408 protein-coding genes, 3 tRNA genes and 4 pseudogenes (1 of these 415 running past the window's edge) are annotated in these 461,373 nt (G+C 62.5%); 170 read left to right on the top strand and 245 right to left on the bottom strand.

Annotated elements, in window-relative coordinates; all coding sequences use genetic code 11:
* The 4 genes from FKL89_RS03630 to FKL89_RS03615 all read left to right on the top strand — a co-directional run.
* A protein-coding gene (locus tag FKL89_RS03630) for a S8 family serine peptidase (RefSeq protein ID WP_162527382.1) crosses the window boundary here: on the top strand, positions 1-3,902 show its 3' portion. The gene continues 1,492 nt to the left of window position 1, outside the view; the window shows 3,902 of its 5,394 coding nt (coding positions 1,493-5,394); its start codon lies beyond the left edge, outside the window; the stop codon is at positions 3,900-3,902.
* Between the two features lie 258 nt (positions 3,903-4,160).
* Positions 4,161-5,939 carry an alpha/beta hydrolase family protein gene (locus FKL89_RS03625; protein WP_156861413.1) on the top strand — a complete coding sequence of 593 codons (1,779 nt, stop codon included), beginning with the start codon at positions 4,161-4,163 and terminating at the stop codon, positions 5,937-5,939.
* 20 nt (positions 5,940-5,959) lie between these two features.
* On the top strand, positions 5,960-6,412 hold the full coding sequence (locus FKL89_RS03620) for a DUF4124 domain-containing protein (RefSeq protein WP_156861411.1): 453 nt from the start codon (positions 5,960-5,962) through the stop codon (positions 6,410-6,412).
* Positions 6,413-6,487: 75 nt separating this feature from the next.
* Complete coding sequence (locus FKL89_RS03615) at positions 6,488-7,585, top strand: hypothetical protein (RefSeq protein ID WP_156861409.1); 1,098 nt, start codon at positions 6,488-6,490, stop codon at positions 7,583-7,585.
* A 176-nt stretch (positions 7,586-7,761) separates the two neighbouring features.
* On the opposite strand, the gene FKL89_RS03610 is transcribed toward FKL89_RS03615, so the two are convergent.
* From FKL89_RS03610 to senB, 4 genes are all read right to left on the bottom strand, one after another.
* Complete coding sequence (locus FKL89_RS03610; RefSeq protein WP_156861407.1) at positions 7,762-8,274, bottom strand: transporter; 513 nt, start codon at positions 8,272-8,274, stop codon at positions 7,762-7,764.
* A gap of 88 nt (positions 8,275-8,362) precedes the next feature.
* The gene (locus FKL89_RS03605) at positions 8,363-9,349 is read right to left on the bottom strand and encodes an oxidoreductase (RefSeq protein WP_156861405.1); all 987 of its coding nucleotides are present in this window, start codon (positions 9,347-9,349) and stop codon (positions 8,363-8,365) included.
* A gap of 191 nt (positions 9,350-9,540) precedes the next feature.
* Positions 9,541-10,602, bottom strand: a complete 1,062-nt coding sequence (gene selD / locus FKL89_RS03600) for a selenide, water dikinase SelD (RefSeq protein ID WP_156861403.1) — start codon at positions 10,600-10,602, stop codon at positions 9,541-9,543.
* A 69-nt stretch (positions 10,603-10,671) separates the two neighbouring features.
* Positions 10,672-11,634, bottom strand: coding sequence for a selenoneine biosynthesis selenosugar synthase SenB (senB, locus tag FKL89_RS03595; protein WP_162527381.1), 963 nt, complete (start codon positions 11,632-11,634; stop codon positions 10,672-10,674).
* Here senB and senA point away from each other — a divergent pair.
* Positions 11,615-12,814, top strand: a complete 1,200-nt coding sequence (gene senA / locus FKL89_RS03590) for a selenoneine synthase SenA (RefSeq protein WP_156861399.1) — start codon at positions 11,615-11,617, stop codon at positions 12,812-12,814. The genes senB and senA overlap by 20 nt on opposite strands.
* A 230-nt stretch (positions 12,815-13,044) precedes the next feature.
* Here the strand turns inward: senA and FKL89_RS03585 are convergent, their stop codons facing one another.
* The gene (locus tag FKL89_RS03585) at positions 13,045-15,585 is read right to left on the bottom strand and encodes a sodium-translocating pyrophosphatase (protein WP_156861397.1); all 2,541 of its coding nucleotides are present in this window, start codon (positions 15,583-15,585) and stop codon (positions 13,045-13,047) included.
* A 324-nt stretch (positions 15,586-15,909) separates the two neighbouring features.
* Between FKL89_RS03585 and FKL89_RS03580 the strand changes: the two genes are divergently transcribed.
* Complete coding sequence (locus FKL89_RS03580) at positions 15,910-16,266, top strand: FKBP-type peptidyl-prolyl cis-trans isomerase (RefSeq protein WP_156861395.1); 357 nt, start codon at positions 15,910-15,912, stop codon at positions 16,264-16,266.
* A gap of 48 nt (positions 16,267-16,314) precedes the next feature.
* On the opposite strand, the gene FKL89_RS03575 is transcribed toward FKL89_RS03580, so the two are convergent.
* The 10 genes from FKL89_RS03575 to FKL89_RS03530 form a co-directional block, all read right to left on the bottom strand.
* Positions 16,315-17,298, bottom strand: coding sequence for a hypothetical protein (locus FKL89_RS03575; RefSeq protein ID WP_156861393.1), 984 nt, complete (start codon positions 17,296-17,298; stop codon positions 16,315-16,317).
* A complete protein-coding gene (locus FKL89_RS03570) occupies positions 17,295-18,161 on the bottom strand; it encodes a hypothetical protein (protein WP_156861391.1) in 867 nt (288 codons plus the stop codon). Before FKL89_RS03570 ends, FKL89_RS03575 begins: the two co-directional genes overlap by 4 nt.
* 389 nt (positions 18,162-18,550) lie before the next feature.
* Entirely contained in the window at positions 18,551-19,027 is a 477-nt protein-coding gene (greA, locus tag FKL89_RS03565; protein WP_156861389.1) for a transcription elongation factor GreA, read from the bottom strand.
* A gap of 65 nt (positions 19,028-19,092) precedes the next feature.
* Positions 19,093-22,317 (bottom strand): carbamoyl-phosphate synthase large subunit, encoded by a 3,225-nt coding sequence (gene carB / locus FKL89_RS03560; protein WP_156861387.1) that lies wholly within the window; start codon positions 22,315-22,317, stop codon positions 19,093-19,095.
* A gap of 99 nt (positions 22,318-22,416) precedes the next feature.
* Positions 22,417-23,121, bottom strand: coding sequence for a histidine phosphatase family protein (locus tag FKL89_RS03555; protein WP_156861385.1), 705 nt, complete (start codon positions 23,119-23,121; stop codon positions 22,417-22,419).
* 5 nt (positions 23,122-23,126) lie between these two features.
* Entirely contained in the window at positions 23,127-24,290 is a 1,164-nt protein-coding gene (gene carA / locus FKL89_RS03550) for a glutamine-hydrolyzing carbamoyl-phosphate synthase small subunit (RefSeq protein WP_420361135.1), read from the bottom strand.
* Between the two features lie 415 nt (positions 24,291-24,705).
* Positions 24,706-25,356 (bottom strand): histidine phosphatase family protein, encoded by a 651-nt coding sequence (locus FKL89_RS03545; RefSeq protein WP_156861383.1) that lies wholly within the window; start codon positions 25,354-25,356, stop codon positions 24,706-24,708.
* A 6-nt stretch (positions 25,357-25,362) separates the two neighbouring features.
* Positions 25,363-25,629 carry a cysteine-rich CWC family protein gene (locus FKL89_RS03540; protein ID WP_156864526.1) on the bottom strand — a complete coding sequence of 89 codons (267 nt, stop codon included), beginning with the start codon at positions 25,627-25,629 and terminating at the stop codon, positions 25,363-25,365.
* Between the two features lie 203 nt (positions 25,630-25,832).
* Complete coding sequence (gene dapB, locus FKL89_RS03535) at positions 25,833-26,636, bottom strand: 4-hydroxy-tetrahydrodipicolinate reductase (protein WP_156861381.1); 804 nt, start codon at positions 26,634-26,636, stop codon at positions 25,833-25,835.
* A gap of 11 nt (positions 26,637-26,647) precedes the next feature.
* Positions 26,648-27,070 carry an outer membrane protein assembly factor BamE gene (locus tag FKL89_RS03530; protein ID WP_156861379.1) on the bottom strand — a complete coding sequence of 141 codons (423 nt, stop codon included), beginning with the start codon at positions 27,068-27,070 and terminating at the stop codon, positions 26,648-26,650.
* 122 nt (positions 27,071-27,192) lie between these two features.
* Here FKL89_RS03530 and fur point away from each other — a divergent pair, with 122 nt between their 5' ends.
* Both fur and FKL89_RS03520 read left to right on the top strand, forming a co-directional pair.
* Complete coding sequence (gene fur, locus FKL89_RS03525; RefSeq protein WP_156861377.1) at positions 27,193-27,636, top strand: ferric iron uptake transcriptional regulator; 444 nt, start codon at positions 27,193-27,195, stop codon at positions 27,634-27,636.
* A gap of 18 nt (positions 27,637-27,654) precedes the next feature.
* A complete protein-coding gene (locus FKL89_RS03520) occupies positions 27,655-27,858 on the top strand; it encodes a KOW motif-containing protein (RefSeq protein WP_156861375.1) in 204 nt (67 codons plus the stop codon).
* Between the two features lie 12 nt (positions 27,859-27,870).
* Here FKL89_RS03520 and murJ read toward each other — a convergent pair whose 3' ends face one another.
* Complete coding sequence (murJ, locus tag FKL89_RS03515) at positions 27,871-29,502, bottom strand: murein biosynthesis integral membrane protein MurJ (RefSeq protein WP_156861373.1); 1,632 nt, start codon at positions 29,500-29,502, stop codon at positions 27,871-27,873.
* Positions 29,503-29,582: 80 nt separating this feature from the next.
* Here murJ and rpsT point away from each other — a divergent pair, with 80 nt between their 5' ends.
* Entirely contained in the window at positions 29,583-29,861 is a 279-nt protein-coding gene (gene rpsT / locus FKL89_RS03510) for a 30S ribosomal protein S20 (RefSeq protein ID WP_156861371.1), read from the top strand.
* Positions 29,862-29,937: 76 nt separating this feature from the next.
* Here the strand turns inward: rpsT and FKL89_RS03505 are convergent, their stop codons facing one another.
* Complete coding sequence (locus FKL89_RS03505) at positions 29,938-30,339, bottom strand: DUF3579 domain-containing protein (protein ID WP_156861369.1); 402 nt, start codon at positions 30,337-30,339, stop codon at positions 29,938-29,940.
* A gap of 138 nt (positions 30,340-30,477) precedes the next feature.
* On the opposite strand from FKL89_RS03505, the gene argF reads away from it, so the two are divergent.
* The 4 genes from argF to FKL89_RS03485 all read left to right on the top strand — a co-directional run bounded on the left by argF (position 30,478) and on the right by FKL89_RS03485 (position 33,472).
* Positions 30,478-31,425 (top strand): ornithine carbamoyltransferase, encoded by a 948-nt coding sequence (argF, locus tag FKL89_RS03500; protein ID WP_156861367.1) that lies wholly within the window; start codon positions 30,478-30,480, stop codon positions 31,423-31,425.
* Positions 31,426-31,518: 93 nt separating this feature from the next.
* Positions 31,519-32,142, top strand: a complete 624-nt coding sequence (locus tag FKL89_RS03495) for an RluA family pseudouridine synthase (protein ID WP_156864525.1) — start codon at positions 31,519-31,521, stop codon at positions 32,140-32,142.
* Positions 32,143-32,414: 272 nt separating this feature from the next.
* A complete protein-coding gene (locus FKL89_RS03490; protein ID WP_156861365.1) occupies positions 32,415-32,591 on the top strand; it encodes a hypothetical protein in 177 nt (58 codons plus the stop codon).
* Positions 32,592-32,830: 239 nt separating this feature from the next.
* On the top strand, positions 32,831-33,472 hold the full coding sequence (locus tag FKL89_RS03485; protein ID WP_156861363.1) for a flavin reductase family protein: 642 nt from the start codon (positions 32,831-32,833) through the stop codon (positions 33,470-33,472).
* A gap of 109 nt (positions 33,473-33,581) precedes the next feature.
* On the opposite strand, the gene FKL89_RS03480 is transcribed toward FKL89_RS03485, so the two are convergent.
* The 6 genes and pseudogenes from FKL89_RS03480 to FKL89_RS20315 form a co-directional block, all read right to left on the bottom strand.
* Entirely contained in the window at positions 33,582-34,304 is a 723-nt protein-coding gene (locus FKL89_RS03480) for a hypothetical protein (RefSeq protein WP_156861361.1), read from the bottom strand.
* Between the two features lie 15 nt (positions 34,305-34,319).
* The gene (locus FKL89_RS03475) at positions 34,320-36,626 is read right to left on the bottom strand and encodes a xanthine dehydrogenase family protein molybdopterin-binding subunit (protein ID WP_156861359.1); all 2,307 of its coding nucleotides are present in this window, start codon (positions 36,624-36,626) and stop codon (positions 34,320-34,322) included.
* A gap of 2 nt (positions 36,627-36,628) precedes the next feature.
* Complete coding sequence (locus FKL89_RS03470; RefSeq protein ID WP_156864524.1) at positions 36,629-37,087, bottom strand: (2Fe-2S)-binding protein; 459 nt, start codon at positions 37,085-37,087, stop codon at positions 36,629-36,631.
* Between the two features lie 158 nt (positions 37,088-37,245).
* A complete protein-coding gene (locus tag FKL89_RS03465) occupies positions 37,246-38,637 on the bottom strand; it encodes an AmpG family muropeptide MFS transporter (RefSeq protein WP_156861357.1) in 1,392 nt (463 codons plus the stop codon).
* Positions 38,638-38,742: 105 nt separating this feature from the next.
* Entirely contained in the window at positions 38,743-39,102 is a 360-nt protein-coding gene (locus FKL89_RS20320) for a hypothetical protein (RefSeq protein WP_238363648.1), read from the bottom strand.
* 900 nt (positions 39,103-40,002) lie between these two features.
* A pseudogene (locus FKL89_RS20315) lies at positions 40,003-40,323 on the bottom strand (BLUF domain-containing protein); the annotation flags it as partial.
* Positions 40,324-40,680: 357 nt separating this feature from the next.
* Here FKL89_RS20315 and FKL89_RS03455 point away from each other — a divergent pair.
* Positions 40,681-41,580 (top strand): TraB/GumN family protein, encoded by a 900-nt coding sequence (locus tag FKL89_RS03455; RefSeq protein ID WP_156861353.1) that lies wholly within the window; start codon positions 40,681-40,683, stop codon positions 41,578-41,580.
* A 27-nt stretch (positions 41,581-41,607) separates the two neighbouring features.
* Here the strand turns inward: FKL89_RS03455 and FKL89_RS03450 are convergent, their stop codons facing one another.
* From FKL89_RS03450 to FKL89_RS03420, 7 genes are all read right to left on the bottom strand, one after another.
* The gene (locus FKL89_RS03450; protein ID WP_156861351.1) at positions 41,608-42,285 is read right to left on the bottom strand and encodes a methylamine utilization protein; all 678 of its coding nucleotides are present in this window, start codon (positions 42,283-42,285) and stop codon (positions 41,608-41,610) included.
* A complete protein-coding gene (locus tag FKL89_RS03445) occupies positions 42,282-42,719 on the bottom strand; it encodes a group I truncated hemoglobin (RefSeq protein WP_156861349.1) in 438 nt (145 codons plus the stop codon). Before FKL89_RS03445 ends, FKL89_RS03450 begins: the two co-directional genes overlap by 4 nt.
* 143 nt (positions 42,720-42,862) lie before the next feature.
* Positions 42,863-44,203: a TolC family outer membrane protein gene (locus FKL89_RS03440; protein ID WP_156861347.1), complete on the bottom strand. Its 1,341-nt coding sequence runs from the start codon at positions 44,201-44,203 to the stop codon at positions 42,863-42,865.
* Positions 44,204-44,248: 45 nt separating this feature from the next.
* Positions 44,249-44,584 carry a rhodanese-like domain-containing protein gene (locus tag FKL89_RS03435; protein WP_156861345.1) on the bottom strand — a complete coding sequence of 112 codons (336 nt, stop codon included), beginning with the start codon at positions 44,582-44,584 and terminating at the stop codon, positions 44,249-44,251.
* A gap of 13 nt (positions 44,585-44,597) precedes the next feature.
* Positions 44,598-45,260: a protein-L-isoaspartate O-methyltransferase family protein gene (locus tag FKL89_RS03430; RefSeq protein ID WP_156861343.1), complete on the bottom strand. Its 663-nt coding sequence runs from the start codon at positions 45,258-45,260 to the stop codon at positions 44,598-44,600.
* A 188-nt stretch (positions 45,261-45,448) separates the two neighbouring features.
* Positions 45,449-48,559 (bottom strand): efflux RND transporter permease subunit, encoded by a 3,111-nt coding sequence (locus tag FKL89_RS03425; protein ID WP_156861341.1) that lies wholly within the window; start codon positions 48,557-48,559, stop codon positions 45,449-45,451.
* A gap of 14 nt (positions 48,560-48,573) precedes the next feature.
* Entirely contained in the window at positions 48,574-49,827 is a 1,254-nt protein-coding gene (locus FKL89_RS03420) for an efflux RND transporter periplasmic adaptor subunit (protein ID WP_156861339.1), read from the bottom strand.
* Positions 49,828-50,411: 584 nt separating this feature from the next.
* On the opposite strand from FKL89_RS03420, the gene rpoD reads away from it, so the two are divergent.
* Together rpoD and FKL89_RS03410 are read left to right on the top strand one after the other, a co-directional pair.
* Positions 50,412-53,072 carry an RNA polymerase sigma factor RpoD gene (gene rpoD, locus FKL89_RS03415; protein WP_156861337.1) on the top strand — a complete coding sequence of 887 codons (2,661 nt, stop codon included), beginning with the start codon at positions 50,412-50,414 and terminating at the stop codon, positions 53,070-53,072.
* Between the two features lie 162 nt (positions 53,073-53,234).
* Positions 53,235-53,311 (top strand) — tRNA-Ile (locus FKL89_RS03410).
* 43 nt (positions 53,312-53,354) lie between these two features.
* Here FKL89_RS03410 and FKL89_RS03405 read toward each other — a convergent pair.
* The 6 genes from FKL89_RS03405 to FKL89_RS03380 form a co-directional block, all read right to left on the bottom strand.
* Entirely contained in the window at positions 53,355-54,236 is an 882-nt protein-coding gene (locus FKL89_RS03405; RefSeq protein WP_156861335.1) for a hypothetical protein, read from the bottom strand.
* Positions 54,237-54,257: 21 nt separating this feature from the next.
* Positions 54,258-55,361 carry a hypothetical protein gene (locus FKL89_RS03400; RefSeq protein WP_156861333.1) on the bottom strand — a complete coding sequence of 368 codons (1,104 nt, stop codon included), beginning with the start codon at positions 55,359-55,361 and terminating at the stop codon, positions 54,258-54,260.
* A gap of 235 nt (positions 55,362-55,596) precedes the next feature.
* On the bottom strand, positions 55,597-58,383 hold the full coding sequence (locus FKL89_RS03395; RefSeq protein WP_156861331.1) for a site-specific DNA-methyltransferase: 2,787 nt from the start codon (positions 58,381-58,383) through the stop codon (positions 55,597-55,599).
* Positions 58,384-58,391: 8 nt separating this feature from the next.
* A complete protein-coding gene (dinD, locus tag FKL89_RS03390; protein ID WP_156861329.1) occupies positions 58,392-59,234 on the bottom strand; it encodes a DNA damage-inducible protein D in 843 nt (280 codons plus the stop codon).
* Complete coding sequence (locus FKL89_RS03385; RefSeq protein ID WP_156861327.1) at positions 59,224-62,310, bottom strand: BPTD_3080 family restriction endonuclease; 3,087 nt, start codon at positions 62,308-62,310, stop codon at positions 59,224-59,226. The genes dinD and FKL89_RS03385 overlap by 11 nt, the downstream gene beginning before the upstream one ends.
* Before the next feature lie 102 nt (positions 62,311-62,412).
* The gene (locus tag FKL89_RS03380) at positions 62,413-63,399 is read right to left on the bottom strand and encodes a sodium-dependent bicarbonate transport family permease (protein WP_156861325.1); all 987 of its coding nucleotides are present in this window, start codon (positions 63,397-63,399) and stop codon (positions 62,413-62,415) included.
* A gap of 131 nt (positions 63,400-63,530) precedes the next feature.
* Between FKL89_RS03380 and FKL89_RS03375 the strand changes: the two genes are divergently transcribed.
* Entirely contained in the window at positions 63,531-64,433 is a 903-nt protein-coding gene (locus tag FKL89_RS03375; protein WP_156861323.1) for a LysR family transcriptional regulator, read from the top strand.
* Between the two features lie 6 nt (positions 64,434-64,439).
* Here the strand turns inward: FKL89_RS03375 and pobA are convergent, their stop codons facing one another.
* Positions 64,440-65,612 (bottom strand): 4-hydroxybenzoate 3-monooxygenase, encoded by a 1,173-nt coding sequence (pobA, locus tag FKL89_RS03370; RefSeq protein ID WP_156861321.1) that lies wholly within the window; start codon positions 65,610-65,612, stop codon positions 64,440-64,442.
* A gap of 133 nt (positions 65,613-65,745) precedes the next feature.
* Between pobA and FKL89_RS03365 the strand changes: the two genes are divergently transcribed.
* Positions 65,746-66,648, top strand: coding sequence for a helix-turn-helix domain-containing protein (locus FKL89_RS03365; protein WP_156861319.1), 903 nt, complete (start codon positions 65,746-65,748; stop codon positions 66,646-66,648).
* Here the strand turns inward: FKL89_RS03365 and FKL89_RS03360 are convergent.
* Together FKL89_RS03360 and FKL89_RS03355 are read right to left on the bottom strand one after the other, a co-directional pair.
* Entirely contained in the window at positions 66,645-67,091 is a 447-nt protein-coding gene (locus tag FKL89_RS03360) for a type II 3-dehydroquinate dehydratase (protein WP_156861317.1), read from the bottom strand. The genes FKL89_RS03365 and FKL89_RS03360 overlap by 4 nt on opposite strands.
* The gene (locus FKL89_RS03355; protein WP_420361134.1) at positions 67,088-68,116 is read right to left on the bottom strand and encodes a TRAP transporter substrate-binding protein; all 1,029 of its coding nucleotides are present in this window, start codon (positions 68,114-68,116) and stop codon (positions 67,088-67,090) included. Before FKL89_RS03355 ends, FKL89_RS03360 begins: the two co-directional genes overlap by 4 nt.
* Positions 68,117-68,254: 138 nt before the next feature.
* Here FKL89_RS03355 and FKL89_RS03350 point away from each other — a divergent pair, with 138 nt between their 5' ends.
* Complete coding sequence (locus FKL89_RS03350; protein ID WP_156861315.1) at positions 68,255-69,088, top strand: IclR family transcriptional regulator; 834 nt, start codon at positions 68,255-68,257, stop codon at positions 69,086-69,088.
* A gap of 144 nt (positions 69,089-69,232) precedes the next feature.
* Here FKL89_RS03350 and FKL89_RS03345 read toward each other — a convergent pair whose 3' ends face one another.
* A complete protein-coding gene (locus FKL89_RS03345; protein WP_156861313.1) occupies positions 69,233-70,933 on the bottom strand; it encodes an alkaline phosphatase family protein in 1,701 nt (566 codons plus the stop codon).
* A gap of 180 nt (positions 70,934-71,113) precedes the next feature.
* On the opposite strand from FKL89_RS03345, the gene FKL89_RS03340 reads away from it, so the two are divergent.
* The 8 genes from FKL89_RS03340 (at position 71,114) to FKL89_RS03305 (ending at position 80,958) form a co-directional block, all read left to right on the top strand.
* Complete coding sequence (locus tag FKL89_RS03340; protein ID WP_156861311.1) at positions 71,114-72,232, top strand: S-(hydroxymethyl)glutathione dehydrogenase/class III alcohol dehydrogenase; 1,119 nt, start codon at positions 71,114-71,116, stop codon at positions 72,230-72,232.
* Complete coding sequence (gene fghA, locus FKL89_RS03335) at positions 72,232-73,107, top strand: S-formylglutathione hydrolase (RefSeq protein WP_156861309.1); 876 nt, start codon at positions 72,232-72,234, stop codon at positions 73,105-73,107. Before FKL89_RS03340 ends, fghA begins: the two co-directional genes overlap by 1 nt.
* A gap of 18 nt (positions 73,108-73,125) precedes the next feature.
* A complete protein-coding gene (gene metC / locus FKL89_RS03330; RefSeq protein ID WP_156861307.1) occupies positions 73,126-74,289 on the top strand; it encodes a cystathionine beta-lyase in 1,164 nt (387 codons plus the stop codon).
* Between the two features lie 97 nt (positions 74,290-74,386).
* Positions 74,387-74,866, top strand: coding sequence for a glutathione peroxidase (locus FKL89_RS03325; protein ID WP_156861305.1), 480 nt, complete (start codon positions 74,387-74,389; stop codon positions 74,864-74,866).
* Between the two features lie 22 nt (positions 74,867-74,888).
* Complete coding sequence (locus FKL89_RS03320) at positions 74,889-76,664, top strand: ABC transporter substrate-binding protein (protein WP_156861303.1); 1,776 nt, start codon at positions 74,889-74,891, stop codon at positions 76,662-76,664.
* Positions 76,665-76,754: 90 nt separating this feature from the next.
* Entirely contained in the window at positions 76,755-78,545 is a 1,791-nt protein-coding gene (locus FKL89_RS03315) for an ABC transporter substrate-binding protein (protein ID WP_162527378.1), read from the top strand.
* Positions 78,546-78,582: 37 nt separating this feature from the next.
* Positions 78,583-79,749 (top strand): helix-turn-helix transcriptional regulator, encoded by a 1,167-nt coding sequence (locus FKL89_RS03310; RefSeq protein WP_156861299.1) that lies wholly within the window; start codon positions 78,583-78,585, stop codon positions 79,747-79,749.
* Positions 79,750-79,863: 114 nt separating this feature from the next.
* Complete coding sequence (locus FKL89_RS03305) at positions 79,864-80,958, top strand: alpha/beta hydrolase family protein (protein WP_238363474.1); 1,095 nt, start codon at positions 79,864-79,866, stop codon at positions 80,956-80,958.
* Positions 80,959-81,262: 304 nt separating this feature from the next.
* Here FKL89_RS03305 and FKL89_RS03300 read toward each other — a convergent pair whose 3' ends face one another.
* Positions 81,263-81,736 carry an Lrp/AsnC family transcriptional regulator gene (locus FKL89_RS03300; protein WP_156861297.1) on the bottom strand — a complete coding sequence of 158 codons (474 nt, stop codon included), beginning with the start codon at positions 81,734-81,736 and terminating at the stop codon, positions 81,263-81,265.
* Between the two features lie 243 nt (positions 81,737-81,979).
* On the opposite strand from FKL89_RS03300, the gene glmS reads away from it, so the two are divergent.
* The 5 genes and pseudogenes from glmS (at position 81,980) to FKL89_RS03275 (ending at position 85,905) form a co-directional block, all read left to right on the top strand.
* Positions 81,980-83,803 (top strand): glutamine--fructose-6-phosphate transaminase (isomerizing), encoded by a 1,824-nt coding sequence (gene glmS, locus FKL89_RS03295; RefSeq protein WP_156861295.1) that lies wholly within the window; start codon positions 81,980-81,982, stop codon positions 83,801-83,803.
* 57 nt (positions 83,804-83,860) lie between these two features.
* Positions 83,861-84,103, top strand: a complete 243-nt coding sequence (locus FKL89_RS03290) for an AbrB/MazE/SpoVT family DNA-binding domain-containing protein (protein WP_156861293.1) — start codon at positions 83,861-83,863, stop codon at positions 84,101-84,103.
* 12 nt (positions 84,104-84,115) lie between these two features.
* The gene (locus tag FKL89_RS03285) at positions 84,116-84,523 is read left to right on the top strand and encodes a type II toxin-antitoxin system VapC family toxin (RefSeq protein WP_156861291.1); all 408 of its coding nucleotides are present in this window, start codon (positions 84,116-84,118) and stop codon (positions 84,521-84,523) included.
* 130 nt (positions 84,524-84,653) lie between these two features.
* Positions 84,654-85,550, top strand: a pseudogene (locus FKL89_RS03280) (alpha/beta fold hydrolase).
* A 16-nt stretch (positions 85,551-85,566) separates the two neighbouring features.
* Complete coding sequence (locus tag FKL89_RS03275; RefSeq protein WP_156861289.1) at positions 85,567-85,905, top strand: LysR substrate-binding domain-containing protein; 339 nt, start codon at positions 85,567-85,569, stop codon at positions 85,903-85,905.
* 147 nt (positions 85,906-86,052) lie between these two features.
* On the opposite strand, the gene FKL89_RS03270 is transcribed toward FKL89_RS03275, so the two are convergent.
* From FKL89_RS03270 to FKL89_RS03255, 4 genes are all read right to left on the bottom strand, one after another.
* On the bottom strand, positions 86,053-89,121 hold the full coding sequence (locus FKL89_RS03270) for an STAND family AAA ATPase (protein WP_156861288.1): 3,069 nt from the start codon (positions 89,119-89,121) through the stop codon (positions 86,053-86,055).
* A gap of 238 nt (positions 89,122-89,359) precedes the next feature.
* Positions 89,360-90,061 carry a tRNA-uridine aminocarboxypropyltransferase gene (locus FKL89_RS03265; protein WP_272953728.1) on the bottom strand — a complete coding sequence of 234 codons (702 nt, stop codon included), beginning with the start codon at positions 90,059-90,061 and terminating at the stop codon, positions 89,360-89,362.
* A 45-nt stretch (positions 90,062-90,106) separates the two neighbouring features.
* Positions 90,107-90,436, bottom strand: a complete 330-nt coding sequence (locus FKL89_RS03260) for a CcdB family protein (RefSeq protein WP_156861287.1) — start codon at positions 90,434-90,436, stop codon at positions 90,107-90,109.
* An 8-nt stretch (positions 90,437-90,444) separates the two neighbouring features.
* Positions 90,445-90,705 (bottom strand): type II toxin-antitoxin system CcdA family antitoxin, encoded by a 261-nt coding sequence (locus FKL89_RS03255; protein ID WP_156861286.1) that lies wholly within the window; start codon positions 90,703-90,705, stop codon positions 90,445-90,447.
* Between the two features lie 440 nt (positions 90,706-91,145).
* Here FKL89_RS03255 and FKL89_RS03250 point away from each other — a divergent pair, with 440 nt between their 5' ends.
* Entirely contained in the window at positions 91,146-93,416 is a 2,271-nt protein-coding gene (locus FKL89_RS03250) for a xanthine dehydrogenase family protein molybdopterin-binding subunit (protein WP_238363646.1), read from the top strand.
* A gap of 154 nt (positions 93,417-93,570) precedes the next feature.
* The gene (locus FKL89_RS03245; protein ID WP_156861284.1) at positions 93,571-93,960 is read left to right on the top strand and encodes a VOC family protein; all 390 of its coding nucleotides are present in this window, start codon (positions 93,571-93,573) and stop codon (positions 93,958-93,960) included.
* Between the two features lie 22 nt (positions 93,961-93,982).
* On the opposite strand, the gene FKL89_RS03240 is transcribed toward FKL89_RS03245, so the two are convergent.
* Entirely contained in the window at positions 93,983-94,543 is a 561-nt protein-coding gene (locus FKL89_RS03240; RefSeq protein WP_156861283.1) for a hypothetical protein, read from the bottom strand.
* 361 nt (positions 94,544-94,904) lie between these two features.
* On the opposite strand from FKL89_RS03240, the gene FKL89_RS03235 reads away from it, so the two are divergent.
* Positions 94,905-95,510, top strand: coding sequence for a response regulator (locus FKL89_RS03235; RefSeq protein WP_337786222.1), 606 nt, complete (start codon positions 94,905-94,907; stop codon positions 95,508-95,510).
* A 16-nt stretch (positions 95,511-95,526) separates the two neighbouring features.
* Here FKL89_RS03235 and FKL89_RS03230 read toward each other — a convergent pair whose 3' ends face one another.
* Complete coding sequence (locus FKL89_RS03230; RefSeq protein ID WP_156861282.1) at positions 95,527-96,165, bottom strand: response regulator; 639 nt, start codon at positions 96,163-96,165, stop codon at positions 95,527-95,529.
* Positions 96,166-96,263: 98 nt separating this feature from the next.
* Here FKL89_RS03230 and FKL89_RS03225 point away from each other — a divergent pair, with 98 nt between their 5' ends.
* From FKL89_RS03225 to FKL89_RS20445, 4 genes are all read left to right on the top strand, one after another.
* The gene (locus FKL89_RS03225) at positions 96,264-97,646 is read left to right on the top strand and encodes a CHASE3 domain-containing protein (RefSeq protein ID WP_156861281.1); all 1,383 of its coding nucleotides are present in this window, start codon (positions 96,264-96,266) and stop codon (positions 97,644-97,646) included.
* Between the two features lie 98 nt (positions 97,647-97,744).
* On the top strand, positions 97,745-98,122 hold the full coding sequence (locus FKL89_RS03220; protein WP_156861280.1) for a hypothetical protein: 378 nt from the start codon (positions 97,745-97,747) through the stop codon (positions 98,120-98,122).
* Positions 98,119-98,589: a hypothetical protein gene (locus FKL89_RS03215; protein WP_156861279.1), complete on the top strand. Its 471-nt coding sequence runs from the start codon at positions 98,119-98,121 to the stop codon at positions 98,587-98,589. Before FKL89_RS03220 ends, FKL89_RS03215 begins: the two co-directional genes overlap by 4 nt.
* A 177-nt stretch (positions 98,590-98,766) precedes the next feature.
* The gene (locus tag FKL89_RS20445; RefSeq protein ID WP_272953727.1) at positions 98,767-99,546 is read left to right on the top strand and encodes a beta/gamma crystallin-related protein; all 780 of its coding nucleotides are present in this window, start codon (positions 98,767-98,769) and stop codon (positions 99,544-99,546) included.
* A 101-nt stretch (positions 99,547-99,647) separates the two neighbouring features.
* Here the strand turns inward: FKL89_RS20445 and FKL89_RS03205 are convergent, their stop codons facing one another.
* From FKL89_RS03205 to FKL89_RS03185, 5 genes are all read right to left on the bottom strand, one after another.
* Entirely contained in the window at positions 99,648-100,073 is a 426-nt protein-coding gene (locus FKL89_RS03205) for a hypothetical protein (RefSeq protein WP_156861278.1), read from the bottom strand.
* Positions 100,074-100,283: 210 nt separating this feature from the next.
* A complete protein-coding gene (locus tag FKL89_RS03200) occupies positions 100,284-100,604 on the bottom strand; it encodes a BON domain-containing protein (RefSeq protein ID WP_156861277.1) in 321 nt (106 codons plus the stop codon).
* Between the two features lie 55 nt (positions 100,605-100,659).
* A complete protein-coding gene (locus FKL89_RS03195; RefSeq protein WP_156861276.1) occupies positions 100,660-101,061 on the bottom strand; it encodes a hypothetical protein in 402 nt (133 codons plus the stop codon).
* 50 nt (positions 101,062-101,111) lie between these two features.
* Positions 101,112-101,276, bottom strand: a complete 165-nt coding sequence (locus FKL89_RS03190) for a DUF1328 domain-containing protein (protein WP_156861275.1) — start codon at positions 101,274-101,276, stop codon at positions 101,112-101,114.
* A 315-nt stretch (positions 101,277-101,591) separates the two neighbouring features.
* Positions 101,592-101,900 (bottom strand): hypothetical protein, encoded by a 309-nt coding sequence (locus FKL89_RS03185; RefSeq protein WP_156861274.1) that lies wholly within the window; start codon positions 101,898-101,900, stop codon positions 101,592-101,594.
* Between the two features lie 225 nt (positions 101,901-102,125).
* Between FKL89_RS03185 and FKL89_RS03180 the strand changes: the two genes are divergently transcribed.
* Together FKL89_RS03180 and FKL89_RS03175 are read left to right on the top strand one after the other, a co-directional pair.
* Positions 102,126-103,712, top strand: coding sequence for a thymidine phosphorylase family protein (locus tag FKL89_RS03180; protein WP_156861273.1), 1,587 nt, complete (start codon positions 102,126-102,128; stop codon positions 103,710-103,712).
* Complete coding sequence (locus tag FKL89_RS03175) at positions 103,712-104,614, top strand: ribose-phosphate diphosphokinase (protein WP_156861272.1); 903 nt, start codon at positions 103,712-103,714, stop codon at positions 104,612-104,614. The genes FKL89_RS03180 and FKL89_RS03175 overlap by 1 nt, the downstream gene beginning before the upstream one ends.
* 114 nt (positions 104,615-104,728) lie before the next feature.
* Here the strand turns inward: FKL89_RS03175 and vapC (FKL89_RS03170) are convergent, their stop codons facing one another.
* From vapC (FKL89_RS03170) to FKL89_RS03150, 5 genes are all read right to left on the bottom strand, one after another.
* Positions 104,729-105,148: a type II toxin-antitoxin system VapC family toxin gene (gene vapC / locus FKL89_RS03170; RefSeq protein ID WP_156861271.1), complete on the bottom strand. Its 420-nt coding sequence runs from the start codon at positions 105,146-105,148 to the stop codon at positions 104,729-104,731.
* Positions 105,145-105,345, bottom strand: coding sequence for a type II toxin-antitoxin system VapB family antitoxin (locus tag FKL89_RS03165; RefSeq protein WP_156861270.1), 201 nt, complete (start codon positions 105,343-105,345; stop codon positions 105,145-105,147). Before FKL89_RS03165 ends, vapC (FKL89_RS03170) begins: the two co-directional genes overlap by 4 nt.
* Positions 105,346-105,942: 597 nt before the next feature.
* Complete coding sequence (locus FKL89_RS03160) at positions 105,943-106,629, bottom strand: AbiV family abortive infection protein (RefSeq protein ID WP_156861269.1); 687 nt, start codon at positions 106,627-106,629, stop codon at positions 105,943-105,945.
* Between the two features lie 85 nt (positions 106,630-106,714).
* Positions 106,715-107,401 carry an AbiV family abortive infection protein gene (locus tag FKL89_RS03155; RefSeq protein WP_156861269.1) on the bottom strand — a complete coding sequence of 229 codons (687 nt, stop codon included), beginning with the start codon at positions 107,399-107,401 and terminating at the stop codon, positions 106,715-106,717.
* Positions 107,402-107,428: 27 nt separating this feature from the next.
* Positions 107,429-108,532 carry an acyltransferase family protein gene (locus tag FKL89_RS03150; RefSeq protein ID WP_162527377.1) on the bottom strand — a complete coding sequence of 368 codons (1,104 nt, stop codon included), beginning with the start codon at positions 108,530-108,532 and terminating at the stop codon, positions 107,429-107,431.
* 136 nt (positions 108,533-108,668) lie between these two features.
* Here FKL89_RS03150 and FKL89_RS03145 point away from each other — a divergent pair, with 136 nt between their 5' ends.
* From FKL89_RS03145 to FKL89_RS03135, 3 genes are all read left to right on the top strand, one after another.
* Entirely contained in the window at positions 108,669-109,727 is a 1,059-nt protein-coding gene (locus FKL89_RS03145) for an integron integrase (protein ID WP_156861267.1), read from the top strand.
* 73 nt (positions 109,728-109,800) lie between these two features.
* Positions 109,801-111,024 carry a class I SAM-dependent rRNA methyltransferase gene (locus FKL89_RS03140; protein WP_156861266.1) on the top strand — a complete coding sequence of 408 codons (1,224 nt, stop codon included), beginning with the start codon at positions 109,801-109,803 and terminating at the stop codon, positions 111,022-111,024.
* 144 nt (positions 111,025-111,168) lie between these two features.
* Positions 111,169-112,146, top strand: coding sequence for a M14 family metallopeptidase (locus FKL89_RS03135; RefSeq protein ID WP_156861265.1), 978 nt, complete (start codon positions 111,169-111,171; stop codon positions 112,144-112,146).
* Between the two features lie 110 nt (positions 112,147-112,256).
* Here the strand turns inward: FKL89_RS03135 and FKL89_RS03130 are convergent, their stop codons facing one another.
* The 3 genes from FKL89_RS03130 to FKL89_RS03120 all read right to left on the bottom strand — a co-directional run bounded on the left by FKL89_RS03130 (position 112,257) and on the right by FKL89_RS03120 (position 116,446).
* Entirely contained in the window at positions 112,257-112,847 is a 591-nt protein-coding gene (locus FKL89_RS03130; RefSeq protein WP_156861264.1) for a pseudouridine synthase, read from the bottom strand.
* A gap of 74 nt (positions 112,848-112,921) precedes the next feature.
* Entirely contained in the window at positions 112,922-114,100 is a 1,179-nt protein-coding gene (locus FKL89_RS03125) for a hypothetical protein (RefSeq protein WP_156861263.1), read from the bottom strand.
* Between the two features lie 120 nt (positions 114,101-114,220).
* Entirely contained in the window at positions 114,221-116,446 is a 2,226-nt protein-coding gene (locus tag FKL89_RS03120; RefSeq protein WP_156861262.1) for a heavy metal translocating P-type ATPase, read from the bottom strand.
* A 183-nt stretch (positions 116,447-116,629) separates the two neighbouring features.
* Between FKL89_RS03120 and FKL89_RS03115 the strand changes: the two are divergent.
* Positions 116,630-116,818 (top strand): annotated as a pseudogene (locus FKL89_RS03115) (heavy-metal-associated domain-containing protein); the annotation flags it as partial.
* A gap of 59 nt (positions 116,819-116,877) precedes the next feature.
* Positions 116,878-117,303, top strand: coding sequence for a Cu(I)-responsive transcriptional regulator (cueR, locus tag FKL89_RS03110; RefSeq protein WP_272953726.1), 426 nt, complete (start codon positions 116,878-116,880; stop codon positions 117,301-117,303).
* A gap of 28 nt (positions 117,304-117,331) precedes the next feature.
* Here cueR and FKL89_RS03105 read toward each other — a convergent pair whose 3' ends face one another.
* The 4 genes from FKL89_RS03105 to aceE (FKL89_RS03090) form a co-directional block, all read right to left on the bottom strand.
* Positions 117,332-117,967 (bottom strand): hypothetical protein, encoded by a 636-nt coding sequence (locus FKL89_RS03105; protein ID WP_156861260.1) that lies wholly within the window; start codon positions 117,965-117,967, stop codon positions 117,332-117,334.
* A 354-nt stretch (positions 117,968-118,321) separates the two neighbouring features.
* On the bottom strand, positions 118,322-120,139 hold the full coding sequence (lpdA, locus tag FKL89_RS03100; protein ID WP_156861259.1) for a dihydrolipoyl dehydrogenase: 1,818 nt from the start codon (positions 120,137-120,139) through the stop codon (positions 118,322-118,324).
* 161 nt (positions 120,140-120,300) lie between these two features.
* Positions 120,301-121,944 carry a dihydrolipoyllysine-residue acetyltransferase gene (aceF, locus tag FKL89_RS03095; protein ID WP_156861258.1) on the bottom strand — a complete coding sequence of 548 codons (1,644 nt, stop codon included), beginning with the start codon at positions 121,942-121,944 and terminating at the stop codon, positions 120,301-120,303.
* A 15-nt stretch (positions 121,945-121,959) separates the two neighbouring features.
* A complete protein-coding gene (gene aceE, locus FKL89_RS03090) occupies positions 121,960-124,641 on the bottom strand; it encodes a pyruvate dehydrogenase (acetyl-transferring), homodimeric type (RefSeq protein WP_238363471.1) in 2,682 nt (893 codons plus the stop codon).
* Positions 124,642-125,061: 420 nt separating this feature from the next.
* On the opposite strand from aceE (FKL89_RS03090), the gene FKL89_RS03085 reads away from it, so the two are divergent.
* A complete protein-coding gene (locus FKL89_RS03085; protein WP_156861256.1) occupies positions 125,062-126,027 on the top strand; it encodes a Bug family tripartite tricarboxylate transporter substrate binding protein in 966 nt (321 codons plus the stop codon).
* Between the two features lie 96 nt (positions 126,028-126,123).
* Positions 126,124-126,789: a glycosyltransferase gene (locus FKL89_RS03080; RefSeq protein WP_156861255.1), complete on the top strand. Its 666-nt coding sequence runs from the start codon at positions 126,124-126,126 to the stop codon at positions 126,787-126,789.
* A gap of 108 nt (positions 126,790-126,897) precedes the next feature.
* Here the strand turns inward: FKL89_RS03080 and FKL89_RS03075 are convergent, their stop codons facing one another.
* From FKL89_RS03075 to FKL89_RS03065, 3 genes are all read right to left on the bottom strand, one after another.
* Entirely contained in the window at positions 126,898-127,434 is a 537-nt protein-coding gene (locus FKL89_RS03075; protein ID WP_156861254.1) for a hypothetical protein, read from the bottom strand.
* A gap of 142 nt (positions 127,435-127,576) precedes the next feature.
* Complete coding sequence (locus tag FKL89_RS03070; RefSeq protein ID WP_156861253.1) at positions 127,577-128,593, bottom strand: homocysteine S-methyltransferase family protein; 1,017 nt, start codon at positions 128,591-128,593, stop codon at positions 127,577-127,579.
* Positions 128,594-128,617: 24 nt separating this feature from the next.
* Positions 128,618-129,325, bottom strand: coding sequence for a TetR family transcriptional regulator (locus FKL89_RS03065; protein ID WP_162527376.1), 708 nt, complete (start codon positions 129,323-129,325; stop codon positions 128,618-128,620).
* Between the two features lie 316 nt (positions 129,326-129,641).
* Here FKL89_RS03065 and FKL89_RS03060 point away from each other — a divergent pair, with 316 nt between their 5' ends.
* From FKL89_RS03060 to FKL89_RS02995, 14 genes are all read left to right on the top strand, one after another.
* Positions 129,642-130,910 carry an efflux RND transporter periplasmic adaptor subunit gene (locus tag FKL89_RS03060; protein WP_162527375.1) on the top strand — a complete coding sequence of 423 codons (1,269 nt, stop codon included), beginning with the start codon at positions 129,642-129,644 and terminating at the stop codon, positions 130,908-130,910.
* A gap of 5 nt (positions 130,911-130,915) precedes the next feature.
* Positions 130,916-134,134: an efflux RND transporter permease subunit gene (locus FKL89_RS03055; protein ID WP_156861250.1), complete on the top strand. Its 3,219-nt coding sequence runs from the start codon at positions 130,916-130,918 to the stop codon at positions 134,132-134,134.
* Positions 134,134-135,567 (top strand): efflux transporter outer membrane subunit, encoded by a 1,434-nt coding sequence (locus FKL89_RS03050; RefSeq protein ID WP_156861249.1) that lies wholly within the window; start codon positions 134,134-134,136, stop codon positions 135,565-135,567. The genes FKL89_RS03055 and FKL89_RS03050 overlap by 1 nt, the downstream gene beginning before the upstream one ends.
* Before the next feature lie 77 nt (positions 135,568-135,644).
* Positions 135,645-136,037: a rhodanese-like domain-containing protein gene (locus tag FKL89_RS03045; protein ID WP_156861248.1), complete on the top strand. Its 393-nt coding sequence runs from the start codon at positions 135,645-135,647 to the stop codon at positions 136,035-136,037.
* A gap of 276 nt (positions 136,038-136,313) precedes the next feature.
* A complete protein-coding gene (gene tkt / locus FKL89_RS03040) occupies positions 136,314-138,296 on the top strand; it encodes a transketolase (RefSeq protein WP_156861247.1) in 1,983 nt (660 codons plus the stop codon).
* 69 nt (positions 138,297-138,365) lie between these two features.
* Complete coding sequence (gap, locus tag FKL89_RS03035) at positions 138,366-139,373, top strand: type I glyceraldehyde-3-phosphate dehydrogenase (RefSeq protein ID WP_156861246.1); 1,008 nt, start codon at positions 138,366-138,368, stop codon at positions 139,371-139,373.
* On the top strand, positions 139,374-139,967 hold the full coding sequence (locus FKL89_RS03030) for a biotin transporter BioY (RefSeq protein ID WP_170293809.1): 594 nt from the start codon (positions 139,374-139,376) through the stop codon (positions 139,965-139,967).
* A gap of 28 nt (positions 139,968-139,995) precedes the next feature.
* Positions 139,996-140,517, top strand: a complete 522-nt coding sequence (locus tag FKL89_RS03025; protein ID WP_156861245.1) for a GNAT family N-acetyltransferase — start codon at positions 139,996-139,998, stop codon at positions 140,515-140,517.
* On the top strand, positions 140,514-141,695 hold the full coding sequence (locus tag FKL89_RS03020; protein ID WP_156861244.1) for a phosphoglycerate kinase: 1,182 nt from the start codon (positions 140,514-140,516) through the stop codon (positions 141,693-141,695). The genes FKL89_RS03025 and FKL89_RS03020 overlap by 4 nt, the downstream gene beginning before the upstream one ends.
* Position 141,696: 1 nt before the next feature.
* Entirely contained in the window at positions 141,697-143,697 is a 2,001-nt protein-coding gene (locus FKL89_RS03015) for an O-linked N-acetylglucosamine transferase, SPINDLY family protein (RefSeq protein ID WP_156861243.1), read from the top strand.
* 28 nt (positions 143,698-143,725) lie between these two features.
* Entirely contained in the window at positions 143,726-144,388 is a 663-nt protein-coding gene (locus FKL89_RS03010) for a glycosyltransferase family 32 protein (RefSeq protein ID WP_162527374.1), read from the top strand.
* Positions 144,385-146,382 (top strand): tetratricopeptide repeat protein, encoded by a 1,998-nt coding sequence (locus FKL89_RS03005; protein ID WP_156861241.1) that lies wholly within the window; start codon positions 144,385-144,387, stop codon positions 146,380-146,382. Before FKL89_RS03010 ends, FKL89_RS03005 begins: the two co-directional genes overlap by 4 nt.
* A gap of 244 nt (positions 146,383-146,626) precedes the next feature.
* On the top strand, positions 146,627-148,306 hold the full coding sequence (locus FKL89_RS03000; protein ID WP_156861240.1) for a M14 family metallopeptidase: 1,680 nt from the start codon (positions 146,627-146,629) through the stop codon (positions 148,304-148,306).
* 398 nt (positions 148,307-148,704) lie between these two features.
* A complete protein-coding gene (locus FKL89_RS02995; RefSeq protein ID WP_238363645.1) occupies positions 148,705-149,793 on the top strand; it encodes a glycosyltransferase in 1,089 nt (362 codons plus the stop codon).
* On the opposite strand, the gene FKL89_RS02990 is transcribed toward FKL89_RS02995, so the two are convergent.
* From FKL89_RS02990 to gspE, 16 genes are all read right to left on the bottom strand, one after another.
* A complete protein-coding gene (locus tag FKL89_RS02990) occupies positions 149,690-150,787 on the bottom strand; it encodes an acyltransferase family protein (protein ID WP_238363470.1) in 1,098 nt (365 codons plus the stop codon). The two genes, FKL89_RS02995 and FKL89_RS02990, sit on opposite strands and share 104 nt — an antisense overlap.
* Before the next feature lie 200 nt (positions 150,788-150,987).
* Positions 150,988-152,010 carry a peptidylprolyl isomerase gene (locus FKL89_RS02985; RefSeq protein ID WP_156861237.1) on the bottom strand — a complete coding sequence of 341 codons (1,023 nt, stop codon included), beginning with the start codon at positions 152,008-152,010 and terminating at the stop codon, positions 150,988-150,990.
* A gap of 60 nt (positions 152,011-152,070) precedes the next feature.
* A complete protein-coding gene (locus FKL89_RS02980) occupies positions 152,071-153,234 on the bottom strand; it encodes a hypothetical protein (protein ID WP_156861236.1) in 1,164 nt (387 codons plus the stop codon).
* A 186-nt stretch (positions 153,235-153,420) separates the two neighbouring features.
* On the bottom strand, positions 153,421-155,037 hold the full coding sequence (locus tag FKL89_RS02975; protein ID WP_156861235.1) for a hypothetical protein: 1,617 nt from the start codon (positions 155,035-155,037) through the stop codon (positions 153,421-153,423).
* 110 nt (positions 155,038-155,147) lie between these two features.
* A complete protein-coding gene (locus FKL89_RS02970) occupies positions 155,148-155,495 on the bottom strand; it encodes a hypothetical protein (protein WP_156861234.1) in 348 nt (115 codons plus the stop codon).
* Positions 155,496-155,678: 183 nt separating this feature from the next.
* The gene (gene gspD / locus FKL89_RS02965; RefSeq protein ID WP_156861233.1) at positions 155,679-158,042 is read right to left on the bottom strand and encodes a type II secretion system secretin GspD; all 2,364 of its coding nucleotides are present in this window, start codon (positions 158,040-158,042) and stop codon (positions 155,679-155,681) included.
* Positions 158,039-158,797, bottom strand: coding sequence for a hypothetical protein (locus FKL89_RS02960; protein WP_156861232.1), 759 nt, complete (start codon positions 158,795-158,797; stop codon positions 158,039-158,041). Before FKL89_RS02960 ends, gspD begins: the two co-directional genes overlap by 4 nt.
* Positions 158,794-159,411 (bottom strand): type II secretion system protein GspM, encoded by a 618-nt coding sequence (gene gspM, locus FKL89_RS02955; protein WP_156861231.1) that lies wholly within the window; start codon positions 159,409-159,411, stop codon positions 158,794-158,796. The genes FKL89_RS02960 and gspM overlap by 4 nt, the downstream gene beginning before the upstream one ends.
* Complete coding sequence (locus tag FKL89_RS02950; RefSeq protein ID WP_156861230.1) at positions 159,408-160,772, bottom strand: PilN domain-containing protein; 1,365 nt, start codon at positions 160,770-160,772, stop codon at positions 159,408-159,410. Before FKL89_RS02950 ends, gspM begins: the two co-directional genes overlap by 4 nt.
* Positions 160,765-161,739, bottom strand: a complete 975-nt coding sequence (locus FKL89_RS02945) for a type II secretion system minor pseudopilin (RefSeq protein ID WP_162527372.1) — start codon at positions 161,737-161,739, stop codon at positions 160,765-160,767. Before FKL89_RS02945 ends, FKL89_RS02950 begins: the two co-directional genes overlap by 8 nt.
* Entirely contained in the window at positions 161,736-162,449 is a 714-nt protein-coding gene (locus tag FKL89_RS02940; RefSeq protein WP_156861228.1) for a prepilin-type N-terminal cleavage/methylation domain-containing protein, read from the bottom strand. Before FKL89_RS02940 ends, FKL89_RS02945 begins: the two co-directional genes overlap by 4 nt.
* Positions 162,446-162,871, bottom strand: coding sequence for a type IV pilus modification PilV family protein (locus FKL89_RS02935; protein ID WP_156861227.1), 426 nt, complete (start codon positions 162,869-162,871; stop codon positions 162,446-162,448). The genes FKL89_RS02940 and FKL89_RS02935 overlap by 4 nt, the downstream gene beginning before the upstream one ends.
* Positions 162,868-163,398, bottom strand: a complete 531-nt coding sequence (locus FKL89_RS02930; protein WP_156861226.1) for a GspH/FimT family pseudopilin — start codon at positions 163,396-163,398, stop codon at positions 162,868-162,870. The genes FKL89_RS02935 and FKL89_RS02930 overlap by 4 nt, the downstream gene beginning before the upstream one ends.
* Before the next feature lie 26 nt (positions 163,399-163,424).
* Complete coding sequence (gene gspG, locus FKL89_RS02925; RefSeq protein ID WP_156861225.1) at positions 163,425-163,853, bottom strand: type II secretion system major pseudopilin GspG; 429 nt, start codon at positions 163,851-163,853, stop codon at positions 163,425-163,427.
* A 240-nt stretch (positions 163,854-164,093) separates the two neighbouring features.
* The gene (locus FKL89_RS02920; protein WP_156861224.1) at positions 164,094-165,329 is read right to left on the bottom strand and encodes a type II secretion system F family protein; all 1,236 of its coding nucleotides are present in this window, start codon (positions 165,327-165,329) and stop codon (positions 164,094-164,096) included.
* A gap of 3 nt (positions 165,330-165,332) precedes the next feature.
* A complete protein-coding gene (gene gspE, locus FKL89_RS02915; RefSeq protein WP_156861223.1) occupies positions 165,333-167,090 on the bottom strand; it encodes a type II secretion system ATPase GspE in 1,758 nt (585 codons plus the stop codon).
* A 114-nt stretch (positions 167,091-167,204) separates the two neighbouring features.
* On the opposite strand from gspE, the gene FKL89_RS02910 reads away from it, so the two are divergent.
* Positions 167,205-167,369 (top strand): rubredoxin, encoded by a 165-nt coding sequence (locus FKL89_RS02910; protein ID WP_156861222.1) that lies wholly within the window; start codon positions 167,205-167,207, stop codon positions 167,367-167,369.
* 66 nt (positions 167,370-167,435) lie between these two features.
* Here the strand turns inward: FKL89_RS02910 and FKL89_RS02905 are convergent, their stop codons facing one another.
* The 3 genes from FKL89_RS02905 to FKL89_RS02895 are packed head-to-tail and all read right to left on the bottom strand — an operon-like array spanning position 167,436 to position 169,629.
* Positions 167,436-168,335, bottom strand: coding sequence for a heme o synthase (locus tag FKL89_RS02905; RefSeq protein ID WP_420361133.1), 900 nt, complete (start codon positions 168,333-168,335; stop codon positions 167,436-167,438).
* Positions 168,332-168,838, bottom strand: coding sequence for a hypothetical protein (locus FKL89_RS02900; RefSeq protein WP_156861220.1), 507 nt, complete (start codon positions 168,836-168,838; stop codon positions 168,332-168,334). The genes FKL89_RS02905 and FKL89_RS02900 overlap by 4 nt, the downstream gene beginning before the upstream one ends.
* Before the next feature lie 14 nt (positions 168,839-168,852).
* A complete protein-coding gene (locus tag FKL89_RS02895; protein WP_156861219.1) occupies positions 168,853-169,629 on the bottom strand; it encodes an SURF1 family protein in 777 nt (258 codons plus the stop codon).
* Positions 169,630-169,652: 23 nt separating this feature from the next.
* Here FKL89_RS02895 and FKL89_RS02890 point away from each other — a divergent pair, with 23 nt between their 5' ends.
* Complete coding sequence (locus FKL89_RS02890) at positions 169,653-169,859, top strand: twin transmembrane helix small protein (protein WP_156861218.1); 207 nt, start codon at positions 169,653-169,655, stop codon at positions 169,857-169,859.
* Positions 169,860-169,955: 96 nt separating this feature from the next.
* Here the strand turns inward: FKL89_RS02890 and FKL89_RS02885 are convergent, their stop codons facing one another.
* The 7 genes from FKL89_RS02885 to FKL89_RS02855 all read right to left on the bottom strand — a co-directional run bounded on the left by FKL89_RS02885 (position 169,956) and on the right by FKL89_RS02855 (position 176,393).
* The gene (locus FKL89_RS02885) at positions 169,956-170,816 is read right to left on the bottom strand and encodes a cytochrome c oxidase subunit 3 (protein WP_156861217.1); all 861 of its coding nucleotides are present in this window, start codon (positions 170,814-170,816) and stop codon (positions 169,956-169,958) included.
* Positions 170,817-170,848: 32 nt separating this feature from the next.
* Positions 170,849-171,430: a cytochrome c oxidase assembly protein gene (locus FKL89_RS02880; RefSeq protein WP_156861216.1), complete on the bottom strand. Its 582-nt coding sequence runs from the start codon at positions 171,428-171,430 to the stop codon at positions 170,849-170,851.
* Positions 171,431-171,446: 16 nt separating this feature from the next.
* A complete protein-coding gene (locus tag FKL89_RS02875; protein ID WP_156861215.1) occupies positions 171,447-171,590 on the bottom strand; it encodes a hypothetical protein in 144 nt (47 codons plus the stop codon).
* A 2-nt stretch (positions 171,591-171,592) separates the two neighbouring features.
* Positions 171,593-173,197 (bottom strand): cytochrome c oxidase subunit I, encoded by a 1,605-nt coding sequence (gene ctaD, locus FKL89_RS02870; protein WP_156861214.1) that lies wholly within the window; start codon positions 173,195-173,197, stop codon positions 171,593-171,595.
* A gap of 49 nt (positions 173,198-173,246) precedes the next feature.
* Positions 173,247-174,332 carry a cytochrome c oxidase subunit II gene (gene coxB / locus FKL89_RS02865; protein WP_238363469.1) on the bottom strand — a complete coding sequence of 362 codons (1,086 nt, stop codon included), beginning with the start codon at positions 174,330-174,332 and terminating at the stop codon, positions 173,247-173,249.
* A gap of 323 nt (positions 174,333-174,655) precedes the next feature.
* Entirely contained in the window at positions 174,656-175,594 is a 939-nt protein-coding gene (locus FKL89_RS02860) for a bifunctional enoyl-CoA hydratase/phosphate acetyltransferase (RefSeq protein ID WP_156861212.1), read from the bottom strand.
* A 10-nt stretch (positions 175,595-175,604) separates the two neighbouring features.
* Complete coding sequence (locus FKL89_RS02855) at positions 175,605-176,393, bottom strand: IclR family transcriptional regulator (protein ID WP_156861211.1); 789 nt, start codon at positions 176,391-176,393, stop codon at positions 175,605-175,607.
* A 259-nt stretch (positions 176,394-176,652) separates the two neighbouring features.
* Here FKL89_RS02855 and xsc point away from each other — a divergent pair, with 259 nt between their 5' ends.
* The 5 genes from xsc (at position 176,653) to FKL89_RS02830 (ending at position 183,532) form a co-directional block, all read left to right on the top strand.
* Positions 176,653-178,401 carry a sulfoacetaldehyde acetyltransferase gene (gene xsc, locus FKL89_RS02850; RefSeq protein ID WP_156864516.1) on the top strand — a complete coding sequence of 583 codons (1,749 nt, stop codon included), beginning with the start codon at positions 176,653-176,655 and terminating at the stop codon, positions 178,399-178,401.
* Positions 178,402-178,597: 196 nt separating this feature from the next.
* Positions 178,598-179,599 carry a Bug family tripartite tricarboxylate transporter substrate binding protein gene (locus FKL89_RS02845; RefSeq protein WP_156861210.1) on the top strand — a complete coding sequence of 334 codons (1,002 nt, stop codon included), beginning with the start codon at positions 178,598-178,600 and terminating at the stop codon, positions 179,597-179,599.
* Between the two features lie 3 nt (positions 179,600-179,602).
* On the top strand, positions 179,603-181,039 hold the full coding sequence (sauS, locus tag FKL89_RS02840) for an acylating sulfoacetaldehyde dehydrogenase (protein WP_156861209.1): 1,437 nt from the start codon (positions 179,603-179,605) through the stop codon (positions 181,037-181,039).
* 137 nt (positions 181,040-181,176) lie between these two features.
* Positions 181,177-182,718 carry an AMP-binding protein gene (locus tag FKL89_RS02835; protein ID WP_156861208.1) on the top strand — a complete coding sequence of 514 codons (1,542 nt, stop codon included), beginning with the start codon at positions 181,177-181,179 and terminating at the stop codon, positions 182,716-182,718.
* A gap of 22 nt (positions 182,719-182,740) precedes the next feature.
* The gene (locus FKL89_RS02830; protein WP_156861207.1) at positions 182,741-183,532 is read left to right on the top strand and encodes an NRDE family protein; all 792 of its coding nucleotides are present in this window, start codon (positions 182,741-182,743) and stop codon (positions 183,530-183,532) included.
* Between the two features lie 152 nt (positions 183,533-183,684).
* Here the strand turns inward: FKL89_RS02830 and FKL89_RS02825 are convergent, their stop codons facing one another.
* From FKL89_RS02825 to FKL89_RS02810, 4 genes are all read right to left on the bottom strand, one after another.
* On the bottom strand, positions 183,685-184,098 hold the full coding sequence (locus FKL89_RS02825) for a DUF350 domain-containing protein (RefSeq protein WP_156861206.1): 414 nt from the start codon (positions 184,096-184,098) through the stop codon (positions 183,685-183,687).
* A 35-nt stretch (positions 184,099-184,133) separates the two neighbouring features.
* Positions 184,134-185,273 carry a glutathionylspermidine synthase family protein gene (locus tag FKL89_RS02820; protein ID WP_156861205.1) on the bottom strand — a complete coding sequence of 380 codons (1,140 nt, stop codon included), beginning with the start codon at positions 185,271-185,273 and terminating at the stop codon, positions 184,134-184,136.
* The gene (locus tag FKL89_RS02815) at positions 185,274-185,759 is read right to left on the bottom strand and encodes a DUF1190 domain-containing protein (protein WP_156861204.1); all 486 of its coding nucleotides are present in this window, start codon (positions 185,757-185,759) and stop codon (positions 185,274-185,276) included.
* Positions 185,760-185,856: 97 nt separating this feature from the next.
* The gene (locus FKL89_RS02810) at positions 185,857-186,153 is read right to left on the bottom strand and encodes a hypothetical protein (protein ID WP_156861203.1); all 297 of its coding nucleotides are present in this window, start codon (positions 186,151-186,153) and stop codon (positions 185,857-185,859) included.
* 217 nt (positions 186,154-186,370) lie between these two features.
* Between FKL89_RS02810 and FKL89_RS02805 the strand changes: the two genes are divergently transcribed.
* A complete protein-coding gene (locus FKL89_RS02805; protein ID WP_156864515.1) occupies positions 186,371-187,096 on the top strand; it encodes a glutathione binding-like protein in 726 nt (241 codons plus the stop codon).
* Between the two features lie 189 nt (positions 187,097-187,285).
* Here FKL89_RS02805 and FKL89_RS02800 read toward each other — a convergent pair whose 3' ends face one another.
* The 4 genes from FKL89_RS02800 to FKL89_RS02785 are packed head-to-tail and all read right to left on the bottom strand — an operon-like array spanning position 187,286 to position 191,318.
* Positions 187,286-188,449, bottom strand: coding sequence for a glycerate kinase (locus tag FKL89_RS02800; protein WP_156861202.1), 1,164 nt, complete (start codon positions 188,447-188,449; stop codon positions 187,286-187,288).
* A 46-nt stretch (positions 188,450-188,495) separates the two neighbouring features.
* Positions 188,496-189,530 carry an L-threonylcarbamoyladenylate synthase gene (locus FKL89_RS02795; protein WP_156861201.1) on the bottom strand — a complete coding sequence of 345 codons (1,035 nt, stop codon included), beginning with the start codon at positions 189,528-189,530 and terminating at the stop codon, positions 188,496-188,498.
* A gap of 7 nt (positions 189,531-189,537) precedes the next feature.
* Positions 189,538-190,452, bottom strand: a complete 915-nt coding sequence (locus tag FKL89_RS02790) for a lysophospholipid acyltransferase family protein (RefSeq protein WP_156861200.1) — start codon at positions 190,450-190,452, stop codon at positions 189,538-189,540.
* Positions 190,449-191,318 (bottom strand): lysophospholipid acyltransferase family protein, encoded by an 870-nt coding sequence (locus FKL89_RS02785; protein WP_156861199.1) that lies wholly within the window; start codon positions 191,316-191,318, stop codon positions 190,449-190,451. Before FKL89_RS02785 ends, FKL89_RS02790 begins: the two co-directional genes overlap by 4 nt.
* Before the next feature lie 237 nt (positions 191,319-191,555).
* On the opposite strand from FKL89_RS02785, the gene metK reads away from it, so the two are divergent.
* On the top strand, positions 191,556-192,737 hold the full coding sequence (gene metK / locus FKL89_RS02780) for a methionine adenosyltransferase (protein ID WP_156861198.1): 1,182 nt from the start codon (positions 191,556-191,558) through the stop codon (positions 192,735-192,737).
* 68 nt (positions 192,738-192,805) lie between these two features.
* On the opposite strand, the gene ychF is transcribed toward metK, so the two are convergent.
* A complete protein-coding gene (ychF, locus tag FKL89_RS02775) occupies positions 192,806-193,903 on the bottom strand; it encodes a redox-regulated ATPase YchF (protein WP_156861197.1) in 1,098 nt (365 codons plus the stop codon).
* 153 nt (positions 193,904-194,056) lie between these two features.
* Here ychF and FKL89_RS02770 point away from each other — a divergent pair, with 153 nt between their 5' ends.
* Both FKL89_RS02770 and FKL89_RS02765 read left to right on the top strand, forming a co-directional pair.
* Entirely contained in the window at positions 194,057-194,635 is a 579-nt protein-coding gene (locus FKL89_RS02770; RefSeq protein ID WP_156861196.1) for a YqiA/YcfP family alpha/beta fold hydrolase, read from the top strand.
* A 127-nt stretch (positions 194,636-194,762) separates the two neighbouring features.
* Positions 194,763-195,683, top strand: a complete 921-nt coding sequence (locus FKL89_RS02765; RefSeq protein WP_156861195.1) for a hypothetical protein — start codon at positions 194,763-194,765, stop codon at positions 195,681-195,683.
* Between the two features lie 66 nt (positions 195,684-195,749).
* On the opposite strand, the gene prmC is transcribed toward FKL89_RS02765, so the two are convergent.
* From prmC to prfA, 3 genes are all read right to left on the bottom strand, one after another.
* Entirely contained in the window at positions 195,750-196,583 is an 834-nt protein-coding gene (gene prmC, locus FKL89_RS02760; RefSeq protein WP_337786221.1) for a peptide chain release factor N(5)-glutamine methyltransferase, read from the bottom strand.
* Between the two features lie 284 nt (positions 196,584-196,867).
* A complete protein-coding gene (gene pyrF, locus FKL89_RS02755; RefSeq protein WP_156861194.1) occupies positions 196,868-197,677 on the bottom strand; it encodes an orotidine-5'-phosphate decarboxylase in 810 nt (269 codons plus the stop codon).
* A gap of 189 nt (positions 197,678-197,866) precedes the next feature.
* Positions 197,867-198,946 carry a peptide chain release factor 1 gene (gene prfA, locus FKL89_RS02750; RefSeq protein ID WP_156861193.1) on the bottom strand — a complete coding sequence of 360 codons (1,080 nt, stop codon included), beginning with the start codon at positions 198,944-198,946 and terminating at the stop codon, positions 197,867-197,869.
* Between the two features lie 392 nt (positions 198,947-199,338).
* On the opposite strand from prfA, the gene FKL89_RS02745 reads away from it, so the two are divergent.
* The 3 genes from FKL89_RS02745 to FKL89_RS02735 all read left to right on the top strand — a co-directional run bounded on the left by FKL89_RS02745 (position 199,339) and on the right by FKL89_RS02735 (position 200,718).
* Positions 199,339-199,578 carry a hypothetical protein gene (locus FKL89_RS02745; RefSeq protein ID WP_156861192.1) on the top strand — a complete coding sequence of 80 codons (240 nt, stop codon included), beginning with the start codon at positions 199,339-199,341 and terminating at the stop codon, positions 199,576-199,578.
* A 1-nt stretch (position 199,579) separates the two neighbouring features.
* Positions 199,580-200,092 (top strand): PIN domain-containing protein, encoded by a 513-nt coding sequence (locus FKL89_RS02740; RefSeq protein WP_156861191.1) that lies wholly within the window; start codon positions 199,580-199,582, stop codon positions 200,090-200,092.
* Between the two features lie 65 nt (positions 200,093-200,157).
* On the top strand, positions 200,158-200,718 hold the full coding sequence (locus FKL89_RS02735) for a hypothetical protein (protein ID WP_156861190.1): 561 nt from the start codon (positions 200,158-200,160) through the stop codon (positions 200,716-200,718).
* 12 nt (positions 200,719-200,730) lie between these two features.
* Here the strand turns inward: FKL89_RS02735 and recG are convergent, their stop codons facing one another.
* A complete protein-coding gene (gene recG / locus FKL89_RS02730; protein WP_156861189.1) occupies positions 200,731-202,878 on the bottom strand; it encodes an ATP-dependent DNA helicase RecG in 2,148 nt (715 codons plus the stop codon).
* A 170-nt stretch (positions 202,879-203,048) separates the two neighbouring features.
* On the opposite strand from recG, the gene FKL89_RS02725 reads away from it, so the two are divergent.
* Together FKL89_RS02725 and pbpC are read left to right on the top strand one after the other, a co-directional pair.
* On the top strand, positions 203,049-208,328 hold the full coding sequence (locus FKL89_RS02725; RefSeq protein WP_156861188.1) for an alpha-2-macroglobulin family protein: 5,280 nt from the start codon (positions 203,049-203,051) through the stop codon (positions 208,326-208,328).
* A gap of 55 nt (positions 208,329-208,383) precedes the next feature.
* Entirely contained in the window at positions 208,384-210,561 is a 2,178-nt protein-coding gene (gene pbpC / locus FKL89_RS02720; RefSeq protein WP_156861187.1) for a penicillin-binding protein 1C, read from the top strand.
* 4 nt (positions 210,562-210,565) lie between these two features.
* Here pbpC and FKL89_RS02715 read toward each other — a convergent pair whose 3' ends face one another.
* Together FKL89_RS02715 and FKL89_RS02710 are read right to left on the bottom strand one after the other, a co-directional pair.
* The gene (locus FKL89_RS02715) at positions 210,566-211,498 is read right to left on the bottom strand and encodes a methyltransferase domain-containing protein (RefSeq protein ID WP_156861186.1); all 933 of its coding nucleotides are present in this window, start codon (positions 211,496-211,498) and stop codon (positions 210,566-210,568) included.
* Positions 211,495-212,361: an alpha/beta fold hydrolase gene (locus FKL89_RS02710; protein WP_162527371.1), complete on the bottom strand. Its 867-nt coding sequence runs from the start codon at positions 212,359-212,361 to the stop codon at positions 211,495-211,497. Before FKL89_RS02710 ends, FKL89_RS02715 begins: the two co-directional genes overlap by 4 nt.
* A 62-nt stretch (positions 212,362-212,423) precedes the next feature.
* Between FKL89_RS02710 and FKL89_RS02705 the strand changes: the two genes are divergently transcribed.
* Entirely contained in the window at positions 212,424-213,200 is a 777-nt protein-coding gene (locus FKL89_RS02705; RefSeq protein WP_162527370.1) for a ComF family protein, read from the top strand.
* 34 nt (positions 213,201-213,234) lie between these two features.
* Positions 213,235-213,708 carry a tRNA (cytidine(34)-2'-O)-methyltransferase gene (locus tag FKL89_RS02700; protein ID WP_156861183.1) on the top strand — a complete coding sequence of 158 codons (474 nt, stop codon included), beginning with the start codon at positions 213,235-213,237 and terminating at the stop codon, positions 213,706-213,708.
* A 167-nt stretch (positions 213,709-213,875) separates the two neighbouring features.
* Here FKL89_RS02700 and FKL89_RS02695 read toward each other — a convergent pair whose 3' ends face one another.
* Positions 213,876-215,891: a choice-of-anchor X domain-containing protein gene (locus FKL89_RS02695; protein WP_156861182.1), complete on the bottom strand. Its 2,016-nt coding sequence runs from the start codon at positions 215,889-215,891 to the stop codon at positions 213,876-213,878.
* A gap of 124 nt (positions 215,892-216,015) precedes the next feature.
* On the bottom strand, positions 216,016-216,570 hold the full coding sequence (locus FKL89_RS02690) for an NAD(P)H-dependent oxidoreductase (protein WP_156861181.1): 555 nt from the start codon (positions 216,568-216,570) through the stop codon (positions 216,016-216,018).
* 70 nt (positions 216,571-216,640) lie between these two features.
* Here FKL89_RS02690 and FKL89_RS02685 point away from each other — a divergent pair, with 70 nt between their 5' ends.
* The gene (locus FKL89_RS02685) at positions 216,641-216,904 is read left to right on the top strand and encodes a hypothetical protein (protein WP_156861180.1); all 264 of its coding nucleotides are present in this window, start codon (positions 216,641-216,643) and stop codon (positions 216,902-216,904) included.
* 55 nt (positions 216,905-216,959) lie between these two features.
* On the opposite strand, the gene FKL89_RS02680 is transcribed toward FKL89_RS02685, so the two are convergent.
* The 7 genes from FKL89_RS02680 to FKL89_RS02650 form a co-directional block, all read right to left on the bottom strand.
* A complete protein-coding gene (locus FKL89_RS02680) occupies positions 216,960-217,598 on the bottom strand; it encodes a Vat family streptogramin A O-acetyltransferase (RefSeq protein WP_156864513.1) in 639 nt (212 codons plus the stop codon).
* Between the two features lie 657 nt (positions 217,599-218,255).
* Complete coding sequence (locus FKL89_RS02675) at positions 218,256-219,062, bottom strand: hypothetical protein (RefSeq protein ID WP_156861179.1); 807 nt, start codon at positions 219,060-219,062, stop codon at positions 218,256-218,258.
* A gap of 455 nt (positions 219,063-219,517) precedes the next feature.
* On the bottom strand, positions 219,518-221,896 hold the full coding sequence (locus FKL89_RS02670; protein WP_156861178.1) for a DUF5672 family protein: 2,379 nt from the start codon (positions 221,894-221,896) through the stop codon (positions 219,518-219,520).
* A gap of 146 nt (positions 221,897-222,042) precedes the next feature.
* On the bottom strand, positions 222,043-222,795 hold the full coding sequence (locus FKL89_RS02665; protein ID WP_156861177.1) for a sulfite exporter TauE/SafE family protein: 753 nt from the start codon (positions 222,793-222,795) through the stop codon (positions 222,043-222,045).
* 10 nt (positions 222,796-222,805) lie between these two features.
* On the bottom strand, positions 222,806-223,756 hold the full coding sequence (locus tag FKL89_RS02660; RefSeq protein WP_156861176.1) for an alpha/beta hydrolase: 951 nt from the start codon (positions 223,754-223,756) through the stop codon (positions 222,806-222,808).
* 140 nt (positions 223,757-223,896) lie between these two features.
* Entirely contained in the window at positions 223,897-224,823 is a 927-nt protein-coding gene (locus FKL89_RS02655; protein ID WP_156861175.1) for a complex I NDUFA9 subunit family protein, read from the bottom strand.
* A gap of 132 nt (positions 224,824-224,955) precedes the next feature.
* Positions 224,956-226,923 carry a lytic transglycosylase domain-containing protein gene (locus FKL89_RS02650; RefSeq protein ID WP_156861174.1) on the bottom strand — a complete coding sequence of 656 codons (1,968 nt, stop codon included), beginning with the start codon at positions 226,921-226,923 and terminating at the stop codon, positions 224,956-224,958.
* A gap of 105 nt (positions 226,924-227,028) precedes the next feature.
* On the opposite strand from FKL89_RS02650, the gene purE reads away from it, so the two are divergent.
* The 4 genes from purE (at position 227,029) to FKL89_RS02630 (ending at position 230,535) form a co-directional block, all read left to right on the top strand.
* Positions 227,029-227,550, top strand: coding sequence for a 5-(carboxyamino)imidazole ribonucleotide mutase (gene purE, locus FKL89_RS02645; RefSeq protein WP_156861173.1), 522 nt, complete (start codon positions 227,029-227,031; stop codon positions 227,548-227,550).
* A gap of 8 nt (positions 227,551-227,558) precedes the next feature.
* Entirely contained in the window at positions 227,559-228,698 is a 1,140-nt protein-coding gene (locus FKL89_RS02640) for a 5-(carboxyamino)imidazole ribonucleotide synthase (RefSeq protein WP_156861172.1), read from the top strand.
* A gap of 66 nt (positions 228,699-228,764) precedes the next feature.
* On the top strand, positions 228,765-229,754 hold the full coding sequence (locus tag FKL89_RS02635) for a CaiB/BaiF CoA transferase family protein (protein ID WP_156861171.1): 990 nt from the start codon (positions 228,765-228,767) through the stop codon (positions 229,752-229,754).
* Positions 229,755-229,764: 10 nt separating this feature from the next.
* A complete protein-coding gene (locus FKL89_RS02630) occupies positions 229,765-230,535 on the top strand; it encodes an SDR family oxidoreductase (RefSeq protein ID WP_156861170.1) in 771 nt (256 codons plus the stop codon).
* Positions 230,536-230,600: 65 nt separating this feature from the next.
* Here FKL89_RS02630 and FKL89_RS02625 read toward each other — a convergent pair whose 3' ends face one another.
* Both FKL89_RS02625 and FKL89_RS02620 read right to left on the bottom strand, forming a co-directional pair.
* Positions 230,601-231,743, bottom strand: a complete 1,143-nt coding sequence (locus tag FKL89_RS02625) for a GGDEF domain-containing protein (protein WP_156861169.1) — start codon at positions 231,741-231,743, stop codon at positions 230,601-230,603.
* Positions 231,744-231,756: 13 nt separating this feature from the next.
* Positions 231,757-232,419, bottom strand: a complete 663-nt coding sequence (locus tag FKL89_RS02620; protein ID WP_156861168.1) for an HAD family hydrolase — start codon at positions 232,417-232,419, stop codon at positions 231,757-231,759.
* Between the two features lie 125 nt (positions 232,420-232,544).
* On the opposite strand from FKL89_RS02620, the gene FKL89_RS02615 reads away from it, so the two are divergent.
* A complete protein-coding gene (locus FKL89_RS02615) occupies positions 232,545-233,837 on the top strand; it encodes a branched-chain amino acid ABC transporter substrate-binding protein (RefSeq protein ID WP_156861167.1) in 1,293 nt (430 codons plus the stop codon).
* 255 nt (positions 233,838-234,092) lie between these two features.
* Here the strand turns inward: FKL89_RS02615 and FKL89_RS02610 are convergent, their stop codons facing one another.
* Positions 234,093-234,554, bottom strand: a complete 462-nt coding sequence (locus tag FKL89_RS02610; protein ID WP_156861166.1) for an Lrp/AsnC ligand binding domain-containing protein — start codon at positions 234,552-234,554, stop codon at positions 234,093-234,095.
* A 130-nt stretch (positions 234,555-234,684) separates the two neighbouring features.
* Here FKL89_RS02610 and FKL89_RS02605 point away from each other — a divergent pair, with 130 nt between their 5' ends.
* From FKL89_RS02605 to FKL89_RS02585, 5 genes are all read left to right on the top strand, one after another.
* Positions 234,685-237,708: an L-glutamate gamma-semialdehyde dehydrogenase gene (locus FKL89_RS02605; RefSeq protein WP_156861165.1), complete on the top strand. Its 3,024-nt coding sequence runs from the start codon at positions 234,685-234,687 to the stop codon at positions 237,706-237,708.
* A 179-nt stretch (positions 237,709-237,887) separates the two neighbouring features.
* Entirely contained in the window at positions 237,888-238,787 is a 900-nt protein-coding gene (locus FKL89_RS02600) for a branched-chain amino acid ABC transporter permease (protein WP_156864512.1), read from the top strand.
* A 3-nt stretch (positions 238,788-238,790) separates the two neighbouring features.
* Positions 238,791-239,861, top strand: a complete 1,071-nt coding sequence (locus FKL89_RS02595; protein WP_156861164.1) for an ABC transporter permease subunit — start codon at positions 238,791-238,793, stop codon at positions 239,859-239,861.
* Positions 239,858-240,652, top strand: coding sequence for an ABC transporter ATP-binding protein (locus FKL89_RS02590; RefSeq protein ID WP_395707218.1), 795 nt, complete (start codon positions 239,858-239,860; stop codon positions 240,650-240,652). Before FKL89_RS02595 ends, FKL89_RS02590 begins: the two co-directional genes overlap by 4 nt.
* Positions 240,649-241,362: an ABC transporter ATP-binding protein gene (locus tag FKL89_RS02585; RefSeq protein WP_156861162.1), complete on the top strand. Its 714-nt coding sequence runs from the start codon at positions 240,649-240,651 to the stop codon at positions 241,360-241,362. The genes FKL89_RS02590 and FKL89_RS02585 overlap by 4 nt, the downstream gene beginning before the upstream one ends.
* Before the next feature lie 117 nt (positions 241,363-241,479).
* Here the strand turns inward: FKL89_RS02585 and FKL89_RS02580 are convergent, their stop codons facing one another.
* Entirely contained in the window at positions 241,480-243,600 is a 2,121-nt protein-coding gene (locus FKL89_RS02580) for an acetyl-CoA hydrolase/transferase C-terminal domain-containing protein (protein WP_156861161.1), read from the bottom strand.
* Between the two features lie 286 nt (positions 243,601-243,886).
* Between FKL89_RS02580 and gshA the strand changes: the two genes are divergently transcribed.
* Positions 243,887-245,416, top strand: coding sequence for a glutamate--cysteine ligase (gene gshA / locus FKL89_RS02575; RefSeq protein ID WP_156861160.1), 1,530 nt, complete (start codon positions 243,887-243,889; stop codon positions 245,414-245,416).
* A 54-nt stretch (positions 245,417-245,470) separates the two neighbouring features.
* Positions 245,471-246,514, top strand: coding sequence for an aldo/keto reductase (locus FKL89_RS02570; protein WP_156861159.1), 1,044 nt, complete (start codon positions 245,471-245,473; stop codon positions 246,512-246,514).
* A gap of 72 nt (positions 246,515-246,586) precedes the next feature.
* On the opposite strand, the gene FKL89_RS02565 is transcribed toward FKL89_RS02570, so the two are convergent.
* The 6 genes from FKL89_RS02565 to FKL89_RS02540 form a co-directional block, all read right to left on the bottom strand.
* Entirely contained in the window at positions 246,587-247,267 is a 681-nt protein-coding gene (locus tag FKL89_RS02565) for a 50S ribosomal protein L25/general stress protein Ctc (RefSeq protein WP_156861158.1), read from the bottom strand.
* A gap of 90 nt (positions 247,268-247,357) precedes the next feature.
* Entirely contained in the window at positions 247,358-248,320 is a 963-nt protein-coding gene (locus tag FKL89_RS02560; protein ID WP_156861157.1) for a ribose-phosphate pyrophosphokinase, read from the bottom strand.
* A 143-nt stretch (positions 248,321-248,463) separates the two neighbouring features.
* Positions 248,464-248,540, bottom strand: a tRNA-Gln gene (locus FKL89_RS02555).
* A 55-nt stretch (positions 248,541-248,595) separates the two neighbouring features.
* A complete protein-coding gene (gene ispE, locus FKL89_RS02550; RefSeq protein WP_156861156.1) occupies positions 248,596-249,501 on the bottom strand; it encodes a 4-(cytidine 5'-diphospho)-2-C-methyl-D-erythritol kinase in 906 nt (301 codons plus the stop codon).
* Entirely contained in the window at positions 249,486-250,124 is a 639-nt protein-coding gene (lolB, locus tag FKL89_RS02545; RefSeq protein ID WP_156861155.1) for a lipoprotein insertase outer membrane protein LolB, read from the bottom strand. Before lolB ends, ispE begins: the two co-directional genes overlap by 16 nt.
* Positions 250,125-251,855 carry a tetratricopeptide repeat protein gene (locus FKL89_RS02540; protein WP_162527369.1) on the bottom strand — a complete coding sequence of 577 codons (1,731 nt, stop codon included), beginning with the start codon at positions 251,853-251,855 and terminating at the stop codon, positions 250,125-250,127. It abuts the gene before it with no gap.
* Positions 251,856-251,909: 54 nt separating this feature from the next.
* Between FKL89_RS02540 and mutM the strand changes: the two genes are divergently transcribed.
* Positions 251,910-252,755, top strand: a complete 846-nt coding sequence (gene mutM / locus FKL89_RS02535; RefSeq protein WP_156861153.1) for a bifunctional DNA-formamidopyrimidine glycosylase/DNA-(apurinic or apyrimidinic site) lyase — start codon at positions 251,910-251,912, stop codon at positions 252,753-252,755.
* 121 nt (positions 252,756-252,876) lie between these two features.
* On the opposite strand, the gene FKL89_RS02530 is transcribed toward mutM, so the two are convergent.
* Together FKL89_RS02530 and FKL89_RS02525 are read right to left on the bottom strand one after the other, a co-directional pair.
* Positions 252,877-254,772: an ATP-binding cassette domain-containing protein gene (locus tag FKL89_RS02530; RefSeq protein ID WP_156861152.1), complete on the bottom strand. Its 1,896-nt coding sequence runs from the start codon at positions 254,770-254,772 to the stop codon at positions 252,877-252,879.
* A gap of 97 nt (positions 254,773-254,869) precedes the next feature.
* A complete protein-coding gene (locus FKL89_RS02525) occupies positions 254,870-255,031 on the bottom strand; it encodes a hypothetical protein (protein ID WP_156861151.1) in 162 nt (53 codons plus the stop codon).
* A 57-nt stretch (positions 255,032-255,088) separates the two neighbouring features.
* On the opposite strand from FKL89_RS02525, the gene FKL89_RS02520 reads away from it, so the two are divergent.
* The 3 genes from FKL89_RS02520 to FKL89_RS02510 all read left to right on the top strand — a co-directional run bounded on the left by FKL89_RS02520 (position 255,089) and on the right by FKL89_RS02510 (position 257,917).
* Positions 255,089-256,783, top strand: a complete 1,695-nt coding sequence (locus tag FKL89_RS02520) for a long-chain-fatty-acid--CoA ligase (protein WP_156861150.1) — start codon at positions 255,089-255,091, stop codon at positions 256,781-256,783.
* A gap of 59 nt (positions 256,784-256,842) precedes the next feature.
* Positions 256,843-257,031: a helix-turn-helix domain-containing protein gene (locus tag FKL89_RS02515; RefSeq protein WP_272953724.1), complete on the top strand. Its 189-nt coding sequence runs from the start codon at positions 256,843-256,845 to the stop codon at positions 257,029-257,031.
* Between the two features lie 214 nt (positions 257,032-257,245).
* Positions 257,246-257,917 carry a hypothetical protein gene (locus FKL89_RS02510; protein ID WP_156861148.1) on the top strand — a complete coding sequence of 224 codons (672 nt, stop codon included), beginning with the start codon at positions 257,246-257,248 and terminating at the stop codon, positions 257,915-257,917.
* 114 nt (positions 257,918-258,031) lie between these two features.
* On the opposite strand, the gene FKL89_RS02505 is transcribed toward FKL89_RS02510, so the two are convergent.
* Positions 258,032-258,397, bottom strand: a complete 366-nt coding sequence (locus FKL89_RS02505; RefSeq protein WP_156861147.1) for a Rap1a/Tai family immunity protein — start codon at positions 258,395-258,397, stop codon at positions 258,032-258,034.
* 290 nt (positions 258,398-258,687) lie between these two features.
* On the opposite strand from FKL89_RS02505, the gene FKL89_RS02500 reads away from it, so the two are divergent.
* The 6 genes and pseudogenes from FKL89_RS02500 (at position 258,688) to FKL89_RS02480 (ending at position 263,149) form a co-directional block, all read left to right on the top strand.
* Positions 258,688-259,131, top strand: coding sequence for an NUDIX domain-containing protein (locus FKL89_RS02500; protein WP_162527368.1), 444 nt, complete (start codon positions 258,688-258,690; stop codon positions 259,129-259,131).
* Positions 259,132-259,301: 170 nt separating this feature from the next.
* Positions 259,302-260,843, top strand: coding sequence for a M23 family metallopeptidase (locus FKL89_RS02495; RefSeq protein WP_156861145.1), 1,542 nt, complete (start codon positions 259,302-259,304; stop codon positions 260,841-260,843).
* A gap of 214 nt (positions 260,844-261,057) precedes the next feature.
* Positions 261,058-261,414, top strand: a pseudogene (locus FKL89_RS20535) (DUF4124 domain-containing protein); the annotation flags it as partial.
* 18 nt (positions 261,415-261,432) lie between these two features.
* Entirely contained in the window at positions 261,433-262,059 is a 627-nt protein-coding gene (locus FKL89_RS20300) for a hypothetical protein (RefSeq protein ID WP_238363468.1), read from the top strand.
* 72 nt (positions 262,060-262,131) lie between these two features.
* Complete coding sequence (locus FKL89_RS02485) at positions 262,132-262,518, top strand: VOC family protein (RefSeq protein WP_156861143.1); 387 nt, start codon at positions 262,132-262,134, stop codon at positions 262,516-262,518.
* A 34-nt stretch (positions 262,519-262,552) separates the two neighbouring features.
* A complete protein-coding gene (locus FKL89_RS02480) occupies positions 262,553-263,149 on the top strand; it encodes a GNAT family N-acetyltransferase (protein WP_156861142.1) in 597 nt (198 codons plus the stop codon).
* Here the strand turns inward: FKL89_RS02480 and FKL89_RS02475 are convergent.
* The gene (locus tag FKL89_RS02475) at positions 263,112-263,846 is read right to left on the bottom strand and encodes a 2OG-Fe dioxygenase family protein (RefSeq protein ID WP_156861141.1); all 735 of its coding nucleotides are present in this window, start codon (positions 263,844-263,846) and stop codon (positions 263,112-263,114) included. The genes FKL89_RS02480 and FKL89_RS02475 overlap by 38 nt on opposite strands.
* Positions 263,847-263,858: 12 nt before the next feature.
* Between FKL89_RS02475 and FKL89_RS02470 the strand changes: the two genes are divergently transcribed.
* Positions 263,859-264,626, top strand: coding sequence for a pyridoxine 5'-phosphate synthase (locus FKL89_RS02470; RefSeq protein ID WP_156861140.1), 768 nt, complete (start codon positions 263,859-263,861; stop codon positions 264,624-264,626).
* Positions 264,616-265,650 (top strand): 4-hydroxythreonine-4-phosphate dehydrogenase PdxA, encoded by a 1,035-nt coding sequence (gene pdxA, locus FKL89_RS02465; protein ID WP_156861139.1) that lies wholly within the window; start codon positions 264,616-264,618, stop codon positions 265,648-265,650. Before FKL89_RS02470 ends, pdxA begins: the two co-directional genes overlap by 11 nt.
* Positions 265,651-265,791: 141 nt before the next feature.
* Here the strand turns inward: pdxA and FKL89_RS02460 are convergent, their stop codons facing one another.
* The 3 genes from FKL89_RS02460 to hemC are packed head-to-tail and all read right to left on the bottom strand — an operon-like array spanning position 265,792 to position 268,588.
* Positions 265,792-266,763 (bottom strand): 2-hydroxyacid dehydrogenase, encoded by a 972-nt coding sequence (locus FKL89_RS02460; protein ID WP_156861138.1) that lies wholly within the window; start codon positions 266,761-266,763, stop codon positions 265,792-265,794.
* Between the two features lie 33 nt (positions 266,764-266,796).
* Complete coding sequence (locus FKL89_RS02455) at positions 266,797-267,636, bottom strand: uroporphyrinogen-III synthase (protein ID WP_156861137.1); 840 nt, start codon at positions 267,634-267,636, stop codon at positions 266,797-266,799.
* 22 nt (positions 267,637-267,658) lie between these two features.
* A complete protein-coding gene (hemC, locus tag FKL89_RS02450; protein WP_156861136.1) occupies positions 267,659-268,588 on the bottom strand; it encodes a hydroxymethylbilane synthase in 930 nt (309 codons plus the stop codon).
* 103 nt (positions 268,589-268,691) lie between these two features.
* Between hemC and FKL89_RS02445 the strand changes: the two genes are divergently transcribed.
* Genes FKL89_RS02445 through FKL89_RS02435 form a run of 3 tightly spaced genes read left to right on the top strand, consistent with a single transcriptional unit; the run spans position 268,692 to position 269,808 of the window.
* Complete coding sequence (locus FKL89_RS02445; protein WP_162527367.1) at positions 268,692-269,234, top strand: thioredoxin domain-containing protein; 543 nt, start codon at positions 268,692-268,694, stop codon at positions 269,232-269,234.
* Positions 269,231-269,443 carry a hypothetical protein gene (locus FKL89_RS02440; RefSeq protein ID WP_156861134.1) on the top strand — a complete coding sequence of 71 codons (213 nt, stop codon included), beginning with the start codon at positions 269,231-269,233 and terminating at the stop codon, positions 269,441-269,443. The genes FKL89_RS02445 and FKL89_RS02440 overlap by 4 nt, the downstream gene beginning before the upstream one ends.
* Complete coding sequence (locus tag FKL89_RS02435) at positions 269,440-269,808, top strand: VOC family protein (protein ID WP_156861133.1); 369 nt, start codon at positions 269,440-269,442, stop codon at positions 269,806-269,808. The genes FKL89_RS02440 and FKL89_RS02435 overlap by 4 nt, the downstream gene beginning before the upstream one ends.
* 27 nt (positions 269,809-269,835) lie before the next feature.
* Here the strand turns inward: FKL89_RS02435 and FKL89_RS02430 are convergent, their stop codons facing one another.
* The 11 genes from FKL89_RS02430 to FKL89_RS02380 all read right to left on the bottom strand — a co-directional run bounded on the left by FKL89_RS02430 (position 269,836) and on the right by FKL89_RS02380 (position 280,148).
* Positions 269,836-270,525: a sulfite exporter TauE/SafE family protein gene (locus FKL89_RS02430; protein ID WP_156861132.1), complete on the bottom strand. Its 690-nt coding sequence runs from the start codon at positions 270,523-270,525 to the stop codon at positions 269,836-269,838.
* Positions 270,526-270,588: 63 nt separating this feature from the next.
* The gene (hemN, locus tag FKL89_RS02425; RefSeq protein ID WP_162527366.1) at positions 270,589-271,947 is read right to left on the bottom strand and encodes an oxygen-independent coproporphyrinogen III oxidase; all 1,359 of its coding nucleotides are present in this window, start codon (positions 271,945-271,947) and stop codon (positions 270,589-270,591) included.
* A gap of 182 nt (positions 271,948-272,129) precedes the next feature.
* A complete protein-coding gene (locus FKL89_RS02420; protein ID WP_156861130.1) occupies positions 272,130-272,387 on the bottom strand; it encodes a hypothetical protein in 258 nt (85 codons plus the stop codon).
* A gap of 53 nt (positions 272,388-272,440) precedes the next feature.
* The gene (locus FKL89_RS02415; protein ID WP_156861129.1) at positions 272,441-272,938 is read right to left on the bottom strand and encodes a FixH family protein; all 498 of its coding nucleotides are present in this window, start codon (positions 272,936-272,938) and stop codon (positions 272,441-272,443) included.
* Between the two features lie 4 nt (positions 272,939-272,942).
* Positions 272,943-274,343 (bottom strand): cytochrome c oxidase accessory protein CcoG, encoded by a 1,401-nt coding sequence (gene ccoG, locus FKL89_RS02410; protein ID WP_395707257.1) that lies wholly within the window; start codon positions 274,341-274,343, stop codon positions 272,943-272,945.
* Between the two features lie 113 nt (positions 274,344-274,456).
* Positions 274,457-275,377 (bottom strand): cytochrome-c oxidase, cbb3-type subunit III, encoded by a 921-nt coding sequence (gene ccoP / locus FKL89_RS02405; RefSeq protein ID WP_156861127.1) that lies wholly within the window; start codon positions 275,375-275,377, stop codon positions 274,457-274,459.
* The gene (locus FKL89_RS02400; RefSeq protein ID WP_156861126.1) at positions 275,374-275,550 is read right to left on the bottom strand and encodes a cbb3-type cytochrome oxidase subunit 3; all 177 of its coding nucleotides are present in this window, start codon (positions 275,548-275,550) and stop codon (positions 275,374-275,376) included. Before FKL89_RS02400 ends, ccoP begins: the two co-directional genes overlap by 4 nt.
* 5 nt (positions 275,551-275,555) lie before the next feature.
* Complete coding sequence (gene ccoO / locus FKL89_RS02395) at positions 275,556-276,170, bottom strand: cytochrome-c oxidase, cbb3-type subunit II (protein ID WP_156861125.1); 615 nt, start codon at positions 276,168-276,170, stop codon at positions 275,556-275,558.
* Between the two features lie 15 nt (positions 276,171-276,185).
* Positions 276,186-277,640, bottom strand: coding sequence for a cytochrome-c oxidase, cbb3-type subunit I (ccoN, locus tag FKL89_RS02390; RefSeq protein ID WP_156861124.1), 1,455 nt, complete (start codon positions 277,638-277,640; stop codon positions 276,186-276,188).
* Between the two features lie 112 nt (positions 277,641-277,752).
* Entirely contained in the window at positions 277,753-277,896 is a 144-nt protein-coding gene (gene ccoS / locus FKL89_RS02385) for a cbb3-type cytochrome oxidase assembly protein CcoS (protein WP_156861123.1), read from the bottom strand.
* Positions 277,896-280,148: a heavy metal translocating P-type ATPase gene (locus tag FKL89_RS02380; RefSeq protein WP_156861122.1), complete on the bottom strand. Its 2,253-nt coding sequence runs from the start codon at positions 280,146-280,148 to the stop codon at positions 277,896-277,898. The genes ccoS and FKL89_RS02380 overlap by 1 nt, the downstream gene beginning before the upstream one ends.
* A 103-nt stretch (positions 280,149-280,251) precedes the next feature.
* Between FKL89_RS02380 and FKL89_RS02375 the strand changes: the two genes are divergently transcribed.
* From FKL89_RS02375 to FKL89_RS02365, 3 genes are all read left to right on the top strand, one after another.
* Positions 280,252-280,635 (top strand): TraR/DksA family transcriptional regulator, encoded by a 384-nt coding sequence (locus tag FKL89_RS02375; RefSeq protein ID WP_156861121.1) that lies wholly within the window; start codon positions 280,252-280,254, stop codon positions 280,633-280,635.
* 77 nt (positions 280,636-280,712) lie between these two features.
* Complete coding sequence (locus tag FKL89_RS02370) at positions 280,713-281,453, top strand: winged helix-turn-helix domain-containing protein (RefSeq protein WP_156861120.1); 741 nt, start codon at positions 280,713-280,715, stop codon at positions 281,451-281,453.
* A complete protein-coding gene (locus FKL89_RS02365; RefSeq protein ID WP_156861119.1) occupies positions 281,450-283,513 on the top strand; it encodes an ATP-binding protein in 2,064 nt (687 codons plus the stop codon). The genes FKL89_RS02370 and FKL89_RS02365 overlap by 4 nt, the downstream gene beginning before the upstream one ends.
* Positions 283,514-283,547: 34 nt before the next feature.
* On the opposite strand, the gene FKL89_RS02360 is transcribed toward FKL89_RS02365, so the two are convergent.
* Together FKL89_RS02360 and FKL89_RS02355 are read right to left on the bottom strand one after the other, a co-directional pair.
* Entirely contained in the window at positions 283,548-284,273 is a 726-nt protein-coding gene (locus FKL89_RS02360) for a helix-turn-helix domain-containing protein (RefSeq protein ID WP_238363467.1), read from the bottom strand.
* Positions 284,274-284,458: 185 nt separating this feature from the next.
* Positions 284,459-284,926, bottom strand: a complete 468-nt coding sequence (locus tag FKL89_RS02355; RefSeq protein ID WP_162527365.1) for a universal stress protein — start codon at positions 284,924-284,926, stop codon at positions 284,459-284,461.
* A gap of 273 nt (positions 284,927-285,199) precedes the next feature.
* Between FKL89_RS02355 and icmF the strand changes: the two genes are divergently transcribed.
* Positions 285,200-288,463: a fused isobutyryl-CoA mutase/GTPase IcmF gene (icmF, locus tag FKL89_RS02350; RefSeq protein WP_156861117.1), complete on the top strand. Its 3,264-nt coding sequence runs from the start codon at positions 285,200-285,202 to the stop codon at positions 288,461-288,463.
* A 3-nt stretch (positions 288,464-288,466) separates the two neighbouring features.
* Here icmF and FKL89_RS02345 read toward each other — a convergent pair whose 3' ends face one another.
* Positions 288,467-288,874 (bottom strand): PIN-like domain-containing protein, encoded by a 408-nt coding sequence (locus FKL89_RS02345; protein WP_156861116.1) that lies wholly within the window; start codon positions 288,872-288,874, stop codon positions 288,467-288,469.
* Positions 288,871-289,569, bottom strand: a complete 699-nt coding sequence (locus tag FKL89_RS02340) for a DUF433 domain-containing protein (protein ID WP_156861115.1) — start codon at positions 289,567-289,569, stop codon at positions 288,871-288,873. The genes FKL89_RS02345 and FKL89_RS02340 overlap by 4 nt, the downstream gene beginning before the upstream one ends.
* A gap of 181 nt (positions 289,570-289,750) precedes the next feature.
* Between FKL89_RS02340 and FKL89_RS02335 the strand changes: the two genes are divergently transcribed.
* Positions 289,751-289,969, top strand: a complete 219-nt coding sequence (locus FKL89_RS02335; RefSeq protein ID WP_156861114.1) for a hypothetical protein — start codon at positions 289,751-289,753, stop codon at positions 289,967-289,969.
* Between the two features lie 208 nt (positions 289,970-290,177).
* Positions 290,178-290,627, top strand: coding sequence for a DUF2214 family protein (locus tag FKL89_RS02330; protein WP_156861113.1), 450 nt, complete (start codon positions 290,178-290,180; stop codon positions 290,625-290,627).
* 198 nt (positions 290,628-290,825) lie between these two features.
* Here FKL89_RS02330 and FKL89_RS02325 read toward each other — a convergent pair whose 3' ends face one another.
* From FKL89_RS02325 to FKL89_RS02315, 3 genes are all read right to left on the bottom strand, one after another.
* Positions 290,826-291,620 (bottom strand): SDR family oxidoreductase, encoded by a 795-nt coding sequence (locus tag FKL89_RS02325; RefSeq protein ID WP_156861112.1) that lies wholly within the window; start codon positions 291,618-291,620, stop codon positions 290,826-290,828.
* A gap of 47 nt (positions 291,621-291,667) precedes the next feature.
* Positions 291,668-292,444, bottom strand: a complete 777-nt coding sequence (locus tag FKL89_RS02320; RefSeq protein ID WP_162527364.1) for a molybdate ABC transporter substrate-binding protein — start codon at positions 292,442-292,444, stop codon at positions 291,668-291,670.
* Positions 292,445-292,646: 202 nt separating this feature from the next.
* Positions 292,647-293,690: an SLAC1 family transporter gene (locus tag FKL89_RS02315; RefSeq protein ID WP_156861110.1), complete on the bottom strand. Its 1,044-nt coding sequence runs from the start codon at positions 293,688-293,690 to the stop codon at positions 292,647-292,649.
* A 152-nt stretch (positions 293,691-293,842) separates the two neighbouring features.
* Between FKL89_RS02315 and FKL89_RS02310 the strand changes: the two genes are divergently transcribed.
* Entirely contained in the window at positions 293,843-295,201 is a 1,359-nt protein-coding gene (locus FKL89_RS02310; RefSeq protein ID WP_156861109.1) for an Hsp70 family protein, read from the top strand.
* Positions 295,202-295,223: 22 nt separating this feature from the next.
* Here the strand turns inward: FKL89_RS02310 and FKL89_RS02305 are convergent, their stop codons facing one another.
* From FKL89_RS02305 to FKL89_RS02275, 7 genes are all read right to left on the bottom strand, one after another.
* A complete protein-coding gene (locus FKL89_RS02305; RefSeq protein WP_156861108.1) occupies positions 295,224-295,943 on the bottom strand; it encodes a DUF2987 domain-containing protein in 720 nt (239 codons plus the stop codon).
* 166 nt (positions 295,944-296,109) lie between these two features.
* Positions 296,110-296,979: a VOC family protein gene (locus FKL89_RS02300; protein WP_156861107.1), complete on the bottom strand. Its 870-nt coding sequence runs from the start codon at positions 296,977-296,979 to the stop codon at positions 296,110-296,112.
* A 40-nt stretch (positions 296,980-297,019) separates the two neighbouring features.
* Positions 297,020-298,477: a right-handed parallel beta-helix repeat-containing protein gene (locus tag FKL89_RS02295; RefSeq protein WP_162527363.1), complete on the bottom strand. Its 1,458-nt coding sequence runs from the start codon at positions 298,475-298,477 to the stop codon at positions 297,020-297,022.
* A 185-nt stretch (positions 298,478-298,662) separates the two neighbouring features.
* Positions 298,663-298,872 carry a hypothetical protein gene (locus tag FKL89_RS02290; protein ID WP_156861105.1) on the bottom strand — a complete coding sequence of 70 codons (210 nt, stop codon included), beginning with the start codon at positions 298,870-298,872 and terminating at the stop codon, positions 298,663-298,665.
* Between the two features lie 275 nt (positions 298,873-299,147).
* On the bottom strand, positions 299,148-300,704 hold the full coding sequence (locus FKL89_RS02285) for an ammonium transporter (RefSeq protein ID WP_156861104.1): 1,557 nt from the start codon (positions 300,702-300,704) through the stop codon (positions 299,148-299,150).
* A 16-nt stretch (positions 300,705-300,720) separates the two neighbouring features.
* A complete protein-coding gene (glnK, locus tag FKL89_RS02280) occupies positions 300,721-301,059 on the bottom strand; it encodes a P-II family nitrogen regulator (protein ID WP_156861103.1) in 339 nt (112 codons plus the stop codon).
* A 21-nt stretch (positions 301,060-301,080) separates the two neighbouring features.
* On the bottom strand, positions 301,081-301,869 hold the full coding sequence (locus tag FKL89_RS02275) for a TorF family putative porin (RefSeq protein ID WP_156861102.1): 789 nt from the start codon (positions 301,867-301,869) through the stop codon (positions 301,081-301,083).
* A 204-nt stretch (positions 301,870-302,073) separates the two neighbouring features.
* Between FKL89_RS02275 and FKL89_RS02270 the strand changes: the two genes are divergently transcribed.
* Entirely contained in the window at positions 302,074-302,304 is a 231-nt protein-coding gene (locus FKL89_RS02270; protein WP_156861101.1) for an accessory factor UbiK family protein, read from the top strand.
* Positions 302,305-302,544: 240 nt separating this feature from the next.
* Here the strand turns inward: FKL89_RS02270 and FKL89_RS02265 are convergent, their stop codons facing one another.
* The 3 genes from FKL89_RS02265 to def form a co-directional block, all read right to left on the bottom strand.
* On the bottom strand, positions 302,545-304,344 hold the full coding sequence (locus FKL89_RS02265) for an ABC1 kinase family protein (RefSeq protein WP_156864510.1): 1,800 nt from the start codon (positions 304,342-304,344) through the stop codon (positions 302,545-302,547).
* A 201-nt stretch (positions 304,345-304,545) separates the two neighbouring features.
* Positions 304,546-305,502, bottom strand: a complete 957-nt coding sequence (fmt, locus tag FKL89_RS02260; RefSeq protein ID WP_156861100.1) for a methionyl-tRNA formyltransferase — start codon at positions 305,500-305,502, stop codon at positions 304,546-304,548.
* Positions 305,503-305,567: 65 nt separating this feature from the next.
* Positions 305,568-306,077 (bottom strand): peptide deformylase, encoded by a 510-nt coding sequence (gene def, locus FKL89_RS02255; RefSeq protein WP_156861099.1) that lies wholly within the window; start codon positions 306,075-306,077, stop codon positions 305,568-305,570.
* Between the two features lie 251 nt (positions 306,078-306,328).
* Between def and FKL89_RS02250 the strand changes: the two genes are divergently transcribed.
* From FKL89_RS02250 to FKL89_RS02220, 7 genes are all read left to right on the top strand, one after another.
* Positions 306,329-307,531 carry a LysM peptidoglycan-binding domain-containing protein gene (locus tag FKL89_RS02250; RefSeq protein WP_162527362.1) on the top strand — a complete coding sequence of 401 codons (1,203 nt, stop codon included), beginning with the start codon at positions 306,329-306,331 and terminating at the stop codon, positions 307,529-307,531.
* A 110-nt stretch (positions 307,532-307,641) separates the two neighbouring features.
* Positions 307,642-308,784, top strand: a complete 1,143-nt coding sequence (gene dprA, locus FKL89_RS02245) for a DNA-processing protein DprA (RefSeq protein ID WP_156861097.1) — start codon at positions 307,642-307,644, stop codon at positions 308,782-308,784.
* Positions 308,781-309,377 carry a hypothetical protein gene (locus tag FKL89_RS02240; RefSeq protein WP_156861096.1) on the top strand — a complete coding sequence of 199 codons (597 nt, stop codon included), beginning with the start codon at positions 308,781-308,783 and terminating at the stop codon, positions 309,375-309,377. The genes dprA and FKL89_RS02240 overlap by 4 nt, the downstream gene beginning before the upstream one ends.
* 75 nt (positions 309,378-309,452) lie before the next feature.
* Positions 309,453-311,024, top strand: a complete 1,572-nt coding sequence (locus FKL89_RS02235) for a hypothetical protein (RefSeq protein WP_156861095.1) — start codon at positions 309,453-309,455, stop codon at positions 311,022-311,024.
* A gap of 428 nt (positions 311,025-311,452) precedes the next feature.
* The gene (locus FKL89_RS02230) at positions 311,453-311,836 is read left to right on the top strand and encodes a hypothetical protein (RefSeq protein WP_156861094.1); all 384 of its coding nucleotides are present in this window, start codon (positions 311,453-311,455) and stop codon (positions 311,834-311,836) included.
* A gap of 53 nt (positions 311,837-311,889) precedes the next feature.
* Positions 311,890-312,360 (top strand): tetratricopeptide repeat protein, encoded by a 471-nt coding sequence (locus tag FKL89_RS02225; protein WP_156861093.1) that lies wholly within the window; start codon positions 311,890-311,892, stop codon positions 312,358-312,360.
* Between the two features lie 160 nt (positions 312,361-312,520).
* Positions 312,521-313,729 (top strand): hypothetical protein, encoded by a 1,209-nt coding sequence (locus FKL89_RS02220; protein WP_156861092.1) that lies wholly within the window; start codon positions 312,521-312,523, stop codon positions 313,727-313,729.
* A 27-nt stretch (positions 313,730-313,756) separates the two neighbouring features.
* Here the strand turns inward: FKL89_RS02220 and FKL89_RS02215 are convergent, their stop codons facing one another.
* From FKL89_RS02215 to FKL89_RS02175, 9 genes are all read right to left on the bottom strand, one after another.
* Positions 313,757-314,410, bottom strand: a complete 654-nt coding sequence (locus tag FKL89_RS02215; protein ID WP_156864509.1) for an aquaporin — start codon at positions 314,408-314,410, stop codon at positions 313,757-313,759.
* Positions 314,410-314,919 (bottom strand): arsenate reductase ArsC, encoded by a 510-nt coding sequence (locus tag FKL89_RS02210; RefSeq protein ID WP_156861091.1) that lies wholly within the window; start codon positions 314,917-314,919, stop codon positions 314,410-314,412. Before FKL89_RS02210 ends, FKL89_RS02215 begins: the two co-directional genes overlap by 1 nt.
* A 12-nt stretch (positions 314,920-314,931) precedes the next feature.
* Positions 314,932-315,435, bottom strand: coding sequence for an ArsI/CadI family heavy metal resistance metalloenzyme (locus FKL89_RS02205; protein ID WP_156861090.1), 504 nt, complete (start codon positions 315,433-315,435; stop codon positions 314,932-314,934).
* Positions 315,436-315,445: 10 nt separating this feature from the next.
* Positions 315,446-315,799 (bottom strand): ArsR/SmtB family transcription factor, encoded by a 354-nt coding sequence (locus FKL89_RS02200; protein WP_156861089.1) that lies wholly within the window; start codon positions 315,797-315,799, stop codon positions 315,446-315,448.
* A gap of 319 nt (positions 315,800-316,118) precedes the next feature.
* A complete protein-coding gene (locus FKL89_RS02195; protein ID WP_156861088.1) occupies positions 316,119-317,348 on the bottom strand; it encodes a hypothetical protein in 1,230 nt (409 codons plus the stop codon).
* A 111-nt stretch (positions 317,349-317,459) separates the two neighbouring features.
* Entirely contained in the window at positions 317,460-318,755 is a 1,296-nt protein-coding gene (locus tag FKL89_RS02190) for a hypothetical protein (RefSeq protein ID WP_156861087.1), read from the bottom strand.
* Between the two features lie 17 nt (positions 318,756-318,772).
* On the bottom strand, positions 318,773-320,893 hold the full coding sequence (locus tag FKL89_RS02185; protein WP_156861086.1) for a hypothetical protein: 2,121 nt from the start codon (positions 320,891-320,893) through the stop codon (positions 318,773-318,775).
* 29 nt (positions 320,894-320,922) lie between these two features.
* Positions 320,923-321,405 (bottom strand): hypothetical protein, encoded by a 483-nt coding sequence (locus FKL89_RS02180; RefSeq protein ID WP_156861085.1) that lies wholly within the window; start codon positions 321,403-321,405, stop codon positions 320,923-320,925.
* A 106-nt stretch (positions 321,406-321,511) separates the two neighbouring features.
* On the bottom strand, positions 321,512-322,171 hold the full coding sequence (locus tag FKL89_RS02175; protein WP_156861084.1) for a response regulator: 660 nt from the start codon (positions 322,169-322,171) through the stop codon (positions 321,512-321,514).
* Positions 322,172-322,312: 141 nt separating this feature from the next.
* Here FKL89_RS02175 and FKL89_RS02170 point away from each other — a divergent pair, with 141 nt between their 5' ends.
* From FKL89_RS02170 to FKL89_RS02145, 6 genes are all read left to right on the top strand, one after another.
* Positions 322,313-324,232 (top strand): ATP-binding response regulator, encoded by a 1,920-nt coding sequence (locus tag FKL89_RS02170; RefSeq protein ID WP_162527361.1) that lies wholly within the window; start codon positions 322,313-322,315, stop codon positions 324,230-324,232.
* Positions 324,229-325,542: a hypothetical protein gene (locus tag FKL89_RS02165; protein WP_156861082.1), complete on the top strand. Its 1,314-nt coding sequence runs from the start codon at positions 324,229-324,231 to the stop codon at positions 325,540-325,542. The genes FKL89_RS02170 and FKL89_RS02165 overlap by 4 nt, the downstream gene beginning before the upstream one ends.
* Before the next feature lie 68 nt (positions 325,543-325,610).
* The gene (locus FKL89_RS02160; RefSeq protein ID WP_156861081.1) at positions 325,611-328,148 is read left to right on the top strand and encodes a DNA topoisomerase III; all 2,538 of its coding nucleotides are present in this window, start codon (positions 325,611-325,613) and stop codon (positions 328,146-328,148) included.
* Between the two features lie 108 nt (positions 328,149-328,256).
* Positions 328,257-329,384 carry a GNAT family N-acetyltransferase gene (locus FKL89_RS02155; protein ID WP_156861080.1) on the top strand — a complete coding sequence of 376 codons (1,128 nt, stop codon included), beginning with the start codon at positions 328,257-328,259 and terminating at the stop codon, positions 329,382-329,384.
* Positions 329,381-329,884, top strand: coding sequence for a GNAT family N-acetyltransferase (locus tag FKL89_RS02150; RefSeq protein WP_156861079.1), 504 nt, complete (start codon positions 329,381-329,383; stop codon positions 329,882-329,884). Before FKL89_RS02155 ends, FKL89_RS02150 begins: the two co-directional genes overlap by 4 nt.
* Before the next feature lie 99 nt (positions 329,885-329,983).
* On the top strand, positions 329,984-331,090 hold the full coding sequence (locus FKL89_RS02145; RefSeq protein WP_156861078.1) for an enoyl-CoA hydratase/isomerase family protein: 1,107 nt from the start codon (positions 329,984-329,986) through the stop codon (positions 331,088-331,090).
* 130 nt (positions 331,091-331,220) lie between these two features.
* On the opposite strand, the gene FKL89_RS02140 is transcribed toward FKL89_RS02145, so the two are convergent.
* Complete coding sequence (locus FKL89_RS02140) at positions 331,221-332,114, bottom strand: SAM-dependent methyltransferase (protein WP_156861077.1); 894 nt, start codon at positions 332,112-332,114, stop codon at positions 331,221-331,223.
* Between the two features lie 96 nt (positions 332,115-332,210).
* Here FKL89_RS02140 and FKL89_RS02135 point away from each other — a divergent pair, with 96 nt between their 5' ends.
* Together FKL89_RS02135 and FKL89_RS02130 are read left to right on the top strand one after the other, a co-directional pair.
* Complete coding sequence (locus FKL89_RS02135; protein ID WP_156861076.1) at positions 332,211-333,038, top strand: phytanoyl-CoA dioxygenase family protein; 828 nt, start codon at positions 332,211-332,213, stop codon at positions 333,036-333,038.
* Between the two features lie 50 nt (positions 333,039-333,088).
* Positions 333,089-335,107: a site-specific recombinase gene (locus FKL89_RS02130; RefSeq protein WP_156861075.1), complete on the top strand. Its 2,019-nt coding sequence runs from the start codon at positions 333,089-333,091 to the stop codon at positions 335,105-335,107.
* Positions 335,108-335,110: 3 nt separating this feature from the next.
* Here the strand turns inward: FKL89_RS02130 and folD are convergent, their stop codons facing one another.
* Together folD and FKL89_RS02120 are read right to left on the bottom strand one after the other, a co-directional pair.
* On the bottom strand, positions 335,111-335,968 hold the full coding sequence (folD, locus tag FKL89_RS02125) for a bifunctional methylenetetrahydrofolate dehydrogenase/methenyltetrahydrofolate cyclohydrolase FolD (RefSeq protein WP_156861074.1): 858 nt from the start codon (positions 335,966-335,968) through the stop codon (positions 335,111-335,113).
* Entirely contained in the window at positions 335,965-336,840 is an 876-nt protein-coding gene (locus FKL89_RS02120) for a 5-formyltetrahydrofolate cyclo-ligase (RefSeq protein ID WP_156861073.1), read from the bottom strand. The genes folD and FKL89_RS02120 overlap by 4 nt, the downstream gene beginning before the upstream one ends.
* A 21-nt stretch (positions 336,841-336,861) precedes the next feature.
* Here FKL89_RS02120 and pepP point away from each other — a divergent pair, with 21 nt between their 5' ends.
* Together pepP and FKL89_RS02110 are read left to right on the top strand one after the other, a co-directional pair.
* Positions 336,862-338,172, top strand: coding sequence for a Xaa-Pro aminopeptidase (pepP, locus tag FKL89_RS02115; protein ID WP_156861072.1), 1,311 nt, complete (start codon positions 336,862-336,864; stop codon positions 338,170-338,172).
* A 26-nt stretch (positions 338,173-338,198) separates the two neighbouring features.
* A complete protein-coding gene (locus tag FKL89_RS02110) occupies positions 338,199-339,344 on the top strand; it encodes an FAD-dependent oxidoreductase (protein WP_162527360.1) in 1,146 nt (381 codons plus the stop codon).
* A gap of 20 nt (positions 339,345-339,364) precedes the next feature.
* Here FKL89_RS02110 and FKL89_RS02105 read toward each other — a convergent pair whose 3' ends face one another.
* Positions 339,365-340,171: an enoyl-ACP reductase FabI gene (locus FKL89_RS02105; protein ID WP_156861070.1), complete on the bottom strand. Its 807-nt coding sequence runs from the start codon at positions 340,169-340,171 to the stop codon at positions 339,365-339,367.
* A 148-nt stretch (positions 340,172-340,319) separates the two neighbouring features.
* Between FKL89_RS02105 and hslU the strand changes: the two genes are divergently transcribed.
* The 6 genes from hslU (at position 340,320) to FKL89_RS02075 (ending at position 350,101) form a co-directional block, all read left to right on the top strand.
* Positions 340,320-341,651, top strand: coding sequence for an ATP-dependent protease ATPase subunit HslU (gene hslU, locus FKL89_RS02100; protein WP_181955213.1), 1,332 nt, complete (start codon positions 340,320-340,322; stop codon positions 341,649-341,651).
* Positions 341,648-342,952 (top strand): MFS transporter, encoded by a 1,305-nt coding sequence (locus tag FKL89_RS02095; RefSeq protein WP_156861068.1) that lies wholly within the window; start codon positions 341,648-341,650, stop codon positions 342,950-342,952. Before hslU ends, FKL89_RS02095 begins: the two co-directional genes overlap by 4 nt.
* 2 nt (positions 342,953-342,954) lie before the next feature.
* Positions 342,955-343,833 (top strand): AEC family transporter, encoded by an 879-nt coding sequence (locus FKL89_RS02090; RefSeq protein WP_156864508.1) that lies wholly within the window; start codon positions 342,955-342,957, stop codon positions 343,831-343,833.
* Positions 343,834-343,843: 10 nt separating this feature from the next.
* The gene (locus FKL89_RS02085; RefSeq protein WP_156861067.1) at positions 343,844-345,226 is read left to right on the top strand and encodes an NAD(P)H-dependent oxidoreductase; all 1,383 of its coding nucleotides are present in this window, start codon (positions 343,844-343,846) and stop codon (positions 345,224-345,226) included.
* A 281-nt stretch (positions 345,227-345,507) separates the two neighbouring features.
* The gene (locus FKL89_RS02080; RefSeq protein ID WP_156861066.1) at positions 345,508-347,919 is read left to right on the top strand and encodes a TonB-dependent receptor plug domain-containing protein; all 2,412 of its coding nucleotides are present in this window, start codon (positions 345,508-345,510) and stop codon (positions 347,917-347,919) included.
* A 193-nt stretch (positions 347,920-348,112) separates the two neighbouring features.
* Complete coding sequence (locus FKL89_RS02075) at positions 348,113-350,101, top strand: S9 family peptidase (protein WP_156861065.1); 1,989 nt, start codon at positions 348,113-348,115, stop codon at positions 350,099-350,101.
* A gap of 102 nt (positions 350,102-350,203) precedes the next feature.
* On the opposite strand, the gene FKL89_RS20295 is transcribed toward FKL89_RS02075, so the two are convergent.
* The 3 genes from FKL89_RS20295 to FKL89_RS02060 form a co-directional block, all read right to left on the bottom strand.
* Positions 350,204-351,655 carry a hypothetical protein gene (locus FKL89_RS20295; RefSeq protein WP_238363465.1) on the bottom strand — a complete coding sequence of 484 codons (1,452 nt, stop codon included), beginning with the start codon at positions 351,653-351,655 and terminating at the stop codon, positions 350,204-350,206.
* Positions 351,656-351,879: 224 nt separating this feature from the next.
* Positions 351,880-353,445 carry a B12-binding domain-containing radical SAM protein gene (locus FKL89_RS02065; protein WP_238363464.1) on the bottom strand — a complete coding sequence of 522 codons (1,566 nt, stop codon included), beginning with the start codon at positions 353,443-353,445 and terminating at the stop codon, positions 351,880-351,882.
* Positions 353,446-353,492: 47 nt separating this feature from the next.
* Positions 353,493-354,467 (bottom strand): hypothetical protein, encoded by a 975-nt coding sequence (locus tag FKL89_RS02060; RefSeq protein WP_156861064.1) that lies wholly within the window; start codon positions 354,465-354,467, stop codon positions 353,493-353,495.
* Between FKL89_RS02060 and FKL89_RS02055 the strand changes: the two genes are divergently transcribed.
* A complete protein-coding gene (locus FKL89_RS02055; protein WP_156861063.1) occupies positions 354,466-354,705 on the top strand; it encodes a hypothetical protein in 240 nt (79 codons plus the stop codon). The genes FKL89_RS02060 and FKL89_RS02055 overlap by 2 nt on opposite strands.
* Before the next feature lie 273 nt (positions 354,706-354,978).
* On the opposite strand, the gene FKL89_RS02050 is transcribed toward FKL89_RS02055, so the two are convergent.
* A complete protein-coding gene (locus FKL89_RS02050; RefSeq protein ID WP_156861062.1) occupies positions 354,979-355,305 on the bottom strand; it encodes a hypothetical protein in 327 nt (108 codons plus the stop codon).
* Between the two features lie 230 nt (positions 355,306-355,535).
* On the opposite strand from FKL89_RS02050, the gene FKL89_RS02045 reads away from it, so the two are divergent.
* The 3 genes from FKL89_RS02045 to FKL89_RS02035 all read left to right on the top strand — a co-directional run bounded on the left by FKL89_RS02045 (position 355,536) and on the right by FKL89_RS02035 (position 359,822).
* Positions 355,536-356,207, top strand: a complete 672-nt coding sequence (locus FKL89_RS02045; RefSeq protein WP_156861061.1) for a LuxR C-terminal-related transcriptional regulator — start codon at positions 355,536-355,538, stop codon at positions 356,205-356,207.
* A complete protein-coding gene (locus FKL89_RS02040; RefSeq protein WP_238363463.1) occupies positions 356,204-358,126 on the top strand; it encodes a sensor histidine kinase in 1,923 nt (640 codons plus the stop codon). The genes FKL89_RS02045 and FKL89_RS02040 overlap by 4 nt, the downstream gene beginning before the upstream one ends.
* Before the next feature lie 109 nt (positions 358,127-358,235).
* Entirely contained in the window at positions 358,236-359,822 is a 1,587-nt protein-coding gene (locus FKL89_RS02035; RefSeq protein WP_156861059.1) for a gamma-glutamyltransferase family protein, read from the top strand.
* Positions 359,823-359,900: 78 nt separating this feature from the next.
* On the opposite strand, the gene vapC (FKL89_RS02030) is transcribed toward FKL89_RS02035, so the two are convergent.
* The gene (vapC, locus tag FKL89_RS02030) at positions 359,901-360,308 is read right to left on the bottom strand and encodes a type II toxin-antitoxin system tRNA(fMet)-specific endonuclease VapC (RefSeq protein ID WP_156861058.1); all 408 of its coding nucleotides are present in this window, start codon (positions 360,306-360,308) and stop codon (positions 359,901-359,903) included.
* The gene (locus FKL89_RS02025; protein WP_156861057.1) at positions 360,309-360,539 is read right to left on the bottom strand and encodes an antitoxin; all 231 of its coding nucleotides are present in this window, start codon (positions 360,537-360,539) and stop codon (positions 360,309-360,311) included. It abuts the gene before it with no gap.
* A 149-nt stretch (positions 360,540-360,688) separates the two neighbouring features.
* On the opposite strand from FKL89_RS02025, the gene FKL89_RS02020 reads away from it, so the two are divergent.
* Positions 360,689-361,414: a nitroreductase gene (locus tag FKL89_RS02020; protein WP_156861056.1), complete on the top strand. Its 726-nt coding sequence runs from the start codon at positions 360,689-360,691 to the stop codon at positions 361,412-361,414.
* A 77-nt stretch (positions 361,415-361,491) separates the two neighbouring features.
* Here FKL89_RS02020 and FKL89_RS02015 read toward each other — a convergent pair whose 3' ends face one another.
* From FKL89_RS02015 to FKL89_RS02000, 4 genes are all read right to left on the bottom strand, one after another.
* A complete protein-coding gene (locus tag FKL89_RS02015; RefSeq protein ID WP_156861055.1) occupies positions 361,492-362,067 on the bottom strand; it encodes an isochorismatase family protein in 576 nt (191 codons plus the stop codon).
* Between the two features lie 39 nt (positions 362,068-362,106).
* On the bottom strand, positions 362,107-363,027 hold the full coding sequence (locus FKL89_RS02010) for an AAA family ATPase (RefSeq protein WP_238363462.1): 921 nt from the start codon (positions 363,025-363,027) through the stop codon (positions 362,107-362,109).
* Positions 363,028-363,400: 373 nt separating this feature from the next.
* Positions 363,401-364,611, bottom strand: a protein-coding gene (locus FKL89_RS02005; protein WP_156860844.1) for an IS3 family transposase whose coding sequence is annotated in 2 segments (ribosomal slippage) — positions 363,401-364,326 and positions 364,326-364,611 — 1,212 coding nt in all. Because the reading frame shifts where the segments join, the coding sequence is not laid out codon by codon here.
* A 30-nt stretch (positions 364,612-364,641) separates the two neighbouring features.
* A complete protein-coding gene (locus FKL89_RS02000; RefSeq protein WP_156861053.1) occupies positions 364,642-365,025 on the bottom strand; it encodes an AAA family ATPase in 384 nt (127 codons plus the stop codon).
* A gap of 336 nt (positions 365,026-365,361) precedes the next feature.
* Between FKL89_RS02000 and FKL89_RS01995 the strand changes: the two genes are divergently transcribed.
* Genes FKL89_RS01995 through FKL89_RS01985 form a run of 3 tightly spaced genes read left to right on the top strand, consistent with a single transcriptional unit; the run spans position 365,362 to position 366,970 of the window.
* A complete protein-coding gene (locus FKL89_RS01995) occupies positions 365,362-365,880 on the top strand; it encodes a dihydrofolate reductase (protein WP_156861052.1) in 519 nt (172 codons plus the stop codon).
* Positions 365,877-366,632, top strand: a complete 756-nt coding sequence (locus FKL89_RS01990; RefSeq protein ID WP_156861051.1) for an AzlC family ABC transporter permease — start codon at positions 365,877-365,879, stop codon at positions 366,630-366,632. Before FKL89_RS01995 ends, FKL89_RS01990 begins: the two co-directional genes overlap by 4 nt.
* Positions 366,629-366,970, top strand: coding sequence for an AzlD domain-containing protein (locus FKL89_RS01985; protein WP_156861050.1), 342 nt, complete (start codon positions 366,629-366,631; stop codon positions 366,968-366,970). Before FKL89_RS01990 ends, FKL89_RS01985 begins: the two co-directional genes overlap by 4 nt.
* Positions 366,971-367,079: 109 nt before the next feature.
* On the opposite strand, the gene FKL89_RS01980 is transcribed toward FKL89_RS01985, so the two are convergent.
* From FKL89_RS01980 to FKL89_RS01885, 20 genes are all read right to left on the bottom strand, one after another.
* Positions 367,080-367,997 carry an alpha/beta fold hydrolase gene (locus FKL89_RS01980; RefSeq protein ID WP_156861049.1) on the bottom strand — a complete coding sequence of 306 codons (918 nt, stop codon included), beginning with the start codon at positions 367,995-367,997 and terminating at the stop codon, positions 367,080-367,082.
* 6 nt (positions 367,998-368,003) lie between these two features.
* Positions 368,004-368,795: an esterase/lipase family protein gene (locus FKL89_RS01975; RefSeq protein WP_156861048.1), complete on the bottom strand. Its 792-nt coding sequence runs from the start codon at positions 368,793-368,795 to the stop codon at positions 368,004-368,006.
* A gap of 59 nt (positions 368,796-368,854) precedes the next feature.
* A complete protein-coding gene (locus FKL89_RS01970) occupies positions 368,855-370,579 on the bottom strand; it encodes a WS/DGAT/MGAT family O-acyltransferase (RefSeq protein WP_238363461.1) in 1,725 nt (574 codons plus the stop codon).
* A 70-nt stretch (positions 370,580-370,649) separates the two neighbouring features.
* Positions 370,650-371,393 carry an SDR family oxidoreductase gene (locus FKL89_RS01965; protein ID WP_156861047.1) on the bottom strand — a complete coding sequence of 248 codons (744 nt, stop codon included), beginning with the start codon at positions 371,391-371,393 and terminating at the stop codon, positions 370,650-370,652.
* Positions 371,394-371,489: 96 nt separating this feature from the next.
* Entirely contained in the window at positions 371,490-372,302 is an 813-nt protein-coding gene (trpA, locus tag FKL89_RS01960) for a tryptophan synthase subunit alpha (protein WP_156861046.1), read from the bottom strand.
* Positions 372,302-373,504 carry a tryptophan synthase subunit beta gene (gene trpB / locus FKL89_RS01955; protein WP_156861045.1) on the bottom strand — a complete coding sequence of 401 codons (1,203 nt, stop codon included), beginning with the start codon at positions 373,502-373,504 and terminating at the stop codon, positions 372,302-372,304. The genes trpA and trpB overlap by 1 nt, the downstream gene beginning before the upstream one ends.
* 106 nt (positions 373,505-373,610) lie before the next feature.
* A complete protein-coding gene (locus tag FKL89_RS01950) occupies positions 373,611-374,276 on the bottom strand; it encodes a phosphoribosylanthranilate isomerase (RefSeq protein ID WP_156861044.1) in 666 nt (221 codons plus the stop codon).
* Between the two features lie 100 nt (positions 374,277-374,376).
* On the bottom strand, positions 374,377-375,177 hold the full coding sequence (truA, locus tag FKL89_RS01945; protein WP_156861043.1) for a tRNA pseudouridine(38-40) synthase TruA: 801 nt from the start codon (positions 375,175-375,177) through the stop codon (positions 374,377-374,379).
* Between the two features lie 30 nt (positions 375,178-375,207).
* Positions 375,208-377,955, bottom strand: a complete 2,748-nt coding sequence (locus FKL89_RS20440; protein WP_162527359.1) for a FimV/HubP family polar landmark protein — start codon at positions 377,953-377,955, stop codon at positions 375,208-375,210.
* A gap of 234 nt (positions 377,956-378,189) precedes the next feature.
* A complete protein-coding gene (leuB, locus tag FKL89_RS01935; protein WP_156861041.1) occupies positions 378,190-379,254 on the bottom strand; it encodes a 3-isopropylmalate dehydrogenase in 1,065 nt (354 codons plus the stop codon).
* A 238-nt stretch (positions 379,255-379,492) separates the two neighbouring features.
* Complete coding sequence (gene leuD, locus FKL89_RS01930; protein ID WP_156861040.1) at positions 379,493-380,131, bottom strand: 3-isopropylmalate dehydratase small subunit; 639 nt, start codon at positions 380,129-380,131, stop codon at positions 379,493-379,495.
* 84 nt (positions 380,132-380,215) lie between these two features.
* A complete protein-coding gene (locus FKL89_RS01925) occupies positions 380,216-380,350 on the bottom strand; it encodes an entericidin A/B family lipoprotein (protein WP_156861039.1) in 135 nt (44 codons plus the stop codon).
* A 59-nt stretch (positions 380,351-380,409) separates the two neighbouring features.
* A complete protein-coding gene (leuC, locus tag FKL89_RS01920; RefSeq protein WP_156861038.1) occupies positions 380,410-381,819 on the bottom strand; it encodes a 3-isopropylmalate dehydratase large subunit in 1,410 nt (469 codons plus the stop codon).
* Between the two features lie 56 nt (positions 381,820-381,875).
* Positions 381,876-384,437, bottom strand: coding sequence for a glycerol-3-phosphate 1-O-acyltransferase PlsB (plsB, locus tag FKL89_RS01915; protein WP_156861037.1), 2,562 nt, complete (start codon positions 384,435-384,437; stop codon positions 381,876-381,878).
* The gene (gene miaA, locus FKL89_RS01910) at positions 384,434-385,411 is read right to left on the bottom strand and encodes a tRNA (adenosine(37)-N6)-dimethylallyltransferase MiaA (RefSeq protein ID WP_156861036.1); all 978 of its coding nucleotides are present in this window, start codon (positions 385,409-385,411) and stop codon (positions 384,434-384,436) included. The genes plsB and miaA overlap by 4 nt, the downstream gene beginning before the upstream one ends.
* A gap of 70 nt (positions 385,412-385,481) precedes the next feature.
* Positions 385,482-387,563: a peptidase domain-containing ABC transporter gene (locus FKL89_RS01905; protein ID WP_156861035.1), complete on the bottom strand. Its 2,082-nt coding sequence runs from the start codon at positions 387,561-387,563 to the stop codon at positions 385,482-385,484.
* Between the two features lie 132 nt (positions 387,564-387,695).
* Entirely contained in the window at positions 387,696-388,571 is an 876-nt protein-coding gene (locus FKL89_RS01900) for a hypothetical protein (protein WP_162527358.1), read from the bottom strand.
* 212 nt (positions 388,572-388,783) lie between these two features.
* Positions 388,784-389,110 (bottom strand): hypothetical protein, encoded by a 327-nt coding sequence (locus FKL89_RS01895; protein WP_156861033.1) that lies wholly within the window; start codon positions 389,108-389,110, stop codon positions 388,784-388,786.
* A 71-nt stretch (positions 389,111-389,181) separates the two neighbouring features.
* Positions 389,182-389,490 carry a hypothetical protein gene (locus FKL89_RS01890; RefSeq protein WP_156861032.1) on the bottom strand — a complete coding sequence of 103 codons (309 nt, stop codon included), beginning with the start codon at positions 389,488-389,490 and terminating at the stop codon, positions 389,182-389,184.
* Positions 389,490-390,878, bottom strand: coding sequence for an HlyD family secretion protein (locus FKL89_RS01885; RefSeq protein ID WP_156861031.1), 1,389 nt, complete (start codon positions 390,876-390,878; stop codon positions 389,490-389,492). The genes FKL89_RS01890 and FKL89_RS01885 overlap by 1 nt, the downstream gene beginning before the upstream one ends.
* Before the next feature lie 239 nt (positions 390,879-391,117).
* Here FKL89_RS01885 and FKL89_RS01880 point away from each other — a divergent pair, with 239 nt between their 5' ends.
* The gene (locus FKL89_RS01880) at positions 391,118-392,281 is read left to right on the top strand and encodes a hypothetical protein (protein ID WP_238363459.1); all 1,164 of its coding nucleotides are present in this window, start codon (positions 391,118-391,120) and stop codon (positions 392,279-392,281) included.
* Here FKL89_RS01880 and mutL read toward each other — a convergent pair.
* Entirely contained in the window at positions 392,265-394,157 is a 1,893-nt protein-coding gene (gene mutL / locus FKL89_RS01875) for a DNA mismatch repair endonuclease MutL (protein ID WP_156861029.1), read from the bottom strand. The genes FKL89_RS01880 and mutL overlap by 17 nt on opposite strands.
* Before the next feature lie 120 nt (positions 394,158-394,277).
* On the opposite strand from mutL, the gene FKL89_RS01870 reads away from it, so the two are divergent.
* Positions 394,278-396,260: a S9 family peptidase gene (locus FKL89_RS01870; protein WP_162527357.1), complete on the top strand. Its 1,983-nt coding sequence runs from the start codon at positions 394,278-394,280 to the stop codon at positions 396,258-396,260.
* 548 nt (positions 396,261-396,808) lie between these two features.
* Positions 396,809-397,675 carry an RNA polymerase sigma factor RpoH gene (gene rpoH / locus FKL89_RS01865; protein ID WP_156861027.1) on the top strand — a complete coding sequence of 289 codons (867 nt, stop codon included), beginning with the start codon at positions 396,809-396,811 and terminating at the stop codon, positions 397,673-397,675.
* 73 nt (positions 397,676-397,748) lie between these two features.
* Here the strand turns inward: rpoH and FKL89_RS01860 are convergent, their stop codons facing one another.
* From FKL89_RS01860 to FKL89_RS01820, 9 genes are all read right to left on the bottom strand, one after another.
* The gene (locus FKL89_RS01860) at positions 397,749-398,513 is read right to left on the bottom strand and encodes a class II aldolase/adducin family protein (RefSeq protein WP_156861026.1); all 765 of its coding nucleotides are present in this window, start codon (positions 398,511-398,513) and stop codon (positions 397,749-397,751) included.
* A gap of 15 nt (positions 398,514-398,528) precedes the next feature.
* Complete coding sequence (hpaI, locus tag FKL89_RS01855) at positions 398,529-399,299, bottom strand: 4-hydroxy-2-oxoheptanedioate aldolase (protein WP_156861025.1); 771 nt, start codon at positions 399,297-399,299, stop codon at positions 398,529-398,531.
* Between the two features lie 23 nt (positions 399,300-399,322).
* The gene (gene hpaH, locus FKL89_RS01850; RefSeq protein WP_156861024.1) at positions 399,323-400,126 is read right to left on the bottom strand and encodes a 2-oxo-hept-4-ene-1,7-dioate hydratase; all 804 of its coding nucleotides are present in this window, start codon (positions 400,124-400,126) and stop codon (positions 399,323-399,325) included.
* A 2-nt stretch (positions 400,127-400,128) separates the two neighbouring features.
* On the bottom strand, positions 400,129-400,578 hold the full coding sequence (locus tag FKL89_RS01845) for a 5-carboxymethyl-2-hydroxymuconate isomerase (protein ID WP_156861023.1): 450 nt from the start codon (positions 400,576-400,578) through the stop codon (positions 400,129-400,131).
* 163 nt (positions 400,579-400,741) lie between these two features.
* Positions 400,742-401,665 (bottom strand): 3,4-dihydroxyphenylacetate 2,3-dioxygenase, encoded by a 924-nt coding sequence (hpaD, locus tag FKL89_RS01840; RefSeq protein ID WP_156861022.1) that lies wholly within the window; start codon positions 401,663-401,665, stop codon positions 400,742-400,744.
* A gap of 9 nt (positions 401,666-401,674) precedes the next feature.
* Positions 401,675-402,664: a tripartite tricarboxylate transporter substrate binding protein gene (locus tag FKL89_RS01835; protein WP_156861021.1), complete on the bottom strand. Its 990-nt coding sequence runs from the start codon at positions 402,662-402,664 to the stop codon at positions 401,675-401,677.
* Entirely contained in the window at positions 402,664-404,133 is a 1,470-nt protein-coding gene (gene hpaE / locus FKL89_RS01830) for a 5-carboxymethyl-2-hydroxymuconate semialdehyde dehydrogenase (protein WP_156861020.1), read from the bottom strand. Before hpaE ends, FKL89_RS01835 begins: the two co-directional genes overlap by 1 nt.
* Before the next feature lie 24 nt (positions 404,134-404,157).
* Positions 404,158-404,925 carry a fumarylacetoacetate hydrolase family protein gene (locus FKL89_RS01825; RefSeq protein ID WP_156861019.1) on the bottom strand — a complete coding sequence of 256 codons (768 nt, stop codon included), beginning with the start codon at positions 404,923-404,925 and terminating at the stop codon, positions 404,158-404,160.
* Positions 404,922-405,620 (bottom strand): fumarylacetoacetate hydrolase family protein, encoded by a 699-nt coding sequence (locus tag FKL89_RS01820; protein ID WP_238363458.1) that lies wholly within the window; start codon positions 405,618-405,620, stop codon positions 404,922-404,924. Before FKL89_RS01820 ends, FKL89_RS01825 begins: the two co-directional genes overlap by 4 nt.
* Before the next feature lie 90 nt (positions 405,621-405,710).
* Between FKL89_RS01820 and hpaR the strand changes: the two genes are divergently transcribed.
* Both hpaR and FKL89_RS01810 read left to right on the top strand, forming a co-directional pair.
* The gene (hpaR, locus tag FKL89_RS01815; protein WP_156861017.1) at positions 405,711-406,166 is read left to right on the top strand and encodes a homoprotocatechuate degradation operon regulator HpaR; all 456 of its coding nucleotides are present in this window, start codon (positions 405,711-405,713) and stop codon (positions 406,164-406,166) included.
* Positions 406,167-406,200: 34 nt separating this feature from the next.
* Positions 406,201-407,211, top strand: a complete 1,011-nt coding sequence (locus FKL89_RS01810; protein ID WP_156861016.1) for an LLM class flavin-dependent oxidoreductase — start codon at positions 406,201-406,203, stop codon at positions 407,209-407,211.
* Between the two features lie 134 nt (positions 407,212-407,345).
* Here FKL89_RS01810 and FKL89_RS01805 read toward each other — a convergent pair whose 3' ends face one another.
* Together FKL89_RS01805 and FKL89_RS01800 are read right to left on the bottom strand one after the other, a co-directional pair.
* A complete protein-coding gene (locus FKL89_RS01805) occupies positions 407,346-407,633 on the bottom strand; it encodes a helix-turn-helix domain-containing protein (protein ID WP_156861015.1) in 288 nt (95 codons plus the stop codon).
* Positions 407,630-407,956: a type II toxin-antitoxin system RelE/ParE family toxin gene (locus FKL89_RS01800; protein WP_156861014.1), complete on the bottom strand. Its 327-nt coding sequence runs from the start codon at positions 407,954-407,956 to the stop codon at positions 407,630-407,632. Before FKL89_RS01800 ends, FKL89_RS01805 begins: the two co-directional genes overlap by 4 nt.
* 119 nt (positions 407,957-408,075) lie before the next feature.
* On the opposite strand from FKL89_RS01800, the gene FKL89_RS01795 reads away from it, so the two are divergent.
* The 4 genes from FKL89_RS01795 to FKL89_RS01780 all read left to right on the top strand — a co-directional run bounded on the left by FKL89_RS01795 (position 408,076) and on the right by FKL89_RS01780 (position 409,556).
* Positions 408,076-408,333, top strand: coding sequence for a type II toxin-antitoxin system Phd/YefM family antitoxin (locus FKL89_RS01795; RefSeq protein WP_156861013.1), 258 nt, complete (start codon positions 408,076-408,078; stop codon positions 408,331-408,333).
* Positions 408,330-408,737, top strand: a complete 408-nt coding sequence (locus FKL89_RS01790) for a type II toxin-antitoxin system VapC family toxin (protein WP_156861012.1) — start codon at positions 408,330-408,332, stop codon at positions 408,735-408,737. Before FKL89_RS01795 ends, FKL89_RS01790 begins: the two co-directional genes overlap by 4 nt.
* Before the next feature lie 143 nt (positions 408,738-408,880).
* On the top strand, positions 408,881-409,150 hold the full coding sequence (locus FKL89_RS01785) for a type II toxin-antitoxin system Phd/YefM family antitoxin (protein WP_156861011.1): 270 nt from the start codon (positions 408,881-408,883) through the stop codon (positions 409,148-409,150).
* Entirely contained in the window at positions 409,134-409,556 is a 423-nt protein-coding gene (locus FKL89_RS01780; protein WP_156861010.1) for a putative toxin-antitoxin system toxin component, PIN family, read from the top strand. The genes FKL89_RS01785 and FKL89_RS01780 overlap by 17 nt, the downstream gene beginning before the upstream one ends.
* A 207-nt stretch (positions 409,557-409,763) precedes the next feature.
* Here the strand turns inward: FKL89_RS01780 and drmB are convergent, their stop codons facing one another.
* The 5 genes from drmB to FKL89_RS01755 form a co-directional block, all read right to left on the bottom strand.
* Complete coding sequence (gene drmB / locus FKL89_RS01775) at positions 409,764-411,887, bottom strand: DUF1998 domain-containing protein (RefSeq protein ID WP_156861009.1); 2,124 nt, start codon at positions 411,885-411,887, stop codon at positions 409,764-409,766.
* Positions 411,884-415,567 carry a helicase-related protein gene (locus FKL89_RS01770; protein WP_156861008.1) on the bottom strand — a complete coding sequence of 1,228 codons (3,684 nt, stop codon included), beginning with the start codon at positions 415,565-415,567 and terminating at the stop codon, positions 411,884-411,886. Before FKL89_RS01770 ends, drmB begins: the two co-directional genes overlap by 4 nt.
* Positions 415,567-417,339 (bottom strand): nuclease-related domain-containing DEAD/DEAH box helicase, encoded by a 1,773-nt coding sequence (locus tag FKL89_RS01765; RefSeq protein ID WP_272953721.1) that lies wholly within the window; start codon positions 417,337-417,339, stop codon positions 415,567-415,569. The genes FKL89_RS01770 and FKL89_RS01765 overlap by 1 nt, the downstream gene beginning before the upstream one ends.
* 8 nt (positions 417,340-417,347) lie before the next feature.
* The gene (locus FKL89_RS01760) at positions 417,348-418,571 is read right to left on the bottom strand and encodes a hypothetical protein (protein ID WP_156861006.1); all 1,224 of its coding nucleotides are present in this window, start codon (positions 418,569-418,571) and stop codon (positions 417,348-417,350) included.
* Positions 418,572-419,007: 436 nt separating this feature from the next.
* Entirely contained in the window at positions 419,008-420,018 is a 1,011-nt protein-coding gene (locus FKL89_RS01755) for a hypothetical protein (protein WP_156861005.1), read from the bottom strand.
* 127 nt (positions 420,019-420,145) lie between these two features.
* Between FKL89_RS01755 and FKL89_RS01750 the strand changes: the two genes are divergently transcribed.
* Positions 420,146-422,218: an AIPR family protein gene (locus tag FKL89_RS01750; protein ID WP_156861004.1), complete on the top strand. Its 2,073-nt coding sequence runs from the start codon at positions 420,146-420,148 to the stop codon at positions 422,216-422,218.
* 370 nt (positions 422,219-422,588) lie between these two features.
* Here the strand turns inward: FKL89_RS01750 and FKL89_RS01745 are convergent, their stop codons facing one another.
* The 3 genes from FKL89_RS01745 to FKL89_RS01735 are packed head-to-tail and all read right to left on the bottom strand — an operon-like array spanning position 422,589 to position 424,934.
* Positions 422,589-424,235, bottom strand: a complete 1,647-nt coding sequence (locus tag FKL89_RS01745; protein WP_337786220.1) for a DNA cytosine methyltransferase — start codon at positions 424,233-424,235, stop codon at positions 422,589-422,591.
* Positions 424,154-424,645 carry a very short patch repair endonuclease gene (locus FKL89_RS01740; RefSeq protein ID WP_156861002.1) on the bottom strand — a complete coding sequence of 164 codons (492 nt, stop codon included), beginning with the start codon at positions 424,643-424,645 and terminating at the stop codon, positions 424,154-424,156. The genes FKL89_RS01745 and FKL89_RS01740 overlap by 82 nt, the downstream gene beginning before the upstream one ends.
* Entirely contained in the window at positions 424,638-424,934 is a 297-nt protein-coding gene (locus FKL89_RS01735; RefSeq protein WP_156861001.1) for a hypothetical protein, read from the bottom strand. Before FKL89_RS01735 ends, FKL89_RS01740 begins: the two co-directional genes overlap by 8 nt.
* A 213-nt stretch (positions 424,935-425,147) precedes the next feature.
* Here FKL89_RS01735 and FKL89_RS01730 point away from each other — a divergent pair, with 213 nt between their 5' ends.
* Positions 425,148-425,372 carry a DUF433 domain-containing protein gene (locus FKL89_RS01730; protein ID WP_156861000.1) on the top strand — a complete coding sequence of 75 codons (225 nt, stop codon included), beginning with the start codon at positions 425,148-425,150 and terminating at the stop codon, positions 425,370-425,372.
* A 45-nt stretch (positions 425,373-425,417) separates the two neighbouring features.
* A complete protein-coding gene (locus FKL89_RS01725) occupies positions 425,418-426,383 on the top strand; it encodes a cation diffusion facilitator family transporter (RefSeq protein WP_156860999.1) in 966 nt (321 codons plus the stop codon).
* 175 nt (positions 426,384-426,558) lie between these two features.
* On the opposite strand, the gene FKL89_RS01720 is transcribed toward FKL89_RS01725, so the two are convergent.
* The 5 genes from FKL89_RS01720 to folE2 all read right to left on the bottom strand — a co-directional run bounded on the left by FKL89_RS01720 (position 426,559) and on the right by folE2 (position 434,668).
* Positions 426,559-428,799, bottom strand: a complete 2,241-nt coding sequence (locus FKL89_RS01720) for a caspase family protein (RefSeq protein WP_156860998.1) — start codon at positions 428,797-428,799, stop codon at positions 426,559-426,561.
* Positions 428,796-432,614, bottom strand: a complete 3,819-nt coding sequence (locus FKL89_RS01715; RefSeq protein WP_156860997.1) for an RCC1 domain-containing protein — start codon at positions 432,612-432,614, stop codon at positions 428,796-428,798. The genes FKL89_RS01720 and FKL89_RS01715 overlap by 4 nt, the downstream gene beginning before the upstream one ends.
* Positions 432,615-432,698: 84 nt before the next feature.
* Positions 432,699-433,283 (bottom strand): OmpA family protein, encoded by a 585-nt coding sequence (locus FKL89_RS01710; RefSeq protein ID WP_156860996.1) that lies wholly within the window; start codon positions 433,281-433,283, stop codon positions 432,699-432,701.
* Between the two features lie 407 nt (positions 433,284-433,690).
* Positions 433,691-433,766 (bottom strand) — tRNA-Lys (locus tag FKL89_RS01705).
* 65 nt (positions 433,767-433,831) lie between these two features.
* Positions 433,832-434,668, bottom strand: a complete 837-nt coding sequence (folE2, locus tag FKL89_RS01700; protein WP_156860995.1) for a GTP cyclohydrolase FolE2 — start codon at positions 434,666-434,668, stop codon at positions 433,832-433,834.
* A gap of 265 nt (positions 434,669-434,933) precedes the next feature.
* On the opposite strand from folE2, the gene FKL89_RS01695 reads away from it, so the two are divergent.
* The 4 genes from FKL89_RS01695 to FKL89_RS01680 all read left to right on the top strand — a co-directional run bounded on the left by FKL89_RS01695 (position 434,934) and on the right by FKL89_RS01680 (position 438,681).
* Positions 434,934-435,908, top strand: coding sequence for a MerR family transcriptional regulator (locus FKL89_RS01695; protein WP_162527355.1), 975 nt, complete (start codon positions 434,934-434,936; stop codon positions 435,906-435,908).
* Entirely contained in the window at positions 435,905-436,090 is a 186-nt protein-coding gene (locus FKL89_RS01690; RefSeq protein ID WP_156860993.1) for a DUF2256 domain-containing protein, read from the top strand. Before FKL89_RS01695 ends, FKL89_RS01690 begins: the two co-directional genes overlap by 4 nt.
* Positions 436,087-437,628, top strand: a complete 1,542-nt coding sequence (locus tag FKL89_RS01685; RefSeq protein ID WP_156860992.1) for a cryptochrome/photolyase family protein — start codon at positions 436,087-436,089, stop codon at positions 437,626-437,628. The genes FKL89_RS01690 and FKL89_RS01685 overlap by 4 nt, the downstream gene beginning before the upstream one ends.
* A 201-nt stretch (positions 437,629-437,829) precedes the next feature.
* Positions 437,830-438,681 carry a ferritin family protein gene (locus FKL89_RS01680; protein ID WP_156860991.1) on the top strand — a complete coding sequence of 284 codons (852 nt, stop codon included), beginning with the start codon at positions 437,830-437,832 and terminating at the stop codon, positions 438,679-438,681.
* A 183-nt stretch (positions 438,682-438,864) separates the two neighbouring features.
* Here FKL89_RS01680 and FKL89_RS01675 read toward each other — a convergent pair whose 3' ends face one another.
* From FKL89_RS01675 to FKL89_RS01655, 5 genes are all read right to left on the bottom strand, one after another.
* On the bottom strand, positions 438,865-439,995 hold the full coding sequence (locus FKL89_RS01675; protein ID WP_156860990.1) for an aromatic ring-hydroxylating oxygenase subunit alpha: 1,131 nt from the start codon (positions 439,993-439,995) through the stop codon (positions 438,865-438,867).
* 184 nt (positions 439,996-440,179) lie between these two features.
* Positions 440,180-440,662, bottom strand: a complete 483-nt coding sequence (locus tag FKL89_RS01670; RefSeq protein ID WP_156860989.1) for a DUF3237 domain-containing protein — start codon at positions 440,660-440,662, stop codon at positions 440,180-440,182.
* A complete protein-coding gene (locus FKL89_RS01665; RefSeq protein WP_156860988.1) occupies positions 440,662-441,645 on the bottom strand; it encodes a Bug family tripartite tricarboxylate transporter substrate binding protein in 984 nt (327 codons plus the stop codon). Before FKL89_RS01665 ends, FKL89_RS01670 begins: the two co-directional genes overlap by 1 nt.
* A gap of 179 nt (positions 441,646-441,824) precedes the next feature.
* Entirely contained in the window at positions 441,825-442,871 is a 1,047-nt protein-coding gene (locus FKL89_RS01660; protein ID WP_156860987.1) for a DMT family transporter, read from the bottom strand.
* Positions 442,872-442,994: 123 nt separating this feature from the next.
* Positions 442,995-443,786 (bottom strand): helix-turn-helix transcriptional regulator, encoded by a 792-nt coding sequence (locus FKL89_RS01655; RefSeq protein WP_156860986.1) that lies wholly within the window; start codon positions 443,784-443,786, stop codon positions 442,995-442,997.
* 122 nt (positions 443,787-443,908) lie between these two features.
* On the opposite strand from FKL89_RS01655, the gene FKL89_RS01650 reads away from it, so the two are divergent.
* The 4 genes from FKL89_RS01650 (at position 443,909) to dxs (ending at position 447,488) form a co-directional block, all read left to right on the top strand.
* Positions 443,909-444,364 carry a hypothetical protein gene (locus FKL89_RS01650; protein WP_156860985.1) on the top strand — a complete coding sequence of 152 codons (456 nt, stop codon included), beginning with the start codon at positions 443,909-443,911 and terminating at the stop codon, positions 444,362-444,364.
* A 117-nt stretch (positions 444,365-444,481) separates the two neighbouring features.
* Positions 444,482-444,700 (top strand): exodeoxyribonuclease VII small subunit, encoded by a 219-nt coding sequence (locus tag FKL89_RS01645; protein ID WP_156860984.1) that lies wholly within the window; start codon positions 444,482-444,484, stop codon positions 444,698-444,700.
* A 9-nt stretch (positions 444,701-444,709) separates the two neighbouring features.
* Positions 444,710-445,594, top strand: a complete 885-nt coding sequence (locus tag FKL89_RS01640) for a polyprenyl synthetase family protein (RefSeq protein ID WP_156860983.1) — start codon at positions 444,710-444,712, stop codon at positions 445,592-445,594.
* 10 nt (positions 445,595-445,604) lie between these two features.
* Positions 445,605-447,488: a 1-deoxy-D-xylulose-5-phosphate synthase gene (dxs, locus tag FKL89_RS01635; RefSeq protein WP_156860982.1), complete on the top strand. Its 1,884-nt coding sequence runs from the start codon at positions 445,605-445,607 to the stop codon at positions 447,486-447,488.
* 78 nt (positions 447,489-447,566) lie between these two features.
* On the opposite strand, the gene FKL89_RS01630 is transcribed toward dxs, so the two are convergent.
* The 5 genes from FKL89_RS01630 to FKL89_RS01610 all read right to left on the bottom strand — a co-directional run bounded on the left by FKL89_RS01630 (position 447,567) and on the right by FKL89_RS01610 (position 452,188).
* Positions 447,567-448,418 carry a helical backbone metal receptor gene (locus tag FKL89_RS01630; RefSeq protein WP_156860981.1) on the bottom strand — a complete coding sequence of 284 codons (852 nt, stop codon included), beginning with the start codon at positions 448,416-448,418 and terminating at the stop codon, positions 447,567-447,569.
* A gap of 93 nt (positions 448,419-448,511) precedes the next feature.
* A complete protein-coding gene (locus tag FKL89_RS01625) occupies positions 448,512-449,159 on the bottom strand; it encodes a thiol:disulfide interchange protein DsbA/DsbL (protein WP_162527354.1) in 648 nt (215 codons plus the stop codon).
* A gap of 115 nt (positions 449,160-449,274) precedes the next feature.
* A complete protein-coding gene (locus FKL89_RS01620; RefSeq protein WP_162527353.1) occupies positions 449,275-449,871 on the bottom strand; it encodes an SPOR domain-containing protein in 597 nt (198 codons plus the stop codon).
* Positions 449,872-449,882: 11 nt separating this feature from the next.
* On the bottom strand, positions 449,883-451,514 hold the full coding sequence (argS, locus tag FKL89_RS01615; RefSeq protein WP_156860978.1) for an arginine--tRNA ligase: 1,632 nt from the start codon (positions 451,512-451,514) through the stop codon (positions 449,883-449,885).
* Between the two features lie 200 nt (positions 451,515-451,714).
* Positions 451,715-452,188: an Lrp/AsnC family transcriptional regulator gene (locus FKL89_RS01610; RefSeq protein WP_238363456.1), complete on the bottom strand. Its 474-nt coding sequence runs from the start codon at positions 452,186-452,188 to the stop codon at positions 451,715-451,717.
* A 138-nt stretch (positions 452,189-452,326) separates the two neighbouring features.
* Here FKL89_RS01610 and aceE (FKL89_RS01605) point away from each other — a divergent pair, with 138 nt between their 5' ends.
* Positions 452,327-455,059 carry a pyruvate dehydrogenase (acetyl-transferring), homodimeric type gene (aceE, locus tag FKL89_RS01605; RefSeq protein ID WP_420361132.1) on the top strand — a complete coding sequence of 911 codons (2,733 nt, stop codon included), beginning with the start codon at positions 452,327-452,329 and terminating at the stop codon, positions 455,057-455,059.
* On the opposite strand, the gene FKL89_RS01595 is transcribed toward aceE (FKL89_RS01605), so the two are convergent.
* Both FKL89_RS01595 and FKL89_RS01590 read right to left on the bottom strand, forming a co-directional pair.
* On the bottom strand, positions 455,056-455,778 hold the full coding sequence (locus tag FKL89_RS01595; protein ID WP_156860977.1) for a DUF2087 domain-containing protein: 723 nt from the start codon (positions 455,776-455,778) through the stop codon (positions 455,056-455,058). The two genes, aceE (FKL89_RS01605) and FKL89_RS01595, sit on opposite strands and share 4 nt — an antisense overlap.
* A gap of 99 nt (positions 455,779-455,877) precedes the next feature.
* Positions 455,878-456,084, bottom strand: coding sequence for a hypothetical protein (locus FKL89_RS01590; protein ID WP_156860976.1), 207 nt, complete (start codon positions 456,082-456,084; stop codon positions 455,878-455,880).
* On the opposite strand from FKL89_RS01590, the gene FKL89_RS01585 reads away from it, so the two are divergent.
* On the top strand, positions 456,083-456,892 hold the full coding sequence (locus FKL89_RS01585; RefSeq protein WP_156860975.1) for a BglII/BstYI family type II restriction endonuclease: 810 nt from the start codon (positions 456,083-456,085) through the stop codon (positions 456,890-456,892). The genes FKL89_RS01590 and FKL89_RS01585 overlap by 2 nt on opposite strands.
* Positions 456,893-456,895: 3 nt before the next feature.
* Here FKL89_RS01585 and FKL89_RS01580 read toward each other — a convergent pair whose 3' ends face one another.
* Both FKL89_RS01580 and FKL89_RS01575 read right to left on the bottom strand, forming a co-directional pair.
* Complete coding sequence (locus FKL89_RS01580; protein ID WP_156860974.1) at positions 456,896-457,549, bottom strand: MT-A70 family methyltransferase; 654 nt, start codon at positions 457,547-457,549, stop codon at positions 456,896-456,898.
* Between the two features lie 43 nt (positions 457,550-457,592).
* Positions 457,593-458,756: a Gfo/Idh/MocA family protein gene (locus tag FKL89_RS01575; protein ID WP_156860973.1), complete on the bottom strand. Its 1,164-nt coding sequence runs from the start codon at positions 458,754-458,756 to the stop codon at positions 457,593-457,595.
* Between the two features lie 242 nt (positions 458,757-458,998).
* Here FKL89_RS01575 and FKL89_RS01570 point away from each other — a divergent pair, with 242 nt between their 5' ends.
* Positions 458,999-459,400 (top strand): hypothetical protein, encoded by a 402-nt coding sequence (locus FKL89_RS01570; RefSeq protein ID WP_156860972.1) that lies wholly within the window; start codon positions 458,999-459,001, stop codon positions 459,398-459,400.
* A 225-nt stretch (positions 459,401-459,625) separates the two neighbouring features.
* Here the strand turns inward: FKL89_RS01570 and FKL89_RS01565 are convergent, their stop codons facing one another.
* On the bottom strand, positions 459,626-461,257 hold the full coding sequence (locus FKL89_RS01565) for a peptide chain release factor 3 (protein WP_156860971.1): 1,632 nt from the start codon (positions 461,255-461,257) through the stop codon (positions 459,626-459,628).
* Positions 461,258-461,373: the final 116 nt, after the last annotated feature.

Raw genomic sequence — 461,373 nt, 5'->3', positions numbered from 1 at the left:
GCAATATGGGGGGGACCTTCGCTGGCAGCGGGACCATCCCGGCGGTGATGGTGACTTTTGCCGACGGTAACAACATCAAGGCGAACATCGCGACTGCAAACGCGACCTTCCTGGGCGTAAGCGACACCATCGCTTCGTTCTCGTCGCGCGGCCCACGAGGCGTTGGTGGCTTCAGCGGCGTCAAGCCTGATCTCGCCGCGCCAGGCGTGTCGATCTCGGCAGCGCAAACCGGTGTCACCTGCACCACGACCGGATGCCAGGTGCCCAATGCAAGCGGCTATCTGCCCGGCAGTCAGAACCTGGTGCTGTCCGGCACCTCAATGGCAGCGCCGCACGCAGCGGGCATGATGGCGCTGCTCAAGGAGCGCTTCCCCGATCGCAGCGTCGAAGAGCTGAAGGCAATGGCCATGGGCACTTCGCTGCATGACGTCTTCCAGTTGCCGGGCAACACCAATCGCGTCGGCGTCGACAAATCCGGGGCCGGTCGTATCGACCCAGTGAAAGCACTGCAAAGCACCGTCGCTGCGTTCAACGCGGACGAAGCCGGCGCCGTCAATCTCGCCTTCTTCGGCGAAGTGGTGGGCACGCAGACGCAGACCAAGCGCGTACGCGTAGTGAACTACGGCAGCACAGCGCAAACGTTCTCGCTGGCCATTGATATCGCCAACGACGCTCCCGGCATCGCGTTCTCACTACCGGGCGGCAACAGCGTCACCGTCCCCGCCGGCGGTACCGCATTCATCGATGTGCGAGTCGATGGCAACGCGGCGGTGATGAACCATGTGCGCGATGCCAGCGCGGATGCAACGCAAACCGCACAAAACACAACGCTTGCATCGGCACTCGGCGCCATTCCGCGTCACTACCTGACCAACAAGAATGGCTACCTGAATCTCGTTCAAGCCAGCAATACGATTCTCCGCGTGCCGCTCTACGCCGCACTTCGTCCGGCCTCCGACATGGCGGCAGCGTCTGTTATCGCCACTGGCGGCGCCCCCACCGGCAGCACAACCATCCCGCTGTCGGGCGCAGACGTCTGCACCGGTACGCTCGGTGCCGGCCCCACGTGCACAGGCAGCTTCCCGGTCAACGATGTCTCGCTGGTGTCGCCGTTTGAACTGCAGGCAAGCGCGCCAGCGAAGGCAAACATCCCGTCCTACGCCAACATCCGGCATGTTGGCGTCTCCTACGATGCGGCGAGTGGCCTTTACCTGTTTGCTGTCTCCACCTGGGGCGACTGGAGTAGCCCGACGGATGTCGCGTTCAACATCCACGTTGACAATAACGAGGATGGCACCTATGAACGCATCCTGTTCAACACCAATGCAGGCTCGTTGTCCTCGTTGCTGGGCACCTCCGGCGCCACCGCGCAGGACAATTTCATCAACGTCGTGTTCAACACCGCGACCAGCGGTATCAGTGTGGGAGGCGCCGGCCTGTACGTGAATCGCTTCAGTGCGGCGGCAGCGAACACGGTGCCGTTCGGCAACAACGTCATCATTCTGGCGGCGACCCCCGCCCAACTGGGTTTGACCGCCGGCGACACCAACTTCCGCTACAAGGTGCAATCCTGTTTCGGCAGCAACCCGTTGTGCGGCCGCACCGCAGGCACCAATGTCGACGAAGTCACCGGTCCGCTGTTCTGGAACTCCGCAGCGCAAGGTTTGAACTTCGGCGGCAGCACGCTGCTGTTCGATCTCAACGGCGCGACACTGCCAGTGACCTGGAACACCGCCAACATGACGACCAACGGCTCGCTCGGCGCGCTGCTGCTGCATCACCACAACACCACTGGCAAGCGGGCACAAGTGGTGACGCTGCAGGGCGCAACGACGGCGGACCTGGCGATCGCGCAGACGCTGGCACCGGCCGCGCCGGCACCGGGACAGAGCGTCACCATCACGCTAACCGCGACCAACAACGGCCCGGCCGCCGCCACCGGCGTCACCGCGACCGTGTCGCTGCCTGCCGGCCTCACCTATGTCTCCGACACATCAGCCGGCGCACTGAATACCAGCACCGGCATATGGACCATTGGCAGCCTCGCCAACGGTGCCAGCGCCAGCATCAACATCGTGGCCACAGTCAGTGGCGTCGGTGCCATGACCATCAGCAGCGCCATCTCGGGCGCCGAGACGGACCCGGTCGCGGGCAACAACACGGCCACGCGCACCATCAATGTGGCTGCGCAAACCGCCATCGCGCTGACCAACGTGCTCAGCACGGCGAGCCCGATCCTTGTTGGTGGCTCCGCGACGTTCACGCTGACCTTGCGCAACACCGGCGTGGATACGCTGTTCAATGTTTCAGTTGCGGCAGCACGCTCGCCAGCAGCTGTGATCACGGCATCGACCGCGTCCAGCGGCAGCTTCAACAACGGCACCGGTGTGTGGACGATTGCCAGCGTTGCCAGCGGCGCAACGGTCACCGCCACGGTAACCGTCACTGCGCCCAGCATGGTCGGCGCCTTGACGCTGACGGCGAACGCGTCCGCTGAAAACGCGCCATCGACCCAGCAGGCGGCCTCAGTCAACGTGATCTCGCCGGCGACCGTCAGCGCGACCAAAACCGTCAGCGGCAGTTTCGTTGTCGGCAGCAATGTCACCTACACCGTGACGCTGACCAACAGTGCAGCCACCGCGCAGTTCGACAACGCTGGCAATGAGTTCACCGACGTTCTACCGGCCGGTCTGACGCTGGTGAGCGCCAGCGCCACCAGCGGAACAGCCGTGGCGACGGTGGGCACCAACACGGTCAGCTGGAATGGCAGCATTGCGGGCAATGGCACGGTGACCATCACCATCGTTGCCACGGTGCTGCCAGCGGCGGCCGGAACAAACGTCAGCAACCAGGGCAGCGTGGCGTTTGACGCCGATGGCAATGGCAGCAACGAATCCACCGTGTTGACCGACGATCCGGGCGTGGCCGGCAGTGCCAACCCGACGGTTTTCCGCGCGCTGTCACCGGCTGCCATCACGGCAACCAAGACCGTCTCCGGCACCTTTGGCGTGGGCTCCACGGCAACCTACACGGTGACGCTCAGCAACAGTGCGGCCAGCGCGCAACTGGACAATCCGGGCAACGAGTTCACCGATGTGCTGCCCGCCGGCCTGACGCTGGTCAGCGCCAGCGCCAGCAGCGGTACAGCGGTGGCTACCGTCGGCAGCAACACCGTCACCTGGAACGGCAGCGTCCCCGGCAATGGCAGCGTGACCATCACGATTACCGCGACCGTCAACGCCGGCACTGAGGGCACGACCATCAGCAACCAGGGTAGCGTCGCGTTCGACGCCGACGGCAACGGCAGCAACGAGTCCACTGCACTCACCGACGATCCGTCGGTGGCTGGCACCGCCAATCCGACATCATTCGTTGTGCGCTACGTGGTCATCGCCGTCACCAAGACGGTGAGTGTGCCGGTGCTTCCGGCGGCCATCGGTGCCACCGCGGTGTATACGATCACGCTGAGCAACACGGGCAACGCGGCGTCCCCCGACAATGCCGGTAATGAGCTGACTGATGTGGTTCCTGTCGGGCTGACTGTCGCCAGCGCAACGGCAACCGCAGGCACTGCCACGGTTACCGGCAACACGGTGACCTGGAACGGCTCCGTCCCGGCTGGCGGCTCGGTGGTAGTAACCATCAACACGGTCGTCAACCAGGCTGGCGCGGGCCAGAACATCAGCAATCAGGCGAGCTTCGCATATGACCGTGATGTCAACGGCAGCAACGAGTCGTCCGGTCTGTCGGATGATCCATCGGTCGTCGGCGCCGCCAACCCGACGACATTCAGCGTGGTGACGCCAGTCATACCGACGCTGTCGGCGCTGATGCTTGCGCTGCTCAGTCTGGTCCTGCTGGGCGTTGCAGGGATGCACGCGGCGCGAAGCCGCCAGGGCTAGCGCTACGACAATGTGCCGTTAGCGTCGGCACAGCACCACAAACGGGGCCTCGCGCCCCGTTTTTTTTGGTCTTCCCGACAGTGGCATGCCGCCGGTTGCGAAAATGTCACCGCTGTGCTCCTCATTTCGTCTACTCTCGATACGTCGGCGAATTTTTGTCATCATGCGTTGTCTGACATTGGTACTGGTGGGGGAAAATCGCGCCCTCGACGGCTTTCCCCCTGTTTCGTGCATTCCTGACCAGGAAGGTCGATGCCCATGTTGAACACGATCACACTACGCTGTTGTCCCCGGTCCGAAAGGGCGCGCGCACGCTGCGCTGCCTGGCTCGCGGTCGGCCTGGCTTCGCTGCTGTCGGCCTCGGCCGCCATCGCCAGCGCCGGTATCGCGCCGGCCGCTACCGGACGCTTCGCGGTCGGTTGCAGCAACGTGGAGCAGGATTTCACCCGCCTGCGTGCCGGCGAATCTGGCCCGGACTACTGGGAAGGCAATCCGCTCTCCGATGGATCTCACTACGTAACAGACCTGCTGGTCAGCCCCGCCAACGCGCTCAGCTACAGCGTCGCCGTGCCGACCGTGGCGCAGATCGACGTCTTCGAGAAACAGGGCGGCAAACAATTGCCCTACGTCGCGATCGCCTGCTACCCTACCACGGCAACCAACACCCGAGCCGACTACGCCCTGCCCTCCGGCATCAGGGTGCCGAAGATGCAGCGCGGTGCCGAAGGCCCCATCATCGCGGCCAACCCCGACAGCAGCGACGGCAAGTGGCCACTGATGATGCTGAGCCACGGTCTCGCCGGCTCGCCACTGGGCGACGACTACGTGCAGGTCATTGCACGCATGGCCGCCGAAGGCTATGTGGTGTTCGCACCGTTTCATGCTGACGCGCGGTATTCGCGCATCAAGCTGAACACGATCAACGACTACTTCTATGTCTTTTCGAGATACCCGGAAATTGCCGAGATGCAGGCGATCCGCCCGCTCGGCCTGAAGCAGGGGCTCGACTACTTCCTTGGCAAGCCGGAGTACGCCAGCACCATCGACCGCGACCAGATTGTCGGCTTCGGCGCCTCGCTCGGCGGCATGGCGATGATGCTGGTGCAGGGCGCAGTCATGACCACCAGTTGGGGGGGCGCCGAACGCACCATCGTGCGCGACAACCGCTACAAGGCGGTGGTGGGCTATGTTCCGTTCTCGGGCTACAGTTTTTTCCCGGCCTTTGGCGACAGTAATCAGGGGGTGCAGGGCGTCCGCGTCCCCTATCTCGGTATCGGCGGCACTGCGGACGTGGTGGCCCCGATCAGCCGTACCTCGCAGATGATTGAGGCACTGGGTGGCAGCAAGTATTTCGTCACCATCGAAGGCATGGAGCACGGCTTCCGGGTGGAGGACGCGCCGGAAGTCTTTGGCTGGACATTCGCGTTCTTCAAGGCGCACCTGTCGCGCAAGCAGACTGATCGCACCGCCTTCAACAGCATCGACAACATCCCGGGCGGCTCCGACGACCGCGTGAAAATCCGCAAGACGCTGGCCTGGGGCTCGCGCGACGAGCTGGAAGTGGTGGAGTTCTATTCGCCCGGCAGCCGCAAATACTTCATGACTGGCCGTCCCGATGAGGTGGCGCTGCTGGACAGCGTGCCGACCCTCTGGCAGCGCACCGGACAACGCTTCGCCACGCACCGCACCGACACTGCGATTGGCGCTGCCATGTGCCGGATCTGGGCCAACGACGGAGCCACGCTGAACTCCCACTTCTACAGCACCAGTGACCGCGACTGTGCAATGCTGCGGAGCCAAAGCTGGGCACGCGACGAGGGCGTCGCCATGCGCGCGCAGGAGTTTCTGCCGCAGTTGATGATCGTGCCGCCACCGCCGCCGGTGTGTCCTTCGGATACCGTCAAGGTGACTCGTCTGTTCAACAAAGCAACGATCAATCACCGCTACGTGACCGAAGGCCTGCTCTCGCGCATGCTGCTGACGCAGGACTGGGCGAATGAAGGCCCCGTGTTCTGCGCGGCAAAATATGATGAATGATCCCGTGATGTGAACTCAAGATGATTCGTATCCTTCCACTGCTCGTCGTCGCTACCGCGATGTTTGCCCTGACGCCTGCAACGGCTCAAACCGCCTTCCGCTGCGACCAGAACGGCCAGACGGTCTACAGCGACAAGCCCTGCCCTGCTGGCGCAGCTGGCAAGGCGGTCACGCCCACACACGACAGCGCGGCGCAGAAATCCGCCTCACAGGACGCCAACCAACAGATGCGCAAGGACAACACTGAACTGAACAAGCGGCTAAGCGAAAGGGAAGCGCGCGAAGCCAAGGAGCGAGCCGATGCGAGAAAAGCGGCGGCAAAAGCCACGCCCGCAAAGGACGCCGGCGGCAAGGCAGGCAAAGCAGCGGCCAATGCAAAGGGCAGCAAGCTGAAGTCTGCGAAGGGGAACGGCGGAACATCCGGCAAACGCAAGTCCGCCGGTACCGCAGCGGCTATCAAGCCCGCTGCATAACGGACATTGATCAGCACCGTGTACTGGTCCTTTCGTCCCGTCGACCTGATCCGTGTTCCATCGGCCATTGCAGCAATGGCTGGCGTTGCTCTTTTTGCCGGCTGCAGCACGACCTCTTCCCCACAGCGCGGCGTTGACTACCCGGCGCCAGTGGTTACGCCATCGCCGCCGCGCACTGGCGACGCCGGAGCGCCCACGCGTGAGTGGCGCGCTGCCGGCGCGGGCCTGGATGCCGCCTTCGAGCGCAGCGCCTTTCTCGCCGACTCGTTCTACCGCAATGCCGATGCACTCTTGCAGCAGGTCGAGAAGTCCGGCGCGATGGGCGTCAATCGCGGGTTCGAGCTCGCCGCGCGTAAAGGCGGCGAATGGTTCATTGAGGAGCAGCGCTTCGCCGACACGGTGATTGGCGCTGGCGTTAACCGCAACCGCATGGATCTGATCGATGCTGGTCTGCGCGCGCTGGAGTGGGGCTATGCCCAGCAGAGCGGTGACGGCAGCTTTCCGTGTCGCGACAATTTCCTCGGCGGCAGTTATTTCGTCGCTGCCACCGCACATTCGCTGTGGCTGCTGGAGACTACGGGCTATGCGCGCAGCTACACGGCGCGAATCAACGCCCTGCGCCCCAAGCTGGAACGCGCTGCGCACTGGTTGGCTGACAACAGCCATCCGGCCGCCGTACTGGCGCAGCAGGACGCCTACAGCTCACGTCACTTTCTGACCGGCTACGCCCTCGCCGCCAGCGGTCGTTACCTGGGAGACAGCACGTTGGCGCTGGTCGGTGAGGACACCATTCAGAAAGGCCTCAAGCGGCAGCACACGACTGGCTATTTTCAGGAGCGCGGCGGTTATGACGCCAGCTTCCAGGCCGAGGCGCTGGTGTATCTGCTGCGCTACTACGATCACGCGGCGACAGCCGAGATGCAGCGCGCGGTGGAGCCGGCGCTGCGGCTTGCGCTGGGCTGGCTGGAGTCGCGTGTGTCGCCGCGCGGCGTGATCACCATCACTGGCAACACCCGCACCGGCGCCGCCCAGGAGCGTGACCGCACCGGTGCCCCGCGCCGCGTCAGCGCGGTGGCCGTGTCGCGCGCGTTCGGCCTCGCCCGCCATGTGCTGGGCGACAGCAAGTTCGAGACGCTGGCACGCGCCGTGGCAACAGCGCGGCAACCCGGCTGAGCTATCAGCTCTTTGTGAAAAAGGCCATTGGATATGGGCTCAGACCACAATTTTCTGAAATATCGACTATCGGCGGTTTATGGCAGTTAGCCCTTATGCGATGGGGCTCGACGTCTAAAGTTGAACCAAAGATTCCGTCCTCGGGAACCAAGCCGCCGCTGCTCAGGCGACACCATTCACGGCAACTTCGCATTGCCCGTCGGCATCACCGGGTAAGGCACCCGCTGAAACTGTTTCGCCGTAGAGCCCACCGCGAAGTCCGCGCTCACATACTCCACGTCCGGGACCGCCCGCAGCAATGCTTCCCATTGCGCAATCTGGCGCCGGTCGCCGACACAACCTTGCGCAAAGACGAAGCGCCGTTGCACGGTGAGCCACACGCTTGATTTCGCCAGCGCAGGCGTCTCGCGCACCGCGTCGACCACGGCAGCCTGTGCCCGCTCAGCAATCCGCGCGTCGTAGCGGTACGCATTTGGCTCCTTGCACTTGCCCGCCATGAAGCAGGTGGTGCCGCGCTCAATGCGCGGATGTGCCTCGGCCTGCGCCTCGCGCTCGGTCATGAACGGCCCGCGCGGCAGCGGACAGGCCGCGATTGCGTTGGTAACCCGAACGAAGGGATCGTTGTAGTGGTTCCTGAGCGTCTCCGTGGGCTCTGCAGCCGCCGCAGCGTTGGCCGACAACCAGGCCAAGGTCATTCCAGCGACGGCGGAAATCGAGACTGAAACGCTGCGCCAGCGCATCACAGCATCAACAGCAGCCGGCCAGCCAGCGCATCGATCAGGAAACCTGCACCACCGTGCGCCCCGTCACCGCGCCCTTCACATAGGCGTCAAACACTGTCGGCAATTCTGCGAACGACACCGTGCGGCAATGCGATGCGAGCTTGTCGCATTTCCACTCGTTCGCCAGCTTGCCCCACAGCTCACGACGCAGCGACATCGGGCAATTCACGCTGTCGATGCCGAGCAGCAGCACACCGCGCAGGATGAACGGCATCACCGTGGTCTTCACTTCCCAGCCTTGCGCCAGGCCCACGCTGGCGATGGTGCCGCCGACTTTCATCACGCGGGTCAGCCACGAGAGCTGTTCGCCACCGAGGTTGTCCACGGCGCCCGCGTAAGTCTCCGGCCCCAACGGCTTCTCGGTCATCTCGAACTGCCCGCGCACCAGCACCTCCTTCGCGCCAATCGACTTCAGCAAATCGGCGTCCTTCTCCTTGCCTGTCACCGCCACCACGTCGTAGCCCAGTTTGGCCAGAATCTCGATCGCCACCATGCCCACGCCCCCGGTCGCGCCATTCACCAGCACCGGGCCTTTGTCGGGCGACAAGCCGTCATGCTGCATGCGATGCACGGCGAGCGCAGCGGTGAAGCCGGCGGTGCCGTAGCTCATCGCGTCGAACGTCGTCATCCCGGCAGGCGCTTTCACCAGCCAGGCCGCCGGAATGCGCGCCTTCTGCGCGTAACCGCCGTGATGCGCCACCCCGACGTCATACGAAGTCGCGATCACGGTGTCACCCGGCTTGAACGCCGGATCGCTGGAGCTCGCCACCGTCCCCGCCAGATCAATGCCGCCAACGCAGGGAAAGCGCCGGATGATGCGACCGGCACCCGTCGCGGAGAGCGCATCCTTGTAGTTCACCGTTGAGTGCTTGACGTCAATCAGCACCTCGCCTTCGTCGAGCTGGTCTGTCGTCATGTCGACCAGTTCGGTCTTGACGGATTTGCCCTCTTGCGAGGTTAGGTAGGCTTTGAAAGTGCTCATGCGATGCTCCTTGATGTCGACGCGCGCCACGTTGACGTTCGCGTCAATTATTGACCAGTTCGCAATGCACCCAACCCCTCTGTCGGCTACGCCGACATCTCCGCTGCGTTGCAGGAGAGACTTGCATGAGTCGCCGCGCCCTCAGTGATGGCCTCCGGGGAGGTGTCGCGACACGACGGAGGGGTGGCCTTCTAAACCACAACCAACCGCCCCGCGCCCGCCTCCATCCGCCCCACGATAGCCGCGCTTTCAAACCCTTCGCGATTGAACAGCGCGATCACGTCGTTGGCGATAGTGGGATCGCAGGAGACGAGCAAGCCCCCTGACGTCTGCGGATCGGTCAGCAGCGCCTGATCGATACTCGCGAAATCCGCCGGCAGCGTAACGTCTTTGCCATAACCTGCCCAGTTGCGGCCGGACGCGCCGGTGATGTAGCCCTCGGCGGCGAGTGCTTTCACGTCCTTGATGAAGGGCACTTTGCTCCACTCGATGACGGCGGTCATCCTGGCGCCGCGCGCAAGTTCGAGCGTGTGGCCGGCGAGGCCGAAGCCGGTGATGTCGGTCAGCGCATGCACGCCCGGCATGTTGGCGAGCGCGGCGCCGGGCTTGTTGAGCTTGGTGGTGTTGGCGATCATCGCGGCGTAGCCCTCGGGCGAGAGCTTCTCTTTCTTGAGCGCGGCGGAGAGCACGCCCACACCAATCGGCTTGCCGAGGATCAGCACGTCGCCCACTTTGGCGTCGGCATTCTTTTTCACTTTGCTCGGATGCACGAGCCCCATCACCACGAGGCCGTAGATCGCTTCCACCGAGTCAATCGTGTGCCCACCCGCAATCGGAATGCCCGCTGCGGTGGCGACACTCTGGCCGCCCTTGATGATCTTGCCGATGGTTTCGACCGAGAGCACATTGATCGGCATGCCGACCAGCGCCAGCGCCATGATCGGCGTGCCACCCATCGCGTAGACATCGCTGATGGCGTTGGTCGCCGCAATGCGGCCAAACTCGAACGGGTCATCGACGATGGGCATGAAGAAATCGGTCGTCGCGATCAGTGCCTGCTCGTCGTTGAGTTTGTAGACGGCGGCGTCATCAGCGGTTTCGATTCCCACAAGCAATTCTTTCGGCAACAGCCCGGAACTGTTCTTAAGAATCTCCGAAAGCACGCCCGGCGCGATCTTGCAGCCGCAGCCGCCGCCGTGGGAGAGCGAGGTGAGACGCGGCTCAACGGCGTTGTTGGTCACGGGGGCATTCATACGGATCTCCAGAAAATGGGGCGGGACAAATTTTGTCGCAAACGGCAGGCAGGCGCTTACAGCATTGCTTCACAATGCAATGACACGGGCGACGGCACTGCGAATGCCGCTTGCCTCGCGCTCTGGCACAAAGTGCCTGGCGCATTGCCCGCACGCGCGCAGCAGACGGTCATAAAAGCGGGCGTCGGTCTCGGCGCGTCGCATCATCGTGGCGCAGGCCGCCGCATCGCCGAACGGAAACAGCCCCGGATAGTGCTCGCCCAGCATGCCGATGTTGCCGCTGATGTCGCTGGCGAGCACCGGCACGCCAGCGGTGATAGCTTCAACAATTACATTGGCGCCCCCTTCCATGCGGCTGGCGATCACCAGCAGATGGGCGCGCTTGATGCGCTGCCGCGTCGCAGCGTGGCTCAACGCGCCCAGCCAGCGCAAGCGGGGCTCGTCGCGCGTGACGACAGCCACGGCGTCGGCATGATGGGCGTCGAGTGCGTTGCCAATCTGGGTGAGGCGAATTCGGCTATCGGCGGGCAGGTGGCGCAGCGCCGTAATCGGAGTAAATGGATCCTTCTCGTGACGGAGATGGCCGACCTGGACGATGTCGAAATGCCGCGACGAACGGACGGCTGGCTTCAGCGTCGACGCCGACTGGTAAACCACGCTCGCTTTGATGCGCGATTTCGCATCCAGTTCGTCAAGTGCCCGCGGCTGCAACACGACGAGGCGATCGGCCAGCGCCAGCGACAGCCTGGCAGCGTCGTCGTCATGGATGTCGCGATAAACATCGGTTCCGGTCAACGCCAGCAGCAGGCGGCCTGCGGGTCGCAACCGACGGAATTGCTGGATCGATTCCGCAGAACGCCGCGCATGCAGCGCCACCATCGCATCGGGCAACGGATCGGCACCGGCCCAGCGTTCGACGATTTTCACCGCATAATCGTGGGACAGAAACCGCGCCCAACGCGCCGCCGTATGCCAGTTGCCGTTGTTGGCGCGGGCATTGGCTGGAGACACGATGACGACACGGGGCTTCACCGCGCAACTATCGCATACGGAGGTTCTCGCAGCCGGTTGGGCAGCGCGGATGCTGGACGCGGCAGCGCTGCGACACACGCTGCAAGCAATGCGCGCGCTGACCCGCGACTATGTGCAGACGATGGACGCGCCGGCGCTGGCGCCGCCGTACCAGCGCGGCATCAATCCGCCGCTTTGGGAATGCGCGCACGCCGCATGGTTTGCCGAATGGTGGTGCGTGCGCGGTGCGTTCAACACGGCGGACGGCCGCACCGTGGCCGCACGGCCATCCTGCTGGAACGAGGCCGATGCGCTGTTCAACTCAAACGTGATCGCCCACGAAGCACGCTGGCAGTTGCCGCAGCTCACGCACGAGCGTGCCCTCACTTACATGGACGCGACGCAGAGCGCTGTGCTCGAGGCACTGGCGCAGGTCGCCGACGATGATGCCGGGCTGTATCCGTTCCGCTTGTCACTGTTCCACGAGGCGATGCATCTGGAGGCTATCGCGTGGTGCGCGCAGGCACTGGCGTGGCCGCGGCCTGCGTGGGTGCGTGCACCGCGTGCATCGCCAGCGGGCGATGAAGTCGCTGTCGGCGCCGGGCCATTGCGCGCGGGTTACGACGGCCCGGGATTCAGTTTTGACAACGAGCGTGGCGTTCACGACGTTGCAGTCGCGGCATTCAGCATCGACCGCGCGCCGGTAAGCAATGCACAGTTTCTCGCCTTTGTCGAATCCGGGGCGTTCGCCGCGCGTACTGGTGCCGCGCATCCGTCGTGCTGGCGCCGCGATGAAGAGCATGGCTGCGAAGGCTGGCAACAACGCTGCTTTGACCGCTGGCAGCCACTTGATCTGTCCGCACCGGTGGTTCACGTGAGCGCCATCGAGGCGGACGCCTATTGCATGTGGTCTGGCCGTCGCCTGCCCACCGAGCACGAATGGGAATACGCAGCGTCAAACGGCCTGATCGAATGGGGCAACGGTGCGTGGGAGTGGACTGCGACCACGTTCGCCCCCTACCCCGGCTTCACGCCAGACCGCTATCGCGAATACTCGGCGCCGTGGTTCGATGGACAGCATCGCGTGCTGCGCGGTGGATCACACGCCACGCTGCCGCTCATGCACCACCCGCGCTATCGCAACTACTTTACCGCCGGTCGCAGCGACGTGTTTGCCGGATTCCGGACGTGTGCGATCTGAGCAGTTTGCATCAGTGTCCGGAAGTATCAGCTTTTCGTGAAGATCCCCGTCCGATCAGGGCTCTGTGGCAAAAAGGCTGATTTGTCGACTTCTGGCCATTCTTGGCCTTAAGCCCTGCTCGGATGGGAATTTCACACCAAAGCTGATGTGATAACACAGTGCATTCGGTGAACAGTGACAACAACAAAAAAGCCGCCCGAAGGCGGCTTTCTGCGTGACGACCTGCGCTGTTATTGCAGCGTAACCTCAACGCGACGACCTTCAGAAGCCGAGGTGGCGCCGGCGGTCAGGTCTTCCGGTTTCTTCAGCTCGATCTTGTCTTCAGCGACACCTGCTGCCTTGAGCGCATCGCGCACGGCGAAAGCGCGCAGCTTGGCCAGCTCGGCGTTCTTGGCGGCGTCACCGCTCGGGTCGACGAAGCCACTGAGCACCAGCTTGCCGTTGCCCTTGGCCTTGAACGCGGCAACCATGTCGGCCACGCCCTTGTCGGCGCCAGCCGGCAGTGCTGACGACGCGCTGGCGAAGTACACCTTCATGGTGCCGGTGCTCTTGTCGCCGTCCACCTTGGCGTTGACGTCGACCTTGCCGGCGTCAGCTGCTGGCGCTGCTGCGGCAGCGGGAGCCGGAGCTGCGGCGGGCGCTGCGGCAGCCGGTGCGCTCACCGCAGCCGGGGCCGCGCCATGCGCGCCCGATGCCTTGGCACCTGTGCCACCGTGGATTGAGGCCACCACCGGCACGATCAGCAATGCGACGATGTTGATGATCTTGATCAGCGGGTTCACGGCCGGGCCGGCGGTGTCCTTGTACGGGTCACCCACGGTGTCGCCGGTCACCGCCGCCTTGTGCGCGTCGGAACCTTTGCCGCCATGATTGCCGTCTTCGATGTACTTCTTGGCGTTGTCCCAGGCACCGCCACCGGTACACATTGAGATCGCGACGAACAGACCGGTGATGATGGTGCCCATCAGCAGACCGCCGAGCGCTTCCGGCCCGAGCAGCAGACCAACGAGGATTGGCACGGCAACCGGCAGCAGCGACGGGATGATCATTTCCTTGATCGCAGCGGTGGTCAGCATGTCAACTGCCTTGCCGTACTCCGGCTTGGCCTTGCCTTCCATGATGCCCTTGATCTCGCGGAACTGGCGGCGCACTTCTTCCACCACCGAGCCGGCGGCACGGCCAACCGCTTCCATCGCCATCGCGCCGAACAGGTAGGGGATCAGGCCGCCGATGAAGAGGCCCACGATCACCATATGGTTCGACAGGTCGAACGACACCGCCATGCCCTTGCTTTCAAGGCCGTGCGTGTAGTCCGCGAACAGCACCAGCGCGGCGAGACCGGCGGAGCCGATCGCGTAGCCCTTGGTCACCGCCTTGGTGGTGTTGCCAACAGCGTCGAGCGGATCGGTGACGTTGCGCACTTCTGGCGGCAGTTCCGACATTTCGGCGATACCGCCGGCGTTGTCGGTGATCGGGCCGTAGGCGTCGAGCGCAACAACGATACCTGCCATCGAGAGCATGGCCGTTGCAGCGACCGCGATGCCGTAGAGACCCGCCAGCCAGTAGGCGGCGAGGATGGCGATACAGACCGCAACCACCGGATAGCCGGTGGACTTCATCGAGATACCGATACCGGCGATGATGTTGGTGGCGTGACCAGTCGTGGACGCCTGGGCGACGTGACGCACGGGTGCGTATTCGGTGGCGGTGTAGTACTCGGTGATCATCACCAGCGCGCCCGTGAGCACGATGCCGACGACGCAGGCGCCGAACAGCTTCATCGTATTGACGCCTTCAACACCGGCGAACACGGTTTGCGTAACGAAGAAGAATGCGATCAGCGACAACACAGCCGCGACGATCAAGCCCTTGTAGAGCGCGTTCATGATCTTGCCGGCACCGCTGTACTTGACGAAGTAGCAACCGATGATCGAGGCGATGATGGAGACGCCGCCGAGTGCCAGCGGATACACGGCCGCAGCAGCAGCGTTGGCCTTCATCAGCAGCGCGCCAAGCAGCATGGTGGCGATGATGGTGACGGCATAGGTCTCGAACAGGTCGGCGGCCATACCGGCGCAGTCACCGACGTTGTCGCCGACGTTATCGGCGATCACAGCGGGGTTGCGGGGATCGTCTTCCGGAATCCCGGCTTCGACCTTGCCCACCAGGTCAGCACCAACGTCTGCCCCCTTGGTGAAGATGCCGCCGCCAAGACGCGCGAAGATCGAGATCAGCGACGAACCGAACGCAAAGCCGATCAGCGGCGACATCAGGGAATGCAGGCCTTCCTTCATCGGGTTGGCGCTGTGCGGCGCGGTGCCGATCAGGAACCAGTAGAAGCCGGCGACACCGAGCAGGCCCAGACCAACCACCAGCATGCCGGTGATGGCGCCACCACGGAAGGCAACCGCCAGCGCGGCATTGATGCCGGAACGGGCGGCCTCGGCGGTGCGCACATTGGAGCGCACCGACACGTTCATGCCGATGAAGCCCGCCGCGCCGGAGAGCACCGCGCCCAGCACGAAACCGAAGGCTGTCGTGCGGTCGAGGAAGACGCCGATGACGATGGCGAGAATGATGCCGATGATGGTGATGGTGCGGTATTGCCGCGCCAGATACGCCTTGGCGCCGGCCTGAATGGCACCGGCGATTTCCTGCATGCGTGCATTGCCCGCAGACAGGCCGTTGATCCATTTGATGGATACAACGCCATAAAGAACGGCCGCCAGTCCGCATACAAGCGAAATGATGAGCCAGTTGGTGGCTGACATGTGGTCAAACTCCTCTTTTAATAAGTGGTGGTGTCCCCGCGGCACGGCTTCCGTACCAGGTTCTTCGCCGGTGTCTGCCTTGCGGCAGATCGCCCGCGTCCTCCAGCACTTGGCCCGCGAAATCCCGCGCCGATGCCACCCCGCGAAGGGCGAGGCGGACATTGCAGGCGATTATAGGCATGGCAGATGAAGCCGTCGCCCGCTGGCGACACGTGTTCCGCCCGCTGGCGACATGACACCGCCCGCTGGCGACATCGCGACCGCGCGGAAGTCACGTCGGGCTGTTACGCTCCTGATTTGAATCAACTTTCATTGACAACGAGCATGCAAACCACTGCCTCCGGCCTGCAATACGACGACACCAACCCTGGCTCCGGAGCCGAAGCCACTCGCGGCGCTCACGTCACGGTGCACTACACCGGCTGGCTGTTCAGCGAAGGCGCCCCCGGCAATCGGGGCGCCAAGTTTGATTCGAGCAAAGATCGCAATGACCCATTCGACTTCCCGCTTGGTGCCGGCCACGTCATCCGCGGCTGGGACGAAGGCGTGCAGGGCATGAAAGTGGGCGGCACCCGCATGCTGGTCATCCCGCCGGACCTCGGCTATGGCGCCCGCGGCGCTGGCGGCGTGATTCCGCCGAACGCGACGCTGGTGTTTGAGGTGGAGTTGCTGGGGGTATGATCAATCTGCGGGCAAACGACTTGGTTGACCGCCCCAAACAGCTAACGGCTAACCTCCGCCGTTGGTGGGCCGCACCGCGCACCAGCCCAGTCCTTCTCCGCGATAACCGGACACCCGTTGCAGCAGCTGGTACAACTCCGCATCCATCGTATAGCGATGCGCGACATCGGTCGGTTGGAACAGCACGAAGACTGGCTCCGTCCCCAGCGGACAGGTCAGACCGTCGGTCGAGCGCACCACGGCGGTCGCGGAAACGCACATCGATCGCGGGTCATATCCCCAAGCGTTGGCCAATGCGCTGCAGGTCGATTTGGCCGTAGTGTAGTAACGTCCCAGCATGCCACTTGGATAGTCAACACCGTACAGCGCCACAAATGGCGTCGGCAGGTTTGCCGCATCGGCAGAGTCGGATACGAAAACCCCCATCGTTGCGCTTGCCTGGCCAACACCCAAGGGTCGCGCAACGCGGAGGGGCGCACCCACCGGCAGTTGTGGCACATACCAATCACCATTCAACTGAATAGGCCCCTGACCATAAGCTGGCCAACCAGGTGTGGCCGCCTTGTCGATACTCGCCATGCCGAGCGAGCCGGTACGCCAGCCGGGGAGATCATTGATGGTCAACTGAATCTCGCCAGCCTCTTTTTCGTACGTTGTCGAATAAAACGCTAGGCCGCTACTGCTATAGGTGTCCGTGACCGAAAGCCGCAGGCGGAAACTACCGGGCGGCAGGCCATCAACGGCAACACGCTTCTCGGTCACGCACGGCCCCGAGCGCAAGTGCGAGATCACCAGAGTGAGAATCCCGTTACGCAACTTGGCGTTGGCTAACCCCGGCGCTCCCGGCGACAGACAGTAGCTCGACGCAAACTGCGCGACCACTTCAAACGGCTGGAACGCAGTAACGGAAGCGGGTTCAACGCGCAACGAAGCGAGCGGTTGAGGTAGCGGGATTTGCGGCGCTGCGGGCGTAACCATAGGCGCGGCAAAGAGCGTCACGAGAACACGCGACAAGCGATTCCAGACGTTCATGGCTGCGTCCAAGCAGAAACGTTTTCAAAGTCCAGCCGCCAGTCGCCTATGACGCCAGACCCAGCGACAAAGTAAGCCGTACCCGCCTTCCCGGTCAGGAAATAAGGCGCGGTGCTGTCGACAACGGGAGTGGTCGACCAAGTCGGTACCCCGGTCGGCCTGCTGTAATACACCGATTGCTGCCAGCGGTTCGCGCCAACAAGAAACGACATCTGGGTGGAGGCCGACGTTGCAGTACATGTGTGAAAAGGGGCATCGCCGGCACCGAAAGCATCGCGACTCATATCCGCCCCGGCCCATATCTTGCTGCGGTTGGGATTGGCATACCACGCTGGATCGGGCGTGGGGCCGCCCGGTGACACGGTATGACCAACTGGGGGATACATAAACGTCTCCGATATCGCCCCGAATCCGCCAGCACTGGCAGGCGGCGGAGAACACCAGAAGCCGTAAGGACCAAATATCATGCCCTTGCCGTTGTAATCGGCATCAATGTTCGAGTTGCTCGACGCCAATAGCATGTGAACAAAATGTGCTCCTCCGGTCGCGTTTTCGAAATTGGTCGCCGAAACATCGAAGGTGGACAGATGCGCGTTGTCGGTGCTCGGCATATCACCGGGAACCCAGAAAGAACCAGTCGTGTACGACACGCCCCAAAACGTATATGCCGAAATCGAAAAACTCGATGGGATAGCAGCGTAGGTGGGGATCTTGGCCGAATCAGCGCCACCCTTCATTGGCTCCCCTGGCATCGGCATCGTCGATATACCGATGCCTTTGGAGCACATATCGACAATTAAGTCCCTTGGAACTTCTGGATAGGTCGCGCGGTAACCACCTTCTTTGGTGATCGCTACGTCCATTCTCCTCGTCGATCCATCGCTGGACGCAAGAAAATAAACTGGCGGGCGCTTGTCGCGCGGCGCGCAAATCTCAACGAACGGTGACGCCTCGGCGCCCCCCCCCAACGTCACTAGCAATAGACCAATAAGTCCGCTAGATCTTGCGAATTGCCCACCACATCGCCGCATATGTCGATTCTTTGCTTACTGATACCTGCAAAACTCTACGCACAGCCAATGACAATGTCAAGCAGGACATCCGCGCTACGCCGCAGCCGCGCGGTCGCCCCCTGCAGCACGCATTCGTTGATAAGTCACTACCCGCCTCGAAGGTAGCCAATACGGACCTTGCAAGTGCTGAACGCCAGCTCACACAACAAATCGGCATCGGGCGAGCGCACCACGACTAACTACATGTAACGGACGGAGACGATCTCTACTTCGCGGGCGCCACCTGGCGCCTGCACTTCGACCACATCACCGGCGACCTTGCCGATGAGGGCGCGCGCCAGCGGTGAACCAACCGAAATCTTGCCCGTCTTGAAGTCGGCCTCGTCTTCGCCGACGATTTGATAGGTCGACTTCTTCTCGCTCTCAAGGTCTTCGTATTCCACCGTCGCGCCGAACACCACGCGACCTTCCGCATTCAGCGTGGTCGGGTCGATGATCTGGGCATTGCCAAGCTTGCCCTCGATGTCGAGGATGCGGCCTTCGATGAAGGACTGCTTTTCCTTTGCGGCTTCGTATTCGGCGTTTTCGCTGATGTCACCCTGGGCGCGCGCTTCCGCAATCGCGTGCGATGTTTCAATGCGGTCTACCGTCTTCAGACGATGCAGTTCGGCCTTGAGGAGTTCGGCGCCGCGTTTGGTCAGGGGGATTTGTGACATTTTTCTTCTACCAAAAACAAAGCCCGCCGGTCGCTCCCGGCGGGCCAAATGAAACGTTAACGAGCTTACTGTACTACAACTTCTTTCAGAAGTGTCTGTAACGGATACGGGGTCAGCTCCGGGCCATCCTGGATGCCCATCGCAGCGGCCTTCGCGCCAGCGATGGTCGTGTAGATCGGCAGTCGTGCCTGCAACGCGGCGCGACGGATGTAGGAGCTGTCGGCCACGGCGCCGCGCTTTTCTTCGACCGTGTTGATCACCAGGGCGATCTGGCCGTCCTTGATCGTATCGACGATATTCGGGCGGCCTTCCTGCACCTTCTTGATGATTTCAACCGGCACGCCGGCAGCGGTGATCGCGCTTGCCGTGCCTTTTGTCGCCACCAGCGTGAAGCCCACCTCGTGCAGGATGCGCGCGACCTCAGCCACTTTTGGCTTGTCACCATTCTTGACCGACAGGAACACCTTGCCTGAGGTGGGCAAACGCGTGCCAGCGGCGAGCTGTGACTTTTCGAACGCCTCGGCGAAGCTGTAGCCGACGCCCATCACTTCTCCGGTTGACTTCATCTCGGGGCCGAGGATGGTGTCGACGCCGGGGAATTTGTTGAACGGGAACACCGCTTCCTTCACCGAAAAATACGGTGGCAGCGCTTCACCGACGATGCCCTGAGCCTTGAGCGTTTGCCCGGCCATGCAGCGCGCTGCGATCTTGGCCAGCGGGCGACCGGTGGCCTTCGACACGAAGGGCACGGTTCGCGACGCACGCGGGTTGACTTCAAGCACGTAGACGACGTCCTTGCCGTCTTCCACTTTCACCGCGAACTGCACGTTCATCAGGCCGACGACGTTAAGCGCTTTCGCCATCGCCACCGTCTGGCGGCGCAGCTCGTCCTGCAACGCATTCGACAGCGAGTAAGGCGGCAGCGAACAGGCCGAGTCGCCCGAATGCACCCCGGCCTGCTCGATATGCTCCATGATGCCGCCGAGTACTACGTCGGTGCCGTCCGCGAGCGCGTCGACGTCCACTTCAATCGCGTCGTTGAGATACCGGTCGAGCAGCACCGGTGAATCGTTGGACACCTTCACCGCTTCGCGCATGTAGCGTTCGAGATCTTCCGGCGCGTGCACGATTTCCATCGCGCGGCCACCGAGCACGTAACTCGGGCGCACGACGAGCGGGTAACCAATTTCGTCGGCGAGGCGCAAGGCACTGGCTTCGTCACGCGCAGTGCGATTCGGCGGCTGCTTGAGGCCGATGTCCTGCAATAGCTTCTGGAAACGCTCGCGGTCTTCAGCGACGTCAATGGCGTCGGGCGTGGTGCCGATGATCGGTACGCCGCAGCGTTCGAGATCGCGCGCCAGCTTGAGCGGCGTCTGGCCGCCATACTGCACGATCACGCCGACCGGTTTTTCAACGTGTACGATTTCGAGCACGTCTTCCAGCGTCACCGGCTCGAAGTAGAGGCGATCCGAGGTGTCGTAATCGGTCGAGACAGTCTCCGGGTTGCAGTTGACCATGATGGTCTCGTAACCGTCTTCACGCATCGCCATCGCGGCATGCACGCAGCAGTAGTCGAACTCGATACCCTGACCGATGCGGTTCGGCCCGCCGCCGAGCACCATGATTTTCTTCCTGTCAGTCGGCTGCGCTTCGCACTCGTCCTCATAGGTTGAGTACATGTAGGCCGTCTTGGTCGCGAATTCGGCGGCACAGGTGTCCACGCGCTTGTACACGGGGCGCACGCCGAGCGCATGCCGCGCGCTGCGCACCTCGTCCTGCGAGGCCTTCAGCAGATAGGCAAGACGGCGATCCGAGAAGCCCTTGCGCTTCAGGTGGCGCAATTCATCTTTCGACAACGATGTCAGCGTGCGCTTTTCAATCGCAAGTTCAAGGTCTACGATTTCCTTGATCTGGGTGAGGAACCAGGGATCAATTGCGGTGTCCTCGAATACTTCTTCGACACTCATGCCGACGCCAAACGCATCGGCGACGTACCAGAGCCGATCCGGCGTCGGATTCGACAATTGCTCGCTGATCTTGTCGGCATCGACCGATTTCAGATTGAAACCGTCCACGCCCACTTCGAGACCGCGCAGCGCCTTTTGCAGCGACTCCTGGAAGGTGCGGCCGATGGCCATCACTTCGCCGACGCTCTTCATCTGCGTGGTCAGGTGCGGATCGGCTTCCTTAAATTTCTCGAAGGCGAAGCGCGGCACTTTGGTGACGACGTAGTCAATGCTTGGTTCGAACGACGCTGGCGTGGCGCCGCCGGTAATCTCGTTTTTCAGCTCGTCGAGCGTGTAGCCGACGGCGAGCTTGGCCGCGACTTTGGCAATTGGGAAGCCGGTCGCTTTCGAGGCGAGCGCGGATGAACGCGACACCCGCGGATTCATCTCGATCACGATCATGCGCCCGTCTTGCGGGTTGATCGAGAACTGCACGTTGGAGCCACCGGTATCAACACCAATCTCGCGCAGCACCGCAATGCTGGCGTTGCGCATGATCTGGTATTCCTTGTCGGTCAGCGTCTGCGCGGGCGCGACGGTGATCGAGTCGCCCGTGTGCACGCCCATCGGATCGAGGTTTTCGATCGAGCAGATGATGATGCAGTTGTCCTTCTTGTCGCGCACCACCTCCATCTCGAACTCTTTCCAGCCGAGCAGCGATTCTTCAATCAGCAATTCGTTGGTAGGTGAAAGTTCCAGCCCGTTCTTGCAGATGGTGACGAATTCTTCGTGGTTGTAGGCAATGCCGCCGCCGGTGCCGCCCAGCGTGAAGCTCGGACGGATCACGGCCGGGAAGCCGACCGCCTTCTGCGCGGCCAGCGCTTCGTCAAGCGTGTGCGCGATGGCGGAGCGCGCGGAGCCGAGACCGATCTTGGTCATCGCCTCCTTGAACTTGAGGCGATCCTCCGCCTTCTCGATGGCATGCTCGTTGGCGCCGATCAGCTCGACGTTGTGGCGCTTCAGGGCACCATTCTTCGACAACTCCATCGCGGTGTTGAGCGCAGTCTGGCCACCCATCGTGGGCAGCAGTGCATCTGGCTTTTCTTTCGCAATGATGCGCTCGACGACGGCGGCCGTGATCGGCTCGATGTAGGTCACATCGGCCATCTCCGGGTCGGTCATGATGGTGGCCGGGTTGCTGTTGACCAGGATGACCTTGTAGCCCTCCTCGCGCAGCGCCTTGCAGGCCTGGGCACCGGAGTAGTCGAACTCACAGGCCTGGCCGATGATGATCGGGCCGGCGCCGATGATGAGGATGCTTTGAATGTCTGTTCTTTTTGGCATGTTGTGCTCGCTGCGCGTGCAGGACGAATGACGAATGACGAATGACGGAATGCTTGCTGCCGACAATCTTCATTCGTCATTTCCCTACATCTCCATACATCACCGTCCTTGTCCCACCACATCACGCACCTCGTGACTCGCGTCATTCGTCATTCGTCGTTCGTCATGGTGTACGAAGTACGCCACGTCACCAATGCGTTCGCAATAGAACACCGGCGCGTCATCGCGATATTCGACGCGCCATTCGCTGATCGACGCGTTGGGCACGCTCCACGTTCGCTCGCTGTGGAACCCAAGTCCCTGCGAGTGGCGGTACATCGAGCTCACCACGCCGCCGTGGGTGACCAGGACAAGCGTCTTCTCGTCGCAGGCAGTCACCATGTCGGTGATGGCGCTGACGCAGCGATCGAGGAAGCCTCGTGCCGTCTCGCCGCCCTCGGGGCCGTAGTCCGGATCACCGGCGTGATAACGGGCCATACCTTCGGCGTCAACAGCACGCCACTCAGCATAGGTACGACCCTGCAGTACGCCAAAGTGCCGCTCGCGGATGCGGGCATCGAAGCCAATATCGAAGCCGGTCGCCTCGATCAAGGGCTTCGCCGTCTCGCGCGTGCGCACGAGATCGCTGCAGATCACGCTGGCGACCTCGATCGTGCGCGCCAGCTCGTCGCCGACCACACGCGCCTGGGCGAGGCCAAGCGCGTTCAGCGGCACGTCAAGCATGCCCTGAATACGACCTTCGGCGTTCCAGTCGGTCTCTCCATGGCGAACCAGCAGCAGGCGCCTGGTCTTGTTGACTGCCATGCGAGTTACGCCGCCTTCATCAAATCGATGAAGCGGTCAAAGAGGTAGGCCACATCGTGCGGACCGGGGCTCGCTTCGGGATGGCCCTGAAAGCTGAAGGCCGGCTTGTCGGTGCGGGCGATGCCCTGCAGCGTGCCGTCAAACAGGCTGACGTGAGTCACCCGCACATTGGCGGGCAGCGAGGCCGGGTCGCCCGCAAAACCGTGGTTCTGGCTGGTGATCAGCACGCGACCATCGTCGAGGTCTTTCACCGGATGATTGGCGCCGTGATGACCGGTCTTCATCTTCATCGTCTTGCCGCCACTGGCGAGCGTGAGCAGCTGATGGCCAAGGCAGATACCGAAAGTCGGCGTGCCGCCGGCGACGATTTCCTGAATTGCGGCGATGGCGTAATCACAGGGCTCCGGATCGCCCGGGCCGTTGGAGAGGAACACGCCATCCGGCTTCATGGCGAGAACGTCCTTTGCAGGCGTCTGCGCCGGCACGACGGTCAGCTTGCAGCCGCGTTCGGCCAGCATGCGCAGGATGTTGAACTTGACGCCGTAGTCGTAGGCCACGACATGAAACTTCTGCTCGCTGCGCGTGGCGTAACCACTGCCCAGCGCCCAAGTGCTCTGCGTCCAGTCGTAGGGCGCAGTGCAGCTCACCACTTTGGCGAGATCTTGCCCCGCCATGCTGGGCGCGGCTTGGGCGGCGGCGATGGCTTTGGCTTCGTCAACCGTGCCGGCCATGATGCAACCGTTCTGCGCGCCCTTGTCACGCAGGATGCGCGTCAGCTTGCGGGTGTCGAGATCGGCAATGCCGACGACGCCGGCGTCGCGCAGGTAAGCGTCAAGGGGCTGCTCGGCGCGGAAATTCGACACCACCGTCGGCAGGTCCCGGATGATGAGGCCCGAGGCAAACACCTTGCGCGATTCGACGTCTTCGCGGTTGACACCGACGTTGCCGATGTGCGGATAGGTCAGGGTGACAAACTGCCCGGCGTAGGACGGATCGGTGAGGATTTCCTGGTAGCCGGTGAGCGAGGTGTTGAACACCACTTCGGCAGTGGCCTGCCCGGTGGCACCGATTGATCGGCCCCGGAACACCGTGCCATCGGCCAGTGCGAGGATGGCGGGCGTGCCTGGAGAAATCAGCGAGGCGGGGCTCGGGACGGACGTGGTGTTCATGCTCGGTTCGTGTGCTGAGACGGCCGCGGCAACGTGAGTGGCGGCAATCGGTTCGTTTAGTAGGGCGACTGCGGCGTTCTGGCGGGATTTGCCGAACACCGGTCACCATGGTCGCGAAAACTGCAAAAAGGTCGCGCCAGACGTGAAAAACGGGACTTCGCCGATGCTCACGCACCGCAGTGGGCGTGGTCAGGAAATCCCGTGTCTGAAGCCGTGAGATTGTACCCGATCAACACTTGTGCTGCGGCATAAGCTTTCGACGCTAAAGCGCGTCGACAAAGGGCAGATCGGCCAAAAAGTGCGAAAGTCGATATGTCGCCGATTTACCCTTCGAGCCCAGTCAAACCGCCGCTTCCAGTGAAAAGCCAGTGACACGTCGGCGCTGGAGACTGGGTCCGGTCACCATTGCGTCCGGTCAGGCGGCAATCGCCTCAGCACTGACGATGCTGGCGCGCTGGTAGCCGTCAGCCTCGCCGAGCAGTACCACTTCGCCGCAGCCCGGCGACGGCGTGATGCCGCGGCGCAGCGCCTCGCGGTGCCAGTAGGCGATCATCACGGCGATCGGCCCGGCGTGGGTGACGATGGCCAGATTGCGTCCCTCGGCGATGTCGATCGCTGCCTCAAAGCCCTGAATGACGCGCATCTGCATCGCCCGCACCGATTCGCCGGCACCAAGGCGCGGATGCACATTGAGCCCGCGCAGCACCGGCCCGTCGTCGGTCATCATTGGCGGCGGCCAGTGATCGAGGTAGTTGGCGTCAAACGCCTTCGCCTCCTTGCGCGGAATGTCTTCCCACTGCTTGCCGGTCCAGCTGCCGAGATCGCGCTCTATGAAGCGCGGGTCGATGATGACCGTGCGGCCGCTCCCTTTCATCGACAGGAAGTCCGCCAGCCGTCGGCAGCGCGACAACGGGCTGGTGAACACCAGCGCGTCTTGCGGCAGCAGCGCGTCGATCACCGGCATCTGGCGGTTGAATTCGGCAGCGTGCACGGGCACGTTGCTGGCGCCGTACATGATGCCGGGCTTGATGTCGGGCGCCGTGTGGCGGACAAGATAGATCGCCATGAGCAGTCAGGGTGTCCGCTGCAGCAGTTCTACGGCTTGCCGCAGGCAGTAGGGGCAAAGACAGGATGCCGTCGCCGGATCGTCGCCCAGCCGGGCAGGATCAACCGGCGGCAGCGCTTGGCACCAGCAGCCATCGGCGCGGGCACCACAGCTGAAGGTATCGCCACAACGGGGGCAACGGCAGGCCACGGCATTGTCCGCGCCACCCGTCTGGAGCGGCGTGCTTGCCGGCTCCCCTTCCGACCGTTGCGGGTTCGCCCGCACCTCATCCATCCAGCCAAATCCTCCAGCAGAGGGATAGCAACTTTCCCGTGCCACGCCCATTGCGTCTGGGCTTGATCACGATTATCGGAAAAATCGACTTTCCGGGAAATCACCGTCCAGCCCGCATGCAAACGTCGTTTGCACCGAAAGCTGCCGCTATCGCCTCACGTTGTTTCGCGTTGTCAATGTTGTTGACAACGCCGCTGGAGGGCTTACTTCAGCCCGAGCACGTCATGCATGTCAAACAACCCTTCGGCTTTGCCATGCAAAAACTTTGCCGCGCGAATGGCGCCGAGCGCGTAGCTCATGCGGCTGGCGGATTTGTGGGTGATCTCGATGCGCTCGCCGCTGCCGGCGAAGATGACCGTATGGTCGCCGACGACGTCGCCGCCGCGCAGGGTGGCGAAGCCGATAGTGCCGTTTTTGCGCTCGCCGGTGTGCCCTTCCCGGGCATACACGGCGCGGTCGGAGAGCCGCGTGCCCTGCGCCTCGGCAATCACTTCGCCAAGCTTGAGGGCCGTGCCCGACGGTGCATCGACCTTCATGCGGTGATGCATCTCGAGGATTTCGACGTCGTAGCCGCTGTCCAGCGACTTTGCCGCCAGCTCCAGCAGTTTGAACACGGTGTTGACACCGAGCGAGTAATTTGGCGAGAACACAATCGGAATTTTCCGGGCCGCGTCGGCGATTTTTGCCTTGGCGCCGTCGTCTAGCCCGGTGGTACCGATCACCATGGCGACGCCATGCGTCACACAGGCGTCGACGTAGGTCAGCGTGGCCTCGGGGCGGGTAAAGTCGATCAGCGTCGCGCGCGCCCGTCCGTTCGCCAGCGTTGCGACATCGGCCGTCACCAGCACGTCAGCATTGCCACCGAACACCCGCGCCGAGACACCCAGCGCCGGGCTGCCCGGCGCGTCAAGCGCGCCCACCAGCGTGCAATCACGATCCGCGGCCGCCGCCTCAAACAGCATGCGGCCCATCCGGCCCGACGCGCCGGCGATGGCGAGATTGGCCATGACCGTACCCGCTACTTGCGCCACCAGTCGGCGATGCGCGACCACCAGCCCGGGCTGTCGTCCGGCTTTTTGTCTTTTTCGAGAATGGCGTACGCCGGGTCACGGTCCACCACCGGCGACGTCGGCAGATCGGCGACCGTCCAGCTCTTCAGCTTTTCGTCGGCGAACACCACGGTCAGCTTGTGCGAGGTGACCGTCTTGCCGCGCCGCTCCAGCGAGTAGGCGTAGTCCCAGCGGTCCTTGTGGAACACGCTTTCGGTGGTCGGCGTGCCGAGCAGCAGCTTGACCTGCTGCCGCGTCTGCCCCTCTTTCAGCTTGGCCACCATGTCCTGGGTGACGTAGTTGCCCTGATTGATTTCCATCTTGTAGACGAGGCCGCAACCGGAGAGCGCCAGGGCGGCGAGCAGGGCAAACAGGGAAGATATGGCGCGCATAGAAAGAACGGAGTGGCCTGAAAGCAAGCCGCTATGATAGCCGCCGGCCGTGCCGCGCCATCTGCCCGCCAGCCCGCAGGGCGGGCGCCGCCGGTCAGGCTTTGCAACCCAGGATCACCGCTATGCCCGCTCGCGCACAAGACCTCAAGGATGCCGGACTCAAGGCCACGCTGCCGCGCATGAAGGTGCTGGACCTGTTCCAGAACTCCAAGGTCCGCCACATGACGGCCGAGGACGTGTACCGGCTGCTGATGGACGAAGGCCTGGACGTCGGCCTTGCCACCATTTACCGCGTGCTGACCCAGTTTGAGCAGGCGGGGCTGCTGAAGCGCCATCATTTCGAGGGTGGCAAATCAATCTTCGAATTGAACGAAGGCGACAAGCACGACCATATCGTCTGTGTGAACACCGGCAAGGTCGTCGAATTCCACGACGCCGAGATTGAAAAGCGCATCGCCAAGATCGTCAAGGATCACGGCTTCGAGTTGGTCGATCACGTGCTGCACATCCGCGCGCTGGCGCCTGTAACCGACGCACCCAAGCGCCCGGCGCGCAAGCTGTCGTAACACGCGGGAGCGCCGGTCGTGGCAACCAGCACTGCAACGGCACCGAAAGACGGCGACGCCTGTCAGGTGATTGGCGGCACCCACAAGGGTAAATCCGGCACCGTGCGCGACCTGAACGTCAGCAAGACCGGCCATCTCACCATCACCGTGGTGCAGGCCAACGGCGAGCGCTTCAAGACGCTGGCCAGGAACGTGGTGGTCACTGCGTCGGGCGGTCGCTGAACGCCCGACGTTCTAGCGCTTCACGTCACGGAGACGGAAGCCAAAGCCGTAAAGCACGCCAAGATAGGCGGCACCGCCCAGCGCAAACAGCGAGGCCAGTGTGCCAATGCGGCGAAACTCGGTCCAGTGTGAAGAAACGGCGTCAGCGATGGCGCCGAGCAACGGGATGCCCGCCGCCCAACGGGTATCGAGCGTGCCCGAGGCCTTCGCCACCCACCAGCCGTCGTCCGGTCGCGCAATCAGGATCGCCACTGTGGTGAACGCGGTTGCCGCCACGAGCTGCCAGGCAAAAGGCCGCCAGCGCGCCTGCGGCACGTAAAGCCCGCGCGCGCGCAGCCCGCGATACAGCCACCACGCGTTGAGCACTGCGCCAAGGCTGGTGGACAGCGCCAGCGCCGCATGTTTCAGCGTTGGTGCATAGCGATCAAACACTACCCAGACAAAGAACAGATTGAACAACTGGGTGATCACCAGCACGCGTACCGCGATCTTCACTGGCGTCGCCGTGTCTTGCTGCGCGTAGAACGCCGGAGCCAGGATCTTGATCCACACCAATGCCACGATACCGACGGCGTAAGCGGCCACCGCCGGGCCGGTCTGCAGCGCATCGTGTGCTGTAAATGCGCCGCGCTCAAAGATGGTGGCAATCATCGGCACCGCCAGCACCACCATCACCGCCATTGCCGGCAGCGTAGCGAGCAGCGCGAAACGCATGCCGTAGTCGAGCAGCTCGCCGTAGCCCTTGCTGTTCTTTTCATTCCGCAAGGCGCCCAGCGCGGGAAGGATCACCGTACCGATGGCAACCCCGAGCAGCGCGGTGGGTAGCTCCATCAAGCGGTCCGCCTTTTTCAGCCAGCTCACGGCGCCATCGCCGAAAAACGACGAGTAATTGGTGTTGATCAGCAGGCTGACCTGGGCGACCGAGACGCCAAGAATGGCCGGCGCCATCGTCTTCAGCATCCGCCGCACGCCTTCGTCGCGGAAATGGAAGTCCAGCCGCGGAAACATGCCCAGCTTGTAGAGCGGCCAAAGCTGTAAGGCCAATTGCAGCACGCCACCGACCACCACCCCCCACGCCAGCGCGTGGATCGGCTGCGCGAAGTGCGGTGCGGCCCACAGTGAAGCTCCGATCATGGCCGCATTGAGCAATACCGGGGTGAAGGCAGGAATGCCGAATTTCTTCCAGATATTCATCACGCCCCCGGCCAGTGCGGTCAGCGAAATGAACAGCAGATAGGGGAACATGATGCGCAGCAGCTCGGTGGCAAGCTGCGTCTTGCCGGCGGTCTTGTCGAAGCCCGATGCAAACAGCGGGATCAGCCACGGCGCCGCCAGAATGCCGAGCAACGTCACCGCCAGCAATGCGACCAGTTGCAACGTCGCTACCCGATTGATCAGTTGGTGAGTGGCCGCTTCGCCGCGTTGCCCCTTGTATTCTGCGATCAGCGGTACAAAGGCCTGTGCAAATGCGCCTTCGGCAAACAGCCGACGCATCATGTTGGGCAGCTGGAAAGCAATCTCGAAGGCGTCGTTCACTGCTCCGGCGCCGAACACTTTGGCCGTGACCACCTCGCGCGCCAGCCCGGCGACGCGCGACAGCGTGGTAAGTGCTGAGACGCTGACGATGGCTTTGAACAGGTTCACAGGGACCGGGCGTAGTTGCAGTGCGGAAAGATTCCCCGTAGAATAGCGGGTTCACCGAATTCGATACTGAAATATCTGTTATGGCCAATTCCGCCCAAGCCAAGAAGCGCGCCCGTCAAAACGACAAGCAACGCGCCCACAACGCCGCCCTCCGTACGCAACTGCGTACCGCCGTCAAGAAAGTGCAAAAAGCCGTCGCCGCTGGCGATCAGGGCGCTGCACTGAAACAGATGCAGGAATCGCAATCGGTGATCGACCGTATTGCTGACAAGAAGATCGTTCACAAGAACCTGGCTTCCCGCGTGAAGAGCAACCTCGTTCGTGCCGTCAAAGGCATGGGCGAAAAGAAAGCCGCCTAGTCAGCGGTCGTTCGGTGAAAAGCAAAAAGGCCCTGCGGGGCCTTTTTTGTTGCCTGCGGCGAGCGCAGAGGCGATGTCAGTAATCCTCTGACTTCGTCGCAACGGCAGGTCGCAGCGGTGGCGAGTCCTGCGACATGCGGCGCACAGTGTCAGGCAGCAGCGTCGCCACGGCATCAGCGTCGAAGGTGATCTGCAAGTCATTGTCGAGCGCAAAACTCAGGAAGAACTTGAACAGTCGCGGCTCCAGCTCCGCAAGCTGGCGGCGCACAATCACGCAGCGCAGACCGTCGCGCAATGCCGGGGTCACCAGCGGGCTGTAGCGCAGCTGCTCGTCCGGGCCGAAAGCCGACATCACGCCACAGAGCCGATCCGACCAGTCGCTCGGGCGGAACTGCTGCCCCGACTGCGTGATCCCCTTGATGACGAGATCACTGTCGGGCGAAGGGGACGGAAGCGCAGGGGTCGCGCTGGTGGTCATGGCCGGCCTATGGTGTCCCCTGCAACCTGCGGGCAGAGGCGCTTTGCTGACGGAACGGGCCACAGGATGAGCGGCCCGCACAAGCTTTCAATTCTAGCAACGCGGGTAAACTGCTGTTTTTGAAGCCCTGCCCTGATCATGTCCACGGCCAAGTTCACCGCGCCGGTCGCCAAAGTGCGGCATTTCCTGCAAATGAGCGATTTCTCTGCCGAGGAATACGCCTACCTGTTCGAACGCACCCGCATCATCAAGGATCGCTTCAAGCGCTACGAGCTGTATCACCCGCTGCGTGACCGCACGCTGGCGATGGTGTTCGAGAAGAACTCCACCCGCACCCGTGTCTCGTTCGAGGCTGGCATGAACCAGCTCGGTGGTTCGGCCATCTTTCTGACCAGCGAAACCTCGCAGATCTCGCGCGGCGAGCCGGTGGAGGACCTCGCCCGCGTGGTCAGCCGCATGGTCGACGTGGTGATGATCCGCACCTTCAAGCAGAGCGTCGTCGAAAAATTCGCCGAATACTCGCGGGTACCGGTCATCAATGGGCTCACCGACGATCACCATCCCTGTCAGGTGCTGGCCGACCTGTTCACCTACGTCGAGCAACGCGGCGACATCAAAGGCAAGATCGTCACCTGGGTGGGAGACGCCAACAACATGCTCAATTCGTGGCTGCAGGCCGCGAAGATTCTGGGCTTCACGGTACACGCTTCAACGCCGCCGGGCTACGCCATCCCTGACGCGATGCTCAAGGCGGCGGGTGACAGCGTGAAGGTATTCGCCGACCCGCTTGAAGCGGCGCGCGGTTCGCACCTCGTTACCACCGACGTATGGACCAGCATGGGCTTCGAGGCCGAAACCGAGGCGCGCAAGAAGGCGTTTGCCGACTGGTGCGTTGACGAAGAGATGATGGCGCTGGCGGATACCTCCGCTGTGTTCATGCACTGCCTGCCTGCCCATCGCGGCGAAGAAGTCACCGCCGGCGTCATCGACGGTCCACAAAGCGTGGTGTGGGACGAAGCGGAGAACCGTCTGCACGCGCAGAAAGCGTTGCTGGAATACCTCGTCGTTGGCGAAGTCAAATCGTGACGGTAGATGTAGGAGCGGCTCTGCCGCGACCACACATTGACCACCACAACAAGGGTCGCGGCAGAGTCGCTCCTGCAAAGCAATAGGTTGTCCGTGCTCGCGGTGGTCGCCATCGACGACAGCTTTATCGTCGTCGACAAACCCAGCGGTCTGCTGTCGGTTCCCGGTCGCGGGCCGGACAAGCAGGATTGCCTCAGCGCCCGCGTGCAACGCGAATTCCCCGATGCGCTGATCGTGCACCGGCTCGACATGGAGACATCCGGCCTGATGGTGTTGGGCCGAGGGATCGAGGCGCAGCGTGCACTCGGGCGCGCGTTCGAACAACGGCGCGTGGGCAAGCGCTACGAGGCCGTTGTCGATGGGTTACTCGCGGATGACAGTGGCACGGTTGATCTGCCACTGATCTGTGATTGGCCCAATCGGCCGCGACAAATGGTCAGCCATGAGCTGGGCAAACCGTCCACCACACACTATCAGGTGATTTCGCGGGACGAGCAAACCGCCCGTACCCGTGTATCGCTGACACCCGTGACCGGACGCAGCCATCAACTGCGCGTGCACATGGCCGCGCTCGGGCATCCCATCGTCGGTGACAGCCTTTACGCTGCAACGCCCCCCGCGCCAGGCGAGCGCCTGCTGTTGCACGCCGCCGAACTTTCCTTTCCGCACCCCCGCACCGGAGAAGCAGTGACGGTTCGCTCGGCGGTCCCGTTTTAGCCCGAATCCAAGTCGATTTGCACAGCTGTTGTAGGCGCGAGCTCGCTCGCGCTGGGTCGCTTGGCGCGCACCGGTGCATACCCACAAGCCACACGTCTGGCTGAAGGGTATGGGCCTAGCCCGCGCCGCACGCCGCTGCAATTCACGCAGGATTTCGCCAGTTCACGAAGCTGCCCCGCAACTCGTCGCCTGCCCATATCGCCCGGTTGCAGACGAATTTACAGTTCGCTCCATCGCAACAACGCGATATCAACCGAACCAAGGAACACACCATGAAATCGATCACTTTCCACGGCATCCTCTCCCGCACCGAACGCGCCCTGATTGGCGCCGCTGCTGCCACCATGAGTCTTGCCACCACCACCGTTATCGCCGCTGCCTTCCAGGGCGCAGCGCTGACTGAGCAGTCGCAACTGATCGCGAGCATCGGCAAAGCCTTCTTCGGCTAGGCCAATGATTCAAGTTGCAGCCCTTGCGCTGTACCCCACCCGGCGCGCCACGCGATGCGCGCCGGCACACACCGGCATCGGTGTGGCGCGAACACCTCAGGAAGCCTGAATCCCCGAAAGATCCTCGGGCTTCCTGACGTGTTCGTGCGCGTCGATGCAGTTCCATCAACACGACGATTCGCAGCGCTCGCGCCTGAGCAACACCCAAGTGTTTCGCAGGCGGCCCATACACTGGCGGCATGATCGACGCTGAACACACATCCCGCCCGCCCGCCGAGATGCAACCGGTGCCGTTGGCCAAGGCCTACCGCCTGCTCAACCATGGCCCCACTGTTCTCGTTTCAGCCGCACATGGCGGTCAACGCAATGTGATGGCCGCCGCGTGGAACATGGCATTGGATTTTGAGCCGTGCAAGGTGTCCGTGGTCATCGACAAATCGACCTGGACACGCGAGCTGATCGAAGCCAGCGGTCGCTTCGCACTCAACGTCCCGGCACGTGGTATCGCAAGCGAAGTGCTCGCCATCGGCAACACCTCGGGCCGTGACCTCGACCGCACCAGATATGCCGACAAATTCGCTGCCTTCGGCCTAGACACCTTCGCAGGCACCGACCCGGCGTTGCCCCTCGTCACCGGCTGTGTCGCCTGGCTCGAATGCACGCTAATCCCCGAGCCACACAACCAGCAGCGCTACGACCTCTTCATCGGCGAAGTCACCGCTGCGTGGGCCGATTCACGCGTGTTCACGAACGGGCATTGGACATACCGCGCAGACACGCCAACGGAATTGCAGACGCTGCACTATGTCGCGGGTGGGACGTTCTTGTCGATCGGCGCGGCGTTCAACATGACGGCGGCGGCGATGCGCACCGCGGATTAGCGTCAAGAACTCGGCACCTGACCGGCAGGCACATTCTTTCGTAGGCTGGGTCGCGACCCAGCACTCGGTACGTCAGCCTTGCCGCTGGGTTTTCAACCCAGCCTACGCGCTACGCGCCGTCACACTCACCAACTGCAAGTTCACTTACAAGGCCTTCTTGCGAGATCAAAAAGATGCGTTCAAAACAATGAGTAACCTTGATCTCTCGAGCGGCGATGGCATAAGTTTCAGCATCTGCCAGCCAGTAGTCGTTTAACAGTGCGAGCCAAATTGGTTTAGGGAGCGGGCTGCAAATGACGCTCTTTCTCAGGATGCGATCTTCCAGAATGAGTCGTGCATTGAGCCCAATGTCGGCAGATGAGCGCGTATTCGCGACGTATCCGATGATCTTGTTCCCTGAGGACCGCCTCGGTATTACCGAGACGCTCGCTTTTGAGCCAGCAAGCTTTCTTGTCCGCTTCAAACCTCGTTTTGCGATCACCGCTACTTGCTTCACCCAAGTTGTCAACAGTTTCCGAAATTGCGTCGCGTTGCCAACCGGAACCCACAAACCAACTAAGAGACTGAATTTATCGGGAACGAGTGCACCAACACTTTCGTTCAGATCGTTGATTAGTCGAATGCCGAATGTATCTTGACTTAGCCGATTGCCGAGCGTCCCATCGGGTTCGAACGTGAACGGCGACAACCGAGTTACTTCGACGCAACTGCGAGATAGCCCAACAGTTAGATAAAAATCAGGCGGATCGGGACCGTCTGACGCGACTGCAACCTCTGGACCACCCAGATACTTAACGAGGGCACCCGCTACAAATGCCTCCTCGCTTCTCACAGGAGCGTCACCCAACTAATCCAACCCAAACGGCAACCCCCGCAACCGCTTCCCCGTCGCCGCAAAAATCGCATTTCCCAACGCCGGGGCGACGGGCGGTGTACCGACTTCGCCGATGCCGCCGAGCGGCGCGCCGCTGTCGATGATGATCGTCTCAAACTGCGGGCACTCGGCCATACTGAGCAGCGGGTAGTCATTGAAGTTGCTCTGCTGCACAACGCCTTCGCTGAGAGTGATCTTGCCCTTGAGCGCGGCGGTGAGGCCGAAGATGGCGGCGCTGGCGATTTGCGCTTTTACGTTCTCGGGGTGCAGCGCGGTGCCGCAGTCGACGGCGCTCACCACGCGGCGCACCTTGATGTCCTTGCCGACCACTTCGACATCCACGACCTGGCAGACGATGCTCTTGAATGATTCGGCCAGCGCAATGCCACGGCCCCAGCCTTTCGGCAGCGCGCTGGTCCACTGCGCAGCGCTGGCGGCGGCGTCGAGCACCTTGACGAAGCGCGGCTGGTCCTTGAGCAGTTCGAGGCGGAAGAGATACGGGTCTTTCTTCAGTGCCGCCGCCAGCTCGTCAACGAACGATTCCACGAAGAACGCGTTGTACGAATTGCCGACGCTGCGCCAGTAACCAGTGGCGACCGGCAGGTTCACCTGGGCGTGGTCGCAGCGGAAGCTGGCGAACGCGTAGGGCAGATGCATCGCGCCTTCAGCGTTGGTGAGATCAGGTGGATAGTCGCCCGCAAACATCGGGTTCATGCGGCCAATCACGCTCTTGCTGACGCTGGGACCGACCATCTGCTGTTGCCACGCCGCAACCTGTCCAGCGTCGTCGAGCACCGCCGTCATGCGCGCCGAGACGGCCGGCCGGTAGGCATCGTGCTGAATGTCTTCTTCGCGCGACCAGATCAGCTGCACCGGCTTGCCGCCAGTGACTTTGGCGCATTCCAGCGCCTGCCGGATCACCTCGAGATCAAAACGGCGACCAAAGCCACCGCCGAGATAGGGCGTATGCACGCGGACATTGTCGATGGCGGCGTCGGCCACCCCGGCAGCCAGCCATTGCACAATGGTCGGCGCCTGATTGCCCACCCAGACATCGACTTGGCGCTCCTTGCCGTCACCGGCGACGCGCACGGTACAGTTCAGCGGTTCCATCGTCGCGTGGGCGAGGAATGGCACGCTGTAGTCCGCCTCGATACGCTGCTTCGCTGGCGCAGCGGCAATCACCTTCGCCGCGTTGCCGTGTTCGCCGAAGGTGCGGCGGATGGGCTTGCCCAGCTCGGGCCCGCCACCCTTGCCGTCGAGGATGTCACGGTAACGCGCCGCCAACTGCTCGCTCGACAAGACCGATGCCTTCGGGCCGCCACCCACCAGTTCAGCATCGGCCAGCGCCTGCTGCGCCAACCAGTAGCTGGTGGCGATCACGGCGAGCCAGTTCGGGCCGCGCACTTGATGCAGCACCGCCTTGGGCGGCATGCCGCCCTTCCAGCGCACCTCCTGCAGTTCGCCGCCGGTGACCGGCAGATGCTTGATCGCCGCGTAGAGCAGCCCTTCCGGTCGCGCATCGATACCGAACTGGGCGCGGCCCATCGCCTTCTCCGGCACGTCGAGGCGGACCGGGCTGGTACCAAGCAGGCGCCATTCGCTGCGCGGTTTCAGTCGCGCCACCGGTGGTAGCGGCAGCGCAGCGGCGGCTTGTGCGAACTCGCCCAGCGTACCCTGCTGGCCCGAGGCCGCGTGGCGAATTACGCCTTTGTCGATTCGCAGATCGGCGGGATTCACATTCCACTTTGCGCCCGCCGCCGCGAGCAGCATCGCGCGCGCGCTCGCTGCCGCCGCCCGCATCGGCTCCCAGGCGTCGCGCGTGGACGTGGAGCCGCCGGTCATCTGCACGCCGATCAGTCGGGCGGTGGTCATCATTGCACCCTGCATGGCAGCGGGCGCACTATCGCCGAGGGCGGTGACGTTGGCGTAAACCGGGTTGATCGCGGCCTGCTCGACACGCACCTTGGACCAGTCGGCGTCCAGCTCCTCCGCCACCAGCATGGCGAGCGTGGTGTAGATGCCCTGCCCCATCTCCTGCCGCGGTACCTGCACGATGAGCGCGTTGTCGGGCGCAAGTTTCAGCCATGCATTGAACGCGACATCGCCGCCCAGTGCCGGCGGCTTGAAGCCCTGTGCGTTGGTGATGCGCTTCGAGGCGAGCGTGAAGCCTACGGCCAGCGCACCGCCGACAAGACCGCCGCCGATCAGGAAGGCGCGGCGGGCTTTCGAGGTTTTCCTGCGCGGCGATGCAGCAGTTGTTGTCGTTGCGTCCGCCATTATCAGGCCCCCGCTTTCGTGAGTTCGGCTGCGCGCTTGATCGCGGCGCGCATGGCGGGGTAAGTGCCGCAGCGGCACAGATTGGTGATGGCAGCGTCGATGTCGGCATCGGTTGGATTCGGCGTTTTTGCCAGCAGCGCCGTGGTCGCCATGATGAAGCCGGGCTGGCAGTAGCCGCACTGCGGCACCTGCTGCTCGATCCAGGCGCGCTGCACCGGGCTTGGCGCCTTGTCGCCGACGCCTTCAATGGTGGTCACGGCCTTGCCCGCGACGGCCGACACCGGCGTCACGCAGGAGCGCACCGCCTGCCCATCAACCATGACCGTGCAGGCGCCGCAGGCGGCGATGCCACAGCCAAACTTGGTGCCGGTCAGCGCGGCGTCCTCGCGCAGCGCCCACAACAGCGGTTTCTCCGGGGGCGCGTCGATCGCGACCGGCTTCTGGTTGAGAGTGAAATTCACGGGCATGAGGTACTCCGTTGGGCGACTGGTTGCGGGCGATTTTGCGACTGCTTCAGCCTAGCAGCTTTTCATTGAATGCCCTATTCAAACAGGGCTTAATGGCACAAAAGCTGACTTATCGACTTTTTGCTGAATCGGGCCCTTAGCCCTCACCAAATCTAGGTTTTTGAAGAAAGCTGCCGGTGCTGCAACCGTCGCGATGCGATCCAGATCAGCACCAGCACCGGCAAACCGATCAGCGCGGTACCGATGAAAAACGTGTGATAACCGACGGCGTCCACCGCCACGCCGGAGAAGCCGGCCAGCCACTTCGGGAACAGCAGCATGATCGACGACAGCAGCGCGTACTGCGTCGCGGAATAGCTGATGTTGGTCAGGCTCGACATGTAGGCAATGAAGGTGCTGGAAGCAATGCCTGCCGAGAGATTGTCGATTGAAATCACCACGGTCAGCCAGGTCAGGTCGTGCCCGACCGTGGCCAGCCAGGAGAACAGCAGATTGCTCGCGGCGGAAAGGACGGCGCCAAGCATCAGCGTACGCATCATGCCGAACTTTATGGCCAGCACTCCGCCCAGCGCCGCACCGATCAGCGTCATCGCAAGGCCGTAGACTTTGCTGACCGCAGCGACCTCATCCTTGCTGTAGCCCATGTCCACGTAAAACGGGTTGGCCATGATGCCCATCACGATGTCGCTGACGCGATAGGTGGCGATCAATGCCAGCACCAGCAGCGCGTTCCAGCCGAAGCGGCGGAAGAAATCCGCGAACGGCTCGATCAGCGCTGTCTGCAGCCACTCGGCGAGATTCTTCGCTGGCACCAGTGCGCGCTGCACCGGCTCACGCGAGAACAGCACGGTGATGAAACCCACCACCATTGACGCCGCCATGACCAGATAGGCTACGCGCCAACCGCCGGCGTCGTAATTGGTGGGGTTCGCCACCTCAGCCCGCGCGGCGATCCAGAGCACGCCGGCGCCCGCCCAGATCATCGCGATGCGATAGCCCGTCTGATACGCCGCAGCGAGCGCCGCCTGATGGTCGGCGTCGCCCGATTCGATGCGATAGGCGTCGAGCGCGATGTCCTGCGTAGCACTGCCAAACGCGGTGAGGATGGCGAACCAGACGCTCGGCATCAACGCAACTTTCGGATCGTTCAGCGCCATGCCAACCAGACCGCAGACGATCATCACCTGCGACAGCAACAGCCAGCTGCGGCGACGCCCCAGCGCACGGGTCAGACCCGGGATTGGCAACCGGTCCACCAGCGGCGCCCAGCACCACTTGAAGCCGTAGGCGAGCCCGACCCATGAGAGAAAGCCAATGGTGGAGCGGTTGATGCCGGCTTCACGCAACCAGAACGAGAAGGTGCCGAGCACCAGCAACAGCGGAAGGCCGGCTGCAAAGCCGAGCGCCAGCATTCGCAGTGACGGCGGCTCAAGATATGTCGCCAGCGACTGCCGCCAGGTTCTTGTCTGCGCAATGTCGTCAGTACCCTCGGCTGACTGCGTGTTGCGATCGGTCGTCGCGTGGGGAGTGACGGTGCTGGTCATGCAGCAATTATCTGCAATGTGTGACCGCACTCGCGGCGGCGCACGCAGTGGCGCGACGCCTGCCGCCGGGGTAGAGCGGGCCTTCCCGCCGCCCCGAAGTGATCGTCAGACGACCAGCGCGCCCTCAACTTCGCTGACCTTGTAGCGCGCCATCGCGAGGTTGCCCTTCTTGCGATCAATCACCACGTACAGGAACAGCGTTCCCTTTTTGGTCAGCGGCCGGATCAAGTGGTACTGGTCCTGCAGCGTGATCAGGATGTCCTCGATACCGCCGGTGATGCCAAGCGATTTGGCCACCCGCAGCTTGGCGCGCACCACCTCGGTATTGCCCGCCGCAGCAATCTCAAGATTGATGCCACCACCGGCCGTACCGAGCGCCATGCCACTTTCCACATCGACGAGCGCGCAACCCATCGCACCGTCGATTGACAGGATTGCCTTCAGACTTTCCGCTACGTTTGCCATGTCGAAATCTCCCTTCGTTACTGGCTGGGACACAAAACTGGTTGCTGGTGGCGCAGACGCGCCCTTCGCTGCTGCTGCCGCTGCCGGTGACGGCGGCGAGACGGGCGTTGCCGCTGCGGGCCGGCTGGCCGGACCGCTGATGGGTGTCGCGGGCGGCGGGCTGGTGGCCGGCCCTGATCCAGTGCTCGCCCGGGTATCCGCCTCAATGCCACGATGACGCATACGGTTGGCGTGCATCGGCAGCACCGTTGCGGCGAGGCGTTCCTGAATGGTTCGCCAGAGCATGGCGGAATCGGCCAGCGGTACCGTGATTTCGGTGTAGGGCACGCGGAGGCTGTCGGCCACTTGCAGAAACTCGTGCTTGTGCGACGCGGCAGCCGTTGAAAAGGCGAACAGAAACGTCGGCCTGTGCTCGGCAACCGTGTGGATGGTCATCAAGCCGCGCAGCAACTCAATCTTGTGATTGATATCGCTGGAGCGGATGAGAAACACGATCAGCTTGGCGCGGTGATAAATGCCTTCAAGATAGCCGCCCGGCATCGTCGATGAGGCGATGGCGATGACCGTCAGGCCATCAGTGGTGGTCAGGTATTCGACCAGACCATCGGTGTCACGCAGATCAGGTGATTGCAGGCGCGTCCGCGCCAGCTCAACGCGCGAAACATGGGCGGCCTGACTGACCACCGCCGAAGCCCAGATCATGTTGGCACCGGTCACCACCACCGGACGCTGGCTCGCGATATCGTCGAGCCCCTGACGACCATACGGCATGGTGAAGGCGCGGACAAAATCCTGCGGTTCGACGCTGTCTCCCGGCAGAGCGGTCGCCAGCGAGCGTACCCTAGCGTCCAGCGTCTCGGCATCGTCTACCCGTGCCACCCGGATCAGGCTCCACGGACTGTTCAGCTGCTGGGGTCCACTCGCCTCGTAAATCACCTGCACGTCGCGGTGGCGCTTGTCGACAGCGATGCGGCCCATGGTTTCCACCACGGCAGCGGCCGGACCTTCCAGCCATTGCAGGAACCAGCCGCGGCAGTAGGCGAGCACGCCACGAATCTGCGCCGCATCGTTGCGGGCCCGCGCATTGCGCTCCAGTTCGGGCAACCATTTTTCCGGGTCCGTTCCGGCCGCAGCCCGACTGAGATAGACCACGTGCAGCAGTTCATCCAACCCGCGGCCGGGCTGCCTGCCGGTCGAGGCATCCAACGCATCATCGTTCATGATTGGAATACTGCTGTGCACCATATGCCTTGATCGCCCACATCTCCGTTACCCGCGAGGTCCGGCCGCAAACATCGCTTCCACACCCTGCGAGAGCCCGAGACTAAGATTCATCTTAATCCTGTCACCGATCCGAGGGAGCTTCCTGACTGTATTGATATTTGTCAATGTTGTTTCAGTATAGTGAGTTGATATGCCAAGTGCATATCCACCTTTGATATTGGTAAATGCTGTTGGAATTTCGCCACAGGGTTTCGCCTGCATGTCGCATGTCGGACATCCGGGCGTTCGCGCCGGCGGTTGAACTTGTACGTCACCGCAAACGTCGAAGCCGGCGATCACCGCTAGCATTGACAGATGAACTTCCGCCTCTTCTCCCGCGCTTCCCTCGCCGTCGGCTGCAGCTTGCTGGCAGCCCTGATCTCCAGCGGTGCCGCGCACGCGCAACTTTCCAAACCTTTTTTGTGGGAGCTCAGCAAGGGCGACAGGAAAGTCACCCTGTTCGGCTCGCTGCACGTCGGCAAGAACGACTTCTATCCGCTGCCGGAGGCGGTGCTGTCGCGCTTCGACAGCGCCAAAGTACTTGCGGTTGAAGCCGATATCACGCTACCCGAGACACAACAGGCCTGTACCAAGCTTGCAGCGACCGACGAGAAACTCGACAAGGTGCTGTCGGCGGAGGATTTCGCCGCGTTGCAGGGCTATTTGCGCGCCTCGAACCTTCCGCCCGCAGCATTCGAAGGCAAGAAGCTCTGGCTGGTCAATCTGGTGATGGTGGGTGCGGAACTCACCCAGCTTGGCGTCGATTTTGGCCGTGGGCTGGACCTCATGTTCCTGCGCGATGCCAAGCTGGCCAAAAAGCGTATTGCTGAAGTCGAGGGCGGCGCCAGACAATGCGCTGCGCTCGCCGGGGCCAGCACCACCGAAGCTGCGGCCGCGATGTCGCGCTTCCTCGCCACCGTGCGGGAGAACAAGATGGAGAAGCGCCTGGACGAGATGGTCAATGCGTATCGCGCAGGCGATGGGCCCAAGCTCTCGCGCGTGGTGCAGGAAGAATTCGGCGCCTCAGCCGAGGGCATGGCCGCGCGCAAGCGCGTGTTCGACGACCGCCACCCGGCGATGGCGGAAGCGATCGATTCCTACTTCAAACAGCCGGACAGTCACTTTGTCGTGATCGGTGTCGGCCATATGTTCGGCGACAACAACCTGCTGGAAGCCCTGGCCAAGCGCGGCGTGCAGGCGCGCCGCGTGGAGTAGGGCTGCAACCGGGCCGGCCGCAAGCCGCTAGTGGTGGTGAGCGGTCATCGCCACTTTGCCGTCGGCAGTCCTGGGGGCCTTGCGGATCGGTCGCGGCTTGAAGTCGAATTTCACCGTCGTCTGCGTGGTGCCACTGGCGCCGACCGTAATCTTCGAGGTCAGCGGTGGTTTGAATTGCCCGAGATCCGGGTGCCACGCCGTCAGTTCATAGTCGCCGGGCGCCACGTTCTCGATGCGCGCCAGGCCGTTGTCGCCGGAGATTGCCGTCCACGGTGTGTCTGCCACATAGACGTAGGCGCGCATCCAGTCATGCAGGATGCAGTACGCAACGATGGCACCTTCCTTGTCAAAGCGGATCGGCGGTGGCGTGTCGCCGGGCTTGTGCACGGCGATCTCGAACGGTTTGCTGCTCGAGAATGACTTGATGTGGTGCTCCACCGTGTCGCGATTGGCGAACACCACGCTGGAGCCGGCGCGGATGACAGAAATGTAAGGCTTGAACGACAGTGCCTCCTGGGTGACGGTAATCTGCGTGGGGGCCGTCGCCGGGGGTTGCGAACTGGCCGGCTTCAACGCCATCACGACATTGGGCAGGCTTTGCCCGTCACGATCGCTGGCAACACCGACAAACACGGCGGCCTGCGCCAGTGTGGTTGCTGCCGCGAGGAAACTGGCGGCTGCAGCGTTCAGGAGATGTGTTCTCACGGTTGCACCACATCACGACGCATCGGGGCCAGCGCCGCGATCAGGCGGTTTTGCTGAGATGACGGCACCGCCGCCGCATCGAGCGCGTTCTGCAACTCCTCAGCGAGGGCGTTGAAGTCGGCAGTGGTCACTTTCATGCCTTCGTGGATTTTTCGCATTGACTTGCCGGAGTACTTGCAGCCGCCGCCGAGGACGTCGCAGAACTGATCGGCCAGCATCGCCTGCAGGCGCTCGGTATCGGCGTCCTTGAAGAAGCTGCCAATGCGCGGATGCTTCTGTATGCGTCCGACGAAATCGTTGGTGATGCGGGCCAGCCCCTCAAAGCCGCCAAAGGCGACCAGGGCCGACTCATTGGGCGCCTGCGCAGCGGCAGGCGCCAGCGGCATTACCGCAACGCAAACAAGGGCGGCAAGCAATCGCAAACAGCGTGACATGGCGGAGCTCCGGAAACGGCAATCGTGAAGTCGCAGCGCGCAGGAGTGATCGCCTCGACCAAGCCTTCGCGCCAATGCTGGCTATACGCACCAACACAGCTTCCGGTTTTTGGGCGGGTGTCCCCGCCGGCCGCCGCCAGTGATCAGTCGGTCAGATAGGCGTTGGTGGCGCGCAGATCGTTCTCACCAAGAACGCCGGTCGCAGCCTTCAACCGCAGGTCGTTGAGCAGGGTGTTGTAACGCGCCTGCGCGAGATCGCGCTGTACCTGGGTCACCTGTTGCTGGGCATTCAGCACATCGAGGTTGGTGCGTACGCCAACCTCAAGGCCGAGCTTGGTGGAAGCCAGCTGCGTTTCCGCTGACTTCAGCGCCTGTTGCTGCGCAGCAACCCCGGCGACGCCGCTGGTTACGCCAAGGTAGGCCTGGCGAACCGACAGACCGGCAGTGCGGCGGGCAGTTTCAAGGTCGTTGCGGTTCTTGTCGACGAGCGCCAGCGTTTCCCGGATGCGGGCGCTGAGGCCGCCGGTTGTATCAAAGGGCAGATTGAACGTGACGCCCACCAGGCCGGCGTACGTCCAGGTCCCCAGACCACTGGTACTGCTGCCGCTCGACTGGGTATGTGACACGTTGGCAGTCGCATCCAGCGTCCAGCTCTTGGCGGCCTCAGCGCGTTTGACGTCGTACTCCGACACCGCCAGTGTTTGCTGGGCGATCTGCACCGGATAGGCTTCACGCTCGGCACGGCTGACCCAAGCCTCCATGCTGGCGGGCGTCGGCAGTGACACCTGCGCGTTGCCGCGCAGCGTTTTCAGATTGGTTTCAAAGCGACCGACCACATTACGCAGTGCCCAGCGGGTGCGATCTACCTCGTTGCGGGCGGAAATCTCCTGCGCCAGCACCTGGTCGTAGCGCGACTGTGCTTCGTTGGTATCGACAATGGTGGCCGTGCCCACCTCGAAATTGCGTTTGGCCTGTGCCAGCTGCTCCGACAACGCCGCCTTCTGGGCCTCGACCAGACGCACATTGTCTTGCGCCAGCAGGACGTCGAAGTAAGCTTGCGCCAGCCGGTTGGCAACATCCATTTCGGCCGCCTTGAGGCTCAGCTCGGAAAGCTTCACCGCGACGTTTGCCTGCTCGATGGCGGCGTCGTTAGCCGGCCGATACAAGGGCTTGTTGACAAAGGCCTGCACGTTGGCCGCCAGGTAAGCCCGATCGGTCTGTGCTTGTGGCAGGTTGCGTACGTGCAGGTCGAAGTAGTTGGCGTTCGCGCCAGCGGCAACACCGGTGGCAAAACCATTGCTGCCTTCGGCCTGGGCGACCCGCTCCCGCGCCGCCGACAACGAAGCCCGTGCGGCAGCCATTGCCGGATCCTGCGCGGCGGCCTCGCGATACAGTGACAGCAAGTCGGCGCCAGAGGTGACGTTGACGAGGCCGGCCATCGCGACCGTCAGGGCGGTCAGGGGAAGAAGTCGGTGAACACGCATGCAAAGAGCTCCAGCGATAGCCACAAAAAGGAGGAAAGGGAGAAGTCAGTAGCGGGGAACAGCGGGGTCGACTTGCTGTGACCAGGCATCAATGCCGCCGGCCAGATTGATCGGTCGACCGATACCCTGTCGGGCGAGGAAGTGGGCGCACTGCATGCTGCGCCCACCGTGATGACAGATCACGACCAGAGGCTTGTCATCCCCGGCCAGCTCCCGCACTTCGTCGACCCGCGCAACCAGCACGGACATTGGTACGTTGATTGAATTTTCGATACGGGCGGTCTGAAATTCCCACGGCTCGCGAACATCAAGCAGCACCGCGTCCGCGAGCGCGTCGGCGCGCGCAGCGGCAAGTGTCGGGGCATCAATCTGTTCAACCATCGCTCAGGATTCGCTAGAAAACAAAAGCCGGCGACCTGGCCGCGTTGGCCAGAGGCGCCACCACCGTTTCGAACAGGGTGCGCGATTGACGGCCACCGCTGGCGCTCACATTGACCAGTTGGGCCGCCATGACCGGGCGCTTGCCAACCACCGCGAACACGCGACCCTCGGCCTTTAGTTGGGAAAATACCTCTTCTGGAAGCACTTCCATCGAGCCGGTGAAGACGATCACGTCGTACGGTGCCTCGCCCCGCCAGCCGCGAGCGGCGTCACCCGTAAGTACCACCGCGTTGGTAACCCCGGCCCGGGCAAGATTGTCAGCGCCAAACTTGGCCAGCGCCGGATCAATCTCGATACTGGTGACGCGGGCAGCGCGCGCCGCCAGCAAGGCGGTGAGGTAGCCGCTACCGGTGCCTACTTCGAGCACATGCTCGTGACCTTTGAGGTCCAGATCCTGCACCACGCGGGCTTCCATCTTGGGCGTCCACATGCGCTCGCTGGCCGATACCGGCGCCAGCGGGGTCTCGATGTCCATCAGCGCGAACTCGCGCTGCGCCGGGGGCACGAAGTTCTCGCGCTTGAGCGTGTGCAGCAGGTCGAGCACGTCAGTGTCCAGCACATCCCAGGTGCGGATCTGTTGCTCAACCATATTGAAACGGACTTGTTCGATGTTCATGGCGATGGGTAGTTACGAGCCGGGCGTTCCAGAATCAGGTTCTGCGGCATCAAAGTGGATCGGAAGCAACGATTTTACCGGCTGTTTTCGCTTAATGACTCGCGGTCATTAAGCGAAGTTTAGCCATATTTCAGCCTTGTGCAAGTAGTTTTCGCACGCGAACGCTGACCCGGATCAACGCCAGCCCGTCACTCTGCCGGTACCTCCGCCCCCGAGACGGCCGCGCCCGCGCTGGCGGCACGCCGCGCCGCCTTCTTCGCCGCCCGCCGCGCCTTGAACTCCTCAATCATCGCGTAGATGACTGGCACCACGACCAGCGTCAGCACCGTCGAGCTCAACACACCGCCGATGATCGAGCGGCCCATGGTGCCATCGGCGCCTTCCTGCAGCGCTGCCGCCATCGGCAGCATGCCGAACACCATCGCCGCCGTCGTCATCAGGATCGGGCGCAGGCGGATGTGACCTGCTGCCACCAGCGCCTCCGTGATCGATTTGCCTTCTTCCCGGCGCGCCTGATTGGCAAAGTCAACCAGCAGGATGCCGTTCTTTACCACCAAGCCCATCAGCATGATGAAGGCGATCATGGCGAACATATTGAAGGTGGTGCGCGTCAGCAGCAGTGCCAGCATCACCCCGATCAGCGACATCGGCAGCGTGGCCATGATCGCCAGCGGCTGCGCGAAGCTCATGAACTGCGAGCCGAGCACGAAGTAGATGAAGGTCACCGCCAACACCAGCGCAACGATGGCGTAGCCGAACGAATCGCGCATCACCTGATTGTCGCCATCCTGCTGGAAGCGATAGCCGGGTGGCAGCGGGAATGCCTCGATCAGCTTGTTCACATCGCCACCGACGTCCCCCGGTGGACGCCCTTTGGCATTGGCGCTGATCGTCACCTGACGTTGCAGATAGGCGCGCTCGATGCTCTTCGGATTGGTGCTCTCGGCCAGCGTCGCCACCCGCTCCAGCGCCAGCGCGTCGCCGTCCGGCGCGCGCGGGTTGGCCAGCGGAATCTGCAGCAGCTGTGCAGTGTCGTTACGCACGCCAGCGGGCAGCCGCACCGACACGTCCACCGAATTGCCGGACGGCGGCAACCATGTCACCACGGCGTCTCCGGCAACCAGCGCACGCGACACCGTGCCGATGGTGGCGGGCGTAATGCCAAACTCGGCCGCCTCAGCGCGCTTGGGCAGGATGACCAAGGCTGGCACGGCAGCCTTTTCGCTGCTGTCGATATCGACCACGCCGTTGATTTTTTCCAGCCGCTCGACGAACTGCTCAGAGAGCTGTTTGAGCACCGTCGCATCGGGGCCCACGAAGGACACCTGTACCGGCTTGTTCCAGCCTACCGATACCGTCATGCCGGCGATGCCTTTCACCGCGTCGCGAGCGACGTCCTCAATCTCTTTCTGGCTGCGGACGCGCTCATTGCGTGGCTTCAGGATCACGTTGATCCAGCCGGTATTTTTGCCACGACCGCCGCCCGCGCCGGAGTAGAGCAGCTTGATTTCGGGAATTTTTTTCAGCTCCGCCTCGGCCTGCGCCACTTTCACCGTGGTGTAGTCAAGACTTGATCCGACCGGTGTCTCCAGCCGCATGCCAAATTCGCTCTGATCTTCCTTTGGCACGAATTCGCTGCCAATCAATGGGAACAGGAACATGCTCGCGACAAACAGGCCGATGGCGCCAAACAGTACCGTCTTGCGATGCCCCAATGCCCAGCGGATGACGCGTTCGTAGCGATGCTGCAGCGCCTCAATGCGACCGTCAAACCAGGTCAGGAAGTGGCCCAACCACGGCACGCGCTTGAAGCGATTGCCGGCTGGGTCGGCCCACACCGAAGACAGCATCGGGTCAAGCGTGAAACTGACGAACAGCGAGATCATCACCGCCACCACCACGGTCAAACCGAACTGGAAGAAGAACAGGCCGATGATGCCGCCCATGAACGCCACCGGCGCGAACACGGCGACGATGGCCAGTGTGGTGGCCAGCACGGCCAGCCCGATTTCTTCGGTCGCTTCCAGCGCCGCTTCGTGATGAGACTTGCCAAGCGCGAGGTGGCGCACAATGTTCTCGCGCACCACAATGGCATCGTCAATCAGCAATCCGATGCAGAGTGAGAGCGCCATCAGCGTCAGTGCGTTGAGCGTGAAGCCAAAGGCGTACAGCGCGATGAAGGTGGCGACCACCGAGATTGGCAGCGTCAGCGCGGTGATCACCGTGCTGCGCCACGACGCGAGGAACAGGAAGACGATGATGACCGTCAGCACGCCCCCCTCAATGATGGTGCGTTTGACGCCATCGACGTTGGCCTTCACGTACTTCGACTGGTCGGAAAGAATGGTCAGCTCGATGTCGCTGGGCAGATCCTTTTTCAAGCGGTCAATCGCTGCCTTGACACCTACGCCAACCTCGACCGTGTTGCTGCCGCGTACCTTGAGCATGTCGAGGCTGATCGCACGCACCCCATCAATGCGGGCAAAGCTCGTTTGCTCCTTGCTGCCATCCACGATGGTGGCGACATCGCCCAGCCGCACCTGCAGACCATCGCGGCGGGCAACGACCAGATTGGCGAAGTCCGACACCTGCTTGAAGCGGGCATCCACGCGCACCGATTTGTCGTTCTGGCCGATAGTGATGTTGCCGACCGGTGCGTCGATATTGTCATTGCGGAGCGCCGCCAGCAACTGGTCAACACCGATGCGGCGGGCACGCAGCTTGGCGACATCGGGCTCGATCTGGATCTCGCGTGTCGACGAGCCGTTGATGTTGACGGTCGCGACGCCGGTCACGTTTTCCATGCGGCGGCGGATGACCTCCTCCACCATGTACGAGAGATCGGGCAGCGTGCGCGTCTTCGAGGTCACCCCCAGCGACACGACGGCGCGATCATCGTCGCGATTCGCCTGCGAAACGAAGGGCTCCTTGGCCTCCTTCGGGAAGCCCGGCCGGATCTGCGCCAGCTTGTCGCGCATCTCCTGCATCGCCACCTTGATGTCGGTGCCCATCGCGAATTCGACGATCACCAGGCTGGAGTTTTCACGCGAGCGCGAGGTGATTTTCTTGACCCCGGCGATCGTGTTCAGCGCGTTTTCGATCGGCTTGGTCAGGTCGTTTTCGACCGCCTGCGGGCTGGCGCCCGGATATTGCACGACGGTGAAGGCGAACGGCAGGTTCACCTCCGGCATCGCGTCAATCGGCAGCCGGAAGTAGGACACCGCGCCCATCACCATGAGCGCGAGCATGACCATGGTGCAGAACACCGGATTTTTGATGGCGACGCGAGTCATCCACATGATCGCAACCCCTGTTACTTGCCGGTGGCCGCTGCGGCCCCGGCTGCAGCAGCGGCGCTGACGGCGCCTGCGGTACCACCGGTGGCCGCGACCGGAACTGCCGGCGCGGCGGCCGGCAAGGCGACTGCCTGTCCTTCATTCGGTTCGGTGCCGCGCAGCGTCAGCACGGCGGCGCCTGCGGCGAGACCCTCGGCCACCGGCACTAGCGGATTGTTGTCGTCCGCGCTGGGTGCCAGCTTGATGCGCTTTTTCTGCGCCTTGCCGTCGGCGACCACCCAGAGATAGCTACCGTTGACGTCGGTCTTTACCGCGACGCGCGGCACCGTGATTGGCGCGGCGCTCTGCGCCAGCCGCAACTGGCCCGACAGGAAGGCGCCTGCCGGTACCGTGGTATTTGCCGGCAAGGCGAAACGCGTTTCAACCGTGCGCGCCGCGCTGCCCGTGGTCGGGATGATGCGGGTCAGAGCGCCATCGACTGCTGCCCCTCCGGCGTCGAGCTGGAAGCTGGCTTTCTGCCCAATCTTCAGCTCCGCCACGCGTTCTGCCGCCACCGGCACGATCACCTCCAGCGAGGCCGGATCGAGAATGGTGAACACCGGCATCTCCGCACCCACACGCTCACCGGGCTCCACGGTGCGCTTGGCGATGATGCCGGAAATCGGTGACGTCAGCGCCGTCTCTGCCAGCGCAGCCTTGGCAATGTCCATCTGGGTCTTCGCGGCGTCGTAGGCGGAGCGAGCGCTCACATAACCACTCTCGGTGCTGTCCAGCGCCGCTTTTGAAATGAAGCCGCGGTCGGCCAGCGAACGCTGCTGCGCGCGGTTCGATTCGGCAACAGTCAGCGCCGCCTGCGCCTGTTTCAGACTGGCTTCGCGTTCAGCGATCCGCAAGCGCAACTCATCGCTATCCACCACGCCCAGCCGCTCGCCCATCTGCACGCGGTCGCCAGCGCGTTTGCTGACGTGTGACAGAAAACCGGCGTGGCGCGACCGGACCACCGCTTGCCGTGCTGCATCCACGGTGCCCGCGACGGCCAGCGACTGCACCAGCGTTGCTGGCCCCGCGGTAGCGAGATCGACCGGCGCCAGCGTCAGCACGATTTCCTGTTTTTTGCCGTCCTTGCCGGCTGCCCCGCCGTCGCCTTTGCCCTGAGCCTTGGCCTGGGCACCGGTGCCGCCACCCGCAAACGCCTTGAATCCCGCGTAGCCTCCGACAACTACTACCAGCGCGGCGACACCGCTGACTACCATCCATCGCTTGATTTGCATGCGTTTGCGGGGCTCGTGGCCCCTCCCCTTGTCGTTGAGAGAGCTGGACCCGGACGCGATAGCGCCGCCAAAGTCCACTGTGAGCGCGAAGGCTAGAAGATTTGACCGCGATCAGCACAGGTGGTGCGACAAACCCCCCGCTTTTAGGCGCGAGTTGCGGGTGCCGCCGGCATTGATGGCTTTTGTTGCTGACGCCCATTCAATAAGGGCTATCACCGCAAATTGGCTTCAAGTCGACTTTAGGCGCAATCTCCGCTGAGGCCCAAGTAAAACAAAGGTTAGCCGCAAAAGATGTATGCGCATCGTGACGCCAGATGACCATCAGCGCCCGGTCAAAAATCACGCGCTTGCCGTCGTCTCTGGCGAAACGGGCCAGCCGATGCGCCGCCGCCGTGATGAATGCTCAAAGAACTGGCACGGCGCTGGTAAAATAGAGGGTTACCCTCAACTACTTCCTTGCTCTCCGCTCATGTGTGGCGGAGTGCGGGCTGTGGATACTCCAAAAGAATCGCGCCAGGATGGCGCTGCGCGGCCAGAAACGCGCCGACAGCTCACCGATCGTACGCAACCGGAACCCTTCAAGCATGGCAAAAGCTAAATCGAAACCCGTCGCCAAAGTTACCAAGGCCAAGCCCGCGTCGAAACCGAAGGTCGGTGGCAAAACCAAATCCGCGAAGCCGCAAGCGAAGGCCAGGACAGCCGCCAAGCCGGCTGCAAAGCCCACGGCCAAAGCCGCGAGCAAGGCGAAAGTAGCAGCGAAGCCGGTAGCAAAGGCTGCCGCCAAGGGCAAACCGGCGGCTGGCAAAGCCAAGGTCGCGCCAAAAGCCGCCCCGAAAGTTGCCGCAAAAGGCAAGGTCGCTGCCAAGCCCGTAGTGAAGAAGGCCGCCAAGGCGGTTGCCAAGCCGGTCGCCAAGAAGGCCGCCAAGGTCGTCGCCAAGCCAGCACCGAAGGCCGCTGCAAAGGTTGCCGCCAAGCCCGCCGCAAAAGTAACGGCCAAGCCCGCGCCGAAGGCGGTCGCCCCCAAGGCCGCGCCGAAGGCGGCGGTCAAAACCGCAGCGCCGGCACCAAAAGCGGCCAGCAAACCCGCCGTTGCCGCTGGCAAGGCTGCTCCCGCCGAAAAACTGAGCAAAGGCGCTGCCGCCAAGCCGGTTGCTGCACCCGCGCCGGCCCCGGCGCCAGTGGCCGCCGCCCCCGTCAAGACCGGCAAGCCTGGCCGCCCCCCGAAAAACGCGGTAGCTGCCCCGGCAGATGCCGCCCCTGAAACGCCGGCTGCAAACGCAGCCCCGGCACCGGTCGCGATCAACCCGCTGACCGGCAAACCGAAAACACGCAAGCAGTTGTTACTGGAGAAAAAGCAGCAAGCGCTGCTCGAGGCACTGGCGCCGTTCAAGACGGTCGATGCGGAAACCCGCCGCCTGCGCCTCAAGCAGCTCATCACCCTCGGCAAAGACCGCGGGTATCTGACCTACGCCGAAATCAACGACCACCTCCCCGATGATCTGGTCGATGCCGAGGCGATCGAAAGTGTCGTGGCGATGATCAACGACATGGGCATCCAGGTGTTCGATGAAGCACCGGCTGCCGAAGAGTTGATCATTACGGAAACCGCGTCGGCCGTGGCCGACGACGATGTGGCGGAAGAGGCCGAACAGGCCATTTCGCAGCTGGACAGTGAATTTGGCCGCACCACCGACCCGGTCCGCATGTACATGCGCGAAATGGGCACCGTGGAGCTGCTCACCCGCGAGGGCGAAATCGAAATCGCCAAACGTATTGAGGACGGCCTCAAGCATATGGTGCAGGCGATCTCGGCCTGCCCGATGACGATTGCCGAGATCCTCGCGCTTGCCGAGAAGATCGAGAAGGACGAAGTGCCGGTCGATGACATCGTCGACGGCCTCGCCGGCCTCGAGCCGCCAGAGCCCGCGCCAGCAGCAGCGGCCGCTGACGAAGGCGACGAAGACGAGGAAGGCGAGGAAGAAGAGGAAGAGGACGAAGAGGCCACTGCCGCCATCTCGGCCGAACTGCTCGCCAAACTGAAGGCGATGTCGCTCGAGAAGTTCGCCACCATTCGCAAGAATCACGCGAAGCTGCTCGCCCATATCGAAAAGGGCGAGTACAAGAACGAGAGCTACATCAAGGCGCAGAAGAAGATCAGCGAAGAGATGACCGACATCCGCTTTGCCGCCAAGATCGTCGAGCAGCTCTGCGATTCAGTGCGCAGCGAGGTTGAAAAGATTCGCGGCCACGAGCGCAAGCTGCAGGAACTGATGGTGCTCAAGTGCCACATGCCGCGCGACTACTTCCTGAAGCTTTTCCCTGAAAAGTCGATGGACCTGAAGTGGGTTGACAAGGAAATCGCTGCCGCCAAACCGCACAGCGATGCCTTTGCCAAGAACCGCCAGGCCTTGGTCGAACGTCAGGAAGCGCTGATCGATCTGCAGAAGAAGGTCAGCCTGCCGCTGCAGGACTTCAAGGACATCTACAAGCAGATGTCCTCGGGCGAGGCCAAGTCGCGCAAGGCGAAAAAGGAAATGACCGAGGCCAACCTGCGCCTCGTGATCTCGATCGCCAAGAAGTACACCAACCGCGGCCTGCAGTTCCTCGACCTCATTCAGGAAGGCAACATCGGCCTGATGAAGGCAGTGGACAAGTTCGAATACCGTCGCGGCTACAAGTTTTCGACGTACGCGACGTGGTGGATCCGTCAGGCCATCACCCGCTCGATCGCCGATCAGGCGCGCACCATCCGCATTCCGGTGCACATGATCGAAACGATCAACAAGATGAACCGCATCTCGCGGCAAATCCTGCAGGAAACGGGCATCGAGCCGGACGCACCGACGCTGGCCGCGCGCATGGACATCCCGGAGGACAAGATCCGCCGCATCATGAAGATCAGCAAGGAGCCGATCTCCATGGAAACGCCGATCGGCGACGACGATGACAGCCACCTCGGTGACTTCATCGAAGACACCAACACGCTGACGCCGGTGGACGCCGCCGTGCAGGACAGCCTGCGCGACCTGTGCAAGGAAGTGCTCGACACCCTCACGCCCCGCGAAGCCAAAGTGCTGCGCATGCGCTTCGGTATCGAGATGAACACCGACCACACGCTGGAAGAAGTCGGCAAGCAGTTCGACGTCACCCGCGAACGCATCCGCCAGATCGAAGCCAAGGCACTGCGCAAACTGCGTCACCCGAGCCGCGCGGAACGACTCAAAGGCTTCGTCACCGAGGCTTAAGACCTTCGGCAGGCGACAACACAAAACGGGCCTTCGGGCCCGTTTTGCATGTTGCGTTCACTGCGCACTCCATTCGTGGTGAGCCCGTCGAACCATGAACGTCGTAACACCCAGGCCAGTTCAGATTGACCGGGACTACGATGCGATAATTTCATCCGCAGTGGGCCGTTAGCTCAGTTGGTCAGAGCAGAGGACTCATAATCCTTTGGTCGTTGGTTCAAGTCCAACACGGCCTACCACTCGCACCCTCGCTCCAGGGTGCGACACCATTTCTGTGCAGAATCACGAGCCTTTCGAGCTGGACTTTGCCCGATTGTGCTGCGAGAGCTTTTGCGCTTCCTCCAGTCGCTCCAATTCGGCATGCAGTGCTCTAGCGATATTTTTCTGGGACCGTCCTGCCAACTTGCGTATCGCTGAGTAACGGCTGGTCGACTTGACCGGCGGCGGGCCTTGATAGAGCTTGTCGCATCGATCAACTCTGCCGCGAAAATTCCATGCGGTCGCCGACTGATTGCCGAGGATCGAATCGCGATTTGCGCGTGCAATGCGTCCGCCCGAAAGTTGCCACCAATCGTGCGCGCTATCTCGGTAAGTGATCAAGCCGCCGAAGGCTGTGCTGAACGGCGTTTGAACACTCCGTCGGATCGTGTAAGGCGCCCCGGATGCGCCAATCCGGTAATAGCCGGGCAGGCAAAAGTCGGAAACACACGGCCAAAGGTTATGGTCGACCTGATAACAAAACGCCTCGCCCTGACACGGATCACAAACCTCTACCAGGAACTCCACAGCCTCTGAAGGGTCGGCAGGATTCGGACCCTTGACAAAAAAATCTCCCCTCGGATCCACCAGCATCTCCAAAATCTCGTGGCTGGCAGCCACAGTCCAGGCGCTGTCGTCGCTGTACTGCACAATCGCGAAAGGTGGTCGCTGATCGCTCTCCGATCCCGGCGCATGAAAGCCCGCAACGCCCTTAGCGTCGCGTTTGAGCAAAACCGGCCAGCAGCCGCGCGGCATCTGTTCCAACGATGAGAACCAACCACATACCGCGGGACGCCCCCACGGCACGAAGTCCCGCGAAAGTTGAATCTGGATCGCGCTCGTCACGGCGGATAGCGTATCCGGCGTGACCTGCACATCAAACGGGATGATGGCTACTGGTTGCATCCTGCCTGGCCTCCAGCAAGATCACTTGCTCGCCGCGTACTTAGTATAGGCGTCCTCAAAGTCCGACAAAGTGGATGCGAGTCCTACCAAGACATCGAGGAACCCGCCAATGCCTTGAATCTGCGTCGACGACATTGCGCCCGCAACGGCCGCATCGATTCCGTCATGAACTTTTTTCGGATCCAACTTTGAGAGCGCACGATAACGCTTTGCGTTCGTTGCAAAGTCTCGTGCCAGCGACAGTTTCTGAGCATCACCAAGGCAACCCGCCCCGCTCTTATGCCGGCAATCCGCCAACGCTTGCCACTGTTGCTGCATTGTCTTCGCGACCATCCACCGGCGAATGGTGACCGCTGCGCCCAGTGCAGTACGATTCGCGTCCGTCGCTTCTGCACTCGCGTCAACCCCATACAGCACGACTGGCCCAAACGACGGCCCCGGCTCGCGCTTCAGTTCTTTGGCGGCCGCATCAAATTGCACGTGCAAGTCTTTCACTGCTGCCCGGACTGCAGCCTCACGCTGCCATTTCTCGGCACTGCCCAGAAAAAGCTTGATGAGTTGATCCACAGCGAGCACCTGGCCGAAGATTACCGGAAGAGCAGCAAGGCGCGGCGCCGAGGCTGATCCCAAGGCGGTGGAGGGCGCCAAGTCAGCCGCAAGCAGAGTCTTGCATCGCATCTCGGCTTGCTGCAGTTGTGCCACCAGCTTCGCAGCTGCCTTCTTTGCTGCGTCTGCATCGCCACTGTCAGCTAACACGCCCGCATTCTTCTTGAACTGTCGAATGTAGCCTGCATTGGACGTGTCTTCGGGCGCCGCGCCAATGTCCTGCACGACTTCCAACCCGTCCGAGAACACGCTCAGAGTCCGCGATACCGCAGCAAGGCCACCGGTACCCGCGCAGGACAATGTTGCGATTTTTTCCGTTTCCGTGCCTGCCAGCGCGTCGCGAGAAAGCCCCACCGCCGTGGCAACAGTTGAGTCGTCCCATGCGTCCTGCGTCACAGCCGACGCAGCATTTACAACCTTGATGGGATCTTCCATCGCTCTTACGAAATTTCCGGAGGTCCCGCAGCCCGAAAGCAGAACCGCTGTCACCAGGAGACCCAACGTTAACTTGCCCTTCATGCGCTAACTCCACTGACATCACCAAAGACAACGAGCGGGCGGTTGCTGAGCCTACGCCACTCGTAACGATAAGAACTGATGCAAGCAAGGGTATGAAGTTTTTGCCACGACCGCAATGACTTTGACGTTGCTGCTACCTGTTCGGGTAGGTTGATGCGACCCGTATGGGCAGGTCCCACATCGCGCGTGAGAGATTGCGTTGCGCCAAAGACCTCCTCCGCGGAGTACCGTCTTGTTAAACCCGAAACACCTTCATAACCTCATCCCCCAGATGATTGATCACCTTCACCGCTACGCGGCCGGATTTGGGTTTGTCGAAGGGGCGTGAGGTGTCGCTGTTGAGGCTGGCCCAGGCTTCGGGGTCGATCTCTGCTTTCAGCGTGGTTTTGAGGGCGCTGTAGGGATCGTTGGCGCCCAGGAAGTAAGCGTGACGAACGAAGAAGCTCTCTTCGTTATAGTCGGTGTCGATGAACCAGCAGGCGATGCCGTCGGCGCCGTCGCTCACCACTTCGCCGGTTTGCGGTTTGAACACATCGACGCCGTTGACCTTGACGCGCAGCTTGCCGTCGGCCGCGGGCAGCACATCAATATCCGGCTCGCCGAAGATGACGAAGAGATTGCCCTTGCCGGTGTTCTTCAGGTCCTCTGCCATGTGCAGGTCGGCATTCATGCGCGCCTTGAGTACGGGCAGACGACCGAGCTTGGCGAAATCGGTGGTGTGCGCCTCGTAGTTGAAGGCGCAAGCGATCAGCACATCAAAGCCCGCGTCACCCGCCTCGCGCGCGGCAGCCACCAGATCGGCGCGCTGCACGGTGCCAAACTCGGGGCCGATGAAGATGCCGGCGCGCTTCTCCATCTCCCCCTCAAGATAGCGCCCTTCAGCGCAGATCAAGCCCTCGCCCGGCCACGGCACAAGGGACGTGAAGCTGATGCGCCCCTCCTTGTGCGCCTGTTGCACGCCGGCGGCTTTCAGGTTCTCCAGGATCATCTGCGGGAAGGTCTGCTTCGCCAGATAGTCGGGCGAATCTTCGCGGGCGCGGTCGATCAGTTCGCCGTCTTCGTCCACGCCCAGCACGCGATGCGGCGACAGGCTCTCCACCGTGAACGGCCCGGCCACGCGCACGGCCTTTTTGTTCTCGTACGGCTTGTCGTACAGATACTCAAACTCGGCCTTGGCAGCGATGGAGGCGTCGATCTCCCTTTGCCGCGCGATGCGCGCGTCCCACCATGCAGCGTGCGCCCGCGTGGCCGCATCCGGCCATTGGGTGTCGGCCTGGCGTGGGATTTCCCACTCTTGCCACGCCCGTTTGAGCGTGGCATTCAACTGCGTGCGCAGCGGCTCCAACGTTTGCTGCCACTGGTCCCAGATCACGTCGATCTCGGCGTTGTTGGCGATGGATTTCAGCGTGATGTGCGGCACCCGCTCGTAAACGAAGCCGTGGCGGATGTTGCCGTGGGTGGGCTGCGAGCTGGGCACTGTTTGCGTGACCTCGGCCTCCTTGATCTGCCCCTCGCGCGAATCGGCGAGCAGGTAGAACGGGTAGCGTGCGCCCATGATGCGCGCCCGCGCCAGGGCCAGCGCTACGCGTGAGGTGTCAATAGTGATCCAGCGACGGCCCCATTGCTCAGCGACATAGGCCGTGGTGCCACTACCGCAGGTGGGATCGAGCACGAGGTCGCCGGGGTCGGTGGCCATCAACACACAACGTTCGATTGCCCGCACACTCGTTTGCACTACGTAAGTCTTTTCATCACCGAAGCCGCTTTGCCTCGTGTCATCCCAAATATCGTTTCGTGGTTTGAACGCAAAGTCGTTGACGTAGCGTACGAACGTTAGCGATTTACCGATACCGGCCAGTCGATTCGCCTTGTCGAGTTGGTGCAAACCGCGTAGGTTTGTGCTGAACGTTCGCTTACCGGGCGTGTAAATTTGCCTTTGAAACTCGTACTGACGGACGTCGCTTTCCTGTTGCGGCCTGGCACTAGTCAGCGGGTTGTACCGATATGCCCGACTTCCCTCGGGCAACGGGATCGACCCGTCACTCTCATCTTTCGTCATTGGCCGTCGCCGACCATTAGTGTCCTCGACGAATCTAACGTTCATGTCTTCAGAGTACAAGCGTTGCTCAAAAGAAGGCCTGAACTTGAGCTTGCTGCGATCCCTGGCAAACCAGAGCAGGTAGTCGCACGTGTTGTCGAGAGCGCCGCTTGCCTTCCCTGTTGTCTTACGGAAGACAATTTGCGACATGAAATTAGCCTCGCCGAACACCTCATCCATCACCGCCCGCACCCGGTGCACGTTCTCATCGCCAATCTGCACAAAGATCGAGCCCGACTCGGTGAGCAGATCGCGGGCGACGGTGAGGCGGTCACGCAAGTAGGTGAGGTAGCTGTGGATGCCGTCGCGCCAGGTGTCGCGAAAGGCTTTGACCTGCTCGGGCTCGCGCGTGATGTGGCCGGCGTTGCCGTCCTTCACGTCGCGGCTGGTGGTACTCCACTGAAAGTTGCTGTTGAATTTGATGCCGTACGGCGGGTCGAAATAAATGCACTGCACGCGGCCGCGCAGGCCTTCGCGCTCGGCAAGGCTGGCCATCACCTGCAATGAATCACCGAGGATCATGCGGTTCGACCAGTTCTGGTCGTGCTGGTAGAACTCGGTCTTGTCGGCGCCCTTGGGGATGCCATTGAAATCGGCGAACAAGTCCGCCGTCATCTGCCCGGCCTCGTGTTCGCGCGCCTTGGAGGCGTGCAGCAGGTCGTCGATCAGCGCCTTGGGGTGCACTTTCTCCTGAATGTAGAGCGGCGGGGCGTGGACGACGAGGTCGGACCAGTCCTGCTCGTCCTTGCCGCGCCAGACCAGCTGCGGGTCAAGATCGGTGTTGCGTGGGTAGCGCACGCGCTTCGGGTTTTGTTGCTCGCGGTCAAGCACCGACTGGTATTCCGCCGTGGGGATGTTCTTGCGCGTGGCGTCGTCGTGCTTGAGCGTTTCGACGGTTTTGGGGGCGGCGGGTTTCTTGGCCATGGGTACGATCAGCTATCCAGCGAGTCGGGTTTCTTCAACGCCTTCTTGTCGGCGCTTTGCAGGCGTCGCTCCACCTTTTTCACGTCCTCAGCGGGCGGCAGTGATTCCGGGCGAATACCACGTTGCAGCAAGGTGTCCCGAACTGCCTTGTTGTTGGTCACGTGTTCGTTCGAGATTGCGGCCTCGGTGTGCATGCGATGCTCACGGGCATTGAAAATGGTGATCTCGGCAGCGAAGTCCTTCGCCTTGAGGATGATGGTTGGCGCGAAATCTGCAAGCGGGCGTCCGTCCGGCACCTTCCATTGCGCCTTCATCGCCTGGGTGGATTTGCCGAAGAGCGCGCTGTCGCCTTTGCTGCGAATGAGCGCGAAATCCTGCTCGCCACCCGTCTGTTCGTAGATGACAGATGAAAGCTCTTTTTCTGTGTTGGTAAGTTTTTTCCTCGCAGCGACGCGTTCGGCTTCGAGCAACCGCTGCTCAATCAACTCAGCACGGCGGGTTTGAACGGCAAAGTAAGTTTGCGCAAAAGCGATGGGTTGCTTTTTCGAGTCCCCGTTTTGCGCAATCAGGTAGCACGCGTAACGCGTCAGCATCAGGTCGTCGACTTCGCGCTGGCTACCGGAGCCAAGTTCGACCATTTTGCTGACGTCGGCAAAATGGTCAGCGACTGCGTGCCCCGACACTTCGCAAGCAGTTTTGGCCCTCGATACCACGTTCAGAAAGTTATCCCACTTGCTGTAGTCGAGCAGGTGCTGCAAGTCACGCGCGAGCCAGTACTCAACGCCGCCCTCGGTGCGCTGAGCGTGTCCCTCAAAAGTTTCCGTAAGTGATTGAATAAGTTCAGTTTTCATGACCTGTCCCGGCGGGCAGCGTAAAGGCGGCGGAGCGAATCATCCGAGCAAAGGACTCGACAATTTTTGCCTTGAATTCACTCTCAATCTGGTACACCTCCGTGAACTCCGCAAACGCCCAGCGGCCATAGCTTCCGGCGTGGTTGACACCGGGAATCCAGTAGGTGTCCATCGTTGACTTTTTCTCAATGGCATCTTCGCCGCGATAGCCTTTGATCTCCACCACCAGATGCAACGGATCATTGGCGCCGCGGCCGTCATCCACCAGCACGATGAAATCAGGAAAGTAGCGGCGCATGCCGGAGCCGAAGCGATAGGGCACTTCGAAGCCGAGGTTGTGGTTCTTGACGTAGGCGAGCACCTTGGGGTGGCCTTCGGCCACGCGGCAGAATTCACCCTCCCAATCGCTGTCGAGCACCACCCAGTTGATGTGGCAATGCTGGGAGCTGGTTTGCCAGAGGTCGCTTTTGGAGGTGTTGAAGCGCACATGGCGTGTGGAGCCAGTCGGGTTGTACGGATCAAGCAGCACCTTGATTGGCCGCTCGCCCAAGAAATGGCGGGTAATGGCTGCGGTGATCTTGTTGCAGGCCATGTCGGCAAATTCCTGGTACATGAGCTGCGCCGGGTAGGTGCCGCCGACGCACTGCAAGTAGCCTTGTAGCCACTGCGTGGTGATCTGCTTCAACTGCCCAAACAGGTGCAGGCGCGGGGCTTCACCGGGGTCGCGCCACTTGCTCTCGATCAGGCGGCGGGTGAGATGGAAGGCGAGCGTGGCAGTACGCATGTCGCTCAGGTGGGCGATGCTGAGATCGACGCCTTCACCGATGATGCCTTCGTTGCGGTTCCTGGTGGGGCCGGTCATGTCCGGCGTGAGCCGAAGGATGGATTCATCGTTGAAGGCAGCGACGAGATGTTCCTCGGGCAGCTCGACGCGGTAGCCCTCGACACGTGGGAAGCGAATCTCCAGCGCATCGCGCTCGGGTCGCATGGCCTTGACCTGCACCGTCTCGCGCGGCGGTTGTGGCGGACTGACCACCGGCTTGGCGGTGAAATCGAACGGGATGCCAAACACGTCGGCGTACTCGACGTTGAACAGCCCCTCCTCATTGAGATCGTAGGACTGCCGCCGCAACGCCCGCCCAATCACCTGCTCGCAAAGCAATTGGGTGCCGAACGCGCGCACGCCCAGCACGTGGGTAACGGTGTTGGCATCCCATCCCTCGGTCAGCATCGACACCGAGACCACGCAGCGGATACCGCCGCCCAGTTGTCCGGATTTGCCAACGGTGTTCATCACCTCGCGGAGCAGCTCCTGGTCGGTAATGTCCGCAGCGCGCCTGATGTCGCCGCTGCGTTCTGCCATCTCACGGCGAAAGCGCTCAATTTCGTCAGCCGCCATGGTGCGGAAGTTGTCATCGAGCGCGTCGCCAGCCTCAAGCTGCTCACTGTCGATCAGCAGCGTGTTCGGGCGGGCAAGCGGTGCACCGGTGTCGTCGTCGAAATTGCGAAACAACGCAAGGCGACCGTTGACCAGCGTGGTGCTGCCATCGTCATTGGTGCGGTGAAAACCTGAGATGAAGTCGTACACCAGCTTCGAAATCGCAGTGTTCTGGCAGACGACGATGAAACATGGTGGCACGCGAATACCTGCCGCCTGCCAGAGCTGGTGCGTTTTTTCGTAGTGACCGTACAGGGCCTCCAGCGCCGTTTGCAGTCGGGTGGGCAATTGCAATGGGTCAAGTTCACCGCCAGTGCCACGACCCTTTTTCGGCATGTCCTTGCCAATGTGATGCCAGAGGTTACGAAAGACCGGCAGCTCGTCCCCCGGAATGTTCTGTGCCACCGGCACACGAGGCAGCTTAACGATGCCGCACTCGATGGCATCCATTAGCGAAAAGTCGCTCATCGTCCACGGGAACAGCGTGCCCTCTGCGTAGCCAGAGCCGCTCAGGAAAAATGGCGTCGCGGAAAGGTCGATCACCCTGGCCACGCCAAGCTTGCGATTCACCGCCTCGATGCCGGAGATCCAGAGTCGTGCCGCCTCGGTGTTTTTCTCTGCCTCTCTGCGTTCCTCCCCCTTCAGGTCGTCTTCCTCGTCATCGGCCGCCCGCACTTTCTCGCGGTAGCAGTGGTGCGCCTCGTCGTTAATGACAACAATGTTCTTGAAACCCATGAGGTCGGGCATGACGCGTTGCAGCATCTGCCCTTCAGTTTCGAGGGTAAGCGGCACGTCGCCGGTGCGTCCGGTCAGCAGTGCTCGTCCGCCCTTGGATAGCTCGACCCGCTCTCGCAGCTTGAAGGCATGGTAGTTGGTAATGACGATCTTGGCGCGGTGCAGGTCGTCAAGCAGGTCGCCGGGCACGAGTTCCCGCGTTTTGTAGTAGCTATCAGGATCATTTGGCAGCAGGACGCGTAGCCGGTCGCGGATGGTGAGGCCCGGTGCGCAAATCAGAAAACCGCGTGTGAATGACTTGCCAGCGGGACGGCGCACGGCGTTGATCGTCTGCCAGGCGATCAGCATGGCCATGACCGTTGTCTTGCCAGCGCCGGTCGCGAGCTTGAGTGCGAGGCGCATCAAGTCCGGATTCGCCTCGCGATTGGCAGCAGCCAGGTGGTCGATGAATCGTTTGCCATGTCGCGACAGTGGCGCGACCTCGGTCAACCAGATTGCAGTCTCGACGGCTTCGACCTGACAGAAAAACGGACGGACACCAGCAAACGCATGATGGCGCCAGTGTTGCAGCAGGCGCTGCGTCTCCGGCGTGACTTGCCACTGTTGCGGATTGGGCAGACTACGCCACGCCTCAACGTGCCCGCGAACCTCGTTGATGATGGAAGTCAGCTCGTACTGCTGCTCCCGGCTGGAGAGGCCCTGCCCATCGTCCAGCTCCAAATCTTTCTGCACGGCGCCACGCTTGCGCTTCTTGGGCTTGGGAATTGGCGTGATGAATTGTGCGCGGCGACGCACGCCGACAATTTGCTGCGTCGGCTGGCCCTCATCGTCGAGCTCCCAATGTCGTGTAGGGCAATCGTACGGCGAGTTGAGAATCGGGTGATCGAAAAACGGATTGGACATGGCGTGGTTTGCCTGCACGACGAACCGTTCACCGACGACGACTCCCGTTTACTGGCAGCCCAATGATAGTTGCAATCCGTCTTGCGCGCCTTGAGCGCGTCGCTACCACACCATCTTCAGCACCGCAAAGTAAAGCGGTATCCCCACCGCAATATTGAACGGAAAGGTCACCACCAGCGCCATGCTGAAGTAAAGCCCCGCGTTGGCCTCGGGGATGGCGTGGCGAACTACCGCGGGCACGACGATGTAGGACGCACTGGCGGCGAGTACGCAGAGGATGAACGCATCACCGAGGGGTAGCCCCAGCAGATGGGCTAGCGAGGCGGCGAGCGCGGCATTGACCGGCGGCGCGACCAGCCCGAACAGCGCAATGAAGCCGCGCGAGCTCTTGTCGATATCCCGGAAGCGCCTGCCCACCAGCAGCCCCATTTCGAGCAGGAAGAACGCCAGTATTCCCTTCTGGATCATGCCGGTGAATGGGTCGAGCACCTTCTTGCCGTGCTCGCCAGTGAGCACGCCGATCAGCAGGCTGCCGAGCAGCAGCAGTTGCGCACCATCGGTGAAGGCCTCGTGCAGGATGTTCTTCATCGACACATCCTCTTTCGGAATCGTGCCGGGCTGCGTACCTGTCTGGCGGGCGTGGTTGGCCAGCACCACCGCCATCAGCACGGCGGGCGACTCCATCAACACCAGCGCTGCGGACATGTAACCACCAGGCATCACGCCCTGCTGCTCGATGAAGCTGTTTGCTGCGATGAACGTGACCGCACTGACGGAGCCGTAGGTCGCGGCCACTGCCGCTGCATCGAACGCGTTCAGCCGTCTGCGCAGAATGGCATAGCTGTAGGCCGGGATCACAAAAGCCAGCGTGAGCGCGGCGCCGAGCGCGAGCAGCATGCTGCTGGTGAACCCGGTCTGCGCGAGGCTGACGCCGCCCTTGAAGCCGATTGACATCAGCAAATACAGCGAGAAGAACTTCGCTATCGCCGGTGGCACCTCGAGATTCGATCTCACAGCGGCGGCAAAGAGGCCGAAGAAGAAAAACAGTACAGCCGGGTCGAGCAGGCTGCGGACGAGTGTGGCGTCCATGGGAGTTCACCTGGATTTGTTGACTGACCGAATGCTAGGCAGTCACATAACATCAATCCAGTTCAATGAATTTGCCATTTGCATAAATTTTCTTTAGCCTTTTCTCTGCTCAGTCATCGCACCTGATTGTCGTGTCAAGCCTGAACTATCACCATCTTCACTACTTCTGGACCATTGCCCGCGAAGGTAGCGTCGCATCCGCTGCGACCCGTCTGCATGTGACAGCCTCGGCGCTCTCCATCCAGTTGCGACAACTGGAGGACCGTCTCGGGCAGCCGCTGTTCACACGGCACAACCGGCGGCTGACGCTCACTGAGGCCGGGCGCATCGCGCTTGACTATGCCGATACCATCTTCAAGTCGGGTGACGAACTGCTTGCCGTCTTGCGCGGGCGTCCGGCGGATAACCGGGAGATCGTGCGCATCGGTGCCGCCGCCACGCTATCGCGTAACTTTCAATACACATTGCTGCGGCCGCTGCTCGCCGAGCCCGGTGTGGAGCTGGTGCTGCGCTCCGGCTCCATGGCCGAACTGTTGACGCAGCTCGATTCCCATGCGCTCGACATGCTGCTGTCCAACATGCCGGTGCCGCGCGATGCCGGGCAGAACCGGCATAGTCACCTGCTCGCCGATGTTGCGGTGAGTCTTGTCTCACGCCGGTCGCGCGGGCGCCGGTCCTTCCGCTTTCCCGACGATCTGGCCACCACCCCGGTGCTGCTGCCAAGCCACGCCAGCGCGATGCGTACGGCATTCGATCTCGCGGTGCACACGGCAGGCATCACGCCGCGCATCATTGCGGAAGTTGACGACATGGCCATGCTGCGCCTGCTGGCGCGCGATGCGCCGGGCGTCACGCTTGTCCCCACCGTGGTGGTTCGCGACGAACTGGCTGCAGGCACGCTGGTCGAGCGATGTGCGGTGCCCGGTGTGCGCGAGCGCTTCTACGCGATCACCACCGGTCGGCGCTTTCCAAACCGGTGGGTCAAGCAACTGGTCAGCGGGCAGCCAGTAATCGCTCGCCCGCCGACGAAGTAGCTTTGTCTAGAACGGCAATCCTACATAGTTCTCCGCGAGCGAGCTTTGTGCTGCTTCGGACGAGAACAGATAGTCGAGATCGGTCTGCTGCAGCTTTTTGTCGTAGTCGATCGAATCCGGAAAGGTATGCAGCAGCGTGGTCATCCACCACGAGAAGCGTTGCGCTTTCCATACCCGGGCGAGCGCCTTGGCAGAGTAGCCATCCAGTCCGCTGTCGTCGCCATTCTTGTAGTGCGCCACCATCGCGTGATAGAGATAGTAGATGTCCGATGCCGCGCTATTGAGGCCGCGGGCGCCGGTGGGCGGCACAATATGTGCCGCGTCGCCGGCGAGGAAGAGATTGCCGTAACGCATCGGCTCCGCAACGAACGAGCGCAGCGGCGCGATGGACTTTTCGATTGACGCGCCAGTGATCAACTTCGCCGCTACGTCAGCCGGCAAGCGCCGTTTCAGCTCATCCCAGAACTTGTCGTCCGACCAGTCTTCCACCGTATCGGTTAGTGGCACCTGGATGTAGTAGCGGCTCAATACCTGCGAGCGCAGCGAACAGAGCGCAAAACCACGGTCGGTGCGCGAGTAAATCAATTCCGGCGATACCGGTTTGGTGCGCGAGAGCACACCGAGCCAGCCAAAGGGATAGACCTTTTCATACTCGCGCAGCACATCCTTCGGGATCGACTTGCGGCTGACGCCGTGGAAACCATCGGCGCCGATGACGTAGTCGCAATCAATGCGCACGATGTCGTCGCCGCTGCGATAGGTGACGTACGGTGTCTTGCTGGTCAGGTTGTGCGGCTGCACATCTTCGGCGTTGTGGATCACCACGCCGTTCATGCGGTCGCGCGCTTCGTAGAGATCACGCGTCAGTTCAGTCTGGCCGTAAACCACCACCGAATTGCCGCCGCTGTACTTGTGCAGATCCATGCGCTTCATGGTGCCGTTGTTGGCGATGAAGAAACCCTCGTGGATTTCGCCCTCGCGGTCCATGCGCTCGCCACATTGCGCCTCGCGCATGAGCTTGGCGAAGCCATGCTCCAGCACGCCGGCACGAATGCGACTCAGAACGTACTCGCGACTTTGCCGTTCGAGCACGACGGTGTCGATCCCCTTCAGATGCAATAACTGCGAGAGCATCAGCCCCGAGGGGCCGCCGCCGATGATGCAAACCTGTGTTTTCATGCTGTCCTCCTTGTCTGGTCATCGCGGGCACCCCGGTCGGGCCGCACGCACGACTTCATCATGAGCCGAACTGTAGACCTTGCCACAGCAAGGGAGAATGGCCGGAAGCTGCGAATACTTGTACGATTCGTACATGCGCCATGCCTCGGCCTCCGGCAACCAGAACATCCTCAACTTCAACCTGTTCGGCGAGTCCACCCATCTGCCGGACATCCTGCATTGCGAAACCATCGCCGCCCGCTCAGCCTTGCATGACTGGGAGCTGGCGCCGCACCGGCATGACCGGCTGCACCAGTTGCTGCTGCTCGCTGCCGGGCGTGGCACAGTGCAGATTGATGGGCGGACCCAGGCACTCACCAGCATGTCGCTGGTCAACGTCCCGCCCGGAGACGTGCACGCATTTGCCTTTCAGCGGGGGACTGAGGGTTGGGTAACGACGCTGGCGGCCGAGCTGCTTGACGAAATTCTGGGCGGCGTCGGTGACGTACGGCGCACACTGGGCAATGCGTTTGTGGTGACCATGCCGGACGATGCGCGGCTTTTGATGGCAGGTATTGCGCGCGAGTTCACCGGTCGCGGCACGGCGCGGGCGCTGCTGCTGCGCGGGCTGGCGAGCACCCTGCTTGGCCTGGCCGCGCGGCATGCACCTTCAGTTGCCGATGAGGACAGCAGTTTGACCGAATCGCAGCTGTTCGCACGCTTCCAGTCGCTGCTTGAAGCTCATTTTGTGGCGCATTGGCGGGTGGCAGATTACGCCCGTGCGCTGGCGGTCAGCGCCACCCACCTGAGCCGCATAACCCGCGCAGCCACCGGACGGCCCGCCTCCGTGTTGATCGACGAACGCATCATGCGCGAGGCGCGGCGCTATCTCGTCTATACCAACCAGCCAGTTGCCAGCATCACCTACGCATTGGGATTCAACGACCCGGCTTACTTCAGCCGGGTGTTCACTCGCGTCACTGGAATGTCACCACGGGCGTTTCGGCAGCGACTGGCAACGCCAGCTGCAGCCGACGCCACGGCCGCCGTCGTCTAGGTAGCCTTGGTCTCGCGCACCGTTTCCACCAGCGCGCGCAAACCAGCGGTGTACGAACGCCAGCCCAGGCCCTGGATGGTCGCCTTCACCGCCGGCGCGATGATCGAGTGATCGCGCCAGGGCTCGCGGGCAGCGATATTTGACATATGGACTTCGAGCACCGGAAACGGCATCGCCTTGATCGCATCATGCAACGAGACGCCATGCTGGGTAAGGCCCGCCGGGTTGAGCAGCGCACCGTCAACACTATCGATGTACTGATGAAAGTGATCGACCAGCACGCCTTCGTGATTCGACTGATGGATCACCAGTTCAACATCGAGCTCGCCCGCCAGCAACTGCAGCCGCTCGTTGATCTGCGCCAATGTAGTGGTGCCGTAGATGTGCGGCTCGCGGCGGCCGAACAGATTGAGGTTCGGCCCGTGCAGGATCAGGAACTTCATTTGCGGATGCGTGCCAGTTCGTCGTTGTAGAGCTTCACCAGCGTGGCGTCGTAAGACGCGGCAAACTTGTCGGTCACCGGTTTGGCAATCTGGCGCATGCGCGCCTGCTCGGCCGCTGCCAGCTCGTTGTACTGCATGCCTTTCGCCTTCAACTCGGCGACTGCCTTCTGCGCGGCGTCGCGACTGACCTGGCGCTGGTAACGCTTCGCTTCATTGGCGGCGTCCTGCATCATCTTCTGCTCGGCTGGAGAGAGCTTGTCCCAGAAGCGCTTGCTGACCAGGATGATGTTGGTGCCGTAGACGTGGTTGGTCGCGCTGACGTACTTCTGCACCTCGAACATTTTGTTGGAAAGGATCACCGCAAACGGGTTCTCCTGACCATCGACTGCCTTTGCCTCCAGCGCGCCGTACAGCTCGGCAAACGGCATTGGCACCGGGTTCGCCTTGAACGCCTTGAAGGTTTCCAGGAACACCGGATTCGGGATCACACGAATCTTGATGCCGTCGAGATCTTCCGGCCGGTTGATGGGTCGGCGGCTGTTGGTGACATTGCGAAAGCCCAGGTCCCAGTAGCCGAGCGCAATCAGCCCCTTCTCGGGCAAGCGCGCAATAAGGGCCTGACCGAACGGGCCGTCGAGCAGCGCGTCGGCCTGCTCGAAACTCGCCAGCGCAAACGGAAAGTCAATCAGGCCGAACTCCTTGACGATACCGGCGAGCGAACTGGTGCTCGGTGCCGTCATTTCCTGCACACCACCCTGCAGAGCAGACTGCTGCTGCAACTCGTTGCCGAGCTGGTTGGACGGGAATTCGTTGACCTTGAGTTTGCCCCCGCTTTTCGCGGCGAGCAATTCGGCAAATTTCTTCACCCCGAGGCTCACCGGATGATCGGGGTTGTTCAGATGGCCGAACTTGATGGTGCGCTCCTGCGCGTCCGGCGCAGACTGCGCTGACGCGCTGGGCGACACGAATGCGACGCCGGCGAGGGCAATCGCGGCGGTAGTGAAGAGTCGGACGGAATGCTGCACGGGGTACCTCCTTGTGCGGTGTGGATACTGGCTCGCATAATAACGACATTTCGTTCCATATGGAACATTGTTCCATTTTGAATGAAATCCGCGAAGCTTCGCTATGATCCGGAGCCAGCTTCGCCACGCCGCAAACTCATGTCCTCCTCACTCGAGCGTTCGTTTCAGGTTCTCGAATATCTGGCGGCACGACCACAGGGGCAGTCGTTGAGCGCGCTGTCGGACGAGCTGCGTATTCCGCGCGGCGCCTGTCACCGGCTGCTGACTGATCTGGTGCAGTTCGGCTACGTGCGACAGATGCGCGAGCATGGCGAGTACGCGCTGACCACCAAGCTCGCCGCGCTCGGCCTCAACTACCTGTCCGGCTCCGGCATCGTGGACATCGCGCAGCCGCTGATGGACCGCATGGCTGAGCGCTCGGGGGAGTTGGTGCGTCTGGCGATCGTCGATGGCGAGCGGCTGACCTTTGTGGCCAAGGCGCAGGGCGCTAAGAGCGGGCTGCGCTACGACCCCGACACCGGCACCGACGTGCGCCTTTCGTGCAGCGCGGCGGGCCACGCCTGGCTATCGACGCTGGCCGAGAATGAGGCGCTGGAGATTGTGGTGCGGCAGGGTTTCGGCAGTCCCGTCGAATTCGGACCCAACGCGCCGACCAGTGTCAAGCAACTGGTCAAGCTGCTGCAGGATGCCCGCAGGCGTGGCTTCAGCATGATCGTTGAAATGTTTGCGCCGGGCATGACGGCGATGGCGGCACCCATCCAGCGCGCGGGCGAGCCCGCAGTGGGCGTGATCACCATTGCCGGGCCGCTGATTCGCCTGACCGAAGCCCGCATGCTGCAGCTGGGGCCGGCTCTGAAGGAAGTGGCCGCCGAACTGGCACTGGCGAGCGCCGCATCACCGATCCTGGCGCGTCGTACGCCGGTAACACTGGCTGACACCGCCACTGCGCCGGCCCGAATATCACGGCGTTGACCGGTCGTTCCGCAGCTTGCAGCTTTTACCGGAAAACCGCATTCAACAGGGGCTTCATGCGTAAAAGTGCAAAAAGTTGACTTTTAGACAAAATGCGCTTTGAGCCCTCGCCCAGTGGTCATCTACCCGGAAAGCTGTGTCGTCTCAGCGGGCTACCAGCGCGTGCGTCAACACCTTGCCTTCACTCGCACTGGGCACACGCACATTGAGCACCTGCGCCAAGGTCGGCGCGATGTCCACCGTCTCGGCGTACTGCGTGTAGCGGCCGGCCCTGACCCATTTCGGACCGTGGATCATCAGCGGCACGTTGGTGTCGTAGCTGTACGGCGTGCCGTGCGAGCAGACGCTGCCGGGGTTGGACGTTTTCGACTGGAAGTAATGGAAAGGCTTGGTAATCACCATGATGTCCACCGCCGACTGCCGGAACCAGGCGCGCTGGGACAGCAGCGCGACGCGATGCGCCGGGAGGTCGCCACGTTCAAGCTGGCTGCGCGTGAAGGCGTAGCCGATGCCGGGCTGATCGAGCAGCGCACGCGCCATGAAGGTCTCCACCTCTTCGCGATTGAGGCCTTTGGTATCGATCGCTGCGTAGTCGAGCGTCCAGCCACCCACCATGTGCTGCGTCGCAATTTTCGGGATGCCGAATTTCTTCTCGGCCAGCGCATTCACCGCGTTGCGGGTATCCGTCGGGTCAATGCGGCCCGCCTCGAAACCACGACCGCTGCTGTATTCAGGGGTGTTCATGAAGCCGTGGTCGGCCGAGAACACGGTGAGCACGTTGTCGCGCCCGGCATGCGCTTCCACCGCCTCGAAAAACTTTGCCAGTGTACGGTCCAGCCGCAGCAGGTGATCCATCGACTGGATGCTTTCGGGACCAAAGTTGTGATTGATGTAATCGTGGCTGGAGAAGCTCACAGTCATGATGTCGGTGGCGCCCTTGGGATTGCGGCCGATGGCTTCCGACTTCATCATGGTCAGCGCAAAATCGGCGGTCATTTCGTCGCCGAACGGACTCGGCATCAGCATGCGGTAGTAACTCGCGCCAGGGCTGGTTTCACCGATGCCGTAGAGGTAGCCCATCTTCGAAGTCATCTGGTTGTAAACCGCGGCCTTCTGGCCTTCCGGTAGCGCGCGCTCATAGGCCTTCGGGTTGTCCAGCAGCACATTCCAGCGCTGGTGGAACCACTTGTTCTGTGGCGCCTTCGCGTAGTAGTCCTCCCACCACTGCGGGTGCTTGTCCATGTAGTAGCTGGTGCTGGTGAAGCGGCCAGTCTTGGTGGAGTACATGTAGGCGGTTCCCGTCTTGCCTGCCATCAGGATCGCACCGCGATCCTTGCCGGCCACCGAGAACACACGGCCAGCGTTGTTGGTGGCGTAGCGCAACTCGTCGCCGAGCAGGCTCACCTGCAGCAGCTTCGGACTGGTGCCGTCTTCATCCTGCGTGGGCGTACCGTCGAGGTACTTGTGCGCGGTGTCGGCAGTGTTGTAGATGAACTTGCCGTCGCGCGTTTTCCAGTCGTTGCCGATGATGCCCGTCTGGTAGGGATAAGCGCCGGAGAGGATCGTGGCATGGCCCACCGCAGTCACGGTAAAGGCATGTGCCTGATGGGCGTCGGAGAACCATGCACCCTTGTCCATCAAGCGGCGCAAACCGTTCGGCACGAACAGGTCGTAGTTCTTCAGTAACTGTTCCTGCGGCAAGCCGTCCACCAGCACCACCACGACCAGTTTCGGCGGCGCAATTCCGCCGGGTACGCCACTGGCAGCAGGCGTCGCTGCGCCAGCACATCCCACCATCCCTGCCACAACCAGTGCGGCCCAGGCACGCGCCTTCAACCACTTCATCTTGTTCTCCCGCCAATGCTTCTGTTGGTGCCCCGCGCCCGTGCGCGAGCTGCTGTCCGATTCTAGGCTCGTAGCGCGCCGTAGCGCCTGCGGTGTTCAGGTTTGTGGTGCACTGACACGGGCTTGGCTACCAGCAGGACGAATACACTGCACGCTACATTGCCGCAAAGGATCTCTCGCGTGAAAACCAAAGCCGCCGTCGCCTGGAAATCGGGCGCACCTCTGACCATCGAAACCGTCGATCTTGAGGGCCCCAAGGCCGGCGAGGTGCTGGTCGAAATCAAGGCCACCGGTATCTGCCACACCGATTACTACACACTATCCGGCGCCGACCCGGAGGGCATCTTTCCGGCGATCCTCGGCCACGAAGGCGCAGGCATCGTGGTCGATGTCGGCCCCGGCGTCACCACGCTCAAGAAGGGCGATCACGTGATCCCGCTCTACACGCCCGAGTGCCGCCAATGCAAGTTCTGCCTGTCGCGCAAGACCAACCTGTGCCAGCTGATCCGCGGCACCCAGGGCAAGGGCCTGATGCCCGATGCGACCAGCCGCTTCTCGCTCGACGGCAAGCCCATCTATCACTACATGGGCACCTCTACGTTTTCGAACTACACCGTCGCGCCCGAGATCTCGCTCGCCAAGATCCGTAAAGACGCACCGTTCGACAAGGTCTGCTACATCGGCTGCGGCGTCACCACCGGGATCGGCGCGGTCATCTTCACGGCCAAAGTCGAAGCGGGCGCAAACGTCGTGGTGTTTGGCCTCGGCGGTATTGGTCTCAACGTAATCCAGGGCGCCAAAATGGTCGGCGCCGACAAGATCATCGGCATCGACATCAACCCGGCGCGCGAGGCCATGGCGCGCAAATTTGGCATGACCCACTTCATCAATCCGAAGCAACTTGAAGCAGCAGGCGAGAACGTCGTCGACGCAATCGTGCAACTGACCGACGGTGGTGCCGACTACAGTTTCGAATGCATCGGCAACACCAAGGTCATGCGTCAGGCGCTCGAATGCACGCACAAGGGCTGGGGCCAGAGCATCATCATCGGTGTCGCCGAGGCGGGTGCCGAGATCAGCACGCGGCCGTTCCAGCTGGTCACCGGTCGGCAGTGGAAAGGCTCGGCGTTCGGCGGGGCCCGCGGCCGCACCGATGTACCGAAGATCGTCGACTGGTACATGGACGGCAAGATCAACATTGACGACCTGATCACCCACACCATGCCGCTGGAAAAAATCAACGAAGGCTTCGACCTCATGAAACGCGGCGAATCCATTCGCGGCGTGGTCATCTACTGATGGCCGACACGACGTTGCAGCTGCTCAGCGAGCATGGCTGCTTCGGCGGCGTGCAGCGCTTCTACGAGCATGACTCGGGCGCGATTGGTCTGCCGATGCGCTTCTCGGTGTTCCTGCCCGCGCAGGCGGTGCCCGGCGATGCGCGAGACAAGGTACCGGCGATCGTCTACCTCGCCGGCCTCACCTGCAACGAAGAGACTTTCATGATCAAGGCCGGTGCGCAGCGACGCGCCGCCGAGCTGGGCATCGCGCTGATCGCTCCCGACACCAGCCCGCGAGGCGCCGGCGTACCTGGAGAAACCGATAGCTGGGACTTCGGTCTCGCCGCGAGCTTCTATCTCGACGCCACGGTCTCACCGTGGTCGCAGCATTACCGCATGGAAAGCTACCTGACGCAGGAGCTGCCAGCGCTGCTTGCGCAGACTTTGCCCATTGATAGGGAGCGGCTCGGCCTGTCTGGCCATTCGATGGGCGGTCACGGCGCGCTGACGCTCGCGCTGCGGCATCCCGGTTTGTTCAAGTCGCTGTCGGCATTCGCTCCCATCTGCGCACCGACGCAATGCCCGTGGGGGCAGAAAGCGTTCGCTGGCTATCTCGGCACCGATAGCGCACTGTGGTGCGAGCACGACGCCAGCGAGCTCATGGGGCGCGCGGCGGCGGCGCCGTTCCCCGACGGCATCCTGATCGATCAGGGCCTCGCCGACAAGTTTCTCGAAGCGCAGTTACACCCGCACCTGTTCGAACATGCCTGTGCCGCAGTCAAACAGCCGCTGACTTTGCGCCGCCACGCGGGATACGATCACGGTTACTACTTCATCTCGACTTTCATCAACGATCATCTCGATCATCACGCGCGTATCCTGCTGCGCGGCTGATCGCACTGGCAACGACCCATGACCACCAAGCAACCTGCCACCCTGCTCATTCATCCGGAGCGCGCCGCCCCCGGCGGCTTTCGCTCACTGGTGCCCGGCACCGAGCGCGCCTCCACCGTGCTGTTCGAGAACATCGACAAGTGGAAGAACCGCTCGGGCTTCGACGAATCGATCTACACCTACGGCACCAGTGGCACGCCGACCACGCGCGACCTGCAGAACCGCCTCGCCGAGTGGGAAGGCGGCTTCGCCACCGTGCTGTTCCCGTCCGGGCTGGCCGCCGTGGCATACGCATTTCTGCCGTTCGTGGCGCCGGGCGATCATGTGCTGATCCCCGCCAACGTGTACGACCCGGTCAAGACACTGGCCAACGGGCTGCTCAAACGGATGGATGTCACCGTTGAGCAATACGACCCGCTGGTAGGTGCCGGCATTGCCGCCCAGATCAAGCCGAACACCAGGCTGGTGTGGGTGGAAACGCCGGGCTCCATCACGATGGAAGTGAGCGATCTGCCCGCCATCGCCGCTGCGGCCCACGCGGCCGGTGCGCTGGTTGCCATCGACAACACCTACAGCGCCGGCTGGTATCTGCGCGCATTTGAACTGGGCGCCGACATCTCGGTACATGCGCTGACCAAGTATCCGGCCGGGCACAGCGATCTGGTGATGGGATCGATCACCGCGAAGGATGAGGCGACCTGGAAGCGCGTGAAGGACATGGCGCTGCAGACCGGCCAGTGCTGCGCGCCAGACGATGTGTATCTGGTGCTGCGCGGCTTGCCGACCATGCCGCTGCGCATCCGTCACGTCGAGCGGGTCACCAACGAGATCGCGCAGTGGATGCAGACGCGACCGGAGGTCAAGCTGGTGCTGCATCCGGCCTTGCCCGGCAGCCCCGGCCACGAGATCTGGAAACGCGACTTCACCGGCTCCACCGGGGTGTTTTCGTTCGTGTTGCACGATCAGTATGGTGCCGATGCGGCGGCCCGCTTCATCGAGGCGCTTGAGTTCTTTGGCATTGGCGCCAGCTGGGGAGGTATCGGCTCGCTGGCTCTCACCTATGATCTCGCGAAATCGCGCACGCATTGGCCGCACAAGGGCGCGCTGATTCGCCTGAACATCGGGCTTGAGGACGAGCGTGATCTCAAGGCCGATCTGGAGCGTGGCTTCGCGGCACTGTAGTTTTTGTTTGTAGGAGCGGCTCCGCCGCGACCTCAGTTGCAGTTGTTGTTCGCGGCAGAGCCGCTCCTACAGTAAGTAATTTGGCAAGGAGATCCTCATGACCACCGCATTCGATTTCACCGTCAAGGACATCAACGGCAAACCGCAGAAGCTCGCCAAGTACAAGGGCAAGACGCTGCTGATCGTGAACACCGCCAGCAAGTGCGGCTTTACGCCGCAATACAAGGGCCTGCAGGCGCTGCATGACAAATACCATGAGCAGGGTCTGGAAGTACTCGGCTTCCCTTGCAACCAGTTCGGCGAACAGGAGCCCGGTGACGAGAGCGAGATCGCAAGCTTTTGCGACCTGAACTACGGCGTCAACTTCCCGATGTTTGCCAAGGTCGATGTCAATGGTGACAACGCAGCACCGCTGTTCGAGCACCTCAAGGAAGAAGCACCCGGTCTGCTCGGCAGCAAGAACGTGAAGTGGAATTTCACCAAGTTCCTCGTCACCCCCGATGGCAAGGTGAAGCGCTTCGCGCCGCAGGATGAGCCCGCCTCACTCGCGAAGGACATCGAAAAGGCTCTAGGCTGACGTCCAGACCGGCGCCCAGGCCATGCGCAAGTCGATCACCCTCACGTTTGCACTGCTGCTTGGTGCAACGTTCGCCTGCGCGGGCTTCGCGGCAACGAAGACGCTGCACATCGCCTTCACGGCCGCAGAGAGCACCTTCGATCCCGCCGCGTCCGACGACATTCCGTCGAGCGACATCATCCGCATGGTGTTCGATCCGCCGCTGGACTACGACTATCATGCCCGTCCGGTCGCGCTAAAACCTGCGACGCTGGCGCAGATGCCCGAGGTCTCGCCCGACGGCCGGACGTACACACTCACCGTCAAGCCGGGCATCTATTTCCAGGACGACCCGGTGTTCGCCGGCAAGAAGCGCGAGCTGGTCGCCGCCGACTATGTGTACGCCATCAAGCGCCTGATGGATCCAAAGATCGCGTCGCCGAACTACTACCTGATCGAGAACAAGCTGGTAGGGATGAAGCCGGTACGCGAAGCGGCCGAGAAGTCGGGCAAGTTCGACTACGACCGCGAGTTTCCGGGGCTGCGCACGCTCGACCGCTATCGCCTGCAGATTGTTTTTGAAAAGCCGCAGTACGAGTTCCTGTATGACCTCGCTGCCAGCGCATTCAGCGCAGTGGCACGCGAGGTGATCGAGAAGTACCGCGACGAACGCGGCCGCGTGCGCGAGCACCCGATCGGCACCAACGCATTCCAGCTGGCAGCGAGCGAATGGAAGCGCTCCAGCCGCATTGTGCTCACCCGCTATCCCGGCTATCGCGACGAGGCGCTGCCGCTCGCGTCCGGCCCGTCACCCACGCTCAAGGTGCCGCAGCTTGACCGCATTGAAGTGCAGATCCTCGAGGAGCCGCTGCCACGCATGCTCGCATTCCAGAGCGGCGAGCTCGACCAGATCGACGTGCCACGGGCACTGCACGAGCGCGTGTTCGACGGCACCGCACTGAAGGCGGAGTATGCGACGCGCGGCATCCGTCACCAGCGGCGTATGGAACCCTCGTTGCAGTTCCAGTACTTCAATATGAGCGACCCGGTGGTCGGTGGCATGGCCCTGGAAAAGATCGCCCTGCGCCGCGCCATCCTGCTGGGCTACAACGGCCCGCGCGAGCGCGAGACCATCTACAAAGGTCAGGCCGAGTTCGCTACTCAACTGATTCCGCCCACCCAGAACGGTCACTCGAAGGGCCTCAACCTGCGACCACCGTATGACCCACCGCTCGCCCGCGCCCTGCTCGACCGCTTTGGCTACAAGGACTGCGATGGCGACGGTTATCGCGAGGCACCGGGCTGCAAGCCGCTCATCTTCACCCGCTCCAACCCACCCGACAGCAAGTCGCGGGAGCAGGACGAGATCTGGAAGCAGAGCATGGACGCCATCGGCATCAAGGTGCAGTTTTTCAGCCAGAAATGGCCCGACCTGATCGAGATGTCGCGCACCGGCAAGCTGCAATCCTGGGGCTGGGGCTGGATCTCCAGCGGTCCCGGTGGCAGCGGCTACCCGAGCCTGCTGGTATCGCGCAACATCAACGCCATCAACGACATGCAGTTCAAGGATGCCGAGTACGACCGGCTCTACGACCTCGCCGAGGCAACGCCGATCGGGCCGCGGCGCACGGCGATCTACGAAGCCCTGTCGAGGATCGCAGCGGCTTACTCCGTGCTCGACTTTGGCTTCCACACCTATGCCAATGACGTTTCGCATCCGTGGCTGAAGAACTATCTGCGCCACCCGTTCTGGCGCACGCCTTGGAAATACGTTGACATCGACTTGTCGGAACGCGAGCGGCTGAGCAGGCAGCGCTGACCGGGCCGCTGGCGGGGAAACCCGCAATTCAGGGCTGCTGGCGCTTTCGACATAATGCGCGATTCGCTGTATTCCGGAGCGCCCCTCACCATGAAGGCCATCCTCGCCACCGCTGCCCTTGGCGTCACCCTCGCCCTCGGCAGCACGGCCGTTCACGCCACCGACATGTCGAAAACCATTCGCGTGGCTTTCGCCGTTGACGTCACCGGCTTCGACCCGCAGGCGACCAACGACCTCTATTCCGCGCATGTCAACAACGCGCTGTTCGACAACCTCTACGAGTTCGACTACTACGTGCGACCGGCCCGTTTGCGCCCGGTGCTGGCGGAGGCGATGCCGGAGATTTCGGCCGACGGCAAGGTGTGGAAGATCCGCATCCGCAAGGGCGTGCACTTCGCCGACGACCCAGTGTTCAAGGGCAAGAAGCGCGAGCTGACGGCGGACGACCTCATCTATTCGTGGAAGCGGATGCTCGACCCGAAGATGGTGTCGCCGAATCTCTGGCACATTGACGGCAAAGTGGTCGGCGCCGATGAACTGGTGGCCGAAGCCAAGAAGACTGGCAAGTTTGACTACGACAAACCGATCGAGGGCCTGAAGGCGATTGATCGCTACACGGTGCAGATGACGCTCAAGCAGCCAGACTACATCCTGGTTGAGCTGATGCAGCAGTACAACTGGTCACCGGTCGCGCGCGAGGTGGTGGAGGCGTACCGCGATCCCGGTGGTCGCATCATGAACAACCCGGTCGGTGTGGGCCCCTATGTGATCAAGCAGTGGATCAAGGGCAACAAGCTGGTACTGACCAAGAACCCGAACTACTCGGCCAAGTACCCGCTCACCGAGGGTGAAACCGCCGAGGACAAGGCGATCATCGCCAAGTACCAGGGCCGCGACATGCCGCTGGTTGGCAATGTCGAGATCAGCATCATCGAAGAAGCCAACCCTCGTCTGCTGACGTTCAAGGAAGGACGCACTGACTACGAGTTCGTCGGGCAGGACCTGATTGGTAACGTGGTGCAGAACGGCAAGCTCGCACCAGACTTTGCCGCCAAGGGCATCCGCCATCAACGCGCGCTCGAATCTTCGTTGGCTTACGACTACTTCAATCTGGATGACCCGATTGTGGGCGGTCTCACACCCGACAAGATCGCGCTTCGTCGCGCCATCATCATGTCGTTCCCGACCGAGGACTACGTGCGCGTGGTTTACCGCAACCAGGCGGAGCCGGCCAACCAGATCATCCCGCCGACGCAGACTGGCTACGTGCCGAACAAGCCAAACCTCAACAAGCAGGACGTGCAACTGGCAAATGCGCTGCTCGACCGCTTTGGCTACAAGGACGTTGACGGCGACGGCTATCGCGATATGCCGGATGGCAAGCCGCTGGTGATCACCCGCTCGTCCACACCACGTGTGATCGACCGCGAGGCCGACGAGCTCTGGAAGAAGGCGTTTGACTCGATCAAGATCAAGGTGGCCTTCAATACCCAGAAATGGCCGGACCTGCTCAAGCAGGGCCGCGTCGGGCAACTGCAGTTCTGGGGCCTGGGCTGGAACTCTTCCGGTACCGACGGCAATTCATTCGTGCAACTGCTGTACAGCAAGAACATCGGGCAATCGAACTTCGCGCGGCTCAAGCTGAAGGAGTACGACGACCTCTACGAAAAGGCGCAACTGCTGCCGATCGGGCCCAAACGCTGGGCGCTGTACAAGGCGATGAACGAGATTGCCACTGTCTATTCGGTGTGGCACCCCGGCGTGTTCCGCTACCAGAACATCGTGATGCAGCCGTGGCTGCTCAACTACAAGCGCATCCCGTTCCGTCAGCACTTCTGGCATCTGATGGATATTGACGAGAGCAAGCGGCCGAAGGGCTGAGCGCTAGTCACTGCTTGCGACGGCCTCTTGCTGTTGCATGACTGAACTGCAACTGGCGGCTGCGCTGCTGGACGCCGCGCTTCGCGGCGCCGCAATCGCACTGCTGCTGCTGATTGCGTTGCGCATCCGGCGCGACAGCGCGCCGGTCACGCCTGCCGCGCCCGCCACCGCACGCGCGCGCAACGCCGCGAGACTGCTGACACTGTTCACGCCGGCGCTCTGCATCCAGATCGTCAGCTCCACGCCGCTGTTTGAGCGCAGCCTGCCACCGTCCTGGCAGGCGCTTCCGGTTGGCATTTCCGTCGGCAACTCCGTGCTGTTCTGGCTGTTCGTGCAACTGCTGTTCGACGACGATTTCGAGCTGCGCCGCTGGCACGCCCTGCCGTGGCTGTTCATGTTCGCCAGCGGTCTGACATTTGCACTCAGCTTCGGCGAAGGCACCCCGGCGACGACCGTACACCTCGTTGCGCAAGCGCTGATCCGCTGGCTGCCACTGCTGTTCGCCGTGCTCACGATGGTGGCAGCCGTGCGTCGCTGGTCGGCCGATCTGGTCGAGAGCCGACGCCGGCTGCGCGCCTTCGTTGTGGTCGCCGGTTGTGTCTACACAGCAGTGATGGTGGCGCTCCGCCTCAATGCGGGTCACGGCATGCTGGCCGCGCCGGCCGCGATGGTTGATATTGCGTTCCTGCTGGTCATCGTCGCGGTGCCAACGGTAGCGGTCGTCCGCTTGCATCCCGGCGAACTGTTTACCCCAGCACCGCAACGCGCGGCCATCGCGCCGGTAACTACGCCGGCGGGCACTGCCGTACCCGCCCCGGTGCAGGCCGACACCGACACCGCGTCCGACCCGCAGGCGCAACCGCTGCTGGACAAGCTCCACGCGCTGATGGCCGACCAGCGCGCCTACGCGCAGGAGAACCTGACCGTCGCCTCGCTCGCGCAGCAGCTCAAGGTACCGGAGTACCGCCTGCGCCGCGCCATCAACCGCTCGCTCGGGCATCGCAACTTCAACGCCTATGTCAACGAGTTCCGGCTGCGTGAGGCGCAGTCTGCGCTGCGTGACCCGTTGCAGTCACACCTGCCGATCCTGACCATCGCGCTGACGGCGGGGTTTCAGTCGATCGGGCCGTTCAACCGCGCATTCAAGGCGCTGACCGGGCAGACGCCGAGCGAATACCGGCAACAAAACAGCGCCGATTCCTGAAATCGCCTTGCCGAAACTGCGAACGTGCAGATTTCGGCGAGATTTCGCGTGTTTTGCTCCCTATCGTGATGCCAGTTCCGGCAACCGCCGGTTCTCCAGATCAGAGGAGCTTTCATGTTCACCTTGTTTTACGTGTCGCGGCGCCGTGCCCCAGCGCTCTCCGCCTTGCTGGCCAGTGTTGCGCTGGCTGCGACCAGTAGCGTTGTCCACGCCGCCGTCGGCTTGACCAGGCTCGCTGCAGTCGGCGACGACGCGCCCGTCACGCTGTTCTACCCCACCGACGCCGCTGAGCAGAAGGTGCAGCGCGGGCCGTTCGAGCTAAGCCTTGCGGTAGACGCGCCGCCCGCCACTGCCCGCAGCAACGGGCGCCTGGTGGTAGTCTCGCACGGCTCCGGCGGCAATGCCTGGGTGCATGCCGATCTCGCCCGCGCGCTGGTCAACGAGGGCTTCGTCGTCGCCTTTCCGCTGCATCGTGGCGACAACAGCGCCGACCCCGGCAAGCCCGGCCCTGATAGCTGGAAGCAGCGACCCGCCGAAGTCTCGCGCGCCATCGACGCGGTGGCGAAGGACCCGCGCTTTGCCCCCGGTATCGACTTCAACCGCGTTGGCATGTACGGCATGTCCGCCGGAGGCCATACGGCCCTCTCGATGGCTGGCGGCGCGTGGTCGCCGGGCAATTTCCGGCGGCACTGCGAGGCGCATATCGACGAAGATTTCGCCACCTGCGTCGGCCTCATCGTCCGCCAGAGCAGCGGCTGGGTCGGCGCACTGAAGCACTGGATCGCGCTCGCCGTGATCCGCAGCCGCTTTGACGACGACACGCTGCACACGCACCACGACCCGCGCGTGGCTGCGGTGGTCGCGGGCGTACCGGCGGCGTCCGACTTCGAGCTGTCGTCACTCGCCAGTCCTCGCATACCGCTGGCATTCGTCGCTGCCGGTCGCGACGCTTGGCTGGTGCCAAAGTTTCATAGTGAGCGAGTGCTCGCCACCTGCGTAACCTGCATCCGACTGGTTGACATGCCGGAGGCCGGGCACGGCGCCCTGCTCTCGCCGTTTCCGCCTGGCATCAGCGGATTGCTGGCCGACCTGCTCAACGACCCGCCGGGATTTGACCGTTCGCAACTGCCGGCGGTGGATGCCAGGGTCGTCGGATTCTTTCGCCAGCACCTGATCGGCGCACCGGCGAGCGCGGCAGTTGCGCCGTAGTTGCTTGCCAGTTTCCGACATCAACTTTTGACGTTAAGCCGCATTTGAACTGGGCTCAGGGTGCTATTTTGCTAAATGTCGATAGATGTCCGTTTACCGATCTGAGCCCATGAATAATGGGCTTTTCAGTAAAAAGTTGCCGGGGAAACGCTGAACAAGTCTCCGCGAAGCTGCGCGCGGCGGATCGGGATGGATGGCGAGGCGCAAAACGCAGTCGTAGCGGGGCTACGACGAGGCTTTGCAACGAAGCCAGCCGCCCGAGTCCGGCGATGCGCGGCTCGTGAAGGACTTGTTCAGCGTTTCCCTAAGCACTGCGAACGGTCACCGGCAGCGGCAACGCCGTGGAAAACTTCACCCGCTGCGTGGCAAACCGGGCGCGGACGTTGCGCACGTTGTTCGCTGCCGTGAACAGCCGCTGCACCAGCGCCTGATATTCCGGCATGTCGCGCACCGTCAGCACCAGCGTGAAGTCCACCGTGGGCGCGGTCTGCCAGGCCAGCATCACGGCCGGCTCCGGCTCGATCAGCCGGGCGAATTCGGCGAAAGCGTCAGCGTTTTGCACATCCAGTGTGATTTCGACGATCGCCGTGACCGTGGAGCCTAGCCGCTCCGGCGACAGCACCGCGACCGTGCGCTCGATCACGCCCGCCTCGGTCAGCGCGCGCACGCGGCGCAGCGTGGTGGCTGGCGAGGCGAACACTTTCGCCGCCAGTGCCTGATTGGATTGCGAAGCGTCCTGCTGCAGTTCGGAGAGAAGACGGAGATCAATGTCATCCATAAATTGCAATTGTTGATACTTTTTGCAATTTTCCACCTTGCAATTCGAGTTGTGCAATTTTTCGTCAAATCAATTCGCATTTCGCACAAACAGTTCATCGACAAGCACCTATGCTTCCGCCCAACGGATCGCACCGAATGTAGGAGCGGCTCCGCCGCGACCCCGCCGCAACCAGGCGCAGTGAGGTCGCGGCAGAGCCGCTCCTACAGAACAGGGCGATCACTCTGAAGCAAAGGACACCCCATGTGTGGCATCGTCGGCGCGGTCGCATCGCGCAACATCACCCCGATCCTGGTTGAAGGCCTGAAGCGGCTGGAATATCGCGGCTATGACTCCTGCGGCGTGGCCGTACATGCCGACGGCGCGCTCAAGCGGGCGCGCAGCGTCAGCCGCGTGGCCGAGCTGGCCCGCGAGGTGGCCGATACGAAGCTCGAAGGCTTCACCGGCATCGCGCACACGCGCTGGGCCACGCACGGCGCGCCGGCGGTGGTCAACGCGCACCCGCACTTCAGCCGCAACCGCATCGCGCTCGTCCACAACGGCATCATCGAAAACCACGACACGCTGCGCGGCGAGCTGCGCGCCCGCGGCTACGACTTTGAAAGCCAGACCGACACCGAAGTCATCGCCCACCTGATTGACCACCTCTACGACGGCGACCTGTTCGCCGCCGTACAGGCTGCGGCGAAGCGCTTGCAGGGCGCCTATGCCATCGCTGTGTTCTGCCATGACGAGCCGCACCGCGTGGTCGGCGCGCGTGCGGGGTCGCCACTGATCGTGGGCGTCGGCGAGGGCGAGAACTTCCTCGCCAGCGACGCGATGGCGCTGGCCGGCGTAACCGACCAGATCATCTACCTCGAAGAAGGCGACGTGGTGGACCTGCAGCTCGGTCGCGTGTGGATCAGCAACGCTGACGGCCGCGACATCACGGCGCAGCGCCCGGTGCGCACGGTGCACGCGCATTCCGGCGCCGTGGAACTGGGGCCGTATCGGCACTACATGCAGAAGGAAATCTTCGAGCAGCCGCGCGCCATTGGCGACACGCTGCAGGGCGTGGAAGGCATCGTGCCCGACCTGTTTGGCGACAACGCGGCTAGTGTGCTCAGCGGCGTGGACAGCGTGCTGATTCTCGCCTGCGGCACCAGCTACTACAGCGGTCTCACCGCGAAATACTGGCTGGAAAGCATTGCGAAGATCCCCTGCAATGTGGAAGTGGCAAGCGAATACCGCTACCGCGACAGCGTGCCCAACCCGCGCGCGCTAGTGGTCACCATCTCGCAATCGGGCGAAACGGCGGACACCATGGCCGCGCTGAAACACGCGAAATCACTGGGCCACGCGCACACGCTCACCATCTGCAACGTCAGCACCTCCGCGATGGTGCGCGAATGCGCGCTGGCGTACATCACGCGGGCGGGCGTGGAGATCGGCGTCGCATCCACCAAGGCCTTCACCACGCAACTGGCGGCGCTCTTTCTGCTGACGCTGGTGCTCGCCAAACAGCGCGGCCACCTCGATGCTGAGCAGGAAGCCGCACATCTGAAAGCGCTGCGCCACCTGCCCGTCGCGCTCGGCAGCGTTCTGGCGCTGGAGCCGCAGATCATCGCCTGGGCCGAAGAATTTGCCCGCAAGGAGAACGCCCTCTTCCTCGGCCGCGGCCTGCATTACCCCATCGCACTCGAAGGCGCGTTGAAGCTCAAGGAGATCAGCTACATCCACGCCGAGGCTTACCCCGCAGGCGAGCTGAAGCACGGCCCGCTGGCGCTGGTCACCGAGGCGATGCCAGTGGTCGTCGTTGCGCCGAACGACACGCTCATCGAAAAGCTCAAGAGCAACCTGCAGGAAGTGCGCGCCCGCGGCGGCGAACTGTTTGTGTTCGCCGATGCCGACTCGCACATCAGCAGCAGCGAGGGCGTCCACGTCATCCGCCTGCCCGAGCACTACGGCGTGCTCTCGCCCATCCTGCACGTGGTGCCGCTGCAACTGCTGGCGTATCACACCGCGACCGCGCGGGGGACCGATGTCGACAAGCCGCGGAATTTGGCGAAGAGTGTGACGGTGGAGTAGTGGCTATTTTTTTGACGGTGTTACCATAGTGCAACACGTAATACTTCACACTCAACCATGAGCACCAATCTCACCAGCAAAGGTCAGGTCACTATCCCGAAGCACATTCGCGATGCGCTGAACCTGGCGCCGGGCAGCGCGGTGGACTTTGCCGTCAACACTTCGGGGCAGGTCGTGTTGAATGCGGCGACCGCACAGAACAAGAAGAAAGCTGTGGACCGATTCGAGGCCGCGCGCGGCAAAGCCACCGTCAAGTGGGGCACTGACGAATTGATGAAGCTGCTGCGCAGCGAAACCTGATCCGGCGTGCCCATGCTGCTGGTGGATAGCAACGTCCTGATCGACGTGCTCGAAGACGATAGCGAATGGGCAGCATGGTCCTTGGCACAGCTACGCGCGCAGTCACAAATCCACGTGCTGGCGATCAATTCAATCATCTACGCCGAAATCTCCTGCGCATTCGCCCGCATTGAAGAGCTTGAACGCGTGGTCGCCCAACTGCAACTGCAAGTGCTCGATTTGCCGCGCCCGGCGCTGTTCCTCGCGGGCAAAGCCTTCATTCAATACAAGCGCGCCAAAGGCACACGACAAAGCGTGCTGCCCGACCTTTTCATCGGCGCTCACGCCGCCGTTATCCAGTCGCCAATCCTCACGCGCGACGCGGCGCGCTACAGGACTTACTTTCCGACGGTGGAACTGATCGCGCCGAATTCGGGTTAGCCTATGTCTTTGACCCGACGATCGACAAGCTCAGGAGTGAACGCTGCGCTCACCACTCTCGCCGTTCGTGGTGAGCTTGTCGAACCATGAACACACTTCAAAATAAACTGTGCCCGTTCAATAGCCTGTGATGAGCGCCCCCATAACCCACAAAACCATCGACACTTCGCTATTGCGGATCGCCTATGACGAGTGGAACGCGGGCGCGGCGCGCAGTGTGGTGCTGCTGCATGGCTGGCCGGACAGCCCGCGCTGCTGGGCGGCCGTCGCGCCTGCGCTGGCGCAGCAGGGCTGGCGGGTGCTGGTGCCTGCGCTGCGCGGGTTTGCGCCTACGCGCTTTCTGCGCGCCGACACGCCGCGCACGGGCCAGCTATCGGCGCTGGGGCGCGACCTGCTTGAGTTCATCGACGCGCTGGGCTTGCACCAGCCCGCCCTCGTCGGCCACGACTGGGGCGCGCGCGCCGCAGCCAACGCCTGCGGCTTGCGGCCCGGCGTGGCGAGCCATCTGGCGATGCTCTCGGTGGGTTACGGCACCAACAGCCCGGACCAGGCGCTGAGCCCAGCGCAAGCTCGCAACTACTGGTACCACTAGTACATGGCCACGCCACGCGGGCAGCAGAGCGTGCGTGAGGACCGCCGCGCGTTCACCCGCCTGATGTGGGACACCTGGGCGCCACCGGGCTGGTACGACGATGCCGAGTTCGCGGCCACGGCGCAAGCCTTTGACAACGACGACTGGCCCGCTGTCACACTGCATTCGTACCAGCATCGCTGGGGCCACGCCGCGAGCGACCCGGCCTATGCCGCCGACGAAGCAGCGCTGCATCCCGCGCCGGTGCTCGACGTGCCCACGCTGGTGCTGCACGGCGCTGCCGATGGCGTGAACCACCCAGATATGTCAGCCGGCAAAGAGCAATTTTTTCGGGGCCCCTACCAACGAAAGCTCATCGAAGGCGTGGGCCACTTCCCGCAGCGGGAGGCGGCGGCGCAAGTCACTGCTGAATTGATCCGCTTTCTGCAGGGATGACGGCCGGTTGCATGCGATGGACGCGGGCTATGGGTGGCGCTTTGTGGTGGACGGCAAGGACCACCTGGTGCCGATTCGCCCGCGGCTGGTGGTCAACAGCGCAGAAGCCGCGGTAGACGCAGCGTCAACGGGCTTCGGCTTGGCCAGCGTGTTGTCATACCAGGCGGAAGCCGCGCTGCGGCGCGGTGACCTCAGCCTGATCTTGCGGGAATATGAAGCACCACCACTGCCCGTGAATTTTTTGTACCTGGGCCAGGGCAGGCTGCCCTTGAAAGTGCGAGCGTGGCTGGATTTTGCAGGGCCGCGCTTGCGGGAACGAATTGCGGCGGTGGATGAGGCTTTGAATCGCCGGTAGCGCGCTGCGTTAAAGCTGCCGCGCGGTGTTCAGGCCGGAAGCTCGCTGCGGTCGCCGCGTCGATCATGGTCTCCGAACGATAAAAAACGACTCTGGCCCCTTTAGTTCGCGCGACAAGGAACGACCCATAGCGGTGCCTTGAGTACGTCAATCGCCAGCCGCAAGCTTCTTCAAGTTCCTCGTCTTGTAGTCGATCGCGTGTTGTGTCGCCACGCGAATGCCAAGCTCCTGACATACCTGCTGCTTTTCTGCCTCGTCGGTCTTGTACATGTAGATGCGACTTATGACCACCAACCGGAGCACGCTCTGCGCAAATATTGTTCTGGAAACACGCTCGTTCAGCGCCTGAAGCTCTTTGAAAGGAATACGTCCAGGCGTTTCGAGCCGCCCAGCCATCGCGACTAGCTGGTTAGCAACGGTGTCATGTTCTTTCACGTATCTCGAAATTGCAGGCAACATGCTCTTCGAAGTAGCGCTTGAACCTATCCGTTGGATGAAATAGAACGAAAAGCGACTGACTATGTGGAAGAGCCGCACTTTAATTGTGTGTTCGCGATCTTCCGGTGTTTCGCTGTCACTAGCATCCAGTAAGGCTCCGAGCTCAGTAAGAACGCTCGGTGGCACTTGGGAAAAGACCTCGAGAAAGAATCGCAAGCCACGCAGTCCGCCGCGAAATAGGCTGTCAATCATCTGTGCTTTGGTATCGGCCTCAATGGCTCCAAAATTTGCCTTCAATGCCGCCCCAAGAATTTCGACACCTTTGAACAAACCGTTTATCGCAGCCAATGTCTCGAGCGCGCGAACCTGAGCTTCACTATCGCCGTCTGTAGTCGAGATTTCGTTGCCTGCGCCGTCGAGATGCTGATTGATGCGGTGCTCTTGAAGCATCGCAGCTGTTCGCTCTCTTCGACGTTGCGAATCGTTCAACACCAGAACCGGCGCCGCCTCCACCAATTCATCCAGCATCCTAGCGTCGGCTTGCAGTTCCAACGGTGGAATATTGGCGAACTGTTTGTCGACAGCTGACTTTAGCGAGTCGAGAACAATCCTGTCGCTACTGTGATGTACCAAAAATAGCATCGCGTTAGCGTTTTCGCGAACGTGGAGGTTTTTGCAACATGCAGCAACAAATGCTTGCACCTCTTGATTGCCCAAGTATCTAGAGACGTAGCGGCCTAAGAAGAAGAAGTAGGTGTAGGGATACCGGAACCCTAGTTCCTCGTTTACCTCCAAAAACAAGTTGGCCTCAATAAGCGTTAGACGACGTTCGGCAAAGTTGATTTCGAGGTCGAACAATGTCTCAAAGGATCGATGAAAGTCTCGCATCTCACTATCGGAGACGCGTTCCTTACGTCTTGACCGAAGAAACCAAGCGAACTGCGCGCAGTAGTTGAGAATCTCATGCAAGTGTTCAGGTCGTATTTTGGGATTCAGTGCTTCGAGAATCATGTACTCGTAGTAGTGCCCCAAAGCGCTGTTCTCAAGCTCGCCAACTCTCCCGGCCTCAATGCCTTGTAGCAAGATGAGCACATAAATTGGGTGCGATGGGACGAGGCCGCGTCCCAATACTCGGCTGATAACCCTATCGGCCATCTCTATTTGCTGGTCGAGCAGCGGGGAACTCTGCGACAGTTCAAACCACTTTGTCACCAGCTCGTACCGCTGACTGAATCCGGTTTCAGGTAGACGCATCTGCTCAAAGCCCTGAAGCGCCGGTTGATCTTCTCCAAGAAATATTTCTTGCAAATCAAATGAAGAATCGACCGTTGCAACGACACGGCTAAACTGCAGATTGAAGTGCGCCAACACTTGGGACAGATACCGCGCCGGAAATGAGTATCGATCCAGATTGTCAACCAATAAAACCCTATTTTTGGGGTGCGACTGTTCTGCCTGAAGCGCATCCGCGCCCGCGTATTGTTCGTGTATGCAGGTCTGTATTAGCTTTTCAATTTCTTTAGCGCTGGAATTCTTTAGCCGAATGCCGTTTATGTAGACAGGTACCTTCTGCTGGGATAGAAGATCGGAATACAGCTGCTTCAGCATTGCTGTCTTACCGCTGCCTTGCGGTCCCTTTACCAAAACGCATTCAGTAGTGTGGGCGAGCTCTCTCGCGGAAAACGTAAGAGAGCCCAAAGCCGGTTGGTCCGTGGACGCATCGTCTCTTTCCAATTCTGGGTATACATACAAATCGGCGAGTTCTATCTTCTCCTTCGCACCGTGAGCCAAGTTTGCCCCCAAATCGGAGAGAAAATCGGCCCACTGCGGGGTAAGTTGTGTAGCCGGCGTAATGGCCGGAAGTGACTGCAAAAACGGTTGCCGCTTTGCAATGTAGGCGCTCCCGTCCCATTCATACGACACCGTTTCAACGTAGCGCGCGGCAATGTCGATAGTTGCGATCCCGAAGGCTGACGACGCGTAGTCCTTATGCTCCTGCAACACTGGCCCTTCGATATAAATTGTGTGCCCGGTCTCCTGATCGGTGTTGGCGCCAGCGGCGTGGGTGTGTTCGTGGCCACTGAAGCAAATCTCGGCGCACGCCCGTGTCAATTTTCTGAAGTCGCGATACTGGCGAGTTGCCAACCAATGTGCCGGATGGTGCATTAGCAGCACTCTCATTGCACCGCTCGATTTGGAGCACTCGCCGTGCAGACTAGTCGGGAATCCAAGAAAGCCCATCGGAGTGGACTTCTCGCAGCTCCAAGCGTTGTTCACGCAATGGACCTCAACACAAACTTCACCGTGGTTAACCAGCGCTGTACGCCAGACTGCGGATCGGCGTTCTGCGTGCAGAGTCTCGACGCGACCTCGAAAAGCTTCAAAGTTTTCGAACACACGCACGCAATGACCTAGTACTTCTGGATCGATCTTCTCGACACCGTCTGTTTGCAATTGCTTCAGCAGAGCCGTTCTCACCGGCACTGTTGTATCGCCGAAGTTGGCATCATGGTTGCCTGGCACTGCGAGCACGACAGCGTCCATGCCGCTCCGATCCCGTATTGAAGCAACTAGATCGCTCACAAAGCGCTCGGCAACGAGAAATTGGTCAGCTTGCCCTGACTGTGTGATGTCGCCGGTTAATGCCAGCAGAATCATCGAAGCTGCCGGAAAGTGAGTTTGCATCGCAGCCGCGATTTGCTCTGAGCGTTTACTCACTCCGTTGTCACCTACATCCAAATGCATGTCGGTTAGGTGCACGATCAATATTTTCGGCATGTGTCACTTACTTTCTAGTCAAACGCTTCAATCAAAGGGGCGAGGATATGACCGGCCCCCGCGAGCCATACCAGCGATTCTTCCGAGAATCCGCTTGCAAGGTAGCGTTAAAAGGGTCAGGCTCGAATTTCCCGACCGCCACCTCTCTCGTTTCTTCTACGATGCTCTCAGAGCAATGAGCGAAATGCAATTTTTCCGCTTGTCTCAACGGAGACGACTGGCTCAACACTGATATCAGTCAAGGTCGCGCTGCCTCACTTGATGCCCACGAGGCTTCGTTCGCGTCGGTTGCCATGCCGCACGCAACAGCGCGCATCGCACTCCGGTCCGCCAGGCAATCCACAAACCTCCCAAACGCCGCCAACAAAGGCCCGCCATCAAACCCATCGCCTTCAATCGTCGCCAGGGCGTGCACCGTGGCCTCCAGCGTGGATAACTGATTGGCGTGGCGCGCAGCGCGAATGGCGCGGTAGCGGGTGGGCGCAGGGTTGCTGAGCGTGAGTCGCGGCAACACGGCGAGTGCGGGGTGCTCCAGCAGCATGCGCAAGCTTTTTCGCCAGGTAGCGTCGATCACCACCAGCCGCAGCGGCGTATGTGGGTCCAGCGCGTGCGCGGATGTGATGGCTGGCGCGGGCGCGGCGGGCACGTCGGGGTAAAGCAGCCGCACAGCCATGCCCGGCGGGTGCAGCAGGGCGTGCAGGGCATCAGGCGCAAAGCGTTCGCCCACCGCCACCGTGCAGCTCGCCAGCGAAAGGCGCAGCAGCGCCACGCTGTTCTTGGCCTCGCGCGCTTCGTGCGGGTGCTGCAGTACGAGCACGTCGGTGCGGTGCGCCGTGGGCTGCACGAGCGCGCACAGGCAGGTGCGCAGCGGGCGCTGGCAGCGGCTGCATATGGCGCGACGTGGGGCGCTGTGGTTCAGCCGATCAGGCGCGACATCCACGCGACCAAGTGGTTCGTGTGGATTGAAAGGAGAGCCCAGCAACGATCATCCCCAAGACCGGGCGAGCAGCTCATCCAGCGCATCGGTGATCGCCTGCCCGTGTTCGGCTAGCGAGCCGACGCGTTCGCCCAGTTGCTCGACGGCGACGGACACCATGTCGAGCGGGTGCAGCATGACGTCGATCTTTTCAATACGAAACACCGGGTTCAAGCGCGAGCCGGCAATCGCGGGCTGCTTTGGCAACGCCGTGCGCCGCCGCAGCGGCACCACCACGCGGCGCCGGTACCCGTCGTACAGCGTGGACTGGACGATGACGACGAATGGAGTCGACGCCTGCAGCGCGCCCTTATTGCGGTGTACATCGAACTGTGCCATCGCTGTGCCTACAGCGTGGAGTGTTCGTCGGCAAACGAGCCTTCAGCAGCGTGCACCTGATTCCAGTATTCAACGCAGGCGTCGGCCGTCTGCTGGCGGGACAGGCGAGCCTGCTGCTGCTGCGCCACATAGTCGGCAAGCAGCGCTTCCATCGTGGCCGATAGATTGCCGGTGAATGTTTTTGCCTGCGCCACCAGCGCTTCGTTCAGCGTCAGGTTGACGGCACGTTTTCTGGGCGTTGCTGCTGAACTGTTGGCGGCTGCGCGCATGGCAAATCTTCTAATTGAGCGATATGCGCATTCTATGCGCATTGGACGATTGGATCGCAGCTGGAGCCATCCTGGCTTTGCTGCGATGAAAGCATGGTCGGCGAATGCGGTTGTCACTTGCTAGCTGTTTTTGCCAGCGCCATCGCGAGCGTCAGGCCCACTGGCTGGCGCGGCTCACCCCGGCGGAGCCGAGCGCATCACGGCCAGCGAAACCGGTGCGTGATGCGCCGACATTTCGGCCTACTATTGCGAGCGCAACATAGCCGGCGCAGCGCGGGCACACAGCCCTCGTCTGTGCACCGGACACCCTGGCCGCACGCACGCCGACTCAACACGGGACGAAACTCTTGAACACCGCCACGCACACCCCAGCAGCAAGCTCATCCGACACCGGCAACAGCCGCTTTGGTGCCTTCGGCAGCGGCAAGGACGTTCGCCGCGTGGAGGACGATCTGTTGCTCAAGGGCGCCGGGCAGTTCACCGACGATGTGGTGGCGCCCGATCTTGGGCATCTTTACTTTCTGCGCTCGCCCTATGCGCATGCCGGCATTCGCTCGATCAACGCGGACGCGGCGAAGGCGATGCCGGGTGTGCGCCTGGTGGTGACCGGGGCGGATCTCGTGCAGGCGGGCGTGAACCCCATTCCCGGTGTGTCGGGCTTTGCGCGCGCGGACGGGTCGCCCGCGCGCTCAGCGCCGCGTTACGCACTGGCGGTGGGCCGTGTGCGCTTTGTGGGCGAGCCGGTGGCTGCTGTGGTGGCGCAAACGCTGGAGCAGGCGCGGCAGGCGGCAGAGGCGATTGAGGTGGACTACGACTCGTTGCCCGTAGCGGTGCACCTGGCGGACGCCACAGCACCCGGCGCGCCGCTGATGTGCGAAGAGCTGGGCGACAACATCGCAGCCGAGATGCGGCACGGCGACGCCAAGGCAACCGCAGCTGCGTTTGCCGCCGCAAAGCACGTGGTGCGGCTGAACATTGCAAACCAGCGGCTTTCGGCGCTGGCGCTGGAACCGCGCAGCGTGCTGCACACCTATGACGCCGAGAGCGGGCGGCTGACCATCCGCATGAGCAGCCAGATGCCTTCGGGCTTGCGCGATACCGTGTGCGGCGCGCTGAACCTGCCGAAAGCGCAGTGCCGGGTGATTGTGGGTGATGTGGGCGGCGGCTTCGGCATGAAAACCGGTGCCTACCCGGAGGACGTGGCGGTGGCGTTTTGCTGCCGCGCGCTCAAGCAGCCGGTGAAGTGGATCGCCGACCGCGGTGAAGAGTTTTTGTCGGCCGGGCACGGGCGCGATGTGGATTCCGTGGCCGAGCTGGCGCTGGATGCGAGCGGCAAGATCCTTGCGCTTCGGGTGGTGAGTGAGGCCAACATTGGCGCCTATGCCACCGGCGTGGCGGTGGCGATTGCGTTGCTGATTGGCCCCTGGGTGCAGACCAGCGTTTACGACATCCAGACCATCGACTTCCACTTCAAGGGTGTGCTCACCAACACGGCGCCCATCGGCGCCTATCGTGGCGCCGGCCGGCCGGAGGCGATCTACATCATCGAGCGCCTGATGGATGAAGCGGCGCGCCAGACCGGCATTGACCGCGTGGAGCTGCGCCGCCGCAATTTCATCCGGCCGCAGCAAATGCCCTACAAGAACCCGATGGCGCAGGTGTACGACAGCGGCCAGTTTGAGCAGGTGATGAACCAGGGCCTGGCGCTGGCCGACTGGACGGGCTTTGCTGCGCGCGAGGCGGCGTCAAAGCAGCGCGGCAAGTGGCGCGGGCTCGGCATTGCCACGTTCCTTGAGTGGACCGGCGGCAACGTGTTTGAAGAGCGCGTGACGGTGACGGTGAAACCCGAGGGCATCATCGAGGTGTTTTCTGCCGTGCAGGCAATGGGGCAAGGCATTGCCACGTCGCTGGCGCAACTGGTGGTGGACAGTTTTGGTGTGCCGCTGGAGAAGGTGCGCGTGGTGCTGGGCGACACTGATCGCGGCGACGGCTTTGGCAGCGCCGGTTCGCGCTCGATCTTCACCGGCGGCTCTGCGGTGCGCGTTGGCGCGGAGCGCACCATCGAGGTCGCCAAAGAGATGGCCGCTGGCGAGCTGGAGGTTGCAGCCGGGGACATCACCTATGCCGATGCGCGGTTTACCGTGGCGGGCACCGATCTTTCGATTGAACTGTTCGAGCTGGCAGCACGGCAGGCGAAGCGGCAGATATTTGTGGAATCAGTGAGCGCGGTGGCGGGGCCGTCGTGGCCGAACGGCTGCCATATCTGCGAGGTGGAGCTGGATACCGACACCGGGGACGTGCAGGTGGTGGCCTACGCATCGGTGAATGATGTGGGCCGGGTGATCAACCCGATGATCGTGCGCGGCCAGCTCGACGGCGGCGTAGTGCAGGGGCTCGGTCAGGCCATGTGCGAGCACCTGCAATACGACCGCGAAAGCGGCCAGCTCGTCACCGGCACGCTGATGGACTACGCAGTACCCCACGCCGACATCATGGGGCCGATGGTTCACGAACTCGATCAGTCCACACCCTGCCTGAACAACCCGCTGGGCGTGAAAGGCGTGGGCGAACTGGGCACCATCGGCGCCACACCCGCGCTGGTGAACGCTGTTGCCGATGCCCTGGCGCGCAACGGCCTTGCTGCGATGGCCCCCAGACTCGAAATGCCGCTCACGCCGGCACGCGTGTGGTCGTTGTTGCATTCGGCTTAGACGCGCGCTCTTTGCCTTCACGCAATGGCTTAAGACCAGCCCGCAACTGCCCATTCGGCAGCGGCTAGCCGCACCGCGTGCCTGCGATCCGACACGGTTGCCGAGGCCGCGGGTGGCTATCGCATAGCATCACTCCATTCAACAGGAGGAAGCCATGTTCAGTCATGTGATGGTGGGCGTCAACGATCTTGAGGCCTCGCACAAGTTTTACGATGCGGTGCTGGGGTCCATCGGGATCGCGCCGGGGATGCTCAACGACAACCGCCGCTACTTTTACCGGGGCGCGGGTGGCAGCTTTGGCATCACCAAGCCGATCAACGGTGAGCCCGCCACGCATGGCAACGGCGCCACCATCGGCTTCAACACGACGTCGCCCGAGCAGGTGGATGCGTTCCACGCGGCAGGTGTTGCCAATGGCGGCACCACCTGTGAAAACCCGCCCGGATGGCGCGAAGGCTCGGTGGGCAAGCTCTACCTCGCCTACGTGCGCGACCCGGACGGCAACAAGCTTTGTGCGCTATACCGGCCGCCGAAGGGCGCCTGATAACGCCCCGCGTCAGCGTGCGTCAGCGAGCGTCAGTAACGCCGCTGGCGCAGAACACCTGCCCTTCGCCCCGATAACCGGCACTCGCAGCAGCGTTGTAGGTGGCGGTTGACACAGTGAAGCGATGGTTGGATGTGACGCCATCGCTACCCAGGCGAAAGCTGCGGTACACCGGTGTTGCGCCCTCAGGGCAGGTGCCGTCGCCTTCGCTGCCTGGCACGCGGAAGTCATAGCCCTCCCAGCTGAACCCGGCATAGGCGGCTTCCGCCATCGGTTCGCAATCCACCTGCTGGCGGCCGTAGAAGTGCGAGTTGGTGAACGGCGACGCGATCGACACATAGAAGCGGCAGATGCCAACTGACGCGGGTTGCACGTCGTCTGTGCTGCGCGCCTGGAATGACATGCCGGTGCGCGCGAAGTCTGCCACCTGGTCGAGCATTTGCTGTTCCGCAGTGCGACCGGTGATGAAGTAAGTATTGAGCGTGCGGTTGTAATACTCGACGACGGTCACCGGCGCCGCTGATGCCGCCTGCGCGGCAATCAGACCAGACAGCAGCGCCGTGGCGACAATGGTGCGTTTCATGGTGGCTCTCCTTGTTTGATGGCGGTAGGTGTATTTTTTTGCGGGTGGAGAGCGCCGTCTGTAGGACAACGGCAACGCGCCTCGTGGGATGGGAGCGACCTGCGGTGTGCGGCAAAGCATCGTCACCTGCTGGCGCCGCGTGTCCGCGCGGGCTCGCAGCGCACTGCGGGACGCTGTCCTACAGCGCGAGCGGATTGCGGACGATGGTGCTGCACCGATCTAGCACCAACAATTCGGTCATGGAGCCGCCATGCCGCCGTTGCCGCCTTCAGCAGCCGCCGGCCGTAGCCGACGGGCCGGGGCGATTGTCGGGCTGTGGCCATGACAGACAACGCACATCCAACGCACAAGGAATTTCACGATGAGCGAACCGCGCATCATCTCCCGCCACGCCGCAAGACGCGGCGTTGTCCTACAGCCAACCCATCCGGCAGCCGATAAGCTTGCCGGATGGGCGGACAATGCCAGCTACGCGCAGACTGCTGCGAACGCTGCTGCGAGTGCCGGGCGGTCGTCGCCGATTGTCAGTATCGAGATGTTGAAGATTTACCTGGTCGAAGATAGCCCGGTCATCCGGGAAAACCTGGCGGAGACGCTGGGCGAGCTGGCGGACGCCGCAGTCGTTGGCTATGCCGATTCCGAGGAGGACGCGAAGGCCTGGCTTGCCACACATCCCGACAGCTGGCACCTTGCCATCGTTGACCTGTTCCTGAAGCGTGGCAATGGTCTGCCCGTGCTCAAAGCGGTGGCTGCGCGCCCGCCGTCGCAAAAGGTGGTGGTGCTATCAAACTATGCGTCACCGGAAATCCGCGCTGAGTGCATGCGTCTTGGCGCCGATGCGGTGTTCGACAAATCCACCGACGTTGATGAACTGATCGAGTTTTGCCTGCGCATGCAGGACGGCGTAAAGGCGGCCGACGCGGCCGACGCGGCCGACAACGGCGCGAACGGCGGCAGCCAACAATAGCGCTGCCGCAATGGGCTCAGTCGATCAATCCGGCTTTCAGCGCGTAGTACGTCAGGTCGCTGTTCGATGCCAGCGCCATTTTTTCCATGATTCGCGTGCGATAGGTGCTGATCGTCTTTACGCTCAGCGACAGCGCCTCGGCAATGTCGCCCACCGTTTCGCCTTTCGCCAGCCGCAGAAACACCTGAAACTCGCGCTCGGACAGTTGTTCGTGCGGAGCGCCGGTCTCCGGCTTGTTCAACTGCTGCGCCAGCAGATCGGCAACCTGTGGCGTGATGTAGCGATGCCCTTCGGCGATGCGACGAATCGCCCGCACAATCTCGTCGGGATCACACTGCTTGTTGAGATACCCGCTCGCGCCCTGGCGGATCAGGCTCACCGCGTAGTGCTCTTCGGGGTAGCCACTCAGGATGAGAATGCCCAGGTCAGGCGCCTTGGCACGAATCATTGCCAGCGCATCAATGCCGGATTGCCCGGGCATCGAGATGTCCATCAACATGACATCCATTTCGTGGCTGCGGACCAGATCAATCGCTTCGCGACCGCTGCCGGCCTCGCCAACGACCACCAGATCAGACGATTCCTCGATGAACTTGCGCAGCCCCGTGCGCAGAATGACGTGATCGTCAACCAGACCGATTCTTATCTTGAGCATGGGATTCCCGGAAGGCACAGTGCACGCGCATGTGGTGCCATGCATCATATCGCAGGCGATGCCCTCCTTCACTATCGCGTCTTTCACGTAGCCAGACCATGAACTTCCGCAATGTTGCAGCACGGGTCTCGCGCTCGTTCATCATTCCTCTCGCCATGCTCGTCGCGGCCCTCATTGTGGGCATCAACGAGTACAACTACTGGCAGTCGCGCGAGGCTAAGGAGGCCACCGAGGCAGCGCAGGCCAAGCGGGCCGGGATTCTCACCCTGCTGCAGCACGCCCTTGACGCGGAAACCGGGCAGCGTGGTTACATCCTCACCGGCGATGTGGCCTACCTGGAGCCGTACGACAAGGCAGTGACGGCTGTCGGTGCCTCGATTGCGGAGATCCGGGCTCTCTACATCAACAGTCCGGGGCAGCTGGATACCTTTGCCGAACTGACCCGCTCGATCATGCGCAAGCTAACCGAGCTTGATATGACGATACGCCTGCGCAAGACCTCGGGTGATTCAACGGCCTGGCAGGAGCTGCTGCGCACCGGGGCCGGCCGGGAGTACATGCAGAGTGTGCGCGCGGCCGCCGAGACGCTGGTCAACGGCGCCACTGAAGAACGCAATGCGGCCATGGTGCGCATTGACGCCAGCCTGAAGTTCTCGCGTATCAGCGTGGCGGTCGCGGTGGTGCTCTGTCTTCTCGCATTTTTTGTCTACGTCAACCAGTCCACACGCCTGCGGCAGGCGGCGGAGGACCAACGCAATGCGCTGCGCCGCGAGCGCGACCGGCTGGAATCGCTCGTTGAGGATCGCACTTCATCACTGGCCGAGCTGGCAACTCATTTGCAGAACGTGCAGGAGAGCGAGCGAGAGCGCCTGGCGCGCGAGCTGCACGACGAACTCGGTTCCCTGCTCACCGCTGCCAAGCTCGATGTGGCACGTGCCAAATCGAAGCTGGGCAGCGGGTCGGGCGATGTGCTGGAGCGGCTGGCCCATCTGACTACAACACTTAACGCCGGCATTGCACTCAAACGCCGGATCATTGAAGACCTGCGGCCGTCAACGCTTTCCAAGCTTGGTCTGGTGCCGGCGCTGGAAATCCTGCTGCGGGAATTTGGCGAACGCACTGGAGTAACCGTGGTATCGAACCTGGAGCCGGTAGCCCTGCCCGCAGACCATGAACTGACGATCTACCGGGTGGTGCAGGAGGCGCTGACCAATACCGCGAAGTACGCCAACGCCAATGGCGTCACCGTGACGCTGCATCAATACGAGCGTCATGTCGAGCTGACCGTCTCCGATAACGGTGTTGGCTTCGACGTCACTGCGCGTTCGACCGTCAGTCACGGGCTGGTGGGCATGCGCCATCGCGTGCACGCGCTGCATGGCACGCTGACGGTTGAGTCCGCAATAGGCTCGGGTACGCGCATCTCGGCCAACGTGCCGCGCATCGCGATCAATAGCGATGCAACAGTCGTGCAAGCGTAGGTGCCGGCCTACACGGGGTCGGGGCGCGTCCTGATAGCGGTGCTCGTGTAGCTTGAAACAATTCCCCTGCTGCCGTTGTTCTGGCGAAAGAGGGAATCATGCTGAAAGTCATTGTTGATCTGTTGACGCGGCGACCAGATTTACTGGTCGAGCACGCCACCGCTTACGTTGAACTGATCAAGTCGGATGCCCAGCGCGCCCGCGCCTTGTGGCTGCGGCGGATCATCGCTGGCGCGACAACCGCAGCGCTTGCCGTTACAACGCTGATTGTTTGCGGCATCACGGCCACCCTCTGCAAGGCGGGCATCTTGCCATGGTCGATGGCGAGCTTTGATGTGGGCGCAGTGCTGTTGGGGTTGACGCTCGCAGCAGCACTCTGGACATGGCGTGGGTTTCGCACAGCGACGCCGGGCAATGTGGGCGCACAACTTCGTGCTGATGCTGCCGGTCTGCACTCGCTGTGGAGCGGACGATGAGCGAATCCATCGAACCCGGCATCATCCGTCTCGAACGCTCTCGGTCCGCACTTTTCGAGTACCTGCGTGCGAACGATCGGCCCGCGACTCGTGCCAACGATGGTGTGTCCGGTTACGCTGAGGCCGTTGGTGGTGCTGATCTCTCCGGTGTCGCTTCCGCCATCTTTCAAGGCTGGTGGCAGCAGCATCCTGTTCGCGTGGGCCTCAACGCCGCATGGGGCTTGATTGAAGGCGAGGTGCGTCGTCACCCGCTACGAGCTGTTGCGATTGCGGCTGCGGGTACTGCGATGATCGCCTGGCTGCGGCCTTGGCGCGCGGTCGCCTTTTCCAGCCTCATCCATCGAGTGGCGCCGCTGGCAAACTTTGGCGGACTCGCCGCAGCAATGCTCTCCGCAGCGGTGGCAGCACAGTTCCGTGATGCAGCGCCGCCGCCCGCCAATAGCGGCGAAACCGATAGTTCACGGTAAGCAGCAAATCGCGAATCAGAGCATCAGCGTCGTTCTTGCAACTCAATCAGGCGGGGCACTGTCCTACAGCGCAACGTAGCGTTCACTGATCGCCTCGCATCAATGCCGTACCTAAACTGCTTTCACAGTCGACATCAACGTGTCGACGAATTGAAACATCGCAGGAAAGGCATTCCCATGAAACTGAAATCTCCTTCGCTCATTGCTGCCGCGCTCATGGTTGGTGCGGCAACAGCACAGGCACAAGTCACGCTCTACGCGGACGAGGGCTTTCGCGGCCAGGTTTATCGTGCCAATGGCGTCGTCGGCAATCTTGATCGGGTCGGCTTTAACGACCGCGCCTCATCGGTTGTGGTCGAACGCGGTGAATGGCAGGTGTGCGACGATGCACGCTTCGGCGGTCGTTGCGTCGTGCTGCGGGCGGGCAGCTACCCATCGCTGCGCAGCCTCGGATTGAACGATCGCGTGTCGTCGGTCCGGCCGGCATCCATCGGCGGTGGCAGCTTTGCGCGGCCGGAGCCGGCTCCGATCTATGAGTATCGTCGTCGCCCCAATGAGCGCCTTTACGAGGCACAGGTGGTTGATGTGCGCGCGATCTACGGAGCGCCGGAGCGCCGCTGCTGGGTTGAGCGGGGGCAAGCACCGGTTGCTGGCGACAACGTGGGCGGCGCCATCGCGGGCGCAATCATCGGCGGCATACTCGGCCACCAGATCGGCGGCGGGCGCGGGCAGGACATCGCCACCGCCGGTGGTGCAGTGGCAGGCGCGGCGATCGGATCTGGCGCTGGCGGCTCAACCTACGGACGCAACTATCGTCGCTGCGAGACATCGGTCGCTGGTGCACCCGAGTACTGGGATGTAACTTATCGCTTCCGTGGCATCGAGCACAGGACACAGTTGTCGTCTCCGCCGGGAACGACCATCACTGTCAACGCCAACGGTCTGCCGCGCGGCTAGCAAACAGACGGCAACACAACAAAAAAAGGCCCGCCATCCGGCGGGCTTTTTATTTGACTTCATTGATGCTGCGGCAGGCTTTCTCTCTGCGAGCGCCTGGCCTAGCGGAAGGTGTAGTGCACTGTCACCTGCTTGCGGCTTATCCGAATGCCAGCAGGACTCAGGTTGGGTGTTGACGGCAACAGTGAACGCGCGGCAACTACATCAATCCGTGAATTGACGACATCCCGACACAGCGCTACCAGACGCACACACCGCGATTCAACCGCAACGGTCTGCGCGTCATCCATTGGGCTTGGGAACGCACCCGCAGTGACAACGACCAGTTGACTCTTGCTATCGCCATCCAGGCCACTGGTCTTGTTGCGTCCACTGACAAACGGTGCAACTGCGGTTACGGGATGAGTGACCTGGCCGCCTGCTGGCGAGATTGCTTCGTCGGCAAATGCACTGGTCGCTGCGCCGCATGCGCCCACCGAGACAACGATTGCGATGAATTTCTTGCGGTAGCTAAATTGATCGAACATCCAGTGCTCCATCTGTTTGCCATACTTCGATTCTTCCCGTGCGCTGGGTCTCCTGGCTGTCGTCCACACATCACATTGGCTGTAGGACAAACTGCACTACCTCATGCCCCGATACGCGATGACTGTCCATGCATTCGCTCGGCGTTCTAAAGTCAGCAACCGGAAAGAAAAAACCGCCCGAAGGCGGCTTTTTCCCGGTACGTCCTGCAGCTACGGACGGCGGATGGCAATGGAGTTCTGCACTGCCTTGACGCCATTGACGCGGCGGGCGATCGCTTCCGCACGTTCCTTTTCTTCGGCGGACTTGGCGAAGCCGCTGAGCTGCACGGTGCCCTTCAGCGTCTCGACGCTGATCGCTGCCGCATCCACGGACTTGTCATCGACCATGCGCGCCTTGATCTGCGTGGTGATGGTGGTGTCGTCGATATAGGCGCCGACGGTCTCCTGGCCACGCGTGACTGCACAGCCCGTCATTGCGAGGGCGGCGGCGGCCAGCAGTGCCGACATTCCGATTTTGAAGGTTGATTTCATGACTGTTCTCCTTGCTATTGGTGACGAAACAATTGATAGTGAAGGGTGATACCGACTAGTTGCGGGCGGCCGAGCGATTGCGCTGGCGTGCCAGCATCACGACTGCGGCAATGGTGGCGCCGGCTGCGACGGCGATGGCAACTGACTTGCCGGGCTGCTCGCTCACATACTGGCTGCAGGCACCAGCGCCGCGCGTTACGCGTTGGCGCAGACGCATGGCCGCCTCACGTCCGGCGTCGAGGCTGCTCTTGGCAAGTGCCTGCACGCGCTCTGCTGCGGGTGCCGCCTGCTGGGCGACATCATGGGCGGCAGCGGTCACCGTATTGGCGACGCCATCAATGCGGTCGCGCGCCGAGTCAACGGCACGTCCCAGCGATTCGGCGGCATGTTCGGCTGCACCGTTCACCGTCTCCGCGAGCGATTCGTTCGATGTTTTGACAGATTTGCTGATATTCATGATGGATCCTTTCGGTTGAGTGTTACGGGTACAAACTCGTGTGAGTCGCGTCAGCCTTTGCGAACAAGGCCCACGATGAAAGTGACGACTGCCATGATGGCGAAGATAAAAAAGAGGATCTTCGCGATCTCAACGGCCCCGGCAGCAATGCCGCCAAAGCCGAAGATGGCCGCAATGAGTGCAACGACTAGAAAGACGACGGCGTAGTGCAGCATGGTGATCTCCTGTGAAAAGTTGGCGGCTGCCGGTATCAAATTCGCATCGGCTAATGAAGGGGCCGAAGCAGTGATTGCATTGTTCGCTCAGCAGCAACGCCGGCCCATCGGCGCAGCGCGCGTGCCGGTGTAAGCGTTTGCGTAACGCGCTGTAGGACAGGCCCTACGCGACGGCAGTACTTCGGATGGAAAATGTCACTGATCGCCGCAGCTGAACAGAGATGGGTGTCGGTTTGTCCCGCGCCCTGAGAGCGCTAGGGCGAACCGGGCGAGCGCAGCCCGGAAGTTTGCGATAAGCGGGGGAGTGTTCGCGCCCTAGTAGGTCACGGCAAGGGCGTCGACATCGATCTCGATCACGGTTCGATCCAGCAACGCCACCGAGGCCGCTGCGAACGCCTTTGCCCAGGCCGTGTCCTCGAAGTGGCGGGCGCCAGCGTCCCGGGCAACGACCAGCACTTTGTCGGCGCGCAGCAGTTTGCCCGAGGCCCGCAGCGGCTCGCAGCCAAACTGAACGACCTGAGAGTCCAGCCAATCCCGCGCAGCGTCAGCAGTCATCGTTTCGTCAACGTGCAAATCTATGCGGAACAATTTGCCTTCAGAGCGAACCAGAACTTCTGCGTACATGGCGATCACCAATCGGCTGCGGCCGATTTACATTGTGTGGACGATGGCTAATAGTCTATTCACGGCCACGGCTTAGCTCTTGATTCCGCGCAAGTTGCGTGCGAGGGCGGCGCGGTGTACACCTCCGGCATTCGCGCGAATGCTTGTCCGCCATCACTGTTCACCCGCTGCGGATCGCGCTAACCTTGATGTTTCGAAGGCAGAGCCCCAGCGATACATCCTGATATGAACGAAAGCAGCAATGTGCGGGCAACCAGTGATCCGCACAGCGGAGAAAACCGGCTTGCGCTACGGCGTGTGGGCATCGACACCTGGCGGGAGAATGTCGTCTATCTCAACCGCGATTGCGATGTTTATCGGGCTGAGGGATTTCAGGCGCTATCCAAGGTGGAGGTTCGTGCGAATGGGCGGCGCATCCTCGCCACGCTGAACGTTGTCGATGACGACTCGATCGTCGCCTGTAGTGAACTCGGGGTCTCGGAAGACGCCTTCGCCCAGCTCGGGGTGGAGGACGGTCATCTGGTGGCGATCTCGCAGGCGGAGCCACCGGAATCGATGTCTGCCCTGTTCCGCAAGATTGATGGCGAGCGCCTGGGGCAAGAGGAGTTTCACGCCATCGTGCGCGACATCGCCGGGCATCGTTACTCCAAGATCGAGTTGACGGCGTTCGTGGTTGCCTGCAACCGCGGGGAGCTGGATCGCGAGGAGGTTTACTTTCTCACCGAAGCGATGGTGGACAGCGGGCGCCGCCTTGACTGGCATGAGCCGCTGGTTGTGGACAAGCATTGCATTGGGGGCATTCCCGGTAACCGCACCTCGATGCTGGTGCTGCCCATCGTGGCGGCGCATGGATTGCTGTGCCCCAAGACTTCGTCGCGCGCAATCACTTCGCCAGCGGGCACTGCCGACACGATGGAAGTGCTGGCCCACGTCGAACTGCCGTTCGACAAACTGGCGGACATCGTGCGCGACCATCGTGGCTGCCTGGCCTGGGGTGGCACGGCCGACCTCTCCCCAGCCGATGATGTGCTGATCTCGGTCGAACGACCCCTCTCCATCGATTCCCCCGGGCAGATGGTGGCATCAATCCTGTCCAAGAAAATCGCGGCGGGCTCGACGCATTTGGTACTCGACATGCCAATCGGCCCCACCGCCAAGGTGCGCTCGATGCCCGAAGCACAACGGCTTCGCCGCCTGTTCGAATACGTCGCGCACCGCATGCATTTGTCGCTGGACGTGGTGATCACCGACGGTCGCCAGCCGATCGGCAACGGCATTGGCCCGGTGCTCGAAGCGCGCGATGTCATGCGCGTGCTGGAGAACGATCCGCGGGCACCGATCGATCTGCGGCAGAAGGCGCTGCGCCTGGCCGGACGCATGATTGAGGCAGACCCGGATGTGCGCGGTGGTGACGGCTTCGCCATCGCCCGCGACATCCTTGATTCCGGTCGCGCGCTCGCCCGCATGCAGGCGATCGTCGCCGCCCAGGGCAGCCAGGGTTTTGACCACAACCAGCCCCGGCTCGGCGCCCTGACCTTCGACATCGTTGCAACACAGGGCGGCACTGTCACCGGCATCGACAACTTCCAGATTGCACGCATCGCGCGGTTGGCTGGTGCACCAAAAGTCAAAGCCGCCGGCGTGGAGCTGTTCCGCAAGCTGGGGGATACGGTGGCTGCAGGTGAGCCGCTGTATCGCGTGTATGCGGAGTTTCCGGCCGATCTGGCCTTCGCTCAACAGTCCGCGAATCGCGCGAGCGGCTACAGCGTGGGCGATGCCGGCGCACTGCCGCACGTGTTTGTGGAGTTTTGATGAGCGAACTGCTGCTTCATTTCGACGAAGAACAGGCGAGCACAGCTCGGTTGGGCGCTGCTGCCGGAATTGCCACCCATTGCATCAGTCGTCACCGCTTTCCGGATGGCGAGTTGAAGCTGTCACTGCCTGCGTCGCTGCCCGGTCGCGTAGTGCTCTTTCGTTCACTTGATCAACCGAACGAAAAGCTGGTCGAGCTGCTGCTCACCGCACAGAGCGCACGCCAGCTTGGCGCGCAGCATCTGACGCTGGCGGCGCCGTATCTCGCCTACATGCGGCAGGACATCGCATTCAATCCGGGCGAAGTGATCAGCCAGCGCGTCGTGGGTCGCTTTCTGGCCAGCCTGTTCGATGCCGTGATCACGGTGGACCCGCATCTGCACCGCGTGGCCACGCTCAACGAGGCAGTGCCGGTTGCACAGGCCATCGTGGTCAGTGCCGCCCCGCTGCTCGCCGACCTGATCGCCACGCGACGACCCGGTGCGCTACTGGTTGGCCCGGACGAGGAATCGGCGCAATGGATCGCCCAGGCCGCCACAAGGCATGGCTTTGACCACGCAGTCTGCCGCAAGATCCGGCACGGTGATCGCAGCGTGGAAGTCGCGCTGCCCGACGTGGCGGTGAAGGGGCGCGCTGCGGTGCTGCTGGACGACATGGCCAGCACCGGCCACACCGTCGCCCGCGCTGCGCAAGCGCTGCTAGCGGCCGGCGCCACCAGCGTGGACGTGGCCGTGACCCATGCGCTTTTCGCCGACGACGCGCTGGCAACCATGCGCAGCGCTGGCGTCGGCAAGATCTGGAGCACCGACTGCATCACCCACCCGACCAATGCAGTCGCGATGGCGCCGGCGTTGGCAGAGGCGGTTGCGAGAACCAATTCGCAAGCGGCGGGTGGCCGCTGAACTAACGGGTGCTGGCACAACGGTTCCTGAGCTGGTGTGCTCGGTAGCATCAAGATTTGAGCTAAACCTGCGCGCGCAGGAGTGCCGCCTGAGCGCGTCTATTCGAGCGAAGGGTTAGGCGGCGGGTGTCGATGCTCGCCAGAGCTTGAAGGGCACGTGCTTTGCAGCATGCACGAAGTCTTTGTCGGTGGAGAGCAGGGTCAGTTCATGCCTGCCGCAGAGTTGAATCAGCAGCGCATCAATCGTCCCGACCTGCACGCCAGCGCGGCGGCAGACGTTTCGCACTTCCGCCGCAGCAATGTGATCGTCCCGATCCGGCGCGATCAGGGGCAACGACTGGAACCTCTCAACGATGGAGGCCGCAGCGCGCGGCCCACTAAAGCCCTGCAGCAGTTCCTGCAGCACCAGACCCGTGGTCACGACCGAGTCGGAACCCAGAATCGCCTCGTGAAGAGTGCGTACTTCCGGCGAGTCCTCTGGACCGTCGCGGCGTAACGCCAGCGACCATACGCTTGTGTCCACGAGCAGGGTCATGAGCGCGAACGTTCAGTCTTGTAATCGTACTTGGAATCCCAGTCCAGTTTTCGGAATAGCTCCGCTACCTTCCTCTGCTCGCGACGCGCTATGAACTCTTTCAGAGCGAGCGTAACTGCCGCCTTTTTCGTGGTTTCTCCACTGAGTTCAAGGACTTGGTCGAGCAGCTTAGGGTCAAGAGCAAGATTGGTCGCCATGTGCACCTCCGTGTGTGGAAGTCTACACATACCGAGGAGCAGTTGCAACGCTGCGCGCCTGGTTCGCCGTCTAACGTTTGAGATGAGAGGCGTGACCCGGCTTGCCGGGGCAAGTCCCCTCGATGGAAGGGTTAGGCCGCGCGCGAGGCGCTGACCTGCCCGCATTGAAGAACATTCCGTGTTGGACGAACTTGAACGAATACATGCTGCTATGCAACTCCAGAGTGCCAGCGGACTGTTAGCCCAATGCCAGGGGCCGCTTCCGCGGCAGCCCGAGCTTCGGCCAGAGATTTGTAGCCGCCACTGCCAGAACTAAAGAAGCCTCGCTGCGTCGTGGACCCGTACTGAACATAGTAGGTTTCCATGACTGAATCACTTGAGATTTCGGCTTCTTCTTCGTAGTCCCCTGAGCCGTATCGAATGGGGCCATAGACCACGCGCAGATCGCACTCGACGGCATCACCGTAAAGGAATGTTCCGGTGGCAACGATAGTTTCGCCGGGAGCCAGAGAGTTCATTCGCGCGGCCTAACGTTTGACATGAGCTGCGGATGGAAGCGGGCGAAGCCTGCTGGAAGACGTCAGCTCGATGGAAGGGTTAGGCCTGCGTGCTCGCATCGTATTGACCAAGAAAACCTTCGACCTCTTTGGCCGAAGCTTCAGATAGGCCTAGCAGCTTCATCTCTTGAAACCAAGCAGCGACAGCTACTTTCTGCACGTCCATGGTGGCGCCCTTCACCGGAAGCAGATGCTTTTGCCAAAGTTGGATCTCTTCGGCTGCCACGGTCTTCGGCTTTCCGAAAACCTGCGCCATTTTCACTAAGTAGGGCGCCATAGCCTCGAGATCCACTTCGGTTGGCGAGGACCATTTGGCATCTGTGAAGCAGTCTGTGTAGATGGATATTTGCTTCAGCTGGTCAAGGACGTCCGGGTGATCGGAGTCTGGATCGGCGACTGGGCGTAGCTCATCCAGAGTCTTTGCGCCACGTTGAACTAGTTCGCCAAAGATCCAGAGTGTGTTTTTCTTAGTGTGGCTTCGATAGGCTTTCCACAAGTCAGCCCACTCCTTTTCCTCCGAAGCGGTGGCCATCTGGCGCAGGATGGTCACTTTCCCTGATTCTTCGATGCTCAGTATTGCTAGGGCAACAGCGGAAGGCGCGCGTCCGGCCTTTAAAAGTGACTCAGCGTCCTCTGCAAGTCGCTCTGCATTCTTAAGGGCGCGAGTCATTCCCTCGGCGATTTGCGCAGGCACTAACTTGCTTCGGTACTGGGGGAGTCGAGCCATAGCTAGTTCGCAGGCCTAACGTTTGACATGAGCTGCGGATGGAAGCGGGCGAAGCCTGCTGGAAGACGTCAGCTCGATGGAAGGGTTAGGCCTGCGTGCTCGCATCGTATTGACCAAGAAAACCTTCGACCTCTTTGGCCGAAGCTTCAGATAGGCCTAGCAGCTTCATCTCTTGAAACCAAGCAGCGACAGCTACTTTCTGCACGTCCATGGTGGCGCCCTTCACCGGAAGCAGATGCTTTTGCCAAAGTTGGATCTCTTCGGCTGCCACGGTCTTCGGCTTTCCGAAAACCTGCGCCATTTTCACTAAGTAGGGCGCCATAGCCTCGAGATCCACTTCGGTTGGCGAGGACCATTTGGCATCTGTGAAGCAGTCTGTGTAGATGGATATTTGCTTCAGCTGGTCAAGGACGTCCGGGTGATCGGAGTCTGGATCGGCGACTGGGCGTAGCTCATCCAGAGTCTTTGCGCCACGTTGAACTAGTTCGCCAAAGATCCAGAGTGTGTTTTTCTTAGTGTGGCTTCGATAGGCTTTCCACAAGTCAGCCCACTCCTTTTCCTCCGAAGCGGTGGCCATCTGGCGCAGGATGGTCACTTTCCCTGATTCTTCGATGCTCAGTATTGCTAGGGCAACAGCGGAAGGCGCGCGTCCGGCCTTTAAAAGTGACTCAGCGTCCTCTGCAAGTCGCTCTGCATTCTTAAGGGCGCGAGTCATTCCCTCGGCGATTTGCGCAGGCACTAACTTGCTTCGGTACTGGGGGAGTCGAGCCATAGCTAGTTCGCAGGCCTAACGCCAGGTTCAGCCGCCGGCATTGTCGGAGCGAAGCGGAGACGATACCGGTCGGCTGGAACCTATTGTTATGCTTCTGAGCCACGAAGCAATTATTGGATATAGCTTTAATTCTATAAGCCACGAAAATGCCAGTAGAACAAAAATATAAAAAAAGAATTCCACGATTTTGTTACCGATAAAAGATAGATATGTGGCATTCACAACTAAATAATGATGAGAAATATATACAACATAGGATATTGGTGCCAGATTCTTAAAGGGACCAATAGTTTGTTTGAAGCCCCACCAATTAAATTTTTTCCATGCAATTGCTACCACAACTGAGAATAATGCGAATATATGGTGCCTTGCTTCCAAGAAGGGATGAACACCGATGGTTGCCTTACCCCCACTCTTTAAGAATAAAACAATGGCAGACATAGTTGTAAGAATTATTAATCCTAGGCATATAAATACGGGAAAGCAGGATTTAAATTTCAACGGTTTTTCGTCAATGACGAGATTTGAAATGAACACTCCTGCCCACCAAATGCTAAGATACATAAGGAGACGAAATATAAAGTATGGATAAAAAATATAAAATACAGCCGCCAGGGTTGCCACTCCGAATACAACAGTGTTTTGTCTATTAAGGCATTGAATCTGCCTCTGAATAGGGAAGTACAGCATATAAAACCACCATTCGTAGGAAAGAGACCATAGCGGCGTGTTGCCCATGTAAGGACTTGCCAAAACGTTTGGTTTAAGCGATTCGACATCTTGAAGCATAAAAATATTTTTCAAAAGATTTCCCAACTCAGGGTCAACAAATGAGTTAGATTGGAGGCATACGTGAAGGTAACCAAGAGCATAAATGAAGAATAAGGGTATATAAATTCGACTAAATCTCTTAAAAAAATAAACATTAAATGCGCCATTCTTTGATTTTCTATGGGAATAGTTAACAACAAAACCAGACAGAAGAAAGAATAAAATTACGGCTTCCTGCCCAAATCGAAATAACAAACCAAAATCTAGACCATGCACTTTAAGGTCGTGTGGTACGGAGTGGTGCATAACAACATATATAGCAGCTAGCCCCCGAAGACTTTCTAACTTTTCAAATTTCATGGACATATCCTGACTGAAGCATAACGTGTTTTATACATCGTTAGCCAATATAACTTTTTAATAGTGCATTTCTTCGATCGCACTTCTACGCCATCAGTCGTTGATTTTCCTCGGGAATCACCGTTATACTGATTTTATGTACAGTTTGACGGAAGTGCGTGAAACTGAGTCCAAACCGCGCCTGCTGACGCTGGTTCGCGAGCGCGTTCGCTTTCATCACTTCGCGTTGTCCACCGAAAAGGTCTATGTGCACTGGATCAAGGCTTTCATCCGCTTTCATGGCTTGCGCCATCCGGAATCGATGGGGCGCAACGAGGTTGAGGCGTTTCTGACCCATCTGGCGAGCGAACGGCAGGTAGCAGCTTCGACGCATCGGCAGGCACTGTCGGCGCTCTTGTTTCTGTATCGCGAGGTGTTGCGGATCGACTTGCCGTGGATGAGTGAGATCGGGCGCCCTCGAACAACGCAGCGCCTGCCCGAGGTGCTGACGGTGGACGAAGTGGCACGCACGCTGGCGCAGTTGCAGGGCGAGCACGCGACGCTGGCGCGTCTGCTCTATGGCACTGGCATGCGCATACTCGAAGGCATGCGGCTGCGCACGAAGGATGTGGACTTTGATCGCGGCGCGATTATCGTGCGCGATGGCAAAGGCGGCAAAGACCGCGTGGTGATGCTGCCGCAGTCACTGCGGCAGGCGTTGCAACAGCAGCTCCGTCTTGGCCATGCGCTGTGGGAGGCAGATCGCACAGCGCAGGTGCCGGGGGTTGAGTTGCCGCACGCGCTTGCACAAAAGTACCCCCGTGCCGGTGAAAGCTGGGGATGGTTCTGGGTGTTCCCGCAGGCGGCGCTATCGACCGATTCACGCACCGGTGTGCGGCGGCGCCACCACGCCTACCCGCAGACGTTTCGTCGCGCCCTCACGCTGGCACTGCGCGCCGCCGGCGTGACGAAGCCGGCGACAGTGCACACGCTACGCCACTCGTTCGCCACCCATTTGCTGCAGGGCGGCGCCGATATTCGCACGGTGCAGACCCTGCTTGGACACAGTGATGTATCGACTACCATGATTTACACCCACGTGCTGAAGGTAGCGGGCGGTGTGTGCAGCCCGCTGGATTCGCTGGCGGTGATGCCGCCGCGCGCGCCATCGCTGGGGTGCCGGGCGCTAGATCACTTGAGGGTTCAGCAGCCGTAACGGTGGCGCCCGCGCCGCGCCAAGGGCGTCCCGCTAGTGGGCCACAGCGCCACACCCTCTATCATTCCACCCCATGAATGATGTTCCCCGCAAGCGTCGCGGCGGTGGCCATGGCGGCTCGTCGCTGCCTGTTGTCCGCCTCAAGAGCGAGCGCAAATATGTGCATCCGCTGATCTTCCAGAAGATGGTGGAGCGGCCCGGTGAGCGCATTGTGCCGGGCAGTCTGGTGGAGGTGCATGGCGTTGATGGCGAGTTCATCGGGCGCGGCATGCTCAACATGCAGGCGCCGATGGCGATTCGCCTGCTGAGCGAAAAGCCGGACGAAGTGATTGATGCGCACTGGCTGGCCGAGAAGGTGGCCGATGCGGTGCGCCTGCGGCGCGACATCTACCGGCTTGACGCGGTGACTGACAGTTATCGCGTGATCCACGCCGAGGGTGACGGGCTCTCGGGCCTGATCGTGGACCGCTTTGGCGATGTGCTGGTGGTTTGCTTCTACTCTGCGGGCATGTGGCGCCTGCAGCATTGGGTGTTCGACGCGCTGCTGACGCAGTTCCCCGATGCACAGATTTTTGCCTTTGGCGACGACAACGCGCAGAAGCAGGAAGGCTTTGATTGCCCGCCCGGCCGTGCGCCGCATGGCGGCAAGCCAGTAACGATCAATGAGCACGACGCCAAGTTCTTCGTGCAGATCGGTGGCAAGCACAAGACCGGGTTCTTCTGCGACCAGCGCGACAACCGCAAGCGCTGGGGCGAATTGATCGCCGCAACCCGCAGCAGCAGCATGCTCGACCTCTGCTGCAATTCGGGCGGCTTCGCGGTGTATTCCGGTCTCAACGGCGCGACGGATATCACCGGCGTTGATCTAGACGAAGAGGCGGTGGACTTCGCCACCCGCAATCTGCGACTGAACAATGTGAAGGCGAAGGTCACGCAGGCTGACATCTTCCCCTGGCTGCGTGAGGCGCAGGAGGCGGGCAAGCGCTGGGACGCCGTGGTGCTGGACCCGGCGAAGATGACGCGCTCACGCGACGAAGTGATCGATGCGCTGAAGAAATATCTCGACATGAACAAGCTGGCACTCGGCGTAGTCAAGCCGGGCGGGTTGTTCCTCACCTGCTCCTGCACGGGCGTGGTGAGCGAGGAGCAGTTCCTCGACATGTTGCGCCGCGCGGCGTTCTACGCGGGCCGTGAGGTGCAGGTGCTGGAGGTGCGCGGCGCCGGGCCGGACCACCCGTGGCTCGCCCACGTCAACGAGAGCCGGTATCTGAAGGCTGTTTTTTGCAGAGTTTTGTGACCGCCCAGTAGGGCACCATAGCTCCCCTCGCCCTTGAGGGGAGAGGGGTTGGGGGAGAGGGTGAACGCCTGCAATGGCCCGGCCGCTTCCCCCTCTCCCTGACCCTCCCCCACGAGGGGGGAGGGAACAATAATTGAACTCATCATGCTTCCTTTTCAAGCCATTTCATTCACCACCACCGAACCCGGCAAGCGCCTGATCGTCACCGGCGCCGTGCATGGCAACGAGGTGGCCGGTACCCACGGCATTCGCCGCGTGATCGCCGAGATCGAGAGCGGTGCGCTGGCCCTCGCGCGCGGCAGCGTGACCTTCGTGCCGATCACCAATCCGAAGGCCTATGCGCTGAAGCGCCGCAACGGTGACCGCAATCTCAATCGCAACCTGCAGCCGACGGCTCCCGGCGTTGCGCCGGCCGAGTTCGAGGATCACATTGCCAACTGGCTGTGCCCTCTGATGGCGCAGCACGACGCACTACTCGACCTGCATTCATTCCAGGCGCAGGGGCAGGCGTTTGTGATGGTCGGGCCGCAGAACAACACGGGCGCGCTGGAGCCGACCGTACATGGCGACACCGAGCGCGACTGGGCGCTGCGGCTGGGCGTGAAGCGCGCCGTGGATGGCTGGCTGGGCACCTACGCGAAGGGCGTGGACGAGCGCCGCGCGCGCGCCGAACGCCAGCCCGCGAGCGAGGGCAAGCGGCACGACCTCGACGCCAAGTACGGCGTCGGCACCACCGAATACATGCGCTCGACTGGCGGTATGGCGCTCACGCTGGAATGCGGCCAGCACGACGATCCGAATGGCCCGGAGGTGGCGTATCGCGCCATCCGCAATACGCTGGCGCTGTTCGGCCTGACCGACGAGCCTGTGCCGGCGACGGAGACGGCGATGGAAGGCCTGCACCTGGGCACCGTCGTCGACAAGTTTGACCGCAACGATGCCTTCGCCCGCCCGTGGCAGAGCTTTGATCCGCTCAGGGCCGGCGACGTCATCGGGACCCGCGCCAATGGGGAAGTGGTGCGCGCGCCGCACGACGGCTACATCGTGTTCCCCAACGCGCTGGCCGAGGCAAATTACGAGTGGTTCTATCTGGCGGAAGCGACCCGCCGATTCAATCCGTAGGCCAGGCAGCTTTTTCCTGAAACGCCCGTTCAATAAGGGCTTGACGCAAGAATTCGCTGAAACTCGACTTTTGGCCAAATATGCTTGTTAGCCCTATGCCAATAAGGCTTTCATAAAAAAGCTGCTTGCCGTCGTGACTTCCTGCGCAGCGCGGCAAACGCTTCATCGTCGCTGAGGGTTCGCAGTTGCCCTAGCGCCAAGCCTTCCACGCGCCACGGGCCGACGGCGACGCGAATCAGGCGCAGCGTCGGCAAGCCGACCGCCGCCGTCATGCGACGCACCTGACGATTACGGCCCTCGTCGATGCAGAGCTCGATCCAGGAGTCAGGAATCGATTTGCGCACACGGATCGGCGGGTCACGCGGCCACGGTTCAGTAACGTCGAGCAGCGATGCTTTCACTGCCTTGGCCGGTCCGTCGTTCAACGTCACGCCGCGTTTGAGTTGCGCCATGCTGGATGTGTCGGCTACGCCCTCCACTTGTGCCCAATAGGTTTTGGTGACGTGTGACTGCGGGCCGGCAATGGCAGCCTGCAGTGCGCCGTTGTCAGTCAGCAGCAGCAAGCCCTCGCTGTCGGCGTCCAGCCGGCCGGCGGCATAGACGTTGGGGATGGTGATGTACGCCGCCAGGGTCTGCCAGCGGCCGCCGTCACTGGTGAACTGCGACAGCACACCATAGGGCTTGTTGAACAGCACGAGCATGCCGACATGCTACGCGCCGTGCCACGGTGCCGCGCGCAGGACCGCAACAAAGTTACCGCGCGGCCGTCGCCCGCTCAGTCGGGCACGTGGAAGCCGCAGTGCTGTGCCATGAACAGCGCTGCCTTGAGCGGGGTGTTGCGCGGCGCATTGAGCACGATGCCGCTGGCAGCCGTCGCGGGAGCAATGCCCAGCTGCAGGCGCAGCATGAACAGGCCATCGGTCAGCGGGTTCATCACGCCGTCGCCATCAACGTCGTAGCAGTTCGGCGGCGGCGCAGGGACGCCGGCAACGCCGACCAGCGACACTGCCAGGACGGTCGGAGTCACGCCAGATGGCAACACGCCGGTGCAGGTCAGGAGTGCAGTCTTGTTGCCGAGCGAGGTCGGGCGGAACGCCATCGGCAGCTGCACGCTGGCGCCCGGCACCAGCGTGACATTGCTGAACAGCCGTGCGAACTGCCCGGCATCGGCGCCACCGATACTGCAATTGGCGGCAGTGATATCGATGTTCTGCGTGTTGCTCGCCGCCGCCGTCACCCGGAACGCGCGCAAGGTCAGCTCATTGACATCGACCACATCGAAATTGAGCTGCAGCGGATTGACCGTGAACTCCTGCGCTGGCGGAGCACTGTCGAGTTGCAACGTCGCCTGCGAGATGCCGCCCACGTCGGAGGTGCAGCGGTCGGTGATGTTGAGCGTCCAGGTGCCGTTGATCTGCGCCGCACTGAGGCCGGCAAATACCGACGTCATCGGTGCCGTTCCCGCTGGCGTGGCCGCGACTGGGCCCGGCAGCGTGACGGCGTAGGTGCCGCTCGGTACCAGCACGCCGCCGCTTGCGGCTACCCAGATATTGGCGGTGCTGACCGAGGGATCGACGAAGGTATAGGAGCCGTCCATTGACGCGCCGCTGCCAGCGCTGTTGGCCGTGGTCGAACCGACCCGGCTGAACAGGATGACGGAAGGCGACCCAGCGGGCGGCCGCAAGGTTGCCGTCAAGTCGCCAACAAAAGTGTGGGCGGGAGCGAAATTGAGGGTGACGCGGACATCGGTCAACGGCGCCCCCATGCCGGTCACGTTGAACGAGAGCGCAAGCGGTATTCCGGCCGAGCCACAGATCATCGAATCAGGAATCTGCCCCACGCCGGTGGCTGTAAACGACTGTGGGACGGCCTGCGACGGCATTGCTGCCAACGTGACCAAACCAACAGCCCAGGCCACAAGGAGGCCGATGTAACGACGGAAAGACAGGACCATGGAAATTTTCCGGAAGTTGGCGAAATGGGGGATACCCAGGGCAACTGGCCCGGACACGCATCCCTGCCCACCGTTACGGAAAATCGTCCCGGACTCGGACACTGACGCTGGAAGGCGCGCTCAGCGCCCTTTCCAGCGGCTAATCAGCAGCGCATTGGTCATCACGCTCACCGAGCTCATTGCCATCGCCGCGCCGGCGACCACCGGGTTCAGGTAGCCGAACGCTGCCAGCGGGATGCCGGCGACGTTGTAAGCGAAGGCCCAGAACAGGTTTTGCCGGATCTTGGCGACCGTGCGCCGCGAAATGTCCAGCGCATCGGCCACCAGCGTAATGTCGCCGCGCATCAGCGTGATCGCAGCGGCGTGCATCGCCACATCGGTGCCCGTGCCCATCGCAATGCCGACGTCCGCTGCAGCCAGCGCCGGTGCATCGTTGACGCCATCGCCCACCATCGCCACAACGTGACCACCTTCGCGCAACGCTGCCACACGTGCGGCCTTGTCGCCGGGCAGCACGTCGGCCATGACTTCGTCTGCCGCCAAGCCAAGTCGCGCGGCCATTGCCAGCGCTGCACCACGGTTGTCGCCCGAAATCATGCACAGGCGCAAGCCCGAGGCACGCAGCCGCGAAAGCGCCTCCGTCGCACCAGGCTTCGGCTCGTCACCGAAGGCAAGCAGGCCAACGATGCGGGGTGCCGATCCCCCTGCCGGATCACGCGTGGCGGCGGCTGAAACAGTGGCTCCCGCTGACTGCAGTGATTCGGCCAGCGAGATCGCCTGCGACAAATCCGCGCCCAGCTCCTGCATCCAGCGCAAACTGCCAATCAGCAATGCCGTGTCAGCAATGTGGCCCTCGGTGCCGCGGCCGGGTATCGCCCGAACGTCGCTCGCAGCCTCCACGGTCACGTCGCTGCGTGCGGCTGCCGCCTGCACCACCGCACGGGCCAGCGGATGCTCGCTGCCACGCTGCACTGCGGCGACGGCGGCGAGAAGCTGCGGCTCGGACCAGTTGTCAAAGGCGTGCGTCGCCGTCAACTGCGGCTGCCCGACGGTCAGGGTACCCGTCTTGTCAAAGGCGACGGTATCCACCTTGTGTGCCAACTCCAGCGCCTGCACGTCCTTGATCAGAATGCCCTGCCTGGCGGCGACCCCGGTGCCCGCCATGATGGCGGCGGGCGTGGCGAGGCCGAGCGCGCAAGGGCAGGCGATCACCAGCACTGCCACAGCGTGAATCACCGCCGTCTCGAAACTTCCGCGCGCCAGCCACCAGCCGCCCAGTGTGAGCAGCGCGAGCACCAGCACCACGGGCACGAATACTGCGGCCACCTGATCGACCAGACGCTGGATTGGCGCCTTCGCAGTCTGTGCATCTTCAACCAGACGGATGATGTGCGCCAGCACCGATTCGCTGCCCGTCGCCGTGACCCGCAGCAGCAGCCGTCCGCTGCCGTTGATGCTGCCGCCAGTGACCTTGCTGGCGAGCCCCTTGGCCACCGGCAGCGGTTCGCCAGTCAGCATCGACTCATCAACCTCGCTGGCACCCTCCTCCACGACGCCGTCTGCCGGAATGCGTTCGCCGGGGCGCACCGCCACGTGATCGCCGTTGAGCAGCTCGGACACCGGCACGTCCTTCTCGGAGCCAGTCTTGCCGATCAGGTGCGCTACGTCGGGCCGCAACGCATGCAGCGCGCGGATCGCCGTCGTGGTGCGCCGCTTGGCGCGGGCTTCGAGCCATTTGCCCAGCAGCACCAGCGTCACCACCACTGCGGAGCCTTCAAAGTACAGATGCACCATTTCGCCGGGTTCCGCCGTCAGCCACAGCCACATCGAGAGCGCCCAGCCCGCCGTGGTGCCGATGGCGACCAGCAGATCCATATTGCCGGTCAGCGCCTTCAGCGCATGCCAGCCAGCCTTGTAGAAACGTGCCCCCAGAATGAACTGCACCGGCGTCGCCAGCAGGAATTGCATCCACGCCGGCAACATCCAGTGCTTGCCAAACAGGTCCCCCAGCATTGGCAGCACCAGCGGTGCCGACAGCGCGAGGCCAACTGCCACCGGCGCGAAGCCCTGCCACGACGATGGCTCTGCGGCGTCCGCCGCTGCCACCTCGCGCGGCTCATAGCCAGCATCGCGAACGGCGCGACGCAGGCGACCGTCGTTCGCCTGTGTTGCATCGAAAGTGACGCGCGCCGACTCGGTGGCGAGATTGACGGTCGCCTCGGTCACCCCTGGCACCTTCTTGAGCGCGCGCTCGACGCGCGCAACACAGGAGGCGCAGGTCATGCCACCAATGGCAATGTCGTCGGTCGCGAGCGTGTTGGGCTGACTGGTAGCGATGGTGTTCATGGCGCAATCGTAAACCTTGCCATCATGGCAAGGTCAAGCGTGTTGCTTTGCGAAACGGCCATGAAGGCTGGTCGTTTGATGTTGGTCAACCAAGACGCAATTCGCCTGTCGCCTGACCAAACTCGCTTGACCTTACCATCATGGCAAGGTTCAAAATACGACTATCAACAACGGAGAACATCCATGCAACACACACTCAACGTACAGGGCATGACCTGCGGCCATTGCGAAGCAACGGTAACCAATGCCATCAAGGGTATCGATCCGCATGCGGTAGTCACCATTGATCGCAGCAGCGGCCGCGTCGATGTGCAGAGCGAATCGCCGCGCCATGCGTTTGCGGCCGCCATTGCCGACGAGGGCTACACCGTCGAAAAGATGGTCGAGAAGGCAGCCGGCGGCTGCGGCGGACATTGCTCCTGCAACTGAAAGTGGCGGACGTCACAGCGGCTGCCGCAGTCAACATTGGCGAGGCCGCTGCGCGATCCGGCGTCAGCGCCAAGATGGTTCGTCACTACGAGGCGCTGGGGCTAATCGCCGGCGTCGCCCGCCGCAATAACGGATATCGGCAATACAGCGAGCGCGACATCCACACACTGCAATTCATCAAGCGCGCGCGGGATCTCGGCTTCTCGATGGCAGAGATTGCCGAGCTGGTGAGCCTGTGGCAAAACCGCCGCCGCACGAGCGCCAGCGTCAAGCGCATTGCGCAGGCGCATGCCGAAGATTTGCGTCGACGCATCGAAGCCATGCAGGCGATGCAAAAGGCACTCGCAACCCTTATCCACTGTTGCCACGGAGATCAGCGGCCGGATTGCCCGATTCTGGAGGACTTGGCGGGGAGCGGTGGCTCTTAGTCTTAGCTCATGACCCAAGCCCCTTGCGCTAATTTCCCTCGCACCGTGCTAACCGCTCTTTTGCTTTGACATTAAGTGCTGCATAGTCAACGAGTGAGATTTGATCGCTCGTGGTGTTTAAGAAATGCAGGTACTCGTTCCAACAATTTTCCGATTTAGGTTGATTGCTGGCCTTCGTTGTGGCAACGCCTTGGGGGCGTGTTTGTGCGGGCGTCGTCACCGTTTCCGTTGAGACTTTGCCTGGAAGAGCAGCGGAATCCTGCGCGGCGCGCGCGCGAATACTCTGTACATCGCTTTCAACAGACGCACGGCCGAACATCTTTCCAGTTACTAGACCAGCGACGACGAGCAAGGCAAAACCGCCTAGTGAATTGAGCCCGTTGCTGGCACGCTTAGGCGCGTCGGACGACTGTGGTGAACCAAGATTTGGCTGTATTGCTTGCGCTTTAGTAACCATCGAGCGCCCAATCGCGAAAGCAAGGCCAATTGTGAATAGCTGCAAAAGTAACAACCCAGCAGTGAAAATGCTGCCAAGTAAGGTAAATGCGATCCAACCGAACGTAGCGAGGAGAAAGGCGACCCGCCCGGCCCGCGCTGCGGCGACGATCGTAACCAGGATGGCAAGCTGAAACGCAACAACTCCAGTCGTCAGAAGATAGGCCACCGCTCGCCCCCAATGATCTGAAACGCAATTGTGCAACATATGCGGTCAAGTGCGTACGCTGGAGCCCCTTTTGCCCGCCCCGAGAAGCGCAGCGTTGTGCGGTCGTAGACGCGTCGTCGGCACGCACTCTGCGAAGCGTCAGCGAAGCATTCGTGTGCCGTTGACGCGTCCCGCAGAACGCGAGCATCGCAGGAAAAGGCGGGCAGTAGGGGCAAGCGCTTTTGGTTACTTTTGCCGCGATTGGCAAAAGTAACTGGCGCCGCGCGGCCATAGAGCGCGCTGGTGGCGAACGAATCCGCTCATTCCACCAAACCCTCACCCTAACCCTCTCCCGCAGGGGGAGAGGGACAGAGGTCACTTCTTGCGAACCGGCGGCACATCCGTGCACGTGCCATGCGCAATCTCGGCGGCCATGCCCACACTCTCGCCCAGTGTCGGATGCGGGTGGATGGTCTTGCCGATGTCGATCATGTCCGCGCCCATTTCGACGGCCAGGCAGACCTCGCCGATCAGGTCGCCGGCGTGGGTGCCCACGATGCCGCCGCCCAGGATGCGGTGCGTCTCCTCGTCGAAGATCAGCTTGGTGAAGCCCTCGTCGCGGCCATTGGCGATGGCGCGGCCGCTGGCGGCCCACGGGAACTTGCCGACCGTGTACTTGAGGCCCTGCTTTTTCGCCTCGTCCTCGGTGATGCCCGCCCATGCGACCTCGGGGTCGGTGTAGGCGACGCTCGGGATCTGGCGCGCGTCGAAGTAGGCCTTTTCGCCATGCGCCGCCTCCGCCGCCACGTGGCCCTCGTGCACGGCTTTGTGCGCGAGCATCGGGTTGCCGACGATGTCGCCAATCGCGAAGATGTGCGGCACGTTGGTGCGCATCTGCTTGTCGACATTGATGAAGCCGCGTTCGGTCACCGCGACGCCCGCATTGTCGGCGGCGATCTTCTTGCCGTTCGGCGAGCGGCCGACGGCGACCAGCACCAGGTCGTAGCGCTGCGCTTCCGCAGGTGCTTTCTCGCCTTCGAACTTGACGTAGATGCCATCCTTCTTTGCTTCGGCGCCGACGGTCTTGGTCTTCAACATCATGTTGTCGAAGCGCGGCGCGTTGACCTTCTCCCACACCTTGACCAGGTCCTTGTCGGCACCGGCCATCACCCCGTCGAGCATTTCGACGACGTCGATGCGCGCGCCGAGTGTCGAGTACACCGTCGCCATTTCAAGGCCGATGATGCCGCCGCCGATCACCAGCATGCGCTCGGGTTTGACGTCGAGCAGCAACGCGCCGGTCGAATCAACCACGCGCGGATCATCGGGCATGAAGGGAAGCTTCACCGCCTGCGAGCCTGCGGCGATGATGCACTTCTGGAACTTGACGACCTTGGTTTCACCTGTCGTTTCCTGACCAGTGCCTGTGGTCAGCGCGACTTCGACGTGGTTGGCGTCGAGGAACTTGCCGATGCCACGCACGATGTCGACCTTGCGCGCCTTGGCCATGCCGGCGAGGCCGCCGGTGAGCTTCTTGATCACGCCGTCCTTGAATTCGCGCAGCTTACCGATCTCGACGGTTGGTTCGCCGTAGCTGATGCCGTGTTTGGCGAGCGCCTTGACCTCGTCCATCACGGCTGCGGTGTGCAGCAGCGCCTTCGAAGGAATGCAACCGACGTTGAGGCAGACGCCGCCGAGCGTCGCGTAACGTTCGATGATCACCGTCTTCATGCCGAGGTCGGCCGCCCGGAATGCCGCGCTGTAGCCGCCGGGACCAGCGCCCAGCACCAGCATTTCGCACTCGATGTCAGCCTTGCCGGCGTAGGCTCCTGCAGCAACTGGCGCGGCACTTTCCGTTCGCACTGGGCTCGGCGAAGTGTTTGTGACGGACGTTGTCGCGCTTGATGAAGCAGCGCTCTTTGCAGTCGGCGCTTCGACGGGCTCAGCGCGAACGGTAGAAGCAGCTTCAATCACAGCCACCACAGTGCCCTGCGACACCTTGTCGCCGAGCTTCACGCGCAGCTCCTTGATCACGCCCGCCGCTTCGGCCGGCACTTCCATCGTCGCCTTGTCGGATTCGAGCGTGACGAGCGATTGCTCCTTGGCGACGGTGTCGCCGACTTTCACCAGCACCTCAATGACCGGGATGTCCTTGAAGTCGCCGATGTCGGGGACTTTGAGTTCTATGTTCATTTTCGCTTCGCTCTAATGAAGGACGAATGACAAAGGACGAATGACGAAGGGGCCACTCGATTCATCAGCCGTCGGCGTTGTGTTCAACATATTGGGAGACAAGCAACGGCAGACCTTTGCGTCATTCGTCCTCTCGTCCTTTCGTCCTGTAGCGCGCAGCGCTACAAAGCAATCCTGCGGAAGTCACTCATCAACTGCCCGAAGTACACGTTGAAGCGTGCGGCCTCGGCACCGTCGATGACGCGGTGATCCCATGACAGCGACAGCGGCAGCATCAGGCGCGGCTCGAACTCCTTGCCGTTCCACTTCGGCGCAATCTCGCTTTTGCACACGCCCATGATCGCCACTTCAGGGGCGTTGATGATTGGTGTGAAATAGCGACCACCGATGCCGCCCAGCGAGCTGATCGAGAAGCAGCCGCCCTGCATCTGGTCGGGCTTCAACTTGCCTTCGCGTGCGAGGCCTGCGAGTTCGCTCATCTCCTTGGCGATCTGCACGATGCCCTTCTGGTCGGCGTTCTTGATGACGGGCACCACGAGGCCATTTGGCGTGTCGGCCGCAAAGCCGATGTTGTAGTAGCTCTTGAGGATCAGGTTGTCACCGTCGAGACTCGAATTGAAGTTCGGGAACTTCTTCAATGCCACGACGGTTGCCTTGATCATGAACGCGAGCATGCTGACCTTGACGCCGCTCTTCTCGATCTCCTTGTTCAATTGAACGCGGAAAGCCTCGAGATCGGTGATATCGCAATCGTCGTGATTGGTGACGTGCGGGATCATCACCCAGTTGCGGTGCAGGTTGGCACCGGAGATTTTCTTGATGCGCGACAGCGGTTTCGCTTCCACGGTGCCGAACTTCGAGAAATCCACCTTTGGCCACGGCAACAGGCCAAGCGCTGCACCGCCATCGCCGCCCGTCGTAGAGGCTGCTGGTGCTGCAGCGGCACCGCTCATCACGCCCTTGACGAAGCCCTGCACGTCTTCGATCAGGATGCGGCTCTTCGGGCCACTGCCCTTGACGCGACCGAGATCCACGCCGAGCTCGCGAGCGAACTTGCGCACCGACGGCGAGGCGTGCGCCTTGCTGAAGCTCGCTTCGTTGATGGCGCTTGCGGCTGCTGCTGGAGCGGGTGACGCCACGACTGGAGCGGCTGCAGGCACCGGCGCGGGCGCAGGCGCTGCTGCCACGGCAGGCGCCGCCGCGACCGGCGCACTGGTGGCACCGGCGGCACCAGCGGCCTCAACGATCACAACAATCGCACCTTCGGAAACCTTGTCGCCAAGATTGACCTTGATCTCCTTGACAACACCGGCCGCCGTGGACGGCACTTCCATTGTCGCCTTGTCGGACTCAAGCGTCACCAGCGACTGCTCAAGTTTGACCGTGTCGCCCACCTTGACCAGGATTTCGATGACAGGGATGTCCTTGAAATCGCCGATGTCGGGGACTTTGACTTCGACTGCGCCGCCGCCTGATGCGGGTGCGGCGGGCGCAGCTTGTGCAGCCGCAACAGGGGCGGATGCGGGGGCCGCAGCCGCTTTCGCCGGCGCCGGGGCTGGCGCGGCTGCGCCTGCCTCAATCACCGCCACGACCGAACCTTCGCTCACCTTGTCGCCAAGCTTCACGCGCAGTTCCACGACGGTGCCTGCCGCTTCGGCCGGCACTTCCATCGTGGCCTTGTCGGATTCGAGCGTGACGAGCGATTGCTCCTTCGCCACCACGTCGCCGACCTTGACCAGCACTTCGATGACCGGGATGTCCTTGTAGTCGCCGATGTCCGGGACTTTCAGTTCCTGCTTTGCCATGATTTGTCCCGCTCCTTAAACCGTGGTCGGGTTCGGTTTGTTCGGATCAATGCCGTATTTCTTGATCGCGTCCGCCACCACCTTGCGCTCAATGACGCCGTCTTCCGCCAGCGCGGTGAGCGCCGCCACCGTCACGTAGAAGCGGTTCACCTCAAAGAAGCGGCGCAGGTTCTCGCGACTGTCCGAACGGCCAAAGCCGTCGGTGCCGAGCACCTTGTACGTCTTCTTGATGTAGGGTCGCACGCTGTCGGCGTAGATACGCATGTAGTCGGTGGCGGCGACCACCGGGCCGGCCCTGGACATGACGCATTTGGCGACGTGCGGCACGCGCGGTTCGTCCATCGGGTGCAGCAGATTCCAGCGCTCGCAGTCGATGCCGTCGCGGCGCAGTTCGTTGAAGCTCGGCGCGCTCCAGAGGTCACTCTCCACGCCCCAGTCGGTGCGCAGCAGATCGGCCGCCGCGATGACCTCGCGCAGGATGGTGCCGGAGCCGGTGAGCTGCACACGCATGCCCTTCTTCTTCTCCTTGCCGCCTTCCTTGAACAGGTACATGCCCTTGATGATGTCCGCCTCGGCGCCGGCCGGCATGTCAGGATGAACGTAGTTTTCGTTCATCACGGTCAGGTAGTAGTACTCGTCGTGCTGCTCATCGAGCATGCGCTTCACCGCGTGCTGGGTGATGATCGCGACCTCATACTGGAAGGTCGGGTCATAGGTGCGCACGTTCGGGATCGAACTGAACCACACATGGCTGTGGCCGTCTTCGTGCTGCAGCCCTTCGCCGTTGAGCGTGGTGCGGCCCGCCGTGCCGCCCACCAGCAGGCCGCGCGCGCGCATGTCGCCCGCCGCCCAGCAAAGGTCACCGATGCGCTGGATGCCGAACATCGAATAGAAGATGTACACCGGCAGCATCGGCACGTTGTTGTTGCTGTAGCTGGTCGCCGCAGCGATCCAGTCGGCCATGCCGCCCGCCTCGTTGATGCCTTCCTGCAGGATCTGGCCGTCCTTGGCCTCCTTGTAGAACATCAGCTGGTCGGCATCGACCGGCTGATAGTTCTGGCCCTGCTGGTTCCAGATGCCGAGCTGACGGAACATCCCTTCCATGCCGAAGGTGCGCGATTCGTCGGGCACGATGGGCACCACATGGCGGCCGATCGATTTGTCCTTGACCAGCGTGTTGAGGATGCGCACGAAGGCCATGGTGGTCGAGATTTCGCGATCACCGGTGCCCTTCAATTGCGAATCGAAGGCGCTCACCTCCGGCGTCGGCAGGCTGACACTCTTGGTGCGGCGTTGCGGCAGGTAGCCGCCCAGTGCCTCGCGGCGCTCGCGCATGTATTTGCCTTCCGGCGAATCAGGCGCGGGCTTGAAGTACGGATAGCTGGCGAGGTCTTCGTCCTTGACCGGGATGCCAAAGCGGTCGCGCATCTGGCGCAACGATTCGAGATCCATCTTCTTGGCCTGGTGGGCGATGTTGAGGCCCTCGCCACTGTGGCCCATGCCGTAGCCCTTGACCGTCTTGGCGAGGATCACCGTCGGCTGGCCCTTGTGTTTGACCGCGCTGTCGTAGGCGGCGTAGATCTTGTGCGGATCGTGGCCACCGCGATTGAGGCGCCACACATCCTCGTCGGACATGTTGGCCACCATCTCGCGCAATTGCGGATATTTGCCGAAGAAGTGCTCGCGCACATAGGCGCCGTCGCGCGCCTTCATGACCTGATATTCGCCGTCGATCACCTCTTCCATGCGCTTGACCAGCGTGCCGTCCCGGTCGCGGGCGAGCAGCTGATCCCAGTAGCCGCCCCAGATCAGTTTGATGACGTTCCAGCCGGAACCACGGAAGTCGCCTTCGAGCTCCTGGATGATCTTGCCATTGCCGCGCACCGGCCCATCGAGTCGCTGCAGGTTGCAGTTGATAACGAAGACGAGGTTGTCGAGACCTTCACGGCCGGCCATGCTGATGGCGCCGAGGGACTCCGGTTCATCCATTTCGCCGTCGCCGCAGAACACCCAGACCTTGCGCCCTTCGGTGTTGGCGAGACCGCGGGCGTGCAGGTATTTGAGGAACCGCGCCTGATAGATCCCCATCAGCGGGCCGAGACCCATCGACACCGTCGGAAGTTGCCAGAAATCGGGCATCAGCCACGGATGCGGGTAACTTGAAATGCCCTTGCCATCCACCTCCTGCCGGAAGTTGTCCATCTGGTCCTGGCTCAGGCGACCGAGCATGAAGGCGCGGGCGTAGACGCCCGGCGCGCTGTGGCCCTGCACGTAAACGAGATCACCACCGTGGTTGGCCGAAGGGGCGTGCCAGAAGTGATTGAAGCCGACGTCATAGAGCGTGGCAGCGGAGGCGAACGAGGAAATGTGGCCGCCGAGTTCGAGATCCTTCTTGCCGCCGCGCAGCACCATCATCGCGGCGTTCCAGCGCACGTAGCTGCGCAGCTTGTGCTCGATCTCATGGTCGCCCGGGCTCTTGGCCTCGAGGTGGGCCGGGATGGTGTTGAGGTAGGCCGTATTCGGTGAGAACGGCGCTTTGCCACCGGTGCGGCGCGCCTTGTCAAACAGTGCCTCAAGCAGGAAGTGGGCGCGTTCGTAGCCTTCGTTGGCGATCACGCTGTCGAGTGAGTCGAGCCAGTCACTGGTCTCCTGCGGGTCAAGGTCGTTCCGACCCGACAGATTGCGGTTTTGCATCATGTTCCTCCTTGCGTTGTCTGCCCTGCATCGCCCGCTCACGCGGCCTTTACGCACATTGTCGCGTGTGTGCAATGCACAAAATGTTGCCGTGGTGACAGGTTCGCTAATCGCACACTGTCGCAACGGCGAATGCGGAAATTCTAGAAGAGATTTCGCATTGTGGAAAGCGATTCCATAATTATTTTCTCCGTTATGGCTTAGTTGCTTGATCCCCATTCAAACCGGGCTTATCGGGCCAATTGCCAACAAGTCGACTTTTCATTGAAATAAGCCATTAGCCCAATCGGGACGGGGCTTCAGAAAAAAAGATGCTTCGCCAAATGCGGCGATTTTCAGTCGCGCCGGCCGTTGCTTCCTAAAATCGCAGCACCACTTCTGACCGATCGGCCAGAAGCCCCTCTGACGACACAAGGCTTTTTTATGCAGATCCGTCATCTCATCGCCGTGAGCATCGCGCTGGCACTGGCACCGCTGGTTGCACCGACTTTCGCGCAGTCCTATCCGGCCAAGGCGATCAAGTTCGTCGTGCCGTTCCCCGCAGGCAGCGCCACCGACGTCGTTGGCCGCGTGCTCGCCGAAGCGATGGGCAAGGAGCTCGGCCAGCCGATCGTGGTCGACAACAAGTCCGGTGCCCAGGGCACCATCGGCGCCAACGAGGTGAAGGGCGCTGCGGCCGACGGCTACACGCTGCTGGTCACCACCAGCACCACCCAGGCGGCAGTGACCAGCCTGCTCAAGAAAGTCCCGTACGACCCGGTGAAGGACTTCACGCCGATTGGCAAGATTGCGACGACGCCGTTCGTGCTGATCGTCAACGACAAAGTGCCCGCGACCGACCTCAAGAGCTTCATCGCCTACGTCAAGGCCAATCCGGGCAAGGTGCGCTTTGGCCAGGGATCGTCGGGCTCGTGGGTGTCCGGCTCGCTGTTCGCTTCGATGATCCAGGGCGACATGCAGATGATTCCGTACAAGGGCATTCCGCCGGCAATCACCGACATGCTGGGCGGCAACATTGAAGTGGTGTTCGCCGATCTCGGCAATGCCCAGGCACAGATCAAGGGCGGCAAGGTGAAGGCGTTTGGCGTCACCAGCACCAAACGCTCCGGCGCGTTGCCGGATCTGCCAGCGATCGCGGAACAGGTACCGGGCTACGAGCTGGTGCCATGGTTCGCGCTGATGGCGCCGGCCAACCTGCCGAAAGACATCGCTGCCAAGCTCACCACCACATTGCAGAAGGTGCTCGCCAGCACCGACGTCAAGGCCAAGCTGCACGCGGGCGGTTTCGACATCGACTCCACCGACGCCGCCGCCCTCGCCCGCCTGATCGACAGCGAAGTCAAGCGCTGGGGCCAGCTCACCAAAGCGGCGAAGATCGAGGCGGAATGAGGCTGATATCACGTTTGCAGCAAGCGGGCTGATACGTTGACCCAGGTCCGGCCTATCGAGGTCGTCAGCGCGACACGCCTGTCGCGTCACGATTTCATGGAACGATCCGCGCTCGGCCTGTCGCTGCAGCGACTCGCTGACCCCCGCATCACCGCGAGCATCGCCTTCCAGAACCGAGTCGGACTACCGGCCGTTTACAACCATCGCCTGGCGCAAAGTCAGTCAGACGTATTGCTGTTCATCCACGATGACGTCTGGATTGATGACATTTTTCTGGCGGATCGCCTGCTGCAGGCGGTCACGGCGTTTGATGTCGTAGGCGTCGTCGGAAATACCCGTTGTAGCGAGGGGCAGGTGTCGTGGGCGTTTACCGATGAGCAGCTGAACTGGGATGCCGAGGATTGCCTCAGTGGTGCTATCGCCAACGGCGCCGAGCCGTTTGGTCGCGTGTCCCGCTTCGGATCAAGCACGACACCATGTCGGCTCGTCGATGGCGTATTCATTGCGGTGAACAGGGATGCGGCTATGAGCCGTGGCGCCCGTTTTAACGAGCAGTTCAGCTTCCACTTTTACGACATGGACTTCTGCCGCGAAGCCCATGCACGTGGGCTTCGCATTGGCACCTGGCCAATCAGCATCACCCACCAGAGTCCGGGCAATTTCCGCAGCGACGCGTGGCGCGAGGCTTGCGCCCGCTATCGGCAAAAGTGGGAGGCGTCTACTACCACTGCCGACCAGCCGCGCGGCATTGAAGGGGCGTGACCTGACGGCAAAGCAACGCCCGCCATTGCAAAACGGAGCCCAAAAAAAGCGCGGCGCACCTGGGTGCGCCGCAGCGGGCCGTGCAAACCGGCCGTTATCCTCAGGAGATCAGGCGCGACGGCGGCGACGCAGGGTCAGCGCGCCAACCATCGCGGCAGCGAAAGTCACCAACCCGGCGCCAAGCGGTCCCCACGCCGGCACTATCGACGGCGCGTCGGCGCAAGAAATGGCGACCGTGACCGTTCCGCCCTGCGGCGTTGTCGAATTGACATAAAAGCCAATGCCGATTGAGCCAGCCGGGAGCGGGCCGTTCACCGTGTAGCTGAGGGTGCCCGGGCCTGTCAACGGCCCGGCCAAAACCGGCGTACCCGTCGAATTGCCAACGATGGAGACAGATGACGACGTCGCCGTGCCCATCGTGACTGAAATGCTGACCCGATCGCCGGCAACAAATGCCAGCGTCGGATTGCCATTGGTCGTGCCGGCAGCGCCGGTAGACGGAGGAAAAGCATTCAGGGTCTGGCAGGCGGCCGACGCTGCGGGCTGAGCGCCCCACCCGCCGGTTGCAGCGGTTGCACCGCCCCCGCCCATTGCAACGGCGCAAGCCAGTGCGACACCCGTCAAAGATTTCTGCAAACGATTCATTTGTCCCCCAATACCGAAAATCAAAAGCAAGCCCGCTGCCCATCAGCGGGTAACTTTTGGACAGTAGCACGCCATGGCCGATAACGCCACGATACTTGCAGGCTGGCCGAAAAAACACAGGCGCCTGTATCGTCCGCGCAAATCAGCCGGCCAGCACACTCCGTGGCGACACCTTTGCCACCGCCTCGGCAATCGAACGGATATGCGCCGGGGTGGTACCGCAGCAACCGCCCACGATGTTGACGAGGCCGCTTTGCGCGAATTCCTTGAGAAAGCCGGAGGTCATCGCAGGCGTTTCGTCGTAGCCGGTTTCCGACAGTGGATTGGGCAACCCGGCGTTCGGATAGACGCTGATGAAGGTTTCCGGCGCAATTTTCGCCAGCTCCTCGATGTGCGGCCGCATGGCCACGGCGCCGAGAGCGCAGTTAATGCCCACTGACAGCGGTTTGGCGTGGCGGACACTGTTCCAGAAGGCAGCAACCGTTTGCCCCGACAGCGTGCGACCGGAGGCATCGGTAATGGTGCCGGAGATCATCAGCGGTGGCGGGTCACGGTCGTTCTCAAACACCGTCTGATAGGCGAACAGCGCGGCTTTGGCGTTGAGTGTGTCGAAGATGGTTTCCACCAGCACCAGATCGATGCCGCCTTCGATCAGTCCTTCAAGCTGCTCGGTGTAGGCGGCGACCAATTCATCAAAGCTGACATTGCGCTTCGACGCGTCGTTGACGTCCGGCGAAATGCTTGCCGTGCGATTGGTCGGGCCGAGCGCGCCGGCGACGAAGCGTGGCTTGTCTGGCGTCTTCTTCGTCCATTCGGCACAGCACTCACGGGCGAGCTTCGCGGCGTCGCGGTTCATCACACGAACCATGTGCTCAAGCTGGTAATCCGCCATCGCGATCGAGGTGCCGTTGAAGGTATTGGTCTCGATGATGTCGGCGCCCGCTGCGAGGTAGTCGTTGTGAATTTCGCGGATCACCTCGGGCTTGGTCAGCACCAGCAGGTCGTTATTGCCCTTCAAGTCACAGGCATGGTCGCGGCACAGGTGGCCGCGATAGTCCGCTTCGCCGAGCTTGAACTGCTGCACCATTGTGCCCATGCCACCGTCCAGAATCAGGATGCGTTGGCGGAGCAGGTTGGCGAGGCGTTGACGGCGGGTCATGTGGACTCGTGCGAGGGCGATTAATCAGGCTGCAATTTTCTCACGGCGAGTGCGGGCTGGCGCTGACGCAGTTGCGCCCGCAGTCACTTTGCCTCGAGCAGATTTGCTGCGTGGCGGCGCAATGCGCAGGCCCGCGAGCAGCGTGTCGACCAGCGGCTCGGCGTGAGCGGCCAGGTCATAGGCGCCAGGATCGAGCAGCCACTCATGCATCAGTCCGATCATGAACGCGTGCAGTGCCTGCATCGCCATTGCGGTGTCGGTGTCGGCGGGTAACTGCCCCAGCTTGACCGCCTGCCGGAACATGGTTTCGATCTCGCTGTGGCACTCATTGCGGCTCTGCTGCTCGCGCTCGAACATCGGCGCCATTTCACCGGTCTTCTCGCACTTGTGGAACAGGATGTCGAACACCGTCTGCTGCTGCGGTGACTGCGCCACCTGCGTCAGCGCGTGCACCGTCAGCCGCCGGATCGAGCCGAGCGGATCGTCGCCTGCGACGGCGGTGACCTCGTTGAACACCGCTTCCATCGGCAGGGTGGCACGCTCGCACATGGCGTGCACCAGCTCGGCTTTGTCCTTGAAATGCCAGTAGATGGCGCCGCGCGTCATCCCGGCAGCACCCGCAATATCGTTGAGCGTGGCAGCAGCTACGCCCTTGTCCTTGAACACCCGCTCCGCGGCGTCCAGTAGCGCGGTATAGGTTTGTTCGGTGTCTTCTTTCGTCTTGCGAACCATATTCAGTCCTGCCGCTCCTGCGGTTGCGATCAGTCGATTCGGCATCTGCCGGATACGGCGCCGTTAGCCTGTACTGGCGCCCTTCATCACATACAGCCTACGCCGAGCGTGCACGGCAAGGCTGCGCCACATCAACTTTGGAGCAATTGGTAAATGTCACCGTTATTTTACAAACATTCATGCATGTTTATGCTACGCTTCGCGCTCCATCGAGTTTCCCCTCCTCCCCAAATCCATGTCAGACCGCCAAATCACAGCCGCGGCCAGGTCGGCCCTTTCTGTTCGCCATTTCACCTCCACCCCTCGTCCTGCGTTGTTGCTCAGCGCACTGGCAGCGGCTGGTCTGCTCGCCGCTTGCGGCAAATCGGGTGACGGCCCGGGCGCTGCCGGCGGCCCGCCCGCGATGCCACCGCCACAGGTAAGCGTGGTAACTGTGCAGGCTAAAGATGCACCGCTCACGTTTGAATACACCGGCCAGACGGCGGGTTCGCGTGAGACCGAGGTGCGCGCCCGCGTTGGTGGCATCCTGCAGCGGCGCCTGTTTGAAGAAGGCGCCACTGTCAAGGCCGGTGCTGCCCTTTTCCAGATCGACCCAGCCAACCTGCAAACCACCGTTGCCTCGACCGAAGCTGCGATTGGCGTTGCCGAGGCCCGCTACAACCAGGCCAAACGTGACAACGCGCGCCTGGTGCCGTTGATTGCCGAAAAGGCGATCAGCCAGAAGGAATTCGACGATAGCAAGTCGGCGCTGGAAACCGCCGAAGCGACGCTGCGGCAGGTACGCGCGCAGGCGGCTGAAGCCAAGCTGAACCTCGGCTACACGCGCGTGGTGGCGCCGATCGGCGGCGTCACCGGCGTCGCCGCCAAGGCAGATGGCAGCCTCGTCAATTCGACTGACATGCTGACGACCATCGTGCAGGTGAATCCGATTTACGTGAACTTCAGTGTGTCGGAGGGCGACATGCTGAAACTCAACAAGCAGATCGCCGCCGGTCAGGTGGCGGTGCCAGGCGGCAAATCGGCCAACGGCAGCGCCGGCTTTGCAGTCAGCGTGAAGCTCGCCGACGGCAGCACTTGGCCAAAGCAGGGCAAGCTCAATTTCACCAGCGAGAAGCTGAACCCCACTACCGGCAGCTACGACGCCCGCGCCGAGATTCCGAATCCGGATGGTGCCCTGCGACCAGGGCAGTTCGTGCGCGTGGTGCTCGGCGGCGCCAGCCGCACACAGTCGATCACCGTGCCACAACGCGCGATTCTCGACGGGCCGATGGGCAAGATGGTGTTCAAGGTCTCACCCGACAACAAACTGGTGCCGCAGCCAGTGGAAGTGGACGGCTGGTCGAATGGCGAGTGGATCGTCACCAAAGGGCTCAAGAGCGGTGAGCGGGTGATGGCCGACGGCGTCATCAAGGCGCACGACCCCGGCATGACCGTCACGCCAGTGCCATTCGTGGCGGGCGGCGCGGCGCCTGCGGGCGGGCCGCCCGGCGCGGCGCCAGCGAAAGCGGGTGAAGGCAAAGGTGCCGCTGAACCTGGCAAGGCAGCAAGCAACACAGCGCAAGCGCCCTCCGCAACGAAACAGTAAGCATCATGTTTTCCAAATTTTTCATCGACCGTCCGATCTTTGCGACGGTCATCTCGCTGCTGCTTGTGCTCGCAGGACTGGCCGCGCTGCGTGTGCTGCCGGTGTCGCGCTATCCCGAGATTGCGCCGCCGGTGGTGACTGTGCGCGCCATCTATCCCGGTGCCTCCGCCGAAGTGCTGGAAAGCACCGTTGCCGCGCCGATTGAAGAGCAGATCAACGGCGTCGAAAAGATGCTGTATCTGAGTTCGGTATCGTCCGGCGACGGCGTGGTGACGATCAACATCACCTTCGAAGTTGGCACCGATCTCGACATCGCGGCGGTCAACGTCAGCAACCGGGTCAATCAGGCAACGTCCAAATTGCCGCAGGAAGTGCAGCGCCAGGGCGTCACGGTTGCCAAGAGCTCGGCCAACTTCCTGGTCGTCGCCGCGTTCTACTCGCCAGATGATCGCTACGACACGCTGTTCATCTCGAACTACCTGAGTCAGAACGTGCTCGACGCCATCAAGCGCGTACCGGGCACCACCAACGTGCAGATCTTCGGCGCCAAGGACTACGCAATGCGCGTGTGGCTGAAGCCCGACCGCATGGCGCAACTGGGCATTACAGTCGCCGACATCGGCACTGCGATCACCGAGCAGAACGCGCAGTACGCGGCAGGCAAGATCGGCGCACCGCCGAACAACACCGAGGAGTTGACGCTGACGGTGACCGCACGCGGACGCCTGCTGGAGCCAGAGCAGTTCGGCAACATCATCCTGCGCACCGGCGACAAGGGTGCCATCGTTCGCCTGAAGGATGTGGCGCGCGTCGAGCTCGGGTCCAAGGACTACAACTTCTACGGGCGCGTCAATGGTCATCCCGCTGTGCCGATCGGTGTCTTCCTGCAGACGGGTGCCAATGCGCTCGACACCCGTGCCGCCGTTGAGAAGGCGCTGCAAGAGGCAAAGGCAAAGATGCCGGAAGGCCTCACCTACTCAACGCCCTACGACACCACGCCGTTTGTGACAGAGTCGATCAAGGAAGTCATGAAGACACTCGCCGAGGCGATGATCCTCGTCTTCCTCGTGGTGTATCTCTTCCTGCAAAGCTGGCGCGCGACCATCATTCCGACGCTGGCGGTGCCCGTGTCGCTGATCGGCACCATGGCCGGTCTGAAACTGCTTGGTTACAGCATCAACACGCTCACGCTGTTCGGCATGGTGCTGGCGATTGGTATTGTGGTCGACGACGCCATCGTAGTGCTGGAAAACGTCGAGCGCCTGATGCATGAGGAGGGCATGTCCCCGCGTGACGCGGCCGTGGAGGCCATGCAGGAAGTGACCGGTCCGGTAATCGCTATTGTGCTGGTGCTCTGCGCCGCATTCATTCCCGTCGCCTTCCTCGGGGGATTGGCGGGTGAGCTGTACCGACAGTTCTCGGTGACCATATCGATAGCGGTGGTGCTGTCCGGTTTCGTGGCGCTCACACTGACGCCGGCCCTCTGCGCCGTGCTGCTGAAGCCGGGCGCCGAGCGCAAGAACGCGTTCTTCAACTGGTTCAACCGGAGCTTCACCTGGATCACGCGGCGCTATTCGCATGGGGTGGCGTTCTTCCTGAAACGCGGCTTCCTCGGGCTATTGTTGTTCGTCGGCATGCTGGGACTGATCGGCGTGCTCTACAAGGTGGTGCCGAGCGGACTGGTGCCTGACGAAGATCAGGGCTACTACATCGGCGCCACCATCCTGCCCGAGGGCGCAGCACTGGCACGCACCGATGCCGTGGTGAAGCAGGTCGAAGCCGCGGTGGGTGGCGCGCCGGAACTGCACTCGGTGTTCAGTCTGGTCGGTCTCAACTTCCTCGGCGGTGGTGGCCTCAAGTCATCTGCCGCAACCATGTTCTTCCCGCTCAAGCCGTGGGAAGAGCGGACCAAGTCAGCGCAGCAACTGGTGGGCGAGAGCTACTACAAGACCGGTGGCATCAAGGAAGGCCTGCCGCTGTTCTTTGCGCCGCCGGCCATTCAGGGCCTTGGGCAGACGGGTGGCTTCGAGTTCTACCTGCAAAACAAGGGTGAAGGTGGCGTGCGCCGACTGGCGCAGATGCTGCCGCAGTTCCTTGCCGAGGCGAACAAGCAGCCTGAGCTGCAGGGCGTGAAGACCATCTGGCAGGCCAATTCACCACAGCTCTATGTGAACGTGGACAACGAGAAGGCCAAGCTGCTCAACGTGTCGGTGGCGGACGTTTACAACACGCTGGCAGCAACACTCGGTAGCTACTACGTGAACGACTTCAACAAGAGTGGCCGCATCTATCAGGTACTGGTACAGGCGGAAGGCGGCTATCGCGCCAAGCCCGATGACATCGGGGCGCTCTACGTGAAATCGCGCACCGGTCAGATGGTGCCGATCCGCTCGCTCGCAGAAGTGCAGTTTGCTGCCGGGCCGGATTCGGTGGAGCGCTTCAATGCGCTGCCAGCGATCAAGATTCTCGGCGAAGCAAAACCGGGCTACAGCTCCGGGCAGGCAATCGCCGCGATGGAGCGCGTATCGAAGCAGATTCTCCCGGCTGACATGGGCTACGACTGGGGCGGTGAGTCGTTCCAGCAGAAGCGCACCAGCAGCGCGGCGGGCATTGCGCTGGGCGCCGGCATCCTGATGATCTTCCTGATCCTCGCGGCGCAGTACGAGCGCTGGTCGTTGCCGTTCTCGGTGCTGCTAGCGCTGTTCTTCGGCATCTTCGGCGCGCTCGCAGCCGTGTGGGTGCGTCGTGCATTCGGCGGCGCGTTTGCCAATGACGTCTACTTCCAGATCGGTCTGGTGACACTGCTTGGGCTATCAGCGAAGAACGCAATTCTGATCGTGGAGTTCGCCATGATGAAGGTGCAGGAAGGCCTGACACCGGTCGCCGCAGCGCTGGAGGCGGCGCGCCTGCGCTTCCGTCCGATCCTGATGACCTCACTGGCGTTCATTCTTGGCGTGGTACCGCTGGCCTTTTCAACCGGGGCCGGCGCCGCCGCGCGGCAATCGATCGGCACCGGCGTGATGGGTGGCATGATCGCGGCGACTTTCCTCGCCGTGTTCCTGGTGCCGCTGTTCTTCAAGCTGGTCAACGACTGGCATTTGCGCAGCACGGCGGAAGACTTCCGTTACGTCGGCCGCGTGGCACCGCACCCGTCGCTGCCGGGCGCACATCCGGAGCAGGCCGATTCGCCGCTGGTGAATCCGTCGAGCGGAGGACACAAGTAATGAGAACGATACAACTCTCCTTAGTCGCTGCGGCAGTTAGCCTGGCGCTCGCCGGCTGCGGCGCGCTGGGCCCGAACTACGAACGTCCGGCGCAGACGCTGCCAACCGCCGCGATCAAGCCGCAAAGCACGCACACCTCGGCAACCGTTGACTGGCTCACCTGGTGGAAAGGCTTTCAGGACCCGACGCTCGACGCGCTGCTCGACGAAGCACGCGCCAACAGCGCCGACCTCGCCCTCGCAGCGGCCCGCATCGAGGAATCGCGGGCGCAGCTAGCGTTGACCCATGCCAGCCGCTTTCCGACCGTGGACGCGAACCTCGCCGCGTCGCGCTCGCAGGTCAGCGAGCACGCCGGCAAGCTGCAGCCTGGCGCCAATCCGCGCTACAACGACTTCCAGCCCGGCATCACGGCGGCTTTCGAGATCGACTTCTGGGGCAAGTTCCAGCGCGCCGACGAGGCCGCGCGAGCACGCATGCTGGCGCTGGAAGCAGGCCGCGGCACGGTACTGGCGAGCCTCTACGCCAACGTTGCGCAAGGCTACTTCGCGTTGCGCGGCTTCGATGCCCAAGTCGCGCTGGCGGAGCAGACGCTCGCTACCCGACGCGAAAACCTGCGCCTGCAACAGAAGCGCTTTGAAGGCGGCGTAGTCGGCGAGCTTGACGTGCAACAGGCTGCCGCCGAAGCCGCAGCGATTGAGGCCACGCTACTGACCGCGCAGCAGAACCGGCGCGCCACCGAGGCGCTGCTGGCCACGCTGTTGGGTCGCAGCCCAGCCGCCATCGTGCAGCCAGTGATTGCACGCGGTACGGCACTGGAGACGCTCTACACGCGCGCTGCGGTGCCGGCAGAGTTGCCGTCCGACCTGCTGAATCGCCGCCCCGATCTGGTCGCGGCGGAGCAGCAGCTGGTCGCCGCGAACGCCGACATCGGGCAGGCCAAGGCAGCGTATTACCCCACCATCAAGCTCACGGCAGGGCTCGGCTATGAGTCACGGCAGCTCTCCACGCTGTTCGAGCCCTCCTCGCTGTTCTGGAACCTCGCGTCCGGTATCACCCAACCACTGTTCCGCGCCGGCTCGATCGACGCCGTGGTCGCTGGCGCCGAGGCACGCAAGGCACAGGCGACGGCGCAGTACGCGCTGGCGGTGCAGGGCGCATTCCGCGACGTGCATGATTCGCTGAACGCCATTGCTTCGGCCGAAGCATTGGTAACAACGGCGGAGAAGCGCATCGTGGCGCTACGCGAAGTGCTGCGGCTGGCCAATCTGCGTTACAGCAACGGCTATTCGAGCTATCTTGAAGTGCTCAACGCGCAGCGCGACCTGTCGCAGGCCGAGGCTGGCGTGATCGACGTCAAACGCGCGCAGCTGGCCGGCGTGGTGGCGCTGTACAAGGCCATGGGCGGTGGCTGGGCCACGCCGGCGAAGTCGTAACCTGACCAACATCGGCAACGGCGCCCCGCGTGAGGGAGCAGAATAGCGATCTGCTCCACCCGCGCGGATGCCGCCCGATGAAACACCTGACGCCGAAAGAAGCCCACGACTTCATCCACCAGAACACCGATGCGGTGTTTGTGGATGTGCGCTCGGAAATCGAGTTTTTTTACGTCGGGCACCCGGTCGGCGCCGAACATATTGCCTGGCAGGAGCCGCCGGACTGGGACGTGCAACCGGAATTCGCGTCCCACGTCAAGGCGCTGGTTGCGGGCGTGAAGACCCGCCCGGTGGTGCTGATCTGCCGCAGCGGCAAGCGCTCGATCGACGCCGGGCAGGTACTGGAAAAGGCCGGGTTTTCCGACGTCTATAACGTGCTGCACGGCTTTGAGGGCGATCTCGACGAGAACTTTCACCGTGGCCGCAAGAACGGCTGGCGGTTTGACGGCTTGCCCTGGGCACAGATGTAGCGGCGGCTGCGGCGCCGCCTTCAGCTTTTTGGTTTGACCGGCATCTGAATTGGGCTCAAGCTGGTAAACAGCGCTAAATCGACTTTCGCGCATTTAAGCGCACAAGCCCTTGTTCAATAGGGTTTCCAGCAAAAAGCGGTTGGCGCCATCGGTGGCCTGGAAACGCAGGCGCCTCGCTGATCGGCGTCAGTACCGCGTCATCGCCGGTCAGCGATAATTGAGGGCTTACCCGCTCTGTGGCGGGCTACGTTCACCTACCCCTCCTACGCTTCCCGCATGACGACGCCCGCGCCTTCCGCCTCTGCCCTCCACACCGCCGCCAACGCGATCCGCATGCTCGCCGTCGATGCCGTCGCGGCCGCCAAATCCGGCCATCAGGGCATGCCAATGGGCATGGCAGAGATCGCGGTGGCGTTGTGGTCAAAACATCTGCGCCACAACCCGGCCAATCCGCACTGGCCGAATCGCGACCGCTTCGTGGTCTCCAACGGTCACGGCTCGATGCTGCCGTATTCGCTGCTGCATCTGTCGGGTTACGACCTGTCGATGGACGACATCCGCAAGTTCCGCCAGCTGCACAGCAAGACGCCGGGCCACCCCGAAGTGGGCATTACGGCGGGCATCGAGACGACGACTGGCCCGCTCGGCCAGGGCATCGCCAACGCGGTGGGCATGGCGCTCGCCGAAAAGCTGCTCAACAAGCGCTTTGGCGACGTGATCGACCACCGCACTTACGTCTTGCTCGGCGACGGCTGCATGATGGAAGGCGTCTCGCACGAGGCCTGTTCACTCGCCGGTGTCTGGGGCCTGAACAAACTGGTCGCGTTCTACGACGACAATGGCATTTCGATCGATGGCGAGGTGCAGGGCTGGTTCCGCGACAACACGGCCGAGCGCTTCCGTGCCTACGGCTGGCACGTGATCGGCCCGATCGACGGCCACAGCATTCCCGCCGTTGACGCCGCCATCGAAACGGCGAAGAAAGAGACCAGCAAGCCCGTCCTCATCATCTGCAAGACCGACATCGGCCACGGCTCGCCCAACAAGCATGGCACCGCCGATGCGCACGGCACCGCCGTGATGGGCGACGAGATTGAGGCGACGCGCAAGAACATCGGCTGGGCTCACGCACCGTTTGTAGTGCCCGCGGAAGCCTATGAGGCGCTGGATGCCAAGGCCAGCGGCGCCGAGATCGAGGCCGCCTGGAACAAGGTGTTCGCCAGCGCCGATCCGGAGTTGAAGCGCCGCCTCGCGGGCGAGCTGCCCGCGAATTACGCCGACATCGTGAAGAGCGCCGTTGACGCTGCAATCGCGGTGGACAAGGAAGTCGCCACCCGCAAGGCCGCGCAGAACGCGCTGGAAAAATTCGGCCCGGCGCTGCCGGAGATGATCGGCGGTTCGGCTGACCTCACCGGCTCGAACCTGACCAATCACAAGCAGTCGGTCGCTGTCGACGCCCAGGGCAACGGCAACCACGTCAGCTACGGCGTGCGTGAGTTCGGCATGTGTGCCATCGCCAACGGCATGGCGCTGCACGGTGGCGTGATTCCGTACGTCGGCACCTTCCTCGTGTTCAGCGACTACGCGCGCAACGCCGTGCGCATGGCCGCGCTGATGAAACAGCGCGTGCTCTACATCTTCACCCACGATTCGATTGGCGTCGGCGAAGATGGGCCGACGCATCAGCCGGTCGAACACGTCGCCTCGCTGCGCCTGATTCCGGGCCTCAACGTGTGGCGCCCGGCCGACTCGCTGGAGAGCGCGGTGGCCTACGCCAGCGGCATCGAGCGCAAGGATGGGCCGACGATGCTTTGCCTGTCACGGCAGAACACCGCGGTCATCGCCCGCGACGCGTCGCATGAGGCGCTGATCCGTCGTGGCGGCTACATCGTGGCCGAAACACTCAAACCTGCACTGGTGCTGATCGCTACCGGCTCCGAAGTCGGGCTGGCACTGGGTGCACAAAAGGCCCTGGCGGCGGACGGCATCGAAGCCCGCGTGGTGTCAATGCCCTGCACACAACTGTTCGACGCGCAAAGCGCCGAGTATCGCGAGGCAGTGCTTCCGCCGGAATTGCCGAAGCTGGCAATCGAAGCCGGTGTCACCGGCGGCTGGTGGAAATATGTGCACGGCGGGCAAACGCCGGGCGCGGTGCTCGGCATCGACACGTTTGGTGAATCGGCGCCGGCCGGCGTGCTGATGAAGCACTTTGGCTTCACGGTGGAGAACGTCGTGGCGAAGGCTAAGACGCTGGTCTGATTTTCGTAGGGCGGGCACTGCCCGCCTCGTTTACCCGGCGGGCAGTGCCCGCCCTACTGGAATAAAGCAATGGCAATCAAGGTAGGCATCAACGGCTACGGCCGTATCGGTCGCAACATTCTTCGTGCGCTCTATGAGTCGGGTCGCACCGATATCGAGATCGTCGCCATCAACGACCTCGGCGACAGCGAAACCAACGCGCACCTGACGCGCTACGACACCGCGCACGGCCCGTTCGGCAAGACCGTGGCGGTGGACGGCGACAACCTGGTGATTGAAGGTGATCACATCAAGGTGTTCGCCATTCGCAATCCAGCCGAGATTCCGTGGGGCGAGCGCGGTGTGGATGTGGTGCTGGAATGCACCGGCCTCTTCACCAGCAAGGCCAAGGCGGGTGCGCACCTGGCCGGCGGCGCCAAAAAGGTGATCATTTCTGCGCCGGGCGAAAAGGATGTTGATGCCACTGTCGTCTACGGCGTGAATCAGAACGTGCTCAAAGCCAGCGACACGGTCATCTCCAACGCGAGCTGCACCACCAACTGTCTCGCACCGCTGGTGAAGGTGCTGCACGAGCAGATCGGTGTGGTCAATGGCTTGATGAATACCATCCACAGCTACACCAACGATCAGGTGCTGACTGACGTGTTCCACAAGGATCTGCGCCGCGCCCGAGCTGCCGCGCACAACATGATTCCGACCAAGACCGGCGCTGCCGCGGCCGTGGGTCTCGTGTTGCCGGAACTCAATGGCAAGCTCGATGGTTTCTCGGTGCGCGTGCCCACTATCAATGTGTCGCTGGTTGACCTCTCATTCGTTGCCGCGCGCGACACCACAGTCGCCGAAGTCAATGACATCCTGAAAGCTGCTGCCCGCGGCGCGATGAAGAACGTACTCGCCTACAGCGACGGCCCGCTCGTCTCCAGCGACTTCAATCACAACCCGCACAGCTCAGTGTTCGATGCCACCTGTACCAAGGTCTCGGGCCGCCTGGTCAAAGTCTGCTCCTGGTACGACAACGAATGGGGCTTCTCGAACCGCATGCTCGACACCACGGTCGCGCTGATGGGGGCGAAGTAATTGGCGGCAGTTCTCGCGCCGACGCTGGTCAGCACGCTGTGGCCAGCGCCATCGGGCAGCTCGCGGGCCGCACGCAACGTGCTGCTCGCGCTGGTCGGTACGCTCGCACTGACGGTGTCGGCGAAGACGCAGATTCCGTTCTGGCCGGTACCGATGACGATGCAGACATTCGTCGTGCTGGTGATCGGCATGGCGTACGGCGCGCGCCTCGGCGTCGCCACCATCGCGCTCTACCTGCTTGAAGGCGCGCTCGGTCTGCCGGTGTTCGCGGGCACGCCGGAGAAAGGCGTCGGCCTCGCCTACATGATGGGTCCGACCGGTGGCTATCTGCTCGGCTTCGTCGCCGGGGCGTGGCTCTGCGGCTGGCTGGCGGAGCGTGGCTTTGACCGCTCGCCGCTCAGAACGCTGGTCGCGATGAGTCTGGGCCATGCGCTGATCTTCGTGTTCGGCGTCAGTTGGCTCGCGCAGCTGATCGGTTTCGACAAGGCATTCGCCACCGGAGTCGCGCCGTTCTGGGCCGCGACCATCGTCAAGACGCTACTTGGTGTCGCAACGCTTCCGCTGGCTTGGAAGTGGATCGGAAGACTGAAATAGTGGCGGTGCCCCGCGTGAGCGCGATTGCATGAATCCATCGATGGTCATCGTTCGCACCACGCAGCTGAGCGATTTGCCCTCGCTGGTGGCTTGCCTCAATCCGGTCTTCCTTGAGCGCCGCTATCTGGCGATCGTGGAGGCGATCCCCGCGCCTGAGGCGACGTCGTATCACGCGGCCAATATCGCGGCGGGTTATCCGCATTGCGTAGCCGTGCTCGGTGACCGCGTGGTGGGCCTGTGCGACATCGTGCCGGCAGCGCCACCGCGTATCGCCGCGCAGGCGCACACCGGCACGCTAGGCGTGCTGCTGGCGCCGGACGCGCGCGGTTACGGCATCGGCGAGCGTCTGCTGCGCGCAACGCTCGCCGCCGGCCGCGACAAGTTCGAGCGCATCCAGCTCAACGTCTACAGCCACAACGAGCGCGCGCATCGTCTCTACCTGCGTTGCGGCTTCGTCGAGGAAGGACGCCGCCGCGCGGCGTGGAAGCTCGACGGCATGACCTCCGACATCATTGACATGGGTTTGCTCTACAGCGAACAGACAGCATGAAATTTCTCCGCCTCACCGACCTCGATCTCAACAAAAAACGCGTCTTCATCCGTGCCGATCTCAATGTGCCGCAGGATGATGCCGGCAAGATCACTGACGACACCCGCATCCGCGCCTCGGTCCCCGGCATCCAGTTCGCGCTGAAGGCTGGTGCGGCGGTGATGGTGACCTCACATCTCGGCCGTCCGACCGAGGGCGAGTTGAAGCCGGAAGATTCATTGGCGCCAATTGCGGCTCGGTTGTCTGAGCTGCTCGGGCAACCGGTTCGCCTCGTCGCCAATTGGGTCGATGGAGGCTTCGCGGTAGCGCCGGGCGAAGTTGTGCTGCTCGAAAACTGCCGCTGCAACAAGGGCGAAAAGAAGAACGATGAGGCACTGGCCAAAAAGATGGCAGCGTTGTGCGACGTGTACGCCAACGACGCCTTCGGCACCGCGCATCGTGCCGAAGCGACCACCGAGGGCATCGCCCGCTTTGCCCCGGTCGCCTGCGCCGGTCCGCTGATGGCCGGTGAGCTTGAGGCGCTGGGCAACGCGCTTGGCAACCCGAAGCGCCCGCTGGTGGCGATTGTGGCGGGCTCGAAGGTCTCGACCAAGCTGACGATCCTCGACTCGCTTGCCGACAAGGTGGATCAGTTGATCGTGGGCGGCGGTATCGCCAACACCTTCCTTGCTGCCACCGGCGCAAAGATCGGCAAATCACTGGCTGAAGCCGATCTCGTCGCCGAGGCAAAGAAAATCATCGACAAGATGGCCGCCCGCGGCGCCAGTGTGCCGCTGCCCGCCGATGTGGTGTGCGCGAAAGAATTCGCGGCGACTGCGGTGACGACAACCAAGGCCATCGCCGACGTGACCGATGACGACATGATTCTCGACATTGGCCCGCGCAGCGGCGCGGCTCTCGCTGAGCTGCTGGCAAAGGCGGGCACCATCGTCTGGAACGGCCCAGTCGGTGTGTTCGAGTTCGATCAATTCGCCGGTGGCACCAGGGCCATCGCAGCGGCGATTGCAGCCTCACCGGCATTCTCGATCGCAGGCGGGGGCGACACCATCGCTGCCATCAACAAGTTCGGCATTGCCGACAAGGTGAGCTACATCTCGACGGCTGGCGGCGCCTTCCTCGAGTTCCTTGAAGGCAAGACGCTGCCGGCGGTGGCGGCGCTGGAAGCGCGCGCCGCATAGCGTGGCAGCAGGGCAGGAAACGCCGATCCCGCGGTTGGGAGCAGAGCAGCACCTGAGAGCGGCGGTCACTGCGGAGTCGCGTGGTGCTGTCGATGAGGCGCTTGCTCACTACCGGGCGCTGGTAACCTTTGTTCCTGATCATCCGGGCGCATTGCTGCGGCTTGCCCAGCACGCACGCGACGGCGGCGACCGCGTTCACGCCGTTGCGCTGGTGCAACGAGCCATCATGGGTGCCCGCCGACTGGGCCTGCGTGCTGACGCGGCGCCGCTGTATGCCGAACTGGCAACCACCCTGCGCGAAATTGGCAAACTGGACGACTCGCTGGCAGCTGCCCGTGCGGGGCTCGAACATTGCGGTGAACTCGGCGGGTTGATCTGGGAGGAATGCCAGGCGTTGCGCGCCCTTGGCAAACACGGTCAACGTGCGGCGCGGCTCAACCGGTTGGCAGCGTTGCAGCCTGCAGACCCGGTGGTGCTTGCCGAATTGGGGCTGGCATTGCTGGAGACGCCCAGCGCGGCGCAGGCAGTCCGACCGCTGCGAGCCGCACTCGATCTCGGCCTGGATGATGACGATACCGCGCTTGCGTTGGCCGGCGTGGAGTTGCGCGTGCGCGAGTTCGGTGCGGCTGAAACCCGGCTCGGGAAAATTCTCGGGCGCGCCCCCGATCATCTCGGCGCACTGGGTCTGCGCTGGCTGCTGCTGCGGCTAACCTGCCGCTGGCCTGAGGCCGAAGTCACGCAACATGACATGCTGCGACAAATCGCCACAGGCGCCGTACATCCGGCGTTGAGCCCGTTCATGCTGTTGAGCTGCGAGATGGCACCGTCGCTGCTGCGCGACTATACACACCGGTTTCAGCAGCTTGCGGGCGCCACCTCGGTAGCGCGCCCCGATGCCCCGCATCATGGCGGCCCGTTGCGCATTGGCTACCTGTCATCAGATTTTCATGACCACGCCACGGCAATCCTGATGGCAGGGTTGTTCGAGCAACATGATCGCAGCCGGTTCGAAACCTTCGCGTTCAGCTATGGGCCGTTGGCGGATTCGCCGTATCGCAATCGACTGCGTGCAGCATTCGCGCATTGGCATGACATCAACACACTTTCTGATGCGGAAGCTGCTGCCCTGATTCGCCAACAGCAGATCGATGTACTGGTCGAGCTGAAAGGCATCACGTACGGATCACGGCTCGGCATTCTCAACCACGGCCCGGCGCCGGTCACCCTGCACTACATTGGCTATCCGGGCACGCTTGCCCATCCCGGCATTGACTATCTGGTCACTGATCCGATCGTCAGCCCACCAGGCAGCGAAGCAGATTACGCGGAGCCGCTTTTGCGACTGCCGGTCTGCTATCAGGTCAATGACGACCGCCGCGAACGCCCGACGGCAACTTCGCGCAGTTCGCTAGGGTTACCCGACGACGCTGTCGTGCTGTGCAACTTCAACCAGGCATCGAAGTGGACGGCGCAATGGTTCCACATCTGGCTGCGAGCGCTGCAGAGCCATCCGGCCAGTGTGCTCTGGCTGCTTGATCCCGGTGACGACGCCCGCGCCGTGCTTGATGCGCAGATCGCCGCGTCGGGCGTCAGCGACCGTGTGGTGTGGGCGCCACGGGTCTCACCGGAAAATCATTTGCAACGTCTGGGTGCCGCAGATCTGGCGCTCGACCAATATCCCTATGGTTCACACACGACCGGTGCCGACGCACTTTGGACCGGCGTGCCGATGTTGACTTGCCTGGGCAGCAACTACGCAGGACGTGTCGGTGCCAGTCTGCTGTCTGCCGTCGGCCTTGATGAGTTGATTACCGACTCGCCTGAGGCCTATGCTTCGAAGCTCGCAAACTTGCTGGATGACCGAGCACTGCTGCGCAGTTATCGGGATCGGCTCGCCAACCCTGCCACGCTGCCCCTGTTCGATACGGCGGGCTTTACCCGGGCGTGGGAAGACCTTCTGATGGCAACCCATGCTCGCGCCCGCACGGCGCCAAACCCCTGAATCTGCGTCCCTTGCAAGTCCCGACATCGTGAACGCTAACGACATTCCCGCGACGGTCCGCATCCCGAAGGTCATCCACCAGATCTGGCTGGGCGATCAGGCACGGCGGCCCGCGCGCTGGATGAGTTCGTGGCAGCAAAAGCATCCGGACTGGGAGTACCGGCTCTGGACCGAGGCCAACCTGCCGCCACTGCGGGCGCAGGCAGCATTCGACGCCATGCCTCATCTGGCTGGCAAGGCAGACATCCTGCGCTATGAATTGCTGCACCGGTTTGGCGGCGTCTACATTGATGCCGACGCCGAGTGCGTCGCCGCCCTGAGCGACGATCTGCTCAGCAATCGTGCCTTTGCAGCGCACGAAAACGAGTATGTACGCCCGGGCATGATTGCCAATGGTGTCATAGGCTGTCTGCCCGGCACGCCGCTGATGGCAGCAATGACCGACACCATTCTCGCCACTGAGGGATTGCGCGAGTGCCCGGCGATCGAGGTGTGGAAACTGACCGGACCGCTCGCGTTCACTCGCGTCATTGGTCGCGGCGGGCATAGCTATATCCGCATTTATCCCAGCTTCTGGTTCTACCCCGAGCACTACTCGGGCGTTCACTACTCTGGTGTCGTTGACCGGTGCTACGCGCGGCAGTACTGGGGGAGCACCCGTTCCGGCGTGTATGAGGCCAACGCCCAATGAGCGCGGGCGCCTCAGCGCCTGGCGGCGTCGAACTGCACGTCCACCTCGCCGCGCTGCTGCGCGCCCGAAAGTTGCCTGAGCTGGTTGCCTGCTGGACCGGTGCCGCCGACGGGCAACGCACTCCCGCCGCCGCCCGCAGCGCTGCCATCGCCCTGGCCGAAATGCGCCAGCTGGACGAGGCGCAACGTGTCATCGACCACTGGCTTGCCGATGCAACCGACGTCGCGACGCGCATTTTGTGCGCGCGGGTAGCCTTCGACCTTGGCCACTACCGGGTGGCGATTGATCGCCTGGAGCCACTCGTTACCTCTCCGGCGGCGCGGCCGAGCTGGTGGATCATCTACCTGCGGTCCGCACTTGGTTGCAGCGACCCCGAACGAGCGTTGCGCCTCCATGCGGCCTACGCCGCGCTGACCGAGCAGGACACGGCGGTTGGCCGCGCACATGCCGAGCTGCTCGCGATGGCGGGCCGACGCGGTGATGCCGAAACTGCATTCCGTCGCCTGCTGGCAGCGCGCCCGGACGATGCAGCGCTGGCCGCTGCCGCTGGCGAGTTTTTCCTTCGTGAGTTCCCGGAACAAACGGACAGCGCGCTCGAACAGTTGCATCACCTCGCCCGCGATCCCGTGCTGGCGCCCGAGACGGTCCGCCAGTTGAATATGTTGCCGGCGTTCTACCGCGACGATGCCTCGGCGCTGGCGTGGCGGAGCGCGTGGATCGCTGCCGTTCGTGCGCTGACAGTGGCGGCGCGGAATTCGCCGTTGCGAGGCGATGAGCGTGCGCTTTGCCTGACCACCACCCCCTTTCTGCTCGCGTATCACGATGCCGACATTACCGAAGCACAAAGCGCGTGGGGCGATTTCGTGGAAGCCGTCGCGGCCCCGTTGCGCCTGCCGCTGGTTGCTGGCCGCGCCCGTGGTATCCAGCGCATCGGGATAGTCTCCAACCGTCTCAACGAGAGCAGCGCCGGGCGCTTCTTCAACGCCTGGATCGACGAACTCCTGGCGGCCGGCTTTGACTTGCGCCTCTACGCCATCGGACCGCGCGACGAGGTTACCGCGAAGCTCGCCAACCGGGCACCACTGCAACATCTGGGTGTCGATGAAATTCACCGCTGGCAGACCGTCCGCGACACCATCCTGCGCGACGAAGTTGATGCCCTGGTCTTCCCGGAACCGCAGGGCTCACCCCTGCTGCTGCTGACGGCAGCACTTCGCTGCGCGCCGGTTCAGTGCGCCGGCTATGGCAACCCGCTGACCACCGGGCTGCCGAGCATGGACTACTTCCTGAGCCCGGACGCCGCTGAGGTTTCGTCTCCCACCTCGCACTACAGGGAGCGTGTTGTTCGTCTGGCCGGCATGGGCACCCGGATCGCACCGCCGCCCGATGTCAATCCCCGATCTTTGGCGGATTTCGGACTCACCGAAGGCCCGCGCTACTGCCTGATCAGCCAGCAGTTGCAGAAGTGGTCGCCCACGTTTGTTGATGCGGTCATCACCCTGCTGCAGCGCGACAGCAACACCCGTATCGTGCGCTTTCCGCATGGCAGTGCCGGCGTATCGTCAGCGGCGTTTGACGACATGCTGGCCGCCCGCTGCGCCGATGCCGGCCTTGCGATGGCCGAACGGGTGCTGACCCTCCCCTGGTTGTCGTGGGCAGACTTTCTGGCCCTGCATCGCCACATGCAGGTTTCGCTGGATACATGGCCATTCGGGGGCGGCAGCACCACGGTTGACGCGCTTTCGCAGTCGCTACCGGTGGTCACCCGCAGCGGCCTGTTCTTGCGCGGCCGTCAAAGCACCGGCCTGCTGCGTCTGGCTGGCCTGGACTCGCTGGCGGTTGACACGCCGGCGCAGTTCGTCGAGCGTGCCATTGAGGTCGCGCGCTCACCTCACGAATTCATGGCTGCACGGCAGCAGACTGACACCAGTGTCTTGCACGCGTCGGGGGAGACGGTGTTCGCCTCCATTGCCGAGTTCATTTCGTCATTGTGATGGCATCCCGGTCAGCGCGGCCGACGCCTACAGCTTTTTATGAAGGCTGTTATTTGATCTGGGCTTGATACCAGGAAATGACAAAAGTCGACTTCCTGGATTTTTCGCCGCAAGTCCTTGTTTGATAAAGGGTTGATTGAGAAGTTGCTGGTGCTGATTGGCGCCGGTACGCAATTGTGCGCAGAGCGAGCGGCACAGTGTTGCGCGTTTGGCAGAATGCTCTTTTGCGCTACCGGCTGGCTCCATGTTTCCCTACGATCGCTTCGTCAAATTTGAAGAACTGACCACCTTGCTGCGGAGTGCTGTCGATGCACATCCTGGCCTCGCCCGCATGGCATCAATCGGCAGCAGTCACGAAGGGCGTTCAATCTGGTGCGTGACGCTGACCAACTATGCGACTGGCGAACCGCTTAGCAAGCCGGCGTTTTATGTCGACGCCAACATTCACGCGACGGAGTTGTCCGGCTCGGTCGCCGCACTGAAACTGATCGACACCGTGCTGAGCGGCTATGGCAAGCGTGCCGACCTCACGCGCCTGCTTGACAGTCGTACGCTCTACGTCATCCCCCGCGTCAACCCGGACGGCGCCGAGTGGGCAATGGCCGACAAGCCAAAGTACATCCGTTCATCCACCCGGCCTTACCCCTACGCCGAGGACGCCATCGAAGGGCTGGAGCCAGAAGACATCGACGGCGATGGCCGCATTCTCATGATGCGCTTCCGCGACGACAATGGGCCGTGGAAGAAGCACGCCAGCGAGCCGCGCCTGATGGTGCGGCGCGATCCGGTTGAAACCGGCGGCGAGTACTACCGCATTGTCAGCGAGGGCCGGATCAAGGCCTACGACGGATTCAATCTGCCAGTCGCTCGCGTCAAGACCGGGCTCGACCTCAACCGCAATTTCCCCGAGGAATGGCGGCCGGAGAGCGAGCAGCTCGGCGCGGGAGATTTTCCGACCAGTGAGCCGGAAGTGCGGGCTTGCGTCGAGTTCGTCAACAAGCACCGCAACATTTGCGGCGGCGTTTTCTTCCACACATGGAGCGGTGTGTTGCTGCGCCCCTTCGGAACCAAAGCGGACGACGAGATGGCCCCCGAGGACCTGTGGGTGTTCCAGACACAGGGAAAGAAGGGCGAGGAGTTGACCGGCTACCCGGCGATCAGTGTCTTTCATGAATTCAAGTACCACCCCAAAGAGGTCATCACCGGCACCCAGGATTGGCTCTACACCGAGCTCGGCTCCTACGCCTGGGTGGTTGAGATCTGGTGCCCGATGCGCGAGGCGGGCATCAAGGATTACAAGTTCATCGACTGGTTCCGCGATCACCCGGTCGACGACGATCTCAAGCTCCTGAAATGGACCGACGAGACACACAAGGGCAAGGGCTACGTCGACTGGTACCCCTACGATCATCCGGAGCTCGGCAAGGTTGAGCTTGGCGGCTGGAATCGCTTCCACACCTTCAGCAATCCGCCGCCGCATCTGATGGAAAAGGAAGTTCAGAAATTCCCGGACTGGATTGTTTTCCAGGCGCTGATGTCGCCCAAACTGGAGCACCACTCCACCAGGGTGACCTCACTTGGCGGGGATCTCTGGCGCATCGACTTTGGTGTGCACAACACCGGTTATCTGCCGACCGATGTCAGCAAGCTCACCCGCAAGAAGAAGTACGTGCGTGGCGTGGTCGCGGAGATAACGTTGCCTGACGGCGCAGCGCTGGTCGAAGGCAAGGCTCGCATCGAGTCCGGACAACTGGAAGGACGCAACAACCACCACACACTGGTGTCATTCTGGCCCGGGGCCAATGCGACTGAGGACCGGCTGCGATTCTCCTGGATTGTTCGCGCACCGGCGGGTGCGGCGGTAACGGTGGAGGCGCGGCATGATCGCGCGGGCACGGTAACACAGCGGATTTCACTCAACTGAGCGGTACCACATTGGTCCATGGTCGGGCAATGACGGCTGCGGCCAGCGGACTGCAAGCCCTGTATCGGGCAGGTGATTTTGCTGGCGTGATCCGTGCCGCGTCAGATTGTCCGCCTGGAGCGCCGGAATATGCAGCTACCATGCAGCTGTCCGGGCAGGCCAGCGTGCGGCTGGGCGACGACGCCAATGCGGCCATTTGCTTCCTGCGCGCCGCCCTGAATCCAGCGATGATTCAATCGGCGGCGCAATCCGTGTGCCTGTTCAACGCTGCGGTGTCGTTGCGACGTCTGGGCCAGCGGGCACCAGCGAAGTATGTCCTCTGCTGCGATCTCCTGCTGGCCTCCCGGCGTGGAGCGCACCGTTCGTCGCCTCTGCTGCTGGCTGACTGGTTGCACGATGTGCCGGATGTCCAGCGCGCGGTGCTGGCGCTCGCCAGCGGGCTGCCGGAGCTCAGAGCGGAGTGCATGGGCCGCTTGCTGCCATTGCTGCAGCGGCCGGACAGTAGTGCCACGATGCCGTTGCCAACTGTCCGCCAGGAGATTGGCGGTGTCGCCACGGCAGATTCACTGTTGTCCGTAGTTGTCTGCAGCCATCGCGATGCGGTATTTGCACGATGCGTATCCGAGTGCGAACGGGCATTTGACGGCGGCCGCTTCGAATTGATCCGCATCGCCGACGCGCAATCAATGTGCGAAGGTTACCAACGTGGATTTCAGCAGGCAAAGGGTGAGCTGCTCGTGTTTATGCACGATGACGTCGAACTGCTTTCACCTGAGTTCGGAAGCAGGCTGCGCCAGGAACTGGGGCATTGCGATTTGCTGGCGATTGCCGGTGCTACGCGCTTTGACGGTCCGGCCTGGTTTAGCGCGGGTCCGGACTTTTTGCGCGGTAGTGTCTCCGTGCCACGTTCAGACGGGCGATACGACCTGTACTGGGCGTCGCTGGGTGTGGAACGGATGCCGTTAGCAGTAGCCGATGGCTTTTTTCTGGCGTGCCATCGCCGGGTTGTTGACACCATCCGCTGGGATGCTTACCCGATCCCGGGATTTCACGGTTACGACATTGACTTCACGTGTCGAGCCAGTCGCGCCGGCTTTAAGGCCCATGCAGCAGTGTCGCTACAGGTCGCGCATGCCTCGGAAGGTGTGTTCGATGATCGCTGGCTGGACGCTTCGAAGGCAGTCTGCGCACGACTGGGTGTTGGCCCCGGGCCTGCTGCCGCGCCGCGTTGGGTATCGACCGTGGCGGACTCGCGCGCGGAGGCTGCGTTGCAATTTGATCGCGTCGTTGCTTGCGTCAACTCGGCGCCGGGTGACGTTCATGCGTTGTTGCGATCGCTTGAAGCTGGCAGCGGAGATGCTTCGCTGCAAGACAACGGCGAAATCACGCAGCTTCTGCAGGCGTTATCGGGAGTGACTGGCGCTGCTTCCACCGGAAGTATGGACGTTCAGCAATCAGGTACGAGAGCACCGACAACGCGAGTGTGAGCAAAACTGCCACCGCGAGCAGGATCGGCATACGAGCGAGTTCGGGCATTTTCGCAGCGGGCGCTGCGATGGTGGCTACGGCCGCGAAGACCAGCATGCATGCTGGCAGATGCCAAAGGTAGATCGAATACGTCAAAGTCGGCAATTTGGTCAAAATTTTTCTTTCACCCGCGTCGGTTGATGCTGGGTTGCTCGCCCACAGCAATAGCGCGACGGTGCCCACGAGGTGCATCACGACAAACGTATCAAATGGCCGCCATGCCCATTGCACCGGGCGCCAGCTGATCGGGGCCTGAGAGGCGTACACGAGACTGGCGGCCAGTATTGCTAGGCCTCCGCCGACCAGTAGCAGCAGGGATCGGTCGATGCCGGTGCCACCTTGGCGCACGCTACGCCAGATTGCGATGGCGATTCCGGCGGCGAAATACAGCGGATATGCGTAGGCGTTGGGCGAAATTGTGCGCAGCGCGATGCTCAGCAGGGTTGCAAGAACGACCACCGCCAATATAGGACGCTGCAATCTGACCAAAACGCTAGCGACAAATGGAGCCGCCAAGTAGAAGAGCCACTCTACCGCCAGTGTCCAGGTCACGATGAGAATGGGCGGCGCAGCGTAAGGTGGCAACCAGTTCAGGTAAAGAAGGTTCTGCAGCAGCGTGGCGAGGTCAACCTGCCTGAAGTTGAGCTGATAGAAGTCGAAATGCGCGACTGCAATGATTGCAACAGTCGCTGCTGGCAACAGCCGGAATGCCCGGCGCCCCAGGAACGATGTAGCTGCGGGCGTTTGCGCTGAGGCGAACCACGGCCTGGTGATGACAAACCCGGAGATGGCAAAGAAGACGTACGCGCCGTGGAACTGGAAGTAGAGCGCCGTGAGTGCGGTCGTGACGGCCGACGGTGCCGAGTTGAACGTCGCGCTATCAACATCGAACGCATGAAAAACGGCTGCGTAGAGCGCCGCAAAGTGGCAAACCACGACGAGCAACGCAGACACCAGGCGTAACCATTCGAAGCGACTGGTACGCCCGTTGACGGGCGTACCAGGGGGTGGAACATTAGTCAATTGACGCGCATCCAGAGGCAATGGGGCTTGAGCGCGCGCCAACTGCGATGGCCGGTGTCACAGCGTGGCTGAGTAACAGCCTGATTCAGAAGCGTTGACTGTTCTGGCAACGCTTCCATTGATCAGCATGCTTACTTTGCCGGCTCCTTCGGAGTGGCTGCATTGGCGGGGGGCGACAATGGCACCGCGCCCGGCCCCAGCTTTCCCTCACGTACCTGTTGCGCGATTTCACGCAAGCGGTCAGCTTGACTTGTGTCGGCCTTTTCGACGAAGGTTGCCAGCAACTGTTCGTTGTACGTTACGCCGTTGTCAACTTTTATTGATTCCAGAAACGCCTCTTTTGCGCTGCGAATACGATCATTGAGGACAACCTCAATGATCTTTTCCTTCGATTCTTCGAAGGACGCACGACGCGCGGGTTCACGTTTGAGTATTTTCACGACATGCACACCGCTTCGCGAAACTACCGGGTCGGCGATATCGTTTTCGATTTTGGTACGAAAAGCTGCCACCACCATCGGGTGGTCCGAGTTGTTGTCGTAAAAGTCGCCGACAACGCCCTCGGAAGCTTTTGACTTGTCGTCGTCGCTGTAGGCGTCCACAATCGTTTGCCACGCGTTACCGCCTCGTGCCAATGCAGCGACCTGTTCAGCAAGAACTGATGCATCTTTAAGGCTGCGTTCGCCAAGCCGGATCAGCACATGCGCGACCTTGACCTTCGGTGGCACTTTGAAGCCTGTGGGTGCGGCGTCGTAGATTTCTTTGGCTCTGGTCTCAAGAAGAGCCGGGCTGGCTTTTGCCGCCTCGCGCTCGCGGCGCTCAACGATTTCAAGCACCGCTTCGAGGTACCGACGGTCCCTGACGAGGTTGAACACTGGCTGCTCGGCTTGCGTCAGGGCGAGAGCCGATGCGTTGTTTGAGAACAGGTAACGAGGCGCGAGCAATGCCTTGGACGCAGACTTTGCATTGTCGATGCTGGAGAACGACGGCTTGTCCTTTGTGCCTTCGCTGTTCTGCAGCGACACACGCATCTCGTCTGCGGTTATTGAGACATCTTTGAAGCTGGCTACGGTCTGGGCGTTAGCGGCGGCCGCGCCGATGCCAACAAACGCAGCCAGAGTTACTACTGTGTAGATATTTCTTGAGAGGATCATCCGGACTCCTGACGAAAAAAAGGGGGCGGAAGCCCCCTTTTTGGCGAATGTCGCCGTTAATTAGTTGAAACCACCAGGCGCCTCAACACGCGTGTCACAAACGCCCGAGCAACCGGAATTGCGGACGTTGATGTACCACACGCCGGTCGTAACGCTGGCGAAGCCGAAGCCGACTCGGCTCGGATCGTTTATCGAAATATAACGCCAGCCATCAGGTCCATCGGTACCAATGACTTGCGCCGTGCCGGTGAAGTCGCAGGGATTCTGGGACACCCGAATGTCTTTGATGGCAGCCGGCGAACCAGGAGCTTCTGCAAAGATGATCTTCGGCAAGGTGCTCAGCGCACGGCCAACCGTAGATTGAGTGGACGCGATGGTGAACTTGATGGTGTAGATGTTGTCGCCGTATTGCGGGCGGATGTCAGTCGTGTTGTGAGCAGTCGAGGTGAACCATTCATAGTTCGGATAGCCTTGACCTACCGGGCAGTAATTCACGATTGACGTCGACGTTTGCTTGGTCGCGGTCGTTGATGGCGTCACGGCAGCAGCGCCTGCGCTGTTTGAAACCACGACCGTATAGACCGCAGAAGTCGCTTGCGATGATGTGGGGAACGGTATGTCGGTCAACGAGGACGACGACGATCCGACAGGGTTGCCGTCCTTACGCCACGCCCACGTGGTAGGAGCTGAGCCGCCTTGGCAAGTGACGGACAGATTGAGCGATGCGCCGCTGGCGACGACAGGGCCCTGCGGGGTGATTGAGCAACTCGACGGGATAGTGACGCCGGTGCCGGAGTCGGCCGCGATGGACCCAGTGACAGTGCTGCAACGCGTGAGTTGATCAGCGTAACAAACATTGACCGAGTAAGACAAACCACCAACCGTCATGACGGGGCTAATTGTCTGGCTTGTTGGGTTCGCAACGGACGGAGCAGTCCACTGGTAGGTGTAGCCCGGCGTGTAAGTTGCACAACTGGCGCTGAGCGACAGGGTCGTCCCGGGTACCGCCGTCGAAGGTGCCGTGACGGTACATGATGGATTGACGCTGGTACCACTGGACGTTAGTGCAAATCCACTGCCTGTAGGCTGCGATTGCAGGGTAATCAGTCCGGCCGGCACGGTGAATGTAAGCGTTGACTGACAGCTAATCGTCGTGCTGCTGGTCTGCGTGCAGTTAGCCGGGATATTGTTGCTGGCGGTCTGTGCTTGTGTCGGCACAGACATCGTCCCCGCGATCGCAACGATGGCGAGCGCACGGAGAACAAGTTTACTCATTCGGAAATCTCCTATTACTGGCATATCTTCGCCCCCCGTTAGTACACATTATCGCACATATTTTCGAAGGTAAAAAAAAGCGGGCCGGAGCCCGCTTTTTTTTTCTTAACCACACTAGTGTGGCCAACCGCCCAATTAAGGAGCCGTACGCGGTAGCTGAACTTCAACTTGGTACTTGTGGTTGTACGACGAGGCGTAACGATCAGCACCTGCGCCAGCTTTCTTGGCTTGGACGATCGCGAAACCAATAACCGGGAGACCCAGGTAGGTGGCTTCGGTCAACGACGTCGGCGCGCTCGGAGCAGCGAGGTTGATCAGTTGCGTTGCGCCAGACGGAGCAGGCAGCATGTGGGCAGTCGTGCTGCCAACGATGGTCGGGAACGTGATCGCAGCCCAACCGCCTTCTTTGCCAACCGTCGGAACTGCGGCGCCAGAGTTTTGGGCAGCGTTCACGAGGTTGAAGAAGTTAGCGGAACTGAGAACGTTCGACTTCGCGCTCGACTGGATCTTGCCGAAGCCAAGGACGTTGGCTTCGTAGCACAGCGATGCTGCAACGGTCACGAGCGGTTGGCTGCTTTGGCTGCTGGTGGTCGCCGTGCAGTCAGCTGCCGTGCCAGTCGGGCCCGGAGAGAAGTCGTCAGTCGTGATCGACGTGGAGATGAACTCTTCACGATCGGTATCGCTTACGCCGAAATCGTCACGTGCCGTACGGCCGTTCCAGGCGGTCTGGAACGGACGACGAACCGGAGCCGGGAACACGTAGAAACGCTTCGTCGGCATCGTCATGACCCAGTCGGTACCAACCACGCCATCATCGGTGTGAGCGTATTCGTTCATCACTTTGGAGTGCATGATCACGGTCGAAACCGCATCAGCGCCACGCAGCGAGGAAGACGAAGCTGCCCAGTTCGTGATGTAAACATTGGAACCGTTCTGAACGATAGACGTCAGGCCATCGGCACTGTTCAAGCTGGGAAGCGTCGAACCCGGTTGCGTGTACTGGGAGGTGCTGGCAGACGACCAGAAGTCGTTAAGCGCCGTAGCATCGTAACCAGTGTTGGTACCACCCGACGCATTCAGGAGCGTGCCGGCACCGAACAGACCACCACGGGGACCGGTCAACCATGCAGCCGCGTTAGCCGACACGGAAGCGTGCGACACGAGGGCGCAGCTCGGAGTCCAGCTGTTGGCTTTGGTGTGCTTGACGTCAGCCCACAGCGAAGAAGTCGAAACGATTTCGGCCATTTCGATCATCTCGACGTAGCCTTCCATCGAGCGGTCCATTGCCTGGTTGGCAGCAACCGTCGTATCCGCAGAGTACTGGAAGTTACGGAAAGCAGCGCCAACAGCCGGGATCTTCGGGTTGGTACACGAACGATCACCAGTTACCAGCATGCCGCCGCCCAGCGGGCCCGGAGCAGTGTAGCCCGGCAGCAGGTCTGCAGCAGCTTGGCCTGCTGGCAGAACAGCGCCCGTCCACACGTCGAACGGCGAGAGGAACAAGTTGAAGTCCAATACTTCTTGGGAGTTCTTGCCTTCCAGGAAGCGAACCTTAACGATCTTAGCGTTGTTCGTGGTGTTGACCACCGACAACAGCGTCGCGACGCCGTCGCGGGCCGTGTAATAGGGATAAACCAGCACTTGGCCGAGACCGTCATGGTTGACGTACACGGCATTGGCGGCACCCGTCAGAGCGAGAGCACCTGCACCCGCGATAGCGGAAAACAGTGCTTTTTGCTTGAACGTAATCATAGTTAGATTTGACTCCTCTGTCTGAGTTTTTGAGTGATCACTTTAGAACCAACAGCAATACATATTCTTTTGCTGGGAAAATAATACCCCAGTCGCGATTCAGTGTCCAGCTACCTGCGAACAATGTGCGCATCCTTGTTGCTCACAACCCACACCTCGTCAACGGGGAGTGGCATTGAGCGGCGGCCGATACGCGGTATGGCGTATTCCACCACGGTTTCAAGGTTCGCCTGGCACCGCTCGGCGCCGCATTGAACCGACTTGACGGTTACGCTTTTCACGCCAACGCTCCGCATCTGACGCTCAAAAGTCTCGACGGTCAATCCCTGCCGAGACGCCTCCGAGAAGAACTGATACGCCTCAGCGTACTTGTTCTCAATGACCAGTTGCCAGCGCGCCTTGGCCCGCTCCGCAACGCGAGCCTCCCAGAACGCCCTGTCCTCCGCAAGTTTAGGCACGGTAGAGCAACCCGTCAGACCAGCGAACAAAGCAAAAAAAACTGACCCGCATACGGCCCTGCGCCAAGACGAGGCGCTGTTCAAACCCGCAGAAAGCGATCGAGCAAAAGCCGGTTCGTTGTAATTTCGCAACATATATGTGGACACCGTTAACAACTGAATATATTAATTGCTTGTAACTGACTACTGCACGGGCAACTCTACTGGAACTCGCAGCGAGCGTGAGTACTCACCTAACTCCGATTTGTTGCGCGCCTTCTGACCGTCAGCCGAGGTCGGCAAGTTGGTGGTGTTCACCTCGGGAACAAACGATTCCAGGGCGCGCAGTTTGCCCCGGAGCTCATCAACCACCCCTCGGGTCTCTGCAACCGTCGACATGATGCGCGGCGTCACCAGCATCACCAGCTCGGATCGGCTTGACTTCCAGCCCTGGTTTCCAAACAGTCCGCCGACGACTGGAATAGTCGAAACGAGAGGTAGGCCGGAGCTACCGAAGCTGCTGTTGTCCTGGAAGAGCCCACCAAGCAACATGGTGTCCCCGTTCGCAACCATCACTGTGGTTTGCTGGGAATTCTGAATGATGTCCGGATTTGGGTTGCCATCGTTTCGCGGCTGCGCGTTACTGTTTTGCTGCTGAATCTCGAGGAAGACATTGTCGCCGCTGACCCGAGGTGTAATGTTGATCGTCAAACCCGTGTTTATGTACTGATACGAATTGGTCGCGGTCGTCGTCGTCGTTGCGACCGTACTTTGCGTTTGTACGGAAATCTGAGTGCCGTTGGTGAAGCTGACCTTCTGGTTGTCCAGCGTCAAAAGTGTCGGGGAGGCAATCGTGCGCGATTGCCCCTTTGTCTGCAAGGTGCTCAGAATGGCTTTTGCCGCTGCCCCCTGCCACGTGTAGCTAAAAGAGCTTGACGATGATCCGCTTGCAGCGCCCAGAACACCGACACCGCCTTCTGACGTCAAACGATTGAGCGGAGACTCCGGCTTGCCGCTAAACATTCCGGAGATTCCAAACTGAAGCTCACCGGTCAGGGCTACCTGAGCGATCTGCACTTCAATCGCAATCATTTTTGGAGGGGTGTCCAGCTTTTTGATGGCCGACTCAATGGCACTGTATTCCGACGGCGTCGCCACGATCAATAGTGCGTTGCGGTCCTTGTCAGCAATCACCGTGGCATTTCTGGCAAGCGCAGCGGCCTGATTGGCGCTGCCCGCACTTACCGGAACGACTGGCCGTATCGGCTGTGTCGCCGCAACGCTTTGATTCGAGAGGTTTCCCGGCGTCACAAGGCCCTGACCGGGAATCGGCGACAACGGTGCGCTCAGTGTTGATTGCGTCTGCCCAGGGGCGACGCTCGCCTGCGATGGAGCTGCGCGGCCACTCATCGCCTGCTGCAGGGTGGCTTGAAGCTTCTCGGCCTGGGTGTACTGCACGTTGTAGACGTACAGCCTGGCCCCGCCACCCGCGTCGTTACCGTTGTCCAGCCTCTCGAGCATGCGTTTCGCTTCCTGAATGACTTCGGGATTCGGCGAAATCACCAGCAGCGCATTCATGCGCTCGATCGGAATCAGGCGGACAAGACCTGCAAGTGGATTGGATGCCGCCGGGAAAATGCGCTCCCAGTCGGCAACCACCGACTTGACCTCTGCACTCTGCAACGGATAAATCACGAACGACATGCCGGAGAGCAGATCGACGTCGAACATCTCGGCGATCTCGACCATATGTCTGATCTCATTCTCCGTTCCGAACAGAAACAGCAGATTGCGGACTTCATCTACCCGGATCGATGCCTCGGGTGTTTTGACGAACGGCTGAATCAGGCGTTGCAATTCCTTGGCGCCGACATATTTGACCGGAAGAATCACGACACCAGCACCGGGACCAATGTTGCGTACGTTGGGTCTTGGTGTTGTTGTGCCCTGAACGGCTTCTGCCGCGGGTAGTACCCGCCAGGTGCTGCCATCTTTGAGCAACACAAATCCGACACTGCGGAGCAAAGTGTCCAGCACCGGGATCAATTCGTTGCGCGCCAAGCCTTTGGGTGTCCGAATCGTCACCGTGCCCGTCACCCGTGGGTCGATGATGACGTTTTCCTGGAAGGTGTCAACGATGATGTTCTTGACCAGCTCCCGCACATCACCATTCTCGAAGTTCAGACTCAGCGGGGGGCCCGCGTCGGCCGGTTGTGGCAATGCCCGCCGCGGCGGCCGCACCAGCTCTCCCGATCCGAGCGAAACGAACGGTTGCAATGCAGATTTGCGACTGGCCTCAATTGCCTCACGATCACGCGCCGCCTCCGCGTCCGCCAGACCAGCAGCTTTGGGCTGGCTGGCGGCAACACGCGGGGCGAGGGTTGTGACAGTACTTTCCGGCTTGGTCGGCGCCTGGCCGCACGCTGCCAACAGCGATGACAATGCGGCAACTGCACCACATGCCAACGACCAGCGAACTTTGCCAAGCGCTTTGGTTGCGTGATTGGACTTGTGGGACGTCGGAGCGCCTTGTTCGGATTGCATCTTGTCGTCTGATTCCGGATTCATTGGCCGAAGCGGGCGCGACGCCGTGCTTCGATGAAAGCATCGGCATTCGCAGCGGTGTATGGTTGGCCATTGGGCAATGGCGTCGCAGACAGCACAGCACTGCGTTCGCCAGGAGGTGCGCCAGCGGCGTTGACGGCTGCCATGGGCGCAGAAACTGGTTGCGGCTGTGGCGGCGGCGTGGCAGCAGGCGTGCTGGCGGCCACTGGCGTTGGCGGGGGCGGTGCTGGTGGCGGCGCTGGCTGCGGCACACGACCAGACGCCGTGAATTTGGGCAACTCTACGACGTCAGTGTCACTTTGAAATGCCAGCACCAATTGCGACGCGCTCACCTTTTTGACCGTCAATTCCTGCAACTGATCACCTTCGCGTACGCTCTTGATCCGATTGGACGCAACCTCGCGCACTTGTGCAATCTTCACGCTGCCCAGGTCGGTAACCCCGACAAGCTGATACAGGCCGCGCCGAATCTGCGGTTTGGGTGGCTCAGTGGCCGCCGCAACCGCTTGTGTGGGTGCCGGCTTGCGCGACGGATTGAGTAGCGGTTTCTCGACGATTTGCGAGTACATGCCGGGCTCGGAACCAAGGCGGAAGTCGGGCAACACACTGGCCACATCGTGCTTGCCGGTGACACTGCGGGATGTCGGCGTCTGCGACATCAAACCCGCGCCCCAATCAGTCTCGAAGCCAAGGCCAATTGCGAGCGCTATCGCCAATCCGATCAGGCCGTTGCGCAAATTGAACAGCGAAGTGCTCACTTCTGGGCTCCTGGCGCGCCGCCGGTTTGTCGCGTATTGCGCGCCGGATCTTTGGGGCCATAGGCTTGAATTTCTACCTGTGCAGAAACCTCCGGCTCCTGATTTGGCGGTGGTTTGTAACCGCGTGGAACGGTAGCGCGAAGGGTCACGCTCTCAAGAAACAGATAAGGAACCGCAGTTTCCAGGGTGTAGAGGGTCTTTTGAAGTGCGGCTGGTGTCGCATTGAATCCGACATTGAGTGAATACAGGCGGAATCCGGCCTCGTCCTTGACGGTAACAGGCTGGATGGAGGTCAGGCGTGCACCGCTGCTTTCGAGGGCAGGCCGTACGATGTCGGTCAATTCCGCGCCACCGAGATTGGGCGCGGAGTTTTTCAGGAAAAACCGGCTCGACTCGCGTGCCTTGAGTACTTCAAGGGCACGCTGATGGTCCGCGCGCGATGCCGCCACCCTTCGGTAGCGGTCAATTCGTTCTTCCGCCGCAGTGCGGGCGGCGTCATAGCGGTTATACAGGACATAAGCTGGCACGGCGACCGCAGCAACGACCAACAGCGCAGCCACGAGCAGCAGGAATGCAGCAAGCATGCGCCCGCGCACGCCGGTCGGCAAGGTCATGGCTTCTTCTCCGGGGCGGGCGGTGTCGGCGGTGCTGCGGGAGACGTCACTGGCGGCCGGCGTGAGTCTGGAGCAGAGCCCGCTGCCGGCACGGCAGCAGGAACGGCCGCGGCGGGAGCTGCGGGCGGCGGGGTTACTGCCGTGACCGGTGGCTGCGAACTGCCAGCCGCCGGAGGAACCGCAGCGGGAGCTGCGCTCTTGCCAGCTGCGGGCGCCCCTGCGGGCAGCGCTGGCGCAACCGGAACCGTAGTCACCGCTGCGGCATCGGAGAGTTGTAGCTGCCTGGGAAGTTCAGCGGCAACCAGTTCACCAGCGATGTGAAACCGCTCCGCAGTTGGGGTAACGCGCGTCATCGCAGCCTTGAACGCAGGATCCTTGATCAGCGGCGACTCCTGAACGATCTGCAGCAATTTGCCACCGCTGCCGGTCTCGCCTTGCAAAACAATTTCGCGCGTCTTCTGATTCGGTACCGAGCGGATTTCCAGCGATTGCGCCCAAGTGTCTTCCGGCAAACGCTTGCTCAGATCGTCAAGCACCTGAATCGCCAGCGGCGACGAGTGCTTCCGGGCGAGCGGCAGGTTGTACTCGGTAATCTGCTTGTCGAGTTGACGCTGCATGGCGCTGGCAATTTCGGCATCGGCGCGGGCACTGGTTTCAACCGGCATCAAATCGATCACTTGCTGCCGCATCTGCCACAGCGGTACCACCACCAGAGCCAGCGCGAGCAAAGCGCACAGAACCAGCAAAGCCGGATTCACCCAGCCGTATCGCTCGGCCGCCTCATCAGCCGTCCGCGTGGTTGCCAGCAGGTCGAACGATGTATCGACATCGGAGGGCGCCAACAGCAGTCGGGTCACGTTCAGATTCCGCTGCCTCGCCGTTTCCAGCATTGGCGCGACACGTGAGCGCGGGGCCGCCGCCAACTCGACCGTGCACACGCCGGCGGCAGGATTGCGGCTTTTGACCCGGAAATCATAGTAAAGCTCGCTCGCTCGCAGCGGGGTAAGCCGGTCAATTTCGTAGCTGAGCACCTGCGCCAGACGAGACTCCACCGCCAGCGGGAGTTCCACGTCGCGACGGAAACCGTTGGATTCGCCAGCGACCAGCGCGACATCACCGCTGCCTCGCTGGGCCGCCGCCGAGTGCGAAAACGGTTTGCTGTCGCTCATGCCCGCCGCAGGCGGCCAGAAGCGATCATCTGTTGCTGACCACATAGCCGGACGACGCGCCTGCGCCATGCGGACACGCATGGATGCCGGCACGCACTCAAGCAGATGCTGCTTCCACCAGCGCAGAAACTCGCCAACCGCCTGATTGACGGCGGCCGGCGAACCCGGCAAAGATCCTGGCACGTCAGCCACGGACAGCCTCAACGGAGGTGGATTCCGGATTGCTCACCGGCAGCGCATCCGCTGGCCAGCCGCGCTGCCACAGGTAAAACTGCGGCCGCCCGCGTTGCACCCCTTGCGGACGCACGCTTGCCTCGCGCGACGCTCGAACGCCGGCAGCCGTCACCACGTCAGCGCGGATGCGAACGGCGGCCTGTCCACCGCCAAAGTAAGGACTGCTGAACGGCAGCGGTGGCGGTGTCAGACCGTCGCGCAACGCCTGATCGCGTTGCTCAATCCATGCCTGTGCTTGCGTCACATCGATACCCGGCACCAGGCGCATGACGTTGATCGATGCGGTCTGCGGGTCGATACCCGGCGAACGCGCGTTCACGGTCAAAAAGGGCGCAACCGCGTTGTAAAGTTTCGGGCTTACGCCGAGCACGTTTTGTAGTTCCTCGATTGCGATGAAAAAGTCGTTCGCCGGCAGCACTTTTCTGCCAGCGGTACGATAGTCGTCAGCTTCTGCCCCATTAGGCCGTTTCAGATTGTCAGCGTCGGTCCAGTCCTTGACGGCCGCAACAATTGCATCGGCTTCTTCTTCGCTGGCGCCACCCGAAACGAATACCTGTTTGAGTAGCGGCTCAGCGGCAAAGTTCAAATCGATTTTAGCAGCCTCACTTTTGGCCGAAACGGCGATCTGCAAGCCGTTTTCAGCCCATTGGTGGACCACGCCGTCAGCTTTCCATTGCGCCAGCGCGGCCTGGGCATCAACCGGGCGCGGGCGGGCCAGCTCATAAACCATGCGGTGCACGGCGCCATCGGCAGCGGCCTGTGCCCTCGCGATTTGCACCGTATTGCTGGCAATCTGGGTGCTGACCCGCTGGTTATCGCTGAAGGCGAGCGCAACCACGGTCAGGAAGATGACCAGTCCGAGCACCAGTATCAGCGCGATGCCGTCCTGTTTTGCTCCTGCGCGATTTCGGCGCGTCCGCTTCATCGATTGGCTACGCCCTGGATGATGCAGCGCTGGCGCTGGAAGTCGAAATTGCAGCCGAGCGCCTGCGTCAGCTTGAGCGCGACGGTCAAATCGGGCCATTGGCGGCCACCCTGCTCGACCACGCGCACCCGGATCATGGTCGGCATGCGCGCGTTCTCGTCCCAACTGTCGCGCCAGGTGCCGGCATCGGGGTTGTTGAGCGGATCGTCACCCGGATCGAAGTAAGCGAGTGTCAGCGACTCAATGTTGTCGGCCAGCGTGATGGCATCGGCGGCCGGGATCTCAGGCACGACCTTTTCTTCCGGATCAGGGGCGGCGCGGCGCAACACCAGCTGCCCGCGCGGCGTGTTACCCGACGACTTCGCCACCGTCAACTGCCACCAGTTGACGCCGCCAGTGGCAATTTGCGAAGTGATCGGCGCCAGATAAACAAGACTGTCGGCGCGGCCGGCGAACTTGAGCGGTTGCCCCACTTCACGACGCCACCGCATGGGCAGCACACCCGCCAGATGCTCACGCAGAAACGCCTGCGTCCGCGAATACTGCTCGGTGCGCTCGCCGACCTCGGTGGCGGCCGAGGTGGAGCGCTCGGCGCCGCGCACAGTCCCCATCAGGATCGCTGTCAGCAGCGCGAGCAGGGTAATCGCGGCGAGCAGCTCAATCAGCGTGAAGCCGCGAGAGCGTCGGAGGATTGGGTGCGCGGCCATCATGGCGTAGGCCTCGGCACCGCCAGCAAGGTACTGAGTTCCACCACACGTGGGCGCGTAACGCTGGCGTCGGCCTCGACGGTGCTCACCCGCGCAATGACGCGCTTGAGTTCCAGCGGCGGCCGCACCAGCGCGTCAGCGTCTTCCGTCGGCTCCTGCGTAACGGTGAGTGTCCAGGCCAGCTTGCCATCTGCAGTGGTGCCGCCTTCCGCTCCGTCTTCGAGCGCCTTTTCCACTCCAGCACCAGCGAGCAGCGATTGCGCCAGCGTCACCGCCCGCGTGTAGTCACTGGCCGTGCCGGCGGCGCGGACACCAGTGGCGAACACCTGCGCCAGGGCCGACAGGCACAACGCTGCAATGACCACGGCGACGATCACCTCCAGCAGCGTGAAGCCGCGAGCCTTGCGCTGCGAAGTGCGGTTCATGCCTCTTCAATCGCAATGTGGCCGGTCAGCCAGCTGATGTCGATGCGGTACTCACGCTCCTTGTACTTGAGCGTGACGCGCCCACCGGTCGAACCACCGTCGGCGTAGAAACGTACGTAGGCGCGCTTTTCATCCACTGTCTCAGCGGCCGTGGTCGTCAATTCGAGTGCGATGTTCTCCGGCCACTTGCCCTTGCGCTTGCCGTCGGGCAACTGGAAGGTACGGTCCTGCAGGTTGAATTCGACGCCAACGTCGGTGCGGTTGGCGACCGCCTCGCTGCGCGCGAAACGCAACGTCTGCGCAACGCTGCGCGCCAGCGCCCGATGCTCGGCAGCGCTGACGCCATTGGAGAATATCGGTGGCGAGATCGCGGCGAGCACGCCGATCAGGACGATGACCACCAGCAACTCGAGCATGGTGAAGCCGGCCACGCGGAGGTGGTGCTTGCGCGGCCGTCGGTTGTCGCGCTGGACGGCCGTGAGTGCTTCGCCACCGCTCAGGGCGGGCGAGTTTCCGGCCACAGTCATGATTCGTCCGCTACACCAGCAGAAGGTCAGCTTTTGACGATGTCGGCGTTTTCATTCTCGCCGCCCTCTTTGCCATCGGCGCCGAGTGACTTCAACTCAAACGGCGTGTTGTTCGGCCCCGGAACCGTGTACTTATAGTCGTTGCTCCACGGATCCTTGATGTTGTCCTTGCGGAAATACGGCCCGCTCCAGTTGGGCAAGTTGCCCGGATTCTTGATCAAGGCTTCCAGACCTTCCTGTGCATTTGGGTAACGGCCTACTTCAAGCTTGAAAAGATCAAGCGCCTGCACGATCTGGCCCATCTCCGCCTTCGCAGCGCCCGCTTTGGCTTTTTCAGTCTGACCGAGGAAGCGGCTGCCGATCGTGGCGGCGAGCACGCCAATGATCACGATGACCGCGAGAAGCTCCATCAGCGTGAAGCCGCGCTGCGCGCGCTGGGTTTTGTTGTTTTTCATGTAAATCTCCGGTGTCGATGCTGCGGGTGTTAACAGGAAAATCGGGAGGAAACTGCTGGTGCTCAGGGCATTTTGCCATCAGCTTTCTCGTAAAACGGCTTTCGCAAAGGGCTAGATAGCCAAATTAGGCAAAAGTCGACTTAACGAAAATGTTGGGCTTAAGCCCTTATCAAATGGGTATCTTGCTTAAAAGGTGTTCTCGCTACTTCGCTGCGCCACGCCATATTTTGTGACCAACGGCTAGACATTAAATTCCGTTAGACCCAGCAGCGCACTCATCAGCGAGAAGATGATGCCGCCGACGACCACCGCGAGAGTCAGGATCAGCACCGGCTCCAGCAGCCCCAGCGCCCGCTTGAGGGCGGTGTTGACCTCCTGGTCATAGACGTCCGCCACCTTGATCAGCATGCTGTCAAGACGGCCCGTTTCCTCACCCACGGCAACCATGTGTACCGCCAGCTTGGGGTAAAGGCCCGTCTCCATCAGCGGTCGTGCGAAGCCCTGCCCGGCCTTCAGCCGCGCCAGCACACCGTCCAGCGAACCGGCCAGCGCGCGATTCTCCACGGTGTCCTTGACGATAGTGAGCGCTGGCAACAGGCTGACACCGTTGCCCAAAAGCGTGCCCAGGGTGCGGGCGAAACGCGCCACTTCGATCTTGCTGAACAGATCCCCCATCACCGGCAACGTGAGCTTGCGGCGGTGCCAGTTCAACTGCCCCTGCGGCGTACGCAGGCGGCCGCGAACCAGAATCACCAGCGCCGCCACACCAATCAGCAGCATCCAGCCGTCGTCGCGCAGCCAGTGCGACAGTGCTAGCAGATTCTCGGTGGCAGGCGGCAATGCCTTGCCGAACTGGCGGAAGGTCGCCTCGAACTTCGGCACCACGAAAAAGATCATGGTCAGCACCGCCACAACGGCCACGCCAACCAGCACGATCGGGTAAAGCAGCGCTGATTGCACGCTGGAGCGCAGCTCGGCGCTACGTTCCTGAAACTCCGAAATGCGCGCCAGCACGGGCCCGAGCGTTCCGCTTGCTTCGCCAGCGCGGACCATGTTCACGTACAGGCGATCGAAGTGCTTGGGATGCTCTGCCAGCGCTTGCGACAGCGCCTTGCCACCGCGCACGCGGTCGCGCAGGTCCTGCAGCAGCGCTGCCTGCGGTCCCGTATCGGCAAGGCCGACCAACAGCTCAAAGGCGCGATCGAGCGGCAACCCGGCACCGATCAGGTTGGCCAGATCGCGGGTAAAGCTGACGATCTGGTCGCGTGTGATCTTGCGCGAGGCGAATAACCGGCCGAATGTGCCGGACTTTTTCTGGTGCGATGCGATTGCAGCGGAGGCGGCGGTCTGAATCTTGAGCAGGATCAGACCCTGCTCGCGCACCCGTTCCACCGCTTCGGCCTCAGTGGCGGCCTCCACCTGCGCAGATACTGGCTCGCCGGATTGGCGTACCGCCTCAAAAGCAAACAGTGCCACCGCTTAGCCCTCGCGCGTGGCGCGCAGCACTTCTTCGACCGTCGTCACGCCTGCGGCCACTTTGCGCAAACCATCGTCGTACATCGGCAGCATGCCTTCAGTGAGCGCGGCCTTGCGCAGCTCACTGGCATTGGCCTTGCCCATCACGAGACGACGAATCGGCTCGGTCAGCGGCATCATCTCGGCGATACAGACGCGCCCGGTGAAACCGGTGTGGCTGCACTGCCCGCAGCCCACCGCCTTGTAGACAACAGGGCGAGGCTCCGGCGTCACCCGGTGCAGGCCGATGTCCTTTGCTGTCGCTTCGTCGAGTGTGTGCGGTTCGCGACAGCTGGTGCACAGCGTACGCACCAGGCGTTGCGCCAGCACGCCGACAAGGGTGCTCGTTAGGAGGTAGTCGTCGACGCCCATGTCGAGCAAACGGCTCACCGTCGCCGGGGCGTCGTTGGTGTGCAAGGTCGAGAGCACGAGGTGACCAGTCAGCGCCGCCTGCACGGCGATCTCGGCGGTTTCGAGGTCGCGGATTTCGCCGATCATGATGATGTCCGGGTCTTGCCGGACGATCGAGCGCAGCGCGTTGGCGAAAGTGAGGTCGATCTGCGGCTTGACCTGAATCTGGTTGATCCCCGCCATCTGGTACTCGACCGGATCCTCGACGGTGAGGATCTTCACGTCAGGCTGGTTGAGGCCGTCGAGCGCGGTGTAAAGCGTGGTCGTCTTGCCGGAGCCGGTCGGGCCGGTCACCAGCAGGATGCCATTCGGCTGCGCCAGTGCCGCCTTGAATTTGGCGAGGATGTCCGGTGCGAAGCCGAGCTTTTCGAAGTTCAGCGCAACGCCGCCCTTGTCGAGAATACGCATCACCACGCTCTCGCCGTGCATGGTGGGTACCGTCGAGACGCGCAGGTCGATGTCCTTGCCCTGGATACGCAGGCGGATGCGGCCGTCCTGCGGCAAGCGGCGCTCGGCGATGTCGAGATTCGCCATGATCTTGATGCGCGAGATCACCGCCGCGGCGAGACGCTTGGGCGGAGACTCGATTTCGTGCAGCACGCCGTCAATGCGGTAGCGCACGATCAGCCGGTTCTCGAACGGCTCGACGTGAATATCGGATGCCCGCGCCTCAAGCGCGTTGGTGATCAGCAGGCTCACCAGTCGGATGACCGGTGCCTCTGACGCGAGGTCCTTCAACTGCTGGACATCGTCACCCAGCGCATCGGTATCGATGCGGGCTTCGAGATCGCCTTGTGCGAGCTGGGCAACTGCGGTGCGACCGCTGCCATAGAGGCGTTCGATAGCAGCGTCGATGTCAGCGCCAATCGCCACTACTCGATGGATCTGGCGGTTGGAGATCAACTCGAATGAGTGCCGCACAAAATCGTCGAACGGATCGGCGACGGCGATGGTCAGTGAATCCTCGTCTTCCTCCAGCGGGAGCGCCCGCGCGTCGCGCAGAAAGCGGGCAGAAATGCGCTCTTCGAGAATCGGAATTTCAGGGAAGGCGGAAGCTTCCACATAGGTAACGCCGCCCTGCTCGGCAATGGCCATTGCCACATCACGGGCAGAAACGATGCCGAGAGTGCTCAGCAGACTGCCGAGCTTTTCCGGGCGCGATGAAGCCGCCTGCAGGCGCAGCGCACGATCCAGCTCGGCTTCATCGATCTTGCCACGAGCGAGCAGGATGGCGCCAAGTTTGAGGCGCCCCCGTGCGGCGGGCGGTGTAGCTGCCTGGGCTGTTGTGGCTTCGTGTACGGCGGTCTCCACCAGCCTCACCCCGTCTTGTCTTGGTCAACCTTTGATTCTAATGAGCGGCGATGGTTCAGCGCCATTCACCTAAAATTGATTGGTTTACCTGAAAGTGGAATCGTTCGAAAAGTCATGAAAAAGTACATGTGCCTGATCTGCGGCTGGATCTACGACGAAGCCGTCGGCTGGCCGGAAGATGGCATCGCGGCCGGCACCAAATGGGACGATATCCCGATGAACTGGACCTGCCCGGAATGCGGTGCGCGCAAGGACGATTTCGAAATGGTGGAGCTGTAGGCTCACCTCGATCCGATCCGCTTCCCGTAGCTATGTTCACGGCCCGACACGCGGGCCGGCATGACGTTATAGCCAGGACAGGTAATGGTCCGCCAGCAACACCGCAAATAACGCCGCCAGATAGGTGAGCGAATAGCGGAACACGCCCTTCGAGCGCGCATCGCTGTACTCGCGGCGCAATTGCCAGACCAGGTAAACGAAGCGCAGCCCCAGACCTAGTGCGACGACGCCGTAGGCGATGCCACTCATCCGGATCGACACTGGCAACAGCGACACCGCAAGCAGCAGCCAGGTGTAGAGCAGCATGTGCAGGATGGTGAACTCACGCCCGTGGGTGACTGGCAGCATTGGCAAACCCGACTTCTCGTAGTCTTCCTGGCGATACAGTGCGAGCGCCCAGAAGTGCGGTGGCGTCCAGGCAAAGATGATGAGGAACAACAGCAGCGCCGGCGCCGATACGTCGTTGGCCACCGCTGCCCAGCCCAGCACTGGCGGCATCGCGCCCGCAGCACCGCCGATGACGATGTTTTGCGGCGTATTGGGCTTTAGATAAAGCGTGTAGATAAACGCGTAGCCAAAGAACGTGGCCAGGGTTAGCGCCCAGGTCAGCACGTTGGTCGTGGTGATCAGTACCGCGCTGCCAACCACGCCAAGCAAGAGCGCAAAGATCACGATCTGCGCGGTGCTCAGTCGCCCCTGCGCGGACGGTCGCCAATCAGTGCGCTTCATGCGGGCATCGACAGCCGCTTCGAGCAGGCAGTTCATGGCAAAACTGGCGCCTGCCAGCAGGGCGATGCCGATGCAGCCGCCGATGACAACGGTTGCTGGCGGGAAACCTTTGTCCACCAGCAGCATGCCGATAAATGAGGTGAATACCGCGAGCGCCGTGACGCGCGGCTTGGTGACTACCCAGTAGTCGTGCCAGGCGGCGCTGGCGGCCGGGCTTGGCTGCTGCATCGCCGTCATCCGATCCTTGACGCCCGCATCAGGCGGCTCAGGTCCTGATTCAGCTTTTTGATGTCCGGACTTTTCGGCCAGAGCATCACCTGGTTGCCGAGCGGATCAATCAGCACCAGTCCACGTTGCTGCGGCACAATCCGGTCGAATTTGCCAGCGCCCGCTTTGGTCAGCAGATCCGGGTGTTGCGATGCAATTTCCGGTTGCAGGTTCTGAATCGTCAGCACGCGGACGACACGATCCCTCTCGCGTCCCAGCATGGTTCGCGCCTGTCGCGTCGCGTATAGCGCCTCGGCGCAAGCAGTGTCGCAAAGAGCCTGCTCCTGCTGAATCAGCAGCCATTTGCCTTTCACCACATCATCACCCAGCAGTACGCGATCCTGCTCACTCATGACCGGTAGAACCGGAAGCAGTTCGCCATAACTCTTGCCACCTTCGGGTTTGATGAAGTAGTAGGCCACCCATGCGGAGACAAACGGCGCCGCGCAAACCAGCGCGACGAGAACAATCATTTTGGTTGAAGACTTCAACGCGAGACCTGTTTTCGAAAACTCAGAACCACAAACAACACCACGGCGAGCGCGGCGAACGAATACCACTGCATCTGGTAGATCAGGTTCTTCTCGTAGTTGGTGCCGGCGGCAGGGCGATCGACACCGGTAAAACCCGGTCCGCCCGTCTGTTCCAGTACGAAAGGCGGGATCTGGTGGCGCCAGCGCTTCGTCAGTTCGTCAATGTTGACATAGTTGAGCCGCGCGCTGTCATCGTTCGCGGCGGTGCCCGGGTTACGCGACGGCGGCAGATTCAGTCGTGCTTCAATGCTGACAACGCCCGCCGGTGATTCAACGTCGGGCAATTTCTCGCGGACCGGCGGTGCGGCTATCCAGCCGCGGTCGAGCAGGTAGTAATGCGGTGCGGGGTTGCCTTCGTCGCCTTGAGCAGCAATCAGTTGCAACACCCCGTAGCCCGCCTTCCCGTCAGAAATCCGGTTGTCGGCGAAAAGTATCGTGTCGGGGAGGAACTTGACGTCCATCCTGACCGGACGGTACCGATCTGCATCGCCGAGCTCGGCAATCCGCGCCAAGCCGTCCGCGGCGAGGGGTGACATCGCACGACCCCGCTCCTGCAATTGCTGTTGCTGCTGACGATAGCTGGCGCGCTCGCCCTGCCAGTTGCCCAGACGGACCGTCAGTGCAACGACAGCGATCGTGAGCAGTGCCGCCCACCAGCGTGGTCGAAATGCCCTGCGCGCCGGCTCCTCGGCCGTGCTGCTCGCACGTAGTTCGGGATCGGGCAGACTCACTCGGGTCTCTCTAAAATATCTGGATGCGCTGGCTGGTCATTCTTTGTCTCATCGCGATCATCGCTTCAATGGCGTCGGCGCTGGTGTTCCTGTTCCGTGACCGCGGCCAGGGGTCGAAGCGCATGCTGCGCGCGTTGACGATACGCGTCGCAATCTCGGTCGGCCTGTTCATTTTCCTGATGGCGGGATACAAATTCGGCTGGATCGGTCCGCAAGGGATCGGTCGCTAGTTCCAGCCGCCCGGAACGCCTGCGGTCAGTCTGTTTGACCCAACCACAAATGCGAAGGCGGCCCCAAGGCCGCCTTGCCAGGATGACCGTGAACGATTACAGCATGTAGACGATCACGAACAGGCCCAACCACACGACGTCAACGAAGTGCCAGTACCAGGCGGCCGCCTCGAATGCGAAATGATGCTCGGCATCGAAATGGCCGCGGATCGCACGCACCAGAATCACCGCCAGCATGATGGCGCCAACCGTCACATGAAAGCCGTGAAAGCCGGTCAGCATGAAGAACGTCGAGCCGAAGATGCCGGTCGTGAGCTTGAGGTTCAGCTCGCTGTAGGCATGCATGTACTCGTAAATCTGGAGCGTCAGGAAGACCGCGCCGAGAACGATCGTGGCAGCCAGCCAGAGAATCAGCTTGCTGCGGTTGCCAGCGATAAGCGCATGATGCGCAATGGTCAGGGTGATGCCCGAAGTCAGCAGCAGCGCGGTATTGATCGCCGGGATGCCCCATGCGCCCATCGGCGAGAACACTTCCTTGATGAACGGGCCGGCGGTGGGCCAGGTACCCGCGAAATCGGGCCAGAGCATCTTTGCGTCCACGCTGCCGAGGTCCGGCACCGAGTGCAGGCGGGCATAGCCCAGGGCGCCGAAGAATGCCGCAAAAAACATCACCTCGGAGAAGATGAACCAGCTCATGCTCCAGCGGAACGAGGTGTCAACGTTCTTGCCGTACAGACGACCTTCGCTCTCGCGGATCACAGTCCCAAACCAGCCGAACAGCATGATGAGCAGGATCACGAAACCGGCGCCCAGTACTGGCAGCCCCCAGGGCAGGCTGTTCATGCTGCCGACAGCGCCAAACGCCAGCGTCAACAGTGCAGCGCTGCCGACCAGCGGCCAGTGCGACGGGGAGGGTACGAAATATTTGCCACTGCTGGCAGCTGGAGAAGCACTCATCGTGAGCTCGCTAGGTAAGGTATCGAAAAGGTTTAACCGGGTGCCGATGCAGTTGCACCGGATTCCAGTTTGCCAGGGGGTGCTACGACAGCGGCAGGCCCGGACCCCGGCAGTTCAAAAAATGTGTAGGACAGTGTGATGGTGTTGACGTCCTTGGGCAATTTCGGATCGACCACGAAGACAACCGGCATCTGACGCGACTCTTCAGCCGCAAAAGCCTGCTTGGTGAAGCAGAAGCACTCCAGCTTGCGAAAATATTCCGCCGCACTGCTTGGCCCATAACTCGGCACTGCCTGCCCCGTCATGGCCCGCGACGTCTTGTTCCGAACCTCGTACACCACCGACGCCAGCTCACCCGGATGCAAGTTCATCGAGGTCACCGCAGGTTTGAACGACCACGGCAGATTTTGCGTATTGGCGTCGAATTCCACACGAACGGTTCGTGACGTATCGACCTGGGTATTTTTGACCTGCTCCGGTTTCATGAAATCGTTGACGCCAGTGACTTCGCAAATCTTCTTGTAGATAGGCACCAGCGCAAAGCCGAACGCGAACATGACCGCAACGAATACGGCCAGCTTGCGCAAAGTGACTTTGTTGTCAAACGAAAACATGGGAAACCAGCTGCCCTCAGTGCGTTCTGGCGTACCAGACCGAAAGGGCGATAGTAAGCGCCACCGCACCCAGAATCCAACCGGTGATCAGGTTGCGGCGGCGGCGCGTGGCCTCCGCCGCGTCACTGACTGTCACTGATTTGCTGCTGGCAGCGGTCATGGCTATTTGAATGCGGGCGGCGTCTCAAAGGTGTGATACGGAGCGGGCGACGGCACCGTCCACTCCAGCCCTTCCGCCCCATCCCACGGCTTGGCGGCCGCACGCACGCCGCTCTTGCCGGTGATCATGCGAATGACGATGATGATGAAGAAGATTTGCGCCGTTCCGAACAGGAAGGCACCGACCGAGGACACCATGTTCCACTCGGCAAACTGCATTGAGTAGTCCGGAATACGGCGCGGCATGCCGGCCAAGCCGAGGAAGTGCTGCGGGAAAAAGGTGATGTTGAAAGCGATCAGCGACCACCAGAAGTGGATCTTGCCGAGCTTCTCCTCATACATCCAGCCAGTCCACTTCGGGCCCCAGTAATACACGGCCGCAAATGCAGAGAACAGCGCGCCCGCGACCATCACGTAGTGGAAGTGGGCGACAACGTAGTAGGTGTCGTGCAGCTGGATGTCCACGGGCGTCAGCGACAGCACAAGGCCCGTGAAGCCACCCAGTGTGAACAGGAACAGGAAGCCGAGGCAAAACAGCATCGGTGTTTCGAGCGTAATCGAACCGCGCCACATTGTTGCGAGCCAGTTGAATACCTTGACGCCGGTGGGCACGGCGATCAGCATGGTAGCGAACATGAAGTAGAGCTGCCCGGCCACTGGCAGGCCCGTCGTGTACATATGGTGTGCCCATACGATGAACGACAGGATTGCGATTGAGGCAGTCGCGTAGACCATCGACGCGTAGCCGAACAGCGGCTTGCGCGAGAACGCCGGAATGATCTGGGACACAACGCCAAAGGCCGGCAATGCGATGATGTAAACCTCGGGGTGACCAAAGAACCAGAAGATGTGCTGGAACATGACCGGATCACCGCCACCAGCAGCGTTGAAGAAGGTGGTACCGAAGTGACGGTCGGTCAGCAGCATGGTCACCGCACCAGCAAGAACAGGCATGGTTGCAATCAGCAGAAAGGCCGTGATCAGCCAGGTCCATGCAAACATCGGCATCTTCATCATCGTCATGCCAGGAGTGCGCATGTTGAGGATGGTGGTGATGATGTTGATCGAGCCCATGATCGACGAGGCACCCATGATGTGCACCGCAAAGATCATCATGTCCATGCCCATCCCCGCCTGCACTGAAAGCGGAGGATAGAGCGTCCAGCCACCAGCCGCAGCGCCGCCTGGGACAAAGAATGAACCGATCAGCAGGATCGCGGCTGGCGGAAGCAGCCAGAACGACCAGTTGTTCATGCGGGCAAAGGCCATATCAGGCGCACCGAGCTGCAGCGGCAGCATCCAGTTCGCGAAGCCCACAAAGGCCGGCATGATGGCGCCGAAGATCATCACGATGCCATGCAGCGTCGTCAACTGGTTGAACAGTTCCGGACGCACAACCTGCAGACCGGGCTCGAACAGCTCGGCACGAATCAAGAGCGCCATGATGCCGCCGGAAATGAACATCGCGAAGCTGAACCACAGGTACATCGAGCCGATGTCCTTGTGATTGGTCGTCGTCAGAAAGCGTGTGATGCCGGTCGGATGATGATCATGATGATCGTCGTGGCCGGGATTGTGATGCGCTGGATCGTGCGGAATGCTTGCCATTTTCTTGCCTGCTCCTGAATTCTCTTTATCTCTTGGTCGCTAGCTGCGCTTACGATCCAGCCGGTAGCTGACCGCCATTGCGAGCCTTGGCAAAGTCAACCGGCTGCGCGAATTCCGCCGCCTTGTTCGACCAGGTGCTGCGAGTGAAAGCCATCACGCCAGCCAGATCCTTATCGCTCAAATGCTTGAACGAGGCCATTGCGGTGCCCGGCTTGCCGTTGAGAAGGAGTGCAATCTGCCCATCCTTGCCACCGTTCACAATCTTGGAGCCATCCAGCGCCGGGAAGGTGCCGGGGACGCCCTTGCCAGTCGGTTGATGACAGCCCTGACAGCCACCCAACCCCTCATAGACGGTCTTGCCGTGCGCGACCAGCTCATCCCGCGTGTAGGTCTTGGTGTCGACGACCACAGCGGTTGCCGCCGCCTTGCCGACGCCGTACTTGTCTTTCTGCGTTGCGAGCCATTTGTCGTAGTCAGCCTGAGTCTTGACTTCGACCACGATGGGCATGAACCCGTGCTCCTTGCCGCACAGCTCAGCGCAGTTGCCGCGATAAATGCCGGGACGGTCGGCCCGGAACCACGCGTCACGAATAAAGCCCGGCACCGCGTCCTGCTTGACGCCCAACGCTGGAACCCACCAGGCGTGAATCACATCGTTTGCCGTCAACAGCACGCGAATTTTTTTGCCGACCGGCACCACCAACGGATTGTCCACTTCCAGAAGGTAATTTTCACCCTTTTTCTCGCCGCCCTTGATCTGCGCCAGTGGCGTCGACAGGTTGGAAACGAAGCCGAAGCCATCGTTCAGATAGTCATAGCCCCATTTCCACTGGTAAGCGGTGATCTTGACCGTCATTTCCGGCGCGGAGCTGTCGCGCATATCCAGCACAGCCTTGGTGGCCGGGAAGGCCATAGCCAGCAGGATGAAGAACGGAACGATGGTCCAGACCGCCTCTACCGTCGCACTTTCGTGGAACTGGGCGGCCTTGTGCCCTTTGCTCTTGCGGTGGGCGTAGAGCGAGTAGAACATGACGCCAAATACGCCAACGAAGATCACTACACAGATCAACGTGATCAGCGTGTGCAGGTCGAACATCTGTTGGGCCACCGAGGAATTCGGCGCTTGCAGGTTCATCTTCCAATCGGCACTTGCGATCAACGGCAACATCGCCGCACCAAGGGCCGACGCGCGCGTCGCAGACGCCCATTTGCTGGACGCATGGGCGCGCCAGTTTTGTTTGCCAGTTTCCACCGAATCCATCCCGTTTCGCACGACTACACCCCAATATCACGGCCAGCTGCTGGTGCAGCTCCGTGTCCCGTAATGGCCAGCACTGCTCCGGTGCTGGTACAGAAACGCGCCCCCGCCTGTCTGCTACTGCAGCCGTACTGCAGATCGGTTCAGATCACTATCGCGGCGGAGCCCCGAAAAACCTTGGAAGTTTAACAAATTGGCCTTCACGCTTGATCCAGCGCAAGGATATTGGCGAGCGCGCAGGACGCGATGCGGCTGAAAGCCGAATCGGCCCGGCTGGTCAAAACCACAGGCACCCGGGCGCCAAGCACCACGCCAGCACACTCGGCGCCGGCCAGATAAATGAGGCTCTTGTAGAGGATGTTGCCAGCGTTGAGATCCGGCACCAGCAGGATGTCCGGGTCGCCAGCGACCGTTGAAACCAGCCCCTTGGTTCGCGCTGCCGCCGCTGAAATCGCATTGTCAAAGCCAAACGGGCCTTCGACAACGGCATCGCCAAACATGCCTTGCCCGGCCAGGGCAACCAGCTCCCGGGCGTCAAGCGTGGCCGGAATCGCCTGATTGACCGTTTCGATGGCGGTGACGACGGCCAGCTTGGGGCGCGCGACGCCGAGTTGCCGGAACACTTCGCAGGCCGCCACAGCGGCATCCGTCTTGGTGCGCAGATCCGGGCTGATGTTGACCACGGCATCGGTGACGCCCAGCAATTTGTGATAACGCGGCACGTCGAAGGCGAAGGTGTGGGTCAACCGACGGGCGCCGCGCAAACCGCCATCGCGGGCGAGGACAGCGCTCAGAAGCTCGTCGCTGTGCAGGCTGCCCTTCATCAGTACCTGCATGGCGCCGCCCGCTGCGTCGGCGACGGCCCGCCGCGCCGCATCGACCGGTAAGGGGCCGCATTCAACGAAGTCAACGGTATCAGCGGCCAGATCAAGCTCGGCCTTCGCAGCAATGGTCCGCAGCTCGCTCACGGGGCCATACAGCACCGGTCGAATCAGGCCGAATGCGGCCGCGTCCAGCGTGGCTTTCAGCGCCGATGCCTCGCAGGGATAGACAACCGCAGTGGTCATCGGTGTCTGCGCCTGCGCCCGCTCGATCAGTGCCAGCAACCGCGGGTGAGTACCGGTCGTCAGTGACGGCATGATGCAGCCGCTACCAGTCGAGCGTCTGGCCGATCTGCTCCGCCGCTTCTTTCAGCGCCGGATAAAACTCAACCGCCTGCGCCACATTCATCCGCGACACCGGCCCATGTACCGCCACGGCCGCAACAACGCGCTCCTGGTCGTTCATCACCGGCACCGCCAGACAGCAAATGCCGGCCAGATATTCCTCGTTGTCCACCGCGTATCCGCTGCGGCGGATCTTGGTGAACTCCAGCTCCAGTTGCCGCAGCGACGTCAAGGTGTTTTTCGTGTGCGCGATCAGCGGCGCACTGGTCAACAGACGGTCGCGCATCCGCTTCGGCGAGTGGGCGAGGAACAGCTTGCCGCTGGCACTGGCATAGAGCGGCACCTTGGAACCCGCGTGCAGATTGATGCGCAGCGGCCATGACGACTCGACACGGTCGAGATACATCACGTAGTGGCCATTGGGGATGGTCAGGTTGCAGGTTTCGCCCACCTTCTCCACCAGCTCTTCAAGAATGGCGCGGCGCGCTGAACGATGCGGCGAATGCAGCAGCACGTTGGCGGCCAGGTTGGCCAGCCGTTCGCCCGGCACATAGCGCTTGGCGTCGGGCTCGCGCAACAGCATGCCAGCTTCTTCCAGCGTGGTCAGGATGCGAAATACCGTTGGCTTCGGCAGGCTGACCGCCTGCATGATCTCGGTCAGACTCACAGAGCGTTCGCTGTTGGCAACGAATTCCATCACCGCCAGCGAGCGGAGCGCCGCTGATCCCGCCTCGCGACCGTCGCGGTGCGCCTCGTCCTGTTCTGCCGACATCTTATGACCCTAAGTTATTCGAAGGCGCATTATGCACAAACCAACCTTATCGGCAAAAAATGAAACTCTGAGATTCGTTTTTCGCGCCGCTCATCATGCCTGAATTCCGGCCACGCGCAAACTTCCGCCATTCCAGATGACTTCACCACAAAGGTCAGCCATGACAAAAGCTACGAAGAAGAAACCCGCTCCGACCGCCAAGCGCCGCGCACCCGCCGCCCCGAAAGTCGATCGTCGTGTCACCCAAGGCAAGACGCGCATGACGCCGTCCGAAGCCTTTGTCGAAACGCTGGTCGCACAGGGCGTGACCGACGTGTTCGGCATCGTCGGGTCGGCCTACATGGACGCGCTTGACCTCTTCCCGAGCGCTGGTATCCGCTTCATCTCGGTGGCGCACGAGCAGGGCGCTGGCCACATGGCCGATGGTTACTCGCGCGTTTCCGGACGACACGGCGTCTGCATCGCGCAGAACGGCCCCGGCATAACCAACTTCGTCACTGCGACTGCGGCGGCCTATTGGGCTCACTCGCCGGTGGTAGTCATCACCCCGGAGACCGGCTCGATGACCCTGGGCCTCGGCGGTTTTCAGGAGACCGAGCAACTGCCGATCTTCTCCAAGATCACCAAGTTCCAGTCGCATGTCAACAACAAGTTGCGCATGGCGGAGCTGACCGCGCGCGCTTTCGACCGTGCCCACATCGAGCTGGGGCCGACCCAGCTGAATATTCCGCGCGACTTTTTCTACGGTGATGGTGAATACGAAATTCCGTCGCCGATCGTGGTTGAGCGCGGCGTCGGTGGTGAAAAGGCGCTGGATGACGCCGCCGAGCTGCTCTCGAAGGCGAAGTTCCCGGTCATTCTTGCTGGCGGCGGCGTGATCATGGCCAACGGCATGGACGCTGCAGTCAAACTCGCCGAACTGCTTGACGCTCCCGTCTGCAACAGCTATCTGCACAACGACAGCTTCCCGGCCGCGCATCGGCTGTGGTGTGGCCCGCTCGGCTATCAGGGCTCGAAGGCTGCGATGAAGTTGATCAGCAAAGCCGACGTGGTGCTCGCGCTCGGCACCCGGCTGGGGCCGTTCGGCACGCTGCCGCAGCATGGTCTCGACTATTGGCCGAAAAACGCGAAGATCATCCAGATTGACGCCGACGCCAAGATGCTGGGACTTGTGAAGAAAATCTCGGTCGGCATTTGCGGCGATGCCCGCGCGGCTGCGCTGGCGCTCGCGGCGCGGCTCAAGGGCAAGTCACTCGTCTGCCACGGCAACCGCGACGCACGACTCGCAGCCGTTGCCAAAGAAAAGAAGACCTGGGAGAAAGAGCTCGACGGCTGGACGCAGGAGCGTGACGCCTATTCGCTGGAGGTCTCCGCTGCATCCCGCTACATGCATCCACGGCAGATGCTGCGCGAGCTGGAAAAAGCGATGCCCGCCCGCGCGATGGTGTCGACCGACATCGGCAACATCTGCTCGGTGTCGAACAGTTATCTGCGTTTCAACGAGCCACGCTCGATGTTCGCAGCGATGAGCTTCGGCAACTGCGGTTACGCCTTTCCGACCATCATCGGCGCCAAGCTGGCGGCGCCCGACCGGCCAGCCATCGCCTATGTCGGCGACGGCGCGTGGGGCATCAGCTTCAACGAGGTGCAGACCTGCGTGCGCGAGAACATCCCCGTCACCGCAGTGGTGTTCAACAACGGCCAGTGGGGCGCCGAGAAGAAGAATCACGTCGATTTCTACAACCGCCGCTATCTCGGCGTCGGTCTCGACAACCAGCCGCACTGGGCCAACGTGGCCGTAGCCATGGGCGCTGAGGGCCTGCGCATCGACGAGCTTTCCGACGTCGGCCCGGCGCTGCGCGAGGCCTGCGAGGCGCAGAAGCGCGGCAAAACCACCATCCTCGAAGTGATGGTGACCAAGGAGCTGGGCGACCCGTTCCGCCGTGATGCGCTGGCGCTGCCAACACGCTTCCTGCAGAAGTACAAGCACACCGAGATCAAACGCTAGCGTTGTCAGCGCGATCCGCAGAGGCAGTCAGGAGGGATTGCTTCTGCAACAACGCTGCTCGATGAGTGCTGGCAGGGATTGCGCCAATGACGTCGTCATCGCGGTCAGCTAGTATCAGCAGTGAAGCGTTGCAATCGCCTGGGCAAATTGACTGGCGCCATTGCGCCGCAAAGCCGTTTCACACGAGGAGGTAGTTGTGTCCCGTCTGTCGTATGTTGCGCGATCCATCTCTGCCACGCTGGCGGGCGTGGCGCTGGTCGCTTTGAGCTTTTCGCAAACGGCGCAGGCGCAGGCCTGGCCGACCAAACCGGTCAAGCTGATCAATCCGTTCCCCGCTGGCGGCGGTACCGATACCTTCGCCCGTCCGCTGTCGGCGCAGCTGACCAAGCAGACTGGCCAGCAGTTCATCGTTGAGAACATCGGCGGCGCCGGTGGCACCGTGGGAGCAGCCCAAGCCGCACGCGCGGCGCCGGATGGCTACACCTTTCTGATTGGCGCCGTGCATCACAGCATCGCACCGTCGATTTACCCGAAGCTTTCCTACGACATCGAGAAGGACTTCGTGCCGGTCACGCTGCTGGCGATCATGCCTTTCGTCATCGCGGCGCAGCCGAACAAGTTGCCCAATGTGAAGACGGTCAAGGACCTGGTCGACTACGCCAAGGCCAATCCCGGCAAGCTCAATTTCGGCTCGCCCGGCTCCGGCACGTCGCAACACCTGACCGGTGAGCTGTTCAAGCTCGGACAGGGTGTTGATATCGTGCACGTGCCCTACAAAGGCATGGGCCCGGCGATGCAGGACTTCCTCGGCGGCTCGCTGGATGTGCTGATCGACGGCATGAGCGCCACCGCCGCGCAAATCCGCTCCGGCAAGGCGCGCCCGCTCGGCCTGATGGCTGCGCAACGCTCGCCGCAATATCCAGACATCCCGACGCTCGCCGAGCAGGGCTTCCCGAACAGCGAAGTCTCGCAGTGGTACGCCGTGTGGGCCGTGAAGGGCACACCGCCTGACATCGTGGACAAGATGTACAAGGAAATCGTCAAGGCGCTGGAAGACCCGGCCATCAAAACCAACTGGGCCAACGCGGCGGCGGATGCGGGCGGAATGCCGCCAGCCGAATTCGGCAAGTTCGTGAAAGCCGAGATGGAGCGCTGGGCGAAGGTGGCGAAAGCCTCGGGCGCGAAAGTGGACAACTAGACAGTGTCGCAATCTCGTGAAGCAGAGGTCATTGCCGGGCTAGTCGCGAAGGCACGGGCTGCGCAAACGATCGCCGATGGTTATGACCAGGCCGGCGCCGACCGCCTGGTGGCGGCGGCTGCGTGGGCGATCATGGAGCCCGTTCGCAACCGCGCACTGGCGGAGCTGGCGGTACGCGACACCGGCCTCGGCAATGTGCCCGACAAGATCCAGAAGAACCATCGCAAGACGCTGGGCCTGATCCGCGATCTGAGCGGCGCCAAGTCCGTTGGCGTCATTGCTGACGACGCGGCGCTCGGCGTCACCGAAATCGCACGGCCGGCCGGCGTGGTGGGGGCTATCACACCCTCGACCAACCCCGGCGCGACGCCGGCCAACATGATCATCAATGCGATGAAGGGCCGCAACGCCATCATCCTCGCGCCGTCGCCCAAGGGCTGTTCCACGGCCGCGCTGTTGCTCAGCTACGTGCATGAAGAATTCGACCGCATCGGCGCGCCACGTGACCTGGTGCAACTGCTGCCCGCACCGGTCAACAAGGCGCTGACCAACGAACTGCTGCAGCAGGTGGACCTGGTCGTCGCCACCGGCTCGCAGGCCAACATCAAGGCCGCCTATTCGAGCGGCACGCCGGCGTTCGGCGTTGGCGCCGGCAATGTGTCGGTAATCGTGCATCGCAGTGCGGACCTCGCCGCGGCGGCCGAGCGCATCGTGCGCTCCAAGACGTTCGACAATGCCACCAGCTGCTCCAGCGAGAACAGCGTCGTGATCGAGGCGGCCGTGTATCAGCCGATGTTCGCGGCGCTGGCAGCGCAGGGTTGCGTACTGCTCAGTGGCGACGAAAAGGCGCAACTGCAAGCCGCCCTGTTCCCGGCGGGCAAGCTCTCGGGCGACCTCACCGCGAAGACAGCCGGCGACATCGCGCTGGCGGCCGGCCTTGCGCGTGCCGCCAACGCCCGCGTACTGATGGTTGAGGAAAGCGGCGTCGGGCCAGAATTTCCGTTCTCCGGCGAGAAACTGTCGCCGGTGCTCACCGTTTACCGCGCCGACGGCTTCGACGCCGCAGCCGCGCAGGTGGCAGCAATCTACAGCCATCAGGGCGCTGGCCACTCGGTCGGGCTGCATGCCGCGCCGGAAGCGGCAGACGCGCTGGCGCTGCAACTGGGGCTCACGCTCCCGGTCGCCCGTGTGATCGTCAATCAGGCGCACTGCATTGCCACCGGCGGCAGCTTCGATAACGGCCTGCCGTTTTCGCTGTCGATGGGGTGCGGCACCTGGGGCGGCAACAGTTTCTCCGAGAACCTTGGCTACCGGCATTTCCTCAACATCACCCGCATCGCACGGCCGATCGCCCCGCGCAATGCAAGTGCTGACGCGCTGCTCGGTGCGTATCTCGCGGAGACCGGTCGCAACGGAGCAGCTTTTTCACTGAAGCCCTGATCTTGTTGGGCTTGAACGGCGAAATGGCCAATAGTCGACATTTGGCATTTTGCAGTGCGGAGCCCAATTAGAATGAGGCTTTCTTCGAAAAGTTGCTGCCTCACTGGCGGTCACCCACCCTGCCGTCGCTTCCTGTCATGACCGTCCCCGCCACCACCCTCGCCGACGTTTTCGCCCAGCACCAGCACGAGCGGCCTGATGCGCCGTTGCTGCTGGCACCGGAAACCGGGCGCCAACACACCTATGGCGCTCTCGGCGCTGACGTGGCGGCGCTGGACGCGCTGCTCACGGCGCAGGGCATCGGCGCGGGCGCGCACGTCGGATTTCTGCTGCCCAACGGGCTCGCCACCAGCGCGCTGTTTCTCGCGACCATGATTGCCGGGCGGGTCACGGTGCCGCTCAATCTGCTGTCGCAGGCTCCACAGCTTGCGTACGTGCTGGCGCATAGCGAAGTGCGCTGCGTGTTCGTGTCCGGCGAGCAAGCGGCCACGCTGGCCGCGGCCGTTGCCTTGCTGCCGACAACTGCCGGTGCCACGCCCGGCATCGCTGTGGTGAACATCGACGTCGACGTACCGCTCGCATCGCAACTGCCACTGCGTACCAACGCCGGCGCAAGCGCGGCCCCGCAGGCGAACGACCCGGCGCTGCTGATGTTCACCTCCGGCACCACCGGCAAGCCGAAAGGTGCGCTGCTGACGCACGCCAACCTGCTGCACGCTGCGCGCACAGTGGCAGCGTGGCATCAACTGACGCCCGCTGATCGCGTGCTGTCGTCGCTGCCGCTGTATCACATCAACGGCCAGTGCATCGCCACGCTGTCGCCATTCGTCAGCGGCGGCAGCATCGTGGCGCCGCACCGCTTCTCGGCCTCGGCCTGGTGGGGTTGGGTCGATGCCTGGCAACCGACATGGATCAATGTGGTGCCAACCATCATTGCCTATCTGCTCAATGCAGCGGCCGAAGGCGATGCGCCGGCACCCGCCCGCCCCTTCATCCGTTTCGCCCGCTCGGCGTCGGCTCCGCTACCGCCGGACCAGCATCGGGCCTTCGAACAGCGCTTCGGCATCGGCGTGATCGAAGCGATGGGAATGACCGAGTGTGCGTCCGTGGTGTTCTGCAACCCGCAGGACGCGAGCCAACGCAAATACGGCACGCCCGGCCTGCCCTGCGGTGTGCAGGCTCGCGTGGTTGCCGTGGAAAGCGGCGAGGTGCTGCCTGACAACGCCACCGGCGAGCTGCAGCTCTGCGGCGACAACATGATGGCGGGTTACTGGAACGCCCCCGACAAGACCGCCGAGGCACTTACCCCTGATGGCTGGTTGCGCACTGGCGATCTCGGTCACCGCGACGGCGACGGCTTCTACTTCGTCACCGGCCGCATCAAGGAGCTCATCATCAAGGGCGGCGAGAACATCGCGCCGCGCGAGATTGATGAGGCCCTGTTGACGCACGCGGCCGTGCTCGAAGCCGCCGCCGTGGGCATCCCGGACAAGAACTACGGCCAGGAAATCCTCGCCGCCGTGGTGCTCAAGCCGGGTGTGACCACCGACGAAGCTTCGCTTCGCGAACATTGCATTCAGGCTCTCGGCCGCTACAAGACGCCGGGCGTGTTCCGCTTCGTCGATGAACTGCCAAAGGGCCCGTCGGGCAAGGTGCAGCGGTTGAAATTGCTGGATTGACGATCACGCCATAATTTCAGCGATGTGCATCGTCACCTTCCGCTGGGCGCCTGAGTCCGACCAGCCGCTGCTGCTCGCGGCCAATCGTGACGAGTTTTACGAGCGGCCCACCGAGCGCATGCACTGGTGGCCGGGCGACGAGGTGCTCTCGGGGCGCGACCAGCGCAGCGGTGGCGTATGGCTGGGTATCACTCGGCATGGGCGCTTTGCCATGGTCACCAATATCCGCAATCCGGCGCTGCGCAAGCAGGGGGCGCCATCGCGCGGTGCCCTGGTGCGGCAGTTTCTGGAGGGCGTGCAGTCTGCTGCGAACTTCGCCCATGCCACGATGGCGGACGCCGGGCGCTACGAGGGTTTCAACCTGCTCTGCGGCGAAGTCGGCGCTTCGGCCCGTTCACTGTGGTTCGCCAACTCGCAGGAGGGTGCAGCGCATGCCGTCGAACCCGGCGTGCATGGCCTTTCCAATGCATCGCTGGACACCCCCTGGCCCAAGCTTTTGCGCATGCGGCAGGGGTTCCGGCACGCGCTCGCTGAAAGCGACCCCGCGCAGCGCAACACGCGCCTGTTGCGGCTGCTGCAAAACGCCACGCCGACGCCCAACGCGCAGTTGCCCAACACGGGCGTGCCTTTCCCGGTGGAACGCATGCTTGGCAGCATCTTTATCGTTAGCGACAACTATGGCACGCGGGCGTCCACGGTGCTCAGCGTGATTGGCGATCAGGTCACGATGCGTGAAGCCGGTTTCGGTGTGGGTGGCGAACCGCAGGACACGCTCGCCTTCAACTTCCGCATCCAGTCACCGCCTGCACCGTAGCCCGGCCGCTCGCAGCCGGGCCCCACGGCGGCTTCGTCAGCGATACGCTCTGCGGGCGCGCACTGATGCGCGCTACGTTGCCCTGCGCGAGCAAGCTCGCGCCTACAAACACCACGACCCAGCGGCGAGCAACCGGGCCGCGTCAATCCTGCTCAGTAAACCAGCGCCGCAGCGTTGAGCATGCCCACCGCCAGCGATACCGCCGCGAGAAACGTGGCTTTGGCGACATTGCCGCCTTCGATCGACGCAGTCAGCCCTGGCATCAGCATTCGTGCAAAGACAAATACCACCAGCTGCACCACGGTCGCCAGAACGGCAAACAGGACCAGATCGATCAGGTTGACGGCGTTGGCCACCGTGCTGGCCAGCGGCAGCGCAAAACCAATCAGCGCACCGGAAAGCGAGATCGCTGCCGCCGTGTTGCCATCGCGGATCAGCGCAATTTCGTTGTACGGCGTGACCTTGGTGTAGATCAGTGTGAACGCTACCAGCAGCACCAGCGCAACGGCGAAATAGATCAGAAAGTCGTCGAAGTAGCGAATCGATTCGTTGAGCGTGTAGGTCATTTCGAGCCTCTGGAAAGTGTTGCGGTCGGCGACTGTTAATCGAAGTAGTGCGGAATGAACCGCGACGTGTTCATGGTGATCTCGGTGGCGTCCTCGCGCAGGCCGATGCCGGCGGGTGCGTCGCCCACGATCCAGCTGCCGATGGTGACGAAGTTGCCTTCAAAACTCGGGATCGGCGTGTAGCGCTGGTAGACGTAGCCTTCCTCGCCATAGGTGCCGTCGGCGCGGATCACCTCGCCGCCCTTGTAGATTTCGACGTTGGCGCCTTCTCGCGAGAGCAGCGGCTTCTTGACGTAATCACCCAGCACCTTGTGGCGCTGGAAGCTGGCCTCCAGCAGCAGCGGATGATTGGGGTAAAGCTCCCACAGGATCGGCAGCAGCCCCTTGTTGGCCAGCGTCATCTTCCACGCCGGCTCAATGATGCGCATGTTGGTCTTGCGGATGTTGTTGCCGAACTCATCCGCCAGCAGCCACTCCCAAGGGTAGAGCTTGAACAGCGTCTCGATGCGCTGGTTATCCATGTCAACAAAGGCGAGGTCGCCCTCACTCCAGCCGATCTCTTCCACCGCAATCCACGGCGCCTGCACGCCGGCCTGTATGGCGGTGTCGCGCAGGTAGTCGAGGTTGCCGCCGTCCTCTTCGCTGTCACCGACGCAGGTGAAATGCACGTGACCGTAGCCGTGCTCGGCCTTGAGCCACTTCCACTGCTCGATCAACGCCTCATGCAGGCTGTTGAACTGGTCAGCGTTCGGCCCGAGTTTGGATTTCACGTCCTCAAGCCAGTGCCACTGCGCGACGCTGGCCTCGATCAGCGAGGTCGGGGTGTCGGCATTGAATTCGAGCAGTTTGGGCGGGCCATTGCCGTCCCAGGCCAGATCAAAGCGACCAAACAGCGAAGGATGATCGTCATCCCAGCTTTCGCGGATCAGCGCCCAGGCGGACTCCGGAATCGCCAGTTCCTTGAAGCGTTCCTTCTCGATGATGTGCTCGGCCGCAGCCATGCACATGTCGTAGAGCTCCTTGGTGGCTTTCTCGAGATCCTCGATCTCGCGGCGCGTAAAGTGGTAGCAGACCCCCTCGTCCCAGTACAGGCCGTCAATGGAATGGAAACTGAAGCCCGCGTCTTCGCAGCGCTTTTGCCAGTTGTCGCGCTTGGCTACGTGTTGGCGTCGCATCTAACCCCCCGACGAGTGCGAAGAGGACGACGACGACGAACTGCCGCCGTGACGCGACGCTGACGCCCCAAATCCGCCACGCGACGGCGTGGACGATACCGTGCCGGACGAGCGTGAGCCGGGACGAGTGGTACTGCTGTAGCCGGTGGTGCTGCCAGTGCGCGAGAAGTAACGCGGCCCGTAGTAACTGCTGGTGCCGGTCGCCGAGCGCTGCGCCGGAATTTCCTCACAATCACCCGGGTTGCCCCAATCTGCCTTGCACGCCTCCATGTTGGCGTAGACATCGCGATTGACGCGCTCGTTGTTCTCGAGATTGCCGCAACCGGCCAGGCCGCCGAGCCCGGCGGCACTGATCAGCACCAGCGTGAGGTGCACACTGCGCTTGCGGGCGAAAGGGGCCGATGCAGCTGGTGCTCCTGCCGATGACGCGTGTACGCCCTGCGGTCCTGACTGCTCGGTCAGTGTTGATCTGCTCTCGTCATCCACCACGCCACCCTGCCCCAAATCTGGTCTGGAAAACCTTCCTGCCGGCTGTTTTACGCGGGCGCTGGGGGTGTGTCAACGCGGGTTGCCCGCGCCGGGCTCAGTGCACGGCCGAAGGGCGCAGGAAGCGGATCAGGGTGCCGTCGCGCAGGTAGATCTCGCCATCGCCAATCAGTTTGGCGCCATCGAAGTCGCGCTGCAGCAGCAGCAATTCCTGATCGTCGCGCGAGCCTTCCACCAGCACGTCATCGGGCCGGGTGAACTCATCCGGGGCGTGCAGGTAGTCCGCCGTGAACACCGCGTCGTCCACCTGGACAAACTGCGCCTCGTTCATCGCTGCGGTCAGCGAATCGAACATGGGCACGTTCGCCGGGAACTGGGTTGGGCTGGTCATCATCTGCATCATGCTCTCCGTGGTTCAGATATGGGGCCGCTGCACGATCATTTCAAGCAAGTAACGGGCCTGGGGGTCATTGCGATGACATCGCCGCAGTCAGTGGCGGATTGCGCTGCCGTCGGCGGCGCGCTTACGCCGTTGCTCAACCTCATGGACGACAAAGCACGGCCCTTGCGTGACAATTCCGGCGTTGCCAACCCGAGCTCGCCCGCCAGCCATGATCGACCTTTACTACTGGACCACCCCCAACGGCCACAAGATCACCATGTTCCTCGAGGAAGCGAAGCTGAAATACCGCGTGATCCCGGTGAACATCGGCAAGGGCGAACAGTTTGATCCCGCCTTCCTGAAAATCTCTCCGAACAACCGCATCCCCGCGCTGATCGACCACAAGCCGATGCAGCCCGAGCAGGCTGGTGGCCGTGGCGCGCCGGAAGGCGAACCCTTCGCCATTTTCGAGAGCGGCGCCATGCTGCTTTACCTTGCCGACAAATCGAAGAAATTTCTTGACCGCAAGTCGCTCTACTGGCGCAAGGAGGCGATCCAGTGGCTGTTCTGGCAGATGGGCGGCCTGGGGCCGATGGCCGGGCAGAACCACCACTTCGGCACTTACGCGCCGGAGAAGCTGCCCTACGCGATCAACCGCTACGTCAACGAGACGGCGCGGCTCTACGCGGTGATGGACAAGCGTCTTGCCGATCGCGAATTCCTCGCCGGCCAGTATTCGATTGCCGACATGGCCTGCTACCCGTGGGTGGTGCCGCATGAACGGCAACAGATGAATCTCGATGATTTCCCGAACCTGAAGCGCTGGTTCGAAACGATCAAGGCGCGGCCCGCCACCCAGCGCGCTTACCAGATCGCGAAAGACATGAACACGACGCCCACTGGCCAGGCGGGTGATGAAGCGCGGCGGCTGCTGTTCGGGATTCAGAAGAAGTAGCGGATGGCGCGCCCTTACTCGTTGAGTGCCGTGCGCGGCGAATTTTCGCCCCCTCAACCGAGCGTCAGCTTTTTGGCTTAAGCCGCATTCGATCTGGGCTTACCGGATCAAAATAGCAGTTATCGACTATTTGCTATTTCTGGCATTACGCCCATAGCCAATGCGGCTCGCGATAAAAAGCTGCTTGCCTCAGCGCGCGTGCAGACCGGCGATCCGGGCAATCTGCTCGGCGGCGTTCGCCAGCAGCTCCGGCGCGCGGATGACGGCCTGATCGAGCGCCATCGGGCCGGGGACGATAGAGAAGCAGCCGCCGTTGAAGGTTTCATTCAACGCAGCGAGCGCCGTGGCGTCCACGCCACCACTCAGCAGCGTGGCCTTGAGACCGGCATTGCCGTACTCGCGGGCAATTTGCGCGGCGGCGAACGGTGTCTTGCCGAGCAGCGTTTGTGCGTCGCTGCGGCCTTCGCCGGTGATCAGCCAGTCGGCGCCCTTGCAGGCGTCGGCCAGGCCGGTCAGTCGCGCCACCGTCTGCGCGCCCGATTCAAACTTCGCCCCGAGCAGTTGTAGCGCGTAACCCAAACCGCCCGCCGCGCCGGCACCCGGTTTGTCCTTCGCGTGCCGTTGCAGCGCCGCTTCAAGGCGGTCGGCGTAGGCGTCGATCACGGCGTCGAGCTTCGCCACGTCGTGCATCGCCACGCCCTTTTGCGGGCCAAAAATCGCCGTAGCGCCACGCTCACCAGTGAGCGGATTGTTCACGTCCGACAGCAGCGTGATCTCGCAGTCGGCCAGCCGCGCGTCAAGGCCGGTGACGTCCACCGAAATGAGCTTGGCAAGACCGTTCGGCGACGGCGCAATCTCGCGCCGGAAGGTGCCGGTGAATTTGACACCCAGCGCCGCCAGCAGCCCGGCGCCGCCATCGTTGCTGCTGGTGCCGCCCAAGCCGACAAAAAAGTGCCGGATGCCCTCGGTGAGCAGCAGCCGGATCAGCTCGCCCACGCCGTAGCTGGAACGATCCGCCACCGGGATCGCCATGTTGTGCGCGTCCTCAATGCCGACGATCTGTGCCACCTCGATCACCGCCGCTTCGTAAATGCCATGCTTGATCAGCGCATAGGCCGCCTCGGCGGACTGCCCGGCCGCGTTCTTCACCAGCGCCTGTTTGCGGCGCGCGCCGCCGCTGCTCGCCAGCGCGGTGACCACCGCGTCGAGCGTTCCCTCACCGCCGTCAGCCATGGGCCGGCGAACGATTTCGGCAGCGGGCAGCACCCGCTTGAGGCCGGTCTGCAGTGCGTCGCAGACGCTCTCGGCCGAGAGCGAACCCTTGAACGAGTCGGGAGCGAGAACGATTTTCATGCGCACGAATTGTCGCGACTGTGGCTGTCGGTAGTGCCGTCGCAGGCTACAGATCGTCAGGCGACGAGCCGTGCGTTGCGCGTCGCAGCCGATCGTTCACTGCATCCCATTCCGGCGTCTCCGGCGGAGTTTCGACGATCAGCGTGCCGTAACGCTCCTGATCAAGCTCGCGCAGCAGCGCGTAAAGCTCGAATTCCCAAGTCTCAGCGTCGGCGGCAAGGCGAATGGTACGCAGCCGCTCCATCGGCTCGGCATCGAACGAATGCGTGATCACGCAGCGCATCGGCTGCGCTGCCTTGGCGTTGCGGAATGCGCGCAGCTGCATCCTGAGCCTGGGCTCTGCCAGCATCAGCGTCTGCGTGCGCGGCGCGTAGTGTGATGCCAGCGCGCCGGACACGCGCGGCGCGTCGTCAGTGGCCTCGCCAAGCGGCACGCCAAGCACACGCTCAATGTCGCCCGCACGAACGCGACCCGGCCGCAGCACGCGCGGTGCAGCGCCGCTGACGTCAATGATGGTGGACTCGATACCGACCTCACTGGCGCCGCCATCGAGCACCAGCAGTAACTGATCGGGGAATTCCTCGGCCACATGCTGCGCGGTGGTCGGGCTCACCTGCCCGAACTGGTTGGCAGACGGTGCGGCCACGCCTGCGGGCACGGCGCCATCGCCGGCAAACTCACGCAGCACCGCCTGCGCGACCGGATGCGACGGCACGCGCAGTCCCACGGTGTCCTGCCCGCCGGTGACAGCGTCGAGCACGTGCGAGGCGCGTTTGACGATAAGCGTCATCGGGCCGGGCCAGAACGCAGCAGCGAGCTTGTCGGCAGCAGCGGGCCACGACGCGGCCCATGCCTTTGCCGCCTCGGCCGACGCCACGTGCACGATCAGCGGATGGTCCGCGGGTCGGCCCTTCGCCGCGAAAATTTTCGCGACCGCGTCAGCGTTGCCGGCATCAGCAGCCAGGCCGTACACGGTCTCGGTCGGCAACCCGATCAGCGACCCGGCCCGCAGCCACGCCACTGCGCGCGTCACGTTATCGGCGGTAGCGGGTTCGATGAAGGGCGCGTTGGGTCGTTTCATCCGTGCTTCATCCGTAAAGGCTCGCTTCACCGGGTGGGCGGGTCTTGAAGCGCTTGTGCGTCCACAGGTATTGCGCCGTGTTCTCGCGCACCCGATCCTCGATGAAGGCATTCACCCGCCGCGCGTCAGCCACATCGTCGCCCGAGGGAAAGTTATCGAACGCGGGGTAGAAGCGCACGTCGTAGCCAGCACCTTTCGGTCGTTGCGTAGCGATCACTGGCACCACCGCTGCACCGGTCAGTTTGGCCAGACGCGAGACGCCCGTGATCGTCGCTGCATTGACGCCGAAGAAGGGAACGAACACCGAATCGCGCAAACCGAAATCCATATCAGGCAGATAGTAGAACGGAAGCCCCTCGCGCATGGCGCGGACGATGGGCTTCACACCCTCGGTGCGGGCAATGATCGTCGACTGCCCAAAACGAGTGCGGCCCTCAAGAAACATGCGATCAATGTCCGGATTGCTCTGCGTGCTGTAGATCGAACACGCCGAAGTATCGACCGAAATTCGGATCGCGCAGGCGTCCAGGCCAATGAAGTGCGGGCACAACCAAATCACAGGCTTGTGATTGGTGGTTTCGACGGGCCGCTGCTGCTCGCCTTCGCGAAAGCGCCGCCACTGCTGCTCATCGTGCAGCGTCACATATTGCCGGATGCGCTCACCGCTGGCGTTCCACAGAAAGCCATGCTCCAGCGCCGCCTGCACGTAGGCACGGAAGTGCCCGCGCGCGATGGCCTCGCGTTCGGCGTCGGACTTTTCCGGAAAGCACAAGCGCAGATTGGTCAGCGCCACGCGACGGCGCGATTTCGCCAGCCACCAGCCCAGCGTTGACAGCGGCCCGCTGACCGCCGCGATCAGCCGTAGCGGCACGAAGGCGAGCAGCTTGCTGCCAATGAGCGTGATTGCGCCGGCAAACGTCATGACGGTGCCCCTGCGCCAGCGTGCGCCTTGTAGCGGTTGTAACTCCACAGAAACTGCTCGGGTGCGATTGCAATCGCAGCCTCGACAGCCGCATTCAGCTCGCCAGCCGCCGTCACCACATCATCGCTGAACGGCGCCAGCGGCGTGAACACGATGCGGTAACCCGCGGCGTCGCGCAGGCGAACGCACCCCACCATCACCACCAGCGCACCGGTGGTTTTGGCGAGCTTCTGCACCAGCGTCATGGTGTACGCCGGCCGGCCAAAAAACGGTGCCCATACGCCCTCGCCGCCCTTGCCGGGATCGGGCACCTGATCGGGCAGCAAGCCAATCGCGTCACCGCGCCGCAGCGCCTTGAGCATGGCGCGAATGCCGCTCATCTCGGCCGGCTCCGACTTGATCTGCATGCGGTCGCGCCCGGCGCGCATCATCGGCTCGGCCCACGCCACGCGCGGCGGGCGAAACATCACGGTCAGCGGCATCTGGGAGCCAATGAACAGTGAAGCAATCTCAAACGTCGCCATATGCGGCGTCAAAAAAATCACGCCGCGCTTCGCCTCGTGCGCCGCAAGCACGGCATCCCAGCCGTCAACCACCTTCAAGCGCGCGAGCACCACCGCATCCGGCGTGCGCCACAGGCCCGCTGTCTCTACCGCCATGCGGCCAATGCCGGCCGCCGCCTGCGTCAGCGTCACCTGGTCGCCGTAGCCCGCCTGCGCGAGATAGGTGCGCAGCCGGTTGCGCATGCCACCCGAAAGCAGCATCAGTCGCCCCAGCGCACCACCAATGCGCGACTGCGTCGCGAGCGGGCGCCGCGCCAGCCAGCCGGCCAGCGCAGAGGCGATGCGTGAGAGGAACGTGGACAAGGCGTTGTGGTCTTTGTTGTTGGCTCACTGAACGGCCCCGTCCGGTCGGCGCCCGCCTGCAAGCTGCAATACAATTCTAGGTGGCGTCCGCTGAGTTATTCGACTACTTGCGGGGCGGGCGCTGGTGGCCTTGGCGCCGCGCGACCGTTCCGCTAAAGCGTCGCCGCTCGTGAAACCGCAGGAATCACCGGCTCGCCACAGTCGAACCGGTGTGATTTTTCAGGCAAAGGTTTACTCATGAGCGACTACCTCTTCACCTCCGAATCGGTCTCCGAAGGTCACCCGGACAAGGTGGCAGACCAGATCTCGGACGCCATCCTCGACGCCATCTTCAAGCAGGACCCGCGCTCGCGCGTCGCTGCCGAAACGCTCACCAACACCGGCCTCGTGGTGCTCGCCGGCGAGATCACCACCAATGCGCATGTGGACTACATCCAGGTCGCGCGCGACACCATCAAGCGCATCGGCTACGACAACACCGAGTACGGCATCGACTACAAGGGCTGCGCAGTGCTGGTGGCCTACGACAAGCAGTCAAACGACATCGCGCAGGGCGTCGATCACGCGAGTGACGATCACCTCAACACCGGCGCCGGCGACCAGGGCCTGATGTTCGGCTACGCCTGCGACGAAACGCCGGTGTTCATGCCGGCGCCTATTTATTACGCGCACCGCCTCGTCGAACGGCAAGCAATGCTGCGCAAGGACGGGCGCCTGCCATTCCTGCGGCCCGACGCGAAGTCGCAGGTCACCATGCGCTACGTGGACGGCAAGCCGCATTCGATCGACACCGTGGTGCTCTCCACCCAGCACAGCCCCGACCAGAGCGAGTCTCCGACCAAACTCAAGGCGAGCTTCTACGAGGCGGTGATCGAGGAAATCATCAAGCCAGTGCTGCCGAAGGAATGGCTGCAGAACACCCGCTATCTGGTCAACCCGACCGGCCGCTTCGTCATCGGCGGTCCGCAAGGTGACTGCGGCCTCACCGGTCGCAAGATCATCGTTGACACCTACGGCGGCGCCTGCCCGCACGGTGGCGGCGCGTTCTCCGGCAAGGACCCGTCCAAGGTGGACCGCTCGGCCGCCTACGCCGCGCGCTATGTTGCGAAAAACGTGGTCGCCGCTGGCCTCGCCAAGCAGTGCCAGGTGCAGGTGGCCTACGCCATCGGCGTCGCCAAGCCGATGAACGTGACGGTCTACACCGAAGGTACCGGCGTGATCTCCGACGAAAAGATCGCCGCGCTGGTCAACGAGCATTTCGACCTGCGGCCGAAGGGCATCATCCAGATGCTCAACCTGCTGCGCCCGATCTACGAAAAGACTGCCGCCTACGGCCACTTCGGCCGCGACGAGCCGGAGTTCACCTGGGAAGCGACGGATAAGGCAGCAGCGCTTCGCTCAGCAGCTGGGCTGAAGTAACTCGCAATTCGTTCGGCAACAAAAGAGGACGCGCGAGCGTCCTTTTTTTTGTTTTTGCGGTCTTACCGCTACACGTTAAACAGGAAGTTCAACACGTCGCCATCCTGCACCACGTATTCCTTGCCTTCGGCGCGCATCTTGCCCGCCTCCTTGGCGCCGTGTTCGCCCTTGTACTGGATGAAATCGGCGAAGCTGATGGTCTGGGCGCGGATGAAGCCCTTCTCGAAATCGGTGTGGATCACGCCTGCGGCCTGCGGCGCCGTGTCGCCCTTGTGGATGGTCCAGGCACGCACTTCCTTCACGCCAGCCGTGAAGTAAGTCTGTAGCCCAAGCAGGTCGTAACCGGCACGGATGACGCGATTCAGGCCCGGCTCTTCAAGGCCGAGGTCCTTCAAAAACTCCATCTTGTCGGCGTCGTCCATGTCACCGATTTCGGCTTCCATGTTGGCGCAGACGGCCACGACCGGCGCCTTTTCTGTTGCGGCGTAGGCAACCACGGCCTGATAGTGCTTGTTGTGCGCAAGGTCGTTGGCGTCCGCCACGTTGGCCACATACATCGTTGGCTTCGCGGTGATCAGCGTGAGCTGCTTGAGCACCGCTTTCTCTTCCGCGTAGAAGTCAATCGAGCGCACCGCCTTGCCCTGATCGAGCACCTTCTGGCACTTCTCCAGCACGCCCATCATGCGCTGCGCTTCCTTGTCTCCGCCCGCGCGGGCGAGCTTGCTGTACTTGAGGATCGCCTTTTCCACGGTGGCCAGATCGGCCAGTGCCAGCTCGGTGTTGATCACCTCAATATCATCAATCGGCGAGACCTTGCCCGCGACGTGCACCACGTTATCGTCCTCGAAGCAGCGCACCACATGGGCGGTGGCGTCGCAGGTGCGGATGTTGGCGAGGAACTGGTTGCCCAGGCCCTCACCTTTCGACGCGCCCTTCACCAGACCAGCGATGTCCACAAACTCCACCGTGGCTGGCACCACCTTCTGCGGCTTCACGATGTCCGCCAGCTGATTGAGCCGCTGGTCCGGCACCTCCACGATGCCGCTGTTCGGTTCGATGGTGCAGAAGGGATAGTTCTCCGCAGCGATGCCCGCCTTGGTCAGCGCGTTGAAAAGAGTGGACTTGCCGACGTTCGGAAGCCCGACGATGCCGCATTGGACAGCCATGATATTAAGGCGCTTTGTTGAGTTGTTTCGATAATTGTAGGAGTTGGGCCGCGCTGCAAGGACGAATGACGAAGGACGAGTGACGAAAACGCGTTACGCTCCCGGTCATCACTTTTTCGTCCTTCGTCATTGGTCATTCGTCCTGCGCAGCAAATGAACATCCTCTACCTGCACGGCTTCCGCTCCAGCCCGCAATCGATGAAGGCGCGGCTGATGGCGGCACACTTTGCAGCCACGTCCCACCGCTTTGTGTGCCCGCAGTTGCCCGCGAGCCCGGCGGCTGCGATGGCGCTGGCGTGTGAGTTCATCGAGGATCGAGGCGATGCGGCGCGCGACTGGGCGCTGATTGGCTCCTCACTCGGCGGCTACTACGCCACCTGGCTCGCCGAGCGCTACGGCTGCCGCGCCGCGCTGTTGAACCCCGCCGTGCTGCCCGCCGACGACCTCGCGGGTTACGTGGGTGAGCACACGATGTACCACTCCAGCGAACCCTTCGAATGGCGCGCCGAACACCTGCAAGAACTGCTCGATCTGCGCATCGAACACATCACGCAACCGGAACGCTACTTCCTGCTAGCCGCCACCGGCGACGAAGTGCTCGACTGGCGCCAGATGCGTGACCACTACCCCGGGGCTCGGCAGCACATCATTGAGGGGAGCGATCATGCGATTGGTGAGTTTGCGGCGTACGTTGTAACGGTAGCCAATTTCTGTGTCGAAGCAATTCGGTGAATGCGGTTAGCTCTTTGGTCGCGTTGCAACCTGGAGTAGTAAAGACAATGCTTCTGTGGCGCCCCCATCTGGATGGTTGTACTTGCCCAACGCTTATCGACTGACCTTGTTGTAAAGTGAACGTCTGATGAACCAGAATTTCTTTATGCGCATTTGCACCTCAAGTCGAGCTCTGACGGCCCTTGCAGCGCTGCTCGCCACGAGTGGAGCAAGCGCATTGACAGTCACCACTGAACCCGCGCAACTCGTTGCGTATCAACCATTTGACGTTGTTGTTCAGTATTCGCGGGAATACTGCATCGCGCGAGCCAGTCCAATCGTTGCACAAGCTACTACCGAATCGTCGCTTGCTGGAAGCAAGACGGTAACGATTGTTCTGTCGCATCTGGACGTCACGGACCCGGTTGTCTGCACTCCGCGATCATCCTCCCGAGTTCGCGTCCTGGGGCTTCCGCCGGGGATGACAACTTTGCAAGTCGGGATAACGCAAACCATCTGGGCAGCAGTACTTGTATATCGGTCCGCTGTTGCCGAATCGGGCGAAGCAACCCTCTCTGTACCGACCAGTTCAAACACGCCAGTAAAGGTCATGACGATCAACGGACCGAATGGAGCGCCGTTTTATCTATCAACGGTCGATGCGCAGAATCTGTCCGGCTCCGGGTCCCTTTTGCCTTCCAGCGGCGCTGAGTCCAATCCCTCCTTTTACGGATGGTCCGCATTGCGCTCCCCTGTGCCATCCGCAGCACAGCGTCTGTACAGTTTGAAATACGCAAGTCCGTCGCGGTTTTTCTATACGACGTCAGTCGCAGAACGAGATGCGCTGCTGCGGGTTGGTTTCGTTGAGCAGGTGGCGCCGTCGTGGGGGCCAATTTACGTGCTCGCTGCGACTAACGGCGCTTGCCCGTTAGGCTCGACGCCAGTGCGCCGGTTGTTCAATCAGGCAGACTTTCTGCATCGATATGAGATGAACGTTGACACGATATCGATGCTCGCTGCTAACGGTTACGTTGACGAGAACATAGCGTTCTGTTCGCCTGCGCAATAGTTTCAAAGTAGCACGCGCCTTGGCGCACTGGTCGGAACGCTTGCGGGTCCGCCGAATGGCTGCGCGCTACGGGTATCGCGCCGTCGTCACCCGGGGCAACTTGGCCAGATCACAGTGCAGCGCAACGTCGGCGAATGCGGCGGTGCGCAAGAGACTGGGAACGCTCTCGCCCTGATCGTAGCCATGTTCAACCATGAGCCAGCCGCCCGGCGCGAGATGCCGGTGCGCGCCTATTGCGAGCTGGCGATAGCTTTCGAGGCCGTCCACCGCGTCGGCGAGGGCAACGGTGGGCTCGAAGCGCAGATCGCCCTGGGTGAGATGGGCGTCGCCCGGCACGATGTAAGGCGGATTGCTGACGATGAGGTCGAATTGCGCGCTGGCATCGAGTTCGGCGAACCAGTTGCTTTCGACGCAGCGGACGTTGCCGGCCCCAAGCGCAGCGGCGTTGGCACGCGCCAGTGCGAGGGCGTCGGGCGACACGTCAAGCGCGGTGACGTGCGCTTGCGGTCGCTCCAGCGCCAGCGTGATGGCGATGCAGCCGGTACCAGTGCCGACATCGAGAATGTGGCCGCTGAAATCGGCGGGCAGTTCGGCGAGCGCCAGATCAATGAGCAGCTCCGTCTCCGGCCGTGGGATCAGCGCGGCGGGCGAGCAGGCGAAATCACGACCGTAGAACTCGCGGTGGCCGATCAGGTAGGCGATAGGCTCGCCGGCAATTCGCCGTTCGATGAGCGCGTTGAAGTGCATGGTCGCGTCTGCGGGCAGCGTTTCGGTGTCGCGAGCAACCAGCCAGGCGTGCGCGTTCGCCGGTCGCGCGTGACCGAGCGCGTGCGCGAGCAGCATCCGCGTTTCGAGGCGCGGCAGGCGGTTATCTGGCAGGGCGTCGCGGATGGTTGGCACGATGTCTAGTGAGGCAACAGCTTTTTATCGTAAACCGCATTAGTATTGGGCTCGTCGCAATAAAATAGCAAATGTCGACTTTTTATCATTTCACGCACAAAGCCGAGTCTGGATGGGCTTTCTGCTGTCGAGTTGATAGACACTTTTGCTCTACCATCGATTTTTTCTGGTGCCCAAGTCTCTTGCGCAATTGATCCTGCGCTACGCATGACTTGTACGTCATGCGCCGTGCGTTCATGGTTCGACGGGCTCACCACGAACGGAAATCTCATCGAGCCGGTTCGTCAAATCACCGCACCATCTTCCAGCATCTGCTCCACCGCACCGCGCGCGGCATGGGCAAAGTCGTCGCCACCGGACGCGTAGATCACCGAACGTGACGCGTTGATGACGAGGCCGGTGCCTTTGCTGTCGCGACCCACGGCGACGGTGGCCTTCATGTCGCCGCCCTGCGCGCCAACGCCTGGCACCAAGAGCGGCATGTCGCCCACGGCCTTGCGCACATCAGCAATCACCTGCGGCACGGTCGCACCGACCACGAGGTTGATGTTTTTGTTCGCATTCCACTGCGTGGCGGCGAGCTTGGCGACGCGCAGGTAGAGCGGTTCGCCGTCGAGCATCTGTTCCTGCAAATCAGCGCCGCCAGCGTTCGACGTGCGGCACAGCAGGATGGTGCCGCGATCGGCGTACTTGGTGAACGGCGCGATGGAGTCACCACCGAGATACGGGTTCACCGTCACCGCGTCGGCGCCGTAGCGCTCGAAGGCCTCGATGGCGTAGAACTCCGCCGTGCTGCCAACGTCGCCGCGCTTGGCATCCAGAATCACCGGGATGCCGGGATAGCGGTCGTGGATGTAGTCAATCGTGGCGGCGAGCTGATCCTCCGCCGCCACCGCCGCGTAGTGCGCGAACTGCGGCTTGTAGGCGCAGACGATGTCGTGCGTGGCATCAATGATGGCCTTGTTGAACGCAAAGATGGCGTCGGGCCGATTGAACAGGCGCTCGGGCAGGCGCTTCTTCTCCGGGTCCAGCCCCACACAGACCAGCGAGCGGGATTTTTTCCAGGCGGCGTCAAGTTTTTGTTGGAACGTCATTGCGGTTCCACCGAGGACGAGTGACGAATGACGAATGACGCAAAGCGTGGCTTGCGTGTCTCTGCGTAGTTAAAGGTTCTGCATGTGCCAATCGCGATCACTTCTATCCCTCTTCTCAAAAAAAGGTGGCCGAGCTTTGCGTCCTAGCGACCGCCGGGAGCGTCGTCATTCGTCCTTCGTCCTGCGCCGTCAGGCGCTCTCCATCGAAGCCATTTGTTCAGCCTGATACTCCGACCGTAGCGCGTCCACCATGTCGCCGATGTCGCCGTCCATGATCATGTCGAGCTTGTAGAGCGTCAGGTTGATGCGATGATCGGTCATCCGCCCCTGCGGGTAGTTGTAGGTGCGGATGCGCTCGCTGCGGTCACCCGAGCCGACGAGCGACTTGCGCAACCCAGCCTCCTTGGCATGCGCCGCTTCACGCTCGCGCTCGAGCAGGCGTGAGGCGAGCACTTCCATCGCACGCGCCTTGTTCTGGTGCTGCGAGCGGCCGTCCTGGCACTCCACCACCACGCCGGTCGGGATGTGCACGATGCGCACCGCCGAATCGGTCTTGTTAATGTGCTGCCCGCCAGCGCCGGACGCGCGAAAGGTGTCGATGCGCAGGTCGGACGGATTGATCGTGATGTCCTTCACCGGATCGGCCTCGGGCAGAATTGCCACGGTGCAGGCGCTGGTGTGAATGCGACCCTGCGCCTCGGTCTCCGGCACGCGCTGCACGCGATGGGTGCCGGACTCAAACTTCATGCGCGAATACGCGCCCTGGCCCACAATGCGCGCGATCACTTCGCGGTAGCCGCCGAGTTCGCTCTCGTTGGCTGACACGATCTCCACCTGCCAGCGCTGGCGCTCGGCAAAGCGCGTGTACATACGCAGCAGATCGCCCGCGAACAGTGCGGACTCATCGCCGCCGGTACCGGCACGGATTTCGAGGAAGATGTTGCGCTCGTCGTTCGGGTCCTTCGGCAACAGCGCAATGGTGAGCTCCTTGTCGAGGCGATCAATGTCGGCCTTCGCGGTCTCAATCTCCTCCTGCGCCATCTCCTTCATATCAGGATCGGACAGCATCTCCTGCGCGGCGGCGAGATCGCCCTCGCGCGACGTGAACTCCTTGAACAGGGCGGCGACCGGCTCCAGATCGCTGCGCTCTTTTGACAGCGCGCGAAAGCGGTTCATGTCGTTGACTACCGCCGGATCGGAAAGCAGGCTCTCCACCTCAACCAGACGGCGGTCGAGCTGTTCAAGTTTGACGCGGAAAGTGTCTTTCATGACGCAACTTAGTCGGCGAAACGCCGGGCAAAAACGGAAAAAGCCACGCGCAACACTACTTCATCCGGAAACCGGGATGACGAAGCAGGTGGGCGTGGCTACAGGTGCATTTGTTGTGATTTTAGGTCACAGACTCCGTAGGCTCGCCGATACCGCGCACTTGCGGGGCCGGGTTCGCCCGCGAATCAACCGTTGCTCCAACATCGGGGCCACCGCCCTGTAACGCCGTAGGGCGGAACGCTAGCGGTTCCGCCGAACGCAGCAGCACAGCGCCATCCGACTATGACCGCACGACACAGCATACGGCGGGACCGCTAGCGTCCCGCCCTAGGTCTTACAGGACATCTGGGAGACACGCCTAGCGTCATCAATATGATGATATGATGCTTTATATGCGAACCACCCTTAACTTAGCCGAAGACGCATTCCACGTCGCCCGCCATCTGGCTGATCGCGAGAAGTTGTCGTTGGGTGACGCCGTTTCCATCCTCGTACGGGCGGGCGCTCAGGCCCGCGCGTCGGCCCCGTCGGCAACGCCCCCGCTGCGCGGTCGCTTCGCATTGTTGCCCGCTCGCGACGAAGTCATCACGGTTGAGCATGTACGCGAATTGATGGAGCGCGAAGGTATCTGACGTGGCCAACCGGACGACAGTGCGTCCCACCAACGCGGTACGCACTGAGGCACGGGAACCGGACGCCCGCTACTTGCAGCCGTCGCGCTGCCTGCTTGACGTGAATGTCTGGGTAGCGCTGTTTGACGATGCGCACGTCGCTTCAGCCCGAGCCAACGCCTTCATCGAAATACCCGGCATCCGCATCGCAACCTGTCCGCTGGTTGAGAACGGCGTGATTCGCGTGCTCAATCTGCCAAGCTACGGGCGCCGCGGCGCGCTCGGGTTGCAACGCGTGCGCGAGCAGCTCAAGCACGCGTGCAAGTCACTCGATCACGAATTCTGGGCGGACGACGTTTCGCTGCGGGATGATGAGGTAGTCGATTTCAACCGCGTGCACGGACACCAGCAAATCACCGACCTTTACCTGCTTGCACTGGCAGTGAAGCACGGCGGCACGCTGATGACGTTTGACCAGAACATTCCGCTGGATGCCGTGCGGGGTGCGGCGTCTCACCACCTCGTCCAGCTTTGAACGGGACGACGGACGAACACACGCAGGGAGAACAACGCATGTCAAGGCGAGCTGCGATTCTTCTCATGATGTCACTTGCTCTGGCACTTGCAGCTTGTGCGCCGGTTGCCACCAATCCGCCAGCTCTTCCTGGTAGTTCCAGGGATCACGCTGAGCTGCAGGCCATCAAGGTGGCAGATCAGGAAGATCGCAAGCCCGGCCCGAATATCGATTGGTCCAAGGTAGGACAGCGGGATCGCGACCGCCTCAAGCGGGTGCGCGAATTGGTGGCCACTGGCGAACTGAGAACTGCAGTGGACTTTTTCAATGCAGCGCTGGTCTGCCAGCACGGCCCTGATCTCGCCGACATCCGCCTTGCCCACGCACTGGCAACGATCAGCGCGACCATTGATGCGACTGCGACCAGCGCGAACTGGCTATCCGCCGCATCCTGGGATCGGCTGCTGATGAGAATGGGCAAACCGCAGTGGTATGGCACGCAGTTCACACGAGCCAAGACTGCCGACGCGCGCTGGGAGCTTTACGCAATTGACGAGACGGCGGTTACTGATGAAGAGCGCAAGCGGCTTGGTGTACCCACGCTTGCAGAGGCCAGACAGCGAGCTGAAAAGCTGAACCAGAAGTAGGCGAGCAGGCCATTACGCCTTCGCAAACTCCACCCGATGCCTGATCCAGCGTTCCAGGAACGCGGTCTTGTTGAAATCCGGATGCTGCTCGATTTTCGGTGCGGCGTCGCGTGCCGCCTCGACCAGATCGATGTCTTCCTCGATATTGGCGTAGCGTAACGACGGCAGGCCCGATTGCCTTGGGCCGAGCAGTTCGCCGGGACCGCGAATACGCAGATCCTCGCGGGCGATGGTGAAGCCGTCAGTGGTTTCGTAGATCACTTTCAGGCGCTGCTTGGCGGTGTCGGAGAGTTTGTCGGTGAACAACAGGATGCAGGTGGATGCAACGCTCCCGCGCCCTACGCGACCCCGTAATTGATGCAATTGCGCCAGGCCAAAGCGCTCGGCATGCTCAATCACCATCCAGCTTGCATTCGGCACATCGACGCCAACCTCGATCACCGTGGTCGCAACCAGCACCTGAACGCGATTGGCGGCGAAGTCCGCCATGATCGCGGCCTTCTCGTCGGCCTTCATGCGCCCGTGCAGCAGCGCCACGCGCACGTCGGGCATCGCGGCAGTCAGCTCTCCATGCAGCGCGGTGGCGTTCTGCAACTCAATGTCCTGTGACGCCAGCTTCTCGCTTTCCTCAATCAGCGGACACACCCAGTAGGCCTGGGCTCCAGCGCGCACGGCGTCGTGAATGCGGCCAACGATCTCGTCACGCCGCTGCTCGCTCACCAGTTTGGTGGTAATCGGCTGCCTTCCGCCCGGCAGTTCGTCGATGACGGACACGTCGAGATCGGCGTAGTAACTCATCGCCAGTGAGCGCGGTATGGGTGTCGCGCTCATCATGAGCTGATGGGGCGCCAGCACGCGGTCCGTGTCGGCCTGACCGCGACTGCGCAGCGCCAGCCGCTGCTCAACGCCGAAGCGATGTTGCTCATCGACCACCACCAGCCCCAGTCGCGCGAAGTTCACCTTCTTCTGGAACAGCGCGTGGGTGCCGACGGCAATGTGCGTTTCGCCGCGCCTGCAGGCGGCTTGTGCTGCTTTGAGCTCGCCTGCCGGGAGGCTCCCCGTAAGCCAGGTGATGGTCACGGGCAGTTCGGCCAGCCAGTGGCTCAGCTTGTTGAAGTGCTGCTCCGCGAGCAGTTCGGTCGGCGCCATGAAGGCCACCTGTTGCCCGGCCTCTACCGCCGCGAGCGCCGCCAGTGCGGCGACGACCGTCTTGCCGCTGCCGACATCCCCCTGCAGAAGCCGCGTCATCGGCTGGCCGCGCGCCATGTCCTGCAAGGCCTCGGTCAGGGCCCGCTCCTGCGGCGCCGTCAGGCGAAACGGCAGGCGTTGCCGTAACAGGGTTGACAGCAGGCCAGAGGCGTTGACCGGCGCTGCGTGCTCCTTTGCGAGCAGCGCCTTGGCGTCGCGCAAGGCCATCTGTTGCGCCAGCAGCTCATCAAACTTGACCCGCCGCCACGCCGGGTGGCTGCGGCTTTCCAGCGCCATCGCCGATTCGCCGTTGGTAGGCAGGTGCAGCGTAGTCAAGGTCTGCCGCCATCCCGGCAAGCTAGCGGCCGCAATGATGTCGCGCGGCAACAGGTCGCGCTGCCAGTCCGCCACACGCAGCGCCTTGCTCGCCAGCGTGCGCAGCGCGGCCTGCGGCACGCCGGCGGCGGCCGGGTAGATGGGCGTCAGGCGACGCGAGGGGGAATCTTTGCCGCCTTCTTGACGATCTTCGCTGTGATCGCTGCCAGCGACCTCCTCCGCCTTTTTGAAGACTGGATGCACCATTTCCAGGCCGTAGCGGCCATCGCGGACTTCGCCGAATACGCGTGCGCTGGCCCCGATCTTCAGCGCCTGGGTGATGGACGGATAGAAGTTGAAGTAGCGCAGCGTCAGCCGTGGCGCGAAATTGTTGCCACCGTCGTCGCCCTTTGCGCGCAGCAGCGCCACGAACTGGCGGCGAGGCCGGAATACCGTCTCCGAATGCTCCACCACGCCTTCAACAACCACCGATTCGCCTGCCACCAGTTCGGCAATCGGTCGCACCCGCGTCTGGTCTTCATAGCGCAGCGGAAAGTGCAGCAGCAGATCGCGCAAATGCTGAATGCCCAGTTTGGCGAGCTTGGGTCGCAAAGCGGGGGGCAAATACGTCTGATCAGGGGCGTCGGCGGCGGTCACGTAACGAGTGTAGCGACAGGGCGGTTGTGGCGTCCCGGCTTAGCACGAATGGACGATTGCGCGCGCCGCCGAATCCGGGTAGAACCAGATGCGCCAGATGCATCAAACAGCAATACCGCGCTGCACAGCAGCCACAACACATCAACGTCACAGCCAGCGAGACCTCTCCCATGTTGCGTTCACTCCTCGCCACCGTCCTGGTCGGCGTCGCGGCCCTGCCGCTATTTATCCCGACGGCAACCGCCGCCGACCTGCCGGCGCTGGCCGAAACACGGCCGAGCAACGGCAGCAACGACATCGACGAACAGCAGATGTTCCTCTTCCGTGCCAAGGGGCCGGTCGACGCCAAGACCTTTGTGGCGCATGTGTTCTGCGAGGTTGAAGGCGTGCGCTCGGTTGACAACGTGCGGCCCGTCGGTGGTAACCGGCGTATCGAAGTGTTGCGTGCGGCAGGGATCAGCAACACCGAAAACTGGATTGCGTTCCGCTGCACGCAAAACTTCCCGAGTGGCGCCGACGTCACCATTCGCTGGGATTCGCCAACGGCCAACACCAAGCAGGCGGTTGAGATCATGCGCTTCAAGGTGCGCTCCGGCGACTGGCTGGAGGTGAATTGCAGCCGCGAGAACAAGGACGCCGGTTGCAACCCGCTGTCAACGGTCCGCGTCGGCTTCCAGCGAGCGATTGACCCGAAGGATTCGGCACGCTTCCGGTTGCGCGACGATGCGGGCAAGCTCTACGCGCCCAAGCAGGATAGCGACGACAGCGACGGCATCACCTTCGGCAAGTTACCGCCGGAAACCCGCTTTACGCTGGTGCTGCCACCGAACCTGAAAGAAGCCGGCACCAGCACGGCGCTGACCGTCAAGCGCACTTACACCGTGCGAACCGGCGCCTATCCGCCACTGGTGAAGTTTCCGCGCAGCTTCGGCATTCTGGAGCGGCAGGCCGATCCGGCGTTGCCGATCACGGTGCGCAATCTCGAGGCCGGTACGGCGGGGGCCGGCACCGCCGCCATCGTCCGCAAGTTGCGACTGACCGGCGAGCAGGACATGATTCGCTGGTACGCGCGAACACTCGGCTTCCAGCAGAGCGATCGCTCCATGGATGATGAGGAGTCGGACTACGCCGACTTCGGCGAACGCCCGAAGGGTGAGGACGACATGCGCGGTCGTTCCCTGCTCAAGGGCAACGCACAGGCGCAATCGCTGCCGCTACCCAAGCCGGGCGGACCGAAAGAGTTCGAAGTGGTTGGATTGCCGCTTGCGGAACCGGGCTTGCATGTGGTCGAAGCAGAATCAACCGCCCTTGGTGCCTCGCTGCTGGAGAAGAAGGGCGCGATGTACGTGCGCACGATGGCGCTGGTGACCAATCTGGCCGTACACGTCAAGACCGGGAGCGGCGGCGCGTTCGTCTGGGTCACGCATCTCAACGACGCTAGCGTGGTAGCAGACGCCACTGTGCGCATTCGCGATTGCAAGGGCGTGGAATTGGCGGCCGGCAAGACTGATCGCGAAGGCACGGCACGGCTGACGCCGAAGGCAACGAAAAACAAGGAGTCCTGCCCGAGCTTTGTCTTCGCGCAGGCAGGTGACGACATCGCCTTCACCCGCAGCGACTGGACGCGCGGTATCGAATCCTGGCGCTTCAACCTGCCGTGGGAGTATGACTACGAGGGCGACGGCAACAATGCGAAACAGGCCTTCCACACCATCCTGCCGCGCAATCTGCTGCGTCCGGGTGAGACCGTGCACATGAAGCACTATGCACGTGACCTGAAGCGCTTTGGCACCGGCGCCCCTGACATCGGCAAGTTGCCGAAGAATCTCTCAGTGGTCAACGAGGGCAACAACCAGCGCAGCACCCTCTCGCTGGACTGGAACGCGCGCGGCAATGCGATGACCGAGTTGCGTCTGCCGGGCAACGCCAGGCGTGGGCAGTATCGGGTGGAAATTAACGGCCGCACCACGGCCCGTTTCACGGTGGCGGATTTCCGCTTGCCCGTCTACAAATCGGAAATCAGCATTCCCACGGCCAATGTGGTGGGCGGCGACAACGCGAATGTCGATGTGCGTCTGTCGTTCCTGTCGGGCGGTCCGGCCAGCGGCGATATCGTCACCGTGCGTTCGCGATTCGACGCCCGCACTTGGCCCGGCTTCGACAGCCTGCCCGACTACAGCTTCAGCGTCTATCAGGACGACGGGGAAAGTGGCGGGCGGCGCGGCCGCCGTGGCGCCCAACCGGAAGGTGAGGACCAGACGGTCACGCTTTCCAACGCCGGCGCAGCGCGGGTGACGATGGCGACGCCCAAGGTCGAACGCCCGCATTCGCTGATTGCCGACATGGAATACAAGGACCCGAACGGCGAGATCTATACGGCACAGGCGCGCACCACGGTGTGGCCCTCGGCGGTGCTGATCGGCATCAAGACGTCGGACTGGGCCATGGCTCGCGAAAAGCTGGTCTACGACATCATCACCACGGATGTCACTGGCAAGCCGGTTGGTGGCGTGAAATTCAAGGTCAAAGGCCTGAACCGTACCTGGGACAGCTATCGCAAGCGCAACATCGGTGGCTTCTACAGTTACGAATCCAGCGAACGCAAGAGCGATCTTGGCGTGCTGTGCGAAGGCACATCGGATCGCAGCGGCAAGTTCACCTGTACCAGCAGCGTCTCCGCTTCGGGAGAAATCCAGTTCACTGCGGAAGTCACCGACAGCGGTGGCCGCGTGGCCAGTGCCGGCACGTCGATGTGGGCATCGAACGGCGACGACTGGATGTTCCGTTCGGAAAGTTCGGACCGCATTGACTTGCTGCCCGAGAAGAAGCGCTACGAGCCGAACGAAAAGGCGCGCTTCCAGGTGCGCATGCCGTTCCGCGAAGCCAACGTGCTGGTGACGGTGGAACGCGACGGCAACGTGCTGTCGAGCTTCGTGACCAAGCTCTCCGGCAAGTCCGCCGTGATCGAGGTGCCGGTCAAGGAGGAATGGGCGCCAAACGCGTACGTGTCGGCACTGCTGGTACGCGGGCGGGTCGGTGCACCGGCACCCACAGCACTGGTCGATCTGGCGAAACCCGCGTTCAAACTGGGTATCGCCAACATCGATGTCAACTGGCAGCGCTACGGCCTCAATGTGACGGTGACGCCTGACAAGACCGAGTATCAGACGCGTGAAAAGTCGCTCGTAAAAATCAAGGTGGCACGCAGCAACAACAATCGCCCCGGCGACGGCGCCGAGCTGGCGGTGTTCGCCATCGACGAAGCGCTGCTGGAATTGCAGGGCAACGCGACGTGGAAACTGCTGGAATCGATGATGAAGCGCCGCGACTATGGCGTGACCACTGCGACCGCCCAGATGCAAGTGATCGGCAAGCGTCACTTCGGCCGCAAAGCGCTGCCGCCGGGCGGCTCCGGCGGTCGCGGCGCCGGTACGCGCGAGCTGTTTGACACCTTGATCCTGTGGCAGGGCAGCGTCATGACCGACGCCAACGGGGAGGCGACTGTCGAAGTGCCGCTCAACGATTCGCTGACGCGCTTCCGCATCGTGGCCGTCGCCGATCGCAGCAACGCCGCCGAAGGTGATCGCTATGGCACCGGTGAGGCAAGCATCCGTTCGACTCGCGACCTGCAACTCTTCTCGGGGCTGCCCGCGGTCACCCGCAATGGCGACGAATACCGCTCCGGCGTGACGCTGCGCAACAGCACCACGCGGCCGATCGTCGCAGACGTGACCGCCGAAATGAACGGTGCCGCCTTGCCAAAGCGCGAGCAGCGCATCGAGGCGGGCCAGAGCGCCGTGATCACCTGGGATGTCAAGGCACCCGCCGATGGCAAGGAGGTCACGTGGAATTTCGCTGCCACCGAGAAAGGCAGGCCGCGCGGCGATGCATTGCGCATCAAGCAGGCGCTACAGACGCCGCTGCCATTGCGGACACTGGCTGACGCCAACGCAGAAGTCAAAGGCCGCGCTTCAATCTCGCTGAAATCCGACACGGCAACGGCAAAGGGTGACCTCATCGTCTCGCTCGCACGCACTTACGGCGCTGACACCAGCGGCATCCGCGCCTACTTCGAACGCTATCCGTTTGCCTGCCTCGAGCAGCGGATGACGAAGACGATGGGCACCAGGAACGAAGGCCTTTGGGAAATCATCGCCAATTCGTTGCCGAACTATCTCTCTGCATCAGGCCTCGCCAATTACTACCCCGGCGACAGCAACGAGGGTTACCCGGTGTTGACCGCGTTTGTGCTGTCGGGCGCCCATGAAGCGGGCTGGAAAATTCCTGATGAAGCGCGTAACCGCATGCTCTATGGTCTTGAGCGCTATGTAGCCGGTGAGGTGAAGACCAACCGTTCGTGGTTGCCCAACGACAGCTACTACCTGCTTTCGGAAAAGCTCATCGCGCTGGAAGCGTTGTCGCGTTATGACCGCGCCTCGAAGCGGCTGCTTGATACGGTCCGTGTCGATCCGGTGAAGCTCACAGCGGCATCGCTGGCCGACTGGGTCGATATCCTCAATCGCTCGAAGGACGTGCCCAACCGCGACGCACAGCGTGCTGCAGCAATCAAGGAACTGCGCGACAACATCCGTGTTGCCTCCTCAGTTGCGACCGTAGCACGCAGCGATGACCGCTGGTATTTCATGCGCAGCGATGACTACACAATGGCGCGCATGTTCCGCCTGAGCATGGATGCACGTGAGCTGGCCGAGTTCCGCATCCCGCTGCTGCGCGGCCTCAACAACCGCATGCAGCGCGGCGGCTACTTCTACAGCACGCAGGCCAATCTCTGGGCTGCCTACGCACTGGAGCGCCACAACAAGCAGGCGGCCGCCGACGGCCGCACGCGCATCACCTACAACGGTGAGACCAAGGAAGTGGTGTGGGATGCCGCAGTCACCGAAGGCGAAGCGACATTCGCGTGGACTGATCGGCCAGCTGCCGGCGGCACCGTTGCCATCGAGCATCTCGGCAAAGGCGAACCATGGGCTCGCGCCCAGCTGCGTGGGCCGGTGCCGCTCAGCGGCAAGGTTGACAATGGCCTGAATCTGAGCAAATCGTTCAAGCCAGTGCAACAAAAACGCGCTGGGCGCTACAGCGTCGGCGACGTGATTCAGGTCACCGTCACCGCCGACAACAAGGCTGGGCTTGGCTGGCTGGCGGTGGATGATCCGGTGCCAGCGGGCAGCACGGTGCTGGGCGGACTATCGAAGCTTGGCAATGTTTCGGAGCCGCCGCGCACGTGGGGAGGCTACCGTTACATCGAGCGCACTTTCACCAATGTGCGTTCGTCGTTCGAGTGGGCCAACAAGGGGCAGCACAGCTTCTCGTACGAAATCCGGCTGACGACACCCGGTAAATTCGCTTTGCCGCCGACACACGCCGAGGCAATGTATGCGCCGGAAGTGAACGGCCAATTGGGCAATCCGGTGTTTGAAATTGAACCTTAGTCACCAGCGGTCGTCCCCGCGAACGCGGGGTCCCGGCGGCAGGACGAGCAGCAAGGTGTTCGTCGCCACCTTCGCCGGGGTCGCCGCGTTGTCGCTCGCGCTGGCGACCCACGCAGCTGTGCCTGCGTTCGACAGCGTACGCGCGGCACACGTACCCAGCGAACGGCTGATTCATGATCGCTATGGTGCAGTGATTCACCACATCCGTAGCGACGACAAGGTGCGTCGCACGCGCTGGGTCACACTTGATGAAGCATCACCGGCACTGATTGAGGCGGTGCTGGCTTCCGAAGACAAGCGCTTCTTCGAGCATGGTGGCGTCGATCTGCGCGCGGCTGCCGCCGCCGTCATCACCAATCTGCGGCAAGGTGGTGTGGTGCGTGGCGCCAGCAGCATCTCGATGCAGGTGGCGGCAATGATGGATCGCACGCTCGCTCGCGCAGCGGACGGCCGTAGCGTGCAGCAAAAGATTGATCAGGCGCAGGCAGCATGGTCACTGGAAAGCACCTGGACAAAGCAGCAGATTCTTGAAACCTATCTCAACAGCGTGTTCTTTCGCGGCGAGATTCAGGGCGTCGGCGCAGCTGCGGAGGTGCTATTCGGCAAAGCGCCGCATGGCTTGAACGCCACCGAATCAGCGGTGCTGGCGGCGCTGATCCGCGCCCCGCAGGCGCCGCGTGCAACCGTTGAGCGGCGTGCCTGCGAGGTCATGCGTGGCCTTGATGCGCGGGCTGATTGCGCCCAGATTGCCTATGTCATGGATCGCTGGGGCAGCGCAGGCAATCTGCGCGATCAGGGCGAGATGATTGCGCCGCACCTTGCGCGCCTGCTGCCCGCACCGGCCACACAAAGCAGCATTGACCGTGATCTGCAACTCGCGGCGCGCGACGCCATCGCCAAGCATCTGCAGCAGCTCGGCGGTCGCAACGCTCACGATGCAGCGGTCGTGGTGATCGACAATGCGAGTGGCGAGGTACTCTCCTATGTTGGCTCCTCGGGCCGGTTGTCGGCGGCGGGTGAAGTGGATGCTGCGCGCTCTCCGCGCCAGGCGGGCTCGACGCTGAAGCCGTTCATCTACGGTCTGGGCATTGAGCAAAACCTGTTCACGGCGGCAACGCTTCTTGACGATTCGCCGTTCTCCGTCGATGTCGGCGGCGGCGCCTACACACCGCAGAACTATGCGCATGAGTACGTCGGACCAGTGAGCGTGCGTACGGCGCTCGCGTCCTCGCTGAATGTCCCGGCGATCCGCGCGCTGACACTGGTTGGGGTGGCCCCTGCCCATGCGTTGCTACGTCGTGCCGGGCTCAGCACGCTGATCAACGATCCCGATCACTACGGTTTCTCGCTCGCGCTCGGCAGCGCGGACGTGACCTTGCTGGACCTGACCAATGCTTATCGTGCCATTGCGAATGGCGGGAAGTGGTCCAGCCCTATCTTTACCTGCCGGAGCGGCGCTACCGCGACCAGCGTCTGCCCGAATGAATCGGGTCGTGGCGAAGCCGCTCCGACAAAAGTCACACGCCTCTTTTCGGAGAACACTGCCTGGCTGCTCGCCGACATGCTCTCTGATCGCGGTGCGCGCTATGTCACTTTCGGCTTCGACAACCCGCTCGCGCTATCGCACTGGGCCGCGGTGAAAACCGGGACCAGCAAGGACATGCGCGACAACTGGTCAGTCGGGTTCAACGCGCACGTCACCGTCGGCGTCTGGGTCGGCAACGCGAGTGGCGCACCAATGCACAACGTCACCGGCATCACAGGGGCCGGGCCGATCTGGGCGGATGTGATGGAAGCGGCGGCAGCGAAGCTGGGGACCAGCCGTTTTCGCGATCCACCTGCCGGGCTCGTCAAGCGCCGGGTCCAATTCACCGCCGACGAAGGTCGCATCGAAGCCACGCGCGACGAGTGGTTCGTGCGCGGCACCGAGCCAGCAACGACGCTGGTTGCCGTACGCGAAGCGCAGGGCGTTGGCGCCCGCATCACGGCGCCGACTGATGGCACCATCGTTGCACTGGATCCGGATATTCCGGCTGGCCGCCAGATGATCCAGCTCGCCAGCGGCGACTCGGCTCGCGCGGGCTGCTGGCAGGTCAACGACACATCGCTGGGTTGCGCCACATTACCTGTTCGATGGAGCCCGCAGCCGGGCGATCACGTGATTCGACTGCTCGACAGCGCAGGGACCGAACTTGACCGGGTGTTGCTGACCGTTCGCGGACAACGGCGTTAGCCGGTCACTTCGTCGTGCGCGGTCCGCGCCGGATGTCGTCGATGCGCACGATGCCATGCCCCTCTGCGGTCTTTTTGGCAGCAGCCTTCCAGGCATGCCCATAGACCACCTCGACGCTGATGCGGATCGGCCCACCGCCGCGCCGCCCGGCGTCAAGCGCTGCAGCAACTGCAGCAAGCCGTCGCGGCGTCATCAGCCCGCGCGGCCGGGCAGCCAGCGTGTTGGTAACACCCATCGCGCGCAGGTCGCGCCACAGGGCGTCCGCGCTCGCGTACTCCAGCGTGATGACCTCCATGTCCATCACCGGATCGGCGAAGCCGGCGTGTACCAGCATGTCGCCAATGTCATGGAGGTCGGCGAACTGGTGTACCCGGCATGCAGCATCGTCGCCCGCCAAGTTGATCGCACGGCGCAGCTCGATCATGGTGTCTGGTCCGGGCGCGGTGAACATCAGCACGCCACCCACCTTCAGCACGCGGCTCCACTCGGCAAACAGGGCCGGGAGATCATCCACAAATTGCAGCGCGAAATTGCTCCACACCACGTCGCAACTTTCGCGCACCAGCGGCATGCTCCGCAAGTCAGATACGACGCCTTCGATCGTTGGCGCGGCCATCGCCTGGCCGCGTCCCAGCAGCCGCCCGAGCCACGATGTCTCGGGGGCTGCTACGGAAGGCACGGCTCGCTCCACCATCGCCGCCGCATGATCAACGGCCGTGATCGTGGCAGCCGGAAACCGCGCCGCCAGTGCAGCAGTGTGCGTGCCGGGGCCGCAGCCGGCGTCCACGATGCGCGTCGGCGTCAGACGCATGACATCAAAGCGGTCAAGCAGACGGCTGCCTACTTCGCGTTGCACCACAGCGGCTTCAGCATAGGTCGCCGCCGCGCGCCCAAAGCGGGTGCGCACGGCCTGCCGGTCAAGCGGATTCGGATTCAAGCGCTGGTGCCTCCGGGCGGCAACGACAGATGCGCCAGTACATGCGCGGCCACCTCGTCGCCATGCGACAGATGCGGCACATGCGCCGCATGTGGCAGTTCGACGTGCTGACCACCAGTCGCGCGTGCCAGCCAGGCACTCGACTGGCTGTAGCTGAGTCGATCAAGGCGACCGGAGATGGCAAGCAGCGGTGCGCGGATGGCTGCCACCTCGTCTCGCAAATCAACGCCGGAGGTCAGCGCGACGCCCGGCGCCAGCACCTCGGGACGCACGGCGGGACGTTTCACTGCAAGCGCTGCCAGCGCGTCGGCGTGGTCACGGAATTTTCCTGCCATGTTGAGTTCGAAAAACTGCGCCAGCGTGCCGGTGTAGTCGCGGGCAAGCCCGGCGCGCAACAGCTCCAGCGCATGCGGCGTAGTGGCGTGCTGCCAGTCGTCCGCGCGCAGAAAGCGTGGCGACGACGCCAGCGTGACAACATGGCTGACGGCATCTGGAAAGTCGATCGCCATCCGTAGCGCTACAGCGCCGCCGAGTGACCATCCAGCTACAGCATAAGTCGGCGCCACTGCTTGCATCGCGTTCGCGACTGCTGCAGCCATCGCATCCAGTGTGTAGGGCTCGACCGCAGGGCTGTGTCCGTGGCCGGGCAAATCAATCAGATGAATGCGGCATTGCGGTGCCAGTAACGATGCCCACGGCCGAAAGAATTCACTGTGCAAGCCCCAGCCGTGCAACAGCAGCAGATCGACCGGCGTCGCCTGATCGCGGCCTGCAGCGCCCTCGGCAGCGATCGTTTCAACAGGTAGTGACGGCAGCAGCATCTCTCGGCAATCGGGCTCGGGCAACATGGGAAAATCGGTCACATCCGGCCAGCGTCGCGCCAGCGCGAGCTTAGGGTCCGAACCGACAGGAGCCAACGATTTTATTGCGCACGCTGTATCAGGATGTCCGCCGTGCCGCCGCGCCGGTGCTGGCGCGCGTGCGTGATCGTGCCTTGCCGCAAAGCTGCCTGCTCTGCGGCGACGCCGGGCCGGAGGCCATCTGCGAGCCCTGCGCGTCGTCGCTGCCGCGTGTTGGCGCCGATGCCTGCCCGCGTTGTCAGCTGGCATCGGTGCATGGCCAGGTCTGTGGCCGCTGCCTGAAACGCCCGCCGCAGTGGCAGCGCCTGCTGGCGCCGTGGTCATATGCCTTCCCGTTTGATGCGGCCCTGCTCGCCGCCAAGTACAGGCATGCGTTTGCGGTGTACCGCTGGGCGGCCGAGGATGCGTTGGACGGGCACGCCTGGCCGTTCGCCCGCGGCGCGACCTTGCTGCCGGTGCCACTGGCGCCAGAGCGGTTGCAAGCGCGCGGCTACAACCAGGCGCTGTTGATCGCGCGCGAATTTGCGCGCCGCTTCGCCGACGCCGATCTGCACGTTGACAACAATGCCGTGGTCCGCATCCGTGAGACCGATGTGCAGCAACGGCTGAACTGGATCGAGCGGCGGCGCAACGTTCGCGGCGCCTTCGCGGCAACGCGTTCACTCGCAGGTGAATCAGTGCTGCTGGTTGATGACGTGCTCACCACCGGCGCCACGCTGAACGAGCTGGCCCGCGTAGCGCTAGCTGCCGGGGCCGCGCAGGTGGATGCGCTGGTGCTGGCACGCGTGCAGCCGCTGCGGCGGCGCGAGCGGACCGTGAAATTCAACCGGGCAGTGACTTGATGCGCAGTGCAGTGATTAGCGAAGGGTTAGCGCCGTGATTCACGTCGTTCTGGTGGAGCCGGAGATCCCGCCCAATACCGGCAATGTCATCCGCCTGTGCGCCAACACCGGCGCTACGCTGCATCTGGTGCGCCCGCTTGGCTTTCCGCTCGACGACGCCCGCATGCGTCGCGCCGGGCTCGACTATCACGAATACGCCACCATGCAGGTGCACGACGACTGGTCGGCCTGCAAGACCGCGCTCGCGACGCAGGGGGTGACGCGCTGGTTCGCCATCGAGACCTGCGGCGTCCGCTCGCCGCACGAAACGGTGCTCCAGCACAACGATGCCTTTGTGTTTGGCTCGGAAGCGCGTGGCCTGTCGGCGACCGTGCTTGCCGATTTCACGCCCGAGCGGCAACTGCGGTTGCCGATGCGCCCGGCAATCCGCAGCCTCAATCTATCCAACGCGGTCGCGGTAACGGTCTACGAAGCCTGGCGGCAGCTGGGTTTCGAGGGTGCTGGCTAGGCACGCACTGCTGGGCACTCAGCTTTGCAGTCGAATGGCGTGCGCAAAGGGCAAAACCCCATAAAACGCCAGAAGTCGACATCAGGCATTTTTCCGCGCTTAGCCCAGTGGGAATGGGGCTTTCGCCACTGAGCCGTTATGAAGTTTTCTAACGCAAAGCCCTCGTATCAATTCGCCGGCACGCAGAACGCCACGCCCTCGCCATCCCAGTTCTGCGCCACAAACTGGTTGTACACCGCAAGTGATGTGGTGAAGCGATGGTTCGGATCGTCCGGGAACTTGCTGCCGCGGAACAGGCGATACACAGGCACCTGCCCGGCGGCGCAGGTGGCGCTGACACCGCTGCCATTCGGACGATAGGCGAAGCTGTCCACGCCTTCGTTCTGCGGCTTCTGCGCGATGGCGGCGTTGGTCGGGTTCAGCGCCGTCAGCGCCGTGACGTCGGCCGTATTGATCGTATAGAAGTGGCTGCCGCGGGTGCCACCCTTCGCGATCTTGTCGAAGTAGAAGCGCACATTGCCGCTCACCGCCGGCTCCGGGTAGGCCAGCATCGGGAAGGTCACGCCCGTTCGCGCCCAGGCCGGAACGCCATCCAGCAACGCCTTTTCGTTGTCGCGCGAAGTCATGAAGTAATAGTTGAGCCCGGCGTGGAAATATTCCACGACGGTCAGGCGCGTCGGCACCACGACAGCGGTATCGACCGTGGCAATCAGTGCGCCACGACCACCCGTGGCCACAAAGAATGGCGCACTGAGCTGCTTGCTGAACCCTTCATGCATCGGCAAGCGTTCACGCGCCTCCATCCGCTGCGCAAAATAGTTGTAGAACGCCATCGCATCGGCCGACAGCAGGCCGTCGGACACCACCACCGTCGCTACCCGGAAGGTGCGCTGCGATGATGTGTAGGCGGGCGAGCGAGTGCCGTTGGCAGCGATCACATCGTTGACGGTCAATCGTGTGAAGCCGCTGGTCAACAGGCGGCCGTCGCAGAGCGTCGCCCAGTTGGCGCCGAAGTTGCTGTCGGTCACCACCCACTGATCGGGCACTTCGGACGCTGGCATCAGGCCCATCAGGTAGAGATCGAGCGGGTTGAAGCTCATTGCACGCGAGGCACTCAGCGCAGCGGTACGAAGCCCGTTGCCTTCCGGCGTCAGTTTGCAGCCAAAATTGCCACCCGCGCCGCTGCCCGGAATCGACAGGCCCATGATGTCAGCCGCCATCGTTGACGCCGGCCAGTGCGGCGAGCCACTCGACGTGGTGCTGTTGGCGAGGAAGTTGATCCACTGATGCCCCAACTCGTGCTGGTGAGCGGGCGAGGCGCCGTCGAAATAGTCCGACAGCGGGAACACGGTGATGCCGATCAGCTTGCTGCTGCCGCCGTACTGACCATTGTTGTTGACCAGCGACCCGCCAATTCCGCTCACGGCGTTGCGCGTATAGAAGTGGTAGCGGCTCTCGATCTGCGCGCGATCGAACACGATATTCACAAAGTCGAACTGATCGGCGAGATACTGGTACGCCACCTGCGCCACCGACGCAATATCAGGCGTCGTGAGATTGTGGGTGCGGAACAGCGCTGCCGGCGAGACATTAAGAATGTGCTGCGACATCTGCGCATTGGCGCCAAGCGACTTCACTGTCACCGCCGGGATTTCCGGTGCACGCACCTGCGCGGAACCGTTGACGCGCATCGTCCGCGTCGAACCCGAGTAGACGTCGATAAAGCCGATGTCCACGCGGAACACGTCGTCTGTGGTCCGGCGCGAAAGGATCTGCTGCACCGGCAGCAGCACCGAGTACACGCCATCGCCTGCCGTCGCGTCGCCGCTGGTACCGTTATCCACCAGGTTGTAGGTCGTGCCCCAGTTCGACACCAGCTGCACCGAGGTCGGCGCCGGGCCGTCGATGCGGGTGGCAAGCCGCACGGTCCCGGTGGCGGTGGACGGGATCACCGTCGGTGTCAGCGCGTAGTTCACCAGCGTCGGCACCGTCGCCGCCTTTCCGCGATCAGCTGCGGGCGGCGCATGGCCTTCGGTGGCGCAATCGTGCGCGTGCAGTTCGACGAGTGGCTCGTCAAACTCACTCGTTGCGCCCGCCAGTGCGGCGCACGCGAGCAGCGCGGAAACGGAGGCCCCAAGCAAGGGCGGGAGGCGCCGAAAACGGCATTGGCTGGCAGATGACATGAGTTCCCCGGCGTTATTTTGTTGGCGATGCAGTCAGTGCCTTGCGGCGACGACTGCTGCGACTGATTCAGCCGCACTTGGACAGACGCAATCGCAACGATTTTGCCGACGCATCTGGTGAATTTCAGCCGGCTGTCTTGAAAAACTGCGCCGCCTGCGCGATGGCCGCGGCATCGCTCTGCACTGCATTCGGCGGCCCGCCCTTGCCCCACAGTTCGCCGCCATAGGCCATGCCGCAGAACTGCGCACACAGCCGCGCCGAATCGAACATCGGCTGCGCCTTGGCGCGGTCACCGCTGGTGGTTATCACATGCATGCGCTTCCGCGCCATCGCGTCCTTGAAGCCCAGGCCCGGCACCCGCAGCCAGGCGCTCCAGTGGTCGAGGTAAGTCTTCAGGCTGCTGGGGAACGAGTACCAGTACACCGGCGTCACCAGTACAAGATCAGTGCAAGCCATCGTCGCGTCCAGCAGCGTACGCAAATCGCCCTCGGGCATCGGGTAGGTGCCGACGGTATGCCGCAGATCGACGAACGGCGGCAAGCTCATGTGCGCGAGATGCAGCCAGGTTTGCAGCGCGGTCGCCGGGAGTGCGGCTGCGGCCTTGCGAGCCAGCCATTCGCTGTTGCCCAGATGGTCTGGTTCACGGGTGGAGGTGACAAGAAAAAGGTAGTTGGGCATGGGTGGCTCACGGAGTTGGACGGGTAGTTTGCCATCAGGGCGATCACAGGCAGGGCCGTGAGCTACCGCCATGAAATCGGGAGCCGCTATCGGCGGAACCGGCGTTGGCGATACCGCTGCATCCGAACTACACTTTACCGACTCAGATCAGCCGCCTCTAAACCGCGCCTCGGACGCCGCAACTGACAGCATGTTGGTTCTTCTGCGTGCGATGTTCGCCATGAAAGGCACTCTTGCGTTCACTGACGCCGTAGCCGGCGGCGCGCAACACATCACATGGATCGCGATTCGCAGCTTCGTGAACGCAACGTGCGGAACTTCTTTTGCGCCGTGACGTTGCGATCAGCAGCCAGGAAACGCTGAACAAGTCCCCGACGCGCAGCGTCTCCCTAACTGCGGACACACGCTCGCAACGCCTCAACATCTGCGGACACGATCACGGCCAGGTGTCTTGAAATTTTCTCGATGGGCCAGTCCCACCAGGCAATTTCCTCAAGCGCCTGCACCACGTCGGCAGGGAAACGTTCCTTGATTACCTTTGCCGGGTTGCCCCCGACGACGGTGTAGGGTGGCACATCGCTCACGACAACAGACCGTGACGAAATGATCGCTCCATTGCCAATCTTTACGCCGGGCATGATCAGGCAGTCATACCCGATCCAGACGTCGTTCCCGATGACCGTATCGCCTTTGTACGGCAAATCACCAGGCTGAGGCATGACCTTTTCCCATCCGTTGCCGAAGATATAGAACGGATACGTGGAGATGCCAGAGACCTTGTGGTTGGCGCCGTTCATGATGAACTTTGCGCCACGCGCGATCGCACAAAACTTGCCGATGACCAGACGGTCGCCAATGAACGGAAAGTGATAGAGAACATTGCGTTCAAAGTTCTCCGAGTCTTCCGGATCGTCGTAGTAGGTGTAGTCCCCAACAACGATGTTCGGATTCGTCACGGTGTTCTTGATGAAGCACACCTGCGGAAATCCCGCCATCGGATGCTTGTTCAGAGGGCTCGGGCCGTTCAGATGCGCTCCTGTTGAAGTTTCTTGTGATGGGTCAATTGGCAAGTGCAATCAAGTTTGCCGTTGGCGCGCCATGCCTGTTACGCCGTCTTGTTTGCGGGAACCGCGATGCGGCTATCTGAGTCAAGGCGCAGATGGTGACGCTCAACGTTGGAGCTCAATCGCTACCAACGGAGATCCACCGCTATGGCCGGTCAGTCGCATGGCTTGACACTTCAGCGCTTACTGTACGCATGACTTGCACCAATTTCTCTCGCTTGCCTGGAGACTTTAGCGCGGCTGGCAGGCGGCTGAGCCGATGGCCGTTGGGGCCAACTGGAAGGCCGCGTTTCGATGAAAGCTGCCTGGATGTTGGCATCGGCTTCGAAGCTAAAACCTCAATGAAATGGTCTAGCTGCGCTGGGGAACTGAACTGCAACTCGTGCTCTTCAAACTGAACTCGCAGGGTGCGAAAACCCAGACGCGGAACTGCTTCAGGCGCTGGCGGATTGCACTCGGTGGCTGTGCCAGGAACGGGCACATGCACCCAGAATGCAAGCGGAGCAGTTCGCCAATCCTTCTCGAACGTGAAATGAAATGTGACCTTCACCTCTGCGGGTGCCTAGCGTCTGAGTTCAGGGGCGCGCCGCCGATAGGCGGAGCGTCTCCTGCAACGATGGGTTAGGTGCCGATGGCATTGTGGGCATGACCGATAGACTCGCAGTAGTTGCTATAGCAGGCAAATAGTTCCGCGTTTTCTCGCTCAAGTATTTGATCCCCCTTGACCCAACGAATAGACTGCCGCAAACGAAGTCCGTACTTGAAACCCCAGACCTCGCCGACAAGCAATATCTCTTCAGCGTCGCGCCATGCGTCAATCTTCGAGTAGGCCCACAGTTGTGCTCGCATATTGGGCCAGCCGTTCGAAGGGATGTCAGCCTCGGAGGTCTTTACCTCTACGATGAGGATGCGCTTAGTTCCCTTTTCTCGGAACACCAGATCCGGCTTCCCCCTTAGAGGCGTGCCATTGATTTTGAGTGTGGAAATTTCAAACGCCTCGCTGTCTGTACCAGACATGCCGTTGTACTCCAGCTTCCAGCGAGAATGAACAGGCGCAGGAACTCGGAGAGTTGCAATTTCGCGTTCGATTTGTTGGCCGCGCAGCAAACTGCTGTAGTCCCGCTCAGGAACATATAGGCGAAATATCCAATCGGTGAAATCTGTGACCGTTTGGCCAACCTTCTTCGGTGGATAGTTCTTGGCAAGGAACAATAATCTGTCGTGCGCCACACGATAGGACGCACCCGGAGTTGGCTCGTCGCCCAGTAGTAGTCTCCAACGACGAAGGTTGCTCGTAGCAGACTCAAGGTCACGCTTCCAAGACCATTCATCGGGGGCGCCGTAGAGAAGGTTGATATATGCCTTCTTCTCTTCGGCACTAAACAGCTTCGAATCAAGCGCGAGAATATCCTTTTTGGATAGCTCCATGCCTCGAAGAAATGACTTTGATGGCAGAGACGGTGGCATGTTCGGCACCTAACGTGTTTTATACGCGCATCGCGCGTATAACTTTTTTATAGTGCATTTCGCGTTTTGCACGTTCATCGGCCAAGCCCTTGATCTTTCGCAGGTTTGCTAGTTATACCTATATGCGATCGGTATAACAACGCGCACGTGGAGTAGGTCCACTTACATGCCCTTAGCTGCCCGTTACCGATAACGCGAAGCGATTGAGCATCGATCAGATGAAGCCCTCGGGGCTTCGCACAGACAAACGACACCCCGGTTTATCGTGGTTTTTGTCGATTTGCCGTTGGTTAAAACCCGCTCTGCGAACTCTTGCGAGTTCATGGTTCGACAAGCTCACCACGAACGGGGAAAGAGCCGCTGCGCGAAGTTCAAGTCATCGGGCGGTATCCATTTGGGTGCTACGAGATTGCACCCTACGCCTGTGCACGCAGCGTTTCGCTGACGCTTGCGAGCACCGGCTCCCAACGCCGCGCGCGGTCTTGTCGGAACAAGCGCATGGTGGGTGACCACGCGCAGGTTTCGCCGCTGACGCCGTAGCGCCAGTCGCCGGCTTCCCGCAGCAGCACCCAAGTCTTCGCGCCCAGCGCGGCGGCCAGATGGGCGGCGCCGGTGTCGATGCTGATGACGAGGTCGAGGGCGTCGATCAGTGCTGCCATCTGGGTGAACTCCACCATGTCCGCCGTCCAGTCGATCATCTTCGCGGTGGCGAGTGGTGGTGCGCCGTGTTGCAGCGATACCCAGATGTGCTCGGGGTGTGCTTCGACCAGCCGCTGCATCAGGCGCGGCGGGATGGAGCGCTCTGCCATCTGGTTGTCCTGCCCGGCGAACTGGCCTTGCCAGACGAGGCCGATGCGCAACGCTCGTGGTTCGACAGGCTCACCACGAACGGCGGATGAGTCGGCCGCAGGGCTCGGCCGCGTCTGGCTGCCGGCCGCCACTGCGGCCAGCCGTTCGCGCCAGCGTGCCACATCCTCCGCGCGAGTCTGCAGAAAGCGTGAGGGCGCCGGCAGATTGGCCAGCGTGATGCCGAGCGCGGCAGGTAGTGACCACAATGCCGCCCAGCAGTCAAAAGTCATGGCCTCGTGTTGGCCCACCGTGATCACCTTCACGTCAGGGAACGACTGCTGCATCAGCGCCACCTGCGAGCGCTTGACGGCGAAGGTGACGTCAAACCCGCGCGCCAGCACCAGCGGTACAAATCGCGCGAACATGAAGGTGTCGCCCAGGCCCTGCTCGCACATCAGCAATGTTCGCGGCGGGCCGCCGTGCGTCGTCGCCGCTGGCGCTACACCCTTCCACATCGGCGCTGCCGGAATCTTGCCGCTCGGTTGTGTCTGCGGAAATTTCAGACGCAGCTCGTAATCGGCAAAACCCTGCGCGTAGTCACCGTTCGCGAGCAATGAGAAGGTTCGATTCCAGCGCGCATAGTCGAATGCTGGCGCGAGCTGCAGCGCGCGGTCGAATGCGGCGAGCGAGCCGGTGATGTCGTTCAGCGAGCGCAGGTTGAAGCCTAGGTTGTTGAGCGCGCCCACATGATCGGCGTTCAGTGCCAGCGCGCGCGCTGCCGCCCAGCGGCCTTCGTCGTAACGACCCGCCGTCCACGCCGCAGCACTGATGTTGCTGAAAAACTCCGGCTCCTGATCGAACAGCCGCACCGACCGCCACATCAGTTCGAGGGCGGCCGACGGCTGCCCCGATTGGTATTGCGAAAGCCCGGCGTAGTGCAGCGCGGTGGGGTTCTCCGGCTCCTGCTGCAGCACACGGGCATAGCGCTCAACAGCGGCCTGGATATTGCCCTGTTCATGCAACTGCACGGCTTCTGCCAACACCGCTTCGACATTGATCGTCGGCGATGCACCGGCAGCGCCGGAACTCGCCGCCCCGACTTTTCCGTGGCATTCCTTGTAGCGCTTGCCGCTACCGCAGGGGCACGGGTCGTTGCGCGATGCAGGGGCCTTGATGGCTGCCACTGGAGCGGTGGCGGCCACGGCGGGAGCGCGCAGCGCATCCAGCCGCGCGCGCAGGTCGAGCCCGAGCACGTCGCCGGGCACTGATGCCAGACGGCGGGTGACAAACTCGCGCGCAACGTCGATGCGCTTGAGATCGACCAAATTGCGGCACAGCGCACCGAAGCCCAGGCCCTCGGCAATGGCCTCCGGCGCGGTACGCGAGAAGGTGATCAGCTCCTCATCGCTCAACACCTGCCAGAAATTGAACACGCCATGAAAGCCGAGCGTCGGGCCGTTCGGGCGCGACACATCGAACGCAAAACGGTCGGCCACGCGCTCGTCGGGGAACACGATGCCGTACTTGCGTTCCAGCAGTTCGCGATGGCGGATGCAGATCGCTTCGTCCTCGTTGTCTTCGCCCAGCGTGATGGCGTCATCGCGCAACGCGTCGAGCAGCTTCTTGGAGCGCAATGAAAAGCCGCCGTTGCCAACGCGAAACTCGCCCGGCACATGCGGCCAGCGGGCGCCGATGTAGTCGTAGTTCCAGAACTCATCGGCCCACGCATCGCCGTCGATGACGAAGCCATCCCACTGCACAACCAGCGCATAGTCGGTGTGTATGTGGTTCCCCAACTCCTTCAACACAAACTGCGAGTAAGCCGCCCGCGAGCGGATCGGCGCAATGCGCTGCACCTCCACGCCCGCATGCGCGATGTCGCGATCCGTCAGCAGCAGCGTGCGCGCAACTGGCAGTGCCGCAGCGGAACGCGCCAGCGCCTTGGCAGCAAGTTCAGGATAAGCGCAGTCGACAGCGACCAGCGTGATGGCAGTGGCAGTGTTCATCCCGCTATTTTGGCGGAGCGGCGGTCAACTTAGCCGCGAATATCGTGACCGTCGTAGCCGCGATGCAGCGCAGCGGAATCGAGGCATTTTGGGTCGCTAACGGTGGTCCTCGATTTCACTTCGTTGCATCGAGGCTACGGATTGAACTACTTCAACCCCTCATAAAGCAACCGCACGCCCAAAAGGAACAAACAAGCCAGCGTCACCCGTCGGAAGATGACGTCGTTGATGACGTTGTTTAGGCGCACCCCGAGCCAGACGCCCACCGGAGCGAAGGGCATCAGCACCAGCGAGGTGGCGAGATTGCTGAGGCTCAGTTGGCCGAGGATGGCGAAGGGGATCAGTTTGACCGCGTTGACGACGGTGAAGAACACGACGGTGATCGCCATGAACTGCATGCGGTCGATCTTCTTGGGCCACAGGTAGATGGTGATCGGCGGTCCGCCGGCGTGTGCGAGGGTGGAGGTGAAACCGGAGAGCCCGCACCACAGCCACGGTCGCAGCCATTCGGGCAGCCAGGTTTTGAGGTCACGCAGCGCCGGAATCAGCTGATAAATCGAGAAGGCGACCGAGATGCCGCCGAGCAGCGCCTTGGTGGTGTTGACCGATAGCGAGCCGAAGCTCAGCGCGCCGATCACGATGCCGAGAATGGCCGGCAGCATCATGTGCTTCACGCTTTGCCAGTCCCACTTGCCGCGATAGGCGCGCAGGCCGAGCACATCCATCACGCAGAGGATCGGCAGCATGATGCCGGCGGCAGCGCCCGGCGCGATGACCTGGCTCATCATCGGCACCGCCACGCCACCGACGCCTGCGCCGAGGCCCGTTTTCGAGATGCCGGTAATGATGACTGCGGGGATCGCCCAGACGTAAAACCAGGGATCGGTGATGAAGTTCAAACGTGGGCTTTCAGGAGCGCGAAGCGCGCAGCAGCTCGCCGATACGCCGGTTCAGCCGCGCAATCGCGGCATCGGTGGCGGCGCTGTACTTCGCCATGCGCAGAAAGCCGTGCGGCAGCGAATCAAACTCGTCATGCGCAACCTCGATGCCTGCGCCGCGCAGTTGCCGCACGTAGCTGCGCCCTTCGTCGCGCAGCGGGTCGCGCCCGGCCGTAACCACGTAGGCAGGGGGCAGGCCGGCGTGCGACGCGGCGCGCGTGGGGGCGATGCGGTAGTCGTTGGCCGCCTGATCGTCGCCCGCGAAGTGCCGCCAGTACCACTGCATGTCGGTGCGCGTGAGGCCGGGGCCGGCGGCGAACTCGCTGTAGCTCGGTGTGTCGAAATCCGGCGCGACCGTCGGATACAGCAGCGCCTGCAGCGCGATGTGAAAGTTGCCTTCGTCGCGCGCGCGCAGCGCGGTGACGGCGGCGAGATGCGCGCCGGCGCTGTCGCCCGCCAGGGCGATTGGAGCACCAGCATCTTGCGCCACACGATCCGCTGCGATGGCGGACGCAGCTTCGAAGCAGGCATCGGTGATGGTGCGCCAGTGTGCTTCGGGCGCGAGCGGATAGTCCACGCTGACCACCAGCGCGTTCGCCTCGTGCGCGAGGCGGGCGCAGGTGACGGTGTGGGTGTCGGCGTCGCCCACCACCCAGCCGCCGCCGTGAAAGTAGATGATGGTCGGCACCGGCTCGTCGGCGCCGTCGTGCCCGTAGAACAGGCGCACGCCAACCTTGCCGGACGCGAGATCGAGCTGCACGTCGTTCATCGTGACGCTTGACGGTAACGGCGTGCGCCCGAGCCCCACCAGCGCCCAGTAGCGCGCGCGGCGCTCCAGCGGCGTCGGGTCCGCCGGCAGCGGCGGAAACAGCGTGCCGAGGCTGGCGAAGTAGGCGGCGAGATCAGGATCGAGAGCGCTCATCGGGGAAACAACTTTTCTCGGAAACGCCCATTCAATCTGGTCTCAAGGCTGGAAATGGTTGGATATTGACTTCTAGCGAAAACGACGTTGGAGCCCATGTCGAATGGTCGTTTTGACCAAAAGCCAATAGGGCAGGCGCTTCAGTGCCCGGCCTTTTCCCGTGCCAGCGCGAATTCGTCAAACGACGCGACGCGGCCCAGGTAAGTCGGCGCGATGTCCTCCAGCGCGGCGCGGCTGCCAGCGAACGCGGGCCAGGCAGCGTCCGTCACGTTGTCCACCGACATTGAGCGCACGTTGTCCGTGGTCAGCACCTTGCCGGGCAGATGGCCGAGCACGGCGCCGAGCAGCGATGACACGAAACCCGGCAGGCCGATGATGGCGTGACGATCGTCGGCGAGCGTCATCACGTAGCGCACCAGTTCGCGCAACGAGTAGGCCTTGGGGCCGGCCAGCTCGTAGCGCTGGCCGACGGTGGCGCGCGTGGTCAGCGCCGCTACAAAGGCACGCGCCACATCGTCCACCCACACCGGCTGGAAGCGCGCCGATGCGCCAGGCAGTGCCATCGGCATGAACGGCGGCAACAGCTTGACCATCGCGGCGAACTTGTTCAGGAAGGAATCCCCGCGACCGAAGATCACCGAGGGCGCGAAGATCGTGTAGTCCAGCCCGCTAGCACGCACCGCCGCCTCAGCCCTGGCCTTGGTCTGCTGGTACTGGCTGGGGCCGTTTTCTGACGCGCCGAGCGCGCTCATGTGCAGGTAGCGCGAGACGTCAGCAGCCTTGCAGGCGGCGATGGCGTTCTGCGTGAGCGTGACATGCGCGCGCTCGAAATCGCCGTTCAGCACGCCGACCAGATTGATCACCGCGTCCATGCCGGAGGCCAGTCGCACCAGTGCGCCGGCGTCGTAGACATCAGCCTCGACCACCGTCACGCTGGGCAACGGAAACAGGTTACGCGCGTGGTCACGCAGACGGGTGGGGACGGTAACACTGTGGCCGGCGGCCACCAGTTTGCTGCAAATGGCGAGGCCAACGAAACCGCTGCCGCCGAGGATGAGGATGTTCATGATGAGTTGCTTCGCAGGACGAATGACCAATAACCAATGACGAATGAGGAGTGACGAATGACGAAAGCGATCGCGGCGACGAGGCGAGGCGTTTCGTACGCCGACAGAGACGCCGCGAGGCGCCAATTGCCCCTATCTGGCAGGGATTATCCCCAATCGCGATTTCAGCGAGGTGTTGCCCGAGCCCTGCAGGTGCGCGTACCAGACGGCGTTGGCGAGCACCTTTTTCACGTAGTCGCGGGTTTCATTGAACGGGATGGATTCGGCGTAGATCGCGCCTTCGAGCGGTACATCGGCCCGCCACGCCCGGGCGCGGCCGGGGCCGGCGTTGTAGGACGCCGCGGCCATCGGCTCCGACCCCCCCATCTGGTCGAGCACGGTGCGCAAATAGAAGGCGCCAAAGCCGGTGTTTACCGCCACGTCGGCCAGGTGACTCGGGCGATATTCGCTGGCTTTCAATTGTCCGGCGATCCACTTGCCGGTGGCCGGCATCACCTGCATCAAGCCCAGCGCGCCCGCCGATGACACCGCCTCGGCCCAGAAGCGGGACTCCTGCCGGATCAGACCAAACACCAGCGCGTGGTCGAGCGCCGCCTGGGTAGCGGCCTTCTTGATCTCGTCCTTGTACGGCATCTGGAAGCGCAGGCTGAAATCATGCTGCGCCTTGGTGCGCTCTGCCGTATTGATCGAGCGATCCCAGATGCCCTTGCGACGCATCCATTCAGCGGCGGCCAGCGAATCGGCGTCGTTGTAATCCTTCACCACGCTGTACCACTCGCGCGCCGCGTCGGCGCGGAGCCCGAGCTCGGAGAGCTTGAGCACCCGTTTCGCAGCGGGTGACTGGTCGAAGCGCTTGAAGTCAACCTCGCTCAGTTTCAGCGCGCCACCGTTGAGGGTGGCCACCGTGGGCAGCGCGGCGTTGATTTCCTCCGCAGCCAGCAGACCGTAGTAGCTGGGCTCTTTCGCCAGATCGACGTAGATCGGTTGCGCCGTCAGCGGCTCGCCCAGTGCCACCAGTGCACGCGCCTTCCAGTAGCGCCACGCCGGGTCCGCCTGCCCGCCATTGGCGGCGGGACTCATCGCCGCAATCGCCCGCTGCACGTCTTTCCACGCGCCCGCACGAAGAGCAGCGCGGGCGATCCACGCCGCCTGCCAGTCACCCAGGCGGGTGAACTGCTCGCCGTCCTGCGCCCGTTTGGCCCATTCCATGGCCTCGGCAGTGTCGAGCCGGCGTGCACTGGCGTAGGCAAGCTGCCCGGCGGCGTAGCGTTGCTCGTCGTCGCTGAACCTGCTGCGGATCGGCGCCCAGGCGGCGCGCGCCTTGACCACATCGCTACGGGCCAGCCTCGTTAGCGCGTAGAGCGCAGCCTCGCGCGCGGCGCGTGAAGCGAACGCACCACCACGCAGCAGCGCCTCCGGGTTACTGTGCGCGCGTTGCAAGGCATCGGGTTGCGGCGCCACGCCATCGCCCAGCACATCAGCCACGCGGGACGCCGCCAGCAGCGTGCCGCCGTCCGCCGTGGTGCGGAACCGCCAGAGCGCGTCCTCCGCAGTCAATTGCTTCGCCCGCACCAGCGAGGCGAAGGCATCAGCGCAAGCTTCGGTCAGGCGGTCTTCCCAGATGCCACGCGGCACCGGCTGCACTTCTTTGCTGCCGTTGCGCACAGCCAGCGTGGCGCGAAAGCAGGCGATCTCGCTGTCGTCGGTATCAAAGCCCTGCCCGACCTGCTCGAAGCGCACCCAGTCGCCCGTCCTGCCGAGCTGCTTGAGCCAGTCGGTGCGCATGCGGTCGCCCACTGCGCTACCGGCCGACACTTTCAGGAAGCGTTCGATTTCGGCGGCACTGGCGGTGTCGATCCGCAACCGGAGCGCCCAGTATTCGACGTAGTGTTCAAGCAGGTGGCCACGGGCTTGCGCCAACGCGGAATTGACACGTTTGCCGTCGCCAAAGCGATAGCCCTCGGCGGCGTCCTTGACTGCTGCGTCGCTGGCGAGCGCCGGGTGACTGATGATGACTGCGAGCAGGAGCGCGATGCCGCTGCGTGCTGTCGCTGCCCTCGCTGCTGTTGCGCGGAGGCGTGGGTAAAGCGGTAACGTCATGCCGATATTTTCCGTCAAGTCCTTGCCAATGCGGCGCTGTCGTGTCGTCACCACGGGCTGGCGATGCGGCGCTGTTGCGAACAGCGCATCGCTACAATCGCCGGCATGCAAAACGTGGCTAACGGTGTTGGGGCGGCAGTTGGCGTGGTGATGGGTTCATCATCCGACTGGGACATCATGAAACACGCGGTGGAGATGCTCGACCGCTTTGGTGTGAACTACGAGGCCAAGGTGGTCTCAGCGCACCGCACGCCGGACGACATGTTCGACTACGCCGAGAACGCCGCCGAGCGCGGTATCCGCGTGATCATCGCCGGCGCCGGCGGTGCCGCTCACCTGCCCGGCATGCTGGCGGCCAAGACTACGGTGCCGGTGCTCGGCGTGCCGGTGCCTTCGAAATACCTGCGTGGCGAGGATTCGCTCCTGTCGATCGTGCAGATGCCCAAGGGCGTTCCGGTCGCCACCTTCGCCATCGGCGAGGCTGGTGCGGCGAACGCAGGCCTGTTCGCCGTGGCCATGCTGGCCATCGCCAACAAATCGCTCGCACAGCAGTTGCTTTCGTTCCGCGACGAGCAGACGGCAGGCGCCCGCGCGATGCTGGTGCCGCCGGTCATGACCGACAAGTAAGCGCCACGATGTTGCCCCCCGGCTCCTGGCTCGGCTGCCTTGGTGGCGGCCAACTTGGCCGCATGTTTGTGCATGCCGCGCAGGCGATGGGCTACAAGGTGCTGGTGCTTGATCCCGACGCCAGCGGCCCGGCAGCGCAAGCGGCAGACGACATCGTGGTTGCGGCCTACGATGACATGCAGGCAGTGGCTGCGTTCGGAAAGCGCGTGGCAGCGGTCACCACCGAATTCGAGAACGTCCCGGCGGCAACGCTGGAAGCGCTCGCAGCAGTTGTACCCACACGCCCTGCAGCGGAGGCGGTGCGCATTGCGCAGGATCGCCGCCGCGAGAAGCGCTTTTTCAGCGATCACGGCTTGCCGGTTGGGCCGTTTGCAGTGATCGAGCGCGCCGAGGACCTGCGTGCGGCATCGCCAACGTTGTTCCCGGGCATCCTGAAAACGGCAACGCTCGGCTATGACGGCAAGGGCCAGCAGCGGGTAACCTCGGTTGAACAGGCGCTGCTTGCCTGGATGAGCATGAAGCAGGCGCCCTGCGTGCTGGAAGCGCTGATCCCGTTCGAGCGCGAAATTTCGGTGCTGGTAGCGCGCAGCGCTGATGGCGCCACCGCCGTGTGGCCGGTGCAGGAGAACCAGCACGTCGGCGGCATTCTCGACCTCACCATCGTGCCGGCGCGCATCGACGGTACAAGGCTTGCGGAGGCGCAGGATCTCGCCCGCCGGCTGGTTGCAGCTGTCGACTATGTGGGCGTGCTCTGCGTCGAGATGTTCGTCACTGCCGACGGCTTGCTGCTGAACGAAATCGCGCCCCGCCCGCACAACAGCGGGCACTACACCATCGAGGCCTGCGTCACCTCGCAGTTCGCGCAGCAGGCCCGCATTCTGGCCGAGGCACCGCTGGGCGATACCTCGCTGGTGCAGCCAGCGGTGATGGTCAATCTGCTCGGCGATGTGTGGTTTGATGCGGCTACGCCCATGCAGCCAGCGTGGCCGGAGGTGCTGGCGTTGCCCGGCGCCCATCTGCACCTCTACGGGAAGGCGGAGGCGCGGCGTGCCCGCAAGATGGGGCATGTCACCTGCACTGGCGCAACGCTTGACGATGCGCTGGCAACCGCACAGCGCGTGAAACAGATTTTGCGTATCGCCGCCTGAGTTGCTGGTCGTTGCTGGTCGGACCGCAGAACCGCGGCGCGCTGATGGCGCGGGGATAATGCTGGCATGACACAACCGCTCACCGGCATCCGCATCCTCGACCTGACCCGCCTGCTGCCCGGCCCCGCCTGCACCCGCATGCTGGCCGACTGGGGCGCCGAGGTCATCAAGATCGAACCGCCCGAAGGCGACTACGCCAATCGCCTTGGCCTGCCGGCCGATGCGCCTGCCGACCAGGTTGCGCCGCTGTACAGCATCGTCAATCGTGGCAAGCAGGTCGAGCGACTGGACGTCAAATCAGAAGCCGGCCGTGCCCGGTTACTTTCGCTGGTGACGGAAAGCGATGCGCTGGTTGAAGGCTTCCGGCCCGGCGTGATGACCCGGCTCGGGCTCGGCTACGAGGCGCTGCGCGAACACAACGCGGCGCTGGTCTATTGCGCGATCACCGGCTACGGCAGTGACAGCCCGTGGGCGCATCGGGCTGGGCACGACATCAACTACCTCGCCATGAGTGGCGTGCTCGACCAGATCGGTGAGCGTGGCCGGCCGCCGGCAATTTCCAACTGGCAGATTGCCGATCTCGCCGGCGGCGCGCTGGCTGCTGCCGCCCGTATCTGCGCGGCACTGGTGCAGGCCAAATTGAGCGGACAGTGCTCGTTTGTCGATGTCTCGATGACGCACGAGGTCGCCGGGCTCAATATCATCGCCGAGCACGGCCTCGCACTTGGTGCCGCTCGCCCGCGCGGTGAGGACTGGCTGACCGGCGGCTGGCCCTGCTACGGCGTCTATCCCACCGGGGACGGGCGCTTTCTCGCTGTCGGGGCGCTGGAGGAAAAGTTCTGGCATCTGCTGTGTGATGCATTGCAGATGCCGCACCTCAAGGCGCTGGGTTGCAGCGAGGGCATCGTCGCGCTGCGCGTGCGCAAAGAGCTGGCAGATCGCTTTGCCACGCAGTCGCTCGCGGCGTGGACCGAATTCTTTGACCGCATCGATTGCTGCGTGACGCCGGTGCTTACACTTGCCGAAGCCAGAGAACACCAGCTTTTCAAGAATTGAAGGAGACGTCATGAGCAACACTTTCGTCGGCAACGGCAAGGTCGCAATCATCACCGGCGCGTCGGCCGGTATCGGCAAGGCCTCAGCCGTGGCGCTGCTCAAGGCGGGCTATAACGTGGCCTTTGCTGGCCGTCGTCAGGCCGAGCTTGAAGCGGCAGTCGCCTCCGCCGGGGAGGACGCCAGTCGCGGCCTCGCGGTAGTGACCGATGTCAGCAACCCGGCCTCAGTCAAGGCGCTATTCGACAAGACCGTGGCCGCATTCGGCCGCGTTGACGTGATCTTCAACAACGCCGGAATTGGCGCGCCGCCGGTGCTGCTGGAGGACATCACCGTGGAGCAGTGGAAGGCGGTGGTCGATACCAACCTGACCGGGTCCTTCCTGTGCACGCAAGAGGCATTCCGGGTGATGAAGGCGCAGACGCCGCGTGGCGGCCGCATCATCAACAACGGCTCGATCTCGGCCTATGCGCCGCGACCGAACAGCGCTCCATATACATCGACCAAGCACGCCATCACCGGCCTGACCAAAACCACCTCGCTCGACGGTCGCAAGTACGACATCGCCTGCAGTCAGATCGATATCGGCAACGCCGCGACGGAAATGACCGAGCGCATGACCAAAGGCGTGCTGCAGCCCAATGGCGAGATGATGGTGGAGCCGCGCATGGACGTGCAACACGTGGCCAACGCCATCGTGCATATCGCCAATCTGCCGCTGGACGCCAACGTGCAGTTCATGACCATCATGGCCACCAAGATGCCATTCGTCGGGCGCGGCTGACGATCAGTCGGCGGGCTGCGACAGCGCCGCTGGCGGCGGTTCACGCGAGAGCGTGCCGGCACGCCCTAGTCGAGCGGCAGGCGCGCAGACTTCGAGCGGTAAAGCGCGCGATCGGCGTTGTGCAGCGCCGACGAGAACTCATCAGCAATTCGGGTGAAATGCGCCGAGCCGTGGCTCACCTTGCAGGCCAGTGGCGTGGGGCAGGCCAGCTCCAGACGGGTGGGCAGCTGGTCCTGCAAGTTGCGGATCCATTCGCCCGCCAGCGTTTGTGGCACGCCCTTCTCGACCACGCAGAACTCATCGCCACCCAGTCTGGCCACGACAGAGCCAGCCGGACAATTGGCCTGCAACGCGGCGGCAAAGGTTTTCAGCACGATGTCGCCAGTTTCATGGCCAAAGCCGTCATTCACCTGCTTGAAGTGATCGATATCGAAAACGGTCACGGTGCCCGGATGGCCGTCCGGCCACTGGGTGAGGGCGTCGCGCAGGCCGAGGCGGTTGAACACCCCCGTCAGCGCGTCGTGCGTGGCCAGCCGGCGCAGCAGCGTCTGCTTTTCGGCAAAGCAGATGAGCAGTATCCCCTTCAGGTAACTGAGAATCAGCAGGCCGCTGATCACAAATACGATGGCCTTGGTACCCGGTCCGCCACTGGCCGAAATGGAGTCGCCAAGGATGACGACCGTTACGCCGCGGACAATGTAGAAGGCGAACAGCACCGCATTGGTGATCAGCAGGAACTTTGCCGGGAAGTGGAAGTAGCCGTGGTCCAGGCGACGCAACACGCCAGTATTGAGCCAGGTCACCACTGTCAGACAGGCCAGCTGGCTGAGGACGCGGCCGGTAACTTGTGGCCAGACCAGCACAAAAAGCACGCTGGTGACCGCAGAGACCAGTGAAATGAGCATCAACTGACCGGGTTGAACGGGGTCGCCCACCATCGTGCGCACGCCTGCCAGAAAAAGGCAGGCGCCGAGCACGCTGAGCGGATTCGCAATCAGCAGGCCGATGCCCGGAGGCAAAACATCCTGGAGAAAACCGCTCTCGAGCCCGAGCGTAAGACTGACTGCAGCGGCCGCCCAAAACGGCAGCGCCCTGGAGGAATCGCCAATCCGTGACAGTAGCGCGATGACCACCGACACGGTGATGCCGGCCAAACCGAAGCCCAGCCCCAGCGAGGTGGGATCAACGGTGAACGATGCAGCCGGCATGAGTGTCGTCGTACTACACCAGGAGGCCGTCGAGGGCCGGATCAGTGAAGTCGGCAACAATGTGCCGGACGTGCTCTGTGGCGGGCAACCGGCGCGCTTTCTCGGCAGTCAGTGTGGTGGTGACAACAACGCATTGCATGCCCGCCCGACGCGCCGCCTCGACACCGGCGGGTGCGTCCTCAAACACCACGCAATCGGCCGGGCGCACGCGCAGGCGATCCGCAGCAATGAGAAAAACTTCCGGATCGGGTTTGCCGTGGCGGATGTCGGCGCCGCCCACCACCGCCTGAAAATATCGCCGCAAATCGAGCCCGTCGAGCACCAGAGTGACGTTTTCCGGCGGCGCGGCGGTGCCAACCGCACGCAGGATGCCGGCCCGCTCGGTGGCGCGCAGAAAGTCCACGGCACCGCGCAGGGGTGCGCAATGCGGCGTATAGAGCTGGCGGTAGAGCGCCTCCTTGCGACCGGACAGCGTCTGCAACTCGTCGTCGGCCAGGGCCCGGCCGAGCAGGCGCGGGAAGATTTCGCGGTTGGTCAGTCCGGCCGACCAGCGGAAGAATTCGTCGCGGTCAACCTTGACGCCCAGTTCCGGCATCAGGGCGTTCCACGCCTGTTCGTGGAACGGCATGCTGTCGGCCAGGGTGCCGTCCATGTCAAAAATAAATGCGCGCATCATGGGTATTTCACAAGCAAAAAATCGGCCGGAACCGCTGAAACCGGCGCCGCGCGCGGATTTCCGCGTTGACAGCCCGCCAAGAGCAAAGCATAATCCACCGGTTTTTTCTCGGAGGATTCCGCCACATGAAACAGTCCAATAAATTCGCTCTCGCAGCGATTGCAATCGCCGTAGCAGCGGGTTTGGCCGCTTGCGGCAAGAAAGAAGAGCCGAAAGCAGAAGCCAAAGCTGCTCCGGCACCTGCAGCAGCGCAGGAAGTCGTCATCAAGATCGGTCACGTCGGCCCGACGTCCGGCCAGATCGCCCACCTCGGCAAGGACAACGAAAACGGCGCCAAGCTGGCCGTTGAAGAAGCCAATGCCAAGGGCATCATGGTCGATGGCAAGAAGGCCAAGTTCGAACTGCTGACCGAAGACGACGCTGCTGACGGCAAGCAAGCCACGCAAGTAGCCCAGAAGCTGATGGACGCCAAGGTTGTCGGCGTGGTCGGCCACCTGAACTCCGGCACCTCGATCCCGGCATCGGCGATCTACAACCAGGCTGGTGTGGCACAGATTTCCCCCTCGGCCACCAACCCGAAGCTGACCAACCAGGGCTTCAAGGGCGTGTTCCGCATGGTGGCCAACGACGTGGCGCAAGGCACGGCGATTGGTAACTACGCTGCTGCCAAGCTCGGCAAGAAGATCGCGATCATCGACGACAAGACCGCCTACGGCGTAGGTCTGGCTGACGAAACCGAAAAGGCTGTCAAGGCCGCCGGTGGCGCCGTTGTGATCCGTGAAGCGCTTGCCAACGAAAAAGAGCAGGACTTCAAGGGCGTGCTGACCAAGGTCAAGGCCAAGAACCCGGACGTGATCATGTTCGGCGGCATGGACGCACAAGCGGGCCCGATGCTCAAGCAGATGAAAGCCCTTGGCATCAAGGCCAAGTTCATCTCGGGTGACGGCGCGCAATCCGCCGAGCTGATCAAGCTCGGTGGCGACGCTGCTGAAGGCTCCTACGCAACGACCGCTGGTCTGCCGAAAGAGAAGATGCCGCAGGGCGCCGCCTTCTACGACAAGTTCAAGGCCAAGTTCAACGCTGACGTTCAGGTTTACGCTCCGTTCACCTACGACGCGACCAACGTGCTGATCGCCGCCATCCAGAAGGCTGGTACCGATCCGGCCAAGATCATCGACGCCATCAAGGCAACCTCGATGGATGGCGTGACCGGCAAGATCGCGTTTGACGACAAGGGCGACATCAAGGACGGCGCTGTGACCGTGTTCCAGGTCAAAGGCGGCAAGTGGGAAACCGTTGAAATCGTCGGTGGCCCGAAAGAAGCTGCTCCGGCCGCTGCTGCCCCGGCAGCCCCTGCTCCCGCAGCCGCTCCGGCCCCGGCCGCTGCTGCTCCGGCCAAGGAAGAAAAGAAGAAGTAATTCTTCTGGCTTCGTAAAAACGGCACCTTCGGGTGCCGTTTTTTTTGACCTCACGTCGCCGGCCTGCGCTTTAAGGCGTGCTGAGGGGCGATAGTCGCACCCTACGGCTTTACGCGGAAAGCCCCGTTCAAAATGGGCTCAGCACACCAAATGAGCGAAAGTCGATAATCGTCAATTCGCGTCGGTAGCCCTTATTGAATGGGGATTTCAGCAAAAAGCTGACTTGAAAGACATCCGTCCTCGGCCTGCCGGCGTTCACACCGGCAGCGGCCCGCCGTCCTTCACTTCCTCAATCACGGCGTAAGTCCGCGTCTCGCGCACGCCGGGGAATTGCCACAGCCGCCGACTGGCGAACTCGCGGTACGCCTCCATGTCGCGTACCCTGAGCTTGATCAGGTAATCGAAGCCGCCGGCCACCATGTGGCATTCGGCAATTTCCGGGTGCGTCAGCACTGCCGCCTTGAAGGCATCGAAGATATTGGGCGTGGTGCGGTCGAGCAGCACCTCCACAAACACCGTCATGCCCGAATCCAGCTTCGCCGGATTCAGTCGCGCCTCGAAGCCGAGGATGTAGCCGTCGCGGATCAGCCGCTGGGTGCGCGCCAACACCGCCGTCGGAGACAGCGACACCGCTTCGGCAAGCTTCAGGTTGCTGATCCGTCCATCTTTTTGCAGAGCAGTGAGGATTTTTCGGTCAATTGCATCGATGTCCGACATAGCTGCAGAATTTCCAGCCGAAAGCGGCATTATTCACTATAAGGTGAAAAATTTTGGTGAATAACGCAGCGCTTTTGTTTCTACGATAGCGATCTGTTCAGCCAGACCACCGTTACCGCGGAGACCGACCATGCGCCTGCCCTTTCCCTACCGCGACGAACCCGCCATCGTCCGCCGCAACGTCGATGCTGCTGCCGCCGTGCTCGACTGGCCACAGGTGATCGAAACCGCGCGACCGTGGGTGGCGGCGGTTCGCGAGAATCCGCCGCCGTTCTGGGCAATGGAAAGCCTGCTCAAGGAATATCCGATCTCCAAACCCGAAGGCCTCGCGCTGATGCGGCTCGCCGAGGCGCTGTTGCGGGTGCCTGATTCCGCCACCGCCATCGCGCTGACGGCCGACCAGCTGGGCCGCGCCAGCTTCGACGGCAACAGCGACGGCGCCAATTCCAGCGCATTGGGCCGACTGTCAAATTCAGTCATTGCGCTGTCGAAGAAGACCCTGCCAGACACCGATCAGCCACCCGGCCTGTTCGCCAAGCTCGGCGCCAAAACGGTGGTCGCCGCCACACTGCGCGCCGTGCAACTGCTGGCGCGGCAGTTCGTGCTCGGGCAGACCATTGAAGATGCCCTCAGCGAGGCCCGCTCGCAGCGTCGCAGCGAGCCGCATCTGCGCTTCAGTTTCGACATGCTGGGCGAAGGCGCGCGCACCATGGACGACGCAGACCGCTACTTTGCGAGTTACCAGCACGCCATCCGCATGCTCGCGCAAGCACACGCGGCGGCCACGGACGCCGGACCGGCCGATACCGATGGCATCTCGATCAAACTATCCGCTCTGCACCCGCGCTATGAGGACGCGCAGCGCGAGCGCGTGCTGGCCGAGCTGGTGCCGCGTGTCTGGCAGTTGTGTGAAATGGCCGCCAACGCGCGCATCAACCTGACCATTGATGCTGAAGAAGTGGACCGTCTCGAACTTTCACTCGATGTCTTCGAGGCGCTACTGCAACGCGTGCAGACTGGCTATCCGACGTGGACCGGATTCGGCCTGGCCCTGCAGGCTTACCAGACCCGTTCGCTCGAACTGATTGAGCACGTCGGTGCACTGGCACGGCAGTACGGCGTACGGCTGATGTGCCGCCTGGTCAAGGGCGCCTACTGGGATAGCGAGATCAAGCGCGCACAGGAAATGGGCCTGCCGGCGTACCCGGTGTTCACCCACAAGCATCACTCTGATTCCAGCTACCTCGCCTGCGCTGCGTCGCTGCTCAAGCAAAAGGACGCGTTCTTTCCGCAATTCGCCACCCACAACGCCGGCACCATCGCTGCCATTGTGCAAATGGCGAAGCGCTTCGATGCCCCGTTCGAGCTGCAGAGGCTGCACGGCATGGGCAGTGGCGTTTACCGTGAGTTGTTCGCTTCGCGCGCCATCGCCCCCACGCAGACGCTGCGTGTGTACGCGCCGGTCGGCTCGCACGAAGACCTGCTTGCCTATCTGGTGCGCCGCCTGCTGGAGAACGGCGCCAACTCGTCATTCGTGCATCAGCTTGCCGACGATGCGGTACCTGCTGAGGAGCTGCTGGCGTCGCCACTGCATGTCACTGAAGCACGGCCATTCCCGCTGCCGCGCGACATTCTGGCACCGCGCCGCAACAGCGATGGCGTCGATCTGACGGTGGCGACGATGCGCGCGCCACTGCTAGCGGCGCTGGCGACGACGCAGATCAACCCGCCCGCTGATGCCACGTCCGAGCAAGCTAGCGCCGCCGTGCAGCGCGCCCACGCGGCCTTTCACGACTGGCGCAACCGCCCCGTGAGCGAGCGCGCCGCGATGCTGCGTCACACGGCCGACGCTCTGCAGGCCGAGTTGCCGCGCTTCTGCGCGCTGCTGGTAACGGAAGCGTTCAAAACCTGGGGCGACGCCGTGGCCGAGGTGCGCGAGGCGATCGACTTCCTGCGCTACTACGCCGACGAGGCTGAGCGCGTCTGCGCTCCGATCACGCTGCCAGGCCCGACCGGCGAGAGCAATGTGCTCTATCCGCGCGGTCGTGGCGCCTGGCTCTGCATCAGTCCGTGGAATTTCCCGCTGGCAATCTTCATGGGCCAGGTCGCAGCGGCGCTGGTGACCGGCAACACCGTCGTTGCCAAGCCTGCCGAGCAGACACCGGTGGTGGCGCTGGAAGCGGTCAAGCTGCTGCACACATCCGGCATTCCCACCGATGTGCTGCAGACGGTGACCGGATTGGGCGAAACGGTAGGCGCGACCCTGGTCGCGCACGCCCAAGTCGCCGGCGTCGTGTTCACTGGCTCAACTCAGGTCGCCAAGATCATCCAGCGCAGCCTCGCCGCGAAGGACGGCCCAATCGTTCCGCTGATTGCCGAGACGGGTGGCATCAATGCGATGCTGGTCGATTCGACCGCATTGCCCGAACACGTCGCCGATGCCGTCGTGCAATCAGCCTTCCGCTCCGCCGGCCAGCGCTGCTCTGCCCTGCGCCTGCTTTGCGTGCATGAAGAAATCGCCGATCATGTGGTGACCATGCTGCGCGGCGCCATGAATGAACTGGTGGTCGGTGACACCGCATCGTTGGCCACCGACGTCGGGCCGCTGATTGATCAAGAGGCGTTCGATGGCATTCGCGCGCATGTCGAGCGACTGGGCGGACATCCTGCAGGAGCGGCTTTGCCGCGACCGGATTCAGGCCTGTCGGACGGTCGCGGCGGAGCCGCTCCTACAACCTGGGTCATCGACAGGGACAGCCACACCATCGGCCCGCATCTGTTTGAGGTCGACAGCATCGCGGCGGTGAAGCAGGAAATCTTCGGTCCGGTGCTGCAGGTCGTGCGCTGGTCGGGTGATCCGGCCGCAGTCATCGAGCAGATCAACGCACTCGGCTTTGGTCTGACCCTGGGTATCCAGACCCGCATCGACAGCCGCGCAGATGCGCTGGCGCGGCAGGCCCACGTCGGCAACGTCTACATCAACCGCAACATCATCGGTGCGGTGGTTGGCGTGCAGCCGTTCGGCGGCGAAGGGCTCTCCGGCACCGGGCCCAAGGCAGGCGGGCCCTTCTATCTGCCCCGCTTTCTTGGCGAGCAGACCATCACCATCAATACCGTCGCTGCCGGCGGCAACGTGACGCTGATGACCGCGTAACGGCGGGCAGACCCGTTGGCACGACTCCTGCCTGTGTGGCACAACTGGCAACGAAACAAGCGTTTTCGGCATGACCTCCCGCCCTGAATCAGGGCAGAATACCGATCATTAACGGGCTGGCGTTCGGGGAGGATGCCAGCACGGTCCAAGACAACCTTCAAGCGGGGAACTCCATGTCAATCGACGTATTGCTGCAGCAAATCGTCAATGGCCTGGTTGTGGGCAGCGTTTACGCGCTGGTCGCACTGGGTTACACGATGGTCTACGGCATTCTGCAACTCATTAACTTCGCGCACGGCGAGATCGTGATGATCGGCGGCCTGACTGCGCTGGTCACTGCCAAGTGGCTGCTTGGCATGGGGACGCCGCCCATCCTTGCCCTGCTGGTCGCGATCCTGTTTGCCATGGTGGTCTGCGCAATCGTCGGTGTCACCATCGAGCGGATTGCCTATCGACCGTTGCGCAACGCGCCAAGGCTGGCCCCGCTGATTACCGCCATTGGTGTCTCCATCCTGTTGCAGCAACTCGCGATCCTTGTCTTCGGGCGCAACTACTTTTCGTTCCCTGAGTTGATCTCAAAGACGCCGATGAACATCGGCCACATCACGATCACGCTCAACGAGATCGTGATCTTCCTGTCCTCCATCGCATTGATGGCCGGGCTGCTCTGGCTGGTGCACAACACCAAGGTCGGCACCGCCATGCGTGCCACCGCCGAGAACCAGAAGGTCGCCGGCCTGATGGGTATCGACATCAACAAGATCATCGCGATCACCTTTGCCATCGGCTCCGGCCTCGGCGCTATCGCGGGTGTGATGGTGGCCTCGAACTACGGCCAGGCTCACTACTACATGGGCTTCATGCTGGGCCTCAAGGCGTTCACCGCCGCGGTCATGGGCGGCATCGGCAACCTCTGGGGCGCGATGGTTGGTGGGTTGATCCTCGGCCTCGTCGAAAACGTGGGCCTGATCTTCGTGCGCGGCGACTACAAGGACATCTTTGCCTTCGTTGTGCTGGTGCTGGTGCTGATTTTCCGTCCGCAAGGGCTGATCGGCGAGCGCGTCGCAGAGAGGGCCTGAACCATGAACGGCATTCTGCAAGACAAGAAAAAAATGATCGTCGCCATCGGCGTGCTCGCCGTGGTGCTGCTGATCCTGCCTTTCCTCGCCGGCATGCTCGGTCAGGCGTGGGTACGCATCCTCAACGTGACGCTGCTTTACGTGATGCTGGCGCTCGGGCTCAATGTCGTGGTCGGTGTCGCCGGCCTGCTTGACTTGGGTTACGTCGCGTTCTACGCGGTCGGCGCCTACACCTGGTCGTTACTGGCCTCCGCGCACTTCAATTTGCATTACCCGTTCTGGGTGTTGTTGCCGCTCGGGGCCTTCCTCGCAGCACTTGCCGGCCTGATGCTTGGTGCACCGGTGCTCAAGTTGCGCGGCGACTATCTGGCGATCGTGACATTGGGCTTCGGCGAAATCGTGCGCATCCTGATGAACAACTTCGACAAGGTCGGTCTGCCGTGGTCGGATGAGACCTACAACATCACCAACGGCCCCCGCGGCATTACCGGCATTGATGGCCTCAACTTCTTCGGCTTCAAGATCAGGCAGGGCCTTGAATTGTTTGGCATGCAGATTACTGGTCTGCAGCTCTACTACTTCGTATTCCTGCTGTTTACGATCCTGTCGATCATCGGCGTCTATCGCCTGCAGCATTCGCGCCTTGGGCGCGCCTGGCAGGCCCTGCGCGAAGATGAAATCGCCGCCAAGGCCATGGGCATCAACACCCGCAACATCAAGCTCGCCGCTTTTGCCTTCGGCGCGCTGACAGGCGGCCTCGCAGGCGGCCTGTTCGCCGCCATGCAGGGCTTTGTGAGCCCCGAATCGTTCGGCTTGCTGGAATCGGTGATGATCCTCGCGATGGTGGTGCTCGGCGGTATGGGCCATATCCCCGGCGTCATTCTCGGTGCGGTGCTGCTGGCGGCGATGCCGGAGGTGATTCGCTACGCCGCCGATGAGCGCGTGCAGCACAATGTGTTTGGCACCGTGCTTATCGCACCTGAGGTATTGCGCAACCTGATCTTCTCGCTCGCCATGATCCTGATCATGCTGTTCAAACCGGCCGGTCTGTGGCCGTCACCGGAGAAGAAATGATGGCTGACATGCTCTTCACCGCTGAAGGCGTTACCAAAAAGTTCGGTGGCGTCACCGCACTCGATAACGTGTCGATGTCGATCCGGCGCAATTCGATCTTTGGTCTGATCGGTCCCAACGGCGCCGGCAAGACAACCTTCTTCAATACCTTGACCGGTCTGTATCAGGTCGATGGCGGCAAGTTCACCTTTGATGACAAACCGCTCAACGTCAAGGCGCCGCATGAGGTTGCTCAGGTCGGCATCGCGCGCACCTTCCAGAATATTCGCCTGTTCGGCGAAATGTCAGTGCTCGAGAACGTGATGGTCGGGCGCCACGTGCGCACCAAGGCTGGCGCTTTCGGTGCCATCTTCCGTACGCCGGCCGCGCGTCGCGAGGAACGCGAAATCGCCGACCGCGCCCGCGAGCTGCTGGACTACATTGGTCTTGGCAAACGTGCTGGTGACAAGAGCCGCACGCTCGCCTATGGCGAACAGCGGCGCCTCGAAATCGCCCGCGCGCTGGCGACTGATCCGAAAATGATCGCGCTGGATGAGCCTGCCGCCGGCATGAACGCGACCGAGACCGTCGCATTGCGTCAATTGATCGAGCGCATCGCCCGCGATGGCACCACGGTAATGCTGATCGAGCATGATATGCGTCTGGTGATGAACGTCTGCCAGCACATCGCGGTGCTCGACTACGGCCGCAAAATCGCCGATGGCACGCCGGCAGAAATCCAGAAGGACGCCGCCGTCATCAAGGCCTACCTCGGTGGCGCGCATGGCGATGCAGAAGAGAACAAGAAATGAGCGCCATGCTGGAAGTCAAGAAGCTGGAAGTCGCCTACGGTGGTATCAAGGCCATCAAGGGCATTGATTTTTACGTCAACGAAGGCGAGCTGGTGACGCTGATCGGCGCCAACGGCGCTGGCAAATCGAGTACGCTGCGTGCGCTGTCCGGGCTCATCCGGCCGGCGGGCGGCAAGGTCACCTACAAGGGCCAGGACATCACGGGCATCCCGTCGCACGCGCTGGTTGGACTCGGCATCGCATTGTGTCCGGAAGGTCGTGGCGTATTCGCACGGCTGTCGGTGCACGAAAACCTGCTGATGGGTGCCTACGCCCGCAATGACAAGGCGCAGATTCTCAGCGAGGTTGACGAGATTTACACCATGATTCCGCGCCTGAAGGAGCGCACGGCGCAGCTCGCTGGCACGCTCTCCGGCGGTGAGCAGCAGATGCTCGCCATCGGGCGCGCGATGCTGGCGCAGCCTAAGCTCCTGATGCTCGACGAGCCTTCAATGGGGCTGGCGCCGCTGATGGTCGAGAAGATCTTCGAGATCATCAACCTGATCGCCAAACGCGGTACTACGATCCTGCTGATTGAGCAGAACGCACAGCTGGCGCTGGAGAACGCGCATCGTGGCTACGTGCTGGAATCCGGCGAGATCACGCTGACCGGCGATGCCAAAACGCTGCTCGCGGATCCGCGAGTGAAAGAGGCTTATCTCGGCGGCTGATCAGTAGCAAGTCGGTCGCAGGGTGGGCAACTTGTTGCCCACCTTTGCGTTGCAATGCCGATGCCGCAACTGGCCACGGCCCCAGCTACAGTCGGCACACCAGACACTATCCGATTGTTAGAGATTGCCGGCAAACAGACGTCGTACAAACAAGTCCTTGAAGCTGTGCGCCTCGGCCAGCCCGAGCCGTTCCAGATACGCATGCGGCGCCTCACGCCCTTCCCACAGGCTGCGCACTGCCATCGCGACCAGTTCGGTCGGGTGGTTGGTCGCGTGCTTCAGTTTCTTCAGCGCGCGCACGATGTGCAGCTCGTCATCGGTCAAATCGGTACCGAACGGAAAATCAGGCAGCAGGCCAGCCTCCGCCCAGGGGTGCAATTTGCCCTCCAGCGCCTGCGGCAAGTTGTTGCGGTAGCGATCCGGCAGCGCGTATGAGACCTCCAGCTTGCCATGCGCTTTGGCCTCTCGCACCAATTCATCCTGAAAACGCGAGTCGGCAATTGCCAGCAGGCGCTTGACGACCTCAGCGTCACTCTGACCGCGCAGGTCGGCCACCCCGTACTCGGTGATCACGATGTCGCGCAGATGGCGCGGAATGGTCACATGTCCGTAGTTCCAGACAATGCTTGAGCGCAGACCGTCCTTGTTGTCGTGCGTTGCCCGCAGCATCATCAGCAGCCGGGCGTCGGGCAGGGCGTGCGCCATGGCCACGAAGTTGTACTGTCCACCGACGCCACTGACCACCTCGCCGGTTTCCAGCCCATCGCTGGCTGCAGCGCCAAGCAGTGTGACGATCATGGTGGTGTTCATGAAGCGTGCCTTGCGCCGCTGCGCCCGCTTGAGATCGCCCTGCCCGTACAGTTGATTGATGAAGTCAATGCGGGTCATGTCGATCTTCGCCAGATCATGCTCGGGCATGCGGCGCAGATGCTGGTAGAAGTCGCGTGGCCCGAGGAAGAAGCCGCCAGTCATGTACACGCCACCGTTCAGGCGCGTGCCAAGCATGTGGGCGCAGACAGCTTCGAAATTTGCATCGTCAAACAGGTTGTTGCTGCAGCGATGGTCACCCGCCACCAGCGTTTCGCCATCGAGCCGCACACCTGGCCGGAAAACGCCGAAGCGCAGCAGAAAGTCCAGATCCTCCCTGGCCAGCGGTGAGCGTACGCGCCCGGCATCGAGCAATGCCCGCAACGTGGCGGGCGTCACCGTCTCGTCGGCGATCCTGCCATCGTTGATAAGTTGCTGCAGTACGGTATCGGCGAACACTTCGCGACGGATGATGCCGGCCTCGATCAGCCGCAGGAACCCGTTGACAAACATTTCCGAGCAGCCGTAGAGGCCCCGGTCAAAGCGGCCAGTCTCACGGCCGTCGATGCCGTCGGGGCACAGGCTTTCCAGCATCTGGCGGTACTCGGCGCCGTGCCGGTCACGCACGATCAGTGCCTGCGCAATCGCGTCCCCGAGCGAGCCAATGCCGATTTGCAGGGTTCCACCGTCAGTGACGAAGCTGCTGGCGTGCAGTCCGATCGCGTAGTCCGCTGCGGAGACCTTGTTGTTCGGTGGCGCGAACACCGCGTGCGTGGCCGCCGGGTCGGTCACGACCAGATCGAAAAAGTCAGGCTTCACCACGGCACCGCCGAGCATGAACGGCATCTGCCGGTTCACCACGCCGATCTTGATCAACGGCATGCCCTGTTCGGCATACTTTTCGACCACTTCAAAAGTGACATCAGGATTGCTCGACAGACTGAGGCGCAGGTCACCTGCCTCGCCACGTGCAGCCACCGCCTGGGCGATCACGTTCATCCCCTGCACGGCCATGTCGCGGGCGACGAAGGTGTAGTTGGTCGAGATGTAGCCCTGCTGCGCGACGACATTGCCGAGGTAGTCGCCGGTCTTCATGAAGAACTCGCGCACCTCGATGTTTTCCGGCAGGTGTCCGGCGCGCAGCTCCTTGACATACTCAAGGTCGGGGTAGTCCTCGAACACGCGATCGGCGAGTGGCTGCAGGAAGTGCTCTTCCAGCTCGCTCTTGCCGACAGGCTTTTCCAGCGAAAGCGCAGTGATGATGCGCAGCCGCCGCGCCGGGTTGTTTTTGATGCGTCGGTAGAGTGCATTGACGAAGGGGTTGGGTTTGCCCACCCCCAGCGGGATACCGAGCACGATGTCACCCGCAATGGTGTCAAGTACATTGTCAACAGCGGCGTCGATCGAATCAATGAAGAGGGGTCTGGCCATGAAGTCCTCCTGCTGCACGCGGCACTGGATTTGTTGCAGTATCGAATGTAAGTCGATCGCAGCACATAAACTTGATTGGGCGCAATGGTCTTTGCAGTTTTTCGCAAGCGCAAGTCCCCGCCCGGTGCGCATTCAAGGCTGCAAGTTTCTCGTCGTTGACATTGGTGGAACTGGCACAAAATACTGTGGGTTGGCACCTTGAAATCTGCTGACAAGACATCGTGGGCGTGGGCAGTCGGGAACGTCGGCGTCGCATCACTTCAATCACTGGCCAGCAGACAATCGAATGAGCAGCTTGCAGCAACGTATCGACGCAGTATCCCCTGACCGCCTTAAGGGCATTCTGCGCGGGGTAGAGAAAGAGAGTCTGCGTGCGTTGCCGTCCGGTGGACTGGCCCTGACGCCCCATCCCGTGGGGCTGGGGTCGGCGCTGACCCACTCACAGATCACGACTGATTTCAGCGAATCGCAGGTTGAACTCATCACCCGCGCACATGGCAACGTGCAGTCGGTGCTGGATGACCTGACCGAGCTCCATCAGTTCACCTATCGCGTGCTGCGCGATGCGGGCGACGAAATGCTCTGGGCATCGAGCATGCCCTGCGGGCTGCCTACCGACGAAACCATTCCGCTGGCACGCTATGGTTCGTCCAACATCGGCCGTGCCAAGAGCGTCTACCGCATGGGTCTCGGGCACCGCTACGGACGTCGCATGCAGACCATCTCGGGCATTCACTACAACTGGTCGCTGCCGGGTCTGTCGAATACCGAATACTTCGCGCTGATCCGCAACTTCCGCCGTCACGCTTTCTTGCTGATGACGCTGTTCGGCGCTTCACCTGCAGTCTGCTCCACCTTTGTCGAAGGACGTCCACATGGCCTGCAGTCGCTGCCCAGTGGCAGCATGTACATGCCGTACGGCACATCACTCAGGATGGGCCGCCTCGGCTATCAAAGTGATGCCCAGTCATCGCTCGCCGTGAGCTACAACAGTCTGGAGAGTTACGCCGCATCGTTGCAGGACGCATTGACACGGCCCTATCCAGCGTATGAAGCCATCGGCATCATGAACCCGGGCGGTGAGTACAACCAGCTCGCAACGACGCTGCTGCAAATTGAAAATGAGTTTTACGGGACCATCCGCCCGAAGCGGGTGATTCGGTCGGGCGAGCGGCCGCTACATGCGCTCCGCGAGCGTGGCGTCGAATACGTCGAAGTGCGACTGATGGATCTCGATCCGTTCGAGACTGTCGGCATCAACGCCACGACAATGCGCTTTCTGGATGTCTTCCTGTTGCACTGCGTGTTGAGTGACAGTGCGCAGGACACGCCGAACGAGATCGCCGCGCTCGCCCGCAACCAGCACCTCACCGCCGCACAGGGTCGCGAGCCCGGACTGAAGCTGGACCGCAACGGCGAAGCGGTAAGCCTTGTCGACTGGGGCCTGACCATCATCGACGAATGCTTGCCCATCGCTAGATCAATTGATGCCGCCCTGGCGACGGGCGCCCTGCACGTAGAGGCCGTCGAAGCCGCCCGCCGTTCGCTGCAACACCCCGACACATTGCCGTCGGCCCGCGTGCTACGGGCGATGGCCGACGAACATGAGAACTCTTTCGTCCGCTTCGTGCGCACGCGATCCGTGCAAACGCGGGACGCCCTGCTTGCCATGCCGTTGACGCCCGAGCAGGCGGATCGCCAGCGTCGCATGGTTGAAGATTCAGTCTGCGCGCAGCGCGAAATTGAGGCATCCGACACGACGCCGTTCGAGGAATTCCGCAAGCAATACGTGTCCGCTGGCCGTCTCGTCGTTTAGGAGTGTGCACAACGCTTCGCTAAACTGCGCTATTCGCTCACGCTTAGCTACATCATGGAACGCCGCCCGCTTTTTCACGCCAATCTGAACGTCTCCGTCCTTTCGCTCGGCACCATGACCTGGGGTGAGCAGAACAACGAGGCCGAGGCCCACGCCCAGCTTGAATGGGCGGTGGAGCACGACATCAATTTTGTCGACACCGCCGAGATGTATCCGGTGCCGCCGTGCGCCGAGACCGGCATGCGCACCGAGATCATTCTTGGTAACTGGCTGGCAAAGCCAGGCAATCGGCAGAAGGTCGTTGTTGCCAGCAAGATCGCGGGGCCTGGCCGGCGTGACTGGATTCGCAACGGGGCCACGGCGTTGACCAAGGCCAACATCATTGATGCCTGCGAAGGCTCGCTACGCCGGCTGCAGACGGACTTCATCGACCTCTACCAGATTCACTGGCCTGACCGTAATGTCGCGGCGTTCGGCACCTGGCGCTTTGACAGCGGCAAGGAGCGGCCCACTGTGCCGATCGTCGAACAGGTCGAGGCCATGCAGACGCTGATCAAGCAAGGCAAGATCGGCGGCTATGGCCTGTCCAACGAAACCGCCTGGGGTACGACGATGTTCTGCCGCGCGGCGGAGCAACTGGGCGCACCAAAGCCCGCGTCAATCCAGAATCCGTATTGCCTGCTCAACCGCAGTTTCGAGGGCGATCTCGCCGAAGTAAGCTATCGCGAGCAGGTTCCCCTGCTGGCGTACAGCGTGCTCGGCATGGGCATGCTGACCGGCAAGTATCTCAACGGTGCGCTGCCAGTGGGATCGCGCTTCCAGAAATTCGGCGAAACCATGGGCGGACGCTATCGTCGCCCGCTGGCGCACGTCGCCACCGAGGAGTACGCAGCGCTCGCGCGCAAACATGGCATGACCATCACCGAACTGGCGATGTCGTTCGCCGCGACCCGCTGGTTTGTCGGCAGCCTGATCATCGGCGGCACTTCGGTCGCGCAGCTTGATCAGGTACGCAAGTCTTACCAGACGAAATTGTCACCCGAGCTGATTGCCGAGGTGGACGCCATCAGCAACCGATACCTGCATCCAACCGCATAAAAAAGGCCCGCAGTTGCGGGCCTTTTTCCTTGGGTTGTCGGTGTTGAATCCGGCAACAATGCGACGACAAGATTACTTCTTCTTCGCGTCTTTCGCCGGAGCGGCAGCGGCTGCGGCCGGCGCCTTCTGCTTGGAAGCTGCAACTTCAGCAGCAGCAACCGGCGCGCCTTCGACGGCAGCTTCTTCGGCAACAACGGAAGCAGTCGCAAACACGGCATCCTTGTTGCGGCCGTGGAACACCAGGCTCACGCCGCTCGGCAGCTTGACGTCAGCAGCGTGGATCGATTCGCCAGCCTTGAGGTCTTTCAGGTCCACCTCGATGAAGCGCGGCAGATCCTTTGGCAGGCAGGCGACTTCGACTTCGTTCAACACGTGGTTGACGATGGCGGCCGAGAGTTTGACCGCCGGCGAGACTTCCTGATTGACGAAGTGCACCGGCACTTTCATGTGCAGCTTCTTGTTGGCGTCAACGCGCTGGAAGTCGATGTGCTGGATCAGCTGTTTGAACGGGTGATACTGCACATCGCGCAGCAACACCTGACTCGTGGCGCTGCCGAGCGTCATGGTCAGGATCGAGCTGTGGAAGTCTTCCTTCTTGAGGGCATGCCACAGGGCATTGTGATCGAGCTCGATCAGTTCCGGCTTGGCTTCGCCACCATAGACGATGCCCGGCACTTTGGCCGTGTTGCGCAGGCGGCGGCTCGCACTACTGCCTTGCGCTGTCCGCGCGAACGCGGTGAATTCGGTTGCCATTTTTGTAACTCCAGTGTTGATGAGTTTTGTCGTGACCCCGCGACCAGGGTGACGTCAAAGGCCGCGCAGCATTTTGCTGCGCAGAAAAATCTATTCGGTGAACAACGACGAAACGCTATCTTCGTTGCTGATCCGCTGCATGGTTTCGGCGATCAGCTGCGCGCTCGAAATCTGGCGAATCTTGCCACCATTGGCCGCCAGCACTTCGGCCTCTTTCGACAGCGGAATGGTGTCAGTCACCACCAGCGAATCGAGGGACGGGCCGGCGATGCGGTTGACCGCTTCCCCCGACAGCACCGCATGCGTGCAGTAGGCGATCACCTTCACCGCACCGTTGTCCTTGAGCGCCTGCGCCGCCTTGCACAACGTGTTGGCGGTATCGACGATATCGTCCATGATCAGGCAGGTGCGACCACGTACATCGCCGATGATGTTCATCACTTCCGACACGTTCGCCTTCGGGCGACGTTTGTCGATGATGGCGAGATCGGTGTCCAGACGCTTCGCCACCGCGCGAGCGCGTACCACGCCGCCCACATCGGGCGACACCACCAGCAGGTTGTCGTACTTCTGCTTCCAGATATCGGCCAGCAGGATCGGGGTGGCGTAAATGTTGTCGACCGGGATGTTGAAGAAGCCCTGAATCTGGTCGGCGTGCAGATCCATCGTCAGCACGCGGTCTACGCCCACTGCGGTCAGCATGTCGGCCACCACTTTCGCCGAGATGGCGACGCGGGCGGAGCGTGGACGGCGATCCTGACGCGCGTAACCGAAGTACGGCATGGCAGCGGTGATACGGCCAGCGGACGCACGCTTCAGCGCGTCCACCATGATCACCAGCTCCATCAGGTTGTCGTTGGTTGGCGCGCAGGTCGATTGCAGCACGAAGACGTCGCGACCGCGGACGTTTTCGAGGATTTCGACGTTGACTTCGCCATCCGAGAAGCGGCCGACCTGCGCCTTGCCCAGGCGCATGCCCAGATGCTCGACGACGGAATGGGCAAGCCTGGCGTTGGCGTTGCCGGTAAAGACCATCATGTCGTGGAAGCTCATGGCGGGCCTGTCTGCGATCTCGTTATGGGGCGGCCGGTCTGCCGGCAGCAGGAACGATCCGGGATTGCCGAAATCGACGCCGCTGGCGCTACTGAAAAAAAAGCGGCCTTGGAGGTTTGCTCAAAGACCGCTTTAGCTGTTGGTGGCAGGGGAGGAAGGAATCGAACCCTCGAATGTCGGAATCAAAATCCGATGCCTTAACCGACTTGGCGACTCCCCTACGCTTTCCGGCAATTCCCGGCAAGGTTTACCTTACCAATCAACCGCAGGAAGCCTTAAATTATAGCACTGTCTGTTGCTGAAAGCGCCATCGCGAACAGCGGATGCCGGGCGATGGTGCGGACGGCCCAGCTTTGCCAGCCTGACTGCTCAAGTTGTCGCGCGATTTCGCTGGCGGCCTCGTGATTGTGAGCCCTCGCAAACACGCAGGCGCCGGAGCCTGTCATGCGCGGCGCGATGCCGGGCGGGCACAGATGTGCCAAGTCCGCCAGCAAGGCGCCGATGCGCGGCTCCAGCCGTTCGGCCACCGGCTGCAGATCGTTATGACCGTGGTCCAGCATGAACACGGCGCCCGCGTTGGCCGGTGTGTCGCGCTTGAGCTGCGGGTCGGTGAAGACGTTCGCCGTCGCCACACCTGCGCCGGGAAAAGCCAGCACGTAATCTGTCACCGGCATCGTGACCGCGAGCAGGCGCTCACCAACACCACGCGCCAACGCCGGCCGACCGAACACAAAGAAGGGTACGTCAGCACCGAGACTGGCCGCTACTTGCTGCAATGCTTCGCGCGATTGGCCCAGCCCCCACAGTTGATTGAGTCCCAGCAAGGTAGTGGCGGCATCCGAGCTGCCGCCGCCCAGACCAGCGCCCTGCGGGATGCGTTTGCTGACCTGAATATCAACCCCGAGCGCACAGCCCGTGGCCGCCTGCAACGCCCGCGCCGCGCGGCAGCACAGCTCGTTCTGCTCGTCCAGGCCCGGCGGCGGATCGACAAGGCGGACGACACCATCGCTGCGCCGGGTCAACCTGATCGTGTCAGCCAGGTTGATCGGCACAAACACGCTTTCCAGCAGGTGATAGCCGTCAGCGCGGCGCCCGGTCACGTGCAAAAACAAGTTCAGCTTGGCCGGCGCCGGTAGCGTCAGCGATTGCGTGGTGCTCGCCGACGTCACGGCGCTGCCCATTCGTCGATCACCCAGCGCACTTCAACCTCGGGCTGCGCCGGCAGGCTCCAGCGCATCCGGCGCGGCGCGCCGGTGTCAGCCTGCCGCGCACCGATTTCAATGTCCCAGCCGGACTGCCGGAACCTCAGCGGCCAGCCGGCAACATCCCGCTCGACCGCAGTCGCCTGCTCGCCAGCGGCTGGCAACCCCTGCAACCATGCCGACAGCGCGGCGTCCTGCACCGGCAAATCGATCATTGGGCGCAACAGCTCGGCAACGCTGGTCGCGACCTGGCGCCCGCCGTTGGCGTCGGTCAGCGTCACCACACCGCCCTCAGCGACCACCTCGGCCAGCGCAGTGCCTAGCGGTGAGAACAGGCTGAGTGTGCGTCGCGCGGGCGTTTCGGTATAGCGGAACTGGCCGCTCGCCTGCTCGCGCTCCCCCTTTGCACTGAACCGCCCCGCCATCGAAAACTGCGCTCGCGGCGTGATCATTGTCGCCGTCGCCGGTGCGGTCGATGGTGTTGCCGGCGGCATCGTGGCCACGCCGGCACAACCCGAAAGCGCCAGCAATGCGGCCAGCGGCCAATACCACCACCGCCCGACGCGGACCTTGCCCGCGTCGTACCGCAAGTTGCCGGTCATTCAGCGCTCCAGACGCGCCATCGTCTTTTTCAGGATGTCGCTGTCCGGCTGCGCTTTCAGTTGTGTCTGCCAGATGCCCCGCGCCTCATCCTTGCGGCCCAGCGCCCACAGCACTTCGCCGAGGTGGGCGGCGATTTCGCCATCCTGAAACTTGTCGAACGCCCGCTTCAGATAGGCCGCAGCATCTTCCAGCCGGCCCTGCCGGAAGGCAATCCAGCCCATGCTGTCGAGGATTGCGGCATCATCGGGTGCCAGTTCGTGCGCTTTCTCGATCAGCGTGCGTGCCTCATCAAGATTGATGTTGCGATCAGCAAAACTGTAGCCAAGCGCGTTGTAGGCGTGGGCGCGCTTCGGTTGCAGTGCAATCACCTTGCGCAACCGCTTCTCCGCCTCGTCCATTCGATCAATGCGCTCGGCCAGCATCGCGCTTTCATAGAGCAGGTCAGCATCTTCACTGTCGACAACCAATGCTGCGTCGAGTGCCTCAAACGCCTTCACGTTCTCGCCAGCATCGCGCCATAACGCCGATTCAGTTTGCGCCAGACTCAAACGCTCCAGCGCGTTACCGGGCTTCAACGCACGCAGGTGCGCCACCGCCTGCAGCATCTGCTTGTCCTGCGCCAGCGCGTTGGCCACGCGCAGTTGCGATTCCCAGTAGCGCTCGCTCGGCGGCACCTGCGAGTAGCGCTCAACAGCCTCTGCCCAGCGCTTCTGGCTTTCCGAAATGCGGCCCAGGTAGTAGCGCACTGCCGCCGGGTCGCCGCGATCAGCCTCAAGCGCCTCGCTGAATTCGCGGTCCGCCGTCACCCAATCCTTGGCGTGATAGGCCGACAATGCTGCCGCCAGACGCATCTCCTCGGCATCTTCCTTGCCTTCGTCAGCCAGCGCGAGGAAGCGCTTGCGCGCTTCTGCGAAATTTTCCAGATCGAACTCCGTGCGCGCCGCCAGCACCCGCAGTTCGCGGCTGTCCGGCGCGGCGGCAATCGCCTTTTCGAGCACCGACATCGCGGCGGCGCGATCGGCGGCGCCCTCTTTACCGGCCGCCGAACGCGCAAGCAGCAGGCGCGACTTCACCGCCACGGCCTGCGGCCAGTCCGGGCGCAGCGCCAGCGCACGGTCAATCGCCAGCATCGACTCGTTAATGCGTGCATTGTTGTTGCCCGTGCTTGCCACCGACAGCGCGTAATACGATTCCGGCAGCTTCGGCAGACGCTCGGTGAACACCGACGCCAGCTTCACAGCCGCATCGCGGTCGCGGTACTGCGCCAGCTGTCGCGCCACGTCCATCACCGCCTCGGCCCGCTTCTCCTCTGGCAACGACAGTACGCGGGTCACCGCCTGCTGCGCGCGAGTCTCGTCCTGACTGGTCAGGGCCAGCGCCAGTGCGATCTGCAGCGGACGGATGGCGTCCGGATCGGCGACCTGCCAGAGTGCGGCGATTTCCTTCGCATCATTCACCCGGCGGGTGCGCACCAGCAGATCCACCGCCCGTTCGGCCACCTTGGCATCCTGCGTGCGTTTGGCGACCTCGTAGTAAGTCGCGGCGGCGCTCGCCACATCGCCCTGCTGCAACGAGAACTCGGCAGCGAGGATACCCATCACGACGGCACGATCATTCACCGCCTGCGACGACATGGGCCGCGGCATCTGTGCCTGCGCGAGGGGCGCAAACAGCGTAACAGCGCCCGCAGTGGCAAGCGCAACAGGAATAGCCAGATGACGATATTTCATGGCGGCGAGCATACACCCGCAAACCTGACTGGACGCGGCCTCTACACTCACGGCATGCCGGAACTTCCCGAAGTAGAAACTGTCTGCCGGGGCCTTGCCCCAACCCTCGTCGATGCCCGTATTGACGACGTCATCGTGCGTGAGCCGCGGCTGCGCTGGCCAGTGGCGGCGGACTTCGCCGAGCGGCTGCGCGGGCGCCGCATCGAGCGCGTCGAACGTCGCAGCAAATATCTGCTGTTGCGCCTCGCGGGCAGCGACTCACTGACGCTGCTCGCTCATCTCGGCATGACCGGCAGCTTTGTCGCGCGCCCCATTGCCGCCGGTGACAACGTGCCATTGCGCCTGCACGACCACGTCGACTTTCGCCTGGATACAAACGCTGGCCACTATCTGCTGCGCTACAACGATCCGCGCCGCTTTGGCTCGATGCACGTATTTACCGGGGCAGACAGCGACCAGCCGCTGCTCGCTCACCTCGGCCCCGAGCCGCTCACCGATGCGCTGACCGGTACCTATCTCTTCGAGCAGACACGCCGCCGCCCCGGCCCGATCAAGCAGGCGCTGATGGACAACACGCTGGTGGTCGGCGTCGGCAACATCTACGCCAACGAATCCTTGTTCCGCGCCGGCATTCACCCGAACCGCGCGGCGAACCGCGTGTCACTGGCGCGCTACGAGCGGCTGGTGCAGGAGGTGAAAGCAGTGCTGGCAGAGGCCATCGAGGCCGGCGGCTCCACGCTGCGCGACTTCGTCAATGCCAGCGGCGAGCCAGGTTACTTCCAGCTCGACTACTTCGTCTACGGCCGCGACGGGCAAGCGTGCAAGCAATGCGGTGGACTGCTCAAGCTCATGCGCCACGGTGGGCGTGCGACGGTGTATTGCCCGAATTGTCAGAGGTAGACGTTGTGGCGGTCGCAACCGCGATGGAGCGAAGCGGAATCGAGGCACTTTTCCGTCGCTAACGGTTGCCCTCGATTCCACTTCGTTGCATCGAGGCTACGGATGGCGGCGAATCAATCGCTCATCGCGACGCCAGCGCCTCCCACTGCTCCATGGCGGCGAAGATGAGTTCGTCGAGTTCGCCGACGCGTTTGGCAGCTTCGGCGGCGCGCTTCGGGTCACTTTGAAAGATGGCGCCGTCGGCGAGCAGTGTGTTGAGCTCGGTCTGTTCGGTCTCCAGCGCTTCGATGCGGCCGGGTAGCGCGTCGAGTTCGCGCTGCTCCTTGTAGCTGAGCTTGGCGCGAGCCTTCGCCGGCTCCGCGCTCGCGTTGCGTGCGGGCGTGGCAGCTGGCGCGCGCGCGGGGGCGGCCGTCTGCTCCGGCGCGACCAGGCTCGCCATCACGCGCGCCTGGGCCTGCCAGTCGGTGATACCGCCTTCGTATTCGCGCCACAGGCCGTTGCCTTCGGCGACCAGGCAACTGGTGACCACGTTATCGAGAAAGCGCCGGTCATGGCTGACGATGAACACCGTGCCCTCGTAGTTGGCCAGCTTGTCTTCGAGCAGCTCCAGCGTGTCGATGTCGAGATCGTTCGTCGGCTCGTCGAGCACCAGCACATTCGCCTCTTTCGCGAAATGCCGCGCCAGCAGCAGGCGATTGCGTTCACCGCCCGAAAGCATCTTCACCGGCGCGTTGGCGCGCTCCGGCGGGAACAGGAAGTCCTGCAGATAGGTCATCACATGGGTGCGCTTGCCGCCCACCTCGATCCAGTCGCTGCCCGGCGAGATGAATTCGCCGAGCGTGGCGTTCTCGTCCAGCGCGTCGCGCATCTGGTCGAAGTACGCGATCTGCATGTTCATGCCGGTGCGGATCTTGCCGCTGTCCGGCGCCAGCTCGCCGAGGATCAGTTTCAGCAGCGTCGTCTTGCCGATGCCGTTCGGGCCGACCAACCCCACCTTGTCGCCGCGCAGGATGGTGGCGGTGAAATTCTTCACGATCACTTTGTCGCCGAAGGCTTTGCTGACGTCGGTCAGCTCGGCGATCACCTTGCCGGACTGCGCACCACTGGTGATCTCCAGCTTCACGCGGCCGAGCGTTTCGCGCCGTGCCGCGCGCGTCAGCCGCAGCGCCTCCAGCCGCCGCACGCGCCCCTCGTTGCGGGTGCGCCGCGCCTCCACGCCCTTGCGAATCCACACTTCTTCCTGCGCCAGCAGCTTGTCGAACTTGGCGTTGACCGTGGCCTCAAACTCCAGCTGCGCCGCCTTCTGCGTCTCGTAGGCCGCATAGTTGCCGGGGAAGGTAGTGAGCTTGCCGCGATCCAGCTCGATGATGCGGGTGACCACGTTATCGAGAAACGCGCGATCGTGGCTGATGATCACGGCGCTGCCCTTGAAATTGCGCAGCAGTTCCTCCAGCCAGGCAATCGCCGCGAGGTCGAGATGGTTGGTTGGTTCATCGAGCAGCAGTAGATCGGGCGAGGCCACCAGCGCGCGGGCGATGGCAACCCGCTTCTTGAGCCCGCCGGAAAGCGTTGCGACCTTGGTGGCGGCGTCCAGCGAGAGCTGCGTCAGCGTGGTGGTGACGCGCGATTCCCAGGTCCAGCCGTCGAGCGCGTCGATCTCGTGCTGCATGTCAGCCAGCTCATGCGCGTCGCCGCCGGCAGCGGTCATCGTCTCGTAGAGCCCGCGTAGCGCCCGTACATGCCCGAGGCCTTCGGCAACGGCGTCAAACACCGTGGCGTCGGGCGCAAACACCGGCTCCTGCGGCACCGTGGTCACCCGCAGGCCGCTTTGCTGCGCCATCGCGCCGTCGTCCAGCGCCTGCACGCCGGCCAGCACCTTCAGCAGCGAGGTCTTGCCGGCGCCGTTACGGCCGATCAGGCCGATCCGTTCGCGGGTTTCAACGGCGAAATCCGCACCATCGAGGAGCGCGGCGAGACCAAAGGCGAGGTGGGCGTTTTGCAGAGTGAGAAGAGCCATCCGCAAAGTGTAGTCGGCAGGCATTCATCTTTTTTCTCAAACGGCGTCTGCATTGGGTTTGCCACCGCAATTAGCAAAAAGTCGACTATTAGCCGAATTACGATTTTTGCCCATATCCAATCAGGCTTTCAGCCAAAAGATGATCGACTGTCGCGCGCCAGTTCAAACGCGCAAATTGCTGCACCGCAGCCAAAATTTGCGCTGCTATCATGCCCTGCAAAGCGTTGCGCTGCTTCACATTGCGCGCAACGGCAATCACTGACCACCGACGCCGCGCACCGACGCGCCGTCGCACTGTTTCAACGAGGAGGAACCCGTGGACAAACCCTGGCTGAACAACTATCCGGCCGGCGTACCCGCCACCATCAAGTACGACCAGTACAGCTCGATCGTGCAACTGCTGGAGGAGAGCTTCCAGAAGTACGCCCATCGCGCCGCCTTCAACAGCATGGGCAAAAACGTCACCTATGGCGAGGTGGACGAACTCTCCCGCGCGCTCGGCGCCTACCTGCAAAGCGTGGGCCTGCAGCCGGGCGACCGCGTCGCCTGCATGATGCCCAACGTGATCCAGTACCCGGTCTCGGTGGCAGCCATCCTGCGCGCCGGCTTTGTGGTGGTGAACGTCAACCCGCTCTACACGCCGCGCGAGCTGGAGCACCAGTTGAAGGACTCCGGCGCCAAAGCCATCGTGATTCTGGAGAACTTTGGCGCCACGCTGCAGCAGGTGCTCGACAAAACACCGGTGAAGCACGTCATCCTTGCCGCGATGGGCGACATGCTGGGCTTCATCAAGGGCTCGCTGGTCAACTACGTGGTGCGCAAGAAGAAAAAGCTGGTGCCCCCGTTCTCGCTGCCCACGGCCGTGAAGTTCAACGACGCCATTGCCCGCGGCAAACCGCTGGCGCTGTCCCCGTCGAAGGCGAAATTCGAAGACCCGGCCGTGCTGCAATACACCGGCGGCACCACCGGCGTATCGAAGGGCGCCACCCTGCTCCACCGCAACATCGTGGCCAACGTGCTGCAGTCCGAGGCGTGGATGCAGCCGGCGCTGACCAACCCGAAAAAGCCGAAGCCGCCGGAGCAGCTCACCACCGTCTGCGCGCTGCCGCTGTATCACATCTTCGCCTTCACGGTCTGCTTCCTGCTGGCGGTGCGCACCGGCGGGCTGGTGATCCTGATCCCGAACGCGCGCGACTTCCCCGGCACCATCAAGGCGCTGAAGGGCTTCAAGATCCACATGTTCCCGGCCGTCAACACGCTCTATAACGCGCTGCTCAACGAGCCCTCGTTCAAGGAGCTGGACGTGAGCGACATGCGCGTGGCCAACGGCGGCGGTATGGCGGTGCAGAAGGCGGTGGCCGACAAATGGCTGGCGGCCACCGGCTGCCCCATCGTCGAGGGCTACGGCCTCTCGGAGACGTCCCCCTCCGCCACCTGCAACCCGACCGACACTGACGCCTACTCCGGCACGATCGGCCTGCCGCTGCCGAGCACCGAGATCGCCATCCGCGATGACGACAACAAGGACGTCAAGCAAGGCGAGCCAGGCGAAATCTGCATCCGCGGCCCGCAGGTGATGGCGGGCTACTGGCAGCGCCCCGACGAAACCGCCAAGGTGTTCGCACCGGACGGCTTCTTCAAGACCGGCGACATCGGCGTGATGGACGAGCGCGGCTACGTGAAGATTGTGGACCGCAAGAAGGACATGGTGCTGGTATCCGGCTTCAACGTCTACCCGAACGAGGTAGAGGATGTGGTCGCCAGTTGCCCCGGCGTGCTCGAGTGCGCAGTGATCGGCGTGCCCGACGAAAAATCCGGCGAAGCGGTCAAGGTGTTCATCGTCAAGAAAGACCCGGCCCTCACCGAGCAGCAGGTGCGCGACTACTGCGAAGCCAACCTCGCTGGGTACAAAAAGCCGAAGTACATCGTCTTCCGCGCCGATTTGCCCAAGACACCAGTAGGCAAGATCCTGCGCCGCGAGCTGCGCGACATGGAGAAGAAGGCGGCGTAGTTGCCCGACTGATAGTTGCGCCTCCGCAACATGTCACAAAACGGCCCTACGGGCCGTTTTTGTTGGGTGCGTTCAGTGCGCCGTGCGGTATCAGGCAAGCCGAAGTCGCCGAGCGCATGGGCACCAGCCGGTCCGCCGTGGCAAGACTGGAATCGGCCAACGCAAAACACTCGCCATCACTTGCCACTCTGCAACGCTACGCACAGGCGCTCGGGTATCGCGTGCAAGTGCGGCTAGTGCGACCGTAGCGGCGTCGCGACCGAACCGCGCAGGCAGCAAAGCAGCCCACCTACACGATTAGCCTAGCCGATCTGCTAAAAAAAACTGGTTAGCAGCGCTCTGTACCAAAAGCTCTGAGACGTCACGAAAATGACGTCAAGCTCGCATTTCTGAAACGCGCGACAACATAACCATGCGGGCGCAAGACACATTTCGACAGCGGTTTAACACCAAGGCACCACCATGGACTTGCGATTCTTTTTAGCTCAGAGGGTAAGTTTCATTCGGTGGTTCTACGAGATGTCGTCAGTACCGTTTGTAGAACGAAAGCGCCAGATTTCTGCGGCCGACGAGCCGTTCATTCCTCCACTCGGCGATACCTCCGAACCACCGTTTTTGGCGGAATGGATAGATGCGGAAGAAAGTCTCCAACTACTCGGGCGTCTTTGCCTATCGACTCTCACGTCAGTATTTCATTTGTATCTGAAAACAACGGTGGGTCGGGTGGGAGTAACTTTAGATGCATCGGATAACGCGGCCTTCAAGAACGGATGGTTTGCAGGCTACCAAGCATATTTTGCACGTCGTCTTTGTATTCAATTTGCTGACAGCCCGTGCGGGCTCAGGCTATTTGAAGAAATTGTTCTCGCGCGAAACAGAACGCAACATCCTGATTCAATAACAAACTGTAGGGCGCACTACTCGATAAGCGATCTAGAGAAGCTATGCACACCAACGCTGATCCAGGAGAATTTCGCTTCAACGTTCTGCGACTGGAACGAGGAAGAACATATTTGGTTCGCTGCACCACCAATCGACGTTACCAAGGAAAAGCTGTTTGCTGCCCTACTTGAGGTCGAGCGTTTCGCAGGATGGGTAGAACGGGAGCTGCAGAAACGCCTCGTGATTACCTGAAACGGTGGCAATAAGTGATACCACTTTCGATCAATGGATTTGCATAGAAGGGTAGACGCGCTGGACTAACAAATTCACTGCCTCTGCGAAGTTGCAGCGCCTCTCAATTCATGACTATTTCCGGCACGGAAACGCCGACGACAATGCATTGGACACAAGATCACTAGCTTGTTGATCCCATTTATTCGGGTTTTCACGGAAATACTTCTTAACTACTGCGACCGCTTGTCCGATTGTCACATACGACCGCCCACAGAATGCCGTGCCATTAGCTGTATCGTGCACACCGGCAACAAATCCCAAAAGTAGGCCGCTCTTTTGAAAATCCGAAGGGCTAGCGTTCGCGCTTTCTACTCTGTCGTCAGCATCGACAAGGTCCTTCAGTCTAGCTCCATTGAAATACCCAGCATTTGCTTCGCCAGCAATCGCGATGGCCATCGCCACGAGGATCGCATGAGGGAAAACATTTGAGGCCGACATCTTGCTAGTACTCCAAGTGCCTGTTCGATTGGACTGAATTGTGGCGTGGAAGGCAACTTGCGATACTGCAAATGCCTTCCGAATTTGTCGTTAGCGCAACGTGCATTGTACGTTCCCAATACGTCTGCCAACGTGATTGCAAGACTCGGTTCGACCTCCTTGCCACACGTCCGGGCTGTACTCAAAGGGGCTCGACTTTTCGCGTTGCTTCGCCGACTCGAAGTGAAGGATTCCGAGGAACACCGTGTCAAAGCCTAATACCTTGTCAACCAAGGACTTCGCTCGTCCCCATGCAACACCTAATCTCCACCGGCGTAATCATCGAGCACGAGGACCGCGTGCTGCTGGTTTGTCACGTCAAGCCGGGCGCGTATGACTTCTGGGTGGCGCCGGGCGGGGGCGTGAAGGGGGCGGAGACGCTCGAGACCGCAGCCACGCGGGAGGCGCGTGAGGAGGCGGGCGTGGAGGTGGCGATTGGCAAGCTCCTCTACATCGAGGAGTTCTTCAGCCCCGAGTGCCGCACCGTCAAGTTCTGGTTCGCCGCGCGGCTCACCGGCGGGCACCTGGACTGCACCCACCCCGAAGCCGTGGCCGAGCACATCACCGAGGCCGCGTGGCACCCACTCGTCAGCCTCAACCAGCTCACCGTATTCCCGGAGATGCTCACCACCCGCTACGTCACTGATCGCGAGATGGGGTTGCAAGCCCCATCCGTCTGCCGTTGCGGGAGATGACTTTCTGGTGAGTCGTCGTTTGCAGCCGAAAATCGCCGCGATCCGGCCGCGCAGCGACGCGGCTACGTCGGGCGGCCGTTCTCGCACAGGTTGTCTGTCGTGATTCGCCGCTCTCGTTTGCTATCCTGCCCAGCTTGCACGACGGGCGCGTGTTTGCAAAGAGCCAGGCGATGACAACCACACTTTTTTCGGTGATGAGACCAATCCAGCGGCAACGTCGTCGATATCTCGCGCCGCTTGTCGTCGGTGTGCTGGCAAACGCGCTGTACGCTGCACCGGCAGTTGCCGCGCCAGTCGATGCAGCTGCAGCCCTCACCGACGCCGAGCTGGTGTGGGACACGCGCGTGCTGGACGTGGCGGAGGCGCGGCGCATCGTGGCGCAATCGGCAAAGCTGGCGCCTTGGGTTGACCGGGTGATTGATCGTGCTGGCCGCTACAGCGTGAACCCGCGGCTGCTGGCCTTGCTGGCGGACGAGAGCGATTTGCTGGGCAATCTGGATGGGCTTGACAGCACTGCGGCTGGCGAACGGCTGGACCAGTTCGTCGGCGCTGTTTCGCATATGTTCGAGACCGGCCGTAGCCAGCAGGACGGCGGTATCGCGCGCACCCGCGCACGGGTGCTGGCGCTGGCAGGGCAGAGTTTTGGCGCACGGGCGGTGGCGGCGACGTTTCTCGCGGGCGATGGCGATGCGCGCAAACTGAGCGAGCGCTGGCGCACGCGCTACGGCGCACCGCAGGTTGCCGTTGAGGCCGAATCAGAAAAGGCAGCGCCCGCGCTCTTCCTGCGCCTGCCCTGGCTGGCCGGGCAATCCGGCTGGAGCTTCAACGGCGTGCACACCACATCCGGCAGTTGCAACCCCACGCCCTGTGCGTCGCCGCAATCGTCCATCGATTTCTCGCGAGGCTGGCCGCAGTGGACCACAAGCACAACCAATGCGCCTGTGCATGCGGCGCATGGCGGTACGGTCACTGTGTACTCTTCGTGCAATGTTCGCGTGACCAATGCGAACGGCTGGGCCACCAACTATTACCACCTGTCCAATGTGGCGGTGAGCAACGGTGCCACGGTAGTCACCGGCCAGCGGCTGGCAGACTATGCCGACAATCAGGCGCAGGCGCTCTGCCAGGGCGGCAGCTCGACCGGGCCACACACGCACGTGACGTTGCTCGCCAGCGGCGCGCAAGTGGCGATTGACCAGAGCGAGTTCTCGGGCTGGCGCATCAATGCCACCACAGTGACTGCTGACTACGACAGCAACTGCACACGCATGAACCTGACGCGCGACGGCATCACGGCCTGCGCCTACAACGGCTCCAGCCCGACCAGCTGGGCGATGCACACGTTGCCGGCAGGGCATCCGTCAAGCAAGATTTGTGATCTCGACATTGATGGCAGCGGCACCGTTGAGCCGGATCGCGATGGTGTGTTGCTGCTGCGTTACCTGTTCGGCATGCGCGGTAATGCGCTGATTGCCGGCATCAACCAGGCAGGCGCGGCGCGCACGCAACCGGCAACGATCGAGAGCTACATAGCCAGCAAGGACTATGACCTCGACCGCAGCGGCAACACGCTCACGCTGCACGACGGCACCATCGTTCAGCGTGCCATGCGCGGCGTAACCAGCAGCGCGCTGGCTAGCGGTGTTGGGCCGCTGGGTACGTTGCTCAATGGAGCCTCGGGAGTGGCGGCGTATGTGGCGGGGTGCCGATAGCGTCGGGCCGTCATTGGCTGCTCGGTGACCTTCGAGGTGCGCTTACGAAGCAGCACCGGAACGTTGCCCAGGATTCGCTGCCGGGAATAGTCCGAAACTCGATCCTTATCAAGCGATGGCGCAAACAAGGCGCGCTCCACGTGAAGTGCGGACTCTATACTTTCCACGCCTGACATCGGCGATCACGCTGGTGTCGAAACGCGGCTGCGGGTGAATGCACACCAGTGTGCGGAATCATTCCCAAGACGTCCCAACCACAACACAAGTGCGGCACCGGTTGCTTCCTGTGCCGCAAGCGATTGACTGGAATCCTCTTCTGCGAATGAGTACTGAACAGACCCGGCGCGATCACCAATCGCGGCCCACCCCGTCCTGCCACGCACTTGACGCTACACACGTGCTGGACCGCATGGCCATTGGCTTGCGTGTGCTCTTCCTGGCAGGTGTGATGCTGGGCGGTGTCGCTAACGCTCAGGTGCATCGCTGCCAGTCGGCCGACGGCAAGGTGACCTATTCAGATCAACCGTGCGCGGGTGCTGCGGTGGCGCCTGCGCCGCCAGCCACGCCCGCGCCGAAATCGCGACAGGCGATGGACAAGTTTCATCAGATCGCCGAGGAGAACCCGAAGCCCCCAGCCCTTCGCGAGAAAAAGAAGGAATGCGACGCTGGTAACGCAAGCGCATGTGCCGAATGGGACAAGATGGAGCGCGCTTACTACAAGTCACTGACCCAGAAACTCGAACCCGTTGCGCGGAATGTGAAGTCACATCTGACCGACGAATGCCTTGCCGGTGACAAGGGCGCCTGCTCGCAGGCCTGCCCTTCTGCCCAATCGACCGGCGAGCGACACGAACTGCGTTTCCTCGCCGCTTGCGCAAAAGCACTGCAGCGCGATTCCGGCAGTTTTTGGCAAGTCAGCAAAGGGGCGGTGCGAGGCAATAAACCGATTGAGTTGGCCTACGCACGGCGTATGCCGAAGAATCCGGTTCTGGACAATGAGCTTGAGCTGCTCTGCTTTCGCAAACGTGCTTCGGCCACAGAGGCTCTGCTTGACAGCTTTTACGTCAAGGAGACTTACGCTGTCGACACGGCATCGGGCGCAGTGAGCGGAAATGTCTATGTGACATCTGGTCAGTATGGAGTGGCACGGTCGAATGCACCCGAGCCGACGTTTAACTCCATCGACGAGTGGGCCAACAGAACCTGTCCGCGCTAGTGCGCTGACCGGAGCGTTACTCGCTCCCAAACGCGCTACGCTAGGCACTCATCAATCCAGCAGGGGATCACAATGAAGCGCGTTACCGGCATCGGTGGAATCTTCTTTCAGGCGCAGGACCCGGCAGCGATGCATGCCTGGTACAAGGCTCACCTGGGCATTGACGTGCAAAGCTGGGGCGGCACGGCATTCACCTGGGCAGACGGCGACGGCAATGCAATGAAGGGCACGACAGTGTGGTCAATTGGCAAGGCTGGTGGCGATCACTTCGCGCCAAGCAAGGCGCCGTTCATGATCAATTACCGCGTTGATGATCTTGATGCACTGCTCGCGGCGCTGCGCGCCGAAGGCTGCAACGTGCTCGACAAGACTGACGACTCGGAATACGGCAAGTTTGGCTGGGTGATGGACCCCGAAGGTAACAAGGTGGAGTTGTGGCAGCCGCCGGCCGGACAGTAACGTTGCCGGTTTGCACTTCGTTACGGCAAACTCTGTGAAGCCATTTTCTGATGTTGCGCTGCTGACGCCAAGATTGCGGTTGCGGCCGCTTGCCGCCACCGACGCCGAACCACTTTACGACATCTATTCCGACCCCGATTTCATGCGCTACTGGAGCTCGGCACCGTGGACATCGATGGATCAGGCAACGCAGTTAATTGAGCGTGATCTGCGTGAACTGGCGGCCGGTGAACACGTGCGGCTGGGCATCTTTCTGCGCGATGGTGATGGGTTGATCGGCACCTGCTCACTCTTCAATCTCAACGCACAATGCCGTCGTGGCGAAGTGGGTTATGGCATCGCCCGCCCGCACTGGCGCAAGGGCTACATGTTTGAGGCAGTCAGCGCGCTGATTGGCTTTGCTTTTGGCGAACTGGATTTGCACAGGCTTGAAGCGGATATTGATCCGCGCAACGCCGGCTCGGCCCGCAGCCTGGAGAAGCTTGGCTTCATCCGCGAAGGCTTGTTGCGCGAGCGCTGGATTGTTGGCGACGAGGTTTCTGATTCGGCGCTGTATGGCTTGCTCGCGCGAGACTGGCGCCACGCAAGCCTAACTACACCGGATCCTGAAAGCCGCTGCGCCGATAAGTGATCACCAGCGTGTCGCGCACGCCCGGCTCACCATCGGGCTGGATAGGCGTGGTCTCGTGGATGACGCGGGCGTCGTCGAGCAGCAGTACGGACCACGGCTCGGTCAGCGTGAAGCGCACGCCACTCGGGCCGTGCGCGTCAAACACGCGCGACTCGCCACCCTTGACGCCACGGCGATTGACCAGCACCACAGCAACGAAATCAACGCCATCACGGTGCGCGCCTTCGGGCGTGGGGCGACCGATACCCTCAGCCGTATCGATGCGGAACTGGTGTGCTTCGATGTACCACCGATCCGGCGGCGCGCTGAGGGTGCTGGCGCAAAGTTCGCCGACACGCAGGATGAAGGTGCGCCAGGTGGTGTCGGTAGATACTTCGGGCGTGACCGGCTCAAACCAGCGTTCGATGCCGCCATGCAGCGCGTTGTAGTCCACCGGCTGCCAGTGCGCCCGGTGCGGCACGTCGCCTAGCGTGCCGGCGGCGATGGTCTGCACATACGACGCGTGCCGCCGTGAGCGATAGCGCCCACCATCGCGCAGGTATGCGTCACGCGGCAGCGCTTCCCAGCTCGGGCGCAGCGGGTCAAGCGCGGCGGGCGTGATGCCGGTAACGGCGCTGAGCTGCGCCGGTGCGATCAGGCAAAAGCCTCGCGCCTGCATTTCTTGCACAATGTCAGTCTTGTTCGCAACCGTTTGCATGGTTTACCTGCCGTGACTCATTTCTCTGCCAACATCAATCGCATCGCGCTGCTGCGCAACAGCCGCGACAACGGCTTGCCCGATCTGGTCGCCTGCGCGCGCATCGTGCTCGACGCCGGTGCTGATGGCATCACCGTGCATCCGCGCCCTGACGAGCGGCACATCCGCGCCAGTGACATGCAGCCAATCGCCGCGCTGGTGCGCGAGTACCCCGACCGTGAGTTCAACGTCGAGGGCAATCCGCACCACAATCTGGTGCAGATTGTAGAGAGCCTTGCCGCGGCGAACCTTGCTCCACGGCAAGTGACGCTGGTGCCCGACGCGCTGAATGTGCCCACGTCCAATCGTGGTTTTGCAGCAGGCGCCGAGATGGATGCCGTACAGCCGCTGATCGCGCACTTCAAGGCGATGGCAATGCGGGTGAGCGTGTTTGTGGACGCCGATGTCACGGCGGTAGTTGCAGCCCGTGCTGCTGGCGCGGATCGGATCGAGCTCTACACCGAGCCTTACGCACACGCGTGCGCGCAGGTCAGCAACACAGCCGCGAGCGCCACCGTGCGTGAGGCGCTGCAACCGTTCGCCGATGCTGCGCGCAAGGCGCGTGAGGCGGGCCTCGCGGTCAACGCCGGGCATGATCTGAACCTGCACAATCTGCCGCTGTTGCTGCGTGATGTGGCGCCGGACGAGGTGTCGATCGGCCACGCCTTCATCGCCGATGCGCTGATGATGGGGCTCGCGGAAACCACGCGGGCGTATTGCCGCATGTGTCATGGCGTCTGACCGCGCACTGGCCGACAGGCCTCTGGCGCTGACGCCGGGCGACCCGGCCGGCATCGGGCCGGAGATTGTCGCCAAGGCGCTGGCGCATGACGCCATCCTGCGCGGCCGTGTGGTCGTGGTGGGCGACCCACTGCCGATGCGTGATGCGCTCACCCGTTACGCGCCGAGGTTCCGGCTGCGTGAGGTCGATCTGCGCGACAGCGACGCCCTGCCCGACGATCTGCAGGAGCACGAGATTGCGATTCATCCGGTGCCCTGTCTAAGCGCCCTGCCCGAGGCTGGCAAGGTGGGTGCGGACGCCGGACGCGCCGCTTATCAGGCCATCGTGGCCGCAGCGACACTGAGCATGGACGGGCACTCCTGCGGCATGGCGACGGCGCCGATCAGCAAGCTCGCGTTGCGCGCGGCGGGGGTGAGCGAGCCGGGCCACACTGAAATTCTCGCCCGGATTGCCGGGCGCAGCGGTGATGACCAGTTTGCAATGATGTTCGCCAGCGAGCGCCTGCAGGTGGTGCTGGCGACGATCCATCTGCCGCTGGCCGATGCCCTCAAGGCACTGACGCCAGAACTGGTTCTCGCCAAATTGCAGCTCACCCACGACGCCGGGCGCTGGCTCGGCAAAGCGTCACCACTGATCGCAGTGGCAGGCATCAACCCGCATGCCGGTGAAGCGGGCATGCTGGGCGACGATGAGTCGCGGGTGCTGCTGCCGGCGATTGCGCAGGCGCGCGCGCTGGGGCTGCGGGTGACTGATCCGCTGCCGCCGGACACCGTGTTCATGCGCGCCCGCACGGGTGAATTCGACGTGGTGCTGGCGATGTATCACGACCAGGGCCTGATCCCGGTGAAGCTGCTCGGGCTCGACGCGGCGGTGAACGTGACCATCGGCCTGCCGTTCCTGCGCTCCAGCGTCGATCACGGCACCGCGTTCGACATCGCCGGGCACGGCGTCGCCAGCGAGGCGAATCTGCTGCATGTGCTGCGCTGGCATCTGGCGCGGATTGACGCAGCCGATCAGCCCTGATCGGACTAATCAACTTTTTACTCAAACCCGCATCGGAATTGGGCTAGGCAGCCAAATTGATGCAAAGTCGATTTCTTGCCATTTATACGCTTGAGCCCCAAGCGAATGGGCATTTCACCGCAAAGCTATCGGCCTTGCGGCCTACGGACTGACCTTGCCTGCCAGCTCCGGCACCAGCGTTTTCACCGGTTTGCCGGCAAAGTGCAGAGCGAGATTTTCGACAGCGAGATCAGCCATTGCCTGCCGCGTTTCGTGCGTGGCGCTGGCCACGTGCGGCAGCAGCACCACGTTGCGGCGGTTGAACAGGGCTTCCGGTACCTTCGGCTCGGCCTCGAAAACATCCAGGCCGGCGCCGGCGATGGTGCCCGCCTCAATCGCCTTGACCAGCGCGTCCTGATCTACCACCGAACCACGGGCGACGTTGATGAAGAAACCGGTCGGGCCGAGGGCCTGCAGCACCGCAGCATTGACCAGATGCTTCGTGGCGGCACCGCCGGGCGTGATGGCGATCAGCACATCGACGTCGCCCGCCATCTCGACCAGATTGCTGTAGTAGGTGTAGGTTACGTCCTGCTTGTTGCGGCCAAAGTAGGCCACGCTCATCTTGTGCGCCGCCAGCCGCTCGGCAATGCCCTTGCCGATGCGGCCGAGACCGATGATGCCCACCGTTTTGCCCCACAGCGAATGGGTCAACGGATACTGGCCCTTGAGCCAGTCACCCGCTTCAACGAACTTGTGGGCGCCGACGAACTGGCGACAGGTCATCAGTGTCAACGCCACGGCGGTATCGGCCACCTCGTCATTGAGCACATCAGGTGTGTTGGTGACCTTGACTTTTGCCTCAGCGCAGGCGGCGAGCGGCATGCCGTCGTAACCAACGCCGAACACACTGATGATTTCGAGATGGGGGAATTTGGCGAGCTGGTCCGGCGCCAGTTGCGAGCCCCCGAAGGCCACCATGCCGCGCGTGGTCGGTGCGATCTTCGCGATCAGCGCGCGGCGCGCCTCGGCGTCAGCGGCACCATGCAGATCATGCACGGTGAAATTCTCGTGCAGCGGTTTGGCGAAGAACGCGGGCAGCGGGGCGATGGCGACGATTTCAGGCTTTGACATCAGTTTCTCGGAAAAGCAGTTGAACAGCAGATATCAATGATGAGGTAGCTCGCTGTCGGCTCGTTGCAACAGCGTCGCAATCAGGCCGGCGTCGCCGGCCGGCGTCTCGATCACCTGGTGAAACCCGGCGGCTCGCGCCGTGGCGGCGATACGCGGGTGGCTCGCCAGCACCGGCAAGTTGAACAGCCGAGCCGGGCGATCGGCGGCCGGCACCAGCGGTACCAGATGTGAAATGGCGTCGCTGCTCATCGCCGAGATCGCATTGAGCTGGCCGCCGCGTAGCAGTTCGAGCAGACCAGTCGGTGGCGTGTTGGGGGCACGGCGGTGATAGGCCGTGACTGCACTCACGGTGGCACCGCGCGCCGTCAGGGCCTCGCGCAGCAGCTCGCGACCGTCGTCGCCGCGAAAGATCACGATGCGCTTGCCGTTGACCGCTGCCGCCTGCAAGGAAGACAGTGCCAGCAGCCCCTCGCTGTCAAAGCTTGATTCCGGAATCTCAACGGCCTCGACACCGCGCGCTGCCAGCTCCTCGGCGGTGCCCGGCCCGGGCGCATACACATGCAGGCCGAGCGGCAATTTGCGTGGCGCGGCACCCAGCGGCGCCAGCGTCATCTCGGCAGCGCTCGGGCTGACAAAGATCGCCGCGTAGCAGCGGGGCAAATCGGCGAGCGCAGCAGCAAGCGGCACGCCGTCTGCCGGTGGTTCGATGATGGTGGTGGGGAACACGTAGGGCGTCGCGCCAAGCGCGGCGACACGAGCCGCCGTGCGCGAGGCAGGCATCACCGGCCGGGTGATCAGCAAATGCACCCCGGTGAGCGGCCCGGTGTTGCCGGCGGTCGGTGTCGACTGCAAATGAAAATCAGTACCGGCCATGCTGCTCAATTCCTTCGTCGCGCTACACGCTCAAACTGGCGATGATGCGATCAGCGCCCTGTGCCTTCAGCGCCGCCGCCACCTCCTCGCCCAGTGCCTCCGGTGCGTCTGGTGTGCCGAGGGCCTCGGCGGTAACGTACTCACTGCCATCCAGGTTGGCAACGAAGGCGCGCAGCCGCAGCGGCCGTTCGCCATCCACCCAGTCGGCATAGGCGCCAAGCGGCAGCTCGCAACTGCCACCGAGCAGCCGGCTGACCGTGCGCTCGGCAGTGCAGGCAATGGCGGTAGGGGCGTGATCGAGCTCGGCAACCAGATCGGCGGTGTCATCGTCGTCGGCAACGATCTCGATGCCAAGCGCCGCCTGACCGGGCGCCGGCAGCGACTCCTCGATCGGAATGCGGGCACGAATACGATCACTGAAGCCCAGCCGGATCAGGCCGGCGGCGGCGAGGATGATGGCATCGAACTCGCCAGCGTCGAGCTTGGCGAGGCGGGTGTTGACATTGCCACGCACCGGCTTGAAATCGAGCGTCGGGTAGGCGCGTTTCAAGACCGCCGCACGGCGCAAACTGGAAGTGCCTGCCACCGCCCCGGCCGGCATCGCGGCCAGTGATTCGTAGCGCGACGACACAAAGGCGTCGCGGGCATCCTCGCGCGGCAGGATGGCGGCGAGCGCAAAACCCTTGGGCAGCACCATCGGCACATCCTTCAGCGAATGCACGGCAAGATGGGCGCGGCCGTCCTGCAACGCCACTTCCAGCTCCTTGATGAACAGCCCTTTGCCGCCCACCTTCGCCAGCGGTTTGTCGAGGATCTGGTCACCGCGGGTGGTCATGCCCAGCAGTGTGACGGCGAGGCCGGGAATTACACTTTCCAGTTCGGCCTTGACGTGATGGGCCTGGGCGAGTGCCAGCGGGCTCTCGCGGGTAGCAATGATGAGGGATTCGCTCATGCGGTGCGCAATTGACAGATTGGGGCGGACGAAGACTGCGCCGGACAACGCCGGTGTGGCCACTCGCTGGTTCGGGGCCATTATCGCATCGGTGTTTTTGGCGATGCTGAACGCGCTCCCCGGCCTGGCCGCCGCCCAGAGCGCCAGCACTGCTACCGCAGTGCCCGACACCTCGAAACTGGCGCCCTCCAGCCGCGAGTGGGAGAAGATCCTGCCGCTGGCCGTTGACCTCAAGGCCGACGGTGCTGCCGCCAGCGCGGCGAAAAAACCGATCCTGCTGTTTTTTAATCTGACTGGCTGCCACTATTGCCGCGGCGCCCTGCGCGAAGTGATCGTGCCGATGTATCGCGACGCCGCTTGGCGGGCGGCCGTCGAATTTCGCCAGATCACCATCGACGATGGTCGCAAATTCATCGATTTTGATGGTCGCAGCATCGAATCAATTGAATTTTCAAGAGCGCGCAAGGGCGGGTTCACGCCGACCGTGATGATGGTTGACGGCGATGGCAAATTGCTTGGCGAGCCGTTGGTGGGTATCGCCAATTTCGATTTTTATGGAGCGTATGTGGAAGAGATGGTGAAGAAAGCGATCGCAGCGGTACGTTCCGGCGCACCGGCGACGGCAGAGAAGAAGGCGCAGTCGTGAGCGGTTTTCTTTACTTTGCCTGCGTACTGACCGGCGTGCTGTCTGGCGGTGCCATTGGCATGGTGGCAGGCACCCTGATCGCCAACTCGTCATCGGGCAAGTGGCCGGGTGCCGTGGTTGGCGCCATTGTCTTCACCCTCCTGCTTTTGCGGCTCGGTCGCAAGCTGCATCGGGTGCTCAATGAGCCACAAAACGGAGACAAGTCGTGAGCCGGCAGAAAGTCCTCGGGCTGGGCGGTGTGTTCATCCGGGCCAAAAATGCCGAAGCGCTGCGCAAGTGGTATTTCCGTCACCTCGGGCTCGATATCACCGAATGGGGTGGTGCGATTCTGCAGAACGACACACCGGAAACTTACTGGAGTGTGTTCGAGGAAAAGAGCGACTACATGCCGCGCCGACAGTCGACCATGCTGAACTGGCGGGTAGGTGATCTCGATGCGATGCTTGACCAGCTGCGCGCCGCCGATGTGCGCGTGGAGGACCGGATCGAGGAATCAGAACAGGGTCGCTTCGGTTGGGCCTACGATCTTGAAGGCAACAAGTTCGAGCTGTGGCAGGCGCCAGTCGCTGGCTAGCAAAACCGGGGGCCAGTTCACTCCGGCTCAGCAGAAGAACGAGAACTTGACGCCGTGCAGGCGGTCCGGCAACAGGTAAAGATTCCACGCGACCAGCAGCAGCAAGCCTGCCCCCATCCAGCGTCGCGCGGCTTTGGTCTGCAGGCGGCGCACCGCACTCTGTGACAGCATGCCCAACGCGAGCAGCACTGGCAAGGTTGATGCACCGAAGGCTGCCATGACCAAGGCGCCGTCGAACGGCTGCGCCGCTAGCACCGCCAGACCGAGCGCGCTGTAGATCATGCCGCAGGGCAGCATGCCCCATAACGCGCCGCGCAAAAAGTCGCCCCAAACGCCGCCGCGTGCCGCCGCCCAACCGCGCGCGCCCTCAAGCCCCTGCCAGACACGACGCCCGACCTTCTCGACCGGCGCGTAGGCTTGCTGAAAGCCCATCAGGTACAGCGCAGAAAACAGCAGCAGCAGATTGGGTAGCAGCAACCAGGCGGTCTGCAGCACTTCATTGCGCAAAAAGCTGGTGGCGGATGCGCTGAACATCGCAACCAGCGCGCCGAGCACGGCGTACGTCGTGATGCGCCCGAGATGTGATGCCAGCGGCTGTCGCGGGCGTTCCGGTGTACGCGTGACCAGCGCAAGGGTGATCGGGCCGCACATGGTGGCGCAATGGCCAGCGCCCATCAGCCCCATGAGAATGGCGGACGTCAGCAGGGAAAGCGTCATCGCACTATCCGGTGGCAGCGGACCACTGCGACGCTGCTCGCCACCAGCGCCGGGTGCGTGCCGTCAGGCAATTCGTGAGAACGTGATGACCTGTTCGCGCTTGATGTTCTTGTAAGCATCGAAAACCATGGCAACAGCGCGCAATAGTAGCCTGCCTTGGGGCGACACCGTCAGCCGCTCGGCGCTGCTGGTGATGATGCCGCTGCTGGCAAAGCGAGCCAGATCGGCCTGCTCACTGGAAAAGTAGGTCACCGGGTCAATACCGAACAGTTCGCCGACCGCCCGCCAGTCCACGCTGCCGACGCACATGATCTCCTCAATCACACGGGCGCGAATTTCATCGTCGCGGTTGAGTTTGATGCCACGCACAGTGGCCAGCTGACCCGAGGACACGCGCTCGCGGTAGACATCCATCTGCGGGCTGTTCTGAGCGAACACACCGTTGACGTTGCTGATCGCCGAAACGCCGAGGCCGATGAGATCGGTACTTTGATGCGTGCTGTAGCCTTGAAAATTTCGGCGCAGGGAGCCATCCGCATGTGCAAGAGCGAGCGGATCACCCGGCTTGGCGAAGTGATCGAGTCCGATTGACTGGTAGCCAGCGTCAACCAGGCGTTCGGTAGCGTAGAGAAAGAGCTCAGTGCGCTGCTGGATTGAGGGCAGCGTATCGGTCGGGATGCGCCGCTGTGCCTTGAAACGCTCCGGAATGTGCGCGTAGTTGAACAGGGCCAGCCGATCAGGTTCAAGCGATAGCGCACGCTCCAGCGTGGCAGCAAAGGTTTCGCGTGACTGGATTGGCAAACCATAGACCAGATCGAACGAGATCGAGTTGATGCCCGCCGCGCGGGCCGCCTGCACCGCCTGTGCAGTCTGTTCGAACGACTGGAATCGGTGAATGAGCTTCTGTACGCGCTCATCGAAGTCCTGCACGCCGTAACTTACCCGGTTGAAACCGAGGCCCGGCAACGCGCCGATGTAGGCGGCGTCAAGGTACCGCGGGTCCAGCTCAATGCCCTGCTCCCGGTCCGGCAGGAAGTCGAATTTGCTTTCGAGATCACGGATGAGGCGCGTCAGTTGCGCCACCGACAGAAAGTTCGGCGTGCCGCCGCCGAACGCCAGTTGCACCACCGGCAAGTGCGGTTGCGCCTGCGCGACCAGTGCGGTCTCCAGAGTCAATACGTCGAGATATTCGTCGGCGATCGTCGCGCTCTTGCTGATGATCTTGTTGCAGGCGCAGTAGTAGCAGAGCGAGCGGCAAAACGGCACATGCACGTAAAGTGACACCGGTTTGCGTTGCGCATCGCGCAGTGCACGGTCGTAGTCGGTCGGCTGAAAAGTGGGGGTAAACCGGTCAGCGGTCGGGTACGAGGTGTAACGCGGACCGTTGAGATCGAATTGCTTGAGAACTTCGGCGGGAAACACAGCTGCTTGTTCCGGGCGATGGGAATGAGCCCGCAGTATCGTCGGCCAAAACGCATCGCTCCTTGACGCAAATCAGGCGTGACCGTTACTTACCGCCGCCGGGACGGCAACCTCAACGTCGCGCTGACCCAGCGCAAAATCCCGGCGCCGCCGGCAGCGGGCCGCCAGCACCGCCGTTTCGGCTATCGGCGCGGCGTCGTGTTCTTGTACTTTTCCAGATTCTCGCCGTGCAACCAGAGCGTCAGCAAGCTGGCAGCGACGATGACGATCCAGAACAGGAAAAAGCCGACGGTGTAGGCGGCCTGTCTGGAAACCGCATGGTAGCCAAAGACCTCAATGGTTTCCGGATCAATCAGCGTAAAGATGATTCCATCGGCCAGCGCCGCGCCCAGAAAGGCTGGCCACATGACGGCTCCAATGGTTGCTGCGTCCCACTTCATGCATCCTCCATCGCGTCTGGCTGTGTTTGCGAACCTGAGCGGCGATCCCGTGCTCAGCCGCGACCGGGTATATACAGGGCTTCAGCGCGCCAACTGCGCGCCGGGGCGTCGGTGACGATGATGCGGCGACGCTCTGCGAATGGTGCTGCCAAGGGTACGACGTAGCGCCCTGGTGCTTCCGGGACGACCACCTGGCGGACGTCTCGTGCGGGATCAACCGGATGCGCCAGGATGACTTCGATGGAGCCGGTCTCCTTGCCTGCGGGAAAAGATAGCGTCAACGTGCGCTCGGTCGCCGTCATCACCATCCGGTCCATGCCGAGCTGCTCGGCACGATCAAGCTGCGACAACTGCGCGTTGATCGCCTTGCCCTGCTTGTAGTAGTCACTAGCCACCAGGCCATCCGGGTGCTGCAGGACGAAATACGCGGTAATGACGCAAGCGACGACCACCGCAGCGGGGCCAGCGATCAACAGGCCAGGCCAGATCCACGGGCTGACGGCTTTTGCGGCAGTGGGCGCTGCGGATGAAACGAGAGTTGCGCTATTCATGAAATTACCTCGGGATCAGGAACACTGATTTCTCGTCAACGTGGATCGACGCATCAGTTTCCGACTGTATTTTGAAGCGGATGGGATGACTGCCTGGTTTTACCGTCTCAATTGGCACACGAACAGCGAGCACAGCGGCCGCCGTCGATGCCGGGTCGGCCAGAATCTGCGCGCCGCGGGCAATGCTGATGTCGGGCAAACCGTCGGCAGTCACTACAAATTTCTGCGTCTGCTCCGCAGTATTCATGACGTTCAGCTTGTAGACATTCTCAATGTAGCGCCCTTCCACCTCGCGGGCGAGCACCTGACGATCACGGATGACGTCCACCTTGAGCGGGTTGCGCAACGCCAGCGACATCAGCAACCCGGCAACCAGCAGCACCAGCACGGCGAAATAGATCAGGATGCGCGGGCGCAGCATGTGCTGGCGAATCGCGGCAGCATCCCAGTGCTTTTCGACGGCGTTTTCGGTCGAATAGCGAATCAGCCCGCGCGGATAGCTCATCTTGTCCATCACCGTATCGCAGACATCGATGCAGGCCGAGCAGCCGATGCATTCGTACTGCAGACCGTCGCGGATGTCGATCCCGGTCGGGCAGACCTGCACACACAGCGAACAGTCGACGCAGGACCCAAGGTTGAGCGCCTTGGTGTCGGCGCTCTTTTTGCGGCCGCCGCGCGGCTCACCGCGTTCCTTGTCGTAGGTGACGATCATCGTGTCGCGGTCGAACATCACGCTCTGGAAGCGTGCGTAGGGACACATGTACTTGCACACCTGCTCGCGCATGAAGCCGGCGTTGCCCCAGGTTGCAAAGCCGTAGAACAGAATCCAGAAGGTCTCCCACGGGCCGGTCGTAGCGGTCAGTACCTCGTGCGCCAGGGTTTTTATCGGCGTGAAGTACCCAACGAAAGTGAATCCGGTCCACAGGCCGATCAGCACCCAAGCCAGATGCTTGCCACCCTTGCGCCATGCCTTCTCAAACGACATTGGCGCCTGGTCGAGCTTCATGCGGGCGGCACGATCACCTTCAAATTTCTTCTCGACCCACATGAAGATCTCGGTGTAAACCGTCTGCGGGCAGGCGTAACCACAAAAGATGCGACCGGCGATGGCGGTGACGAAGAACAGCGAGTACGCGGAGACGATCAGGATGAACGTCAGGTAGAGCACATCCTGTGGCCAGAATATCCAGTCAAAGATGTAGAACTTGCGGGCACCAAGGTCGAAGAGCACCGCCTGACGACCGTTCCAGGGCAGCCAGGCCAGGCCGTAGAAGATTGCCTGTGTGACAAACACCATCAGCCAGCGCAGGTTGGCGAAGCGCCCGGTCACCGACTTGGCGTAGATCTTCTTCTGCGACTGGTAAAGCGAAACGACTTTGGTCTCGCCCGTGGTACTGCTCATCATCAATCCATGGTGCGCTCGGCGGAGGTTACTCCGCCGAGGGTGTTGCGATCAACCGCAGTTGATCATAGCCGCCGGAACAAAACCGATTTCCGCCCCGGCATTGTCAAGCCCTACTTCTTGGGGGCGGCGCCTTGCTCCTGTGACTGGGCATAAACGTACGCCGCCAGCAGATGAACGCGTGGCTCACCAAGCAGATCCTTGTGTGCCGGCATCTGCCCCTGACGACCCTTGGCGATCGTTTCGGTCACCGTTGCCAGGCTACCGCCATACAACCACACGTTGTCGGTCAGGTTCGGGGCCCCGAGCGCCTGATTGCCCTTTCCTTCCGGACCGTGACACGCAGCGCAAGTGGTCTTGAACGTCTCTTCACCACGTTTGGCAGCGTCCGCCGCCGTTGAGCGGCCCGAGAGCGACAACACATACTGCGCGACGTCGGTGATCTGCTCGGGCTTGAACGCGGCACCAAACGGCGGCATCGCACCGTTGCGGCCTTCCATGATGGTCTGCTTGATGCCTTCCGGCGTACCCGGGTACAGCCAGTCACCGTCCACGAGATTCGGGAAGCCCTTGGACCCACGCATATCGGTGCCGTGGCACTGTACGCAATAGGTCTGGAACAGTCGGCCACCAATCTGCAGCGCGCCCTTGTCGGCCGCGACGGTCTTCACGTCCTGCTTGGCGTAGGCGTCAAAGATGGGGTCGAACTCGGCCTTGGCCTGTTTCACTTCATCTTTGTACAGCGAATCGGTACTCCAGTTGAGCAGGCCAGGGAAGACGATCAGACCCGGATACAGGATCAGATAGCCGAGCGAGAAGAAGACCGTGATGTAGAACAGGTTCGACCACCAGCGCGGCAGCGGGTTGTCATACTCACGCAGTCCGTCCCACTCGTTGTGCCCGTGCAGCTTGGGGTCGCCGCCGTGCTCCTTCTTGACGCTGTTGGCCCGCAATACCCAAAGACACACGGCGAGGCTGACGAGTGTCAGGATGGCGACGTACCAGCCCCACCCCGGTGACAGTAGTTCTTTCATTTTTGTACTCCTCGGGCGGCAGACGGAACGTGCGGATCGTGATCGTTGTCGGCAAGCAGATCGCCAACGGCGAGCTGCCCCTTCTCCTTGCTGCCCGGCCGCCATGCCCACCAGACAATACCGATGAAGGTAGCGAAGGAAATCACGGTGAACGCGCTTCTGAGTTCTTCCATGATGATCAGCCTTTCACCGTCTTCAGTTGCGTACCGAGACCCTGCAGGTAAGCGATGAGAGCATCCATCTCGGTCTTGCCTTTGATGGTTTCGCCTGCCTTGGCGATTTCTTCATCCGAATACGGATGGCCGAGGATCTTCAGCGCCTTCATGCGGGCCGAGACATCCGGACCACCGATCGGGCGATCAAGGAAGGCATACGGCGGCATGTTCGATTCCGGAACCACATCGCGCGGATTGGTCAGGTGCAGACGATGCCAGTCGTCGCTGTAGCGGCCGCCGACACGGGCGAGGTCCGGGCCGGTGCGCTTGCTGCCCCACTGGAAGGGACGGTCATAGACGAACTCACCCGCAACCGAGTACGGGCCATAGCGCTCGGTCTCGGCGCGGAACGGACGGATCATCTGCGAGTGGCAGTTGTAGCAGCCCTCGCGAACGTAGACATCGCGACCGACCAGGCGCAGCGGCTCGTATGGTTTGAGACCAGCAACCGGTTCAATCAGGTTTTTCTGGAAGAACAGCGGGACGATCTCGACCAGACCGCCGATGCTGACCACGAGGATGACGAGCGCGATCAGTAGTCCTGTCTTGCGTTCGATGGTGTCATGTGTAATTGCCATTGTTGTTCTCCTCGATTACGCAGCGACCGCCGTGCCAGCCGCCGGAGGCGGCACTACCGCCTTTGATACCTTGGCACCGCGCACCGTCATGTACACGTTGTAGGCCATGATGAACATGCTGCCGAGATAGAGCGCACCGCCGAGGAAGCGGATGAACCAGAATGGGTAGCTGGATTTCACCGATTCGACGAAGCTGTAGGTCAGCGTGCCGTCCGGGTTCACTGCGCGCCACATCAGGCCCTGCATGACACCCGAGATCCACATCGATGCGATGTAGAGCACGATGGCGAGCGTGGCGATCCAGAAGTGGATTTCGATCAGCTTGGTGCTGTGCATCTTTTCCTTGCCGACCAGACGCGGAATCATGTAGTAGATCGCGCCGATGGAGACGAATGCGACCCAGCCCAACGCGCCGGAGTGCACATGGCCGACCGTCCAGTCGGTGTAGTGCGACAGGGCATTGACCGTCTTGATCGACATCATCGGGCCTTCGAAGGTCGACATGCCGTAGAACGAAAGCGAGGTGACCAGGAACTTCAGGATCGGGTCATCGCGCAGCTTGTGCCAGGCGCCTGACAGCGTCATGATGCCGTTGATCATGCCACCCCACGATGGCGCCAGCAGCACCAGCGAGAACAGCATGCCGATCGACTGCGTCCAGTCCGGCAGCGCGGTGTAATGCAGGTGATGCGGACCGGCCCACATGTAGGTGAAGATCAGCGCCCAGAAGTGCACCACCGAAAGACGATACGAGTAGACCGGACGTTCGGCCTGTTTCGGCACGAAGTAGTACATGATGCCAAGGAAGCCGGCGGTCAGGAAGAAACCCACCGCATTGTGGCCGTACCACCACTGGATCATGGCGTCCTGCACGCCCGCATAGGCCGAGTAGGACTTGGTCAGCGAAACCGGCATTTCGGCGCTGTTGACGATGTGCAGGATGGCAACCGTCAGGATGAAAGCGCCGAAGAACCAGTTGGCAACGTAGATGTGTGAGGTCTTGCGTTTCGCGACCGTCCCGAAGAACACCACCGCATAGGAAACCCACACAACCGCGATCAGCAGGTCAATCGGCCACTCAAGCTCGGCGTACTCCTTACCGCTGGTCATGCCCAGCGGAAGCGTGACAGCCGCCAGAACGATGATCAATTGCCAGCCCCAGAATGTGAATGCGGCCAGCTTTGGCGCAAACAGCGGGGTATGACAGGTTCGCTGCACCACGTAGTAAGACGTTGCGAACAAGGCGCAACCGCCGAAGGCGAAGATCACGGCATTGGTGTGCAGCGGACGCAGGCGGCCGTAGCTCAAGAACTCGTGAACGTTAAGTTGCGGCCATACCAGCTGCGAGGCGATGATCACCCCCACCAGCATGCCGACGATGCCCCAGACCACCGTCATCAGGGCAAATTTGTATACAACGCTGTAGTTGTATACCTCTCCATCAGCGCCTAACGCGCGAGTGTTCCCCATCGTTTGACTCCATTCTCATGACGCATTACTACAAGCAGAAACAATAGCCCCGACTGGAAGTAGGGACTTTGACGACAATCAATCGCACTGCAACATTTTTTTTGCGCATCGACTAACGGTCGTCATCTTCAACAACGCTGCGACCGTGGCGCTCAAGGTCGTCAAATTGGCCGGACGTGGTCGACCACCAGAATGCGGCGCCGATGATCACGGCAAGCACCAGCGCCAACGGCACCAGAATAAACAGCGACTCCATCAGCGCGCCACCGCCGGGTCCGAAAATTTCTCCCGACCACCGCCGAGTCGCATGACATTCAGTAGCACAATCGCCGAACTGCCCGCCATGCCAACGCTGGCAACCAGCGGATTGACGGCACCAGCGATGGCAAATGGAATGGCCAGCAGGTTGTAGGCAATCGCCCAGCCAAAGTTCCAGCGCACCACCTGAACCACGCGCCGCGCATAGGCGACGGCCTCCGCAACCGGCAATAATCCAGGTGACTCGCAAATCAGGTCAGCACTTGCCTTCGCCGCATCGGTTGCCCCATGAACCGCGATGGCAACATCGGCGCCGGCAAACCCTACGCTGTCGTTGACACCGTCTCCGATCATGACCACTATGCGCCCCTCCTGCCGCAAGCGCTGCACCCGGGCGGCCTTGCGCTCCGGCGATGCACTGCCTTCCGAAACTTCGATGCCCAGGGTACGTGCAACGGCGGCAGCACGTTCCGGATGATCGCCGCTAAGCAGTTCCACCTGCCCGCTCGCCAGCAACTGCTTCACCAGTGCCGACGCATCTTCGCGCAGTCGTTCCGAAAGATCAAGCGCGCACACCGCGCCTTCATCGTCTGCCAGCCAGAGGCGCCGGTCGCTGCGCAAGCACTCGTCATTGAGGCCGACGTAGTCCGCCCGACCGAACCGGTAAGCACGTCCGGCGATGCGCCCGGAAACACCATGGCCGGGCTGCCAGTCAGCGTCAGTCACGACGACATCAAATGCATGGGCGCCGCGCAGCGCCACAGCAAGCGGGTGGTTGGCTGCCTGCTCCAGCGCAGCGATTACGGTCAGCGCCCGCTGTTCCGGATAGCCAGGACGCAATTCGCTGACCCGCGCCACTGCGGGATCGGACAGCGTTCCGGTTTTGTCCAGCAAGAAGGCGTTGCTGCGGGCAAGGCGCTCGAGCGCGGAAGCACGGCGCAATACGACACCACGGGCGAGCAGGCCAGAGAAGGCTCGCGCATGCGCAGCCGGGGCCGCCAGCGCCAGGGCGCAGGGACAGCTGATGATCAGCACCGCAATGGCGCGTTCAGTAGCAGTGGCAACGCCCGCCGGCAGCAGCGCGACAAAGGTGCCAATTGCCAGCAAAAGCAACGCTGGCATGAAGTAACGTGCGACGATGTCGGCAAATGCCAGCGTCTCGGGTTTGGTCGCGTTGTCGGCGAGCAGCAGCAAGCGTTGTTCGGTGCTGGTCGCGGCCGTGGCGGTTGCTCGCACGGTGATCGGCGCGCCCAGATTGATGGCGCCAGCAACGACGTTTTCGCCACGCTGACGACGGACGCTCACGGACTCGCCGGTCAGCAGGGATTCGTCGCAGAGGGCGATCTCGCTGTCGAGCCGACCATCCACAGGGATTGCTTCGCCCGTCCGCACCCAGACACGGTCCCCCGGTTGCAGCGCGTCTACGTCTGTCGGGACCATCCGAACCCCATCAACCCCCTCCTGCACACGCAAGGCCTGGCCACGGGAAGCCGCGCCAGCGGCCTGCTGGATCACTGCCTGATTGCGTTCGCGCTGCTCCCACTCCAGCCAGCGCACGCCAAGCAGCAGGGCAACAAACATGGCCACCGAGTCAAAGTACAGCGCGCCAGTGTTGGCCAGCAGATGCCACACCGACCCAGCGAAAGCCGTCACGGTGCCCAGCGTAATGGCGCAATCCATGCCAGGGCGCCGTAGCCGCAGCTCGCGGGCCGCCCCCTGGTAAAACGGCCTTGCACTCCACCACATCACCGGTAACACCAGCGCCAGCGCCGACCAGTCCAGCAAAGGCGCCAGTTCAGGTTCAATGTCGGTTCCTGCAAGGAATCTCGGCAGCGTGAGCATCATGATCTGCATGGCGCAGAAGGTCGCCAGCCCGAAGCCCCAGATACGACGATGCCGCTGCCTGCGTACGATTTCGGCCCGGTTCTCGCTACCGGCCGCATCGGCCGAGTAGCCCATGCGCTCAATGCATCGGAGCAAGCTGTCCAGCGTCACCTGTGCTGGATCAAAGCTGATCTGGGCCCGCTGGGTCGCATAGTGAACCCGGGCGGACTGCACCCCGGGCTGATCACGCAGGGCTTGTTCCACCGTCACGGCGCAGGCCGCGCAGTGCATGTCAAAAACGTCAACCACGCACGATGCGCGGCTCAGCGCGGGCGTGCCAAATGCGCCAGACGACGCCGCGTCCGCAGCCGGCGGCGTTGACAACAGGGAATCCGGCGCGGCGGCGCAGCTTGCAGGTGACGACATCGGACACAAGGCTAAAGTTGGCTAGCCGCGCGTGTGTTGATGTCCATCAAGGCAACCGGAAGGCGGCGGACACATCATTCGCGGCCAAGGCAGGAATGATGATATGTCGCAGTTTGCACTCACCACAAGACAAATTGATGATCTGAAGCAGTTGCTGCAGCAGCACGAAAGGCAGCTGCAGACCACGCTCGATAGCGAACTGCACGCCGATGATCGCACCCACACGTCAATTACCGGCGGCAGCGATGCCGACTGGGCGACGGCAGATGCCGAATCGGACGACCTGCTGGCGCGCGCCGAGCGTGATGCCCGCGAGCTTGCCGCCACCTCCGCAGCGCTGGAAAAAATCGCCGAAGGTACTTACGGTGTCTGTGAGGCCTGCGGCGAAGCGATTGGCTACCCGCGCCTGCTGGCCTACCCCGCAGCCCGGCGCTGCCTGGCCTGCCAGCAAAAGGCCGAAACTAGGGCAACGTCCAGTCGTAGCTGAGCGCAACCGCCCATCCCGGTTACGGCTGCGGCGCGACATAATGACGCATTCCCCGCGTCTGTATTGCGCCCAATCCGTTGAACAGCTCATCGCCGCTCCGCGTTCTTGTCGTCGACGACGACGAAGATATTCGCGATCTTGTGTCTACTTACCTCGGTTCACAGGGTATCGCGGTGTTTGAGGCGAGCAGCGAAGCCGGCCTGCGGCTGCAGATCGCCGAACACTCACCGGAAGTCATTCTGCTTGACGTTAACCTCGGCGCCGAGGACGGTTTCGCCATCGCGCGCCGGCTGCGGGCGGACTGGCATGGCGGCCTGCTGATGGTTACCGGACGCGGCGACATGATCGACCGTGTTGTCGGACTCGAAATCGGAGCCGACGACTACGTGACCAAGCCGTTTGAGCTGCGCGAGCTGTTGGCCCGCATCCGGAGCGTTGGCCGCCGGTCAGCGGCTGGTGCCTCCCCGGCGGTCAGCCCTGCGAGTGAAACCAATGCCGCTGATGCCATCGCCTTCGACAATTTTGTGCTCGACCGCCAGCGCAGGGAGCTGCGCGACCGCAGCGGCAACCCGATCACATTGACCACCGGTGAGTATGAGCTGCTGCTGGTCCTGCTGGAACAGGCAGGGCACATCCTGAGCCGTGACCAGCTGTTGCAGAGGACACATCACCGGGACGCGGGGCCATTCGATCGCACCATTGACGTGCAGATCGGTCGCCTGCGCAAAAAGCTGGGCGACAACGGCAAGGAGCCGCGATTGATCAAGTCCGTTCGTGGCGCCGGTTACATGCTGGCAACGACACCGCACAAACGATGAAACGCGCACCCAACGCCGCCCCAGCGCCCGGCGACCTGTACAAGGCACTGTTTGACTTTGCGCCCGATGCCATTCTGGTAGTTGACGCTGCCGGGCGTATCCGGCTCAACAACGCGGAGGCCGAACATCTGCTTGATGCCGCTCCGGGCGAGTTGCACGGGCTTCCGGTCGAGCGCCTGATCCCGATGTCATCACGGCGGGCGCATGTTCCCCTGCGAGAACAGTTCGTTGCACAGAAATTGCGGCGACCAATGGGGGTCGGCCGCACGCTGCGTGCCATCAAGCTGAGTGGTCGCGAGTTCCCCGTCGAGATATCCCTGGCACCGACCCAAACTTCGTCGGGCACCGAGGTCATCGTGACCATGCGGGACGTCACTGACCGACTGCTCGCTCGTCAGAAGGAGCGCGAGCTCGAGCGGGCGAAGGCGCTCACCCGGATCAGCCAGCTTGCGCTGCGTGAGCGGCACTTCGACGCGATTGGCGATCAGGCGACGCAATTGGCCGCGCCGCCTCTGGCGGCCGATGCGGTGCTGCTGTTGCGCAAGGCGCCTGGCGCCAACACCGCAACCTGCACTAGCGCCGCTGGACCGCTGGCCGCGCCACTGCTCGGTTTTGTTGTGACCGATACCGACGCATTGTTGTGTGGTTCGATTCTGCGCTCGGGAGCGCCAGCACTGGTCGGTGATGTCCAGACCAGCAACATCAGTATCTGGCCCGATCTCATCAACGCCGGCATGCGCTCACTAATGCTGGCGGCGATCGGTGACCGCGCCGATCACCATAGCGTGCTGGTCGCTGCGTCGCGCACACCACATCACTTTGCCACCGACGACATTGCTTTTCTTGAAGCGATCGCCAACATCGCCTCCAACGCGTTGCAACGTGCGGAAGTTGAAGACAAGCTCTTGATGTCGCAACGGCTTGAATCGCTCGGCCAGCTGACCGGTGGTGTCGCCCACGATTTCAACAATTTGCTGACGGTGATCTCCGGCAACCTGCAAATCCTGGAAGACATGGCACTGCCCGACCCGTTCGCGCAACGTGCCATCGCCTCGGCGCACCGCGCGGCGCGGCGTGGTGCAGAGCTCACCGGCAAGCTGCTCGCATTTTCCCGGCGCCAGACCTTGTTGCCGGCGCCGATACGCATCCCTGAGCTGTTGTCGGCATTCCGCGACCTGCTGGCAAGGACCCTCGGGCCCAACATTGAAATCATCGTAACGACCGATCCCGAGCTTCCGCTGGCGCTGGCAGACAGCGGACAACTGGAGACGGCGTTGCTCAATCTCGCCGTCAATGCCCGCGACGCCATGCCCGCAGGTGGCAAGCTGGGTATCGAAGCCAGCGAAGTGGTGCTCGAAGGCGGCGGTGCCGACGAAACCGACGATCTGAGGGCTGGCAGGTATGTACGGCTCAGTGTCTCCGACACCGGCACTGGTATGTCGCGCGAAACCCTGGCGCGTGCATTCGAGCCCTTCTACACGACAAAGGCCGTCGGCAAAGGCAGCGGGCTCGGGCTCAGCATGGTCTATGGCTTTGCCAAACAAAGCGCCGGACACGTCACCGCATACAGCGAAATTGGTGTGGGAACGACCATCAATCTGTTCTTGCCAGTAGCCGAGGGGATATCGCTGCATCGCGACCCATCATCACGCAAGGCTACTGCCTCCCTCGCTGGCAACGAGACAGTGCTGGTGGTCGAGGACGATCCCGATGTCCTGGCGGTTGCCGTGCGCTTCCTGCAGTCCCTGGGTTATCGCGCATTCACTGCGACCAACCGTCGCACGGCGAGCACCCGAGTGCGCGCGCACCCGGACATCGCACTGCTGTTCACTGATGTCGTCCTGCAAGGCGATGAAACCGGCCCGCGCGTTGCGGCGTCACTGCAGAAAATCAAGCCCGACCTGCGTGTGCTCTACGCCTCAGGCTACGCAAAGAGTGCGCTGCCGCTGCAGCTCGGACTCAATGACGAAATCGCCTTTCTGCGCAAGCCCTACTCTCGCGACCAGCTTGGACAGGCGGTCCGCAAAGTGCTGTCAGACGAGCCCGACGGCAAGCGGTAGTCAGCCCCGGCAGCACAGTTGCCGGGGTCAACAATCAGTTCATCGTTTGCGAATGCGCCAGTGATGCCAGCGCGTCCATGTCGAGCAACTCGATGTCGCGACGTGTCACCTTGAGCAAACCAAGCTTCTGGAAGCGCGAGAACACGCGGCTGACAGTTTCCAGCGTCAGACCAAGGAAGCTGCCGATTTCGGCACGCGTCATGCGCAACATGAAGCGGCGGGCCGAGAAACCACGCGCCGAGAAGCGTTGCGACAGATCAAGCAGGAACGCAGCGACGCGTTCGTCGGCATTGAGCAGGCCAAGCGCAGCCAGCCAGCCGTGCTCGTCACGCAGCGCAGCACTCATGCGGTGATACAGGAAGCGGGACACAGCCGGGTTTTCTGCCGCAAGCGCCTCGATGGCTTCAAACGGAATTTCCACCACGGCACAGAGGTCAAGTGCAATCACCGTCGTCGTGTGTACGCCGGCGTCAATCGCTTCCATGCCAACGATGTCGCCCGGCATCGGGAAGCCGAGAATCTGCTCACGACCGTCTTCCTGGATCAGCATCCGCTTGGCGGCACCCGATTTGACAAAGAAGACTGAACGGAAAGGATCACCGGCACGATGGATCGCTGTGCCTTCGGTAACGACGCGGGCACGGCCGAGAGCGACAACCTGCTCCAGCACGGCGTCGCGCGACGCGTTGCGTGAGGCAGCCATCAGACCCGTGTTACCGACGCGGAACTGCTGCGTGACTGGTTGAATGTGTGACTGCATGACTGACTCCTGATTGCATACCGATCTGGCATGAATCAACTATCTCCGCCGTCTGCAAACCATTGATGAACGCTCGGTAACGGTTTGTAACAACCATTCCGTGAGGTGGATGCAGAGGGGGTGGCCCGCGGAGTCCGGCGCGGGCCGTGGGCGGCGCGATGGAATCGCGCCGGATGAACGGGAATCTAGGCGTCTTTCGCCATCGTGGCGTCGCGGTAAACCAGCACCGGCACGGACGAAATCGGCAGCAGACGGCTGGTCACGCTGCCCATCACGAAGCGGCCGACCGCACCGCGTCCGTGTGTGGCGATCACCACCAGGTCGCAACCCTTGTCATGGACGGTCTTCTCGATGAGCATCTCGGGACGTGAACTGACGGCATGGGCCGTCTCGCAGGCCACACCTGCCGCGTCGGCAATCTTCTTGGCGTCCGCAAGCATCTTGCTGCTGCCGTCCGTGACGCTTTTCTCAAACGCGATCTGCGTCTTGTCGTCGACCATCGAAATCTCGGCCGCATAGGGCGCGATATACGGCGCCATGCCATGCAGGAACACCACCTGTGCACCCACTTCCTTGGCGAGCTGAACACCGGTTGCGGCCGCCCGCAGCGAGAGATCAGAGCCATCGACGGGGATCAAAATCTTCTTGAACATGGAGGACTCCTGTTGCGATGAGTTATTGGTACAGGGCGTAATGTGGCCCCACTGCGGGCGTTGCCCATTGACGTAGAACAACGATCCGTGTGGTGAGCCACGGCGTCCACTGTGGCCTGGCGCATACCCTGACATCGATCAAGTTCGATCAGGCTGCGAACCGCACGATACGCAAGCGGCAGCGTCCACACAAGTTGACGTTAACGTCAACTTGTGCCGGTTTTCTGCGACAATTTCGGGCAAACGGGCCGAGCCGGGCCGATGGAGGAACGCATGTCCAATCTCGACACCAAGCATCTCGTCTACAAACCGAAGAACAAGGTGCGCTTTGTCACTGCGGCCAGTCTGTTTGACGGGCACGATGCGTCGATCAACATCATGCGCCGCATCCTGCAGGGCTCCGGCTGCGAGGTCATCCATCTCGGCCACAACCGTAGCGTGAAAGAGGTAGTCGACGCCGCGTTGCAGGAAGACGCCCACGGCATTGCGCTCTCCAGCTATCAGGGCGGGCACGTCGAATATTTCAAGTACATGATCGACATGCTGAAGGAGGCCGGCGCCAGCCACATCAAGGTGTTCGGCGGTGGCGGTGGCGTCATCGTGCCGGCGGAGATCAAGGAGCTGCATGCCTACGGCGTAGCGCGCATCTTCTCGCCCGAGGACGGCGCGAGGCTCGGATTGCAGGGCATGATCAACGACATGATCGCCGCCTGCGACCAGAACCTCGCCGAGAAGCCATTGACGCTTGATGCGTTGAAATCCGGCGATCGCAACGCGCTGGCCCGCTGGGTCACCTTGCTCGAAGCAGGCGCCGTGGACGCCGCCACACTGAAAGCGCTGCACGATGCCGTCGCGACAAAGACCACGCCCACGCTGGGCATCACCGGCACCGGCGGTGCCGGCAAGTCCTCACTCACCGACGAGCTGGTACGCCGCTTCCGCATTGACCAGAACGACGCGCTGAAGATCGCCATCATTTCGATCGATCCGTCGCGCCGCAAATCGGGCGGCGCACTGCTGGGCGATCGCATCCGCATGAACGCGATCAATCACGGCAACGTCTACATGCGATCACTGGCGACGCGCGATTCCGGTGGTTCGGAAATCTCGAAAGCGCTGCCAGACGCCATCGCAGCCTGCAAGCTCTCCGGCTTCGACGCGATCTTTGTCGAAACCTCCGGCATCGGTCAGGGCGACGCAGCCATCGTGCCGCATGTTGACGCGACGCTTTACGTAATGACCCCCGAGTTCGGTGCTGCCAGCCAGCTCGAGAAGATCGACATGCTCGACTTCGCGGATTTCGTTGCCATCAACAAGTTCGACCGCAAGGGCGCGCAGGATGCGCTGCGTGACGTGCGCAAGCAGGTGCAGCGCAACAAGGAGGCGTGGAACACTTCGCCAGACCAGATGCCGGTGTTCGGCACCATGGCCAGCCGCTTCGCCGATGACGGCGTGACGGCGCTGTATCAAGCGGTCGCTCCAGTGCTGGTGGCAAAGTCGAAAGGCGCTTTGAAACTGGCGGCAGGCAAGCTGGCGCCGGTCACCACGCATGCGTCCTCGCAGACGCATGCCATCGTGCCAGCCCCGCGCGCGCGCTACCTTGCCGAGATTGCCGACACGGTACGCGGCTATCACCGCTGGACGGACGGCCAGGCGCGGATTGCGCGGGAACGGCAGCAGCTTGCCGCCACAAAGCGCATGCTGATCGAGTGCAAGGACGCCGTACCGGCGACCATCGACACGCTGATCGAACACAAGACGCAGGCGCTCGACCCGCGCGCCAAGAAGCTCCTCGATATGTGGCCACAAACCGTCGCCAGCTACACTGGCGACGAGTACATCGTGAAGATCCGCGACAAGGAAATTCGCACCGGCCTCACCTACACGTCACTCTCCGGCACCAAAATCCGCAAGGTGGTGCTGCCGCGCTACGAGGACGAGGGTGAAATCCTCAAGTGGCAATTGAAGGAAAACGTCCCCGGCAGCTTCCCGTTCACGGCGGGCGTGTTCGCCTTCAAGCGTGAGAACGAGGACCCGACGCGCATGTTCGCGGGCGAGGGCGATGCCTTCCGCACCAACCGCCGCTTCAAGAAAGTATCTGAGGGCATGCCTGCCAAGCGCCTGTCCACAGCGTTCGACAGCGTTACGCTGTACGGCAACGACCCGGCGATCCGCCCCGACATCTACGGCAAGGTGGGCAACTCGGGCGTGTCGATCGCCACCGTCGAGGACATGAAAGTGCTCTACGACGGCTTTGACCTTTGTGCGCCGAACACGTCGGTGTCGATGACCATCAACGGCCCGGCGCCGACGATCCTCGCGTTCTTCATGAACACCGCGATGGAGCAGCAGCTCACCAAGTTCCGTGCTGACAACAGCCGGCCACCGACCGACGACGAGCTGGCCAAGATCAAGGCGTGGACGCTGGAGAACGTACGCGGCACGGTGCAGGCGGACATCCTGAAGGAAGACCAGGGCCAGAACACCTGCATCTTCTCGACCGAGTTCTCGCTCAAGGTGATGGGTGACATCCAGCAGTATTTTGTGCAGAACAAGGTGCGCAATTTCTACTCGGTGTCGATCAGCGGCTATCACATCGCCGAGGCCGGGGCCAACCCGATCTCGCAGCTCGCGTTCACGCTGTCGAACGGCTTCACGTTTGTGGAGGCCTACCTCGCCCGCGGCATGCACATTGATGACTTCGCGCCGAACCTGTCGTTCTTCTTCAGCAACGGCATGGACCCGGAATACACCGTGCTCGGCCGCGTGGCGCGCCGCATCTGGGCGGTGGCGATGCGTGAGAAATACGGCGCCAACGACCGCAGCCAGAAGCTCAAATATCACATCCAGACCAGTGGCCGCAGCCTGCATGCGCAGGAGATTCAGTTCAACGACATTCGCACCACGCTGCAGGCGCTGATCGCCGTCTACGACAACTGCAACTCACTGCACACCAACGCCTTTGACGAAGCGATCACCACGCCCACCGAGGAATCAGTGCGCCGCGCAATGGCGATCCAGCTCATCATCAACCGCGAATGGGGCCTGGCCAAGAACGAGAACCCGAATCAGGGTGCGTTCATCATCGACGAACTGACCGACCTCGTTGAGGAGGCCGTGCTGCGCGAGTTCGAAGCCATCAGCGAGCGCGGCGGCGTGCTCGGCGCGATGGAGACGGGCTACCAGCGCGGCAAGATTCAGGAAGAGTCCATGTTCTACGAGCACAAGAAACACGACGGCTCGTACCCGATCATCGGCGTCAACACCTTCCGCAACCCGCATGGCGATGCGGTTCCCGAGACGCTGGAGCTCGCCCGCTCCACCGACGAAGAAAAGCAGAGCCAGTTGAAGCGCCTGGCCGATTTCCACACCAAACACGCCAGCGCCGCTCCCGCCGCCCTCGCCAAGCTCAAACAAACCGCCATCAACGGCGGTAACGTCTTCGCCGAACTGATGGAGGCCGTGAAGGTCTGCTCGCTAGGTCAGATCACCGACGCACTGTTTGAGGTGGGGGGGCAGTATCGGAGGAGTATGTGACGGCTAGAGGCGAATTTGCTCAAACTTGCCAGTGTGTCGCCAAGGTACTCTTACGGCCGCCTTTTGACTGTTACGTGCGTAATCAACAATTTTGGGCCACCACATCACCAGTTGGGCAGACTTTTGCCAATATCGCTGACTTGACCAAGCTCTTTGCAAGACGAATACGTTGAACCCCTCACGACGCAGCAGCTCACGTTCCGCGTTGCTTTTTCGGAAGTTATCCGTTGAGACAACGTTCCAACCGCCCTCCGCAGCAAGCTCAGACATCCACTCAACATCAATCGTATTCGGGGCAAAACGGTCTCGCAAAGCAACAACACAATCAACCGGTAAGTCGCTGTCGCGCGAAAGCGCGTCTAGCGCTCGTGCGAGCGCTGGCGGAAGATTGTTGTCAACGAGAAATTTCAAGCCGCCAGTCGTTCTTCAAATCGAACAGCAGATTCAACTTGTCGCCTATCGATCTCCAAGATCTTCGCTGTGCGCACTGCATCCTTATCTTCTGCCAGATAGGTTGAGTAAACAGCACCGGTCGGTACGCCAACGTCCACAACGTGTGGCTTTCCGAATGCAATAGTCGGATCAAGCGCAATTGATTTCACTCTCGCATCGGGAAACCACCTGCGAGCCGCAGTGCCGCTGTACTCGATACCAGCGTAAAGCGAAGGTCTGATTACAGATCCAAAGGCAAATTGGCGGCTCTTTAGATTCAACAGAGCCCCGTCTTCTGCACTTTTCAGAGCATCGCGGTAGATGGTGCGACCATCAGTCAAAAATCTATGCGCGGTAAATGGGTAATCGATACCAAATAGGTCACGCGCTGACTGCAGGCAAGAACGAATAACAATTAAGGGAACGCCCGCCTTCACAAACTCGCCCACAACACGAGCTTCAAGCAAATCATGAAAACCGACTACTGGCTCGGAAAAAGTTTCGCTGGAATATTGAGATCGCCACAAAGGCGCTGAAAAATTTTTGCCGTCGCGACCAAGACGGCTCGCATACGAATACCCAAAAAGCCACCGACGGAGCGAACGCGCCTTCACGCCCGTAAGCCTTTCAGCTTCGTGCAAGGCGTAAATTCCGAGTGCCGCTTTCCTGTTCATTTCGGCGAATTATCTCCGATATGTCAGCAGCCAACATATTGAAAGGGTGATATCTCACTTACTAGCCCATTGTGTGAGGTTTACCGCACGAACAAAGCCGTCTCGTATCAGCTTGTCGCCAACGCTCGCCGTACCACGCGCTGCGCTACTATCCGCTCATCGTCCACGAGTAGCGTTCAGCATGTCTACCGATCAAATGCCAGGCACTGATCCTTTGGCCGTTGAATGCGAACCCACCGATGCCGAGCTTGCGGAGGTGATGGCCGATGTGGCGCGTGTTGCCGGTGAGAAGCGCGCGGCGGCCGCCGAGCAGGCAAAGGGGCGGTTTGCTGCGGAAGTTCGCGCCGCTGAGGCTCGCGCCGCGTACCTGCGCAAGCAGTTCAACGTGCCGCGCCTCTAGGGGCAGTGATGGCGGGTGAGCGTCACCCGCGTCTGATTGTGTTCGGAGATTCGACTAGTGATAAGTCCGTCATCAACTGGGTGTGGCTGGCGCACGCGGCGAGGCAGGATGTTCACAAACACCGCAATGCGCCGGACTGGGCGCAATTGATTGCGGGCCAATTGGCTGCGATGATTGATACCCCGTCCCCTGCCGACAAGAGCGCATCATGACCACCGACGCCCTGCTAGCCATCTTCCATCACCTGTTCGCGTTCGGCCTGGTCGGTCTGATCATGGCGGAGTGGGCGATCTTGCGCGGGCCGCCGTCGGCGGATGTGTTGCCGCGCATTGCCAAGATTGATTTGTTCTACGGCATTGCAGCGGTGGGGCTGCTGATCGTCGGTGCGCTGCGCGTGATCTATGGCGCGAAGGGCTACGCGTTCTACACCGGCAATCCGGTGTTCTGGTTGAAGGTTGGTTTGTTTGCGCTGGCCGGGTTGCTGTCGGTGCCGCCGACTATTCGCTTCATCCGCTGGTCACGCGCCTTGCGGGCAACTGGCGCCTTGCCCGACGCCGCAGAGTGGCTGACCACGCGCAAGCTGGTGGTGTGGGAGCTGCACGCGCTCTCCGGCGTGATGATCTGCGCGGCGCTGATGGCGCGGGGGATCGGGCACTAGCTGATCTAACGCCGACGCGTGGGCAACGAGTTGCCCACCCTACGGAACCAAGCGCTGAGTTCGCGACCGTCCAGACCGCAAGCGTCCCGACCTACTCGTGTCGATGTAGCTGCGATCGAGCGTTGCGGAATTGAGGCTACGAGTGACTTTGTCGCGCGTTCATGGTTCGACAGGCTCACCACGAACGGATGTGACGCGCTACACCACCATCGGCGTCAGCGCGCCATCCATCGCCACCAGCGCGCCGTTGATGTAGCTGGCGCGGGCTGACGCAAGGTAGACGACCGCGTCGGCGATTTCTTCGGGTTTGGCGAAGCGGCCGAGCGGCAGGCTCTTGTTGGCTTTCGCGATGGCTTCTTCCACGCTGACACCCTGCTGGCGCGCTTCAGCCTGCATGCCTTCGGCGAGGCGTTCGGTGAAGGTGCGGCCGGGGTTCACCGCGTTCACGCGCACACCCTTGCCGGCATATGCGGCGGCGAGCCCGGCGCTGGCGAGCATCAGTGCGGCATTGGCGGCGCCGCCCGCGAGATGGGTGACGGCGGCGACTTTGCCACCGGAGCCGATCACGTTGACTACGGCGCCGCTGCCGCGGTCGCCCATGCGCTTGATTAGCGGGTTGGTGACATGGATGTAGGTGAAGAATTTGGCCTGCATGGCGTCGTGCCACGCGGCAGCGGTGAGCTCGGCAGCGGGCGTGCGTTTGGCGGCGCCGGCGCTGTTGACTAGCACGTCCACCACGCCAAAGTCACGTTCGACGACGTCCACCATCTGCTCGGCTGCGGCGGCATCGCGCAGGTCGGCAGCGATGATGTTGACGATGGCGTTCTTGTTGGCAGCGCGCAGCGACGCCTGCGCCGCCTGCAAGTGCGCTTCGCTGCGCGACACCAGCGTAACGCGCGCGCCCTCCGCCAGAAACGCCGCCGCGCAGGCAAGGCCGATGCCTTTGCTGCCACCGGTGATGAGAACGTGTTTGCTGCTGAGTTCGAGATCCATGGGTGATGTCGGCCTGTTCGATGATGAATGCGGGTTCGCGCGGTCGGCTAGGGCGCAGCAAAGCCACTCTTGCGGCTTGCCGCCTGTCCCGCCGACCCGGCAAGATAGCGCAGCAATGCGGCGCCATTCGTGCGGCCCTTCAGCGCGGCGGCCTGATAGCGCGTGGCAAGACGATACGGCGCCGGCAACGCGCCCACGTAGCGCACGCCGGCGTGCTGCACGATCTCGCTGGACTGGCTGATGCCGAGCTCAAAGCGACCAGCGGCGACGGCCTCGATCACGTCAACGCCGAACGGCAGCACGGTGATGCGTGCGGCCAGTTGCTCGCGCAGGCCCAGTGCCTGCAGCACCGTCGCAAAGTGCGCGCCCGCCGTGGCGCCGCGCGCCGGATCGGCGTAGGCGATGCTCTTCGCAGCGAGCAAGGTGGCGCGCAGGCCTTCCGCGCTGCTGATCGCTGGCAGCGCCGTCGCAGGTGCAGATGCGGCCACCGCGAGCCCCACCTGCACGTCGCCAATGTCGCGAATGCTGTCTCGGTCAATGAGATCAAGCTTTGCCAGCTGTGCAATGGCGGCCTGACTGAGGATCACCACGTCGGGCCGTTCACCGCGCTCCACGCGTTCGCGCTGCGCGCCAACCGTGTCGAAGTGCGCCTGCAGGCGGTCGCCCGACACGTCGGTGAAATCCGCTTCGATGCTGTGCAGCAGCGCCTTGGCTGCGCCCGCTGCCAGCACGCTCACCTCGGCGGCAGTTGCGGCACAGGATGCCGCGAAGGCAACGACGAGCAGCAGACTGCGGCGAAGTTGGATAGTGACTGGTGCTGTCATCGCGATTCGCCCCCGCTTTGCGCGTTTGCGGATTGCCGAAACACAGCATTGGCCCATTTCCTGGAACAATCAGCTTTTGGTTGAAATGACGATTTCATCGGACCTGACGAGGTGAATCGGCAATAGTCGACTTTTCACTGAATCGCCTCCAAGCCCCGATAAGACGGTTGTTTGACACAAAAGCTGCTACGCTCTTGAGGCGTCAACCCGGCGGAATCAGCCGTCCGCGCAGCAGCAGCAGCAAGGTGCGCAGCGCCAGAAAGAGGATCAGCGCCGTCGCGATCAGCGCGGCGGCGTAGGCCACGGCCGGGGGCCAGCCGCCGCGCCGCACCGTCTCGGCAATGGCCGAGGCGAACGCAGCCACCGGGAACGAGAACGACCAGAACCCTGCCGAGAACGGTATGCCGCTCCACCAGCGCCAGCGCGCCAGCACCGCGAGGATCGGCCCGCAGGCCACGCCGAGACCAATCAACAGCACATCAGCCGGCAACGCAGGCCACAGGATCGACGCGGTAAGCGTGGCCACCGGCGCCGGCGCAATCTCGACGCCCAGCGTCGGACGCAGCGGTGGCGGCAGCGGCCCGGCGAACAGCCGGTTCAGCACGCGCACCTCAAGCAGGGCCCAACCGCCGAGCGCCATGCCGAACAGCAGCACCGCCCAGCCGTGATGGCCCAGCGCGGAGAGCGCCATCGCGCCGATCAGCCCACCGCCTACTGGCGGCAGATAAAGTGCTGGCGTCATGGTGTCACCCGCGATGCCGCCGGTTGCCACCTGCGACACCACTCGCACCGCAATCACCGCCTGCACCGCCAGCGCCAGTGCCACGATCGGCGCGCCCCAGCCGCCTGCGGTCATCGCGCTGCCAGGCGAGGACCAGAGCGCCACTGCCAGCATCACACTCAGCGGTGCCAGCGACAGCATCGCCCCCTGCACCGGATGATTGAAATCCCGGGCAACGTCAGCGCGGAAACGGATCAGGCGTACCACCCAGAGCACCAGAAGCAACTCGAGCAGACCGGTCGCCACATTCAGCGACGCCGTAGCGATCGCGTCGGCGTATTCCCACTTGACTGCCGCTATCCGTCGCCATGCGCCCGCCAGCCCAAGCAGGCCGAACGGAATGGCGAACAGCCCCGGCGGCATTCGCGCCAGCCACGACCGCCCGGTACCGATGGGCGTCACCGTTGCGCCCGGGCCGGGTGGCGATGCAGGGGGAGCAGGTGGCGGAGACGAGACGATGTTCACGCGGCTAGTGTAGGGCCGATGCTGATGTCGATGCACCGTTTTGCATCAGTCGGTGAACTCAGTCGATGCCGTAGAATCCGCAGCCCGCCAGCCAGCCCGCACATCGCCAGTTCGTCACGCCATGCGTCGACGAAGGGCGGTGTATTGCTTTTATGCCCAGCCCTTCCCCTTCGTCGTCGTCCTCCGCTGCCATCGCGCTTGGTCTGGACTTCGGGACCACCAATACCGTGATCGCTGCTTCGACCCAACCCGGCGTGGCGCGCACGCTGCCTTTCACACTGGCCGGCGATACCCATGCCACCTTCCGCTCGGCAATGTGCTTCTGGGATGAAGACACCGGTGCTGCGCACGACCTGCGCTTTGAGGCCGGGCCGTGGGCGATCGAACGCTTCATCGATGACCCGATCGATTGCCGCTTCCTGCAGTCGTTCAAGACGTTCGCGGCGAGCCGATCTTTCACCGAGACGCACATCCACGGCCGCAAGTTCACTTTCGAGGATCTGCTGACAGCGTTCATCGAAAAGATGCGATCCCATGCGGGCGGTGCGCTTGATGACTTGCCGCCACGACTGGTTGCCGGCCGGCCGGTCGCCTTCGCCGGCGTGAACCCGAACGAAGCGCTGGCGCTGGAGCGCTATGAGCGGGCGTTCCGGCGCGTCGGCTTCGGCGAGATTCTCTACGTCTACGAGCCGGTGGCGGCAGCGTACTTCTTTGCGCAGCGGCTCACCCAGGCGGCGACGGTGCTGGTGGCCGACTTCGGCGGTGGCACCAGCGACTTCTCGATCATCCGCTTTGAACCGGGCAGCGGCAAAGGCGGTGCGCTGAAGTCGATTCCACTGGCGCATTCCGGCGTGGCGGTGGCAGGTGACGTGTTTGACTATCGCATCCTCGAACATGCGATCCTGCCGCAGCTCGGTCATCGCGCGAAGTACCGGAGCATCGACAAGATTCTCGAAGTGCCGACGCATTTCCATCATCGCTTTGCACAGTGGAACCAGCTCGCGCTGATGAAGTCGCCTGCGGTGCTGCGCGACTTGCGCGAATACCTGCGCTACGCGATCGAGCGAGACGGCCTCGGCAAATTCATCGCGTTGATCGAAAACGACCTCGGCTATCCGCTTTACAAGGCGGTGGCAGATACGAAAGCCGCTCTGTCGAATGCGCCGTCAGCGACGCTGGCATTTCGCGCGACAGGGCTCGGCTACGACCTCGCGCTGGACGCCACCATCGAGCGCGCCGCCTTCGACCAGTGGATCGCCGATGACCTGCAGAAAATCGAAGATGCGGTGGACGAAGCGCTCGGCGAAGCAAGGCTCGATGCGAAGGACATCGACCGCGTGTTCCTCACCGGTGGCACTTCGTTCGTGCCGGCGGTGCGTGCCATCTTCGACCAGCGATTTGACCCAACCCGCATCGAAACCGGCGACCAGCTGGAGTCAATTGCCTACGGTCTCGCACTGATCGCCCGGAGCGACGATCCGCAGGCATGGGCAGCAAGCGCGTCGCGGTAGATGCCGTCTGCCACAACCGCCATCAAAGCTTCGGCGGCGCCTCGCTGAATACCAGCGTCGGCTGCAACTGTGCCCAGCCCGGCTTCAGCTTGAACTTGAGCACCCCCTTCTCATCGGCAGTGAAGGTTTCAAGCGTCTTGCCGTCCTTCACCACCCGCATCGTCTGCCCGCGCGGCTCGGGATATTGCAGCGGCACTTCGAAGTTGCTCAACGAGGGGAAAAACAGCATATAGCCGAACCAGCCGAGCAAGTCCTTGCCCGCAGTTTGCAATTGCCGCACCGTTTCTTCGATTTCATAGTACGGAATCTCCTGCCCGCCCGACCACGCAACGGCCAGCGTGAGCGACGCGGCCAGACTGCCCTTCGGCTGATTGCTGCGAATCTCGGCGTCGGTCTTGTACAGCTCGGCACGCATCGGCACTGTGACCGTGCCGTCGGCACCAAGCCGCACCGGCAGGCTGGTGGCGTCGTTGACGATGGCCACCCGTACATCGGCAAGTTTGACCGACTCATCCTTCGGCGTCACCTTGATCTGCATACGCACCCGGTCGAGCTTCGATTCCTCCATCCGCTTCAGGCGAACGTAGACGTCATCGTACGGCATCATCGCCGCGTTCTTCGGGCTCTTGACGATGACTTCTTCGAACTGAGTGTCGACCGCTTGCGCGGCGGAGATGGTGATCGGGTTGGTGGCGAAGAACACGAGCGCAGTCAGGCCGGGTGCCAAGCGTTGCGACATCATCAAAATTTCATTGGATCAAAGCCACAATCTTACAGCGTAAACTAAAGATCGCTCGAACTGCGAGATTGACGGCTGGGAATAGCAATGCGGAAGAAGCCGGGGTTTGGCACCATCGCGCTACGGTCGCCCGTACATCAGGTCACGCCCCGGCGTGGTCCGGGACGTGCTAGCTGCGCATCCAGGCGTTGCCCCACAGGTTGAGCGCCCGCGGCCCGTGCGGCCACTCGCGATAGGCCTGATCGGCCGTCATCTGCTCAAGCTCGGCCGAGAATTCGACCTTGTAGCCGTCCGGATCTTCGATCATGAAGAACAGGTTGTTGCCGACGCCATGCCGCCCCGGGCCCCACCAGATGGGGATTTCCAGGTCGCCGCAGTGATCGGCCCAGTCGCGGATCGCGTTCCAGTTCGGTACTTCATAGGCGTGATGATCAGGCCCCGGCTGTGGCGCCCGGAACACCGCGAAACTGTGATGCTCGGCGTCGGAGCGCATGAACGCCGATGACAGATCGCCGTCGTTGTCGACCACGCGGTCCGACTCGATGAAGCCCAGCGCATCGCGATAGAACTCAAGCATGGCAACCGTCTGCGTTGAAGCAACCACGAAGTGCTGAAGACGGGCTGGCAGATACTCGGCGACTTCCGGTGGCGCGGCTTCGGTTTGCGGTGCAACGCAGAAGACAACCATACGACGATCCGGGTCACGCAGACCGAAGGCGTTGTCACCGACGATGGCCGCCAGACCGGCCGCGACCGGGTGCAGCTCAATCGCCATGGTCTGCAATTGCGCCCGATAGGCCGCCCACTGCTCGACGCCGGGAAAGGCATAGACCACCAGCGGCACGGTCTTTGGCGTACCAGTGCGAAACAGCATCCAGCGATCAGCGCCGCGCACTTGCCAGACATCGTCTGCCACCTGCTCCACCGGATCACCAAGCAGTTGCGAGTACCACTCCGCACAGGCATGCGCATCTTCGGTCGCGCGCTCTACGAGCAGCAGGCGGGCGTTCCAGAGCAGGGTATTGGCTGAATGCGGCATCGGAGTAGCTGGCTGGGTAAGGATTGAACGGCGGGTTCGCTCAGCGCCGCCTGCGGGGCACACCGGCGGCGGCGAAGATGGCGAGCGTCAGCACCAAAGCCGCAAGCAATATGGGGTGCAAGGTTGGCACCGGTATCTGTGGCGACGCCAGGAGAATGTTGTTCTGCGGATTCCCGGTGCAGGCAAACGTGGTGTTGTCGATTGCCCAATTGGTGAATGTCGTATTCACCGTCGCCGGGTTGCCCTGGCCCAGCGGGTTCGCCGGATTGATCGGGCCATAAGGACTGCCCCACCAGTTGCACGCCAGGCTCACCGTCCCCTGAACCGGCGTATTGGCAGCACCGACTGCATTGTTGACAAACTGGTTGCCACTGCCCTGGATGGTGGCGGCAAAGGCATCGGCCAGGTTGTCGTCGAATACGGTGAGACCGGCGGCTGCCGCCTGACTGACCACATTGCCACCGGACAGATTGACCACCGTATTGGCCGGACTCGACGCCTGGGCAACCACCCCCCAGTTGCTGCCGGTGATCGTGTTGCCAGTGAGGTTGAGCGTCAGCGCGCTGGCCAGAATGTTGGCGTAACGGTTGGCTGAAAAGGTATTGCCACTGGCGGAAAAGCTCTGGCCGACCGTGGTGGCAACTGCCACCAGGCCGCCGTCATTACCGGAGATCGCGTTGTTGTTGATGGCTGTCCCGGCGCCAGCGTCAAACAGCAGAATACCCGTCGCCCAGACATCAGCGACGCCTGGCCCGCAGCCGACGGCACCACACTGGTTGTTGCTGACGATATTGTTGCTGACCGTGGCGATCGCGCCGCTGCTGATCTGGATGCCGTTTTGCGCAGTATTGGGCGGTGGCAGCTCGCCCGTCACACTGCTGCCAGTCACCGTCACTACGGTCCCGGTGTTGGACAGCGTGATGCCGTTCTTCTGATAGGTGTCGATGATGTTGTTGCTGATGCTGCCACTGGCAGACTGTGAGGTGCTCGGCGCGCCGTAACGGATCGCCGAGCCGTTCTGGCAACTGCTCAAGGGCGGCGAGATGTCGCGAATCATCAGCACATGGTTGTTGCTGAGCGTGAGATTGGCACCACCCCCGGCAAAGATGCCATAGCCGATCGAGCCGCAGGTGCTGGAACCCGGCCCCTGAATCTGCAGGTTCTGGATGGTGGCGGAGGTGGTCGCGCCGGTGACGAAAACGATGGTGGTCTGCTGGCCCGGGCTGCCACCCGGCACAGCCGGATTGCTGGTCAGTACTGCGGGCGCCTTGATGATCGTGCTGGCCATGCCGGCGCCATTCAGCACGACGCTTTTGCTGATGGTCAACTCTTCGGTGAAAGTGCCACCACCAATATTGATCGTGTCGCCGGCCGCCGCCTGCGACAACGCATAGGCAATCGTGAGACAGGGTGCACCCAGCGTCTGGCAATTGCCCGCGTTGTTACCAGTGGTGGTCACATAGAGGTTCGCCGACGACGATGCAGCGGAAAAGGTCATAGCCCCCAGCAGGACTGCCACCATCCGCAGGAGTGCAGGCGCATGGCGCCCGGCCAGACAAACTCGCATCACCATCTCCCCCAATCGCCGCGCGGCAAAACGTTTGCCGGTTTATAGCAACAATCGGCGCCGTTTGCGAGCAGCCAGATCAAGCTTTGACGACCTCCCGTCGGCAGTGCGGCGCTTTATGACCTGGCGCGGTAGCCGAACAATCGCGCCGGCAGCAAAAGGATGGCCTTGAGCAGTGCAAACAGTGCGTCGAAGGTGATTCCAATCAGGCGGAACGGCAAGCTCAGCAACCAGAAGATGGGCCACAACACCAGCGCCAGCAGGGCAATGGGCCAACTCAGCACGAACAGGATGCACCAGGCAATCAGCAACAGTAGATATCTCATGGTCCCTCCTGGGCGGACAATGGCATCGGGTGATGCCCAGCGCCCAAACAACGGACCATACGCGCAAGTGTTGACCGTCAATACCTGCGGGCGACCGGCACGCGGCAGCGGCGACGGGATGCGTGACAGGACGACGTACGGCGGCGAGGCGTGGGCGACGGACTTGTTGCCATCTGCTGGTCGCAACGTCTCAAAAAACAAAAGGCCCGCCGAAGCGGGCCTTTGTCGTCCACCCCCGGCTGAGGAACCCGGGGGCTTTCGAGTCGTTGCAACGACTAGCGGTTGTAGGCGCTTTCGCCGTGCGACACGATGTCGAGGCCTTCGCGCTGCTCATCATCGCTGACCCGCAGACCGACGATCAGATCAGCGATCTTGAACGCGATGAAGGCAACCACAGCCGTCCACACGATGGTGAGCCCGACGCCCTTGGCCTGGATGATGAGCTGGCCCATGACCGAGTAGTCCGCCGGCTTGGTCATTTCCATCTTCACCCAATCGGCCACGAAGCTCGGGCCACCCAGGTTCGGGCTGTTGAAGATGCCCGTTGCCAGTGCACCGAAGATGCCGCCCAGCGCATGGACACCGAACACATCAAGCGCATCGTCAGCCTTGAGCATCTTCTTCAGGCCAGACACACCCCACAGGCAGAGCGGGCCTACCAGGATGCCGATAATCAGTGCGCCCATCAGGCCCACGTTGCCAGCAGCAGGAGTAATCGCAACGAGCCCCGCGACGGCGCCCGAGGCGGCACCCAGCATCGAGGGCTTGCCCTTGAGGAACCACTCAGCAAGGATCCACGACATCACTGCCGCAGCGGTTGCAACGAAGGTGTTCATGAAGGCGAGACCGGCCGTACCGTTGGCTTCGAGCGCCGAGCCAGCGTTGAAGCCGAACCAGCCCACCCACAGCAACGAGGCACCGACCATGGTGAGCGTCAGCGAGTGCGGCGGGAAGGCTTCCTTGCCGTAACCGACACGCTTGCCGACCAGATAAGCACCAACCAGACCGGCGACACCGGCGTTGATGTGCACCACGGTGCCGCCCGCGAAGTCGAGCGCGCCCCATTGCCAGATCTTGCCGGCGGTGGCGTTGAGACCATCAACCAGCTTGGCATCGGTGTAGGCATCCGGACCCGGCCAGAACCAGACCATGTGGGCGATCGGGATGTAGCTGAAGGTGAACCAGATGACCATGAAGATCAGCACAGCCGAGAACTTCATGCGTTCGGCGAAGGCACCAACGATCAGTGCGCAGGTGATGCCGGCAAACGTCGCCTGGAACGCCATGAACACGATCTCGGGAATGACCACGCCCTTGCTGAACGTTGCAGCGGTGGCGAAGGTACCGGCGATGTTGTCGAACAGGCCCTTGCCGAACAGCCGAGAGGTGCCGCCGAAGAAGGCATTGCCCTCGGTGAACGCGAAGCTGTAGCCGTAGATCAGCCAGAGCACCACGATCAGCGAGAAGGTGACCATCACCTGCATCAGCACTGACAGCACATTCTTGGAACGCACCAGACCACCATAGAACAGGGCAAGACCAGGCACAGTCATCATGATCACCAGCAGCGTCGACACCATCATCCAGGCGGTGTCGCCCTTGTTGGGTTCTGGAGCCTTGGCTGCAGGCGCCGCGGGCGCGGCAGCAGCGGGGGCCGCCGCTGCCGCTGGCGCCGCTTCGGCCGGCTTGGCCGCGTCTGCCGGTTTGGCGTCAGCCGGTTTGGCTTCGGCGGCTGGCGCTGGCGTGGCAGCCGGGGCCTGTGCGACCGCGATATGGCTTGCACCCAGCGAGAGCGCGGCAAACAGGGCGCCGATAAAGAGACGTAGTTTCATGTTGGATGACCCCCGCTTAGAGCGCGTCCGGACCGGTTTCGCCGGTGCGGATACGGATAACTTGTTCGACCTCGAACACGAAGATCTTGCCGTCACCGATCTTGCCGGTGTTGGCGGCCTTTTCGATGGCTTCGATCACGCGCTCGACGAGCTCGGTTTTGACCGCGACTTCCACTTTCACCTTAGGCAAAAAGTCGACGACGTATTCGGCACCGCGATACAGCTCGGTGTGACCCTTCTGGCGCCCGAAGCCCTTGACTTCGGTCACGGTGATGCCCTGCACGCCCACGCCGGCGAGGGCTTCACGCACCTCGTCGAGCTTGAACGGTTTGATGATGGCAGTAACCAGTTTCATGACAGGTTCCCCCGGTTGGATTTAGAACGACTTGGTGTACTTGATCAACGCGTAAGGCGTTGTCTTGCCGGTGAACTTCTTGCCGAGCGGGGTGTAGAAGCCCTTGTCAGCATCGGTTGCCGTGACGCCACCGGAGAGCGCGAAGCCGTTGCCGAAGTCGTAGCCAAGTTCAAGCTTGCCGTCGGTGTAGGTGCCGGCGCCGCCGGTGTTCTTGACAATCTGGTGCCCCACGTGCGCCGTCAGCGTCAGGTTGTCCATGATCGGAAAGGTGCCGGTCAGGTCAAGGTAGCCGCTGTTGCGTGAATTCGCCACACCGAAGATCGACTTCGACACCACGTGCGAGTACTTCAGCGTGAACATCTTGAAGGTGCCGGCAACGTAGAGCTCGGTGGTGTCGGGCTTGGTGGCGCCGGGGGCGACAGAGCCGGTGTAGAAGTACTGCAGCACGCCGACGTCGTAGGCGATCGGGCCGGCTTCGCCCTTGTACCCCGCATAGAGGTCGATCTCGGCGCTGCCGCTGCTGATGCCGTAGTCCTTCAGCCAGCGGATGCTGGAGCCCCAGGTACCGATATAGAAGCCGCTCGAGTGCGCGTAGTCGGCACCGATTTGCAGTGCCGGCTTGAAGTCCGACTGATTGAGGCCGCGATAGATATAGGAACTGGCGACACCGATATTGACCGAGAACGGCGCTGGCTCGGGAGCCGGTGCCGGAGCGGGCGCAGCAGCGGGCGCCGGAGGGGTTTGCGCCAGCGCGAAGCTGGCGAGCAGGCTGGTCACTGCGGTGGTGACGAGGGTGCGTTTTAGTTTCATCGTGAATCTCCTGGAGGAAAGGTCAAAACAGCAAGACTGGGCAGCACTTCGCAAACGCCGTGCCAGCACCAGCACCAGTCACGGCACGCAGGCCGGGCGCCTTGGGCATCGTTTTGGTGCCGATTGCTGCGCAGCAGCAACGCGCGCTCCGTTTTGGGGCGACCACAGAGAAAGACGAAAGCAGTGGTTTGCTAAACTTTTCCCATGACCCTCGATGAACTTGCAGCACAGCTTAAAGCTGTGCTGGCCGGCAATCCCGGTGAAGACCTGCAGAAGAACCTGCGCGCAACACTTAGCGCGGGCCTCGCCCGCATGGACGTGGTGACCCGGCAGGAGTTTGACGTGCAGCGCGAAATGCTGGCCGCGTTGCGCCAGCAAATCGATGAACTCACGGCGAAAGTTGACGCGCTGGAGCGCGAGAGCTCAGCGTCCTGACGGCAGTTTGATGCAGCCTGCCACCGCTTTGCGGGTCATCGCTCGCGCCTCGAATTTTGGCGATTGCCGCTTCGCGGGCGGCAGCGTAGGCGCAGCGACCGACGATGGTGTGCTGTGTCGGGCTCGGGCGCGCCACGTTCAGTGTCGGCACCACGGTATCGCCAGGCTACTCTGCCTGGGCATTGTGAAAGACTCGGGACCAGACATGCAGACTAAGCAGCGCAACGGCTGACAAGTGCGCTAAACGTCGTCGTCGCGATCGGCGCGGTTGCTGCGCCAGATCGAACGCAATAGCCAGATGCCGCCAACGACGGCAGCGCAAAACCCAAGGAACCCGAAGGCTGGCAACCCGAACAGGGTCGGGCCGCCCGACACCGTCATCACAATCGACGAGCCGATGATCAGCGCGGCGATCACCAGTGCGACTGCCATGCGATTGGCCGCACGATCGATCTGATCGCCCACGCGCTTGAGGTGGATCAGCTCCAGACCGACGTTGAGGCGGCCGCGGCGTGCGGTACGCAGCAGCTTCGACATGTCGTGCGGCAATTGCTCGGCCACCGCCAGCGCACGGCGGATGGTTTGCCAGCCTCGTCGCGCCATGACGTTCGGCTGATAGCGCGCACGTACGACCTGCCGGAGCAGCGGCAGCGCCTCGCTGGCCATATGAAAATTGGGATCGAGACCACGGCCCATACCTTCGAGAGAAATGAAGGCCTTGATCAGCAACGCGAGGTCCGACGGCAGGGCGAGATGATGTTCGCGCAGGATGGCGGTGACGTCTCCGAGCATGCCGCCAAGGCTCAGACTCGCAAGTGGTGTGTCGTGGTACTGATCGACGAAGGCCTCGATCTCGGTCTCCATCAGCGACAGGTTGAGCCCGTGATCATCGCCGGTCCAGTCCATCAGTACATCCGCCACTGCCTGCGGTTGCCGCTCGACCAGGCCGAGCAGCAGTTGCAGCAGTTCCTCGCGTCGCCGCTCGGAGAGCCGCCCGACCATGCCGAAATCGATGAAGGCCACGCGATTGACCGGCAGATAGAACACGTTGCCCGGGTGCGGATCGGCGTGAAAAAAGCCATCCTCGACGATCATCTTCAGCACAGCGTGCGCGCCGCGCTTGGCGAGCAGCGTGCGGTCGAAGCCCTCGGCATCAAGCCGCGCCAGATCACTGCCAGCCACACCGACAATGAAGTCCTGCACATTGATGCGCTTCTTTGTATACGCCCAGTGCACGCGCGGGATCACGATGTCGGGCAGCGCTGCCAGATTCTTCGCCATGCGCTCGGCGTTGTGGCACTCTGCCGCCAGATCGAGTTCCCGCTTCAGCGAACGCGCCAGCTCGCGCACCAGCTGCTGCGGGCGATAGGGCCGGAGCGCCGGCATCTGCGCGTCCGCCATCGCCGCGAGACGGGCGAGCAGTCGCAGGTCGGACTCGATGGTGGTCTCGATGCCTGGACGGCGAATCTTGACGATCACCTCGGTGCCGTCGGCCAGTGCAGCGCGATGCACCTGCGCGATCGACGCGGCAGCCAGTGGCTCGATTTCGAAACGGGCGAATACCGCCTCCGGCTCGGCGCCCAGATCCTCAAGCAACTGCGGGCGAAGTGCGTCCAGCGGCAACGCCGGCACGTGGCTGTGCAGCTTTTCGAATTCGGCAATCCATTCCGGGCCGAACAGATCGGCGCGTCCGGCCAGCACCTGACCGAGCTTGACGAAAGTCGGCCCCAGCTCCTCCATCGCGAGGCGCACCTGCACGGGCGGCTCGATGCGCGCGAGATCGGCGGCGTGCTCCCAGTTGAGCACATGACCGGCGCGCTGCAGACGATCAGCAAGACCAAGCCGGCGCACCTGCACGGGCGGCTCGATGCGCGCGAGATCGGCGGCGTGCTCCCAGTTGAGCACATGACCGGCGCGCTGCAGACGATCAGCAAGACCAAGCCGGCGCACCGCATCGCCAAAGCCGTGGCGCAGCAGGACGCCAGCGATCTCGTTCAGGCGACCGAGGTCACGGGCGGTATCGAGCGTTTCCAGCAACATCGTCGCGATCATATCGGGCGCCCGCCCCGTTGCCTTGCTGCAGCGCAAGCCGTGGGGGCTCTCGATAACGTGATTTTCGTCAGCAGGATTTGACTGAAACCCTTGTTCAATAAGGGCTCAGGGCATCTTTTTGTCGAAAGTCGACTTGCGAATCAATATGGCCTTGAGCCCAATTGGAATGGGCATCTTGGGTCAGAGCCGTTAGTTGCCCAGACGTTCACCAACGGCTGGATGACCGCCGCCGCGCAGCCAAGCCCCCACCGCCATGCGTTTGCCGCCAGCGCGCTGGATTTCGGTGACTGCAAGTACGGATGAGCCACAAGAAACAAGCAAGTGCTCACCTTCAGCGGCGGTCACGCTGCCCGGCTCACTGCCGAGACAGGAAGGCACCGGCACCAGACCGGTCGCCCAGACTTTCAGTTTTTCGCCGTGCCAAGTCGTCCATGCACCCGGCGTGGGGTTAAACGCACGCACCTTGCGATCGATTTCGACGGCGCTCGCCGACCAGTCGATCTGCGCTTCCTCGGGCGACACCTTGTTGGCGTAGGTCACGCCATGCGTCGATTGCGTGGCCGCCGCCAGCTCCTCGCCACGGCTGAGACGGCTGAGCACATGCACGATCGCCTCGGCGCCGAGGGTGGCCAGACGGTCGTGCAGTTCACCGGTGGTCTCACGGGCGCCGATCGCCGTAAAGGTCTCCAGCAGCACCGGGCCGGTGTCGAGCCCGGCCTCCATCTGCATGATGGCAACCCCGGTTTTGGCGTCGCCCGCCAGGATCGCGCGGTGGATCGGCGCCGCGCCGCGCCAGCGTGGCAACAGCGACGCGTGGATGTTCAGGCAACCGAGGCGCGGCACGTCAAGAATGGCCTGCGGCAGGATCAAGCCGTACGCCGCCACTACCATCACGTCCGGCTGCAGCGCGGCCAGCTCCGCCACCGCCTCCGGCGTGCGCAGGGTAGCCGGTTGCAGCACTGGCAGGTGATGCGCGAGCGCGACTTCTTTCACGGCCGACGCGGTGAGCTTCATGCCGCGACCGGCGGGGCGATCAGGCTGGGTGTACGCGGCCACCACATGCAGGCCGTGATCCGGCCCGGCGTGCAACAGTGCGCGCAGCGCGCGCGCCGCAAATTCAGGGGTGCCGGCAAAAACGACGCGCATGACAACTCGATTCAGAGGCGGTTTGGATTCGGTTGCGAGCCGGGCGAAGAGCAGGCGGCCAGCGCTCAGGCGCGCGCAGCCTCGCGATGGCGCTTGATCATCTTGCTCTTGACGCGCATCTGCTTCAACTGCGACAGATGATCGACGAACACGATGCCTTTCAGATGATCCATCTCGTGCTGGATGCACACCGCGAGCAGCTCGGTCGCCTCCAGTTCGAACGGTGTGCCGCTGGCGTCCTGCGCCCGCACCTTCACATGCGCGGCGCGGCGCACGTTGTCGTAATACTGCGGCACCGACAGGCAACCTTCTTCGCCAACGATCTCGCCGTCGGCTTCGATGATTTCGGGGTTGATGAAGACCTTGAGGTCACTCTTGTCCTGCGACACGTCGATCACGATCACTCGCTTGTGGACATCGACCTGCGTGGCCGCGAGGCCAATGCCCGGCGCGGCGTACATGGTCTCGGCCATGTCGTTGACAAGCTTCTTGATCGCCGGGGTGAACTCGGTCACCGGGCTGGCGATGCGTTTTAGCCGCGCATCGGGGTATTCGAGGATGGGTAAAAGCGCCATTTACTTGCCAAATCAGATGGCTGGTTGCACAATCTTCATGTAATTTCTCAAGGTTGGGGCCTTTTCCGGCGTTTCCAGACTCCCCTGCCTGATTCGGCGATGCGCTCTAGCGCGTTTGCGAAGCATTCAGTGGAGTCCGTACGCGCCAAAACAGCCGGCCGAAACCGCTGGATGTGACAGCATATGACAACGTCGTTGTTTTTTTGCCACGCCCGACCCACTCGCCAGGATACGGAATGTTAACGAACCACATGCAATCTTCATCCCGTGAACGGCAGCCCCGCCGTGGCGTTGCTGCGCTCGCAGCCGCTGCGACTGGCCTGATCGCCGGTCTGGCGCTCGCGCAGGCAACACCGGGGCCGGCCCCGGCCGCCGGCCCCGTTCAGGTGCAAGCGAATGCGCCCAGCAGTCATACGGTGGTGAAGGGCGACACGCTGTGGGGAATTTCCGGCAAGTTTCTGAAGACGCCGTGGCGCTGGCCTGAAGTCTGGCGTCTGAACAAGGACCAGATCAAGAACCCGCACTGGATTTACCCCGGTCAGGTCATCCTGTTCGATCCCAATGCACCGGGTGGTCCGCGCCTCTACCTCCAGCAGCCGGGCGACGTCGGCCCCGGCAGCGTTGTCCGCCTGTCACCGCAAATTCGCGCCGAAGCGCGTGCCGAACAGGCCATTCCGACCATACGGCCGGAAGACATTGAACCGTTCATGCTGCGCAATCGGGTGATTGGGGCGGAAACCTTCGACGACGCGCCGCAAGTGGTGAAGTCGGTGGGTGAGCGCGTCGCCTTTTCGCAATCTGACGCGATCTACGCCGTCGGCGTGAAGCCGGCGATGGGCAAGGTATTCCAGATCTTCCGCAAGGGCCGCGAGTTGCGTGACCCGGCGATCGCGCCGCGTCCGTGGTACCGCTGGCATCACGCCAACCCCGACCCCCAGATCATTGGCTACGAAGCCAGCTATCTCGGCGACGCCCGCCTGTTGCGTGAAGGCGAAGTCGCCCGGCTGGAAATCGTATCCTCAAAGCAGGAAGTGCAGATCGGCGACTACCTGATCCCGGCGCCGCCCGTCGAGACAATGGCATGGGTGCCGCACGCCCCGGAAGTCAAAGTTGAAGGCTTCGTGATGACGCTGCCGAATGGCGTGTCGGAAGCGGGCAAGACCAACGTGGTCACGCTCAATCTCGGCAAGCGGCACGGCCTTGAAGTCGGCCATGTGCTGGCCGTGTACAAGTCGGCCGAAACTTTCGCCAACCCGCGTTACAAGGAACATCCGATGAACTGGGTGCCGGGCTGGCCCAAGATTTCCGGCTCTGAACCGGTCACGCTGCAAATCCCTGAGGAACGCATCGCGCTGGTGTTCGTTTTCACCGTGTTCGACGGCGTGTCCTACGGGATGGTGATGAACTCGGGCGTTGACAACGTCCGCGCCGGCTATCCGGTGCGTAACCCCTGACGCGCGCGCCGGGCGAATGCAAAGGCACCTCACGGTGCCTTTGTCGTTTTTGGCTACCGGTCGTCTTCATCCGACATGACGTGCATCCGCTCCTGGCAGAAAATTGATCGATGACCATACACGCAGACGATCCCCTCTTCCTGCGCCTGGCGTTCACCCGCGGCGTCAGCGCCCGCGTTGCGCACAAGCTGCTGAGTGAGCTGGGCGACATCAACACGCTGTTTGCTGCCAGCACCAGCACGATCGCAGGCATCGCCGGTGACGCCGTCGCCCGCGCGTTGACCACAGCGCCGGACGGCACCGCCGCTTCGTTGATTGACGCAGCGCTCGCCTGGCTCAACGAAGCGGAAGACCAGCATCTGCTGACCTGGGCGCATCCGGCCTTTCCGGCGCTGCTGCTTGAAAGTGGCGACGCTCCGGTCATCCTGTTCGCCAAGGGCCGTCTCGACCTGCTTGAGCGGCCGGCGCTGGCAATGGTCGGATCACGCAACTGCTCGCAGGGCGGTACCGACACCGCGGAGGCGTTCGCCGAAGCGTTCTCAGCCAGCGGTGTGACCGTCGTCTCCGGGCTGGCGCAGGGTATCGACGCCGCCGCTCACGCCGGTGCGCTGCGCGCTGCGGCAAAACAATCCGCCACCGCCGGATCAACCATTGCCGTAGTCGGCACCGGCATCGACCGCGTCTATCCGGCCAAAAACAAGGTACTGGCGCACAGCATCGCCGAACAGGGCTTGATACTTTCCGAGTACCCGCTCGGCACGCCACCACTGGCAGAGAACTTCCCGCGCCGCAACCGAATCATCAGCGGCCTCGCGCGAGGTGTGCTGGTGGTTGAGGCATCAATGGCCTCCGGCTCGCTGATCACGGCCCGGCTCGCGGGCGAACAGGGCAGAGAAGTATTCGCGATTCCTGGCTCCATCCACTCCACGTTCCACAAGGGCTGCCACCACCTGATCAAGCAGGGTGCGAAGCTGGTGGAAACGGCGCAGGATGTGATTGAAGAGCTGCAGTTGGGCGCAGCGTCTTCCGCCGCTGCCGGGCAATCGGCGGCTACCGTCAACGAAGCGACCGGCATGTCGCCGTTACTCGAGTACATCGAACATACACCGATCGATGTCGACGCGCTGGTTGCACGTAGCTCGCTGCCAATCGATCAGGTGGTGACGGAACTCACCCTGCTCGAACTGGCAGGCAATGTTGAGTCGCTGCCCGGTGGTCTCTGGCAGCGCCGCGCGAAAAGAGAGCGAGCATGAGGGTTTTGCGTTCGGCGGTAGTCGCGCTCATTAGCGTGTACTGCATTGCGCAGGCTTGCGCTGCCAGCAGCGCGCAGTACGTTGAGTGGGCCGGGATCACCAACGCGGGGGTGGCATCCTCAGCGTCCAGCCAGTACCTGTTGTCCGCCTCGGTCGGCGATGCGGTCTTGCCACTTCGCGCCAACAGCGCCAACTACAGGCTCCGGGGAGGGTTTTGGGGCGCTGTCGTGGGCCTTCGGCAAGGCTGTGTGCTTGATGTGGATGGCGATCAAACGGTCAATGCGCTCACCGACGGGGTAATCATCCTGCGTGCGCTGCTCGGTTTGAGTGGCGACAGCCTCATCGCTGGCGCTGTTGGCGCCGGAGCCACGCGCACCACAGCGGCACGGATTGAGCCATTCGTCCATCTTGCCGCCCTTGATCTTGACGGTGACGGCAATGCTGCCGCAGCCAGCGATGGCGTGATGCTGTTGCGGGCGATGTTCGGCATGCGTGGGGCCAACGTCACCAGCGGCGCTGCGACAAACAGCGTTGCGTGGTCCAGCGTTCGCGATTACCTGAACAGCGAATGTGGCGTTACCTGGCTACCGTGATGACAGCCACGTCACTGCCGCTATTGCCCCCATTTGAAGTCTTCGTTGCAACCATCCTTCTCACGGGTCTCCATCATGCGCATCTGCACCATTAGTCAGCTGCTTCGTCGCAGCGCCGTCATCACGGCCAGTTGGGCCTGCGCGTTGCTGTTGCTGGCAGCGGCGGTCCTGCCTGCGACCGGTGAAGCGCAAATTCCGCGCAAGATCAACTACCAGGGCTACCTCACGACGGTTAACGGTGCGCCGCTGAACAACGCTGCATTGCCGGTAGTGGTCAAGCTCTATGACGCCGCCAGTGGCGGCAACCTGCTGTTCACCGAAACCCAAAATGTTGCCGTCAGCAACGGCGTGTTCAGCATGCAGATCGGCGCAGTGACCCCGCTCACGCTGAGTTTCGACCGACCTTATTTTCTCGGTGTAGCGATCAACGGGGACAGCGAGATGACGCCACGGCAGGCATTGGCTGCGGCGCCCTATGCACTGCGTGCCGTGCAGGCCGAGCTGTTTGGCACAGTGGCGCAGACCAGCGGCAGCAACACGCTCATTGATGGTGGTCCCTCTTTACCCGACGTCGGGCAATACAACGCCATCTCGATCGGTCTGGATGGCAACCCGGTCATCAGCTACTACGATATGACCAACGGCAACCTGAAGGTCGCCAAATGTGCGAACCCTGCGTGCACGGGCACCGCAGTCGTCACCACGGTGGACAACAGCGCGAACAACGTCGGCCGCTACTCCTCAATCACCGTGCCCGTCGACGGTCTGCCGGTGATCAGCTATGCCGACAGCACCGCCAAGTACCTGAAGGTCGCCAAGTGTGCCAACGCGGACTGCAGCGGCAGCGCGACGGTATCGTCGGTCGATACCAGTCTCAACGCGGGCGTGTACACCTCAGTCGCAATCGCCGGTGACGGCTTGCCGGTGGTGGCCGAACTTGTCAGCAATGGATTGAAGATCGTCAAATGTGTTGACCCGGCCTGCACTGGCACCGGCTCCATCCTACCCAACACCGACGGTCCACCGACGACTGCCATCGGGACTGACGGCGTGCCGCTGGTCGTACAGGCTCAATTCAACGGCAATCTTCGGTTCTCCCGATGCACCACAATGCAGTGCACCGCAACCACCACCGGTACGCTGTCCGCAACGGCCTCCCAGTTAGCGCCAGGGCTTGCCGTGTTGCCGTCCGGGCTGCCGGTCGCAAGCTATCTGGACTTTACCAACAAGCGCTTCGTCGTGACGGCCTGTGCTGACGCCAATTGCTACAACAGCAGTACGCTGCAACCAGGGGCAGTGAATGTCGTGGCAAACTACGCAGCCTTCAACACTGCCGACACCTCATTGGCCATCACACTCGGCGCCGATGGTTTGCCAGTCGTTGCGATCGGCGATCCGGAAATGGGTACCATCAAGGTGATCCGCTGCGCCAGTTTCGATTGCGCGGCAATCGCGTCAGTGAGCACGCCGGTGACGCTGCCGAGATCCGTCGGGCCTGGCGCCTTGAATGGCTTCCGATTGCACCTGTCACTCACGGTAGGCAACGATGGGCTGCCGGTACTCGCTTATTACGACCCGCTGAACCGGAGCCTACGTGCGTTGAAATGCACCAACGCTGGCTGCACCGGCACCGGGTGGCGGCGCTAGCCCATCATTTGTTGCCTTGCTGCCGGGCGCACATACCTTCCGCCGTCGCGGTTGCAACAAGCAGACGTGCTTCACTCAACGCAGCAAAGCAGGACTGAAGGCCGCAGCGCGCCGCAGTATGGGCGACGATGGGCCACGAAGCGCAGCTGGGCGCCACCGCCGTCACTGCCGCCTGCGACGCGCTGCTCGCGCCAGACACCCGGCGGTTGAGCGTCGGGCACACGACACGGGGCCGCCTGCGGGCGGCCCTTTTTTTTGTGGCTGAGATTGCCATGCTCCGGTGATTTTCCATACGCCAATACGGCAACCGCTCTACGGCAATCTGCGTATGTTCAGCCCGCGTCTGCACTTCTAAAGTTCATCCCATGCCGGATGTGCGTCCGGCACCACCGCCACATCACTTGAACGAACTACAGGAGTCAACCATCATGAAACGCTATCTGCTCGCTACTTTCGCTGCCATCGCCCTGTTTGGCAGCGCACAAGCCCGCGAAGTCGCCTACTGCGACTCCGGATTTGACATTCAGAAAGTCTCCGGCGACAAAGCTGTTTGCGCCAAAACCGAAAAGTTCTGGGACGACGTCGGCAGCCGTGCCTGCCCGCCCGGCACCGCCTACGTTGCGGGCAAGACCGAGGCCAGTGACGGCGGTGATCTCTGCTACGAGACCGTCTCTGGCAAACAGATGTCGAGCCTGCCGGCCCTGCCCTGCGGCATCGGCCAGCGCATGGACATCAACCGCGGCGCGCGCGACAAGTGTCAGGCTGAGAAGGAACGTACGGTCTTCGGCAACATCAAGACGCGCAACGAATAAGCCATGCCGAGGGTGCGCCAGTGCGTACCCTCGCGCACATCGCGGAGCAAACCATGCCCACCACCAACACCCGATTTCGCCATGCCGCCGCATTGCTCGGCGCCCTCACTTCCATCACGCTGTCACACGCTGCTGACACCGAAACCAGCCCGGCCAAAAACGCCGCGTCTACCGACTACGTGGCTGGTCAGCAGGCCGTCGAAGCCAAACAGTGGAAAGCTGCGGTGGACGCCTTCACCCGCGCCACGCTGCAAGACCCGAAGAACGCCGACGCCTGGAACATGCTGGGCTACTCAAGCCGCTGGGCGGGCGACTATAAGGCGGCGTTCGCTGCCTACGAGCGTGCCCTCGCGCTTGATCCACATCATCGCGGCGCGCACAGCTATCGCGGCGCTGCCTACGTGCGGACCAATGACCTTGCCAAAGCGCGCGCCGAACTCGCCACCCTGGATGGTCTCTGCGGGAAGGACTGCGAGGAATACAAGCTGCTGGCCAGGGCAATCGCGGAGTACAAACCGCAGTAGTCCCCCTCAACACCGACCGGGATTGGTTCCGGTCGCGTAGCACCTGATCGCCACACAGGTGCCGTTGGTCTGAAGTGTTTTTTCTTGTCTCAATTGGGACACTTGCGGGCGGGATTTTTCCGATATTCTGCGTTCGCACAACAGAACAAGCACAACAAAAATGACCGGTGTGTCCGTCGGCGCTTCCGCCACTTATCTTGATGATGTCACCCTTGCGCGGGCAGCGGCCCGCTGGGGCGCATTCTTTGCGTCCATCGACGACGACGAATGCCAGTTGCTGGACCGTTTCGCGCTCGGTGACAACCTCAAATCCATCTGTTTTGAGCTGGGCCTCAGCTGCGACGCGATCCGCAAGCGGCTGGTCCGCCGGCAGGATGCACTCGGCTTGCCTTCGACGGCGACCTTTCTGCATTTCTGGATGACGGTGCGCGGCCTGGGGCGCACCGCCGCGGACCCGACGATGCTGCGCTACGCCGAGCTGTTGCGCGCATCGCTCGGCTACTCGCCCAGCATGGTGCTGCCCTCGCCCGAAACGTCCGCCATGGCGCTGCAATTGCGATCGCGCGCGTGGCGTCCGGCCCCGAGCGCGGCTGCTCGCGACCGCGCGGACGCCGAGGCAATGACCATCTCGCTGCTGTCGCCCGCCGCCTGGCATGCCGTGCTGCTGGTAGCCACCAGTGGTTACTGGCAGGCGGACAAATGGCCGCACGTAAACGGTCAACACGAGCTCTTCCAGCGGCTGGTGCTGGTCGCCTCCGGCGCGGAACTGTCGGACAAGCTGGTCGCGTCACTGGATCGTGCGCTTGATCTGGGCAATGTGCCGTGGCTGCGGCCGATGCTGGCGTTTGGCACCGTCGAGTCGCCGTTGCTGGTGTCGGCGCCACCGTTGCCCTGGCCCAGTGATCGCGCCAAGGCGCCGCCGGTGTTCTCCGATGGGGCGTTCGACAGTACCCGCGATTTCCGCTTCGCGTCGGAGCTTTCGGTCCTGCTCGAACAGGGCAACACCGCAGCGGTGCAACGGCTGCTGTGCGCGGTCGATGACAGCATCGACTATGGCCCGCTCACCGGATTCTCGGTGGCGCTGGCATTCTTCCGTTCGAATTCACCCGGTCTGCGGGCCATGATTTCGCCACTGCTCAACCGTTTGATCAGTTGCCGTGCCCATCTGGCCGAGACGCTGGGTGTGCATCCGACGCGCCTGCTCGATTCGATTGCACTGACTGATTGCGGCGTGTCGGCACCGGCCGAGCGCTATCTGCTGCCCGGCGGCGACCGGCTACTGGCGCTGGCCGCCGAGCAGTTATTGCCAGAGGTTCGCGGGCTCTCCACGACTGGCGACGGCAGACCGCGCCTCGACCCGCGGCGCTGATCGTCGGCGTCGGCGCCGGTGATGGCGTCAACGCGCTCGCCACAATAGCCGCGCTACCGCCAAGGCAGCGACTCCGCCCAGCAGTTGCGCGGCGATAAAAGTCGTCACGTCGTCGGCGCGGACCCCGGCGAAGGTGTCGGTGAGGGAGCGCGCAATGGTGATCGCCGGGTTGGCAAACGACGTTGACGAGGTGAACCAGTAGCCCGCCGCGATGGCCGCCGGCACCGTCAACACCACGGCGACTGGCCGCGTCGCCAGGGTGCCCAGAAGGGTGAGCAACAGCCAGAAGGTCGCGACAAACTCACCCAGCGCTTCGCCGAACGAGCCACGCGCCTGGGTGGCCGACTGCATCAGCGGCAAACCGAACATGGCGTGCGCCAGCCATGCACCGGCGATCATGGCAACCACCTGTGCAGGCACATATGCGGCTGCGACACGCCACCCCTGCTCGCCACGCAACGCCAGCACCAGCGATACGATCGGGTTGAACTGCGCGCCGGAGAGCGGGCCGAACAGCACAATCAGCACGCCAAGCGCCGCCACCGTCGCCAGTGTGTTGCCCAGGAGCGCAACCGCCGCGTTGCCCGCCGCCAGCCGCTCGGCCAAGATGCCGCTGCCGACCACCACGCAGGCGAGCAGCAGCGAGCCGAGAAACTCGGCAACCAGCGCACGCCGGAGCATCACACCGTCGCCGCCTGCGTTTCGCCGATCTTGCGTACTTCGTGTTGCAGCGACTGCGCATCGAGCGCCGCCAGCGGCAAACTGGCGAACGCGCGCACGCGCTGCGTGATCTCGTTGAAGATGTGGCGGAACGCCTGCCGCTTTTCTTCATCGCTACCCTCAACCCCCGCCGGGTCGGCAAAGCCCCAGTGCGCGGTGGCCGGCTTGCCGGGCCAATAGGGGCACACTTCGCCCGCCGCGTTGTCGCAGACGGTGATGATGAAGTCCATCTGCGGCGCGTCGGGCGTGGCGAATTCGTCCCATGATTTGCTGCGCAGCCGGTCGGCCGGATAGCCAATCTGCGTGGTCAGCTCCACCGCGAACGGGTTGACTCGACCGGTGGGATGACTGCCAGCGCTGTAGCCGACAAAGCGCCCACCGCCGATCACCGAGACCAGCGCCTCGGCCATCACGCTGCGGGCGGAGTTGCCGGTGCACAGAAAGAGCACGTTGTACGTCTTGCTCATGATGGGTCCGCTGGCTCAGGCCGGTGCGCAGCAACCGCTGGTGCGCTTCGCCTCAGTCGGTGCGGCGTTGGCCGACGACGCAGCGGGTACGCAGCAACCGCTCGCCTTCGCGGTGTCGCTGCTGCCGCAGGACGGTGCCACCGCTCCATTGAACGTTTCCACCTCGCCCATCGTGTGATAGACCTCCCAGGCCACGCCCTGCGGGTCGGTCAGCCAGTGCTTGTTGCTGTGCGCGTAGCAGCAGCTGGTCTCGCCCTCGTCAAACAGCGCCAACGCGGCGGCGTTGTGCTGCGTCTTGAGCGCGGCCAGTTCGTCGTCGCTGTCGACCTGCAGACCGAGGTGATTGACACCCGGCGACTGGCCGCGCGCCGAGATGGCGAAATTGACGCGCGGATCGTCGAGCATCCACTTGACGTAGTCCGCCTTTTCAACAGCCGGCGCGGCACCGAACAGCGCGCTGTAGAAACGCGTGCTCTGCGCCAGATCGTCAACCGCAACGTGAACGTGAAATCGTTTCATGTTTGATCTTTCAGGGGGTTTTGGGGTCGCGCGCCGGTCTGGCCAGATCCGGCACACAGCAGGATGCGTCCTGCGTCGTGCTGCGCGCGCAGCAGTTTTCAGTCAGGAAGGCGAGCAGCGCGTTCATGGTGTCGAAGCGCGCCCGGTAAATCACATAACGGCCCTGTGTCTCGGAATCCACCAGCTCCGCGAAGCGCAGCTCTTTCAGGTGGAACGAGAGCACCGGCGGCGCCACGCCCAGTTGCTCGGCGAGCGCGCCGGCAGGCAGCCCCGGCGCGCCGGCAACGACAAGGGCGCGGAAGATGTCCAGCCGCGTCGGCTGGGCAAGGGCGGCGAGTTTGGCGGCGGCGTTGTTGGTTTCCATAATTCTATTTTCATAGAAATATCGAAAACGTCAAGCGTTTAGGGAGAAATTTGCGTGATCCCGGCGATCAGCTATTTTGTTAAACCCTTATTCAATTAGGGCTCAGAGCATGAAATGGCATCAAGTCGACTTTGTGCCGAATCGGCGGTCAAGCCCAAGACTGACGCCATTTGACACAAAAGGTGATGTGCCTGCCGCGCGCCCGCGCCAGCGCCGATAAGCTCGCCCGCGTGAGAGCGCGCGTCTGCTCCCGTCGCGCAGAGGCGTCAGCTACGCGCCGCCCGCAGGCGGCGATCGTGAGCAAATGCGAACCAGGTGACTAGAACCGCCCCTCGTTGTTGGCTTTGCCGGCGCCGCCTTCGTTGAGCACGTTGCCGGTGTCGACTTTGACCACGTAAACATCCGCGTCGAACGGGCTGGCCGTGAGGCCGACGACATCGAGCTGGCAGCCAGTTGGCCCCGCGGCGGTCACGCGGACCGATTTGGCGTCGCGCACCTTCACTGGCATTGCCTGCCCGTTTGGCACGGCGAGCGTGTTGTTGGTCACCAGCTCGCGGCCAGTGCCATCGGTGACTTTGGTGACGGTAGGCGCAGCAGGCGCATCGCCGATGTTCTTCACCGAGAAATTCAGCGCCGGGATGGCGACAAAGCCCTGCGCGATGCCCGGTCGGCAGTTGACGTCGCGCACCGTGCCGTCGGTCGAATTGAAGATGCGGTCACATACCGAGTCCGGCGGCGGCAGGTTGCGGCAGAACGAGGCGTCGACGTTATTGCTGCCGGGCGTCACCGGGCGAAATGGCTTCGAGCCAAACTGGTCAAGCGCCGGGGTGAGATCGGGCTTGGCGTTGGCATCGAAGTTGGCGATGCGCCAGTCCTGCGCAAGCTCGCAGCGCTGCGCAGCGGGCACGTTGTGGAACATCTTCACGGTGACCAGCGTGCCCTGAAAGCCGGACTGCACTTCGCAGTTGTATTGCAGCTTGAGGCTGTTGGCCGTGCGCCCGGCGATGGCAACGCAGGCGGGCTCAACCTTCATCGAACCGGCATCGAGGTCGCGGCCCGCGAGGGTGACTGTGTCGCCTTTTCGCACGGTGCCAATCTGCGGCATCATGTTGGTGGCGATGCTGTAGCCGGGGTTGATCGACAGATTGATCACCGGGTCCGGGCGGCCGGTGATTTTGAGCACCACGCTCGGGCCGGTGCCAACGGGGGTGGTTTCCGGCACCGTGATGTCCACCCGCGCCGTGTCGCCAGCGCGGCGGATGTTGCTGGTGCAGGACGGGCAGTTGCTGAGCGCAACGGCGGTGAGCTTGGCGCTGATGCCGGGCTCCTGCAGGCGGATGGTGTTACGGCCACCACGGCGCATCGGCACGGTGATGCCACTGACCAGGTTGACTTCGCGCGACATGCAGGTGGCCGGCGCCTGGTCGCCGCTGACATCGCTGGTGACCAGCAGTTCGGTGGCGGCATGAGCAGCGTCAACGGCAAGAACCGCGGCAGCGGCGAGGCTGGTGGTAGCAACCCGCCAGAGCGGTTTAGACAATAGTTTCATGGTGATGATCCTTTGTTTCATAAGATGACCTGGTTGTTGTTGCTGCCGTTTCCGGCAGCGGCAATGTGGTGGAACTGACGCGGTAGGCGAGGTGCGATGGACTGCAGCGGCTCAGCCTTTCAGCACAAATCGCCGCGTATTGCTCTGCGCGATCGGTCGCCCACCGGCGTCGAGCGCCGTGACGCGCCACAGCGCGCCGCCCTGCACGCGGGCCGCGAGCCAGCCGGGTGGAGGTGCATAGCGGGTGCCCTGCACGGTGCTGGTGACGATCAGCTTGTCGGCACTTTCGACGTCAATGCGATAACTCGCAGCACCACTCACTTCGATCCATTCGAAGGTGACGGCGCGGCTTGCGTCGACCGTGGTATCGGTCAGCGGCAACATGAGATCAACCGCCTTCGCCCCTGCATTGGATCCAGGAGCGGCGTTGCGCGCATTTGCCACGTCGCCGACGAAATACTTCAGCGTGGGCATCGGAAAGCCGGCAACGCCACCGGTCTTGACCAGCGCGCCGTTGCCGATCTCGGAGTTGGCCTCCTTGTCGTCACTGGCCTCAATGCGCAGCAGCACCTGATACGGTCCTTCGACGCGGGTGTCGAGCAGCGCCGGGTCCGGGCCATCAATGCGCACACTGCTGTTCGGCATCACAAACTGCGAGAAGCGGCTCAGCGTGGTGTAGCGCTTTTGCAGCGCGCGCAGCTCCAGCGGCAGCGTCGCTTCGGTCAGCAGATCGTTGACCTCGGGGTCGCTGTCACCAGGACGCACCAGTTCCCATCGGCCTTTCAGCTGGCCCGAGCCGTTGTACTGGATCTCGGCAGAAAAACGGGGCAGGCGCTCGCCACTGCGGAGGACGAACAGTTGGGTCGGATCAGCCTGCCCCGAAAAAACGATCTTCACGTCGATCAGCGACAGCGGCGTGCGGGCGCCGCCAGCGCCGAGGCGGCAGGTGACCACCACCCACTTGTCGCCGGTACTGCCGCCGGTGAAGTGGCGCACGTAGAAGAAATCGCTGTTCTTGCCTTCGATGCCTTCCTGCACGGCGCGGCGCACGACTGACTCCGGGATCACCATGATGTCGCTGAAGTTGCGCTGGCCTATGCCCTGCGTAGCACGCGAGCGGTCGAAGTTGAGCGGCAGGCGGCCGAACAACGTGCCGGGAACACAGGGGTCGCTGCTGCTGACCGAACCGGCACCGATGCCAGGTTGCACGGTGCCGCACCACAGCGCCTCAATCGCTCGCTCGTTGGGCTCCAGCCCCTGAAAGGTGATGAATACCGTGTTTGGCGCATTGCTGCGCACGTTGACGCCGGTGGGGTTGACGGCACTGATGGCAAAGCTGTATGTGGCAAACAGTGCTGCTACAACACCTGTAGTAGCACGCAACGACGGCGCGATGAACTTGAGCATGATCATTCCCGATCCGGCTAGAAATTGAGGGAGAGCCCGGTTTGCACCAGCGTTTGCCGCCCGGAGAGCACTTGCGCAACGACGGTGTCGAGCGCGCGGTTGTGGGCGAAGGCAACACGGACGAATATTTGCCCCGGCAGCTTCTTGCCGAACTGCTCAAGCGTGAATTTGCGGGCCAGTTGCAACGCGGTGGTGAGCGTGTTGCTGTATTGCTGGTTGAGCGAATCGAAGGCGAGCGCCTTGGCGTAGTCGCCCTTCACCGACCAGACGTCGGCGAACTGCCATTCGATACCTGCGGTGCCACCGTTGTTGTAGGTGGCCTGCGACTTCTCATAGCTGTAATTGCGGCTGCGGTTGTAGCCAAGGTTCAGGTTGAGCTTGTCATTCACGCGCCAGGCAACAGTGATTCCGTGCGTGTGAATGAGGAAATCCGCCGCCTCGCGGCCTGGCTGCCGGTTGTCCTGATCACCAATCTCGAACGTGTAGCTCACCGAGTAGGGCTCGTGGTTCCAGTTCAGCGCGGCCTTGTGGCTGTAGTTGATCTGGTCGGGCCAGAACGAGGAGCGCGCATTGGTGCCGTCCGGAATGCGCAGCGTGTACTGCCGCACACGGCGCGATTCCAGCTGCATCTGCGGCAGCAGCGTGGCCGGCTTTTCGGCAGTGCCGAACACGCTCGGCCACGGTACCGTGAGTTGCGCCAGCTTTTCGTAGGTGCCCGTCTTCAGGATGGTCGGGATGGTCTTGACGTTGTCGTTCTTCTCGCTGCCCACCAGCGTCAGGGCGATCTCGCCCGCTCGTGCCTCGGCGCTGTAGCGGGTGAGCTGCTGGTCAGCAAGGAAGCTGGCACCCAGGCTCTTGAACAGCGGCTCGGCATATTCGTAGTGGGCAATCGCGCGCAGATTGACCGGGTATTTGTCGCCCAGCCACTTGGCGTCCTTGACAAGAAGATAGGAGGCTTCGGCCTGCCAGGCGTCGCGCGTCTCCGGCTTCACCGCGACCAGCGCGCTGCCCTGCGCGAGATCAGGATGCGTCGGGTTGACGTAGCGCGAGCGCGCCCACATGGCGTCGCCCTTCCAGCGGCCATCCGGGTCGGTGGACAGCAGGCGTACGCCGAGGCCACGGCTCTTCTCGGCATCGGGGATCTGTCCCTGATTGACGTTCGCCTGCGGCTGCGCGTGAGCGTTCATAAACATCAGCTCACCGCGCAGCAGCCCCTTCTTCGCAGGCAGCATTTCAACGCCAACCGTGGTGGCGTAAATGCGATGATCCACCGTCGAGAGACCGAAGAGATCATCGAAACCCACGATGCTGGTGGCGCGGATGGCACTGGCTGATACGTCGAGCCACGGCGTGATCGCGTAGCCAAGCGTGACGCCACGGCTGTCGCGGTTGTTGATCAGTAGCGGATGGTTGCCGTAGGTCAGATGGCCAATCGCGAATTTCGCATCACCGCGGGTGAACTCGGCCTTGTAGTCGTTGAGATCAAGCTTCTCTGCGTTGATGCCTTCGGTGCCGAACCGTGGTGCCTCGCTGCGCTTGCTGACACCGGTCAGATTGGCGCTGGTCTTCGTATCCCACCCGAGCGGCTTGCCTTCCCAGTTGAGCGCCCCCGTGGTGGTGAGATCCTGAAACTGTGCGCGTGTGCCAGCTTTGGTCGTGCCCGACACGCGCTCATGCAACTGCCCTTTCATGCCGATGGTGAAGCGGCTTTCGAGCCCTTTGCTGGCGGTGCCGGCATCGCTGCTGGCGGGACCTTCCACGTTCACCGTGAACTTGGCAAGGTCAATCCACTGGTCGCCACGAATGAGATGGACCACCACCTCCTGCGGGCCTGGTGGCAACGTCGCGCCAGCGGGTTCGGCGCGAAAGGTGGTGGCGTTGATGGCGCGGGTCTGCTTTGACAGATCGAGCGGCCCGATGCAGATGGCGATCTGACCGTCTGCCGGAGTCAGCTCGCGCGAAGTTTTCACTTCCAGTGTGTCACCAGCCTTGATGGTTTGCCCCGCGAACGTCGGCTTTTCGATCGCGATCGGTACGCCGGCAACCTGAGCCGCTGCCGGTGCGCCAGCAGCGCTTGCGAACAGTCCGATTGCCAGCGCTGCACGGAGCAGCGGTCTGCGGTGATGATGAGTCTGCATGATGGCCCCTCGGTCCAGTCGTACCAGCGCTATTGCTGGCTCGGATAAATCCAGTCGACGCGGGCTGCCCGGCAGCGATCGCGCTCATTGGGGCTGGCGTCAATGTTGAGTTGCCACTTGAGTCCTTCGCTGTCGTCGCCGACGCAGACCGCCGGGCGCCGCCGCGCATCGTTGTCGGGGAGCACGCTGGCTGGCAGCGCGCCATCGGTCGGGCGAACGCAAAAGTCACGCCCTTTGCTGGCGCGATAGAGAACATGCTCGGGTGCCGCCGGGTCGCACACGGTCGGGCGATACACGGGGGTGCTGCGCTCGCAACGCATGGTCTTGCGCGCTGCGTCGTAGTGGGTGTCGTAGCCGTTGGGGCAGCGCACACCATCGCTGGCAGCGGCGCTGGCCAGCGCCGACCACGCCAGCGTCACGCAACCAGCAAGGACCGCAACGGCACCCGGCAGCAGTTTGCCAACGCCTGCCCTCCGGCTGCAAATCCCACTGAACGTGAACAAAGAAAACATGACGTACCGTCCGGCTTGATCGATGCCACGCGCCGTGCGTGACGATGATCAAACTTTAGGTAACGGCGGCTTCGGCGACCATACGGCAGTTGCCGTATGGTCGCCGCTAACGCTGCTTGAGCGCCAGCGCGATCAGCTCGGCGACGCTGTGTACGTCGAGCTTTGCCATGATGTTTTCGCGATGCTTGCGGACAGTACCAACGCTGAGATCCAGCTTGCGCGCAATGTGCTTGCTGGAGTCACCTTCGCAGAGCAGGCCCACAACTTCACGTTCGCGCTCGGTGAGTACCGCCAGCGGCGACGGCGCCGCCTTCGGCCGCGACGCGACGAACGACGCCGCGACCGATTCACTCACGTAGCGACCGCCGTTGCGTAACGTATTGAGCGCGGCGAAAAGCTCATCAGCGTTGTGCTGTTTGTGCACATAGCCATGCGCACCCACTGCCAGGGCACGTGCGACGGTGTCGCTGCCGAGATCACCCGTCAGAATGAGCACGCGCAGGTCGTGACGCTGTTGCAGCAACTCGCCCGCCAGCGCAATGCCGTCGCCATCGGGCAGGCCGACGTCGAGCATCACAATGTCTGGCTGCTGGTCCGCGACAACCCGCCGCGCCTCAGCGAGAGAACCGGCCTCTCCGATCAGACGGAAATTGCGTTCGAGTGCAAGCAACATGCGCAAGCCATCGCGAATCAGCGAATGATCCTCAACAATCACCACACTGGCGGGCGACACGGCGTCGCCAGTCGCGCTAGTATTCACCGCCATGAGTCACTCCGCGCTGCAAGTCCGTCGCTCCGGTGAGTTAATTCTCGCGACGCACTGCCTGTACAGCGTCGCCACGTCGATGCGCAGATTTTGCCATCCTGCCGGTGGCGACCGAAGTACGGCATTTGCCGGAGCATGCGAGTGAGAAGCGGCAGCATCCGCAGCCGCATTTTGCTTGCCGCGCTGGTGCCGCTGGTGCTGGCTGTCATCTCCGTCGGAGCCCTGCTGCTGACGCGGCACGCGATGGAAATCGAGCGCAATCTCGTCGAGCGCACGGTGTCACTGGCGCGACAGGCCGCCATGCTCGCCGAGCTGCCACTGGCAACCGGCTCGCGAACCAACGTGCAGGCGGTGGCCGATTTTGTCGAGCGCAGCGTGGGCATTGTCGGACTCTCGCTCACTGATCGCGATGGCGCGACCGTCGACAACCGTGGCAACGTCGGCGCCACAGCGTTGCGCATGCTGGACGGCAAGCCGCTGTCGGTGCAGGTAGAACGTGATCCCCATCTGGTCAGTGTGGTGCACCCGGTCGTACTCTTCGCGTTGCCGTCATCTGGCAGCGCACCCGTCAACGCCGGGGCGAGCCCGGGGCAACGCGTTGGCTATGTGGCGCTCAGCGTCTCGCGTGAGGACGAGCGGCGTAGCGTTGCCCGGTTGTGGTGGACGGGGGCTGCCATCCTGCTGGTTGCGGTGCTGCTCTCGCTGGCATTGACAAGAGCCGCGACCAGGGCCGTCGCCGAACCACTGGCGGCGTTGTCTACGGCGATGGGACGAGTGGCGCGGGATGATTTTTCGGCGCAACTGCCGGAGACCGGACGCGGCGAATTTCGGCGGCTCGCCGTTGACTTCAACAGCATGACACGGGCGCTGCATGCTGCCCGCCGCGGCTTGCGCGACGACGTGGCGCAGGCGACCGCTGCACTTGACGCGCGCACGCGCGAGGCGGAGGCTGCCAACAACGCCAAGAGCCGCTTTCTCGCGGCGGCAAGTCATGATCTGCGGCAGCCAGCGCATGCGTTGTCGCTCTACGTCGCCGCGCTGCGTCAGGGGCTGCGCATGAAAGGATCGGATGTCAGTGCTGCGCTGATGCCGGCGGTTGATGGCATTCAGGCGGCTTCACGATCACTTGATGCCCTGTTGAACGCGGTGCTGGACATCTCGCGATTCGATGCTGGCGTAGTTTCAGCTGAGGCCGCCGAAGTCGGTGCCCGGGCACTGATCGACGAAGCCTTGACAGTGTTGCGCTCGGGCGCAAGTGAACGGGGGTTGCGCCTGCGTTCGCGGGTTCCCGACGTGACGCTGCATACCGACGCCACCCTGCTGCGGCGGATCATCGATAACCTGGTCAGCAACGCTATCCGCTTCTCACGCTCTGGTGGCATTCTGGTGGCGCTGCGCCCGCGTCGCGACCATGTGCTGCTGCAGGTCTGGGATCAGGGCTCCGGTATTGCAGCGGCCAATCTGCCGTTGATTTTCGACGAGTTCTACCAGGTCAAGCGCAGCGATGTGGCGCAGGGCGGAATGGGGCTCGGGCTCGCCATCGTGGCGCGCTCGGTTCGACTGCTCGGAGGTGACATCAAGGTCAGTTCCCGTCTCGGCAGTGGCACTTGTTTCACCGTCACCCTGCCTGGAACTGCTTTGCCCCGGCGCAACCACGTGACGTCGGTGATGAGACCGGTGACGCATGATCGCCAGCTGGTATTGGTGCTTGATGATGATGCGTTGATCCGCAGTTCGATGCAGACCTTGTTCAGTGCTCTCGGCGTCAGCGTTCACGCCGAAGCCAGCATTGCGCCGCTGCTGGACGTAGCCAGACAGGAGAAAGCGTCGGTTGCGGCAATCGTTGTCGACTACCGGCTGCTTGATGGTTTCACCGGCATTGAAGCGGCGAACCGGTTGCGCGAGGTGGTGGGCGCTGTCGTGCCAATTGTGCTCATCACCGGGGACACTTCTGCAGAACGATTGCGCGCCCTCACCGCCAGCGGCTTCCCGGTGCTGCACAAACCGCTTGACTCGGACCGCCTGCTGGCGGCGCTGGGAATGAGTGGAGGTGGCGAGTGAGCCGGCTGGACCCGGCGGTGCCGGACGCCGTCAGCGCCGCTTGGCTGCAGTCCGACCACACCCGCGTCGTTGCAGCGCTCGACGCCTGGCGAGAAAAGACCGATACGCCTTCGCTTGAGTACTGGTTGCAGCGTGTTTACGCCGATTCGGTGTTCGAGCGCCCCACACTTGATGTCTCGGTGCGCGAAGCCGAACGCATGGCGCGTGCGGCCGGCGACCAGGTTGCGCTGGCCCGCATCGGTGCGTCCGTAGTGGATGCGCTCTACAGCGACTGGCGCCCTTCCCGCGAAGCGCGCCGCTGGCTCGATGCGCTGCGTAACGTTGCATTTGCCCGTCTGGCGACACTTGACCCGCAGCCCCGGCTCGAAATCGCGGCCGGAATACTGGCCGCAGATCTGTTCGGTGAAGCGCTTGCCAGCGCCGCACAGGTCGCGGACGCCGTGCTGCCCTGGGTCGGTGATGCAAGTGCCGTATCCGCCACCGTTCGCGGCAACGCGCTCGGCTACGCGCTCGAATACTTCAGTGGCCAGCGCCGCTGGGAACCGGCTCACTCGCTGGTGGCAGCGATTGATGAGCTTTACGGCGACCCCGGGTTCGGAGCGGTAGCGCGCGCTCGGGTATCCGCCCGGCGAGGGTTCTACTTTCACTACCGGCGTGGCGATTACGCAGGAGCATTGGGTCAGAGCATTTCAGCAGTCACCAATGCGCATGCCGCCGGCGTGCAGCGTGCGGCGCGTGAGGCGGGCATTACAGTCTCGCTGTGCCACCTGATGCGGGGCGAGGTTGCTGAGGCCGAACGTGCCCTGCTCGCTGAGCAGGAGGCGATTCCGGATGGCCATCTGATGCTGCGCGCCAATGTTCACTATGAGCGAAGCTGGTGGCATGCCCTGCGGCGGGATGTGGTGAGCGCCCAGCGCGAACTTGACACTGCGTGCCGTCTGTTTGCGGAAATCGATGAACATGGCGTGATGTCGCTGGCGACACCCTCACTGCAAGCGCAGTTGCTGCTTCAGGTTGGCGAATACGAATCGGCCTTGCGCGTCTTCGAGATGCGGACGCAGCGTCCGGACGCCTGGCAAGTGGACATGGCGCTGATTGAGGCGCTTGCCGCGCTGGACCGGAAAGACCGCGCAGCGGCTGTCGTGCCGTTGCGACGGGCTTTGTCGGTGGCCGCCCGCATTGACATCAAAGGCTGCTTCTGGGCCTGTCGCGACGAATTCGCTGCTTTGCTGCGACTGGCGATCAGCGAAAACATCGAGCCGCGCTGGGTTGCGTCAGTCTGCGCCGCACGCCTGCTTGATACCGGATAAGCGCTGCCGATGAGGCCGCAAAGCAACCGCAAAGCGGCCCGAAACCCATTTCTGGTTACACTGAAAAAATGGGAAAGACACTCATCATCGCTGAAAAGCCATCGGTCGCGAGCGATATCGCGAAGGCACTCGGCAATATCAAGAAGGACGGCGACCACTTCGAGAATGATCAATATGTGATCAGCTCTGCGGTGGGCCATCTGGTCGAAATCGGCGAGCCGGAGGCCGAAGAAGTCAAGCGTGGCAAGTGGACATTTGCCAAGCTGCCAGTAGTGCCGACGCACTTTGAACTGAAGCCAATCGAGAAGACCGCTGACCGCCTGAAACAGCTCACCAGGCTCATCAAGCGCAAGGATGTGACCGAACTGGTGAACGCCTGCGACGCAGGGCGCGAGGGAGAGCTGATCTTCCGCCTGATCCAGCAGCATGCAAAGGCCAAGCAGCCGGTCAAGCGGCTGTGGCTGCAATCAATGACGCCGACGGCGATCCGCGACGGCTTTGCCAAATTGCGTAGCGACGCGGAGTTGCAGGGTCTCGCCGACGCCGCACGTAGCCGCTCCGAGGCCGACTGGCTGGTTGGCATCAACGGCACCCGCGCCATGACCGCCTTCAACTCCAAGAGCGGCGGCTTTCACCTGACCACGGTGGGTCGTGTACAGACGCCGACGCTGGCGCTGATGGTGGAGCGCGAGGAGAAGATTCGCAAGTTCGTGCCGCGCACTTACTTTGAAGTGCACGCCACGTTTGATGCCAAAGCCGGGCAATACGCTGGTCGCTGGTTCGACGAGAAATTCAGAAAGGGCGATGACGAACACGCCCGCGCCGAGCGCATCTTCGATACCCCGGAAGCGAAAGCTTCAGCGTCGGCACGCGCCAAGGCCATCGTACTCAAGTGCCTCGGCAAGCCGGGCATCGTCGAGGAAGAAAGCAAGCCGACCACGCAGGCGCCGCCGCTGCTTTATGACCTGACCAGCCTGCAGCGCGAGGCCAACAGCCGCTTCGGCTTCTCGGCACGTACCACGCTCTCGCTGGCGCAGGCGCTCTACGAAAAGCACAAAGTGCTGACCTACCCACGGACCGACGCACGCGCGCTGCCGGAGGACTACGTCAGCACGGTAGGGCAGACGCTAGAGCAACTGGAAGAAACCAATCGCTACGGCCAGTTCGCCCGTGAAATCCGCAACAAGAAATACGTGCGGCCAGCCAACAAGCGCGTCTTCGACAACACCAAGATTTCCGATCACTTCGCGATCATCCCGACGCTGCAACTGCCCAAGGCCTTGAACGAGCTGGAAGAAAAGCTCTATGACATGGTCGTCAAGCGCTTCCTTGCGGTGTTCTATCCGTCGGCCGAGTTCCAGCAAACTACCCGCATTACGCGCGTCGAAGGCGAAGCGTTCAAGAGCGAAGGCAAGGTGCTGGTGAACCCCGGCTGGCTTGCGGTGTACGGCAAGGAAGCCGACACCGAGGAAACCGGCAACCTGACCCCGGTCGCCGCTGGCGAGAAACCGAAGGCGAGCGAAGTCACCGCCAAGGAGTTGCAGACCAAGCCGCCTGCGCGCTACACCGAGGCGACGCTGCTGTCGGCAATGGAAGGTGCGGGCAAGCTGATCGACGACGAAGAGCTGCGCGCGGCGATGCAGGAGAAGGGGCTCGGCACGCCGGCCACACGCGCGTCAATCATTGAAGGCCTGATCCTGCAGAAATACCTGGTCCGCGAGGACAAGGTGCTGAAACCTACCCCGCAGGCGTTCTCGCTGATTACGCTGCTCAACGGTCTCAACGTGCCGGAACTGACGCAGGCTGAGCTGACCGCGAACTGGGAAACCCAGCTCGCGCGCATGGAAAAGGGTGAAATCAGCCGTGAAAAGTTCATGGCGGAAATCGCCGCCATGGCGAAGCACATTGTCAAACAGGCGAAAGGCCACGAGAGCGACACGGTGCCCGGTGATTTCGCCGATCTCGCCACACCGTGCCCCCGCTGCGGCGGCGCGATGAAGGAGAACTACAAAAAATTCTCCTGCACCAAATGCGACTTCGGATTCTGGAAGATTCTCGCCGGACGCCAGCTTTCGGTGGACGAAGCCGAAACGCTGATCCGTGACAAGAAGATTGAGGGGCTGGAAGGCTTCCGCTCCAAGCTGGGCCGGGCTTTCAACGCCAACCTGCGCATGAACGATGCGCAGGAAATCGAGTTCTACTGGGACGAAGACGAAGGCAAGGTCGGCGAAGGCGCTGACCCAGTGGACTTCAGCACCATGGAGCCGGTGGGCAAGTGCCCGAAATGCGGCAGTGGCGTGTTTGAACTCGAATCCGCCTACATCTGCGAAGTGGCGGCCAAAAAGGAGAAGCCGCGCAAGTGCGATTTCCGATCCGGCCGCATCATCCTGCAGCAGCCGATCGAGCGTGAGCAGATGGTGAAACTGCTCACCGATGGCAAGACCGATCTGCTGACCAAGTTCATCTCCACGCGCACCAAGCGACCGTTCCAGGCGTTCCTCGTCATTGAGCGCAAGAAGGACGAAGTGAAGGTGGGCTTCGAGTTCCCGCCGAGAGAACCGAAGGCAGCCAAGGCGCCAGCGAGCAAGGGCAAGGCGAAGGCATAACTGCCGCGCCGCAATGTGGAAGCGGCTCGGCCGCGACCCAACTTTAGCCCGTGTGCGCGAGCTTGCTCGCGCCTACCCAATCTCCCGGCTCTGCGTTATCGTTGCGGCATGACAACTGCCGCCGTTTCTTCATTGACCGTTCGCCGTGCCGAGCCACGCGATGCCGCCTTGCTCGCTGCGCTGTTCTGCGACAGCGCGATGCTGCCATTCACGCTGATTCCACCGTACAGCAGTGGCGCCCATTGGGACAAACGGCTGGGCGAATATGCCGACGCGGCCTGTCTTCCGCTTGTCGCATTCGCTGGCGAGGCGCTGGTCGGCGTACTGCTGTTGCGGGCGTTCCCCAATCATGTGCGGCGCAAGCATGCCGGCGTGCTCGACCTGCTTGCGGTGCGACCGGATCATCGGCGTCACGGTGTTGGTCGTGCACTGCTCAATGCCGCGATCCGCGCTGCTGACGAGGGCCTGCAACTGCGGCGCATTGAGGTCAACGTGCCACGCCGTGTTGACTATGTCGACCCCGCACCAACGCCGCTGGAGCGGTTTTATGCCTCGTTCGGCTTTGAACCGGAGGGCGTCAAGCGCTGTGAGCTGGCGCACGCTGATGGTTACGCCGATAGCGCAACAATGGCACGTATCAACGCGGCGACGATGCCAGCGCCACCATCACCGGCACTGCCCAATGCGAAACGCACGCGGCGGAGCGCGCCTGTCAAGGTCGTCATCCGCCCGGCGACCGAAGACGATGCCGAAGGTTTCGCGCGCGTGTTTGCCGACCGCAGCGCTGCACTGGGCACCTTGCAGCATCCATACACCACCGCAGAACTCTGGCGCACACGCCTCACCGCCAGCGGGCCGGGTAACCGGCAGGCGATGTTTGTCGCGCTGGTCAACGGCCGCATGGTCGGTAATGCTGGTGTACATCCCGTCTCCGACAATCCCCGGTTGCGTCACGTGTGTGGCATTGGCATTTCGATCATGACACGCTATCAGGGCCTCGGCATTGGCCGCATGCTGATGAACATGACGCTTGATTTTGCAGAGCGCTGGGCCAACTATTCCCGCATCGAACTCACCGTCCACGCTGACAACGCCCGCGCCATCAAGCTGTACGAGTCGCTCGGTTTTCTGCACGAAGGCCAGCACCGTGACTTTTCGTTCCGCGAGGGTGGCTATGTTGACGCGCTGTTCATGGCGCGCTGCACGTCCGAGTTGTCGGCAACGCGTGCGCGATGAACGCCGATAGCGGGATCCGCCTGCGTACGCACCGCCCCGGTGACATCGGCTGGGTGATCAGCCAGCATGGTGAGCTTTATTCTCGCGAGTACGGCTGGGATATCCGTTTCGAGTCTTTCGTCGCACGCATCGCGGCCGATTTTGTCGATGAGTTCGATGCAGCGCACGAAGTCTGTTACCTCGCCGTGCGTGGCGAAGGCGCTGCTGAGGAGCGGCTCGGTTGCGCCTTCGTGGTGAAGCAGGACGATACCGTCGCCAAGTTGCGCATGGTGCTGCTGGTGCCAGCGGCGCGCGGGTTGGGCATCGGCAAGCGGCTGGTGCGCGCCTGCATCGAATTCGCGCAGCAGGCCGGTTACCGCCGGATGACGCTGTGGACCAACGATGTGCTGCACGCTGCGCGCGCCATCTACGTCGCCGAGGGGTTTCAGCTGGTCGCCGAAGAAAGGCACCACTCGTTCGGTCTCGATCTGGTCGGGCAGAACTGGGAACGCGATCTATAGCGGGGGCCGGGACTGCGCTGTATCGGGCGCTGTGCCGGGCCGCATGGATAATTTCGACTTGTCTTCTCGCTACCGCATCACGTGCGGTTTCCCTGATCAATGTCTGTCGCTGTTGAGTCACCCGTCCTGTTTCGCACTGAGCCCACGGTCAGCGGGCACCACATAGCTATTGCCACTCTGAACCGGCCACGGCAGCTGAATGCGCTTGATCTTGAGATGTGCGAACTCATGCTGGCGCAGTTCACACGATGGGCAGCCGATCCTTCCATCGTGTGCGTGATGCTGGACGGCGCCGGCGACAAGGGCTTCTGCGCGGGTGGTGACGTGGCCGGCGTGGTGCGCCATCTGCGCGGTCTGGCGGGCACTGAGGGCGATGCCCGTTACGTCTACGGCGACACCTTCTTTCGCGTCGAGTACGAGCTCGATCTGCTGATTCATCGCTACCCGAAGCCGTTCGTCGCCGTCAGCCACGGCGTGTGCATGGGCGGCGGACTGGGTCTGGTCGCGGGGGCCAGCCATCGCGCCTTTGTGCAGGGCTCAAAAATCGCGATGCCGGAAATTCACATCGGCCTCTTCCCGGACGTTGGGGGCGGATACTTTCTCAATCGCATGCCAGCGGGCGTCGGTGCATTGCTGGCGCTGACCGGGCACGTCATCACTGCGGAAGATGCGCTGGATATTGGTCTTGCCGACGCGGTAGTCGCGGACGACACGCGTACCGGTCTCTGCGCAGCGCTACAGCAATGCCAATGGTCCGGCGATGGCAGCCGCGACAAGGTCGTCGTGACTGGCGTAGTGAGGGGTTTTGCCGTTTCGACGGACCATGCGCCTTCTGGCACATTGATGACACACGCAGCGGACATTGCGCGGCTCGCGACCTGCGACAGCGCGCCAGCCTGCCGTGACACACTCGCCTCCCTGGCGGCGCAGGAGCCCTATTTCGCCACCGCAGCGCGCAATCTGGCGCAGGGGTCGCCCACCTCCGCCGGCGTCACCTTCGAGTACCTGCGCCGTACGCGCAGCCTCGACGTCGCTGCGGTCCTTGAGACCGACCTCGTGCTGGCGCGGCAGTTCCAGCGCCGGCACGACTTCAGCGAAGGTGTGCGCGCCCTGCTGATCGACAAGGATCGCGCGCCGAAATGGTCTCCGGCCGACTGGTCGCAGGTCACGCCGGGCATGATTGCGGCGCATTTCCAGTCGCTATAGCTTTCTGCTGAGATTGCCGTTTTATTTGGGCTTAGGCCACCAATAAATCAATTGTCGACTTTCGGCTTTTCTTGCGCTTAATCCCCGTTCGGACGCCACTTTTTGGAAAAGCTGATGGTCTGGAGCGTCGCTAAACCAGCGTCGCGGTGAAGTACACCGGCGGCCCCGACTGCGTGTTGGCCCAAGTGCCCAGACGCTGCACCCGCCCCTGCCAGCGCTTGCCCCGCACTTCACCGCGAAACACGCTGCGCTTGCTGCCGTCCTGCCAGGCGATCGCGAGCTCGGTGCCACGCAAGCTGGCCCACAACACCTTGCCCTGCGATGGGGTGGCGGTCACCTCCTGCAACCGCTGCGTCAGCGTGAAGCGAACGTCCGGGGTGCTCAGCCGCCATTCACCAGCCACCGGCGCCGGAATCACCCACAGCATCACCCGGTTCTCGCGCGCCGTGCCGTAGGGCTTTTCGTTCGACGGAATGATCAGCGTTTCATCCGGCCGCCAGTCGCCCATGTCCCACTCGTGCGAGATCACCCGCGAGCCGGGGCGCATCTGCGCGAGCAGCAGCGGTCGCAGCTTCAGGTTGAACTCGGGCAACAGATACATGGTCACCACCGAAGGCTCGCTGAATGCCAGCGTGAACAGATCCTTCTGCTCGAAGCGGGTACGGCCTGACACGCCCGCCTGAAGCGCCAGCTCACGGCTTTCGCGGATCAGTGCCGGGTCAATCTCGTAGCCGACCGCCCGGGCGCCGAATTTTTTCGCGGCAGTGATCACGATGCGGCCATCGCCGGAGCCAAGATCCCACACAACGTCACGAGCAGCAAGGTCGGTGAGCTGCAACATGCGGTGCACCACATGTGGCGGCGTCTGCACGTACGGGACCTCCTCGACGATGGGAGCGGCGCCAACTGCGGGTGCAGCGGCCGCCGCAGTCGGCACGTCGGCCGTCTGCGCGCCGGCGCGCGCAAGCAACGGGGTTGTTGCCAACGTCGCCAGCAACTGCCGTCGGCTGATTGATATGTCCATGAAGTGATACCCGGATGACAAACCGATGACGGCATTGTGCCTGCGATCGCGTCATGCGCCGGTCAGCAATTCCCGCCACTGCGATAGCCTACGGGAATGAAGACATTCAGCCTGTCGCCGTCGGTTATTGAGGACTATCAGCGCGATGGCGCCGTAGTGATCCGCGGCGCACTTGATGCCGGCGAGCTGGCGTTGCTGGAACGCGGCATCGAAGCCAACCTTGCTGCGCCCGGCCCGCTGGCAGCGGTGGCCAGCGCGGCCGACGACCCCGGCCACTTCTTCGAGGACTTCTGCAACTGGCAGCGAATCCCCGAATACGAGCACATCATGCGCCACAGCGCGTTGCCGTCGATCTCCGCGCAACTCATGCGAAGCCAGCGCGTGCGCCTGTATCACGATCACCTGCTGGTGAAAGAGGCCGGCACCCGGCAACCCACGCCCTGGCATCAGGACCAGCCGTACTACAACGTCGACGGGCGGCAGAACGTGAGCTTCTGGATTCCCGTCGATCCGGTGCCGCGCGAAAGCACGCTCGAATTTCTCGCCGGGTCCAGCGATGGCACCTGGTACATGCCGCGCACCTTCATGACGCAACAGGCGAAATGGTTTCCGGAAGGCTCGCTCGCCGACATTCCCGACATGACTCTGCAGGAAAATCGCAACCGCGTCATCGGCTGGGCGCTGCAGCCGGGCGACCTCGTCGCGTTCCACATGCTCACCCTGCACGCCAGTGCGGGCAGCGCGAACCGCCGCCGTGTGTTCAGCGCCCGCTACCTTGGTGACGACATGGTGCACGCGCCACGGTCGTGGCGTACTTCACCGGAAATCCCTGGTTTGAAAGAGCAGCTTGCGCCGGGCAGCCCGCTCGCGCACCCTTTGTTCCCCGAAGTTTGGGCTGTTCCTGTTGCAGAAATTCGGCAATAGCCGTCGTCCTACAGACAACCCCGCCCGCGCTGGCTATCGTTTGAACAACCATGCAATTGAATTTTCTTGCCCGCTGGCGTGCTGCGCGCGACGCCAGTCACCAGCTTGATCTGCTGCTGGCGCAGGCGGATGCCAGCGCGCCGCTTGCTGCCCGCAACGAATGGCTGATGGAGCTTGGCTACTGGCTGCGCAAACCGGTTCCAGCCAGCAGCGAAAGCGCCACGGCATTTGCCGAGCACACACGACTGCGACTGCTGTTGCAGGTGCTCGATCGCAATTCAGAGCAGGCAAAGCGCTTCGCGGCGTGCTTGCGCAGCATCCTGCGCGACAACGACGCCCGTTCGCTGTTCGCCGATACCGGCATGGCCGCGCGTCCGGGTCTCGCCGGCGAGCTGGTAGCACGGTTGCAGACCAAAGTGCTGCCCGTGGCGCCCAATCGGGCGGAGCTGGCCGATGTCTTTGCGCTGCTCTTCATCTCGGAACATGATGCCGAGTGGGTGGCGGCGCTCGATGAGGGACTCATTGCACGGCTGGCGCAAATCCTTGATGGCGATGACGATCACGCCTCCGTGCTTTCGACGCTGGGCGCTGCGTTGTCGGACAGCATCGCCCTGCTCAGCAGCCAGATCGCCGCCGCCGCGCTGGAAGCGCCGACCCGCATGCGACTCGATTCACCGCAGGAAAGCACGCGAGTGCTGATGCAGTTGCCGCGCCTCGCGCACGAACTGATCCACAGCGAAAGTGGCAGCGAACAGCGGCTGCAACTGCTCAACCAGTTGCGCGCAGCTCTCGAGCGTGCCCGCACCGCAGTGAACAGCGTTTATGACCATCTGGAGCGTTTCGGCGTCTCGGTGGATGTGGTGTTTCAGGTGGAGCGCACACGCCTGCGCATTGAGCGCGTGGAGCAGTTGCTGGCGGTCTGGACTGGCCAGGGTGGACTGACCGCGCACACGGCGCTGGTGGCGCAGCTGATCACCGCCAACCAGCAGCGCAGCAGCGTGCGTGCCTTGCTTGGTGAGACCTATCAGCTGCTGGGCCGCAAGGTGGTCGAGCGCAGCGCCGAAACCGGCGAGCACTACATCGCCCGCACCCGCCGCGACTACTTCGGCATGTGGCGCATGGCGGCGGGCGGCGGATTGCTGACGGCGGGCACCGTCTACCTGAAGTTTTTCATCGCTGCGCTGCATCTGAACAAGTTCGTCGAGGGCGTGCTGTTTTCGCTCGACTATGTCGGCAGTTTTCTGGCGATCCACTTTGCCCACTTCACGCTGGCGACCAAGCAGCCAGCCATGACGGCACCGGCACTGGCGCAGAAGCTCGATGATGTCACCAGGCCGGAGGGCCGAGCGGCGTTCGTTGACGAGACGATTGCATTGATCCGTTCGCAGATGGCGGCGATCAGCGGCAACCTGGCCATCGTGTTTCCGGTTGCGCTGGGTGCGCAGCTGCTGGTGCTCCATACCTTCGGTGGCAATTTGCTGTCGAAGGAGAAAGCCGAAGCGACCATTGCTTCGTTTTCGTTGCTCGGGCCGACCCCCATTTATGCGGCGTTCACCGGCGTGTTGCTGTGGCTATCGAGCCTCACTGCAGGTTGGGCCGACAACTGGTTTGCACTGCATCGGCTGCATGATGCCCTGGCCTATCAGCGTCGCCTGAAGTGGGTGTTTGGTGCAGTCCGGGCACAGGCGATTGCCGATTTCGCGAAGAAGCATGTCGCCGGTGTTGCCGCCAACGTGTCGCTCGGCTTGATGCTGGGGCTGGTCCCCACGGTGCTGGCTTTCATTGGCATTCCGCTCGATGTCCGTCACGTCACGCTGAGTACGGGCTCAGTGGCTGCGTCGGTCGGTGTACTGGGCTTCGATACGATGCTGACCGCGCCATTTTGGTGGGCTGTCGGTGGCATCGCCTCGATGGGTGTACTCAATCTGGCAGTGAGCTTTGCACTGGCGTTCTCGATGGCCTTGCGCTCGCACGGCCTGAAGCCTGGCATGCGTCGGCTGCTGCAAGGGTTGGTGCTACGTCGTCTGCTGCAACACCCGCTGCAGGCGATCCTGCCGCCGAAAGCGTAGTGGCTACGCGCGGTTCGCCGCGACCAGCGTGTTCTGCAGCAGCATGGTGATGGTCATCGGACCAACACCGCCTGGCACTGGCGTCAGATAGCCCGCCACTTCGTTGACCGCATCGAAATCGACGTCGCCGACCAGCTTGCCACCCTCGCTTTCAGGCAAGCGGTTGATGCCGACGTCGATCACCACTGCCCCCGGCTTCACCATGTCGGCCTTGATGAAACGTGGTCTGCCGACGGCGGCGACCAGGATGTCGGCCTGCCGGCATTGCGCGGCGAGGTCTTTGGTGCCGCTGTGGCAAATGGTGACGGTGGCGTTGGCGTGCAGCAGCAGCATGGCCATCGGCTTGCCGACGATGTTGCTGCGACCGACCACTACGGCGTGCTTGCCGCGCAGATCGGTCATGCCGATGTCGCGCAGCATCTCCATGCAACCGGCCGGGGTACAACTGACAAAGCGCGGTTCACCAATCATCAGTGCGCCGACGTTTTCGGCATGGAAGCCGTCAACATCCTTGTGCGCGGCGACCGCTTCGAGCACCTTCTTTTCGGCGATGTGCTTGGGCAGCGGCAGTTGCACGAGGATGCCGTGGATCGTGGCGTCGCGGTTGAGCGAATCAATCAGCGCCAGCAGTTCTGCCTCGGTGGTCGCCGCTGGCAGCTTGTGCATCACGCTGTGCATGCCGACCTTGGCGCAGGCCGCCACCTTGTTGCGCACATAAACCTGCGAGGCCGCGTCTTCGCCCACCAGCACTACGGCCAGACCGGGCGTTACCCCACGCGCCTTGAGCGCTGAGACTTCGGCCGCGATGCGGTCACGAACTTTGGCGGCGAGTACGTTGCCGTCGATGCGGATGGCGGTCATGGCGATTGGGCTGGATCAGGAGGTGAATCGGAATTTACCGTCGGCACGGTGGACTGTTCGTCCGATGGTGCAACAGCGACGATGGCAGATGGGTCGAACGGCGGTGAATCAGCAGCGCCCGCGTTGGGCGAGGCCGGTACCGCAACCGGGGCAATCACCGGCGGATCGGGAACATACGGATACACCGTCGCCTCGGTGACAACCCAGTGCACGCTGGCATCATGGTCGTGCTGCGGCAGCGAATCGACAAGCTGCGATTCGAAGCAGATGCCGATGCGGGCGCAGTTGTCGGCGAGTTTTGCTGACAGCCGGTCGTAGTAGCCGCCACCCTGTCCAAGACGCAACAGTCCGCGGGTGAATGCGATGCCGGGATAGATCACGCAATCCAGTGCCAGCGGCTCAATCGGTGCCGAGCGTGTCACGTCCGGGGCGCGAATGCCATGTTTGTGTGGAATCAGGGCGTCGAGGTTTTTCACCCGCCACAGCGTCATCAGGCCGACCACTGTCGTCATCTTCGGGTAGGCCACCGCCTTGCCGCGCTTGATCAGCTCCTTGGCCAGATCGTCGGTGGCAACCTCGGAGCCGTGGTGGGCGTACAGCAGTACCGTCTTGGCGCGATGCACGTCGGGGTGGTGCAGCAGGCGCTCGACGATGCGACGCGCCCCGGCATTGCGTTCGCGGTCGCTCATCGCGTCGCGTTTTGCCCGCACCTCGGCGCGCAACTGCGGCTTGATGCTGGTTTCAGTTTCGGCAGCGACGACGATGTCTTCCTGCACCGGCAACTCGGCTACGGCAATTTCGCCGGCAGGCTCCTGCTCGCCTGGCTCCGGCTCCAGCACCGGGCCAAACCTATAATCGTGGGCTTCATCCATGACGCTATTTTGTCATTTGCCATGAACGCGCTCGTTGACACATCCCCGTACGTCGCGCGTCGCGACCGCGTATTCGCCGCTATCGGCGACGATATCGCGATCATTCCGACAGCACCAGAAGTGCTGCGCAACCGCGACACCGGCTTTCTCTACCGCCACGACAGCTACTTCTACTACCTGACCGGTTTTGCCGAGCCCGAGGCCGTGCTCGTTCTGGTCGGTGGCAACGAGCGCAAGGCGATCCTGTTCTGCCGCGAGAAAAATCTGGAACGCGAGATCTGGGACGGCTATCGCTACGGCCCCGATGCAGCACGAGAGATCTTCCGTTTCGATGAGGCGTTGCCGATCGAAAAGCTGAAAGAAGAACTGCCGAAGCTGATGAGCGACCGCGCGGCCGTGCATACGCCCGTCGGCATGACCGCTACCTGGGACGCCGAAATCGCTGCCGCCATCAACGCCGTGCGTGGGATGGCTCGTACCGGCGTGTCTTCACCGAACACAGTCGTTGACATCCGCGCGGTGCTCGATGACATGCGCCTGATCAAGGACAGCCACGAGATCACGCTGATGCGTCGCGCCGCCGAAATCGCATCGCAGGCGCACGCTCGTGCGATGCGCTTTGCGCGGCCGGGGCAGTTCGAGTACGAAGTGGAAGCGGAGATCGCGCATGAGTTCATCCGCTTCGGTGCGCGTACCCCCGCGTACAACCACATCGTGGCGAGTGGCCCGAACGCCTGTGTGCTGCACTACAACGACAGCAACCGCAAGATGCAGGACGGCGATATGTTGTTGATCGACGCCGGCTGCGAATATGCCGGCTACGCCAGCGACATCACGCGCACCTTCCCGGTCAACGGCAAATTCACCGGGCCGCAGCGGGACGTGTATCAGGCAGTGCTCGACGCCGAGCTGGCCTGCATGGAGGCGTTAAAGCCGGGAAATCCGTTCAACGAATATCACGAAGTGGCCATCCGCGTGCTCTCGCAGCGCATGCTGGACCTAGGCTTGCTCAAGGGCACGCTCGATCAGGTCATTGAGGAAAAGACCTACACCAAGTTTTATATGCACCGCGCGGGCCACTGGATCGGCATGGACGTGCACGATGCCGGTGACTATCGCAAAAAGGGCATCTGGCAGACCCTCAAGCCAGGCATGGTGCTGACCAACGAGCCGGGCCTGTACATCCGCCCCGATGCCGACGTGCCGGAACACTTCTGGAACATTGGGGTGCGCATTGAAGACGACGTGCTGATCACGGCGGACGGCAACGAGAATCTCACGATCAAGACGCCGAAGACGGTGGCCGAGGTCGAGGCAGCCTGCGCACGCTAGCGGCGTAGTCGAGCTGGCGCATTGCCGTGAAAGTGCTGATCATCGGTGGCGGTCCGGTCGGGCTGGCTGCGGCGCTCGCGTTGCGCGAGCGCGGCGTCACCAGCGACATCACCGTGCTCGAAGCGGCGCCGCGTGGTCAGCAGACCTTTGGCGATCGCAACATCGCGCTGTCCGCGGCATCGTGGCGCTTCCTGAAGCGGATCGGCGTGACGGTGCCGGACGGCCAGCGGGCGCCGATTCACGAGGTTGAAGTCAGTCAGCGGGGCGCTTTTGGCCTGCTGCGGCTCGACGCTCGCGAGGTTGGCGCACCTATGCTCGGTGCCGCCAGCCCGTATCCGGCTCTGAAGACCGCTTTCGACGACGCGGCCAACGCAGCCGCGATCAACATCCTCTACAGCGCGAAAGCAGTTGCGGTTCGTCATGAAGGCACGCATGCCGTTGCACGCCTCGAAACTGGCGAATCGCTGCGCGCGGACTGTGTGGTGCTGGCCGATGGCGCGGGCTCTGATCTGTTGCCCGAGTTCCGGCGTATCGAGCGCAACTCCGGGCAGCTCGCCGTGATCACCCGCGTCAGTGCCGCACGCCCGCGGCCCGGCGTGGCGATTGAGCGCTTTACGGCAGGCGGTGCGCTGGCCCTGGTGCCACGGGCTGACCAGCAGTGGACAATGATCTCGGCTCGACCGCAGGTCGAGGGTGAACGGCTGCTGCAGCTTGACGCCAAATCGCTGCAAGCCGAAATCAACGTGGCCGCCGGCGGCTGCCTGGGCGAGCTTGCCGTGCAGGCGAAGGCCAGCAGCTACCCGTTACTGTGGCGGGTGGTAGAGCCGCGCGCCAGCGGCTGCGTGGTGGCGATTGGCAACGCCGCCCAGGGCCTGCATCCGGTCGCAGCCCAGGGGCTCAACCTTGGTCTGCGCGATGCGATGGAGTTAGCTGATTGCCTGCAAACGGTCAGCGGCACGAGTGGTGCGCCCGCGATTGCTGCGGCGCTCAGCCGCTACGCCCGTGCCCGAGGTATCGATCGTGTGCTGCGCATTGGGTTCTCCGGTGCGCTGGCCTATGGTTTTGATCGCGGTGGCTGGCTGGCCGATGTGCCGCGCGGCCTGGGCCTGACGGCCCTGCAACTGGTGCCGCCATTGAAACGCGAGTTGATCCGGAAACTGGCGCTCATCTGAGCGCGCAGAACGCGGTAGCCCTATTCCTTGGGCTTTTCGCCGCCGTCGTCTAGGCCGGTTGCCATGTGCGAGAAACCGTTGTCGACGTAGAGGATTTCGCCGGTCATCGCGCTCGCCCAGTCTGATAGCAGGAACGCGGCCACGTTGCCCACCTCGTCGGCCGTGATGCCGCGCTTCATCGGTGTGGCGTCAGCGAACTTCTTGAGCATGGTGGAGAAGCCGGCGATGCCCGATGCCGCCAGTGTCTTGATCGGACCGGCGCTGATGCCGTTGACGCGGGTGCCCTCCGGCCCGAGCGATGCCGCCATGTAGCGCACGTTGGCCTCCAGCGCCGCCTTCGCCACGCCCATCGTGTTGTAGTTGGGCAGGGCGCGCACTGCGCCAAGGTAAGTCAGCGTCAGCATCGAGGCATTGCGCCCCTTCATCAGCGGCCGCGCGGCCTTGCCCAGCGCTGCAAAGCTGTAGGCGGAAATGTCCATCGCGGTCATGAACGAGCTGCGCGACAGGCCATCGAGAAAGTCACCGGCAATGGCATCGCGCGGCGCGTAGCCGATCGAGTGCACGACGCCGTCGAGCCCCCCCCATTCGGTGCCGAGCTTGGCGAAAACGCCGTCGATCTCGTCCTGCTTCGTCACGTCCATGCTCATGATGAGGCCGCCGCCCAGCTCCGGCGCCAGCTTCTCCACGCGCTCCTTCATTGCTTCACCGGCGTACGTGAAGGCCAGCGTCGCGCCTTCGCGCTTCAGCGCCTTGCCAATGCCGTACGCAATGGAGCGGTTGGACAGCAGTCCGGTCAACAGGATTTTCTTGTCTTGCAGGATGGGCATGGCGCTCCTCTTTCTCGTTCGCCGCTGGCCGCGGCCACCCGAATAGTTTCGTTTTGACTGACAACGATTGTAGGCGGATGACCTGTGGTCGGCCGGCGCGGCTGCCCGCCCCATAAAATCGCTCTATTGCCGTCTTCTCCGCCGTTCCATGTCGCTCCCCATGACCCCGAAAGAAATCGTCCACGAGCTGGACCGGCATATCGTCGGGCAGGCGGCGGCGAAGAAGGCGGTTGCCATCGCGCTGCGCAACCGCTGGCGGCGGCAGCAGGTGCCGGAGCCACTGCGGCACGAGATCACGCCGAAGAACATCCTGATGATCGGGCCGACTGGCGTTGGCAAGACCGAGATTGCACGACGGCTGGCGCGGCTGGCCAATGCGCCCTTCGTAAAAGTTGAGGCCACCAAGTTCACCGAGGTCGGCTACGTGGGTCGCGACGTCGACACCATCATCCGCGATCTCGCCGAGGTCGCGATCAAACAGACCCGTGAACAGGCGATGAAAGCGGTGCGTGACCGCGCGCTCGACGCCGCCGAGGAGCGGGTGCTTGATGCGCTGCTGCCGCCGCCGAGTGCGGTCAACTTCGACGACCTGAAGCCGACCGATAACGCAACGCGGCAGAAATTCCGCAAGATGCTGCGCGAGGGACAGTTCGACGACAAGGAAATCGAGATCGAAGTCGCCGTGGCCGCGCCGCAGATGGAAGTGATGGCGCCACCGGGCATGGAGGAAATCACGCAGCAGATCCAGGGCATGTTCTCCAACATGCAGCAGGGCCGACGCAAGATGCGCAAGATGCGTGTCGATGAGGCGATGAAGCTGCTTCAGGACGAAGAAGCGGCGAAGCTCGTCAACGAGGAAGAGCTCAAGCAGACCGCACTGGATAACGCCGAGCAGAACGGCATCGTCTTCCTCGACGAGATCGACAAGATCGCCGCCCGCCAGGACACACATGGTGCCGACGTGTCGCGCCAGGGTGTACAGCGCGACCTGTTGCCGCTGGTCGAGGGCACCACGGTCAACACCAAGTACGGTGCAATCAAGACTGATCACATCCTGTTCATCGCCAGCGGTGCCTTTCACCTGAGCAAGCCGAGCGATCTGATCCCCGAGCTGCAGGGCCGCTTTCCTATCCGCGTCGAGCTCAGCGCCCTGACCGTGCAGGATTTCGAGCGCATCCTGACCAGTACCGATGCCAGTCTGACGCAACAGTACGCCGGCCTGCTGTCCACCGAGCAGGTGACGCTGGACTTCCAGCCGGATGCCATCCGCCGCCTCGCCGAGATCGCCTGCACCGTCAACGAGCGGCAGGAGAACATCGGTGCCCGCCGCCTGCATACGGTCATGGAGCGGCTGCTGGAGGATGTGAGCTACACCGCCGATTCACTCACCGGTGAAACGGTGCACATCGATGCCGCGTTCGTCGATGACAAACTTGCGGGCATCGTCCGCGACGAAAACCTTTCGCAGTTCATCCTTTGACCAACTCAGCCCCCACCCACACCGCCACCCCCGGGGCGGTGCCTTCGCTCGCCACCGGCCCCTTCCTGCTGCGCGTCAGCCTGCCGCTGGCGATCGCCTATCTGATCAGCTACGGGTTGCGCACGGTTAACGCGGCCATCGCGCCCACGCTCACGCGCGAGTTTGGCCTCGACGCTGCCGATCTCGGCCTGCTGACGGCTGCCTACTTTTTGTCATTCGCGCTGACTCAGTTGCCGCTGGGGGGCATGCTTGACCGCTTCCGTCCGCGCCGCGTCGAAGCTGCGCTGCTGATCTCTTGCGCCACCGGTTGTGTGGTGTTCGCGACCGCAGAAGCGACGTGGGGACTGATTCTCGGGCGCGCGCTGATTGGCATTGGTGTCGCGGCCTGCCTGATGGCGGCGCTGCGAACCTTCGGCCTGTGGCTTGATGCCAGCAAGTTGCCGACAACCAACGGTCTGATGCTGGCCGTAGGCAATGCGGGGGCCATCCTGTCTACCGCGCCAGTGCTCTGGCTGTTGGGCATGATCACCTGGCGCCAACTGTTCCTCTCGGTGGCAGTGCTGACGGTAGTCGTCGCGCTCTGGCTCGCGTTTGCAGTGCCCGATCCACCGGCGGCGCCAAAGACCGCCACCAGCGGCAACCCTTCAGCGCAACCGGCCGGATGGTCTGCTGTGCTGCGCTCACCGCTGTTCTGGGCCATTGTGCCGTTGCCCTGCCTGACCAATGCCATTGGCCTTGCCGTGCAGGGCCTGTGGGCCGGGCCGTGGCTGGTCGATGTGGCGAAACTGCCAGCCAATGCCATCGGTGGCGATCTGCTGCTGATCTCGGCCGGCATGCTGGTGGCCAATATCGCGCTCGGCAACGTGATGGGGCGACTGATGCAGCGCGGTATCTCGCCGGTCATCTTCTGCTTCGTCGCCTGCTTGTTTGCCGGCATCGGTCAATGGGCCTTTCTGCACTCGTGGGGTGGTTCACCGGCGCTGGTGATGACGATCTTCGGACTAACCCATGTATCGGGGAACCTGCTGTTCGCCGCATTGTTTACGCGCTTCGGCAAATCGGTTCACGGACGCGTCTCGACGTTGATCAACTTCCTCATGTTCGGTCTTGGTTTCGCGCTGCAGTGGGGCATCGGGCTGATCGTGAACCGCTATCCCACCGGCACGCCGGGCCGCTATGAGGCGGCTGGTTACGAACAGGCCTTCCTGTGGCTGTGGGGGCTGCAGGCGCTTTGTGTGGTGTGGACACTGCTGCGTCTGCGCAACCCTGCGGTGCGCAACGAAGGGGTGGTGCAGCCGTGAACATCGCGCTCCGGATCGTTGAAATCGTCCTGCCGGTGCTGGTGATCATCGTCATGGGCTATGCCATCGGGCGGCTCTGGAACAAGCCCGACATGCGGGTGGTGAATCGCCTCAACCTCGATGTCTTTGGGCCATTTCTGGTGCTCGCAAACCTTTCCGACAAGAGCGTGGATCTGGTGTCGCTGTGGCCGCTGGTGGTGGCATCGATCGTGATCGTGATCGGCTCCGGGCTGATCGCCTGGCCGTTTGCCAAAGTCTCGCGGCAAGACCCGCGCACCTTTGTGCCGCCGATGATGTTCAACAACTGCGGCAACATGGGGTTGCCATTGGCGCTGTTCGCCTTCGGGCCGATTGGCGTCGCCGGCATGGTGGCGCTGTTCACCACATCCAACCTGCTGCATTTCACGCTCGGGGCCTTCATCGTGCATAAACACGCCGAACTGAAGCTGCTGGCAAAAAGCCCGATGGTGTGGGCCACCGTGATCGGCGCTGCGCTGGGCCTTACCGGCACGCATTTGCCCGACAGCGTGCATGCGCCGATGAAGATGATCGGCGACTGCACCATCCCGGTGATGCTGCTCTCGCTGGGCGTACGCATGCTGGACGTCAAGCGCGAGGACTTTTCCAATTCGCTGCTCGGCGCCGCCGTGTGCCCGCTCACCGGCCTGTTGATGGCAGGCATCATCGTGCAGTATCTGCCGATGAGCAAGGAGCAGATCGGGCTCGTCTATCTTTTCGGCGCGCTGCCGCCCGCCGTGCTCAACTTTCTGGTGGCCGACTACTACAAGCAGGAACCGGAGAAGGTGGCCTCAATCGTGCTCGTGGGCAATATTGCGAGCATAGTGTTCATTCCGCTAGGTTTGTTGTTTGCTTTGAAATAGAAAGACTGCGATGAACCTGCACGCTCTGCTCAACCAGCGTCAAACCGCTGGCAAGCCCATCCGCGTCGGCCTGATCGGCGCTGGCAAGTTTGGTTCGATGTATCTGTCGCAGGTGAAGCACACGCCGGGCATTCATCTGCTGGCGGTGGCCGATCTCGACCCTGCGCGTGCGAAGGCGGCGCTCCTGAATGTCGGTTGGGACGCAGCCAGGCTCGGAGCGACATCATTCCGTGACGCCCAGGCCACTGGCAACACCTTCGTCGGCAACGATGCCTTTGCAATGATCACCGCGCCAGAGCTGGATGTCATCATCGACGCCACCGGTTCACCCGCACACGGCATCGCGCATGTGCTGGCCTGCTGTGACGCGAAGAAGCACATCGTGATGGTCAACGTCGAGGCCGATGCCCTGGCCGGGCCACTGCTGGCACGCAAGGCGCGCGAGGCTGGCATCGTGTACTCGCTGGCCTACGGCGACCAGCCGGCGCTGGTGTGCGAGATGGTGGACTGGTGCCGCGCAGCGGGTTTCGAGGTGGTGGCTGCGGGCAAGGGCACCAAGTATCTGCCGCAGTATCACGAGAGCACGCCGGCGACCGTGTGGCCGCATTACGGCATCGCGCCCGAGGACGCTGCAAAAGGCGGCATGAACCCGCAGATGTTCAACAGTTTTCTCGACGGCACCAAGAGCGCCATCGAGATGACCGCGATCGCCAATGCCTGTGACCTGACGCCGCCGCGTGGCCTGCTGTTCCCTCCCTGTGGCGTCGACGACCTCGCGCATGTGATGCGGCCACGCGGCGTCGGCGGCCTGCTCGACGGTCATGGCATGGTGGAGGTGGTTTCGAGCGTGGAGCGCGACGGTCGCCCGGTGTTTCGCGATTTGCGCTGGGGCGTATATGTGGTGTTCCGCGCCGGCAGCGACGCCGGGCGCGAGTATGTGCGCCGCTGCTTCAAGGAATACGGTCTGGTGACCGACAAGACTGGCGAGTACACGGCGATGTACAAGCCCTATCACCTGATCGGGCTGGAGCTTGGCATCAGTGTGGCGAGCGCTGGTCTGCGTGGCGAACCAACGGGCGCGCCGCTGGCCTGGTGGCACGATGGCGACTTGCGTTGGCGTGCCGACGTGGTGGCCACCGCCAAGCGCGATCTGAAGCACGGCGAGGCGCTCGATGGCGAAGGCGGCTTCACGGTGTACGGCAAGATCCTGCCGGCGCGGGAATCAGTCGATACCGGTGCGCTGCCGTTGGGCCTCGCGCATGGCTGTCGGCTCAAGCGCAACGTCGGTGCGCACGAAACCGTACGCTGGGACGACATCGAATTCGACAGCGCCCATGCGCTGCAGCAGCGCGCTATCGAATTCCGGCGAGCGATGGAAACTCATCTGGCCTGACCGCAGTTTGTCCCGCCAGCATTTGGCGGATTCGTGTATTCATCTTTTTGATGAAACCCGCATCCGATTGCGGCCTTTTTTCTCATTAACTGAAAAGTCGACTTTCTGCCATTTGGAGACGATGCCCTTATGCGACGGGCTTTGACGGCAAAGGCTGTTGCCGTTGCAAATCGTTGACCGCAGCCACTTGCGCCCCGTACACTGAATTTTCCGAGCGTCGGCCCCGATGTGTGCAGTTGGCCGCCGCGACCTCACTCACATCCTGCACGGGGTACCCTGAAATGACAACAACGACAACACTGCGGCGGGCTATCCTGCTCAGCCTCTACGGCGCCGCCAGCGCCACTGGTCTCTCCTCCACCATCGCCACGGCACAAACGGCGCCCGCTGCCGAGAAAAAGGACACCACCGTCGTCGAAACGGTCACCATCGTCGGCACCCGCCGCGTCAACGCTTCGGCCACCGACACCGTGGTGCCGGTGGATTTCATTCCGATGTCGAAATCGGCCGAACAGGGCGGGCAGTTCGACCTCGCGCAGTCGCTGCAGTACATCTCGCCGTCGTTCAACTCGACGCGCCAGACCGGCGCCGATGGCGCTGACCTGGTGGACTCCGCCGCGCTGCGCGGACTCGGCTCCGACCAGACGCTGGTGCTGGTCAACGGCAAGCGCAAGCACACCACGGCGCTGGTCAACCTGTTCGGCGCCCGCAACCGCGGCAATACCGGCACCGACCTCAATACCATCCCGATGCTGGCCATCGACAGCGTGCAGGTGCTGCGCGACGGCGCGGCGGCGCAATATGGCTCCGACGCCATCGCCGGCGTGATCGACATCACGCTCAAGAAGCGCGCCGGCTGTGAGGCCGTACTCGGTTACGGCCAATATTCGGCGGGTGACGGCAAGAACTATCTCGCCTCCGCCTACTGCGGCTTCGCTACCGGCAACGGCGGCACCACCGGCATCACCGCTGAATTCCTTGACCGCGGCCGCAGCAACCGCGCCGAGCCGGGCAACCCGCGCATCATCGGCGACACCAAAACGCAAAACGCCACGCTGTACGTCAACGGCGAAGTGCCGGTCAGCGGCGCCGCCAAGCTCTACTACACCTTCGGCTACCAAACCCGCGACGCCTCCTCGGCGGCGTTCGCCCGCGGCGGTATCGGCAGTGATGACATCCCCTCGCGCAACTCGGCGGCCATGTACCCGGACGGCTTCGTGCCGTTCATCAACGGCGACATCGAAGACCGCTACATGACTGTCGGCTACAAGCGGCAGATCGGCGAGTGGAATGCCGATTTCTCGCAGACCTATGGCTACAACAAACTCAAGTACAACATCAGCAACACGCTGAACGCCTCCATCGCCAACTACGACCTGCTGCACGGCGGCGCGGGGCGCAGCCCAACCGCATTCAACGCCGGTGGTTTCTCGTTCTCGCAGCTCACCACCAACGCCGACTTCAGCCGCTTCTTCCCGGGCGTGGCCAACGGCATGAACGTCGCCTTCGGTGCCGAGTACCGGCGCGAGAATTACCAGATCTTCGCTGGCGAACTGGGCTCCTACAACGACGCCGACGGCGTCGGCTTCGGCGGCAACGCCGGCAGCCAGGGCTTCCCGGGCTTCCAGCCGGGCGACGCCACCAGCAAGAGTCGCAACAGCGTTGCCGGCTATGTGGACGTTGAAACCGATCTCACCACGCGCCTCAAACTCGCGACCGCGTTGCGCGGCGAGCGCTACAGCGACTTCGGTTCCACGCTCACCGGCAAGGTGGCAGCAAGCTTCAAGGCCAGCGATCAGGTGCTGCTGCGCGGCTCGGCGAGCACGGGCTTCCGCGCGCCTTCGTTGCAGCAGGTTTACTTCTCGTCGACATTTACCGACTTCATCAGCGGCCAGCCACTCGATGTGGTGCTGGCACCCAACGGCAGCGCAATCGCCAATGCCGCCGGCATCCCGAAATTGAAGGAAGAGAAGTCGAACAATTTCACGCTGGGCATGACCTGGAATCCGTCGCGCGCGCTGGCGGTGACCGCCGATCTCTACCAGATCGACATCAAGGATCGCATCGTGCTCTCCGGCCGCTTTGACGCCGACAACTACCCATCACTCGGCGCCACGCTCGCCGCGCTTGGTGTTGGTCAGGCACAGTTCTTCGTCAACTCGGTCAACACCCGCACACAGGGGCTCGATCTCACCGTCGCGCACAAGGGCGAGCTGGGTCGCGGCAAGCTGAATACCTTCCTGGCGTTCAACTACAGCAAGACCCGCGTCACCGGCGTCAAGACGCCAGCGTCACTGGCCGGCTTTGAAGATGTGCTGCTGTCTGAGCGCGAGCGCCTGTTCATTGAGCAGGGCGGCCCGCGCATGAAGGCTACGCTTGGCTTCGATCATGCACTCGGCCCGTGGGAGACCAGTCTCAAGGTCATTCACTTCGGCTCACAGACGCTCGGCACCTTCTCGGGCACTGCCGCAGGCGTACCGAATGCGCGCTACGCGCCGAAGACCTCGGCCGATCTGGCGCTGACCTACGCGTTCGACAAGAACACCAAGGTCACCATTGGCGGCAACAACATCTTCAACGTGAAGCCGAGCAAACAGGACCCGAACGAAACCGACAACGGCTTCATCTACGACAGCGTGCAGTTCGGCCTCAACGGTGCCAGCTACTTCATCCGCTTCTGGAAGAAGTTCTAGCCATCCAAGGCAACTGGCGGTTAACGGCTTTTCGCCGAGACCGCCAGTTCAATGGGCGTGGCGCCCGATTTGACGTTGTGTCGACTTTAGCGCCTTTCCGCGCTGAGCCCCATTAAAACAAGGATTCCAGCGTAGAGCTGATAACGGTAGCTTCGCGTGGTTCGCGCGCCGTTCAGGTTACGCCCATGACCCGATGAAAATCCTCTCCCGTTTGCCCCGCCTCGCGCTCACCTGGCTTGTCATTTGCGTGCCTCTGGCGGTTCAAGGGCAAGCTACGACAGCCGGCAGCGGCTACAAGACCGCCGCCGATATCCCGGTCGGTGAATTCTTCCGGCTGCCACGCTATTCGCAAATGGCGATGTCGCCGAACGGCCGCAAGCTGGCAGCAGTCGCGCCGGTCAACGGTCGCGAAAACCTCGTCGTCATCGATCTCGACAGCAAACAGTCGACCGCAGTCACTGACTTCAAGACGGTGGACGTCAACTGGTTCACCTGGGTGGACGATGGCAGGCTGATTTTCCGCGCGTCAAACCGTGAACTGGAAACCGGCGTCTGGCGACGCGGGGCGATGATCGCCATCGACACTGATGGAAAGAATTCGCGCAACCTCGCGCAGGACGTACGCGGCAGCTTCGACATCCTCGCCCGCACCCGCGACGGCAGCGGCGAGTTGATCATCAGCACGCACCTGCGCGACATCCAGTCGGAGGACGTCTATCGCTACGACACCCGAACCGGCCGCACCAAACTGCTCACGTTTGATTCACCCGGCCGCGTGGCCGACTGGGTACTTGATCACCGCCTTGAGCCCCGCATCGCGATGCGAGTGGAGCCACGTGAGTCCGCCGACAAGGCCCGCAAGCGCACGCTCTGGCACCGCCAATCCGCCGCCGATAGCTGGCTGCAAATCGGTGAACTAAGTGGCGATCTCGACCGACTGCGGCCGCTTGCCTTCGACGACGACCAGACACTGTTCGTTGCCAGCCGTCACGGCGGCGACCGCAGCGCCATCTACCGCTATGACATCGCGAAGAAGCAACTGGGAGAGGTGGTTGCACAGCATCCCTGGCTCGATCTCGATGATGGTCTGGTAATTCACCCTGCGAGCGGCAAAGTACTTGGTATCCGCCACAGCGCCGAGATGCCAGGTACCAGCTGGTTCGACGAGCGCTATGCCGCCGTTCAGGCCGGCATTGACAAGGCACTGCCCGATACCGTCAACCACATTACGCCGGGCGACGATGCTGCACGTTATGCGCTCGTCTTCGCGCGCTCGGCAACGGACGCAGGCAGCTACTACATCTTCGACACGCAGCAGCGTTCGCTGGGCAAGATCGCTGCGACCCGCGAGTGGCTGCCATCGGCACTGATGCCGGAACGCCGCTTCGTGATGTACAAGGCGCGTGACGGCCTCAATATCCCGGCATGGCTGACGGTGCCGCGCGGCAGCGAAGCGAAGAACCTGCCGCTGGTGGTGCACATTCATGGCGGTCCCTGGGTGCGCAGCTATCACGGCATCCAGTGGGGGCGCTGGCCAACTGCACAGTTCTTCGCGTCACGCGGCTACGCGGTGCTGGAGCCGGAACCGCGCGGGTCCACCGGCTTCGGTTCGAAGCACTATCAGTCGAGCTTCAAGCAGTGGGGCCTGACGATGCAGGACGACATCACCGACGGCGCGCTGCATCTGGTGGCGCAGGGCATTGTCGACAAAAGCCGCATGTGCCTATTCGGCGGCAGCTATGGCGGCTACGCCGCGCTGCAGGGGCTGGTGCGCGACCCCGATCTCTGGAAGTGCAGCCATGCCTACGTGGCAGTGACCGACATCGAGCTCAAACAGAACGTGACGTGGTCTGACACCGCACGCTACAGCGACTACTACCAGACCGACTTCAAGCGCTGGATCGGCGATATCAGCGCCGATCGCGCCCGCTTCGACGCCACCTCACCGGCCAAGAATGCCGACAAGATCAAGGCCGCCGTGATGCTGACGATGGGCGGTCAGGACATCCGCGTTCCGCTGATCCACGGCACCACCTTCCGCGACGCGATGGAGAAAGCCGGCAAGCCACTCGATTACAAGGTCTACCTCGACGAGGCACATGGCTTCAATGCGCCCGGGAACGTGATTGACTTCTACACGCGCACTGAGCAGTTCTTCGCCAGGCACCTCGGCAAGCCGTAACGTTCCGACACCCGAAAAGACAAAGGGCCGCAGAAGCGGCCCTTTTCATTGCGGTCGATCAGCTGTCTGATCCACCAGCGTGGCGTATCAGGATTGCATCGCTTACGGCGCCGTTGTGTCGCTGCAGAACACCGCGCCCTCCGCAACCCAGCCCAATGCAGTCATGCTGTTGTAGTTGCCCACCGTCGTGGTGTATCGGTGGTTGCCGTCGTTCTGCGCGACACGGTTGTTGAACGACCGATAAATTTTGTTTGGGGCATAGCCAGGGCAATTACCTGAGATGGGCGTGTAGAGCGCAAAGTCATAGCCCTCAAACTGGAATGTGGGATTACCTGTGGCGATCACCGCATTGCAATCTGCCGGCTGGCCATAGAAGTGCGAGTTCGATCCACCTCGCGCTGGCGGAAGGTAGAAACGGCAGATCGGCACGCTCCCCAAGGGAGCCCCCTGCGATGGGAAGGCCAGGAAAGTTGCACCAGTGCGCTGAAACAGCTCGGGGTACTGATCAAGCAGCGCCTGTTCGCTGGGGCGGCCGGTTACAAAGTAGTGCCTCAAGCCGGGTTGATAATATTCGACCACTTTGCGGTAGCCAGCCTCGCGATCCCCGGTAACGCGTATGCCGCGCGTGCCGCGATTGATATCCAACGTCCCTGTAGTACCTTCCGTTTCGATGACGTCAGGGCATGTAGCGAGCGTGGTGCCGGAGTGAAATACATCGCCTCCACGAACAAGCTCGTGGGTAAACGTAATCGTCCCGTTCTGCTTTACAAACGCGCCACCAAAATCCCACTCCACAACCTGGCCACCACCAACGCCAGGAACCCCGAAGTTGAGGATTTTCGTCTGCGGCTCGCCAATGACGCTGCCGTCGTAACCATCCTGACGAGCGGTCAGCTTTAGCGTCCGCGCGCCGGCGCTCGACGCCTCATACCGCAACGCTACTTTGCGTAGCGTCTGGCCAGGGTAGTTCGCAAGAAAAATGCCCCGCGAAACAAAATCGCCGCCGGATCCGAATGCACAATCGTAAAACGTCTGCGGCACAGCGCGTCCACGCACCTCCAGTCCCATGCCGTTACGCCGGATGGTGCTCAGCGGCAACGAAGTATCTTCGGTTTCGTATACATCGGCGCACAGCACTGTCCCGGTGTCATAAAAAACAGCGCCCGGCCCCGTCGCCGTCATGGCGAATGTGACAGTACTGCCCGGGGTAACGGGTATGTCTCCCAATTCGTAGGTGACATCGGTGCCGACAGTCGTGCCGAGATTGACACTGGCGGTGAAAGGTTCGCCAATTACCGAGCCCGCGAAGTCGCCGAGGCGCGCGGTCAACGTGATTTTGTAACTGCCAGGTACGCTGGCGGTATGCCGCAGCTTGATGGAACGCAGGCTCTGCCCGCGGAAATTGTTCAGATAGAGACCGCGGCTGATCAGGTCGCCCGATACCGCTGCGCCCGGGGAAAACGCGCAGCTGACGAGCTGCTCGGCTGCGCTGGGTAGCGCAGCTAGCGCACCTGCAATCAGAGCCGCGCGCGCTATTGAGGAGAGAGCGATCATTTGTATATCCCAGACTATGTAAGTGTTCACTAAGACGCTGGTGGTACGGAGTATGCGACAACAGGATGCATTTGCGCTACATAAACACGCTTGGAGCCACCCCAGAACCGGCAATTGGCTACTGCTCGAAGTTGAGAATGCCCCGTCGAAGCAAATTTTGCATCCAGCTGGAACCAGAGGTCGAATGTAACGGCACTTTGCTGATTGAAAGTACTACCAGTCGCTCACGAATGATCTCGCGTGTCTGCTTGAATCAAATGTCTTCGCTGCCGGGCCGGTGTAGCGTGGCGCCCAGCCTGCCGCGAGTCGTCTGCAACCGTCAACCCGCGCGTCATGAACGAGAGCCGGCCCTTGCTGCCGCTCCTCACGTAGTCGGCCAAAATGGCCTGCTGCGCGGCTTCCGGTGCAACAGCGCCATCGGTGTGCAACCAGCGATAGACCAGATCGAACAGCCGCTCCAGCGCAATCTGATGCGTGGCACCGGTCTCGGCATAGAGCCAGTCGGCGAGCGCCATGAAGCGTGAAAAAGCGCTGGTCGGCGCTTCCTGCAGGATCAGTGGCAGCGTGTTTGTGAAGCGCCCGGAATTGCCGATCAGGTCCCAGAAGCGTGCAAAGCGGTTCACGCGTTGTACGTCAGCGAACGAGAGTTCATTGTTCGACAGGATGTTGTACGGTGGCTCCGGGTTGTAGCGCATCGCGAACGTATCGGTATGACGGATGATCGGCGTACCGCGCAGGCGCTTCAGCACGCCTACCTGAATCTCGTGTGGCCCGAGGCGCGCGAGGGTATCGAATCCTTCACCAAAACTCGCGAGCGACTCGCCCGGCAGGCCCGCGATGAGGTCCACGTGCATATGCGCATGCGTATTCGCATGCAGCCAGCGCAGGTTGTCTTTCGCCTTGTCGTTGTTCTGCTTGCGTGAGATGTGACCCTGCACTGTCGGGTTCCACGTCTGGATGCCAATCTCGAATTGCAGAGTGCCTGCCGGGAACCGGGCGATGGTGTCTTTCAGTTTGTCGGGCAGATGGTCTGGCACCAGCTCAAAGTGCGCAAAGCAGGGGTCGTCCGGTTTCGCCTCGATGCGTTCGAGGAAAAATTCGAGAATCGCCTGCGAAGTCTTGACGTTCAGATTGAATGTGCGGTCAACGAATTTGAAGGTGCGTGCGCCACGGTCGTAGAGCTTCGCCATCTCGGCAAGAAAGCGCTGCGTATCGAATGGCAGCGCTGTCTTGTCCAGCGCGGAGAGACAGAACTCGCACTTGAACGGGCAACCGCGTGAGGCCTCGACATATAGGTGACGACGCGCGATATCTTCGTCGGTGTAATGCTCGTAAGGCAGTTTCAGGTCGTCGAGTTCGAACTCTTCACCCACGTGCACCTTCATCAACGGTCGTGGCCCGTGCAATAGTGCGCGGGCGAGCTTGTTGAAGGTGACATCGCCCTGACCGGTGACCACATGGTCGGCCAGCGCAACGATGCGCTGCTCCTTCGTTTCGAAGCTCACCTCGGGGCCACCGATCACGATCCTGACCTCCGGCGCTACCGTCTTCAGCATGGCGACAAGTTTGGTCGTCTCCTCGACATTCCAGATGTAGACGCCGAAGCCGATCACCGTGGGCGACAGCGCCAGCAACTGTTCGACCAGTGTCTCGGTCTTGCTGCCAATCACAAATTCAACGATCTTCGTTTGGTTACGCAGGTCGTCGTCAAGGTTGGCAAACAGGTAGCGCAGCCCGAGCGAAGCGTGGGCGTAGCGGGCGTTGAGGGTGGAGAGGATCAGCTGTGGCACCGGCCGATTTTATTGGCTCGGTGCCACGCTGCTACCAGCGGCGCAGGTTACGGCGTTGACGGCACCACGTAGCCGCAACGTTCGAGCATGAAGCCCACCACCTTTTTGGCGCTGTTGCGTGGCGACTGGAAGGCGATATTGTTCGCCGCAACGCCCGGCGGCAATCCGAGCTGCAGGCGAGTGATGAACAGGCCATCCACCAGCGGGTTCATCACGCCGTCGCCATCGACGTCGTAGCAATTCGGTGGCGGCAAGGCATCGCCGCCTGCCCCGTCCAGCTGTACGATGATTTGCGCCGGTGTCACGCCCGACGGCTGTGCGGTGCAAGTCATGGTCGCCGTCTTGTAACCATTGCTCGACGGCCGGAATTGCACAAGCAGCTGACCGGTGCTGCCGGGTGCCACGCTAACCGCATCGGGCAATCGCATGAAGTCAGCCGCGTTGGCGCCCGTCATCACGCAGGCATTGGCCGCGAAGCCCACGTTCTGCGCATTGGTCGCGGGTGCGAACACCACCACGGGATAGGCGTAACTCGGTGTGTTGGCCGGAATCGTGGGGAAGTGAATAAACGACGGGGCGGACGAGTATTGCAAGACCGGTGCCGCCTGCTCCAGCGTGAGTGAGGCCGCGCTGATCGCGCCGGTGTCGTTAGCGCAATTGTCGATCACCTGCAAAGTCCACGTGCCGTTAAGCACCCCGGCCGTGGTCAGAGTGCTGTAGGCCGCCAGAAAACCGGTTGGCGTGGGCGGATTCACTGCGCCCGCACCGCCCACCGGCGTCGTCGCGTAAGTGCCTTCCATGATCGATCCGGGATTCGGCGCGTTGGTTGCGGCGGTCCAGATGTTGTTGCTGGTGATTGCCGGATCGACAAACACGTAGTTGCCGGACAGATCGGCACTGCTACCGACCGCAGACACCGAGACGGCGCCGATGCGTCCGAACAACGGAAAGCTGATACCCGTGGGTGAAACGAGCGTTGCGGTCAGGTCGCCTCCCCAGGGGTGTGCCGTCCCAAACGTCATGCTGACGCGAATGTCGGTCAACGCCGCTGACGTCAACCCGTTCGCGGTAAAGGTGATGTTGAGCGGTGCGCCCGGCGCCGGGCAGGTCGAACTCGTGCCGTCGGGTATCGCGCCGACATTGTTCGCCGTAAAAGTCGCTGCGCTGCAGGCAGCAATGCCCAGCACGCTGATCATCGTGGCCAATGCTCGCCATCGTGCTTTGTACGTTGCAATGAACATGTATTTATCCCCTGAATGAAATTGTTGTTGGGTGGTGAGAAGTCCCGCACACGATTGGACAAGAGGCACACCAGCAACCGCCCTTCAAGCATGTGTTTTCGTATTGAAGCCGCGGGCAGGCAGGATGGTTCCCCGTGCCTGAGTACGAGTAGCACCAGTCCGGAAGGTCTACCTATGCGTGAATGCGGAAAAAGGTCGCCACCCGAGAGGACCTTGAGCAAGAAAGGCGGATGGCGACTTTGTTCAGCACCGGTGCGCGACCGCACAGGCGGTTGCGCGCACCTGCGGATGGTTACTTCTTGTTGCCGTCGTGCTTCTGGCGATAGATGCGGCGGCTTTGCTTGTTCTGCTCTTTCTGGATCGCCTGGCGCTCAGCGCGAGTCACCTTGCCGTCGGCCTTGGCAGCGGCCTCCATACCCTGCACCTTGGCCTGGCCCGCCTTCATGCGTGCAGCTTCACGCTTTGACAGTGCGCCGCTGGCTTCGCCGTTGGCAATGCGTGCGCTCTGGTTAGCCTGACGCTGGTCAGCTACCGGCGTGGATTGCGCGAACGCGGCGGTGGCTGCAAAGCCGATGCAGGCTGCGACAGCGGTGGTAATGATGTGTTTGGCAAATTTCATGGTGCTTTCCTGGATGTGTGGTGAAGACAGTTGCAGCGACATGCTGGTATCGGAATGGACGCAGTCAAATGTGAGGTTGGCGACAGGGTGCCTGTAAGCGTTTGTAACGAACATCTGAATGCAGTAACGAACGTTTCATTGCGATGAAGCGTTCGTGTCGCGACCGGGTCCGGGCATCGCATGACAATGCGACCCGTTGATGGCGAGCGGCGGACTAAACTGGTCGTCTCATGGATCAGGTGCTGCTTGTCGAAGACGACGTTCCCACCCGCGAATGGCTGGCAGAGGTGCTGTCGGCCGGTGGTGAGCCACAGCTCGCTCACGCCTGTGGCAGCGTGCGTGAGGCGCTGAACTGGTTGCGCAGCGGCAAGCCCGCGGACATCGTGCTCACCGATCTGGGTTTGCCCGATGGCAGCGGTCTTGATGTCATCCGCGAGGCCGTGCGCCAGCCGGGGCGAGAGGTGCTGGTGCTGTCGATCTTCGGCGACGAGACCAATGTGCTGGCCGCGATCGACGCCGGCGCAGGCGGCTACCTGCTGAAGGACGGCAGCCTTGATTCCATTCGCGAACATCTGCAATGCCTGCGCAGTGGCGGTTCGCCGCTGTCACCGCGTATCGCCCGCACCCTGATTCGGCGCGCCCGCGCCGTCCCACCCACGAGCAGCGTCGCGCCCACGGGCGAAGGCCCGGAGCTGCTTTCTGAACGTGAGCGCGAAGTGCTCACCGGTATCGGCAAGGGCTTCAGCTATGCCGAGGTGGCCGATGCACTCAAGATCACCACCAACACGGTGCGCACTCATGTGCGGCGCATCTATGAAAAGCTGTCAGTAAACTCGCGGGTGGAAGCACTCTACGAATACAACCGGCGCATGACCGAGCAGGGCCGGCCCACCATCCGTTGACATCTTCGCCTGCCCCCGACCGCGTGACTGGCCGCCGCCGTGTGCTGCTGGCACTTGCTGCCTGTCTGCTGGTAGCCCTGATCATCATCATCGCCTCGCGTCTGCACCGTGGCCTCGAAGTGTCCGCTTCCGCTGCGGTGTCGGTCGTCACGGCCGAGGTGCTTGAGGCCGGAGCCGCGCGCCCGGAGATGCCGCCGCCCACGGGTTCATGGCACTCAATCACACTTCCCGACAACTGGGATGGACGCCGACCAGACTATCGCGGTTATGTCTGGTATCGATTCGCGTTGCCTCCCTCGGCACGACAGTGGCAACGACCGGCGGTCTATTTGCCAGCGGCTGGCATGAACGCCGAGCTTTGGCTCAATGGCGAGCGTGTCGGCGGCGCCGGGCATATGAGCATGCCAGTGTCGCGTCATTTCTACACACCGCAACTGATCGAGTTGCCACGTTCTGCGATGGCAGGTGCCGGAGATGGCCAACTGCTGGTGCTGCTCGCCGGATACCCTGGTTATCGCAGCGGCCTGGCGCCAGTATGGCTGGGTGAGCACGACGATCTGTACGACGCCTTCCGGATGCGTCGCTTCTGGCAGACCGAAGGCAATGCGGCCACCATTATCGTCAACATCACGATTGCGGTGTTCGTGCTGGTGATCGGTTGGCGTGACCGGGAGCACAGGGCTTACGTCTGGTTCGGTGCGGCCGCGCTGGTGTGGGCGCTGCGCAACCTCAACTACTGGGTGACCAACCCCGCGATTCCCGATCTGCTGTTCGCCGAGCTTTGCGTCAGCGGCGCGGCCTGGTTCACGGCACTGTTTGCGATCTTCGCGCTGCGCTTCGCGGAGGCCAATCAGCCCGGCTACCGGGGGCCGCGCTGGCTACCCAAGACTGCACTCGTCTACGCAGTGGTGGCAACCCTCTACTTTGTATCCGCTGCCGACTACGGCCGCGCCAACGCAGGCTTTGCAGCGCTTGCGGCGGTCGGCGTTGCGCTCACGGCCTGGAGCATGTTGCGGCTGGTGCTGCTCGCCATTGCGCGACCGTCGGCCGACATGGCAGCGGTTGCCTGCGGTGCCTTGATCTACCTCGTGTTTTTGCTCAACGACTACGAGATCGGCACCAACAGCAGCAGTCTGGGCGAGATCTTCCTCCGTCAGTACGCGTCGTTGCCGCTGTTCTTTGCCATCACGGCAACCTTCGCGCAGCGCTACATGCGCTCGCTGCAGCGCACCCGTGACCTCGCCGCGTCGCTGCAATCGCAAGTGGACGCGCAGCGTCTGCAACTTGAGCGCAGCTTCGAGCAACTGCGCGAGGCTGAGCGGGAGCAGGCGCGTACCCAGGAGCGCGCCCGCGTGATGGGGGATCTGCACGATGGCCTCGGCATGCATCTCGCGACCGCACTGCGGCAGGCGCGCGCGCAGGATGCGCCTCGGGATGTGCTGGCCAGCACCCTGCAGGATTGCATGGACGAATTGCGCGTTGCCGTCGATTCCCTTGACGAGCACGAGCGGGATCCGCTGGCTTTGCTCGGTTCCCTGCGCTTTCGCATGGCACCCCGCTTCGAAGCGCTCGGCGTGCGGCTGGACTGGAAAGTCGCTGATGACCTTCGTGAACTGCCGGTGCTTGACCCGTCCTCGGCGCTGCATCTGCTGCGCCTTGTGCAGGAGGCGCTGGGCAATGCGCTTAAGCACAGCGGCGCATCGGTGGTTACCATGTCGCTCGGCCCAACCGCTGACGGCACCCTCATCCAGATTGCTGACAACGGCTCCGGTTTTGACCCGTCAACGGTACGGCACGGGCGCGGCATGGGGACGCTGCAAAGCCGTGCCCGACGGATCGGAGCGGAACTCACATGGCAGCGCGCGCCGTCGGCCATGACGCTATCCCTGCTGCTGCCGCGCGCAAAGCCGGCAAGCTGAGGAGTCACAGGCACGCAGGCGCAAAGCCGGGGCCTTGAAAACGAGACAGGCAGCGACGGCACCGCTACGCCGACGATAATCATGGCTGACGCCCAGATCACCGAACTTCATGTCGTTCAACTACACCCGCCCGTACCCCGGTGGCCGTTCGCCGCTGATGACCCGCAACGCCGTCGCAACGACGCATCCGCTGGCTGCACAGGCAGGCCTGCAGATGCTGCGGGCGGGGGGCAATGCCATCGACGCCATCATCGCCACCGCTGCAGTGCTCACCGTGGTGGAGCCTTGCAGCAACGGCCTCGGCAGTGATCTCTTTGCGCTGATCTGGAGCCCGCAGGACAAGGCTTTGCATGGCCTCAACTCGTCGGGCCGATCGCCGCAGGCATGGACGCCAGACACGTTCAAGGGCATGGACAGCGTGCCGATGCGCGGCTGGATGAGCGTGTCCGTCCCCGGCGCCATTGCCGGTTGGGTGGCGCTGTCGAAGCGTTACGGCAAGCTGCCGTTCGCCGATCTGCTCGCCCCCGCCATCGATATCGCCGAGCGCGGCTACATGGTCACGCCGATCATCGCCAGCCAGTGGGCGCGCGCCGTGCCGATCCTGCAGATCCAGCCCGGTTATGCCGAGCACTTCATGCCACATGGTCGCGCACCGCTGCCGGGCGAACTGTTCCGCAACCCGGCGCAGGCGGAATCGCTGCGGCTGATCGCCGAGAGCGAGGGCGAGTCTTTCTATCGTGGCCAACTCGCCGCGCGCATCGTCGCTCATGCCAAGGCGCATGGTGGCTTGATGACGGGGATCGACCTCGCAGCCCATGTGGCTGACTGGGTGGAGCCGATCCGCATGGGCTATCGTGGCTACGAAGTTGCCGAAATCCCGCCGAATGGCCAGGGTATCGCAGCACTGATGGCACTGGGCATGCTGGACGATTTCGACCTCAAGGCACTCGGCCCGAATCACCCCGACTATTGGCATCTTTCGATTGAAGCGATGAAGCTCGCCTTCCGCGACGTGCACGCGCAGGTGGCCGACCCGGAGTACATGAACGTCTCCGCCAGCGCGATGCTTGATCGCGACTTCCTGAAGAGCCGCGCGAAGCTGATCGACCTGAAGCGCGCGCAGGATTTCTCGCCGAGCGCCGAGCTGCGCGGCGGCACCGTTTACCTCAACGCGGCCGACGAGAGCGGTCTGATGGTGTCGCTGATCCAGTCGAACTACTACGGCTTCGGCTCCGGCGTCGTCGTGGACGGCATCTCGCTGCAGAACCGCGCCTACGGCTTCACGCTGGACCCAGCACACCCGAACTGCGTCGCCGGTGGCAAGCGGCCGTTCCACACCATCATCCCCGGCTTCATCCTGAAGGATGGCCAGCCGGTGGGGCCATTCGGCGTGATGGGCGGCCACATGCAGCCGCAAGGGCATATGCAGACGGCGATCCGCATGATCGACTTCGGCGAGAACCCGCAGGCCGCGCTCGACGGGCCGCGCTTCCGAGTCGAGCAGGGCCTGGAAGTGGACCTTGAGCCGTGGACGCCCGCTGACGTTCGCGCCGAGCTCGCCGCGCGCGGCCACAAGCTGAAAGAGAACAAGGACAGCTACATGGATTTCGGCTCCGGCCAGATCATCTGGAAAACGGCCGACGGTTACATCACCGGCAGCGACCCGCGCCGCGACGGTTGTGCGGTGGGGTTCTGACCGGTTTCCGAAAAGCCCACTTCTGTCCCACCCGCGAAATCAGTAGCGCAGCGTGACTCGCCGCGCTACAAAACAAACCTAAGCGGCCCAGTTCTCCACCGCCAGACCTTCAACCCGGCGAAATTCGCGCTCGTTGTTGGTCACCAGTACCCAGCCCTCCGCACGAGCATGGGCGGCGATCCACAGATCGTTGTTGCCGATTGGCTGCCCGGCCCGCTCCAGCGCGACGCGAATCTCGCCATAGTGCCGGCCGGCTGCCTCAGTGAGTGGCATCACCTGAATCAGCGTCACCAGCTGATGGAGTGCGTCGAGTGATCGCGTTCGGATCTGGCTCTTTTCTGCGCCGTGCTGAAGTTCGCCGAATGTAATGACCGACATTGCGAGCGCATCAGCCGCATGCGCTGCGAAGCGCGCTCGAACATTCGGGGGATTGTGCTTCGCGATGTAAATGCAGATATTGGTGTCCAGCAGGTAGCGAACACCCATCTACAGCCCCTCGCGCGTCTGCGGCGGCGTATCCGCGCGCCCATCGGCCATGAAGTCGTCTGGGAACTCAGCCAGCGCATCGAATATCACGGCCCCAGTAGCGGGCCGTTCGCGCAAGATGATGTCGTCGCCTTTTCGGAAAATCTCAACGCGATCCGACTTGAACCGGAATTCCTTCGGCAAACGCACCGCCTGACTGTTGCCAGACTGGAAGATGCGAGCGATGGTCATGGCGGCCTCCGAGCAAGGATATACGTCAAGTATATACGTCGTGCTGCGCCGAACACACGCCCCAATGTCCTGCTTCGCCACGTTCCTCGCTACGATTGCGGCTCATCGGCAGATCGCCATCTTTACAGACACGCATACAGTCAAACCGCATGAGTCAACTTCAGGTAACCACTCGCATCCATGACCCGGCAAGCGTGGACGCCGCCATTGAAAGCCGCTTTTCGGCGCGCGCCTTTTTGCCCACACCGGTACCGCGCGAGACGATTGCCGACATCCTGCGCGTGGCAGCCCGCGCGCCCAGCGGCACCAACACGCAGCCGTGGCATGTGTACGTGGTCGAAGGCGAACCGCGTCAGCGCATCGAACGTGAAGTGTGCGCTGCGCACGATGCCATTCGCGCCAACCCGGCGCTGGCGGGCGACTACCGCGAAAGCTACGACTACTACCCCGAGCAATGGGTGTCGCCGTACATCGATCGTCGTCGCGAAAACGGCTGGGGGCTTTATGGGCTGCTCGGCATTACCAAGGGCGACAAGGATGCGATGCACGCGCAGCACCAGCGCAATTTCAAGTTCTTCGATGCGCCGGTCGGACTGTTCTTCACCATTGATCGCGTGATGGGCCGCGGCAGCCTGGTCGATTGCGGCATGTTCATCCAGAACGTGATGGTCGCTGCCCGCGCCCGCGGTTTGCACACCTGCCCGCAGGCGGCGTGGAACGGCTTCGCGAAGATCATCGCACCAATCATCGGCATGGGCGAGGGCGAGCTGATGGTGTGCGGCATGTCGCTCGGTCATGCCGATGAAAGCGCGAAGGTGAACACCTTTCACACGCCACGGGTGGCGGCCGAGGATTTCACCCGCTGGGTGGGCTGACCAACCGCTACCTACTATGTAGGCTGGGTCATGACCCAGCCTACAAAACGCTTGGGCTCGCAGTCAATCCTGCCTGGCTAGCTGTTTCCCCCGGTTCCACCAAACACCACCTCTTCCGCCGCTGCAACAGCGTTGCGTCGCCCCGGATACTGCAGCCACTTCATCGTGACGTTGAGATCGCGCACGATGGTTGCAGCGTCGATCCTGGTGCCATTGCCGAGATCAAGGTCTGAGGTGGTGTGTGCGTCCTTCACCAGCGTGAGGTCGTAGCCGCGCTCCAGTGCGCCGTATGCGGTAGCGCGGATGCACCAGTTGCTCTGCGCGCCCGCCAGCACGATGTGCGACACGCCCGCCTGCGCGAGCAGTTCGTCAGTGTTGGTCTGTTCGAACGACGAGTTGAACTGCTTGTACACGCGCGCCTCGCCCGCTGCCGGCACCAGCGCGGGCACCCACTGCCAGGCATCGCTGTCGCGCTTCAGTTCATCGCTCTCGTGCTGCACCCAGATCACCGGCACTTGCGCCGCGCGGGCGCGCTCCACCGTGCGGGCCACATTGGCGATGGTCTGCGCGGCGTTCTCGCATTCCTGCATCACGCCCGCCTGCACGTCCACGACCATCAATACGAGTTTTTCCACGGATCGTACAGTTGCCATGTTGAGCTCCCAGCAACAATTGCCGATAGTATCGCCTCGTTAGGACGCTACAGCAGCATCAATCTTCACCATAAGGTCATCGAATTCTGTACCAATCGCGTCAATATATTTCTCGATAACCAACGCTCGAACGAACTCTTCATCTACTTTTGCTTCACGCGCAATGTGCTCAGCGATTTTGTGGTGATCGGAAATTTCATCGCGGGCAAGCAGCCAATCAAGGTCGACGTCATACTTTTTCGCGACAAAATCCTTGACGGCGGTGTTGTCAAACACTTCTCGTTCAGGCGGAAGCGTACCGGGAAATGAGTACAACCATTCCTTCGGTGCCGGACCGACGTCGGCATCTCGAACGCCTATGGCCTTCAAACCGGCGCGTCGTAAAACGCCTACTGCCTCGCGAACTGCACCTTTGTCACCGATAGCGTGTACGGAAATTGCGATCAACAGGTTCGGGCGTTTGACGCGAACTGCTTCAGTAAGAAGCACCCGCGCGAATACGTCTTCCACGCAGATGTGCAGCTGGCCCTCACGTCCACGTGACAGGATCGAACGTATCTGGTCGGCAGATATGCCATTCCGGATTTCCACGCCGTTCGAATCTCGCACAATCAGCTTACGAGCTTGCGAAGGCAATGCTTTCAGGATGACACTCGAGTGCGTTGACAAGATGATTTGGTGATGACGTCTCGCACATACGTCGAGGAGATACTTTGCAAACTCGTACTGCGCGCTTTCGTGAAGCGACGTTTCCGGCTCCTCCAAGATAAACAGACTTTGTTCGGGTGACGTCTCCAGCAAATCAACTGTGTACAGCACTCTACCTTCACCAAAGCCCATATTATTTTCCGAGTAGGAGTAGCCAAGTCGGACGGCGATGCCGATTTCAGATGTCTTGTCCTTGTGAGAGATTCCCTGAAAGGACACTTCGTCGTACTGATGGCCGATGATTCTGGCCATTCTCGATATAACGTTCGCGTCGATCTTACGCTGCTCTGTAAATAGTAGGTTGGCGCCACCGTACACACTTAGGTCTCGACGTTCGACCTTAGGTATGTAGACAGTAAAACCGACGTAATAGCAGTGCCGCTCTGGTTGGCGTTTGTATCCTGACCATGCAGAATTCACGCGCGAAATAGTTACCTCTTGCGGCTTTTTGTAGTCATCCGTAGAAGTGGCCCCATTCGTCAAGACAACAAACCCCGAAAGATAAGTGGAACTCGGAGGGTGGGTTGAGAGCGTAGCGTTATCCACGGCGCGCGCGAAAACTCGTCGTATAGAGCACGTTTCGCGCGCGCCGTGGGTAACGCGGAGCACGCCGGTTCGCTTCATTCTACGCAGCCGCCTTCAAGCTCCGTGCCGCCAGTTTCTCCCGTGAATTGTCGTAGGCTTGTTTCGGCGTCTGCTCCATTTCGTTGGAAGTGTGCGGTCGCTGCTCGTTGTACCAGTCGATGTACTCAGCCACGTCGGCGCGTGCCTGGCTCACCGTATCGTAGGCACGCTTGTAGATGCGCTCGTATTTGATTGTTCGCCAGAAGCGTTCGACGAAGACGTTGTCGCGCCACGCCCCCCTACCGTCCATCGATAGCTTGATGTTGCGCGTCGTGATCGCCTCAACGAATTTGAGCGCGGTGAACTGGCTGCCCTGATCGGTGTTGACGATCTCGGGCGTACCGAAGCGATGGATCGCCTGCTCGACGATCTCGACGGCGTGATACGCCTCCAGCGTGGTGCAGAGCTTGTGCGCGAGCACTCGGCGGCTGGCCACGTCGATCACGGCGGTGAGGTAGGCGAAGCCGTGACGCATCGGGATGTAGGTGGTGTCGAGCGCCCAGACCGTGTTGGCGTCCATCTGTTCGAAGTTGATGCTGCCGAGCAGGTAGGGGAACACCTTGTGCCGGGGGCCACGCCCTCGCTTGCTGGTGCCGGGCTTTGGACACTGCGCCTCAATCCCCATGCGCCGCATGAGGGTGGCGACGTGCTTGCGCCCCAAGGGTTGTTGCTCGATCCAGGGCTTGATCGATGCGTCGCGCCTGAGCATGCGCAAGAGGCCCCGCGAGCCCCAGAACGGCTGCTCCAGATGCAGCTCATCGATGCGCCGCATCAGCGCCAGATCGCGCTCGGAGACCGCCACGGCCTGGTAGTACACCGCCGAGCGGCTGATGCCAACCAGCGTGGCCTGCCGCGTCAGCGATAGTTTGTGCGTCCGGTCGATCATTTCCCGGCGCTCAGCAATCCGACCTTGGTGAGCGCGCGTTCTAAAAAATCAATCTCCAAGGCTTGTTGCCCAATCTTGGTCTGGGCCTTGACGAGCGCTTCGTCGTCGCCAGCGGCCAGCGTCGTGCTCCCGCCAAAGGCGAGTGTGGCGCGCTCCAGCAATAGCTTCTTCCATTCGCTGATCTGGTTGGCGTGAACGTCAAAACGTGCCACCAACTCGGCTGTCGTTGCGTCCTCCCGCAGCGCTGCCAGGGCAACCCTGGCTTTGAATTCCGGTGTGAGCTTGCGCCGCTGGCGCCGAATTGCGCTGCTCTTCTTCGTTGACATCGAATAGTCTTTCTCGCGGCTTCCGCCGCGTCATTTGCTATCCGAGTTTCCACTTATCCTGCTGTCTTGAAATGTGGGGCCACTTCTCGTTTCAAAAATGTAGACTGATTTCGCATCGTCGGAAATCGGCTTGGGATCAGCGGGCGATACAGGAAAAAAGTCTTTGATGTAATGCCGCTTGTAGCTCCCTGACGTCATCGGTTTGCGATAAGCACAAATTGCCAATTGCCCCAGTGTGCTTTTTCCGGCGCCGTTCAATCCAGAAATGGCGGTTATCGGAAATTCCAAGTCCACTGACATCCCCCGAATACCGCGGAATCCATGGACCTGCAACTGACGCAAACAGGGGCCAAAGTTCGCGTACCGATTCTTCACGGCGAATTGCTCGGCTAGTTTCTTTGATAGATCAGTCATTTGGCATTCTTAAGCTTAAGCTCAACTACTCACATTTGCGACTTGCGCACACTGGCCAATTTGGCTTAGGGCCGAATCAGCAGAATTTTGAACCCTGTATCGTATGCCGTCTCCCCACATTATTTACTGCGCTGGGGCTGCTGCGAAGTTAATGCGACAGAACGTATGTGACGCATACGAATGCATTCATGTGCCTACGGTCCGTTGCACGTCGCAACTTGCAGAATGCACTCGCGGCGTGCTTCCCTCTTTTTCGTGGTGCTGCACATTAGGTGACAAGGTTAAACGTAGCTCACGCAACGCGAATATCCGAGCGGGCTCTTACAATCTCTCCCTATGACAACCCCTCTCCAACCGCGGCTGGCTTTGATCGCAGCGGTGGCGCGCAATGGCGTGATCGGCCGTGATGGCACCATGCCCTGGCATCTTTCTGCAGATCTCAAATATTTCAAGGCGCTGACCAGCGGCAAGCGCATTGTGATGGGGCGGCGCACGTGGGAATCGCTCCCGAAGCAGTTGCCGAATCGCGAGCACGTGGTGGTGTCGTCACGGGCGCTCGCGCTGCCGGCGGATGTCACGCAGGTGCGCACGCTTACCGAGGCACTGGCGCTGCCCGCGCCTGCGGAGCAACCGGTGCTGGTGATTGGTGGCTACGCGATGTATGCCGAGGCGCTGGCGCTGGCGGACGATTTGTTTCTGACCGAGATTGATGCCGATGTGCCGGGCGACACGCACTTTCCTGCGTGGGACCGCGCGCAGTTCCGTGAAGTGTCGCGCGATGTGCAAAGCGGGCCGTTGGCCGCTGATGCGGCGCCGGTGCAGTACGCATTTGTGCACTACGAGCGGCTGCGATGAGCGGCGGCGCTGACCCCACGCCGCGCAACGCCGATGACCACGCGGCGCGGCGCGCAGCGTTTCGCGCCGGGGCGCTGGAGTGCGGACAGTTGCTGCCGTCCTACATGCCGTTCGGTCTGGTGTGCGGCGTGGCGGCCGTGCAGGCGGGCCTCGGCGAATGGGGTGCGGTAGCGCTGGCGGCGTTTGCCTTCGCCGGCTCGTCGCAGGCGGTGCTGACGCAGTTTCTCTCCAGCGGCGCGCCGCTGTTGATCGCGGTGGCATCCGGTCTGGTGGTGAACCTGCGCATGGCCGTTTACAGCGCCGCCATCGCGCCGCGCATTGCTGGCGCCACACGCAAGGAGCGGCTGCTGTGGGCGGCGTTTCTGGTGGATCAGACCTTCATCTCGAACGAAGCACGGCACCAGCGCGGCGAGCACAACGAGCACGCTTTTGCCTTCTATCTGGGCTGCGCGGCGGTGCTGTGGCCGTGGTGGATTTTGATGAACGTGGTCGGCGCGTTTGCCGGGGCCAAGCTGCCCGCCTCGTGGCAACTGGACTTCACCATTCCGCTTTCATTCGTGGCGCTGGTGGTGCCACTGTTGAAATCGAGGCCGCAGGTGGTGGCGGCGCTGGCGGGCGGCGCCGCGGGCGTGGTGCTCTACGCGCTGCCGCTGAAGCTGGGCCTGATTGTGGCCTGCGCGGTGGGCACCACCGTGGGCCTCGCGGTGGATGCGCTCCTCGCGCGCCGTGCGCAGGCGGGAGCGGCGCCATGAACTGGGGCAGTTTTGGCACACCGAGCGGCTGGCTGGCGATTGCACTGCTGGCGGTGGGCACGTTTGCGATCCGCTATTCGTTCATCGGCCTGCTGGCTGGCAAGAAGCTGCCGCCGCGCTTTGAGCGGGCGCTGCAACTGGCTGTGCCAGCGATCTTTGCGGCGCTGGTGCTGCCGCTGATCCTGCTCAACGGCGGCGCGTTTGACCTGCACGCTCGCTGGCCGCACGTGGTGGCGGCCATCCTCACCGGCATCTACGCCTGGTGGCGCGGCGGCATGCTGGTGCCGCTGATCGTCGGCATGGGGTCGCTGCACGCGATTTTGTGGCTGGCGGGTTAGCGGCTTTTCGTTGAAAGCCGCATCCGCGCTGGGCTAATCACCGTAAATGATGCTTTGTCGACTTTTGGTCGAATCATGCATTGAGCCCAGCGCTGACGCCATTTGACGCTCAAGCTGATGCTGTTTTGCCCGCGTGTTTGGCGAGAAACGCCAGCACTTTCTGCGTGATCTGCGGCAGCGGGCCGAAGTCGTGGCCCATGCCGATGATGGTGACGATTTCGCTGCCCGGGATTCGCCGCGCGGTTTCCTCGCCGTTTTGCACCGGCACCAGCGGGTCGTCGCGACCGTGGATCACCAGCGTGGGCGCCTTGATGGCGCGCACTTCATCCGTGCGGTCGCCGGAGGCGACGATGGCGGCGAGCTGCTTGATCATGCCCGCCGGATAGTAGGCGCGGTCATAAGCGGCGCCGATGCGCTCTCGCAGCTCGGGCAGCGGCGTCGGGTATTTCGGGCTGCCGATCACCCGCATCACCTTGGCCAGATGCTCGACGACCACATCGCGCTCGCGGCTGCGCGGGCGGGCGATGAAGGCGAACGAGGCCTTGGACGTTGCCTTGGGCAGATGCCGCGCGCCAGTGGTGCTCATGATGCTGACCAGCGACTGCACGCGATCGGGGTATCGGCTGGCCAGCCCCTGCGCAATCATGCCGCCCATCGAGACACCGACAACGTGGCAGCGCGTCACGCCCAGCGCATCGAGCACGCCAGCGGTGTCGTCGACCATGTGCCGCAGCGTGTAGGCGGTGCGGATGTTCACACCGAGACGGTATTTGATGGTCATCAGCGCCAGATTCGGCGCCTTGCCCGGTGTGTGCGACGACAGGCCGATATCGCGGTTGTCAAAGCGGATCACGCGGTAGCCAGCGCCGGTCAGCGCGCTCACCAGCGCCTCCGGCCAAGCAATCAGCTGCATACCCAGGCCCATGATCAGCAACACGCTGGCGGGCTCGACGCCCTCGCGCAGCGTAGCGGGCGCAGGCTCGTCAATCTCGACCTCGAATTCGAGGCCATTGGCAGCGACGCGCATCGTGGACTAGCCGTAAAGGAAGCGTGCCCCGAGCGGCGGCACGAAGGGCGCCCACTCGCCATGCTTCTGCGCCAGCCGGTCGGCAATGGCGTACCACGCAGCCGGGTTGGCGCCAATGCCGAGGTGGCTGGCGAACACTTCGATGTTCTCGATGCCGTGCGGATGATCGTGCGGCTGCTTCTGGATGCTGGCCGGCCACGCCACCACGCCATCAGTTTTGGAATAGAGGCTGGTGAAAGGCACCGGCGGCGGCGCGGTGAGCTTGTGCAGCATCAGTTCGTCAGGCAGCGTTTCGCCGGAGAGCATCGAGTACACACGCCAGGCGTTGGTGGCGCGCGGGCTCTGGGCAAACGGGGTGCCGAGCGTGATCACGTTGCGTACCGCGTGCGGCACCTCCTTCGCGATCTCGCGTGCGTAGACACCGCCGAGGCTCCAGCCAATCAGCGACACCGGCTCGCCATAGTCACGATGCACGGCCACGAGCTGCTCACGCATGCGCTCAAGCACGCCTTTGCGCGGGCCGCGATTGACGCCTTGATACCAGCCGTGCACTTCGTAGCCAAGGTCTTTCAGAAAGCCGCGCAGCGGGCCAGTGGAACCGTCACCCGCAGCGAGGCCGGGGTAGACGATGACGTGGTGCGGTGTGTCGTGCGTGGGCCGCGGCCACATGCCAGCCATGCGCAGCATCGGCCAGGCGGCAAGTGCGGCGCCCCACTCCCACGGTGCGCGCGCCTCCATTGCCATCAGGAAGGGATTGGGCGCTCTCTCGCGGTTGTCGTGGCTCGGGTGCTGGGTCAATGTGTTCTCCTGCTCGACGCCGCCAACGCGACAGCGACGGGCGCATAGCGCGAATCAGTTTAGCGGCGGGTGCTGGAGTGTTTGCTCGACCGGCCTGTTGCGTCAGTTGCAGCAGCCGTTTTGGTTGCTGGCTCTTTCACCGCGGGCTTCTTGGCAGCGGGCTTCTTGGCAGCGAGCTTCTTCGCAGCAGGTTTCTTCGCCGCCGGTTTCTTGCTTGCTGCCGTCGTGGCTGCCCGCTTGGCGGCGGACTTTTTCACGGCCTTCACTGCGGCGGCTGCGTCTGCCGCCTCGCTACGAGCGGCCTCGCCGGCACGTTCGCGGTCGATCTCGGCGCGCACCGTCGCCAGTGCGACCAACTCGTCGAAACCACCCTCGATCGCGGTGCCGAGATCGTTGAGGTCGGGCATCGCTTCACGACAGGCGATCAGCCCAAAGTCGATGCGGCCACAGTAAGTCTGCACGGTGATGTTGAGCGCCATGCCATGCACCACGATGGAGACCGGAAAGAAGGTCTTCATCTGCGCGCCGGCGAGATACAGCGGCACCTGCGGGCCGGGCACGTTGCTGATGACCACATTAGCCACCGGTGGCATGCGCTCCATCAGCTTGGTGCTGGCCACGGCGGCGTTGAGGCGGGACACCAGCAGCGGCGCCAGCAGACCGGGGTAGTCGGTCGGCAGCACGCTCTTCAGGCTTTTGAGCGACTCCTTGATCTTGCCAGTGGAGGTGAGGATGGCCTGCCAGCGCACGGCGGCGTCGCCATGATTGGTGCCCAGTTCGGCCAGCACCATCGAGGCCTGGTTGTTCAGATCCTTGTTGCTCTCCTCGCGCAGGCTCACCGGCATGGCGGCAACCAGTGTGCGCTTGGGCAGCGCGTTATGCTGCTTGAGGTAAGTGCGCAGTGCCGAGGCGCAAATGAACAGCACGCCGTCGTTGACCGAGCCTCCCAGCGTGCGCGCCGCGTTGCGGACCTCGGCGAACGAGAGCGTGGCGGTGGCAAAGTTGCGCTTGGTCGAAATGTTGACGTTGAACGGCGTGCGCGGCGCGAAGTGAAACGGCGTCTCGCGTTCGGCGACCGATTTCTTGAGCACCGGCGCGGCGGCTTCGATCACCGCGCCGGCAACGCTCGGGAGCGACTTCACGATCTTGGCGTATTGCGCCAGCGAATTGGAGAACACGGCGCCGATCATGTCGCCGATTTTGGTGTCGGCCCTGGCAGGTTTTTCGGCGGCCGGTTTGGCGTGTTGCGGTGGTGGCGGCACTTCGCGCGGCGTGGCCGTCAAATCGAGAATCGAATTGGCCAGCACAGTGCCGCCCTTGCCGTCGAGCGCCGCGTGATGCACCTTGCCGTAGAGGCCGACTTCACCACTCTTGAGGCCGGTGAACAGGGTGAACTGCCACAGCGGCCGCGAGCGGTCCATCAGTTCGGCATGCGCCTTCGCGACGGCAGCTTCGAGTTGGCGCATGGTGCCCGGCTTCGGCAGCTCGATCACGCGGACGTGATAGTCAAAGTCCAGTTCATCGGCATGCTCCCAGTGCGGGTGCCCAAGGCCGTATGGTGCGTAAGCCAGCACATTGGTGAAGATCGGCGCCAGGTGCAGCCGCTTCTTCAGATGCTCGGTGACGGCTTTCGGGAAATTGCGTCGGAGTGCGTCAGGGATTTCGTAGATGCACAGGCTGGAGACGTGCATCGGTTGTTCCGGCGTCTCCAGGTAGAGAAACGATGCGTCGAGCCCGGACAGTCCGGCGCGGCCGTTGCCCTCGCCCTTGTTGCGCGTCGCCATGTTGCAATCCTCCTGATTCCTCAAGGAGGAGGATAGACGAAAACTCTGTCAGCCCCGGAAAGCGGGGACGCTAGACGCAGCGCCCGCCATCCACCTCAAGGCAGGCACCCGTGATGAATTCCGCCTCGTCGCTGGCGAGAAACAGCGCCGCGTTGGCAATGTCTTTCGGAGTGGAAAGACGACCGAGCGGGATGGAAGCGCGGAACAGAGCGCGTTTCTCGGGCGTGTCCTCACCCATGAAGGTGGCCAGCAGCGGCGTCTCGCCCGCCACCGGATTGATGCAGTTGACGCGGATGTTGTCCTTCGCCAGCTCCACCGCCATCGACTTGCTGGTGAGGATCACCGCACCCTTCGAGCCGTTGTACCACGTGAGACCGGGGCGTGGGCGAACGCCAGCCGTGGACGCGATCTGCACGAAGCAGCCGGCGCCCTGCTGGCGAAACACCGGCACGCAATGCTGCGCCGAGAGATAGATCGACTTCACGTTGACCGCGTAAACACGGTCGAATTCAGCCTCGTCGACTTCCAGCATCGGCTGGTTACGGTGCGACACGCCGGCGTTGTTGACCACGATGTCGATGCGGCCAAAAGCGTCGAGCGTTGACTGCGCGATGTCGGCCCAGTCCGCCGACTTCGACACGTCCGCCCGCATGCCGTGCGCGTCCGGGCATTTGGCTGCGGCCGCAATCGCCGCGTCCCCCTGCACATCGACGATCATGATCTTCGCGCCTTCAGCAGCGAAGCGCTCAACGATGCCGAGCCCGAACCCCTGTGCGCCACCGGTGACGATGGCAACCTTGTTTTTCAATCGCATGCCGTTCTCCTTTGCCGTGATGGTACCGGCTTGACAGGCAGTGAACGATGCGGAGTCTCGTCCTGAAGCAGGTTCAGCACGAGACTCGCCCCGCTATCAGGCATCCATTGCTTTGCGCACTTCACCCAGCCACGCGCCGCCAGCGTTGGCGACCTGATCCGCCGGTGCATCGAACATCGTCTGTACCAGCGCGGAACCGATCACCACGGCGTCAGCGAACGCGCCGATGCGTTTGGCGGTGGCACCATCACGAATGCCGAAACCAACACCGACTGGCACCGGCACGGCCGCCTTGATCGCCGCTACCTTGCCGGCCACCTCGTCAACGTCGAGATGACCAGCGCCAGTAACGCCACGCAAGCTCACGTAGTACACGTAGCCACGTGCGAGGCGTGCGACATGCGCGATGCGTTCCGGCGTGGACGTCGGCGCGAGCAGGAAGATCGGCGCCAGTCCCTTGCCTTGCAGCAACGCCGAGAAGTCGTCGGCTTCTTCGGGTGGATAGTCCACCACCAACACGCCATCAACACCTGCGGCAGCGGCGGCATCGACAAACTTCGCCTGCCCGATCGCTTCAATCGGATTGGCGTAGCCCATCAGCACCACGGGTGTCTTGCTGTTCGTCTTGCGGAACTCGGTGACGATCGCGAGCACCTTGCGCAACGACATCCCTTTGGCCAGCGCGCGTTCGGACGAGCGCTGGATCACCGGGCCGTCGGCCATCGGGTCGGAGAATGGCACACCCAGTTCGATCACATCCGCACCCGCCATGGCAAGTGCGTGCATGGTCGGCAAGGTGCTATCCAGCGAGGGGTCGCCGGCGGTGATGAACGGGATCAGCGCCTTTCTGTTGCTTGCCTTGAGCGCAGCAAAGGTTGCGTCGATGCGGTTGCTGTTGCTGGTACTCATTACTTCCACTCCAGTCCGGAGCGTTGCGCCACGGTATGCATGTCCTTGTCGCCGCGACCTGAAAGGTTCACCAGCAGGATCTGGTCTTTCGCCATCGTTGGCGCGATGCGCGTTGCGTGCGCGATCGCGTGGCTCGATTCGAGGGCGGGGATGATGCCCTCGATGCGGCAACAGTCGTGGAATGCCTTCAGTGCTTCGTCGTCGGTGATGCTCACGTACTCGGCGCGGTGGCTGTCCTTGAGATAGGCATGCTCGGGGCCGACGCCCGGATAGTCGAGGCCCGCGCTGACCGAATGCGTCTCGATAATCTGGCCGTCTTCGTCCTGCAGCAGATAGGTGCGATTGCCGTGCAGCACGCCGGGCACGCCCTGCGTGAGCGACGCCGAGTGCTTGCCGGTGGCGATACCCTCACCCGCCGCCTCGACGCCGATCAGGCGCGTCTTCTCGTACGGGATGTACGGATAGAAGATGCCCATCGCGTTGGAGCCTCCGCCGACGCAGGCGATCACCGCGTCGGGCTGGCGACCGGCGACTTCGGGCATTTGCGCGATGCATTCGGTGCCGATCACTGACTGGAAGTCGCGCACCATCATCGGATACGGGTGCGGACCGGCAACGGTGCCGATGATGTAGAAGGTGTTGTCGACGTTGGTCACCCAGTCGCGCAGCGCTTCGTTCAGCGCGTCTTTCAGCGTCTTCGATCCGCTCTCGACGGGCACCACGCTCGCGCCCAGCAGCTTCATGCGATAGACGTTCTGCGCCTGGCGCTTGACGTCCTCGCTGCCCATGTAGACAACGCATTCGAGGCCATAGCGCGCGGCGATCGTGGCGGTCGCTACGCCGTGCTGGCCGGCGCCGGTTTCGGCGATCACCCGCGGTTTGCCGAGGCGCTTCGCCAGAAGCGCCTGGCCGATGCAGTTGTTGATCTTGTGGGCGCCAGTGTGATTGAGGTCTTCGCGCTTGAAGTAGATCTGCGCGCCGCCGAGCATGTCGCTCCAGCGTTTGGCGTGGTAAACGGGGCTGGGACGGCCGACGAAGTATTTCAGCTCGTGCTCGAACTCGGCCTTGAACGCCGGGTCGTGCTGGTATTTCGCGTACTGCGCCTTGAGCTCTTCGAGCGCGGCAATCAGGGTTTCGGCAACGAAAGTGCCGCCGTATGGGCCGAAGTGGCCGTGGCTATCGGGCAGGTCGTAGGGTTTCATGAATCTTCCTTTTGACGCAGATTTGCGCTGACGTCACGCAGGTGACAACAGATTCAAACCCGACGGAAATCAGCGCTAGTCAGCGCGAAATCTGCGGCAATCTGCGTCAAGGGCTGGTGACATCAGCCGCGTGTACGGCGCGGCAAAACTGCTTGATGAGATCGGTGGACTTCTGGCCGCGCGAGACTTCTACGCCGCTCGAGACATCCACCGCGAAGGGACGGACCGCGCTAAGCGCGTCGGCCACATTTGCAGCAGTCAAGCCACCAGACAAAACGACCCGAGGCACGGGCGCGTTTGCGATGTTTGGAGTGTTGACTAGCTGCCAATCGAAGGTCTTTCCACTGCCGCCGTGTCCAGCGCTCGGCGTGTCCAGCAGGAGGGCCGATGCGGAGGCGTACTGAACTGCCGATTGTAGTAAATCGAAGCCCTCGCAGACCGCGAATGCCTTGAGATAGGGCCGTCCGAAGCTCGCGCAGAAGTCCTCGGGCTCGCTGCCGTGAAACTGCAGCAGGTCGATGCGCGCCGTCGCGAGCGCCGTCGAGACCTCGTCACGCGTCGGGTTCACGAACAGCGCGACCGTGCTCACAAACGCCGGCACCCGGCGCGCAAGCGCAGCGCAATGGGCGAGCGTGATCGCGCGTACGCTGGGCGGATACAGCACAAAGCCGATTGCGTCCGCGCCCGATTCAACGGCCGCGTCGACGTGCTCTTCTTCACGCAGCCCGCAGATCTTGATGCGGGTCCGTGCTTGCGAGGCGAGTGAGCTCATTCCTTTTCCAATTCAATTCGAGACTAGACGCGACGACGCAGACAGTGCTGCTGCACGGCAAGGAGGAGCAACGACGTATCGGATTGAATTGGAAAAGGAATCAGAGACATGGATCGACGAATTGCTCGGGTAGCTGATGCTCGCGATCGTACTCAATTCCAGCGAGATACAGTCCGTCCGGCGCGAAGGTCGGCGCCGCCAGCTTGCGGTCGCGTTGGGCGATCAGTTCGCGCAGCCAGCCACTTGGCTGGCGGCCGCTACCGATGTAGACCAGCGCGCCGACGATATTGCGGATCATGTGATGCAGGAAGGCGTCGGCATGAAAGTCGAAGCGCAGCACCGCGCCGCGCTGCTGTACGACGGCCGAATGGATGGTCTTGACCGGCGACTTGGCCTGGCATTCGGCGGCGCGAAAGCTCGTGAAGTCGTGCGTGCCCCACAACGCGGGCAGCGCTGCCTCGATGCGCGCGAGATCGAGCGGCCAGTGCGTCCAGCCGACGCGGCCGGCATGCAGCCCGGGCCGCTGCGGCGCTGAGGTCAGCAGATAGACGTAGCGGCGCGAGCGCGCCGCGAAGCGCGCATGGAACTGCTCGTCCACGGGCGCCGCCCAGCGGATCGCGACATCGTCCGGCAAGAACTGGTTACCGCCGCGCACCCAGGCTGTCGGCTCGCGCGCGGCGGTGGTGTCGAAGTGAACGACCTGCAGTGACGCATGCACACCGGTATCGGTGCGGCCCGCGGCGATGACGGTGGTCTCGGTCTGCGCGATCTGTGACAGCGCCAGTTCGAGCGCCCGCTGTACCGACGGCTGCGCGACCTGGCGCTGCCAGCCGCAGAATGCAGTGCCGCGATACTCAAGCCCCAGCGCCCAGCGCTGAGTGGCGCGCTGGGGTGGTTCCATGGGACTCAGTGCGTGGTTTGCCGGGTGGGGTTAGCCGCCCAGTTTGGCCAGCATTGACTTCGCTTCGGCCTGCTGCGCCTCGTCACCGTCGTGAATGACTTCACGCAGGATTTCGCGGGCACCCTCGCGATCGCCCATCTCTTCATAGGCGCGGGCAAGGTCAAGCTTGGTCGAGGCATCGTGCCACTGACCGTCAAGGATCGACGGCGTCGGGTCAACGAAGCCCTGGCGGCCAGCATCAAAGCTGAGGTCGAGCATTTCCGGACGCATCGACGGGCCGACCGTACCGAGGTTGGTCGGCGTCGCAGTCGAGAAGTCGGTGAAGTCCATCGCCGATTCCGGGAGCTGACCCGACGACGTTGCCTTCTTCAACGATGCTTCGAGCTCGGCAAGATCCTGCTCCAGCGACTTCTTGCCGCTGCCCAGTGCGACCGGTTGCGCCACTTCAGGCACCACCGGTGCCGCTGCCGGTGCGGCAACAAACGCGGGGGCCGGCGCCGGTGCGGGCGAACTGGACGGCTTGGCGATGGTCATGCCATCAAGCACGAAGTCCAGCGAGCTGGCGCTCGGCGCTGAGGCCAAGTCAGGGCCTGCGGCACGCAAGCCCGGAGCCGTCGGTGTATCGAGCGCAGCCATGCTGGCCACAGCGGCTGTGGCAGCAACGACGGGGGCCGCAGCGACCACTGGCGAGGGCGCGGGTGCGGCCACCGGAGCGCTGACCGGCGCGGCAGCACTGCTACCGCCACCTGCCAGAGGATGGCCCGGGAAGTGTGTTGAGGCGATATCTGCCAGCTTGGCGCGATATTCGCCACTGGAATCCATCGCGGTAATGTCGTTGGCGAGCTTGTCGAAAGCGTCTCGCTTGCCTTGCGCTGCGCAAATCTCGGCCAGCTTGGTGGCCACGTCGGCACGGCTGGAATCGCGCAGCAGGGCTTCACGCAGGATTTCTTCGGCCTGCGCTTCGCGACCGTAGGCGATGTACACCTCGGCTTCGGCCACCGGATCAACCTCACCGGAATCGATGGTGCCCATGCCAGAGCGGCTGAACTGGCTCTGCACTGGCACGTCATTGGTCTTGACCACGCCGAGGCCCGAGGTGCCGAAGACGGTGTCCGGATTCATCGTGTTGACCACCGGCTCGGCGATCTTCGAGGTGACCGTCGGCACGTCGTTCTTGCGGCGGCGACCGAACAGGAAATAGGCGCCCAATCCAAGCACGCCGAGGCCGGCAGCAGCCACGGGAATCGGGTTCTCACCGACAAAACCCATGATGCCATCGTCAGCCGGCGGGGGCGGCGGTGCCTTCGGTGCAGCCTTGGCGACCGGCGGCGCCACCGGTGCCGGCGGCGGGGTGACTGGCGCAGGCGCAGTGGCTGGCGCCGGCTCGGGAGCGGACGTCGGCGCTGCGACGGGCGCAGGTGGTGGTGCTACCGGCGTTGGTGGCGGCGGCGGTGGCGGCGCGACTGGCGCCGGAGCCGGTGCAGGCGGCGGGGGCGGCGGCGCAACTACCGGAGCGGGAGCTGGCGCCGGAGCAGGTTTCGGCGGTTCGACCTTGGCCGGTTCCGGCTTCGGCGGCGCGGCAGGTGCCACCGCAACGGCTTTCGGTGGCTCAACCTTCGCCGCAACAGCGGGTGCCGGAGGCGGCGCTGGCGGCGCCTTGGCTGCCTCCTTGGCCTTCGCCTGCGCGTCAGCCATCGTATTGCTCTTGAGCGTCAGCGCCTTTTCAAGATCCTGTTTGGTCTTTTCAAGTTGCGCCGCACGCGACTGCTCTTCCTTGAGCGCCTTGGTAGCAGCAACCTTCGATTCGGTATTGGCCTGTTTGCCGCGCTCGCCCTGCGACAGCTTCAGCTTGTCGCCGCTGGCTGCGTTTGTACCCGTATCGGCAACTGCGCCGGACACGCGGCCACTGGCGCGCGCCGTCGGGCGATCAGCGGCTACGTTCGGCACGGAATCGGCGACGCGTGCAACATAACCGCGCCAGCTGGCCGCCTGGGCGCGCACCTCGCTGACCGCATTGTTCTGGGTGATGCCCTGCGCGTCGGACGCAGGGGGCAGGCTCAGCGTGGCGCCGGCACGGAGACGATTGATATTGCCACCGGAAAAGGCGTCGGGATTGGCGCGCTGGATGGCGATCATCAACTGCTCAACCGACACCCCTGGCAGGCTGTTGCGACCGGCGATGCCGGACAGCGTATCGCCGGATTTCACTGTGTAACTGCCACCGTCACTGCTGCGCGAAGCGTTAACCGGGGCAACCGTTGCAGGCGCAGAGGCGGGCGCAGGACGCCCGGTCGGAGCGGGTGCCGGAGTGGGGGCGGACAATGGCGCCATCGGCGGCCGCGCGGGTTGCGCCGGCTCAATGGTTTGTGCCGCTGCCGCCCCGGGAGGGTCCAGCAGGAACACATATTCGCGAACCAGGCGCCCGGTGCTCGAGTTCACTTCGAGCAGGATGTCCAGATAAGGATCGTTGATTGACTGGCTGCTGGCGAGGCGCACATACGGCGTGCCATTCGGCCGCCGGAGCACCTGCGCGCGCACTGTCTGCAGCACGCCCTGATACTCAACGTTGGCAGCGCGGTACACCGCTGGTGAAGCAACATTGACGCGAATCGAATCGACGTCGTCACCCGGTGCGACCGAGAGGTCGACTTCAGCGACGAGCGGCTGGCCAAGCGCGGTCGTCACATTGAGGCGTCCGAGCCCTAGCGCGGAAACATCTGAGGCCGCGATAAGACCAGCCAGGACGAGTGATACGACGAGTGGTTTTTGGCGCAGCATGCCGCCCTCTGATTTCTGAAACTAGAAGAAAAATAACATCATGGGGTTGCCGCCGCAAGCTCAGAACCAACTTTAAGTGTTGGCATGGATGAGTGTGCGCTCACTTACGACAGAAAAATGGCGGGATTGGCCCCAATATGTTGTGTTTGATGCGGTAGCCAGACACCACATCTTGTGCATGGCGCCATTGTGAGCGCCATGTCAGCGTCATGCAACAGAAATGTTGAAATTTCGCTACACGGCGGCAACCAGTGCGTCGCCCATCGCCTTGGTGCCGATGACGGCCTCACCCGGCAGGGCGATATCGCCGGTTCGCGCGCCACTCGCCAGCACTTTCCGGACGCCGGTTTCAATGCGTTGTGCGAGATCTTCCCGGCTGAACGAATAGCGCATCATCATCGCCAGCGAAAGTACCGTGGCGATCGGGTTGGCCTTGTTCTGGCCGGCGATGTCCGGCGCCGAGCCGTGGATCGGTTCGTATAACCCCTTGTTGCTGGCGTCGAGCGACGCCGAAGGCAGCATGCCGATGGAGCCCGCCAGCATCGAGGCTTCGTCGGAGAGGATGTCGCCGAAGATGTTGCCAGTGACAATCACGTCGAACTGCTTCGGCGCGCGCACCAGCTGCATCGCCGCGTTGTCGACATACATGTGCGAGAGCTGAACTTCCGGGTACTGCTTGCCGATCTCGGTGACCACTTCGCGCCACAGGATCGAGGTGTCGAGCACGTTGGCCTTGTCGACGCTGCACAGCTTTTTGTTGCGCTTCATCGCCGTACGGAAACCGACGTGCGCAATGCGCTCCACCTCGCTCTTCGCGTAGTGCATGGTGTCGAAGCCTTCGTCCTCGCCCGCTGCATTGGTGCGGCGACCGCGCGGCTGGCCGAAGTAGATGTCACCCGTCAATTCGCGGATGATCATGATGTCGAGGCCGGCCACCACTTCGGGCTTCAACGACGACGACGCGGCCAGCTCGGGATAGAGCATTGCCGGGCGCAGATTGGCGAACAGCTTGAGATCCTTGCGGATGCCGAGCAGGCCCTGCTCTGGCCGTACAGCACGCGGCAGCGTGTCGTACTGCGGACCGCCGACGCAGCCGAGCAGGATGGCGTCCGCCGCGCGCGCCTGCTGCTGCGTCACCTCGGGATACGGGTGACCATGCGCGTCGTGCGCCGCGCCGCCGAGCAGACCGTGCGACAGCTCGATCGGCACCCCTTCCGCCTTGAATTTTTCGAGCACACGAACGGCCTGGCCAACAATTTCAGGGCCAATACCGTCGCCGGGGAGGATGAGGATCTTCATGGTGTGGTTGTGGTGATTGCGCAGTGAACATGGCGGCGGGCGTCAGGACTGGAAGCCATCTGCGCGCTCGCCGTGCGCATCAGCTTTTTGCTGAAAGCCCCGTTCAATCAGGGCTTAAAGCCATAAATGGCCGGTTATCGACTTGTCCGAATTTTCCGCATAAAGCCCACATGAAATGGGCGTTTACGAGCGGAGCTGTTGGCAAGTCAGTGCTTCAACGATGGCAGGAAGTCCCGCGCTACGCCAGCCACGGCTGCGCCGCGTAGTGCTTCGCCTCGAACGCGCGGATAGCGTCGCTGTTCTTGAGCGTGAGGCTGATGTCGTCCCAGCCGTTGAGCAGACGCTCGCGGCGCGAGGCATCGATGTCGAAGGCAAACGCAAAGCTGCCATCGGTGGCGCGCACTACCTGCTGGTCGAGATCGACCGTCAACTGGAAGCCGGGGAACGCGGCGCAGTCGTGAAACAGGCGATCAACCTGCGCGTCCGGCAAGCGGATCACCAGCAGGCCATTGTTGAGCGAGTTGTTGTAGAAGATGTCGCCGAACGACGGTGCGATCACAACGCGATAGCCGTTCTGCTGCAATGCCCACGGCGCATGTTCGCGCGACGAGCCGCAGCCGAAGTTTTGCCGCGCCAGCAGGATCGAGGCGCCCTGAAAACGCTGCTCATTGAGCACGAATTGCGGGTTGAGCGGGCGCTTGCTGTTGTCCATGCCCGGCTGGCCAACATCAAGATAGCGCCATTCGTCAAAGCAGTTCGGCCCGTAGCCGGTGCGCTTGATCGACTTCAGGAACTGCTTCGGGATGATCGCATCGGTGTCGACATTGGCGCGATCCATTGGCGCGACGAGACCGGTGTGAACGGTGAACTTATCCATAACATGCTCCGGTGGCGCACACGTCGCCGCGCGCGCCGATGACGCTGCAAGCCGCAGACATGCGGCCGCGCAGCGCTTGAGTGACTATTTCTTCTTGGCCGCGTCTTCGAGCTTTTCGCCCGCCTTCTGCACATCCTTGCCGACACCCTGAACCGTGTTGCAAGCAACGAGCGAGGTTGCGAACAGAACCAGCGCGACAACACCGAGGATACGTTTCATGATTGACTCCTTGTTACTGGAAGGTGATGGGAACGTAAGGAACAAAAACTGTCGCTGCGCTAGCCGAGGCGGCGAACATCAACGAAGTGACCGGCGATGCCCGCCGCTGCCGCCATCGCCGGGCTCACCAGATGGGTGCGGCCACCAGCGCCCTGACGGCCTTCGAAATTGCGGTTCGAGGTAGAGGCGCAGCGCTCGCCCGGCTCCAGCCGGTCGTCGTTCATCGCGAGACACATTGAGCAGCCCGGCTCGCGCCATTCGAAACCGGCGGCGAGGAAAATCTTGTCGAGGCCTTCCTGTTCGGCCTGCGCCTTCACCAGGCCGGAGCCCGGCACCACCAACGCCAGCTTCACGTTGTCGGCACGGCGACGGCCCTTGACCACGGCCGCCGCAGCGCGCAAATCCTCGATGCGCGAATTGGTGCAGGAACCAATGAACACCTTGTCGATCTTGATTTCGTTGACCGGTGTGTTCGGCGTCAGGCCCATGTAGGCAAGCGCGCGGGCGATGCCTTCACGCTTGACGGCGTCCTTTTCGCTATCCGGATCGGGTACGCGGTCGTCCACCGTGATCACCATCTCGGGCGAGGTGCCCCAGGTGACGTAAGGGATCAGCGAGCTGGCATCAAGCACCGCCGTGCGGTCGAACGCCGCATCATCATCGCTCTTGAGCGTGCGCCAGTATTTGGTCGCGGCTTCCCATTGTTCGCTGGTTTTCGGCGCGAAAGGACGGCCCTTCACGTAGGTTTCGGTCACTTCGTCGTAGGCCACCATGCCGGCGCGGGCGCCGGCCTCAATCGCCATGTTGCACAAGGTCATGCGGCCTTCCATCGACAACGAGCGCACCGCCTCGCCGCCGAACTCCATGGCGTAGCCGGTGCCGCCAGCGGTACCAATCTTGCCAATGACGGCGAGCACCAGATCCTTCGCGGTCACGCCCGTCGGCAGGCGGCCGTCGCAGCGCACCAGCAGCGATTTCGAGCGCTTCTGCGGCAGGCATTGCGTTGCCATCACATGCTCGACTTCGCTGGTACCGATGCCGAACGCGAGCGCCGCGAAGGCACCGTGCGTGGAGGTGTGCGAATCGCCGCAGACAACCGTCATGCCGGGCAAGGTGGCGCCCTGCTCCGGGCCGATCACATGCACGATGCCGCGACGGACGTCGCCCACCGGGAAGTAGACGAGGCCCTGCTCGCGGGCGTTGGCGTCAAGCGTGTCCACCTGGGTGCGCGACACCGGATCGAGAATCGTCTTGAACCCCGGCGTGGTCGGTGTGTTGTGGTCGGGCACCGCAATCATGCTGGCCTTGCGCCACGGCTGGCGGCCGGCCAGCTTCAGCCCCTCGAACGCCTGCGGGCTGGTGACTTCGTGCACCAGATGGCGGTCGATGTAGAGCAGCGCCGTGCCGTCGCTTTCGGTACGGACGACGTGTGCGTCAAAAAGTTTGTCGTAAAGCGTGCGGCCAGCCATGAGAACCCTGAAACGAAACCGGAAATCTTGCCGCGCCCGATGCGCGAACCCTGATTTTATGCGGTTGCAGCAATTTGCCCCGGCCGCCGTTGCGCTGCGCGCAACACGGCAGCACGGGTGTCCGGCGGTAACAGGAAAGCCGCCTCATCCGCGCGAGCCTTGAGTTCAGGCCCGTAATGCACGGAATCCGCCGAGTCGACCTGCAGCAGACCGACGCGCAACAGGGCATCGAACGCGGAGCGGAACTGGCTGCGATCCGAAAACTCCGGCGCGTTGAATACATGGGTCATGGCCAGATGCTGCGCTGCCTGCTGGCACAGCGCTTCCACGGCTTCGCGGCTTTGCTCGCCGCTGGGGGCGCGCCCGGCGAGCGCCAGCATCAGCGCGTGGCGGGTCAGCGCCGGGCGGATGGTGGCAGCGAGCAGTTCGAGATGCATCGCGGCGTCGGTGCCGGCAGGCGAGGCGCTGACCACAGCGGCGTCGGCTTCCATGCTTACCCAGCCATCACTGGCCATCGTGGCGAGCGTGCGTTCAAACGGCGGGAACAGTGTCGCATCGGGGCGCTCGGCGGCGGTCGCTACCGGTTCAACATCGTCATGCGTTGCCGCAACAGTCTCGGCCCGCCAGGGCGGCAGATACAACTCGGATTCGAGCAGCACATAAAGTTCTCGCGCAAGCCGCGCCAGCTTGGTCTTGCCGATCACGCCATGCTGCACAATGAGGCAGGCAATCAGCCCCGGCAGCGCAAAACAGTGCAGCACGTTGTTGCGGAAGTAGGTGAGCGCAACGGCCGCGTCGTCGCTGGCCATCACCACGTCGCCGAGCGCATGGCTTTGCCGCTGCAGGTAACCCAGCCGCGCCGTGTGAGTGATGGCTTCGACGCCGCTTACCGTAGTGGCGACGGCCTCCGGTGCAGTGCGCGCCTGCGCGGCCAGCCGTAGCAGCCGCTCGACGATATCGGCGAGCTGGGCAGCGTCGGCCGCGTGCTTGGGCGTTGCCAGCAGAGCCGTGGCCACCACCGCAACCGGGTTCAGATGCACCGCACCGTTGATTCGCTCGGCAATCTGCCGCGACAGTTCGGTCAGCGTCCGGCGACGCAGGTTCTTGTCGGCAAGCCAGTTGTCCATGTCGCGCACGCCCTCGGCGTCGAGCAGCTCGCCCAAGGCAATGGGCCGCGCGAAGCTGACGCCGACCTCGCCGTAGTGCTCGTGGCGGAGGTCGCGGATGGCACCGAGCAAGCCCCACACCGACTCCTTGCGCTTGGCGGCGCCGGCCAGCTCCTGCGTGTAGCTGCCACCCTCGATCAGCTTCTCGTAGCCGATGTAGACCGGCACAAACAGCAATGGCCGCGAGTGTTCGCGCAGGTAGCTCTGCACCGTCATCGAGATCAGGCCAGCCTTGGGCGGCAACATGCGGCCGGTGCGCGAGCGGCCGCCCTCGACGAAATACTCCATCGGGAAGCCGCGCCGGAGCACCTCGTGCACGTACGCGGCAAAGACTTCACCGTAGAGTTCGTCGCCCTTGATCGAGCGGCGCAGGAAGAAAGCGCCGCCACGACGCAGGATGCCACCCACGAGGGGCAGGTTTAGATTGGCACCCGCTGCGATATGCGGCACCGTCAGCCCCACGCGATACACAACGTAAGAGAGCAGCAGATAGTCGATGTGGCTGCGATGACAGGGCACGTAAACCAGCGTGTTGTCCTTCGCCAGCGCCTGCAGGCGATCAGCGCCGCGCACCGCGACGCCGTCGTAGATACGGTTCCACAAACGACCGAGCAACTGCTCACCGAGGCGTACCACCAGATACGAATAGTCAGCGGCGATTTCGCGGCCGATGGCCTCGGCGCGGCGCTCGACCCTGGGCACCGGCAGTTTCTTTTCGATCGCCTCCTGCGCGATGGCAGCCTGCACGCGTGGCTCGCGCATCATGGCACCGATCAGCGTGCGCCGGTGCGAGAGATCAGGACCAATGGCGGCCTCACGTTCATTGCGAAACTCGGTGCGCAGCAGCCGTGCCACGCGACGGAGAATGCGTTCGCGATCAAGACCCTCCACCTGGGCAACGTGAATCACCTCGTGCAACGAGATGGGCGCCCCGAACTTGGCCACCACCGCGCGGCGGTAAAAGATGATCGACAGCAGCTTGCGCAGTCGCGAGCGGCCGCCCCAGCCTTCGGCCGCCCACAGCCGCAGCAGGCGGATACCGCGCAGCGGCGAATCTTCGCGCTCCTCGCGCTCCGGCGCCCGTCCCCAGAAAATGCTCACCGGGATCAGCCGCACTTCGCTATTACGTTGCTCCAGTACCGCGTCCACCAGTCGGGTGAGCCGGCTGGCCGCGTCGCGACTTCGGTCATCGTGCAGGGCGAAGACCGAGTAGCGTTCGGCCAGCAGTGGCATCGGATCGTGTGAGGCGGGCACCGGATGCTTTCGGGTCAGCGCATCGAGCATCGCGGCATCGGTCACCGACGGTCGCGGCATCACATAGCAAACCGGCGCATCGCCGGTGATTGCCAAGGGTTCAGGGAACACCTGTACCTGCACCCAGAGCGACAGCAGGCGGCGCAGCGCGACGCGCAGCGAGCGTTCAGGAAAGCTCAGCAGATCGCCGCCGGTCATGCCTGGCCTGCCATGCCTGACCGGTGCAACCAGCTTTGCAATAGCGCCTGCGCCTTCACCAACGCATCTGGCGCATCGCAGGCGACCTCAACGCCAGGGAAGCTGCGCAGCCAAGTAAGCTGGCGCTTGGCCAGTTGCCGGGTGGCAAACAGCGCGCGGTCGAACATCTGCTCGCGTGGCGAGCGCTGTTCAAGCACGTCAAGCACCTGCCGGTAGCCGACGCAACGCATGGCCGGCAAATCGGGATGCAGGGGATAGTGGCTGCGCAGGCTTTCCACTTCGGCGACGAAGCCCTGTGCAAACATGGTGTTCAGCCGCTCCTCGCAGCGCAGATGCAGCCAGGCACGGGTCTGCGGCAACCAGCGGATGATGAAGAGGTCGAGATCGGCGAGCACTGAGCGCCGCTGCCCCTGCAAGCTGGACAGGGGCTTGCCGGTGAGCAGCCAGACTTCCAGCGCACGTTCGATGCGCTGGGTATCAGTCGCCGGCAGCCGCGCGGCCGTGACCGGATCAACCCGTGCCAGCTCCGCATGCAGTGCCGCGATGCCTTCCGCCGCGCACCGCGCCTGCACTTGCGCCCGCACCACCGCGTCGGTGGGCGGCAGATCGCTCATGCCATGTACCAGCACGTTGGCGTACATCATGGTGCCGCCCACCAGCAGAGGCAGATGGCCACGAGCATGAACGCTGTCGATGGCGGCCCGGCAATCGGACGCAAACCGTGCCACGGAATAAGACTCAGTCGGCGCGATCAGATCAATCAGATGATGCGGCACCTCGGCACGCTCGGCAGCGGTTGGTTTGGCAGTACCGATATTCATGTCGCGGTAGACCAGTGCCGAGTCGATGCTGACGATTTCGCCGCCAAATTGCCGCGCCAGCGCCAGCGCCGCCGCGCTCTTGCCCGACGCGGTGGGGCCGACGAGCACGACGACGGGCGGACTACGCGGAATGTTCGGTTCCTCAAACGGCATCAAGCGATTATGCCGATGCCGGTCACACCAATTCGTGCGACGTCGCTACAAACGCGGCAACCCAGAGTCTTTAGGCCGCCCGCATCTCCCGCTCCACCTGCCCGCGCCCGAGCACAATCACCCGTTGCGCGGCGTTGATGGTCTCCTGCCGGTGGGCGATGGTGATGCGGGTCAACGGCAGTGTCTTCACGGCCTGATTGACATGCCGCTCATTGTCTGCGTCCAGGCTGCTTGTCGCCTCATCCAGCGCCAGAATCATGGGCTGCTTGTAAAGCGCTCGCGCCAGCAGGATGCGTTGCCGTTGCCCGCCAGAGAGAGTACTGCCCATATCACCCACCAGTGTCTGATAGCCCATCGGCATGGCGACGATTTCCTCGTGGATTTGCGCCAGCGCGGCCACCGCCTCGACACGCGCCTGATCCAGCACCGGGTCGAAGCAGGCAATGTTCTCAGCCAATGAGCCCGCCATCAAGGCGTCGTTCTGCATCACCGTGCCGATCAGCGCGCGATACTGTGACGGCCCCAGTTGCTTTAGGCTGACTCCGCCGATGCGAATGTCTCCCTCATCCGGCTTCAGCAGTCCAAGCATCAGTTTCAGCAGTGTGCTCTTGCCGCAACCACTTGGGCCACAGATCGCCACATGCTCGCCCGGTTCAATGGTCAATGTGCAGTCGCGCAGTACCCAGGGCTCGCCCTCGGCGTAGCGAAAGCTCACGTTACGCACTTCTACCTTGGGCAGCAGCCGGCTGGTATCGGTCTCCCTCGTCCGGTCGTCCTCCGGTGCCTCCAGTGCAATATCGGCCAGTCGCTCGGCGTGCAACCCGAGCATTTTTACCTGCATCACCAGATTGATCAGCGATGATGCCCGTCCGGCGAACTGCCCCTTGTAGGCCATGAAGGCGAGCAGCATGCCCAGCGTCATGCTGCGCTCCAGCACGGCGGTACCGCCCAGATAGAGAATCAGCATGCCCTCAACACCAAAGATCAATGTATTGGCCGAGCTGAACCACAAGTCCATCTTCTGGGTGGTGAGGTCACGGTTCTGCACATCCACCATCAGGTTCTGCCAGCGCGCCAGCCGTTCCGGCGTGCGGTTGAAGAGCTTCAGGGGTTGAACGGCACGGATAGTTTCGAGGAAGTAGCTCTGCTCCCTGGCGGAGAGGACAATGCGCTCCTCATTGGCGGCGCGAAACGCCGCGAAGCTCGCCCAGCGCAGCAACAGATAGAGCCCGAGCGCCACCAGCACGACCACCGAGAGCTTGGGGCTGTAGAGCAGCATCATCGCCAGCGTGACGATCGCCATCACGCCATCCAGTGCCGCCGAGACGCTACTCTGGGTCAGCACGCCGCGAATGGCGGCCAGCGAACCAAAGCGTGAAGTGATGTCGCCCACGTGCCGCTTCTCGAAGAAGGCGAGTGGCAGCCGCAGGAGATGGGCGAAGAGATTAGCCGTAAACTGGATCGAGAGCTGCTGGTTCATGCGCAGCGATATCCAGCCCCGCGCCATCGAGAGCAGGAACTGCACAATCATCAGCAGGCCACCGCCAAGCACCGTGAGCAGCAGCAAATCCCGGTCGCCGCTCACCAGCGCGCCATCCACCACCCATTGCGTCACCAGTGGTGAGACCAGCGCCACCGCCTCCAGCCCGACCGCGAGCAGGAGGATGTTGATAAGGGCGCGCTTGAGTCCGAAGATTTTGCCGACCAAATCACGCAGGCGCACCTTGCGGCGCAGGTCCGCTGGTTTGAACTCCGGCGTGGGCGTCAATTCCAGCGCGACACCCGTGAAGTGCTTGCTGACCTCATTCATCGGCAGCACACGCTTGCCAACGGCGGGGTCGAGAATAGTGATCTTGCCGCCACCCGATGTGGAGACTTTGGTCAGCACGACAAAATGGTTCAAATCCCAGTGCAACATGCAGGGCAGTTGCAACTGGTTCATCTCATCAAGTTCAAGGCGCAGCGGCCGGGTGGCAAAGCCCAGCGCTTCAGCGTGACGGATCAGTTGCGCGAGATTGGCGCCTTTGAGCGAGATCGAGAAGCGTTGCCGTAGCTCGGCCAGATCAATGCGCAGCCCGTGTGCACTGGACAACATCGCCAGACACGCCAAACCGCATTCTGCGGCTTCGCTTTGGAGTTGGGATTTGACCATTAGATGCATCACTCTTCATGACTTGCACCACTCGCAAAACGGCAAGAAGTTCGGCGAAATACTGGGTCACTCGCACTTGAAAACTCGCTTGCGAAGTAACAGGAAATATTGTGGGGAGTCTTAGTGGGGAAATTATTGTGCGCGGCCGCTTCCCGCTGCGACCATCCGCAACGGTGAAACATATAGTGGATCCTGTGAAATCCATGTCGCGAATTGCGCTTTTGTGAAGTTCAGCTTTGGTGAATCTGGAATTCTGTAACTTTCAATAGCCAACTGCGACTTGTCCAAATCAGCAGGCAGCTTGATCCACTCGGACTGCACCTCAACCTGAGGTCGTTCACTAGTGCTATGGCTTACCGCCAAAACCAATTGGCGATGCCAGCGCGTTATGCCGAGAACGCGTAGTTCGTTTGTCGTGACATCCTGAGCAACAAGGGCGCTCGTGAACCAATTTTCGTCGTGTACCTTGAGAAGTGGTGTTTGGTGTGCACCCTCGTCCCTTTTTTTTGCCCACGCGACGAGCGGCGCACGACCACCCGGCGAATCAACAAGTGAGACGGTTGCAACAAGGCGCTCACCGCCATCTAGTGTTTTGTACCCATGGTCATACCATGGGTACGGCGCTAAGTAACCGTCCCAAATTGGCGCATGAGGTGCGTCAATAACAATCTCGCCATGACCATATTGGCGGCGAAGAATCCATCCGTCAACGAACTGTACCCAACCCACTCGAACTGGTCGCCCTGCGGTACTGCTACATCGGACAACCGCCGTCAAGTTGACGCTTGGACCGTTAAATGCAAGGACAACACCATTTTTCCGCACGTTAGCCATAGTTTGCGCATCAGCGTTGTAATCAATAACTTCGCAGTTCGTTACGGCTGAAGTAACTGTCTCTCTGGCATTTGCTTGCGTAAACGACAGGAAAGACAAAATTGACGCTGCAGCAAGCGGACAAATCCTGTGCATAATTTCCATTTCGAAACCAACGACTACATATTTCGCCAATGAGCTAGGCTACGGCTAAATCGAAATCGAAAGGCGACTCGGCGGACAAGGCACAAGCTCGCAAACGCACATAGCGCTACTTGCCAGTGCTAGCCGCCTTGTCGATTCGATTTCAGTCAGCACTGGCAACAAGTAGCGCGCGAATGCATATTTGTGCGGCATCCCTCGATTGAGCGTGCAAAGCTAGTCCAGTCGAGGTCTCACCCAGCAAGTCATAAACGCAAACCGATACCACCTGGCCGAGAGAGATCCAGCCCCGGAGAGCTTGGATTGCTCAAATCCACGCCGGTGCCAGTCCATGAATTTGTAGTTGTGGAGGAATCACCTCCAAGTACGCCGATATTCGTTATCGTAACGGAACCATCTGTTCCTGTGCATACAGCCGTGTTCGGCGTGTCACCATTTACATAGCATCCATCTGGATAGAAGGTCGTCGTGACCGTGTCCGGCCCGATGTAAGTATGGCCATTTTCGTCGACGTCGACGATTGTCTCGCCACCGCCAGCGATTACGCGTTCTTGAATCGTGAGTACTCTCATGTCAAAGTGTCCTGCAAATACCACTGAAGACGAGCGTGGCGCCTCGTTCATGGTTGAGCATCTAACCTTTTTCAGACGCTCAAACCTTGATCATTAAAGCCATTGAAATCATCGACATCCGGTTCCCCCGGGGCCAACCGATTGGCATCGAAGCGGACGAAGCGTTGGGTATGAATCAGCCCTGAGGAGGCTTCGTCGGCAGCGACAATGACCAGGGCAGCAGGTAGGGACCGTCCCAGATCGTCGGCCGCGCACGATTCGGACGACAGCGTCTCCTGTACCGTGGAGTGGATGGCCAATCGACCCTTGTCAGGGATGTTTGATGCGCGACCGACACCACCTGTAACCAGCAGCGTGTGTTCAGGGGAGAGTAGATTCATCAGATGCTTCCTTTGCGTGTTGATTCGTTCAATGCGTGACTGGAGATGTTGTTGCTCGATTCGTCTCGGTGCGCCAACACCTTCCCGCTGACACTAAAGAGCGGCTCCAGCGCCCACTCCCACAGCTTTCGGGTGTCCTGCACGATGTCGGCCTCGGCCAGCATGCCGGGCTTGAGCGCGTGTTGAGTGCCATAGGCATTGATGCGCTGATCCTTCAGCCTGACGGTGACGCGATACACCGGGTCACCCGCTTGCGCGAGCGCCTGCATGGTGGCGGCCACGTGGGTGGGCAGTTCCTGAACGGCGTACGGGCTCTTGCTGACTTCGGTCACTTCGCCTTCGCCCATGCCAAACTTTTGGTATGGGTAGGCGGCGTAGCGGATCAGTACCGTTTGCCCCTTCTCCACAAACCCCGCCTGCCGCGTGGTGGCAAAGAACTGCGCCTCCAGCGGTAGTGGTTCACCGCTTGCGGGTGCGTCCTTGTTTCCCTTTGCTGTGACGGCTTCGTGCGGAATCAGCGTCGCCAGCAGGCCACCCGCCGGGAGCACCTGCCCGCTCTGGACGGCAAGGCCAGTCACCGTGCCGTGAGTCGGCGCCGTCACCACGAGCCGCGTACGCGCCTGGTTCTCGGTGGTTTCCTGCGCCAGCAAGGCTGCTGCCTTGGCCAGTTCGCTTGCTTCACTTTGCTGCTGCTGGCGAACCTCGTCGATCTGGGCACCCAGTGCGAGTCGTTCTCGCTCCAGCGCAGCCTTGTTGCGGTTTAGTGCCTGTTGCTGCGCCTGCAGGCCGAGCAGCGTTTCGCGCTGGGCATCGGTTTGCGCACTGGACATGAATCCGGTGTTCGCCAGTTGCTCGAAGCGGGTCAAGCCGTCACGGGCAATGCGTTCTCGGGCGGCGTAGAGCTCTGCGTCGCGGCTGAAGCTGCTGATTTCGGTGTCAATGGCGCGAATGCGGTCGCCGAGGCTTCGAATGCGTTCCTCGGCGCGCGCTTTGGAGAGCAGTACGTCACGTCCGGACAATTCCGCCCGGCGCTTCAGCTCACGGGCGATCAGCGCCTGCGTTTCGCCCAGCTCACTCACGCGCTCGCCGCTGATGACGAACAGCACATCACCCGCCGCAACGCGTGCGCCCTCGCTCACGCGCAGGTCCACCAGCGTGCCAGCGGTGGCGGCGGTCAGGCGCAACGCTCCTGATCCCGGCGCGAGCAGGCCGGGTACGGTGGCTTTCTTGGTGTAGGTGCCGAAGGCAGCGAAGAGCCCAATGCCGACCGCAACCGCCAGCCCAACGCTTGCCGTCAGGCTGTAGCCAATCGGCTGCGACAGCCGCACGCTGCCGAGCCATTGCGTCTGGCGTGCGGCAAGGGCTTCGGGGCGGAAAAGTGGCGTCATCAGCTAAGGCGTTACGTCTGGTCGGTGTGGCCAGCTTCACGTCGAAGCGCCGACAGTGATGAATCTAGAGCGTTTCGTGCCGGCGGTGATGTCCGTTTTGCGACGTTCCTGCGTCTCTTTTCAGACGCATGACTGTCCGTTTTCAGACAACGGGCTTACCGCATAATTTGGAACAAGCGCCTTTCGCAATCGAACAATTCATGTATAGCCGGTCGCATCAAGATACGTCTTCGCCCGCCATGCTTTCCGATATTGAGCTTGCGCGCGCGGCTGCCCGCTGGGGCAAATTCACCTCCGGGCTCTCCGGCGACGACAAGCGGTTGCTTGATCGTGTGGCACGCGGCGACAGCGTTAAAGCCGTCTGTTTCGAGTTGTCCCTGGGTTACGAGGCGATGCAGAAGCGGATGACCCGCTGGCAACAATCGCTGGGGCTGAAATCCACTACCGTGCTGCTTCACTTGTGGGCGACCGTGCGCGGCTTCGGCCGACGGGCGGATGACCCAACGCTGATACGTTACGCGGAGCTGTTGCGTCACACGCTGGGCTACGACGCCCCCACCGCATTGCCGCCGGCCGATGTGATGGCTACTTCAACCTTGCGTGCGTTCACCCCGGTGAAATCAGCTGCTGTGGTCGCGCGCGAGCAAGCCGAGCAGAATACGTTGGCGCTTCTGTCCCCGGTGCTCTGGCGAGTGTGCCAGCAGGTTGTACGTGAAGGCGCTTACGATCATTCACGGGCAGTGGGATTGCCCGCCCTGCATGAATGGTTTCGCCAGTTGGCTGGTCTTGCGCGCGACAGTGATTGCGGCGAGCGACTGGGCGGGATTCTGATCGACGTCGAACAACGGTTGTCGACGCAAGCGTCTTTGATCGGCGACGACTTCGCATTGCTGCTCGCCGCGCATGACTTGCAAAGCCCCCACCTTGACATGAGTTCACCGTCAAGATTGCCTGCTGGCGTGCGGTCCTTGAAGCGGCACGGTGAACGCCGTTCTTTCGCTACAACGTTCTGGCGCAAAGCGGCGCTGGCAGCGTCGGAGTCGGGTGCTGATCATTTGATTTCGCTTTGGCATGAGCCCGCTCGCGAACAGCTTCTCGATCCCGTGCATGCAACGGCCGCCGCGATTGTTTTCTTCCGCGCGCGCACGCCAGCGGTCCGCGCCGCGGTGTCTCCGGTGCTCAATCGCATCATCAGCACGCGCCAACAGTGGGTAACCACTCATCGCATTGATCCGCTGCAATTGCTGCATCGGCAAGCCTGCTTCGAGTGTGGCATGAGTGTGGTGGAAATCGTCTCATCCACGCAGTGGACTTACCCGGTACTCACCGCTGAACAATTGCTGCCGCCCGTCAGGCAGCTTTCAGCCTACGCGCCCGCCGTGACCACTAGCGTCCCCGCATGAACAGCGCGTCCAGCTCACGCAGGGTGAGCTGGTACCACGTCGGGCGGCCGTGATTGCAGGAGCCGGCGCGTTCGGTGGCTTCCATTTCGCGCAGCAGGGCGTTCATCTCGGCGATGGTCAGCGCGCGATTGGCGCGCACGGCGGCGTGACAGGCCATGGTGGACAGCAGTTCGTCGCGGCGCGATTCGATGGCAGCGCTGACGCCAAGTTCGTCCAGTTCCGCCAGCACGCCGTGCAGCAACGCCTCCGGCGCCGCATCAGCCAGCAACGTGGGCACGCTGCGCAGGGTCAGTGAACGCGGGCCGCCCAAGCTGACATCGAAGCCCAGTTGTTGCAGCGTTTCGCGATGCGTCTCGGCGGCGGCGACTTCCTTCTCGCTGGCGCTGACCACGCTCGGAATCAGCAGCCGCTGCGTTGCCATCGCCGCACCGGCCTGCGCTTTCAGGCCTTCGTAGACGATGCGCTCATGCGCGGCATGCATGTCGACGAGGATGAGACCGTTGCTGTTTTGCGCGAGGATGTAGACGCCGTGCAGTTGCGCCAGCGCGAAGCCGAGCGGATGTTCGATCGCTGGCAGCGTCGGTGCGTTTTCCGTTGCAGGCAACCGCGCCGTCACGCTTGATGCGGCTGCCGGTTCCGGCGGCGCAAAGAAATATTGCGTTGCTCGTTCGGCAACACCAAAGTCGAACGCAGTGGGCCGCGTTGGGTACGGTCGCGACGCGGCCTCGGCGCCGTCAGCGGCGCGCGCGAACGCCGCCGCAACGCGATCGCCAAACAGTTTTTGTGCTGCCGCCGATACTGACGCGGCGCCCTCTGCCACGGGTGCATCAGCGCTGGTGGCGTGACTCCCCGCTGCCCCACTCATGGCACGTTCCACCGCTCGCCGCACAAACTGATGCACCGCCTGAGAGTCGCGGAAGCGCACCTCGGTCTTGGCGGGATGCACGTTGACGTCCACCGCACGCGGGTCGAGCGTCAGCTTCAACACGAAGGCCGGTGCTGATGCCCCGTGCATCTGGTCGCGCAAGGCATCGCGGATAGCGTGCAGTACCACCTTGTCGCGCACCCAGCGGCCGTTCACGAACAGATGCTGCGCGTCGCGGTTGGGCACCGCGCTGTTGGGCTTCAGCACGAAGCCCTGTACCGCCAGCACACCGCCGTCGGCCTCGACGGCAGTCGCCGCCGCCAGCCACTCATCGCCCAGCACTGCCGCCACCCGCGCCGGCCACGCCTGCACCGGCCAGCGCAGCACGGCGCGATTGTTATGACTGAGCTGGATGGCGATGTCGCTGCGCGCCAGACCGAGGCGGCGCACGGCGTCGAGGCAATGCGCGTATTCGGTGGATTCGGATTTCAGGAAGCGGCGCCGCGCCGGCGTGTTGAAGAACAGCTCGGCGACGGTGACGGTGGTGCCGAGTCGCGCGCTGACCGGTTCTGCTGCATCGCTGGTGCCGCCCTCCGTCTTCAGCCGGAAGGCGCTGTGACCGCGCTGGGTGCGACTGGTGATCGCCAGCCGCGCGACCGAGGCAATTGAAGCCAGTGCTTCACCGCGAAAACCAAAGCTGGCGACTGATTCGAGATCGTCAAAGCTGGCGATCTTGGATGTCGCATGCCGCGCGATGGCCAGCGGCAGCTGCTCGGGCTCGATGCCGCGACCGTCGTCGCTGACCTGAATAAGGGTAGCGCCGCCGCCCGCGAGCTCGATGTCGATGGCACGTGCGCCGCCGTCGACCGCGTTCTCCAGCAATTCTTTCAGTGCCGCTGCGGGCCGTTCGATCACTTCGCCGGCGGCGATCTGATTGACCAGATGATCCGGCAAGGTCCGGATTTGTCGCAAACTGGCGACAGCTTTCGCGCGGGAAGCCCCGTCCGGCATGGGTTCTGGCACAATCGCGCTCGTTTTGAGCAACCCGCCAGTAGACGGGAACGGATCGCCCGCAGGTGCGGCGGTCTTGAACTCAGGAGGTACGGGCGCGTCGTTCACGCGAACCATTGTATGCGGCTGATTTTGGCCCCCGCACTCGCGGTCGGTGCGTTGCTGTTTGCGCCAGGCGGCTCACAGGCGCAACCGCCGCAGCCCCCACCCGCCGGTAATGGCACGCCCACTGCCGTGCTGGCGCCGCCCGCTGCGCTGCGGGTCGATGGCTTGCCGCCGGTGCCGGCCTCACTGGCGAGCGAGATCGCCCCCTATGGCGATTTTTCGATCACCCGCTTTGTGAGCTGGCATCCGTCCGCGCCGGAGATGCTGGTGATGCGACGCGCGGGGAATACCGCGCAACTGTTCCTGCTCACCGATCCGATGGGCAAGCCGCACCAGCTCACCCGCGGTCGCGATCCGGTGCGCGATGCGCTGTTCGAGCCGCGGCGCGGAGACTACATCCTGTTCACCCGCGATTCTTCGGGCGACGAGGCGACCCAGCTTTACCGACTGGACCCGAAGACGCTGGCCGAGACGCCGCTGACCCCCGCTGGCGAGTTCTACTCGCCGGGGCCGTGGAATAGCGCGCAGGACAAAATGGTCGTGACCTCGCGCCCGCTCGACCGCAATGGCCGTCGCGCGCAGGCGGTGGTCGATGTCTACGCCATTGATCCGATGCAGCCGGAGGCGCGCTTCAAGCTGGCAACGCTCGCCGGCGCCGGCTGGCGGGTGCTGCGCTGGCTGGACCGTGAGAACCGCCTGATCCTCTCCGAGGTTGCGTCCGGCACCCGCGCCAAGCTGTGGTCGCTGGACATGGCGACCGGCAAGCGCAGTGAGCTCAGCGACTACGAGAGCGGTGATGAGAACGCGTCCGACCGCTGGCTTTACCGCAAGCGCTTTGACGGTGACTTCGCGCGCCTGACCCGTGTTGACGTTCGCAGTGGCGACCGGCAGTGGATCACCCGCGACTTTGATTTCGACATCGAGAGCTGGTCGGTGGCCAAGGGCGGCAAGCGCATCGCTGTGCTGGCCAACGTCGCCGGCAGCACCAAACTGAAGCTTTACGATAGCGATCTGAAGCCGCTGACGGTGCCGGCGCTGCCGCCGGGTGTCATCACCGCAGTGAGCTGGCACCGCAACGGGCGCGATCTGGCGCTGTCGATCGAATCGGCCGATTCGCCCGGCGAGGTGTTTGCCCTCGATACCGATCACAACATCGTGACCCGCTGGACCGGGCATTCGGCGGTCGGTGGCGTCAGGCGGCCGTTTGTCGAGGCGGAGGCGATCTCCTGGCGCAGCTTCGACAGCATGATCATTACCGGCTTCCTGCACCGGCCCAATCCGCGCGAGTTTCCCGGCAAGCGTCCGGTCATCATTTCCATTCACGGTGGGCCGGAATCGCTGGCGCGTCCGGGGTTCCGGGGCCGCGCCAATTTCTGGATCAACGAGCGCGGCTATGCGCTGATTTACCCGAACGTGCGTGGCTCGGCCGGCTTCGGGCGCCGCTTCATGGAAGCCGACAACCAGAAGAAGCGCGAAGACTCGGTGAAGGACATCGGCGCGCTGCTCGACTGGATTCACGCCCAGCCCGATCTTGATCCCACCCGCGTTGCCGTGGTCGGGGCCAGTTATGGCGGTTACATGGCGCTGGCCAGCAGCGTGGCCTATGCGCCACGACTGGTGGCGGCGATCGATTCTGCGGGCATTTCGCATTTTGTGACGCTACTGGAAGGCACCGAAACCTATCGCCGCGATCTGGCGCGTGCCGAGTACGGCGACGAGCGCGAGCCTGACATGCGGCGCTACCTCGATGCCATCTCGCCGCTGAGCCACGCCGAGAAGATCCGGGTGCCGCTGCTGGTAAGCCACGGCCGCAACGATCCGCGGGTGCCTGTCACCGAGGCGGAGCAGATCGTGCGCAAGGTGCGCGGCAATGGCACGCCGGTCTGGTACGTGCTGGCCGAGGACGAAGGGCACGGTTTCACCAAAAAGTCGAACGTGGACTACCTGTTCGCCGCACAGACGCTGTTTCTCGATCGCTACCTGCAGCGGCGGAATTGACGCGCTTGGCAGGAGCAGCTTTTTGACGTAGCCCCTGCCGGTGTTGGGCTCAAGTGCTGATTCAGGCAGTTATCGACTTTCGATGATTTGAGGCTTCGAGCCCTATTTACATAGGGCTTTCCAAGAAAAGCCAATGCTCAGGCGAGCCTCGATCAGACCGACCAGGCCGGATTTCTGCGACGAAACGACGACCGCGCCGATGAATCGGTGTAATGAGCTTGCCTCCTCCGGCGTCAAAGGGGCATGTGTCTCGCCCGCCATGTAGCCTTCACGACGTCAGCGTGCGCTCACACCGGAATATTTTGTAATCCCGAGCAAAAAAGTCGGGAACTAAATACAATTGTTAGCACTCTCATATGGTGAGTGCTAATATGGTGTGCAAATCAGTCACCTGATGCACTCGGGCGACGCCGGTGGAGACACCGGTTCGGCTCGGCGGGCTCGGCAAGCGATCGTTGCTTGCACGACCGCCCCCTCGTGGGGGTAGAGATACACGGCGCGCCGTCCGCGCAATCAGGCAGACGGCACTTGTTTAGGGGAATTTTGCAATGTCCAACCCGACCGCCACTTTGAATTTTCCGGTTCCGTCCGCGCTGGGCACCATTGACCAGTACGTGACCGCCGTCAACAAATACCCGCTGCTCACACCCGAGCAGGAGCAGGAGCTCGGCCTGCGCTGGAAGTACATGCAGGACGTCGATTCCGCCCGCCAGCTGGTGATGAGCCATCTGCGCCTGGTGGTCAGCGTCAGCCGCAACTACATGGGCTACGGCCTGCCGCAGGGTGACCTGATTCAGGAAGGCAACGTCGGCCTGATGAAAGCCGTGCGCCGCTTTGACCCGGAGCGCGGCGTGCGTCTGGTGAGCTTTGCGCTGCACTGGATCCGCGCCGAAATCCACGAATACATCCTGAAGAACTGGCGTCTGGTCAAGGTCGCAACGACCAAGGCGCAGCGCAAGTTGTTCTTCAACCTGCGCGCCATGCGCTCGGGCGAGCATCCGCTCACCCAAGCCGAAGCCAAGCGCATCGCGAAAGAGCTGAACGTCAAGCCGGAAGAAGTGTTCGAGATGAACATGCGGCTGTCCGGTCGCGACATCGCGATGGACGGTACGCCGGATGACAGCGAAAGCGAAGCCGTCGCGCCAGTCGCCTATCTGGCGGCCGACAGCGATGTTGCTGACCCGGCCAAAGTGATCGAGGCCGAAGAAGTGGGCCGCGTACATAGCGAAGGCCTCAAGCGCGCGCTCGTCAAGCTCGACGACCGCTCACGCGACATCATCACCCGCCGCTGGCTGGCTGAAGATCAGGAAGAAACCCTGCAGCAGCTCGCCGACAAATACGGCGTAAGCGCTGAGCGTATCCGCCAGATTGAAGTAAAGGCGATGAAGCAGATGCGCAAAGAGATCGAGGGCTGATCGCCCCGGTTGCTCTGGTAGCGCAAAGACAAACGGCCGGTTATCCGGCCGTTTTGTTTTTGGGCAAACGTCGCTACGCCCGATATCCCGGGTCAATGCGATCCACGAGGCGCTGCAGCGCGGCAAACGAGTCTGCTCCGGCGCCGTACTTCGGGTCAAAGTTCAGTGCGTCGCGGACGCATTTCTCCAGCACCGGCTCGGGGATTGCGCGCAGCTTGCCCAGTTGTGACGAGGCGAGCTGCACTTCGCAGGCGCGTTGCAGCACCCACATGTAGCTGAACGCCATCGGCAGCGTCTGCCCGATCGCGACCGGGCCGTGGTTGCGCAGCAGCAGCACCGGCTTGTCACCCGCACTGGCGAGAATGCGCGCGCCCTCATCGCGATGCACGGTGATGCCCTCAAAATCGTGATACGCGATCTTGCCCCACAGATGCGCGGCATAGAAATTGGTGAACGAGAGGCCGTCTTCGCTGCAGCACACCGCCATCGTTGGCGTGGTGTGCACGTGAATCACGCAGTGCGCGCTCGGGTGCGTGGCGTGGATGGCACCGTGGAAGGTGAATCCGGCCGGGTTGATCGGCCAGTCACTGTGGCCGATGATGTTGCCGTCAACGTCCACCTTCACCAGATTGGATGCCGTGACCTCGGTGTAATGCAGCCCGAACGGGTTGACCAGAAAGTGCCGCGGCTCACCGGGAACGCGCAGCGAGATGTGGTTGTAGATCAGCTCGTTCCAGCCCAGCATCGCGAAGATGCGATAGGCGGCCGCGAGCTGCACGCGGGCGTCCCACTCCTCGGCACCAAAGCGTGACGGGCGCGTGAATGAAAGGGTCGTCATCGACTGGCAGGCGACTCAGGCCGTCTTGAAGCGCTGCGCCAGTGCGCGGGCGTTCTTGGTCAGCAGGTTGACGTCAATGCCAACTGCGACAAACAGCGCGCCGAGTTCGAGATAGCGCTTCGCCAGTGTTTCGTCGGCGGTGAGGATGCCGGGCGCCTTGCCCGCGGCGCGCACGCGACGGATGCCGTCCTCAATCACCTTTTGCACTTCGGGATGCGCCGCATTGCCGATGTAGCCCAACGACGCCGAGAGATCGGACGGGCCAAAGAACACGCCATCAACGCCTTCCACCGCGAGAATCGCGTCGAGGTTGTCGATCGCCGTCTTGGACTCGGCCTGCACCAGCAGGCAGACCTGGTCGTTCGCCTTCTTCACATAGTCCGGGATGGCGCCCCAGCGCGACGCACGGGCGCTGCCGGCACCGACGCCGCGGATGCCGTGTGGCGGATAGCGCATCGCGCGCACCATGTCGGCCGCCTGCTCGGCGGTGTCAACCATCGGCACCAGAATGGTTTGCGCGCCGATGTCGAGGTACTGCTTGATCAGCGTCGAGTCGCCAATCGGCACCCGCGCCACCGCCTGCGGGCCATAGCCCGCAACACTTTGCAGGCTTGCCGCCATCAGGGGAACGTCATTGGGGCAATGTTCGCCGTCAATCAGCACCCAGTCGAACCCGCAGCTCGCGCAGATCTCGGTGGCATAGGGGCTCGCCAGCATGAGCCAGAAGCCGATCTGCGGCTTGCCGGCCTTGATGGCTTCCTTGAACGGGTTGGACGTCGGGATCATGCGGGGTCCTCCTTGAAACGGATCTATACGAATCTGAAACTGAAACTGCCGAGTGCGCCGTAGTCTGCCTCGAACGAGTCGCCGCGAACAGCATTTACCGGCCGCGTGAACGAACCGGCGAGTACCACATCGCCCGCGTTCAACTGCTCGCCATAGGGCGCGATCTTGTTGGCGAGCCACGCCACGCCGATGGCGGGATGGCCGAGCACGCCAGCGGCCAGGCCGGTTTCCTCGACGACGCCATTCTTGCTGAGAATCGCGCCCGCCCAGCGCAAGTCGATCTCGCTGACCCGCGCGCGACCGGGCCCAACGATGATGCCAGCGTTGGCGGCAAAGTCGCTGATGGTGTCGAACACCTTGCGCATCGCCTTCGTTTCGCGGTCGAACTGCTCGATGCGGGCGTCGATGATCTCGATTGCCGGAGCAACGTGTTCGGTCGCGGCCAGCACCTCATCCAGCGTGACATCGGGTCCCTTCAACGGCTTACCCAGCAGGAACGCCAGCTCGACTTCGACGCGCGGCGCGATGAAACGCTCTAGCGGCAGGTCGCTATCCGCCGCAAAGAACATGTCGTCCATCAGCGGCGCGTAGTCGGGCTCGTCAATCTGGCTGGCCTGCTGCATGGCGCGTGAAGTCAGGCCGATCTTGCGGCCCTTGATGCTGCGGCCATCGGCAAGTTCAAGCTTCACCCACTCGCGCTGGATGGCATAGCCATCCTCGATGGTCATCTGCGGATACTGCTTTGAAAAGTGCCGGAGTTGCGTGCGCGACTTGCGTGCGTCGTAGAGCTGGCGCGCGAGCGACTGTGTGAGGTCAGAAGCCAGCACGATCAAGCCTTCGGCTGAAACAGCGGATGCAGCGAACTGTTCTTGGCATCGAACACTTCGTGCCCTTCGTCAATCTGCAAGGTAATGCCGATGTGGCGTGTGGCGAGATGCTCGGCGAAGTGCGCTTTGGTGGTGGCCTCCACTGCCTTGCCCACCGCTTCATGCACGGCGGCGCTGCGGCCTTTGGCCATGCGCAGATTCAGGTACACAAAGGCGTAGTTGCCGTCACCACCTGCGCTGCGTCCGGCCGAGCCGTCGTCCGCCACCGCATAGTGTGCCGCCGGGAACGCGAGTACGCGCGTGCCCCCTGTGGGGAACACCTGTTTGCCCTGTTCGTCGCGCACTGCCAGCATCGTGTCAGCAAGCTTACGACAGAGCGCTTTCATGTCACTACCGCCCTGCGCGGCAGGCAGGTCGAGGTTGCCGGTGTAGAGGATGACGAGGTGAGGCATTGCAACAAGACTGATGGTGTTTGAGTATCAAAGTGAGTCCCTCCCCCCTCGTGGGGGAGGGGTTGGGGAGAGGGGGCTGCTGCGGAAGAAATCGATATTGCTCTTCGGCTGCGTTCACCCTCTCCCCTGCCCCTCCCCCCTCAAGGGGGAGGGGTACAAGCGGTCAAAGTCGGCTGACCGCCTGATAGCCTAGCGCCGCTGAGGCCTGCGCCGCTGGAATCGCGCTGCCGTCGTTCGCGGTGACCGGCAACACGGCGTTCATCTGCCCAGTGCCCGAGGCGCCGAAGTAGGGCGTGATGATCTCCGCCTGTCCATCGTAACCGGACCAGCCGAGCGCGCCCAGCATCATCGCAGTATCGTGCATGAAGCCTTCGCCGTGTCCCTTGACCGCATATTCGGGCAGCATCTCGCAGAACTTCTTCCACTCGCCGCGCTTCCACATGTCAATCACGCTGTGATCGAGCGATTCGAGCAGCGGGCTCCAGATCTTGAACGCGTACTCCGGCGCCAGGCCATTCTGCGCGAAGCGGTGACTGAGACTGCCGCTGGCAAAAAAGGCGACAGTACCGTCGTAGTGCTCTTCCACTGCTCGGCGCATGGCCCAGCCGAGACGTGCGCTGTCGTTGAGGTAGTGCACGGTGCACATCGCCGAGACCGACACCACCTTGAAGTGCTGATCAGCGTTCATGTAGCGCATCGGCACCAGAGTGCCGTACTCCGGGTCGAGTGTGGTGGCGTCATGCGCCAGCGTCTCCACCCCCATCTCGTTGCAGGTCTTCGCCAGAATCTTGCCCAGTGCCGGATTGCCCGAAAACTCAAAGGGCAGGTTGCTGATGAAGTGCGGCAGCTCGTTGCTGGTGTAGAGGCCCTTGAAGTGCGGCGCGCAGTTGATGTGGTAGTTGGCATTCACCAGCCAGTGCGTGTCAAACACGACGATCGTGTCCACCCCCAGCTCACGACAGCGACGACCGATTTCGCGATGGCCGTCGATCGCATCCTGCCGCGTGCCCTTGCGCGGACCGTCCAGCTCGGAGAGATAGATTGACGGTACGTGCGTGATCTTGGCGACCAGTGCCAGCTTTCCCATACTTGCTCCTCAGGCGTCCGCTGTGATGTTGGCGCGGCGAATGATGTCGGCGTATTTGTCGATTTCGCTGCGAATGAACGCACCGAACTGTGCGGGCGATCCCGCGAGAGATACGATGCCGCCATCGGCGAACGCTTTGGTCACCGCTGGCGATAGCAGTGCCTTGTTGATCTCGGCGTTCACCCTCGCAACGACGGCGTCCGAGGTGCCCGTGCGCGCCAGCACGCCGCTCCATGAGTTGGATTCCAGCGCCACGCCCTGCTCGGCCAGCGTGGCGATCTCCGACGCCTGCGCCGAACGTTTTGCTGTGGCCATGCCGAGCGCGATCAGCTTCCCAGCTTTCACGTGCTGGCGGAATTCCGGCCAGTTGCCGAACATCATCGTCACTTGCCCGCCGAGCAGATCGTTGAGGGCCGGCGCCTGCCCCTTGTAAGGCACATGCGTCAACTGCACGCCGAGCGCGTGTTCCAGCATCGCGCCGGAAAGATGGGCCGAGGTGCCATTGCCGAACGACGCATAGGTGAGTTTGCCGGGTGATTTTTTCGCCGCAGCGGCAAGGTCGGCCACCGTACGCAGCCCGCTGCCCGGATGCACCGCCAGCACATGCTCGCTCATACCCATCAGGCCGACCGGTCGCAGATCGCGCAGCGTGTCGTAAGGCAGGCTCTTCACCAGCGTGTGATTGGCGCAGAAGCTGTTGGCGACGGTGACAAACGTGTAGCCATCGGAAGGCGCTTTCGCCGCCACATCAACACCGATCACGGTGCCGGCGCCGGGGCGGTTTTCCACGATCACCGATTGACCAATGGCCTTGGCGAGCTCGGTTGCCACCAGTCGCGTCACGAGGTCCGTCGTGCCGCCCGGTGGAAATGGCACGATGATGCGCACCGGCTTTGCCGGCCAGTCTGCCGTCTGTGCAGCGGCGCTGCGCGACCACACACCAGCGGCCGCCAGCGCGCCGATTGCCGACAAACCTGAGAGCGCAGCGCGACGGTCCATCACACGCCCCAGTGCGGAATGTGGTGACTGCCGAGGCTGACCGCTACGTTCTTTGGCTCAAGAAAGACTTCGTAGCTCCAGGTGCCGCCTTCGCGGCCAGTGCCACTGGCCTTGGTGCCACCGAAGGGCTGACGCAGGTCACGCACGTTCTGGCTGTTGACGAAGCACATGCCGGCCTCAATTGCCGCCGCGACGCGGTGAGCGCGGCCAAGGTTCTCGCTCCACACGTAGCTCGACAAACCATACTGGATATCGTTGGCAAGGCGGATCGCCTCGGCCTCGTCGGTGAACGGGATCAGGCAAGCGACAGGGCCGAAGATTTCGTCCTGCGCGATCTTCATCCGGTTGTCGACATCGGCGAAGACGGTGGGCCACACGAAGTTGCCCTTGCCCATCGTGGCAGGCAATTCCGGTGCATACGATGGCCGGTCGAGACCACCGCAGACCAGTGTCGCGCCCTCTTTCGGGCCGAGCTCGATGTAGCTCTTCACCTTGGCCAGATGGGCCTGACTGATCATGGGGCCGACGATGGTCTTCTCGTCGAGCGGATCGCCCACGGTGATACGGCGCGCGCGCTCGGAAAACTTCTGCACAAAGTCTGCATAGATCGACTTCTGCACCAGAATGCGACTGCCTGCCGTGCAGCGTTCGCCGTTGTTGGAGAAAATCATGAACACGGCGGCATCAAGCGCGCGGTCGAGATTGGCATCGTCGAAGATCACGAACGGGCTCTTGCCGCCCAGCTCCATGCTGAACTTCTTGAGACCCGCCGCCTGCACGATGCGGTTGCCGGTGACGGTGGAGCCAGTGAACGAGATGGCGCGCACGTCCGGATGGGCGCAGAGCGGTTCACCCACCTCCTTGCCGTAGCCGTGCACCACATTGAGCACGCCTGCCGGGATGCCTGCCTCCAGCGCCAGCTCGCCCAGGCGCGCGGCAGTCAGCGGCGACAGTTCGCTCATCTTGAGCACAGCCGTATTGCCAAAAGCTAGGCAAGGCGCCGTCTTCCACGTGGCCGTCATGAACGGCACGTTCCACGGCGAGATCAGCGCGCAGACGCCGACCGGGTGGAACAGGGTGTAGTTCAGGTGCGTCGGCGTCGGGTAGGTGTGGCCATCCACGCGGGTGCACATCTCGGCGAAGTAGTAGAAGTTGTCGGCCGCGCGCGGGATCAACTGCTTGCCGGTTTGTGCGATGACCTGCCCGGTGTCTTTCGTCTCCGTCTGCGAAATTTCCGGGACGTGCTTCGCGATGAGGTCACCCAGCTTGCGCATCAGGTTGGCGCGCTCGACGGCCGGACGTGACGCCCACGCCGGGAAGGCGGCCTTAGCGGCGGCAACGGCGGCGTTCACTTCGTCTGCACCGCCGCGAGCGACTTCGGCCAGCGTCTCCTGCGTGGCAGGGTTGACCGTTTCGAAGGTGTCGCGGCTTGTCTGTGATTTGCCGTTAATGAGGTGCTGAATCTGCATGTGCATGCTTCCAGAATTCGAGGATTAACGGCCGAACGCTTCGTCGCCGACGATGGTGTTGACAAGACGGCCGATGCCGTCAATCTCTGTGACAACCTCGTCGCCAACATTCACGTTGACGACGCCCTCCGGCGTGCCGGTGAGGATCACGTCGCCGGGCGCGAGCGTCATGAAACCGCTGAGATACTCGATCAGCGCCGGGATGTCGTTGATCATGTTGCCGGTGTGGCCCTGCTGCGTCACCTTGCCGTTGACCAGCGTGCGCAGGGCAAGATCATGCGGATGCGGCACATCCTCCGCATCCACCAGCCACGGACCCAGCACGGTGCCAGTGTCGCGGTTTTTCACGCGCAGGTTGGGGCGATACCAGTTCTCGAGATAGTCGCGGATGGCGTAGTCGTTGCACACGGTGTAGCCCGCCACATGCTGCATCGCATCGGCCGCGCGCACCTTGTACGCCGGTTTGCCGATAACGACGGCGAGCTCGCACTCGTAATGCATGAAGCTCATGCCAGCTGGCCGCCGCGTAAAGCCACGATGGCCGATCACGGCGCCCGGCCCTTTGAGGAACACCAGCGGCTCGTCTTTGGTGGTGATGGTGAGCTCTTTCGACAGCTCCTTGACGTGGTCGCTGTAGTTCAGGCCCAGCGCAATGATGGTGCCCACCTCGAACGGCGGCAGCCACACCACGTCAGCGTCAGCCAGCACGCGGCCGTCCGCAAGCTGAACGCCGCGCTCGTGCGGATACGCTGTGTGAATCGCCCCGCCGTAGGCAACGCGCGCAGTTCTCATGCGGCCTCCTGCACCGTGGCCGCCGTGATCACCGTTTCGTAAGCGCCAATGCCCGCGATCTCGGCGCGAATGCGCTGCCCCGCACGCACCAGTGGCGCGCCGTGCGGCACACCGAGCATCAGCACATCACCGGGTGCCAGCGTCATGAAGTCGGTCACGTCCGCGAGCAGGCGTGTGACCGGGCGAATCATGTTCGCTGTGCTGGCCTGTTGCACCAGCGCGCCATCGACCGCGACCGTGATCGCGAGGTCGTCGGGCGATTCAGTCTCCGCAACCGCAACCACCCGCGGACCAATAGCGCACGAACCATCTCGCGCCTTGAAGCGCACCGACGGACGATAAAAGCTCTCGTGTGGCACGCTGAAATCCACGACCATCGTGTAACCAGCGACGACGCTGGCAGCGTCGCTTTCAGCAAGGCGACAGGCAGTGCGGCCGATCACAATGCCCAGCGACACACCGACCTGCCACACACCGTCGCCATCCGGCGCACATACCGGCTGTCCGGGTGCGAGCAGCGTATTGCGCGGCTTGACAAACAGCACGGGGGCCTTCGGCGCCGCCTTGTATGGCGCGGCATTCGCAGCGTCGCCAAGCGAAGCCAGCGCCGGCACGTGATTGAGCAGCGTGCCGTAAACCGTCCCGCTCAACCGCCACGGGCGCATGGGCATGTCGATGGACAAAGCGGTAAGCATGATCGCCATTGCCTGATTACTAATATGTGAGTAATATAGCGTTACGTTCTCGACACTGTCAATCCACCGTTCCGATTGCCGATTGCCCCGATGCCTGCCGACCGCCCCATTCACCACCGCAACCTGCCGCTGCTGCTGCTGCACGCGCGCGAGGCGGTGCTGGCGCGCTTCCGGCCCATCCTCAACGCGCACGGACTGACCGAGCAGCAGTGGCGCATCGTCCGGGCGCTGATCGACACGGGTCCGCGCGAGCCGCGCGAGATCGTTGCCCTGTGCGGTATTTCCAGCCCAAGCCTGGCTGGCATCCTCGCCCGCATGGACGATCTTGGCCTGATCCGCAAGTCCCCGGTGGCAGGCGACCAGCGTCGCGTCACCGTGTCACTCACTGCGAAAAGTCGCAAGCTGGCGCAAACCATGGCGCCGCAAATCGAGGCGGTGTACGCCGAGATCGAATCGGCACTGGGCAAGGCATTCACCGACGATACCTACCGGGCGCTGGATGCGATGATCGAGCGGCTGGGTGTCGGGACGAGTGACCCCGACTGACGTGCGGTTTTTGCGGAGCGGGTAGAGTATCGGCATGGCCGCACTCCCTCCTCTCAGTATCCTTGATCTCTCCCTGATCGTCGAAGGCGGCAGCGCCGCTGACGCGCTGCGCAATTCGCTCGATCTCGCTCAACATGCCGAACAACTTGGTTACCAGCGTTACTGGGTGGCCGAGCATCACAACATGGACGGCGTGGCCAGCTCCGCCACGTCGGTGCTGATCGGCTATCTCGCGGCGGGCACGAAGACAATCCGCGTCGGCTCCGGCGGCGTGATGTTGCCTAACCATGCGCCGCTGGTGATCGCCGAGCAGTTCGGCACGCTCGCCACGCTGTACCCCGGCCGCATCGACCTGGGCCTCGGCCGCGCGCCGGGCACCGACCAGATGACCATGCGCGCGCTGCGCCGCACGCTGGCAACACAGAGCGAAGATGACTTCATTGGCGACGTGGTCGAGCTCGCGGAATACTTCAAGCCGCCGCCCGATGAACGCCGCCCGGTGCGCGCCATTCCCGGCATCGGATGTGACGTGCCGATCTGGCTGCTCGGCTCCAGTCTCTACAGCGCACAGGTGGCAGCGCACTTGGGCTACCCGTTCGCGTTCGCGTCCCACTTTGCACCGGCGATGCTGAAGCAGGCGCTGCAGATCTATCGCGCACGCTTCCGCCCGAACGGCCAGCCCGGCGCGCTCACCAAACCGCATGCGATGGTGGCCGTGAACGTCATCTGCGCAGACACCGACGACGAAGCGGCGTATCTCTTCACGTCCCTGCAACAGCGATTCCTCGGCATGCAAACCGGCAAGCGCGGCCCGTTGCCGCACCCCATCCCGGTTGCCGAAATGAACGCGCTGGGCTCGCCCGCCGAGCGCGCCGGCATGGAGCAAATGCTGACCGTCACCGCCGTCGGCGCACCCGCCACCGTCCGCGGCCGCCTCAGCGACATCGTCGCGCAGACGCAAGCAGACGAACTGATCATCACTGGCGCCGTGCACGACCATGCGGCGCGGAAGCGGAGTTATGAGTTGCTGGCGGGGATCGGCTGACAGCTATTCAGTACCTCAACGGCAGAAGCCCGTTCAGCAGCCGGTCGTACTTGGGTAAGCCATTGGCATGCTGTCATCCCGCGAAACAATCCCGTAAATCTATCGCGTGGCGAACGAATAACGGGATTGTTTGATCACGCCGCTTCCAGCTCCACATGCACGCGCTGCCCGAGCGCGGACGCAATATTCACGAGCGCATCGAGAGAGAACCGCGAGATACGCCCACGCAACAAGTCGCTGATTCGCGGCTGGGTCAGACCGCATCGTGCCGCAGCTTCCGACTGGGTCCAACCACTGGTTGCGATCAGTTCCGAGATTTTGTCCATCAATTCGGAGCGCAAGCGAAGGTTGGCAGCCTCTTCCGGCGTGTCTGCGATCGCATCCCAAACACTCGCGAAACGGTCAGCTTGTGGCGATTTCATGTCAAACCTCTCATCAATTCTGCAAATCTGGCTTTCGCGATTTCGATGTCTCGTCTGGAGGTTGCCTGCGTCTTCTTCTGGAACGCATGCAACACATAAACCGCATCCGCCAACCGCGCTGTGTAAATCACGCGAAAGGTGCCAGCGTCGTCCCAAACCCGAATTTCTTGAATGCCTTTGCCGATAGACGACATGGGCTTGAAGTCGTCGGGCTGTTTTCCACGCTGAACACGATCAAGTTGGCGACCTGCATCTTGCCTCGCGTCTGCCGGGAACTCACGGAGTCGCTTCAGCGAGTCGCCAAGGAACTGTACGGGCTTCATTCGCATATTATATTGTTTTGGATATATGTGCTTGGCACTACCCAGGCAGAGCGGAACACCCGCTCAATAAACCAGCTTACAATCTAGCTCAATAGAGCTGTGAACTGTACGAAACCACCATGAGCATCCCTGCCCAACATGAAATCGGCGCCTTCGAGGCCAAGAACAAACTCGGCACCCTGCTCGACTGGGTGGAGGCAGGCGACGAGGTACTCATCACCCGTCGCGGCCGGCCGGTCGCGCGCCTCGTCTCGGCCAACGCCGGGCATGACCGCGCCGCCGCGCAGCGCGCGGCCGACGCGCTGCTCGCGGCGACGCGTGGCTGGCGGCTTGACGGCGTGACCGTGAACGAGTTGCGCGACGAAGGACGGCGATGAGCTTCGTCATCGATTGCTCCGTCACCATGGCGTGGTGCTTTGAGGACGAGCACACGCCGGCCACCGACGGGCTGCTGGCCCGCGTGATCGAATCCGGCGCCGTCGCACCCGCAATCTGGCCGTTGGAAGTCTGCAACGTCCTGCTGGGCGCCGCTCGCCGCAAGCGCATCCCTGCGGAAGCCGTCAGCCAGGTAGCGCAGCGCATCGCCGCGCTACCCATCGCCGTGGATACCGAAGGCGTTGCGCTCACCTGGAGCAACGCGCTGCAACTGGCCGAACGACACGGGCTCAGCAGCTACGACGCCAGCTATCTCGAACTGGCACAGCGAAAGGCGCTGCCGCTGGCGACGCTCGATGATGCGTTGCGTCGCTCTGCGATCGCTGCGGGTGTGGCGATCTTGTGACCAGCGCCTATGGATTGCATACACAAAGCCACGTGACCCGAAAGCGGTGGTGAGTTGCTTGCATGGATTAAGCAGCTGTAGCGGCAATAGCTAATGTAGCTACATTAGCTATAATTCAAACTCAATCCAAACCGGTCGCAGCAATGAAAACGCTCGCATCACGTACGGTGCAAAACAACTTTGGCGGCATCGCTGACATTGTGAAGAGCGGCGAGCCCGTGACCGTGACGCAGCATGGGCGGCCGACCCTGATGATCCTGCCCTATGCGCAGGGTCAGGAAGCCTTGCGTCTGCTCGCGGCGCAACGCATGGGCGCATTTCTCGACGGCCTGCCTGAAGGATTTGTCGAGCCAAACGCGCCGGAACTGAGCACGAAGGAAATCACCGACCTCGTGCATGAGCTCCGCGCTTAAACGCATCGTATTCGACACCAGCACGCTCGTCGGCGTGCTGCTCTATCCGCAGTCCGCGCACGCACAGGCATTTCGCGATGCCATCGCTCGCCATCAGGCGGTAGCGTCCACCGACACAATGCAGGAATTGGTCGAGGTTCTCTCCCGGCCAAAGTTCGACCGCTACCGCGCAGCGGCCGACCGCGCCGAATTTGTCCGCCGCTACGCTGGCGTGGTTCAGATGGTCGCCGTCACCGAAACGGTGAACGATTGCCGCGACAGCAGGGACAACAAGTTCCTTGCGCTCGCGCTGGCAGCGAACGCCAGCGCGATCATCTCAAGCGACGACGACCTGCTGGTGCTGAACCCTTATCGCGACATTGAGGTTATGGAGCTGGCGGCGCTTGCGATGAAATGGCTTACTTGAATCGGACTTAAGTGTCTTAGTGTGAACGTACATTATTGCCTTTGCCACGCCAAGCGCCGGACATACTGATCGAGCGGATATCCGCCTAACACCGCGTACGTGGCGTATAGCTTGTTGGAAATAACTTCGCTTTCCACTTTGATTGTCGTCGCGCTGCCGTCAGCAAACTTCTCCTGTCCTCGCGCCGAACAATCCCTGAGCCGACGATCATGAGAAGAAACCAATCTCCGGGCGGTCCAGTACCCCGACCAGCATGCCCCTATCAAGCAGCTGGTTCTGCATCTCGCAAGAGGTTTCCGGCAGTAGGGCACATGAATGGCAGGCCGCGAGATTGCAGTTGTCAGGCCCTTGTCCAGCACTCTCGATGCACACGGGGTCGCTTGAGCACCACCGGGCTCGGTCGAGCGCCCTGGCGATAATTCGATCGAGCTGACCCGGTTCGCCCATCCTGACAAGGCCGCCCATGGTTCCTTCGGAATCCCCAGCGGCGGTATAGATCAGCACACCGGTCATCTGCGGATGCGTCTCGGAGAAGTAAATCCGCTCCCTCAGAGACGAAGAGCCGTAACCACAGTCGAACACGAGCTGGCTAATCAACACGTGCGCGAAGGTGTGCAGCAGCACGAGGGCGGGCGAGGCGTCATCGGCATGCACCTGACGTCGGCGCGCCTGGGCCTGTAGATTGAGATTGACCTGACGCAGCCGATCCTTGTGCACCTCGCCGAACTCTCTGGTCCACTGCGCCAGGCGCTCTTGATTGAACATTAGGAAGATGCCCTCGCCACGGACGACGACGGCTGGAAGCCAGTTCTGCTGAGATCTTGAAATGAGCTTCCAGCGTTGCGCCGGGGGGGTGTTCGAGCTTGCATAGATCCTGCTGAATCCGACGAAGGCACGTGTTTCGCGCAACTTGTCCAACAGGGCCACGCGCGAGAAGTTCCTCCTGACGAGATCACTGTAGCGATCGAGTGGCTTGCTCCGTACGAGCAGATTGACCTTCGGCAGCCCATCCTGACCATCGCGACTGAATGCGCGGTATTCCTCTGCGCGGTAGGTCCTGTCGGAGACGTCCTCCGTGCGCTGCGGTGCGCCCTCGGCCTCCAGACCCTCGCGACGCCTGAGCCACGCATTCACCGGTTCCACCAGTACATTCGGGTCGATCAGCCAGTCCGGCTGCGCAGTCTCGATCAGACCCTTGAGGATCTCCGCCGAGACCTTTCCGTCGACTGCGGTCTTCGCCTTCTGGACCAGGGTCGTAGCGATGAGTCGTGGTTGAGTCAGTATCTCGTGCAGCGCGTGCTTGTTGACTGCTGCCGCAAGAACCTCTGCCCTGACATCCGACTCCGGATAGCGGCGACGGAGAGTCGCACCCGCTGCCCTGACACTCAGGGTTCCATCGGTCTCCGATGCCAATGCTCCACCCAACAGTTCCTGCCTCAGTGCGTAATCCTCGAGCAGATCCAGCACGGCCTGAGGCAGTCCGCTGTCCTCCACTTCCGGGACGTAAATCGAGCTCCGGACGTCGGCGAAGTAGAGGTTGCTCGCGCCACGAAGCACGGCCCTCAGGTCCTGACCGCAAGGCTCGATCGGAACGTCGCCGCCGTCGCCGAGGCCAATCGCTGGGTTCTGGCCGTCGCATGTCAGCTTGATGATGGTGGTGAAGGCTGTGGCACCGCTCGATTCGACACTGAACGCACCGGCGAGGGACTCGCGCGCGACCTCGACGACTCCGGAACTGTCGCGCCGTTCTGCAACGACAACGACGCCGGCAATTGATGCAGATCCCGTGGACAACAGGCGAAGCCAGCGGTCAGTCCTGACGCCATCCCAGTCAGCTCGATCGAGACGTAGCCACTCGATCCAGGGAAAGTCACGAAGATGGCCAGATCGACATACGGCGACGAAACGGACTTGTATGGCGCGCCGCTTCTTGTGCGCCTTGCCCTTCTCTGCTCCGCTTCCGATAGGCCCCTCACACTCCGGCGGAGACCGATGGTGGTACTTAGCCTCGTACATTCGACCGCAGCGAGGGCATGAGTGCCACAGTGGAAAGCGAAGGAAGGGTAGCTTCAGTCCAAGGTTGACTGCCTCTCCTGAGCCTCCTCTCTCGACCTGCCTGAAGTCTGGAGGCTGCACGAAGAAGTCGACCCCGAGCCGCCTGGCAAGCCTCGGCTCATCGTCAACTCTGAACTCGCGGTGAGCCGGGTTCCTCTCGTCGAAAGGCCACGCGTCGAGTCCGGCATGGATCAGGGACACCGGACCGGGGAAGTCCACAAGCGCGCCCACACCGAAGGGGGACACGGCCTGCGACCGTCTGACAGGGCGGCTCATTGGTTTGCCTCGGGAATGTTGTTGTACTGAGCCGTGAGATCCGCCTCGCAACTCGCGTCGACATTGCGGAGGGACGACATTGTTGCCCAGCTGCGACCCTCCCACTGCGCAAGCTCGGTTCGCCCGGCAGGATGCATCAGCGGCGGGTGCTCTGGCGTCTTCGAGAAATCACCGTATTCGGCCGGCTTCCGGGCGCTCCACTGATCGAGCCTGAGCTTGAGCTTGGCCATCACGGAAGCCTCCTCATCGGGCGCAATGGAACGCACTCGATCACGGATCACTTCCTCGACCTTCAGCCGCAGGTCGCTGCCAGCAGTCAGCGGGAACGGGTCGGGCGTATCCGCCTCATGGCCTCTGCGTCCCAGTTGTCGTACCAGTGCCACAACGAGACCGTGGAGAGCACGATCGACTGCTGGTGGGCTGAACGGGGTGACGCTGGTCGGTTCGACTTGCGCATACAGGCGCTGGTGGTACGAGCGGAACCTCTCGTAGTGGCTGCGGTCCCTGGGCTTCGTCTGACCGTAGATCACCACCACCAAACCTGGCTTGTCCAGGTCCCGGCCAACCCGGCTCGAGACCTGGATGTACTGGGACGTGGTCTTGGGCTGTCCGACGATCGCCATCAGCGAAAGACGCGGGACGTCCACTCCGACCTCGATGATGTTCGACGCAAGGCAGGCGTCGATAGGCGCCGGACTGGGTATAGCGGCGCCGGCTCCCTCCCGGACCGTGACAGGGACCTCGAGTCGCTCCAGCAGGCGCGGGATGTGGTCTCCTCGGATCCGGCTGGTCAGCTCTTCGACATGGAAGAGCTGGCGGATCCTGCCGTAGTCGATACCGTGGCGATTCAGGATGACCTTGAGGTATTCGCGCGTGTCTGCAGTGAACAGCGTTGCGGCGCCGCCGAGCTCTCTCAGGGAGTTAAAGAACACGAGTAATGTCCACCATGGATCCAGTTCTCGTGGCTCTCCCTCGAGCAGGGAAGCATGCTGCATCAACGTGGCGAACACCCGCGCTTCTGAAGTCTGAAGCGACGTATGCGCGGGTGCCAGCACCCCGGCATAGAGCCGACCTGGCTTGGGTCTGCCATCGTCGTCGACCGCTTCGCGTGCGAAGAAGGAATCGGCTGCATCGAGGCCCGAAGGCGGGAACAGCATGACCCCTGAACGCGCGTAGAGCCCTGCGATCTGCTCACGCGCCCGGCTGATGGTCGCCGTCGATGCAACGATCTTCGGCAGGACCATCCCCCCGAGAGGATCGACACACAGCGCCTCGATGACGGTTTCGTAGGCGCCAACCATCGAGCCGAGCGGCCCGGAGATGAGGTGCAGCTCGTCCTGGATGACCAGCGTTGGCGGTGCGCCGCGATGGCGACCCGAGTCATCCAGTCCGAAGATGCTGCGCGCCGCAGGAGTCCACGCAAGCATCGCGAACTTGTCGACGGTCCCGATCAGCAGATTGGGCGGAGCATCGAGAAGATCCTCGTCGATGACCACGATCGGGAGTGGGGGCGTTCCCGGACCGGGCATGCCGCCGAACTCGCACCCGGGATCTCCGCATCTGAAGACGACGGTGTCTCCCGACGGTCCTCTCTCCCTTGCATAACCGTAGACGTGTCCGCCCGAGGATTGGCGGCCGCGGCCTGCCTTTCGCTGAACGGGCGATGAGGCTGCCTCATGCGGTCCGAACTTCGCCGCGCACCATGGGCACCTGAGAAGCACATAGGGATTCTCGGCGTCGGAGTCCCGCTGCAGCGCCTTCAGCTTCTCCACGGCATCGTCACGCTTGTTCGGCGTGGCCGCGCTGCCTACCCACAGGCCGATCCGGAACGGCCGATTGCCAAGAGCCACCACGTCCCAGCGACGCAGCTGTTCCATTGCGCAGAACAGCGTTGCTGCGCGCTGGAACTGCTGGGCAGTGAGCAGCCTCAGCGTGTATCGCATGAGGACATCGACGCCCCCATTGGCAGTCCCCGACAGCGCGTTGAAGAAGACGGTGAACGCCGTCAGACCGAGGTACGCCTCGGTCTTGCCACCACCTGTCGGGAACCAGATGAGATCCACCACCTTCCGGTCCGGATGGCTCGAGTCGCAGATGCCCCGCAGTGACATGAGGAGGAAGGCAATCTGAAATGGTCTCCAGAAGCCCTGTCTCTCGTTGGGAACCGCGGGATCGACCACCGCGATCGGGCGGGACCACGTCAGCCGGCTGTTTGCGTCGCGATCTGGCACTCGCAGCTCCTGCCGTGACCGGAGTTGCGCAACCAGCATGGCGTGGTTTGCAAGTCTGAACGCCTTGCGTGCCACATCGCCTTGAGCGCCAGCCTGTCGCAAGATCGAAAGCCCGTCCGCAATCCGAGCAGCGCACTCGCGACACTTCCTGATCAGTTCAGTCGCTGTCGGCCGGTACCCTTCGGCAATGGTGGCAACCTTCGAGTCAAGCGCAGCAATCCAGCCCTCGTATTCCTGCAGCAACCGGTCGACGTCGCCAAGCCCGTCATCACCTGGCTGAAGGCCCGCCAGCAGACGCATGCTGACGCGCAGGGACTGCGATCGGCCTCCGGGGCCCTTGATCTGCAGATCTGCGCTTGTAGCTGGCGTCTCGAATACCGGGAGGACATCCGACCACACCGTCGTCACACGTTGCGGGCGGCCACTGATCCAGTCGGCGCCACATCCATGACCGATGGCAAAGGTCCGGTTCTCCCTGTACAGTACACGATTGACGTTCTCGTCTGCAAGCGGATCATCGTCCTGGAAATCCGCGATCAAGTTCTCGGGATACGCGTCGATCCACTGATTTCCGCTCGCACCGCTGACCCGGATTCCAGCCTGGAACAGACACAGGGAATCAAGTTCCGTCTCCTTGGCCCTCTTCTTGTTCGCGACGGACACGGTCAGGAGCCGATGCCCACTGGTTGGAGCCGAACGCCAAGTCCGCGAGACTACGACAAGTTCCAGACCAAGGGCGGCAGGTCCGATCGGGTGCCGCAGGGGCTTGGCGGCGTTGAGCAGCTCTTTGGCGGCGATGGAAACCGCAGGCACCTTGCCCTGGTCATCAAGTACCGGCTTGCGCAGCCACACCTTGCGTGGCGTCGGCTGCTTACCGACCGCCCCTCCAAGATGGAGAGTCAACGGGAGGTACGAGCCGCAAGGACTTTCGACGGTTCGCTCCAGACCTATGCGTCCGACGTTGACCAATTCGACGACGATCCCGTTGGTTTCTGCTGCAAGATCGGCCAGGAAGCTGAGTCCGATGGCGGACGGGCGAAAGGCGTTGGCGAGTGTGACGTCCTCTTCCTCTGCGTCATCGGCAGGTCCACCATACGATGGCGCCCTTTCCCTCGCCGCAAGTTCTTCATCCGGCTGCTGTCCAGGCGGCGCGAGATCGGGTGAAGTGAGCGGGACCACCTCGTCCGCCTCGGTCGCGTTGACGATCGCCTCTTCGGTGGCGCCCAGCGGAAACAAGATGCCAGCACCGAATCGCTTCGTCGGCGGGTCCTGCCAGACGATCTCCTGCCCGTCCGCCTGCATCTGCGGGATCCGGTACTCCTCCCAGGTCATGGCCTGCTTGTCGCCAAGTGATACCGGCTTCCCCGCCGGATCCGGACCGACAATCTCCGCTCGCAGTCGCGCGAGCATCTGCTCTCTGTTCGCTAGGTTCTTGTCGAGGGGCGACATCAGGTAGACCTCCCAAGCGCTGCCTTCAAGCCGACCGTCAGCATCGCGTCATAGCTCGAACGAAGTCGCTCGTTCATCTGGATGTGCAGCCTGACCCGTGCACGGGACATGCCCACGTAGAGAAGGGACTTGGCCTGCTCGTCGCCGATGCCATCAATGTCCGTCAGCACGACGGCCGGAGCCTCCAGCCCCTTGAACGCATGGACGCTGGCGTACCGTATCGAGACTCCGTCCTCCGCCTCTTCGCGACAGGAAGCAAAGTGCCAGCCGGCCTGTTCACGTGCCAGCCGGGCGACGCACGACGATGCGTCGGCTCGCATGGAGAGCACGACTATCTCCGACGGAGCAAAGGATGTGAGGAGTCTGGCGATGGTCGCCAGCAGCAGTTCTCCTTGATGGGAAGCGCTGCGGTAGAAGACAGGTTCAACGTCCGCTGATTCCGCATCGTTGAGAACCCTGCTGTATCCAGGGGATAGTCCGCTGGTAATGGTGACCGCTTCCGCGATCCTGACTGCGTTCCTGCAGTTGACTCGCAAGCGGTACGTTGAAACGCTGTCCGCGGTCCGGCTCCGGAGCCTTTCGAGTCCCAGAGCTGCACCCTTGTCCGCGTAGATCGCCTGCCGTTCGAAGTCGCCGAACAGCGCCCAGCGGCCGCTTGCCAGACCACCGCCCAACAGAAGTTCCATGACGTCGAGATACGCGTCAGACAGTAGGTCCTGCGCCTCGTCAACAAGCAGCAGATCGAAGCTCGGCGTGCCGCGCCCGTCGGCCAGCAGGGCATCCACCGCCCGCATGGGAAGTTCAGCCTCCCAGAATTTGCTGTCGGGCTCTGGCGGAACGTCGATGTCTGCAACGCTGCGCATGAGCCCGGAGAGGCTGCCGACGTAGAAGGGCAGCGATCGCGCCTGCGCTTCCTGCGCAATCACTGCGGTCTCGTGCTTCAGCCATGCTGCGAGAAGGCTGTTGAAGCACAGGAGCGCCACGCTTTGCCCGTCACGCACAGCCCTTCGGGCTGCCTCCATTGCGAGGAACGTCTTGCCAGTTCCGGCGGGTCCCTTGAACACCACCCGGTGGTTGTCCTCGAGATGATCGAGCGCCTCGAACTGCTCTTCCGTGAACTTGCGTACTGCAGCTTCGGCAAGCTCCACGTCGTTTCGTCCGGAAACCACGTATTCGAAGTCCGGACGCAACAGTCTGAGGATGGAGTCCAGCTGCCGAACAGATGGCCGACTATGACTTCCGTACCAGGCTGGCACCGGCTTTCTAGAGCGGCACTGGGAGTGCGCCGCCTCCAGCACGCGGGTCACGGTCGTGGAGATGGGCTGCCGCACGAAGTCGCTACGCCCGATGACCTGCCACGGCTCCCACTCAAGGGACTTTTCGGTGAAGTCCACTTCGGTGAAGAGAACTGCCGAGTGGAACAACAGCGATCCAAGCGATGAATCCTTCTGCGCAAGGTATTGCCGGATGGAGTGTCCGGCCTGACTAGCCTGGCGAAACGGGCCCACCGTGGACGTCCTGGGTGGGTCGTAGGAGTACTTCCAGAGCCCGCCCTCTCGAACTACGCAGCATCCCTTGACCTCGACGCAGAGCACGCCTTGGCCTGGAACCACGATTAGCATGTCCGCCTCGCCTTCGGCCCGCGCAACGTGTCGGCGTATGTCGAAGGAATGAAGTACCAGCCAGTCCCCTGTCTTGGGATCGTCACGCAGCTTGGCGAACAACTGCCTTTCGCCCTTGGGCGCATCGCCTGCTACTAGAGGCGGGATCATCCTGGCCACTACGCCGCCTTCACCTTTCCCAGATGAAACAGCCTAGACACCGACACCCTTCTAGTCTTTGTGTCGACTGCCGCCACGCGTAGAAGGCCCATCCGACCGGCTGCTACCCCCGGCAGTTCGATCGATTCCATCGTGTCGATGCGGCGGCGCTCGGCAACCAAGCCCCGCACTCGGGTTAGCAGCGCAGCGCGAATTTCGACACCAGCCTTATGATGGTACGCCTTAAGGCGCTCCATGTCGTCCCATCGCGCGTTGGCGTAGGCTTCCGGCTCACCGTCGCCAGTGTGGCGCCCCAGTTGCCAGATGGTTGTGATCAAACTGTGAAACGTCTGTCGGTCGTGGGGCGCCATGACAGCGTCACCCGCCCAAACCCAAAGATACTGGGGGGACCGGAGTCTGACGCCAAGGCTTCGCAGCTTCATCGCCACTACGCCCTCGCCTTGGCGATTAATCACATCGTGGAGCATATCCTTCCACTCCAGCGCACGATGGCGCAGAGCATTTTCACCGGCTCGCTGAATGAGCGAGTCCGCAACATCGTCGAGGTAGTTTCCGCTACCCGAAAGCCTGAGCATTACAAGATCACCTTCCTCAAGGTCCCTGACCGATACCCGGGGAAGCTTGTCTTCCGTGACGTCGAAATTTGCTCCCGTCTCAAACAGCTCCGATACCTCGACAACGCGTCCATCTGCCGGGAGGAATGCGCCGCTCCCATCGGCAAACAATACGAACTGGGCGTCCGTGGTGACGTCTCTGTCCGAGGTCGGAGTAATGTCAGCCTGCTGGGCGTGAATCGATGACCAGAATGACTCGTTAGCCCATTTGTCTAGCTGAGCGCTGTCGCCCTGCTCGCTCTCCCCGACAGTTTGCTTCGGCTGGCGTCGGGTTGGTGGGAAATAGCGATCTCTCGGCATTTCGCTAGGGATCGGCAAAGAAACCGGTTCTGATCGATACGCAACGACGACGACCTCCGAAGTTCTTCCGCCATAGAGCAGATCGAACAGAAGGCCTCTGGAAGCGAACCACGGATTGCCCGGAATAACTAATAGCTCGTAAAGCGAACTCTTCACCTGTCGTCTTCGTCGAATGAGGTCCAACTCTGAGGCGCCGAAGTCGCTTTCCACCTCTAATGAGATTGGCCAGCCTGGGGTCGGAGACCCGCAAATATTTGCGAGAAGTCCAACAGGACGGCCGCCAAGCTTTGAAGTTTGCAGCAATTCCATCAAGCGCTCTCGCTTTGGATTGAACCGCTCTGAGGCTAGGTGTTGTGCAAAGCCAGTCAAAGCCCTGACTGGAGATCGGATTGCCGGAACGCTTTCGGTGGCGGTAGCTAGTCTATTCAGCAATTCGTCTAGGCCTAGGCGCGAATCATTGAATGGTAGAGCGGTCAGCATTAGCGACGACTTCACAAGCCACACGTCTCGCGAGATCGCGCGTTGCAGGGGATCCTCTCGATCAATTTCAGCAAAAATCGATGAGCACGCCCGCATAACTTCTCGCATCGGCGGGAAGTCGATCACTACTCTTGCCGTTTGGCATCTGGTTGCGTTTACATGGTGAGTAGCCACGAGCTCTAGGATCGACTCGGTTGGCCCTGTCGCAGCCAGCATGTCAGACGCACCCATGGTCGGACGAATCAATTGGCCGTTAGTGGCTTTCTTAGTGCGCTTCATAGTTTGACTGAGACTCTAGAGGCAGACCGAAGATGAAGCACTCGACACTCTCCGGCAGCGCCATGACTCCGCTCGAGGGTGGGTCGATGCCAGCATCGACTGAATAGCCCAAGAAAGTCAGAAGCAGTTGCTCGACCTCTTCGTCGTACTCGGCCTGGTCAAGCAGGACCACGACGCTGCGTGCGATGGAGTCCTTCAAGCGAAGTGCTGCGGCCGCGCCGTCAAGAATCGTGACGAAGCCCGACTCGTCGAGCACCCCATCGCTTCGCGCTGAAGCCAATCTTGTCTTGCCATGTGATCGCCCGCCGGAGTCGGCTATGGCCAGAACATCAGAGCATGCCGCGCCCACTGTTCCGGCAACGCGGATGACGAGGTTCTCAATATCACCCAGAAATGAGGCTCGCTCGGTGATGATGTTGCACTCGACGGCCGGCGACCGAATCCAACCCTGAGGAGCATCCGTCAATGCCGCGTTGATACAGCGCTCTGCACAGGCCAGTCGCTCATCGGCAACCGCGCTAACCGCTCCGAGGGTTATCCCGTAGGACAACGCCGCAGATTTGGCGAAAAAGCGCTTTCCTTGCTGAGTTCTCCTTTGGGTGTCGACAGTGACTTCCAAGAAGTCACCACCGTCAATCTGGCTTACGCCGACCGCGATCCCCGCCCGGCGCACGGTCTTGCCAGATGCAGATTCTCGCCAGAATACCTTCGTTCCGGGAGCGAGGCTCCGTAAACCATCCCAGTCGAGCGATTCGTCATGAAGTCGTGCAGATGCGAAGACAGAACCGATAGCAACGAACGCGGCGGCGAGCCTTCTACTTGGTAATCTAACGACCGCTATCCGTCGGCCTTCAAGCTCAGCCTGGACTCGCATCCACTGACCAAGCCACACAAGCCAATCGACCCATGGAGGAGGTGCAATCGACTTGCCACCGGTTACTAGAGCCAAGTCGCTGCGCCGTAGCGCGATCAATATTTCGTCGACATCAATGAGCACAGGTCCAGCCACTCCTCCCTATTTTTATAGTGGATCGAATTATGATTGACTCGAGACTTTTGAGAATTCTGATTTTCAATTGTGACGAACAGGCTCTGAGCTTAGGGTCATTTTGGGGGCATTCTGAATGGAAGAGTACTTGGGGGCATTTCGCGATGAAGTAATTGCCCGCGCTGCAGATGTGTTTGGGGGACGAGATCGCGAAGCCGGCTTCGGTTCCGTGGCTGGACAAATGCTGGAGGAGGCGGAGGAGCTCATTGATTTCGTGCCCTGTCCGTATCGCGGATTTGGGGCGAGGAGACGAAGCCTCGGCATTGACGGATATGCATTTGACGAAGCAGACGGATCCCTGCGAATCGTCATCGCTGAGTTCGGGGGCGAAAAGCAGCCATTCACACTGACTCAAACTATCGCAAAGGCGATCTTCTCCAAACCTGTTTCCTTCGTCGAGGAAGCGTTCGCGAGAAACGACGATCATCTCTCGGCAGATGACCATCCTGCGTCCGACTTCTTTTCCCTCCTGCAGACGCATAAACCAAGCATCACGAGGCTGCGTTTTTACTTGGCCACCGACGGCATCCTGAGCGATCGGATACGCGACTGGCCAGAGCAAAGCGTTGACGGAATTCCAGCCGAGTTCCACATTTGGGATATTGTCCGTTTTCATGATGTACTCTCGTCGCGATCCGGGCGCGAGGCATTAACAGTCGACTTCGGCGGCCTAGTCGAAGGCGGGATTCCCTGCCTCAAGGCGAGCCTCAACCAGTCAGAGTACAGCGGCTACCTTTGCGTGCTACCCGGCGAGACCTTGGCACGCATGTACGAGGAATACGGCAGCCGACTTCTTGAGGGGAATGTAAGAAGTTTTCTCGGCAAAGCGGTGAGGGTGAACAAGGCAATCCGGGAGACGATCCTTCGGAGCCCGGAAATGTTTTTTGCCTTTAACAACGGAATTGCCGCGACGGCCACGTCGGTTGAAACACAGGACACGCCAGGCGGTCCGAGACTTCTTGCTGCGACGGACCTTCAGATCGTGAACGGCGGGCAGACCACGGCATCCCTTGCTCTCGCGCGCCGAAAGGATGGCGCAGACCTCAACGGGATCTTCGTACAGATGAAGCTGTCCGTTGTCGATACCGATAGGTCAGCGGACCTGATTCCCAAGATTTCTGAGTACGCGAACCGGCAGACCAAGGTCTCTGATTCCGACCTTTTCTCAAATCACGCCTTTCACCGCAAGATGGAGGAGCTGTCCAGGCGGATCAAAGCTCCACCAAGACCCGGGTCGCAGAGGCCAACAACATGGTTCTACGAGCGCGCAAAAGGTCAGTACCGCATTGAGACATCGAAGATGAGTCCCGCTGAGAAGCTTCGTTTCGAGTCCGATAATCCGAGGCGGCAGGTCATCACGAAAACGGACCTAGCAAAGATCGAGAACTCGTGGCGGCAGTTGCCGCATGAAGTCAGCAAAGGTGCGCAGAAGAACTTCGACGTCTACAGCAAGTTCGTCGTGGAAGAGTGGCAGCGCAGGCCGCTGCAGTTCAACGACGAGTTCTTTAAGTCATCGGTGGGCCATACCATCGTGTTCCGAGAGTTGGAGCAGCTTATTCCCGCTGAAACGGACTGGTATGACGGAGGTTACCGCGCAAACATCGTCACTTTCACGATTGCAAAGTTGGCGCAAATGATTGCTGAACAGGGCGCAGGTAACGCGTTGAATGTCCAGTCCATCTGGCGCACGCAAGCGATCTCTCCAGCGCTTTCCGCTCAGCTAAAGGTTATCGCTCGCGCAATGTATTCGGTCATTACCGCTCCCGAACAGGGGTTGGAGAACGTCACCGAGTGGTGCAAGAAGGAGCTAGCATGGCAGCGTGCCCATCAGCAGCGAATCTCACTAATATCAGAATTTGCTGCAGAACTAGTACCCGAGGCGGATGAATTGCAGCGCAAAGAAGATGCGATTGGGGTTGCACGCATCGATTCGGACATTGCGGCAATTACAGAAGTAATGAACTACAAGGCATCAAATTGGCGCAAATTGCGCGATTGGGGCATCCAGAGTAACGAGCTGACGCCCAAGGAAGATCAACTGTTGATGCTGGCTGGTTCAGCTGGGCGCATTCCAACTTCACGACAAGCGTTTGCGATTCTTCAGATTCGTCAACGCTTGGAATTGGCAGGATTTCAGATCGGTTTGTGATTTTCGTGCACAGACATTGTTCCGCATCCGCTCTACAACTAGTACGCGTGAATCTTCAGGGAATCCTGTCGAGGTTTTTAGAGTCAGATCGATGTGGTTTCGGGCGGTTGCGCACTCGAGAAGTTTGGCTAGCCTACCTGACCCTAGCGCTGGCTTGATTCCTACAGTTTTGTACGCGGGGCGTAGCGCGGGACTCGGTTAAGGGCTGTGGTGCGCGCCCCCTATCGGCAAACTGCCAAGCACAACCCGCGTCATCAGTTTTTGCAATCCATCTTGCTGTGGTTCGCAGTCAAGAGGAACGTGGAAGAAAGCAGCAGCAACTTCAATATCTTGACCATGTGGCAACCTCAGACTTGAGCCGTTCTCAGTTTCAGGCCACATACCCACGTCCAGCCGCAGTGCGATTTGCTAGAAATCGGGCTGCCGTCGTCGCGATGCCGAGAGCAAGCAAAGGCGGCACAGCATTGCCAACTTGGTGGTACTGCTGTGTCCGATTACCCTGAAAAAAGTAGTTGTCCGGAAACGTCTGCAGGCGGGCCGCCTCGCGAACCGTGAGACTACGGCACTGCGTCGGGTCGGGATGAATGAAGTAGTGCCCGTCCTTGGCAATGTGGCTGGTAACTGTTGTCGCAGGCAGGTCGTACAACTGCACCCGGAAGCGGTCCTCGAACTTTCCGGTCGTCCAATTCGCGTGGTTGGGCGACAGGCCCTCAAGACAAAAGTCTGTGTGACCTTTCGGTGATCTCCCAAACTTCTCGCCGAAGGCGGCTGCAAAGAAATATCGCCCCAAATCCGACTTCATGTGCGAACGCGCTTCATGGTTCAACCAGACAGATAGCTGGCTGTCACAAGACCATTTGTCAACGTCGTCCTGCGCAACGGGCGGAACATACGATGCAACACGTAGAGCGCCGGTTGGCAAGCCGCCATTTATCCCATGAAGGCAGGCCGTCAGGTGCTTGCTCAGGTCGTCCAATCCCTTTCTCGCCGCATCTTTCGCCTGATCCAGCACCAAGCCTTTGACTGTTCTACTCCACGTTGCAGCATCATCACCTGAGCTCAATCTGCTTCGCAGCGGCGGCAGCGAGGCGATCGCAGAGCGCACCGAGACTCGGGGACGCGTGCGCAACAGGTCGATCGCCTTGTGCGCCAGGTCGTTGCGAATACCAAGAAGAATTACCCTGTGGCGAGCTTGTGGCACGCCATATTCTTCCGCCTTGATAACAAAGTCGCTGGCATTGATAGCGGACGGGTCCATACCTTCCGCGTAGAACGTGGGTGAAACCAGCGAACAAATGCGATAGCCATTTCCCTGTTCGTCGATGGGACGGCGTAGAGCCCTCCCCGGGTGACACAGGTCGCGCAGGATGTCGTGAAAAACTCGTCGCCCGCCGACCTTTGACGACAGTATGCCTTTCACGTTTTCCATGATGAACGCGGCAGGCTGTGTGTGATTCAGGATTTTCAGGTATTCGCGGTAGAGGAAATGGCGATGGTCATCCTCGGCCACATAACCCGCGGTGCCCTGATTCTTTGAACGGCCAACCAGCGAATACGCCTGGCAAGGTGGTCCGCCAATCACTATCGTTCTGTCAGGATCAAGTTTTCGCTCGTCCAGAATCCGGCGCAGAACGTTGTTGTCCCGCTCTACACCGAGCGTCAGTTGACGAGCTTCATCTTCGACATGACGCCAGAGCGCTGGATGAAGCTCGCGAGGGTGCGGAGCATCGCTGCGGTTGCAATAGTTGTAGTACGCCTGAAGTGCACGCTGATCCCCTTGCGAATGACGGTAGAAGCTTCTCAGCATCAACGTCTGATGTGCGCTGGCCTCCATCTCAACGGAGACGGCAATCTTGAATCTGCGCCCCTCATCAAGTGAAGCGAACCCCTCGCCAAGACCACCCGGACCTGCAAACAGGTCAATGACATCAATCGTCATCGCGGCGATGTCTCCATCCGGGCAACAGTGGCGTTGCCTATTTCGAAAAACCTCGATCGACCTGATGCGCGGATCCACTGCGCGAGCTGGTCGAGTACGCGGGGTACTGCAACGGCTGCACGCGCGCCACGCGTAGCGCATTCCCACACGACCGCAACGCGCCAACCTTCGGCAAGAAGCTGACGCTTCACGTAGTCGTCGCGATGTCGATTGGTGTCAAGCTTCTTAAGCCAGAAAGCCGCATTGTTGCCCGGTAGTTTTGACAATGCGCACCCGTGCCAATGCCAAAAGCAACCGTGCACGAATACAACGGTGCGCCACTTCGGCAAGACAACATCAGGCTTGCCGGGCAGATCGCCCGACTGCAACCGATACCGGAAGCCACGCGCGTGCAAGCCGTGGCGAACCAGCACTTCGGGCTTTGTGTCGCGCGACTTGATCCCTGCCATCATGCGGCTTCGCGTAGCCGCGTCGACAACATCAACCACGCGCGATGTTCGCGAGCGAATATTCTTGAGGGGTGAGAAAAGTGCGGCGAAGCACATCCAGGGCAATGTCGTGCGCCCGGTCTCCGAGTGAATCCAGTATGCGGCTGGTTGTCACGCTGACTTCGAGCGCTGCCGCGTCGGAGAACAGCCTTTCATTGTTGTCAATGCGAACCAGAGATACCGGATCGTCATCGAGACAGTACAGTAGTCCCTTGTCGTGCAATGATTGAAACCATGAGCGCACAGACGCTGCACTTGTGTCCAGCAGGTTTGGGATGCGTGACATCATTTTCGGGGCTCCTCGGTGGGACGGTTCAATCTCGCACTTTACCAGGTTCACGCATCGTGCAAACTGCGACAGGGTCCTAACCAGACAATCAAAAGCCAGAAGGTAACTGCACCAGATTGATCGCCCCGCTCCCGTACCCGATGCGACCGTATTCAGGAATTACGCAAGATCGCACAGCAAGGTCACAACCGTGACGCATCACGGAGATTTTCAATGCATTGGAACGACTGCAACGCCGTCGAGCAAGACCCGCAGAAAATGAGCGGCGCGTGGGTGTTTGCTGGCACGCGAGTGCCAGTGACTGCGTTGTTTGAAAACCTCGAAGCAGGTGCCACGATTGACGAGTTTGTGAACTGGTTTCCAGGCGTTAAGCGGCAGCAGGTGGTGGCAGTCTTGCAGCACGTCGGGCGGAGCACCCCGCCGCTAATCTTCCGGTAAGGTCGTCACCGTATCTTCGGATAAGTCAAACCCTCGTCGCACGCCATGCCCATCCCCACAATCAACACCGAATCCGACGACGATTCCCCCATTTCGCCTGCCGAGCGTTCGGCGGCGGCTTCGCGCTCCACCTGGGTGAGTGTGGTGGTGAATGTGCTGCTCTCCACCGCGCAGATTGTGGTGGGGGTATTGTCGAAGTCGCAGGGGTTGATTGCGGATGGCATTCACTCGCTGTCGGATCTGGTGTCGGATTTTGTGGTGCTGCTGGCCAGCCGGCACAGCCAGAAGGATGCCGATGAGGACCATCCGTACGGGCACCAGCGCTTTGAGACCGCGGCATCGCTGGCGCTGGGGGTGATCCTGCTGGCGGTGGGTGCGGGCATGCTGTGGTCGGCGGCGGTGAAGCTGGAGAACCCGGAGGCGATCCCGCAGGTGCATGTGGTGGCGCTGTGGGTGGCGCTGGGCGCGCTGGTGGCGAAGGAGCTTTTGTTCCGCTACATGCTCAAGGTGGCGAAGCGGGTGAAATCGAGCATGCTGGTGGCGAACGCGTGGCATGCGCGCTCGGACGCGGCATCGTCGCTGGTGGTGAGCGTGGGCATCGTGGGCAACCTGCTCGGCTACCCAATCCTCGACCCGATTGCGGCGCTGATCGTGGGCTTCATGGTGGCGAAGATGGGCTGGGGCTTTGGCTGGGACGCGCTGCACGACCTGATGGACCGCGCGGTGGACGAGGCCGAGACGGCGGCGATCCGCAGCACCATTGCCGACACGCCGGGCGTGAAGGCGGTGCACGACATCCGCACCCGCAAGATGGGTGACATGATCGTGGCCGACGCGCACATCGAGGTGGACGCGCAGCTCACCGTGGAGGCGGGGCACGACATCGCCGTGGAGGCGCGCCGCCGGGTGATGCAGCGGCACCGCGTGCTGAACCTGATGACCCATGTGGACCCGTGGAAGCGGCCGGATCTGGACCATCCAGTGGCAACGCCGCCGACCGCGCAGCCGTAGCGTTGGTGCTTCAGCTTTTGTCGCAGACCCTTATTGGCATTGGGCTTAACCGCATAAACGGCCAATAATCGACTTATTGAGTTTTCAGGCTCTTAGCCCAATTGCAATGCGGGTTTCACGCAAAAGATGCTAGTCACTGGCAGCACCGTAGCGAGCCTCAGCGTGCCTTCCGTCATCAGCGCGCCGGACTGGTCGCCGCCACCAGCGGCAAGCCGGCGTCGTGCCACGCGTCCGAGCCGCCGCGATACCAGTAGAGATTGCTGTAGCCCATCTCGCGCAGGCGCAGCACGGCGTGATAGCCGATCCAGCCCCAGTCAACGCTGCGGTCAAACACCACCATCGGCACGCTGCGGTCGCTGCCGGCCAGCTTGCTGAGCGTGGCCTCGATGGCCCCCCGCTCCACCGCACCCAGTCGCTGCTCCGCACCGAGCTCCGGTAACCAGACGGCGCCATTGATGCGCGGTTTGGCGGCGCCGGCGCGGGCGTCGATCAGGCGTGGTGGCTGCGCCTCACCGAGCATGCGCAGCAATTGCGCGGTGCTGATGGTGGCTGCGCCCGGTGCCGCCACCGGCAGGCGGCGGCTGTAGTTGCGGGCGGTGATGACCGATGGCGGACGCACGCCGTCGTCGCGATCTTCCAGAGCGAACGCCTGACTGGCCAGCGGGTCGCTGGCGATGCGCTCAAACTCCACATTGGCCACCACGCTGCCGCGCGACCAGGTGGCCGTCAGCGTACGGTCCGCAGTGGCGCGCAGGGTGAGCTCGGCGCCACCGCGCAGCCGCAGGCGCAGCTCGTCGCGCTGCACGCGCACCGTGTGGCGCTCGAACGCGGGCTCGTCGCGGTCCACGCTGTCGCCGCCGCGCGCATACACCACGGTGGCGTCACAGGCGGGGGTGACGTTCTCCACCCATACCTCGGCACTGCGCTGGCCCTCCCAGCGGGCGCGGCCCCAGGCGCCGTAGAACGCGGCGCAGGCCGCCGGCACCCCGGCGGTCAAATCGCGTACACGCAGGTCCGCCGGCAGACGGACACCGCGCACCAACAGGTTGCCGTCGGCGTCGCGGCGCACAGCGATCGGCGCTGCCGGCAATGCGGCGACGCCTTCGGGACGCGACGCTTCGGCGAGCAGGGCGAGGCGCGCCTGCTCGGCCTGCCGGCGTTCGGCGAGGTCGCGCTCGCGCTGTGCGGCCAATGCCTGCCGCGCCGCCTGTTCACGGGCTTCCGCTTCGCGCGCGGCCTGCGCCAGACGATCCAGCCGCGCCTGCTCCTCCGCGGCCTGTCGGCGGGCGGTCTCTCGCGCCTCCGCCGCTGCCCGCTGCGCGGCCTCTGCCTGCGCCCGCGCGGCGTCAGCCAGCGCCTTTGCTTCAGCCTGCGCAGCCAGCTTGAGCCGCTGGGCAGCTTCGTCCAGCTCGGTGGCGACGCGCTCGCGCTCCAGCAGGGTCACGGCCACCTGTTGCGCAGCGGCCTTCTCGTTCTGCTGCAAACGCTTCAGGCGGCTCATCTCGGTGCGCAGTTGCGCTTCGGTCTGCTCACGACGCTCGCCCGGCACCACCAGCGACGCGGGCTCCACGCGGGCGGCACTGAACACGAAGCTGCGGTCAAGTGCGCCGCTGATCCACGGCACCTGCTGGCCGCGGGTCTCCTTGCGCACCCGTTCGGCCACGCGGCTGAACACCTGCTGCGCGGTGAGGCCCGGCTGCGCCAGCGCATCAACCAGCTCGGCGGTGAACACACTGTTGCTGCGGCCTTCGCCGTCCTCGGCCACGGCGCCGGGCGCGGTGGAATAGGCCACCAGCGTGCCCTTGCCGGCCATCGCGGCAAGCCCGCCAGTGGCGTCGGACGCGTTGGCTCGGGCGCCGCCACTGCTGATGCCACGAGCGCGCGCCGTGGTACGGATGAGCGCCTCGCCAACTTGGCCGTACGGGTTGTCGCGGCAAGCATCGAAGATCATGATGCGGGTGTGCTTCTTCGAGTCCTCAAGGATGGCGAGCATCTTCGCTACATCAATGCCCTCGTCCTCCACTTCAAGCACATCACGAAAGTTGATGTCCACCGGCAAAAGGATGTTGCGGCCGGCCGGCGCCACGGCGTGCCCGGCGTAGTAGACCAGCGCGGTGCCGCGTTCGGCCCGAGCCCGCGCCTGAAAGGTGCGCACCCGCCGCTTGAGCTCGGCCCCCGGCAGGTTGATGGCGAGCATCACCTCAAAGCCAAGGCGCTCCAGCGACCGTGCGACGGCATTGGCGTCATTGACCGGGTTGTCGAGCGGATCGACGAGATACGCCGAGTTGCCAATCACCAGTGCGAGGCGCGATTCATCCGTGCTGGCGGTGTCATACAGCGGCGCTGCCCAGACCGGCAGCGCACACTGCGCCACCATCAGCAGCGCACACAGCAGGCGACGCGCCAGCGCTTTCACGACCCGGCGCTGCCGCCCTCGCCGCCTGACGAGCCACCGCCTTCGCCACCACCATCACCAGCGCCGCCTTCTGCGCCACCGCCGCCGGTGCCCTCCTGATAGATCTCGAGCGCGGTGTTGCCGATCACGATGCGGCCGGAGCGCGCAGCGCCCGTCGCGTTGGCAAGGATGGCGTAGGTGAGCAGTCCAGCGCCGGTACCGTTGGCGGTGGACACGATGGTGATCCAGTCAACATCGGGCGCTGCTTTCCACTGGCAGTTGAGCGACGGCGCAGACACAGCGACCGTCCGCGAGTTGTAGCCGGTGACCGCAGCATGCTCGCTCGACGGTTGCAACTGGTTGACGCAATTCGACGGCACTGCCGGTGGTGGCGCTTCCTGGAAGACCGTGAGCGCCTGACCGTTCACCGTGACCGTGGCGCTGCGCGACAGCGGGCCTGGATTGGTCGTGGCAACGACCTTGACCACGTTGTTGGCGAAGTTCGCAGCACCCGTCGCGCCATTGGGCAGCGAGACAGTCAGCCAGCTCGACGGAATGGCGACGCCGCCCTGCGTAGCCGCCGTGACGCTGGCGCTGAGCGCGCAGGCCGCGTTGGTTACCACCGCCGACGTGGCAGAGCCACCCGCCGCGGCAATCGCTACCTGATTCACCGATAGCCCGTAGCTGCAGAGCTGCGGGGCACGCACCTGGGTACTGCTGTAGCGCGTGGTGTCGTTGGCGTCGTAGACGTCGGGAGCGCTGGCCGCAGCGACGATCGAGTTGGCAAAGCGCAGCTCGGTGGTGGCGGTGCTACCCGCAGGCAATGATGGCGCGGTACCGTTGAGGGTGAACACGACGGAACCGCCGGCCGGCAGTGCGTCAAGCGTGACGCCGGTGCGCAGCGCGGCGAAACCGGCGTCGGGGCAGATGCCGCCGAGGCGGGACGTACAGGACATGGTCCAGTCTGTCACTGCGGTCGGGATCACAGCACTGACACGGGCGCCGTTGCCATGCCCCGGCCCGTTGTTGGCGAACACATATTCGACCCGGATGCGGTCGCCCGCCTTGACCTCCGGCCCCGGATAGGAGTGATAGGCGTGCAGGTCGCCGCCCGCAACGGTGGTCGTCGGCGAACAGAACACCACGCCTTCGTCGGTGTAGCCCAGATAGCGCACGGCACGCAGATGGTCAACCCAGCTGGTGCTCATGCGGTGGTTGCCGTCATTGAGGTTGCTGCGATTGTTGTAGGCGCGATAGACCGGCTGGTAGCCGCTCGGGCAGCTCTGGCCGACCAAGCCGGCGGACGCGGCACCGGTGTAGGCGGTGAAGCTGGGTGCGACGGCGTAGAAGGCAACGCCCTCATAGCGGCAGCCCTTGCCGGTTTCGTTGGTCGGGTTGGTGGCCTGCAGCGCCGTCTTGTCGGCCGGGTTGGCAGTGTAGAAGTGGGTGTTGGGTTTGCCGTCCGGGAACAGGCAGTAGAAGCGATACACCTCGGAGACGTTGGCCGGCGCGCCATCGCGCGTGGGCCATGCCCGGAAGCCGCGTCCGGTGCGGCCCCAGAAGTAGGTGCCATCCGCAGCCTTGAGGGTGTCCAGCAGCCCGGACTGGGCAACGTCGGCCGAGAGGAAGAAGCGCTCGCCGGCCGGGCCGATCTTGTCGGTAAACAATTCCTGCACGGTGGTGACGGTGCTGGTGCTGGCAAACGGCAGATAGACCTCGATCGGCAGCGTCTCCTGCACCCGCGACGGGTCGCCGAGACCCAGTTGCGAATAGCCGTTGTAGCCGGTTGCCCACCAGCGGCCACCGGTGTCGCGGGCAAACATCGAATCGGCAAACGGACCGCCTGCGGCCTGCGCGAACGACATGGTGGAGCGGAAGGTGGTGGGGCTGATCGACGCATTGCGTCCCCACGCCCAGAGCGAGCCGTCAACGCCAAGTGCCGAGTAGGAATAGCCGGATGCGGCAATGGCCACGATCTTCGGCAAACCGCTCATCTGCTGCGGTGAATAGGTCGGCGTGCCGCCCTGTCGCGTCTCGCCCCACAGCCACACGGTGCCATCCTCGCGCAGCGCAAGGGTGGAACTGAAACCCAGTCGCACCGCCATCACGCGGGCGGTGCTGCCGTCAGGAAAGCTCACCCGTTTCGGCGTGCCGTCGCTGGCCACCGCAATATTGCCGTTGCCCAGCTGGCCAAAGCGATTGCCACCCCAGACCCAGAGGCCACCATCGCTGGCGAGCGCCGCAACATGGGTGGCGGCAGCGACGACTGCGGTGTAGCGCGCGCTGCCGGGGGCCAGTGTGCGCACCGGTGACGCGCTTGAATCGGCAGTGCCGGTGCCGAGCTGGGCGGACGAGTTATTGCCCCAGCTGTAGATCTGGCCGTCAGCGGTCAATGCGTGGGTTGACTGTGCGCCTGCAGCGATCGCGCGTACTGCCGACACGCCACTGATTTTGGCGGGTTGCGCCTGCCCGCCAAAGGTGCCGCTACCCAGCTGGCCCTGCGCGTTGGAGCCGAAGGTGTAGACCGAACCATCCTCCGCTACCGCCGCAGAGTGGGCATTGCCTGCCGATGCGTCGATGAACTGGGTGCCGGACAGCACCCGCCCCGGCGTGGCGACGGTGCCGGTGAGAAATAGGGATGCACCAGCCTGACCGTTTTCGTTGGAACCCCAGGCGTAGAGCGCGCCGGCGCCCGTGGATGGCGACACCGAGGCGAGGCCGAGCGTGTGCTTGCGGCCGGGCGACACCAATGCGTAGCTGCCAAGGTCAATGGCGTGCAGGGGCTCCGAGACGTATTGCCGGGCGCCGCTGCCCAGCTCGCCAAATGCGTTGTATCCCCACGCGAACAATTTGCCAGTGGTGGTGCTGGCCACCGTGTGATAGCGGCTGGCGGCGACGGCGCGTGCGTTGCTGATGTTCTGCACTTGTGACAGCGCGGTGGTGACACCGGACACGATCGAAATGCCAAGCTGGCCAAAGGTGTTGTCACCCTGCATGAACATCGCGCCGGCGGCGCTGACCCACGCCACCTGTCCGCGCCCGGCAGCCACGTCGGCAGCCGCCACTGATCCCGGCAGCGTGATCTTCTCCGCAACCGCGCCGCCGAATTTCCACGCCTGGCCGTCGTCGGTGACGGCATAAAACGTGGTGTCGTCGCCCGCCACCCGAACCACGCCGGTGAGCGGTGAGCCGTCACTGCGGGCCACGATTGCTGAGGAACTGGTGAGCGAGGGCGACATGCTCCACACCCGCATGGTGCGGTTGCTGAGCACGGTGATGCCGGCGTCCAGCCCGATCACCACGCCGATTGGCGTTTCGCCAGATTGCACCGCGCCGGTCATCCGCGCCGGCACGCTGCGGGTCACCGCTCGCCCCCAGAGCCAGACATTGCCGCCGGCCACCGCCGCGCTGGTGCTGCCGTAGGCAGATACTGCGACGACCTGGGTCAGGGCGCTGACCTTGAGTGGCCGCACTTCGAGCCGAGCGGTGCGATTGCTGGCGAGCTGGCCGTCATCGTTGGCACCCCATGCGTAGACATCGCCGCCGGTGGTCAGCGCCAGCATGTGATTGTTGCCGGCAGAAATTGACGTCACATTGGCGAGCCCGATTGCGAGGGTCGGGAGCGAGCGGTTGAGCACGGTGCCGTCGCCCAGCTCACCATTGGTGTTCTCGCCCCACGACCAGACGGTGCCGTCGGCGGCGAGCTGTGCACTGAAAAATTCACCGGCGGCGAGCTTGCGGCCAGCCCACGTCGATTGCGCGTCGGCGAAGCTGGCAGCCAGCACGGACGCGCACATCGCTACCGCCCAACAACTTCGGTGCAGTGCATTCAACATGGTGTTCCCCCTCAAAAACTGTGTTGCCGGACAACGGTGATCGTGGCCAGCGGGCGGGTGGCGGCGATGCTCGCCGCCGCCTTGCTATCCCCGCAGTGGCACCCAGGCGACGCGACGGTTTTCTGCCGACGCCGGTTCGTCCGGATTGGCCAGCTCGCGTTTGCCCTTGCCGCGTGCCGACAGCCGTTTGGCAGGAATGCCGCGGGTGCTGGTGAGATAGCGCATCACCGCCGTGGCGCGCTTGCGTGAAAGGTCGAGGTTGTACTGATCGCTGCCGACGCCATCAGTGTGGCCTTCAATGACGAACTTCATCGATTGCAGCGATGGCGACATGATTGCCGAGGCGAAAACGTCGAGCACGTTCCGCGATTGCTCGGTCAGGCGATCAGAGCCGAACTCGAACTGGATACGGGTTTCGCTGTAGCTGGTCGAATTGATCTTTTCAACGCGTTCGACGCCGCTGCTGGCAGTGCCATCGAGGCTGATGCCGCGGGTCTTCTTGCGGGCAGGTTGCGCGCTACCCTGTGCGGCAGCATTGAGTTTGCCGACGATCTCATCGACGGTTGGCATTTCGCTGCTCTGGGCGGTGGCGGTAGCAGCCATCACCAGCCCGAACACCAGAGCTGACAGGGCGCCGCCGGCGCGACGCAGGTGGATGCGGCAAATCATGATCGTCCCCTTCTGCGTTCCATCGCGATGCGCCTGCGCTGCTGGCGTCTGATCGGATGGACTCCGGTTGCCGCGAGTGTAGTCAATCCACCGGCAGGTGAGAACCGTCTCGCACGATCCGCTTCAGGCTCAGCGTTTGATCCCCCGCGTGCGGGCGGGAGTGCAGGTAGAGGCGCGACGGGATCGCAGACACTGAACAGCAGCACACGCGTATCAGCTTTGCGTTGCAACCCTTTGTGGGTGGGCTCGACAGGCCATTTGTCGAAATGTCGACTTTGCGGCTTTTGACGCTTTTCGCCCTTTGCAGATGAGGCTTTGCTAAAGGGGCTGTTGCCAGTAACGGACGTAAAAAAGCCCGGAAAACCGGGCTATTTTGTTTTTTGTTTTTGCAATCACCCAAAGGCGATTGGTAGGACGTGGCAGGCTCGAACTGCCGACCAACGGATTAAAAGTCCGCTGCTCTACCGACTGAGCTAACGTCCCGAAGCCTTCCATTATAACCAGACTTTCTCTGGTTCGGCAAGCGGGCGTCGGATGTTGAGGCCGATTTACGCGGCGGGCAGCTTGCCGCGACCGTAGATTTCGGCGTAGGCCGAGTGATTGTGAATCGCCTCGAAGTTCTCGCTGGCAACGACGAAATCGCCGATCTGCTCGTGCGAGTGGCAGGCCAGCGCAACGTCGCGAACCAGATCCTCGACGAATTTCGGGTTGTCGTAGGCCTGTTCGGTCACGAACTTTTCGTCGGCGCGCTTGAGCACGCCGTACAGCTCGGCGGAAGCTTCACGCTCGGCGATGTCGATCAGCGCATCAACGCTGAGCGCCGGACCAGCCTCGGCCCGGATGGTGATGTGCGAGCGCTGGTTGTGGGCGCCGTAGTCGGAGATCTTCTTCGAACACGGGCACAGGCTGGTCACCGGGGCGACTACCTGCAGTGTCAGCCGGGTGCCGTGGGTGGCGGTGGTCTCGGCGATCAGCTTGACGTCTGCGTCGAGCAGGCTTTCCACGCCCGACACCGGCGCGGCCTTGCGGCGGAAGTAAGGAAACGACATTTCGAGGTAACCGGTCTCGGCCTCCAGCCGCTGGCGCATGGTCTTTTCCAGCGCGAGAAAACCGGCGGCGTCAAGCGGGGCGCGGGTTTCGTCCAGCAACTGGATGAAGCGCGACATGTGGGTGCCCTTCACCTGCTCCGGCAGGCCGACGTACATGGCGAAGGTTGCCACCGTGCCCTGCGTCTCGCCGTTGCCGGCGACGATCTGCATCGGATAGCGCAGCGCCTTGATGCCCACCCGCTGGATCGGCAGGTGCCGCGCGTCGGGCAGCGACTGCGTATCGTCGAGAGCGTTGGGGGGCGCCGCCTGATACAGCGCGCGGTCGAAAGCGTTCATGGGCGTAGTTTAGCGGCGGACCGGGCGCCGCAACGGTCGCCACAGTAGAGCAAGCGCATCAAATTTTCTGCACTAGTGCGGTACATTGGGTCTGCCGGGCGAAATTCAAACGCGTCGCCAGCAGGGCCTTGCCGCCCGCTGGACGACATCAACGCTCACCGTGACCAGCAGAGTTTGTCATGGACAAAACTGCCCCCGCCCCCTAGACTTTTGTGCACAGGCCTACCGAGCTGGCCCGACAACCTCCGCCACCCGAGCATCCGCCTTGGCCGCTTCCATCACCTCCCACCTGACCATCAGTGCCGTCGAGCGCGATACCGGCTTGTCGAAAGACGTGCTTCGGGTGTGGGAACGCCGCTACGGCTTTCCGACGCCCCTACGCGATGGCAACGGCGAACGGCTGTATCCGCCCAGGCAGGTGGAGCGGCTGCGCACCATCCGTCGCCTGATGGACGCGGGGCACCGACCGGGCCGCTTGCTGACGCTGACGGAGGCTGAACTGCTGGCCTTGTCGCGCCCGCGCGGCGCAACTGCCACTGCGCGTGGAGGGCTTGCCTCCCAATCCGGCGACAACCTCGCAACCGGCAGCGTGGTTACCGTGCTGATGGCGCATGCGCGCGCCTGCGAGACCGAGTTGCTGGCGCAGGCGCTCGCCGCAGCACTGCTGCAGCGCGGCTTGTCCGCGTTCGTTCGCGATGTGATGCTGCCTTTGCTTGAACAGATCGACGATGCCCGACTGCATGGCGATATGCCTCCCTTCGCCGAACGCTACTGCCGTGAGCAGCTTCGCCGTACGCTACTGATGGCGCGCGGCCTGCTGGCCATGCGCCCCGCTGCCGGCGCCGGGCAACTGCAGGCCGTAACCGTGCTGGCAACGCTGCCGCACGACACCGACGACCTGCCACTGCTCGCTGCCGAGGCTTTGCTGCTCGGTGAAGGAATGCACTGTCTGTCGCTGGGCATGCAGGCACCGGTGGCCGACATCGCGACAGCGGCCAACCAGTTGGGTGCGGCCGTTGTGGTGCCCTCGTTCGCCGCGTCGCTGAGTCCGAAAATAGCAATGGCAAGCCTGGAGGCCCTGCGCGAGGCACTGCCGGCGGCGATACCGGTGTGGGCTGTCGGTGAGTTGATCGGGCGGCTTCGGCGTGAGCCAGCGGGCGTGACCCTGATCGCCTCGGTTGACGATATCGCGCGGCATGCCCGGCTCCACATGTCCAGCAAAGAAACAGCCGGAGCATGACGCAACAACGCAACTCCTTCCGTGGCAATAAGGCATCGTTGCCGGTAAAGCCCTGCACGGTCTGTGGCCGCGATATGGTCTGGCGCAAGGCCTGGGCGAAAAACTGGGACGAGGTGAAGTACTGCTCGGAGCGTTGCCGTCGCGCCCGCAGCGCGGCACCGACGACAGGGGATGGGCAGTGAACGACTGCCGTCATCTGGTGCTGGTGCTCGGCGACCAGTTGAATGCCGATTCCGCCGCCTTTGACGGCTTTGACCCGGCGCAGGACGCCGTGCTGATGGTGGAGGCGCGCGAGGAATCCACCCACGTCTGGTCACACAAGGCGCGGACCGCGCTGTTCCTCTCCGCAATGCGGCATTTCGCCGACGAATTGACGGCAAGCGGCTGCCGTGTGATCTATCGCCGCCTTGACGATCACGGCGACGCGACGCTGGCCGACGGCTGGCAGGCCGCAGTCGCCAGCATGCGACCGCAACTGCTGATCTGCGTGGAGCCGGGTGACTGGCGCGTCTGGCAGCGGCTCAACGCGTTCTCGGCGGCATCGCGGGTGCCGCTCGACTTGCGCAGCGATCGCCACTTCCTGTGCTCGCGCGACGAGTTCGCCGCCTGGGCTGGCGACAGCAAATCGCTGCGCATGGAATTCTTCTATCGCAACATGCGGCGCCAGCACGGCGTGCTGATGGAGGGCAAGGAGCCCGTCGGGGGTCGCTGGAATTTCGACGCCGAGAACCGGCGTGGATTTGGTCGCGATGGCCCGGGCTTTCTGCCGGCGCCGCCGCAATTCCCACCCGACGCCACCACGCAGGCGGTCATGGCGCTGGTCGAGCGCGAGTTTGCTGGTCATCCGGGATCGCTCAGCAACTTCAACTGGCCGGTCACGCGCGAGCAGGCGCTGGTCGCGTTGCAGCGTTTCATCGAGGACCGCCTGCCAGTGTTCGGCCCGTTTCAGGACGCCATGTGGGCTGGCATGCCGTTCGGCTGGCATTCGCTGCTGTCGTCGTCACTGAACCTGAAGCTGCTCAACCCGCGCGAGGTGATCGCCGCAGCGGAAGCGGCGTGGCGCGAGCGCAAGCTTGATCTGGCCGGTGTAGAGGGCTTCATCCGGCAAGTGCTGGGCTGGCGCGAGTTCATCCGCGGTGTGTATTACCTCGACATGCCGGCCTTGCGCGACGCCAATCACTTTCGCCACGCCAACGCGCTGCCCAAGTGGTACTGGACCGGCGACACCGGCATGAACTGCATACGGCAGTGCATCGGGCAAACGCTGGAACATGGTTACGCGCACCACATCCAGCGGCTGATGGTGACCGGCATGTTTGGCGTGCTGGCGGAAATCTCGCCGCAACAATTGGCCGACTGGTATCTCGCGGTGTATGTAGACGCCGTGGACTGGGTGGAGCTGCCCAACACCGCCGGCATGGCGCTGTTCGCCAACGGCGGCCGTTTCACCAGCAAGCCCTACGTCGCCAGCGGTGCCTATATAAAGCGGATGAGCAACTACTGCTACGGCTGCCGCTACCGGCCCGACGTGCGAACCGGCCCCGACGCCTGCCCGATGACCACGCTCTACTGGCGCTTTCTGATCAGGCACGAGCGCGAGTTCGCCGGCAACCCGCGGACGGCACTGATGGTGCGCAATCTGGCGCGCCTGGGCGAAGACGAGCGCACTGCGATTGATGTACACGGTGAGCAAATGCTCGCCGACCTGGACCGGCTGTAAGCGCGCCGACCGGCGAACGACTATCGGTAACCCTTGCGTCACGGTTCAGTAAGAACACTGTAAGAACCGGCACCGAAGATGCTTCGTATTACGCCGATACAATCGTGCCCCGTCATTGCGTTTTAATCGGCACGCGTCAATACCTGCAGCGATCACCGTCTGCGGTGGCGTGCCCGGCAATTCACCGAAAGTCTCCCCGTCATGCTTTACACCGAACTGTTCAAGGATCTCGAGCGCGTGCGCTGGAACATGGAGACCGACGTGCCGTGGGACAGTTTTGACGCCAGCAAGCTCTCCGATGAGCAGGCGCAGACGATCAAGCTGAACGCCATCACCGAGTGGTCGGCGCTGCCGGCAACCGAGATGTTTCTGCGCGACAACCGTGGCGACAGCGATTTTTCGGCGTTCATGTCGGTCTGGTTCTACGAGGAGCAGAAGCACTCGCTGGTGCTGATGGAATACCTGCGCCGCTTCCGCCCGGAGCTGGTGCCGACCGAAGCCGAGCTCGACAACGTGCGCTTCGAGTTTGACCCGGCGCCCGCGCTGGAAACGCTGATGATGCACTTCTGCGGCGAAGTACGCCTCAACCACTGGTATCGCCGCGCGTCCGAATGGCACAGCGAGCCGCTGATCAAGCACATCTACGGCTTGATCGCGAAGGACGAGGCCCGCCACGCTGGCGCCTATCTCAAATACCTCAAGCAGGCGATCGCCCGCGCCGCGGTGGACAAGGTCAACGAGGTCAAGGCCGGCTTTGCCAAGATCGGCTTCCTGATGGCGGCCAGCGGTCGCTCCGGCAAGCCGATGCACCCGACCAACCTGCACGTCAATCAGGCGCTGTTCCCGAACGACACCGTGCAGAGCAAGCTGCCCGACCCGGAATGGCTGGAGCGCTGGCTCGACGTGCAGATCAAGTTCGACAAGGAATGGGAAGGCAAGGTCGTCAAGATGATCCTGCACAACCTGTCAAATCTGTTCGGCAAGAGCCTGGAATCGTTGAACGACCTCAACAAGTACCGCAAGACACTGCTGGCGGGGCCGCAGGCGGTCTGAAAATCGCGAACTTCCCTTTCGCCATCGACCTTGTGCGCGCAAGGTACCGCCATCAGCTTTTCGGCGAAAGCCTTGTTGGATAAGGGCTAAGCGCCGAAAACGTCAGCAAGTCGATTAGTCGAAATTCAGGGGTTCACGCCCCCTGCTGCCGTCAATCCCGGTAAAAGCCGTTACGCCAAGGCCTCAGAGCCCAGCCGCCGCGTCACCCATACGGGCGCGATACCACTCGTGGAAGTGCTGCATGCCGTCCTCCATCGGGCTTTGATAGGGGCCAACTTCTACTCGACCTTCGTTCCAGAGCGCCCGACGCCCGGCGTCCATGCGCACACCAATCTCGTCGTCCTCGACACAGGTTTCCATGTAGGCTGCCTGCTGCGCGACGATGAAGTCGGGCTCGAACAGGGCAACCTCTTCGGCGTAGTAGAACTCGACCACGTTCACCGTCTTGCTCACGCTTTGCGGCCACAGTGACGACACCACCAGTGTGTGCGGATACCACTCCACCGTGATGTTCGGGTAGTAGGTCAGCCAGATGGCGCCCTGCTCCGGCGGCACACCGTTGCGGAACTGCATCACCTGCTCGTGCCAGCGCTTGTAGGTGGGCGAGCCGGGCTTGTCGAAGCCGCGCGACAGGCCCACCGTCTGCACCGAAAACTCGCGTCCCCACTCCCACGCCAGATCGTCGCAGGTGACAAACTGCCCGAGCCCCGGATGGAACGGCCCGACGTGATAGTCCTCAAGATAGACCTCGACGAAGGTCTTCCAGTTGTAGTCGCAATCGTGCACCACGCTGCGGTTGAAAACGTAGCCGGAGAAATCGAGCGTCTGCCGCGTCTGTGCCGACAATGCGGCAAGATCGACCACCGGGTCACGCGGGCCATCAAACAGCAGCCCGTTCCAGGCCTTCAAGCCCTTGTTCTGCAGGTTGAGCTCGGGATTGCAGGCAAAGTGTGGCGCGCCAATCAGCTCACCTTCGCCGGAATAGGTCCAGCGGTGCAGCGGGCAGACCACGTTACCGCCGTTCTGTGCCAGCGAGCCACGGCCGTCAAGCATGATGGCCTGGCGATGGCGGCAGACATTGGAGATCATGTTGACGCCGCGTTCGGTGCGGGTCAGTGCGTGGGCGTTGTTGCGACTGGCGAGCACGGCGTAATCGCCAGCGTTCGGCACCATCAGCTCGTGCCCGACATAGCCCGGCCCGCGCGCGAACAGCAGTTCACGCTCGCGCGCAAGCAGCGCCTCGTCGAAGTAGGCGGCAGGAGGAAGTTGTGAAACCGGCGCGGACAATTCCGCAGCGGAAAGAAGGCGGCTCATCGCAAACCTTTCCAGTCACAGGAGTTAACCCAACACAAACCAGGTGCAATTAACGGAAGGCACCCAACCCTTGCTAAGTCAACCTCTACCCTGGGGGCCGGAGGCTGCGTCGTCAAACGCCTGAATTATCCCATGATTCCCCACCGGGCCTTGCCGGGTGGGGATTCGCGATCAGCAGCCGCGTTCAGCCGACGCGGAAGAACGCCAGCTCGACCCGATCCGGAAAGCGGGCACCAGTCCCGATGAAGATGCTCTCGGTCAACCAGCCCAGCGCGGGTGATGACACCTCAAAGCGTGGCACGCAGCGAAAGTAGATCGCTGCCGGGTCCACCGGCTCGCCGCGCGCCAGCCGGGCGATGGCTTCAGCTGGCCCCCGCCGCAGTGCGTGGTTTTGCACGTAAACATGCTCGCCACTGTCGAGCGCCAGCACGTAGCGGGCATCAAGCACGGCCATCGTCGGCGAAACGATGATCTGGAAATCAGCGCCCCCTGCCTGCACCCGCCCCTGCAGGCGGCCACGCACGCTGCCGCCAGTGATCGGGATGATGCGGCGCTGACCACGCGTTTCGACGCCGGTCACAGCGCCCGCCTCAACGGGCGCCCCGACCGTGACGGTCAGCTGGGCCACCGGCTCCAGCAATGGCGTTGCCAGTATCGGATCAGTCATCAATCGGCCTTGAAGCCGGTCGCGGCGACAGCCTTGCCCCAGCGTGCAGTGTCATCACGAATGATGGCGGCGAACTCGGCGCGCGAGCTGCCGGTGACCTTGAAGCCCATCTCCTGCAGTTTGCTGCGCGCCTCGGCACCGCTTACTGCCTTGACCACCTCGGTGTTGAGCCGCTTCAGTATCTCGTCGGGCGTTTTCGCCGGCGCGACGATGCCGAACCACGCCGAGAATTCGAGTGAACCGAAGCCCTGTTCACGTAGCGTTGGCACCTCCGGGAGAGCCGGCGCGCGACTGTCGCTGCTGACCGCCAGCGCCCGCATCTTGCCGGCCTTCACGTTTGGCGCTGCCAGGGCGACGGTGGCAAACATGGCCGGGATGTCACCGCCCAGCAAGCCGCCCACCGCGTCACCGGTGCTCTTGTAGTGCACCGGTTCCACGCTCACACCAGCCGCGTCGCCAAACATGTAGGCGCCGAAATGTCCTGGCGTGCCGGCACCAAACGTGCCCATGAAGAACTTCGGCTGCGCCTTGGCCCAAGTCGCGAATTCACGCGCGGTCTTGGCCGGGTTCTTGTCGGGGTTGGTGAGCAACACAAAATCGGTGTTGGCGATATGGCTGACCGGCGCGAAGTCACGCTGCACGTCATACGGCAGGCGGCTGTAGCTGCTGGTCGCGATCGCCAGTTGCCCCACTTCTCCGAGCATGAGGGTGTAACCGTCAGGCGCGGCGCGGGCGGCCTCCTGCGCGGCGATCAGGCCGCCGGCGCCGGGTTTGTTGTCGACCACCACATTGAAGCCGGGCGAATCCTGCAGCTTTTGCGCCACCACGCGGGCCACCAGATCGGGCCCGGTGCCGGCCGGAAAGCCGACGATCAGGCGAATCGGTTTGTTCGGAAAGGCTTGGGCCAACGCGCCACCACTGGCCAGTGTGCAAAGCGCGCCGACGGCGAGCGCCAGCGCAGTAAAAAAGCGATTGCCGGGCATGATGAATCCTCCTTCTGGACATGCGCCCAGCAGTGTCGTCGCAAGCGCCGGTGCTGTCTGTCCTCCGCGAGGATGACGACATAGCCCATCTGTCAGCCCGAGCTTCGTCACACTCATCATGCCTGTTGTGGCGGGAGCTGTCACTTGACCCGGTTTCCCTGCTCTGACACCGGCCTCCGTCAGTGTCGGTGCTGATGATGGATGTCGGGAAAGTGGGCGTGTTGATGCGTCAGGGGGTTGTGGACGTGCATGTGCTCATGCGGCACCCCGTCTTCAATCGAATCGTCGTGCGAGTGTTGATGATGCTCGTCGTGAACATGGCGATGCGAATGCTCAAGCCGCTCGTGCGTGTGCTCGTGCTCGTGGCGCTCGGTCAGGTGGAGCCATACGCCGGCGATCATGAGCGCGCCGGCCAGCCAGAACGCCGGCGAGGCACTTTCGCTAAGCCAGAACAACGAGATCGCCGCCCCGATGAATGGTGCCGTCGAGAAGTAGGCGCCCGTTCGCGCGGTGCCGAGGCCGCGCAATGCCAGCACAAAGAACACCAGACTGATGCCGTAACCGAGCAGCCCCAGCAGCAGCGCACCGGTCACAACGCCCAACGATGGCCATTGCGCGCCGGTCGCCAAGGCCAGCGCGGTGTTGGTCAAACCAGCCATCAGCCCCTTGCTGCCGGCGATGAACAGCGAATCGACCGTTGACACTTTTCGCGTCAGGTTGTTGTCAACGGCCCAGCAAAGGCATGCGCCGGCAACCAGTAGTTGACCCATACTGCTTCCACTTGCGGTTGTGCCGCCGCCGTACGGCCAGGACAGTACCGCACCGCCACCGACGATTAGCAGCATGCCCGCGATGATTCGCCGGTCAGCGTTTTCGCGAAAGACAATCCACGCCAGCAGCGCGGTGAGGACGGATTCAAGATTCAGCAGCAGGGACGCCGACCCCGCATCGATGCGACTGAGCCCGAACAGCAGGGCGACCGGCCCCAAAACGCCGCCGAAAAGTATCGCACCGAGGAGCCACGGCCATTCGGTCCGCGACAAACCCGTGCTTTTCCATCCGCCGTCGCGAATCGCCCGCGCGCTGGTCAGTCCAAGCCCGCTTCCAAGATAGAGCAGACCCGCCAGCAATAGCGGATGCACTTCCCCCAGCAATTGCTTGGCAAAAGGAGTGCTGGCACCAAACAAAACCGCTGCCGCGATTGCAAAAAAAATTTCCTGCCGCATTGAACTACGGCCCTCCTCGTCCAGTTGATTTACCGCTCTGGCCTTCGCAAAGACGCTCGTGAAGAAGATCGTCCGCGCCCAGTGATTGCATCTTTGCCGTGCCGGTTCGCGGTTCCGGAAGGCTCATTGCATCAATCCGGCAAACAGTTCACTCTTGAAGTGAATGCCAAGCCGGGTGAAGGCGCGGGCGCGATAGGTTTTCACGGTGGCGACGCTGAGGCCAAGCTCGGCGGCGGTGCCGTCATAGGTGAGGCCGCGCAGCACGGCGGTCAGCACATCCAGCTCGCGTGCGGTCAGCGCCGGACAGCGGCGGCCGAGTGAGGCGCGCCATTGTGATGCACGATCGACCAGCGGTGTCGCTGTGATACCTGCATCCAGCTCCAGATGCCGACGCACGATGGCAAACAGCATCGGCGCCATCGCAGCAAACTGCGTGACTTCGGCATCGCCGAACAAACCCTGATGATGGTGACGGTAAAGATTGATCGCCAGCAGCGAGCCGTCGTCGTCGAGGCCCGCCACCGAGAGCCGCTCCAGCATGGCGTGACGGTAATAGATCGCCTGCCGGTGCAGTGGGCTGGGCAGGTCATCCGGCGTCGTGCGGATCATCACCGGCGCCTGCGCCGACGCTTCGGCAGCGGCGAAGCTGCGGTCGTCACGATAAAGCCCACTGTTGCGGTAGGTAGCAAAGCAGTCGACTGTGGTGTCGGCGACACCATGGCTCGCCGACAGGTGCAGGCGTGGCGGGCCATCACGACGCAGGCGGTACACCGACCATGACGCTGCTGGCAACGCATCGTTGAGCCGTGCCAGCGTTCGCGCGGCAAAGTCAGCGCCGGCAATCCCGGAGACCAGTGCCGGCAGCACGCTGGCTACCCCCGCAGCGGGTGACCCCGGTAACGACCAGACTTGCATGGTCTCCTCCTTGCGCCCGTTACGGCGTGCTTCCTCTGTAAGGATTATGCTGCCCAACTCACACAGACAGGCTGTTGCGCGGTGACTGTTGGCTCGCCGCGACTGATGCCCAGGAATTTACGATGCGCCAGGTTTTTCTGTCCTTGCTGGTTTTTGCGGTGCCCATGTGGTGTGCCACGCCGGTGCTGGCCGCGCCCAAACTGAAGGAAGGTGCCTATCGGGTCGACTGGAACCGCAAGGTGCGTGATCTTTGCGTTGACACCTACAGCAACGACGATCTGTCCGCCCGCGACTGGCAGGGCGTGATGGCCGCACTGGGCGTCGTCTGTACGCTGACCGATGTGCGCGAAGGCAAGCGGAGCGCCAGCTGGCGTGGCGTCTGCTCGCAGCCGGGCATGGGGCGCGTGTTCCGCATCGAGCATCGGGTGAGTGTGCAGGTCAATGCTGATGGCAGCTTTGACATCCTCACCGAGCTCTCCGGCGACCAGCAGGCGCGCATCCCCATCCGCGGTGAGCCGCTGAAGGGTGCCGCGGCGGCCTGTGGCCCCGATCAGGCGTTCTTCCGGCCCTGGCAGTAGGCGCTTTACTCCAGCCAGCGTCTGCAGGGCAGGTAGAGCGGGGCGGCCCGGCGTTCGGCCCGTAAAATCGAATGTTTACGATTTCGCATCCGCCGGCTCCCGGTGCACTGCCGCGTCATGGCCAAAACCGCCCCGAAAACCTTTGAAGCCGCGCTCGACGAGCTGGAAAAGCTGGTCGCTGACCTCGAAAGCGGCAGCCTGCCGTTGGCAGATTCGCTCGCGGCGTACAAGCGTGGCGCTGAACTGCTGAAGTACGCACAGGGCGAATTGGCGCAGGTCGAGCAGCAGGTGCGCGTGCTCGAAGGCGATGTGCTCAAGCCGTTCAAGCAAGAGTAGTTGTTGTTGATGTCCATCGCCAGTCTCGATCAATGGAGTGCGGCGCATCGCGAGCGCGCCGAAGCCGCACTCGCCCGCTGGGTACCCGCAGGTGAACTCGCGTCCGGTCGCCTGCTGGAGGCGATGCGCTACAGCGCACTCGGCGGCGGCAAGCGGCTGCGTGCCCTGCTCGCCTACGCCACCGCCGAAGCCATTGGCGCCACCGCTGAGCTTGCCGATCACGCCGCTGCCGCCGTGGAGATGATCCACGCTTACTCGCTGATCCACGACGATTTGCCGTGCATGGACAACGACGACCTGCGGCGCGGCAAACCGACCAATCACGTCGTGTTTGGTGAAGCCACCGCCATGCTCGCCGGCGATGCCATGCAGCCGCTGGCGTTCGCCGTGCTGCTGGCGGCGCCGGCATCCCCTGCCGGTATCGTCGCTGCGGCTCATGAGCTGGCAGACGCCTCGGGCGCGTACGGCATGGCGGGGGGGCAGGCGATTGATCTCGCCAACGTCGGCAAGCCGATGGGCCAGACCGCACTGGAAGAAATGCACGCGCTGAAAACCGGCGCCATGTTCGAGGCAGCGGTGATCCTGCCGGCACTGCTGGCGGAAGAAGATGAGGCAACCATCGCCGCGCTGTCGGCTTATGCGCAGAAGATCGGTCTCGTCTTTCAGGTGGTAGACGACGTGCTCGACGCCACCGCCGACAGCGCCACACTCGGCAAGACGGCAGGCAAGGACGCTGCCAATGACAAGCCCACTTTTGTGTCGCTGATGGGCATTGACGCGGCGCGCGCCTATGCGGACAGGCTCACCGCTGACGCCGTCGCCGCGCTGCCCACCCACCTCAACAGCGACCGTCTGGCCGCACTTGCGCGTGCGATGGCGCAGCGCACCGCGTAACGGAAAGCCCATGTCACTGCTTGAAACGATCAACCTGCCGACCGAACTGCGCGCCCTGCCGCAGAGCGAGCTTGGCGGCCTCTGCGACGAGTTGCGCGCCTACGTGCTCGATTCGGTGTCGAAGACGGGCGGCCATTTGTCGTCAAACCTGGGCGTTGTCGAGCTGACCGTCGCCCTGCATTACTGTTACGACACCCCGCACGACCGGCTGGTGTGGGACGTCGGCCATCAGTGCTATCCACACAAGGTGCTGACCGGCCGCCGCGAGCGCATGAACACGCTGCGCCAGTGGCAGGGTCTGGCCGGCTTTCCCAAGCGCGACGAGAGCGAGTACGACACCTTCGGCGTGGCGCATTCATCGACCAGCATTTCCGCCGCGCTCGGCATGGCCGTGGCGGCCAAGGCGAAAGGCGAGAGCCGCCGCGTGGTGGCCATCATCGGCGATGGCGCAATGACCGCCGGCATGGCATTCGAAGCGCTCAACAACGCTGGAGCGATGGACGCCAACCTGCTGGTGATCCTCAACGACAACGAGATGTCAATCAGCGAGCCGGTCGGCGCGCTGAACAACTATCTGGCGCGGCTGCTGGCCTCCAACATGTATGGCGCCGTGCGTCGCATGGGCAAGAACATGCTGTCCGCCATCCCGCCGGTGTCTCGTTTTGCCCGACGCTGGGAAGAGCACACCAAGGGCATGGTGCTGCCCGGCACCATGTGGGAAGAGTTCGGCTTCAACTACATCGGACCGATCGATGGCCACGACGTGAACCTGCTGGTCGACACGCTCAACAAGGTGAAGGACCGCACTGGGCCGCAGTTCCTGCACGTCGTCACCCGCAAGGGCGCGGGCTACGAGCGCGCCGAGGACGACCCGATCCTCTATCACGGGGTGCCGAAGTTCGATCATTCCGCCGGCATCCCGGCGGCGCCTGCCGTGGTGCCGAAGAAGACCTACTCCGACATCTTCGGCGACTGGCTGTGCGACACCGCCGCCAGCGACGACAAGCTGGTGGCCATCACGCCGGCCATGCGCGAAGGCTCGGGCATGGTGCGCTACTCGAAAGAATTCCCGGATCGTTATTTCGATGTCGGCATCGCGGAGCAGCACAGCGTGACTTTTGCTGCCGGGCTTGCCTGCGAGGGGCTGAAGCCGGTGGTGGCGATCTATTCCACCTTCCTGCAGCGGGCCTACGATCAGCTGGTGCACGACGTGGTGCTGCAGAACCTGCCGGTGCTGTTCGCCATCGACCGCGCCGGACTGGTCGGCGCTGACGGCCCCACCCACGCGGGCAGCTTCGATGTCGCCTTCATGCGCTGCCTGCCGAACATGACCATCATGAGTGCGTCCAGCGCCGCTGAATGCCGTGCGATGCTGTCACATGGCGTCGCGCTCGCGGCCCCCGCCGCCGTGCGCTACCCGCGTGGCGCGGCACACGGTGCGCCGGATGCTGCGATCGCACCGCTGGCGCACGGCAAGGGCGTCATCGCCCGCAAGGCCAACGGCAACAGCAAAATCGCCATCCTCGCCTGGGGCTCGATGCTGCATCCGACCCTCGCCATTGCCGACAAGCTCGACGCGACGGTCGCCAACATGCGCTTCGTCAAGCCGCTCGATGAGGCGCTCATCCGCGAACTCGCAGCCTCACACGAGCTGCTGGTGACGGTGGAAGAGGCCTCAGTACCCGGTAGCGCCGGCAGCGCCGTCGCCGAATTCCTCGCTGATGCCGGCCTCGGCAACCGCCTGCTGATGCTGGGCTTGCCCGACAAATTCATCGATCAGGGTGACCCGGCCGTGCTGCTGGCCTCGGTCGGGCTTGACGCCGCTGGCGTCGAGCGCAGCATTCACGCAGTGATTGCCAACGCTGCGGTGCCGGCAGGCAAAGCCGCCGCCTGACGCGATCAGCATCAGGCGCCAAACCGCATTGCGATTGGGCCTGACTGGCTAATTGGCTACAAGTCGACTTTCACCGTTTCAGGCAATAAGACCTTGCACAGCGCGGCTCGGGGCTGAAAGTTGCTCGTGTCTGCGTCGCAAATCAGCGAGGTACTTGAGCCCGGCAATTGCCCGCACGCCGTACCAGCTGGTCATTTCACCGTCGATCAGTTCGATCGGCTGCTGCAGGTGCAGATCGTCGCGCAGCGCGGCGATGTGGCCGTCGTCGAACAGATAGGGCTCGGTGGACAGAAACACGCGATCAGCGTTACGCCAGACGCTGTCGTCCGCCGCGATCTCCGGGTAGCGCTTCTCCGCCTGCATGGGCAGCGTTTTCCAGCCGACGGTGGCCAGCATCGCGCTGACGTAGGTGTCGCGCGAGACAGTCATCCACGGGTTCTTCCAGATCAGGTACAGCACAGTTTCGGCCGCACGCGTGGCGCCGACGTTGCGCGCGTTGGCCAGGGCGGCGGCAAGCTCGCGCGCGAGGCCGAGCGCGGCATCTTCTGCGCTGAAGACATGCCCGAGCAGCGCAAACAGCGTGGCGTTCTCCTCCGGCAGCAGCGGGTGCGTCACGATCACGTTCGGGATCACGCGACGCAGATGGTCAACGGTGTCCTTGCGGTTTTCGTCGATGTTGACGATGACGTGCGTCGGCTCGGTGGCGATCAGCTTCGCCACATTCACGTCCTTGGTGCCACCGACCTTCAGCACCTCGCGCACGCCCTCCTCGGGGTGAATGCAGAAGCCGGTGCGCGCGACTACACGGTCGCCAAGCCCCAGCGCGAACAGCGTCTCGGTGATCGATGGCACCAGGCAGGCGATGCGCAGGCGGGCGGGGGAGTGGAAGCGCGCGTGGCGCAGGCCAATGGCATCGGGCAGATGAGTCATCGCACCGAGATGGGGGCGGCGCTGCAAAGCAAAACCCCGGAAAGCAAAAGGCCGCCGGTGTGACGCGGCGGCCTTGCTGTGCTGCGGGCGGAACTACTTCTTGTTGCGCTCGGCGCGTGCCTTGGCGATCAGGAAGTCAAGCGCGGCCGGTACATCCTTGTGCTGGCCCTTGAGCAGGTGCGGCTGCAGTTTGAATTTGCCGTCGATGAAGAGCATCGGAACGCTGTCCACCTGGTAGTTGCCGGCCAGCGTCTTGGCGCGGTTCATCTTGCTGTTGACCGCGAACGAGCCCCACATCTCCTGCACCTTCTTGGCGTCAAGACCGTTGCTCGCGGCCCAGTCGAAGAACACCTTCTCTTCGTTCAGCTTGACACCGGCGCCGTGCAGCGACGAGAACACCTTGCCCGACAAGTCCTCGCGACCGAGCCCTTCGAGCGTGTAGTAGATCTTGCCCAGATTCACCCACGCCGGCTGGAAGGCCACCGGAATGCGCTTGAAGCTGACGTCGGCGGGGACTTTCTTGATCCACGGGCCGAGGTATTCCTCCAGGTCCTTGCAGTGCGGGCAACCGTAGCTGTAGAACTCGATCACTTCGATCTTGGCGCCCGATTCGATCGCCTGCGGTTGTTTCAGGCGGAGGTAATCCTTGCCTTCCGTCAGCTGCTCTTGCGCACCAGCGGTGACCGATGCGGCCATGAAGCCCAGTGCCAGCCATTTGAGGGATTTGACCCAGCGAACCATGTTGTCTCCGTATTCTTGTGTTGTCTGTTTGGGGTAGCAGTTGCCTGTGACTAACGGGCAGGGGGTTTGGTTCGCCGACAGCGCCATTCGATGACACCCCGGCGACCAGCGGCGGTCAGGGCTTGACCACCGTCACTTCGATGCCCTGACGGGCGAGGTCGCCGCGCACCTTGCCGGCTTCGTCCGGGTCGCGATAGGGGCCGACGCGGACGCGATGCACAGTGCCTTTGTCCGGCACGTCGGCCGATTCGATCTTTGCTTCGTAGCCCAGCATGGCAAAGCGGGCACGTTGATTCTCGGCGTCCTGCTTGTTGGCGTAAGCGCCCACCTGCAGCCAGAGGCGCCCGCGCGGCTCGGCGCTGGGCGACGGCTCGGGATCGGCTGGCTTGGCCGGTGTTTTGGCAGCGGCGTTCGCGGCCGGCGCCGCAGGCGTGCTGGTCGAGGCAGCGCCCGGCTGCACGATGCGCTCGGCGTCGGGCTTGTTTTCGTCCTTCGCCAGCGCACCGGTCTGGCCGGTGGGTTTGGCTTCGGTTTTTGCCTCGGACTTCGGACGGATCGGGTCCAGCTTTGGCGGCGGCGTGGTCTCGGGGCGGAACGGCGAGGCGCTGTAGATCCAGATCGCCAGTACACCCGCCACGACCAGACCGACCACAAAGCCGATCAGGCCACCGAAGAGAAAACTCGCTGTCTTGTTCTGCGGGGAAGTATCCACGGCGCTGATTCTTACATTTTCTCGGGCGCCGAGACGCCCAGCAGTTGCAGGCCATTCTTCAGCACGCGGGCGGTGGCGGCGGCCAATGCGGTACGCGCTGCGCGCAATGCCGGGTCCTCCACGCGGATACGCTCGGCGGCGTAGTAGCCGTGGAACGCTGCCGCGACTTCACGCAGGTAGTACGGCAGCAGATGTGGCGCGAGGTCGCGCGCGGCGGTGGCCAGCAGGGCGGGGTAGTCGGCCAGTTTGGTCGCCAGTGCCTCAGCCTTTTCGTGCGTGAGCAGGCCGAGATCGGCCGCGCGCAGCGCCTCGTCGCTCACCGCTGCCTCGCGCAGCACCGAGCAGATGCGGGCGTGCGCGTATTGCACGTAGTACACCGGGTTTTCTTCGCTTTGCGACAGCGCGAGGTCAATATCGAAGGTGAATTCGCTGTCGGCCTTGCGCGAAACGAGGAAGAAGCGCACGGCATCCTTGCCGACCCACTCAATCAGCTCGCCCAGCGTGATGTAGCTGCCGGCGCGCTTGCTGATCTTCACCTCTTCGCCGCCGCGCATCACGCGCACCATGCTGTGCAGCAGGTAGTCCGGATAGCCCTTGGGAATGCCGGCATCCATCGCCTGCAGACCGGCGCGCACCCGTGTGATGGTGCCGTGGTGGTCGGTGCCCTGAATGTTCACCACCTGCGTGAAGCCGCGTTCCCATTTGGTAACGTGATACGCGACGTCGGGAACGAAGTAGGTGTAGCCGCCCGTCGCCTTCTTCATCACGCGATCTTTATCGTCGCCGAAGTCGGTGGTCTTCAGCCACAGCGCGCCGTCCTGCTCGAAGGTGTGGCCCGAGGCCTTGAGGCCGGCGACCGTCTTGTCGACGCGACCATCGGTGTAGAGCGAGCTCTCGAGGTAGTAGCAGTCGAATTTCTTGACGCCGAAGGCCGTGAGGTCCTTGTCCTGCTCATTGCGCAGCACGTTGACGGCGTAGCTCCGGATCGCGTTGAGATCGTTGACGTCGCCGCCGCGCTCCAGATACGCCTTGCCGATCTCGACGATGTAGTCACCGCGATAGCCATCCTCCGGCCACAGCGCGCTGCCCGGCTCCACGCCCATCGCGCGCAGCTGCACCGACCGTGCGAGGTTGTCGATCTGGTTGCCGGCGTCGTTGTAATAGAACTCGCGATGCACCGTGCAGCCCTGCGTCTCCAGCAGGTTGCACAGGGTGTCGCCAAGGGCGGCCTGACGCGCATGCCCGGTGTGCAGCGGCCCGGTCGGGTTGGCCGAGACGAATTCGACCATCACCTTCTCGCCCTTGCGTGCGGTGCTGGTGCCGAACGCGTCGCCGAGCCGCAGCGCATCGGCCACCGCCGAGAACTTCGCCGCAGGATTCAGTCGGATGTTGATGAAGCCGGGGCCAGCGATGCTGACCTCGCTGACCATCGCATTCGGCTGCGCGTCCAGCGTTGCCTTGAGCAGGGTCGCGACTTCGCGCGGGTTTTTGCCCAGCGGTTTCGCCAGTTGCAGCGCAATATTGGTTGCCCAGTCGCCATGCTCGGCCTGCTTCGGGCGCTCCAGCGCAGGGACGGCGGTGTCGGAGAGGTTTGCTTTGCGAATGGCCGAGGTCAGCCACTCGATCAATTGTTCTTTTTGCATAGCCGCAATTATCCCAAGCGGCGGCGCGGCGCCATCCTGCATGCAAACGCCACGCACAAAAGCAGTGGCTTTTTGATGAAAGCCCCGTTCTATATGGGCTCAAAGCCTGTTTTCTGCAAATATCGACTTCAACACATTTATTAGCTTAAGCCCAATTGCTATGCGGGTTAGCTGAAAAAGCTGTAGGCGCGTGCAAACCGTTACGCTGCCCGCACCGGCAGCGCCGTCTTGTAGCGCACCTGCTTCAGCGTGAAGCTTGATCGGATTTTTTCGATGCCGGGGATTGGGCTCAGTTGCTCAAGGATGAATTTCTCCAGCGCCTGGATGTCGGCCACCACCACGCGGATCAGGTAATCGCTGTCGCCGGTCATCAGGTAGCACTCCATCACCTCGTCGTGCTCGGCGATACGCGATTCGAATGCGGCCAGCGCCGATTTGCTCTGTTCCTTGAGGCTGATCGAGATGAACACATTGAGCCCAAGCCCCAGCGCATGCGGGTTGGCAATGGCCACGTAGCGGTCGATCACGCCGCGCGTCTCGAGCGCCTTCACTCTCGCCAGACAGGGCGAAGGCGACAGATTCACCCGGCGCGCGAGCTCGACATTGGTGAGCGAGCCGTCCTGCTGCAACTCGCGCAGGATGCGCAAATCAATGGTGTCCAGATGGTCTTGCAATTCAATGCGCCGCTTTCTTTGCTGTTATCAGCATTAAATGCCTGATCACGGCAAAAGCAAAGCGCTTTCAACAGCACCTGCTGCCTTCCGCCCGGCACAATTTCGTGGCTCAATCCCGCCTCTCCCTGGATTGCCACGATGCTCATGCCTACCCCACCCGAACTGCTGCAAGCCACCGCCGACAGTGACCCCGCCGAAACCCGGGAATGGCGCGATGCCCTCGATACGCTGGTCGCCGCCGCCGGGCCGGAGCGCGCCCGCTTCATCCTTGACCGGCTGGTGGAGCATGTGCGCGCCACCGGCATCGCCTGGCGACCGGAGCTGGCGACGCCGTATCAGAACAGCATCCCGGTGCAGGCACAGCCCAACTTTCCGGGCGATCTCGCTATTGAGGAGCGGCTGGCCTCGCTGATGCGCTGGAACGCGCTGGCGATGGTGGCGCGGGCCAACGCGGCCTATGGCGAGCTGGGCGGGCACATCGCGAGCTACGCTAGCGCGGCGGATTTGTTCGAGGTCGGCTTCAACCACTTCTTTCACGCCCGCAACGACGCCACTGGCCACGGTGGTGACCTCGTGTTCTTCCAGCCGCACAGCGCGCCGGGCGTCTACGCGCGGGCCTTTCTCGAAGGTCGCCTGAGCGAGAACGATCTCAACTACTACCGCCGCGAACTGGGCGCCCGTGCCGCCGGTGCGCGTGGCCTGTCGAGTTATCCGCATCCCTACCTGATGCCCGACTTCTGGCAGTTCCCGACTGGCTCGATGGGAATCGGCCCGATCAGCTCGATCTATCAGGCGCGCTTCATGCGCTATCTCAGCCATCGCAATCTGCTCGACTGCGAGGGCCGCAAAGTGTGGGGCGTGTTCGGCGACGGCGAGATGGACGAACCGGAGAGCATGAGCGCGCTCACCCTCGCCGCGCGCGAAGGGCTCGACAACCTGATCTGGGTAGTCAACTGCAATCTGCAGCGGCTTGACGGCCCGGTGCGCGGCAACGGGCGCATCATTGACGAGCTGGAAAAACTCTTCAGCGGCGCTGGCTGGAACGTGATCAAGCTGCTCTGGGGCTCGGACTGGGATGGCCTCTTCGCCCGCGACGAATCGCACGCGCTGCTGCACACCTTCGCGCAGACGGTGGACGGGCAGATGCAGACCTTCGCCGCCAACGACGGCCGCTACAACCGCGAGAACTTCTTCGGCCAGAGCGAGGCGCTGCGTCGTCTGGCGCAGGGCATGACCGATGAGCAGATCGACCGGCTGAAGCGTGGTGGCCACGACATCGTGAAGATCTACGCCGCCTACGCCGCCGCCGCACAGCATCGCGGCCAGCCCACGGTCATCCTCGCCCACACCAAGAAGGGTTACGGCATGGGCAGCGCCGGCCAGGGCAAGATGACCACCCACTCGCAGAAGAAGCTCGACGAAACCGCGCTGATCGAATTCCGCAACCGCTTCAACTTGCCGCTCAGCGATGAGCAAGCCACCTCGCTCGCGTTCTACAAGCCCGCGAGTGACAGCGTCGAACTGCGTTACCTGCAGGACCGGCGCGCGAAGCTCGGCGGCTACCTGCCCACCCGGCAGACGGCTGCGCAGGCACTACCCGTGCCTGCCATCGCTTCGTACGCACAGTTCGCGCTCGCGCCCGACGGCAAGGAGATGAGCACCACCATGGCCTTCGTGCGCATGCTGGGCAATCTGCTCAAGGATGCGACACTCGGCCCGCGCATCGTGCCGATCGTGGCCGACGAAGCGCGCACCTTCGGCATGGCCAATCTGTTCAAGCAGGTCGGCATCTATTCCAGCGTGGGGCAACGCTACGCGCCGGAGGACATCGGCTCGGTGCTCTCCTACCGCGAAGCACTCGACGGGCAGATTCTCGAAGAGGGCATCAGCGAAGCAGGCGCCATCTCAAGCTGGACGGCAGCGGCGACCAGCTACAGCGTGCATGGCTTTGCGATGCTGCCGTTCTACATCTATTACTCGATGTTCGGCTTCCAGCGGGTGGCAGATCTGATCTGGGCAGCGGCGGACCAGCAGCCACGTGGCTTTCTGCTCGGCGCGACATCGGGCCGCACCACGCTCGGCGGCGAGGGCTTGCAACACCAGGACGGCACCAGTCACCTGTGGGCTGCAACGGTACCCAACTGCAAGGCCTATGACCCGGCGTTTGCCAGCGAGATGGCCGTCATCATCGATCACGGCATGCGCGAAATGCTCAGCGAACAGCGCGACGTTTTCTACTACGTCACGCTGATGAACGAGAACTACGCGCAGCCTGATCTGCCCGACGACAAGCGCGATGGCGTGATTCGGGGGGCGTATGTGTTCGCCGAGTTCGCGCCGACGGGTGTTCATGGTTCGACATGCTCACCACGAACGGAGGGTGTGGGGAGCGCGGTGCCTGGTCCGGCGTCTGTCGATGGGTCACCACGACCGGAGTCCGTATCTCCCGTTCGTGGTGAGCCTGTCGAACCACACCGTGGCCAGCACGCCACGCTGCTCGGCTCCGGTGCCATCCTCACCGAAGTCATCAAGGCGGCGCAGCAACTCGCAGACGAAGGCGCTCACGTGACAGTCATTAGCGTCACCAGCTGGAGCGAACTGGCGCGCGACGGCATGCGTTGCGATGCGGACGACACGCTCACGCCCCACCTGAGCGACCTGCTCGCCCGCACACAGGGGCCGGTGATCGCCGCCACCGACTACGCGCGGCTGGTGCCGGAAAGCGTTCGCGCGTGGGTGCCTGCAGGGCGACGCTACGTCACGCTTGGCACCGATGGCTTTGGCCGCAGCGACACCCGCGCGGCGCTGCGTGACCACTTCGGCGTCGATGCCGTGCACATTGCTGCGGCGGCACGACGCGCGTTGCGCTAAGCCTCGCTCGTTGCTGCGACGGCGGTGGTCTGACGTCGCGCCGAGCCCGGCGGCAGCGCCTCCTGCGTCTGCTCGCGCAGCGCGCGCAGGAAGGCACGCACTTCGTCGCTGGCGCGCACGGGTTCCTTCCAGTACTCGCTGCAATCCGGCTTGCGCCCGAGCAGCTTCATGTTGATCAGCTCACGACGCAGCGTGGCGTGATCGCCATAGGTGGCCCAGGTGTTGAGCACCGCGTTCACCTCGCGCTCGGTGTAGGTGCGGCGCCCATCGAAGCGCTGCCACAGCGCCCACATCGCCACACGCTGCACGGCGAATTTGTGCGGCCAGCGGCTGAGCCGACCGCGTTCGTCGAACTGCGTGAGTGCCTTGCTGGCATGCGCGGTCAGCGACGCGTCGAACGCCCCGGCGGGCAGCACGTTGGCGGGTGGCGATGCGGGCTGCAGCGTTGCCGCTGCACGCAGCGCCTGATAATTGCGATGCCCTGCCGCGCGCGCCAGCCAGTTCAGCAATTGCACATGCGACGGCAAGGTTGCCGCCTGCGCAAACGGCGCGAGCTGTTCGCGCAACGACTTTGCCAGCGCGCTCAGGTTGTCAACATAGAGGGGAATCGCACGGTCGTCGGCCTTGGTGCGCGGATTGGGGCGCGCATTGGCGCTAGGGCGCGACGGGGCGGGAGTGATGGTGTGTGCTGCGTCATCCGCAGCGAGAAGCGTGGACATGAATGAGCCTGCCTTTCAGGTTTTGAAATTGGCCAGGGCGACAAAAACGCTGGGAGCTCCCCTTCCAGCACGACCCGGCGCAAGCAAAGCGTCAAACAGTCAGTGCAGAAAAACGATCGGTGCTGCCGCCGCGCAAAGCGTGTTGATCAGCGAGTGAACGATCAGCAGGTTTAGCAAAGCCGAAGCGGGAACTTCGGCCGGGAACGTCTGGGTGAACTGCAGACCCGGGGCGAATGATAGCGCGGACGGCGTGTCACGCCGCGCTTTGACCCATTGCGCCCAATGGTTGAGTAAGATCCACGACATGACAAGACTTGCAGTTGATCCAATATCAGCGCTCGAAGAACGGGGCTTCGACATCCAATATCTTTCTCACGCCAAGTCAATTCTGTTCGGCGAATTTGGTGAGCAGGTACACGAATTGGCTGCTGTGCTTTCTGCGCTATCTCTTCCGATGACTGAAATCATTGGATCAGGTGGTGGTGAGACCAAATTTACGCAACGAACAAGAAAATCACTCGACGCCCGGGGTTGGAAGAAGCACAACTTTGTCGTTGCAAAATCAATCGATGGGCTCGAACGCGAAGCGACCTCGCACGAGGTTGACCACGTGCGGACGGTGCCGGGCGTTGGCACAATAGGTTGTGAAATTGAATGGAACAACAAGGATCCGTTCTTTGATCGAGACCTGGAAAATTTCAAACGTTTGCACGCGGACGGCGCCATCAGTGTTGGCATCATCATTACTCGGGGAAGTAGTCTCCAGTCGAAAATGATGGAACTGGTCCGAAGGTTTGCTAGTGAACGCAACATCGTCAACTTTGCTTGGCTGGCTGCTGCGGGCGTTGAACCGACCCCGAAGCAACGGGCGCACATCAGTGACAGAGCGAACAGGGCAAAAGACCCTATTGATTTCGCCGAAGCCTGGACAAGCAACTTTGTGTCAAACAAATTTGGTGCAGCAACCACGCACTGGGAGAAATTGCAGGCGCGAGTGTCGCGTGGGGTAGGCAATCCTTGCCCACTGCTGTTAATCGGAATACCAGCTTCGATTGTGGTTTTCGATAACGCGACTGTGGAACAGTTGGACGAGGAGAATTCTCCGTCGGAGTAATAACTACCCGAGCGGCAGACTATCCTGCTGGCGTTGTGAGTGATTGCGATACGTTGGCCAAGTCGGCGAATAGGATTCGTCCGCTTGATTGCCCCAGATGGCCCAACCAGGCCGCGTTCCTCGCGCGAATAGCTCCAAATACGGCCCAGGGCTACAGGACTGGATCAATTCGTATTGTTCGTCGGGCTTTCGGCTGTGTTCGCGCTTGCGCGTGCCCAGATAGTTAACTTGGGTTCTGCCAGGCTGCAAGGTACGAGCATTTTTGCCGCGTACCCCAAACAGAAGTAGCTCCGTAACGTTACGAAAGTAAAAACCTACGCCGCGCCCATCGCTACCACCATCTTTGCGAAGTTTGTGCCACACGATGTTCGACTTGTAGTTAAACCCCCAAGCCTGCATTACAGCAAGTCCATCAGGCAACAGCGCGTTGGGAACCCACAAATACAAATGCGCCGTCTCTTCGGCCGCGTCCGCTACAGGCAGCCCCTTTATGTCGTCGAGCGTCATCGTCCCGTAACGATTCAGCCGCTTGTGCTCCGGAGCGACCTTTCCAGTACGGTTCTGGAATTGCCAAGGCGGATCAGCAAGAACAGTTTTGAATCGATTGCCAGCAACGAACGCCGAGAATTCGCATGCGGGAGATTTATGTGGATCCATACAGCGATTCTAAGTACTTTCCCGGCAATTGTGTAAACACTGTTTACGTTCCAATCCATCTGCCACCCGCCGCATGCGAGGCAATGCAAGCCTCAATAAACCGCATGCTCTCCACACCGTCATCAATCGTCGGAAAACTCACCTGCGCGAGCGGCGCGCCCGCGTTGCGCGCGTGGATGGCTTCTGCGGCCTCGCGGTAGAGATTGGCGAAGGCTTCGAGCAGGCCTTCCGGGTGGCCGCGCGGCGTGCGGCTGAGGCGGGCGATGTCGGCGGGCAAGCCTGGATCGCCACGACCGACGGTGCGCGCGGGCTCGCCTTCGATGTTGAGGTGCAGATAGGCCGACTGGCGGTGTGACCAGTCGAGGTGGCCGCGTTCGCCGTAAACACGCAGACGGATGTCGTTCTCGCTGCCGGCGGCGGCCTGCGTGATGGTGTATTGCCCGCGCGCACCACCGGCAAAACGCAAGTTGGCGAGCACGGTGTCGGTCACACTTCGGCCCGGCATCAGCGCGCCGACGTCGGCGCTCACCGCCTCAATCGCAAGGCCAGCAACATTGCAGGCCAGATGCTGTGCGTGACAGCCAATCGCCGAGAACACCAGCGCGAGTCCGCTGCGATCAGCGTCAAACTTCCAGCGCTGGCTGTCGGTCATCGTGCCCTGTTCGATGGGCTTGGCGAGACCGCTCTGGATGTATTCCACCTGCACAAAGCGCACCGGGCCGATCACGCCGTCGGCGACGAGCTGCTTGGCATGACGCGTCATCGGGTACGCCGAGTAGCCGTGCGTCACACAGAACACGCGACCCTTCGCGCGGGCACGAGCCGCGAGGTCACGCGCTTCGGCGGCCGTCGTGCTCACCGGCTTGTCGCCAATCACATCGAGTCCCGCATCAAGCGCAGCAGCAGCAAAGGAATAGTGAGTATCGTTCGGCGTCATGATCGTCACCGCCTCAATGCCATCGGTCCGCTGCGCCTCTACCGCCAGCATCGTCGCCACATCCACGTATCCGCGCGCCGGGTCCACTCCCACCGCCTGAGCCGCCGACGCTGCGCGCTCAGGATGCGAAGAAAACACCCCCGCCACTACCTGCCAGCAGCCATCCAGCTGCGCCGCACGACGATGCTGACCGCCGATCCATGACGAGGGGCCGCCGCCGATGACGGCGAGGCGGAGGGGGCGATGTGATGTTTTGGTCGCGTTGTTCATGGTGTTCTCAAAGCTCAAACGTGGAGTTCAATATATGTAGTTTGTGCACCACTAGTTCGCAATTTCCATATTGATCCCTTGCAACGACAGTGTGCACTTTGATACTCGTCCTACACCGCTTGAGCATATGGTTTCCCCAATGTCTTCGCGCTCAATGCCCATATAAGATCACTGGGTGCGAGGGGGTTGTCGGTCGGCGCACTTGATAAGTTTTTACCTCACGACCGCAGAGGAAATTTGTAATGACAACTTTTGGGTTAAACGCGCTAGCTGCGTTGGTTGGAACAGCCGCGCTGTTGGTACCGCTTGTGAGCGCAGCTCAGACTGCGCCAGAGAAGAACACCTGTTTGTTCTACGAAAACACTGACTACAAGGGCAAGCATTTTGGGCTGTTCAAGGGCGATGCGCTTACGACAAAGCCCAATGTGAAGCCTGAGAGTGTTTACAAGCAGGGCTTCAAGGGGCGCGTTTTTATGCAACCGGAATGGCACGGAAAGGTGTCATCCGTGAAGGTTCCCAAAAGCTGCAAATTGATCGTGGTGCTTGCGTCGGGTAAATATGCTGACGCCATTGACAAGGATATTCCGAAGTTCAGTGCCCAATTCAACGACAACGGCGTTGGCTTCGGTTGCACATGTAACTAGTGATCTCGTCCACCCGGACGAGATGCCAGCCAGACCACCTTCGGGTGGTCTTTTTTTTTTGCGAACCGAGACCTGCTGAAACGGCGTAGAACGGGCACTGCCAGCTATTCCGCTGTCTGACCCTCCGACAAGCTCAGGGCGAATGGCGCGGTGAGCACAATTCGCCGCATACCACCTTACCACTCTCCCTGGTCCTCTCCCGCACGGGGAGAGGGGACACGTCCGCTACGCCGCCTGCTCCAGCTTCAACCCTGCGTGCTCGCGCAGCGGATGAAACTGAATCTTCGGGTGCCGTTCCTGCGTCAGGCGCAGGTCGTAGTTGGACGTGAGCAGATAGGCCAGCGTGTTGGCTGCGTCGTAGGCGAGCTTGGTGGCGTTGTAGTCCATGAATTTCTTCATCTCGGCTGGGTCGTCGCACGTAACCCAGCGGGCGCCGACGAACTGGCTGCCCTTCAGCGCGATCTCGGCCTTGTACTCGGTGGACAGGCGATGCTGCACTACTTCGAATTGCAGCTGCCCGACGGCGCCGAGCAGCATCAGCGAGCCGAGCTGTGGCTTGAACACCTGAATGGCGCCCTCCTCGCCCAACTGCGCGAGGCCCTGCTGTAGTTGCTTGCTCTTGAGCGGATTTTTCAGTTCGACGGTCTGAAACAGTTCTGGCGCAAAGAACGGCAGCCCGGTGAATTGCAGGCTGGCACCGTCGGTGATGGTGTCGCCAAGCTGCACGCCGCCGTGAATGGTGAAGCCGATGATGTCACCGGCGTAGGCTTCGTCCACCGCTTCGCGGCGTTGCGAGAGGAAGGTCACCACGCTGGTCGGGCGCATCTCCTTGCCGCTGCGCACCACCTTGAGCTTCATGCCTGAGGCGTACTTGCCGGAGCACACGCGCACAAAGGCGATGCGATCGCGGTGCTGCGGGTCCATATTGGCCTGCACCTTGAACACCACGCCCGAGAAGCCTTCCGAATCCGGCGCAATCTCGGTGAGAGAGCCATCGGCGTTGCTCGATGCGCGTGGGTGCGGCGGCGGTGCGAGGTCAACCAGCGCGTCGAGCACCTCCTGCACGCCGAAGTTGTTCACCGCAGAACCGAAGAACACTGGCGTTTGCCTGGCGGCGAGAAAGGCCTCGCGGTCGAACACGGGCGACACGCCGGAGAGCAGCTCGATGTTCGCCATCGCGTGCTCGAAGTCGGCGCCGAAGCGGGCCTTGAGGGTGGCAGTGTCGGACAGCGGAATCTCTTCCGCGGCTGACGCCTCGACAGTATCCTCGCCGGGCTGGAACACCCGCATGGTCTGCGTGCGCAGGTTGATGATGCCGCCGAAGGCTTTGCCCTGACCAACCGGCCACGTCATCGGCACGCAGGGCATGCCGAGCTCCGCCTCAATCTCGTCGAGCAGCTCGATCGGGTCGCGGCCTTCGCGATCCATCTTGTTCACAAAGGTCATGATCGGCGTATCGCGCTGGCGGCACACCTCGATCAGGCGCTTGGTCTGCGCTTCCACACCGTTGGCGGCGTCGATCACCATCAGCGCGCTGTCAACGGCGGTCAGCACGCGATAGGTGTCTTCCGAGAAGTCGCGGTGACCCGGCGTGTCGAGCAGGTTGATGACATGCTCGCGGTAAAGCATTTGCATCACAGAGGACGCGACCGAAATGCCGCGCTGCTTTTCGATCTCCATCCAGTCGGACGTGGCGTGACGGCTGGCCTTGCGCGCCTTGACGCTGCCGGCGACGTGAATGGCGCCCGAGAACAGCAAAAGCTTCTCGGTCAGCGTGGTTTTACCGGCGTCGGGGTGCGAAATGATGGCAAAAGTGCGGCGGCGCGCAACTTCGGCCGTGTGCGGCGTGGCGGTCACAGGAAACTCTGAAACAGCTGGAAACCCTTGATTTTACGGAACTTATGCGCTTTTGTCGGACCCAATTGCAGACGGGTGGCGCGGCGGGAGTCGTAATCATTTGTAACGCCAATGTC

It is taken from the genome of Casimicrobium huifangae, assembly GCF_009746125.1.
GTDB lineage: Bacteria > Pseudomonadota > Gammaproteobacteria > Burkholderiales > Casimicrobiaceae > Casimicrobium > Casimicrobium huifangae.
This window is presented reverse-complemented; position numbering and strand designations above follow the sequence as displayed.

Coding starts and splice junctions, on each gene's coding strand:
- FKL89_RS02265 (WP_156864510.1), bottom strand. CDS start 304,344: ATGTTGCTGGAAACGCTCGATACCGCCCGTGACCTCGGTCGCCTGAAC.
- FKL89_RS01980 (WP_156861049.1), bottom strand. CDS start 367,997: ATGCGCGTCGCTGCCAATGGCCTCGAATTCGAGGTCGAGATTGACGAG.
- FKL89_RS02770 (WP_156861196.1), top strand. CDS start 194,057: ATGAACATCCTCTACCTGCACGGCTTCCGCTCCAGCCCGCAATCGATG.
- FKL89_RS02180 (WP_156861085.1), bottom strand. CDS start 321,405: ATGTTTTCTTTGTTCACGTTCAGTGGGATTTGCAGCCGGAGGGCAGGC.
- FKL89_RS01675 (WP_156860990.1), bottom strand. CDS start 439,995: ATGAGCCGCCTTCTTTCCGCTGCGGAATTGTCCGCGCCGGTTTCACAA.
- FKL89_RS02355 (WP_162527365.1), bottom strand. CDS start 284,926: ATGTTCAAGAAGATTTTGATCCCCGTCGATGGCTCTGATCTCTCGCTG.
- FKL89_RS02800 (WP_156861202.1), bottom strand. CDS start 188,449: ATGAAAATCGTTCTCGCTCCCGACTCGTTCAAGGGTTCGCTCTCGGCC.
- FKL89_RS03300 (WP_156861297.1), bottom strand. CDS start 81,736: ATGGATGACATTGATCTCCGTCTTCTCTCCGAACTGCAGCAGGACGCT.
- FKL89_RS02190 (WP_156861087.1), bottom strand. CDS start 318,755: ATGCTCAAGTTCATCGCGCCGTCGTTGCGTGCTACTACAGGTGTTGTA.
- gshA (WP_156861160.1), top strand. CDS start 243,887: ATGAGCAGCTTGCAGCAACGTATCGACGCAGTATCCCCTGACCGCCTT.
- dinD (WP_156861329.1), bottom strand. CDS start 59,234: ATGAAAACTGAACTTATTCAATCACTTACGGAAACTTTTGAGGGACAC.
- xsc (WP_156864516.1), top strand. CDS start 176,653: ATGACGCCGTCCGAAGCCTTTGTCGAAACGCTGGTCGCACAGGGCGTG.
- FKL89_RS02585 (WP_156861162.1), top strand. CDS start 240,649: ATGAGCGCCATGCTGGAAGTCAAGAAGCTGGAAGTCGCCTACGGTGGT.
- FKL89_RS03455 (WP_156861353.1), top strand. CDS start 40,681: ATGAACTTCCGCCTCTTCTCCCGCGCTTCCCTCGCCGTCGGCTGCAGC.
- FKL89_RS03080 (WP_156861255.1), top strand. CDS start 126,124: ATGGAACGATCCGCGCTCGGCCTGTCGCTGCAGCGACTCGCTGACCCC.
- glmS (WP_156861295.1), top strand. CDS start 81,980: ATGTGTGGCATCGTCGGCGCGGTCGCATCGCGCAACATCACCCCGATC.
- FKL89_RS03605 (WP_156861405.1), bottom strand. CDS start 9,349: ATGAGCACTTTCAAAGCCTACCTAACCTCGCAAGAGGGCAAATCCGTC.
- metC (WP_156861307.1), top strand. CDS start 73,126: ATGACCACCAAGCAACCTGCCACCCTGCTCATTCATCCGGAGCGCGCC.
- FKL89_RS01765 (WP_272953721.1), bottom strand. CDS start 417,339: ATGATCCCGCCTCTAGTAGCAGGCGATGCGCCCAAGGGCGAAAGGCAG.
- FKL89_RS03625 (WP_156861413.1), top strand. CDS start 4,161: ATGTTGAACACGATCACACTACGCTGTTGTCCCCGGTCCGAAAGGGCG.
- FKL89_RS02595 (WP_156861164.1), top strand. CDS start 238,791: ATGAACGGCATTCTGCAAGACAAGAAAAAAATGATCGTCGCCATCGGC.
- FKL89_RS01575 (WP_156860973.1), bottom strand. CDS start 458,756: ATGAACAACGCGACCAAAACATCACATCGCCCCCTCCGCCTCGCCGTC.
- FKL89_RS01870 (WP_162527357.1), top strand. CDS start 394,278: ATGCGGCTGATTTTGGCCCCCGCACTCGCGGTCGGTGCGTTGCTGTTT.
- pobA (WP_156861321.1), bottom strand. CDS start 65,612: ATGAAAACACAGGTTTGCATCATCGGCGGCGGCCCCTCGGGGCTGATG.
- FKL89_RS02240 (WP_156861096.1), top strand. CDS start 308,781: ATGAGGGTTTTGCGTTCGGCGGTAGTCGCGCTCATTAGCGTGTACTGC.
- rpoH (WP_156861027.1), top strand. CDS start 396,809: ATGTCCAACCCGACCGCCACTTTGAATTTTCCGGTTCCGTCCGCGCTG.
- hpaD (WP_156861022.1), bottom strand. CDS start 401,665: ATGGGAAAGCTGGCACTGGTCGCCAAGATCACGCACGTACCGTCAATC.
- FKL89_RS20445 (WP_272953727.1), top strand. CDS start 98,767: ATGAAACTGAAATCTCCTTCGCTCATTGCTGCCGCGCTCATGGTTGGT.
- FKL89_RS03440 (WP_156861347.1), bottom strand. CDS start 44,203: ATGCGTGTTCACCGACTTCTTCCCCTGACCGCCCTGACGGTCGCGATG.
- FKL89_RS02650 (WP_156861174.1), bottom strand. CDS start 226,923: ATGACGTTACCGCTTTACCCACGCCTCCGCGCAACAGCAGCGAGGGCA.
- trpB (WP_156861045.1), bottom strand. CDS start 373,504: ATGAAACCCTACGACCTGCCCGATAGCCACGGCCACTTCGGCCCATAC.
- lolB (WP_156861155.1), bottom strand. CDS start 250,124: ATGACCGGCAACTTGCGGTACGACGCGGGCAAGGTCCGCGTCGGGCGG.
- carA (WP_420361135.1), bottom strand. CDS start 24,290: ATGAACACCACGTCCGTCCCGAGCCCCGCCTCGCTGATTTCTCCAGGC.
- FKL89_RS02940 (WP_156861228.1), bottom strand. CDS start 162,449: ATGATGGCCGCGCACCCAATCCTCCGACGCTCTCGCGGCTTCACGCTG.
- FKL89_RS03055 (WP_156861250.1), top strand. CDS start 130,916: ATGTTTTCCAAATTTTTCATCGACCGTCCGATCTTTGCGACGGTCATC.
- FKL89_RS01785 (WP_156861011.1), top strand. CDS start 408,881: ATGAAAACGCTCGCATCACGTACGGTGCAAAACAACTTTGGCGGCATC.
- FKL89_RS03365 (WP_156861319.1), top strand. CDS start 65,746: ATGCGCCATGCCTCGGCCTCCGGCAACCAGAACATCCTCAACTTCAAC.
- argF (WP_156861367.1), top strand. CDS start 30,478: ATGTCCACGGCCAAGTTCACCGCGCCGGTCGCCAAAGTGCGGCATTTC.
- FKL89_RS02890 (WP_156861218.1), top strand. CDS start 169,653: ATGCGCTGGCTGGTCATTCTTTGTCTCATCGCGATCATCGCTTCAATG.
- FKL89_RS03155 (WP_156861269.1), bottom strand. CDS start 107,401: ATGGCTCGACTCCCCCAGTACCGAAGCAAGTTAGTGCCTGCGCAAATC.
- FKL89_RS02860 (WP_156861212.1), bottom strand. CDS start 175,594: ATGCCGTCACTGACGACCGGTACTCACCCGCGGTTGCTGGCACTGATC.
- FKL89_RS02900 (WP_156861220.1), bottom strand. CDS start 168,838: ATGATTGTTCTCGTCGCGCTGGTTTGCGCGGCGCCGTTTGTCTCCGCA.
- FKL89_RS02745 (WP_156861192.1), top strand. CDS start 199,339: ATGCGAACCACCCTTAACTTAGCCGAAGACGCATTCCACGTCGCCCGC.
- FKL89_RS02150 (WP_156861079.1), top strand. CDS start 329,381: ATGAACGCCGATAGCGGGATCCGCCTGCGTACGCACCGCCCCGGTGAC.
- FKL89_RS02655 (WP_156861175.1), bottom strand. CDS start 224,823: ATGAACATCCTCATCCTCGGCGGCAGCGGTTTCGTTGGCCTCGCCATT.
- FKL89_RS02565 (WP_156861158.1), bottom strand. CDS start 247,267: ATGGCAACCGAATTCACCGCGTTCGCGCGGACAGCGCAAGGCAGTAGT.
- FKL89_RS03420 (WP_156861339.1), bottom strand. CDS start 49,827: ATGCAAATCAAGCGATGGATGGTAGTCAGCGGTGTCGCCGCGCTGGTA.
- FKL89_RS03200 (WP_156861277.1), bottom strand. CDS start 100,604: ATGAAATCAACCTTCAAAATCGGAATGTCGGCACTGCTGGCCGCCGCC.
- FKL89_RS03120 (WP_156861262.1), bottom strand. CDS start 116,446: ATGAACACCATCGCTACCAGTCAGCCCAACACGCTCGCGACCGACGAC.
- FKL89_RS02725 (WP_156861188.1), top strand. CDS start 203,049: ATGTTGCGTTCACTCCTCGCCACCGTCCTGGTCGGCGTCGCGGCCCTG.
- FKL89_RS02620 (WP_156861168.1), bottom strand. CDS start 232,419: ATGATGCGCGCATTTATTTTTGACATGGACGGCACCCTGGCCGACAGC.
- FKL89_RS02640 (WP_156861172.1), top strand. CDS start 227,559: ATGTTGCCCCCCGGCTCCTGGCTCGGCTGCCTTGGTGGCGGCCAACTT.
- FKL89_RS02510 (WP_156861148.1), top strand. CDS start 257,246: ATGGACTTGCGATTCTTTTTAGCTCAGAGGGTAAGTTTCATTCGGTGG.
- hslU (WP_181955213.1), top strand. CDS start 340,320: ATGTCGCTCCCCATGACCCCGAAAGAAATCGTCCACGAGCTGGACCGG.
- FKL89_RS03175 (WP_156861272.1), top strand. CDS start 103,712: ATGAGCGAACTGCTGCTTCATTTCGACGAAGAACAGGCGAGCACAGCT.
- FKL89_RS03245 (WP_156861284.1), top strand. CDS start 93,571: ATGTTCAGTCATGTGATGGTGGGCGTCAACGATCTTGAGGCCTCGCAC.
- glnK (WP_156861103.1), bottom strand. CDS start 301,059: ATGAAACTGGTTACTGCCATCATCAAACCGTTCAAGCTCGACGAGGTG.
- FKL89_RS03075 (WP_156861254.1), bottom strand. CDS start 127,434: ATGAATCGTTTGCAGAAATCTTTGACGGGTGTCGCACTGGCTTGCGCC.
- folD (WP_156861074.1), bottom strand. CDS start 335,968: ATGACCGCCATCCGCATCGACGGCAACGTACTCGCCGCCAAAGTTCGT.
- FKL89_RS02875 (WP_156861215.1), bottom strand. CDS start 171,590: ATGACCGCTGCCAGCAGCAAATCAGTGACAGTCAGTGACGCGGCGGAG.
- FKL89_RS03585 (WP_156861397.1), bottom strand. CDS start 15,585: ATGTCAGCCACCAACTGGCTCATCATTTCGCTTGTATGCGGACTGGCG.
- FKL89_RS02160 (WP_156861081.1), top strand. CDS start 325,611: ATGGGAAAGACACTCATCATCGCTGAAAAGCCATCGGTCGCGAGCGAT.
- ccoP (WP_156861127.1), bottom strand. CDS start 275,377: ATGAAAGAACTACTGTCACCGGGGTGGGGCTGGTACGTCGCCATCCTG.
- hemC (WP_156861136.1), bottom strand. CDS start 268,588: ATGAGCGAATCCCTCATCATTGCTACCCGCGAGAGCCCGCTGGCACTC.
- prfA (WP_156861193.1), bottom strand. CDS start 198,946: ATGAAAGACACTTTCCGCGTCAAACTTGAACAGCTCGACCGCCGTCTG.
- trpA (WP_156861046.1), bottom strand. CDS start 372,302: ATGAGTACCAGCAACAGCAACCGCATCGACGCAACCTTTGCTGCGCTC.
- pepP (WP_156861072.1), top strand. CDS start 336,862: ATGAACGCGCTCGTTGACACATCCCCGTACGTCGCGCGTCGCGACCGC.
- FKL89_RS02080 (WP_156861066.1), top strand. CDS start 345,508: ATGACAACAACGACAACACTGCGGCGGGCTATCCTGCTCAGCCTCTAC.
- FKL89_RS01665 (WP_156860988.1), bottom strand. CDS start 441,645: ATGCCCGGCAATCGCTTTTTTACTGCGCTGGCGCTCGCCGTCGGCGCG.
- FKL89_RS01790 (WP_156861012.1), top strand. CDS start 408,330: ATGAGCTTCGTCATCGATTGCTCCGTCACCATGGCGTGGTGCTTTGAG.
- vapC (WP_156861058.1), bottom strand. CDS start 360,308: ATGGGTGTTCGCTACCTGCTGGACACCAATATCTGCATTTACATCGCG.
- FKL89_RS03580 (WP_156861395.1), top strand. CDS start 15,910: ATGCAAACCACTGCCTCCGGCCTGCAATACGACGACACCAACCCTGGC.
- lpdA (WP_156861259.1), bottom strand. CDS start 120,139: ATGAACATAGAACTCAAAGTCCCCGACATCGGCGACTTCAAGGACATC.
- FKL89_RS01680 (WP_156860991.1), top strand. CDS start 437,830: ATGCTTTACACCGAACTGTTCAAGGATCTCGAGCGCGTGCGCTGGAAC.
- plsB (WP_156861037.1), bottom strand. CDS start 384,437: ATGACCGGCGGCGATCTGCTGAGCTTTCCTGAACGCTCGCTGCGCGTC.
- FKL89_RS02945 (WP_162527372.1), bottom strand. CDS start 161,739: ATGAAGCGGACGCGCCGAAATCGCGCAGGAGCAAAACAGGACGGCATC.
- FKL89_RS01690 (WP_156860993.1), top strand. CDS start 435,905: ATGACGCAACAACGCAACTCCTTCCGTGGCAATAAGGCATCGTTGCCG.
- FKL89_RS02075 (WP_156861065.1), top strand. CDS start 348,113: ATGAAAATCCTCTCCCGTTTGCCCCGCCTCGCGCTCACCTGGCTTGTC.
- FKL89_RS02340 (WP_156861115.1), bottom strand. CDS start 289,569: ATGAACAGGAAAGCGGCACTCGGAATTTACGCCTTGCACGAAGCTGAA.
- FKL89_RS02130 (WP_156861075.1), top strand. CDS start 333,089: ATGCAATTGAATTTTCTTGCCCGCTGGCGTGCTGCGCGCGACGCCAGT.
- rpoD (WP_156861337.1), top strand. CDS start 50,412: ATGGCAAAAGCTAAATCGAAACCCGTCGCCAAAGTTACCAAGGCCAAG.
- FKL89_RS02270 (WP_156861101.1), top strand. CDS start 302,074: ATGACCCTCGATGAACTTGCAGCACAGCTTAAAGCTGTGCTGGCCGGC.
- FKL89_RS01800 (WP_156861014.1), bottom strand. CDS start 407,956: ATGAAGCCCGTACAGTTCCTTGGCGACTCGCTGAAGCGACTCCGTGAG.
- FKL89_RS03490 (WP_156861365.1), top strand. CDS start 32,415: ATGAAATCGATCACTTTCCACGGCATCCTCTCCCGCACCGAACGCGCC.
- FKL89_RS02570 (WP_156861159.1), top strand. CDS start 245,471: ATGGAACGCCGCCCGCTTTTTCACGCCAATCTGAACGTCTCCGTCCTT.
- FKL89_RS02195 (WP_156861088.1), bottom strand. CDS start 317,348: ATGAAACTATTGTCTAAACCGCTCTGGCGGGTTGCTACCACCAGCCTC.
- FKL89_RS03400 (WP_156861333.1), bottom strand. CDS start 55,361: ATGAAGGGCAAGTTAACGTTGGGTCTCCTGGTGACAGCGGTTCTGCTT.
- FKL89_RS03050 (WP_156861249.1), top strand. CDS start 134,134: ATGAGAACGATACAACTCTCCTTAGTCGCTGCGGCAGTTAGCCTGGCG.
- dxs (WP_156860982.1), top strand. CDS start 445,605: ATGTCACTGCTTGAAACGATCAACCTGCCGACCGAACTGCGCGCCCTG.
- FKL89_RS02050 (WP_156861062.1), bottom strand. CDS start 355,305: ATGAAATTTGCCAAACACATCATTACCACCGCTGTCGCAGCCTGCATC.
- FKL89_RS02295 (WP_162527363.1), bottom strand. CDS start 298,477: ATGACCTTTTCCGCTGCATCGTCGTCGGCGAACCTCTATGTGACCACC.
- FKL89_RS01895 (WP_156861033.1), bottom strand. CDS start 389,110: ATGAGAGTACTCACGATTCAAGAACGCGTAATCGCTGGCGGTGGCGAG.
- FKL89_RS01820 (WP_238363458.1), bottom strand. CDS start 405,620: ATGCTTACCGCTTTGTCCATCGACATGCCCATGCGCCCGTGGCGGTTG.
- FKL89_RS02045 (WP_156861061.1), top strand. CDS start 355,536: ATGGATCAGGTGCTGCTTGTCGAAGACGACGTTCCCACCCGCGAATGG.
- FKL89_RS01625 (WP_162527354.1), bottom strand. CDS start 449,159: ATGGTTCGCTGGGTCAAATCCCTCAAATGGCTGGCACTGGGCTTCATG.
- FKL89_RS02235 (WP_156861095.1), top strand. CDS start 309,453: ATGCGCATCTGCACCATTAGTCAGCTGCTTCGTCGCAGCGCCGTCATC.
- gspM (WP_156861231.1), bottom strand. CDS start 159,411: ATGACCTTGCCGACCGGCGTGCGCGGGCGCATGCTTGCTGCATTCCTG.
- FKL89_RS02505 (WP_156861147.1), bottom strand. CDS start 258,397: ATGTCGGCCTCAAATGTTTTCCCTCATGCGATCCTCGTGGCGATGGCC.
- greA (WP_156861389.1), bottom strand. CDS start 19,027: ATGTCACAAATCCCCCTGACCAAACGCGGCGCCGAACTCCTCAAGGCC.
- FKL89_RS02225 (WP_156861093.1), top strand. CDS start 311,890: ATGCCCACCACCAACACCCGATTTCGCCATGCCGCCGCATTGCTCGGC.
- FKL89_RS02615 (WP_156861167.1), top strand. CDS start 232,545: ATGAAACAGTCCAATAAATTCGCTCTCGCAGCGATTGCAATCGCCGTA.
- FKL89_RS03385 (WP_156861327.1), bottom strand. CDS start 62,310: ATGTCCAATCCGTTTTTCGATCACCCGATTCTCAACTCGCCGTACGAT.
- FKL89_RS02495 (WP_156861145.1), top strand. CDS start 259,302: ATGACAACCACACTTTTTTCGGTGATGAGACCAATCCAGCGGCAACGT.
- FKL89_RS02175 (WP_156861084.1), bottom strand. CDS start 322,171: ATGGCGGTGAATACTAGCGCGACTGGCGACGCCGTGTCGCCCGCCAGT.
- FKL89_RS03215 (WP_156861279.1), top strand. CDS start 98,119: ATGAGCGAATCCATCGAACCCGGCATCATCCGTCTCGAACGCTCTCGG.
- FKL89_RS02010 (WP_238363462.1), bottom strand. CDS start 363,027: ATGGCCAGAATCATCGGCCATCAGTACGACGAAGTGTCCTTTCAGGGA.
- ctaD (WP_156861214.1), bottom strand. CDS start 173,197: ATGGCAAGCATTCCGCACGATCCAGCGCATCACAATCCCGGCCACGAC.
- FKL89_RS02835 (WP_156861208.1), top strand. CDS start 181,177: ATGACCGTCCCCGCCACCACCCTCGCCGACGTTTTCGCCCAGCACCAG.
- icmF (WP_156861117.1), top strand. CDS start 285,200: ATGTCCAATCTCGACACCAAGCATCTCGTCTACAAACCGAAGAACAAG.
- FKL89_RS01640 (WP_156860983.1), top strand. CDS start 444,710: ATGTCCATCGCCAGTCTCGATCAATGGAGTGCGGCGCATCGCGAGCGC.
- FKL89_RS02885 (WP_156861217.1), bottom strand. CDS start 170,816: ATGAGTGCTTCTCCAGCTGCCAGCAGTGGCAAATATTTCGTACCCTCC.
- FKL89_RS01990 (WP_156861051.1), top strand. CDS start 365,877: ATGAGCGGCGGCGCTGACCCCACGCCGCGCAACGCCGATGACCACGCG.
- fghA (WP_156861309.1), top strand. CDS start 72,232: ATGGCCGACACGACGTTGCAGCTGCTCAGCGAGCATGGCTGCTTCGGC.
- FKL89_RS01670 (WP_156860989.1), bottom strand. CDS start 440,662: ATGACTGATCCGATACTGGCAACGCCATTGCTGGAGCCGGTGGCCCAG.
- FKL89_RS03085 (WP_156861256.1), top strand. CDS start 125,062: ATGCAGATCCGTCATCTCATCGCCGTGAGCATCGCGCTGGCACTGGCA.
- FKL89_RS02275 (WP_156861102.1), bottom strand. CDS start 301,869: ATGAAACTAAAACGCACCCTCGTCACCACCGCAGTGACCAGCCTGCTC.
- FKL89_RS03070 (WP_156861253.1), bottom strand. CDS start 128,593: ATGACCCGCCGTCAACGCCTCGCCAACCTGCTCCGCCAACGCATCCTG.
- FKL89_RS02540 (WP_162527369.1), bottom strand. CDS start 251,855: ATGAAATATCGTCATCTGGCTATTCCTGTTGCGCTTGCCACTGCGGGC.
- FKL89_RS02105 (WP_156861070.1), bottom strand. CDS start 340,171: ATGCCCATCCTGCAAGACAAGAAAATCCTGTTGACCGGACTGCTGTCC.
- FKL89_RS01595 (WP_156860977.1), bottom strand. CDS start 455,778: ATGTCCACGCTTCTCGCTGCGGATGACGCAGCACACACCATCACTCCC.
- FKL89_RS02320 (WP_162527364.1), bottom strand. CDS start 292,444: ATGACAGCACCAGTCACTATCCAACTTCGCCGCAGTCTGCTGCTCGTC.
- FKL89_RS02685 (WP_156861180.1), top strand. CDS start 216,641: ATGAAATCGGGAGCCGCTATCGGCGGAACCGGCGTTGGCGATACCGCT.
- FKL89_RS02930 (WP_156861226.1), bottom strand. CDS start 163,398: ATGACTGTGGCCGGAAACTCGCCCGCCCTGAGCGGTGGCGAAGCACTC.
- FKL89_RS03150 (WP_162527377.1), bottom strand. CDS start 108,532: ATGAAATTTGAAAAGTTAGAAAGTCTTCGGGGGCTAGCTGCTATATAT.
- FKL89_RS03125 (WP_156861263.1), bottom strand. CDS start 114,100: ATGGTCCTGTCTTTCCGTCGTTACATCGGCCTCCTTGTGGCCTGGGCT.
- FKL89_RS01950 (WP_156861044.1), bottom strand. CDS start 374,276: ATGAGCTCACTCGCCTCGCAAGCACGGACCCGCATCAAGATCTGCGGG.
- FKL89_RS02250 (WP_162527362.1), top strand. CDS start 306,329: ATGCAATCTTCATCCCGTGAACGGCAGCCCCGCCGTGGCGTTGCTGCG.
- FKL89_RS02085 (WP_156861067.1), top strand. CDS start 343,844: ATGAACCTGCACGCTCTGCTCAACCAGCGTCAAACCGCTGGCAAGCCC.
- FKL89_RS02735 (WP_156861190.1), top strand. CDS start 200,158: ATGATGTCACTTGCTCTGGCACTTGCAGCTTGTGCGCCGGTTGCCACC.
- FKL89_RS01985 (WP_156861050.1), top strand. CDS start 366,629: ATGAACTGGGGCAGTTTTGGCACACCGAGCGGCTGGCTGGCGATTGCA.
- pyrF (WP_156861194.1), bottom strand. CDS start 197,677: ATGACGTTCCAACAAAAACTTGACGCCGCCTGGAAAAAATCCCGCTCG.
- FKL89_RS02420 (WP_156861130.1), bottom strand. CDS start 272,387: ATGAAGTGGGACGCAGCAACCATTGGAGCCGTCATGTGGCCAGCCTTT.
- FKL89_RS01905 (WP_156861035.1), bottom strand. CDS start 387,563: ATGGTCAAATCCCAACTCCAAAGCGAAGCCGCAGAATGCGGTTTGGCG.
- FKL89_RS02530 (WP_156861152.1), bottom strand. CDS start 254,772: ATGGCTCTTCTCACTCTGCAAAACGCCCACCTCGCCTTTGGTCTCGCC.
- FKL89_RS02485 (WP_156861143.1), top strand. CDS start 262,132: ATGAAGCGCGTTACCGGCATCGGTGGAATCTTCTTTCAGGCGCAGGAC.
- FKL89_RS02020 (WP_156861056.1), top strand. CDS start 360,689: ATGAGTCAACTTCAGGTAACCACTCGCATCCATGACCCGGCAAGCGTG.
- FKL89_RS01810 (WP_156861016.1), top strand. CDS start 406,201: ATGGCCGCACTCCCTCCTCTCAGTATCCTTGATCTCTCCCTGATCGTC.
- truA (WP_156861043.1), bottom strand. CDS start 375,177: ATGGAACCACCCCAGCGCGCCACTCAGCGCTGGGCGCTGGGGCTTGAG.
- FKL89_RS03005 (WP_156861241.1), top strand. CDS start 144,385: ATGAGCGCGGGCGCCTCAGCGCCTGGCGGCGTCGAACTGCACGTCCAC.
- FKL89_RS01630 (WP_156860981.1), bottom strand. CDS start 448,418: ATGACTCATCTGCCCGATGCCATTGGCCTGCGCCACGCGCGCTTCCAC.
- ccoS (WP_156861123.1), bottom strand. CDS start 277,896: ATGGAGTCGCTGTTTATTCTGGTGCCGTTGGCGCTGGTGCTTGCCGTG.
- FKL89_RS02120 (WP_156861073.1), bottom strand. CDS start 336,840: ATGGATGAAGCCCACGATTATAGGTTTGGCCCGGTGCTGGAGCCGGAG.
- FKL89_RS03395 (WP_156861331.1), bottom strand. CDS start 58,383: ATGGCCAAGAAACCCGCCGCCCCCAAAACCGTCGAAACGCTCAAGCAC.
- FKL89_RS02035 (WP_156861059.1), top strand. CDS start 358,236: ATGTCGTTCAACTACACCCGCCCGTACCCCGGTGGCCGTTCGCCGCTG.
- ychF (WP_156861197.1), bottom strand. CDS start 193,903: ATGGCTGTCCAATGCGGCATCGTCGGGCTTCCGAACGTCGGCAAGTCC.
- FKL89_RS01715 (WP_156860997.1), bottom strand. CDS start 432,614: ATGTTGAATGCACTGCACCGAAGTTGTTGGGCGGTAGCGATGTGCGCG.
- FKL89_RS03275 (WP_156861289.1), top strand. CDS start 85,567: ATGGACGCGGGCTATGGGTGGCGCTTTGTGGTGGACGGCAAGGACCAC.
- FKL89_RS01995 (WP_156861052.1), top strand. CDS start 365,362: ATGACAACCCCTCTCCAACCGCGGCTGGCTTTGATCGCAGCGGTGGCG.
- FKL89_RS03190 (WP_156861275.1), bottom strand. CDS start 101,276: ATGCTGCACTACGCCGTCGTCTTTCTAGTCGTTGCACTCATTGCGGCC.
- FKL89_RS02660 (WP_156861176.1), bottom strand. CDS start 223,756: ATGAGCGCTCTCGATCCTGATCTCGCCGCCTACTTCGCCAGCCTCGGC.
- FKL89_RS02305 (WP_156861108.1), bottom strand. CDS start 295,943: ATGATGTCGCAACGCTTGGCACCCGGCCTGACTGCGCTCGTGTTCTTC.
- FKL89_RS02855 (WP_156861211.1), bottom strand. CDS start 176,393: ATGTCGGCAGAACAGGACGAGGCGCACCGCGACGGTCGCGAGGCGGGA.
- FKL89_RS03620 (WP_156861411.1), top strand. CDS start 5,960: ATGATTCGTATCCTTCCACTGCTCGTCGTCGCTACCGCGATGTTTGCC.
- FKL89_RS02985 (WP_156861237.1), bottom strand. CDS start 152,010: ATGATCCTCTCAAGAAATATCTACACAGTAGTAACTCTGGCTGCGTTT.
- FKL89_RS01835 (WP_156861021.1), bottom strand. CDS start 402,664: ATGGACCGTCGCGCTGCGCTCTCAGGTTTGTCGGCAATCGGCGCGCTG.
- FKL89_RS01885 (WP_156861031.1), bottom strand. CDS start 390,878: ATGACGCCACTTTTCCGCCCCGAAGCCCTTGCCGCACGCCAGACGCAA.
- FKL89_RS20295 (WP_238363465.1), bottom strand. CDS start 351,655: ATGATCGCTCTCTCCTCAATAGCGCGCGCGGCTCTGATTGCAGGTGCG.
- FKL89_RS03205 (WP_156861278.1), bottom strand. CDS start 100,073: ATGTTCGATCAATTTAGCTACCGCAAGAAATTCATCGCAATCGTTGTC.
- FKL89_RS02200 (WP_156861089.1), bottom strand. CDS start 315,799: ATGGAAACCAACAACGCCGCCGCCAAACTCGCCGCCCTTGCCCAGCCG.
- FKL89_RS03065 (WP_162527376.1), bottom strand. CDS start 129,325: ATGGTTCGCAAGACGAAAGAAGACACCGAACAAACCTATACCGCGCTA.
- leuD (WP_156861040.1), bottom strand. CDS start 380,131: ATGGATAAGTTCACCGTTCACACCGGTCTCGTCGCGCCAATGGATCGC.
- def (WP_156861099.1), bottom strand. CDS start 306,077: ATGGCGCTTTTACCCATCCTCGAATACCCCGATGCGCGGCTAAAACGC.
- FKL89_RS02580 (WP_156861161.1), bottom strand. CDS start 243,600: ATGGCCAGACCCCTCTTCATTGATTCGATCGACGCCGCTGTTGACAAT.
- FKL89_RS02980 (WP_156861236.1), bottom strand. CDS start 153,234: ATGTCTGTGCCGACACAAGCACAGACCGCCAGCAACAATATCCCGGCT.
- FKL89_RS03430 (WP_156861343.1), bottom strand. CDS start 45,260: ATGAACATCGAACAAGTCCGTTTCAATATGGTTGAGCAACAGATCCGC.
- FKL89_RS02215 (WP_156864509.1), bottom strand. CDS start 314,410: ATGCTCCGGCGTGCGCTGGTTGCCGAGTTTCTCGGCTCGCTGCTGCTC.
- FKL89_RS03240 (WP_156861283.1), bottom strand. CDS start 94,543: ATGAAACGCACCATTGTCGCCACGGCGCTGCTGTCTGGTCTGATTGCC.
- FKL89_RS02445 (WP_162527367.1), top strand. CDS start 268,692: ATGCTGAACGCGCTCCCCGGCCTGGCCGCCGCCCAGAGCGCCAGCACT.
- FKL89_RS02790 (WP_156861200.1), bottom strand. CDS start 190,452: ATGACGTTTGCCGGCGCAATCACGCTCATTGGCAGCAAGCTGCTCGCC.
- FKL89_RS01965 (WP_156861047.1), bottom strand. CDS start 371,393: ATGCGATTGAAAAACAAGGTTGCCATCGTCACCGGTGGCGCACAGGGG.
- FKL89_RS03435 (WP_156861345.1), bottom strand. CDS start 44,584: ATGGTTGAACAGATTGATGCCCCGACACTTGCCGCTGCGCGCGCCGAC.
- FKL89_RS03025 (WP_156861245.1), top strand. CDS start 139,996: ATGAATCCATCGATGGTCATCGTTCGCACCACGCAGCTGAGCGATTTG.
- pdxA (WP_156861139.1), top strand. CDS start 264,616: ATGGCGTCTGACCGCGCACTGGCCGACAGGCCTCTGGCGCTGACGCCG.
- FKL89_RS01795 (WP_156861013.1), top strand. CDS start 408,076: ATGAGCATCCCTGCCCAACATGAAATCGGCGCCTTCGAGGCCAAGAAC.
- FKL89_RS02015 (WP_156861055.1), bottom strand. CDS start 362,067: ATGGCAACTGTACGATCCGTGGAAAAACTCGTATTGATGGTCGTGGAC.
- ccoO (WP_156861125.1), bottom strand. CDS start 276,170: ATGGCAATTACACATGACACCATCGAACGCAAGACAGGACTACTGATC.
- metK (WP_156861198.1), top strand. CDS start 191,556: ATGAGCGACTACCTCTTCACCTCCGAATCGGTCTCCGAAGGTCACCCG.
- FKL89_RS02220 (WP_156861092.1), top strand. CDS start 312,521: ATGACCGGTGTGTCCGTCGGCGCTTCCGCCACTTATCTTGATGATGTC.
- FKL89_RS03445 (WP_156861349.1), bottom strand. CDS start 42,719: ATGTCACGCTGTTTGCGATTGCTTGCCGCCCTTGTTTGCGTTGCGGTA.
- FKL89_RS02590 (WP_395707218.1), top strand. CDS start 239,858: ATGATGGCTGACATGCTCTTCACCGCTGAAGGCGTTACCAAAAAGTTC.
- FKL89_RS03130 (WP_156861264.1), bottom strand. CDS start 112,847: ATGCTCGTGCTGTTCAACAAGCCCTATGGTGTGCTGTCGCAGTTCACC.
- FKL89_RS03285 (WP_156861291.1), top strand. CDS start 84,116: ATGCTGCTGGTGGATAGCAACGTCCTGATCGACGTGCTCGAAGACGAT.
- ispE (WP_156861156.1), bottom strand. CDS start 249,501: ATGGGCAGCGCCGTGACGTCGGCGAGCACCACGCAATCGCTGACGCTA.
- FKL89_RS03555 (WP_156861385.1), bottom strand. CDS start 23,121: ATGGCAGTCAACAAGACCAGGCGCCTGCTGCTGGTTCGCCATGGAGAG.
- mutL (WP_156861029.1), bottom strand. CDS start 394,157: ATGCCGGACGGGGCTTCCCGCGCGAAAGCTGTCGCCAGTTTGCGACAA.
- FKL89_RS03185 (WP_156861274.1), bottom strand. CDS start 101,900: ATGTACGCAGAAGTTCTGGTTCGCTCTGAAGGCAAATTGTTCCGCATA.
- FKL89_RS02805 (WP_156864515.1), top strand. CDS start 186,371: ATGATCGACCTTTACTACTGGACCACCCCCAACGGCCACAAGATCACC.
- FKL89_RS02290 (WP_156861105.1), bottom strand. CDS start 298,872: ATGAGATATCTACTGTTGCTGATTGCCTGGTGCATCCTGTTCGTGCTG.
- FKL89_RS02335 (WP_156861114.1), top strand. CDS start 289,751: ATGTCTACCGATCAAATGCCAGGCACTGATCCTTTGGCCGTTGAATGC.
- FKL89_RS20440 (WP_162527359.1), bottom strand. CDS start 377,955: ATGCTGCGCCAAAAACCACTCGTCGTATCACTCGTCCTGGCTGGTCTT.
- FKL89_RS02880 (WP_156861216.1), bottom strand. CDS start 171,430: ATGTTTTCGTTTGACAACAAAGTCACTTTGCGCAAGCTGGCCGTATTC.
- leuB (WP_156861041.1), bottom strand. CDS start 379,254: ATGAAGATCCTCATCCTCCCCGGCGACGGTATTGGCCCTGAAATTGTT.
- FKL89_RS03465 (WP_156861357.1), bottom strand. CDS start 38,637: ATGACCAGCACCGTCACTCCCCACGCGACGACCGATCGCAACACGCAG.
- gspG (WP_156861225.1), bottom strand. CDS start 163,853: ATGAAAAACAACAAAACCCAGCGCGCGCAGCGCGGCTTCACGCTGATG.
- FKL89_RS02285 (WP_156861104.1), bottom strand. CDS start 300,704: ATGAAACTACGTCTCTTTATCGGCGCCCTGTTTGCCGCGCTCTCGCTG.
- FKL89_RS01580 (WP_156860974.1), bottom strand. CDS start 457,549: ATGGATCCACATAAATCTCCCGCATGCGAATTCTCGGCGTTCGTTGCT.
- FKL89_RS02635 (WP_156861171.1), top strand. CDS start 228,765: ATGACACAACCGCTCACCGGCATCCGCATCCTCGACCTGACCCGCCTG.
- FKL89_RS03485 (WP_156861363.1), top strand. CDS start 32,831: ATGATCGACGCTGAACACACATCCCGCCCGCCCGCCGAGATGCAACCG.
- FKL89_RS02765 (WP_156861195.1), top strand. CDS start 194,763: ATGAACCAGAATTTCTTTATGCGCATTTGCACCTCAAGTCGAGCTCTG.
- ccoG (WP_395707257.1), bottom strand. CDS start 274,343: ATGAGCAGTACCACGGGCGAGACCAAAGTCGTTTCGCTTTACCAGTCG.
- FKL89_RS02475 (WP_156861141.1), bottom strand. CDS start 263,846: ATGCAAACGGTTGCGAACAAGACTGACATTGTGCAAGAAATGCAGGCG.
- FKL89_RS02365 (WP_156861119.1), top strand. CDS start 281,450: ATGAAACGCGCACCCAACGCCGCCCCAGCGCCCGGCGACCTGTACAAG.
- FKL89_RS20320 (WP_238363648.1), bottom strand. CDS start 39,102: ATGGCAAACGTAGCGGAAAGTCTGAAGGCAATCCTGTCAATCGACGGT.
- FKL89_RS01710 (WP_156860996.1), bottom strand. CDS start 433,283: ATGATTTGCCGCATCCACCTGCGTCGCGCCGGCGGCGCCCTGTCAGCT.
- purE (WP_156861173.1), top strand. CDS start 227,029: ATGCAAAACGTGGCTAACGGTGTTGGGGCGGCAGTTGGCGTGGTGATG.
- FKL89_RS02310 (WP_156861109.1), top strand. CDS start 293,843: ATGCCCAGCCCTTCCCCTTCGTCGTCGTCCTCCGCTGCCATCGCGCTT.
- FKL89_RS02145 (WP_156861078.1), top strand. CDS start 329,984: ATGTCTGTCGCTGTTGAGTCACCCGTCCTGTTTCGCACTGAGCCCACG.
- FKL89_RS03360 (WP_156861317.1), bottom strand. CDS start 67,091: ATGAAGTTCCTGATCCTGCACGGGCCGAACCTCAATCTGTTCGGCCGC.
- FKL89_RS02500 (WP_162527368.1), top strand. CDS start 258,688: ATGCAACACCTAATCTCCACCGGCGTAATCATCGAGCACGAGGACCGC.
- dprA (WP_156861097.1), top strand. CDS start 307,642: ATGACCATACACGCAGACGATCCCCTCTTCCTGCGCCTGGCGTTCACC.
- FKL89_RS01970 (WP_238363461.1), bottom strand. CDS start 370,579: ATGGCGACGCGCAACAAGGGCGAGGGCAACGGCCGCGCCGGACTGTCC.
- FKL89_RS01735 (WP_156861001.1), bottom strand. CDS start 424,934: ATGATGTCACGCATCCCAAACCTGCTGGACACAAGTGCAGCGTCTGTG.
- FKL89_RS01750 (WP_156861004.1), top strand. CDS start 420,146: ATGGAAGAGTACTTGGGGGCATTTCGCGATGAAGTAATTGCCCGCGCT.
- FKL89_RS02000 (WP_156861053.1), bottom strand. CDS start 365,025: ATGACTGATCTATCAAAGAAACTAGCCGAGCAATTCGCCGTGAAGAAT.
- FKL89_RS03315 (WP_162527378.1), top strand. CDS start 76,755: ATGAAGGCCATCCTCGCCACCGCTGCCCTTGGCGTCACCCTCGCCCTC.
- FKL89_RS02795 (WP_156861201.1), bottom strand. CDS start 189,530: ATGAAACGACCCAACGCGCCCTTCATCGAACCCGCTACCGCCGATAAC.
- FKL89_RS02300 (WP_156861107.1), bottom strand. CDS start 296,979: ATGCCGCATTCAGCCAATACCCTGCTCTGGAACGCCCGCCTGCTGCTC.
- FKL89_RS02455 (WP_156861137.1), bottom strand. CDS start 267,636: ATGGCCGGTACTGATTTTCATTTGCAGTCGACACCGACCGCCGGCAAC.
- dapB (WP_156861381.1), bottom strand. CDS start 26,636: ATGGCCAATCTCGCCATCGCCGGCGCGTCGGGCCGGATGGGCCGCATG.
- FKL89_RS02830 (WP_156861207.1), top strand. CDS start 182,741: ATGTGCATCGTCACCTTCCGCTGGGCGCCTGAGTCCGACCAGCCGCTG.
- ccoN (WP_156861124.1), bottom strand. CDS start 277,640: ATGGGGAACACTCGCGCGTTAGGCGCTGATGGAGAGGTATACAACTAC.
- FKL89_RS01585 (WP_156860975.1), top strand. CDS start 456,083: ATGACAAGACTTGCAGTTGATCCAATATCAGCGCTCGAAGAACGGGGC.
- FKL89_RS02025 (WP_156861057.1), bottom strand. CDS start 360,539: ATGACCATCGCTCGCATCTTCCAGTCTGGCAACAGTCAGGCGGTGCGT.
- FKL89_RS03235 (WP_337786222.1), top strand. CDS start 94,905: ATGAGCGAACCGCGCATCATCTCCCGCCACGCCGCAAGACGCGGCGTT.
- senA (WP_156861399.1), top strand. CDS start 11,615: ATGACGACACGGGGCTTCACCGCGCAACTATCGCATACGGAGGTTCTC.
- argS (WP_156860978.1), bottom strand. CDS start 451,514: ATGCAAAAAGAACAATTGATCGAGTGGCTGACCTCGGCCATTCGCAAA.
- carB (WP_156861387.1), bottom strand. CDS start 22,317: ATGCCAAAAAGAACAGACATTCAAAGCATCCTCATCATCGGCGCCGGC.
- FKL89_RS03000 (WP_156861240.1), top strand. CDS start 146,627: ATGTTTCCCTACGATCGCTTCGTCAAATTTGAAGAACTGACCACCTTG.
- FKL89_RS03545 (WP_156861383.1), bottom strand. CDS start 25,356: ATGGCGATCTATCTTGTCCGCCACACGGCGCCCGACATCAAGCCCGGC.
- FKL89_RS02185 (WP_156861086.1), bottom strand. CDS start 320,893: ATGCAGACTCATCATCACCGCAGACCGCTGCTCCGTGCAGCGCTGGCA.
- FKL89_RS01725 (WP_156860999.1), top strand. CDS start 425,418: ATGCCCATCCCCACAATCAACACCGAATCCGACGACGATTCCCCCATT.
- FKL89_RS02375 (WP_156861121.1), top strand. CDS start 280,252: ATGTCGCAGTTTGCACTCACCACAAGACAAATTGATGATCTGAAGCAG.
- FKL89_RS02625 (WP_156861169.1), bottom strand. CDS start 231,743: ATGCCGGCTGCATCGTTCACCGTTGATCCCACCTCGCTGGGGCTGGGC.
- FKL89_RS03380 (WP_156861325.1), bottom strand. CDS start 63,399: ATGGACGCCACACTCGTCCGCAGCCTGCTCGACCCGGCTGTACTGTTT.
- FKL89_RS03325 (WP_156861305.1), top strand. CDS start 74,387: ATGACCACCGCATTCGATTTCACCGTCAAGGACATCAACGGCAAACCG.
- FKL89_RS02140 (WP_156861077.1), bottom strand. CDS start 332,114: ATGGACATATCAATCAGCCGACGGCAGTTGCTGGCGACGTTGGCAACA.
- FKL89_RS02380 (WP_156861122.1), bottom strand. CDS start 280,148: ATGTCGTCACCTGCAAGCTGCGCCGCCGCGCCGGATTCCCTGTTGTCA.
- FKL89_RS02325 (WP_156861112.1), bottom strand. CDS start 291,620: ATGGATCTCGAACTCAGCAGCAAACACGTTCTCATCACCGGTGGCAGC.
- FKL89_RS01645 (WP_156860984.1), top strand. CDS start 444,482: ATGGCCAAAACCGCCCCGAAAACCTTTGAAGCCGCGCTCGACGAGCTG.
- FKL89_RS02630 (WP_156861170.1), top strand. CDS start 229,765: ATGAGCAACACTTTCGTCGGCAACGGCAAGGTCGCAATCATCACCGGC.
- selD (WP_156861403.1), bottom strand. CDS start 10,602: ATGAATGCCCCCGTGACCAACAACGCCGTTGAGCCGCGTCTCACCTCG.
- FKL89_RS01860 (WP_156861026.1), bottom strand. CDS start 398,513: ATGACGACCCTTTCATTCACGCGCCCGTCACGCTTTGGTGCCGAGGAG.
- FKL89_RS03575 (WP_156861393.1), bottom strand. CDS start 17,298: ATGAACGTCTGGAATCGCTTGTCGCGTGTTCTCGTGACGCTCTTTGCC.
- FKL89_RS02430 (WP_156861132.1), bottom strand. CDS start 270,525: ATGACGCTTTCCCTGCTGACGTCCGCCATTCTCATGGGGCTGATGGGC.
- FKL89_RS01880 (WP_238363459.1), top strand. CDS start 391,118: ATGCTTTCCGATATTGAGCTTGCGCGCGCGGCTGCCCGCTGGGGCAAA.
- FKL89_RS02230 (WP_156861094.1), top strand. CDS start 311,453: ATGAAACGCTATCTGCTCGCTACTTTCGCTGCCATCGCCCTGTTTGGC.
- FKL89_RS01655 (WP_156860986.1), bottom strand. CDS start 443,786: ATGCAAGTCTGGTCGTTACCGGGGTCACCCGCTGCGGGGGTAGCCAGC.
- FKL89_RS02055 (WP_156861063.1), top strand. CDS start 354,466: ATGCTGACGCGAATGTCGGTCAACGCCGCTGACGTCAACCCGTTCGCG.
- FKL89_RS03310 (WP_156861299.1), top strand. CDS start 78,583: ATGACTGAACTGCAACTGGCGGCTGCGCTGCTGGACGCCGCGCTTCGC.
- FKL89_RS01825 (WP_156861019.1), bottom strand. CDS start 404,925: ATGAGAACTGCGCGCGTTGCCTACGGCGGGGCGATTCACACAGCGTAT.
- FKL89_RS02820 (WP_156861205.1), bottom strand. CDS start 185,273: ATGCGACGCCAACACGTAGCCAAGCGCGACAACTGGCAAAAGCGCTGC.
- FKL89_RS02975 (WP_156861235.1), bottom strand. CDS start 155,037: ATGATTACGTTCAAGCAAAAAGCACTGTTTTCCGCTATCGCGGGTGCA.
- FKL89_RS02360 (WP_238363467.1), bottom strand. CDS start 284,273: ATGCAGTCACACATTCAACCAGTCACGCAGCAGTTCCGCGTCGGTAAC.
- FKL89_RS01650 (WP_156860985.1), top strand. CDS start 443,909: ATGCGCCAGGTTTTTCTGTCCTTGCTGGTTTTTGCGGTGCCCATGTGG.
- hpaE (WP_156861020.1), bottom strand. CDS start 404,133: ATGCAGATTCAGCACCTCATTAACGGCAAATCACAGACAAGCCGCGAC.
- FKL89_RS02460 (WP_156861138.1), bottom strand. CDS start 266,763: ATGTCAAAGCCTGAAATCGTCGCCATCGCCCCGCTGCCCGCGTTCTTC.
- FKL89_RS03475 (WP_156861359.1), bottom strand. CDS start 36,626: ATGGCGGACGCAACGACAACAACTGCTGCATCGCCGCGCAGGAAAACC.
- FKL89_RS03405 (WP_156861335.1), bottom strand. CDS start 54,236: ATGCAACCAGTAGCCATCATCCCGTTTGATGTGCAGGTCACGCCGGAT.
- FKL89_RS03165 (WP_156861270.1), bottom strand. CDS start 105,345: ATGGCGACCAATCTTGCTCTTGACCCTAAGCTGCTCGACCAAGTCCTT.
- FKL89_RS01890 (WP_156861032.1), bottom strand. CDS start 389,490: ATGAATCTACTCTCCCCTGAACACACGCTGCTGGTTACAGGTGGTGTC.
- FKL89_RS20300 (WP_238363468.1), top strand. CDS start 261,433: ATGGACAAGTTTCATCAGATCGCCGAGGAGAACCCGAAGCCCCCAGCC.
- FKL89_RS02135 (WP_156861076.1), top strand. CDS start 332,211: ATGAAGACATTCAGCCTGTCGCCGTCGGTTATTGAGGACTATCAGCGC.
- FKL89_RS03230 (WP_156861282.1), bottom strand. CDS start 96,165: ATGCTCAAGATAAGAATCGGTCTGGTTGACGATCACGTCATTCTGCGC.
- hpaR (WP_156861017.1), top strand. CDS start 405,711: ATGCCTGCCGACCGCCCCATTCACCACCGCAACCTGCCGCTGCTGCTG.
- FKL89_RS03195 (WP_156861276.1), bottom strand. CDS start 101,061: ATGAATATCAGCAAATCTGTCAAAACATCGAACGAATCGCTCGCGGAG.
- folE2 (WP_156860995.1), bottom strand. CDS start 434,668: ATGAACGCTTTCGACCGCGCGCTGTATCAGGCGGCGCCCCCCAACGCT.
- FKL89_RS03255 (WP_156861286.1), bottom strand. CDS start 90,705: ATGCGCGCAGCCGCCAACAGTTCAGCAGCAACGCCCAGAAAACGTGCC.
- FKL89_RS03570 (WP_156861391.1), bottom strand. CDS start 18,161: ATGGACGTAGCGATCACCAAAGAAGGTGGTTACCGCGCGACCTATCCA.
- FKL89_RS03140 (WP_156861266.1), top strand. CDS start 109,801: ATGAATGATGTTCCCCGCAAGCGTCGCGGCGGTGGCCATGGCGGCTCG.
- FKL89_RS01780 (WP_156861010.1), top strand. CDS start 409,134: ATGAGCTCCGCGCTTAAACGCATCGTATTCGACACCAGCACGCTCGTC.
- FKL89_RS01770 (WP_156861008.1), bottom strand. CDS start 415,567: ATGTCGCCCCTCGACAAGAACCTAGCGAACAGAGAGCAGATGCTCGCG.
- FKL89_RS01590 (WP_156860976.1), bottom strand. CDS start 456,084: ATGTCGTGGATCTTACTCAACCATTGGGCGCAATGGGTCAAAGCGCGG.
- FKL89_RS02675 (WP_156861179.1), bottom strand. CDS start 219,062: ATGGAGCTATCCAAAAAGGATATTCTCGCGCTTGATTCGAAGCTGTTT.
- FKL89_RS02155 (WP_156861080.1), top strand. CDS start 328,257: ATGACAACTGCCGCCGTTTCTTCATTGACCGTTCGCCGTGCCGAGCCA.
- FKL89_RS02670 (WP_156861178.1), bottom strand. CDS start 221,896: ATGAACACTGCCACTGCCATCACGCTGGTCGCTGTCGACTGCGCTTAT.
- FKL89_RS02330 (WP_156861113.1), top strand. CDS start 290,178: ATGACCACCGACGCCCTGCTAGCCATCTTCCATCACCTGTTCGCGTTC.
- FKL89_RS03145 (WP_156861267.1), top strand. CDS start 108,669: ATGTACAGTTTGACGGAAGTGCGTGAAACTGAGTCCAAACCGCGCCTG.
- FKL89_RS03220 (WP_156861280.1), top strand. CDS start 97,745: ATGCTGAAAGTCATTGTTGATCTGTTGACGCGGCGACCAGATTTACTG.
- FKL89_RS01925 (WP_156861039.1), bottom strand. CDS start 380,350: ATGAAACGTATCCTCGGTGTTGTCGCGCTGGTTCTGTTCGCAACCTCG.
- mutM (WP_156861153.1), top strand. CDS start 251,910: ATGCCGGAACTTCCCGAAGTAGAAACTGTCTGCCGGGGCCTTGCCCCA.
- tkt (WP_156861247.1), top strand. CDS start 136,314: ATGACGACGCCCGCGCCTTCCGCCTCTGCCCTCCACACCGCCGCCAAC.
- FKL89_RS02910 (WP_156861222.1), top strand. CDS start 167,205: ATGAAAAAGTACATGTGCCTGATCTGCGGCTGGATCTACGACGAAGCC.
- FKL89_RS03290 (WP_156861293.1), top strand. CDS start 83,861: ATGAGCACCAATCTCACCAGCAAAGGTCAGGTCACTATCCCGAAGCAC.
- FKL89_RS02060 (WP_156861064.1), bottom strand. CDS start 354,467: ATGACGTTTGGGACGGCACACCCCTGGGGAGGCGACCTGACCGCAACG.
- FKL89_RS02605 (WP_156861165.1), top strand. CDS start 234,685: ATGCGCCTGCCCTTTCCCTACCGCGACGAACCCGCCATCGTCCGCCGC.
- FKL89_RS02695 (WP_156861182.1), bottom strand. CDS start 215,891: ATGTCATCTGCCAGCCAATGCCGTTTTCGGCGCCTCCCGCCCTTGCTT.
- FKL89_RS03180 (WP_156861273.1), top strand. CDS start 102,126: ATGAACGAAAGCAGCAATGTGCGGGCAACCAGTGATCCGCACAGCGGA.
- hpaI (WP_156861025.1), bottom strand. CDS start 399,299: ATGATCCCGACGTCCAACCCGTTCAAGGAAGCCATCAAGGCCGGCAAG.
- FKL89_RS02905 (WP_420361133.1), bottom strand. CDS start 168,335: ATGACGGCGATGCAGCAGCCAAGCCCGGCCGCCAGCGCCGCCTGGCAC.
- FKL89_RS02560 (WP_156861157.1), bottom strand. CDS start 248,320: ATGAGCTTCCACGACATGATGGTCTTTACCGGCAACGCCAACGCCAGG.
- FKL89_RS03350 (WP_156861315.1), top strand. CDS start 68,255: ATGTCCTCCTCACTCGAGCGTTCGTTTCAGGTTCTCGAATATCTGGCG.
- FKL89_RS01570 (WP_156860972.1), top strand. CDS start 458,999: ATGACAACTTTTGGGTTAAACGCGCTAGCTGCGTTGGTTGGAACAGCC.
- rpsT (WP_156861371.1), top strand. CDS start 29,583: ATGGCCAATTCCGCCCAAGCCAAGAAGCGCGCCCGTCAAAACGACAAG.
- FKL89_RS01845 (WP_156861023.1), bottom strand. CDS start 400,578: ATGCCTCACCTCGTCATCCTCTACACCGGCAACCTCGACCTGCCTGCC.
- FKL89_RS01730 (WP_156861000.1), top strand. CDS start 425,148: ATGCATTGGAACGACTGCAACGCCGTCGAGCAAGACCCGCAGAAAATG.
- FKL89_RS02205 (WP_156861090.1), bottom strand. CDS start 315,435: ATGAAACGATTTCACGTTCACGTTGCGGTTGACGATCTGGCGCAGAGC.
- FKL89_RS02935 (WP_156861227.1), bottom strand. CDS start 162,871: ATGAACCGCACTTCGCAGCGCAAGGCTCGCGGCTTCACGCTGCTGGAG.
- FKL89_RS02810 (WP_156861203.1), bottom strand. CDS start 186,153: ATGATGACCAGCCCAACCCAGTTCCCGGCGAACGTGCCCATGTTCGAT.
- FKL89_RS03320 (WP_156861303.1), top strand. CDS start 74,889: ATGCGCAAGTCGATCACCCTCACGTTTGCACTGCTGCTTGGTGCAACG.
- FKL89_RS03270 (WP_156861288.1), bottom strand. CDS start 89,121: ATGCCGAAAATATTGATCGTGCACCTAACCGACATGCATTTGGATGTA.
- FKL89_RS03260 (WP_156861287.1), bottom strand. CDS start 90,436: ATGGCACAGTTCGATGTACACCGCAATAAGGGCGCGCTGCAGGCGTCG.
- FKL89_RS03530 (WP_156861379.1), bottom strand. CDS start 27,070: ATGCGCGCCATATCTTCCCTGTTTGCCCTGCTCGCCGCCCTGGCGCTC.
- miaA (WP_156861036.1), bottom strand. CDS start 385,411: ATGCCGTTTGAGGAACCGAACATTCCGCGTAGTCCGCCCGTCGTCGTG.
- FKL89_RS03345 (WP_156861313.1), bottom strand. CDS start 70,933: ATGAAGTGGTTGAAGGCGCGTGCCTGGGCCGCACTGGTTGTGGCAGGG.
- vapC (WP_156861271.1), bottom strand. CDS start 105,148: ATGACCCTGCTCGTGGACACAAGCGTATGGTCGCTGGCGTTACGCCGC.
- drmB (WP_156861009.1), bottom strand. CDS start 411,887: ATGAGCCGCCCTGTCAGACGGTCGCAGGCCGTGTCCCCCTTCGGTGTG.
- FKL89_RS02690 (WP_156861181.1), bottom strand. CDS start 216,570: ATGCCCAACTACCTTTTTCTTGTCACCTCCACCCGTGAACCAGACCAT.
- FKL89_RS01660 (WP_156860987.1), bottom strand. CDS start 442,871: ATGCGGCAGGAAATTTTTTTTGCAATCGCGGCAGCGGTTTTGTTTGGT.
- aceF (WP_156861258.1), bottom strand. CDS start 121,944: ATGGCAAAGCAGGAACTGAAAGTCCCGGACATCGGCGACTACAAGGAC.
- FKL89_RS03615 (WP_156861409.1), top strand. CDS start 6,488: ATGGCTGGCGTTGCTCTTTTTGCCGGCTGCAGCACGACCTCTTCCCCA.
- fmt (WP_156861100.1), bottom strand. CDS start 305,502: ATGCGCGTCGTTTTTGCCGGCACCCCTGAATTTGCGGCGCGCGCGCTG.
- fur (WP_156861377.1), top strand. CDS start 27,193: ATGCCCGCTCGCGCACAAGACCTCAAGGATGCCGGACTCAAGGCCACG.
- FKL89_RS01760 (WP_156861006.1), bottom strand. CDS start 418,571: ATGGAATTGCTGCAAACTTCAAAGCTTGGCGGCCGTCCTGTTGGACTT.
- FKL89_RS03160 (WP_156861269.1), bottom strand. CDS start 106,629: ATGGCTCGACTCCCCCAGTACCGAAGCAAGTTAGTGCCTGCGCAAATC.
- aceE (WP_420361132.1), top strand. CDS start 452,327: ATGCTCATGCCTACCCCACCCGAACTGCTGCAAGCCACCGCCGACAGT.
- FKL89_RS01805 (WP_156861015.1), bottom strand. CDS start 407,633: ATGAAATCGCCACAAGCTGACCGTTTCGCGAGTGTTTGGGATGCGATC.
- leuC (WP_156861038.1), bottom strand. CDS start 381,819: ATGGCTGGCCGCACGCTTTACGACAAACTTTTTGACGCACACGTCGTC.
- FKL89_RS03305 (WP_238363474.1), top strand. CDS start 79,864: ATGTTCACCTTGTTTTACGTGTCGCGGCGCCGTGCCCCAGCGCTCTCC.
- gap (WP_156861246.1), top strand. CDS start 138,366: ATGGCAATCAAGGTAGGCATCAACGGCTACGGCCGTATCGGTCGCAAC.
- FKL89_RS02415 (WP_156861129.1), bottom strand. CDS start 272,938: ATGAATAGCGCAACTCTCGTTTCATCCGCAGCGCCCACTGCCGCAAAA.
- coxB (WP_238363469.1), bottom strand. CDS start 174,332: ATGAACCTGCAAGCGCCGAATTCCTCGGTGGCCCAACAGATGTTCGAC.
- FKL89_RS03225 (WP_156861281.1), top strand. CDS start 96,264: ATGAACTTCCGCAATGTTGCAGCACGGGTCTCGCGCTCGTTCATCATT.
- FKL89_RS03425 (WP_156861341.1), bottom strand. CDS start 48,559: ATGTGGATGACTCGCGTCGCCATCAAAAATCCGGTGTTCTGCACCATG.
- FKL89_RS03135 (WP_156861265.1), top strand. CDS start 111,169: ATGCTTCCTTTTCAAGCCATTTCATTCACCACCACCGAACCCGGCAAG.
- FKL89_RS02400 (WP_156861126.1), bottom strand. CDS start 275,550: ATGGAAGAACTCAGAAGCGCGTTCACCGTGATTTCCTTCGCTACCTTC.
- FKL89_RS03020 (WP_156861244.1), top strand. CDS start 140,514: ATGAAATTTCTCCGCCTCACCGACCTCGATCTCAACAAAAAACGCGTC.
- gspD (WP_156861233.1), bottom strand. CDS start 158,042: ATGAATCCGGAATCAGACGACAAGATGCAATCCGAACAAGGCGCTCCG.
- FKL89_RS03540 (WP_156864526.1), bottom strand. CDS start 25,629: ATGGATGAGGTGCGGGCGAACCCGCAACGGTCGGAAGGGGAGCCGGCA.
- FKL89_RS03045 (WP_156861248.1), top strand. CDS start 135,645: ATGAAACACCTGACGCCGAAAGAAGCCCACGACTTCATCCACCAGAAC.
- FKL89_RS02825 (WP_156861206.1), bottom strand. CDS start 184,098: ATGACCTACACGCTCAACGAATCGATTCGCTACTTCGACGACTTTCTG.
- FKL89_RS03505 (WP_156861369.1), bottom strand. CDS start 30,339: ATGACCACCAGCGCGACCCCTGCGCTTCCGTCCCCTTCGCCCGACAGT.
- aceE (WP_238363471.1), bottom strand. CDS start 124,641: ATGATGCAAAACCGCAATCTGTCGGGTCGGAACGACCTTGACCCGCAG.
- FKL89_RS02610 (WP_156861166.1), bottom strand. CDS start 234,554: ATGTCGGACATCGATGCAATTGACCGAAAAATCCTCACTGCTCTGCAA.